Source organism: Brevibacillus composti (genome assembly GCF_016406105.1).
Classification (GTDB): domain Bacteria; phylum Bacillota; class Bacilli; order Brevibacillales; family Brevibacillaceae; genus Brevibacillus; species Brevibacillus composti.
In genome coordinates this window covers 1,559,474-2,020,846 of the sequence record NZ_CP066308.1, presented here as the reverse complement: position 1 = coordinate 2,020,846, position 461,373 = coordinate 1,559,474, and the positions used below count along the sequence as shown (strand labels likewise).

Sequence of the window (461,373 nt, the reverse complement as noted above, 5' to 3'; positions counted from 1 at the left end):
CCGTCGACCACGTGCAGGATCAGGTCGGCTTCCTTCACGCCCTCCAGTGTGGAGCGGAAAGCGGCAACCAGCGATGTCGGCAGGTCCTGGATAAAGCCGACGGTATCCGTGAGCAGAACCTCTATGCCGCTGGGCAATGTCAGTTGGCGGGTCGTCGGGTCGAGCGTCGCAAACAGCTTATCTTCCTGCAGGGTTTCCGCGGCGGTCAGTTCATTGAGCAGCGTAGACTTGCCTGCGTTGGTATACCCGACCAGCGCCACTTGAAAGACGTTGTTTTTCTTCCGTCTCTCCCGGTGCAGCTGACGGGTGCGCACCAGTTCCGCCAGTTGGGCCTTCAGCTCGCTGATCCGCCGGCGGATGTGACGGCGGTCGCTCTCCAGCTTGGTCTCCCCTGGACCGCGCGTACCGATCCCGCCGCCCAGACGGGAGAGCTGCTTGCCCTGTCCCGCCAGTCGCGGTAAGAGATAATTGTACTGGGCCAGCTCCACCTGGATCTTCCCTTCGCGGGAGTGGGCACGGCCCGCGAAGATATCCAGGATCAGCTGCGTCCGGTCGATTACCTTGCAGTCGAATACCTGGTCCAGATTGCGCGTCTGGCTGGGCGAGAGCTCATCGTTGAAGATGATCACATCCACATCCAGGTCATGCGCCCGCTGCGCGATCTCCTGGATTTTTCCGCTGCCCAGGTACCAGGCATTATCGATCCGCTCCCGGTTTTGCGTGATGACATCCAGGACCTCTACATCCGCTGTCCGTGCCAGCTCATGCAACTCCTCCATCGACAAGCGGGAGCGCTCGATATCTCGGTTATCCAAAAAACAGCCGACGAGGATGGCTGTTTCCTTCTGTTTTCTTCCATCGTTCACAGATCCACGCCCTTTCTTCCCCTAATCATACCACAGTTTGCTCCAGTCGCTACCGGCCGCTTTGGGAGACGGCCAGACGAAATCCTCCGGCAACAGGCTCATCACATCTTCCTTTGTCGGCTCGGCGACCGTCAACAAGCGAACGGCCTGCTTGCGAATGGCCTGTTCTATGGCATTGCGGACATACCGGGCATTGCTGAAATTGGCGTCCAGCATCTCCTGCCGCATCCGGCTGAGGTGCAGCCGCAGCCGATCCTTGGCGCCTGGGGACAGTTTGTATTCTTTCCCTTCCACCATCGTCTCCGCGATCTTGATCAAGTCGTCTACGGAGTAATCGGCGAATTGGAGCTGAATCGGAAAACGAGACGGCAAGCCGGGATTCAACTCCAGAAAGGCATCCATCTCGTCCGTATAGCCTGCTAAAATGCAGATAAAATCATTGCTGTAATCCTCCAGGGCTTTGGTGAGGCAATCGATGGCCTCTTTGCCGAAGTCCTTTTCTCCTCCGCGCGCGAGCGAGTATGCCTCGTCAATAAACAAGATTCCGCCTAACGCCTTTTTCACCAGCTCTCTCGTCTTTTGCGCGGTGTGGCCGATAAATTCTCCGACCAGATCGGCCCTTTCCACTTCGATCAGATGGCCCTTGCTGAGAATCCCCATCTCGCGGAAAATCTTGCCAAACAACCGGGCGACCGTCGTCTTGCCCGTCCCCGGGTTTCCTTTAAATACCATATGATACACTTGCTTTTCCAACTTCAAGCTGTATTTTTCCCGCTCTTTGTTGATCCTGAGCAGCGCGTGGATTTCGTACATCAGCTTCTTGGCTTCCTGCAATCCGATCAGCTTCTCCAGTTCCTCAAAGGCCGCAGCCACATTGCCGGGAGCGGTTGTACGCACTTTCTCGGACAGGGTTTCCGGCAGTTTGACCCGATCTGGCTGGCGAAACACCACCTGGATCCGGTGCGGCGCTGTCACTGTCATCGAATCAGCCGGCGGTTGATGGCCCGACGGTTTCACAAGCGATCACCTGCCTCTTGGTCATACCTTAGTATACTCACCCGACCGGAAAACCTGCCCATTTTTTGTTGGCAAGGTACGGGAAGTCCGCATGCTATTCCGTCTTGTTCCGGATAAAGCGGGCTTTGGCCAGCAGGGACATGAGCAACAGCCCGAGCATGCCGCCCGACAAAAATGGAACGATCCCCTGAAGCGGATACATGTACAGCCGCGCTCCGAAGGCGGCAGTCAGGTACAGCACAGAGGTTACAAGACCAGAGCTGGCCACCCCCGTCCAAAACAGCAGCTTTGCCCGCAGACTGACGGTTTGGGCTAATCGGGGAAAAGCGTCGCCGCCGCCGCCGGACATTCCAGCGGCAAGCGCTTTGCGGGCCGCGAACCAGACGAACAAGGCGATGAGGAGCAGACCGCCCATGCTGCTTAGATGCTGCAAGCACTTATAGACGGGAATGGACCATTCCCCCAGGACCAGCCTCTGCTGCAACAGGGCAATCCGCATCACCATAGGGGCCCCCTCGTGAGTGAACGAATCCCAGGCGATGTGGCTGAAGCTGCCGATGAGAGCGGAATATCCAAATACAAGCACCGAGCGAACCGATGCCGGCCGCCAGGAGGCTTCTGCATAGGGAAACAGGCCCCGGTCAAAGGGAGACGGCAGATGCAGGATCATCGGTCTCTTCACCAGATGATGAAACAAAAATGCCAACGCAATGACAACAGGCAAATCAAACAAGAGCAGCCCTGCCATTGTATGACTGAGAGTGCTGTAAGGCTTCAACCGCAGAAAGTATTCAAAATCCGGCGACATGCTGCCCAGCACCAATGCTGTAAATGAGAGCCGATGGACTCGATGCAAGGGCAGAACAATCGCAGGATGGGCGAACGTAAACGGCATGACCCTCTCCAGTTACCATAATATTTATTATGTTCACGAATGGTTGTTCCAATCAGTAAAAAAGCCCGGATGACTAGGATCCCGGCTTCGTTCGCGTGACGCTTATGCTTGCTGGTTGTTGTTGTCTTGGGACATGAGCGACACAGGGCGCTGCGGCGTGAAGGTAGAGATGGCATGCTTGTATACCAGCTGCTGCTTGCCTTCACTGTCAATCACGATGGTGAAATTGTCAAACGCTCTGATATAACCGCGCAATTGAAAACCATTTACCAGGTAGATGGTGACCGCGATGTTTTCCTTCCGCAGATGGTTGAGGAACGTATCTTGAATGTTGATCGACTGTTTCATGGTCAATACCCCCTAAAAGGACTTGTATGTTATATATTCGGCAATTGAGGAAACTTTCCTGCCATTATTTGCTTGATAGTTTGGACGATCTTCGGCCGATCTTCAGGGTTTGTCACATCAAACCACTCGACGTCTGACATCCGGCGGAACCAGGATAGCTGCCGTTTGGCAAAGTGGCGCGTCCGCTGTTTGATGTCATTGATCGCTTTCTCCAAAGGGATTTCTCCGTAAAGATACGGGATGAGCTCCTTGTACCCGAGCCCCTGCATGGAGGTATAGCCGGATTCGTAACCGAGGTCGAGAAGGCGTCTCACCTCCTCTATCAGCCCCGCTTCGATCATCTTGTCCACGCGCTGGTTGATGCGTTCATAGAGCTTTTCCCGCTCCATCGTCAGACCGATCATGTAGAGATTGTACGGCGAATACTCTGCGCGATGCTGGTATTCGGACATCCGCATGCCGGTCAATTCATATATCTCCAAGGCGCGGATCACACGCTTCACGTCATTGGGATGTAGACGCTCGGCGGTGATGGGATCCACATCGTCCAGCCGCCGATGCAGTTCTTCCACGCCCTCGATCTCAGCCAGCTTCTGCAGCCTGCTCCGCAACTCCGGATCTTGCTTTGCATTCGCAAACTGAAAGCGATGCGTGACGGATTCTATGTAGAGTCCTGTTCCTCCCACGATCATGGGAAGATGCCCCCGTGCATTGATTTCGGAAATCAAGCGAGTGGCAGATTCCTGAAAAAGGGCTACGGAATACTCTTCGTCTGGATCCAGGATATCGATCAGATGATGGGGAACTCTTGCTAGTTCGGCCGGGGTCGCTTTGGCTGTCCCGATATCCATGCCGCGGTAGACCTGCATGGAGTCCCCCGAGATAATCTCTCCCCGAAACGCTTCAGCCAATTCCAGGCTGAGTTCCGTTTTGCCCACCGAAGTAGGGCCAACGATCACGACAAGTCTCTCTTTCTCGAGCACGTTCACTCCCCTCCGCCTTTCTCTTTATAGCTGTATACGACTTGGTTTCCACGAGCTCGATAGGGTGTGAAACCAAATTTTTGATACAGCACGCCCGTTTTTCCCTCTTTCAATACGACGCGCCGTCTGGCAACGCGAAGCGCCTCCGCAATGGCTTCAGGCGACAGAGAACGACTGTTTGCCCACTCTCTGATCCCGGCGATTCCCGCGGAGCTATGGACAGTCTCTTCGAACATGGGGTCAAAATACACCACGTCAAATGAGTCGGTCGGCAAGCTTTTCAGGATCTCCGCATGATCGCCCGCCAGCACATGTACCCGCTGCATAGCCTCACGCAGAGCCTCTGACTCCGTAGACCAGTAGCGCAGTCCGTCCTCGACCAACCATGCGATCGTCTTCTCCGATTCGATTCCGACCACCCGGCCCGTTTTTCCGACGCCATGAGCAAATACGATGGCATCGGCACCGAGGCCCATCGTGGCATCCAGCACCTCATCGCCTGGTTGAATTTGGCAAACAGCGAGCATAGTATCATTATCGCCGCGCTCCAAACGCTTTATACGAAACGCAGCCGTATTTGGATGAAAAAAGAACGGCTGCTTCCCAACCGCCTCCAGCCTTGCTCCATTGGAGGAAACGATCAAAATCTCCGTCTCTTCGTATCTTTTCCGCAACGCTGTCAGAGAGTCATCCTTGCGAGCCACGAGCGGCAGGTCAAACCGCCTGGCCAACTCTTCTGCGTGACGGAGTGTTTCAGGGGTAGGTTCCAGCGAGGTGGTGACGATCACGTTGGTTCCCCCTTTCGCTTGCCTGTCATGTTGGCTAAAACCCCTTTGTGCAATCATTCCTGCCAACTGCTGCTAGGCGAATGTTGTCCACTTCATTTTTATATCTTTTCCCCGAGGGATTGTCAAATGTTCCAAGCTCGTCATCAATTTTTGTGAAACCATCCCGCGTTGTATTCGTAAATGCTAATATCCAAATTTTTTCCTCATTTGATACAAGGAGGTGTATCGCCCTGCCGAGGTAGGGCGACCCAGTGGAACTAGTGAATTTGTTTCTGGTTGTCATTCTGATTGCACTGACGGGTTTTTTCGTGGCTACGGAATTTGCCATCGTAAAAATCCGCAGCAGCCGCATCGACCAATTGGTAGCCGAAGGCCGTAGAGGAGCGCTTGCCGCGAAGGAAGTAACTACCCATCTCGACGAGTACCTCTCTGCCTGCCAGCTGGGGATCACCGTGACTGCAATGGGACTGGGGTGGCTGGGCGAGCCAACGGTGGAAAGGCTTTTGCATCCACTCTTTGAAAAGTGGAGCCTCAATCCCTCGATATCCCATCTCGTTTCTTTTGGCGTCGCCTTTTTATCCATGACCTATCTCCATGTGGTAGTCGGCGAACTGGCCCCGAAAACGGTGGCGATCCAAAAGGCGGAGCAGGTCACCTTGCTCTTTGCCCGACCGATTATCTGGTTTTACAAATTGATGTACCCCTTCATCTGGCTCTTGAACGGATCGGCCCGCTTGCTGGTCGGTATGTTTGGCATGAAGCCTGCCGCCGAACACGAATTGGCCCATTCCGAGGAGGAACTGCGGATCTTGCTCTCGGAGAGCTACCAGAGCGGGGAAATCAATCAGAATGAACTGACTTATGTGAACAACATCTTTGAGTTCGACCAGCGAATCGCGAAAGAAATCATGGTCCCCCGGACGGAAATCGTCTGCTTATCCATCCACGATTCTCTGGAGGACATGGTGCAGATTATCAGCAAAGAGAACTATACCCGCTACCCGATCGTCGGCGACGACAAAGATGATATTCTGGGGATTGTAAATATAAAAGAAATCCTGACGGCCCAGCTGGCGAACCCGTCCTCCCCTCAGACCCTGTCATCCTACATCCACCCTGTTCTAAAAGTGATCGAGACTATTCCCATCCATGATCTGCTGGTGCGCATGCAGAAGGACCGGATGCAAATGGCGATTCTGTTGGATGAGTATGGCGGCACCTCCGGGCTGGTGACGGTTGAGGACATTCTCGAAGAGATCGTCGGGGAGATTCGGGATGAATTCGATGACGACGAAATTCCCGACATTCGCATGATCAGTGAAAATCACTATATTCTGAGCGCCAAAGTAATCATTAGTGAAGTGAACGATCTGCTCGGAACGACCCTCTCGGATGAGATCATCGATACGATTGGCGGATGGTTTCTCTCCAAAAATTTTGCGCCGAAAGCGGGCGACTTCATCGAGCAAGACGGATATTGTTTTAAAGTGACCGAGATGGCCGCCCATAAAATCATGTACATCGAAGTATTTCAGATCGAATCGGAACCATCAAAAGTGGCTGCCAGCGAATAACGGACGATGGCAAGAGGGCGATTTTGCGGATCGCAAGCTACTAGCAGTTAATAGTAGTTAATAGCAAGCAGACATCCTGCAGATAGCATTAAAAGCCAAGGGACTGAACATGCCAGCCCTTGGCTTTCTGTTTGTTTACATGACCCGTTTAAACATTTTCTCCAGATCGTAGCTGGAAAAATGAATGATGATCGGTCGGCCATGCGGACAGGTAAACGGACTGCTGGAATTGCGCAGCTGCGCCAGCAGGCTTTCCATCTCGGCATTCGTCAAATACCGATTAGCCTTGATCGAGGCCTTGCAGGCCATCAGGATCGCCGCCTTTTCCCTCATCGCTCGGATATCGCCTTGTCTGGACTCCGCTGTTTCCAGGACAAACTGGACCAACTCTTCGATCACTTCCAGTTCGCTTCCCTCCGGAAACCAGTGCGGGTGGGCACGGACGATATAAGTCTTGCTGCCAAACGATTCGATTTCCAGGCCAAAGGAGCGAAGCAAGGCAAGCCGTTTATCCAGCTTCAGGGCTTCCTGCGCCGTCAGCTCGATGGTATGGGGAAACAGCAGCAGCTGACTGGCGACGCTCTCCTCCGCCAGCTTCTGCATAAAGTGCTCGTAAAAAATTCGCTCCTGTGCCGCATGCTGGTCGATCAGATACATGCCGTGTTCATTTTGCGCTACGATATAAGTGCCGTGTACCTGCCCCACCGGATACAGCATGGGTACACTTTCCGTTGCTTCTGCCTGGTGCGCATCCCACGCTTCAGACGCGGAACTCGCCTCGCCCATCGCTCCGCCCGCAGGTAGGGCTGGCATGGCGGGTACGGTGCGTGTGGCCTCACTGGTTTGCGCCGCTTCCAGATACCCGGCCTGATGTTCCCTGGCCGTCAACAGCTCTCGGCTGGACTCCCGGCGTACTTGAGCGTGCGGAGCCGGAACGCCGCTTGCGGATGCCAGCGGCCCTGCCGATGTATCGCGGGACAATAGCGGGGGCGTTCCGTCCGGCGAAGGCACGGGCCAACCGGCCGCGCCGGGCGTCGCTGCATCCCCTGCGCCTACATTGGCGACTGCCGGTGCGACTGCATTCCCTGCCTCTGCCCCGCCCATTTGGACCCCGCTTTCTGCCGTGCCAACCTGGCCAGCTATTTCTGCCATGCCAACCTGGCGTGCTTTTTCGGCCATGCCTTGCTCGACTGCTTCTCCTGCTCTCGCTAGCTCTCCCTGTTCTGCGGCTGCAAAGGGCCGGGTAAATCCGGCCGCCTCTCCGTTATTCCCCTCGGGCCCTCGGTCCATGGCAGTGCGGGTTCCCGCGCCGGGAGACCAGCCCAAGTCAAACTGCGGTTGCACGACCTGCTCGATGACCCTCGCCTTTCGCTCTGCCGCCATCGGGCGGACGATTTCCAGCCCCTGACGCAGCTTGCTTTTGACACACGCTTCCAGTGCCGTGAGCAGCTCCTCTTCCTTGCTGAAACGAACCTCCAGCTTCGCCGGGTGGACATTCACATCAAGCAGGGACGGGTCCATGTCGATGTGCAGGGTGACAATCGGGTAGCGGCCGATCGGCAGCAGGGTATGGTAGCCGCGCAGAATGGCGTTGTGCAGGCCAAAATGCCGCACATACCGCCCATTAACCAGCGTGGAGAGATAGGAGCGATTCGCACGCGTGACCTCCGTCTTGGAAATATAGCCTGTCCAGCGGAAGTCGAGCGTCTCCCCTTCAATCGGCAAAAGCAGCTTGGCGACCTGTACCCCGTAGATCGCAGCCATCACGTGCAGCAGCTTGCCGTCTCCCGATGTCTGCAGCAGGGTCTTGCCGTTGTGGGTGAGGGTAAAGGCAATCGCCGGATAGGTCAGGGCGAGTCGATTGACGTAATCCGAAATATGTCCGATTTCCGTAGAAATGGACTTCATATACTTGAGCCGTGCCGGCGTATTGTAAAAGAGGTCGCGAACGGCGATATCTGTTCCTTTCACTGCAGCCGCCTCGCTCACGCCGATCACAGCGCCCCCTTCAATCCTCAGCCGCGTCCCCACCTGACCGCTGGACTGGGTGCTCGTCAGCTCGACACGGGAGACGGCCGCGATACTGGGCAAGGCCTCTCCGCGAAAGCCGAGAGAGCGGATCCGGAAGAGATCCCGGGTGCTGCGGATCTTGCTCGTCGCGTGCCGTTCAAAGGCCAGACGGCAATCCTCCGCATCCATGCCCTGCCCATTGTCCACGACGCGAATGAGAGACAGGCCCCCTTCTTCCACGTGTACTTCGATCGCGCTGGCTCCCGCGTCAACGGCGTTTTCCACCAGTTCCTTGACGACGGACGCGGGCCGCTCCACCACTTCTCCGGCGGCGATCATATTGGTCAAATGTTCGTCCAGCAGATGAATTTTCCCCATCGGTTCCTCCCAGGCGTGGTATGGCTATCCTTTTTTCAGCTGCTGCTTCCATTGGAAGAGCTTCAGCATGGCATCCATCGGCGTCGTCTGGTTAAGATCGAGCTCCCGCAGCTCGGCTACGATCTGCTCCTCTTCCGGAGACAGGCGCGTGGCGGACTCGTCAAGGGCGGCAGCGGATGTCGCCTGGGCTGACCACAGCGTATCCAGCGACAACTGCTGATCACCGGCCTTTGCCAGTGTACTGCCTTGTTCCAGACCGGACAAAATTTCACGGGCGCGGTCGATTACCTCGCGAGGCATCTCGGCCAGCTCGGCCACGTGAATCCCATAGCTCTTGTCCGCTCGACCCGGCTCGATCTTGTGTAGGAAGAGCAGCTTGCCCCCTCGCTCTTCGCAGCGCGCGTTGACATTGACCACGCCTGGCAGGGATTCCGCAAGTCCGGTCAGTTCGTGATAATGCGTGGAAAAGAGCGTCTTTGCCCCGATCTTTTGCTGGATGTACTCGATTACGGACTGTGCCAGCGCCATCCCGTCATAGGTAGAGGTCCCCCGGCCGATTTCGTCGAGCAATATCAGGCTCTGGGCCGTCGCTTTTTGCAGCGCGTGCTTCGTCTCCAGCATCTCCACCATGAATGTGGAATGGCCGCCAACGAGATCATCCGCCGCGCCGATGCGGGTGAAAATTTGATCCACCAGGGAGAGGCGGGCTGCTTTTGCCGGAACGAAACAGCCGATTTGGGCCATCACGACCAGCAGCGCGATTTGCCGCATATAGGTGCTTTTTCCCGCCATATTGGGGCCGGTAATCAAAAGAATCTGCCGGTCCGTCTGATTCATCTCCACGTCATTGGCGACGTACTTTTCCCGCTCGAGCACCGCTTCGACGACCGGATGCCTGCCCTCGCTGATGACGCATTCGCCCGTCGTGACCAGTTCGGGACGGACGTAGCCGCGCTCGTCACTGACCGTGGCAAAGGCCTGCAGCACATCGATCGCCGCGATTCTCTCCGCGAGATTTTGCAGGCGGGGGATGTGGAGCGCGACTTCGCTCCGCACCTGTACAAACAACTGGTACTCCAGCTCTATCAGTTTTTCTTCCGCTTCCAGAATCAGCGCCTCTTTTTCCTTCAGCTCCGGTGTAATGAAGCGCTCCGCATTGGCCAGAGTCTGCTTTCGTTCATACCTGCCCGCCGGTATGTTGGCGAGGTTGGCTCTGGACACCTCTATGTAGTAGCCAAATACTTTATTGAAGCCCACCTTCAGCGAACGGATGCCGGTCGCTTCCCGTTCGGTCTGCTCCAGCTGGGCGATCCACGTCTTGCCCTCGCGGCTGGCCGTATGCAGCTTGTCCAGATAAGCGTCATAGCCGGAGCGAATCAGCCCCCCTTCGCGGACGGAAATCGGCGGATCATCCACCAATGCCGCTTGCAAAAAGGCGGCAATATCCGCGCACTCATCCATCCCGCTGGCAAGCTCATGCAAGACGGGCGAGCCCGAACCGAGCAATAGCCCCTTCAACTCCGGCACGCTCTCGAGGGAGAGGCGGAGCTGGACCAGGTCCCGGGCATTGGCATTGCCGTAGGAGATGCGGCCTGCGAGTCGCTCCAGATCGTAGACCTGATCCAGACAGCGGCGCACATCGGCGCGGAGCAGGAGGTCTCCCTTCAGGTGAGCCACTGCATCCAGCCTGGCTTCCAGCTCGCTCTTGTTCACCAGCGGACGCTCGATCCAGCGGCGCAGCATCCGGCCGCCCATCGCCGTCTCCGTACGATCCAGCAGCCAGAGCAGCGATCCCTTCTTAGACTTGTCGCGGATCGTCTCCGTCAGCTCCAGATTCCGCCGGGAAAAACTATCCATCTGCAAATACTGTTTCGCATCGTAGCGCTTGATCAGACGCATATGGGTCAAACTGCGCTTCTGGGTCACCCCGATGTAATGCAGCAGGGCGTTTACAGCGAGCCGCATAGGCAGATCCAGTCCGCTCGCATCGGCCCCGTACTGCGCATCGACAGCCGATGCATCGATCCCGGACGGATCGAGGGAGGTCAGGGGCACATCCGTTTTCAGCTCGCCGCTCCAACCGGTGACAACCAGTTCCTTCGGCCGGTACTGCATCGCTTCATCCAGCGCGGCTTCCCTTCTGCCCGCAAGCGAAGTGACATACATCTCCCCTGTACTCATGTCACAGGCGGCGACACCCATGCTGCCGTGCGCATCAGCCAGGGCGACGAGGTAGTTATTCTCCTTGTCGGCCAGCCATTTTCCTTCCATCATCGTTCCGGGCGTAATGACACGCGTCACTTCGCGCCGAACCACGCCCTTCGCTTCTTTGGGGTCTTCCACCTGCTCACAGACGGCTACTTTATAGCCATTTTTGAGCAGTTCGGCGATGTAGGCGTCGGCGGAGTGATGGGGAACCCCACACATCGGGATTTTCTCGGCGCCTCCGCCCTCTCTTCCCGTCAGTGTGATTTCCAGCTCACGGGAAGCCGCAATCGCATCGTCAAAGAAAAGTTCATAAAAGTCGCCTAAGCGGAAAAATAAGAAAGTATCCGGGTAGTCTTTCTTGATCGCCAGATACTGTTGAATCATCGGGGTATATTGAGTCATTGCGATACGTCTCCTAGCTTCAAAATCTCGTCTGTCCATTATACCATGCGGGATGCGCGGCCGTGTATCCTGCGTACGCATTCCTACCTTTTTCCGCTGTAATGCGACCAGACGATTCGCAGATCGCGATCGGCAGGCCAGACGTTTCCGGACAGCAGGCGCGCGAAGTAACGGTCCAGCACGGCCCCTGAGCGAGCGTAACCGGGCAGCTGCCGCAACTCCTCCCACATGGCCGTCACCAGGGGTTTGATCCGCTCCTGTTCCCCCCGGTAATACGCGCGGACGAGGCCGGGACTCAGCTCATTTATCATCAGATGATGGCTCGAGTCGGCAATCAAGCGGGCGAGGTGCAGCACTCCTCTCGTCACGATGGGATCGACCAGCCAACTAGGCAGGGTGCGGTATTCAAAGCCCGGCGTTCCGCCGTAGTCCTTTTCCCGCATGTCGCCCAGATACCCGTAGCGTGGCCGCCGCATCCGACAGCCGGCGTCTTCGATCAAGACCAGCGGCAGCGCCAGATAAGCATCGAGCTGGCGCAAGAGCTGATAATCCGGCCGGATGCCGCTGAAATGGATATGGCCGCCGATGGGATAGCCTTCAAACGGCATTCCTCCGCTCACCCACTCTATCGACGGATTGTCGATTTTTTTCGCCGCCGTGCGGAGGGCCTTCACGATTCGCAGAAACAGAAGATCCGGGTTGGCTGACGGGGCGGGGCGAAGCTCGACCAGGGGGTGCTGATGCAGGGCGAGCTCTTCCCGGTACCGCGTCGAATCGCAGCCTACGACACCGTTTGTCCCCATGAAATCGGAAGCCAGCACCATATGGCCGTCAGGGTGGCGCAGGGCAAATTCCGGGTCAGCCCCCAGCATGATCGGCGAGCCAGACCAGCGTCCCTGTTCTTCTGCCCACCAAGTCTCTGCCGCCGTGCGCAGCCTGCCCTGATGCTGCAAAAGCCAATCGGCGGAGACCGCATGTACCTTCACCCGGTGGGGGGAGGCGGCGTGCAGCACCAGATGTCCGTAGTGAAGTCCCGCCGCATAGAGCGCGCGCCTCGCCAGGCGGATGACGGCACTCGCTTCATAATCGTCATCGGCGGGATCGATTTGTTCAAACGAAGGTTCTCCCCACGCTTCGCGAAGCCATTGTGTCGGCTGCCGGGATTTCTCAAGCATCAACACCCGGTTTTCGAACATATGAATACGATAGGTTCGTGTTCCCGGCTCAGGACGGGCACCTCTCGCCGTCGGGATGCCGCTAATTTTGAGCAAATAAGCTGTCCGCTCCGGATTTTGCAAAAGCGAGACCGCTTTCTCTGCGTTCCCCGGCAACCTTGGCGTGGCTGGCTCCAGACCCGGTTCTCGGCCCGTCAGGCGAGCCTTCGCTCGTTCTCCACTCCATGCATGCACGATCTCCACCTCCGCTCCGATGTGATAGCCTATGACATTTCGGGGGAAAAAGTGAAGCCGCCTCCCTCAATCCCGGGAGACGGCTCGATCGGACGAAAAGAAAAAGAGGAGATGGTTGCTCTCCTCTTAATCCAATTCGTCCAGCAGGGTGGCCGAATCAAAGTCGTCAAACTCGTCGCTGTTGTCTTCGTAGTCGCCCACCAGGTGGAAATCCTTGTCATCGCAGCTGTTGCAGACGACGACGCACACCTTGGTCTCCCCGATGATTTCGACTGCAAATTCGCTTTCCACTCTGACAGTGACGGTGCCACCGCCGCTCAGTTCGGCTTTGACGCACTTCGGCTGTTCTACGGCGCGGGCGACGATTTCCAGGTCACCGCGGCAGTTTCTGTCGAAGAACGTAAGCGGAACGAGTACGGAGAAATGGACGTTTTCCCGCTTCACTTCGGTTTGCGTGTTGTCGGCAAACGAGTACCACAGGTTGACGTCATACGTACCAGATACCTCAACCGCGTCCCCAACCTTCTCTGCCTGGAAGTTCGTGTTTATCACCCAGCATCCGAGGATCGTCGAAGGAGTGTGCGACGGTATGATGGTGTGGGTCGTTTGTGTAAATTTATGACCTTTACCGCAGACGGCTTTGGCGATGAGTTCCCGGCACTGCAGGTCTTTGTCTATACCCGACATTTCGTTACCTCCTCCATACAACGTTTCTGTACATTTGTATGCAGGGCATCCGACTAGGGTGCAAACACCCAGCGCCATTTTGGTAGGGCTTGTCGCCGCAATCATCGCCAAAGTCTTGCGGTTGTCATGCTTTTACGAGCAGCAGCCGCCGCTCTGTTTTTTCTCGGGTCCGCCGCCGGTTTCACCGGTAAGCGGATTCCCGCCCGTATCCAAAATGATGCGCTCAGACACGGTATTGGTAATCACATGGGTCACCATTTGCAACAGATCGTTGACGTCGACCTGCGATTGCTTGAATTCTGTGACGATGGGGATGCTGTCCAGTTCCTCGTGAAGCTGGTTATATTCGGCTTCCACCTTTTTCACCAGCTCCGGCTTGTTCATCGATTCGAACATCACCATTTGCTTTTGTTTCTTCTTTAATTCATCGATCATTTCCTGGACGCGTTCATTATGCTTGATCTGGTGCTCTGCCCGCTTGAAGAAGTCGACTTCCTTGGTGCGGGAGATCATCGTTGCCAGTTCTCTCGCCTTATCCAGAATTTCTTTGTGTGTGTACAGTTCTGTTTGTTCCATTTTATCTACACCTCGATTTTTGTCACGATCTCCCCATGCAGGGTCCACGTTTTGACATCTGTTATTTTTACATGGGCAAACTGCCCGATCAGCGATTTATCCCCGATGAAGTGGACCAGCTTGTTCGTCCGCGTGCGGCCAGCCAGCACCTCCGGGTTGTTTTTGGACTCGCCCTCGACCAGCACTTCCACGACCTGATCCTGCAGAGGCAGATTTTTCTCCAGACCGATCTTGGCCAAAAGTTCATTCAGGCGATACAGTCTTTGTTTCTTGACCTCAATTGGAACATTGTCTTCCATCACCGCCGCCGGAGTGCCCTCCCGAGGCGAGTAGATGAAGGTATAGGCGGAATCGTAGCCGACCTCTTCGACCAGCGAGAGCGTCTCTTCGAACTGCTCATCGGTCTCTCCAGGGAAACCGACGATGATATCCGTGGTCAAGACCACATCCGGGATTACCGCTTTAATTTTACGCACCAACTCCAGATAGTGTTCGCGCGAGTATTTGCGGGCCATGCGTTTCAGCACTTCGGTCGAACCGGACTGCACCGGCAGATGAATATGCTCCACCAAATTGCCCCGTTTGCCCAGCACTTCGATCAGGTGATCGTCAAAATCGCGCGGGTGACTCGTCGTAAAGCGGATGCGCGGAATATCGATCTTGCGGATTTCATCCAGCAGGTCGCCAAAGCCGTACTCCATATCCTCGAAGTCTTTTCCGTAGGCGTTTACATTTTGCCCCAGCAGCATGATTTCCTTGTAGCCTTGACGCGCCAGATCGCGCACTTCCGCGATGACATCCTCCGGCCGGCGGCTGCGCTCTTTTCCGCGCGTATACGGCACGATGCAATACGTGCAGAACTTGTCGCAGCCGTACATGATGTTGACCCAGGCCTTGATGTTTCCTTCGCGGATTTTCGGCATATTTTCGATGATGTCGCCCTCTTTGGACCAGACCTCAATCACCATTTCCTTGCTGAACATCGCGTCGCGAAGCAGGTGCGGCAAACGGTGGATATTGTGTGTGCCAAAGATCAGATCGACCTGCTGGTAGCTCTTCAGAATCTTGTTGACCACTTTCTCTTCCTGGGACATGCAGCCGCAGACGCCCAAAATCAGGTTGGGGTTGTTGTTCTTTAGCCGTTTCATGTGACCCAGCTCGCCAAATACCTTGTCTTCCGCATTTTCGCGAATCGCACAGGTATTGAAGAGCACCACATCCGCCTCTTCCACATTGCCTACCGCCGTATAGCCCATCGCTTCGAGAATGCCGGAGATCGTCTCCGAGTCATGCTCATTCATTTGACAGCCGTAGGTGCGCACATGGTAGCGCTTGCCTTTCCCGATCTCTTGCATATCATCGGGAATGTCGAAATTGTAGTGTACTTTGATCTCTTCCTTGCCGCGTTTCTTTGCTTCCTTTAAAGAGGGCGGTTGAAAATACTTGGCGAAGTCCTCAACCGTTTTCGCTGACTTCCCGGATTTTAAGTCCGGTGTCGCTTCCTTCTTCCCTGTCATCCGTCTATCACCTCATCTGCAAGATGTCTTTGTAGGTTGTTACAACACCTGATTATAGCACATATCGGAGTGAATCCCGAAAAGGAAATGAGAACTTCCTATGAAGATTCGTCATAGAGGAGCAGTCCGGCTTCACTTCGAACCGGCAGCGAGCAGTCGGCGGGACGAGCGTTTGACAAAACCTGCTCATGAATGACAATGTCGTCCCATATACTTTTTTCAAACTGAAGAAAGATGTGACTTTCTACACAATTTTGCCAATTGGGCCGATTATCCTGTAACTTCTTCCTGTCCATTCTCGTCATAGTAGCAGGTCGAACGAAAATAAATGAAAATCAGGAGGTTCCCATGAAAAGAGTACTATCTTTCATCGTGGCTATGGTGATGTTTGTCACCATCGTGCCCTTCGTCAGTGCTTCCAGTACCTTCTCGGATGTTCCGCGCAATCACTGGGCGTATAAAGAAATCCAAACGATGGCCTCTTTGGGCATCATCAAAGGGTATGAGGACGGCAAGTTTCGTCCCAACAACCTGGTGACCCGTGCGGAGTTTGCCAAAATCATGATCGCAGCGGCGGGCGTCGACATTCACTCGCAAAAAGTGAGCCAGACCTTCCAGGACGTTCCTCGCAACCACTGGGCATTCTACTATGTCGAGTACGCCAAACCGTACCTGACCGGCTACAAGTCGGACTCCGGCAAGTACACCTACAAACCGGATCAGTATGCCGTCCGTGAAGACATTGCGGTCGCTCTCGTTCGTCTGCTCGGCTACGACCAGACGTACAAAGCAGATCTGGACGTTCTCAAACGCTTCCGCGACCACAACCAAGTCTCTCCGGCTCTCCGTCCTTACATCGCCATCTCTATTCAGACGGAGCTGATGAAGGGCAGCAACAACTACTACCGTCCGCAAGACGCGATCACGCGCGCAGAAGCAGCTTCCCTGCTGTTCCGTGCACTGCTGGAGCAAAAAGACGATGAGACCAAGGTGGTTTTCCCGACTCCCGTGAAGCCGCCGGCACCGACTCCTGAGCCGGAGCTGCCGACCAGCGTCACCGATAACTTCTCCTCCGAGAACCTGAAAAACTGGGATACGGACAAAGCGACCGGTACTTGGGGAGTTGTATTGAATCAAGTGACAGCCGTCACCAAGGACCGCAAGCTGGAGCATTTCTTCCTGCCTTTGATCTGGGATGAAAAGGCAAACAAGCACCGCTATGAAATGTCCGTGGACGTCAATGTTGACGGTACAAGCGGATTGGGCGGTCTCTATTTTAACGGCAAGGATGGGGAAGCGCACGTCGTCTTCCTCAATAAAGATCGGGTCGTGCTGGCCCGCGTAGCGGACGCCAAGGATGACGACTACGATGTTCTCGCCTCTGGCTCCTACAAGCTGCGTTCGTCCAACAAGCTGAAAATCGTAGTCAAGGACGACAGCGTTTCGATCTACCTGAATAATCAATACCTGTTCGGCCAACAAAAGCTGAAGCTGAACGGGTCGGAGGTGGGCCTCTACCTGCAGAAAGCGGCGACTGAGGATTCTCCGCGCAAACTGACCACCCTCGACAACTTTAGCTTCAAACTGGTGAAATAATCAGGCAGGACACAACCGTTTCCGTCGGCATCGCGTTCGAGCTTTCGCGCGCTTTCCGCGGAAGCGGTTTTTTCTTCTCGGAATCATTTGTATTTGTAAGAAAACTAGAAATAGACCGCGTACAGCGTTATAATGATAGCGATTCTTGACCGAGAAGGAGTTACCTATGTCATTTACTGTGAACCGCTCATTTTTATGGATGGATTCGGGCACGTATCGGGAGAGCCCGCTGGAACCGTTGGCCCGCGATGAAGCCTTGGCGGCAGAGATGCAGAGAGAAGACGCCTCGCCGATCCTGCATCTGTGGGTCTATGACAAGGCGCTTTACCTGGGGCGGCGGGATGCCAAGCTTCCCCGCCTAGAGAGCGCTCTATCCCACTTCGGCAGCCAGGGCTTCGGCTGTGTCCTGCGTTCTTCCGGCGGCGCCTGTGTCCCGCTTGATGCGGGCGTGCTCAATCTGGCCTGTTTGCTGCCGGACACATCTCTATCGATCGACGCCTTTTTCCGCTTTGTTACGGAAATACTGTCCGTGGGCCTCAGAGACTACGGGGCCATCCAGTTCGGCGAGGTGACGGGTTCTTATTGCGCTGGTGAGTTTGACTTCTCGATTCACGGAAAGAAAATCGGCGGGATGGCACAGCGACGCACCCGTTTCGGGTCTATCCTGCAACTGTGCATCAATGTGGAGGAGCAGCCCCGCGGTCAATGGATGGAACAGTTTTACGAGCGAGCAGGTCTGTCCGATATGGAAAAAAACAAGCCGATTCCCTACATCGACGGCAATACAGTAGGCAGCATCGCTTCCTTGACAGGAGCTAACATCACCGTCGCAGACGTCAAAGAGCGCCTGCAACGCGCGATCCAATCGGAATGGCCAATCCAATCCGTCCCTTTCGCTGTCAATGAGCGCACCTTGGAGGACAGCCGCCGGCATCTGGCAGAAAGGCTCGGCTTATTTGCCTATACGGCTAAAGAACTGGGAGACCCCGACTGGAGGCTGCCCCTCTAGCAGGAGCTTTCCCATTCCTTCGCTCAACCAGAAACAGCGCTGGCCCGTCCCGCAGCGCGGACAGATATTGAGGAGGAGTTATGCGTAGTGACCGAAAAGGAACGTTTCAGGATTTGAATGCCCTCTTTGTCTTTGGGGCCGCCACCGTCTTGGTGATTCATATCCTGGGCTTCTTTCTTCAGACACAAGAGGAGTATCCGTGGAATACGGACATCGAGGCTATCCTGTTGATATTGCTCAGGTTTGGACGCTCGCTGTTCATCTTCGCCACCGGCATGCTTCTGTTTTATTGGTACCGGCATCGGCAAATGGACTGGCGCGCCTTTTGGCTAAAGCGCTGGCGGGTGATCGTGATTCCTTATATGATTTGGACAGCGATCTATACCGCTTTCAAGCTGCAGACCTTGGACCCGGCGGAACTGGCTGGCCCCTTTTTTCACAGCCTCCTGACCGGAAGCGCCTTTTACCACTTGTATTACATTCCGCTGTACCTGCAGTTGAATCTTCTCTTTTTTCTCTGCAAGGACTGGGTGGAAAAATACCTCCGTTTTTGGATGGTCGCCTGCCTGTTTCTCATCCAAAACGGTATCTATCTGCTATTTGACTATCTCTTTACGGATCCGCAGCGGTCAATCGACTGGTCGGCTCACCCGCTGCTATCTGTGATCCAATACGGCTATGTAAATAGTCAAACCTTTGTGTATATGTATCTGTTCACCTTTGCCTTGGGAGCTTATGCCGGCCTTCACGTCGACAAATGGCGGCAGTGGACGGAGCGCTTGCGGATCCCCGCCTGGATCATCGCTGTCGGGATCGCCTGTTGGTTGTCAGCCCGCTATCTGTACGGGTACGCCAGCTACGAGGAGAGCTTGCACATTTTCGCCCCGGTCTATCTGGTGTATACGACCAGTTTCCTGATCGCCTTTTACCCGTTCTCCCGTTATCTGAGCAAACTGCCGGCACTGGGCGGCTTTCTGTCACAGGTGGCCAAACAAAATATGGCGATTTATCTGGTTCATCCGCTAATCCTGTTTTTGCTCGAAAGCTATGTTATCTTCAGGCTGAATTGGCCGGTTCCGGTTCTGATGGCGGTTATGTTTTTGATCACACCGCCTCTCTGTATTTTCCTGTATCAGCAGACACAGCTCTCCACCTGGAAACGGAGCAGACGTAAAAAAAATCGCCGCCCTGTCTATATGAAAACACATGGTGCCTGAGCAGGCAGGCCCGTTTTGCGCACGACAATTTACATGGTAGTTCGATTGGCAGTTTTTCGGCAATTCATGAGGCAATATGTTCGGCCGTTCGCTCTGCCGTGACTCAGCAGCTCGCTTGAGGGCAAATCTGCCGCGGCTCTTTCCTTCAAAAACCTAATGTTTTGGCTTCCGCATTCGTGCATACTACAGACAAGGAACTTTTGTTCCACACCTCGATTTTTGCCCGGCGCTCCTGCCGGGCTTCTTTGTTTTTATCGAGAGCCCTACCCTTCCTCAGCGCCATGCGGTATCATAGAAGAGAACCACAGAAGGCGTTTTTTCTGCCAAAGAGAAGAAAGGTGGTGGATGCTGTTTTGAATCTGGATGTACCCATGCTCTATACAAAAATGAAAGACCTGGTGATTGCCTCGACGAAGGTGGCGCACGTGCAGCTCGGGAATTCTCTGGAGCATGCGCTGCTCGTGCTGATCAAATCGGGCTACTCGGCGATCCCGGTACTGGATCATTCCTACCGGCTTCATGGTCAGGTCAGTACGACCCTGATTATGAACAAAATCCTGGGCTTGGAACGAATTGAATACGAAAAAATGGCTGATTATACGGTGGATGAAGTGATGACAACCAAAATCGCCCGCATGAAATATTCGGAGGAATTCATGAAAGCGTTGGAACTGTCCATCAACCATCCGTTTATCTGTATTGAGGATGACGACGGCGTTTTTCAAGGCATTTTAACGCGAAAATCCATACTGGCGCTGGTGTATCGACATTTTCGCCAGCTTCCTTTTCCCGCGGTGGAAGGGCAAACCTCCTCATCGGACGCTACGTAAAAACGGGCCAAGGGCCCGCCTCATCAAGTAGAAAAAGCAGACCTTGCGAACAGCGAAAGGTCTGCTTTTTCTATGCGGACGCGCATCAGTGTCCCGCGGGCGTCCCGGATTCCGTCTGGATGGTTCGCCTGCCGGCTTTGTTTCTTCCGGCTTCCCAGGGAGTTCACCTGTGGCTCATTCCGCCGTTTCAGGAGTCCATCACCGACGGGGCCATCGTCTGCGTATGCAGGCGCACTTGGTTTTTGCCATGGGAAAATCCCTCTCTGAGCAGCGTCCATGCGTACTCCAGCGGGCGGCGATAGGTCTGCTTGAACATCTCGATTTCCCCCGCCTTGAAAAACGAGTAGCGCTGGTCGCGCACATTGATCTCAATCAGATAGGGATTGCCCTTGTCATCGATTCCCATATCCATGCCGAGATCGGCCAGCGACGGGTAATGCCGTTCGTACTGCCGGGCCAGTTCGATGGCCGCGGTGCTGATTTTTCCCCAGATCTCGTCCTGCTCCTCCTGCGTAAACATCTCCTGCAAAACTGTACGAAGCGGAAGCGCATGACCGCCGCGGGACAGATTGCTCAGCTTGTTTTTCTGATTGGCCACCTTTGCTACCATGCCGCTGACCGTCCACTGTCGTTCCCGGTTCTTCTGTACGGAGACACGGATATCAAAGGTATTGCCTGCATAGCGGGCGAGCGGGATTCCTTGCTGTATCAAAAACCGCTTTTTCCCGATCCATTTGGACAATTCCGTCTCTAATTGGGAACGGGAAAATACGCTCCGCTGCTTGGACGAGATAAAGCGGTAGTGGCTGCCATCCCGCTCAATCCGCACCACGCCGATCCCGACCGAGCCGATCGCCGGCTTGACGTAGACGATCCGGTAGCGATCCAGAAACTGGCGAAGCTGGTGCTTGGCGTACGTCACGGTATGCGGCAAATAGGCGCGCACTTTGGGATTTTTCCATAGCAGCTGATGCACTTTCCATTTGTTTCGGACGACCAGCCCGTTAAAAACTAGCTGATTTCTGCTCAATTGCTGGATCACCCTGCGGGATTTCGGGTCCCCGGTCAAGACGCGATTGTGAATCACCCGCGGGATCGGCTGCAGTTGGGGGACGAGTTGGCTCCCGTTCCAAACATAGCCCTTCACCTTCCCGTTTGACCGGACATGTCGGGGATGAAAAAAGACGGGCCGAAGCCCAAGCTCTTTGCCAATCGCGACGTAGTAAGGCAAGCGTTCATATGATTTTTTTCCGTTCATGCCTTTTTGCATGATGTTCCAATCCAGCATGATTCCGACTCTGTCCACGGAGTGTTACCCCCTTGCTCCATTCCTCTTCCTAGGGTATGTATCACAGCCGTGAAGAGCGTGCCTATTTTTCCTCCTGACACAAACCGCTTTGATTAGACATCTGTAAACATTTTTTCCGCGGTTGTCGGATCATGCGCTTGCCCGGGAAAAGAAAATCGCCGCTTCTTTTCCCTTATCCGCTTCTCCGCTCAATTCCCAGCAAAAACGGCGCCTGGTTCTGCTGGTTGAGATACTGGTAGTGGAGCACGAGATACTCCATTTGGCTCAGCTGCGAGCAAAAAGAGACGACGGCTTCCTTTTCCCTCTGACCGGCAGGATGCCCCCAGTAAATCATCACCGTCATGATTCCGCCCGGCTTCAGGAGAGCGAGACCCGCTTCGATCGCCCGCACGGTACTGGCCGCTTGCGTCGTGATTTCTTTATTGCCTCCCGGCAGATAGCCCAGATTAAACATAATCGCTCCGACAGAGCCGGATACCTGTTCCATCTCTTCATGGCTGGCCAGCCGCATCTCCACCCTGTCCAGCAATCCTTCCCGCTCCAGGCGTTCCCGCGTTTTCTCGATCGCTTGCGGCTGGATGTCGTAGGCGATCACCTTGCCTTCTCCGCCCACCAGCCCGGCCAAAAACATCGTGTCGTTGCCATTGCCCATCGTCGCGTCAATCACCGTCTCTCCCGGCGATACCCGCTCGCGTATCAGCGTCCTTGCTACTTCTAGTACATTGGGGAACAACTTCCTTCTCTCCTCTCGCTTCTTCCTATACCTCTATCTGCAAACCGATCTTGGCCACATGGCAAATGCCGTGCCGGTACTCCCCTGCCTCGGCTCGCACCTCTTCCTCCCGGTACTCGTGGAACAGATGCGTCAGCAAAAGCGACCGGCAGCCGAGCTTCTCCGCTGTCGCTGCAGCCTGTTTGACGCTGAGATGCCCGTTCGGCTGTGCCGGCTTGGTTCTCTCCAGATAGGTGGCCTCGCAAATAAACAAATCTACCTCACTTGCAAAGCGGCTCCAGTCTGTCCCTGGGCCGCTGTCCGCTCCGTACACAATCGATTTTCCCGCCGCGTCCAGCCTCATCGCATAGCAGGGATCTCCGTCGCCATGGTCCGTCCGGAGAAAAGAGATCTGAACATCGCCGATCGTCAGTCGGCTCTCCTCCTCTACAGGATAGAATCGGGTCGCTTCCCGGTAGACGAGACTCTCAGTTTTCCCTGCCGGTTCCGCCGGCGCATAGATGGGCAGCGGCCGGTCCTTTGCCCGCTGGCCGAATATCTGGTGCACCATCAGCCCGTACTGCAGGACGCCTACATCCGCGATATGGTCGTGATGATAGTGGGAGAGCAGTAATGCATCCAGCTCGTAGACAGGCAGATGCCGGGCAAGCTGCGAGAGCACACCGCTCCCGCAATCGAGCAACAGGTTCGTGCCCTCTGTCTGAAGCAGATAGCCGGGGGTAGCCCCCAGCGGACCCGGATAGGGCGATTGGAAGCCTAATACAGTAAGGTGCATAATCACATCTCTTCCTCTCATAAGATGGAGTAAGTGGGACAGGAGGTCTGACATGCAACATTCTTGGAAAGCCGCACTGCAAATTGCCTTTACCTATATCGGTACGGTTGTGGGAGCAGGTTTTGCTTCCGGAAAAGAGATTGTTGAGTTCTTCGTACAATACGGCTCACAGGGACTGGTCGGCATCCTTTTGGCCACCGTCCTCTTCTGTTGGGGGGGCGTCCGGGTCATGGTGCTCTCTTACCGCATCCAGGCTGATTCCTATCAGGATCTCAGCACCTATCTGTTTGGTCGCCCGATCGGCACCGTCTTTCATGTGATTCTTCTTCTGGTCTTGTTTGGTACAACCTCTGTCATGCTCGCCGCTACCGGGGCGGTCTTCTGGGAGTCCTTCGGGCTTTCCCCCCAAATCGGCATCTTGGCGAGCATGCTGTTGATCTTTTTTGTCGCCCAAAAGGGACTCCGCGCCATCCACTCCGTCAACAGCTTGTTCGTCCCGCTGCTGATCGGCTTTACCGCTCTGGTTTTTCTGATCGCCAAGCCCTGGCTGGAAACGGGACCTCTCGTCGAAATCAACAAGCCGTTCGCCTGGCTCAGCTCTCCCCTCTATTATGTTGCCTTAAACGTGGCGCTAACACAAGCGGTGCTGGTGCCGATCGGCCGCCACAGCGACAGCGAAAAACCGCTCGTATGGGGCGGAATCCTCGGCGGAGTGGGCGTGGGTCTTCTGCTGCTTCTCTCCTACTCCGCGATGCTGGTGCGCATGCCTTCCGTCGGACAGGCGGAAATGCCCATGATTGCCCTTCTTCAGGGGCTGGGGGCTGGCATTCCTTTGATTTACGCCGTACTGGTCTATTCCGAAATCTTCTCCACGCTCGTTGCCAATGTGTTCGGGCTATCTGAACAGGTAAAAAAAGCGACGGGACTCAAACGAGAGACCATCGTGGCGGGAATCTTGTGCATCGGCTACGCGATCAGCTTCGTCGGCTTTGGTCCCCTGCTTCGTCTGCTCTATCCGTTGTTCGGACAGCTGGTCATGCTCTTTTTGCTCATGCTGGCCATCCAGCAGTTGCGCCGCAAACCGGCGTAGGCCTCTCTATCGAGTAGGAGGGGGTGACTAACCCCCGTCCTCTCACACCACCGTACGTACCGTCCGGTATACGGCGGTTCATCAAGCTTGACGAAGTTTGAAATATCGCTGTACCAAACTCAACAGCCCTTGTTGTTGCCAGTAGGCGACGCCAAGGGCTTTGTGCATATGCGGAGTTTTCGTTGTCCGCCATGCCCCCTTGCGGGTGTTTGCAATTTCCAGTGCTTTATTATGGGAGAGACCTAGCGAACGAAGTTCGCGATATCGCGTTCGAACTCGTTTCCATTGCGTCCACAGACAGAGCCGGAGCCTTCGGCGAATCCATTCCTCTATTCGCAACAGGTGCTTTTTCGCCTCGGCCAACGCAAAATACCCAATCCATCCCATAAGGTATTGGTTGAGTTTCCGGATTCTCTCCTGCATGGAAATGCTCCAATGAGGGTTAGTCAGTTGACGAATCCGTTCTTTCAACCGGGTAATCGATTTGGGATGTAGCCGTATTCGCGCCTCTTTTCCTGGAACAAAACTAAATCCAAGAAACTTTCGCTTGTACGGCTGATCCACCGCACTTTTCTGTTGATTTACCTTGAGTTTAAGTACCCTGGTCAGGTATCGCTCCACACTCTCCTTTACCCGTTGCCCCGCGCGTTTCGTGCGTACATAGATATTGCAATCGTCCGCATAACGGCAGAAACGGTGCCCCCTCTTTTCCAACTCCTTATCCAAGTCATCCAGTAGAATATTGGCCAAGAGCGGACTTAAAGGGCCACCTTGCGGTGTGCCCTCCTCCGTTGTGACGCACACCCCGTTGACCATCACCCCGGATTGCAGGTAAGCACGGATCAGTTTCAGGAGACGCTTGTCCTTCACCTTCCGTGCTACACGACTCATCAAGATGTCGTGGTTCACTCGATCAAAGAACTTCTCCAAGTCGATGTCGACCACGTACCGGTATCCTTCCTCAATGAACTGCTTCGCCTTTCGCACGGCGTCGTGGGCACGACGTCCTGGGCGAAAACCGAAACTGGAGTTGGAGAAATCCGAGTCAAAGACGGGAGTCAATACTTGCAGGATAGCCTGCTGGATCAGGCGATCCACCACAGTAGGGATACCTAGTAGCCGCACTCCTCCGTCAGGTTTCGGGATTTCGACCCTGCGGACAGGAGATGGTCTATAAGTTCCCGCCTCGATCTGCGACCGAATGGTCGCCCAGTGCTCGCGAAGGTAGTCGCGCAGTTGTTCGGTTGTAACACCGTCGATTCCCGGAGCGCCCTTGTTGCCTTCGACCCGTTTGAGGGCAGCCGTGAGGTTCTCCCGTGACAGAACCTTCTCCAGCAGATCCATAACGATACTCCTCTCTCCGCACACATGTCACCAGTCTTGCCGTACAATGCTCAGCCCTTCTCTGTACCCTCGGGGCTTCACCCCTGCTATCCAGAGGAAGTTCCAAACTGGATTTCTGCTTCGCTGCATCGTATCGAAAGGAGTTGGGAACATGTGTTGACTTGATGTTCAGCCCTTCCCCACCGGGTGTCCCCGATTGGGTACTATGGCCTCTGCTGACTTCTGCATGTTCAGCGCCTCCTCACGGAGGCGGTTGCCAACAGCAGTAGGCATTCCATGCAGACCTCCCCGGGTAAGAGCGGTAACTTTCATCCCATGTACCTGCCCGATATACTGCTATACCCCTTGGCTGTATAGGGCTTTACCTTGTTGCGCAGGCTCACCCGAGTACAGCAGCCTCGAATCGGGTTTGTGTACCTCAGGTCGGGACTTTGCCGCCGGCTTCCTTCAGATTCCGCCTCACGGCGGACACCCTTGCCTTGAGCTAACGGTTGGTACAGCCAACCCCCGTTCAGGACTTTCACCCTATAGCTACCGCCCATGCCGGGCGCACGCATAAAAAAACCTCTCCACCCAGGGAGAGGTTTTTTGACGTCGTACGCATATCCAGAGCGCTTACGCGAACTCAGCCACCAATTTGGCAAAGTCTTCTTCGCTCAGACGAATGTCTTGGGTAGCCAGCGCCTCTTCTTTGAAGCCTGTTACCAATTGTTCGTACGATTTTTGTTCTTTGTTTTGGTAGATGAGACCTGTCAACAGGCCTTTGTGCTGCATGGAAGCTGCCATGGCTTTGATGCGGTCATGAGGGTCATACCCTTCAATGGTGTCTACCGGTACGATGTTCTCTTTGAACCAGTCGTAGGTGTTTACTTTGTTATAGGTGACACAAGGGCTGAATACGTTGATCAGCGAGAAGCCCTCATGCTTGATACCCATTTCAATCAGTTCTGTCAATCCTTTCAGGTCGCTGGAGAAGGATTGCGCTACGAAGGTGGCGCCAACAGAGAGAGCCAATTCCACTGGGGAAATCGCAGACTCAATCGAGCCAGCCGGCGTAGACTTGGTCACAAAACCAGTCGCGGAACGCGGGGAGGTTTGACCTTTTGTCAGACCGTAGATTTGGTTATCCATGACAATGTAGGTAATGTTCATGTTGCGACGGATCGCGTGAACCGTATGGCCCATCCCGATCGCGAAGCCGTCACCGTCGCCGCCCGCTGCGATTACGGTCAACTCGCGATTGGCCATTTTCAGACCTTGCGCGATAGGAAGAGCGCGTCCGTGCACACCGTGGAAGCCGTAGCAGTTGATGTAGCCGGAAATACGTCCGGAGCATCCGATACCGGAAACGACTGCCAATTGTTCAGGCTCCAGGCCTACGTTTGCCGCCGCGCGTTGAATCGATGCCTGCACGGAGAAGTCTCCACAGCCCGGGCACCAGTTCGGCTTAACGTTATTGCGAAACTCTTTCAAAGTCGCCATGCTTAATCAGCCCCTTAACTTCGCTATAGATTTCCTTCGGCAAGAACGGGTTTCCGTCGTATTTCAGCACAGATTCGATTTTTTCAGCGGATCCGACGTGCTGCTTGAGCAGATTGGTTACTTGCGCTTGAGCGTTGTGTTCAACCACAATCACTTGTTTTGCTTTCTCCACGAGCGCTTTCATGTGATCAGCCGGGAATGGATGGATCAGACGAATTTGCGCGTGGTTAACTTTCACGCCTTCCTGTTCGAGGCGAGCTTTTGCTTCTTGGATGGTACCGATAGTGGAGTTGATGCCCACGATCAATACGTCTGCTTCATCATGAGCAGCATCGACAGTCACCGGGTTTTTGAAGTTTTTCAGCACGCCTTCCAGTTTGCGCATGCGCTTATCCATTTGAGCGACACGGTTCGCCGCGTTCTCAGACGGACGGCCTGTCTGGTCATGCTCGACACCGGTAACATGGTGCAAGCCGTATTTTTGTCCCGGAATGACGCGCGGAGATACGCCGTCTTCCGTTACTTCATAGCGCTTGAACAGATCGTTTTGCTCTTTTTCCGGCAGTTCTTGTCCAGCCAGCAGTTTTCCGCGGCGGATATCGACCTTGCTATAGTCAAATGGGTCAACGGTTTGTTTGCCCAAAGAGAGCGTCAGGTCGGTCATCAGGATAACCGGGAGCTGATATTCTTCGGCGATATTAAACGCTTCCACAGTATCGTAGAAGCATTCTTCTACTGTGCTCGGAGCGATCACCACTTTCGGGATATCCCCGTGCGTACCGTAGATCATCGCGTTTACATCGGATTGTTCTTGTTTGGTAGGCATACCGGTAGAAGGACCGCCACGCTGGGTGTCCACGATCACAACCGGTGTTTCGGTAATACCTGCGAGGCCGATTGCTTCCATCATCAGGGAGAGACCAGGACCAGCAGATGCCGTCATGGAACGAACGCCGCCAAAGCCAGCGCCAATCGCCATGGTGATCGCAGCAATTTCATCCTCCGTTTGAATTACCGTACCGCCGAATTTCGGCAGTTTTTTAATAAGATATTCCATAATTTCGGAAGCAGGGGTAATCGGGTAAGCCGGCATGAAACGGCAACCAGCGGCTACTGCACCCAGTGCAATCGCATCGTTCCCGATCAAGAACAGCTGTTTTTGACCTTCAGCCTTCTCCAGTTGGAATTCAGGGAGTTGTCCACCAGTCAATTCGTTGACAAAGTCAAATCCGCGGCGAATCGCCTCCATATTTTTCTCGACGACTTTTTCGCCTTTACGGAGGAACATATCTTCAACAATGTTGCGATAGCTTTCCGCTGGAATGCCGAGGATCGCGCTGGACGCACCGATAGACACCATGTTTTTCATCAAGGACGTGCCCAACTCGTCTGCAATTTCGGTCAGCGGAACAGTCAGGAACCGTACCGGCTTCAGACCTTCTGGCAGTTTCGGGTTGAATTTTGCGTCCGCAATGATGATACCGCCTTCGCGCAGCTCATGAGCGTTGAAATCGATGGTCTCCTGGTCAAAAGCGACGAGGATGTCCAGATCGTCAGAGATTGCGCGCATAGGTTTGGTGCTCACACGAATTTTGTTGTTAGTGTGTCCACCCTTAATCCGGGAAGAGAAGTGGCGATAGCTATACAGATGGTATCCCATCCGGTTCATTGCCATCGAGAAGATTTCTCCGGTACTCTCGATACCCTCCCCTTGCTGTCCTCCAACTTTCCAGGAAAGTTGACTAATCATTCAAATTCCACCCCTTCAGTGACTGTGAGAAAAAGCTGCCCCACCTTACCCGACTGGTTCCGATAAGATGTGACAAAAATCTGCATAGACTGTACCAATTGTAGTCCGACCCATGCAAAAATGCAAGTGCTTTTACTCAACTTAACTTTGGCCTGAATAAAATTTTGAACTTGGTACATTAATGTTCTCATTGACTATTGTAGCACGTTTCGGAAAACACGCAACCAGTTTTCATGCATAAATTTCTGCACTTCCGCCTCTTTATAACGCTTCAGCAAAGCGTTGACCAAATGGTCGTAGTCGCCTGCACGAGCCAAGTCTCCGAAGGTATCCGTGATCCCGTCGAAATCCGACCCGAACGCAATATGATCGACGCCTCCCAGGGCGCATACATGGTCCAGATGCTTCAGCAAATCGTCAATCCAGACTGTACGCTTTTCTGCGGTGACGAAAAAGTCCACAAAGGTAAGACCCATCACACCGCCCTTGGCAATCAAGGCGGCGATCTGTTCATCCGTCAAATTGCGCGGATGGTCACAAAGCCGGCGTACATTGGAATGGGAAGCGATCACCGGATCTTTCGAGAGCTCCAGGGTGTCCCAAAAGCCGGGCTCGGCTATGTGAGACACGTCAATCATCATCCCGAGGCGATTCATCTCTTCGACTACTTTTCTACCGAACATCGTAAGGCCGCCGGGATGCGGCTCATGGCAGCCGGCCGCTACGGCATTGCCGTGATTCCAGGTCAAGGTCATCCCCCTGAGTCCCAGACGATGCCAGGTTCGGAGCTGTACGAGACTTTCTTCTAAAGCATGCGCCCCTTCTACAAACAGAATAGCCCCTTTGGTCCCCTTTAATACACAATCCTCTAAATCGGCGCGGCCAAGTATTGGGCGGAATCTCTCGCTCGCCACGCGCTCGTGAAAGAGGTCCAGCATCTCCAGCACCGCCTGGAATCGGCGGCCGAAGGGCACATGACTGGGAACGTAGCAAGCGAGCACCTGTATATCTACATTCCCTTTTTCCAGCTCCGGAAAACTGGCCTGAAGTTCCGGCGCGCCCTGATAGAAATCCAGGGACGGCTTCTCCCACAGCTTGGCCAATACGTCACAGTGCGCATCAAAAACTCTCATATTTCATTCTCCTTTTATGTAAAAATCCCTGTATCGTCTTCTGTGTCCACGAAAAAAACCTGTTTATTCTACGAACAAACAGGCAGTTCAAGACAGGTTCGGTTGGAATTTATCTGGGCTCTACGATCAGCTTGATGGCTGTGCGTTCTTCTCCATCAATTACGATGTCGGTAAAGGCTGGAATACAAATGAGGTCAACTCCACTCGGCGCTACGAACCCTCGTGCGATAGCTACGGCTTTGACAGCTTGGTTAAGTGCTCCAGCGCCGATGGCCTGAATCTCAGCCGCTCCGCGTTCGCGAAGCACACCAGCAAGAGCACCAGCAACGGAGTTGGGGTTAGACTTTGCTGAAACTTTTAATACTTCCATCCTTTTGAACCTCCCGTCTGATAGGAATCCTGTCATCATTAGAATGATATTCGCATAACCCCTAAAAATTCCTGCAACTGCGAGGTAAATATTCGAAAAATTCAAATCTCCTTCTATTATTCCATAAACGGATGGTCGGCGTCAATTCGAATGCGCTCCAGCTTCCTTGCGTGGCCGCTCGCTTTGTCAAGCGTGATCAACACCGCGTTGAGCTGGGCAGGACCATCCGCCACCTCAAAACGAACGGGGAGCTGCGTTCGGAATTTCTTGATCACCGCTTCCCGATCCATCCCGAGAATGCCGTTCATCGGCCCGCACATCCCGACGTCGCAGAGAAAGCCGGTGCCTTGCGGGAGGATGCGTTCGTCGGCCGTCTGCACATGAGTATGCGTCCCGACGACAGCACTGACCCTTCCATCCAGATACCAGGCCATCGCCTGCTTTTCCGATGTCGCTTCGGCGTGAAAATCAACGAAGATATACTTGGTCCGCTTCCGCGCCTGCTCCACCAGTTTGTCTGCAATTTGAAAGGGGCAATCGAGCGGCGGCAAAAACGTACGCCCCTGCAGATTGATGACGGCCAGCTCCCCCTCCGCCTGCTTGATATACGTAATGCCGCTGCCTGGCGAGCCTTGCGGGAAATTGGCGGGCCGAATCAGGCGCGGCTCATCATCGATAAAATCAAAGATCTCTTTGTTGTCCCAGGTGTGGTTGCCGAGCGTAATGGCATGCACGCCCGACTCAAACAGCTCCTTCACTATTTTTTCCGTAATGCCTCGGCCGTGAGCGGCATTTTCTCCGTTCACCACCAGGTAAGTAGGTTGGTACTTTCTTTTTAACAGCGGCAGATAGGTTTTCACGATCTCTCTCCCGGGAGAGCCCATGATGTCTCCGATAAATAGCAGCTTCATTTTGGTCTTCACCTCGTTGTATAGTATATCACTTCTTTTGCTCAGACAGAAAAAGGAAGCCGCCTATGGCCAATGCTCAGCGGAGCAATTTCGGATAAGTGCCCGAGACTGAGCGAAATGGCGGCGAAAACAAAAAAGTAAAGTGACCAATGGCCACTTTACTTTGCATACTCAACTGCCCTGGTTTCACGGATTACCGTTACTTTGATATGACCCGGATAGTCGAGTTCATTTTCAATTCGCTTCGTAATGTCGCGGGCCAGACGAGTGGCTTCCGCATCGTCGATCTTGTCAGGCTGCACCATGACGCGAATCTCGCGCCCTGCCTGAATGGCGTACGATTTCTCTACCCCGTCGAACGACTCGGAGATTTCCTCCAGCTTTTCCAAACGTCTGATGTAGGTTTCCAGTGTTTCGCGGCGTGCACCGGGGCGCGCGGCAGACAGAGCGTCCGCTGCTCCAACCAGCATCGCGATAACCGATGTTGGCTCGGTATCCCCGTGGTGAGAGGCGATACTGTTGACGACAACAGGATGTTCGTTGTACTTCTTGGCGAGCTCGACTCCAATCTCCACATGTGACCCTTCCACTTCGTGGTCGATCGCTTTTCCGATATCGTGCAGAAGACCGGCGCGTTTTGCAAGCTTCACGTCTTCTTTCAATTCCGCTGCCATCAGACCGGCGAGATGAGCTACTTCCATCGAGTGCTTCAACACATTCTGACCGTAGCTGGTCCGGTAGCGCAGGCGTCCCAGAATCTTGATCAGATCCGGATGGAGGCCGTGTACGCCTGTTTCAAAGGTGGCCTGCTCTCCGTATTCACGGATGCGCTCATCCACTTCACGACGAGCTTTTTCCACCATTTCCTCGATGCGGGCCGGGTGAATCCGTCCGTCTGCCACCAGCTTGTCCAGAGCGGTTTTAGCAATCTCCCTCCGAATCGGATCAAAGCCTGAGAGAATCACTGCTTCAGGTGTATCATCGATGATCAGATCAATACCGGTAAGCGTCTCCAGGGCCCGAATGTTGCGTCCTTCCCGACCGATAATTCTTCCTTTCATCTCGTCGTTTGGCAGCGTGACGACGGATACGGTAGTCTCCGCCACATGGTCTGCTGCACAACGCTGAATCGAGGTCGTAATAATTTCGCGAGCGCGCTTGTCCGCCTCTTCCTTGGCCTGGGTCTCGATCTCTTTGATCATGACAGCCATCTCATGGCGAACCGTCTGCTCTACTTCGGTCAAGATGATGGTTTTCGCTTCATCCTGTGTCAATCCGGAGATACGCTCCAACTCAGCAACCTGCTCTTTATATAAGTGCTCCACCTTGCTTTGCATGTCCGCAATGGTTCTGTCGCGCTCAGCCAGTTCTTCCTCTTTGCGCTCCAGCTGTTCCATCTTCCGATCCAGCGCCTCTTCCTTTTGCAAGATCCGGCGTTCCTGGCGTTGGATTTCATTGCGCCGCTCGCGCAGTTCCGTCTCCGCTTCGGAACGAAGTTTAAACACTTCATCCTTGGCTTCCAGAACTTTTTCCTTCTTGACGGCTTCTGCGTCTCGTTTGGCTTCCTCTACGATCTGCTTTGCCGCTTCTTCGGCACTGGAGATCTTCGCTTCCGCGATCGATTTGCGAATAAAGTAGCCAATAGCAAATCCGACAAGCAGCACGGCTACGAGCACAATCATCATGATAATAGGATTCGCTAACATACTCATAGGCTCTCTTGTTTCACCTCCTTGTGGTAAGACATCTCCCCGCTTTCCAAGCTTTCGTTATTCACGGTGTAACTGCTGCGCTTGTCGCTCTATCCAAAGCTAAAAAACAGGACCGATTTTACTCGGTCCGCTGAATCCGTACTGTACCATACGGGTCTTCAGTTGTTCACAGGGTACGAGCGATCAAATCAGCGAAAAGGTATGAAACAGCTAGTAAATACACATCTATTTTATTATTTGTGAACAAGAATTGTCAAGAACATGCAAATGCTACCGTTTTCAGGACCTTCCATAACTGCCAAGCTCCCGGCGGATGGCTTGGATCACCGATTGCGAGAATCCCTTTCGATAGAGCATAGCGAGGATTTTTTGCTCTTCATTCCGATCCAGCTCGCCCGTGTGGCGGCGCAGCTTTTTCTCGACAAGCACACGGGCGGCACTCAGCTCATCCTCACTCGTCACGCCGCGCAAGGCATGTTCCGCCAAGTCTTTGTCGATTCCGCGCTGCTGCAGCTCCATCTTCAGCATGAGCGGGCTCCGCTGTTTGAGGCGCATCCGCTCGCTTACCCATTGCCGGGCAAAGGCCTGATCATCCAGATACCCCATCTGCTGGCAGCGGCTTACGATCGTCTCGGCAATCTCCTGCGGATACCCCTTTTCTTTCAGATAGGATGCGATCTGCTTGGAGGTGCGGGGCCGGATGCCGAGATAGCGGAGCGCGAGCAAGTAGGCACGGTGCTCCTCTTCGGCTAAAAGCACTTCCTGCAAAAAGGCCTGATCGATTTCCGTCCCTTTCATCAGCTGGTATTTCACCAGGATGTCTTCGTGGACCGAAAACACGAGCTCATCCCCGATGTAAAAATGATAGCGATGCTTGTTCTTCGTATCGCGGTGAACAGCGGTAATCCGGCCGCTCTTCATCGTGCTTCGCCCCTCTCGTAAAACAGGAACAGCCTGTCACCAGACAGGCTGCCGCTCGTTTTGCTTACTCCAGATCAAACATCGGCTCTTCGTCTTGCTCCGGATCTTCGACCGGCTCGGTAGCTGGAATCGAGCCCGGATTGAGACTGTAGTATTCACGTACTTTCGCTTCGATTTGTGCTGCGATAGCCGGGTTTTCCTTCAGGAAGATCTTCGCATTTTCACGTCCCTGACCCAGACGCTCGTCATTGAAAGAATACCACGCACCGCTCTTTTGCACCACATCAATCTCTGCGCCGATATCCAGAATGCTGCCCTCTTTGGAAATCCCTTCGCCGTACATGATGTCTACCTCTGCAGTCTTGAACGGAGGCGCCACTTTGTTTTTGACGACTTTTACCTTGGTCTTGCTGCCGATCACATCATTGCCCACTTTAATCGATTCAGCCTTGCGCACATCGAGACGCACGCTGGCGTAGAACTTCAGCGCTCGTCCGCCCGGTGTGGTCTCCGGGTTACCGAACATGACGCCTACCTTTTCGCGCAGCTGGTTAATGAAGATCGCGATGGTCTTCGATTTATTGATCGCGCCGGAGAGCTTGCGCAGCGCTTGGGACATCAGACGGGCCTGCAGCCCCACGTGGGAGTCGCCCATCTCGCCTTCGATCTCGGCTTTTGGCACGAGTGCCGCTACAGAGTCCACGACGATAATGTCGACTGCGCCGGAACGAACCAGCGCCTCCGCGATTTCCAACGCTTGTTCGCCGGTATCCGGCTGGGACAGAAGCAGTTCCTCGATGTTTACGCCCAGCTTGGATGCGTAGACGGGGTCGAGCGCATGCTCCGCGTCGATGAATGCGGCCTGTCCGCCCTGACGCTGCACCTCTGCAATCGCGTGGAGAGCAACCGTCGTCTTACCGGAAGACTCCGGTCCGTAAATTTCTACGATTCGACCGCGTGGGAATCCTCCCACTCCAAGGGCGATATCTATAGCGAGAGCACCGGTGGATACGGTAGAAACCTGGACGTTCGCCATCTCCCCCAGCTTCATGATGGAACCCTTGCCAAACTGTTTTTCTATTTGACGCAATGCACTTTCCAAAGCGGCGCGACGATCTGACAAAAACGACACTCCCTTTCAAAACGTGACTATTGTTTTCTTGTCTTCATCATACATCGAGACAGAAGAGTTTGCCAAGTATTTTTTGCGAACAAATATTCGCATGGAAAAACCACCTGCTCCAGTTGGCGGAGCCAGGTGGTTTTCTCGGTCGGCAGGATTTTCTAAAATTATCCGATCGACATAGGTGCAAACATGGCTTCGCCTCGCCAACGGGCTTGGCGTAGCCATGTTTTACCAACCGCGCAGCAGCCCGATCAGGAGCGCTTGCCACGCGGTTTTGCCGGTTCGAGATTGATCCGCTTGCCGTTGATACGGGTCTGGCGGAGGGATTCGTAGACAAATGGCGCCACATCTTCCGGCACTTCCACAAACGTGAAGTTCTCGAAGATATCGATGCGGCCTACCGCCTTGCCCGGAATTCCGACGGTCTCGGAAATTTCCCGCACCAGGTCCTGCGGACGCACATTGGCGTTGCGGCCCACGTTCAGGAAGAAACGGACCATTCCTTTGGCGGCGCCGGTTTCGCCGAAGTCGTACACGTCGGTCTCTTCGGTCTCGCCGATTTCGCTGTGGAATGCGAGGTGCAGGGCTGCTGCCGCCACCTTCTCAGCCGGGAACTGGCCGACCAGGGACTCCGCTACCTTGGCGTACATATCGGCTATCGTGTCATTTTCCAGCAGCGCAACCAGCTGTTCCTTCAATTGCTCCTGCTTGCGCTCGGCCACTTCCTCCAGCGACGGAACGTTGCGGGAGACGACCTCCGCTTTTGTCTGCTTCTGGATGAACATCATCTGTCTCATTTCGCGCGGGGTTACCAGTGTCATGGCAATCCCTTTGCGTCCGGCGCGGCCCGTGCGTCCGATGCGGTGCACGTAGCTCTCGGAGTCCTGCGGAATGTCGTAGTTGATGACGTGGGAGACGTTGCCCACATCGATTCCGCGAGCAGCTACGTCTGTGGCGATCAAGAATTCGATCGAGCCCTCGCGGAAGGCGCCCATGACTTTGTCGCGCTGTGCCTGGGAGAGATCTCCGTGCAGCCCGTCCGCGAGATAGCCGCGTGCCTGCAGGACTTCGGTCAGCTCGTCTACGCCGCGCTTGGTGCGGCAGAAGATGATGCCCAGCTCGACGTCCTCGCTGTCGAGAATCCGGCAGAGGCTCTCTACTTTATTGCGTTCGAACACCTTGTAGTACACCTGTTCAATCAGCGGGGCGGTTACTTCCTCGCGGCTGACTGCGATCGTCTCCGGCTGTTTCATATAGCGGTTTGCCAGCCGCTTAATTTCCGGCGGCATGGTCGCGGAGAAGAGCAGGGTTTGTCTTTCTTCGGGGATGTGATTGATGATCGTTTCGATGTCGTCCACAAAGCCCATGTCCAGCATCTCATCCGCTTCATCCAAGACGAGCGTATGTACGTGATCCAGCTTGAGCGTTTTGCGGCGCAGATGGTCGAGCACGCGGCCCGGCGTACCGACAATCACCTGGACTCCTTGACGAAGGGCGCGGATTTGATGGCCGATGGATTGACCGCCGTAAATCGGCATGGTGCGGATTTTTTTGTATTTGGAGATGCGCAAGAGCTCGCCTGCCACCTGGATTGCCAGCTCGCGCGTAGGCGTGAGGACAATCGCCTGGACGCGATTTGCCGTGGTTACCTTTTCAATCAGCGGAATTCCGAATGCGGCTGTTTTTCCCGTACCCGTCTGGGCTTGACCGATCAGGTCTCCCCCTTCCAGGACCTTCGGGATGCAAGCTGCCTGAATCGGCGACGGCTCTTCAAAGCCCATGTCATAGATGGCCTGCACAATATTTTTATGTAAAGGAAAATCGGAAAAAATCGTCATATACGTTCACCTTTCTTTAGTCGCTGAAGCGCGTAGAATAAAGCAAATTTGGCAGCGCGACTCACAATCGCATGTCTGCTGCCAGCCAGCCGGACTTCCTTTACGACGGTCGGCAATCCTTCGACTGCCACGCCGATGTAAACAAGTCCCACCGGTTTTCCTTCGGAAGGATCAGGCCCTGCGACGCCCGTGACGGAAATTCCGCAGGAAGCCCCCAGCTTCTGCCGAATGTTCTCGGCGAGCAGACGGGCTGTTTCTTCGCTGATCGCTCCCGCGCTGTCCAATACCTCTTGCGGGATGCCGACCAGATCGTGCTTTGCCTCGTTGGTGTAGCAGACGATGCCTCCGCGCATGACAGCCGAGCTGCCGGGCACGGAAGTGATCAGAGAAGCTGTCCTTCCGCCTGTGCAGCTCTCGGCGCAGGCAATGGTCCGCCCTGACTGTGCCAGTTCGTCCACCAGCACTTCATGCAGAGAGGTCTCTCCCTCCGCATAGATATACGCTCCGAGCCGGTTTCGGATCTCAGACTCCACCGGAGCGATCAGCTCTTCCGCTTCCTGCATGGTTTTGGCCCGAGCCGTAATGCGAAGCGTGACCTCGAATTCTTTGGCGTAAGGGGCGATCGTCGGATTATCCTGCCCTTCGATCAGATCCAGCAGCCGCTCTTCCAGGGCCGACTCGCCAATTCCGTAAAAACGGAGGACATGGGAGTGAAACACCTGCCGCTCTGGCAACAGATTGATCAGGTAAGGCATGACGTACCGCTCCACCATCGGATACAGCTCGCTCGGGGGACCGGGCAAGAGGACAAAGGTGCGGCCCTCGTGCTCGGCGGCCATACCCGGAGCCATCCCCGTATCGTTCGGGAATACGTCTCCACGGTCAAAGACGAGCGCTTGCTTGCGATTATTTTGCGTCATCACCGTGCCCCTCTGGTGAAAAAACGCCTCGATCCGATCCATCGCCACCCGGTCTGTCACCAATCCGGCGCCGATGTACGATGCCACCGTTTCCTTGGTCAGATCATCCTGCGTCGGACCCAATCCGCCGGAAAAAATAATCAGATCCGAACGGCTTGCCGCCAGCTCGATGGTCCGCATCAGACGTTCGGCGTTATCGCCCACAACCGTGTGGAAATAGACGCCGATGCCAATCTCCGCCAGCTTTTGCGATAAAAACTGCGCGTTCGTGTTGGCGATTTGTCCCAGCAGAAGCTCTGTCCCTACAGCAATAATCTCCGCTTTCATGCCTCTCATCCACTCTCTTTAGAGGATTGAAAAAGAAGTCCAATACCCGTTCGTCTACGAGTATTGGATGACATTGCGATTCTTGGCAAAGTAGTCATAGCCAGAGTACAGCGTAATAATCACCATCGCCCAGATCGCGACTGTATCAAAGGGGATCCCGAAAAATGCAAAGGGAAAGTTGCGGATGATCACCGCTGTAATCGCAACGATCTGGACCCATGTTTTTAGTTTGCCCAAGGCACTGGCAGAAATGACCTGTCCCTCAGCGGCCGCCACCAGGCGAAGCCCGGTCACAGCAAATTCCCGACTGATGATAATGATGGCGATCCAAGCCTCCAGCCTCTGCATTTCGACGAGAGAAATCAGGGCTGCGGAAATCAGCAGTTTGTCAGCTAAGGGATCCAAGAACTTCCCGAGGTTGGTGACAATCTTTTTTTTACGGGCGATGTAGCCGTCAAGACCATCCGTACTGGCCGCTAGGATAAATACCAATGCCGCAATCAGCTCGTTGTAGGTCATCGTCAGGCTGCCGATGGTAAAACTTCCGATATTGTAACGCACCAGCAGGAAAAACATGACTACAGGCACCAGTAATATTCTGGCAATAGTGATGCGGTTGGCGAGATTCACCTAGACTACCTCCCCGGCCAAGTCGTATTCATAGGAGTGTGTAATTCTGACCTTCACGATTTTGCCCAGTTCTCCTTGATAGCCCGTGACAAATACCTCACCGTCAATCTCCGGGGCATCGTACTGCGTGCGGCCAACGTAAATATCGTTGCGCCCTTCGTAACGCTCGATCAGCACATCCAGTTCGCGGCCGACAAAGCGTCCATTCCGCTCTGCGGCAATCTCCCGCTGGATTTCCATCAGGATATTGGCGCGCTTTTCCTTTGTCTCTTCATCGACGTGGTCCGGGAGCCGGGTCGCTGCCGTGTCGTCTTCATTGGAGTAGGTAAACACGCCCAACCGATCAAAGCGGACGTCCTTCACAAACTCGCACAGACGTTCAAAATCCTCTTCAGTTTCGCCCGGGAATCCGACGATCAAAGAGGTTCTTAGAGCCACATCCGGCACTTGGGAGCGGATTTTCAAAAGCAGCTCGCGTGAATCCCGCTGGCGGCCTGGGCGGCGCATTTTTTTGAGGATATGATCCTCGGAGTGCTGCAGGGGCATATCCACGTACTTGCATACTTTCGGGTTGGTGGCAAACACTTCGATCAGCTCGTCCGTGAAAAAGCCGGGATAAGCGTAATGGAGGCGGAGCCACTGGATTCCTTCTACTTCAGCCAAGCGGTTCAGCAGCTCAGGCAGCATGTGCTTGCCGCCGTAAATATCCGTACCGTAATTCGTAGAGTCCTGTGCAATCAGACTGATCTCCACAATTCCCTGCTCGGCCAAATGTTTGGCCTCTTCCACGATAGATTCGATTGTCCGGCTGCGAAATCCTCCGCGCATGATCGGAATACTGCAAAAGGTACAGGCGTTGTCGCAGCCTTCGGCAATTTTCAGATAGGCGGAATAGGTACCGGATTTCACTTTTCTTTTTACAACTTCTTCGTAGGTAAAAACGGGATTGCCCACGTAGACAGGACGCTTGCCTGCAAGCGATTCCTCGATAATGCCGGTGATAGACATAAAATCGCCTGTGCCGACAATGCCGTCCACCTCAGGAATCTCATTCAGGATATCCTCTTTGTACCGTTGCGTGAGACAGCCTGCCACTACAAGCGATTTCAGCTTGCCGGAATCCTTCAGCTCCGCCATGTCCAGAATCTTGTTCACCGATTCTTCCTTGGCCGCATCAATGAATCCGCAGGTATTGACAATAACGACGGTCGCTTCCTCAGGATTGTCGACCAGCTCGTAGCCTTTCTCATCTATCAAATGAGCCATCATATCCGAATCGACGAGATTCTTCTCACAGCCCAATGTTACGATCGCAACTTTTTCTCGTGAGCCTACCTTCTCTGTCATGCTAATTTTCCTCCAATTGGTCACACCAGCCCAGATTACACCTATACAGTATAATATATGCCGCGACGGGGTGTCAAAGTTGAACCGCACACAAAAAGGCAAGCCGATGCTTGCCTATTGCGCTGCCGTCTGAGCCAGCGTGATGCTGACATTGGATGGCATGAATTTCAATGTGGACGTGTCTACTGGCACCCCGTTGACGGTGACCTCGACGGCCATCGGTTTGCCCAGGCGAATGTATGCCGTTTTTCCGAGCTCCAGCTCGACTTCCTCGCCTTTTTTCAAAGTCCCCTGCTTCGGGAAGTTCTTCACCTGCTTCTCAGCCGCCCCGTACCAGCAGTCGCTGCTGACGGCCTTGATCTTCACCATGATTTTCTCTCCGCCCGCCAGGTTGTACTTGTACAGGGAGCCCTGCTGCGATTCAAAAGTCAGTACAGATTGAGTGGCGGCCGCATCGGGTACCACAGGCGATTGCCCCGCCGGATTGGCAGGAGACTGTGGGGCAGCCGGAGGCGGATTGGGGGTTTGCGCTTGCGGAGGAGGCGTCACCTGAGAAGGTGCCCCGCCTTGGCCCGGATTGGCGACTTCGGCCCCAGGATTTATATTGCTGCCGGGGACGGGCTCTGTCGTAAAGCTGTCGCTGTTTACGAAGGCGATGTAGGTGACTCCGAAAATCAGCGCGATAAACAAGACCAGCAATGTCTTGGTGACCCACCTGCCTGCCTGCAGCGGATTGCTGGTGGTAGCGACGCGCCGGCGGCGGAGTCTTTCGACCTGTTCCTGCGGAGGTTGGGCTGGCAGGTCCGACTGAAAATGGCTCATAATGTGGGCGGGATCCAACCCCACCGCTTCCGCGTAGCTTTTTATGAAGGCACGAGCGTAAAAATGGCCCGGCAGCAGGTGGAAGTGACCCCTTTCAATGGCTTCCAGATACCGCCGTTGAATTTTTGTGGTTCGCTGGATATCGTCGAGCGTGATTCCTTTTTCCTCCCGAGCCCTTTGTAGCACTTGACCTAGCTCTGACACAGCTTACCCTCCTTCATTTATGTCATGTCAAAGTGATCAAACCCGCGATTGTTAATCAGTTCGTATGTAATTTCCTCATCGGGATGATGACGCAGTTCGATAATATAATGAAAGTCGGACAGTTGGTATTCGGATTCCCGGACGAAGATATCGGGATGCTCAATGATTTTCGCGGCAGAATAGCCCATCACTTCGCGCAAAAGCGAATGGTGCTGCTCCGTCGCCCGCATCGTCGAGACAATCCCGTCAATTAAATATACATGATCCGCTGACATCTCATCAACGGCCAGCGAATTGCGCACCGTTTGCCGCAAGAGAGTGGAAGAGAGAAAGGTCCAGCGCTTGTTGGCGGACACGCTGGCCGCGATCATCGACTCTGTCTTGCCGACGCGGGGCATGCCCCGAATCCCGATCAGTTGATGACCTTCCCGCTTGAGTATCTCGGCCATAAAATCGACGAGCAAGCCCAGCTCGTCTCTGACGAAGCGAAACGTTCTTTTCTCCTCGCTGTCCCGTTCGATGTACCGGCCATGGCGAACGGCCAGGCGGTCGAGCATCGTAGGCGGCCGCAGCCGCGTTATGGTTATCTTGTCCATCTTTTGGATAACATTGCGCACAACTTCGATTTTATCATCATCATCCGTCGTCAGCAGCATGCCCCTGCGCAAGTCGTCGACGCCATTGATGGTGACGATGTTAATGCCGAGCATGCCCAGAATCGATGACACATCTCCCAGGAGACCCGGGCGGTTTTTTGCGATCTCGTATTCCAAGTACCACTCTTTTTGCATGTCCATGTCCGATCCTCTCCGACACAAAAATTCCTCTTCCTAAGTAGTATAACACGTTCCAAATATTCGACAACGTTGGAAAAGAAAAATCCCCAAAAGTCGGGGATTTGGGACAAGAAAACCTCTTTTTTAATTGCCGCGGTTAATATTATTGGGGTCTTGGACCAGCTTCACCATCAGCGAGGCCAGCGCGCGCTTCTGCTCCTCGTCGCCAGCGTCCCAGAGCTGCTTCAGCAGGCGCTCCTGATCGTTCTTTGGATCCACCTGCTCAGACAGATAGCCCCCGATCTGGTAAGCGACATTCTCCATAGTGTCGCTTTCCATCCCTGCTTGTTTGGCCTGCTCTACGCGTTCGCCGAGAAACTCTTTCCAATCACGAAAATTGTCAAGAATCGACATGAATGATCCCTCCTCCTGTACATTGCGGTCCTCTTTCTGACCGTCACATTTGGTAGAGTTCCAACAAGAGGGGGAAAATATTCATCTCCTACGTATACCAGCCGCCATTGGGACTGATGATCTGTCCGGTGACATAGCTCGCCTCGGTCGAGAGCAGAAAGCGGACGACGGCGGCTATTTCCTGCGGCGTCCCCAGCCGCCCCGCCGGGATCTCGCTCGTCAGCATGGCGATTTCCTCCGGACCGAAGCGGTTCATCATCCCGCCCTGCACGGCGCCGGGAGCGACAGCATTGACCGTGATCCCGTTTGGCCCCAGCTCTTTGGCCAGCGCTTTGGTGAATGCGTTGATCGCTCCCTTGCTGAGCGAGTACAGAACCTCGCAGGAGGCCCCGGTCACGCCCCAGAGGGAAGAGAGATTGACGATCCGCCCAAACCGCTCGCGCAGCATCGCAGGCAGAGCGTGCTGCGTCACAAAAAAGGCGGAGCGGACATTGGCGGCCAGCAGCTCGTCAAATTGCCCCGGCGACACGTCGGCAAAGAGACCGACGTGATCGATCGAGGCATTGTTGACGACGAGCAGCGGCGGCGTAAGCATCGCGCCAAACATCGCCGCGATCTGCTCCGTATCGCGCAGATCCGCTTGCAGGGCGTATGCGGGTACCCCTCTTTCCCGGCAGGCCTGCAGAATCGGCTCGATCCGGTGCGGGGATTGGTGGTAATGCAGGTACAACGGTATTCCCTTCTCGGCGAGCGACAGGCTGATCGCTCCGCCAATCTCGCCGGAGGCCCCGGTGACCAAGGCCCAGGGAGGCAAATTGCTGTGCATCAGATTTCACTACTCCTGTGGCGAAGCGGAACGAACAATGGAAACAGACATTTGCTCGGTTAGAAAATGCTCCCTCATGCGCGCTTCTACCTCTTCGCGGGTGATCGACTCCAGCGCCGGCACCACGGAGAACAGCTCCGTCCCATTAAACTTGTAGCTGGTGAACTGATTGGCGATAAACTCGACGGAATTGAGCGAGCGCAGGAATAGGCCGATCTTCTTCCGTTTGGCCCGCTCGAAATCCTGCTGGTCGATGCCGCGTTGCATCAGCTCGCCGATGCCTTGCTGCACCTCGGCTACCAGTTTGTCAGGATCAGGCGTGTCGCCGCCGATGATCGAGTACCCGTATTCCTTCTCGCCGCTGTAGTCAAAGTCAAAGCTCTCCGTAATCAGCCCGGACCCGTACCACTTCTGGTAGAGAGCCGAACTGGTGCCAAACGCGATGTCCAATACCAGTTTAGTGGTCAACTCCCGCTTTAACAAGGCTTCGCCCGTCAATCCGTTCGTTTTTTCTTTGAAGCCGATCAAGCATTTGGGCAGGCCTACCGCCAGATTGGCTTCCACGCGACTCTCGGCGACAGGGGCCGGCTCCTCTGGGAACAGCCGCTCGATTTTGGGCGTGGGCGGAAACTCCTTGGCCGCCTGATTGTCCCGGACCCACTTCATCACCGTTTCCGGGTCGAAGGAACCGACGACGAGAAGCACCATGTTGCCCGGGTGGTAGAAGGTCTCATAGCATTGATACAGATACTCCTTGGTGATGTGGGAGATGGATTCGATCGTCCCGGCGATTTCAATCTTGATCGGAAACTTTTGGTACATCGCCTTGAGCAGATTCATGTACACTTTCCAGTCCGGATTGTCGTCGTACATGGTGATTTCCTGGCCGATGATGCCTTTTTCCTTCTCGACGCTGGCATCGGTAAAGTACGGTTCCTGCACGTAGTTTAAAAGCAGATTCAGGTTGCGGTCCAGATTGTCGGTGCAGGAGAAAAGATAGGCCGTCCGGTTAAAGCTGGTAAAGGCATTGCAGGATGCCCCGTTCCGGCTGAATTCATGCATCACATCCATCTCTTTTTTCTCGAACATCTTGTGCTCCAGAAAGTGGGCGATGCCGTCCGGCACATGAACTTCTTCCCCGCTTTTCAAGCGAAAATGGCTGTCGATGGAGCCGTACCTCGTCGTGAACACGGCATAGGTCTTGCTGAAGCCCTGTTTGGGAACCAGATAGACAGCCAGGCCGTTTGGCAGCGTCTCATGGTAGACCGTCTCTCCCAGCTGTTCAAATACGGTTGTCTGCATATCAGGCATCTCCCTTCTTGTCTCGCAGCAGGTAGACAGTGTCGATCGCCACTTGCTCCGCTACCCGCTTCAGATCGTCGATTTGCACCTGCTCAATCTGCCGCAGCAGCTCCTCCAGCTGGCGCTTGCGGCCGCTGACCACGCCGTTGTAAGCAAAATCAATCATCATGCGCGCGCTGTCCAACAGCTCCCGGAACTGATTGGCCAGCGTCGCTTTCGTTTGGGCCAGCTCTTCTTCGCCGATTCTCCCCTGCTTCATGGAAGCGAGCTGCTCTTTGATGATCGCCACCGCACGGTCGAAGTTCTTCACGTCGATCCCCGACATGATCATCATGATGCCCTTGTGGCTCTCCAGGCGGGACACAGCGTAATAGGCGAGACTCTCTTTTTCGCGCACATTGACAAACAGCTTGGAGTGCGGGAAGCCGCCGAGCACGCCGTTATAGACGAGCAAAGACGGGTACTGGTCGTCGGCGTAGCCGATTTGTGTGCGGCAGCCGATATTCAGCTTCGCTTGATTGACATCCAGCTTGTCGATGACGACACGCTCTTCGCCCATCCGTTTCTTGGCCTCGGTCGGTCCGATCGAACGAACTTCCTTGCGAGCCAGCTGCAGATGCTCCCTGATGGCGGACTCCACCGCCGCCTGCTCCACATCGCCGACGACAAACAGGTCGATCGGATTATGGCTCGTGATCTCCCGGTAATACGCGTACAGATTTTCGCCCGTAATCCCCGGCAGATCCTCTGTCCTCCCTTGGACCAGCAGCGCATACGGCTCTCCCTGGCACATCTCGGCGGTGACCCGCTGGTTGGCGTATTTCATTTTGTCGTCGATCAGACTCTCGATCCGTTTGCGCAGCGTCTCTTTTTCCTGCGCAATGTACTTTTCAGCGAACGCCTCACCCTCCAGATAGGGGCGGCAGACGATATCGCCGACGAAGCGGATGGCTTCTTCCAGGAGCGCATTCTCCTTGGACAAATACTTTTCGTTTGGGACTTCCATATAAATCTGCAGGATTTGCCGCTCTCCCTTTTTGACCACATCCACGTCAAAAATAGCCCCGTACAGGAAGTCGAGATGCTCCCTCAGCTGCTTCGTCTCCGGAAAACGAGCGGTTGCCCGCTTCATAACCATCGCCAGAAGGGCTGTTTTCGTGACGTGCTCCTCCGACAGCTCCTGTTCGATCATGGTGACGATTGTCGTGGTTTTGAATTTGGCGGTCGGCATGATATGTACGTTGATTCCGTTGATCGCGGAGGTGTGAAATGAAATGTCCTTCACGCTTTCGCTCATGGCCAAATCTCCCTTCTGCGTCATACTCCCTTCTATTGTAACCAAATGGAAGGGGGTTCAGCAAAGCTGCTTGCGGCAACGGAAAAAGGACGGCACCTCTTCCTACCGCCCTTTCCCCGTCTGTATCAAGTTATGCCCCCAAATAGGTGCGTACGACTTTTTCGTCATGCAAAAGTTCTTGGGCGCCCCCGGACATCTCCACCTGGCCGGACGAGAGCACGTACGCCCGATCGGAGATGGACAGGGCAGCTGCAGCCAGCTGCTCCACGAGCAGAATCGTCTTGCCTTCTTTGCGCAGCTCCGTCACCGTATCGAGGATCAGTTTGACGTACAGCGGAGACAAGCCCATCGAGGGTTCATCCAGGACGAGCAAGTCCGGATCGGACATCAGCGCGCGGGACAGCGCCAGCATCTGTTGTTCACCGCCGGACAGCGTGCCGGCCAGTTGCTTCGCCCTCTCCTTCAGGCGCGGGAAGCGGGTGTATTCCCGCTCCAGCCACTCGCTCACCTGCTTGGGCTGCTGTTTGATCCGGGTGTATGCGCCGAGAATGAGATTATCCTCTACGGTCTGGTCGCCGAATACCTGCCTGCCCTGCGGCACATGGCCGATCCCGAGACGCATGATCGCGTGGGCCGGCATGCCGGAAATCGATTTTCCCTGATAGAGAATCTCGCCATCGCGCAGCTTTACCAGGCCGGTAATCGCCTTGAGCAAGGTCGTTTTTCCCGCGCCGTTCCGGCCGATCAGGGCGACGATCTCCCCTTTGCCTACTTCGAGCGTGACCCCCCGCAGCGCTTCCGCCATGCCGTAATGGACCCGTACGTTATTTACCGACAACAAGCTGCGTCACCTCCTCTCCGCCCAGGTAGGCTTCGATGACTTGCGGATGGGATTGAATGTACGCCGGATCGCCCTCTGCGATCTTTTTCCCAAAGTCCAGCACGGTGATCCGATCGCATACATTCATCACGATCTCCATGTGGTGCTCGACCAGGAGGATGGCAATCCCGGATTGCTTTACCTTGCGGATGACGCGGACGATATTGTCCACTTCATACAGGCTGGCTCCCGCCGCCGGCTCATCCAGAATCAACAGATCGGGCCGAGTCGCCAGTGCGCGGGCAATCTCCACCAGCCGCTGCTGGCCGTAGGAGAGATTGGCCGCTTGTTCTCCCGCCTTGTCAGCCAAACCGACGAAGTGAAGAAGCCGCATCGACTCTTCCTGAAACCGCTTCTCTTCGCGCCAAAAGCCGGGGGTATGCAAAAGATTGGCCGCAAAGCCCGTCCGGTAGTGCAGGTGAAAGCCGAGCATCACGTTTTCCAGCACGGTCAGCTCGTGGAACAGCTGAAGATTTTGAAAGGTGCGAGTAATCCCTGCTGCAGCCATGCGATGCGGCGGATAGTGGGTGACGTCCACCCCTTTCCAGGTCAGCTTCCCGCGGGTCGGCACATAGACACCCGAGAGCATGTTGACCGTCGTGCTCTTCCCCGAGCCGTTGGGTCCGATCAGCCCGCGAACTTCTGAGCCATGGACGCTCATGCTGATGTCATCCACGGCGCGGAATCCGTCAAATTCCATCACGACGCCATCCACCTGCAGATTGGCCCCCGCCTGGCTGCCCATCTGGATCGGTTCGTCAGCAACCGACTCCATTGTGTTTGGCTCTGTCCGCCTTTTCATTTTCTGTTTGAGCAATCGCTCGACTCCGCCGACGATTCCTTCGGGGAGCGCGATCAGGCTGAGCAGCAGAATGCCGCCAAAGATCAGCAGGTGATAGTCGTATAGGCTCTGCACCCATTGCGGCAACAGGAAAATCACGATCGTGCCGACCAATGGCCCCAATCTGGTCCCGGCGCCTCCGACGATCACGCCGACGAGGAAGAGAATCGATTTGTCAAAGGTAAAGGTATCGCTGTTGAAATAGGCGTTTTGAAAGGCGAACAGGGCGCCGCCAAGTCCGGCCGTGCAAGCGCTGATCGCAAACGCGAGCACCTTCCAGTTGCGGACATTGACACCGACGGTAGCGGCAGCCACCTCGCTGTTGCCCATCGCCCGAAACGTTCTGCCGAAGCGGGAGGTAAACAGATTGTCGATCAGCACGGTGACGAGCAGCGCAGCCACCGCGATCAACCAGTAGTAGGAGACCACGCCGAGCTTCAGGCCAAACAGCGAGGCTTCGGGCAGGTACAATCCCGCCGGTCCTCCGGTGACCTCTACCCAGCGGTTCGCGACGATCTCGATCAACAGGCCGAACGCGATCGTCACCATCGCCAGATACGGTCCTTTTGCCCGGAGAGAGAGCATCGCGACCAGGCCGCCGGCGCCCGCACATACCAGGACGCCCAACAGCAGACTGAGCAAAAACGGAATGCCGGATACCGTGCAAAGGCCGGTCACATAGGCGCCGATCGCATAAAAGCCGGCATGCCCGAGAGAAAGCTGTCCCGACAGTCCCACCAACAGATTCAGCCCGGCGACGACGATGTAAGTGTACAGGAAGCCTTGGGCCAGATGAACGTAGTACGAGCTCGGAAACAACCAAGGAAAGAAATACAGGGCGACAGCAATCGTTGCGTAAAGGAGCCATTTTTTCATATCAGAACTTCTCCTTTACTTTCTTGCCCAGCAGCCCTTGCGGCATGAAGATCAGGACGATCAGGATCAGCAAAAAGGCGCTGGCGTCTTTGTAAGCGGAGCTGTAGAGGGAAAACACTTGTTCCAGCACGCCGAGCAGAAGTCCGCCGATCAAGATCCCGAGCGGATTGGTCAAGCCGCCGATAATCGCCGCGGCGAATGCTTTGAGGCCCAAGGTGGCCCCCATGAAGAAAGCCGTATTGGTAATCGGCCCGACGAGAATGCCGCCGATCCCGGCGAGCGCCGACGAGAGCGCAAAGGCCAAGACGGCCATCCGCTTGGGATTGATGCCCATCAGCGATGCCGCTTCGGGATTGTAAGCGACGGCTGCCAGCGCTTTCCCCAGGAGGGATTTGTTGAGAAAGAAAAACAGGCAGGCCATGATGACGACTGCGCAGAAGGCGACGAACACCTCGTGCTTGGTGATCCCGACGGAGCCGAACCGATACACCTCATTGCCAAACGGGGACGGGAAGGGGATGACGTTTCTCCCCCAAACCAGCATGGCGATATTGCGAATCATCAGGGAAACGGCCACCGTGCTGAGAATCCATCCGACTGACAAGATGTGGTTCAGGGGGCGGATCGCACCGCGCTCCAGCCCCCAACCGAGCAAACCCATCGCCGCCGCCACGATCATCAAGGTGAACAACACAGACACGATCAGATTCATTCCCGCTGAAGTCATCGCCCCGAGCGAGGTCAGGCCGAGCAGGGCTCCCAGCATCAAGAAGTCTCCCTGTCCGAAGTTCATGGTCCGTGTCGTGACATAGGTAATATAATAGCCCTGGGCAATGATGGCGTAGATGCTTCCGAGAATCAATCCGCTTACGACGGCTTGCAGCAAAAGCAGTTCCTCCTTTCAAACTTCTCTCTGGTTCACATCCCACAGGCTGCGTTGGCCTTTGGCCGAAGTCGCTGTGAGGGTTTCGTTACGGCTTTACGATGGCGCCGTCCTTGTAGGTCGCGAGGAACATGTTGCTGCTGTTCAATGCCTCGTGATTCTCTTTGGTAAACGGCTGTTCGCCAATGGCCGTAACTCCTTCAAAGCCTTCCATGTTTTCGATGGCATCGCGGATGGCCTTGGGGTCTGTTCCTGCTTTTTTGACCGCTTCCAGGATCAGCCGCATGCAATCATAGCCTTGGGCAGACGCGATCGGGAAGATGTCTTCGCCGAACTTGGCGACGACCTTCTCGTGAAACGCCCGGGAGGATTCGCTCTGGTCGATCGTAAAGGACTGCACCATGTACACATCTCGGTTAACCAGATCGCCAACCAGTTCTTTCACGGTCGGATCGCCCATCGCCCAGGAAGCGACGGTCAGCGGGTAGTAATCTAGCTTTTGGCGGGATTTCAGATATTGGGCCGCTTCCGGTGCCAGTCCGTAGAAGATGACGACCTCGACGGCGGCATCGCGCATCTTGGATAGTTGCGCTTCCATATTGGTATCGTTCACCTGGAAGGATTCGACGGCAGTCAAACTCATGTTGTACTGCTCCTTCAGCACAGCTTCCACGTCTGCCTTTCCGCCCTGCCCGTAGCCGGTCGTATCGTGGAGCAGACCGATCTTGGTAAACTTCTTGTCGGCCACGACCCACTTCAGGATGGTTTCCACCTGGCCTCTGTCATAGGGAGCCACGCGGAAGATGTAGTTTTTCTCTTCATTGGCATAGGTATCAGTGATCGCCGTCCCGGTCGCGACCGGTATGATTTCCGGCACACCTGCCTCTTGGGCGAATTTGATGTGAGCCTTGGCATTTCCGGAGTTGGCCGGTCCCACAAAGGCCACGACTTTGTCCTGCTGGATGAGCCGCTGCACAATCTCTACCGATTTTTCCGGTTTGGCTTCGTCGTCATAGACGATCAGCTTCGCCTTTTTGCCGTCGGCTCCACCCGCTTCGTTAAATTCGTCCACCGCCATTTGCGCCGCACGCTTTACCGCTTCGCCGAATTTGGCGGTCCCACCGCTCAGCGAGATCGCCAGACCCACGTTGAATTCTCCGCCTCCGCTTTGCCCGGCACCCGCTCCCCCGCTGGATGTCTGTCCCCCGGACGAGCCGCCGGAGCCGCCCGCCGGAGCGGACTGATCCAGTTGCGGACCGCATCCCGCTGCCCCCAATGTCAAAGCCAGTGCCAACGACAACCACCATTTTGCTTTTCTCAATGCTATTGCCCCCTTTTTTCAATTCACATCAACCATGAGTTCAATGCATGACATATCCGCCGGAAACATTGATCGCTTGCCCCGTGATGGCCGCCGCCTGCTCCGAAGCGAGAAACACCGCCATGTCGCCGACTTCGCTCGCCTCCAGCAAGCGATGCTGCGGCACATGGCGCAAGATGACCTCCTCCAGCACCTCTTCCTCGGCCAGTTGATAGCTCTTGGCCAAATCGGCCAGCTGGTTGCGGACCAACGGGGTATCCACATAGCCGGGACAGATGGCATTGCAGGTGACGCCGGAGTTGACGGCTTCCATCGCCGTGACGCGCGTCAGACCGATGATCCCGTGTTTGGCGGAGCAGTAGCCGGCTTTGTAAGGCGCGCCAATTTTCCCGTTAATCGAGGAGATGTTGATGATGCGGCCCCAGCCCCTCTCTTTCATCTGGGCAAAGACGGCTTGCGTCGCCACAAACGGACCGACCAGCATCACGTCGATCAACTTTTGGAAGATGGCGGGTTCGCAGGCTTCGATGGGTGCGACGTGCTGAAATCCGGCGTTGTTTACCAGAATGTCCACCGCGCCAATGTCCGCTTCACATTGGGCCACCATCCTGCGAATCGACTCCACGTCAGACAGATCCGCCTGGATGGCCGCTTTCTTTTGACCCTCCCGTTCCGGGATCGTCTCGAGGGCGGACTTTGCCTTGTCCGCATCAATGTCGGCGATGGCGAGATGGGCTCCCGCCTGGTACAATTTCTCCGCGATCGCGAGCCCGATGCCGCTAGCCCCTCCTGTAACTAAAGCAACTTTTTGGTGTAAGGATTTCGTATGCATAAGTCCTCCTTCCTCGGCGTGTAAACGTTTTCAATACAGAATATTTGCAACCTTCATGCCAAAGGGAGAATCCTTGCAACCACGGGGAGCTTTTTGGTCGTTGTATCGAAAATGCAACATAATATTGGTGCGCTTTTGCGACATGTCGCGGTTTTGAGACAGGTAAGTCATCCATGAATCGATTCGTTCACCGCGATCCGATGCTTTTCTAATTTGCGGTACAGGCTGGCCCGGTGGATGCCCAGCAGTTGTGCGGCCTGCACCTTGTTCCCTTCGCATTGCGCAAGCGCCGCTTCGAGCACACGCTTCTCGGTCTTGGCCAGCTCTGCTTCCAGATCAAGCGATATGCTGTCACTGCCGCGCAGCACCTGCTTGTCCAAGAGATAGGGAGGGAGATGCTCCGGTTCGAGTACACCGTCCTCCGCCAGCTGAACCGCCCGCTCCAGCACATTGTTCATCTCGCGTAGATTGCCCGGCCAGGGATGAGCCAGAAAGATATCTTTGACCCGCTCGCTGATCCCGGTCACATTGGTGTACAGCTCGGCATTCAGCTTTTTGATCAATCCATCCGCCAGGGTGAGGATGGTCTGGCCTTGGACCCGGAGAGGAGGCAGACTGATCATGAAGACGTTCAGGCGGTAGTAGAGATCCTCGCGAAACTCCCCTTCTTTTATCAGCTTCTCCAACGGGCGGTGGGTGGCGGCGATGACGCGGATATCGACGCTGATCGGCCTGGTGGCCCCGATCCGCTCCACTTCTCTCTCCTGCAGGACACGAAGCAGCTTTGCCTGCATGTCAAGCGGCATGTCTCCGATCTCATCGAGGAAGAGCGTCCCCTGATTGGCCAGCTCGATCTTCCCCGGCTTTCCTCCCTTTTTCGCTCCGGTAAACGCTCCTTCCTCGTAGCCGAACAGCTCCGCTTCCATCAAATCCTTGGGGATTGCGGCACAGTTCACGCGGACAAAGGCGCCCTCTGACCGATTGCTCTCTTCATGGATCGCGTGGGCAAACAACTCCTTGCCCGTCCCGCTCTCGCCCAAGATGAGCACAGAGGACTTGGTCTGGGCGATTCTTTTGGCCATTTGGACCGCATCCTTCATCAGGGGATGCTCCGCCATGATATGGGCGAACGAGTACTTGGCGCCCACCATGCGCTTCAGTTCCTGGCGGTAGAAGTCCAGCTGTCTCTCCATAATATTGTAGCGCTCTACGATGCTCCGCAGCTCCCGCAGATCGCTGAAGACCACTTTTCCCAGTGCGCCTACCGTCTCATCTCCCTCTTTCAGCGGCATGCGGCTGACGATGATCTCTCGGTCCCCGATGCGCATCAGCTGATCGATCTCCGCTTTTCCCGTCTTGATGACGACGTGCATCCGTGTATTTTCGATGACCTCTGTGATGTGGCGGCCTATCGCCTCTTCGATGGTCGTCCCCAAAAAATCGCAATAGCTTTTGTTAATCATCGTAATGATTCCGTTTTTGTCACACATGACGATGCCGTCGTACAACTGTTCGACGAGCTCTTTAAACTGATGCAGCTCGCGCTCCTGCTCCGACCAGCGACGCTCCATGCCTTCGGTTCCGGGCACCATCTGAAAGAGGGAGAGACCGCCGATTACCTCGCCTCCGACTACGATCGGCAGGCGATCGACCAGAAACCGCTTTTCCCCGAATTGGATCTCTCTGCGCAGGCTGGCCATTCCCTGACGCATGACCTGCAGCATGTCCGAGCCTGGTGCGATGCTGGTGATGGGACGGCTGATCAGTTCCTCCCTCTTCAGCCCGAGCAATTGGGAGCCGGCTGCATTCACCTGGGTGATCAATCCTTCTCGGTCGACGATGACGATACCGTAGGGAATCGTTTCCAAAAATTCGGATAATTTCAGCTCCATGCCATAAACCCTCCTTCTCCTTCCACTTTACCGAAAATCAGGAAAAGAAAAAAGGAGCCTTCTTGGCTCCCCTGCCCATTCTTTTCTTCACAGATCCGTGATGTCCCACTGACTAAGGTCGTCGTGGTCTGCGCTGCTTTCTTCAAACCGCCCACAATCAGGCTCCAGACAAAGCATACCGTCGAGCTGGCTGTCTTGAAACGGCAATCCGTGCGTGCCGCCGCAGTAGGGACATGTCCACATACGGTGTCCTCCTTTTTCAGAAGTCCTTCCCTATGCGTTAGTCTGCCCCATCTACTTCCTTTCCTACTCAACCCTGTGGTTTTCCCAAAATTTCAGGTAATAAAAGGGATTGATCGCCCGATCGTCGGACTGGCGATAGAGGCCAAAATGGAGATGCGGCGGAAACATCCCTTCCGTCCCGGGAGAGCCATACCCCGTCGTTCCCACAAAACCGATCAATTGGCCCGCTCGCACGCGTGAACCGACCTTCAGACCCGGCGTAAACGCCTGCAAATGGGCGTAGTACATCCGGTACTTCCCCGTGTCGTCAGTGATGTTGATCCGCCAGCCGCCGTATGTATTCCAGCCGATCCGGTTGATGACCCCGTCCCCGACACTGTAGATCGCGGTCCCTTCCGGCGCCATGATGTCGATCCCCTCGTGGGAGCGAACCGTGCCCGATTTCGACTCTGTCCATTCCCGGCTGGAGCCAAAGCTGTCGCCGTACGCTTCGTAGCGGCTGTTTTGGCTGAACGGGAAGACATACCGATCGGAGAGCAGCGCTTGGGTATCGACGTGATGGGCGAGCGGCGATTTCGCTCTTTTAGCATCCTCGGGCAAATACAACAGCTGGCCCACCAGCAAGTCATGCTGCGAAAGCCGGTTATTTTCCGCTACTTCCTCAAGCGTGGTGCCATGCTGTTTGGCAATGGCCAGCAGCGTGTCCCCCGGCTGAACGACATACGGATTGCTCCGGTAATGACTTACGGGCTGGGACGCCGCCGTTTTTTTACTGGAGATGACAGCGACTCTCGCCCGATTGTCCCAGGATACCTCGTAACCCAGCGATTCGCTGATAAAACGGAGAGGCACGAGCGTCCTCCTGTTTTTGACCACAGGGGCCGCATCCAGCATCACGCGATTCCCATTGACATATCCGGTCTTGCTGTCGGGAAAAACGGCCACCTGATTGGTTCCGTCCTGAAAGGTCACGCGGCGCGTTTTTGGCTCATAAAAAACAGATGCGCCCAACTGCTCGGCGATGACTCGTATCGGTACGAGCGTACGCCCGTTTTGATGCAAAGGCTGCACATCCGATTGCACGCCGATGCCGTCTACCATCAGCGAGATCACAGGTCCCGGCGATTGGGCGTGCGCCTGGCTGGCGTGAAGCGCCGCCATCACGATCACAAGCAAAAAAGCGCCCAGAATCCTGCTGATCAGATGAGGGCCGTCACTATGTAAAGAACGGTTCATCGTATCCCCCCTGTGCGATGAAATCGTACACATTATCGCATAGGGGAAGCAGCAGGTTCCAGACGCAAAAAATGTTAATCAGCGCGATCCGGTCTCGTACGCCTTGCCCAGTGCAGCTGGCGCACTGGAGCGGCCAACCACGCCGGCCAGCACCAAAATGGTGAGGACGTACGGCAGCATGAAGATCACTTCGGTCGGGACGTATTTGGTCAAACCGAAGATTTGGACCAGCGATTTAAAGGCTTGGGCCACCCCGAAGAACAGCGCCGCCCCCATCGCTCCCATCGGATGCCACTTTCCGAAGATCAATGCCGCCAGCGCGATAAAGCCTTGGCCGGAAACGGTATTGTGGGAAAAGTTGCTGGTCGTTGTAAGCGAGATCGTCGCTCCGCCCATGGCTGCCAAAGCGCCGGAGATCAGTACAGCGGTATAGCGCATGCGCTTTACGTTGATCCCGACGGTATCCGCTGCCCGCGGATGCTCGCCCACGGCGCGGAGGCGAAGGCCAAAGGAGGTTTTGAACAGCAAATACCAGGAAATGCCCACGAGCACAAAGGCGATATAACTGGTCGGATACCCCTCAAAAACGGCGTGTCCCAAGATCGGAATGTCACTGAGGAGCGGAATATGCCATTTGCCGAATACCTCTTGCAGTGTCGTGGTTTGTCCTGCGCCATTGAAAATAATTTTGGTCAGGTAGACCGAGAGCCCGACTGCCAAGAAGTTGAGGGCCACCCCGCTGACCACCTGATCCGCACGGAAGGTGATCGACGCCACTGCGTGCGGCGAGGCGAAAATTGCCCCTGCGATGCATGCTGCCAAAAAGCCGATCCACGGCGCCAATCCGCCAAAGGCGTCCTGGGCGAAATAGGTCACCACCGCGCCTGTAAAGGCACCGATGACCATCATTCCTTCGAGGGCAATGTTGACCACGCCGGAGCGTTCCGAGTACATCCCGCCCAGTGCGGCAAAGATCAAGGCAGTGGAAAACACGATGGTATCGTGAATCAGGTTGCTGAAAACGACGCCCCAATCCATCAGTGTCCACCCTCCTTCTTCTTCCAGATTGGCTTCAAGAAAAACTTCACAATTCCATGTGCGGCGACGAAGAAGATCACGGAGGAGATGACCACCCGGATCAGTTCAACCGGCACGCCGGCGCCGAACTTCATGCCTGCCGCCCCGAAAGTCAGAATCCCGAACAGAATCGCCCCGAGGACGACACCCAGCGGCGTATTCCCTCCGATCAGCGCGACGGCGATTCCGTCAAAGCCGTACCCCGGCTGTGCAGCCATGATCGATTGATAGTGGAAAACGCCCAGGATTTCGCAGGCGCCGCCGATGCCGGCGAACATGCCGCCGACGAACATGGCATTCACCACATTGCGGTTGACGTTCATCCCCGCGTATTCCGAAGCATGCGGATTTAGACCGACTGCGCGAAGCTCGAAGCCTGTCTTGGTCTTCCACAACAAGACGTAGAAGAAAACAGCTGCCAATACGGCCAAAAGAGTCCCCCAGTGCAAACGGGCACTGTCAAACATTTGCGAAAGCCACGTAAACGAGATGGAAGCGGAGTCTTTGATCATGTCCGAGCGCTGCTGACCTTCCGCGACGTAGAAAGCCTTGAGAATATAGTTGGCAAAATACAAAGCGATCCAGTTGAGCATGATCGTCGTGATGACCTCATTGACGCCGCGCGCGGCTTTCAGCCATCCCGCGATGGCTCCCCAGAGGCCGCCCGCCAGACCGCCGGCCACCACGGCCAGCGGCGCATGGAGATACCAGGGCAGATCAAAAGAGATCCCCACAGCCGTCGATGCGATCATGCCGATGATAAACTGGCCTTCCGCCCCGATGTTAAACAGTCCCGTCCGGAAAGCAAACGCGACGGACAAGCCTGTAAAAATCAGCGGCGTGATCTGACGGATCGTTTCCCCAAAATTATAGGCATTGCCAAAAACTTTCTCGATGAGCGAAGCGTAGGCCTGGATCGGATTAAATCCGCCAGCCAGCATGGCGACGGCCCCTGTGAGCAATCCGAGAATGATGGCAGCAACCGGCACGAGGAAAGATTCCTTGGTAAAAATGGCTGCGATTCTATTCACCGTTGCCGCCTCCTTGCATTCGTTTTCCACCGGACATCATCAAGCCCAGTTCTTGCTCATTGGTCTCTTTCGCATTGACGACGCCGACGATCTGCCCTTCGTAAATGACGGCGATCCGGTCGGAGACGTTGATGATTTCGTCCAGCTCCAGCGAGAGCAGCAACACGGCTTTCCCTTTGTCCCGCTGTTCGATGAGACGTCTGTGGATAAATTCAATCGCGCCGACGTCCAGGCCGCGCGTAGGCTGAGCGGCGATCAGCAGATCCGGATCCTTGTTGATCTCCCGGGCGATAATCGCCTTTTGCTGATTCCCCCCGGACAATGCGCGTGCCGGCGTGTAGATGCTCGGCGTCCGCACGTCAAATTCCTCGATCAGCTTGCTGGCGTGCTTGTCAATCGCCCCGTAATCGAGAAATCCGTTTTTGTTAAATTCGGGGTGAAAATAGGTTTCGAGCACCATGTTCTCGCTCATCGAAAAGTCGAGAATGAGCCCGTGCTTATGGCGGTCCTCCGGAATGTGGGACAGGCCCGACTCGGAGATGACGCGAGGCGTTTGATTGGTAATCTCCTTGCCCTTCAGGAGGATGCGGCCGCTGGATGCTTTTCTAAGGCCCGTGAGCACCTCGATCAGCTCGCTCTGTCCGTTCCCGTCTACACCGGCAATGCCGAGAATCTCCCCGCCTCTTACCTCCAGCGAGATATTGTTCAGCGCGTTCACGCCGCGGTTGCCCATCGCGGTAATCCCTTCGACGGACAGGATGACTTCCTTGGGATTGGACTCTTGCTTGTCCACCCGGAAATTTACCTCTCTGCCTACCATTTTGGCGGCAAGCTCATCTGGATTCGTGTCTTTGATAGCCAGGGAATCAATTACTTTCCCCCTGCGGATAATGGTGACGGTGTCGCAGACAGCCATGATTTCCTTCAGCTTGTGGGTAATCAGGATAATCGTTTTGCCCTCTTTGACCAAATTATTCATGATCTCGATGAGTTCTAGAATTTCTTGGGGGGTTAAAACGGCTGTAGGCTCGTCAAAAATCAGGATATCGGCACCGCGGTAAAGCGTTTTCAAAATCTCCACACGCTGTTGCATGCCTACGGAAATATCTTCGATTTTCGCCCGCGGATCGACTTTGAGCCCGTATTGATTGGACAGTCTCTCCACATCGGAAATAGCGCGTTGCATATCTATCTGTAACCCGGACCTTGGCTCGTTTCCTAAAACGATGTTTTCGGCAACAGTGAACTTCTCCACCAGCATAAAATGTTGATGGACCATGCCGATGCCCAGTTCATTCGCGACGTTAGGACTCGTGATTTTCACGATCTTTTCATTGATCAGGATATCGCCTTCTTCAGGCTGATAAAGGCCGAATAAAATGTTCATTAACGTGGACTTGCCAGCGCCATTCTCTCCCAGAAGGGCGTGGATTTCCCCTTTTTTCACGACAAGATTGATGTTGTCATTGGCAACAATGCCGGGGAAGCGCTTGGTAATGCCGCGCATTTCTACAACAGTCTGTACTGGTTTCAACCGTGTTCCCCCCGTTTTCGTGGGTCTAGTGAAGAAGGTAAAGAACAAGGCTAGTTGCTCGAACTAGCCTTGTCCGTGTCAGCAGCATTCGCTCTTACTTCTCTGGTACTGTAATTTCACCTTTGACGATCTTCTCTTTGAATTCATCAGCCAGCTTCAGTACATCTTCCGGTACGTTTTTGCTGGAGGTATCCGCCAAGCCTACACCGTTTTCAGCCAGACCCAGCCATACGATTTTGCCGCCTTGGAATTTGCCGTCAATCACGTCTTTGGAGACGCGGTACACGGCTTCATCTACGCGTTTTACCATGGAGGTCAGCGTGATGTCGTCGCCAAATGTCAGGGATTGGTCTTTGTCCACACCGATTACCCATACGTCTTGGCCTTTGGATTTGCGGGCTTTTGCTTCGTTGAATACACCGTCGCCAGTAGCGCCGGATGCGTGGAAGATGATGTCCGCGCCTTGGTCGTACATTTGGGAAGCAGTGGATTTGCCCAGGTCAGGCTTGTCGAAAGCACCTGTGTATACAGTGATCACTTCAATGCTCGGGTCAACTGCTTTTACACCAGCTTCAAAGCCCAGCTCAAAGCGTTTGATAACCGGGATTTCCATACCGCCGACGAACCCAATCTTTTTGGATTTGGTCATTTTCGCGGCAACGACACCAACCAGGAAGGAACCTTCATGCTCTTTGAAGAGGACGGATTCCACGTTTGGCGCGTCTACTTCCGCGTCGATAATCGCCAGCTTGCTGTCAGGGTTCTCCGTCGCTACTTTCTTCACGTGGTCACCGATGACGAAACCGATCCCCCACGTCAAATCCCAGTTGTCTTTGACGAATTGCGTCAGGTTCGGAATGTAGTCCGCGTCAGAAGTGGATTGCAGGTAGTCTACGCTGCCTTCTGCCAGGTTCAGGTCTTTTTGCAGTTTTTGCAGACCTTCCCATGCGCTCTGGTTAAAGGAGTTGTCGTTTACACCGCCAACGTCGGTAACCATACCGATGCGTGCAGTCGGTGCGGCACCGCCTTGTGCTCCACCCTGTTCGCCAGCGCCTTGCGGTTGTCCCTCTGGCTTATTGCCACAGCCAGCCAGCACGAGCGACAGGCTGAGGGTTGCCACGGATAGGACGGAAAGTACCTTTTTCATGTCTGAATACCCCCTGTTTTTTAAATATAGAAATTGTTGAGTGAGGTTTCCCCCACTGTTACAACCGTCTGCGTACGACTTGAAAGTGAAATTTGTCCGCCCGAAAGTAGTTGTGCGAGTAGAGAACGGGCTTTTCACTCTCATCGTAGTGAATCTGTTTCAAGAGCAGTAGTGGAGTTGCCTTGCTGCACTGCAACAAAGAGGATATCCGTTCGCAATACCCCAGCGGCTCAATATCAGCGACTGCGTAAGCGATGCGAATCCCCGTAACTGACTCCAGCCACTTGAAAATAGACTCTCCACCTTCAGTATAGCCCCCAGGTACGAGCTGAGCGGGGATTCGGTCGAAACAGTAGACGACCGGCTCTCCATCTGCCGTGCGAATGCGTTCTACCATGAGAACACCCTCACCTGGATTGAGAGAAAGGCGCTTTTGTTCTTCCTCCGCTGGTTCGCCGTAGGCTGTACGCAATATGGTTGTGCCGGCAACATAGCCCTGGCGTTCGATCGCATCCGTCACACTAAAGAGTTCCCCAATTCCACCCGAAAAAACAGGTCTCGCATGAATAAATGTGCCGACTCCATGCTTTCGGATGACAATTTTCTCCTCCTCCAGGAGACGAAGTGCTTCTCGCAGCGTCGCTCGACTCACACCTAGCTGTTTGGACAGGTCGGCTTCGGAAGGGAGGCGCACACCGGGTTTTAACGTCCCTGATTCAATGTCGCTTTTAATCTTGTCCATAACCAAGAGACAAAGCGAGCGGAAGTTCCCCTTGACGCTCATCTTCCTTCACTCCTGCTTTCTCTGCTATGCAATAGGTAAGACGTCAGACCTCTTGAATACAAAAGACGATAACAACAATTTCCTTTGTATCCCTAAAAATTGTACCTTAGGGGCGAATATCATGCAAGCCAATTTTTTTATTGCTTGCCTGATTCGCCCCTACATTCGTGACTTATCGCTATATATATTTTGTGATTATTCTTTTATGAAATATTGCTCTCGGGAGCAGGGCGCGGAATCCGCACTTCCCGCGGCTTGCTGCCTTCGTACGGCCCCACGATTCCCTGTGCTTCCATCATGTCGATCAGCCGGGCGGCACGGGTATATCCCACCCGCAGCCTCCGCTGCAGGAGCGATGCCGATGCGGTCTGGGCCTCGACGACTACCTGGACGGCCTGATCGAACATGTCGTCATCGGCTACAGGCTGGGCTTCTTCCGAGATCTCCTCCGGAATCATGTCCTCCTGATAGCGGGCTTCCTGCTGCTCTTTCACAAATCTGACTACCTCTTCTACTTCCTTGTCCGAGACGAAGGCTCCCTGGACGCGGGTCGGTTTGGAGGCGCCCATCGGAAGATACAGCATGTCGCCTCGGCCGAGCAGCTTTTCTGCGCCGCCCATGTCGAGGATCGTCCGAGAATCGGCCATCGACGATACGCCAAAGGCGATCCTCGACGGAATATTCGCCTTGATCAGACCCGTGATGACATCCACAGACGGCCGCTGTGTCGCAATGATCAAATGAATGCCGGCAGCCCTCGCCATCTGCGCCAACCGGCAAATGGCGTCCTCCACTTCACCCGGCGCGACCATCATCAGGTCGGCCAGCTCGTCGACGATGACCACGATGTACGGAAGCGGCGATCCGTCTGCCTGCTGGTTGTACATCTCGATGTTGCGGCTGCCTGTCTTGGCAAAGAGATTATAGCGCCGCTCCATCTCCGCGACCACCTTTTTCAGCGCCACCGAGGCGCGGCGCGGATCGGTCACCACCGGCGCCAGGAGATGCGGGATGCCGTTGTAGACATTGAGTTCCACCATTTTCGGGTCCACCATCATCAGCTTGACCTCATCGGGTGTCGCCTTGAACAAAATGCTCATGATCAAGCCGTTGATGCAGACGGACTTTCCGCTCCCGGTCGCACCGGCTACGAGAAGGTGGGGCATTTTGGTCAGATCGGCCACGATCGGCTCGCCGGAAATATCCCGGCCCAGCGCGACGGTCAGTTTGGCCGAGGCATCCTGGTAGGAGGGAGCTTCCAGCACTTCTCGGAGGGAGACCATCGCCACCTCGGAATTGGGAATCTCGATCCCGATGGCCGATTTGCCAGGGATGGGCGCTTCGATCCGTATGTCCTTTGCCGCCAGCGCCAGCGCGAGATCATCGGTCAAACTGACGATTCTGCTCACTTTTACGCCGGTGGCAGGCTGCACTTCATAGCGCGTCACGGCGGGGCCGCGATGGACCTCCGAGACGATGGCGTTGACGCCAAAGCTTTTCAGCGTCTGCACCAGTTTGTTGGCATTGGACGTGTGATCGACGTCCTTGCCCGGCGTATACCCTTTGGGGCGGGACAGCATCTGGATGCTCGGCAAGATATACGGAATGCTGAGCTGTGCGCCCGCTTCCTCCAGCGTGCCAAAAATTTCTTCCTCTCCTTCGAGGGAGAAGGTAATTTCCCGGTCTGCCTGCCTGTATGGTCCAGCCCCCTGTTTGAGAGCAGCCGGTCCGGTTTGACTGTGTCCGGCGTGAACATGTCCATTTCCGTCTGTATCGCTGTCCTGTTCGGTTGCCAGCTTTTCGGCAAAATCGCGAATTAACGGCGCTACGACAGGCTGCCCAGGGTCACGATCTGTCTCGCCAGGCATCGCTTCGACTACCGGTGCGGCTCCTGCGGCAGTCTCGCCGACAGGCACACCTGTACCCGCGGCCGCTTCTTCCGCCTGCTTCGATTTGGCGGCTTCGCGCGCGGCCTCCGCCTGCTGCTTTCTTTTCTGGCTCTCGCTTTGCAGCATGTCTATCGAATCTTTGACTGAATCTTTTATCTTGGCATACAGAGAAGCCAGCTTGTCCTTCACAAAAAGGGCGATATCCACGTACGAGAGATTAAATAAGAACATCAATCCGACCAGGAACAGAAAACCGATCATCAGCCCGGTCCCGACGAGGCCAACCAAAGCGTTGCAGATCGCGAACAGCAGGGCACCGACCATGCCTCCGCCCACACCGGTCGTCGAAACCTTTTGACCATGGTCGAGCAAGAGCCGGTCCCACGTCACTTTCAGGATGCTCTGCTCGGCAAATGTGCCTCCCGCTGTGATCTGCTTGTACAAAATCAGATGATCCCAGGTCAATACGGCGAGCAGAATCAACAGCAAGCCACATACGCGTATCGACAGGCGCGGCGGCTTGCGCGTAAACATCATATGTACGGACAGTCCCATCATCAAGACGGGGATGGTGAAATCCCACGATCCCGCCAAAAACCGGAACAGGAAGGCGAGGATGTTTTTGCCTAGCCACCCGCTCTCCAACAGACCGATCAGGCTCAGGACGATCACGACCAGACCCACCAGCTCCAGTTTGACAACAGAGGCTACTGCCGTTTGCGACTGTCTTTTCTCTCTTCTACTCAGATGGCATGCCTCCTTTCTCTCATTCCCGCGACGGCATAAGCCTGCATGCGTATAAAAAGGCAGCCGGCATGATGTTCGGCTGCTGTTCGTTCACATCTAGTATAACACAGGAAAATCGTAGAAATACAGGACTTATTCCCCGAATCGCTCGGGGCGAAAACGGATGACCTGACCCGGCGCGTACGCCGGATTGAGATAATCCTGCGGGTTGGGGCTAATCAGGCGGACCAGCCTGCCCTCATAGGGGCCGGTCTGCTGGACAAGCATGGTCGCCTCGCCAACGGGCAGTTCCTGCAATACTTGCTTCTCCAGTTGATCCATCCCTTCGAATACGACTTCCATCGGCATGACGGAATAAAAGATCACTGCAGCACCTTCTCTCCGTTGCCGGCTCTCGCCTTCTCGATCAGTTCATTCAGCTTTTTGAGCGCCTTTCCGAGCCCGCCGACTTCATCGATCAACCCGTGTTTGACGGCATCGGTACCGACGACATTGGTTCCGATATCGCGGGTCAGCTCCCCGGTCTTGAGCATCAATTCGCGGAACTTTTCTTCGGAAATTCGAGAGTGACGGGCGATGAAGCTGACGACGCGGTCTTGCATTTTGTCCAGATATTCAAAGGTTTGCGGCACGCCAATGACGAGACCCGTCAAGCGAATCGGATGGATCGTCATCGTAGCGGTTTCCGCGATAAAGGAATAATCCCCTGCCACTGCTATCGGCACCCCGATACTGTGCCCTCCTCCCAGCACCAGCGTGACCACGGGCTTGGACAGAGAGGCAACCATTTCCGCGATGGCCAGACCCGCTTCCACGTCCCCGCCGACCGTATTGAGGATCACCAGTACGCCCTCGATTTTGCTATTTTGCTCAGCAGCTACCAGCTGGGGAATGAGATGTTCGTATTTGGTCGTCTTGTTTTGCGGGGGGAGCTGAATATGTCCCTCTACCTGACCGATCACCGTCAGGCAATAGATATTGCTCTCCAATTGCGGGACGTTGGTCTGTCCCAGTTGGGTAATGGAATCGAGCAAGCGCTTCTTGGAATCTTCAGGGGCCGGGCTTTCTGCCGGGGGCTGCGGTACGCGCTGCGGCTCTACGACCGGAGTCGGCTGCTGCGGCTCTTCAGCCCCGCTAAAAGGCGGTTGATTCAAATAATCAGGCCTGTTACGTTTTTGCATGAATCCTCCTCCTTCACTGGTCGGTGATAGTATGGATAGCTCGCGGGTAAAAAATGCAAGGAAAGGAAATTCTCGTTCTTTGTGCGGATTTACAAAGTTTTTGGGTCGAAGCTGCCCTTCATGCAGATAATAGGGAATGCGCCCGATTTTATACGCGCGGCATGTGGAGAAGGGAGGGTAGCCTGTGGAGAATAACCAATCTACAGACCTGCAGCAAATCGCTGAAGACGTCGCAGAGAATACGTATGATCCCGCCGATTACCAAAGCCGTTCCTTCACGGATCAGGGCCTGGCCATCACGCACGAACAGGTCAGTGATGACTATATGGAAGGAACGAATGACGGCAAGATTGACCGGACTGGAAAAGAGAAGAATATCGATATTCCCCGGACCGGTTATGACAGCATGTTTCCAGACGCTGACACATAATCAATTGGGCAAGCTGCCGATTCACTCTTGGCTTGCAAAAAATCTCTCATAGAAAGAAGGTGAACCGATGAACGACAAAGAGCTCTTAGTGGAGCGGTTAAAGCGAGAGGGCTTCTCGAAAAGTGCGGAGAAGGTCCAGCGAGAGCCGGAGAACAAGAATGAACACATGGAAAAAGCATCTCCGAGTCCGTACAGTACGCCGGAATCCTAAATATCTCGGCTGTCTCACAGCCTTAGGCGCCCTCAGCGGCGCTTTTTTGTTTGTGTCGCGGTCATATTATGAGAATATTTACAACTTTACCATTAAAAAAGGAACCAACAACCTTTTATAAAAAGGCCATTGGCTCCTTTATTCATCACTAGTCTACACTTCCATGATAATCGGCAAGATCATTGGACGACGACGCGTCTCCTCGTATAAGAAACGACCAAGCGCTTCTTTTACGTTGTTCTTGAGTGAAGACCATTCATTCACATTTTCTTCCATGCATTTCACAAGTGTTTGGGTGACGATGCGATTTGCCTCGTCCAACAATTCTTCCGACTCGCGGACGTATACAAATCCGCGCGAAATGATGTCAGGTCCGGACAAAATCGTACCATTTTGTTTGCTGAGTGTAACGACGACTACCAGAATTCCATCCTGCGATAACAATTTTCTGTCCCGAAGAACAATATTTCCTACATCCCCGACACCCAGGCCGTCGATCAAGACGTTTCCTGCATGAACCTTCGGGCCGTAGCGTGCTTTTCCTCCCGAGATCTCCACGGTGTCTCCATTATCCAAAAGGAAGATGTTTTCACTCGGAATGCCCACTTGTTCAGCCAGGATGCTGTGCATTTTGAGCATGCGGAACTCTCCGTGAATGGGAATAAAATACTTCGGCTTCATCAGATTCAACATCAGGCGAAGCTCTTCCTGACTGCCGTGACCGGAGACGTGGACGGTTCCGTTCGGTCCATGACCGCCATAAATAACTTCGGCGCCAATACGGGACAACTGATCAATCGTACGCGCGACGTACTTTTCGTTGCCCGGAATGGGGGTAGCTGCAATGATTACGGTGTCCCCTGGAAGAATGTCTATTTTCCGATGGGCGGATCGGGCCATGCGGGTGAGCGCGGACATCGGCTCTCCCTGACTTCCAGTGGATAAGATAGCGACTTGCTCGGCGGGCAGCTTGTTTACCTCATCTGTATCGATCAACAGCCCGTCAGGCATATGAAGATACCCGAGATCTCTGCTGATGTTGATAACGTTTTGCATGCTCCTGCCGACGACGGCGACTTTTCTCCCATACTGCGCCGCTGCATCCACGACTTGCTGGATGCGGTGAACGTTGGAAGCAAAGGTGGAGACAATAATCCGTCCTGTCGCTTTGCTGAACACATCCATGAGGGCCTTGCCTACAGAACGCTCTGAGCCGGTAAAACCGGGGCGCTCTGCGTTGGTGCTGTCAGACAGCAGGCATAAAACACCGCGGTCGCCGATCATGGCCATTTTCGCCAGATCTGCAACCTGATTGTTGACAGGCGTTTGGTCAAACTTGAAATCTCCCGTGTGCACCACGTAGCCTTCCGGTGTTTCCAAACAGACGCCTACACTATCCGGAATGCTGTGGTTTACGCGGAAAAATGTCGCTTTCAAATTGCCGAGAACCAACTCCGAATCGCTGTTAATTAAAATCCGCTTGGTTTCGTTTAGGATACCCGCTTCTTTTAATTTTGCATCGATCAGGCCCAAGGTTAATTTTGTTGCGTATACCGGTACTTTCAATCGTTTCAGCACATAGCTCAGCCCGCCAATGTGGTCTTCGTGTCCGTGCGTAACAATAATGCCGCGTACCTTGTCGCGGTTTTCCTCCAGATACGTGATGTCCGGGATGACCATGTCAATTCCCAGCATTTCCTCCTCTGGAAATTTCAGGCCAGCGTCGATGACTACGATGTCATCATCGCATTGGACCACGTACATATTCTTCCCAATTTCGCCTACTCCGCCCAGGGCGAAAATGAGAACAGAGTGATTCGATTTTGCCAAAACATGTAACCTCCTATATTTAGTTGTCTATCACACTCAATTAACCGCCCCAAATCACTTATTCTCATTATACCCGAATGGAAAAGTGGAACACAAGAAAAAAGAACTACTTACAAAATTAACTGTAGGAGAAAAAAATGCCCCAAAATCGTATGGAATTGAAAAAAAACTGACAGACTATTCGGTAACTTAGCGAAAGGGGACTATCCACTTGTCTCTTTTGCAGTGGCTCAAACAGAAAAAGCAAAAAAGAGCGGTGCCTCGCTACCCGATGAAGCAGTCTTATTCTGCCCCTACTGAATACGGGCGAATAGCTTCCGAATTGGAAAAGAATATCGACCACCTGCAGCAGATTTTCGATGGGACAGACGATCTGATCATTCGTCGCTTTGACGCGTTTGGCCGATACCCGGCGGCGCTATTTGATTTGGAAAATATGGTCGACAAACAGGAGATTCAAAACGGCGTCCTCCGTCCTCTGCTCTCCGCTTCCCCGCCTCACGATGAAGACGGGAAGCGGCAATCGCCGTCTCTGGAGGGAATTGCCTATGAATCTCTGCTCTCGGGCAGTTTCGTCCTGGCGGAGAAAAGTGGCCGTCTGCTACCTTCGGGATGTCTGCCATCCCTCCCTCGTGACAGAGGTGCTGAGACGCCTCGGTACCATAGATATCGACGTATGGTAGATTCCGGCTATTTGGAACAGTATATAGAGGACCATAATATTTCTCCCTTTCCGCAAATACAAAATACAGAGCGGCCTGACAAGTCTGTTGCCAATTTGCTGGAGGGGCGCGTGGTCATTCTCGTAGACGGCTCTCCCTTTGCTCTGATCGCACCTGCCGTGTTCAGCCAATTTTATCAGTCTGTCGACGATTACTCGGAGCGCTTCGTTCTCTCCAGCTTTGTACGCCTGTCCCGACTGGTCGCCTTGCTATTCTCCGGCCAAAGCCCTGTGGGCCTCCAGCCTCGCCATTCTGGTCTCCGGCGGTCTCTATGTGCTCATCGTGATCGCCAGCATCGCCATCTTTGGCGCCGAGGAGACGAAGCTGCTCCTCTGGCCTACCCTGGAACTGGCCCGGATGACATCGTTGCCGGCCTATATATTGGAGAGGCTGGACATCCTCTTCCTCGCCGTATGGGTGACCGCCGTATTCACTACCCTGTTTTCCAGTTATTATTTCACGCTGCATTAACCTCTCTCTGGAAATCGGCTATTACGATTACGCAGTTTGTTTGTTGCTGTTATCGGGGGTCTTCGTGATCCGCGTAGATGCTGCCGGCTACCGGCTCCTCCGCATGCATCGCGAAACGAAGGCGGCCAACATACTCGGCTGGACCAATATCGTACTGGGCTGCGCTCTGCTCTTGCTCCAGCTCGCCCACCCCGGTTAATCGGCGCTAGAAGCAAAGAGAGCAAAATCGGGTAGGGGGCTACCCATTAGTTGAGTAGCCGACCTCCCACACCACCGTACGTACCGTTCGGTATACGGCGGTTCCTTAGTTCACGCAGTCACTTGTCGATAATAATCTGAGAAGAAAAGAAATCCGAGGCCTTTAATGGTGTTGTTATCGAGGGCTTTCGCGAGGATGGGGCTATTGGAGATTCTCCAGTAGCTCTTTCTTGTATTTGCGTATTCCCATGCCTTGAACTTTGGGATTCCAAACGAGATCAGCTTTTCGAATTTTGTCCTTATTCGTTTCCATTGTTTCCAGTAGATCATTCGAATCCTTCTTCTCATCCATTCATCCGTTGTTTGGAGCAGGTTCTTCATATCCGCAATCTTGAAGTAGTTGACCCATCCCATGATATAGCGTCTGAGCCTTTCGGCTCTCTCTTCATTTCCCATGCCATTGCTTCTTGCGGTTAGTTCCTTCACTCTTGTTTTCATTTTGGCGATGGATTTGGGATGGATGCGGACTTTCACTTGCCCTCGTTGGTTGTAGAATGAGAATCCCAGAAACTTCACTCGAATGGCTAGGTCCACCACGGTTTTCTCCCGATTTACTTTTAGGAACAGCTTCTTTTCAATGTAGGGGAGAATGTTGGTTAGTGTCCGTTCGGCACTTCGTCTGCTCTTGCAGAAGATGAGTAAATCATCTGCGTATCGCACAAACTTGTGTCCTCTCTTCTCCAGCTCCTTGTCCAACTCATTCAGCATGATATTACTGAGAATTGGACTCAGATTCCCGCCCTGCGGTACGCCGACTTCTGTTTCCTCAAACTTGTGCTTCACGACAACTCCTGCCCGAAGATATTTATGAATTAGTGAAATGACTCGTCCGTCCTTAATCGTTCTTGAGAGTACTTCAATGAGCTTGCTTTGGTTGACGGTGTCAAAGTATTTCTCTAGATCCATATCCACAACATAGCGGTAGCCTTCCTGAATATATTGCTGGCTGCGCCTTATGGCTTGGTGGGCACTTCGTTTGGGTCGGAACCCGAAGCTGTTGTCCGAGAACTGTTGCTCATAGATCGGCGTGAGCATTTGTGCAATTGCCTGCTGGATTACTCGATCAACCACCGTTGGGATGCCCAGGTTTCTTTTCTTTCCGTTCTCTTTTGGGATTTCTACCCTTCGAACGGGATTTGGGCGATATCTGCCCGCCAGGATTTGTTCCTTGATGGTTTCACCGTTTTCTTTGAGATATTGTAGAAGTTCATCTACGCCCATCCCGTCGATTCCGTGTGAACCTTTATTCGCTTTGACTCTTTTGAACGCTTCGTTCAAATTGTCTCTGCTTATGATTTTCTCAAGTAACCTTTCCTTCGACTCGTTTGCGTTGGTGTCGTCGGTTTCAGCTATCCTCTCAGGAACGTGCACTCCCGCATATCCTTCGTGTTCCGCACTATTCTTTTGCGGTGAGCCTTCCGTTGGAAGTTGGCTGCCCTTATCTCCTGTTTCGGTAACATTCATTGACGACCACCTCCTAAGGTTCAGCCCTTCCCTCAAGCCGTCGACTGCTCGAGGTACTATGGCGTCTGCTGACTTCTCATGATAAATCTTGTTTCAACCGTGATTCGAATGTCATCTTCTCACGTCCATGAGACCTCCCACGGTAAGACGACTCACTTTCCTCCCATATACCCGCATCATTTACACCGGAATGTCCGTGTAGTGTATTGGACTTTGCTTTGTCTCGCAAGCTTGTCCCATTCCATATGCCTGATGATGTTCGTGTTCCTCGGGCCGGGATTTTGCCTCCAGCTTCCTTCAGATTCCACCTCACGGTGGACACCCTTGCTCTTGGCTAGTGGTTGGCCACTACCAGCCCCCACAGCGGACTTTCACCGCCTAGTTAGTCGCCATGCGTGGCGCACGAGAAAAAGGGAGCCGTCATCGCCAGACGGCTCCCTTCCCTTTTTCCACACTTATCTCTCCAGCAAGGAGTAGACAAATGCCTTTTCCTGCTCAGTCAGTTCCACGAGCGGCAGCCGCACGCCGCCTGCCGCTACGCCCAGCTTCTCCAGTGCAGCCTTGGTAGGCCCGGGGCTCGGGTACGCGAACAAGCCTTCAAAAACAGGCAGCAGCTTGCGATGAAGCGCGGCCGCCTGCTTCAGTTCGCCCTGGAAAAAGGCCGCTATCATCTCCGTCATCTCCCGGCCCACGACGTGGCTGGCGACACTGACGACGCCGACGCCGCCAATCGCGAGCACAGGCAGGGTCAATCCGTCATCGCCGCTGTACAGCTCAAAGCCTTCCGGGGCATGCTCGATAATCGTCGCCATTTGGGACAGATTGCCCGATGCTTCCTTGACGCAGACCACATTCGGCAGCTCGGCAAGCCGCAGGGTCGTCTCCGCCGTCATGTTTACACTCGTCCTGCCCGGGACATTGTACAGCATGACCGGCAGCTTGACGGACTCCGCCAGCGCCTTGAAATGCTGATAGATGCCTTCTTGGGAAGGACGGCTGTAGTATGGCGTGACCAGCATGACGCCGTCGACGCCGAGCTGTTCCACCGCTTGCGTAATCTGAATGCTGGATGCTGTGTCATTGCTCCCCGTTCCGGCGATGATGTGGCATTTTCCCTTCGCGTAGGAGACGACATGCTTGAACAATTCCAGTTTTTCCTCGGCGGAGAGCGTCGGCGACTCTCCTGTCGTCCCGCTGACGACGAGCGCTTCCGTCCCTGTCGCCAGCAGATGGTCTATCAGGCGTTCGGTTTTTTCGCAATCGACTTTCAGTTGCTCATCAAAAGGGGTTACCATCGCGGTAACCAGTCGGCCAAAACGTGCCACTGCCCCCAACTCCTCTTTCTGTACTTACCCGTGAACTTATAGGTGTCCGTTATGCAATTGAAATTGGTGATGAAGGGAGCGTACGGCCCGAACCATGTCTTCCTCATGCACCAGAACCCATATGGTGGTATGGGAGTCCGCAGACTGCAAGATCGGTATATCTTCATGCGTGAGAGCTTCCACGATCTGTGCCATGACCCCGGGTACGCCTGTCATGCCGGCCCCGATGACGGACACCTTGGCGCAATGGGGCAGTAGCTGCGGCTCATAGCCCATATCATGCAGGATATGAGAGGCTTTTTCCGCCATCTCGTCATGTACGGTATAGGCTACTCCCAGCGGGTTCACGTTGATAAAGTCTACGCTGATGTTATTCTTGGCCATGGCCTTGAATACCTGCAGCTGCGTGTCATAACGGCCATCCTTGTTGGCGACCTTGATCTGTGTAATGTTCGGCACGTGGGCGATGCCCATCACCAGACGGTCATGCACGGTATAGCCCATCCGTCTGATCTCCAGCAGATTGGTCACCAACGTCCCGGGGTCATCTGAAAACGTGGATCTGACGCGAATCGGGACATTTGCCTGCATGGCAATTTCGACAGCTCGCGGATGAATCACTTTCGCCCCCAGATGAGCCATGTTGCAAATTTCTGCGTATGTGACACTCGTCAGCGGCTGTGCTTCCTCGACGATCCGAGGGTCTGCCGTCATGATGCCGTTTACGTCGGTAAAGATATCGACCATCTCTGCATGCAGCGCCACCCCAAGTGCTGTAGCGGTCGTATCGCTTCCGCCACGGCCGAGAGTCGTGATCTCCCAGTCCAGGGTGCGTCCCTGAAATCCGGGAACGATCACCACTTTGCCTTCACTGAGCTCCTGCAGGATCCGCGCAGGATCGATCGTCAGGATCTGGGCGCTGGTAAAATCCTCGCTGGTGACAATATTAGCTTGCCCACCGGTCAAGATGGTAGCCGGGATTCCCTGGGCACCCAGCATGCTGCATATCACCGTCGCCGAGATAATTTCACCGGTGTGCAAAAGCAAATCCGTCTCTCGTTTTGGCAAACCATTGCCATTGCTTCGGACCAGTTGCAACAGGGTGTCGGTGGCATACGGGTCGCCTTTGCGCCCCATCGCCGACACGACAACGACGAGGGCATAGCCTTCGTCGAGCGCTCTCTTCATATGGGTAATAGCCCTGATTCGGCAATCTTCTGACGTGAGTGAAGACCCCCCGAATTTCTGGACGAGTATTTTCACAAACCTCTCCCCTATGCTCGTGCTTTGATGAGTTCTTCCGCAATTTGTACGGTATTCCAAGCAGCACCTTTGAGAAGGTTGTCAGAAACAATCCACATGTGAAGGCCTCTTTGGTGAGTCAGGTCTCGACGCAAACGTCCCACAAACACATCCAGTTTGCCTGTAGCCTCTGTAGCCAATGGATAGCGCTGGTTTTCCGGATCGTCGACGAGAACGATGCCTGGCGCTTTTTCCAGGAGGGCTTTCACTTCCTCCAGATCGTAGTCCTGCTTCAGCTCGACATAGACGGATTCGCTATGCCCGTAGACGACAGGAATCCGAACGCAGGTAGCCGATACAGCCACACTCTCGTCGCCAAAAATCTTCTTCGTCTCATTCGTCATCTTCATTTCTTCAAAGGTAAAGCCATTCTCGGTAAATACATCGATTTGCGGAATCGCGTTGAATGCGATTTGATGATGAACCGGCAGCTTTCCGACCGGAAGCACCTTGCACTCGGGCTCTTTTCCGTCCAGCACGTCGCGGGACTGAGTGAGCAGCTCTTCGATGGCAGATGCTCCCGCACCGGATACGGCCTGGTACGTCGAAACGATAATGCGATCTATTCCATAGCGATCATACAGGGGTTTCAAAGCGGCTACCATTTGAATTGTCGAGCAATTCGGGTTAGCAATGATACCCTTGTGGGCAAGAGCGGCGTCCATGTTCACTTCCGGTACCACCAGCGGTACTTCTGGGTCCATCCGGAATGCGCTGGTGTTGTCGATCACGACGGCACCGTGGCGGACGGCATGATGAGCCAGTTCCTTGCTGATCGCTCCGCCTGCGCTAAACAGGGCGTAGTCTACGCCAGCAAAGCTGTCGGGAGTCGCTTCTTCCACCACGACTTCCTGACCCTGAAACTTGACCGTCTTGCCTGCCGAACGGCTGGACGCAAGCAGCTTCAACTGCTTCACCGGAAAATTCCGCTCTTCTAAAATCCTGATCATTTGCTGCCCGACTGCGCCGGTTGCACCGACCACAGCAACATTGTAGGTCAGCTGGTTCGCCATCTTTTACTCTCCTCCTAATCGCGATCGTACTTTGTCTGTTTTAGTATTGAAATCTTTCTATTAACAAGGGTTGCAATTGTCGGCCTTCTAACGCAGCTTCGCAGGTTTCCAGAATCAAATCCATACGAGCGACCAGCGAGGTTGGTTTTTTATCAGGCGCATCCTGTCCGAATGGGACAAAGTAGATGTTCTTGGCAGCCAGCAGTTTGGCAATATTCGCAGCGTTCAGCCCGAGTCCGTCATTGGTGGAGATGGCAACGACCACAGGTCTCTGATTGCGCATCGTCGCCTTGGCCGCCATCAACACGGGACTGTCCGTAATCGCATTGGCCAGACGGCTGGTCGAATTCCCTGTGCAGGGTGCGATGACCATCACGTCGAGCAGCTTTGACGGTCCCAAAGGCTCCGCCTCCGGTATCGTCGTGATCAGCTTTTCTCCCGTGATGTCTATCAATTGCTGCTGCCAGCTCTCCGAGGTCCCGAATCTGGTATCGGTCGTCATGATGGTCGTGGTGACGATCGGGATCACGCGAGCGCCGGCATCTACCAAGCGCTTGATTTCCGGCATGGTTTCCTCAAACGTGCAGTGAGACCCGGTTAACCCGAAACCGATGGTTTTTCCCTGAAGTTTAGTCATGCTGATTCCCCCTGGTTATCGATTGCTCCCCGATAAGACGCGACAAGGTGTGAGCTAAAATCTGTCCGGCTGTTTTGGGTGCGACGATACCAGGCAATCCGGGTGCAAGCAATGCTTTAATACCACGTCTTTCGGCGTAACGAAAATCTGTTCCTCCTGGTTTGGAAGCCAAATCGAGGATAAAGGCAGTCTGTGGCATCTGAGCGATCACTTCCGCCGTCAGAACGAGCTTCGGGACCGTATTGAAGATAAAATCGGCATTGTGAACCTGCTGCTTGAGTTCGCTCATATGAAAGGGCTCAAGCCCCATTTCAAAAATACGTGCTAAGTGTTCCTGACGTCTCGCTCCCACGCGAACTTTTGCCCCGAGAGAATGAAGCGCACGCGCCATGGACATGCCTGTCCGTCCTAACCCAAGCACAATGGACCTGGAACCGTGAATCGTGATGTCCGTATTTTGAATCGCCATCATCAACGCCCCCTCCACTGTAGGAATGGAGTTGTAGATGGCCACATCATCGCGTTCCAGGAGCTCCACCAGCTCAATTTTCTGTGCCGACAGCAAATCTTTCAGATAGGACTTGGCCATACCCGTGTATACGACACAGTGCTTGGGAAGACTCGCTGCGTGCTCCTCCAACAGCTGTGGCGGATTGGAGCAAAAGATGCTTTCCACATAGCCATTTTCATCCGAACCCACAATAGGCAGAATGAGAGCATCAACGTCTTTCAACACATCGCATGTTAATGGTTTTTTCGTTGCCCCGGTGAAGATGCTTTCCAGATTGTCGAAGCCGATCAGCGTGACTGTCGCATCCAGTTGAATGCACCGCTTGATCACTTCCAATTGGCGAGCGTCACCGCCGACAAAGGCAACATGTTTGCCCGTTAGCATGCTGCGTTCCCCTTTCCACACATTTTACTGCATTAAACGATCGAAACGCAAAGGTTTTCCGTGTGAAAAAGATAACGGAAGCGTTACGGTCTAAACCATCGTATTCGCTTTTTGCGGGTTAGGTGACTTGTGTGGTCTCTATTTTCCTTCCTGCAGCACCTGATTTTTATTAACATGAATGATGACCATATCTTCGCCGATCGTTACGACAGCTTCCCACGGGATCACCATCTCCTCGCGTTTTTTTCCAAAGCCAAAGAAGCTGGTTCCCGGCAGGATGATCGCGTTGATTTTGCCCGTCTCCGAATGGATCTCCAGATCGGAGTCGCCGATGACGCCCAGGCGCTCGCCATTATCCAATCCGATAATCTCTTTTCCGCTCATCTCGCTTAACCGCATGCCCGTGGCCCCCTTTGCGTGCCGTTGTCATTCCCCGGAAATAGCCGCTTTGTGCGGACGATGGCCCGAACCAGCCCGGGGAGTCCTCCCCCTCCCTTACGTTTCAGGCTCGTCAGCATTTCCGTTTCTACTTGTATACGAAAAAAAACCCGGCATATGCTGGGTTTTTTCCCGGCCACCAGCTAGCGATGGGGCCTCCTAGAGAAGAATATCGCTTTTGACATTCTGCGGGAAGCCATCCAGCGGGCTTACCATCGCCATGGCGAGCTTCGAGCGGAATAACTGCTGGGCGACGGCGTGCACGGATTCATGCGACACGCGGTCAATCTTGGCGATAATCTCGTCGAGACTGAGATGGCGTCCGAGCAGCAGTTCGTTCTTGCCGAGACGGCTCATCCGGCTGTTGGTGCTCTCCAGGCTGAGCATCAGACTTCCTTTCAATTGTTCCTTGCCTTTTTTCAATTCCTTCTCCGTAATGCCGTGATCCGCTACATCCCGAAGCACATGGGCGACGATGTCGAATACTTGTCCAACCTGTTCAGGGGCGGTTCCGGTGTACACAGTAAAAGTCCCCGCTTCTTTAAAAGAAGAGTGGTACGAGTAGACTGAATAGGCAAGTCCTCTCTCTTCGCGAATCTCCTGAAAGAGACGGGAGCTCATGCTGCCGCCCAGCACGTTGTTGAGCAGGATCAGCGAATAGGTATCTTCGTGGCCCACCGGAAAGCCCGGCAGCGAGATGCACAGATGGGCTTGCTCCGTCGCTTTGTGATGCGCGATGGTATTGCCGAGAAAGACAGGCGCTTTGATGTCAGGCAGGGTGGAGCGGCGGTCCAGTGCCGAAAAGCGGCGCTTGATGTCTTCAATCAGCGCGTCGTCAAAGTTGCCCGCTACGGTCACGACGGTGTTGGCCGGCAGGTAATGGCCGTCGATGTAGTGCAGCAGATCGTCACGAGACAGCGAGCGAAGCACGTCATCTATGCCGAGGATCGAATAGCCCAGGGAATGGTCTCCGTAGCAAGCCCGGGCGATCAGATCATGGACCAGATCATCCGGCGTATCTTCGTACATGCTGATTTCCTCGATGACGACATTTTTTTCTTTTTCCAGCTCTTCTCCGTCAAAGACAGAGTTGAAATACATATCGGCCAGGATATCCAGCGCGATCGGCGCATGCTGATCCAGTATACGCGCGTAATAGCACGTGTACTCTTTGGAGGTGAAGGCGTTTACATTCCCGCCAATTTCATCGAAAGTCTCCGCGATTTCCTTTGCCGAGCGGTTCGTCGTCCCTTTGAAGAACATATGCTCGAGAAAATGAGAGATCCCGTTATCCTTTTCCGTCTCGAATTTGGATCCGGTGCCCACCCATAAACCCAAGGCCACAGAGCGAACGGACGGAATTTTCTCCGTGATAATGCGCAGCCCGTTCTCACATGTATGTCTTTGTATCACATAAACCCTCCTCGGTTACTATCCATCTCTAAGAAGCTTCTGTTATTTGGTAAACAAGTTTTACTATAACAAAATTCACCTGTTCCCACAACAAAGGGGGTGTTATTTTAACCGCTGGCTGGAGATGAGCTCCGAGACGGGAACCGGAGCAAGGCCTTTTTCTTTGGCATCGCGGATCATTCTGTCCAGACCGGCCGCGGTGGGTGCGGTCGGGTGCATCAGGACGAGAACGCCGTTGTCCATCTTCGCCCGGACGCGCGCGACCATCTGGTCCACCGGCGGCTTTCGCCAGTCGACCGTATCCGCTGTCCAGAGAATCGTCTTCATCTGGAATTCGTTTTTGGCCAGATCGACCACGGTCTGATTAAAGGAGCCGGACGGCGGCGCAAACAGCGTCGGCTTCACGCCCAGCGTCTTTTCGATCACATTTTGTGTCTTGGCGATTTCCATGCGCATGCGCTCTGTGCTGATTTTCGCCATATCCGGATGCGAATAGGCGTGATTGCCGATCTCATGTCCCCGCTCGGCAATTTTTTTCGCCAGCTCCGGGAAGCGCTTTACCCATGATCCATCCAGGAAGAAAGTCGTCTTTACCTCGTGCTTATCCAGCGTATCGAGGATCGGATCGAGGAACTCATTTCCCCAGGCGACATTGATCATGAAAGAGATCGCGGGCTTCCTCGGATTTCCCCGATAGATAGGATGTGCGCCGAGCTGCTCCAGCTGCACGGCCGGAGGCACTTCTTCGAGCACGAGGGATTGCGGCCCCGCGGCTTCCCCGCTCCGCAGCTTTTTCAGCGAGGCTTCTACATTGACGGCCACTCCGTTATACCCGGGGATCGCCCTCCAGATGCGGTCGATTCGGGCGTCGATCGGCGCTTCCTCGACGCCTTGCCGCCACTGCTCGATTTGCTTGCGCAGCTCCTCGTCCCTATTCCCGCTGTCCGACGGGCCGCTCGCGGTGTCCGGGTCGACTGTTTGATGGGCCGGATTTGCCGGGAGCTTGACGACGTCTATGTATTGATCGATGGGCTGATAATTCAGGAGAAAAGCAAGCAGCACGGCGGAGCCGATCGTAAACAGAACTCTTTTGATCACTGCTTGATTCATCGGGATGCCCCTCCTTTACCGAACACGGTACAAGTCCTTTTTGTCCAATGTATGTGCAGGAGGGAAAAGATAGAAGGCAAAAGAAAAAGCTTCCGTACGCGAAGAAATCTTCGAGTGACGAAGCCTTTTGTTGTTGGTTATTCTGCTTGCACCGCTGCATTTTTGGCAGCCTGCTGTTCTTTCAGTACCGCTTTGCGAGAGAGATTGACCCGGCCTTGGTCGTCAATTTCTGTGACTTTGACCATGATCTTGTCGCCCACGGCCACGACGTCTTCTGTCTTGGCTACGCGCTCTTCCGCCAGCTGCGAAATATGGCAGAGCCCTTCTTTTCCGGCGAACAGCTCGACGAATGCCCCGTATTTCTCCACACGCTTCACCGTGCCCAGATAGGTTTGTCCGACTGCTACCTCGCGCACCAAATCTTCGATGATCTGTTTCGCACGCAGGTTCGCTTCATGGTCAACCGACGCGATGAAGATGCGGCCGTCTTGCTCGATGTCGATCTTGACCCCGGTTTCGTCGATGATCTTGTTGATCACGCGGCCTTGTGGTCCGATCACATCGCGAATCTTGTCCGGATTGATCTGCATGGTGAGGATCTTCGGCGCATACGGCGACAGTGTCGCACGCGGTTCGGAGATGGTGCCGAGCATATGCTTGAGGATCGCTAGTCGTCCTTCTCTGGCTTGCTCCAGAGCTTGCTCCAGGATCTCGCGGTTGATGCCGGCGATTTTGATATCCATCTGAATCGCAGTAACGCCTTTTTCGGTACCGGCTACTTTGAAGTCCATGTCGCCGAGGTGGTCTTCCATCCCTTGGATGTCGGTCAGGATGGAGAAGGTCTCTCCGTCATCGCTCATGATCAGACCCATGGCAATCCCTGCTACCGGCGCTTTGATCGGCACCCCTGCATCCATCAGCGCGAGCACGCTGGCGCAGATCGAAGCCTGCGAGGTAGATCCGTTCGATTCGATGACCTCCGACACCAGACGGATGGTATACGGGAACTCCACCTCAGACGGGATGATCGGCTCGATCGCACGCTCCCCGAGTGCACCATGCCCGATTTCACGGCGTCCCGGCGGGCGAAGCGGTCTCGCTTCTCCGACACTGTACGGCGGGAAGTTGTAATGGTGCATGAAGCGCTTGGTTTCCTCGAGTCCGAGTCCGTCCAGGATTTGCACGTCACCCAATGCACCCAGTGTGCAGACGCTGAGCGCCTGTGTCTGGCCGCGTGTAAAGAGACCGGAGCCGTGCGTCCGCGGAAGTACGCCGACTTCGCTGGAGAGTGCGCGGATTTCATTCAGTGCTCGTCCATCCGGCCGGATTTTTTCCACGGTGATCAGACGGCGCACTTCTTCCTTGACGATATTGCCCAGCACTTCTTCGATAACCTTTTCCTGCTGTACGTAGGCTTCCGGATCCGCTTCGGCAAAATGCTGCTTGGTCTCTGCCTTGATCGCGTCGATCGCGTCATACCGCGCCTGTTTTTCTTCGATGCGGATGGCTTCCTTCAACCGCGCTTCGGCATAGTCACGGACAGCTTTGTTCACTTCTGCATCGACTTCATGCAGGACGACCGCCATTTTTTCCTTGCCGATTTCGGCGACGATCTTGTTTTGGAACTCAACCAGCTGCCTGATTACATCGTGTCCGGTCATGATCGCTTCCAGCATGACCTCTTCCGGCACTTGATCGGCACCGGCTTCCACCATGTTGATCGCCGTGTGCGTCCCGGCCACTACCAGGTGAATATCGCTCTTTTCCATTTGCTCCACAGTCGGGTTGACGACCAGTTTGCCGTCGACACGCCCGACGATCACACCGGCGATCGGTCCGTCAAACGGGATTTCCGATACGCATAATGCAGCCGATGTACCGATCATGGCGGCGATTTCCGGAGAGCAGTCCTGATCCACAGACAGAACGGTGTTCACCACTTGTACATCATGGCGGAATCCTTCAGGGAACAGCGGGCGGATCGGGCGGTCAATCAGACGGCTTGCCAGAATCGCCTTTTCGCTGGGACGGCCTTCCCGCTTGATAAAGCCTCCAGGGATTTTTCCTACCGCGTACAGACGCTCCTCGTAGTTGACAGTCAAGGGAAAGAAATCGATCGGCTTCGCTTCCTTTGATACCGTCACGGCTGAAAGGATGGCCGTATCGCCGTACCGAACCAAGACCGAACCTTGCGCTTGCTTTGCCATTTTGCCAAATTCCAGCGTCAGTTTGCGGCCTGCCAGTTCAAAGTCGTATGTACGGAATTGTTGCTCCATGTTGCTAGCAGTCCTCCTTTGCGTCATTGTGCACGTACACAATCATTTTCTCTCTATATGTATTATTTCCTGCCGCGCTTAAAATTAAATGGGTAGCTTTGGCAGCGGATTTGGATAATAGAAAAAGCGGGATGAACCCGCTTTTCCTCCTGAATACAAACTAGCGACGCAGACCAAGACGGTTGATCAGTTCGCGATAACGTGGAACATCCAGTTCGCGCAGATAACCCAACAGGTTACGGCGTTGACCTACCATTTTCAGCAGACCACGACGGCTGTGGTGGTCTTTTTTGTGCGTACGCAAATGCTCGTTCAGATTGTTGATGTTTTCCGTCAGGATAGCGATCTGAACCTCTGGAGAACCGGTGTCATTTTCATGAATGCGGTACTCTTGAATCAGCTGTGCTTTACGTTCTTGAGACAATGCCATCTTGACTCACCTCCTCATTTATATCCCCGCAGCCTAGTTTGCCGTCGGTGAGAATCGGACAACCAAGCAGTGGGTTGTGTGTACAACGTTATGAATTATAGCACAGAGGCCCGGCAAAAGCAAAGAGATTGTAAATGGAGCTGTTTTTCGGACGAATCGTATCTCACACCGAGCCTTCCGCAAATTTGCGCTTGGCCAGGAGAACGTCCTTTTGAATCTGAGCGATCAGCGCTTCTACACCAGAAAATTTTTGTTCATCTCTGATAAAAAACAAAAGCTCTACTTCTACCTGCTTGCCATAAATCTCGCGCTCAAAGTCAAAAATGTGCACTTCCAACGACTTTTCTTTCTTCTCCAGCTCGAAAGTCGGCTTGATCCCGACATTCATCACGCCGGGATACGCGTGGCCGTCTACGATCATGCGGACCCCGTAGACCCCGTTTTTGCCAATCAGATAGGGGCTGGATACGCGGACGTTGGCTGTGGGAAAGCCGATCGTCCTGCCCCGCTTGTCCCCGTGCACGACTTCCCCGCTGATCTTGTAAGGGCGTCCCAGAAGATGGCGGGTCTGCTCGACGTCTCCATGATGCAGGTATTCGCGGATGACGGTACTGCTCACTTTTTCGCCGAGACGGTTGACCGGACCGATGATATCCACTTCGTACCGGCCCTTCGCCAGCTTTTGCAGGGTCTGCGCTGTGCCCATTCCGCGATAGCCGAACGTGTAGTCGAACCCGACTACGACATGGCGGCATCCCAGCGGCAACAGGCATTCCTCGATAAAATCCTCCGGGTAGACAGCGGCAAACGAGATGTCAAAACGGACGATGTACACCAGGTCGACGCCCATCTTTTCCAGCTGCTCCAGCTTTTCGGCCAGCGGCGTGAGGTACTGCGTGTACCCGGTCTGTCCCAGGACTTCGCGAGGATGGGGATCAAAGGTCATGACCGCGCTCTTCCAGCCGTTTGCTTTGGCTGTGTCGATTGCTTTTTGAATCACGCGGCGATGACCGATGTGCACGCCATCAAAATACCCCAGAGCAATCGCGCAGGGGACCGGTTCCAAATCGGTTGGCAACGGGTATGTCAGAGAAATTGTTTTCACGGTTACACCTCGGGTGGAAAGACTTTTTCAGCCTTTGCAAAAAGGCCCTTGGGCCCCCGACAAACGCGGTGGATGCCCAGCAGCTGCCCCTCGGAAAAGAGGCAGATCAGCGAGCCTTCTTCCGCCTGAAGGCCGGGCAGTGCGGTCGTCAGGCCATTGAGCACCGCCCGTTTCCGCTCTGGTGCGATTTCATAGCGAGGCAGAAAAGACAGCGCATCCGGGATGGCGATGACATGCTGCTGCACATCCTCCCCCGCCTCCGCCTGCGCTTGCAGGGTCTCCAAAGGAATCGCTTGCTGCTCGTGGAAAGGGCCGCTCTTGACGCGCCGCAACTGCTTCATATGGGCAGGATAACCCAGAGTGCGTCCCAGGTCAACACATAAGGTGCGGACATACGTTCCTTTGGAGCAGGTGCAGGAGAAGTGGACGTCGACAAACTCCCCGTCCCCTTTGACAGCATGCAAATCCAGCTCGTAGATGGTCACCACCCGGGCGGGCCGCTCGATGACGATGCCTTCCCGCGCGAGATCGTACAAGCGCTTTCCCTGTACTTTTACCGCTGAGTACATGGGGGGTGTCTGCTCGATTTCCCCGATGAACCGCGAAAAGACGGACTGCATTTTTTCCTCAGTCATCTCGCCATCGATCACCGGCTTCCGCTCGATAATTTCACCGGTGGCATCTTCCGTCGTCGTCGAGGAGCCGATTCGCATGATCACGTCATAGCGTTTGGGCATTTCCTGCAGGTATTCGACCAAACGGGTGGCATGACCGATACAGATAGGCAGGACACCCGTAACCTCCGGATCCAGCGTTCCGGTATGGCCTACCTTTTTGGTGCCGAAGATGCGGCGGATGCGTGCGACGCAACCATGGGAGGTCATCCCTGCCGGTTTGTCTACGACGATGACGCCGTGAACTTGGCTCACCCTCGCTCACTTCCCATCGCTTCGCCCACGAGGGCCAGAACCTGTCTTTGCACCTCTTCAAGCGATCCCTTCACCGTGCAGCCCGCCGCCTTGGCATGTCCGCCGCCGCCCAGCTTCTTGGCGAGCTCAGCCACATTGACATAGCTGCGTGCACGGAAGCTGACTTTGATCACGTCGGGTTCCGCTTCCACGAAAGAGATCCCGACCTCGACACCCTCAATGTTGCGGCAGTAGTTGACCAGGCCGCCTGCATCTTCTCTGTCCGCTCCGGTCTCCGCCAGATCCTGCCTGCTTACCGCTACGGAGGCGACCTGGTTTTGGTGCGACAGCTCGAGGCGGGCCAAAGCCCGGCGCAAAATATGTACATGGCCGAGCGTGATCACTTCCAGACAGCGCTCCGCAACATCGCCGGGGTTTACCCCGTACGCCAGCAGGCGAGCCGCGCTTTCCATCACATGGGGCGTCGTATTGGAATAACGGAATCCGCCGGTATCGGTCAAAAGACCGGTGTACAGGCACAGCGCCAGATCCGGCTGCATCGGGAAATCTCCGGCCACCGTCAAATCGTAGAGGATTTCTGCGGTCGCTGCCGCATCGGTGCGGATCAGATTCAGCGTACCAAAGCTGTCATTTGTGGGATGGTGATCGATATTCAAAAGTTCGGCATCTGAGGCAAACAAATGCTCGACCCGGCCCATCCGCGAACGATCTGCACAATCCACAGCAATAACCGCTGAAAAGGTATCCTCCAGCGGTGATGCCGACAGATTGCGAATCTGCTCGAAGCCCGGCAAAAACGAAAACTTGGCGGGAGTGTCCCCTTCGTTAATTACGGTATAGGATTTGCCCAGATCTTTCAGGATGTGGGCGACGGCCAATGCGGAACCGGTCGCATCGCCGTCGGGACTGATGTGAGAAAGCACCAGGAAACGATCATGCGCCCGCAAGAAGCGGGCCGCTTCCTCCAGCGAACGGGTGTAATCACTCATCCTGTTTGGCTCCTTTTTCTCCATCCGTGGAGATTTCACGCAAGATGGTTTCAATTTTGCTTCCATAGTCAATGGATTCATCCAATTTGAAGACAAAATCCGGAATATGGCGGAGCTTTACGCGCTTCCCGATCTCCGTGCGCAGATACCCTTTTGCCTTTTGCAAACCGGACAAAGAGGCTTTCCGCTGCTCTTCACTGCCAAAAATGCTCACGTATACCTTTGCCAGCTGCAAATCGCTGGTAACCTCCACATCCGTCACCGTCACAAAGCCGATGCGCGGATCCTTCAACCCCCGCTGCAGCAGAACGCTGAGTTCTTTTTTGATTTCTTCGCCCACCCGGCTCATTCTCGTTTTGTTCATGCTCATGCCTTTCACCTCCGCTGGCCTGTTAATCGTAGTATTCCGTTTCCGCGTGGATCAACTCCACGCCCGGATACGTCTCCACCAGTCGTATCATTGCCTGAACCTGGTTGGACAAAAAGGACATTTCATTGGCAACGGCAGCGATACCAATTTCGGCACGCTGCCATTGTTCCAGGTAGGCCAGTTCAGCAGCGGAGACATGGAAGCGGCTCCGCAGCTTTCCCAAAATGCTTTTGACGATGGCCCGTTTTTCTTTCAAGTTTTGACAGGCAGGCAGAAACAATTGAATCCGCACACCCGCTATCATTATTGCTGCTTCACTTCTTCCATGACGAAGGCTTCGATGACGTCGCCCACTTTGATGTCATGGAAACGTTCCAGGGTCAGACCGCACTCATAGCCCGCAGCAACCTCTTTCGCGTCGTCTTTGAAACGTTTCAGTGTTTCCAGTTTTCCTTCGTAGATGACGACGCCTTCACGAATCAGGCGAGCACCGGCATCACGGGTGAGCTTCCCTTCTGTCACATAGCAGCCTGCAATATTCCCCACTTTGGAGACTTTGAAGACCTCGCGGATTTCCGCTTGGCCGATGATGGCTTCTTTGTAGACAGGGTCAAGCATCCCTTTCAACGCCTGTTCGATCTCTTCGATGACGGTGTAAATGACGCGATGCAGTCGGATGTCGATGCTCTCCTGCTCCGCCATGTTCCGCGCATTCGGCTCCGGACGGACGTTAAAGCCGATCACGATCGCATTGGAGGCATTCGCCAGAGTGATATCGGATTCCGTAATCGCGCCCACGCCCGTATGGATGATCTTCACGCGGGTGCCGTTGACATCGATTTTTTCCAGAGAACCGCGGAGGGCTTCAACGGAGCCTTGGACGTCCGCCTTGACGATCAGGTTCAGTTCTTTGATGTCGCCTTCCTGGATGTGCTGGAAGAGGTCATCCAGAGATACGCGCGTATTGGCACGGCGCTCGGACTCACGCTGCTTCGCTGCCCGTGCTTCCCCGATCGAGCGCGCTTTCTTCTCGTCTTCGAAAACCATAAACTGATCGCCTGCTTGCGGTACATCATTCAAGCCGGTAATCTCGACTGGCGTGGACGGGCCTGCTTCTTTCAGACGGCGTCCCTTGTCGTTCACCATCGCGCGGACGCGTCCATAAGCGGAACCGACGACGATCGGATCTCCTACACGCAGCGTACCGTGCTGCACCAGAACCGTAGCGACAGGACCGCGCCCTTTGTCCAGCTCGGCTTCGACAACGGTACCGCGAGCGCGTTTGTCCGGATTTGCTTTTAATTCCTGCACCTCAGAGACGAGCAGGATGTATTCGAGCAGCTCCTCAATCCCTTGACGATGCTTCGCGGAGATCGGGGAGAAAATCGTGTCGCCGCCCCATTCTTCCGCGACCAGCTCGTACTCGGTCAGCTCCTGCTTGATCCGGTCGATATTGGCTTCCGGTTTATCCACCTTGTTGATCGCGACGATGATCGGTACCTTGGCCGCTTTCGCGTGGCTGATCGCTTCTACGGTTTGCGGCTTGACGCCGTCATCGGCCGCCACGACCAGGATCGTGATGTCCGTGATCTGGGCGCCGCGTGCACGCATGGTGGTAAACGCCGCGTGACCCGGTGTATCGAGGAACGTAATTTTCTTGCCTTTGATTTCTACTTGATACGCACCGATATGCTGCGTGATGCCTCCCGCTTCTCCGGAGGCCACGTTCGCGGAACGGATCGCATCCAGCAGGGTGGTTTTCCCGTGGTCAACGTGACCCATGATAGTGACGACCGGAGGACGCTCCTTCAGGTCAGCCGGATTATCCACCTCTTCGATCGTCTCGAAATTGGTCTCGTCAATGACGATCTTTTCTTCTACTTCGACGTTGTACTCGCTACAGATGAGTTCGATTGCATCGCGGTCCAGATCCTGGTTGATGGTGGCCATGATGCCCAAATTAAACAACTTTTTGATGATTTCCGCCGGTTCCTTGCGAAGTTTCTTCGCCAGTTCGCCGACTGTCAAAGACTCTGTAAACGTGATCTTGGAAGGCGTCTCCAGTACCGGACGCTGCTGCTGATGGTCGCGGCCACCGTGTCTGCGGTTGTCCTGACGCTTGTTCCCGCCTTTGAACGGCTGGTTCTTTTTGCTGTCTTCAAAGGTTTTCTTTGGAGCTGGGGCTTTTTTGATCTTTTCCCGTTTTTCCAGGCTTACTTTGTTTGGAACGACAATTTTTTCTTCAAAATCCTCGCCCGTGCGAATCTCTTCTTTTTCTTGAACCGACGGCTCTGGCTGATTGGCTGGTTTGCGATCATGCGGTTTTGCAGATTGACTTCTCATATCGTTTGGTTTTCTCTCCTGATTCTTCCCCTGATTTTTTCCGTGCTGCGGTCGCGATTGATCTCCGCGCTGCCCGCCCGGACGGCTTCCTTGCTGGCTTCCTTGCTGTTGATTCCCCGGACGATCGCTCTTGCGCTGCTGGGTTTGCTGTTGCGGCGAGGCGGATGAACCGGGTCGGGCCTGCTGACCTTTCGCTTCGTCCCGCTTTCTCTCTTCCCGTTTGACCGGTTGAGCATCCCTCTGACCGGCAGTGCGCTGTTGCTCCTGCTTCGCGCCGCCCGCGCGCAGTTTGGCGAGATGATCCTCGATCTTCTTGATCATCCCCTCGTCCATGATACTCATATGATTTGCCACTTCTATATTTAATCTCTTTAGCAAATTGAGGATTTCCTTGCTGCTCATATTGTGCTGCTTCGCATATTCATACACTCGTGTCTTCATGAGATCACCCCTTCTGAATTATGTGAGCAGACGCTGTATACTTTCCGCCAGTTTCCCGTCTGTGACGGCAACCGTTACACGACCATCCTTTCCGATGGCGCGGCCGAGCTCGTAACGATCGGATGCCCATACACACGGCACTCCATAATGTGCGCATTTATCCTGCACTTTTTTGGATGTATTGGCAGAGGCATCGGCTGCGAGGAGCACCAGTCTGGCTTTCCCGCTTCGAACAGCCTCGACGACCAATTCTTCTCCGGTAATCACCTTTCGGGCCCGCATCGCCAATCCCAGTAATTGCGCTGCCTTGGGGATCATTGTCCCATCATCTCCAGCCATTTTTCACGAAACTCATCGTATTGTTCCTGGGTGACAGTCATGTTGAGAGCTCTCTCCAACACCTTTTTCCATTTGCCGGCCGCAAACGCATCCGGCCGCAGACAGCTTTCCTGGCGACAGACATAGGCGCCGCGTCCGGCCGCTTTGCCTGTCGGATCAATGATAATCCGCTCGTCGGGCGTGCGGACGACCCGGACCAGTTCCTTCTTCGGGAACATTTCTTGACAAACGATGCATTTTCGTAAAGGGATTTTCCTTTGTTTCATGGTTTATCTTACTCCGCCCCTTCAAAGCCTTCCTCTGCCTTCGGATAGTCAATGCCTTCCTGTTCGGCCTGCGATTCGCTCTTAATGTCGATCTTCCATCCGGTCAGTTTAGCTGCCAAACGGGCGTTTTGGCCGCGTTTGCCAATCGCGAGGGAGAGCTGATAGTCAGGGACGATCACCCTGGTTACTTTTTCCGCGGCATTTACTTCCACGTGCAGGACTTTTGCCGGGCTCAGCGAGTTGGCCACGTATTCGGAAGGATCCTCCGACCAGCGGACAATGTCGATTTTCTCGCCCTTTAATTCATTGACGATGGTTTGCACGCGCATGCCTTTCGGGCCCACACAGGCACCCACCGGATCGACGTCAGGATTGACGGAATGAACCGCGATCTTGGAACGGTCTCCCGCCTCCCGGGCAACCGATTTGATCTCGACGACACCGTCGTAAATCTCCGGGACTTCCAGCTCAAACAGACGCTTGAGCAATCCGGGATGCGTGCGGGAAACCACGATTTGCGGCCCCTTCGTCGTCTTCTCCACCTTGATGATGTACGCCTTGACGCGATCCTGAGACTTCAGATCGTCTGTCGGCATTTTTTCCGTGATCGGCATCACGGCTTCCGCTTTACCCAGATCGATGTAATAATTGCGCTGGTCCATGCGCTGTACGACGCCTGTCACGATGTCGTCCTCGCGCTCGATAAATTCGCTGTAGATCAGTCCGCGTTCGGCTTCACGGATGCGTTGGGTGACGACCTGCTTGGCTGTTTGAGCGGCGATGCGCCCAAAATCACGCGGCGTCACCTCAATTTCGACGATGTCATCCAGGCGGAAATTGGGGTCGATTTCCTGTGCTGCTTCCAGGGAAATCTCCAAGCGGGGATCCAGAACTTCCTCTACGACTGTCTTCCGCGCGTACACACGTACTTGCCCGGAATGCCGGTTCACGTCGACGCGAACGTTCTGGGCAGAGTTAAAATTTCTTTTGTAGCCTGAAATGAGGGCTGCTTCAATCGCCTCGATCAGTATGTCTTTGGAGATTCCCTTTTCTCTCTCAATGGCTTCCAATGCCTCGATAAAATCGGCGTTCATGATTTTCGTTGCCTCCTCCTTTACCCACCAAACACAGTATTAAAAGACAATCGCCATTCGGGCTGTGTCAATCTGCTCCCGTGCAATGACGTATGTTTTTTTCGTTTCTTTCACTCTCAGCTTGCCGTCCTCGAAGGAAATCAGCTCGCCTTCAAAGGTGGTTTCCCCTTCGATGGGCTCCTTCGTGGTGATATGTACGTGCCGGCCAACAGCTTTGCGAAAATCGTTTTCTTTACGCAGAGGACGTTCAGCTCCTGGTGAGGATACCTCCAGGAAGTATGCGGTCGGGATCGGGTCCACCTCGTCCAGCCGCTGGCTAAGCCGCTCGCTGACAAGGCCGCAGTCGTCAATGTCGATGTTTCCCGTTTCATTGTCGATGAACACGCGTAGAAACCAGTTGCTGCCTTCCTTTTTGTACTCGATCTCAACCAGTTCCAGTCCCAGCTCGTCGAGAATGGGCGTTACCAGGTCAGTGACGATGTCTGTTACCTTGCTCAAGCAAGTACCTCCTTATCAAAATGAAACATTGAGTATAGCCAGAAAGAAAGAGTGGGTTTCCCCACTCTCGATCTGCGCGTGTATAACCAGTATTTCCAAAAAAATTATAGCATAACAGGCTGTTGTTGACAACCGCGACAGAATAACCCGCCGCCGCTTCTGGACATATCGCCTGTTTCACCCCGTTTTAGAACAGGGAGAGCTGATTGGATTCCGGCAGCCCTTGCAAAGCCCCCTGCTCGTCCAGGTACTCCAGAACCGTCTTGGAGATGCGGGAGCGGGCCAAGAGATCTTCTTTTGACAGGAACTCGCCTTCTTCTCTCGCTTTGACGATCCCGATCGCCGCGTTGGTCCCCAGTCCGGGCAGGGCGTTGAACGGAGCGATCAGCGAGTTGCCGTCGATCAGAAACTTGGTCGCATCGGAGCGGTACAGGTCGACATTGGCAAATTTGAATCCGCGCTCCACCATTTCCAGTGCCATTTCGAGCACAGTCAGCAAAGCTTTTTCCTTCGGCTGCGCATCATGTCCTTTGCCCTCGATCTCCTCGATCTTTTGACGGATCGCGGAAGAGCCCTTAACCATCAGCGGGATGTCGAAATCATCGGCCCGCACGGTGAAGTATGTCGCGTAAAACTCCAGCGGGTAGTGCACCTTGAAGTAGGCGATGCGGACGGCCATCATGACGTAGGCGGTCGCGTGCGCCTTCGGGAACATGTACTTGATCTTCTGGCAGGACTGTATGTACCACTCCGGCACATTGTTTTTGCGCATCTCTTCCTGGTCTTCCTCCGGCACCCCTTTCCCTTTCCGGACGGACTCCATGATTTTAAATGCCCGCGACGGCTCCAGCCCTTTGTAAATCAGGTAAACCATGATGTCGTCACGGCACCCGATCACGTCCGGCAGGCGGCAAGTGCCGCTGCGGATCAAATCCTGCGCATTGTTCAGCCAGACGTCCGTCCCGTGGGAGAGACCGGAGATCTGCACCAGTTCGGCAAATGTCGTCGGCTTGGTGTCCTCCAGCATCTGGCGGACGAACTTGGTCCCGAATTCCGGAATGCCGAGCGTGCCCATGTTGGTCCCGATCTGCTCGGGGGTTACATTCAGCGCTTCGGTCGAGCTGAAGATGGACATCGTCGCTTTGTCATCCAGCGGAATGCTTTTGGGATCGAGACCGGTCAAGTCCTGCAGCATCCGGATGACGGTCGGATCATCGTGTCCCAGGATATCCAGCTTGAGCAGGTTGTCGTGAATGGAGTGGAAGTCAAAATGCGTCGTTCTCCATTCGGATTCATTGTCATCAGCCGGGTACTGAATCGGACAAAAATCCTCGATTTCCATATAGTCGGGAACCACGATAATTCCGCCGGGGTGCTGCCCCGTGGTTCTCTTGACGCCGGTACAACCGTTAACCAAGCGGGCGATCTCGGCGTTTCTGAGCGTCAACCCGCGCTCATCGGCGTACTTTCGCACGTAGCCGTAGGCCGTTTTTTCCGCGACGGTGCCAATCGTTCCCGCGCGGTACACATAGTCTTGGCCAAACAGCTCCTGCGTATATTTATGGGCCCGCGGCTGATACTCCCCGGAGAAGTTCAAGTCAATATCGGGAACCTTGTCCCCTTTAAATCCGAGGAAGGTCTCAAACGGAATGTCCTGTCCGTCCTTGGCCAGCTGCTCGCCGCAGACCGGGCAGACTTTGTCCGGCAAGTCAAAGCCGGAAGCAATCGAGCCGTCCGTAATAAACTCGCTGTGCTTGCAGGAAGGACAGCGGTAGTGCGGCGGCAGCGGATTTACCTCGGTGATCTCCGACATCGTGGCGACAAAGGAGGAGCCGACAGACCCCCGCGAACCGACCAGGTAGCCGTCGCGAAGAGACTTGGTTACGAGCCGCTGGGAGATCAGGTAGATCACCCCGAACCCGTGCTTGATAATGCTGTTCAGCTCTTTCTCCAGCCGGTTTTCCACCAGCTCCGGCAACGGATCGCCGTAGAGGCTTCGCGCCTTGTCGTAGCACATCTGGCGAAGCTCCTCGTCAGCCCCCTCGATGATCGGCGTGTACAGGCGATCCGGAATCGGGGAGACGTCCTCGATGCTGTCAGCGATCTCATTCGGCGCTGTCACCACCACCTGGCGGGCCGTCTCCTCCCCGAGGAAGGAAAAGGCATCCAGCATCTCGTCTGTCGTCATCAGATAGAGCGGCGGCTGATTGCCGGCATCATGGGAGCCTTGGGAGAGCAGAAAGACGTCGCGGAAAATATCATCCTGCGGATTGAGGAAATGGACATCTCCCGTCGCAACGACAGGCTTGCCCAGCTCCCGGCCGATCTCCACGATCATCTTGTGATACCCTTTCATCGTCTCCAGCGAGGGAATCTCCTCATTGCGGAGCAGCGGAGCGTAATGAGCGATCGGCTGAATCTCCAGATAGTCGTAAAACGCGGCGATTTCCTTAAGCTCCTCCCGCGATTTCCCGCGCAGGATGGATTGCATCAATTCTCCCTCTTTGCAGGCGGTGCCGAGGAGCAGACCCTCTCGAAACTTCACCAGCTGGCTGCGCTGGATGCGCGGCACGCGGTAGAATGTCTCCACATGCGATTTGCTGACCAGCTTGTAGAGATTTTTCAAGCCGGTCTTGTTTTGCACCAGGATCGTGGCGTGGAAGGGGCGTCCGCTTTTGTAGTCCACCTCGGCATTGCTCTGCTCGTTCAGGGCGGAGAGGCTCGTCAATCCGGCTTCGCGCATATCTTTCAGCATGTATTGGAACACATGGGCGAGCGCCACCGTGTCGTCGAGTGCCCGGTGGGCGTTAATCAGCTCGACGTTGAAACGCTTGGCCAACGTTCCCAACCGGTAGTTGCGCATTCCTTTGTACAGCATACGGGCCAGCGGCAAGGTGTCCAAGAACGGATTTTTCCATGTGTCCATGCCGATTCGCTTGGCACAGGCATTAATAAAGTTTTTGTCAAACTCGGCATTGTGGGCGACGAGGACAGCGTCTCCGGTAAATTCCTGAAAACGGCGGAGCACGACGTCGAGCGTTTCTTTGCCGCGCAGCATTTCGTTGGTGATGCCGGTGATTTCCGTCGTCTTCGGACCGATTTCCAGCCCGGGATCGATCAGCTCCGTCCATTTGTCGATGATTTCCAATCCCCGCATCTTCACGGCAGCAATCTCGATGATCGTATGCTCGGCCGCGTTCAGCCCCGTCGTTTCCGTGTCAAAGACGACGTATTCCGTGTTTTCATCGATGGCCCGGTCCAGCTCCGGCGTCAAATTATAGACGATGTCGACCCCGTCCTCGACGACGTACGCTTCCATCCCCAAGATGCATTTCAGATTGTTCTTTTTGGCGATGCTGTACGCTTCCGGGAAGGCCTGCACCACCCCATGGTCGGTAATGGCGATAGCCTTGTGGCCCCATTTGGCCGCAGTCGAGATCAGGGATTTGACCGAAGCCACGGCATCCAGAGCGCTCATCGGCGTATGGCAATGCAGCTCGACCCGTTTCTCCGACGCGGTATCCTTGCGCACCACCTGCTCGATCTGGTTGATGTCGTTGGCCATCAGGACGAGGTCGCGCAGGAAGGTGTCGTGCTGCACGCTTCCGCGAACCTTGACCCACATGCCGTCCTTCAGGGCTTCGAGCATCTTGACGTCTTCTTTGTCGCGGGAGAAAATCTTCACGGTCAAGGAATCGGTGTAATCCGTCAGGTTGAACGTCAGCAGGTGACGGCCGCTGCGCAGCTCTTTCAGCTCCACATTAAACACGGTTCCCTGGATCACGACGCGCCGTTCTTCTTCCTGAATCTCGTTGATCGGAATCGGAGCGTCCTTGATCTCATAGCCGATCATCAGCGTGCTGATCGCTTCTGCCTGCTCGCTGCCCTTGCTCTCTTTCTCCTGCTGAACCGCACTCATCACGACTTCGACGAGGGCGCGTTCCTCTTCCTCGCGTTGCTCCACAAAGGCTTTATACGCCTCATCGCTCTCTTCGGCGATAAACGTGAGCTTCGGCACGCAGCCGGTCGCTTTTTCAAAGCGCTGCGCGATTTCGTTGTCCGCCCGTTTCCGCTTGGCCATCTCCACGCTCATCTCTGTCGGCAGATAGACCTTGACCTCCTGTCCTTCTACCTGCCGGCGGGCGGTGCGCAGCGTAACCGCCAGTGAATTCAGGCTTTGCTCCAGGCTGGCAAGCACGACATCCCAGTACTCTTCCACAGCGAAAGGCACCGCGGGCTGCTCCTGATAGCGGATATGCGCATCGACGGCAGCCAGATGCGCGAAGGTTTGCCTCAGCCGCTGCATAAACGCGTGATACACGTCTGCCGGCAGCAGTCGCGCGAGCGTAAAGTAAAACACCCATTCCTTGTTCTGTCGGTATAATTCCAATTTGTCAATCCATCCATCAAGAAAAAATCGCTCCACCCAATCAGTTGGCAGGTCCATCTGCTTAACCAAGAGTGAGAAGCGATGCTTTTGTTCTTGCAACCGATCCACGGCAGCTACCACCTCAATCTTCCCAGCTTCGTGAAGAGTCAGACTCCTCCGTATGCGCAGGCACAAAAAAGTAAAGGGATACCCCCCTGATGACCAGGGGAATACCCCGACTAATTCGACAAATTCCGTGCTGATTCCTGCCTCTGATCAGGATGGAAACAAATTCGCTCCCGTCGCGTCTACACGGCCCAGCAGGGAGCGTACAAAGGCTGTCAGCTCGGTCAGCTTCACCTCATGTGCCTCTCCTGTACGGCGCACGCGCACTTCGACCAGTCCCTCTTCCGCAGCCTTGTCCGACACCGTGATGCGCAGGGGCAGACCGATCAGGTCGGCGTCTTTAAACTTCACGCCCGCCCGCTCCGGACGATCGTCATAGAGCACTTCGATCCCCGCGGACTCCAGAGATGCAGTAATCTGCTCACTCACCTGACGCTGCGCCTCTACTTTGGCATTTACCGGAATGACATGCACGTGGAATGGTGCAACAGAGACAGGCCAGATGATGCCGTGCTCATCGTTGTTTTGTTCGATCACCGCCGCCAGCGTACGGGAGACGCCGATACCGTAACAGCCCATGATCATCGGCTGACTCCGGCCGTTTTCATCGAGGAAAGTGGCCCCCATCGCCTGGGAGTATTTGGTCCCCAGTTTAAATACATGTCCGACCTCTACCCCTCGGGCGAATTTGATCAGACCGCCGCCTCGCGGACACTCGTCCCCTTCCATGATATTGCGCAGGTCGGCATAGCGGGAAACGGAAAAATCGCGTCCGGGCTGGACGTGAATCAGATGGTAATCCTGCTCGCCGGCGCCGGCTACCCCGTCATAGATATCTTGAACGAATTGGTCCGCCACGATCTCCAGCTTCTCCTGGTCGACCCCGACCGGTCCGACAAAACCAACGGGCATGCCGATCGCTTGCTGAATTTCCTGTTCCGAAGCCAATCCGACGTAGGTCGCGTCGTAGAGGTTTTTCAGCTTTACTTCGTTGATCTCATGATCGCCGCGAACCAGTACCATGACCAGTTTCTCGTCGATTCGGTAGACCAGGCTTTTGATGATCCGGCTGGCCTCTACCTGAAGCGATTGCACCAGCTGTTCGATTGTTTTTACCCCGGGCGTGTGCAGCTTTTCCACGGACGGTACGGCCGCATCCGGTTTGGGAGCCGGCTTGTACACCACTTCAGCCTTTTCCAGATTGGCTGCATAGTCCCCATCTTCTGAATAGGCAATCGTATCCTCGCCGATATCGCACAGCGCCATGAACTCATAGGTTCCTTTGCCGCCAATCGCCCCGGCATCTGCTTCTACCGCGCGGAAATTCAGTCCCACTCTGGTGAAAATGCGCGTATAGGCGTCATACATCGCCTGGAAGTTTTTATCCAAACCTTCCTGCGTCGTGTCAAACGAATACGCATCCTTCATGATGAACTCGCGGCAGCGAATCAGCCCAAAACGGGGACGTACCTCATCGCGAAACTTGGTCTGGATTTGGTACAGATTGATCGGCAGTTTTTTATACGAGTTGATCTCATCCCGAACCAGACTGGTGATGACTTCTTCATGCGTCGGTCCGAGGGCGAATGGGCGCTCATGGCGATCCTTCAGCCGGACGAGTTCGGGACCGTACACATCCCACCGGCCGGTTTGATGCCATAATTCAGCCGGCTGCATCGCCGGCATGAGCAGCTCCTGCCCGCCTGCCCGATTCATCTCCTCGCGCACGATCGCCTTGATCTTTTGCAAGGTTCGCAGTGCCAGCGGCAGATAGGTGTAGATACCCGATGCCAGCTGACGGGCCATGCCCGCGCGGAGCAGGAGTTTATGGCTGGCGATTTCCGCGTCTGCGGGCACCTCGCGCAGCGTAGGAATCAACATCTGACTTTGCTTCAACAAAAGGGTGTTCCTCCTTCAAGTTGCAGGGAGCTCAGCCGACTTGGGTGGCCTTTTTCTCTTCCACAATTTCTTCGATTTCTTTCATCAATTCTTCGAACAATTCGGTTTCCTTAACCTTCCGGACGATTTCGCCGTTGCGGAAGATCAGGCCTTCGCCATTGCCCCCGGCGACGCCTACATCCGCTTCGCGGGCTTCGCCAGGGCCGTTCACCGCGCAGCCCATGACGGCAATTTTCAGCGGTGTCTTCAGCGTCGAGACTGCGTCCTCCACCTTTGTCGCCAGGCCGATCAAGTCGATGGCACAGCGGCCGCAAGACGGGCAGGCGATGACGATCGGATCATTGTTGACGATATCCAGGCTGCGCAGAATTTGCTTCGCTACCTTGATCTCCTCGACCGGATCCGCTGTCAGCGACACGCGAATCGTATCGCCGATCCCCATCGACAAGACGGTGCCGATGCCGACCGCCGATTTGATGCTGCCGGAGAACTGCGTACCCGCTTCGGTCACGCCGACGTGCAGCGGATAATTGCGTTTTTGCGCCATGAGCGAATAGGTCTGGATCATGGTCGGCACATCGGAGGATTTCAAGGAGATGACGATGTTGTCGTAGTTCAGCTCTTCCAGAATTTGCACGTGGTCCATCGCGCTTTCGACGATGGCTTCCGGAGAGGGATAGCCGTATTTCTCGAGCAGCCTTTTTTCTACCGAACCGGAGTTGACGCCGATGCGGATCGGCACATTCCGCTCCCGGCAGGCTTCCACGACCGCTTTGGTCTTTTCCTTGGACCCGATGTTGCCCGGATTGATGCGGATCTTGTCGATGCCGCTCTCGAGCGCGATCAAAGCCAGCTTATAGTCAAAGTGAATATCGGCGACGAGCGGCAGTGGAGAGCGCTCCTTGATCGCCTTGATGGAGCGGGCCGCATCCTCATTGATGACAGCCAAGCGGACAATTTGGCAGCCGACGTCATAGAGACGCTGGATCTCTGCCAGCGTCGCCTCCACGTCGCGTGTATCTGCTGTCGTCATCGATTGGATTACAACACTCTTTTGTCCCCCGATTTGTACGTCTCCTACAAAAACCGGTTTGGTCTCCTCTCGCTTGTACATAGAGCACCATCCTTTATGTTTGTCAAAAAGACTGTTAACCTTGTCTCTTACTCCGTAAACAACCGCTGCAAATCATTCCACGTCACGACCAGGATCAGCAGCATCAAAAAGGCGAATCCCAGGAAGTGAACCATCCCTTCCTTATGCGGGTCAACCGGTCTGCCGCGCAGTGCCTCCGCGACGAGGAAAGCCAATCTCCCCCCGTCCAGCGCCGGCAAGGGAAGCAGGTTAAACAGTCCGAGGTTGATACTGAGGACTGCCGCCCATTTCATCAAAATCGCCATGCCCTGCTGGGCGAATTCTCCGGTCATCTTAAAGATGCCGACGGGTCCGCTGAGGTCATCTAGGCCCACGGCCCCCGTAAAGAGCATGCCGAGGCTTTTCAAGATCATGGTCGTAAAATCATAGGTCGATTTCGCTCCGTAACGGAGTACCTCTCCGGGTTCATACGTCACTTGGTTGGAGCCGGTTACCATGATCTTGCCGACATTCTCCTCTGTCTGGACGTGAACCGTCGCGGCGATTTTTTGGCCGCCGCGGTCGACGACGAATGTCAGTTGCTTGTCCGGAGACTTGCTGACGATGTCCACCAGCTCTCTCCAGGTGTTGATCGTCTGTCCCTGGATAGAGAGCACTCTGTCACCCGACTGCAAACCCGCTTGCGCAGCAGGGCCGCCTTTCAGGACTTCACCAAAAATCGGAGCGTTCACCGGCACGCCGTAAGTGAAGCCGATGACGATAAACAGGACAAACGCAAGCAAAAAATTGGCGGCCGGTCCGGCAAAAATGGCCAAAAAACGCTGCCAGATCGTCTTTCCTTTAAATTGCCGGTTGAGCGGAGCGATTTGCACCTCGTGTCCATCCTTTACCAGATGTGCCTGCGGATGGACGGAAAATGTCCGCTGCTCGCCCTCTACATCCAGCTCGATGGACAGCGCCTGCTCCAGGTCAAACCGCACAATGGTGCCTGTCACCGCGCCTTTTTCCTCGCCGGTCGGGCTATCCAACAAGATATGGGTGACCTTCCCCACCGCATCTCGCACCAGGGTTACTTCCATGTGCGGCTTCAGGATATCGAGTTCCGGATCTTCACCCGCCATGCGAACCATGCCGCCAATCGGCAAGAGCCGCAGCGTGTATTCTGTTTCTCCCCGCTTTACGCTAAATATCTTCGGACCCATTCCAAGCGCAAATTCGCGGCACAAAATGCCGGCCCGTTTGGCTAAGAGAAAGTGACCCAGCTCATGCACAAAGACAAGTACACCAAATACGACGACTATCGCGAGAATCGATTCCACTGAATCCAAATTGGGAAAGGGCAAGAGAACAGCCACCTTTCATTCCTAAATTAACGCAGGTTTTTGCGTATGCAGCTGGCAGCCTCCTCGCGCGCCCATCTGTCTGCATCGAGTATTTCCTCCAGAGAGGGTTCGCTCACGGCGCGGTGAGCCTCCACTGTCAGCCGGACGATTTGCTCAATCTGCAAAAAGGCCAGATGCCCGCGCAAAAAGCTGTCAACTGCTACTTCATTGGCCGCATTCAATACGGCGGGATAGGTACCTCCCTGCTTGCCGCACTCATACGCCAATTGTAACAGAGGATAACGCTCAAAATCCATCGGTGCAAAATGAAGTGTCCCACTTTTCAAGAGATCGAGCGGCTCCGTTGCCAGCGGCATGCGGGCCGGGTAGCTGAGCGCATACTGAATCGGCACCCTCATATCCGGTGTGCCCAGCTGTGCCATTACCGCCCTGTCCTTATATTCTACCATCGAATGAATGATACTCTCATAATGCAAAACACATTCGATCTGATCATAAGGCAGGTCGAACAGCCAATGGGCTTCAATTACTTCAAAGCCTTTGTTCATCATCGTGGCGGAATCGATGGTAATTTTTGCGCCCATGCTCCAGTTCGGGTGATCAAGGGCCTGCTCGACGGTGACCCCGGCCAGCTCCTCCCTGCTCAAATGGCGAAAAGAGCCCCCCGAGGCCGTCAGGATGATACGCGACACGTCTTCTCGCCGTTCGCCCTGCATGCACTGAAATATTGCGGAGTGCTCGCTGTCTACCGGGATGATGGAGACATTTCGCGCTCTCGCCTCTTTCATGACGATGTGGCCGGCGCTGACGAGCGTCTCTTTGTTGGCCAGTCCGATCGTTTTGCCCGCTTCAATCGCGGCCAGCGTAGGTGCCACCCCCACGCTGCCCACGACAGCCGTCAGGACGAAGTCCGCTTCCGGATGACGCGCCGCCTGCTGCAATCCTTTTTCCCCATAGACGATTTCGACGCGGCTTGTACCCAGACGTTCGCGCAATTCTCTAGCTCCCTGTTCTGTTCCCACCGAGACCAGCGCCGGCTGAAACTGCTTGACCTGCTCAGCCAGCAAGTCGACGTTTGCTCCTCCCGCCAGGGCGGTTACTGTAAACTGCTCCGGATGTTGAGCGACCACGTCCAATGTGCTTTTCCCAATGGAGCCTGTGGCGCCCAAGAGCGATATTCGTTTCAAGGATTTCACCCTCTATGTCTTTCTATATATGGCATATCCACCTAGACCATTCCCAGCAAATGAAGAATCGGAAACACGAGAATCATGCTGTCAAAGCGGTCCAGCACGCCGCCGTGTCCGGGGAAGATGCGCCCTGAATCCTTTACGCCAAAATGACGCTTGATCGCAGATTCAATCAGATCGCCGAGCTGACCGGCAATCCCTGTCACCAAGGCGATCATCAGCGCTTTCTCCACGGGAATGTTGCCGATCCAGGCATTTACGGCCAGCACCACTGCGACCGCAGCCAGCAGGCCCCCTACCGAGCCTTCAATGGTTTTATTGGGGCTGATCGCTGGCCAAAGTTTGCGTTTTCCGATGGCTTTGCCCACGAAATAAGCACCGGAATCCGTCGTCCAGATGCCGATGATTACCAACACGGTCATCATGAAACCGGTATCGGGCACATTGCGCAGGGCTGCCATAAAAGCGAAGCCATAGCCTATGTATAACGCTCCTACCAAAGTAAGAGCGGCGTGTTCGATGTGAAACTGGTTTTTGCGAAAAACGGCGTACACCAGCAAGAGAAGGGTCGCTGGAAGCAAAAAATCGGGCATGGCGATCGTCCCGCTGCCACCGAAGGAAAGAGTCGGCCACAAGAGGCTGATCATTAGCAGATACCCTACGACGCCCGCTGCGCTCAGCGGCTGTACCTTTGCCATCCGCAAAAATTCAAAAAGGCCTATGACGGCCAAAGCAAATACAAGCAGGGAAAACCACGCATCCCCTAGATAAACCATTAACAAAAAGCCCGCCCCACCAATGAGGCCTGTTATGATCCGCTGCTTCAACTGATTCCACCTCTTGGCTTAAACCGCTCCATAGCGACGAGCTCGTCCCTGGTATTCCGCAATCGCTTGATACAAATGTTCCCTGGTAAAATCAGGCCAAAGCACATCGGTAAACCACATTTCTGTGTAGGCCAGCTGCCACAGCATAAAGTTGCTGAGGCGTATCTCTCCACTGGTGCGAATCAAGAGGTCAGGGTCCGGGAAGTCACTCGTGTACAGATGCCGGGAAATCATCTCTTCGTCTATTTGTTCCAGGGCGATCTCACCCGCTTGCAGACGGGTCACAATATCTTTTACAGCGATTGCAATTTCTTTTCGCGCCCCGTAATTCAGCGCAAAATTTAATTGCAAGCCCGTATTTCCGCTCGTTCTTTCTTCGGCGGTCTCCAGTGCTTTTAATGTATGGGCAGGCAGTTCTTCTTTGCTGCCGACCATGCGAATCCGAACATTCCGTTCGACCAATTCATCCAATTCTGTCGTCAAAAATTCCTGCGGAAGCTTCATCAAAAAGTCGACTTCTTCTCGCGGACGTTTCCAGTTCTCAGTCGAGAAGGCATACATCGTCAAATATTTGACGCCGATCTCATCAGAAGCTTTTACGATTTCCTTCACGGTCTTCATGCCTGAGCGATGTCCGGCAATCCTCGGAAGATTCCGCGCTTTGGCCCAACGCCCGTTGCCATCCATAATCACAGCGATGTGATTGGGAATCATGCCATTGCTGTCAAACTCTGCGGATTGCTCCATTTTCTCTTTTCGAGCCCATTTGCGCGCGAGATGTTCTAACATAAAGTGTTCCCCCATAATGAGAGATATAGACATTCATCCCCCTCTGTCGAGGGGGATCAAGCATTATACTTCCAGAATGTCTTTTTCTTTTTCTTTGACGGTTTTGTCGACGTCTGCGATATATTTGTCTGTTGTCTTTTGAATGGTCTCCTGATGGCGGCGGGATTCGTCTTCGGAGATCGTGCCCGCTTTCTCCAGCTTTTTGATTTCATCGTTGGCATCGCGGCGGATGTTGCGAATCGCTACTTTCGCGTCTTCCCCACTTTTGTTCGCCACTTTCACCAGTTCCTTCCGGCGCTCTTCCGTAAGCGGCGGCACGGCGATGCGGATGATGACGCCGTCATTGGAAGGAGTCAGCCCCAGGTCCGACTGCTGAATCGCTCTGTCGATCTCCTTGAGGGAGGATTTATCCCATGGTTGAATGGTCAACAGGCGCGGCTCCGGCACACTGATGTTCGCCAGCTGGCTAATCGGCGTCGGCGTGCCGTAGTAGTCCACCACGATTTTGTCCAGCATCGCCGGGTTGGCACGCCCCGCACGCAGGCTAGCAAGGTCTTTCTTCAGGGTGGCGATGGCTTTTGCCATTCTTTCTTCCATATCTTTGATAATGGTTTGTGGCATATCAAGATTCCCCCTTAACCAGTGTTCCGATTTTTTCACCCATAACGGCGCGTCGAATATTGCCTTCCTCCGAGATATTAAAAACAATCAGCGTGATATCGTTGTCCATGCAAAGGCTGGATGCCGTGGAGTCCATGACGCCGAGTCCCTTGCTGAGCACTTCCAGGAAGGTGAGGTTGTCGTATTTGACCGCGCTGCTGTCCAGGCTAGGGTCGGCAGAATAGACACCGTCTACTTTGTTTTTGGCCATCAGGATCACTTCTGCCTCAATCTCGGCAGCGCGCAGTGCAGCAGTTGTATCGGTGGAGAAGTAAGGGTTCCCCGTCCCTGCCGCAAAGATGACAACGCGATTTTTTTCCAGGTGGCGTATCGCTCTGCGGCGTATGTATGGTTCGGCAACTTGCCTCATCTCGATGGACGTTTGTACACGAGTCGGGACGTTCACTTTTTCTAATCCATCCTGCAGGGCGAGCGAGTTCATTACAGTTGCCAGCATCCCCATGTAATCGGCTGTCGCCCGATCCATCCCCTTGGAGCTGCCCGAGAGTCCGCGCCAGATATTCCCACCGCCTACGACAACTGCGACCTGTACTCCCAATTCTACAATTTCTTTGATCTGGTTAGCGACGGAGAAAATCACTTTCGGGTCGATACCGTACCCGAGATCTCCAGCCAGAGCTTCCCCACTCAACTTTAACACAACCCGTTTATAGGCAGGAAGTGGCATGTGAAACGGCCTCCATTCTTGAAACATTCTCTGTGCTTTCCTAGGAATCCTTCCAGCTCACAGGCGACTTTCTCATTCGCGTGGCAGACGGTCCGATTTCTTATAAAATAGGGAACACGCAGGTGTTCCCTATTTTCATTTTACTGCTTATTAACTTGCGCCATTACTTCTGCTGCAAAGTCTTCCTGTTTTTTCTCGATGCCTTCGCCCACTTGGTAACGAACGAAGCCTTTCAAGGTAGCGCCTTGCTCTTTCAACAGAGCAGACACTTTTTTGTCCGGATCTTTTACGAATGGCTGTTCCACCATCACGTATTCTTCGAAGTACTTGGAGAGACGGCCTTCGACCATTTTCTCTACGATGTTCGCTGGCTTGCCTTCTGCCAGCGCTTGGTTTTTCAGAACCTCGCGCTCGCGCTCGATTTCATCAGCGGAAACTTCTTCGCGGTTGGCAAAACGCGGGTTGGCCGCTGCTGCGTGCATGCCCAGATCTTTTGCCAGGGATTCGTCTTTCGTGCCTTCCAGTGCAACCAGAACGCCGATGCGGCCGCCCATGTGCAGGTAGGTACCAAATACGCCGTTGTCGGATTTTTCGAGGATCGCAAAGCGGCGGAAGGAGATGTTTTCTCCGATCGTCGCGATTTTTTCGCTGATGACATGGCCGAGTGTTTCGCCTTGGCCTTTGAAAGGCTGCTCCAGTGCTTCCTCTACGGTAGCAGGACGCTGGCTGACCACATGCTCAGCTACGTCTTTTACGAGTTCTTGGAACTCAGGGTTTTTCCCTACGAAGTCTGTCTCGCAGTTTACTTCCACGATGGCTGCTACATTTCCGCTGGTCGCGTATGCAGTCAAGCCTTCCGCTGCGATGCGGCCTGCTTTTTTCGCGGCTTTCGCGATACCGCGCTCGCGCAGCAGGTCAATCGCTTTTTCCAAATCACCGTTTGTCTCTTCCAGAGCGCGTTTGCAGTCCATCATCCCTGCGCCCGTGCGCTCGCGCAGTTCTTTTACCGCTTGTGCACTGATTGCCATATCCATAGACCTCCTTGATCGAATCGGTTGTAAGTATCGGTGTGAAGCACAAAATCATGCTCGTGCCCGACGGGGATACAGGCGCCGCCTGCATCCGGGCACGTATGTCGACAGGTACAATTTGACAAGCCCCTATCGCCCAAAAAAGGTGGACGGGGTTCTGAAACCCTCAGTCCACCCTCTTACACTTGCTTACGCAGTTGTTGTTACTTCTTCTCCGCCTTGGTTGCCTTGGCTACCTTCAGTCAGAGCGTCCGCCATTTTTGCAGTCAGCAGTTTAACCGCGCGGATGGCATCGTCGTTACCAGGGATAACGTAGTCGATTTCATCCGGATCGCAGTTAGTATCTACAATCGCTACGATCGGAATACCCAATTTGCGAGCTTCCGCTACAGCGATGCGCTCTTTGCGAGGATCGATTACGAACAGAGCGTCAGGCAGCTCTTGCATATGGGCAATACCGCCCAGGAATTTTTCCAAGCGCTCTTTTTCTTTGCGAAGAACGATGACTTCTTTCTTCGGCAGTACGGAGAAAGTGCCGTCTTCTTCCATGCGGTTCAGCTCAGCCAGGCGAGCTGTACGCTTTTTGATTGTGGAGAAGTTCGTCAGGGTACCACCCAACCAGCGTTGGTTGATGTAGTAGTGGCCTGTGCGTTCTGCTTCTTCCTTCACGGATTCTTGTGCTTGTTTCTTCGTTCCTACGAAGAGCACTTTTCCGCCGTTTTGAGCGAGTTCACGTACGAAGTTGTACGCTTCCTCAACTTTTTTCACGGTTTTTTGCAGGTCAATAATGTAGATGCCGTTACGTTCGGTGAAGATATAGCGTGCCATTTTCGGGTTCCAGCGACGAGTTTGGTGACCGAAGTGAACACCAGCCTCGAGCAGCTGTTTCATCGAAATCACTGCCATATTTTCACACCTCCTCATGAAATGGTTTTTTTGTGCCTACCTCCGCCTCACCGCATTTTCCAAGCAAAACTGCCATTCAGGCAGCACCCTTGCCGGAATTGGTGGACGTGCGAATTCAACACCGTTAATCAATATATCATATGACCTATGCGATTGCAAGAAACGAATCCCATTTTGGATCAAAAAAGACGCCTCATCTGGTAGGAGGCGTCGCAATGATTTTCACAATCTCTTCTTCGCTGGCACCGAGGGGAATCTGGTAGGTTCCCACGCGAATCCGATCCAGCTTGTCCTGTTTTCGGAGGGTCTCGATCAAATCGTGGTCCGCGGATAAAATGCCCGACTCCACCAACGTCCGCGCCACACTTTCCGCGGTCGCCTTGTAGGGGATTTTGATTGTTTTGGTTTCCGCTTCTCCCCCCTGCGATGCTGTCGCAGGCACCGCCGGCTCTACGTCCGCTGGGGCGGAAGGCTGCTCTGCTGCCGGCGGGACAGGGGGGGTGACCGGCTGCACCGGGCTGTCGACCGGTTTCGGCTCTGCAGCAGCAGGCGCACGCGTGACTGCCGAAACCGCCTTCGCCTCAGACGAGACAGTCTCGGGCTTACGCGGCGCGGCAGTGCTGGCCGTCCGCGGCTTATCCGGTGCAGCGGCGTCCGATGTTTGCGGTTTTTCCGGCGAAGCTGCCTCCGGGGCAGAGGGCCGCTTGGGCGGTACAGGCACCGGCTCAAGCGATACCTTTTTCTCCTGCTGCAAATGATCCAGCTCCTCCTGCGAGAGAACCACCAGCTTCATTTCTTGCGCAGCTTTCTCCAGCTGCTCCCTCGTCAGCGACTGGGGGACTGCCGGCTCTTGCAGCTGATCCACCGCTCCCAGCACAGAGGCCGCGATCAAAAGACCCGCACCGAATCCAAAGAGGAGGTCAGTTTTGTTCATGAGCCATCCCCCGCTCTCTCGGGGACGCAAGCGACAGAATCAAGTCGATCTCTCCCCTGCCCGCGCCCAGTCTTTTCGCAATCTCATCCGGCGAAAGACCCTCCTCGTGCAATTCAAAGACGCGGCGGTACCGCTCCCGCATCGCCAGCATATCCGCTCTCTCCTCAGGCTGGCTCTCCTGCGGTTTTGCCGCCGGGGCCCGGTTCCCCGCTTGCCGCAGTGCGGCCAACTCCTTTTCAGCCGCCGCCAATCGCTCCTTTGCCTCTTCCAGCTCTTCTCTCTGCTGGATCAGGACTCTTTTTACCTTTCGCTGCTCTTCTTCCGTCTCTTGCTTGATCTGCAGGACAAAGCGCTGCAGCGTCTGATTCATCTCGTCCATGCTCAGTTGCGGATGTGCTGCCTTGGCTTTTCGTGATCGGGCAGCGGAGAATAGCAGCCCGATCACCATGGCGGCCACACCCGCGCCCATCAGTATATAGTAAGACCAATTCATGATAGTCACCATGCTTCCCTCAATGTGTCCATGCTGCTATCGCTACAGGGAGATGTCGATATACCGGCCGCGGAGCGGATCTCTCATGGCGACCTCCACCGTCGAAGGAGAATTCCCCTCCGATGGGCTGCCGCCCTCCTCCGATGCACGGGATGAGAAATCTCTGCCCCCGTGCTGTTGCTCCCGCTCTTTCTCCCGCAAGCGATTTTTCTCCGTTTCATTGACATCTGCTGCACGCTGACTCTTTTGCCGGTCCGTTATTTTCTGTTCCTGATGCAGGAGATGCTGTTCGTTGTGCAGGCGGTTCTGATACTGCTCCTGAAGGCGGCCGACCTCTGCGGTCCGTGGCACGGCCACTTGCAATTCAACCGTTTTCAGACTCATCTACGCCTCAGCTCCTTTGCCGAACCACTCGGTTAGAGGAGAGTCGCTGTCGTGATCTCCCCATTGACGACGAGGAAACGGGTACGAGGAAACTCCTGTTTGATAAAGCGAACCAGCTTGCCAAATACCATTTTAATGCCTGGGTACATCGTGTAGTACACGTCGATGGAAGCGGGAGAATCTCCTTCTAGCTCGGCCTCCACCTCTTTTTTTCGCGTTTCCAGCTGCTTCCCTTCCTTCTCCAGGATCAGCCTCGTATTCGTCAGCTTGATCTGCATGGCCTTCTTGTCAGGGGAAAGCTCGCCGTTGACTTGCAGCATGTGATTCAGCACGCCCAGCCCTTGATCGGTTTTGCGCAAATTTTCGTACACGACCTGGAGTTCCCGGTTCACCTCGGCCAGCTCCTGTCTCAATTCCGGCTTCACCCCTACTTCCAAAACGGTTGGAGTCGCGCTGGTATTGCCGATCACGCGGGCCTCGATTCTTTCCCCCGCCTGCAGCGTACCGCCGATGATGATGCCGCGGGGGCCGTTGCAGATAATCTGTTTCCCTGCTCGCACCTGGGAAAACATGATGCTCTGGGAGACCAGCACCTGATTTCCTGCCGTGACGTTTCCATTCTGAATAAAGGAGGTCCTGACATCATTTCCGGCAATCACATGCCCCTTATCCTGGGCAACAATCCCGCTTTTGATCTCGACAGAGCCGCCCGCTTCCAGTTCGGCTCCCTCGACGCTCCCGAGGACGCGTATGTCACCCGATGCTTTTATCCGAAATCCGGTCGGGATGTTACCGCGAATGACCACTGTTCCCACAAAATCGATATTCCCAATGCTAAAATCAACATCGCCGTTGACTTCAAACACCGGGAAAACGTTTACTTTCTCATTTTCTGTAAAGGAAACCTGGCCGTCGATCGCCGCGTAGAGCGAAGTTCTTTCCGCATTGACGACGACATTTTTTCCAGGCTTGAATACGGCTTCCTTCCCAGGGATAGGAACAATGGGCTCTCCGGTAACGGAAGTACCCGGTTGTCCGGGCGTAGGAGGAGTCCTGCGCGCCAGGAGCTGTCCCTTCACCACGTTGGGAATGCTGGTGATCGAGTAAAAATCGACGCGACCGTCATCCAGTTCCTTTGGACGTTTGTCCTCTTGGTTGATCTCATAAAACGTGTACTCAATCCTGCCGTCAACTCCCGGCATCGGCGGTGTTCCCACCGCAATCGTAACCGGATTGCCGATGAATTTGGCGGGACTCATACAGAGATCGCGAACGACGGACTCCAGGATGCCGTGCGTGATCTTATGCTCGCGCAGCGCAGCCCTTACGTCTTGTTCCGTAACCTCGATGGATGATCCTGCCACTTCATCCGCGACTACTACCATGATTGCCGCTTCCAACTTGTCCTGAGAGATTTTGATTTCCAGCTTGTACTTTCCTATAGCTTCCATCTTACATCCCCTCTCATACCATGGGCCTCTGCTCCCGTGTAATAGATCTCCCCATGCGATAAACACTTTCTCTCTCTATGCGGTTTACATCAATTGAGACTTCCATCTGGCCAGGGCAGAACGCAAGCGGAAAATCGCTTTGGAATGAAGCTGCGATATCCGGGACGGCGACAAACTCATCACTTCAGCGATCTCGGAGAGCGTTAACTCTTCAAAATAAAACAGCGAGACCACCAGGCGCTCTTTTTCTGGCAGTTTATCGATGACAGCCGTCAGCACTTCCTTCATCCCTGTCGATTCGGCGACCTGTTCAGGCCTCGGTGTCACTTCATCGACGATGTAGGAATGCCTGGGCGTTTTCTGCTCTTCTTCTTCCCCCACCGTCTCGTCGATCGAGATCATGGTGGAGAGAGATGTTTCGTAATAGACCTGTTGCAGATCCCTTTCAGAGATTCCGAGATAGGCGGAAACCTCTTGATCGGTTGGCGACCGGAGCTGTTTCTGCTCCAGTATGGTGTAAGCCTCCTCGATTTTCTTCCCCTTGTCACGGACTGTCCGGGGAATCCAGTCATTCTCCCGCAGCCCATCGATCATCGCTCCGCGAATCCGCCACATGGCGTATGTCTCGAATTGCAGGCCGCGTGTATGATCAAATTTGGCAAGCGCGTCCAAGAGACCGAAGCGGCCGTAGCTGACCAGGTCGTCCTTGTCCACATTAGCAGGCAGATTGACAGCCAGACGGTTTGCTACCTTGTCCACCAGAGGAAGGTATTGCGTGACCAGGTCGACTTCCGCATCACGGCTGCCTTCTTCCTTCCACATGACCCACTTATCAAATTGCTTCACTTTTTCTTGATTGGTTAGCCGTGCCACGATTCAGTCACCAACCTTTATTCATCAGTTAAACGCCTCACTACATCTGCGACGGTGGTGGGATCATAGTTGGGAGTAACTCTCCGAAACTGATCCAGTGCCAACGGGGTAAAACCTTCTTCCTCGTCCGAATCTTGATCCTCTTCAGCCGAAGGGACAGGACCTCCGGCTGCATCGGCTGGAGAGCCTACATTGGCCGGAGCGGCAGCCTCTGTGCGTTCAGAAGACCCCATGATTTTTGCGACGAGCCAACGTATCGGGAAAGCAGCAAGAAAAAAAAGGATAAAGGCATAACCTGCTCGCTCCAAGGACACGAGCCATACGTTGCCGGACAAAGCCGTAACCAGTGTAATGACGGAGGCGAGCGCACCGATTCCTGTATTGACCCACATGGTTCCTACCATTCCTATACTTCCTTCACACCTTGATTGACCGTTCGAATCTGCAGAATGCCGGTTGAAGAGTCGAACTCGATCGTCCTTCCGCAATTGCCCCCTGTATCCTCGGCGATGACTTTGATCTGCGCCTGTTTCAGCGCCTGCTTGCAAGCCTCCACATTTCTCGGACCGATCCGCATCGTGTCACTCTTGCCGAGAAACGCAAACATTTGGGCGCCGCCAGCCAACTTCGCCACCAGATTGGATGTGGTCGCACCGGCCAATTTCATCTCCTGGATGAGTCGAGGGATTGCCGTGTCCGCATATTTTCCGATGGCAATCTCCCCACCCTTTCCCAACGAGGATTCAGGCAGCATGACGTGGGCCATCCCGGCAACCTTATGCACCGAATCGTACAAGACGACGCCGACGCATGACCCTAATCCCGTAGTGCGAAGCCGATCCGGGGATTTGGCGACTCCAAGGTCCGCCATGCCAATTTTAATAATCTCCATCGAATGGTACTCCTAGTGAACGAAATAGTATCTTTAATGATTCCGGGTCCGGAATCAGAAAAAAGTGTCCCTGGACCTTTTCATTGCCTTCAAAAAAAGCGGTATCGATGGTGAGCGCGAAGTCTCCTGCTCGTCCCAGCTCCAGCAGTCCGTAGCTCAGGATCGCCCCGGCCATATCGACTGCCAGTGCAGGGACAGATGGCTGGAGATTCAGATTGGTAAAATCAGCAAGCGAAGACAAATAGGAGCCTGTCAGGATGTTCCCGACTTCGTGAAGAGCGGACACCTCCAGTTCCGTCCACTCCTCCACACTCTTCACTTCGCCAATCATCTGCTCCAATACATGCTCGGCGGAAGGCATGTCCAGGATAAAGAACATATTGCCCGGACAGTCGCCTTCTACTCTCAAAAACACGGTAACGACAATCGCTTCAGGTCCCCCAACACAGTTGGCCACTTCATCAAACGGGATGATGTTGACCTGCGGCACTTTCATGTCAATTTCCTTTTGGATCAGCTTGGATAGTGCCGTGGCCGCATGCCCTGCGCCGATGTTGCCGACTTCCCGCAATACGTCAAATTGAAAATCTCCAAACTTGGCGAAGTATTCCATCCCTATCCCTCGAAGGAATCAAGCTGTTTGATTTCTTCCGTGCTCAGAACCTTGTCGAGATTCAGCAGAATGAGCAGACGTTTTTCCAACTTGGCCACACCGCGCAGATATGCAGCCTCTACTCCGCCTACCACTTCCGGCGGCGGCTCGATCGCGTTCACCGGAATGTCGATCACATCATTGGCTGCGTCGACGATCAAGCCCACTTCCAGTTCTCCCACCGCGACGATGATGATCCGCGTCGATTCACTGTAGGCCGACTCCTCCAAGCCAAAGCGATTGCGCAAATCGATGATCGGCGTAACCACTCCGCGCAGGTTGATGACCCCTTTGACAAATGCAGGAGTGCGAGGCACGCGGGTGATGTGCTCCAGCTTCTCGATCGATTTGACTTGACCTACTTCGACTCCGTACTCTTCGTCTTTCAAACGGAAAACGATGACTTTTACTTCTCCGATGATTTCCTTTTGCTCGAGCATACGGCTGCCCCTCCTCTTACTTAATCAATGCGTTGCAATCGATGATCAGCGCCACTTGTCCGTCTCCCAGGATGGTTGCGCCCGAGATGGCAAAGACCTGTACCAGGTATTTCCCAAGAGATTTCAGCACGATTTCTTGCTGGCCGATAAACGAATCGACGACGAGACCTGCCATCTTTTCCCCTTTGCGGACGATGACCACAGCCACTTCGTCATCCTTTTCCTGTCCGTTGTCCGGTATCTGGAAGATGTCCTGCAAGGAAACGAGCGGCACGACTCTGCCGCGGAAGTCGATCACTTTCTGGCGATGGGCCATCATGATCTGATCTTTGCGGAATACAGCTGTTTCAATGATCGAGCTGAGCGGCACCGCGTATTTTTCATCCTGCACCTGAACCAGCATCGCAGAGATGATCGATAGAGTGAGCGGAAGCTGAATCAGGAAAGTCGTCCCCTGCCCGCGAACGGAATCGACGCTTACGTTGCCGCCGAGGGATTCGATCTTGGTTTTTACCACATCGAGGCCGACGCCGCGGCCGGAGATATCCGAGATCGTATCTGCTGTACTGAAACCGGAGGAAAACAAGAGCTCGAAGATCTGCCGATCGGCCAGGCTCTCGGCCGCGGCAGGAGTCACGATTCCCCGCTCCAAGGCTTTTTTCAATACCTTTTCCTTATTGATGCCGGCCCCGTCATCTTTCACTTCGATAAAGACGTGGTTGCCGCTGTGGAAGGCGCGAAGCTGTATAGTTCCTTCCTCCGGCTTGCCCGCCTTTTTCCGCTCCGCAGGCGACTCGATGCCGTGGTCGAGCGAATTGCGCAGCAGGTGAACCAGCGGATCGCCAATTTCGTCGATCACGGTACGATCCAGCTCCGTCTCCGCTCCGAATATTTCCAAATTCACTTTTTTGTTCAGGTCTTTTGCCAGATCGCGAATCATCCGCGGGAAGCGGTTGAATACCTGCTCGACCGGCACCATGCGCATGGTCAGAATGATATTTTGCAAGTCGCCGCTGATCCGGCTCATATGCTCAACCGTTTCCTGCAATTCGCTCTTGCCCAGCTCCCTCGCCAGCTGCTCCAGGCGGCCGCGGTCAATGACCAGCTCGCTGAAGAGATTCATCAGCACATCCAGTCTTTCGATATCGACCCGAATGGTTTTGCCTCCCGCCGTCACTTTTTTCGCAGGGGCATTGCTTGCCGCCGCTGCATTCTGTTTTTTCACCGCTTCCGCCTCAGGTGCTCCGGCAGCTACTGCAATTTGCTCTTCCGCCTGTTTGGCTTGCTGTTTGGCCTCCCGCATCTGGACCGGCTCGACGGCCACATCTTGAATCTCCGAAATATTCGTGATCGCCTTTTTGATTTTATCCGCCGGCTCCATCGTGACGAAGATCACTTCAAAAGTGAGGTCAAACCGTTCGTTTTCCAAATCCTGCACCGACGGGGTAGACTTGATGACTTCCCCCATGGACTCTAGCTGGTCAAATACCATGTAAGCGCGAGCAGCTTTGAGGAGGCAGTTTTCCTGCAGCGTGACTTTGATCCAAAACAGGTTGTTCCCCGCTTCTTCCGATTGCTTGAGGACGGTTAGCGCGAACTCATCCAGCTCATACTCGCGGTTGGTCTGATCGCCGGTGGCCTCAGCCGTCTCGGCCCCTGTCCGGACGCCTTCCCCGGAAGCTGCAGCCTTGTCGGAAGACGCCGTAGCCGCGGAAAAGTCTCCCGCAACAATGGCACGCAGTTTGGCGACCGGTTCGGAAACATCGGCGGACCCATCGCCGCCTTCCATGATATCCATTACCATGCCCTCGATCAGATCCACGCTCTGGAAAATGACATCCATAATATCGCTGTTGATTTTCAGTTTGTCGTTGCGAATCAAATCAAGCACATTCTCTGCTTCATGGGTCAGGCTGGCCATATCCTCGAAGCCCATCGTGGCGGACATGCCCTTCAGCGTGTGAGCGGAGCGAAAGATTTCGTTCACGATCGAAATGCGCTCGGGATCGCTCTCTAAAACGAGCAGATTTGCATTGATTGCTTGCAGGTGCTCTTTCGACTCTTCAATAAACATGTCCAAATATTGATTCATGTCCATGGTAATCCACCTCCCAAAATCAGTGCAGTAACTTACAGAGGGTATCTGCAATCGCGTTTAGCGGTACAACGTGGTCAGCGAGACCTGCCTGAATGGCTGTACGCGGCATTCCGTACACGACACATGTCGATTCATCCTCGACAATACTTGTCACAATACCCGCATCTTTCATCTTTTTCAGGCCCTTCGTCCCATCATTTCCCATGCCTGTCATGATAATTGCCCATTTGTCTACTTTTGTCAATCGGCTGACAGATTCAAAAAGAACGTCTACGGAAGGCCGGTGTCCCCCGCGGGGTTCTTGCTGGTGAAGTCTTGCCTGCAATCGTCCATTCACTTGTTGAACCTCAAAATGATAGCCTCCGGGAGCGATGTACGCTGTACCCGCTTCCAGCCACTCGCCATCGGTCACCTCTGTCACCCGGATGGCGCAAAGAGAGTCGAGGCGCTGTGCCAGCGATTTCGTAAAACCGGCAGGCATATGCTGAACGATCGCGATCGGAGCCGGCAGATCTGCCGGCAGAGCGGTCAAGACCGTTTGCAATGCTTTGGGGCCGCCGGTAGACGTCCCCAGCACCACCAGCTTCCCGGTATTCACCCCGCTCTTTCTCGGAACTGCTTCAAGATTCGGAGGACTTGTCATGGCAGGTGGCGCCGCCGCTTTCACAGCCGCGGACGGCGGGAGGACAGTGCGCGGCTCCGTCGTACTTGCTCGTTTGATCGCTTTTTGGGCGAGGGAAGCCGCCTTCACTCTTTCGACCAGGCGGTCGCCTACTTTATGTATATCCAGGGATATCGGTCCCGAGGGTTTCGTGACAAAATCGAATGCGCCCAATTCCAGCGCGCGAATCGTCGCATCTGCTCCCTCCCGGGTGAGGCTGCTCAGCATGACAACAGGTACCGGCTGGTGCTTCATCACCTGTTCCAATGCTTCCAGGCCATTCATGACCGGCATCTCGATATCAAGGGTGATCACATCCGGATTCAACTGTCTGGCTTTCTCCAGGCACTCGAGCCCGTTTCTCGCACGGTCAATCACTTCGATTTCCGGGTCGGCTTGCAGAATATCGGATATGACTTTGCGCATGAATGCTGAATCGTCTGTGACGAGAACTCGAATTTTTCTCAAGCGCGATCTCTCCCTTCCGAAGTCTGGTTGTCTTACTGTATCAGGCCCTTCAGCTTGTTGAGAAAGCCCTTGAAACCACCTGGTGTCCCGGTACTTCCTGCTGTGCTGCCCAGGTACTCAGCCACCAGGTTTCGGATGCTTCGGGATGCTGGCGATTGCGGATAGGCTAGCAGATAGGGTCGTTGCTGTTTCACTGCTTTGGTCACATGCTGGTCGTCCATGACATAGCCCAGCTTGCTGACTTCCATATCCAGGAAGCGTTTGGCTACCATGGCCAGTTTCTCCGAGGTCGCACGCCCTTCCTGCTCCGAGGTTGCCCGATTGATGACGAGGCGCACTTTTGTTTCCGGGTTGCGAGAGTGAATCATTTTGATCACGGCATAGGCGTCGGTTATGGCAGGAGGCTCCGGCGTGGTAACCAGTATCACTTCGTCGGACGAAAGCATAAATCGCAGCGACTCCTGAGATATTCCGGCACCGGTGTCAAAGATAATTGTGTCGGCGTAGCCATGAAGCGAATTCAGCTTTTGAAAGAGGATGTCCAGCTTCTCTGTATCCAACTGGAGAATCTGGGTAAATCCCGAACCGCCTGCGATAAACTCGAGATCGCCGGGACCCGTCTCCAGGATGTCCCACACGCTCGTCTCCTTTTCCAGAAGATGAAGCAAGTGGCGCTTGGGCGTTATGCCCATCAGGACATCCAGATTGGCCAAGCCCAAATCGACATCGAAGAGGATCGCCTTATGCCCTTTTTCACGCAGAGCGAGAGCAAAGTTCAGGCTGAAATTAGACTTCCCCACGCCCCCTTTTCCGCTCGTCACGGTTACCAGCCGTGTCTGGCGGGAGGGCTGACTCTGCTGCATCCGCTCACGGAGCCGTTTCGCTTGGTCATGCATACGATTCATTCTCCCATTATCATGTTCGCTATCAACCGGGGTGTTGCTACGATGATATCGTCCGGCACATTTTGACCCGTCGTTATATATGAGATCGAGAAGTTCGTCTCAGCAGCGACGTTGAGCATGGCTCCGTAGGCTTCCGTCTCGTCCGCCTTGGTAAAGATGACACGGGATACAGGGACATCCCCAAAGTTGCGGATGATCGTCCTCATATCGCTATACTTGGAAGCGAGACTCAGCACCATGAAGTTAAGGCTGTTTTGATCGGCGACGACCAACTCGCGGATCCCTTGGACGTATTCGTCATTGCGGTAATTTCGCCCCGCCGTATCCACAAAGACCAGGTCGCAGCCGCTCAGCCGCTCCATCGCTTGGGGAATTTCTTTAGGAGAAAACACCACTTCAAAAGGAACGTTCAAGATGTTGGCGTAGGTCTTCAACTGCTCGACCGCGGCGATCCGATAGGTGTCAGCCGTGATAAAGCCGATCTTTCTTTTCTCCTTCAGCATGCAATTGGCGGCCAGCTTGGCGATCGTCGTCGTCTTCCCGACGCCGGTCGGCCCGAAAAAGAATGCGTAGCGCACGTTGCTCTCGATCCCCACCGGTTCGATGACCGCTTTTTGCAAGGACTGGATGATCAGCTCTTCCGCCCGCTTGACGGCTTCAGCGGCTTCCCAGCCCGGCTCCGCTTCCATGATTAATTGACGGATAATTTCCGAGGCGGCTTCTTCGGTCACCTCCTGCTGAAGCAGTCGATCGCGAACTGTTTGGATCGGCTGCGGCAGTTGCTGCCGGGAATCGCTGGTCAGCAGCTTCTCAAACATCTGCCGCATATGGCGAACCTCTACTGCCAGCTGGTCGCTGCCCGCATGTGCCGCTGCAGCCGGTTTCCCTCCGGCCTCTTGGCTTCGGGGAGCCTGTGCAGCGTCCTCTTGATTAACCGTGCGGGTCAGAGCACTTTGCTCCCCCCCTTGCGCCGTGAGAGGCGCCCTCTCCCGCACCGTCACAGATCCCGCGTCTGCCAGGACGATCGGATCAGGCGGGGCCACCGTCTCTGCCACTGTATTTGCAAGTGCGTCGGCTGCCATGGATTGATAGGCGCGCTTCGCAGCAGTCGGGTTGGCGGCAGCGGCTCTGATGATTGGCTCCCGCGACGGTTGGGCTGGCGTCCGCTTTGGCTTTTCCGCTTCCTTCTCGTCCACTGCCGCGACGACCTCGATCTGCTGTTTGCCGAACAAGCCGAAAATGCCGCCCGTCTTGATGGGTTTGGAATTCAGGATGATGGCATCCTGTCCGAGGTCTATACGGATTTTGTCGAGTGCTTCCGGCATGGAGTCCACGATGTAGCGTTTTACTCTCATGAAATGTTCACCATCCCTACACTTTGCACTTCAACGTGCGGCTCCAGCTCACTGTAGGACAAGACGGGCACATCCGGCATCATCCGTTCCATCAGCTGACGCAAATACATGCGAATCGCCGGGGATGAGAGAATGATCGGCTGCTGTCCGGAATTGACCATTTTGCTGACCTCCGTTGACATGGTTTGGTAGATGCGCTGCGAGGTTTCCGGGTCGATGGCCAGATAGCTGCCCTGCTCCGTCTGCTCCACGCGTTCGGAAATGACTTTTTCCAGCCCGGGGCCAGCTGTAATGACCCGCAGCGGCTGTCCCGGCTCACTGTATTGCAGCGTGATCTGGCGAGACATCGCCTGCCGCACATACTCGGTCAAAACATCCGGATCTTTGGTGTACATCGCATGATCGGCCAACGCTTCGAGAATCACGACGAGATTGCGGATGGACACCTTCTCGCGCAGCAGTTTTTGCAGCACCTTTTGAACATCCCCGATGGACAGGGAGCCTGGAATCAGTTCGTCCACCAGCACAGGCGCCACTTCCCTGACATTGTCTATCAGTGCGCGGGTCTCTTGACGGCCCAGCAGTTCATGCGCATGCCGCTTGATCACTTCGGTCAAGTGCGTAGCCACGACAGAAGGCGGATCGACGACCGTGTAGCCAGACAGCTCAGCAATCTCCTTATTCTCTTCTGTTACCCATAATGCGGGAAGGCCAAACGCCGGTTCCACGGTTTCGATCCCGACGACCGAATCATCGTCGAATCCCGGACTCATCGCCAGGTAATGATCGAGCAGCAGCTCTCCGGATGCCACCTGGTTTCCTTTGATTTTGATCACATATTCATTGGGGCGCAGCTGAATATTGTCGCGGATGCGAATGACCGGCACCACGATCCCCATTTCCAAAGCAATTTGCCGGCGAATCATGATGACGCGGTCCAAGAGGTCGCCCCCCTGTTTGGCATCCGCCAGCGGTATCAGCCCGTAGCCGAATTCGAATTCGATCGGGTCTACCTGCAACAGATTGACTACGCTCTCCGGACTGCGCACCTCCGCCATCTGCTGATCTTCTTCCTGCTGTACGTTCTCTTCCCAGGCCACCTGCTGTTTTTGCGAGGTTTTCCAGCCGGCAAACGCCAGCAATCCTGCGACCGGCACCACAGGGAGCAGACCGATCGGCGTCAGCAGACCGAGGAGGAAGATCGCTCCTGCGACGATATACAGAAGGCGCGGGTAGCTGAACATCTGATTGGCGATATCCTCTCCCAGCCCTTCGCCAGAGGTAGCGCGGGTCACGATAATCCCGGTCGCTGTCGAAATCAGCAGCGCGGGAATCTGGCTGACGAGCGCGTCACCGACGGACATCGTCGTGAATTTGGAGGCCGATTCTGCAAAGCTCATGTCGTGGATGACCATCCCGATGATGAAACCGCCGATTATATTTACGATAAAAATGATGATACCTGCGATGGCGTCCCCTTTTACGAATTTACTGGCACCATCCATGGCTCCGTAGAAATCGGCTTCATCCTCGATTTTTTTCCGCCGCACTCGCGCTTCTGTATCGGTAATCATCCCGGCATTCAGGTCCGCGTCGATACTCATCTGCTTTCCGGGCATGGCGTCCAGCGTAAAGCGGGCAGCTACCTCGGCGACGCGCTCCGACCCTTTGGTAATCACAATAAACTGAATAATGACGAGAATCAGGAAAACAACGAAGCCGACGACTTGATTTCCACCGACGACGAAGCTGCCGAAGGCCTCAATCACCTTCCCCCCCTCGGCGTGCGAGAGGATGTTGCGCGTCGTCGAAACGTTCAGGGCCAATCGAAAAAGCGTCGTAATCAGGACAACGGTGGGAAAGATGGAGAACTGCAGGGTCTCTCGCGTGTACATGGATACGAGCAAAATAGTCAATGCCAGCGAGATGTTCAAAATGAGCAGCAGATCCAGCAGCTCAGAAGGCAGTGGGATTACCATCATGACGACGATGCTAATGACAAACAGGACTGTTCCGAGTTCTTTAAATTTGAATCCCACCGTGCACCCTCCTTTCTTTCGAGTTACTTCACTTTCCCTTGCAGCTTGTAGACATAGGCGAGAACTTCGGCCACTGCCTTAAACAATTCCTCGGGAATCGGCTGACCGATCTCCACCTGACTATATAAAGCCCGGGCGAGCGGCTTGTTTTCCATGGTTACAATCCGGTGCTTTTTGGCGACGTCCTTGATTCTGAGGGCCATGTAGTCCTGCCCTTTGGCGATGACCGTCGGAGCGTGCATCTCTTTCGCATCATAGCGGATGGCGACTGCGAAATGCGTCGGGTTGGTAATGACCACGTCAGCTTTGGGCAGCTCCTGCATCATCCGGCGGATGGCCATGCTGCGCTGACGCTCCCGAATTTTGCCCTTGACAAGCGGGTCCCCCTCGGACATCTTGTGTTCGTCTTTGATATCTTGCTTGGACATCCGGAGATTTTTCTCATGTTCGTACTTTTGGTAGGCGTAATCAAATACCGCCAGTATGAACAGAAGCAGTCCGATATACATGCCCAGCTTGGTTGCTTCCGCGCCGGCAAAAGAAATGGCTGCTTCCAGCGGCTGCAGGGAGAGTGTAGTCAATTCCTCCCGCACATCCCATAAAATCGTGTAGGCTACCAAAATACCGGCGCCGATTTTAAACAGCGACTTGCCCAGCTCTACTAGAGAGCGCAGACTGAACATTCGTTTGAAGCCTTGAATCGGATTCAGCTTCTCCAGCTTGAACTTCAGTGTTTCTGTCGTAAACAGCCAACCCACCTGCGCGTAGTTGGCCACCAAAGATACCACAAACACGGCTGCCAGCACGGGACCGACGATTTTCACCGCTTCCCAGCCGACCTTGGCCGTGATGATCCCCAGGTTTTCCTGATTCACCTGCCAGGTGCTGAAGGTGATCAGAGACTCGCGGAACAGATTCTGCATGGAGTGAAACATGCTGGAGCCGAGCGCTGTCAGTACCAGGAACACGGTCAATAGCCCGAAAGCCGGGGAGATGTCTGCACTTTTGACCACCTGTCCCTTTTTTCGCGCGTCCTGCTTCTTTTTCGGAGTCGCTTTTTCCGTCTTCTCACCGGCAAAAAACTGCAAATCGACAGGGTAGAAAAACGTGATTCGGTTCATCCTGTGCCTCCGAGAAGCTTCATCATCTCCGCAAAGGAACGAAACATTTTTTCAAACAAACCGCTGAGCGTCAATAAAAATGCGGGCATGACAACCATCAGCATCAAAAAGCTGGCAAGCAGTTTGATCGGCAAGCCGACGACAAAGATATTAAACTGCGGCACGGATTTGGCGATAATACCAAGAGACAGGTCTACGAGAAACAGCGAGACGACGATCGGGATCGCCATCATGAAGGCGCTGAGAAACATTTCGCGAAACACCTTGACGGCCATCCACATGACCTGCTCACTGCCAAATGCCGCCCACATGGTATCCAAGGGGATCGCCTGATAGCTGGAAATAATCCCGTGGATCAACATGTGATGGCCATTGATACTGAGGAAGTACAGCATCGCGAGCACATTTTTAAACTGACCGGTAAGCGGGACATAGGCTCCTGTACGCGGGTCAATGACGTTGGCCATAGCCAGTCCCATCTGCATGTCCATCATCCCGCCCGCGACCTGAACGGATACGTAGATCAGCTCGCAGATGTAGCCCAGAATGACGCCGACGAGCGCTTCCTTGATCACGTGCAGGATAAAGGTGAGGTCGAGGGGGACTGCCCCTTGCAGCGGCACAGAGCCGAAGCTGATGATTGCCATGAACAGGGCGAGACCCACTTTAAATTGATTCGGCACGCCTCTCTGGGAGAAGAACGGGGCCGATACAAAAAAGGCTGTTAGACGAACAAACACGAGCAGCAGCACAGGCAGATGAAGCATGAGCGATGCCATGGCTTATCCGACAAACTGATGAAGATTGCCAAAAATCCCCATCGCGAATTCCAGCATGACCCGCAGCATCCACGGACCCACAGCCAAAATCGTAATCAGAATCGCGACGATTTTGGGAATAAAGGCAAGTGTCTGCTCCTGGATCTGGGTGGTTGCCTGAAAAATGCTGACGAGCAAGCCTACCAACAGGCCGACACCCAGCGCTGGAGCCGCGATCAGCAATATGGTGTAAACTGCGCTTTGGGCCACTCTCATGAGTAACTCTTGTGTCACGTGCTCTCCCCTCCTCGCTCGGGTCATGTTCTTCGTCTAAAAGCTGGTCAAAAGCGATCTGACCACCAAGTACCAGCCGTCCACCATAATGAACAGCAGGATTTTGAACGGCAGTGAAATCATTACCGGGGGGAGCATCATCATCCCCATCCCCATCAGGATGCTCGCGATAATCATGTCAATGACCAGAAACGGAATAAAAATCATGAAGCCAATCTGAAATGCCGTCTTCAGCTCACTGATTGCAAAAGCGGGAACCAATGCCGTCAGCGGGATATCCTGTACCGTCGTTGGTCGCTCCGCCTTGGCGAACTCCAGAAACAGAGCCAGATCCTTCTCGCGCGTCTGCTGGGCCATGAATTCCTTAAACGGGATCACTGCTGCTGCAAATGCCTGCTCCTGCGACAGCTGCCCCTGCATGAACGGCTGGACCGCTGTATCGTTTACCTTGGCCAATGTCGGAGCCATGATGAAGAAGGTCATAAACAGGGCCAGCGCGATCAACACCTGATTGGGTGGCATTTGTTGCGTCGCCAGCGCATTGCGGACAAAGGACAGGACGACGACAATCCGCGTAAAACTGGTCATGAGCAGCAATATGGCCGGTGCGACCGACAGTACGGTCAAGATCAGCAGCAGCTGGATCGCCGAAGAGGTTTCCTGCGGCGTTCCCGTTCCGCCCCCGATTTTCAGATCAATCGACGGGACCAATGGCGGTTGGATAGGAGCCGCTTGCGCCATATCGGGCATGACGAGCAATGCAAGCGCGATCGCGATCAGCTGCAGTACGTGTTTCATCTTCAATCCCCTCTGTCCTTCCCTTGCTCATCCATCCAGCGGAGCGGCTGCTCCTGCTTTTTGGATACTTCTCCCCACTGACTGCGAAGCATCTCTTCAAACGTGCGGCCTGGTACCTCGGTGGGCTGAAAGAACTCTTCGTCCTTAGAGCGCTTTGCGCCAAACGGAAGCCATGATGGCCACGGCAGCGAGCTGCCGGTTTTCATCTCGATCTCGGCCAGAATCAGGTCTGCCTCTTCTCCTGCCGGGATATGCTGCAGAAGCTGGACATTATCACCGACTCCCAGCACGTACAGCGATTCGCCAATCATGACCACTTGCACTGATTTTCCATTCCCGAGCGGAGCCGCGCTGATCACTTTGATCGGCCCTTGGGCCATGCCTACTTGTCGTTTGGAGAGGAAGCGGAGCAATCCATAGATCAGCACCAGAATGATGGCAAGCGAAAAGATAACTTGAACCAGGTAGCCCCACATGCTGCCAGACTCGCTTCCTGGTATGGGTGCCGGCGCTTGTGAACCGGCGGACCCATCTGATGACAGCGTGCCTTTTTTCAGCGCATCCGCTACGGAACTGTCCTCGGCAAACACCTGGACCGGAAGGGAAGCGACAAGCAGCAGCAGGCAGCACATCCAGATGAGCCGCCCCCTCGTATTCCGGAGTTTCTCCATTAGCTCAATGTTTTTTTGATCGCTTCCAACACGCGATCCGCCTGGAACGGCTTGACGATAAAATCTTTGGCTCCCGCCTGAATGGCGTCAATCACCATCGCTTGCTGCCCCATCGCGGAGCACATGATGACGCGAGCATTTGGATCCAGTTTCTTGATTTCTTTCAGAGCCGTGATCCCATCCATCTCCGGCATGGTGATATCCATGGTAACAAGGTCTGGTCCGAGTTCTTTGTACTTCTCGACAGCCTGTGCCCCGTCACTCGCTTCTCCGACGACACTGTAGCCGTTTTTGGACAGAATTTCCTTGATCATCATGCGCATGAATGCGGCGTCATCTACGATGAGAACTTTGTTAGACATGGATTAGCTCCTCCTCATTTTTCCCTTGAAATTATTGCAGTTTGGATACACGGTCAATCGGACTGATGATATCCACCACGCGAACGCCGAAGTTTTCATCGATGACCACGACTTCGCCTTTTGCGATCAATTTGTTGTTTACCAGAATATCCACGTGCTCCCCGGCCAGCTTGTCCAACTGAATGATCGAGCCCGCCGACAAGTCGAGAATGTCTTTAATCAGCTTCTTCGTGCGTCCCAGCTCGACTGTTACCTGCAGGGGAATATCCAGCAGCAGATTGAGATTCTGTTCGTCTGGCGCTGCCATCATGCCGCCGGCAAAGGGTGAAAATTGCGCCGCCTTTACATTGGCTACGTTCATCGGTTGCCCGCCAAAATGCTGCGGCGTTGGAGGCGCCGGAGGCTGTGCATACGGCGGCGGATACGGTGCTGCGTATGCTGGCGGATACGGATAGTGGCCATATGGCTCCTGATACATCGGAGGTGCCGGATACCCCATCGGCGGTGCGTAGCCCGGCGGAGGTGCTGCCGGTTGTCCGGCGGGAGGCACTTCAGGAGCGGCCGATGGCGCTGCAGCCGGAGCGGGTGGTGCGGCTGGCGCGGACTGCTGAACCGGACTTGGACTCGCTGCGGCCGATGGCGGCATCTCCAAAGCGGGACTTGCTTCTGCTGCTCCCATATCGGCCGCGCCTGTCAGACGATTGATCATGTCTTTGGCAAAAGAGAGCGGCAAGAGCTGCATGATGTTGGAGTCGATCAGCTCGCCGTGTTCGCCTACCTTCAGACGGAACGAGACTTTTACCAGATGGTTGTCTTCCTCCGAAAAGCTGTCCACACCCTTGCCTTGGGCCAGATCCATCACGTCAATGCCCGGCGGAGAGATGTTTACCATTTGATTAAAGATCGTCGACATCGAGGTCGCGGCGGATCCCATCATCTGATTCATCGCTTCCTGCACAGCGCTGATGTGCATCTCCGACATTTCCGTACTGCTCGGACGGCCATCGCCGCCCATCATCAGGTCAGCCACGACGGCCGCATCTTCCATCCGGACGACGAGCAGATTAACCCCTTTGAAGCCGTCGGTGTATTCGACATGGACCGCCACATGCGGCAACGGGAACTCTTGATCCAATTCGCTGACCTGGATCATGGACACGGTAGGCGTGGTGATGTCTACCTTCTGGTTAAGCAATGTGGATAACGCCGTCGCTGCACTGCCGAAGGATATGTTTCCGATCTCCCCCAAAGCGTCCTGTTCAAATGCCGACAAGTAGTCGGAGACATCCGGCACGCTCTGTTCCTCCGCCTCTTCTTCAACCAGATTGTTTGCACGAAGCAGCGCGTCAATCTCATCTTGAGAAAGCATATCTCTACTCATCGTTTTCCTCCCCTTCCTCAAGGACTTCGTCGATCTGCACCGCAACACGTCCTTTTTGCGTGCCGGGCTGTCCCAGGAACTTCACTTGATCGCCTACTCGAATCTTCAATTTGTTCTCCACGAGATGATCCAGCTGAATGACATCTCCCGGCTGAAGCTGCAAGAAATCTCCCACGGTAATGGAGGCTGTACCCAGCTCCGCGATGATCGACAGGCTCGCCGATTTTACCCGTTCCTCCACCCGGAGACGTTCTTCCTCATCCCGCGTTTTTTTCTGTTTGGAAAACCAGTACTGTCCGGACAGCTTCGACATGATTGGCTCCAGAACCACATGAGGCAAGCACAGGTTAATCATCCCGGTGGTATCGCCAATCTTCGTACTAAACGAGATAACCGCCACGATTTCGTTTGGCGAGACGATCTGCATGAACTGCGGATTCATCTCCAGCCCTTCCATGTACGGATCCAGCTCGATGATTTGCTTCCATGCCTCGTGGAACGTATCGAGGGCTTTGCCAAAGATCCGCTCCATCACGGTTGTCTCAATCTCGGTCAGCGCCCCCATCTTGTCGAGAATCACGCCCTGTCCCCCGAGAAGCCGGTCCAGCATCGTGTAGGCGATGTTGGGATTGACCTCCAACACCATTCGACCTTCCAGCGGCGGCGCTTCGAAGATGTTGAGAATGGTCATTTTCGGAATGGAGCGAATAAATTCGTCGTACGGCAATTGGTCGACGGAGGCAACTGTTATTTGCACGAAGGTACGAAGCTGAGCTGAAAAATAGGTGGTTAACAACCTTGCGTAGTTTTCGTGAATGCGCGTCAATCCCCGAATCTGATCCTTGGAAAATCGCAGTGCCCGCTTAAAGTCGTATACTTTAACCCGTCTTTCCGTTTCTTCCTTTTTCAGCTCGTTGGCATCCATCTCTCCCGAGGAGAGGGCTGCCAACAGCGCGTCAATCTCACTTTGTGAGAGAACCTCGGCCATCTGTCGTCACCTCCTTGCTATGTATACTTTTCGGATTATTTAGGACAATAGCTGTTTCGTCGTAATGACTTGGATAATTTTGCCTTCCTGCATCAGCGTGCTGATTTCATTCATGATCTTCGCTTCCAGCTTGTTGATCCCTTCGGTCCCCTTGATGTCATCCGGCTCCAGTCCGGCCAGGGTCTTGATGATGATCTGGTTGACCTGCGGCAGCCGCTGCTCCAGCTCTTCCTTGGAACCCTTGCTGTCTGCGGTAATCGTAAAGCGGACGATGATGTAGTTTTTGGTAAGCAGGTTCGTCGTGATCTCTCCCGTGTCAACCGAATACTCTTGCATCTCCTTGGCCGAAAGCGTCTTGACTTCGGTAGCCTCCTCTTTGCTTGCTGTCTGAGCAGCCGGGGAGAGATAGGTTTGCCAGAGCACAAACGAGATGACTCCCAGAAGCGATATCGCGATAATGATAATTAGGGCCATGTTGAACAATCGATTTTGAAACATTGCTTGTGCCTCCCGCTATTCAATGGAATCGTCATCCGGCATGCGCGGCGGCGTATATGCCGGAAACGCTTGCTGGTAGAACTGCAGGATCCGTGCTATCACTTCCTCTGCCGTTTCCCTCACAATGTGCTTCTTCCCCGTAAGCAAGGTGATAACCGTATCCGGAGTGGACTCTACCGTCTCGATATGCGTCGCGTTCAAATAAAACTGGGCGCCGTTAAATCGGGTTAATTGGATCATCTGCCGCTCCTTTCGGGTCGCAGGGGGAGGAAGCACAAGGCTTCACCCCCCGATTCCCCTAATCATTAACGTTTCAGGTTGACCAACTCTTCCAGAACGGAATCAGAAGTCGTGATAATCCGCGAGTTCGCTTGGAAGCCGCGCTGCGCGACGATCATTTCCGTAAACTCCTCGGACAGATCGACGTTGGACATCTCCAGTTGTCCGGAGATAATGCTGACGCCCGCTGTCGTCGCGTCAATCGGCGTATCCGGCGCATCGTCGAACGCTCCGGCGTTCAGCGTGTATTCATAGAGGGAGTTCCCAATCTTCTTCAGTCCGCCTGGGTTGTTAAACATCATGACCCCGATGGTGAAAGGAGTATCCAGCGCACCTGTATCATCCACAGTCGTAATGACGCCGTCTTTCCCGATCGAATAGGATGCGTAGGTATCCAATGGAATCTGGATCGTCCCGCCGCCGCTGTCCACCAGCTTCATGCCCTGCGGGTTTACCAGAAAGCCCTGGGAGTCCCGGGTAAAATTGCCGGCCCGTGTGTAATAGAAGGTCGTGCCATCGTCAGGGGTTACCATGAAAAAGCCATCGCCCTCAATGGACAGGTCCGTAGGCAGGTTCGTCGTCATCGGGCTTCCGGCCGAAAATACCGTGTCAATCGAAGCCATTTGCGTACCAAGTCCTACCTGCATCGGGTTGACACCGCCTCTGCCCCCGCCGTCATCGGGTCCCGTAGCGCCGGCGATATTCTGGCTGAGAATGTCCTGGAACATTACTCGGCCTTTCTTAAACCCAACCGTGTTGACGTTGGCAATGTTGTTTCCGATCACATCCAGCTTGGTCTGGAAACCGCGCAAGCCAGAAATTCCAGAATACATGGAACGAAGCATATCCGATTCCTCCTCGATAAGTGTCTGTTGCTGACTGCTTCAGTCGGTCGGCAGCCAATGAGGCCCCCTCCGAAGAGGTCCAGCCTTGTTATACAAAAACAGCACTGTCAATATTGGTAAAAACATTGTCTCTCATTCGTTTGTCATCGACGGCAGTTATGACCTTTTGATTCTGGATGCTGACGACGTACGCCACATTATCCATCATGATCAGCGACTCCCTCGCCCCTTTGTCAGCAGCTTTTTTGAGGCCGCTTGCCAAACGGTCGAGCTTGGACTCATCCAGCGTGATGCCCGACTCCTGCAGCCGGTTCAACGCGTGCTGGCTGAATGTAAGTGTCCGGTTACCCCTGGTTTGTTCAATTGAGTCAGCCAGGTAATCGCGAAAAGCTTTGCCGCTAGGCGCCGTGCTGCCCGGCCGCAGGGGAGCCGTTTGACTCGGTTTGACAGGAAAGTAGGTCTGCCCGATGTGAAACGTCTTCATGGCGTCTCCTCCTTGCCACGAACCCTAACGGGACCGCCCGATTCTGCTGATCGCCTCTTCGCTCTTGCTCAAGAGGTCTTCCAGGGAAAACTCCGTTTCATCCTGCGTTTGCTTTTGTCGATTCTCGTTTTCCTGCTGCTGTTGCTGGCGTTCGCGCTGCTGCTGCTGGAAGGACAAGGCCGATTGTTGCGGCTGCTGGTTCACTTCCAGGCGATCCACCTGCAAGCCCTGCTGGGTCAAAGCTGCTCGCAATTGGGAGAGCTGGTTGTCGAGCAGTTCTTTTCCGGCAGCTGTTTCCGCATGGAATTGCGCCGTAATCATCCCGTTATGCGAAGTGATCTTGACGTCTACCTGGCCCAGGGATTGCGGGTACAGGATCAATCTGGCCTCGTGCACGCCATTTACTTCGGTGAGCTTCATCTGCTTCACGAACAATTGCGTGACCTGCTGGCTGAACTGATGGGCTTGCACCGGATGCGCGGCAAGCGGTCCAGTCGTTCTGGTCGCTGCACCCTCGAACCATGCAGGCTGTCCGATCTGCCCAGGCAAGATATTGGCATCAGGCTCCGATCCAGACAAATCGACGGACGGTGCTGCTGCTGCCGGCATCGTGAGTTTGGACTGCAGGCCGGCTTCTGCCTGATAGCTCGCCAGTGCCTGAGTGAAACGCATCGGTTGAAGCGTTTGCTGCAGATTAGTCCGCTGCGTCTGCTGGAGAAGTGCGGATTGCTTGTTGGCATCGGCATTCTCCTGGCTGGCTTGGAGAAGCGTGGCAAACGGCTTCTTCTGCTCTGCCTGCCCTTTTTCTACGCGGGGCAGCTGAATCCCCAACTGCTGAAGGATTTCCTCGGCTTGCATGCCCGGCTTCGCCAATAGGTTCTGTCCCATTTGCTGCTGATTCGCCTGGGAGAGCGCGGTCAGAAAGGCCGCCAACTTTTCTCCTGTTGCCTGCGGGATTCCCCGCTGAGTGAACGCAGCAAGCAGGTTATCCGCTTGATCTCCGGTAACAGGCTGGGGCTGGGGCAGCTTGGACAACAGCTCCGGGAGCCGATCCGCTTTCTCCGTCAGCTGGGCCGCGGCTTCTTGCTGTTCTTGGGGAGTCAGGCTGAGAAACTGTTGGAGCAGGAGCAGCCATTCCGACATTTCCGCCATATCCTCGCCAATCAGCTCTCCGCCGCTGGCAAGCCCGTTCACCTCATCGGCAGCCTGCATGTTATCCAGGACCGCCGTCATTTGCATGGCGAACAGATTGCCGAGCGAGCCGTACGCTTGCTCTCCTGCGGTTCCAACGGCATTCAGCGCGCCTGCTGCCGGAGCCACGGGACCAACCGGAGGGGTCAGATTCGCTACATTCATCTCATACACCTCCTCTTTTTATTTTGTTGCTTATAGGAACGACAGGCGTTGGAAGGGTTTCCTCCCGCCGCTTATCGAAGCAACTCGCTGGTAATCTTCGCCGCGACATTCTCTTTCTTCTCGGTGTCTTCTTTCACGACGGCTGCCAGGATCGATGCCCGCTTGTCATCGGACATGCCGGCCAGAATCGAGATGGCCCGGTTTTGATTCGTGCCCATCAGAGAGCGAATGATCGCTGCGGCATCCTCGGCAGGCATTTGGGAAAAAGTATTGATCAGCGCATCGATGTTGGACGAATCCTTGCGCGTCTCGCTCAGGGCTTTAGTCAGCACCTGCACCCGCTCTTGCAGGGCAGCAATGTCATCATCCTTGTTTACGACCGAATCTTTCAACAGAATGGAGATGTCTGCCGCTTTTTTCGGGTCCATTTTGGCCAAAATGCCTGCCTGCTGATCGGCTTTCATCTTTTTCAGGACGGTGACGGCTTCTTCCAGGCTTAAATTTTCGACGATGGCCGCCGCGTTTTTCGGAGACATCGTGGAATAAAGTTTTGCCAATTCCTGGTATTGCTTCTGCCGCTCTTCCTCTGTGGTACGCTTGTCCTCGATCAGCTTTTGCAGATCGCTCACCTGTTTCTCCAGCGCCTGGATGGCGGAGTCTTTCTTTTCCGCTTCCTGCGTCAAGCTGGCGATGGTTTGCTGGTTTTTGGTCTGCTCTTCCTGCAAGCCTTGCAGCTGCTTTTCCGTATTTGCCTCTTTGTCTTCGCCACTGCTTGCCGCATAATCATCGGGAATCAATTTTTCCACGTAGGGGACGGTGTTTGCCCAACCAAGCACATGTCCCAAGACATTGACACCCAGAAAGCTGAGAAAGACTCCCCCAAGGAGCGTGGCAAACAGAGCAGGGATGATAATCATATAAAAGAGCCATTCCCACCTGCTGTATTCCCGTTCTTCTTGGATTTCTTCCATAGTGAACCTCCATCAGTTGCTTTTGCGAAGATAGAGCTGTGTGCCAATCTCGTCCATCTCTTTTTGTTCCCGCTGTTTCAGCGCTTCAAGATACTGTCCTTGCGCCTTGTCGCGCAGCTTTTGCCAGAGCTGTGTCTCTTTCATCTGTTCGGTCAAGCGGCGCTGACACCGCTCCACCTCTTGCTCGCAACCGTAAAGCGTTGCCTTTTGCCGTGAAATGGAGCGATCGACCGATTCCCGGTAGCGGGCGATCTCCATGAGCCTAGAGATGCTGACCGTTTGGGATTGGCTCTGAGCCGAGTGGAGCATTCCGGTCGCTTGCTCCCGAAGGCCTTCCAGTTTGCCCAGCTTCCACTCTTCTTCGTTTTTACGCTGAACCGATTTGCCGAAAGCCCATTCCGCCTGTTCCTTCTCTTTTTCCTTCACGTCCAATACCTTCTGGAGATGAAACTGGAATACTTTCAATCTAGTTCACTCCCCCAAAATGAGTGATCAGCGCTTTGATCGTGTTATGGAGATCAGATGGCTCGTGGGTGCCCTGCGCGGTAAAATCGCGAATGACGTCCCGGTAGCGGATCGCCAGGTCGATATCCCGGTTGCTGCCCGCTTTGTAAGCTCCGATGTTGATCAAATCTTCCGCTTCTTTGTGGATGGCCAGATGTTTTTTGAGCTGACGCGCCGCTTCCAGATGCTCGCTGGTACAAATCTCATTCATGACGCGGCTCACGCTGGCCATGACGTCGATTGCCGGAAAATGCCCTTTGTGGGCTATTTTTCTGTCCAGCACGATGTGTCCGTCCAGGATTCCGCGCACCGCGTCGGCGATCGGATCATTCATGTCGTCCGAGTCTACCAGCACGGTGTAAAAAGCGGTGATGCTCCCTTTGTCTGCTGTTCCGGCACGCTCCAACAGCTTTGGCAACAGAGCAAAGACAGAAGGGGTATACCCTCGTGTCGCGGGCGGCTCCCCGATCGCCAGGCCGATTTCCCGCTGGGCCATGGCGAAGCGTGTCACCGAGTCCATCATCAGCATGACATTCAGCCCGCGATCGCGGAAATACTCTGCGATGGAGGTAGCGATCATCGCACCTTTGATGCGGATCATCGCCGGTTGATCGGAGGTGGCCACGACGACGACGGACCTCTTCAGTCCCTCTTCCCCCAAATCACGCTCGATAAACTCCATGACCTCGCGTCCACGCTCGCCGATCAAGCCGATGACGTTGATGTCTGCCGTCGTATTGCGCGCGATCATGCCCATCAGCGTGCTCTTGCCGACGCCGGAGCCTGCGAATATCCCGACGCGCTGTCCTTTGCCCACAGTCAGCAGTCCGTCAATGGCCCTGACCCCCACGCTGAGCGGCTCCTGAATCCGGGGCCGAAGCAGCGGATTGGGCGGCATGTTATTGGTCGGGTAGGAGGCCAGACCCACCGGCAGCTGCCCTTGTAGCGGCCGGCCAAGCCCGTCCAGGATGCGTCCCAGAATCTCCGGCCCCACTTTTACGTGGAGGGAGCGTCCCGTGGCGACCACATCGCTTCCCGGACCGATTGCCGTCAGTTCACCGAGCGGCATCAGCAGCACCTTGTTTTCACGGAAGCCGACCACTTCTGCCGCGATTGGCTCCTGGCTCTGACTGGCGTAGATATGGCAAATTTCTCCCAGCTTTACCTCCGGCCCTTGGGACTCGATGGTCAGTCCCACCACCTGAGTGACCTTGCCGTTGACGCGGACGGGATCGATGTTTTGCAGGACGTGTCTGTACTTTCCCAGATCGAGCACCGTCATGCTTCCTCACTTCCCTTGGCGAGATCAAGCAGCGCTTGGCGAATTTCCGTGAGCTGGGTATCGATCCGCGCGTCCACACTGCCCAGCGGCGTTCGGATGACACAGCCGCCTTCATCCACAGTATGATCGGGGTAGATCTGCAGCTCAGCCTGTCCGTCGAGAATGGCGAGCAGCTGCTCCCTGTGCTCCTGGATGAACGGGAAGTGGCGCTGGTGCACGCAGACCGTGATCTCTCCATGTACGCGTGAACGCTTCAGCGTGCTTTTGACGATGTCGAGAACGCGTTCGGGGGAGGTTTGCAGATCCTGCCCGATGATTTTTCTTGCTATTTCAATGCTCAGCTCTACCAAAAACGGCTCGGCTTCCGCGATGATTCTACCTTTTTCCTGAAAGGCGAACTGGAGAAGGCTGCGTGCTTCTTCCACCTGATTTCGCACTTCTTCCCAGGCCTCTTGCCTTCCGTCCTGATGACCGGCCTTATAGCCTTGTTCTCTCGCTTCTTCCTCTGTCTGGGAAAAGAGAACGGCTGCCTCATTTCTTTTGTTCTCCCACCATTCTTCCATTTCAGCCTGGGCATCCCGCTTTATTTTTTCCGCCTGCTCTCTGGCTTCCAGAAGCAGTCCCTGCGCGGTTTCTTCGGCATCCTGGAGAATGATTTGCGCTTCTTCTTCCGCATTTTTTACATTTTCCAGATTTTCTTGCAACCTTTCCGCAGTCTCTACCGTCTGTAAAATCGGAGACTTCACGGAGAGGAGAAATGCCTCTTCCGAAGTTTGGTAATGAGACAGCTTGAAAATCCTAGACAATGATATCATCTCCTCCGCCGCGGGCGATGATGATCTCACCTGCTTCTTCTAGGCGGCGAATGATCGCGACAATACGGGACTGCGCTTCCTCGACATCACGCAGACGGACAGGCCCCATAAACTCCATTTCTTCCTTGAACGTATCCGCCATTCGTTTGGACATGTTGCGGAAGATAACTTCTCGCACTTCTTCGCTGGCCACTTTAAGCGCAAGCTGTAGGTCTGCATTCTCCACGTCGCGGATGACCCGTTGTATCGACCGGTTGTCGAGCGTCGCAATATCTTCGAAGACAAACATACGCTTCTTGATTTCTTCTGCCAATTCCGGGTCTTGAATTTCCAATGAATCCAAAATCGTGCGCTCCGTACCGCGGTCGACCCCGTTGAGCACGGCCACAATCGCTTCGATCCCGCCGGCCTGCGTGTAATCCTGCGTAACGGTGGCAGACAGCTTTTGCTCCAGCACCTGCTCTACCTGCGTAATGACCTCCGGCGATGTGCTGTCCATCAAGGCGATCCGTTTGGCCACTTCCGCCTGACGGTCCTGTGGAAGCGCCGAGAGAATCATCGCTGCTTGCTGCGGCTCCAGATACGAGAGTACGAGCGCGATGGTCTGCGGATGCTCGTTTTGGATGAAGTTGAGAATCTGACCGGGATCCGCTTTCCGGGCGAAGTCAAATGGACGAACCTGCAGATTGGCGGTGAGGCGATTGATAATATCCATCGCTTTGGTTTCACCCAGCGCCTTTTGCAGAATTTCCTTGGCGTAGGTAATCCCGCCCTGTGCGATAACTTCCTGGGCTACCGCGATTTGATGAAATTCAGACAGGATTTTGTCTTTTTCGTCGGTGTCTACCTTTCGTACGTTGGCGATCTCCAACGTAAGCTGCTCAATCTCATCCTCCCGCAGATGCTTGAACACCTGGGCGGAGACCTCCGGCCCGAGAGAGATGAGCAGGATCGCAGCCTTCTGTCTTCCGGACAATTCTTTTGCGCCGCGAGCCATTCCCTTTCACTCCTTAATCTTCAGCTAACCATGTACGAAGCAATACGACGAATTCGTCCGGCTTGCTGCGCGCCAATTTTTCCAGTTGTTTTCGCACCACTGTCTGATCGCTGTCCTCTTGGTAAGCCAAATCTGGTATTTCCATCGGTTGCATCGGCAGTGCATCTTCCAGCTCTTCCACCTGCTGTTTGGCCTGGTTGCGTCGGCGGTAGATGAGATACGCCACAGCACCGAGGGCCAGGAGAGCAACCGCACCTGTGCCATAGAGCAGCGCCGGAGAGAGGAAGCCGGTATTTTCAACCGTGACTTTGCCGGAGAACGGACGAGGCAGAACGGAAATATGCTTGTCCAATTCTTCCTGTGTCAGTTCGATGCCCTTGTCGCTCAACGTGACGCGAACGACATTACGGAGAACCTGCCTGATCCCTTCGATCGTCTGTTCGTCGAGCTGTCCCCCCTCAGGAGGTTCGACGCCGACGTTGATCGTGATGTCATCGATCTTGTAGGGACTCATCGAAATATTTCGCGTGATCCGGTTTACTTCCCGGTTGATCGTGTCGTTCAGTTCTTCGTACTGACTGTTGCTGCCCTGCGGCGTGCTGCCGGGATAGCCAGGTGTGTCATTGGCTCCGGTTCCCGCAATCCCGCCTGGAGGGGCACCTTGTCCACTAAATGTTTTGGATAGTCTTTGCGAAGAAATAATAAGACCTTCGTTATTTTCCTTGTCAGGAGCTTCTACCAAATTTTCAACACGGTTTTCCTTGTCGAAATTCATGGAAATAAAAGTATGAACAATGACCTTGTCCCTGCCCATGATGGTGCCGAGCAGCGTATACAGATTTTGCTGAATTTTTTTCTCTACGTCTGCCTTGATCCGCTCTTGCTGCTCATACGCTGTCAGATTGCCCTCGGTCTCATTCCCGTCTGTCCGATCCAGCAGATTGGAGTACTGATCGGAGATGGTGATGTTTTCCGGCGACAGCTTTGGCACACTGCGCGAGACCAGCAGGTATAAGGAATTGATCTGTTTTTGGTCCAGTCTGGTTCCCGGTTCTACATCGACGATGACGGAAGCGGTCGCCTCTTCAGGCGTCTCTGTGACCCAGACGCTTTCCTGGGGAAGCGTGATCATAACCTGCGCACTGCGCACACCCTTTACCCGCTCCAGCATTTTGCGGAGCTCCTGCTGCAGGGCTTCCTTTTTCATCACGTCGAACTGTCTGTCCGTTACTCCCAAGGTATTGGAAAAGATCTCTGCGTTAATTCCTGCCTGACTGGGTATGCCCTGGGCTGCCAAATCGACGATGACATCCTGCGCAACCTTTTCCGGGACTTCGATGCTCGTTCCGTTGTCCGTGATGCGATAGGGAATTTTCTGTCCGTCCAGCTCCTGCTTGATGATTCCGATTTCCTGTTCACTTAAGCGTTGGTTGTACAAAGGCTTGTACACGGGCTGTGATGCGATAAATATGTATAGGCCAAGTGAAAGCAAGAGAAAGAGTGCGATGCCGGAAATCATCCATTTCTGTTTGTTAGGCAGCTGGTTCCATTTCGCCAAAGCTTGTTCTTTATATACTGCTAGACGCTCGTTCATGGTTCACCTCACCAATGATACCGCCAAACATTAAAGTGGCATTCGCATGATTTCCTGATAGGATTCGATCACCTTGTTGCGAACTTGCATGGTCAATTGCAGCATGACGCTGGATTTCTGTCCAGCAATCGTCACCTGATGGATGTCTTGAATCTGTCCGGCTGCAAACTTGGCCGTCAGGTCAGCGGACTCCAGCTGAGCCTGATTTACCTGGGTCATTGCATCGGACAGAAAAGAGGAAAACGATTTGCTCACCTCATCCACCGAATAGGTTTTGGGCTGGATTTGCGGCTGCACTCCGCCAATCCGGGAAAGCGCGTTTATGTCCATGGTTTACGTCTCCTCTCCCTACTTGATCTCAAGTGCTTTCATCATCATGCTCTTGGCGCCGTTCAGAATCGTCACGTTTGCCTCATAAGCCCTCGAAGCGGAAATCATGTCCACCATTTCCTTCATGATGTCCACATTCGGCATCAGGACGTAGCCGTCGGCATCCGCATCCGGATGTGTCGGGTCATACAGGCGTTTGAACGGCGTGTTGTCTTCGCGGATGGCGGTGACTCTCACGCCTTGTTCCGGTTTCCCTCCAATCATGCCGATCGCTCCCTGCAAGATGCTGTCAAAGGATTGGCTCGGTGCTTTGGGAGACAGCTCGACCATTTTTCGCTTGTAGGGCTGCCACACCCCGTTTACCTGTGTCGCCCGGGTCGTATTTGCATTGGCCACGTTTGCTGCAATCGTGTCGAGTCGCAGCCGGTTTGCAGTCAAAGCGGATGCGCTCGTATCAAGCCCTTGAAACATACTCATGCTTACTTCCCTCCGCCTTCAATTACGCTGCGCAATTTTTGGAAATACCCCGCTGTCATCTGCGTCAAGCCGTTGTACCAAATTTGGTTTTTGGCGTACTCATTCATTTCGAATTCCAGGTCTACATCATTGCCGTTGTTTTGAACTATGTTGTTGGGATTGGACATGACCATAGGCATGGCCTTTCCGCCGCTGCCAGCAAACGGAATATGCCTGCGGTCAGTCCGATAGGCTTCCAAATTTTGTCTGGATGTCCCTGTCAGTTCTTGTCGCAGTAGGTCTTCAAACACAACTTGTTTGCTTTTGAACTGAGGGGTGTCAATGTTTGCGACGTTGTTGGCGATCGTTCTTTGTCGAAGAGTGGCAGCGTCCAAAGAACGCTCCAATATCCCCAAATTTTTGTTTACCAGCATGCTTTCAACTCCCCCCATTCCACAACTTCTCTTTATTTCCACAAAACTCCCGGTAATTCCTTCTAATTCGACATCGAATACGACTCCATCATAGCAAAACTGGTATGACGAAAAAAGCCCTATTCGCATAAGATTTGGCAAAATGATTCAATGGGACTAAATCCCTGATGTTACCTAATCCTGTCAGTAGAATGGAATTTTTGTTCAAAATGCTTACATATATTTGCATTTCCTACTTTTCTTGCGACAAAATTTTTGCGTGTTGACCTTCTATTCTTTCTATTCCGACATTCATCTAGGTACAAATGCCCAGAAAAAAGGGTGCAGCATGGAGAGCTACACCCTTTTTTTCCCCGATTTCACCGAAAGTAAACTTCTTTTTTTCCTTTCCGGTCTTGGCGGTATTCTACTTTTTTATGAACTTTTCAGTTTTTCCAGCTCAGGCAGAAGCTTTTCATTCAGCACTTTAATATAGGTGCCCTTCATACCCAGAGAGCGGGACTCGATTACCCCTGCACTCTCCAGCTTGCGCAGAGCGTTCACAATGACGGAGCGGGTAATGCCTACGCGATCGGCGATCTTAGAGGCTACCAGCAGACCTTCTTTGCCTTCCAGCTCTTCAAAAATATGCTCCACGGCTTCCAGCTCGCTGTAGGAGAGGGAGCCGATCGCCATTTGCACAACAGCCTTGCTGCGCGCTTCTTCCTCGATGGCTTCCGAGCGTTCACGCAAAATTTCCATCCCAACAACTGTCGCCCCTACTTCCGCGAGAACGAGGTCATCGTCGACGAACTGGTTATTGACGCGGCCCAGAATCAGCGTGCCCAAGCGGTCTCCGCCGCCCATGATCGGCACCAGCGTCGTCCAGCCTGTGCGGAATACCTCTTTCATCTCCACAGGGAAAATCGTATATGGGCTGTCTACGTCCAGGTTGGCAGAGGTCTCTTCCACCTTGAGCAGACCGTGGCTGTACTCCTCGGGGAAACGGCGCTCTTCCAGCATTTTGCGAATGCGCTCATTGTCCACCTCTTGATGGATGGCAAATCCAAGCAGTTTGCCTTTGCGGCTCACGACGAAGATATTGGCCTCGATGACATCGCTGAGCACTTGGGCCATCTCGCTAAAGTTGACCGCATGACCTGCTGACTTTTGCAGCAGTCGGTTAATTCTTCTCGTTTTCGACAACAAATCCATTCTGGTTTCCTCCCAGTCAAATTACTTGACCATCGTTATAATCGTTCTTTCCTATTAGAGAATGTATTGGCTCAAATCCTTGTTACCGACGATCGAGCCAAGTTTTTCACGCACGTATTCGGGCGTAATCTGGACGACTTCCAAGTGGATGTCCGGGGCCTCGAACGACAGGTCCTCCAGCAGCTTTTCCAACATGGTGTGAAGTCGCCTTGCACCGATGTTGTCCGTCGACTGGTTTACTTCCGCAGCCAAGCGGGCAATCTCCTGGATGGCTTCGGGCGTAAAATCAACGCGGATTCCTTCGGTCTCGAGAAGTGCGATGTATTGCTTCAGCAAGGCATTTTTCGGCTCGGTCAGGATCCGAACAAAGTCCTCTACACGCAAGCTGGTCAGCTCCACCCGGATCGGGAATCGACCTTGCAGCTCCGGGATCAAGTCGGATGGCTTGGCGATATGGAACGCTCCCGCAGCAATGAACAAAATATAGTCAGTCTTCACTGGCCCGTACTTCGTCATCACCGTCGAGCCTTCGACGATCGGCAGGATGTCTCTCTGCACCCCTTCGCGGGATACATCCGGTCCCCTGCCGTCTTTGCCGGCAATCTTGTCGATTTCATCGATAAAGATAATGCCGTGATTTTCCGCGCGACGGATCGACTCCTGCGTCACTTCATCCATATCCACCAGTTTTTGCGCTTCCTGCCCGATTAATACCTTGCGCGCATCTTTTATTCGCAATTTTCTCTTCTTCGTTCGTTTTGGCAGAAGATTTCCGAGCATGTCCTGCATTTGCATTCCCATTTGCTCGGTCCCCGGCACCTGGAACATGTCAAACATCGATGGCGCTTGATCCTCCACATCGATCTCGATCATCTGCTCCTCCAATTGACCGGCAGCCAGCTGCCAGGCCACTTGACGGCGCTGCTGCTCGAGAGAGACGTCATCCGGCTCCGGGGTGTTCTGCTGCTGCTGTTGACCGCCAAACAGCATCTCGAGCGGGTTTTTGAAGGAGTGCTGCTGCTTTTTGGACGGTACGAGAATCTGTACGATGGCTTCGTTGGCCAATTTTTCGGCCTTTTCCTTCACAGCCTCCATCTTTTCCTGCTTGACCGTGCGGATCGCCGCCTCGATGAGATCGCGGACCATCGACTCCACGTCGCGTCCGACATAGCCCACTTCGGTGAACTTGGTCGCCTCCACTTTGATGAACGGGGCACCTGTCAACTTGGCGATTCGGCGAGCGATCTCCGTTTTCCCCACACCGGTCGGACCGATCATGAGGATATTTTTCGGGATCACATCTTCTCTGATCTGCTCCGGCAGCCGTTCGCGGCGGTAGCGGTTTCTCAGAGCGACGGCGATCGCCTTCTTCGCTTGACCTTGCCCGACGATGTATTTATCCAGATGTTCGACAATCGCACGCGGGGTTAGTTGTTCAAGGTTCAACACCAGGAGTCCTCCCTTCACTTCATCTCATCGACGACCAGATTGTCATTGGTGAATACGCATATCTCTGCGGCTGTTCGCAAGGAGGCTTCGGCAATCTCTCTGGCGCTCAAGTGGGGCGCGTACCGCTTTAACGCCCTGCCGGCAGCCAGCGCAAAGCTCCCGCCGGAGCCAATTGCGAGGATTCCGTCATCAGGCTCGATGATTTCCCCGTTGCCGGAAATCAAAAGCAAGTGGTTCTTGTTGCAGACGATCATCATCGCTTCCAGTCGGCGCAGAATCTTATCCATCCGCCATTCCTTGGCCAGCTCAACGGCTGCCCGCTGCAAGTTGCCGTGGTATTCTTCCAGCTTTCCTTCGAACTTTTCAAACAGGGTGATCGCGTCGGCCACTGATCCGGCGAAACCGGCCAGCACCTCACCGCGATAGAGTCGTCTTACTTTTTTCGCACCGTGCTTCATTACCATGCTGTTGCCGAACGTGACTTGTCCGTCGCCAGCCATGGCCGCTTCCCCATTGTGATGAATGGCAAAAATCGTTGTTGCGTGAAACTGTCCCATTTCAGATTCCTCCCGCTTATGTACTACCGGCCGATCCTGGACGGGACTGACCCGCGCGCGGATGGGCTGCGTCGTAGACGTGGCGCAACCTCTCCTTCGTCACATGTGTGTACACTTGGGTAGTCGAGATATTGACGTGACCGAGCAATTCCTGCACTGTGCGCAAATCTGCCCCCCCGTTTAGCATATGGGTAGCAAATGTGTGGCGGAACGTATGCGGGGAGACACGAAGATTGAGTGCATGTGTTTCCACGTATTTGTCCACAATGCGGCGGACACTCCGATCAGAGAGCGGTTCCCCGCGATAATTGAGCAGCAGATACCCATGGTCTTGTTTGTCGGCCAAAAGCTGTTTTCTTCCATATTCTAGGTATTGCCGAAGAACGTCGCAGGCATAACTGCCGACGGGAACATATCTCTCCTTTGCCCCTTTGCCGTAGACAAGCGCGACCCCCAAGCTGATGTTTACTGCATCCATTTTTAGTGTTACCAGCTCCGACACGCGAATCCCACTTGCATATAGAAGCTCAAAGATGAGCAAATCCCGCATGCCAAGTGGGGTCGTAGTGTCAGGCAGGTCAAAAAACGACTGGATTTCGTATGGGTACAAAAAGGAGGGCAGTTTTTTCTCCAGTTTGGGTGTCGATACCATTTGAAACGGATTCTGCGTCAAATGACCTTCTCTCACCAGATAGCGAAACAAGCTGCGCAAACTGGACAGCTTGCGGGCGATGCTGCGCCGAGATAAGCCTTTCTTTGCCAGATGCGCGAGAAAGGAACGGCCATGCAAATAAGAAACAGCAGCAAATACAGGGATTTGGTGCTGTTCCATAAAGGCGACGAATTCGCTGATATCTGCCACGTAAAGCTTCACCGTCAGAGAAGAGGCATTTTTTTCAATGCGCAAATACTGGATGAACGACTCAATTTCATTGGATATTTTTTGCTCATTGTCCATCTCACACGCACCCTCCTCGAAGGCACCTATATAGTAACATAGGAAAAAATCAGATATCAACCTTAATTGTGTCTTTTTTGTGTAAAATTCTGAATTGTGTCTAGCGCCCGCTCAGCCAGTTTTTCGTTCTTCTCCCGCTTGTTGCGAATGCGCTTGCCCAGCTCGGGAACGAGCCCGAAATTGGCGTTCATCGGCTGAAAGTTGTTCGGGTCCGTCGTCGTGATATAACGGGCCATGCTGCCCATAATCGTCTCCGGCGGCAGGACGAGAAGCTCCTCTCCTTTTGCCAGCCGAGCCGCATTCAGACCAGCAAGCAAACCGGAAGCCGCCGACTCCACGTAGCCTTCCACACCTGTCATCTGTCCCGCGAAGAAGAGGCTGTCGCGATCCTTGTATTGATAGGTCGGACGAAGCAGCTTAGGCGAGCTGATGAAGGTGTTGCGGTGCATCACGCCATAGCGGATGATTTCGCAATTCTCCAGACCCGGGATCATCGAAAAGACGCGCTTTTGCTCAGGCCACTTGAGATGGGTCTGAAAACCGACGAGGTTGTACAGCGTAGCGGCGCTGTTGTCCTGCCGAAGCTGGACGACGGCAAAGGGCTGCTTGCCCGTGCGCGGATCGATCAGACCCACCGGTTTCAAGGGACCGAACAGCATCGTCTGACGGCCACGCTTGGCCATCACTTCGATAGGCATGCAGCCTTCAAAAAAGATTTCTTTCTCAAATTCCTTTAGCGGAACCGCCTCTGCCTCGATCAGCGCATCGTAAAAGCGGTTAAACTCTTCTTCGGTCATCGGGCAATTGAGGTAGGCCGCTTCCCCTTTGTCGTAGCGCGATGCCACGAAGGCCTTTTCCATGTCGATCGAATCCCGTTCGATGATCGGGGCGGCCGCATCATAAAAGTAGAGATACTCTTCCCCTGTCAGTTCCTTCAGCTTCTCGGAGAGTGCCGGGGACGTGAGCGGTCCGGTCGCGATCACGACGATGCCTTCCGGTATCTCGGTGATTTCTTCGGTCATCACCTCGATCAGCGGGTGGTTTCGCACGGCATCCGTCACGTACTGGGCAAATTCATGCCGGTCTACGGCCAAAGCGCCTCCGGCCGGGACCGCGCACTTGTCGGCAGCCCCGATGATGACCGAGCCAAAAAGGCGCATCTCTTCCTTTAAGACGCCGACCGCATTGGTCAGGGAATTGGCCCGCAGCGAGTTGCTGCATACCAGCTCCGCAAATTTATCGGTATGATGGGCCGGTGTTTGCGTTTTGGGGCGCATTTCGTAGAGCTTGACGCTCACGCCCGATTCGGCAATTTGCCAGGCCGCTTCGCTGCCTGCAAGCCCGGCGCCGACCACGGTTACATATGGTTGTGTTGTCATGCTGTTATCCTCCACGTCCTCAGGAATCGGCTTCTTCCTGGTAATCGCATTTGGTGCATACGACGCTGACGCCTTGTTTCTTCCGTTTTTTCTCGACCAACAGGCTGCTGCATTTGGGGCATGGCCGGGCGATCGGCTTATCCCAGGATACGAAATCGCATTCCGGATAGCGGTTGCAGCCGTAGAAAATGCGGCTCTTCTTTGATTTACGTTCGACGATCATTCCGGTTTCACAGCTCGGGCACTTTACGCCGATATCTTTGACGATCGGCTTGGTATTGCGGCAGTCCGGAAAGCCGGAGCAGGCCAAAAACTTGCCGAAGCGGCCGAGCTTGTAGACCATGACGCTGCCGCACAGCTCGCAGGACTCATCGGATTCCTCGTCCTTCAGCTCCACTTCTTCCATCTGCTCTTCCGCAACTGCGACCCGCTTGGCGAAGCCCTGGTAAAATTGGTCGAGCACCTTAACCCAATCCGCCACACCTTCCTCGACGCCGTCCAGGTCCGACTCCATGTGGGCGGTGAATTCGACATCGAGAATCTCCGGGAAGAACTCTTCGATCAGGCTGATGACGATTTCTCCCAGCTCGGTCGGGACGAATCGCTTTTCCTCCAGCGCGACATAGCCGCGCTTCTGCACCGTCTCCAGGGTAGGGGCATAGGTCGACGGACGGCCGATCCCTTTTTCCTCCAGCGTCTTAATCAGTCTGGCCTCGGAATAGCGCGGAGGCGGCTGCGTAAAGTGCTGCGCCGGTTCGATTTTTTCGACGCCGAGGGTCTCGCCTTCCTCGATGGGCGGCAAGAAGGATTCCTCTTCTTTATTGTCGTCGCTTCCTTCTATATATACCTTCATAAATCCAGGGAATTTGACTTTGGAGCCGGTCGCGCGGAATGTGACTCCGTTGATATCGATATCCACGCTCATGGTATCCAGCACAGCGGAAGCCATCTGGCTTGCGAGGAAGCGCTCCCAGATGAGCCGGTAGAGGCGGAGCTGATCCCGGCTGAGCACTTCTTTGAGCTGGTCGGGAGAGCGCATGACAGAGGTGGGACGAATCGCCTCGTGCGCATCTTGGGCATTTTCGTTTTTTGCCGCCGTGCGCGGCTCTGTCAGCAGATAGTCTTTTCCGAAGTGCTCCTGGATGTATTCTTTTGCTTCGTTTTGGGCAGTGACGGAGACGCGGGTCGAGTCGGTACGCATGTAGGTGATCAGACCGACCGTGCCTTCTTTGTTGCCCAGATCAATCCCTTCGTACAGTTCCTGAGCGATACGCATCGTCTTGGAAGTGCGGAAGTTGAGCTTGCGCGCCGCTTCCTGTTGAAGCGAGCTGGTAATGAAGGGCGGCGCCGGATTCCGTTTTCGCTCCCTCTTCGTTACCTTTTGCACGACATGCGGATGTTTGCCCATTTTCTCCAGGATTTCTTTTACATCGGCTTCGGATTTCAGCTCTCGTTTTTCGTCGCCGATGCCGAAAAACTTCGCCTCGAATGTTTTGCCGTTGCTCATCAGCAGGCTGCTGATCGTCCAATACTCTTCGGGGATAAACTGCTGGATTTCGCGCTCCCGGTCGATGATCATTTTCACCGTCACGGATTGAACGCGGCCTGCACTGAGACCTTTGCGAACCTTTTTCCACAGGATCGGGCTGATATTGTAGCCGACCAGACGGTCCAGAATTCTCCTCGCCTGCTGGGCATTGACCAGATCCATATTGATATGGCGCGGATGCTTGAAGGCTTCTTTAATCGCATCCTTGGTGATTTCGTTGAATACCACGCGAAGCGGCTGGTTCAGATCAAGACCCAGATACTGCGCCAGATGCCAGGCAATCGCTTCTCCCTCGCGATCCGGGTCCGCCGCCAGATAGACTTTCTTCACTTTTTTCGCGGCATCCTTCAGGGATTTGAGGACATCCCCCTTGCCTCGAATCGTTATGTATTTCGGTTGGAATTGTTGCGATACGTCAACGCCCATCTGGCTTTTCGGGAGGTCCCGCACATGGCCCATGGACGCCTTTACTATATATTTGCTTCCCAGGTATTTTCCAATCGTCTTTGCTTTCGCCGGGGATTCAACAATCACTAGCGTGTCAGCCATTTTTTTCCTCCCCTTTCTGTTAGGAATCCTCCCTATTATTAAATATGCTTATCCGATTTGTCAAACACTAGCGGGCATTGATCCTGCACGGCTGTGAGAAAAGGAGACTATCGTCTTACATAATATCCTCCCGGCAGACTGGCAATCACCTGTTTGCTTTCGAGCTTCAGCAGCGTGCGATAAAGGTGAAACGGCGTCCCTCTCTCGGCAAGCCGCTCATGGAGCTCATCCACATGGACGGGTTCATGGGTGAGCTGGGACAGCAGCTGCTGCTCCTCTTCCTCCAGAGGCATCTGACGCGGAGCCGCGGGACTGCGCTCCCTGCGACCTTCGTCGCGAGCCAGAAGCATCGACAATTCGTCCAGCACATCCGCTATGCCTGTTACTAGCTTTGCACCTTGTTTGATCAAGTTATGCGGCCCTGCGCTCACTTCTGAAAAAATCGGACCGGGTACGGCAAACACCTCCCGCCCCTGTTCGAGCGCGCAATCGGCGGTAACCAAAGAGCCGCTCCGCTCTGCCGCTTCCACGACCAGCACGCCCAGAGCCAGTCCGCTGATAATGCGATTTCGCTCCGGAAAAAGACCGGGGATCGGCGCCACGCCCGGAGGATGTTCGGACAGCAGCAGGCCTTCTCTCTCTACCTCCTGGAACAAAGAGCGGTGCATGGGGGGATAGACGACATCGATGCCGCACCCGAGGACTCCTATCGTGGCACCGCCTGCCCGCAAGGCCGTCCGATGAGCATCCGCATCGATCCCGTACGCAAGGCCGGAGACGATGACGACGCCGGCCTCGCAGAGCTGCTTGACCAGCTGCGTACAGGCCGCGCGCCCGTAGGAGGTAGGTCTTCTCGAGCCGACAACTCCGATGCCGGGTCGCCCGGCCAAACCCCAGTCTCCTTTGTAAAAGAGGGCGAGCGGAGGGTCGGGAATCGCCTGGAGCAGAGGCGGAAATCCAGCTTCCCAGCAGCCGATCACGCCGATGCCTGCTTGCTGCAGCTGTCCGAGGAGCGCTGCAGCGCGCTCTTCGCCGAGGCACGCATTGCCCCGCGTGATCACTGCTGCGGGCAGCGCGCTTTCTGCAGCGACATGGCGCCACTCTCTGCCCACCACCGCAAACGAACCGTATGCATGATAAAGCTCGCGCAGCTTTTTTCTCCCCAGCCCCGGCACACCGAGCAGCGCACAGTACCAGCCCAGTTCTTCCCGTTCTCTATCCGTTCGCTTCGTCATCATCATCAGGACTCCTCCCCCTCTGTTCATCTGCATGTATTGTAGCGAGAGACAGAGCGGGGCACTAGAAAACTTGGCCGCGCTGGTGATCGCGATGGTTACCGCGGCTGTTGTCGCAATTTTAACCGCGTTTTTTGTCACACCGTTCTTTCGACAGGAACAGAAAAGCAAAAAGAAGGGGCTGGCCACAGCCTGTCCCTTCTTTTTAAAAAGGCGTTGTATTCGCTTTTGCTTACTTGCTCATGACTTTCTCGAGCAAGCCGCGCTCTTTCAGCACTTCAACCAGTGTTTCTCCAATGACCGCCGGCGTTTTTGCTACGCGAACGCCGCATTCTTCCAGCTTGGCAATTTTCTCGGCAGCCGTTCCTTTTCCGCCGGAGATAATGGCACCAGCGTGGCCCATCCGCTTTCCTGGAGGAGCAGTTTGACCGCCGATGAAGCCGATCACCGGTTTTTTCATGTTCGCCTTGATCCACTCGGCCGCTTCTTCTTCAGCGGTACCGCCGATTTCACCGATCATGATGACGGCTTCTGTATCCGGGTCTTCGTTGAACATCTCCAGCACGTCGATAAACTCCATGCCTTTTACCGGGTCTCCCCCGATACCGACAGCCGTGGATTGGCCGATGCCGCGAGTCGTGGTTTGGTGAACCGCTTCATAGGTCAAGGTACCGGAGCGGGACACGATGCCCACTTTTCCTGGCATGTGGATGTAGCCAGGCATGATGCCGATTTTGCACTCGCCCGGAGTGATGACGCCTGGGCAGTTCGGACCGATCAGACGGGTCTTTTTGCCTTCCATGTAGCGTTTTACTTTCACCATGTCGAGTACCGGAATTCCTTCGGTGATGCAGATAACGAGATCCAGTTCCGCATCAACGGATTCCATGATCGCGTCAGCAGCGAATGCAGCCGGTACGTAGATCACGGAAACGGTGGCGCCTGTTTTGTCCACGGCTTCTTTCACGGTGTTAAATACCGGAATGCCGTCTACCTCCATGCCGCCTTTGCCCGGGTTAACCCCGCCGACCATTTTCGTGCCGTACTCCACTGCTCCTTGAGCATGGAAACGACCTGTAGCACCAGTAATGTTTACGGTAATGACTTTTGTGTCTTTATTCACGAGAATGCTCATCGCGTATAGTTCCCACCTTTTTCATCACGTTAGATACCGCTCGAAAATCTCTTCGAACCCTTACGCCAGGAATCGTTTGTTATTTTACCAACGCTACGATCTTCTGAGCGCCATCTGCCATCGATTCGGCAGCGACGATGTTTAGACCGGATTCGTTCAGGATCTTTTTACCCAATTCTACGTTGGTACCTTCCAGACGAACAACCAGAGGACGATCCAGCTTCACTTGTTTGGCAGCGCCCACCACGCCGTTTGCGATGATGTCGCACTTCATGATGCCGCCAAAAATGTTGACGAAGATGCCCTTTACTTTCGGGTCTTTCAGGATAATTTTGAAGGCTTCCGTTACTTTCTCTTCGGTCGCACCGCCGCCAACATCGAGGAAGTTCGCCGGTTCGCCGCCGTAGAATTTCACGATGTCCATGGTCGCCATCGCCAGACCCGCACCGTTTACCATGCAGCCGATATTTCCATCCAGCGCGATGTAGGAGAGGTCAAATTTGGAAGCTTCGATTTCCTTTTCATCTTCTTCGTCCAGGTCGCGGAGTTCCTGAATGTCAGGGTGACGGAACAGCGCATTGCTGTCGAAGTTCAGCTTGGCATCCAGTGCCATCACTTCTCCGTCTCCGGTGACGACCAGCGGGTTAATTTCAGCGATGGAGCAATCCTTGTCCACAAATGCCTGGTAGAGGCCCATCATGAATTTGACAGCCTTGTTCACCAGTTCATTCGGAATGTTAATGGCATAAGCCAGTTTGCGCGCTTGGAAAGCAGTCAGACCTGTAACCGGGTCGATTACTTCTTTGATGATTTTCTCAGGAGAATGTGCGGCTACCTCTTCGATTTCGGTACCGCCTTCTTCGGATGCCATCATCACGACGCGGCCGGTCGCACGGTCTACAACAAGCCCCACGTAGTATTCTTTCTTGATGTCGCAGCCTTGTTCAATCAGCAGGCGCTTTACTTCTTTTCCTTCTGGGCCTGTTTGGTGGGTCACCAGAACTTTTCCGAGGATCTCTTGGGCGTATGTACGTACCTCGTCGAGGTTTTTCGCAACTTTTACACCGCCAGCCTTACCGCGGCCGCCTGCGTGAATTTGCGCTTTTACGACAACGACCTGGGTGCCCAGTTCTTTTGCCGCTTCCACTGCTTCGTCCACAGTGAAGGCAACGCGTCCCTCAGGAACTTTCACACCATACTGTTTAAGTATCTGTTTGCCTTGATACTCATGAATGTTCATTCTCCATCCTCCTATGGCAGATAAAGATCAGCAGTTCCCCCGCCCAAACCTTTTTTGCGCATGAGAAAACTGCCACAATCAGTGCAACATGACTATTCTACGACAAAAATCGCAAAAGTGGTAGTGTCATGATTGTTTTCTTCACTGTTATCGTGGCCATAAAAGGGGTGGAACATGAAAATCCAGCTTATTTTTTTGTGCCGAGCAAGCGCAAAATTTTTTCTTCAAGCTGATCTTGCGCAAACCACTTGCCTTGGTATCGAAAATGACGGTCGTACAAGTATACCGTATGGAGGGCCTCTCCCACCGCAAAAGAAAGCTGGTACTTTTCCTGCCCCGGATTTTTCGGCTCCTGATCCAGCTCGATGCTGTTTTGCAGGAGGCGGACGCTCTGATGAGCCATGCCTTGCTCCACCGTCGTTTCTGTCGGTTTTTGTTCGATCGCTCCCTGCTGCTGGTCTCCCGTGCCAATCAGGCGGATGGCGCTCGCTTGAAAGAGCTGCTGAAACGCACGATCCGTCATTTTTCGCGGCGGCATCCACTGGGTAAAGTTCGAGAAGAGCGCTCCTGGCACGCGGTAGTACTGCGTCTCCCGACCGAACGGAATGGCGATCAAGGTCGGCGTGAGCAAAGTGGCCTCCAGCATCCTTTCACCTGTATCCACGCGCATCTGGTAATAGGGATAGAGCGGGTACTGTTGCCAATTCTTTTCCATCAACGGTTCGGCAGCCAAAAAAGCCTCCTGGAAAACAGCGGTCTGCTCTTTGTCCAGGGTGATCGTCTGGTTCAAATCGACGGCGGAGAGCACCACGGAACGATAGGAGCCGGACAACAGCCCCGCCCCTGCCAGGCGGTGAATCCACTGGTAAAACCTGACCGCGCCTTGGCCTCTGTAGGTATCTCCCCCGAACTGGCTGGCCTGCTCGCCGATCTCAACTACCAGCGGTGCCAGCTTGGCCCGGTAGAGAACCAGCGTGTATCTGATGTCGTCTTGCGCGAGCGGCTGATCTGACTTTTGCAGGTCTTTCCCCTGCTCCGGCAGTTCTTTCAGAAAGGCGGTCAGCTCCAGCGGGACTTCCACGCCGTCGGTAGACAGGACGGTAATTCTCTCAATGGCTCCGAGTTCTTCATCGATCCGCTTTTTCATGTCAGCGGGTTGTCCCTGAATATTTTCCGCACACCCAGTCAAGATCAGACTGGCCATTAACAATGGAAACAGATACTTACCCAGTATCGCTTTCATGCAGGTACCTCCCCATCGCGTTCGCTTTCCTGATGATTCCTTCACAGAAGCCCCAATCGACGGCTGATTTCGCTGCCCAGCTTGCGCTTCACGTAGATTTCACTGATTTGATGCGGATCTTTGACTACGACCGAGCGGTTGTTCGTTCGGATAGCTACATATTTTTCATTGTTTTTGTCCAATCCGCAAATAAGCTCCGATCCCATTTCAACGAAGATGGCGACGACGTATTTATCCTGTACTTTTTGCAGGCTGATTTTGGGAAAAGGGCTCAAGATTGGCACCGTTTTGTCCTGTATGTATTGGGTGATCGCGAGCACGTATTTGTCCGGATCTCCGTACTGTTCCAGCTCATGATCGATTCCCACAACTTCACCTTCGTCCGAGATGCCCAAAAAGAGATTCCCGTTGTTGGAATTGGCGAAGGCCACAATCGTTTTGATCATGCCGCTCTTGGAGAGGAGAAAGTCCTGCTTAAACTCAATCCGATCGCTCTCTCCCAGCTCGATGGCCATGGCCGGGTCATCTACTCGTCCCAAGTAACGAAACCGGCTGATCGCTCCCAGGCGGTATACATACTCTTCGAAAAGATCCGCCGGCAGCGAGAGATCCGTGATCTCCTCATCGGTGTTTTGCCATAATTTGTAGGTCTGTGGCGAGAAGCACATATCAAACAGCACATTGCTTCCCAAGGAGCGGATATTCATCCCGACAGAAGCCGAAACCGATTCGCCAGGCGTATAGTCTCCACCGGCCTCCACTTCCAAAACCCCGCTGCGGATCAGATAGTCGAAGTAATGACGGGACAGGGTGACTTCGGGCTTCAGCGGCTCGCGAACGAGCGGAGTCTTTTTGGTCTGGTGGTACAAATCAAAGTGAACCGATTGTTCGTCAATATGTTTCACGTTCGCCGAAAATGTACAGAAATCGTGCATAGTTCTCCTCATTTTTGCGACTGGTTCATTTGACTTATTCTATCGAACGGTTTAGCCATTGACCAGTCCTATTCTGTCAAACCAGGAAATGTCCGCCTGAACCAGCATTTCTTCGGACATCTCATGTCTTTTATAAAAACTACCGATAGTTCTGCAGGACGGCATGCAATTTTAGCGCGAGTCCCAGATTTCCCTTGGCCTTGATCTTTCCCATCATAAAAGCCGTGGTCGGATTCAGCTCGCCTGTCACCAGCTTGATGAAGCTGGAATCGGACATCTCCAAGGAGCAGGCCGCTTGATCGGGGCCGCCTTCGGCTACAGATACGGAATCCCCGGCAAAACTGATTTGGTAGAGACCGCTCTCCTTCAAATGAAAATGGAACACGGCAGAAAGTCCATCCAAACCAGCGGGATTGGCATTTATTTTTTCCGCTAGTTCTGCGATCATGCGTGATACGGTCATTTTCGTCCTCCCCAACTGTCCAAATATTCCTTCTATTTTATAGCATAGACCTATTCGCTATACGGAGTAAAGGATAAAAAAGAAACCGGACACAAACCAATGTCCGGTTCCCTCGCTGCATGCACGGCGGGCTATGGCGAAAAGCTGCTGTTTTCGCCGCAGTTGCCCCTGCCGGCGTCCAATAAAAATGTCTTATTTTACGCGGACGGCCGTCCCTGTGGCAATGACCATCATCATGCCCTCGCGCAGGGTCTCAAAATCAAGGTCGACCCCGATGACGGCGTTGGCCCCCAGCGCTCGCGCCTTTTCCTTCATTTCGCGCAAGGCCATTTCCCTGCCCTCCGCGAGCTTGTTTTCATACGCGCCGCTGCGCCCCCCGATAATGTCGGTGATGCCGGCCAAAAAGTCTCGAACGACATTGGCGCCTAAAATAACTTCGCCGCTAACGATGTCGAGATACTCCTCTACTTCTTTTCCCTGCAACGTACTGGTTGTGGTTACGATCATCCTGATGCCCTCCCTGGTTTGCTTGCAATGTAATGTCTTATGTAGGAAATACGGATGAGGTCCACCTTGGTTTCAAAAAACCCAGAGCGCGGGCAAATTGGTTCAGGCCTGGGTGGGTTTGTTTTGTCTGTCCGCACGATCGGCTTGGCCGGTTTGCGGCTGCACCTCTGCCGGTTTCCCCTTACTGCTCTGTTTGTGAAGATCGACATTTTTATTTTTGGACATGGATTTCCTCCTGCGCGTGATTTTTCCGGTTTGCCGGATTACTTTTCAGTATGCACCTGTGGCAGCGATGATATTTTTCACTTGGGCGGCGCATGCTAACAGGTAATCGATTACATGCGGAGGTGCTCCGATGAAAGAACCGCTTCCTGCAGAACCCGGCTCAGAAGAGGAAGAAGTAGCAGGACTGCAGCAACTGGTCGAATGGATTAACGCCAAAGGAGACACGGGGGAGATCCGTCAGATCCTCGAGGAACATCAGCCGCCTGAGTCGGACGCCGGGGACGAATGGCTGCGCCCCTGATGTGCTAGTGGCTGATGTGCTAGAGGCAATCTGCAAGCAACTGATGTGCTGATGAGATGGTATTGCCGACGCACTGGTATTGCCGATGCGCTGGCGTGCTGGACGCTGCTCTTTGCTGATGCGCGGACATTACCGGTGCACGGATTGCGGCCGGGAAGTAAATCCGCCTGTCCGCTCCGAGGCTGGCTGTAGAGAATAAGCATCGATTTGCTTTTTCTCCGGCCAGCCTGCTTGTCATTGGAGCGAGCGGTGAAAGACTTTCTTTGCAAGTTGCCCTAGATTTCGGTATGATAACCGGTATGAAACTTGATCAGGAGGCCGTTTTTTTTGACGCTCACCTTTAACAAAAGAAAGTTTAGTTCCGTTCAAATCATTGTTTTCTTGTATGTGGCCAGTGTACTGATCGCTTCCTTTTTGCTCTGGCTGCCTTTTTTCCAGCTTCCTGGCGTCCATCTTTCCTTTATCGATGCGCTGTTTACCGCGGCCAGCGCGATCAGCGTAACGGGTCTGAATGTGGTTACCATCCACGAGGTGTTTAACCAACGGGGGGTGATCCTGCTCGCGCTGCTCTTTCAAATCGGCGGGATCGGCATCATGACGCTGGGCACATTTTTCTGGATGATGCTCGGGCAGCGGATCGGACTGGAGTATCGCAAGTGGATCGCGACCGACCACAACCGGCCGACTCTGGCGGGGTTGGTGGAACTGATGCGAAACATCCTCGTCCTCGCTGTCGTGATTGAAGTGGCAGGAACGATCCTGCTGGGGAGTTATTTTCTCATCGCCGGTTATCACCAGAACTGGTATGAAGCGTTTTATTACGGCTTTTTTGCCGCAGTCAGCGCGTTTACCAATGCCGGCTTTGACATCTACGGCAACTCCTTGCATGATTTTTCCCATGATTACATCCTGCAGACGATCATCATGGGATTAATTCTTTGCGGTGCTGTGGGCTTCCCTGTCCTGATCGAGCTGCGGAATTGGCTGGCTCATCGCCGAGTGGGGCGAAGATTCACCTTTTCCCTATTCACAAAAATTACAACAATTACCTTTTTTCTGCTGATTGTGCTGGGGACACTGCTTTTTTTCCTGTTTGAAAGAGAGGCTTTTCTCCAAGGCAAGAGCTGGCATGAATCGCTCTTCTACTCCCTGTTTCAATCAGTGACCACGCGCAGCGCCGGGCTGTCGACGATGGACAGCAGCATCCTGACCACGCCGACGGTGATGGTTCTCTCCATCCTGATGTTTATCGGCGCCTCTCCCAGCAGTGTAGGGGGCGGGATTCGGACGACGACTCTTTTTGTTCTAGTCGTCACCGTCGCCTCTTACATGCGGGGCCGAAAAGATGTAAAAGTATTCGGCAGAGAGCTGGTCGACGAAGATATCATGCGCTCGTTTATCGTCTTTTTCGTCGCCATCGTGCTGGTGCTGACGGCAGTCATCTCGCTGATGTGGATCGAGGGGTTGCCGCTCGCCCCGGTCCTGTTTGAGGTCTGTTCCGCCTTTGGTACGACGGGTTTGTCCATGGGCATCACCCCTGAGCTCAGCAGCGCGGGCAAATTGATCCTGATTCTCATGATGGTGATCGGACGGATCGGGATTATCAACCTGCTGCTCTTCTTGAAAAAAGACGACTATGCGGTTTCCTATCACTATCCAAAAGAACGGATCATCATCGGCCAATAGCGACCGCGAAAACCCCCACTGCGATCATGCAGTGGGGGTTGCTTTTTATCTGATCAAAGGGGCATTTCTCCCCTTCTCGTCAGGACTCGTCGTTCACCAGGACATTTTTTCCCCGCAGCTTCAGCAGCAGTGGAACGATGATCCACAGCAAGGCGAGGCTGAGGAACAAAAGGGAGATCGGCTTTTGCAAAAAAACCAGGTAATCGCCGTTGGAGGCCGTCAGCGCCCTGCGCAAATTGTTTTCGATCATCGGACCGAGAACGAGCCCCAAGACGATCGGCGCCAGCGGAAAGTCATTCTTTGCCAGAAAGTAGCCGGCGATACCGCAGGCGATCAGCAGGATTAAATCAAAGGTGGTGGCCTGGACAGCGTATACGCCGAAGACGGAAATGGCCAGGATCATCGGAAGCAGGAATTTTCTCGGGGTTTCGATGATCTTGACAAAAATGCGGACCAAGGGCAGGTTGAGAATCAGCAGCATCATGTTTCCGACAAACATGCTGGCAATCACGCCCCAGGCGATCTGCGGATGCTCGGTAAACAGCATCGGGCCCGGCTGCACATTGTACATGATAAAAGCGCCCATGAGAACAGCGGTCGTGCCGGTACTGGGAATGCCCAGCGTCAGCAGCGGGATCATCGCCCCGCCGGATGCGGCGTTGTTGGCCGACTCCGGAGCCGCCACTCCTTCAATCGCGCCTGTGCCGAATTTCTCCGGATTCTTGCTGATCTTCTTTTCCAGGATGTACGAAAAGAAGGAAGCGACAATCGCGCCCGCACCAGGCAGGATCCCGATGAAAAAGCCGAGAATCGACCCTCGGGCGATCGGCGCGGCGCTGTCTTTCAAATCCTTTTTGGTCGGCAGGATTCTCTCGATTTTGGCCAGTTCGCCGTCCTGATTCGGCTCCAGTATATTCTTGAAGACTTCGCTCAAGGCAAACAAACCGACGGCCAGCGTGAGAAACTCCAGTCCGCCGTAGAGGATCGGGATGTTGTACGTGAACCGCGCCACGCCCGATACCGTATCCATGCCAATCGTCGCCAGAAGCAGCCCCAGCACGGTCATGATCAGTGATTTGGTCATCGATTTGCCTGCCAGTCCGCTGACTGCACACAGCCCGAGGATCATCAGCGAGAAGTATTCCGCCGGGCCAAATTGCAGCGCCAGCTTGGACAGGGGCTCCGCCAGAAAGACGAGCGCGATCAGGGCGACGATACCTGCGATAAAAGAGCCGATCGCGGCAATCGAGAGCGCAGCTCCCGCCCTGCCCTGCCGAGCCATCTGATAGCCATCCAGCGTCGTCACCACTGAGGAGGACTCGCCGGGCGTATTCAATAAAATGGATGTCGTGGAGCCTCCGTACATCGCTCCGTAGTACACCCCGGCCAGCAAAATGATCGCGCTGGTCGCTGCGGCTTCCGGTCCCAGCCCGCTGGTCAACGTGGCCGTCACCGGAATCAGCAGCGCCACCCCGCTGATCGGTCCGATGCCGGGCAGGACGCCGACGGCTGTGCCGATCAGCACGCCCAAAAACGCAAACACGAGATTATGCCACTGGAGAGCGATCGAGAAGCCGTCCGCGAGAAAGTGTAGTGTACCCATGATTCCTCTCCCCTCCTACCCTATCAACCACTCAGGAAAGCCGGGTAAAGAACCTTCCAGGACGTTGACGAAGACATAGTAAACGCCGCCGGAAAAAATGCCCGCCACCATCGCTGTCTTGCCCAGATTTCCTCTCTCCATCAACTGAAACGCGATGAACAGAAAGAGAAAAGTACTGATCACATAGCCCAGCGCCTCGAGCGTGAGAGCGTAGAGGACAAACACGGCAAGAATTCCTGAGAACCGCTTTACATCAAAGGATGTGCCCGCTTTCTTTTCCTGTTTGTAGCCAAAGGTCTCATAGAAGAGACGCAGGCTGAGAATGCATAGAACCAGTCCCAAGCCGAGCGGAAATATATCCGGTCCGACATTGCTTCCATACGAGCTTTTGGAGATGAATTGACTTTCATAAACAAATCCAAGGCCGAGAATGGCAAAAAAGAGACTGCTATACCGATCAAACTGTTTATTCATACCTCTCCCCCCTAAGCCTTGAAGGGGCGGAGAGAAGGTCGATCTCCTTTCCCCCCTGCCCCCTTTATTCCGGAAAAAACACTTACTTCGCCATATCAAGCGCTTTCAGCATTTCCGTGATCAACTGATCCTGCTCGCCGAGAAACTCCACGAATTGTTCCGAGTTCAGATATTGTGCTTCCCAGCCGCGCGTCTTCAACTCTTCATGCCACTCTGGTTTTTCCGAAAGGGCTTTCAATTTCTCATCCCAATAGGCGAGTGCTTCCTTCGGCATTTCTTTGGGACCAAAAAGGCCGCGCCAAATGGTGAATTCCGCATCGAGGCCGAGCTCCTTCAGCGTAGGGATCGACGCCAGTTCTCCACTAAGGCGCTCCGGAGAGGTAACCGCCAGCACGCGAATGTTGCCTGCCTTCATATATTCGCCCACACCCGAAGCATCGGTAGCGATGACGTCCGCATTTCCGCCGAGCAGGGCTGTCATCGCCTCTCCCCCGCCTTCATAGGAGACGTATTTGACGCTTTTGGGATCGACGCCGGACTTGTACAGAGGCAAGATGGCGATCAGATGGTCCATGGAGCCTGGTGAAGAGCCGCCGGCGATGGTCACCTTGGTCGGGTCGTTCTTGACCGCATCGATCACGCCCTGCATATCCTGGATCGGCGAGTCGCTTCTGACCACGAAAGCGCCAAAATCCTTGGTCAGCTGGGCGAGCGGAGTGACATCTCTGTACCCATACGGGTTGTTCCCCTCTTTTTTGTTATTGTCGATGATGATCGGAGGCGAGCTGACAAACAGCTTGTAGGGGTTTTTCGTATCCTTGGCCATATATTCGGCAAGGAACACGGCCCCGCCACCGCCCGGCCGGTTCTCGACCGTAATCGTCTGATCGACGAGCTTGGTGTCGTAGAGAATTTTGGCGGTCGATCGGGCAGTCATATCCCATCCCCCGCCCGCTCCGGATGGAGCCACGATGACGATCGGCTTTTCAGGATAGCCGGAGGGTTTCGCCGCTTCCGGCGAGGCTGGGCCTTTTTCGCCCGAGCCGCAGCCTGCCAAACTGACGGACATGAGTGTGGTAAGCAATATCGTGCCAAGCATTTTTTTCATTCGGATGACCTCCCTGTTAAATCCACTTTTTCAAACCTTCTGAAAATTATTGGCAATCTATCATTCGCCTCTTTTTCTGTCTGGCGAAACATGTTCTTTCACAAATTCGATGAAAGCCTGCACCGGGCGCAGCTTGGTCGTGGCATTGGCATACATCATCCATGTTTTTCTTTCCACGGGCTGACCCGTTTTCCAGCGGAGAGTAGACTTATGCAGCTGATCGCTGTCCTTTAGACAAGTCTCCGGTATGATCGCGTACCCCAATCCGTTCAGGACCATTTCTTTGGCGATTTCGACGTTGTCTACTTCCATGGTGACCAGCGGCGGCGTATCAAAATGTTCTTGCCACCAGCTGTTCAGCAGAATTTTCAGCTTGGGATCGGTCTTGTAATTGATTTTGGGAAGCTGAGGGATTTGGGCAAATGCAAACTCGCTGCTGGAGATGATGCACATCGCTTCCTCATCCACAAGATGCTTCTCTTCCGTCCAGTAATATTCGCTGCGAATGATCGCGATGTGAATCTGTTCATTATTGAGCAAATGAAACATATCCGCACTGAGCCCGGTGTACAAATTAACCTGCACCTTCGGGTAGATCTCATGAAAATGCCGGAGGATCCGCGGCAGCCGGTAATATGCGAAGTTGCTGGCAACACCCAGCCGCAATTGGCCCGTCACCTCATGGCTTAACTGGGCGAGATGCTCTTTGGCTTTCTGCAGCTGCAACAGCATCTGCCGGGCGTAGTCCAGGATGTACTCTCCTTCGGGCGTAAAGGATATCCCTCGCTTGTTTCGGAACAAAATCGTGACGCCAAATTCTTCTTCCAGCTGCCGGATTCGGTAGGTTAAAGCCGGCTGCGAGATAAACATCCGCTCGGCTGCCCGCGTAATATTTTTCTCTTCGTGCAGTATTTGCAGCAGGTACCAATCCTTGCTGTCCAACAGTATCCACCCCTATTCTTTCCGTCTATTCATCCATTGTAACGAAACGAGAAAAAAAGAAGGAAAGCAGGTGTGAATGATTCGTTAATATTCGTGGAAGAATTGTTGGATCGCGTCTTTCTGATTCGTTTCGAGAAGAGCCAGCATCAGCAAGATTCTCGCTTTTTGCGGAAGCAAATTATCGGCCGTGACAAAACCATAGCCCTGGTATTGATTCAAGGCGGTCACTCGGCCATTGCCCACACGGCTGCTGCGGACAACGAAGATTCCCTGCCGCGATGCCTCTGCCAAGGCAAGCTCCTCGTCCGAGGAAACCTTTCCGGCGCCCGTCCCCGCTACGACAATGCCCTGGTAACGCTTGGATTCGGTCAGATAACGGATCACGTCGCCCTTTGCTCCCAGGTAGGAGTACACGATGGCCACTTCCGGCAGCGCCTGCAGCGGCACCTGTGAGAAACGCGAATGAATCGTATGCTTGCGAACCGGCTCGCGGTAGTACTGAACCGTCCCGTCGATGTCCACGTAGCCAAGCAATCCCATCTGACCGGATTGAAAGGTCTGAAGCCGGTACGTGTTCGTTTTGGTCCCTTCGCGAGCGGCGTTAATTTCGTCATTTAAGACGATCAGCACGCCTTTGCCCCGCGATTGTTCATCGACGGCCACCCGTACGGCGCGGTGCAAATTGATGCCGGCATCGGAGCCCAGCACATCCAGCGGTCGCTGCGAGCCGACAAACACGACAGGCTTGTCAGTCGCAAGCGTCAAGTTAAGAAAGTAGGCGCTCTCTTCCAGTGTGTTGGTGCCGTGGGTGATGACAGCCCCGTCATACCCTCTCTCGATCAGATAGTGTTCCACTCTCTGTTTGATGAAGATCCAATGCTCGGATGTAATGTCACAGCTGCTGATGTTAAACAATTGTTCGACGGTAATCTCCGCCAGATCCGCCAGCTGCGGTACGCTGCGGGTAATATCCTCAATCGTATAAGACCCGGTCTTGTAATCTTTAAAATCGAGCGCTGTAAGGCCGCTGCCCGAAATGGTGCCACCTGATGCCAAGATTACAATTTTTTTCACTTCATAGCCTCCCTCATATGGTGACGCAACTACTCTCTCTATGATGGCGTATGGAATCGTCCCCCTTCCTCCTCGAAAACCGATTGTCAGACCTCATCCACATCAAAGCTGGTGTTAGTAAGGGCAACCTGACGTTATCCTGATTGTAGAAAAGAAATCATCATAAGAAAAATATATATTTTATTTCATTATGAAAGAAAATTTTTATGATAGCGCGAACAGAGAGGGTCCAACGCACGATAACGGATGGCTTCCGCCACGTGTGCGGCCAAAATGCGCTCGGGCTGCTGCAACTGGTTTGAGCGTTGTGTTTTTACGGTTAGCCGAACAAAACAAGATGAAAGTAAGCCTTCCGAATCTGAGAAAGTTGGCTGAGGTACTGGAAAATAACGAAGGGGCTGTCCAGAAAGTCAGCATAAACTGACTTCTGGGCGCCCCGTTTTTGTTGAATGTAAAAAATAAGCACAAAAAAACCGTCTTTTCTTGTAAAATGGAAGTTACCACACTACCAATTCAAGAAAGGACGATTTTCTTGCGTAATCGGACGACTACTAATCATGATTATACCATGCAACTGGCTCTTCCTCTACAGGATGTGGAAGAAAAAATGATGCCCACGCGACATCTTGCCCCTACCTTCAAACCGTACGATAACAAGCAGGCTCAGATGATTCTGGATTTGGAGATGTATGTTCCCACCCATCATGTGGCTCGTGTCATTGATGAAATGATCGAAGCCATTCCGGATCAGCAGTTGTTTGCTCATTACACGGGCGGAGGCCGCAGTTCCTACCATCCCAAAATGATGCTTAAGGTGATCCTTTACGGCTACTCACAAAAGGTTTATTCCTGCCGCGGTATTGAAAAGCTGTTGCGTGAGAACCTCCCGGCCATGTGGCTGGCGGCGATGCAGCAGCCTGACTTCCGTACCTTGAACGATTTTCGCGGCGTGCGCATGAAAGCGTTCATGGACGAACTGTTTGAAACGATGATCCGCAAGCTCATCGCGGACAACTACATTTCGATGGAGCAGTACTTTTTGGATGGCACAAAGATTGAAGCCGATGCGAACAAGTACTCTTTTGTGTGGAAAAAATCCACGCTTCGCTTCGAGGAAAAGCTCAAGGAAAAGGTGCAGGCCACCCTTGCGCATATTCATACGCTCACGCAGCAAGAAGCTGGCGAATATGCAGCGGCAGACCCGGAAGAGCTCCCTGCCAAGCTCGAAGAAGCAGCGGCCGTGCTGGAGGAAAGAGTCGAAGGCTTAACCGAACAGCTCACGCAGACCAGCGGCAGCGAAGAGCGGAAAGCCTTGCGCAAAGCGCGCAGTGCCTTGAAGAGGCCGCTGAAACAGATTCGGAAGGATTTCCTTCCTCGCTTCGCCAAGTATGAGCAGCAGAAAGCCTGCTTTGGCGATCGCAACAGCTACTCGAAAACCGATCCGGACGCCACGTTTATGCGCATGAAGGAAGATCACATGAAAAATGGCCAACTGAAGCCAGGCTACAATGTGCAAATGGCCACGGAAAACCAGTTTGTTTTGTTCTACAGCATCCATCAGCGTCCTACGGATACACGATGCTTTATTCCGCATATGGAGCGATTGGCGGCGTCTTCGTTGCCGATGCCCAAAACCGTGATTGCCGACGCTGGCTATGGCAGCGAGGAAAACTACTTGTATGCGATGGGCGAAGAAAAACAGCCGCGATTTGAGTTTCTCATACCCTACGGCAACTATTTGAAGGAGAAAACCCGACGATACCAGAAGGACATCCGGCACGCTTCCAACTGGACGTATGAAGAGCAGGATGATCGCTTTGTTTGCCCGAATGGTCGATACGTTCGCTTTAAGAAATACCAGACGAAAAAAAACGCTTCTGGCCTGGAGCAAAGCTTCAAGATCTATGAATGTGAGGATTGTAGCGATTGCCCGCTCAAGCTCTCGTGCACCAAAGCAAAAGGGAATCGCCAGGTACACTGGAACACGATATGGGAAGAGTTAAAGGCAAAGGCCAAAAGAGCCCTTGAGGATGACGAGAAGTCCGCGATCTATGCTCGGCGTAAAGTGGAGGTAGAAAGCGTGTTCGGTCACCTCAAGGGCAACCGGTCGTTCCGACGGTTCTCCTTACGGGGGCTGGACAAGGTTCACGTCGAGTTTGGGATTGTGGCATTGGCCCACAATCTATTGAAAGTGGCAGGCATCCGCCTCGCTACTTTCCTGCAAAAGCAGCCGCACAAAAAAGTTGGACGGAAAACATTACGTTTTTCCGCCCAACTTTTTATTTTGGGGACTTATTGGACAGCCCCTTCCGTGCATGGTTATCTGCATTTTTGGGGGGGAGTTGGAACAAAACGACAGTATAATTTAAAGTGTCCACTATTATGGAAATGAGTGGGTTTTTGGGGTAAAGGGGTAAGGGACTTCCAGCGTGTTTCTTGCAAGGTTCGCAAAAGGCGGCGAAGGAAAATGGGCCAAGAAGACTCTTACAGCTCCCAATTTCATTTTTTATCGGTCCACACAAAATACTCCCGGCCGATGTCTCAATTCATCTTTGCCAGCGATGCGTTCTATTTCTCGTGTATACTTTTTTATTTAACAAAAAGTTTTGCATTTTCCTTAACCCACTCTGCGAAAGTGGATGGTTTTTGTCCCGTTACTTCCTCAACCGTGGGCAGTACCGTACTAACAGATTTAGGCGGATTAAGGTGCCAACGGATCACATAATCAATTGCATCCTCCCGAACACCCATTCTTCTCATCTGTTCACGTTCTTCTTCTTCGGAGCTCACTATATACTGAATGTCTCGTCCAATCACTTCACCAATGATCCGGACTTTATCTTGCACCGACAAACTCTCTGGCCCTGTTAGTACATATATTTTACCTGCATGACCCTTCTCGGTTAGTACAATCGATGCGACTTTTCCAATATCCGCTTCATGAACAGGGGCAATTCGTGATCCTCCAAACAGATCGCGAACAACCCCCTCAGAGCGTATAGAGTTTGCCCATTTTCGTGCATTTGCCATAAATTCAAAGGCTTGCAGTTGAGTCCACTCCAGACTACTTGCTTCAACTGCCCTCTCAAAAGGGCCTTTCTCTCCGTTCCATAAAACGGTAACTCTGCGCACCCCAGCCTTCTCAGCTAGTTCAATGATTTCTGGACCCGTTTGTAATGGCGTATATTCGGCACCTGTTGTAATCAAATGCATGCCGCTTACGCCAACCAACGCGGGAACTAGCGTACTTGGATCACTTAAATCTCCAGCTACAACTTCTACATCATGAGGAAGATTGGCTTGCAGAGGATTACGTGTCAATGCTCGTACCTTTTGGCCCCTTTGTATAAGTTGATCCACAACATGCCGTCCTACGGTCCCTGTTGCTCCTGTCACTAATATGGTCATTTGTTTTCCTCCTCCCGTTTTTGTTCCATCTGCTTGATTTTCTCAGCCAATTTTTCTCTCGCATCGGTTAAAGCATTTATTTGTTGGTTGATCTCAAGCATCTTCGCCTCATACATAAGCAGTAACTCTTCACAATAAACGTCCTTTTCTTTATGCTCCTGGCGCTCAGGATATTTGCAGAAGATAATGTCTCTAATTTGTTCTGTGGTTAGCCCTAAACCCAGATAAAGTTGAATGGTGTTAGTGGATTCGATCACATTCTCGTCATATACCCGATAATTATTTTCTTGACGAGATGCTTTGATCAATCCTTTTTCCTCGTAATAACGAATCGAACGGGCACTAACTCCAGTTAATTTTCTTACCTTTCCGATTCTCAAAGGATGACCTCGCAGATTGGGGAGATTATCCTTATTATAAAGTTTCACATTAGTGTAAAGGTCAAGAAAGAAATTCCGTAACGTAATATACCGTTCACGCGCACGGTGCTGAAAAATAATTAAGCCGAACCAAAGAGAAAATTCTAAAGGCACTACGTGAGGTCTTTCAATGGGTTTGGACAGAAACTCCCTGACCATTCCATGGTTTTTTTACAAAGCTCAAGATGGAACCGAATCTTTTGTAGATTTTGACTACATTACTTGCAACACTAGTGATCTTTCGGTAAACGTTGGTGTTGAAAAGAGGAGCTACAGGAACCGGAAACCGATGGTCATCATCCACATAAAAATCTGGTGTGAGTAAGAAAATTTTAGGATAGCGCGAGCAGGGAGCGGTCCAACGCACGATAACGGATGGCTTCCGCCACGTGTGCGGCCTGAATTCGCTCGGACTGCTCCAGATCGGCGATCGTGCGCGCGACCTTGACGATCCGGTCATACGCCCGGGCACTTAACCCCAGCGTCTCAAAAGCGAGGTGGAGCAGGTCTTGTCCCTCGCTGTCCAATTGGCCAAAGCGGCGCAGCTCTTCCCCGCTCATCGTGCTGTTGAACGGAGTCGCCGGCCGGTGGGCGTAGCGCTTTTGCTGGATTTCCCGCGCGGCCTCTACTCGTCCGCGCACCGTCTCCGACGACTCCGCCGTCCTCCGCTCATGCAAATGCTGGACCGGCACGCGAGGCACCTCCAAATGCAGATCAATCCGGTCCAGCAGGGGACCCGACAGCTTCGCCCGATACCGCTGAATCTGCGGCGGCGTGCAGGTGCACTCGCGCTGGTCTTTGGAGCCGTAAAAGCCGCAGGGACATGGGTTGAGAGATGCGACCAAGAGGAATCGGGCAGGGTAGGTAAAGACATGCTTCGCCCGCGCGATGGTCACCACACCGGCCTCCAGCGGCTGCCTGAGCGCTTCCAGCACATGCCGGGAAAACTCCGGCAGCTCGTCGAGAAACAGGATTCCTCTGTGAGCCAGACTGCACTCGCCCGGCCGCGGGCTCTGCCCTCCCCCGCCTACGAGAGCGGGCATCGTCACGGTATGGTGCGGGGCACGGAACGGCCGCTCCCGAATCAGTCCGGCTTGTCCCGTTAACTGTCCGGCAATGCTGTAGATCTTCGTCACGTCATAGGATTCGTCCACATTCATCTGCGGCATGATGGTCGGCAGGCAGGTGGCCAGCATCGTTTTGCCGGAGCCGGGGGGACCCACGAGCAGAACATTGTGAAAGCCTGCCGCCGCTACTTCGAGGCCCCTTTTGACAAAGGCTTGGCCGTAGACATAGGAAAAGTCGTGGGTGTTTTGTGTCAGCGGATTATTCTGCGGCTCGCTCTCTGCCGCTTCGGGCGCCTCCAATCCAGTCGTCCAATAGCGGACGGCCTCGGCCAAATGGGCGGCAGGGAGCACGGCGAGATCGGCCAGTCTCGCTTCGGCGGCGTTCTCCGCGGGGATAATCACGTGGGTAAAGCCTTCTTTTTGGGCTTGGAGCAGCGTCGGCAATACTCCGCTGACCGGGCGCAGGGAACCGTCCAGGGCCAGTTCGCCTAGCAGCAAGATGGCTTCCTCCCGTTTGGGAATCTGCTTGGATGCGAGCAAGATGCCCATCGCGATGGCCAGGTCGAAGCCGGAGCCCTCTTTTCGCAGGTCGGCCGGCGCCAGATTCACCGTGATGCGCTGCATCGGGTATTCGAAACCGGAATTGCGCAGGGCTGCTCTCACCCTGTCCCGCGATTCTTTCACAGCGGAGCCGCCCAAGCCGACCAGATCGAATTGCGGCAGGCCATTGGCGATGTCGGTCTCGACGGTGACGATCATGCCCTCGATGCCGTGGACTGCTCCGGAATAACTGCGTGCGTACATAAAAAATCACCTCTCTATCAGCTTAGGAAATGATAGGAGAGGTGTGCAAATAAGGTTGATGAGTGGGTACGGGATTGACAACCTGATTGTATATCGTATTGGTATCGTCCTCTGACTCTCTTTTTGGATGATCATTCCCTCAACCTTCCACTGGCAAACAAATACAACAGCAACCCCAAAATGACGCCATGCACACTTACTAAGAAGTAAAAAGGCAAATCCTCTACGTAAATCCACCCAACTTGCACTGCGCCTCCTCGATTTGATGAGATGAAAGCAATTGATATGGCGGCTATATTAGACAGGACGATGAAAGCAATCGAGCTCCGCTTCAGGTATTCCCCATTTTTATCTTTAAAAATTCCAATCAGAATGAATAGTAACAGAAGAAAAATCCAAATAAGTGTCATGATTCCACCTCCCAATCCTATATTCGTATATTATTAATGGAAGGAACAACAAATCCCTCCTCTATTTTCCAACAAACCATCTAAAACAAATTGCCCCCATTCCCGGAGGTGCTTTTTCCAATGAAACGCATCAGTGAAAATGTGATCATCATCGAGCAATTATGGGTTATCCTTGTCCCGCTGCTGCTCGCGCTCGTGGGCATATCCTGTCTACTCGTCGGAGTGGCCAAAAGAGACCGGGTGAGTCTGCTGGTATCCGGCTCCTGCTTTTTGGCTCTATTCGTGCTTTTTTCGATCTATTCTTTTATGGTGTCATCCTAAAAAGACAACCCTGCCCACAAAAAAAACCCTCCGGCAAAAACCGGAGGTCCAATGATGGTGCTTGGAGGAGTTTCATCGCGTCGAGTACAGTACATAGTACGCCGTTACCGGGTGCAATGCTGTAGACGTATCCCTAGAGGGGCGCTCATTTCGCGCCCGTTTTTAGTTAAAAAGCGTAGCGGATATGCGTAATGGCCGGAGCGGCCGCAGCGGGCAGTCCGGCATCGCCGCCAGAGGTCCGAAAGCCCCGTCCGTGCTCATACTGGTACTGGACCCCCACCACATCAAAGCGAAAGGCTTTCACCGGCGCGCTCCGCGTTTGCAGGTAGGCGAGGGCGATCTCCCTCAGTTTCTGCTGCTTTTGCCGCGTAACGGACTCGACGGCCGACCCGAACTTCAGGCTGGTCCGGGTCCGCACTTCCACGAAGACCAGCTCCCCGCCGTCCCACAGGATCAAATCAATCTCTCCGCGTGCCGTCCGATAGTTCCGCTCCGCCAAGCGGTACCCTTGCGCCAGCAGATACTCCTCCGCCAGCCGTTCTCCCCGCTTCCCCAGGTCACGCCGTGCATCCGTCATGCTTTCTTCTTGCCTCCTATGTCGAGCCTGTAGACAAAGGCGAGTATCTCCGCGACGACCTGATACAGCTCGGGGGGGATCTGCTGATTCAGCTCCAGCTTGCCCAGCACTTCGACCAGCGAAGGATCTTCCTGAATGGGAATCTCGTTTTCCTTGGCTGCCTTCAGCAGATTTTCCGCCACGTAGCCCTTTCCCTTGGCGACCACGGCAGGGGCATCCATCAATCCCGCCTGATAGCGGAGCGCGACGGCTTGTTTCCGTTTTTCCTTGTCAAAGGGAGGCGTGCTCATACGCGGAAATCGACCCCCTTGTAATCACTCAGCTGGTATTTGCTTTTCGCGGCCATCCGCGCCGGACTGTCGCCCTTCGCCTCCGGGATGGCCTGGACCCGCATCGAAGACAGCTGATAGCCGATCCCCTGCAATTGGCCGACCAGTTCATCCCGCATGGCGTGCACCAGCGGTTCTACCCACTCGCTGTTGTTGAACACCTGTATATTGACGATCCGGTTGACGATGGCCACATCCAGCAGAGTGATGCCCATCTTATTCAGGTCGAGGTTGAAAAACAGGCGGCAATTCTCCGGGTCCAGTTCCCCGCCGCCTTTTTTCTTGGATTCGATCTGGACAAAAGCCGTATCCTCCCCGTCCTGGGTGCGGATGGGAATCTGCATGACCACCTGCGCAAAAGGCTGGTGGGAGGGCTGCGCCAGCATCAGCTGCTGGCCGGTAATCTGTTGCAACAGCGTATCCGCCGCATCCCGCAAAGCCGCCGGAACGCCGCTATGGGAGCCGCTGGACAGCTGCAGCAGGAGCGACTTGGCGGTCTCCATATGCTTAAGGATTTCGGAGGTGCCTGTGAGGGCCTGGCTGGCCACCTCCCGCTCATGGCCGAGACCAAGCTGCCGGAACAGCTCCAGGATCGGGTGATCTGGCCGGCCGGCTGCTGCCGAATGGGGAGCCTGTCCCCCTGTCCCCGGCGCTGTGGCAGCGATTGGAGCCGTTTGCGACTGATCACCGCCCGCATTGGATTTGGCCGTGTCAGCTCCCGACATCTCTCCCACATTCCTGCTGCTCATCCCCGAAAGGTCTGCCGATCCCGTACCGTTCGTGCGCGGAAGCGGAGCTTCCCCCGCCTTCCCTGTCTCCGCACCGGGGCGATTCAGTGCACCCTGACCGGCGGCATTTGCCTGAAGTCCCTCCGGACCGGCTGAGCCGCTCTTCATCGGCTGGGCTGAAGAGCCTGTTTCTGCCCCTCTCGCCAGCGTCGATGCGCTCCCGCCGGCTAGTGTCCCGCTTCCATTTGCGGGCGTCCCCTGCTGAGCAGCCTGCGTCTTGCCCGATTCCCCGGATGCGGAGGCATCCTGCTGCGGCAAGGTGTAGGCGAGCTGGGCCAGCTTGTCCCGAAGGGCGGCCACAATCGTCTGCAGCTGCCCTCCTCCTGCTGCGGTGGCCGGACTGCCCGTACCGTTTCCCGCTGCTGGCGGCACTTGGTGCCCGCGCAAAAAGGAGTCGGCCTCCCGCAAAAAGGCTTGGATCGTTTGACTTAGCGGCTTCTCGGCGAGAAAAGCCTTCAAACCGGCGATGGCATCTGGCGTCACCGGCAAATTCCGCCTCAGGGAAAGGAGAAAGGCATCCAGGGTCCCCTGATCCGCCCCCAGCCGCTGGGTGACGGCCGCAAAGCTCTGGGCTGCTTCCCGATTGACCGGCAGATTTGCGGAAACCAGCGCTTGCACCAGCGACCGGTTTTCTTTGGTGTCGGCGATGCCGAGGGATTTCATCAGGCCATCCAGCGACGCATCCGCGACGGCCCCGCCCTGCGGCGCGCTTAGCACCTTCAGCGTGATGACTCCTCCATGCGAAGGCTGGACCTGCAGCCAGGCGCGCTGTCCTGCTTCCAGGCTCGCCTCCAGCTTGGCCTGAAGCTGCATGCCGCCGATCTGGACCAACGCCATATTCTCCGGATACGTTCGGAGAATCGCTCCTGTAAAGACTTGGCCGGGTGTAAACTCCACGGGTCTTGCTGCGGACAGGTGGCCGGAGCGCTGCATCAGCGACTGGATCATTTGGGCAGGGGAAAACATGACTTCACCTTCTCACGGCAGGTCTGGAACGCGGTACCTCAGGCCTGGGCCTTGGCTCCGGTAAACGTCCGCCGATGAATCGGGGTCATGCCGTAGCGCTCCAAGGCCGTCAGATGTTCCGCTGTGCCATAGCCTGCATTTTTTTCAAAGCTGTATTGCGGATAGGCGGCTGCGTACTCGCTCATGATCTGGTCGCGCGTCACTTTGGCGACGACAGAAGCTGCCGCAATCGATACGCTTTTTCCATCTCCGCCGATAATCGGCAGTTGTTTGTACGGCAAATCCTTCAGCTGCACGGCATCGAGCAGACAGGCGTCGGGGCTGACTGTCCGGGCCGCTTCCTTAATAGCCAGCCTCATCGCTTCCTTGGTCGCCTCGAGAATATTGATTTCGTCGATCCGCTCGGCAGAGACGATGCCGATCCCGACAGCAAGCGCCTTTGAGCGGATCACTTCGGCAAAAGCCTCTCGGGTCGCCGCCGGCAGCTTTTTCGAATCATTTAAACCGGGGAGGTAAAAATCCGCCGGCAAGCAGACTGCTGCTGCCACTACCGGGCCGGCAAGCGGACCTCGGCCCACTTCGTCGATGCCGAAGAGATGGGTATACCCCTCGGCTCGCAGAGAGCGCTCAAAGGTGGTCATCTCCTCCCACTGACTGGCTAAGCGGGCTTGTCTGGCCTGCTGTTGTTCCACCTGGCGAGCCAATTCATTGACGCCTTTGCGTTTATCCTCGTGCAGCCATTGTAAAAAATCTTTGGGGACCTCGTCCATTTTTTCTAGCAGATCACGTATTTCTTTTATCGACATTTCCGCCAATTTCATTGATTTCCTCACCTTGTGAATTATGTAATGTGTCCATTATATCGAAAAACGGGAACGGATGTCGCCGCAGCACGGTTGTCTCCGCATGAAAAAACCTGTCCGCCAAAGAGGCCAGACAGGTTCCAGAATGCCATTTAGCTCAAAGTTAGCGGCTTGCCAATCGGCTCATCCATCTCCCAATCGACAGGGCGCTCCAGCGTCACCGTGCCCAGCTTGCCGGACCGCAGCTCACGCAAAAAGAGCTCGGCAGCCTTGTCGTAATCGATCTGGCCGCCTGCGACCAGACAGCCGCGCTTTTTGCCGATGGTCTCCAGCAGCTCGACCCGGTCCGTGGGCATTTCCTTCAGCTTGAAGCGCTCCACGAGACGCTCGGGATAGTAGTGCATCATGTAGCTGATGGCAAACAGGGCCACCTCGGTAAAATCGATCAGCTCGTCCTTGATTGCCCCGCTTGCCGCCAGCCGCAGACCGACCATCTGATCTTCGAATTTGGGCCAGAGAATCCCCGGGGTATCGAGCAGCTCCAAGGTATCGCCCATCTTTACCCACTGCTGGGCTTTGGTCACGGCCGGACGGTCTCCCGTTTGGGCGACGGCCCGCTTGGCCAGCCGGTTAATCAGCGAGGACTTCCCGACGTTGGGAATCCCCAGGATCATGATCCGGATGGCGCGTGCCTGCATGCCCCGCTCCGCGCGCTTGGCCAGCATGTCGGCGGCCAGCTCTCTGCATACCTCCGGCAGCTTATTCACGCCTTTTCCGCTGAGCGCGTCGATCGGAAGCGTCCGCAGCTCCCGCTCACGGAAGTAACGCACCCACTCATCGGTCACTTTCTCATCAGCCAGATCCGCTTTATTGAGCAAGATCAATCGCGGCTTTTCACTGACGATCTCGTCAATCATCGGATTGCGGCTGGATAAAGGCAATCTCGCATCCAACAGCTCGATCACCACGTCAATCTGCTTCAGCTTCTCCGTAACCTGTCTGCGGGCTTTTGCCATATGTCCAGGAAACCACTGAATCGTCATGACGTCTCACCTGCCTCTCTCTATCCTGCTATTTCGTAATGGTGCTTTGCCCATCATCCGGGTAACTCATGGTGCTTCGCGCAAGTACCGGTCAATTGATGGTGCGCTGCGTGCGATTCAGATACCCCATCGTGCCTGGCGCCCAGCCTGGATGACGGTTGGTCCCTAGCGCGTGATCCGGATACCGGAGAGCGGCCAGAAGACGAACTCCGCACGCCCGACGACCTGGTCCAGATCGACAGGACCGATCGCACGGCTGTCGTGGCTGTCCTGACGGTTATCCCCCATGACAAAAATTTGCCCTTCGCCAATGTGGATCGGGCCGAAGTCATCGGTCAGCGGGATGCCCATCTCTTCCGCTTCCTTGCGCTTTTCCTCCAGATACGGTTCTTCGACCGCTTTGCCATTTATCAGTAACTGGTCATTTTTCACTTCCACCGTATCACCCGCCACCGCGATCACGCGTTTGATATAGTCGCGCCGCGCTTCCGCGTGAAACACGACAATATCCCCGCGCTTCGGCTCGGAGAGATAGTAGATGGCTTTATTGACCACCAGTTTTTCTTGGTTATGTAAGGTGTACTGCATGGAATCCCCATCGACGATAAAAGGGGCGAACAAAAAGGTGCGAATGACAAATGCCAGAAAGACGGCTATGCCCAGCGCCTTGAGCCATTCCCATGCCTCATTTTTGGTTCGGCTGGAGGCGACTTCTTCGCTCATCCTCAATCCCTCCACTTCTGCCGGTATCTTCCCCTGAATGGGAGCGGTCCATTCCTGATGCAATGGAAAAAAGGGCCCGGCTAGCAGGCCAGACCCCTTTGTATCAAACACTTGCTATTAACGACGGATTTCTTTAATACGGGCCGCCTTACCAACACGGTCGCGCAGGTAGTACAGCTTCGCACGGCGAACTTTACCATAACGCACTACCTCGATCTTGTCGATCTTTGGAGTGTGCAATGGGAACGTACGCTCAACACCTACGCCGTAAGATACCTTACGAACAGTAAATGTCTCGCTTACGCCTGTACCGCGACGGCGAATCACGACACCTTCAAACAGCTGGATACGTTCGCGCTGACCCTCGATAACCTTAACGTGAACACGAACAGTGTCACCAGGTCGGAAAGCAGGAATGTCCTGTTTCAGTTGTTCTTTTTCCAATTCACGAATCACTTGGTTCATTTTCAATTCCCTCCTTCCCATCAGACGTTCTTACTCGCCTATGAGCAGCACGGTCATCACCGGCTTACGAGTAGCGGACCGCCTTAGTCAGCGGGCAAAATTGCCACAAGAAGTATATTAACATATTGGCACCCAAACGACAAGGTCTAATCGGCAGACGAGCCTGCATTTTTTTCCTCTTCTTCAAGCTCCCGCAGCAGTTTTTGCATCTCCTTGTCCTTGTCCCACTCGATTTTCTCCAGGAGATCGGGCCTGCGCTCTTTGGTGCGGCGCAGCGATTCTTTCAAGCGCCAGCGGACGATGTTGGCATGGTGGCCGGACAGCAGGATATCCGGCACCTTCCACCCGCGAAATTCCGGAGGACGCGTGTAGTGGGGATGCTCCAGCAGACCCGTGGAGAACGAGTCTTCGACCGCAGAGACTTGATTCCCCAACGCGCCCGGACGCAGACGCACGACGCTGTCGATGACGACCATCGCCGCCAGCTCCCCGCCCGTCAGCACGTAATCGCCGATGGAGATCTCGTCGGTCACCAGATATTGACGAATCCGCTCGTCATAGCCCTCATAGTGTCCGCAGATAAACACCAGATGCTCTTCCTGCGCCAGCTCCTCCGCCAGCTTTTGCTGATACGGCCTACCCTGCGGGCACATCAGGATGACGCGCGGCTTGGCTTCGGCGGTGACAGCCTCCACGGCGCGAAATATGGGCTCGGGCTTCAGCACCATCCCGCCGCCCCCGCCATACGGCGTATCATCCACTGTGCCGTGCTTGCTCTCGGAGTATTCGCGGAAATTGGTAACGTGGTATTCCACGATTCCCTTTTCCCTGGCTTTGCCGAGAATGCTGCTCCCGAGGACGCCTTCAAACATCTCGGGAAACAGAGTCAGTATGTCGATTCGCACCCCATGTCCTCCTATCTACAGCAAGCCTTCCATCAGATGGCAGACGACGCGCTTGCCGGCGATATCCACCTCTTTGATGCAGTCGTCGATAAACGGCAACAGGATCTCTCCGCGCTTTCCTTTGACGACCCAGACGTCATTGGCCCCCGGCTGCAGCACCTCGACGATTTTGCCGAGCTCCTCGCCCGTATCGGTCACCACGGTGCAGCCGACCAGCTGATGTATGTAAAATTCATCCTCCTCCAGCTCCAGCAAAGCATCCTCCGGAACTTTCAGCTCGCCGCCCTTGAACTTCTCCACGTCATTGATCGAAGGGTAGCCTTCAAAGCTGAGGATCTCAAAATCCTTTTGCTGGCGCCGGGTCGCTACCTTGAGCAGCAGCGGCTCCGGCAGAGAGGGATGAAACAAGTATAGCTCGCTCCCCTTTTGAAACCGCTCGTCGGGAAAATCGGTGGTCGAAATCACTCTCACTTCCCCGCGCAGTCCCTGGGTATTGACCAGCTTGCCCACATTGTAAAAGCGTTTTTCCTGCATATCTTTCCTCCTTTCCGGTCGACGCAAACAGACGAGGCCCTGCCGCATTGCGGCACGCATACGGCCTGCGGCTCAGGCTTGTTCATCCGCCTCGAATCTCGTGGACGATCCCGTCTTTTAACAGGATTGCCGTTTCCGCCATTTTCTCTTCCCACACATCGCCTACCTGGATCTGAACCGGGCTCTGCAGTGTCATATAGTCCATCTCTGCTCCGGCGGGGAGCTGTTCCAGCAGTCTCAGCTGCATGCGCAGATTCTCCAGTTTCTCCTGACGCCGCCGCTCTTCCTCCGCGATCTTTTGCTGGGCCTGTTGGGTCATGTCCCCCTGCCGTTTTCGCGCATCCGCCAGCAGCTTCCTCGCCTGAAACTCCCACTGATCCCATTCATCCTGCTGCGCGCGAAGCTGCCTTTCGTACTGCTCTTTCATCGCCGCGCGGGACGCTTCTGTCAATATGATTTTAACCTTGACTGTACGCAAGATGGTGAGCATCCGCTTTCCTCCCGTCCTGTATCCCTTGGGCGGTGCATCTGACGTCATCGAACCTCGTCTTTCGCAAAACGTAGAAAAAAGACTGGGACAACTCCCAGCCTTTCCTAGACAATCTCAACCGTGACGCGCTTGTCCGTCTGCACGGACGCGGCGATCACGACATTGCGCAGCGCTTTCGCGATTCGCCCCTGCTTGCCGATGATTTTCCCCATATCCTCGGGGTGCACCGACAATTCATAGACGAGTATGCGCTCTTTGTCCACAGCATTCACACGAACTTCATTCGGATGATCGACGAGAGCCTTTGCGATCGTTTCGACCAGTGCTTTCATCATCGGACCTCCAGATGATCGGCTTACTTGCCGTATTTCGTTTCGTGTACTTTTGCCAGAACGCCTGCTTTGGAGAGCAGGTTGCGAACGGTGTCGGTTGGAGCTGCACCATTCAGGATCCATTGTACCGCTTTCTCAGTGTCAATGTTAACAACAGCCGGTTGAGCAACCGGGTTGTAGTAACCGATTTCCTCGATGAAACGGCCATCACGCGGAGAACGGGAGTCAGCAACGACTACACGGTAGAACGGAGCTTTCTTGGAACCCATACGCTTCAGACGGATTTTTACTGCCATGTTGTTCACCTCCTATAGAAATCAACGCGGTTTTGAAAATCACGTTGGCAATGCTTTATCTGAACCATCGCACTTCGCCATAGCGAGATGCGAAGAGATCATCCTTATTTAAAGGGCGGTTTGAAATTGAACGGGAAGTTGGTTCCTCCCTGGTTGCCGCCTTTGCCGAGGAAGGGCAGGCCAAAGCCGCCTTTCTTCTTGGCTTTCTTCTTCATCTTGTCGGCCACACCCGTAAACTGCTTCATCATCTTTTTCATTTCTTCAAACTGCTTGATGAAACGGTTCACTTCCTGAATCGAGGTGCCGCTGCCCGCCGCGATGCGTTTGCGTCTGCTGGCGTTGAGCAAATCGGGGTTGGCCCGCTCTGCCTTGGTCATCGATTTGGCGATCGCCTCGACACGGGCAATCTGCTTTTCATCGACTTTGACAGCGCCTTTCATCTTGTTCATGCCGGGCATCATGCCGAGAATGTCCTCAAACGGCCCCAGATTGCGCATCTGCTGCATCGCATCCAGGAACATGTCAAAGGTAAACTCCCCTTGACGCATCTGCCGTTCCATTTCCCGCGCCTTCTCTTCGTCGACAGCTTCCTGCGCTTTTTCGATCAGGCTGAGCACATCGCCCATCCCGAGAATCCGGGAGGCCATGCGATCGGGGTGGAAAGGCTCCAGTGCGTCCAGCTTCTCGCCCATCGCCGCGAATTTGATCGGCTTGCCGGTCACGGCTTTTACGGACAAGGCCGCACCGCCTCGGGTGTCGCCGTCCAGCTTGGTCAGGACTACACCCGTCAGCTCCAGCTGACTGTTGAAGCTCTCCGCTACGTTGACGGCGTCTTGTCCCGTCATCGCATCGACGACCAGCAGGATTTCATCCGGCTTGGCCACATCCCGCACCTGCTGCAGCTCTTCCATCAGCGCTTCGTCAATATGCAGACGGCCCGCCGTGTCGATCAGCACATAGTCGAGATGATTTTCTTTAGCATACTGGATCGCTTGTCTCGCGATCTCTACCGGGCTTACCTGATCTCCCAGCGAGAATACCGGGACATTCAATTGTTCGCCCAAAACCTGCAGCTGCTTGATCGCGGCCGGACGATAGATGTCGGCTGCTACCAACAGCGGTTTGCGATTTTGCTTTTGCAAATACTTGGCCAGCTTCCCGGTCGTGGTCGTCTTACCGGCACCCTGCAGCCCCGCCATCATTACGACCGTCGGCGGCCGATGGGAGGCGGTCAGCTGGGCGACGTTTCCGCCCATGAGCTCGATCAGCTCTTCGTTCACGATCTTGATGACCATCTGGCCAGGCGTCAGGCTTTTCAGCACTTCCTGCCCGACCGCCCGCTCTTTGACGCGAGCGACGAAATCTTTTACGACTTTAAAATTGACGTCAGCTTCCAGCAGGGCCAAACGAACTTCGCGCATCGCCTCATTGACAATGGTTTCGTCGATCTTGCCTCTGCCGCGCAATTTGTCAAATGCGCTTTGCAGCCGGCTGGCTAAGCTTTCAAACGCCATACGAGCCCTCCTAATCCATCTCTGACAGTTGGTGGAGCAAAGTGGTCAAATCTTCTCTCGCTTTCTCGTCCGCGAGCCCTTCGGCAATTTTCTGCATGCGGGCGAGCAGAGCCTGGCGCTGTTCATGACGGGCGGACAGCCGCAGTTTGTCTTCGTACTCGAAGAGCTGCTTTTCGGCCCGCTTGATGTGGTCATACACAGCCTGTCTGCTGACCTCGTGCATCTCGGCGATTTCCCCCAGCGACAAATCATCCAGATAGTACAGCTCCAGATATTCGCGCTGCTTGCCTTTGAGGAGCGGCGCGTAGAAGTCAAACAAGAGATTGACTTGATTGGTTTTTTCGAGCATGGAACCAACCCTTTGCTGAGAGGTACTCGAATCTTGCTGTAAAGAACTTTTCCTTTACAGCACGATACTTATACTACCCAATTCTCCATGTGCTGTCAAGGTTTTTTATTGACAAGTTTTTCGGACGTACACACACGAACATGCTGCCTTGCAAACCATCCGTTCCTTCCATTGTATCATACCAGACGGGGAAGAGCAGTCATCGATGACGAAGCAGATCTCGACGTCTATCTCGATCAGCGTGCCGCTCTCGCCCGCGTAGATCCGCTTTTCATAGAAAGGGGCGCGATACACCCGGATCTCCCCGCTCATTTCTGCCATGTCTGCAGCCGTCTTTCGATAGAGTGAGGGCTCCGAAGCGCTGTCGAGCTGGTGATACGTAAGATACCGGAGCATGCTCTCCCCCTCCAGCCGATAGACAACCGCCGTCTCCTGTCGCTCTGAAAAACCGCTGTCCCCTCCGGCCGGTTCCAGGAGCAGCAGGGAAAGCCACAGACTGGCCGCAGCCGACAGCAAAACGGCCGCGGCCCGAACTGTCCGCCGGCGCAAACCTCCCCGCTCCATCCGATCGAGGGACCGCCGCAAACGCCTGCCCGCCCGTTCGATCGCCATGGACTCCATCTGTTCGGGCAGGGGGCCTTCCAAAATATGCGCCCATTCCCGATGCAACTCTGCGCAGGCGGGGCAACTGCCGAGATGCTCCAGCACTTCCCGTTTGCGCCCCGCTTCCAGACCGCCGCGCACCAGATCGATCACTTCTTCTTCCACGACAAGCTCGCAGCGCCCGATCACTTCTCCCTCCCCTCCTTTCCAGCCCATCCGTTCTGCACCAGCTGCTTGCGCAGATTATGCAGCCCGTAGCGAACGAGAGATTTCACCGTCCCCAGCGGCCGGTTCATGGCCTGGGCCAATTCGCGATGGGTTTTGGCCTGAAAGTAGAAGCCGTACACGGCCTGACGCTGCGCCTCCGGGATGCCGCCGAGCACATCTCGGACCAGATCCCGCTCCAGCTTGGTCAAGATCGTCTCCTCGACGGTTGCCATCTCTTTCGCAGGCGGCAGGTTTTTGGCGTATTTGGCCTTGATTTTGGTCTTCCGCAGCCGGTCGATGCAGCGCGAACGGGTCTTTACCGCGAGCCAGGCCTCTACGCTTCCCCGCTCTTCCTTATACTGATCCGCCGTCCGGTACACCTCCAGAAAAACATCGTGACACAGATCCTCCGCCTCAGCGGGGTCATGCATGATCCGCAGGGCGGTTCGGTATACAAAGGTTGCGTATTTTTCATAGAACCGCTCAAAGGCTGCCCGCGAGCCCCGCCCGATCTCCCGCAGCAAGTGATCATCCTCTATCTTTGCCGACACGATGACTCCCCCTTGCACGTATCTTCCTCTCTACTATTTGTGTAGCAAATCGGCAGGGGGTCTACAATGCGTCGGACCGACTTTCCAATACCTTTCCAAAAGCTTTCCACCAGCTTTCCAACACTTTTCCGCAACTTGCCGCACATCCAAACCGCCGGCTTCCGCCGTACTAGAGATGAGCAAAAATAAAAGGGGGAAACAGGATGAAGCTCATGTGGAAACGGCAAGCCCTCCTCGGAGCAGCGCTTGCCCTCAGTCTGACGATGAACGGCCCGTCTGCGGCCAAGGCGGCTGGCACTCTGGACCTGTATACGCCATATCCCGCCATTACCGTAACGCCGGGTGAATCGATCCAGTATACCGTCGATGTGATCAACAACGGCGCCGCGATCGAGAGCACCGACCTGAAGCTGGAGAATTTGCCGCCCAAATGGGAAGCGGAGCTGACCGCAGATGGATGGAGCGTGCAGACGATCGCCGTCAAGCCCAAAGAGTCTCGCTCTCTGACGCTCCAGGTCGACGTGCCGCTGGATGCCAACAAAGGGGTATACCACCTGCGGTTGCAAGCGCCGGGGAAAACCCAGCTGCCGCTCACGGTCAACGTGTCCCAGCAGGGGACGTTTAAAACAGAGCTGACCAGCGAGCAGACCAATATGGAAGGACATGCGGACTCGCAGTTTGCCTACAATGCCAGCCTGCGCAACCGGACGGCGGACAAACAGCTGTACGCTTTGACCGCACAGGCTCCCCAAGGCTGGGACGTCCAGTTTAAATCAGAAGGAAAAAGCGTGACATCCGTCCAGGTCGATGCCAACGGCTCCAAAGATATCGACATCGAGGTCCGTCCGCCCGAAAATGCGCAGGCAGGCGCCTACAAGATTCCGGTGAAGGCAGCCACCTCGTCCACCTCCGCCCAATTGGAATTCGAAGCCGTGATCACGGGCTCCTACGATGTAGAGGTCAGCACGCCAAGCGGTCTGCTCAGTACCGATGTCACCGCAGGCGACTCCAGGAAGCTGCAGCTCAAGGTCTCCAATACCGGCTCCGCCGACCTGCGGGGTCTCGAACTGCGCGCCAATACGCCCGCCAAATGGGAAGTTACTTTTGAACCCAAGCAAATCGACAAGCTGGCAGCAGGACAATCTGCTGAGGTGACAGCCACGATCAAGGCTGACAGCAAAGCGATTGCGGGCGACTACGTCGTCGACGTCAGCGTCAATTCGCCGGAGGCTTCCGATGACGCCCAGTTTCGTGTCGCGGTGAAAACCTCGCTGCTCTGGGGCTGGCTCGGGGTCTTGGTCATCGTCGCCGTAGCAGGTGGTGTGGCGTATCTGTTCCGCACCTACGGGAGGCGGTAAGCGATGGAGGAGACCATCGTCCTTGCGGATGTGTCCAAAGAGTATGGCTCTTTCAAAGCGGTCGACCGGCTCTCCCTCTCGATCCGCCGCGGTGAGATTTTCGGTTTGCTGGGCCCCAACGGAGCGGGAAAATCGACGACGATCCTGATGATGCTCGGCTTGACGGAGCCGACCGGCGGCAGCATCCGCGTCTGCGGGCACGATCCGCGCACCGAGCCGCTCCAGGTCAAGCGGAAAGTGGGCTATCTGCCGGATGATGTCGGGTTCTACGACGATCGGACTGGCATGGAAAACCTGCTCTTTACCGCCCGCTTGAACGGTCTTCCCGCCGAGAAAGCGCGGGAGCGGGCGGAGCATCTGCTCAGCCAGGTGGGCATGGAGCAGCACGCCCACAAGCGCGCGGGCACCTATTCCCGCGGGATGAGGCAGCGTCTGGGGCTGGCCGATGTGCTGATGAAAGAACCGGAGGTGATCATCCTCGACGAGCCGACACTGGGGCTGGACCCTGAGGGGGTGCGGGAGTTCCTGCTGCTGATTCAGCGATTAAGCCGGGAACAGGGAATCACCGTGCTTCTCTCTTCCCACCATCTGCACCAGGTGCAGCAGATCTGCGACCGCGTCGGCCTGTTTGTGGCAGGCAGCCTGTTGGCCGTGGGCACCATGTCCGAGCTCTCCGCCAAGCTGTTCGCGGATGAACCTGTGGTGATTGAGGCCGACGTCTTTCCGGCAAGCGATCAGCTGCTGGAGAAGGTCGGCTCTCTGGACGCCGTCACCCATGTGGAACGCGCCCACAGCGGCGAGTTGGTCATGACCTGCCGAAGCAATGCGGCCGCGGACATCGCCCGGCTTGTCGTGGAATCCGGCGCGAGTCTGCACCGCTTGAGCACCAAAACATACGGTCTGGATGAAATCTACCACCGCTACTTCGAAGGGGGGCAGAAGCATGCTTGAACGAATCCTCCAGCCGCGTACCGAATCGAGCAGCCAGCCGGCGGCGAAAGCGGATATGATGACCACCCCCCGGGTAGACGTACTCAGCCCGTTTTGGGTATTGGTCCAAAAAGAGATGGCCGACCATCTGCGCAGCTGGCGTTTTGTCATTCTCGTCGGCCTTCTGGCACTGACCTGCATCGGCTCGCTTTATACGGCGATGACGACGATTCGCGATGCGGTTACATCCCAAGGAGGCAGCGAGTCCTTTCTCTTCTTGAAGCTGTTTACCGTATCCGATGGCTCTCTCCCGCCCTTTATCACCTTTGTGGGCTTTCTCGGCCCGCTGCTCGGGATCGGCATGGGCTTTGATGCGATCAGTTCGGAGCGGTCAAAAGGCACGCTGAACCGACTGCTGTCCCAGCCGCTGCATCGCGATACGGTGATCAACGCCAAATTTACCGCCTCCCTGATCGTGATTACGATCCTCTTATTTGCCCTGGGCTTTCTCGTCATGGGCATGGGACTCATCTCCATCGGCATCCCGCCGACGCCCGAGGAGTTTGCGCGGATGGTCTTTTTCCTCGCGCTGAGCGTGCTGTATATTGCCTTTTGGCTCAGTGTGAGCGTGCTGTTCTCCACCCGTTTCCGCCAGGCGGCCACCTCGGCTCTCGCCAGCATCGCAGTTTGGCTGTTCTTCAGCGTGTTTTTCCCGATGCTGGTCAATCTCGTCGCCAGCTCGACGATGCCCGCCCAGGCGACGCCGGAGAAACTGCTGTCCCATCAGCACTTCGTGCAAAACCTGTCGCGTCTGTCGCCAAGCCAGCTGTACAGCGAGGCGACGACGACCATGCTCACGCCCTCGGTGCGCAGCCTCGGCCCGCTCACGATGGAACAGGTGTACGGAGCGATCCCAAGTCCGCTGCCGTTCGGCCAAAGCCTGCTGCTCGTCTGGCCGCAGATGACCGGGCTGCTCGCGGCCACTGCCGTCTGCTTCGGCCTCTCCTACGTGCTGTTCATGCGTCAGGAGATCAGGGGCCGCTGACGGCGAGCGCAACCTGTCGCCAAAACAAAAAACGAGCCTTTCTCGGGCTCGTTTTTCTTTGCACTTCTATTCTTGTGCCTGCTGCTCTTCCGCTTCTTTGGCGATCAGGCCGGCGAACAAGGCGTGGACGAATTGCTCCGGATCAAACGGCTGGAGATCGTCCATCCGCTCGCCCAGTCCCACGTATTTGACGGGGATATTCAGCTCGTTGCGGATCGCGATGACGATGCCCCCCTTGGCTGTGCCGTCCAGCTTGGTCAGCACAATGCCGGTCACGCCGGCAGACTTGCCGAAAGTCTTCGCCTGGGAAAGCGCATTTTGTCCCGTCGTCGCATCCAGCACCAGCAGCACCTCATGCGGTGCGCCGGGAATCTCCCGCTGGAGGACGCGGTGCACTTTGCTCAGCTCTTCCATCAGGTTCACTTTGTTTTGCAGGCGACCGGCGGTATCGCAGAGGAGGATATCGGCTCCCCGCGACTTGGCCGCATGCACGGCGTCGTAGATGACCGCAGCGGGATCGGCCCCCTGCTGGTGCTTGATCACATCCACCCCGACGCGCTCTCCCCACACCTCCAGCTGGTCGATGGCAGCCGCCCGGAAGGTGTCGCCCGCTGCCAGCAGCACTTTTTTCCCCTGCTGCTTGAACATATGGGCCATTTTTCCGATCGTGGTCGTCTTGCCTACGCCGTTTACGCCGACGAACAGGATGACATTGAGGCGTCCTTCTTCGATCCGCAGACTGGCGTCCATCCCGTCCTCGTTTTTCAAGAGAGCGACCAGCTTCTCCGACAGGATCGGCTGCAGGTCCATCGCATTTTCAATTTTTTGCTTGCGCACCTCGGAGCGGAGCTCGTCGATCAGCTCCATCACCGTGTTTACGCCGACATCGGCGGTGATCAGGATCTCCTCCAGCTCTTCGAAGAAGTTTTCATCGATCTTCTTGTAGCGGCGGACCAAATCCTCCACCTTTTCGACCAAGAGGTCCCTGGTTTTCGCCAGTCCGTCGGTAAATTTCTGCGTCACCGCTTCCGACTTCTGTACGATGGTATCCCGCAAGCGTTTAAAAAAACTCATGATCATCTTCCTTTTCTCGTCTATTCGAAACAGCCTACGCGCTTTCGATGAATTTGCGCGTGTCCTCCAGCTTGACGGACACGATCTTGGAGACGCCGCCCTCCTGCATCGTCACGCCGTAGAGCACATCCGCGCTCTCCATCGTTCCTTTGCGGTGCGTGACACAGATGAATTGCGTTTGGCCGCTGAACCGATGCATGTACTCGGCAAAGCGCGTCACATTGGCCTCGTCCAGCGCCGCCTCCACCTCGTCCAGCACGCAGAAGGGGACAGGCTTTACCTTCAGAATGGCAAACAACAGGGCCATCGCCGTCAAGGCACGCTCCCCTCCGGACAGGAGCGCGAGATTTTGCAGCTTTTTGCCGGGCGGCTGGGCGACGATGTCAATCCCGGTCTCCAGCAGGTTCTCTGGATTGGATAATACCAGATCTGCGCGTCCGCCGCCAAACAACTGCACAAACACGTCCCGGAACTGCTCGGAAATAGCGTCAAAGGTCTCTTTGAAGCGGCGGGACATCTCCTGATCCATCTCGGAGATGACCTGGTAGAGCATCGCCTTGGCTTCGTTCAGATCTTCTTCCTGCGAGCTGAGGAATTGCTGCCGCTCCGACAGTCTGTCATATTCTTCAATCGCGCCCAGGTTCACCGTGCCCAGGGCAGCGATTTCTTTCTTCAGCCGGTTGACGATCTGCTGTTCGCTGGCCATCTCGCCCTTGGGCGGATACTTTTGCTTGGCCAAGTCATAGCTGAGTTCGTACTCTTCCGAGAGTTTGTTCAACAGATGATCCAACTCCACATCAAAGCGATTCACCTTTACCTCTTCCTGGTGCAGGCTGTCCTCCAAGGCTTTCAGCCGTTTGCGAATCTCTTTTACTTCGAGTTCCACCTGCTCCTGGCGCTGATAGAGCGTCGCTCTCTCGCCCCTGCGCTCCTGAATCAGCGCAGCCACGCGATCCTTGTCCTGGCGCAGCTCGGCAATTTTCTGGTCCAGCCCGGCGCTGCTTGTTTCATTCGTCGCTTCCAGTTCGTCAAAGGAGGCGAGCGTCTGGTTCAGCTCCTCCCACTCGCGCTGCAGCGTGCGCCGCTGCTCCTCCAGCCTCTCCACTTGCTCTGTGCGGGACTGGTGCTCTTGGCGCACCTGAGCCTCCAGCACCTTCAGGCTGGTGATGCGCTGGTTTATCTCTTCTTTGGACTCCAGCTGCTCTTGCCGCTTCGCTTCGGCGGCTGCTATCATGCCGGCCAGCTCCTGCTCTTCGGCTGTCATGGCGGCAAGCGCAGCCTCCAGCTCGGCCAGCTTGCGGCGCGCTTCTTCCATCTCGCGCTCATATCCGGCGATGTCCTGGTCGACGATCTGCAAGCGGTCGGAGAGATGGCGCCCTTCGCCTTCGGTTTGCTGCAGGAGGACTTTTACCTCCTGCTCCTTGAGCCTGAGGCTTTCCCCCTGCGTCCGCAGCTGCTCTTGTTCCTGCTCGATCGCCCGGAGCTCATAGGTCAGCTCCTCTACCTGCCTAGTATGGCCCAGAATGGCCTGTTCGATCTGGTTCATCTGCGCTTCCAGCTCTTCTGCCTGCCGGTTGCGGCCGAGCAGATTGGCGGTGTTTTTCTTCAGCGCGCCACCCGTCATGGAACCGCCGGCATTGACGATGTCTCCCTCCAGGGTGACGATCCGGTAGCGATAGCCCATGGCCCGCGCCACCCGGTTGGCGGTCTCCAGCGTCTCTGTCACGATCACATTGCCGAGGAGGGACTCGACGATCGAGCGGTACGCGGCGTCAAAAGAAACCAGCTCGCTGGCGATGCCCACGACTCCCGCTTCTTTTCCGAGCAGGCGCTTGTCATCGGCCTGCAAGCTGCGCGGCCGGATCACATCCAGCGGCAAAAAAGTGGCCCGGCCCGCATTGTGCTGCTTCAGGTAGGCAATCGCGGCCCGGCCTGCCGCTTCGTTTTCGACGACGACATTTTGCAGGGCGCCCCCTAGCGCTACCTCTACCGCGGTCTCATACTTTTCCGGGACGACGACCAGTTCGGCTACGGCGCCGTGAATCCCTTGGAACCCGCGTTCGCGCGCCTTCAAGATCTCCTTGACGCCCTGTTGGAAGCCGGAAAAGTCGGCTTGCATTTCCTTGAGCATGTCCAGCCGCGAGCGGACCGCTTCCTTGCGCTGCTCTCCCTGCCGCAGCTCCCGGCGAGCCGTCTCCAGGCGCGCTTGTCCTTCGCGGATCTGCTCCAGGGAGTCCTTGTAGCGGGCGAGCGTCTCGTGAATCGAGGCTTCGATCTCCTGAAGCTGCTGCTTCAGCGCCTCCACTTTTTCTACCCGGGTGGTCTCTTCCTGATCCAGGCGCTCCTTTTCGGCCAGGAGCCTGTCCGCACGGGCTTGTCCTGTCTGCAGCAGCTGCTGCTGATGGCGAATGTCGTTGCGCAAATTGGCCAGCTGATTCACCTTTTCAAAATAATCGCCCTTCAGTCTCTCGACGTCGTCCGTGAGCGACTGCACCATGGAGTAAAATTCTTGTTCCGCCTCGCGCAGCGACTTCTGGGCATCGGCCAAGCGCTTGCTCGTCTCTTCGGTGCGGGTCCGCTCCTCTTCCAGCTCTGCCTCCACCGCCCGCTGCTTTTCGCTGATCCGATGCAGCTGTTCCATCGTTTGCTGGCGGTTGGCCGCGAGGTTGCGCAGCCGCTCCTTCAAGACCTCGCGCTGTCCCTCTACCTTTTCCGTCTCTTCGCTGACGGTCAGCAGCACCTGCTGCAGCTCTTCGATGGATTCATCGATCTGGCTGACGTGAAATTTGGCTTTTTCCAAATCGGCTTCCCGCGAGGATGCCTGGGCAGTCTGGCCCGCCAGCTCCTGCTGCAGCTCTCCGACGCGCTTGCCTGCTTCCTCCCACTTGGCATGGGCCGCTTCAATCTGCTGGACGTAGAGCGAGATTTCGTGCTCGACCAGCGTCTGATTCAGCTGCTTGTAAGTGCGAGCCGTCTCGGCCTGTTCCTTCAGCGGACCGATCTGTTCATTGATCTCGCTGACGATATCGTGGATGCGAACAAGATTTTGCTCGGTTTCATCCAGCTTTTTCTCTGCTTCCCGCTTCCGGGTCTTGTATTTGACAATCCCGGCCGCCTCTTCAAAAATGCCGCGGCGATCCTCCGACTTCGTGCTCAGGATCTCTTCGATTTTCCCCTGTCCGATGATCGAGTAGGCTTCCTTGCCCAATCCCGTATCCATGAACAGCTCCATGATGTCCTTCAGCCGGCACGCGCGCTTGTTTATGTAGTATTCACTATCTCCCGAACGGTAGACGCGACGGGTCACGGACACTTCGGAATACTCCACGTCCAATGAGCGGTCGGTATTGTCCAGGGTTAAGGTCACTTCCGCAAAATTGACCGGCTTCCGCGAGTCGCTCCCGGCGAAAATGATGTCCTCCATTTTGGCGCCGCGCAGCGATTTGGCGCTCTGTTCGCCGAGTACCCAGCGGATCGAGTCCGACACGTTGCTTTTCCCGCTCCCATTCGGTCCGACGACAGCGGTAACGCCCGGGACGAACTCCAGTTCCGTCCGGTCTGCAAACGATTTGAACCCTACCAATTCCAGTCGTTTCAAATACATACAAGCGGTCCTCCCACATAAAAGCTCCTGACAGGGCAGGAGTTAACAAAATCACGTCATTTCAAGGATTGCTCGCCCTTATTTTATCACAACCGCAGACGTTTGGCGAAGGCGGCCGACCGCCTGCCCAAAATAACGCCGGCCCGCATCCGAGCCGGAAGAACCCGATTCTTCCCCATCCGTCTCCATGAAAAATGACGAAAGCCCGCTCTCCGTCCGTGAAGCCCGGGCTTTCGTCATTTATCTGGCTCCCAGCTTGATCAAAGCGCGAGCAGCAGCCTGCTGTTCCGCCTCTTTCTTGGAGCGGCCTGTCCCTACTCCGAGGGAGCGATTATTCAAAAGAACTTCAGACACGAACTCACGGTTGTGCGCGGGACCCCTCTCTTCCAAAATCCGGTAGTTGATTTCTCCGAGATTGTCCTGCTGCACGAATTCCTGCAGCTGACTTTTGAAATCCGTAAGATTGGTGAACTCTCCTTTGTCCACGCGCGGGTACACGTATTTTTCCATAAAGGAAAACACGGCATCCAGACCCTGGTCCAGGTACAATGCCCCGATAAATGCCTCAAACACGTCTGCTAGCAGTGCAGGCCGCTGCCTGCCACCCGTCAATTCTTCCCCTTTTCCCAAGAGGACGAGCTCGCCGAAGCGCAACAGCTCGGCGAATTTGACCAGAGAGGGCTCGCAGACGATCGCGGCCCGCAGCTTGGTCATCTCGCCCTCGCTCATCTTGGGAAAAGTCTTGTAGAGAAACTGGGAAACGGTAAGCTCCAGAACGGCGTCGCCAAGGAACTCCAGCCGCTCATTGTCTTGAATTCGCTTGCCGCGTTGCTCGTTGACGTAGGAAGAATGGGTGAACGCTTGCCGCAATACACTCTCATCGCGAAACCGAATCCCAATGGTTTCTTGCAGCTCGGCAAAATTCATCACCCTCACCACCATCCCCGAAGACTTCCTACTCTTCTTCTGAGCAGGAACCATTTATGCCTCGTAACGCTTCAAAATGACGGTTGCGTTGTGTCCGCCAAATCCAAAGGTATTGGAGACGGCCACATGCACATCCGCTTTGCGTGCCACATTGGGAACATAGTCAAGATCGCACTCTGGATCGGGGTTTTCCAGGTTAATCGTCGGCGGCAAAATCTGATCGCGCAGAGCAAACGCCGTGGCAATTGCTTCCACACCGCCAGTCGCCCCGAGCAGGTGCCCCGTCATCGATTTGGTCGAGCTGACTGCCAGCTTGTAGGCATGCTCTCCGAATACTTCCTTGATCGCCATGGTTTCCGCAATGTCACCCTGGTCCGTAGAGGTGCCGTGTGCATTAATGTACGCCACTTCGGTCGGATCAATACCCGCATCCTTCAGGGCGTTTCGCATGCAACGCGCCGCCCCTTCGCCGCCCGGCGACGGAGCCGTGATGTGATGGGCATCTGCGCTCATCCCGTAGCCGATCACTTCGGCGATAATCGTGGCGCCGCGCTTCTTGGCATGCTCCAGCTCTTCCAGGATGAGGACGCCTGCCCCCTCGCCCATGACGAATCCATCCCGTCCGATATCAAACGGACGGCTCGCTTTCTCCGGCTCGTCATTGCGCGTGGACATCGCTTTGGCCGAACAGAAGCCGGCAAAGGCCATCGGCCGGATCGTCGCTTCCGCTCCTCCCGTGATCATCACGTCGGCATGGTCATACTGAATGAGACGCAAGGCATCGCCGATTGCATTGGTACCGGTTGCACAAGCGGTAATGGCGCTGGACGTAGGTCCCTTTGCACCGTACTGGATGGATACGGCGCCTGAGGCCATATTGGCGATCAGCATCGGGATGAAGAACGGGCTGACGCGGCGCGGCCCTTTTTCCAGCAGCACCTGATGCTGTTCCTCCCACGTGCTGAGTCCGCCGATGCCGGATCCGATGTATACACCAACACGTTCCGCATTTTCCGCTGTAATCTCCAGCTTCGCGTTTTCTACGGCCATTTTGGCTGCAGCCAATCCAAACTGAACGAATCGGTCTGTACGTCGAATTTCCTTTTTGTCCATGTAGTCTTCCGGGTTGAAATCTTTGATTTCTCCCGCAATTTTTGTCGGGTAATCTGTGACATCAAAGGATGTGATCCGGGAAATGCCCGACTTCCCTTCGAGCAGATTCTTCCAGAATGTATCAGCGTCATTACCCAGCGGCGAAACTACACCAACGCCGGTAATCACCACTCTTCGTTTCATCATGTATCACCTCTATCGTAAAGTCAGCCATACGCTTCCTTGTTTCACCCAATACATGCAGAGGCATAGTCTGTCCCGGCACGATTCCTCATGAAGGAGGGGAAGTCCCGAGATGCTCGGGACCCCCACTGAAGGAAACTACTTGTTAGCGTCTATGTAGGAAACAACCTCACCAACAGTAGTAATCTTTTCAGCGTCTTCATCGGAAATCTCCAGATCGAATTCGTCTTCCAGTTCCATGACGAGCTCGACTACATCCAGGGAGTCGGCACCCAGATCTTCTTTGAAAGAAGCCTCCAAAGTGATTTTGGACTCATCTACACCCAGACGGTCTACGATGATTTTTTTCACGCGATCGAATGTATCTGCCATTTTGCTTCACCCCCTCTCCCCGTAATTATAGTGGATGAGCCTATGAAAAACTAGCAGGCTCTTTGCTTACATATACATGCCGCCGTCGACGTGCAGCGTCTGTCCGGTCATGTAGCCTGCCGCATCTGATGCCAGGAACAGCACGACACGGGCGATATCCTCCGCCTGCCCGAAGCGGCCCAGCGGAATCTGGTTCATCATCGCGGACTTCACGTCCTCCGGCAAGGCAGCCGTCATGTCGGTATCGATAAAGCCCGGAGCGACCGCATTCACGGTAATGCCGCGCGAAGCCAGTTCGCGGGCGGTCGTCTTGGTGAGGCCGATCACGCCGGCTTTGGCTGCCACGTAGTTGGCCTGCCCCGGATTGCCCATCACGCCGACGATGGAGGTGATGTTGATAATCCGGCCGGAGCGCTGCTTCATCATCGGACGGGTGGCGGCCTTGATGCAGTTGAACACGCCCTTGAGATTGATCGCGATGACGTCGTCCCACTCTTCTTCTTTCATCCGCATCAGCAGGTTGTCGCGGGTGATGCCCGCATTGTTTACCAGGATGTCGATGCTGCCAAAGTGGTCCAGAGCCGTCTTGAACATCTCGTTTACTTCTTCTGCCTGCGATACATTGGCTCGAACCATGATCGCGTCGCGGCCCAGCTCTTTTACCTTGGCGACAGTTTCTGCAGCCGCCGCCTCACTGCCGGAATAGTTCACCACGATATTGGCTCCCGCTTCGGCCAGCGTAAGTGCGATTGCCCGTCCGATTCCCCGGGACGCTCCGGTTACCAGTGCCGTTTTTCCTGTGATCATAGAACCCCTCCGTTCAACAACTCCGTCAGGGATTCCATATCCTGCACGGAAACGATTTTTGTGTCTGCTGGTGCAATTTTCTTAATCAAGCCAGACAGGACTTTGCCGGGACCGACTTCCACAAAGGTGGTCACGCCTTGTTCCGCCATCCACTGTACCGAGTCCTCCCAGAGAACCGGAGCGGCTACCTGTTGAATCAGGCTGTCGATGATTGCGCCTGCCTCCGATACGGGGCGGGCCGATACGTTGGCGACGACAGGCACTGCCGCGTTTTGGACGTTCACGTTCGAAAGGACAGCCTGCAGTTGCTCGGCTGCCGGCTGCATCAGGCTGGAGTGGAACGGTCCGCTCACGTTCAGGGCGAGCACGCGCTTGGCGCCGGACGCTTTGGCTTTCTCTCCTGCCTGTTTGACTCCTTCTGCCGAGCCGGAGATGACGATTTGTCCCGGGCAATTCATATTGGCCAGTTGGACCGGATGTCCGCCGCCGCTTACCTCTTCGCAAAGGGCGTGCAGGGCATCGCGCTCGAGTCCCAGCACAGCCGCCATCGCGCCCTGACCGGCGGGAACCGCTTGCTCCATAAACTGGCCGCGGGCGCGAACGGTCCGCACCGCATCGGTAAAGGAGAGCGCTCCGGCCGCTACCAATGCCGAATATTCACCCAAGCTGTGGCCCGCGTAAAAATCGGCCTGCACGCCCGGCTGTTTTTCGCGAAGGGCCTCCAGCACGGCAATGCTCGCCGTCAAGATGGCCGGCTGCGTATTGGCCGTCAGCCGCAGCTCCTCCTCCGGCCCTTCGAAGCAGAGCCGGGAGAGGGAAAAGCCCAACGCTTCATCCGCCTGTTCAAATATCCGGCGGGCCGCTGCCGATTGCTCAGCCAGCTCTTGGCCCATGCCGACAAATTGAGAACCCTGTCCCGGGAATACAAAAGCTACTTTCCCCACTGTGCTTCTCCTCCTTACGCTTCCTGGGTCGACCATTTGAGAAGGGTCGCTCCCCATGTAAGCCCCCCGCCGAAACCGACGAGTACGACATTGTCGCCTTCTTTCAGCCGGCCTTCCTGAATGGCTTCATCCAGCGCCACCGGGATGGATGCGGAAGACATATTTCCGTAGCGTTGCAGGTTGATTGCGACCTTGTCCTCCGACAGACCGAAACGCTGCACCGCAGAATCGATAATCCGTTTGTTTGCCTGATGCGGCACGAGCAGATCAATATCATCCTTGGCCACACCCGACTTTTCCAGGACCGCTTCCGTGGCCGAATTCATCACGCGGACCGCAAATTTGAACACTTCTCCGCCTGCCATCGAAATGTAGTGAAGATTGTTCGTAACCGATTCCGCGGACGCCGGAGTGCGCGATCCCCCGCCCGGCAGGCAGAGAAGCTGTCCGCCGGAGCCGTCTGCTCCCAGCTCGAATGCTTGGAAGCCGTAGCCCTCCTGCACCGGACCGAGCAAAGCCGCCCCCGCCCCGTCTCCGAACAGGACGCAGGTGTTGCGGTCTTCGTAGTTGGTGATCTTGGAGAGCGTCTCCACGCCGATGACAAGTACGTAGCGGTAAAGGCCGCTCGCGATGAACTGGCTCCCTGTCGCAATTCCGTAGAGAAAGCCCGTGCAGGCGGCAGACACATCGAGGGCCGCCGCTTTTTTCGCGCCCAGCTTCTCTTGGAGGATGCAGGCTGTCGAGGGGAACATCATGTCCGGTGTGACCGTCGCCACGATGATCATATCCAGCTCTTCCGCACTGACATTCGCTTTGGCCAGGGCCTTTTTCGCCGCTTCCAGGGCCAGATCCGAGGAAGCCTCGTCGGGACCGCAAATGCGGCGCTCCCGGATTCCGGTGCGGCTGACAATCCACTCATCGGACGTCTCTACCATCTTCTCCAAATCAAAATTGGTCAACACTTTTTCCGGCGTATGGGAACCGGTAGCCAAAATTCCGACCGAACGCATTCCTTTCATCGGTTTCACTCACTTTCTCCCGGTATACTTTTTTCTTCGGGCCTATTTTTCTGCAAGGCATCCTGGATGAAACCATTGACGTCCTGCGATACAAAGCGAATGCCGCTGATGATCGCATTTTTGATCGCACGCTCGTCTGACGAGCCGTGCGCCTTGATGACAGGCCGCCGCAATCCCAAAAGCGGTGCTCCTCCGTACTCCGCGTAGTCCATGCGCTTGCGAAAACGGACCAGACCCGGTTTTAGAATAGCCGCTCCTACTTTATTAATCAGGCTGGAAGTAAACTCCTGCTTCAGCACCGAAAAGATCGTCGATGCCGTGCCCTCCATCGCCTTCAGCAGCACATTGCCGACAAACCCGTCGGAGACAAGCACGTCACATGCGCCCTGCATCACATCGCGGGACTCCACATTTCCGATAAAATGCAAATCCGCTTCCGCGAGCATGGGGTAGACGGCTTTGGTCAGCTCATTTCCCTTGCCTTCTTCGGTCCCGACGTTGAGCAGGCCGACGCGCGGCGGGTTGAAGCCCAGCACTTTTTCGGCGTACAGACTGCCCATCACCGCGTACTGATAGAGATGATGCGGCTTGGCGTCCATATTGGCCCCGACATCGAGCGCCAGAGTGACCTTCCCTTTGATATTGGGGATAAAAGCAGCAAGCGCAGGCCGCTCAATCCCTTCCATCCGGCCGCAGTACAGCAGACCGGCCGTCATCAGCGCCCCGGTGTTGCCCGCCGAAATCGCGGCGTCCACCTTTTCCTCTTTGGCCAGCTGCACGGCCACGACCAGAGAGGAATCTTTCTTTCTTCGGACGGCGCGCACCGGTTCATCGTCTGCTTCGATGACTTCCGACGCCGGGTGAATTTCCAGATTGGGGGGGAGCTCGCCCGGCAACTCACGCCGGATCGCTTCTTCGTCTCCCACCAGTACGATTGTTACCGACGGATACTCTTTGACTGCCTCGACCGCACCCAGTACGGCGCTTCGAGGAGCATGGTCTCCGCCCATCGCATCCAATGCGATTCGCATCCGTGTCCCTCCTTAGGCTCTCATCTGTGGTGCATGGTGACACCGGACATGCCCACAACCCGAAAGGTTGCCGTAAATACCAGCTCACCTTGTACCTTCGTTTCTACGCGGACTTTGCACTCGTCTCCGTCACGGCTGCGCACGACCGCTTTGGCGACCAGCTTTTCGCCCAGCCTGACTGGACGAACGAACCGAATCCGCGCCGTCGCCGTCAGCGCGACATCGGCATCGATCACCGCGACTGCCAGCGAGTTGGCTTGGGCAAATATGTAATGCCCGCGAGCGATCTGCGTCCGGGCAAACACATGCTCTTCCTTGATTTCCAGCACGGAAATCGCTTGTGCGTCCAATTGAAGATCGACGACCTCGCCGATCACTTCATCGATCCCGAGCGATTTCACAGGATCCAGACTTTTTTCAGCCACCGACTTGATCCGCTCCCGCAACTCGGGGATCCCGAGCTCCAGCCGGTCCAGTCTTATTGTTTGGATACTTACCTGAAACAACTCAGCAAGATCCTCATCTGTGGCAAATGGATGTTCCTGCAAGCTTTGCACCAGCCTTTGCTGGCGGTCTTTTTTCGGTAAGCGGGCGATGATCAGCACCCCCTGTGTTCGTTATCTGTATATGATTACGATCTGTTTTTAATACCAGGTACCAAGAAAAGTATACGGGAGGATTTCTTCAAATACAAGCGTCGATCGCCCGCTCGGGCAAAATGATGACCATCGGCCTGTATCGCCACATGCTTCCCGGAGCGCAATAGTACGAGGCCATAGGGAGAAGGACATCGTGCTGATTCGTACGCTTATCAGGAGAAGCGCGGAAACAGACTCGGAATCTAAGACCCTTCGAAAGATCAGAAAAGGGTTACCTGGCCGGGTACCGGGGACGTTCCATCAAATCTCTCGTCTCTGCCCGGAGCTGAGCAGGAAAACCAGTACAGCACCGTTTGCACGCAAATAAAAAAGCAAGGTGATTTCTCACCCTGCTCTTCTTACTTCGCTACTTTCACACCTTTGTAGTGTCCGCAGCTCGGGCAAACGCGATGCGCAAGCTTGTATTCGCCACAATTATCGCATTTGATCATGCCTGGAATCTCTAATTTGAAGTGCGTACGACGCATTCTTTTACGGGTTTTGGAAGTTCTCCGTTGAGGTACTGCCATCTTCCTTACACCTCCTTCAACTGATAAATGCTGAGAAGTTTTCTATGGGTGGATGGAATAGGCGAAACGCTTTTTGCCATCCTTCAAAAATGGGACATCCAGAAACAAATCTGCTGCCTCACTTTGAAAACCTGGTCATTTGCTGTCCTTGAAAAAGTCAGCCAATCCGGCGAGTCTGGGATCGATTCGCTCGTTTTTGCAGCTGCAGGGCTGCTCGTTGCGGTTCACACCGCAGGTCGGACACAACCCTTTGCAATCATCCTCGCACAAGGGGAATGCAGGAATGTCCAATAAAAAATTCTCCTGAAGCAAAGGAGCAAGCTCGATCTCATCGCTCTCCAGCGGGAGAATCTCGCTGTCCTCTTCATCCGCAAGCAGCGATTCGGCAGGGGCAAAGGTTTCCGAAAACGGAATCGCCACATGCTGCTCAAACGGCCGCAAGCAACGGGCACAGACGAATTTGACGTCTGCCTGCATATCTCCATTGATGTAATAGAGATCGCCCAACTTCGCAGCTTCGCCCTTCGTTTCGACAGGGGTCAGACCGCGGATTTCTTGATGACGCGCTTTGAGCTCGTCCGGATCCAGCGTCAACCGGAATGCCAGCGGCTCGCCTTCGCGACGATCCAAATCTGCAATTTTGATATTCACATCATTCACCTCATGCACAACAAGGATGATTATAGCTTTTGCTTTTTTCTTTGTCAACCTTTTTTCCTTGACAGCCAGGCTGGCCTAGGAGTGTTTTTCGGGCTGCGTCCGCAAGTACTCCAGCGCATCCTCGATGGTTTTGACCGGCACGATTTGCATCTTCGTCCCGATCCGTTTTGCGGTCGCGACCGCTTCCTGATAATTGGACAGATGACCCGCCTGATCGTCAGGGGCAAAAAAGATCTCTGCGCCAGCTTTGTCGGCCGCCACGACTTTGTGGTTGATCCCGCCGATCCGCCCTACGCTGCCGTCCAGGGAGATCGTCCCCGTGCCGGCGATCTGGTAGCCGCGCGTCAGGTCTTCATCCGTGTTGAGCTGGTCGTACATCTCCAGCGTCATCATCAGCCCTGCGGACGGGCCGCCGATCCCTTCCGAGGCGATCTTCACTTTTTTCGGGATGGTGATCTCTTGCTTGTCCTCTGGCCTGATGCCGATGCCCGCCGTTTTCGAGCCCGGGAGCTGGGCCAACCTCAGCGTGTGCTCCTGCCGCTTTCCCTCGCGGAGAAAGGCGATCGTGACGCTCTCGCCCTTTTTCTTTTGCGAGAGGTAGCTGAGCAGATCTTCTTTTTTCAGGGTGGGCTTGCCGTCTACCGAGACGATCACATCCCCGATTTTCATCACTTTTTTCGCCGGCAGTCCTTCGACCAGCCCCATCACCCAGACGCCTTTGTTCTCCACCTTTACTTCGTATCCGGCGATGCGAAAAGCGACGGCTTCCGCTGTCTTCTGGGAGTTTTCCATGACTGCCAGCTCGCGCCGGGTAAAGTCCTCATTGGTTTCCCCTTCGCTGACCACCAGTTTTTTCTCCATTAATTCGGCATCCGGAGAGAATTGCGAATACAAATACCAGGCGAGGTTGGCCTCTCCCATCCGCACCGTCGTGAGCATGAAGGAGCCGGCCTCATCCTTTACCCCGCCTTCGACATCGATCATCGGCGCCAGCTTGATGGCTGAGCCGGGTCTGGTTACGTAATACTGGGTGGGAACGAAAAACAGCAGTCCCAAAGCGATGGGAAGCAGCACCAGCAGCCAGCGCGCCAGCCAGCGCGACCGCACAGACCGGCGAGGGTATCTCTTGTCTTCAATCATGTTCCTGCCCCCAGTTCGCAATCATTTGCTGGATTGTCTCGATATGTTCGTATGCGGCTTGTTCCCCGAGCGCAATGATTTCCTCGACACCTGTGTACGCGATACTGCTATAGTGTCCAACATCCGGCCGAATTACGAGATCGGCGGCCAGGATGCGGTGACGCAAAATTTCCCGCTCCATCACGTCGATCGTCTGAGCGATGACGTCAAAGATGGAGGTGACTTTCATCGGCGTATCAAAGAGGGCTACGTCTACCGCGATGACGATATCCGCGCCCATGTCCCGGATGACGGTGATCGGGACGCGGTCGATGACGCCGCCGTCCACCAGCAGGCGATCGCCAATCCGCTCGGGGACAAAGATCCCGGGAATGGAGATGCTGGCGCGGACAGCCTGGTCGACCGGCCCGCTCTGAAAGACGACCCTCTCCCCGGTCTCGATGTCGGTGGCCACGACGGCCAGTTCTTTCTGCAGTTCTTCGATGTTTTTTCCGTGCGTGAGCAAACGTATCAATTGTTTGATTTTTTCGCCGGTGACGAAGCCCAGATTGGGCACTGTCAGATCGAGCCAGTGCTTCCGCTTCAGGTTGAGGGCCAGCTTTTCCATCATATGGGGCTCGATCCCGTTGGCGTAGACGGCGGCGATCAGGCTGCCCATGCTGCTCCCCGCCAGCATATCGATCTCGATGCCGTGCGCCTCCAGCACCTTGAGCACGCCGATGTGGGCAAAGCCTCTCGCGCCGCCGGAACCGAGAGCCAGCCCGATCCTTGGTTTTCGTTTTTCCATCCCACATCCCCCTCTACCAAAGCGTATGTGCCCGTCCGCGAAACTTTTCAGGCGATGAAGCGGCAACGCATAGTTTTGTCCCTGTTCACGTAGACATGTACTATCTAGTTGCAGGACAGGAGGTAGCCATGACTCGCCGCTCTCCCCTTCTCACTTTGTTATACGCTTGTTCCGCGATCGCGCTAGTCATCATCCTGGTCTCCCATCCCGAGACATCCTTTGAGGCGGCCATACGGGGCTTGGAAGTCTGGTGGGAAGTTGTCTTTCCCTCCACCCTGCCCTTTATCGTTCTGTCGGAAATCCTGATGGGCGTCGGCGTCGTCCATTTTGCCGGGGTGCTGCTGGAGCCTCTGATGCGGCCGCTGTTTAACGTCCCCGGGACAGGCGGCTTTGTGCTGACGATGGGCTTCGCTTCCGGTTACCCGGTCGCCGCCAAGCTGACGACCCGGCTGCGGGAACAAGGCAGCATCACGAAAGCAGAAGGAGAACGACTGGTCTCCTTTACCACGACGGGCGACCCCCTGTTTGTCATCGGGGCCGTGGCGATCGGTTTTTTTCACAGCGAGCTGTTTGGGTTCGTACTCGCCTTCAGCCATTATGTTTCCGCCCTGCTGCTGGGCGTGCTGTACCGCTTTTACTCCCCTTTCTCACCGGCTACCAAGCCCTTGGAAAAAAATCATCTGCCGCTGCCTCTGCGCGCGCTGCAAGCGATGCACCGCGCCCGGCTCCGGGATCGCCGGCCGTTTGGAAAGTTAATGGGAGAAGCTGTCCAATCCGCTCTGCACACCCTGCTCATGATCGGCGGATTTATCATTGTGTTTTCCGTCCTGCTTCAACTGTTTGCCACGATTGAACTGACGCGGTTTTTAAGCAGTCTGCTGGCGGTGTTTCTCGGTCCGCTGGGCGTGCCCTCCGCTTTTTCGTCCGGCATTATCGCCGGCTTGTTCGAAGTGACGCTGGGAGCACAGGGAATCAGCGAAGTGAGCTCCGGGGTCCCGATGATCTGGAAAGCCGTCGTGGCCAGCGCCATCGTCTCCTGGGGAGGAATCAGCGTCCATGCCCAGGTGGCCAGCATCCTGAGCGAAACCGACATCCGGGTCGCTCCCTATTTGATGGCTCGTGCCCTCCATGCCGCACTCGCCTCGCTGTTGGCGTTTTTTTGCTGGAAGCCGATCACCGCATCCAGCTGGTTCGCGGGCAAGGACGTCCCTGTTTTTATGCCTACCACGTCCAGCGGCGTACCCGCGGGAAACTGGTGGGACAGCCTGCTTCATTCCAGTCTGGCGGCTTTTGCCATCCTGCTGGTTCTCATCATTCTCAGTCTCTGCTTCCGCGCCGTGCGAAAGCAGCGGTCAAAATGACGCTTCCTCCGCCGTGGCCGGCCGCCCTCGTACAGAACGAAGATGATCCTTTATGACCTTTGCCCTTCGGCAAACTTTTGTGCCAATGCCTCCTCGACTGCGGGGGGCACCAAGCCAGCCACACTCGCCCCGTATCGGCCGAGTTCGCGGACGATGCTGGAGCTGATATGGGCGTACTCCGGGCTGGATAGGAGAAACAGCGTCTCCAGCTGGTCGTCCAGATGCTTGTTGGCTGCTGCGATCGGCAGTTCATAATCGAAGTCCGCATGGGAGCGCAATCCGCGAAGGATGACGTGCGCTCCTTTTTCCTGCATATAGCGAACGAGCAGGCCGCTGAACGAATCCACCTGCACATTCGGAAGATGGGCCGTCGCCTTTTCCAGAAGCGCCACGCGCTCCTCTACGGAAAAGAGCGACTGCTTCTGCGAATTGATCAACACCGCGACGATCACCTTGTCAAAAATACGGGCCCCTCTGGAAATGATGTCGAGATGTCCATTCGTGACCGGATCAAAGCTGCCGGAGCATACTGCAATTTTCAAAGCACCTCGTCTCCTTCCTCGCCGGGAGAACCGTCCTCAGCTTCGCCGGGTTCCCCCACTTGGTCAAACCGATAGATCGTAATTGTCGTCTCGCCGTAGGTGGACACGCGGTCCTGCTCGCAGGCGCCGACGCGCTCCGGCAGGCGAAATCCGCTGTCATGTTCGGCGACGATCCAGGCGTCCTCAGCCAGCAGCCGCAGCGCCTGCATCTCCATCATTTCCTCGGCGATGCGCTGATGGGCATAAGGCGGATCGAGAAAGACGAGATCAAAGACAACGCCCCTTTTCGCCAGCAGCTTGAGCGCCCTGCCCGCGTCATTGCGGTACAGCTCGGCCCGATCCTCCAGCCTGCAAGCCGCGACATTCTGCTTCACGACGGAAAAGGCCTTCAGGTCCTTTTCGACAAATACCGCTTTGTCCATTCCCCGGCTCAAGGCCTCGATGCCGAGTCCGCCCGTGCCCGCGTAGAGGTCCAGCACCCACCCTCCTGAAAAATAAGGCCCGATCATATTGAAGATCGACTCCTTGATCTTGTCCGTGGTCGGACGGGTCCCTTTTCCCGGGACGGCCGTCAGTCTGCGTCCTCTGTGTTCACCTGCTATTACACGCATATGCATTCACCTTTGCTATTCAAGTCTGCTCATCTGTCTTCGGGGGGAAGAATGATTTCATACTATCACAACCGGTTAGGCGGGTAAAATTATCCAAGCTGGCAGAGATGAATTTTTTTCTCCCTGCTGATGTATACTTTCATCCACTTCTGGAAAAGAATATGGATAGCGACGCAACGGTGTCGCTGACAACCGCGGAGAAGACTTACGTTTCCCCATAAGCTCTTCCTCCGGTTTCTCCTCTCCCATAATTGAAAAGCAGTCTCCTTTGCGCATGGCGTGTCTGATAGGAGCATTCCATGCCGTCTTCTCTCGCAGATTGGGAGATATTGGACTGCTGCCTCACTGTTTTTGCAGTGAGGTTTTTTTTCTTTTTCGGACAAACTACCGGTAAGTTCTATGTACTGGAGGCGATTCAGGGTGGCAGAAAAACTTCCTTCCAAGCAAAAGCAAGAAGCGGCTGCAGCGCAATCCCGGGCCGATCGCACGGGAATAGGCAAAGAACAGGCCAGACAAATGCAGTCGGCGGCCGATCAATCGGACATCGTCAAACATGGTCAGTAAACGAACCACGGGCCAGCCCGCTCTTCCGCCAGGGCTGGCTTCCTTATTTCCCGCGGACCCGCTGAAATGCACGGGGTTCTCCCGGTTGCCGGCTTTTCCCTCCAAAGTCATCCGCTTTTTCGGCGGATACTATCGATAATCATCACGCCTGACTGGGAGGGTTCGACATGCATACGGTTTGGAAGGGGTCGATCAGCTTTGGTCTGGTCAATATCCCTGTGCGAATGTTTACGGCGACGGAAGAGCGGGACGTCCGCTTCCGGCAGCTTCACAAGAAGTGCCACACGCCGATCCGCTACGCCAAGGTATGTCCGCATTGCGACGAGGAAGTGAGCGCGGAAGAGATTGTGCGCGGCTTCGAATACGAAAAAGGCAACTACGTCATCGTCACCGATGAAGATCTGGAAGCGATCACTCCGGAGACGCGCAGAGCCATTGAAATCATGGACTTCGTGGACTTGCAGGAAATCGATCCTGTCTATTTCGACAAAAGCTACTTCCTCTCCCCGCAGGAGACGGGAGACAAGGCCTACGCCCTGCTGCGCGCCGCGATGCAGGAGACCGGAAAGATTGCCGTCGCCCGGGTCACGATGCGGAACAGGGAGAGCCTGGCCGTGATCCGGCTGTACCAGCACTGCATCATGATGGAGACGATCTACTATCCGGATGAAGTGCGGCCGGTATCGCAAGTGCCTGCACTGCCAGAGGCAGACATCCCGCTCGCCGACAATGAGCGGAAGATGGCGGCTGAGCTGGTCAACAACATGACCGCCGCCTTCGATCCGGCCAAATACACCGACCAATATCGAGTAAACATGCATGCGCTGATCGAGAAAAAGAAAGAAGGAAAGGAAGTGGCCGTTGCACCGGCAGCGCCGCGGGCGAATGTCGTGGACCTCATGCAAGCGCTGAGGGAAAGTCTGGCCGCCACCGGCGGGAATGCTGCCCCCGCCCGCATAGAACCGGAGCCGACGCCCTCTCCTCTTCCCGCCAAAAAAGCGGCGCAGGCTCCCTCGAAGCAGCCGCAGCCTGAAACGGCTACGACGACGACAACGAAAAAGCTGCGCCGCAAAAAAGCGGAAACCTCGTAATCCCGCTACGGGGATGCGCGCCTGGTATCGGGTTCGATATGAATGTGCACCGTTTTGATTTGATGAGCTTCTTTCATCAGCTTTTCGATCTCTTCGGTAATCACATGGCTTTCTTCCACATTTAACTGCGGGTCGACGTGGATGACCGCATCGACGATGATGCTGCTGCCCAAGTAGCGGGCTTTGATGTCTTTAATATCACTGACTCCGGGGATCTGTGAGATCGTTCCCCGCAGAATTTCCAGCTCGCCGGGTTCAAAACCGTCCGTCAAGCGATGTGTCGCCTCGCGGAAGATGTCCCAAGCCGTTTTGACGATGAGCACTCCGACGACCAGCGCAGCCAGCGGGTCCAGCCAGTGCAAGTGAAACTGGGCCCCGGCTATGCCGGCAAACGTGCCGATGCTGACCCAGGCATCCGAACGGTTGTCCAGAGCAGCGGCAGCCAAAGCTTGGCTGTCAGTCGCTTTCGCCAGGCGGATATTGTAGCGGTAGACGATGATCATGATGAAGGCCGATCCGAGCGCGACCCAGCCCGCAATCAGGTCCGGCGCTGAGGCCTCCGGTGCCAGCAAGGAAGGGATGGCTCGCGTCAATACCTCCACTCCCACGGCAAACATGATAAAGGAAGCGACCAGCGCCGAGATGGTCTCCGCGCGAAAATGGCCGTACGGATGGTCATGATCGGGCGGCTTCCGGGCGATGCGCAGTCCGATCAGCACAGCGACGGACGCGACGACATCGGTGGTATTGTTCAGACCGTCGGCAAGCAGCGCCTCGGAACCGGCATACCAGGCGACAGTCACTTTTGCGAACGAGCAAAACAAATACGCCACGATGCTGACCCATACCCCTCGTTCACCCTGTTTCAGATTTGCATAAACATCCATCCAAACCACCTCGACCGTCCTTTCCTTTCAAACGATCTTCATCGTAACAAACCCACCTCGTGTGGGTCTACAGAAACAGTTTTTGTTTGATCCAGCTTCGTAGCCACGGGGAAACTATGTTGGACGCGGCCAATCATTTCTGCGCAAAAAAAGAGAACCCCCTCGGGATCCTCTCTGCCCTCTTTTACTGCCCCGCCTCAAACACACAACTGCGCGGAGGCACATCTACGATTCCCTGGATGCTCGGCTGCCGAAGCGAATGACCGTCCACCCATTCCATAAACTGGACTTTTACCGTCAGTTCCGGCTGTACCCAGACCGTCCCCGCCAATCGCTGCGGCCTGTTTGCAAACGGCGACTCTTTTTGCACGAGCGGTTTGATCGCTTCGGTCAGGTTCCGCCAGTCAGTTCGCGACAGCTTCCCTGTCCCTGCATGTCCGATATACCACAGGGAGCCCTCCTGATCATACAGACCCAGGAGCAAGGCATTGACGATTTGATCTCGCAAGGTAACCCCGCCAACGACGGCGATGAGATCCCGGTAATACTTTTTCTTTCTCCATCTCGCATCCTTTCCATTGATCAGATACCCGCTGGTGAGGTCTTTGATGATCACGCCTTCCATCCCTTGCGCCTGCACGGCTTCGTACAAGGCTTCGGCGTTGGGGAAATTATCCACGAGCTGGATCTGGCTGCTCGGCGTGATCATGGCACGCAGGAGTTGCTGCCGTTTTTCCAGCGGTTCGGAAGTGACCCACTTGCCGTTTGCATACAAGATGTCAAAGACCATGTAGGTTATGGGAACCTCTCGTTGCATCACCGGCACTTTTTCCAAGCGGCGGAGTCCGTCTCTGCGCATCACTTCATAGAAAGAAGGCTTTCCGTCCGCACCGAGCGCGATGACTTCCCCGTCCAAAATGACGGATTGGGCGTCGCAGTAATCGGAAATGGCCGCAATCTCGGGGTAGTGGAGCGTCCGTTCCCGCAATTTTCGATTGAACAGCCCCACCTGCTTTCCGTCAAAGTAGGTGAGCACACGGACGCCATCCCACTTGACTTGAGCGATCCACTTCGAGCCTTGCGGAAACTCGTCTGTACGGGTCGGTTCAAAGGGAACCACCGGGTTCAACTCCATCGGCACCAGTCCTTTTGTCTGTTGATCGCGAGGCGAAAGCTAGGAGCTTTCGGTCGCATTCCCCCGCTGCGATTCATGGGAGAGCTGTTTGGCAATCGTCACAATGTGATTGAGCGACTGCATTTCCAGATAGGAAAAGATCAGCGCTGCCAAAAAGGAAAAGAAAAAGACGACCCCCAGCGCCAATCCCCAGGTGCCATTGTGAGGCTCTAAAAAGGAGCCTGCGGTCACCGATACCGCGCAAATTCCGATGGCGACCCAGCCCAATCGGCAGTACAGACGAAATCGCCTGATCAGCGGATGATCCCCCTCTTGCGTACCGGTCCGCTGCTTCACCTTTTTGTGCGCATGAAAGAAGAGAAACAGCAAGACCGGCCACTGTAAGACCGTGACCAGGATCGGCAAGAGATAGCCGATAAAGCTGACGACGTCCCGCAGATGAGGAAAAGCGATCAACGAGACAGTCAAGACCAGCCAGCAGAGCGGGGCATTCAGCTCATTGTAGTTCTCTTTGCCGACCACAGATCCCAGCCCGATCAGCACGGCCATATAGGTAATGACCACCTTGATCGTAAAGGCGGGAAACCAGATGCTGAACAGGATGACCTCCACCCGTTCGAGAAAGTCGGTCAAATGAATCTGCTGAACCAGCACGTATACCGGGAAGTTCAGACGGCTGGTAATAATATAGCCGAGCACGCCCAACTGGATGACGATGATCAGCATGATGGAAAATCCGGCCATGATCGCCCCGTGCTTGACTGAAGAAAAATAGAGGCGGGATTGTGAAATCGTGTGCAGAAAAGCCGCCCAGATAAAGATATCGCCGTACATGCCGCTGGCCATCCAATTGCTCAGGAGCAAGGCGGTCAGTTTGCTTTCCAGTACGGGTTCGATGCGCTGCAGATTGTATTCATTTGCCAGAATGAAGTACATCACAAAGGACAGCGAGAAATAGAGCGGGAAATACATTTCATTGACGCGTGCCGGGATCTCCAGGCTCGTCCGGCCAAAATACAAGAGAACCAGCACAAAAACGAGCAGGATGATCTCCAGCGGCGTATCGCGGAGCAGACTGAGCTTCAGAAAATGGCCGACCCCTTTGACGTCGCGAACCAGGACGGCGAGCAGATACAGCAGCAGCGCACCGTTGATGATCCCGCCCAGATATCGCCCCATCGTTTCGACGATGATTTCAAACAGGTTTTTCCGCGGGTACGCCCGAATCAGCCGCTCAAATACATAGGCGACGAGAATGGCATAACAGACAGGGAGCAGCTGTGAAAGCCAGGCGTCATTTTTTGCAATGACGGCCAGCGGTTGCGGCAGGCTGACCAGGGAGCTAGTCATCAGGATGCCGCCTGTAATCCAGGCAATCTGACGGTGGTTGATCACTTGTTTTGCTTGCAACGCGCCCGCCCCCTTTCTCCATGGATACCGATGAATTCAATACCAATTGAACATCCAGTTTTTGACCTGCATTTCAAATTCACTGATCATGGCATTCAATCGCGGCGACAAACGGACCCGCTGGTCGCCGATGATCCATAACAGGATGGTCAACCCATACAATCCGAAGATGACTCGCCTCAAAACGGCGGGAAACTGATCGCGCCTGACGATGTCCCGAATCAAGGTGATGGCCAACAGGAGCAAGAAGAAAGCCGTGAAAATCTGATTGTTCATCTTTTTTCCTCCTCGGTCAGATTTTCAGTCGTCTGCCCGTTGCTGGGGATCAAGACACGCGCATTGATTTCGAAGGTGACATCCTTCAGGTGTTCACTCCAGCGATCTCGGTATTTCTCCTTCCACAGATTCGGCCGCTTCCTGGCGAGAGCCAGCCCCAGTCCGACGGGATCGCTGCCCTGTCGGTTGACAACTTCGCTGAGCATCTCGCGGATGTCCTTGGACAGCTTTCTTCCCAGCATGGTCTCCAGCATGCGGATATTGCCCGGATCTCCCCAATCGATTCCGCTGTGGTCTTCGATGATCGTTCCTTTTGCCTGCAAATTGATGCGGTAATGCATGCGGTCTTTTTTAGGAATCGGCTTGATGTCCGCACTGCCGTGGTGGATATCCAGGCTGACGTTTTTGTTTTTCTCAATGGGAAGCGTTATCGAGAATGGTTGAAAGGCGGGCTGAAACCAGCGCAAGGAATTGGCTTGCTCCCGTTTTATCCGATGAACAGGACGGTCGTTGACGAAAACAGCGGACCCGACCACCTGAATTTCCTTCGTTTTTCCCTTGGGGTGAGATTCGACAGCCGCCATGACCGGCAAATGGGCATCGATGCCCGGCGTATTCAGCATCTGCGCCAGGTCCTTTACCTTGATCGCGACCCCGTGCATATTGATCAGCTCCCTCATCGCCTCCGCGGAAAAGCGCTCCAGCTGCGGCTGTGCCTCCAACAGCTCCGCCCCTTTGCCTTGGGCCATCACGATGTAGGCCGTCAGCCGATTTTCCGGAAAGCGGGCGATGATATCGAGAATCGTACGCAAACCTGATCTCGCGGTTTCTTCGCCAATCACGATCACGCGATGATGCGCAAAGAAAAGCTGTCGGCTCATCCGGGCTTGAAGAACGGAGCTGGCTTCCCGCAATGTTCTCCCCGTCGCGGAGTCCACGTAGTAGCTCTTGTCGCCGCTGGTTCCCCCTCCCCCTCCGGACGGTCCGCCCAGGCTGCTGACGAGCGGCACCTGGATGGTCATGCGGTAGCGATCATCCTCTTCTTTATCGATGGCAAAGGCCAGGACCAGGGCCCTGTCGTTGACCTCGACCCGATCCCAGCAGCCCGCGAGTAGCAGCGAGCTCAGCATGACCAGAACCACGACAGAGATGATCGGCCGGTATCCCTTTCTCACCGCTGCTCCTCCTCCTGTAAAGTCAGTGTTCCTTTTTGGACTGATCAACCGAGAGCGTGTCCATCCTCTTGACATCTTGTGTTCCCATGAAGCCCGGGCGCTGTTTCAGATGCGGCCAGGGAGTGCGAATCAGCACGTCCTTGAAATCGCCAACCGACATCGGTGCGAGCGGCGAGAGGTACGGGACGCCAAAAGAGCGCAGATTGGCCATATGCCCCATAATCAGCACAATCCCGATCAAGATGCCGTATATCCCTAAAAAGGATGCAGCGAACATCAGCGGGAAGCGGAGCATCCGAAGCGCAATCGAAGCGTTGAAGTGCGGTACCGTAAAGGAGGCGATGCCGGTAATAGAGACCACGATGACCATGGGAGCGGAAACGATCCCCGCCTGAACCGCAGCCTGGCCCACTACCAAGGCCCCGAGGATGCTGACCGCCTGCCCTACGGTTTTGGGCAAGCGAATCCCGGCTTCCCGCAGCGCCTCGAAAGAGATCTCCATGATCAGCGCTTCCACGACGGCGGGGAAAGGGATCGCCTCCCTGGCTGCCGCGATACTGAGCAAGAGCGTGGTCGGGAGCATCTCCGGATGAAACGTGGTCACCGCCACATAACCCGCTGGGGTGAGCAGCGAGACAACCAAAAACAGATAGCGCAGCCAACGGATCAGTGTCGCCATCTGAAATCTTTCGTAGTAGTCCTCGTTTGCCTGCATCATCATCCAGAACGTCGTCGGCACAATCAGGACCATCGGCGTGCCATCCACAAAAACGGCGACGCGCCCTTCCAGCAGCGCCGCGGCCACGGTGTCCGGCCTCTCCGAATACTGCACCTGCGGAAAGGGCGAGTAGGTGTTGTCCTGAATCATTTCTTCGATATAACCCGACTCCAATACGGCGTCGATGTTGATCTTCTCGATGCGGGCCAGGACTTCATCGCGGACCTCCGGATCGACGATCCCATCCATGAAGGCCACGACGATGTTGGTATTGGTCTGTTTTCCGACGACGACCGACTTCATTTTCAGACGGGGCGTTTTCAATCTCCTGCGCAAGAGGGACGTGTTGGTCCTGATGTTCTCAATGAACCCTTCCCGCGGTCCGCGAACGACTGATTCCCCTTCCGGTTCGTTGACGGAGCGCTTCTCCGCTCCGCGAATGCCGAGGGTGAGGGCAATGCTGTTCCCTTCGATCAGAATCCCGGTGTCGCCGGAGAGTACCGCCATCAGCAAATCCTTGTAATTCGTCACTTGCGTAATTTGCGAGACCGGCAGGATTTCGCTCTCGATGACTTGGACGTCGTCTGCTCCGCCTTTTTCAATCATCAGTGATTCCAGGGCCTCATTCACTTGCTTGGTGTCGATGAGGCCGTCGACGAAGATGGCGCAGCCGTGAACACTGTTCTTCAGTTGAAACTCCCGAACCACAAAGTCCGAACAATCCTGGAACAAATGCTTGATAATCTCGACATTTTCCCTGAGCGAGGGGCGAATCGAGAAAGACTCCAATTCACTTACGCTCTTTTCATTGATTATCTCCAGCATCTCGTCTTTCTTCGACTTGCGCTGTACTTTCATGCTATCACCAACTCTTGGAAACTACCCCTTAGTATGCGGCCCGCCCTTCCAGAATATGCAGGCGGCCGCTGTTGCATAGCATCCCGCCGTTTGGGAAAAGTAGGGGCAGCATGCTCATGAGAGGGGGCCCAGGCTTGCCAACCGAAACTTGTGACCTTGTCGTGACCATCGAAGGCAAGGAACTTACCATTACCAATCCGACGAAGCCGCTCTGGCCGGAGGCAAACGTCACCAAGATGGACTACATCCGCTATTTGCTGGAAGTGGCAACGCCCTTTTTAGCCTATACCCAAAATCGGCTGCTCACGGTCATTCGCTATCCGCACGGAATCCACGACAAACATTTTTACCAAAAAAACCTTCCCGACTACGCCCCGGACTGGATCGCGACCAAGCAGTGGGAAAACTCCCTCTACCCGCTCTGCAATGATGTGGCTACGATGGTCTGGATGGCCAATCAAGCCGCCCTGGAATGGCATGTCTCTTTCCACCTGGCTTCCGATGAAAGGCCGACGGAGCTCGTCTTTGACTTGGATCCATCGACTCCCGACTTCCCCCCGGTGATTGAGACCGCCTTGCTCTTGAAAGAACTGCTGGACGATCTGCAGCTGCCGGCTGTCCCGAAAACGTCAGGGGCGACCGGCCTGCAGATCTACATCCCGATCCAGCCCCGCTATACATTTGAGCAAACACGCATGGTCGGTCAGTTTATGGCTACCTACCTGGCCGAGAAGCGCCCGGACCTGATCACCCTGGAGCGCCTGGTAAAAAATCGGGGGACCAAGCTGTATATCGATTACCTCCAGCCCTGGCGGGGGAAAACGCTGACCGCCCCCTACTCGACGCGAGCCCGGCGGGAGGCAACCGTCTCCACTCCCCTGCTCTGGGAGGAGCTGCCTCATATACATCCGACAGACTTCACCGTGCATACCGTCCCCGCCCGCTTGAAGCAGCGCGGCGATTTATTCGCCCCTGTGCATGATCAGAGGAGGCGCGCCTCTCTGGACCCGATCCTCTCTTTTTTGCAGCGAAAAAGATAGGACGGCGTGCACGAGGCTTTGCTCTTTGCACAGTCTCGCAAGTTGGAATTGGATGCGGGATTTGTGCTATACTGTGCACAGATGTTCGGAGGCAAGGAGGTATACCGTTTTGATTGATCCGGTCGCACTATCACTCGGCCCCATTAATATTCACTGGTACGGCATTATCATGGGGTTTGCGTTTTTTCTGGGAACCTATCTTGCCAGGTACAACGCCAAGCGTTCCGGCGTAGATCCCGATCACGTCCTGAATATGGTCGTATTCATCATCCCCGCTGCCATCATTTGTGCACGCGCGTATTACGTTATATTCGAGTGGGATCAATACAAGGACAATCTCCTCAGCGTTTTCTACGTGTGGCATGGCGGCCTCGCCATCCACGGGGGGCTGATCGGCGGCGTGCTGGCAGGTACCTGGTACGTTCGCAAGCATAATCTGCCGTTTCTGGTCCTCGGCGATGCGCTGATACCCAGTGTGATTCTGGGGCAAGCCATCGGCCGCTGGGGCAATTTTATCAATCAGGAAGCGCATGGCGGACCGGCTCCGGAAGATTTCATGATGAAGTTCCCTGCCTTCATCCGGGAGCAGATGTACATCGGAGGAGAGTATTACCATCCTACCTTCCTGTACGAATCGATGTGGAACCTGCTGGTGTTTGCCATCTTGATGGCGATGCTCTACCGGTTCAAGCGCTTTGACGGACAGGTGCTGTTCAGCTATCTGGTCCTATACTCGCTCGGCCGCTTCTTTATCGAAGGCATGCGGACTGACAGTCTCCTGATCGGCGGCACGCTGCGCGTGGCCCAGTTGGTCAGCCTGACTTTGATCGCTGCCGGAATCGTCCTGCTGCTGATTTATGCGCGAAAAAGCAAGCATTCTCACCATTCGCAAAACTCGCTCGAATAGCCGGGCAGAACCATGCCAACCACCCTTCCCGATGGAAGCGGTGGTTTTTCTTTTACCTAACCGTCTGAATACTCGCAAGGATGGATACACTGATGTAAAACAGGGAGAGGAGGTGTCCCGATGAGCGAGGGCTTGCTGGATGCTTATCTGGACCGGGATGTCTTCGTCTATTTTTCACCGGCCATGGTATCCGCCGGGTACCCTTCTTATGAAGAGGGACTGCTCTATGATTACAGCGAGGAAGGCATTCTGCTGCAAAAGCCGGACAAAACGATCGCCTACATCCCCACTGCTTCGATCCGGATGGTCACGATTCAGCCAAAGCAGGGCTTTTGGTCCAGGCTGACCCGCTCCTCCTGAGCGAGCATGAAAAAAGCGCCCTTCCCGATCAACGGGAAAAGCGCTTTTTTTCATTTTATGTAGATGTTGTTTAGAGGAATACATCGAAGACGACGTAACAGGCTGCCGCCAAGAGTCCTGTCGCGGGCAGCGTAATGACCCAGGTCACCAGAATACGGCCGGCCAGTCCCCATTTTACCGCATTGAGCTTGGTCGACGCGCCCACCCCGAGAATCGAGGAGGTGATGACGTGTGTGGTACTGACGGGCAATTTCAGCGTCGTGAAAATCGTGATGATCAGAGCAGAAGAGAGGTCCGCCGAAAAACCGCTGATCGGCTTGATTTTCATGATTTTTCCGCCCATGGTTTTGATGATGCGCCAGCCCCCGAAAGAAGTACCCAGAGCCATCGCCACCGCCGCCGAAATTTTAACCCAGAGCGGAATGGAAAAGTCGCCGTTTTCGGCCGTCATAAATCCGCCGGAAATCAGCGCGAACGTAATGATCCCCATCGTCTTTTGCGCATCGTTGGCGCCGTGGCTGAACGATTGCCAGGATGCGGCGACGACCTGAAGCATGCGGAAGCCTTTGTTCGTGGGATGATACGCCATGTTGGCCACAATCGAAGAGATGATCTTGATCACCGTAAAACCGACCACAAATGCGATCAGCGGCGAAAAAATCAGGGCTTGTATAATGCTTAAAAAGCCGCTCATGTTGATCGAACCGATCCCTGCCGCTCCGACGACCGCTCCGGCAATGCCGCCGATCAGCGCGTGGGAGGAGGAGCTGGGGATACCGAACCACCAGGTGATCAGGTTCCACAGGATGGCGGATGTCAAAGCCGCGAGCACGATGATAAGGCCGTTTTCCAGCTTGAACGGATCCGCGATGGAGCCCCCGATCGTTTTGGCTACTCCCGTATACGTCAGCGCTCCGATCAGGTTCAGCAAGGAAGCGATGATAATAGCCGTACGTGGACTAAGCGCCCGAGTCGAGACGGAAGTCGCGATGGCGTTTGCCGTATCGTGGAAGCCGTTGATGAAGTCAAAGCTGAGCGCCATGATGACGACCAGGACCAGAATGAGAAAATCCGGGGAAAAATCAGGCATTCTTTAGCACAATCCCTTCTACGAGGTTGGATACGTCTTCTGCAAAGTCAGCACAGTCCTCCAGCTTGTCGTAGATTTCCTTCAGTTTGATCGCTTCAATCGGATCGGCGTCTGGGGCGTTCAGAAGATCGGAGACCATCTTGCGGTAGTTAGAGTCAGATTCATGCTCCAGTTCCTTGATCTCTGCGGCATACTTGGACACCACCTGGTGATCCAGCTTGCGCAGCGTGCGAATCAGCTCGATTAATTTGGCGGAACATTTGACCAGGATATTGGCCTGGGCCAGTACGCGCGGATCGGGCTGACGAACCTGGTAGAGATACATCCGGTCAGCGACACCGTCGATGTAGTCGATCATGGAGTCCATCGTGTGTGCCAGCTGATGGATATCCTCCCGCTCCAGCGGAGTGATGAAGGTCGAGTTCAATTCGTTCATGATTTGGCGGACGATATGGTCGCCTTCCTTCTCGACCGACTTGATTTCCTTTACCTTGGCTTCGATGTCCTGGTAATTCCCGATCATTTCATAGAACAGATGGGTTCCTTTGTGGACATTCGCGATTTGCTGTTCAAACAGGTCAAAGAAGATATGCTTTTTGCTTTTTAACATGAGATCGGTAGTCACTCCTTTGATTAGATAACGCCTCAACGATTATATCGAACATTAATGTTAAGGTAAATTTAAAAACAAGGACGAATATGTATTTTTTTCTTTAAGAAATTATTAAGTTTTTGTAAAGGTGGATGACAAATAAAAAAACACTCGTCCCAAGGAGTTACGAGTGATAGTGTTGCCAAGATGGCGCCACTTTATTTGGTGGCCACCAGCATGCAGTCCTTCTGTTTTTTTGCTTCATACATCAACGTATCGGCTTTTCGTGCCAGTTGGGTCGCTGTTTCGGCGTGCAGGGGAAAAGACGCTACGCCCATGCTTACCGTAATGCCGTTAAACTGCTTCCTCACGCTGGCCTGGATGCGCTCGCCCACCTGCGCCCCCTGCTCGGTCTCGGTATGCGGCAGCAAGACGACGAATTCCTCGCCGCCCCATCGGCCCACCTGGTCCTGGATGCGGACATTTTGCTGCAGCATTCTGGCAAAGTTGCTGAGCAGCCTGTCCCCTTCCAGATGACCGTATGTGTCGTTAAACAACTTAAAGTTGTCCAGATCAATAAACAGCAACGTGACAGGATACTGATGACGGCGCCCCCGTTCGACCTCTTCCTCCAAACGCTGAAAAAAGCGGCGATTGACCAGGACTCCTGTGAGTGAGTCCAAATAGGCCAATCTTTGCAGGTTGTCCACGTATTTTCCGATCTGATAGCCTGCCACTGCCTGAAGCACGGCGACAGTTATAATGAAAGCAGCCGTTCCTTCACTTTCCGGCAATCCATACGCTGACATCCATACCACACAAATCAGACAGGACGCCGCCAAACCGATCCAGCGTGAAATCACAACATCCCCTCCGGTATTACTGCAACTGCTTCCATTTTCGGTCCAAAGACTCATAAATATAAAAAATATATAGGTCTATGTGCATATGTGTAGGAATATTTTACCTGTCCGCGAGTGGAACTTCAAGCGGAAATATTCGTGAAAATTAATTTCGCTGGACATCCTTTCCCTTAAAAGATTCGGAAGATTCCAAAGCGAAACAATCCTCTTTCTTTTCCTTTCCTGCTCCCGTATACTAATCTTTACTAAAAAAACATTTTGATCAGAAGAGAGGAATTTATCAAATGCTTTGGCTGCACACGATCATCTCTCGCTACGACACGACGATCTGGATCCGTGTCATCGGTACCATCCTGACGACTTTTGCCGGCTTTATGCTGCGCCCGTTTCTCGCGTTTTACCTGTATGACCGCATGGATGGCAACCTGTTGATTGCAGCCATGATTACCAGTCTTCAGCCTCTCACCAGCATCATCTCCAGCCTCTACGCCGGAGGACTTGCCGACCGTTACGGTCGGAAGCCCCTGATGGTAGCCGCTCTCCTCATCGAATCCATCTCCATGGCCGGATACATCTGGGCGGAATCCCTGCTGGCCTTTGCCTCTCTGACGATTCTGAACGGAATTGGCGCCTCGCTGTTCTGGCCCGCAGCCAGCGCGCAAGTGACGGACGTCGTGCCGGAAGAAAAGCGAAGCGAGGTCTTCGCCCTGCTGCATACCGCTTTAAATCTGGGGGCGGCTGCAGGTCCGCTCATCGGCGTTACCCTGTATAAGATTAATCCGGCGATCGCGTTCGGGATCTGCTCCGCCGCTCTCTTTATCTACTGCCTGCTGATCTTGTGGAAGGTACCCGAGACGCTTCCCATAGAAAAGCGGCAAAATGGGAGACCGACCGAGGACGGCAAAACAAGGACGGCCGAGCCGAAGCTGCGCATACGCGAGCATCAGACGCTTCTGTGGATGACGCTGGCGGCTATCCCGGTGTCGCTTTTGTACTCGCAGGTGGAAATCATTTTGCCGCAGCATTTGCGCACCCGATTTGACGACTTTTTAACCGTCTTTGCCACGCTGCTGACGATCAACGGGATTCTGGTCGTCTGCTGTCAGATCGCCATCGCCAAATTCGCGGAGCGCTTTTCTCCCGGCCGCGTCATACTGCTGGCCTACCTGCTTCTCGGCTGTGTCGGTTTTGGCTACGGCTGGGCGCCGGCATTCTGGCTCCTGGTGGTATCGGAAGCCATCTTCACCATTGGCGAAATGCTGTACGGCCCCCAAATTCAAAAAGCGATCTCGGTAATGGCTCCAGAAGAGTTTCGCGGTCGCTACTTCTCCGTTTTTGGCGCCAACTGGGGAGTCACCGGAACGCTTGGCCCCTCTACGGGTGCGGTCGCCTTTCGCAACATTGGCGGTGCCTACTGGTTTTCCATCATCGGCGTCCTGCTGATCATCGCCGGCCTCTTCCAGTACCGCCTGGTAAACAAGGCTACCAGGCAGGCGCAAGCCGCTTCTGCCGAGCCGGAACCTATTTCGCCTGCTGTCTCCTGAGTTACAGCATCGATCGCGGCACGGCATGAATCACCGCTCGCTTCTTCGGGAAAAATGGAACTGATTCCCAAGAGCAGGAGGTGAGCGTGATGCCGCGCATTGTATCCGTAGCGACAGCCGTACCCGCTCATGAACTGGCGCAAGAAGCCTCCATGGCGATGGCCCGCCATTTTTTTCAGGATGCCTTTCCTGACATCAACCGTCTGTTGACCGTTTTTTCTCACAGCCAGATCCGCAAGCGTCATTTTTGCATGCCCGCGGACTGGTTTTTCGAGGAACATGGGTTTGCCGAGAAAAACCGCCTGTATGTCGAGCATGCTGAAGCCTTGGGGGCGGAGGCGGCTGTTCGCTGTCTCGAACGCGGCGGATCCTCCCCCTCCGATATCGATTGTCTGCTGTTTGTCTCCAGTACCGGACTCTCCACCCCCAGCATCGATGCCCGCCTCCTCAACCGTCTCGGGATGCGTCCGGATATCGCCCGCATCCCGCTGTGGGGACTCGGCTGCGCGGGCGGCGCGATGGGGCTGGCCCGGGCGAGCGAGTACGTCCGGGCCTATCCCGAGAAGCGGGCCCTGCTGGTCTGCGTGGAATTATGCGGCTTGACCTTCATCCGCAATGACCGATCCAAAAGCAATCTGATCGCCACCTGTCTATTCGGTGACGGAGCTGCCGCCGCGCTCATCGAAGGCGATGCCGTCCCCCGGGGGCATCGCGCTCAGACACACCTGTCGATTGCGCGATCGGAATCGAGAACCTGGCCGGACACGCTGGATGTGATGGGCTGGGAATTGACAGATGACGGTCTGAAGGTCATCTTTTCCCGGGACATCCCCCAGCTCATCAGCGCTTCCCTGCGCGAAAACATCGACCGCTTTCTCGCCAAGGCCGATGCTCCCCTGTCGGAGGTGAGCCGGTTTCTCTTCCATCCCGGCGGGGCCAAGGTGCTCGCCGCCTATCAAAAGGCGCTGGAGCTGTCCGAAGGAGCGACCCGCTTCTCTGCGGATATCCTCCGTGAATACGGCAACATGTCTTCTCCCACCGTCTTGTTCGTCTTGGAAAAAAGTCTGGAGCATCCCTGGAGGGCCGGGGAAAAGGGGCTGCTGGCTGCGCTCGGCCCCGGTTTCAGCTCCGAATTGCTCTTGCTGGAAGCGAGGTGAGCTGCCCATGTCCTTCTTTTTCACTGTCTGCGCGGCTGTCGCCACCCAGCGCGTCTCGGAGCTGTGGCTGGCGAACCGGAATGGCCGCTATATACGCTCCCGGGGGGGCTATGAGGTCGGAGCCGGTCATTACAAATACATCGTGCTGCTCCACGTCTGCTTTTTTCTCTCTCTGCTTCTCGAGGGGATGCGGACAGGCGGTGAACCCGCCCCCTGGTGGATGGCGACCTTCTCGCTTTTTCTGCTGGCTCAGCTGTTTCGCTATTGGTGCATCCTCTCGCTCGGCAGGCGCTGGAATACGCGCATCTATGTATTGCCTGACGCCCCTTTGGTGAGACGAGGGCCCTACCGCTTCGTCCGCCACCCTAACTACTGGATTGTGACCACGGAGCTGCTCGTTTTGCCGCTCACCTTTTCTGCCTATTTCACCGCCGCGTTTTTTACCCTGTGCAATTTGTGGCTGCTGCTTCGGGTGCGTATTCCCGCCGAAGAACGGGCCTTGCGCGATCAGCCATAACGCAAAAGAACCTGCCGCGCGATCTGGAGGGAGCCAGATTTTGCGGGCAGGTTCTTTTTTTAGGTTTAACGGGGTGCCTAGAGGGGGTATATAGTACCTATTCATAACCACTTCTCTTACTATCGAGGTGAATGACTTTTGAAATCCGCAAACACAGATGGACCTCTTCAAGTCAAACAGCTGATTATCCGAGATTTTCACGACATGATCGAACAATTGCCCGACAATGATCAGCCGGCGACGATTCAGAAGCTGGTTCGTTTTCTGCAGGGACTGCTTCGGATCAAACAGGTCGTGCCTCCTGTCGTCGAGATCGTCACCTTGATCAAACAGGCCAAGCCCACCCTGTACCACGCTGCTCGCCAAAGCGTCACCACGACCAGCAATCTTCATCTCATCTTTCAAATCGATATGGACCCCGTCCTGGCGCAAGAGCGGATGAATGAATTCCTAAAGTGAAAGAGATCGATCGGGTTCAGGAGCCGAGGTTTTCTGGATTGAGGCACGTAAGCTCCGGCAGGACAAAACGGCCGTCTTTGCGGATCAGCACATCGTCAAACCAGATTTCCCCTCCGCCCCATTCAGGGCGCTGGATGGAGACCATGTCCCAGTGTACGGACGATTGGTTTCCGTTGTAGGCTTCCTTGTAACACTGGCCCGGAGTGAAGTGAAAGCTGCCGTCAATTTTTTCGTCAAACAGGATATCCTTCATCGGATTCTGGATGTATGGGTTGACCCCGATCGCGAATTCGCCGATGTACCGTGCGCCTTCGTCGGTGTCCAAGATCGCGTTCAGCCGTTCCGTATCGTTGGCTGTCGCTTTGACGATGCGTCCCTGCTCGAAATGCAGGCATACCTGTTCGAATGTAAAGCCGTTGTACGGAGTGGGAGCGTTGTGGGTGATAACCCCTTGAACCGAATCTCTGACCGGTGCGGTGTACACCTCCCCATCGGGGATGTTGCGCAGGCCGGCGCATTTGACTGCCGGGATATCCTTGATGGAGAAGCTGAGGTCTGTGCCAGGTCCGACGATCCGCACGCGGTCGGTTCGATTCATCAGCTCGACCAGACTGTCCATGGCCTCGTTCATTTTGCTGTAATCGAGATTGCACACCCGGAAATAGAACTGCTCAAACGCGTCTGTGCTCATATTGGCCAACTGGGCCATCGACGGATTCGGATAGCGGAGCACGACCCACTTCGTTTCCGGGACCCGCACATTGAGGACCGGCCTTTCGTACAAGCGGGAAAACATGCTCATGCGGTCCGCGGGCACATCTGCCAGCTCATTGATGTTGTCGGCTGCGCGAATGCCGATATAGGCATCCATCTTTCGCATCAGAGCGGTCTCACTCTCGGCCATCAGCATGAGCTGCTCCTCTGTGCACTGCATGGCCAGCTCTCTTTTGATGCGGGGATCGATCAGTTGGACAAAGGGATTCCCCTTGGCTCGATAGATCTCCCGCACAAGGGCCTCTACCAGTTCAGGCGTATGGCCAATCGCATGAATAAGAACATTCTCGCCAGGCTGCACCCGGACCGAGTAGGTAACGAGATTGCGCGCCAGTTCCTCTAAGCGTGGATCTTTCATATGATTTCCACCTCTTTTTTAATTTTCTGACTCCACATTCTATTTTTCCCGATCAATCTTACTAAGTCAATAAAAATAATTTTATTAGAAAGCGTAAGACCGCCATCCCAAACAAAAGACAGCTGCTTCCGCGTGGAGGCAGCTGTCTTCTTTCGCTTTCATTTACTTGTCACTGTCAGAGGATGGTACGGACCATACCCAGGCAGATTGTTTTCCCATGTCCGTACCTTTGGATGTGATCACGATGGACTGCTTCTCTGCCGGAGCGGCAATCCACCCCTTGTGGGCAATCGCAGGATCAGCAGAAGCGGAGTTTAAAATGATGGTCTCCTCTTCTTTTGGCATTTGAATCCAGCCTGCGCTCCCTGCAGCAGCTTGCTGTGCGGGCGTCAGCGTGATCGTTTGCTCTTCCAGCGGCATCGCAATCCAGCCGCTCGGCGTCGCGTTCGCAGCGCTTTTTCCGCTGATGACGATACTTTGGCTTTCGAGAGCGGGATTCACCCAACCTCTGGGCGCTGCCGGCTCATTGGATTTATTGCTGATGATCACGCTTTGTTCTTCTTGCGGCATGGCGATCCAGCCGTGCTGCGCTGGTTGTGCGGATTCATTGGCAAAAGCAGCGTTGGTAAACAGCGTCGCGCCCAAAACCATGGTTCCGAGCATCAGAGTCGTCATCTTTTTCATCTTCCTACACTCCTCGTCTGTTTGCGCTGTCCGGGATCTATCTTCTCGCCGCTATGTATCTGCAGCCGTTGTCCATTTTGAGGGCAGCCGGCTACTCCTGAAGGCCCTGCTTCATTTTTCGCAAGTACGTCGTGAATTGCACGACTTCCTCGTCGGTTAAACTCTTCAGCAGCCTCGTCATCAGGTCTCTTCGCTTGCACAGCAGACGTTCGATCAAAGGAATGGCTTTGTCTGATACAGTGACCCAAACCACCCGGCGGTCTTGCTCATCGCGGACGCGATTGACATACCCGGCCTTCACCAGTCGGTTCAGGGCGATCGTCGTCGCGCTGTTTGATTGTCTGAGCATCGTGGCCAGATCGGAAACAGTGCTTTTCTCTTTGTCGTAGAGAACACGCAGCAGAATAAACTGTTTCGGACTGATCATCTCGTCTTCTTCCAGCAGCCAGTGGCTAATGAAATAGCGGGCCATGTCGACAAAAGCCTGATCCAATTCCTCGATCTGAACTGCGCGAGAGATATCGCTCACATCATCACCCTTTTTCAGAAAGTAAATACTTTTATACGAAAAATATATCGGTTATGAAGGCGCCATTCAAGGTTCCTTCTCGTATTTACAATCTTTGACAGGACATTTTTCTGAGAAGGGGGACGGAAATGGGATCCGGACAATGCATTTATTATTTAATATTTTTACTGTAAAACTATTTTGCAATGTCATCTTACCTCATCATGGTAAACATGGCAATAGTCCTATCCGTGACGAATATGTGAACGCCCGCGCGTCCCGTTTCCCACAGTTTTCCATGATTCTGCCTTCTTCTCCTCTCCGAAAGCATGTATAATAAAAGGCATCCGTCTATTTGCCATGAGATAGCGGACCGGCTGCACAGCCGCCTGCTTGCCTGACGGAGAAACTCAAACATGGGAGATTGCATATGGAACAAATTCAACGCGCTAGCAAATGGAAGACAGAATTGCTCGACTGGATCAAATCATTTGTTCTGATTGGCGGTCTTACTGCTTTTGTCTACGTATTCGTCATGGCCCCCTACGTCGTGCAAGGACGTTCGATGGAGACGACGCTGCACGACCGGGAGCGTGTCATTGTCAATAAGGCGATTTTTTATCTCAAAGATCCTCAAGTGGGCGATATTGTCATCATCCATCCCGATGCCACGGGAGAAAACTGGATCAAGCGCGTGGTCGCAAAAGCCGGCGACACCGTCGAAGCAAAAGACGATCAGCTGTACGTAAACGGAAAGCCGGTCGACGAGCCTTATCTCACGGCGAACAAGCTGAAAGCCGCCGCGTCGGGCGTCACCCTGACGGAAGACTTCGGGCCGGTCACGGTGCCTGAGGGCCATATCTACGTCATGGGCGACAATCGCAACAACAGCATGGACAGCCGGGCGATCGGGCCTGTCCGTCTCGACCATGTCGTCGGACGTGCCGAGCTGGTCTATTGGCCGCTGGGTAGCATCCGCTTGCCGAAATAACACAATCTTCCTGTTATGGAAACCTCTTCTTTCGCTCATCCTATGGTTGTAAGCCAATTACCATTTTCCAGGAGGATGAAACGATGCTTAATATGCAGAGCGCCAGACAGGAAATTGCCCAGTGCAGACAGATCGTTCAGCAGCTGATCCAGCAAACCACGCAAGCGAGCAGCGCTTACCGCCAAATGCTTCAACAAGAACAGCAAAACGCCGCTACGCTGCAGCAGCTGGCGGCTCGTGAACAGCAGGCCGTCCAAATGATCCAGCAGGCTCTTCAGGGGCATGATGCCTCGATTCGCCAAATGCAGCAGGTCATCTCCATGTGCGATGCCATGGAGCGCGAACTGCTTCAGACCGGCTTTCAGCAGCCCGTCGTTCCACAGTCTACCCTGCCTGCATATACAGCGCGCCAGTAGGCTCGGTTCCCATTCTTAGTTTTAGCGACAAGACGCGGGAGATCCCGCGTCTTTTTTGTTCTGAGCGAGAAAACATCCGCCGGAAGCGATGCTCTTCCGACGGATGTTTTGTCCGAATCGTTATGTTGCGATTGATTTTTACGGTTTGCTCTGGACAGCGACGGCATCCTGGAAATACTCCTCCAGGGAAATTCCCTTTTCCATGATCTCCTTCGCCATGCTTTGTCCGACGTACCGGAGATGCCAAGGTTCGTAGGCATAGCCGGTGATCTCTTCCTTGCCCTTGGGGTAGCGAATGATAAAGCCATGCTCCGCACAGTGGGCCGCCAGCCATTTGCCTTCCGGCGTATCTGCGAACGGCTCCTCCAATCGGGTCCGGGAATCGGCGCCGGATACATCCATGGCCAGACCCGTCTGATGCTCACTTTTGCCCGGGTTGGCACTGTAGCGGGAAGCGTGCTCGGCTCCCTGTGTTTTGACGTAGCCTTCAAACAGCGCCTTCTGTGTCCGGTAGGAGCGATAGCCCGATACTCCGTATAATTGAATACCATCTTTCTGCGCGGCGGCAAAAAGCGATTCCAGCGCTCTGGCGGCAGGCTCGCGAAGCAGTTTCTTTTCCGCCTTTCCAGCGAAGGGGAAGGGGACATTCGGCTCGACCAAACCGGCAGGGACGTAATCTGCAGGCAAGGAGCGCTGCTTGTTGACGACCACGGCCAGATCGGCCGGATTGGTGACGGTCGGGATATTGTTAACGAGTGCAATCGTCTCCTCGAGCGAACTCTTTACCGTCAGCTGCGCCGTCTTGCTCTGCCCTTGGTAATCGACGGTTATCTCCGCCTTGGAGCCGGTAGCGGCCTGCGCAGAGACCGTCATTTTGCCATCGGGAGTGATGGTGACCACATCTGGAGCAGAAGTCGTGTAGGTAATCCCGTAAGCATGCGGCAGGGCTTGTTCGCTGCCGGGGGCGAGGACCACCGATTCCGGGATCGCGCTCCAATCGATGGACGGGGCCTGCGGTGTTTCGGATTGCCCGTTTGAGCCGGGTGCTGCCGGTGTCGCTCCCTGCGCCGGTTCATTGGGCTGCGATTGTCCGCCGGAGCCGGAGATCCACGCACCGATATCACCTGCTTGACACCCTCCCAAAAGCGCGCCAGCGAGGACAGCTGCGACGACGAGAGCGGCGTGATTTTGCTTTTTCATTAGATGTGTGCCTCCTGGTTTCCGACAAAAATATCCTGTCTTTCGTCCTTTTACCTTACCATGTAAGAGGACGTATGAAAAGGAGCGAACGTTACGGGAATGATGGGTTCGGACGAAGATAAAAAAGGGAACCGAACCGGCTCCCTAGTCGCTTTGTCCCCATCAATCGATCGGACTGTCTTCTCTTTTTTTCCAACAGCTTTTACGGTTTTTGCAAGGAGACCACTGCTTCCTTAGCGTCCCATTCCACGGTATATCCCAAGCCCTCTCCCGCTTTTTTGACCGACAGGTAGGAGCGTCCGTTCAGACTGATTCGCTCGCTTTGGAAAGCGTCTGGATCTCCGCCTAACCCAAGCAGCAGTTTTTCCGCCTGGACATACGGCTCTCCATTCCAGAGCACGAGCTGTTCCGCCGTATACGGATAGACATGCCCGTTCACCTTGACGGCAAATGCCGCTTTTTCCTCCTTCGCCGGTGCCGGCGGCTCTGCCGATGTGAAGGCCACAGCGTCTACGCCGAGGACGGTCCCCTCCCGCGTATTGTCCGCGCCGCCGTACATCCGCCCGGTTTCGAAGTCGTAGATGACTGCCTGCACATTTCCGATATTTTCGGGCGCTGGCCGGAATCCGTGGCCCATCGCCATCAGCTGGAGGACCACATCCTGATCGATGCCCGCCTCCCATGTGACGGACGGATAGCTGCTGGAGAAGATGCGCGGCGAGAGGATCGCCTCGCGGATCGGCATGTCATGCTCCAGCACGTTTAGGATCGTCTGGGAGACGGATGCGATAATCGTCGATCCGCCCGGTGAACCTACGGCCATAAAAGGCTTTCCATCCTTCAGCACGATCGTCGGGGTCATGCTGGAGCGAGGCCGCTTCCCTGGCTCCGCTTCATTCACACCGCCAGGCACGGCGTCAAAGTCAGTCAATTCATTATTCAGCATGAAGCCGTATCCCGGCACCATGATGCCGCTGCCGAATACATCCTCGATCGTCGTCGTGTACGAAACCAGGTTGCCCCATTTGTCCATGACGGAAAAATGCGTGGTTTGCTTCACTGGCGTTACGTCGACCTGTGACAGCGCCTTGACCGCCTTTTTCCCTTCGTACGGCCAGGGATCGCCCGCCTTGACCTCGCGATTGACCCGGTCGGGCTGGATCAGCTGGCGCCGTTCTTTGATGTACTCCTCATGCAACAGTCCTGTTTTCGGCACGGGATAAAAATCTTCGTCGGCCATGTAGGCCGCCCTGTCCGCGTAGGCGAGGTGGTTAGCCTCGATCAGGCGGTGCAGATAGGCGGCAGAGAGCGGACCGTCCTTTTTATTGTCAAAGCCCTCCATCAGCTTAAGAATCTGGATCAGCGTCAAGCCGCCGGAGCTGGGAGGGGACATCGAGACGATCTCATAGCCGCGGAATGTTCCTTTTACCGGCTCCCGCTCGACTACCTTGTATTTCTTCAGATCCTCCATCGTCATGGCGCCGCCCGTGCGGTTTACTTCCTTCACCAGCGCCTCGCCAATTTCTCCCTTGTACAGGACATCTGTCCCTTTTTCCTTGATCAGTTTGAACGTCTTGGCCAAATCGGGCTGAATCAACAACTCTCCCTCAGCCAGCGGTTTGCCGCCGGGAACGAACACTTCGCCCGCCGTCTTGTGTTTCAGCAGTTTGTCCTGGGAATCGGCGATGTGCCTCGCATTGATCCAGTTAACCGGCACTCCCTGTTCCGCCAGCCCAATCGCCGGATCGATCACCTGGGAGAGCTTCATCGTCCCGTATTTTTTCAAGGCTGTATCCAGGCCGAGCAGCGTGCCGGGCACGCCTACCGCCTTGCCGTTGGTATGGCGCTCATCAAAAGGGATCGGCTTCCCTTCGGCATCCAAAAACATGCGGGGATCCGCCGATTGCGGCGCCATTTCCCTGCTGTCGATCACCGTGATTTTTTTCTGTTTCTGCAGGTAGATCATCATAAAACCGCCGCCGCCAATACCCGACATCTGCGGCTCGACCACGTTCAGCGCCAGCTGGATGCCTGCTGCGGCATCGATGGCATTTCCTCCCTGCTGCAAAATGTCTTTGCCCACTTGTGCGGCCGCCGGGTGTGAGACCGCGACGATCCCTTTGGTCGCCCCTGTCTCGCCACTCGGTATGCCCGGTACCTGCGCATGCACTGGAGAGGCCAGAAGCAGTAGAGCCGCTGTTGCGGAAACCAGCGCTTTTGCCTTTGCCTTCAAGCTTTCTCTCACCTTCACCCTCCTCACCCTTTCGCTGCCAATTATGTAACCCTCATCCTCTATTATAATTTTGAATATTCCGACCAGTCAACGTGGAGAAAGTCTTGTCTTCATCAAACATCCCCGCCCCGCATCACGGAAAGAGTCTTCTTTCCCATCAGCGGGGCGGGGATGGCTTCGTTTCTCTCCATTACGGCATAATGACCAGATTGCTCGATACTCGTCGCTCTTTGCCGTCGGAGGGACGGTTCAGCAGCTTGCCTTTGTAGTAGAAGGCACTGGAGCCGCCGCCGTCCAGATTGTAGGCATCGACGACGTGAAACTCCTGCAGCTTGCGCTGGGCTTCCTCCAGCGTGACGCCGTTGCTCCAGCCTTTGCGGCGGCCGTCAATCACGATCAACAACAGATCGCCATTGTCGAAGTGACCGATCAGCGTGCGCGGCTGACGGGCATTGGCCCACTCTTTGGGGATCGGCATCCGCTTTCCGTTTTGCAAGAGGGTCGGCAGAAAGCTGGCCCCCTGGAGGATGCCTTTTTGCGTAATTTCCTCCTGGGAGTTGATTTTGCCTCCGACCAATCTCCCATTTTTGTTAAACCCGACAAAGCTCAAATTGGAATTCGTTGAAAACGTTCGAATCTTGCCGTCAACCACCGTAGTCCCGATCGGAACGAGGTTTCCCTGCTTGTCCCGCATGAAACCGCCTGCGTTGATCGCCAGCACCGCTCCTGTCCGCTTGGCGGCCTGGCTGGTCGTCTCGCCGCGGCTCTTGACGGAGTCATTGGCGAGCACCATGCGGAGCGCGTTCGGATTGCTCAGCCGCACCTTGGCCATGTAGCCGCGGTAGCCCGCTTCCTCCAGCGAGTACACCTTGATCGTCGCATTCTTTCCAAATGTCTGCCCAATCGGATTGCCCAGCATATTGGAGAGGATCGTATCCAGGACATCCGCCGATTTTTGCGTTTGCGATTTGCTGGCTGCCAGCAAGTTCTGAATCGACTGATTCTGCTTCTCGAATTCTTCCTTTTCCTTTGATGCTTGATCGCGTATCTCCGCCAACAACGCTTCCGTCTGGCGAAGCTGATTCTTCGTTTCGTCCAACTGCTCCGTCAAGAGAGTCACCTGTTGGTGAGACTCCTCTGCCGCGAGAGCCAAGCCGTGATAAGGCAGCTGGTCCACCGGATTGGCCTGGGAGAACGCCAGTAAAAAGCCTACAGCCGGTGCGAGCAGAAGAGCAAAAAAGCGGTTGATCTTACCAAGCACGAGCGGCATCCTCCAGTTTTTTCAGCGATGCTTTCAGATCGGCCAGCTGCTTGTTCAGTTGGTCTATCCGATCCTGCAGCGCCTGTTTCGTCTGATTCGTGCCTCCCAGCGTCTCTCCGGTGAGCTGCAGTTCTTCCTCGATGGCGGCCAGTCCGTCCTGCACCGTCTTCATCTCATCGTGAACCAGCGTGAGCTGCTCCTCCATGGTCTTCATCTGCTGCAGATTTTGCGACTGGACCTCTTCGATCCGCTGCTGGACCAGGAGCTGCTGCTTGTCCAATGTGTGGACGGCAAAAGCGTACCCGGCGTATGCCAGTCCTCCCCATAAAGCAACCGTCAAGACGATGGGCAAGACCGAGCGCTTCTCCTCCGACTGAGGCTGAATCGCGTGGAACAAACTTTTAAAAAGTCCTTTGCGCTTTCTTCTCGTCTGTTTGCCTTGCTCGGGCATGCGCAGCGTCGTGGATGGTGATGATGAAGCGGACATGATCTTGTCGTTCATCAGATCGCCCTCCTTTCCTATGACAAAGGATGAGGTATTATTATAACATAAAACAAAATTCGACACCTACCTGGGGGAAAAGATCAGGACGATGGTCCTGATCTCGCGAACTCCCTCTTACCTGCCGATCTTCCACTCTTCGCTGAGCTGCTGATGCAGCTTCAACAGAAAGCCGATCGGACGTGCCTCCGCCGCTTCCGGCAGCACCCATTGGAGACGGGTGCGGAAGCGCCGGACGATCTGCAGCGCCAGCTCGATCCTCTTGGCTTCCGAGAGGGACGGCAAACGTTGGACAAAGGTGGACAGGAGATTCCAGTCTTCCCGGGTGATCGCCTGTTTTTGCCGTTCATCGAGAATTAGCTCTGGCACTCCCTCCTGCCATTTTTCCATCTGTCTGGCCCATTTTCCGCGAGCTCGCGAGCGGGCGGCAGACGCATGCTCCACGACGACGATGGTGCCGGCTACGAGATCTCCGATTCGTTTGTCCCGCGGGTGGAAAAAGCAGACGAGGCTCCCCAGCAGATAGCCGGACGGCAAAGAATCGATGATCCGAAAGAGATTGCGAATTACAGCGGCCAGAAAGGTGAGGGACTGTCCGTTCTCCTGGATGACGCGAATCTTCATCCAGCGCTTCCCCGGCGTCTGGCCGGCGCGGAAGTACTCCCAAAAAAAGAAATAGCCGAAGTTCAGGAGAAACAGCAAAATCATCATGATGGCAATGGAGTAACTTTCCATCTCATCCAAAAATAATGAATCATTCCCGAAAACAACTATGCCAAACAGGATAAATACAGTAAGATTAACCAAGAGAAGCAGCCCGGTATCAATCAACTGGGCTGCCGCCCTGCTCCCCAATCCCGCTGTCTGGAAACGGAGCTGAACGTGCTCGGGCGTCACGATCGCAACCTCCCGTCCCGCCCGGCTGGACATATTTTGTTCACTCATGCTGATAGCTTCACCCTTCCTTTACGATAGAGACTCGCTTCTGAATCAGCGAAAGGAGGCCTTCCGTGAATCTGACTTCATTTTGGCAGTCGCATAAAGCCACCTGGGCCGAGCTCGACCGGCTGCTGGAACTTTTTCAAAAGCGTCCCCGGACGATCGGAGCGGAGGAAATCGACCGCCTGACCCTGCTCTATAAAAAGGCATCTGCTCATCTGGCCTACATCCGCACCTACTATCCCGATGACGAGGTCACTCATTATCTCAATCAACTAGTCGCGCGGGCCCATAATACCGCGTACCGGCAGCAGTCCAGCAGCGTCGGCCAGCTGTCCCGTTTTTTCTGGGACCACCTGTATTCCCTGGTGCACCAGCGCATCCTGTTTATCGGCCTGGCCGGACTTCTCCTCGTGATCGGGGGAATATCCGGATTTGCCGCTGTGTTGATCGATCCGTTGAATCTGTACTACGTCTTGCCAGACGGCATGGCTGCCCAGATCGATCCCAGCCGGCTGGGAGAGGGACATGACTCGATCAACAGCCCCATCGTCTCCACGGCGATCATGCTGAATAACATCAGGGTCGCCTTTCTCGCCTTTATCACCGGGGTCACTCTTGGCATCATGCCGGTTTATCTGCTGTTTTTCAACGGCCTGATCGTCGGCGCATTGGCTGCCGCCTTCTACCAGGCAGACAGCAGCTACGCCTTCTGGGCCTACATCCTGCCGCATGGCGTCATCGAGCTGACGGCCATCTTTATCGCCGGAGGAGCGGGACTGCACATGGGCTACCGCCTCCTCGTACCCGGTATGTACCACCGCAAGCATCAGTTCCTGGTGGCGGCCAAAGAATCCGCGCAGCTCCTGCTCGGCACCATGCCGCTCTTTGTCATCGCGGGCATCATCGAGGGGTACATCACCCCTTCGTCCCTGACGCTGGAGGCCAAATACGGTGTCGCCGCCCTGACGCTGGCAGCCCTCGCCGGCTGGTATCTCTACGGTCTGCGCCGCCATCGCCGGCAGCAGTCCCTCGGCCGCGGTCAAAGCGCCTCTCTCGACTTGATCTCCAAATAGGAATTGACCACCGTAAGTGTCAACTGATCGGCCGGAATATCCAACACCTGGATGCCCGCGCCGGTCATTTTTTGTTGAAACGCTTTGCGGTCCAGCTGGAAGCGCTGCGCCAGTGCCTTGACATAAGCGATCCGGCTGTTGCTCGCAGCCGTGCGGCTCCAGTCGTGCAGGAGCGGATCCGCCAGCGAGAGCAGCAGCAGCAGATGGCTGCGCCTCAGCCGCCACAAATAGGCGCCCAGTTGGTCCTCCAGCAAGTAGTTCTCCATGTCGGAGAAGAGGACCATCAGACTTCTCCGCTTCTGCTGCCTGTGCAGGTATTCGAGCGCCAGAAGCGGGTTGGACTCGACAAAATCGCTTTGCAAATCGTACACAGCCTCGATCAGTGTATGGAGATGGCCCAGTCCGCGGCCGGGCGGCACATAGGTTTTGATCTCGTGGGAGTAGGCGAGCAGCGCCACCTGATCGCCCTGCCTCAGCGCTACCGCCGCCAATGTCAGGGCCGCTTCCATCGAGAGATCCAGCTTGGTCCTCCCGTCCAGCTCGACCCCCATCATCCGGCCGCAATCGAGCAGGATGGTCAAAACCTTGCCTTGTTCGGGACGATACTCGTTGGTCATCAGACGCCGTCCCCGGGCAGAGGCTGACCAGTTGATATAGCGGGGGTCGTCGTCTGGCACGTATTCGCGGATCGCGTGAAATTCCGTGCCGCTTCTCGTTTTCAGCTGAATTTTTTTCCCGTCGACGATCAGGCTCTCCTGCAGGGATTGGAGATAGCCGCGGACTGTCGAGAGGTCCGGATATACCTTGATGTGCTGCTCGTACGCCAGCTTCGCCTGCTTTTCCCACAGACCCAGCCTTCCTTGACAGCGCAGATAGAGGTGGGAAAACGTGTACAATCCCCGCTCGCTTCCCTTCGTCACATAGGTGACGATCTCCCGCTTCGCCGACAGCACGCCGGCCACATCAGGCGGACGCTCAAAAGAAAAAGGCAGGTCATCCCGCAAGCGATAGGGAACCGGTTGGCCGCTGTGATTTTCCAGCACGAGCGAGACGGTGAGCTCTCGCCCGATATCCGTCTGCTCCGGCAGGATGCGGGCGACATTCACCTGCCCTCGGCGCGGCATCGAACGCCAGTCCAGGATGCTCGCCAGCAGCAAAAAAGCATTGTACAGCCAAAACAGCGCGTATCCCAAACCCGCCAGCGCCCCCAAAGCAGCGGCCACGGAGCCGCCTGCGAGCAGGAGAATCAATTTGCGGGTAGGCAGGATGCCATTGTCCAGCAGCCGATTAACGAGGGACCGGAATGGCTGCGAGCGTTTCATCGATGATGTGGTCACTATTGCCCCCCTCCAATTCCACTTGTGGCGCTACGATCAGTCGGTGGCGCAGCGCCGGGCGCGCGACGGCCTTCACATCATCAGGCGTGACATACATGCGGTTGTCCAGCAGCGCCCACGCTTTGCTGGCCATCAAGAGGCCGATCCCGGCCCGCGAGCTGGCGCCGAGCAAGAGACGCTTCGTCTCCCGCGTCTTGCGGATGATCGTCGTAATATAGGCGAGAATCTGCTCCTCCACCACGACCTCCGCCAACCGATTGCGCTGCGAGAGGATCTCCTCCAAGCTGCACACGACAGCGTCTTCCTGCTTGCTTTCCGAGAAAAACGGCACGTGCTGGCGCAAAATCTGCTGCTCCTGCTCCTCGGACGGATAGCCGACCTGCAGCTTAAATAAAAAGCGGTCCAGTTGAGCCTCCGGCAATACGTATGTCCCCTCGTATTCGACCGGATTTTGCGTCGCCATCACAAAGAAAGGGTCGGGCAGCGGATAGGTCACCCCGTGTATCGTCACCTGGCGCTCCTCCATCGCTTCCAACAGAGCCGCCTGCGTCTTGGGCGGGGTCCGGTTGATCTCGTCCGCCAAAAGCAGGTTGGAAAAAATCGGTCCTTTGAGCGTTTCAAAGGAGTTCTGCTGCATGTTGAAGACGACGTTGCCGATAATGTCGCTCGGCATCAAATCCGGCGTAAACTGAATCCGCCGGTACGTGCCGCCCACCAGCTCCGCCAGCGTGCGCACCATTTTTGTTTTGCCAATCCCCGGCACGCCCTCCAAAAGGACGTGGCCGCCTGCCAGCATGGCTGTAATCAGCAGCCGAATATTTTTCCGCTGTCCGTATACCTTCTTCTCCATCTGTTGCAATAATTGCTCCACTTTCCGCTTCACTCCTTTTCCAAACGCTTGGTCACTTCGTCCAACAGCCTGCTGTCCTGCACTAGCCGTTTGGGCGTGTAATCGCGATCCTTTTTCGCCGCCTCCAGTCTGCCGAGCGCTGTGCTCAGCATCACGGCCTCCTGCTCCGTCCAGTGATTCCGTGCGGTGCGGACGATCTCGTAATCCGTCGTTCCCAGATGCAGCCCCCAGCGTTCGAAGAGGAGCTGCCGCAGATGCGCCTCGCGGATGTGCAGCGCCTCCTTGGCCAGCCGCCGTTTTTCGTACCAGCTGGCAATCGCCAGCAGCGTCTCGTCTCCGCGACGGACGATCCACTCCCGGCGGGTATAGACCGGACCGAACCGCTTGCCCTGCCACCAGATCCAGAAGAGCAGCGCCAAAGCGAGCTGGGTCAGGGTGACCACCAGCCAATCCGGATAGATCGCCAGGATTCCGGGCCGCTCCTGATAACCGTGGTGGTACTCGTCTATCCAGACGACGCTCCAGTCCTGCACGAGGTACGGCCAGATCAATTCAAAGTGCTGGTGCTGCTGTATCCGGCTGTTCGTCAGCCAGTCGGGCACCAAAAACAGGCTGACACTCCCCGTTCCCACTTGGGCGCGCCCCGCGAGTATCCCTACCTGATCGGACAGCAACGGCTCGATCTCCTCAGAAGCCGCCAGCCGCCAGCTCGCATCGGCCTCACCCGTGCCGCCGCTCTCCAACAGCGCGCTGTCCACATGGCGGGGCTGTGCTTGGTACTCCGGGAGATAATCCGCCTCCAGATGAATGTCGCTCCAGTCATCGGGCTCGGTCTGAAAGACGAGCAGGTCATTCCCTTTTTCCACCCATGCCAACAGCTCTTCCTGCTCTGTTTCCTGCAAGCGGTAAGGCTCGATCAGAATCAGGGCCTGGTTCGTCCCCTCCGGTAGATAACCCGTCGGCTTTCTCCACTCTCTCAGAGCCGCCTGCTCGTGGCCGAGCAATTCCGCAAACGCCTTGGTGCCGTTCGGATTGGGGGAGAAGGAGACATACGCCGGATAGGCGGGATGTGCGGGCCGGAGCAGCAGCAAGCCCACTGCCAGAAACAGCAGGACTGTCCCTCCTGCCACAAGCCGGAATCTAATGGCGCTGTTCATGCAATCCCTCCCCGTCCAATCTCCTCTCCATCTCCGTGACGGCTTCCCAGAACACAGCGGGCTCCAGCTCTGCTCGTCCGTACCATGCCTGTTCGTAGAGCCGCGCATGTTTGCGGAAAAACGGTTCCCACTCTGGCTGGCGGTCGTATATTTCCTCGGCGTATTCCCAATTCGTCTTCCATGTTTCGATGCGGATCCACGAGCGCTCCTGCATGTAGCTGAGCAGGGCGAGGAAGGAGCAGCGCAAGCCCTCGCGCCATTCCCCCTGATTCCCTTTTTCCCTCGCCAGCCGGAGATAGTCTGCGTGGGTCCGGGTAACTTCTTCATAGGTCAACAGCTGTTCGTCGCTTCGGCTGGTCCGCACCATCCGCCGCACGCCTATGTACAAGAGGGCGGCAGCTCCAGCCGCCGCCGCCAAAACAATCACCCAGGACAGCACGCTTGCCGTCCCCGGGCTCACTTCGGCTTTTTGCAGCAAGTCGCCAAGCGCATCGAGGATTTTTTCCCATGCGATGTCGAGCCAGCTCTCCCCAGGTTCCTCAATTTCCCGAAACTCTTCCCGGGCCAGGATCTCCCGAAGCTTTTCCCTGTCATCTGCAAGCTGTCCCGGATCGATCATGGCCTCTCATCCGCTTCGCCGCCGACCGGTACCGGCTCTGATGCTCCCTGCTCTTGCAGCAAGGCTTCCACGTCCGTGCCATCATGACGCACTTTCAGGTCGAGGTAGGCCAGCGCGTAGACGATCATCATCCACGGGGTCAAGAGGCATGTGAACAGAATGAGCAGCAGCTGTCCGAAAATGGAAAAGCCAAATACGGCTACCAGCAGAGCCTGGATGCCTGCGGATAACATGGTGTAGATAACCGTCAGCACAAAGTACAAGGCAAGCAGCCGCCAAAAATTCCCCTTGGTCAGACGCCAGCTGCGGCCGATCCCGATTCCGTCCCGCTCGATGAGGACCACGGGGAGGTAAAACGCCCAGCGCAGCAGGAAAAAACCCGGCACGAGAAAAAACAGGGCGATAAACAGGATGCCCGCCAGTATAAACAGGACAATCGCCAAGATCGGATTGACGGTATCCAGATCCTCCAGGAAAACGCTCCCTACGCCTACGCCAAGCATGGCCAGGAGAAAAACGACCAGACCGATCAGCAGCACGACGCCGATTGCGATAAGCCCATAGACCGCCGTGCTGCCCACGATCGGCCAAAAGCGGGAATAGGATTGCTTGATCGCTCCTTTCAACGTGACCGGCTCGCCGTAGACAGCCCCTTGGGTAATCAGGACGGCGGCTCCCTGCATCTGCGGGTAGACCATCAGCAGACTGATGGGTGTAAACAGCAGGAGGTAAATCAATATTTTCCCGGTGCTATCCGTGAGGGCAGCTTCTTCTCCTAAAAATCGATTTTGAAAAAATTCCTCCAGACTGTTCGACTCATTTTCCGGTACAAACAGCGGCATGTTGCTCACATCGCTCAGCAGCACTTCCTGCAGCAATAAAAGGGGAGCAAACAGGATCAGCACCAACAGAAAAAAAACTTTGAAATGTTGGCGATAGACCGAAAAGCTCCGGTCCAACAGGCTCCCCACTCCCATGGGTTCAAGCCGCTTCCACTCCATTCTTGAAACCTCCAGCAATTCTGTATTTTTGGATTACCCGATTATTATACACGATTTTCCTCTTTTTTGAAAAAAACCGCTGATTCTGACAAAATTTGTCGGCGGCAGGACAAAAAAAAAGCCGGCTATTGAATCAATAGCCGGAGATGTAATACGTGAATGCTTTTATTATAGGAAAAACGCAGATTGATTTCCTTCGTAGGTTGTTGGCAATGCAGGTAAGTTTGCTCTCGATTGGCGATTCTATGAAAAAGCGGAAGAGGCAAACGGCAGAGGAATGATATTCCCTCCCTGATAGGCCGGGTCATGTCCACTCGGTGATGAGCGACATCCCTTCCTGCACCGGCTGATTCTCCTGCGGGTTGGCCGATCCCTCCTCCTTGCACCGTTTGTGCAGCGATGACAGCAGACTGGCCTTGCGGATCAGATCCCGCAGCGAGCAGGCAAAAAAATGCGGCTCTTCCCATCCGTTCACATACCCGACCGCCACTGACACCTCCACCTGGTCCACTACCAGAGGCTTCGTCATTGCTTGCAGGCAATGGTTGACCCGCTCTTCACCGGCCAACGAGATCATGATAAATTCATCTCCCGCGTACCGGCAGAGATAATCGCTTTTTTCATCCACCAGGGAAGCCAGCTTCTGCGACAGCAAGCGGATCACATCATCCCCAAAGGGGTGGCCGTACTTCTTGTTGATCTGTCCAAAGTCGTTAATATCGACGAAGATCAGGTGAAATGGGCGTTCTTGCCTCAGCAGCTCTTCTCCGACATAGCGGATATACGGAGCCCGGTACAAGCCCGTGTGCGCATCCATCGACTCGGACAGCTTTCTCATGATTTCTTCGCGCGTGACGAGGCCCTTCATCTCGCCATCCTCCATGACGAGAATCCGCTCGATTTCATGTGTCTGCAGCAAGGAATGGACATGCCAGATGTCGTCATCCGGTTTGACGGAGACCGGTGCCGGTGTCATTGCATCGGCCACAATTCGGTTGGGGTGGGATGACCGAATATCCCGCGAGGTCAGGATGCCTTGAACCTCGCCGTGATCGACGACGATCAGAGACCCGATTTTCCATTCATTCATCTTCTCCGAGGCGAAGGCAACGCTTCTCTCCGACGAGATCGTGTGAACGGAAGCCGTCATGATGTCGGCAACCTTCATAACAAGTCCACCTCCCGTTCAACCGATATGGCTACTTTCAACTCGGAGCGAAGCACCATGGTGTCGCTGATCATGTTTTCCGCTTCTTCGAGAATGATGTTGATCAGCTTATCCTTGTCCAGCATCTGCATCAGGGTATTGCGAATGAGTACGGCCTCGATCCGGGGATGATCAATTTTCAACAGAGTAAATTGATCCGGCGACAGCGCTTCTGCCATTCTTCTTACCGCCTCCGGACCGATTGGCGCTTTTCTGCCCACAATCAGGATATCCTGCATCGGCGGCACCTCAAATTCGGATATGCGGATGGAGAGCGCAGCTTTCCGTGAATATCTGTTGCGATCAAACATACTTTTACTCCTCCAATATTTGTCTGTTACATGTATCACTTTTGAGCCGTCCCGGCCTCCCCAGGTAGTATCCCTGCGCGATGGAGACGCCGAGGGCCGCAGCACGACTGTAGTCTTCTTCCTGCTCGATTCCCTCCAGAATCAGGTGGGCTTCGCCTTTATCGAGCGCGATCATAAAACCGCGTTTTCTGAGCAACGCGATCCTGCGGATAAACAGCGGATTCATCCAGATTTTTTGTTCGAGGATCGATTCATTGATTTCCAATACGATTCTTTTTACATAGGGTCGGTACCGACTCACGAGCCCGTCGATAAAACCAGGGAAATGTTCGTCAATAATGGTGGATGGATAAATATTGACAAAAAGCAGTTCCTTTTTTTCCTGCAGCCGCTCCGCGAAAAAAGCCTGGATTGCTCGCAAGATCGACAAGGTGTCCAAGTGAAAAAGCTTCTGTTGTTCCATCGCTTTCTGGCTGGGGATGTACTGCGAATCAGTGCTTCATAGCCAATTGTCCGTTTCTGGGGAAGGTGACAAATCGGCTGGAATACGTGGTAGAATCGTTGATTCTCGATAAGCTCTGCAATGCTATCCATCGTCCTAACCTTCCTTACATCGTTTGATAATGAGTAGGACCTCACCTTTTTATGCCAATCCAGTCGTTTCGTCTGTGTTGTTGGTCTCCTCGGAACTGACAATTTGGGTATTTCGTCTCATTTCCCTTTCGATTTTATATGACAAAATAAACCAATATCCCTATTTATTCGATAGCTGTTGCCTAATCCCTTTTCGAATTTTTCCCGATTCGAAAACTTTCGCTTCTCCTTTCACACACATAAAAAACCTTTCTCAACCGCTCTGCGGTGAAGAAAGGTTTGCTTGGCTGTATGGCTGCTGGATTTACGTCGGGATCACATTGCTTTTGCGCGTCGTCACGATGTGATGCCCAACCGGAAGGCCTCGCTCTTGCAGCTCTTCGGAGGTCAAAATTTGGAGCGTCTCACTTTTGCATGGCATTGGCATCAGACCGCCAAGGGGACTCATCACCCGTCCATTTGTATCTGTCTCAATCACGACATACAATCCCTTGCTCTCCAGCTGACGGATAAAGTCCGTCCAGCTTTTGGCGCTCATGTGCCCGACGTGCTTCGTGAAAATGACACCCATTTCCTGTGCTAACATGTACGATCTCCTTTGGTTCCCATCCGAGTAGTGATAGTTGAGACATCCTAACGATACAAGGAACGCAACCGTTTGGCAAAATGCGTTTTCCGCAGAAATCTGCGAAAAAATCTTGTTTTTCCTCGCTTATTGATCTGAGAGTCTCACCACGTCACTACACACCGCTTTTCACCTTCCGCCGCAGCTTTGCTCCGCTTGCCTTCCGTCTCGCCGCTTCAGCGGTAGCTGATCGCCTGTTTTCCCAAGGCTTCCCAGCTTTTTTGCAAAGCCGAATGAGGCACCCGCCGCTGTTTTTTTGCCGTGAGCGGAGCGGCTCCAGGTCTTTTTTGACCTGCCGGGCGAGGGTCATTTTATCCACGGGATGGCCGGCGAACTGCAGCAGCATCGCCAGGCTGGTCACCTCGCAGCCGTTTTTCAATTCCGGTTTTTGCGCGATGATCGGCACATCCAGCATCATGTGCGCGGGTCTTGCTTTTGCTTGCCCGGTTGCAGCCCGGGGCGCTGACTCCTGTAGCTGGCGGTGTTGGGTGCTCTGCTGGGATTGGCGGATACTCGCCTGGCCGTCCGGAGGCGCGACCTGCGACGGTTCTTTCATCGGCGCTGCCGTGCCGCAGGCTGTGAGCAAAATCACCGCGCCGACCAGCTTATGGACAATCGTGGCATTCACAAGAACAATCTCCTTTTGTTTTACCTAGAGGGTTCCCGGCCGCCCGATCTTCCATGCCTGCTTTGGGACGCACATCCTAGGAGTTGGTTGCCAGCTCCACCTCCAGCAGACGGGAAAAGGGAATCCAGACGGTCTGGCCTTCTGTTTGCAGCTTCATTTTCCCCAGCGCCTGATCGATATGCGCAACCGTTCCGGTCAGGCGGCTCGCCTGCGTCCCGTCGTAGTAGACGAGCGTGACAGGGCTGCCCGTCTGCCGGGCCTCCCAGATGCGTCCGCTGAGCGCCGCCAGCTGCTCCTCGTCTCGTTCAGGGGGAACGTAGCGCCGCTCCTCCGCCTTGATTCGGTTGTACAGCTCCCGGTGTTCGGGCAGCACAAATCTCATCGCACCCATGATGTTGTCCTTTTTTCGCCCCATGCAATTCATCACCCATTTAAGAACGTTCGTTCCCATTATACCCTTTTCTTATTGTTATAACAACTTTGTAAACCAGACCTTTACCCGGCACTTCTATCGAAGACAGGTTTCATTTGAAAAATTGCAGATAACCCCGCAATCCCTATAAATGTGGCTGCTACTACATATGTGCTTTTCACCCCGAAAACATCGGTTATAATCCCCATAAATAGAACAGAAATTCCAAATGTTGCATACATCATGGTTGCTTTTGCTGCAAACACTTTCGGTAGTATCCCTTCTGGTGTACTCTCTTGAAGTATGGTTTGTTGGGCGGTATCCCGTAATTGGGTAACGGCTCCTAAAATAAACGACAGCACGAGTGCAAAGATTGGATTTGATACAATTCCAAAAACGAAAGTCATAATACTGATGGTAAAAGCTCCGAAAATTATGAAAAAACGTAAATAAGAATTAGTGTACCTTCCCAAGGCAACAATGGCGGTTCCTCCTACGATTCCCCCCAAGAAAAAACTTGCGTTTATAAACCCCCACCACTCTTCACCTTTATGAAGGACGTCACGAACATAAACAAACAATATTGCCGCAATCCAAACAGCATTAACCAAACCTTCAAGAAAATCCATTAGGAAAATGGCGCGAATAGTTGGGAGTCTCCAAATTGTTTCCCATCCCTCTTTTAGCGAATTCCATGGACGTTTTTCCTGTGCTTCCAATTCAGCTTTCTGTTTTACAGAGCCAAACACTACTTGATTCTTTAACGAAAAAAATAGCATTGAGGATAATATAGAAAATATGAATGTAACCCAAAGTAGTTTTGTATCACCTACAAAAACAACTAGATAACCTCCAAGAAACCACCCCATCAATTGAACACTCTGATCTAAGGTAGACAAAAGGCTATTTGCTTTAAGTAACTCATTTTTGTCCACCAAGTTAGGAACAAGTGAATTCCTGATTGGAGCCGCCCACCCTTCAAAAAATGAGAGCAGGAAGGTCAGTATAAGAAAAAACGGAATAACAACAATTTGTTTAATTGGATAGAGACTACAAATTGCAAGAACCAAAAACAATATTGACTGTAGCAAATTTGAAAACTTTAGCACGGCTAATGGATTATAACGGTCAATTATAAGCGGTGCCACCATTCCACTTAGCAAGCCTGCACTTACACGAAAAATTGGAACTAAACCGGCTACTACTGTTGAATGCGTCAAATGAAACACAATCGAAATTAAAGCAACAATAAAAAAAACATCAGCCAAATAAGAGAAGAATTGTCCGATTAACAAAAAATAAAAGAATTTATTTTTCATACACGTATCTTCCTTTCTTTGTAAAGTGGAATTGGTATGTATCACACCAGCAATCCCTCACTTTATGTCGGATTATAAAATAAGAATAACCCCCATACTATATTATGGGAGTTATATCATCAATTGGGAATATTTATTATCTCACTTCTTTTTACTACGGATCGCCATGCGCAATGGACCCGTTACTGGTTCCGACTGATCATGAATCGCCATGCGCAGTGGACCCGTTACTGGTTCCGACTGATCATGAATCGCCATGCGCAGTGGGCCCATTGCTGGTTCCGACTTATCATGAATCGCCATGCGCAATGGACCCGTTACTGGTTCCGACTGATCATGAATCGCCATGCGCAGTGGACCCGTTACTGGTTCCGACTGATCGTGAATCGCCATACGTAGTGGGCCCGTTGCTAGTTCCGACTGATCATGAATCGCCATACGCAGTGGGCCCGTTACTGGTTCCGACTGATCGTGAATCGCCATACGCAATGAGTCTCCCTTTACGTTTTCCATATACATAAACCTCCATTCACTAAATTTATTTGTGTAGCGCAGTATTATTAATATTACTCCGAATCAACAAAATGCATATTTACCCAAATTTTAACATAAGATCAGACTGTAAAAATACTTTTGGGGGAATGATGATGGGAGTTTTCACCAAAATAGACAGAGTTGAACTGAACATGCTTAGATTTATGAAGAACCATTTGAACCACAATTTTAACGCCAGAAAACTTCTTGCAACTAACGAATCATATCTATCTATACCGCTAGACGAGCTTATTTTACCTCAGCAAAACTTTGAAGTTGACAACCAACTTTATTTTCTCAATAGTAAAGAGATTTCGTGTAACATTAAACTTATTGCAGATGTTTATGGTGATCCACTAAGCACCGTAAAAGATAACTTTTTTCACGTCGTAAACTGGCTTCAGAGTTCCAATATTCCACATATAAATAACGGTATTCTTCTTGACTTTGGTAGCAAAGCACTTGTTTCACATCTTATTTCAGAGAGAATGATTGATGAAGAGGATACATTAGGTGATCAACATCTATTTAATCAAGATGACCAAGAGGTCATTAAATCAAACATGCAAAAGGCGCTTAAGCTAATCCATATGCTAAATCCTGACCTCCACAGCTTAATAAATCAGGTAATTGGAACGATTTGCTTCTGTCGCAAAAAAGGTTATGGCGGAGGCACTGTTTCAAGTTTAATAGGATTAATTTGGTTTAATCCACAACCTAATTGGACTGTTATTGATTATGCTGAGAATCTCATTCATGAATTTGTTCATAATAGCGTATTCATTGATGATATGATACATGTTATCTTCCCAGACACATCCAATCTGACCGAGAAAGAAGCTTTAACCACCTCTACCATTTTAAAAATTAAAAGACCAATTGATAAAGCATACCACTCTGCTTGCGTGTCAACTGCTTTAATGTATTACTATTACCTTCTAAATGACCAGAAAAGAGTCAACGCTCATTTTCAACCACTTCGTAACACTTTAGCTGAAATTGTTACTAAAAATCCAAAATATATTGCTTCAAGGGGTAATCTAACAGTTCAAGGCATGATAAATTTTTCTAATACTTTAAACTTCGAGAGTATCTCTAAATCCTTGTCATGTCCAGAACCCATATTCTGACAAACCACTTTAAAGGGGGCAAATTCCACTTAGATTTGCTCCCTTTCTTGTTATGCCAATGCTATTCATTGATGGGTTTGCAGTAAGCAAGATGATGTATCTTCCGGTAACACCTTGTCACCTGTCTTCTGGGCTCCTCTCTGGGGCGCCGCATCCTGCATCGCCATCCACGAGCGGGCCAGCTCCTGACACTGGGCCCGGAGGACTTCGATGGAATAGACGGCTTCCTTTACATACCCGCGATGCCGGTACTGGACCACATAAAAGCCATCCTGACGGGTGGCGGTCAGACAGCGGCATCCCTGCTCCTGCAGCTTGCGGCGCAGCCGATGATGCTCCCTCTCGGCCCAGCAGGAAATCTCTTCAAAAAACCACTGGTAGGAGAGTTTCAGCGGAACGGTCTGCACCCGGCCGCCATCCACCATCGCCACCCGGAACAACAGGCCGAAGAGCACGTACAGCCGGAGCAGCTCTTGTTCGCCTTCGCAATCGTGCGGGTGGCCAGCCGTCATTTATAGTGCCCTCCGATCTTTCTCGCCCGCTCCCGCGCCTGCCCTGCTCTCAGGGTGGACACCGCCCGCAGAATGGCATCCGGGCCATAGCGGCTGCGAATATCATCTACCGCGCGGGCGAGCGAGCGCTGTTTGTGGGTATCGGTAAAGAGATTGAGCTGCACCATGTTGTCGGGAACCAGCTGCTCCAGATTGACCCCGACGCTGCGCACCGGAGTACCCTCCCAATGCCGGTCGAACAGGCGGCAGACCGCTTCGTACAGGGTCATGGCGTCATGGGTCGGCTCCGGCAGCTTCAGCTGGCGGCCAAAGCCCGTCGGGATGTCAAAATCAGCGCCCCGGCAGCCGACGGAGACCACATGCCCCATCATCTCCTTGCTCCGTGCCCGGCGGCATACCTCCTCGCACAGCTCCAGCAGCACCACCTTGATATCCGCCTCCGTATGGTAGTCGCGCGGCAGCGTCATGTGATGGCCAATTCCTTTTTGGGTCTCATGGGTGCGCAGCGACACGGGGGAATCGTCCAGACCGTGGGCCGTCCGCCACAGCACCTCGCCGTTTACCCCCCAGCGCTTGGTCAGCACCGCGGGGGAGAGCTGGGCGAGCTGCCCGATCTGGTAGACGCCCATGCGGTGAAAATGACGCTTCATCCGCGAGCCCACGCCAAACAGCTTCTCGATCGGCAGCTTCCACAGCGTATCCGCCAGCTCCTCCCGCTTCAGCCAGAAGATGCCCGGCTCCTGCTTCTTGGCGAAATTGTCGCAGGCCATTTTGGCCAGCACCTTGTTTTCGCCAATCCCGATCCGGGAGGTGATGCCCGTCTCCAGCCGAATGCGCCGGCGGATTTCCTCCGCGATCTTCCACGGATCTCCAAACAGCCGGACACTTCCCGTCACGTCGAGAAACTGTTCGTCAATCGAATACGGCTCCACCAGATCGGTAAACGACTCGAGAATCCGCGTGATTTGCACCGCAATCCGCATGTAGGTCTCCATCCGGGGACGAACCACCACCAGATGGCGGCATTTTTGCTCCGCCTGCCACAGCGCTTCGGCGGTGGTCACGCCGTAGGACTTGGCGATCGGACAGGCAGCCAGTACCACCCCGCTTCTCCGCTCCGGGTCGCCCGCCACCACGACCGGCTTGCCCTCGAGCTCCGGATGAGCCGCTTTTTCGATACTGGCGTAAAAGCTCTGCATGTCAGCAAGAAAAATAATCCGTCCGTTTTCATGGGACATCAGAACCATCTCCTGAGTAGGAACAAATGTTCGTTTTTATATTCTGTTTTTATTATAGCAAACAGATGTTCGCTTTTATACCCAGGAGATGAAAAATTGGGCTGGAAATTGTAGGGACTTGGCCCTATTTAAAAAGGCAAGAGCAGCAACGGTACGGCCACAACCAGAAGACAGACACAAACGAAGCCACTCTCCGAATCGGAGAAGTGGCTTCTTCATCACTGTTGTTTAAGATTGTGACTCCGCAGATAGAGCCATTTGCCGTCCTTGCTCCCACCCATCAAGCTTAGCCCCACGGGCAGATCGGTGATCAGGATCTCGGACTTGTTCTGATCCGCGTCAAAAGCGACGATATCGATGACGGACCCCCCCTGGCCGTTGCCCCTGTATTCGGGATACACATACGTATGGCTGCCTGGGAGCCATACCCCATGGCCGGAAAGATCCGTCACTCGCGTCGATCCCTTGTAAATGCCGCCATTCCAATACATCTGATAAAGGCCGTCATCCGATTCGATGTAGCCGGACCAGGCGTCGCTCGGGACTGGCGCTGTCCACGGGGTGAGCGCCCCTGTCTTCCAGTCATAGCGATGATTCAGCTCTTCCATGCTGTCTGCGCCTTTTCTCATCCGGATCGTCACCTGCTGGCCGTTGTCCTGAAAGGATACGGGCAGGACTACATTGTCCAGATCACTCGTGATGACATAGCCTTTCACTCCGCCGGCGATGCGCTTCTGTTCGCCGCTCTCCAGGTCGTGGATCACGAGATCGTAATTCTCCTTTTGCTCCTCGGCTCCCACCGCCATGATCAGCTTGCTCCGGTCGCGGCTGAAGTCGGCGCCGTGGACGAAGCCATTCACCTCTACCCGGACGGCTTTTTCCCGGTCCGGTACGGTGACGCCTTCCTCCGGTTCAGAGAAAAAGAAGCCGCGCCGATCCGCATAAAAACGGCCTTCTCCCCTGTAGGTGGTCATCAGCTCCACCGGGTAGTGCGTGATGCTCTCCTGCTCCGTGTCGTAGATGGCGTACAAGCGCGGATGACGAGCGTCGCATTCACAGTACTCGGTAAAACGCTTCAGCAGTACATAGCGCTGGTCGGGATCCAGGAAAATGTCTCCCCAATTCTCGACGGAAAACCTCGTCAATTGCTCCCGCTGCTTGCCGTCGAGGGAGACCCGCCAGATTTGGCTGGGCGGCAAGACCACAGCCAAAAACTCCGGCGGCTCCGCGAGCACCTTTCCCGAAAGCGTGCGGGCACCTTTTACGTTCAGCCGATACTCCATGACGCCTTCTTCTGACTTCGCCTTCCCCGGCGGCGTCGCCCGCACCTGCAGCTGCCTGTCGTGGAACCAGCGGAAATCCAGCTGCGGTTCGACATACCAGTAGAGGGAAGTTTCATCGTCCGCCTGCTCCTTGAGGGCTTTCTCTACGCTGCTGCGATCCATCGCCTCCCGGAAAAACAGCGTATAGGTCTGCGCTCCGACTCCCACTGCTGTCCGGATCGGCGATTCCAGCCGCGGCTCCTCATCCAGCCGGATGACCACATCGTCTTTCATCGCCCCGTAATCATAGGGAACCTCCTGCGTCCGCCACTCTCCGACAGCGCTCTCGCCAGGGGAGTGCGCAGGGGATTCGCCGGCGGCCGTTTCTCCGGCAGTCGCTTTGCCGCCCTGTCCCGGCTCGGCCTCTTGACCGCCATCCCCAGCGGGAGGCTGCATGCCGATAGAGGTATTGCATCCTGTCACAAGCAGCGCCCCCAGGAGAACACACACGGCGGCCTGTGAACGCATCAATCGTATCATCGCTGACGCTCCTTTTTTCAAAGCACTGTATTTTCCTGTAAGACGGCGGGGACTTGCTATTCGTTACAGCTTCCTTTGCCGGGGGAAGAACCTGGCCTTGCCAAGCGTTTGCGAAGCCCCATGCTCCATGGATCCAACAAAAAAAGCCCTTTTCGAGTGCAATCACTCGAAAAGGGCTCTCCTCGCGATCGGCCCGGCACCGCGGGACAAAGCGCCGCTCCCGGGCCGGTTCGGCAACAGCAGGCTGACAGTCGAATACGGCTCAGTCAAATACGAGACCGTCCAAAATGCCCTCCCGCTTCAGGTACTGCCTCAGCCGGAGATAAGCTGCGTCCGTCCAAAATTCATCCTTTTCCACCAGTTCGGCTGTCTCTTGGCGGGCTACCTCCAATGCCTTGAAATCGCTCATCAAGTCCGCCACCTTAAATTCTGGAAGTCCGCTCTGCTTGGTTCCGAAAAAGTCGCCGGGGCCGCGCAGCTCCAAATCGCGGCGGGACAATTCAAAACCGTCCGTCGTCTCGCACATGACGCGCATCCGCTCTTTGCCGATCTCCGTCTTGGGATCGGCGATCAGCACGCAGTACGACTGCTCGGAGCCGCGGCCCACCCGTCCCCGCAGCTGGTGCAGCTGGGCCAGCCCGAACCGCTCCGCATCGTAGACGACCATGAAAGTGGCATTGGGGACGTTTACCCCGACCTCGACCACGGTGGTCGAAACCAGCACGGCGTATTCGCCGGAGAGAAAGGCCTGCATCACCGCATCCTTTTCCTTGGCCGGCAGCCGTCCGTGCATGAGGCCCACCCCGTATTCCGGAAAGACCTGCATGAGCTGGGCGTGGACGTCGATCGCGTTTTGCACATCGAGCTTTTCCGATTCTTCGATCAGGGGGCAGATCACGTACGCTTGCCTGCCCTTTCGCAGCTCGGTGCGCATATGCTCCAGCACCTGATGAAACTGCTCGTGCTTTTTCCAGGTCGTCTCGATCGGCTTGCGTCCCGCCGGCATCTGGTCAATCGTGGAGACATCCATGTCGCCAAAGGCGGTAATCGCCAGCGTCCGCGGGATCGGCGTAGCGGTCATGAACAGCACATCGGGAGCGAGTCCCTTGCTGCGCAAAATCCGCCGCTGCTCCACGCCGAAGCGATGCTGCTCGTCCGTGATGACCAAACCCAGCCGGGAGAAAAACACATCCTCCTGGATCAGGGCATGCGTCCCGACGACCACATCGGTGAGCCCCATCTGCAGCTCCCCGATCACTTCCCGGCGCCGCTTGGCGGTCAGCGAGCCGGACAAGAGCGACACCTGGATGCCGTGCGGAGCGAGCAATGCCGTCAGCGATTGGACATGCTGCTCGGCCAAAATTTCGGTCGGCACCATCAGGGCCCCCTGGTATCCGGCCTTCACGGCGGCGTACAGCGCGATCGCGGCCACGACCGTTTTCCCCGAGCCGACATCCCCTTGCAGCAGCCGGTTCATCGCATACGGCGCGCGCATATCCGTGAGAATCTCCTTGATCACCCGCTTTTGCGCGTCTGTCAGCGGAAACGGCAGCCCCCGCACAAAGGTCCGCACCTCTTCCATCGGGATCGGCAGGGCGACGCCCTCCGTCTGTTCCCGGGCAATCCGGCGCAGCGCCTGCATTTTGAGCTGGAACAAGAACAACTCCTCAAACATGATCCGCCGGCGAGCCTGGCGTCCCTCCTCGGCGTCGCGCGGGAAATGGATCGCGCGAATCGCCGCCGGCCGGTCCATCAAGCGGTAGCGGCTGACGATCTCGGGCGGCAAAATCTCCGGGATCTGCTCGCCGTACTGGCGCAGCCCCTGCTGGATCGCCTTGCGCAGCAGCGCGTGCGTCATATCGCCGCCCAAGGGGTAGATGGGCGCCAGCTCGCCTCGCTTCTGTGCCCGCTCCGAGTCCACCTCGGTCATCTCGCTGACCGTGATCTGCAGCTTGTGCTTGTCCCATTTGCCGGTGACGAGAATCTCTTTGCCCGGCGTGAGCTTGTTTTTCACAAAGGTCTGATTAAACCAGACGGCCGTGACCACCACTCTGTCCATCACCAGCTTGACGGAGAGGCGCGACTTTCGCTTGCCGTAAAAACGAACAGAGGGTTCGCCGTAGACAGTGCCTGCCAGCGTTACCCTCTCTCCGTCCTTTACTTCTGTCAAGTCGCGCACGCGGTAATCCTCGTACCGGGAGGGGAAATACTCCAGCAGCTTTCCCACACTGTCGATGCCGATGCCGGCAAAAGCTTTTGCCCGCTCCTCGCCTACCCCGTGCAAAAGCGAGACGGGCGCGTCGTACCAATCGCTCATTTTTTCTCCAGAGGCACACCGAAAATTTTGGCTTCGATCTGACGGCCTGTCTGCGTCGCAGCCAAACCTCCCTGTGCCGTCTCTTTGAGCGTCGTGGGCATGGCGCAGCCGATCCGGTACATCGCTTCAATCACTTCGTCTGTCGGCACCACACTCTTGATGCCCGCGAGCGCCATATCGGCAGCTACTGTTGCAATAGCCGCTCCCATGGCATTGCGCTTCACGCAAGGCACTTCGACCAGTCCGGCTACGGGGTCACAGACCAGACCGAGCATGTTTTTCAGCGCGATCGCCACAGCCTGGGCCGACTGCTCCGGCGTGCCTCCCGCCATCTCGACGATCGCGGCGGCCGCCATCGCCGTAGCCGATCCTACTTCCGCCTGGCAGCCGCCGGCGGCGCCGGAGATAAAGGCGTTGTTGGCGATGCAATAGCCGATGGCCCCCGCCGTGAAGAGGTAGTTGACCATCTCTTCGCGCGTCGGCTGCAGCTTGTCAGATACGGCGAAAAGCGTCCCCGGGACGATGCCGCAGGCCCCTGCCGTCGGCGTCGCCACGATTGTCCCCATCGCTGCGTTTACTTCATTGACCGCGACGGACATCGAGACCGCGTTCAGCAGCGTCGGTCCGGACAAAAACGGCTTATTCTGCATGTACTCCTGCAGTTTTTTCGCATCGCCGCCCGTCAGTCCGCTGTGTGAACGGATGTCTTCCGTCAGTCCGCGGCGAACCGCTTTTTCCATCACATCCAAATTGGTGTACATATCCGCTAAAATGGCATCGCGCGTCCGCTGGGAAACCTCCATCTCCGCCTCGATCATCACCTGCGAGATCTTTTTTCCCTGGGACTCAGCCAGTTCGACGAGTTCCGCTACGTTTCGAAACATGTTGACAATTCCCTCCTCTGATCCCGCTCTAGGTTAAAGAAAGCAGCGAGACGTCAAAAATATGCGGTATCCTGCTGATTTCGGCGAGCACCTCGGGCGAGACCACGGAGTCCGTCTCGATCGCCATCAATGCGCGCGAACCGCGCTCGTGCCGCGATACCTCCATCAGGCCGACATTGATGCGATGCTCTTTCAGCACTTTGGCCACTCCGGCGATCATACCGAACCGGTCCTCGTGGAGCACCATCAGCGTCGGCGTATCGAAACCGAGCTGGAAGGCAAATCCGTTGATCTCGATCACTTCGATCTTTCCGCCGCCAATCGAGACGCCCACCACTTCCACCTGCTTCTCGCCGGCGAAAAGGCGGATCCGCGACGTGTTGGGATGGCCGGTCAATTCATCCGAGACGCTAATGTTCACCTCGATCCCCAGGTCCCGCGCGATTTGCGGCGAGTCCTTCAGTCTCAGGTCAAACGTATCGAAGTCGAGAATCCCGGCGACCGTGGCTACATCAGAGCCGTGCCCTTTGTAGGTCTTGGCGAACGAGCCGTAAAAGGTTATATCCGCTCGATCGGGCTGACTGCCGAGCAGCTTGCGGGCCATTCGCCCGATCCGCGCAGCCCCTGCTGTATGCGAGCTTGACGGTCCCACCATGACAGGACCGATGATGTCAAACACACTTTTATATTTCACCCGATTCTCCTCCTGAATTCTTAGAAAACTTGGCTTCTCCAAGCTTTCGGCGAAGTCTTGGTACAGAGTACGTTACCGAAAAGGTTCACTCCCATTGTATCTCACCGCCTCTGAAAGCGCTATAGGTTCCTGACGGGGAAGCCGGGCCTTCACCCACTGCCTCTTCCGCTCATAAGATACAGAACCACATAGTTGGTAGAGATGGTTGATTCATAAAGGAGGGAATCGGATGAACTCCCCGCTACGGCAGCTTGCGGGAAGGGCGGGAAGCCAATTTTCTGGTAGCGACCGGCGTTCCGGGGCTGGAGATCGCGTCGGTCGAGGAGATTGGGCAGGTGTATTACCGGGGAGTGAAGGTGATTGATCGGCTGTCGGGCAGAGCGGGGGAATAATCGCGTCACGCCGCAAAAAAAGAAGGGGCGCCTGATGACCCCTTCTTACTTCTGCCCATGAGCATGCCTGATCCGCTCGCGGGCAAAACTGCCTCTCGTCTTCTCTGCCCCGCGTTATTCTCTTGTCTCCGCGAGCGCTCGATAGGAGGCGGGCCTGCGATCCCGCATGTAATGAGGCATATTCCTCGCCGCGCCGATCTTCTCCAGGTCGAACTCCACCAGATATCCCGATTCCGTCTGATCGCCCAACGCCAGCAGATTGCCGTACGGATCAGCCGCAGCGCTCTCGCCAAAAAAATAGGTGGATTCTTCTGTGCCCGTGCGGTTCGTCGTCGCCACAAAAATTTGGTTTTCCACCGCTCTCGCCTGGATGTATATCCGCTGGGAGTGTTCCAGCGGACTCATATTGGCGGTAGGAGCGAGAATCATGTCTGCCCCGTTTAATGCCAGCAGCCTGGCCGATTCCGGAAATTCCGTGTCGTAACAGATCATGATGCCAATTTTTCCGAGGTCCGTGTCCCAGACCGGCCATGCTTCCCCCGGTGAAAAGTATTTGTACTCCTCATCCCAGAGGTGATGCTTCTGGTAGGTTCCGATTACGGTCCCGTCATGGTTCAGAAAGCAGGCCGAATTATAAGGCTTGCCGTTCGCCTTCTCGACAAATCCAAAAATGACTTTCAGCTTGTACTCGCGCGCCCATCTGCCCATTTGCACAATGCTGGGCCCATTCGCATCCTCGGCCATTTCCGCAGTGCGCCCACGGGTATAATAGCCCGTCAGCGAAAGTTCCGGGAATAAGACGAGATCAGCCTGTTGTTTCGCCGCTTCCTCCATATACCGTCTCATCGTCTGCAAATTTTTCTCCTTATCCAATAAAACAGGCAGCATTTGTGCCAAGTACACTTTTACCACGTGTAATTTCCTCCTTTACATGTTTACATGCTGTTTTGATCGGTTTGGGAAAGCTGCTTTCCCTTTGCCCGCACCGCTTTGATCTGTTCCACCACCTCGCGGATCGAGACAACCGCGATGAATAGCATCCCAATGCTTCCCCATATGAAGATCAGCCAGTTGTAGAAGGTATAAGCAGACAATGACATAGGATACGTCCCCCCTAATAATTGACTTTATGCTCAGGCTGGTAGTCCTTCAGCTTTACGAAATTGTACTTCTCTCTGCTAAACGGCAAGGACAGCAAGATGATGACAAAAGGAACCCCGAGGGAGAGCATATTTCCGACAAACCAATTGAGATCTTGATCCGTGATGGTGAAATAGGCGGTCAAACCGGAGAGCAATCCTCCCAGAATAGAGAGGAAAGCGACTTTCGTGTTCAGCCTGTCAGACCAAAGGCCAATGATCAGAGAAGCCGTAGGTGCAGCAAACAAGATGCCGCTAAATATATCGATTTTCAGAAGGGAGACGCCTTCCAATAGGGAAGCCACCAACCCGATCACGACGCCCGACAGAAACGTTACCTTCCGCCCAAATGATGTCTGCTCTTTCTCCACCGCATTGCGGTTTACGTATTTTTTATAAAAATCGATCGTAAACATGGCCTGTATCCCGGCCAAGCCGTTTCCTCCCGTGGTGAGTCCGGCCATGAAGATCAAGATGACGAAAGCAATGGCTCCATAGCTCCCCAGAAAGTGGCTGAAAATGGTAGGAGCCGCCCCCGATGAAACCGCCAGTTGCTCAGCAGTCAGCTCCAGTGAATACACACCGCCTCCCACCACATTTCCAAAGATAATCGGAATCGGCAGCCAGGCCACGATAGTCCCGATCAGATACGCCCAGAGCAAGCTCCGCGAGCTGGACGCGGAGGCGGCTGTGGAATAATACCCCTGGCTGAGCAGTACTTGTCCCATGGCGACCACGACCGCCGAAAAACCATAGCTCAGTCCAGCCCCGCTGAAAAATGAAAGCGCTTCCGGATTGTAGTTCGGATGTTGGGTGTCGGTGGATGCCTGCAGCAGCCCGTTGTACATATTTTCGAAACCGATTTCCTTGATGAGAAAAGGAACCGTAATAAATACCACGATCATGATGACGAAAAATTGAAAAACGGAATTGTAAATCGACCCGCGCAAACCGGCAACCGCGATATAACCGGAAAATAACATCGCAGAAACAAACGCGACCAGCTTGTAGCTCATGCCAAAAGCGTACTGAAAGGCATAGGCGATGCCGACGGACTGCATGACGCATACGTAGAGCACCAGCGCCACGCCAAACACAAAAAACAGATTCGCCAGCTTGTCGCCAAAGCGTTCCCGGATAAACTCGACGAAGGTTGTCGTATTGGGCATGATCCTGCGCAGGCGCAGCGCAACCGGGATAAAAATGATAAACGGGATAATGGCCCCCCACCCGTAGTTAAAGCCGCCGCTCACGCCATACCAGACGCCTGCCTCGGAAGCTCCCATGATTGTCCCGGTCCACACCCAGGCAGTAAAAACACTGGCCGAGATGATTCCAAAAGGGACTCGCCGCCCGGCAGCCAACAGCTCATCGACATTTTCAATCGGAAACCTTCTGTTGATAAATGCGGCAATGATCATTAAAACAGCGGCAAACGTGAAGAAGATGACATACCCCATCGCAAAGTTTGACATCAAATCCCCCCTAGATGCTTTTCCCCTTATTCATGCAAGGAACGTACCAGTGCGGAAAATCGGTTCATTTGCATGAAATCGCGTGCCATTTTGGTTTTTAATATTTGTAATAATGAAAAAATTCATTATAATCTATACTAACATGCCAAATGCCCGTTTGCTCCCATCCGCGATGAAAAAAATCATTATGATGAAAAATTTCATCCTCCAAGGAGGTGGTCCTTATCTTCCCCTTGCCTCGTATTCATCGCAACTGGATCGTCACCCGCACCAAAGACAAGCTGAGCATCCCATTCAGCGAAGCCCAGCTTCACGATCTGTCACGCTCATTGTCCAAAGCGGCGATTCTCCATATGAAGCAATCCATCGCCGAGCATGCGGATGACTTGGAACCTGGGCAAGCATGCGAGCTCGTATTCTCGCTGCATCGCATTTTCATCTGGAGAGAGCAAGAACAGTTCCTGATCGCGATTCGCCCGATCCTCGACGATTCCTGTGAGGAGCAGCTCGCTCATTCATCCGACACCCCTTCTTTTATCGCTGAGTCAGACGCGATGAAGCGGATCATGGGCATTATTCAAAAAGTTTCTTACGTGGATTCGACCGTCCTGCTCCTGGGTCATTCTGGCGTAGGAAAAGGGGCCATTGCCCGATTAATCCACCAATCCAGCAAGCGGGCATCGGAGACCTTTTTGTCGATCAACTGCGGCGCCATCCCCGAGTCACTGATGGAAGCCGAACTGTTTGGCTATGAGGCAGGCAGTTTTACCGGGGGACATAAAAACGGCAAAAAAGGATTGTTCGAGGCCGCCCACAACGGGACCATTTTCCTCGATGAGATTGGGGAGCTCTCCTATGCCCTGCAGGTGAAACTGCTCGAGGTCCTTCAAGAAAAACAGATCAGACGGGTGGGCGGTACGGAAAACATTCCCGTACATGTCCGCATTATCGCTGCCACCAATCAAGACTTGGCTCAGCTTGTCGCCAACAAGAAATTTCGCGAAGATCTGTATTATCGGCTCCACGTGGTTCCCATCGAAATCCCGCCTTTGCGAGAACGGAGGGACGATATTTTGCCTTTGCTCCGGTTCTTTCTGCAAAAGTACACGACGATGTACCAAAAAGAGAAGAGGCTGCTCCCCGAAACCGCAGAACTGCTAATCCGATATGAATGGCCCGGCAATGTGAGAGAACTGGAGAATTTGATCGAGAGATTGGTTATCACGACAGAAGGGCATGACATACGGATCGATGACCTCCCCTCTGCGATCCGCCAGATAACGGCTCCTGCCCGTCCGGTGAATAGCGCGCATAAACAGCTCTCGCTTAAAGAGGCGAAAAAGCGCTTGGAAAAAGAGATGATCCTCGAGGCCTACAGGCAGTACAAGAGCTCCTACAAAGCGGCCGAAGTCCTCGGCGTTGATCAATCGACGATCGCCAAAAAGTTAAAAGAATATCGAGCAAACGGTTGGTGAGGCATATGACAGTATTCACGATCGCACTCGCTCAGCTGCGAGTCATCCCAAAAGACAGAAAAGCCAATTTGCAGCGTATATTGGCTACCATGGAAGACGCGAAGAGACGAGGCGCGGACTTCGTGCTCTTTCCCGAAATGGCCCTGACCGGTTTTTATATCGCGGATTCGATTGAGAAGTTGGCAGAACCGCTCTCGGGATTGCATATCGGCTCCATTCGCGAGCAGGCCAAACGGCTTCAGATCCACGTCTTTTTGGGTGTCGCCGAAAAATACGAAGACGGCTATTACAACACTGCTGTTTACATTGACAAAGAAGGAGAAATCAAGGGAGTCTCCCGGAAAGTTCACCTCTATGATCAAGAAAAGGAATACCTGCGCCATGGATCGGAATGCCCTGTTTTCCATACGGAGTACGGAACATTTGGCTTGCTGATTTCGTATGACATGGAATTTCCGGAAATCCCCCGTATTCTCGCTTCCCAAGGGGCAGAGGTCATCTTCGTTCTCGCTTCCAATATGGTTCCGTTCCAACATTACCAGCATGTTCTGCTCAGGGCCCGCGCGATGGAGAATCATCTCTTTGCCGCCCTCGTCAACAAAGTCGGACTGGAGAAAGACATCCTCTTTTTTGGCGAGAGCGAGGTCATCGGGCCGGACGGGCGCTGTTATTACCTGGCGGGCCATGACGAAGAACTAGGCATCGTGACGCTTGATCTGTCGGAGATTTCGCGTATCAAGAAAGAGTATCCGTTTCATTACCTGGAGGGCAGACAAAAGGATGTGTACAAGGCGAATCGGTTGGTCTAGCAAAATGGCGAAAAAAACCTCCCCGCACCCAGCGAGGAGGTTTTCCTGTCGATCCCTAGTCTTTGATCATCACAAATCCGAGCAAGCCCGGTCCCACATGCGTCCCGATCACCGGACCGATCTCCAGCAGATAAGAATCCGTCACCTGGAACTCCGCTTTGATCGCGGCCAGATGCTCTGCCGCTTGGTCGGGAACTGCGCTGTGCAGCATCGCTACTTTTACCGGTTGGCCGGATGCGTACTCCCGCAGCGCTTCCATCACGCGGGCGATCGCTTTTTTGGTGCCGCGCACTTTGTCGAAAGCGGAGACATAACCCGCCGGGTCCAGGGTGAGAATCGGCTTGATATTGAGCAAAGAACCGATGAGAGCTGACGCTTTGCCGATTCGTCCCCCTTTTTGCAAAAACTCGAGCGTGTCGACGATAAAATAGACTTGCACACTATCTAAAAAATGGTCGATCCGATCGAGAATCTGCTGCTTGCTTTTCCCCTCGCGCGCGGCCTGCGCCGCTTCGACACAGAGCATGCCAAAGACAAAAGAAGCCTTGCGCGTGTCGATCACGGTAATGTCCAGCTCTTCTTCCATCATCGATTTTGCGATCACGGCCGACTGATACGTGCCGGAGAGGGCTGCGGACAGCGTCAGGACGATGATCTGCACGTCTCTGCCGTGCTTCTCCACGATCCCTTTGTACGCTTCCGCGAAATCAATCGGGGACGGTTGTGACGTGGTAGGCAGTACGTCCGTCTGCTTCAGCTTTTCAAAAAACATGGTAGAGGTGATCGTGACGCCGTCCGTATAGGTCTCGTCACCAAACATCACCTTCAGCGGGACAGAGACGATCCCGAGCGATTCGCGCAGCTCGGAATCGATGTCTGATGCGCTGTCGGTTACGATTACAATGGACATCAACACAACTCCCTTCACAGATATGCGCCGGTCATGCGTCCCGAGAAGACGCGACTGGCCGTCTATTCCACGGCAAAGAGATAGGGATAGAGCGGCTGACCGCCGTGATGGATTTCTACATCTACATCCGCAAAGGACTCGTTGAGGAATTCGCCCAGCTCTTCAGCCTGCGCTTCGTCCGCGCCTTCGCCGATAAAAATCGTGACGATGCCCGTCTCTTCATCAACCAGCTGAGATAGGAGCTCTTTTGCGATCTTCATCAGGTCGTCGCCTGCGGAGACAATCTCTTTTTCGGCGATCCCGATGAAATTCCCTTCTTTGATCTCCACATCGCCCATCCGCGTATCGCGAACGGCGTGGGTCACCATCCCTGTCTTGACTTGTCCGATGGCGGAAGTCATGCCCTCCCGGTTCTCGTCCAGAGAGGCGCCCGCATTGAACGCCACCAGCGCCGCCATGCCCTGCGGGATGCTTTTGGAAGGGACTACCGTCACCGATTTTTCTGCCAGCTCGGCCGCCTGGTTGGCCGCCATCACGATATTGCTGTTGTTCGGCAGAATGATGATGTGCTCCGCATTCAGCCCGGAGATGGCCGAGAGGAAATCCTCCGTGCTCGGATTCATGGTCTGTCCGCCCTCGACGACGACGTGAACCCCCATGCTGCGGAAAATGTCCGCAAGGCCGGGACCGGCTGCGACCGCAATCAGCCCGTAAGGCAGCGCCGCCTCCGCCTTCTTCTCTTTTTGCTCTTCCTGGCGCAGGATGTTGGCATGCTGCTCGCGCATGTTCTCGATCTTGATGCGGTGCAGACTGCCGAATTGCTGAGCATACTGGAGCACATTGCCGGGTTGCTCCGCATGGATATGTACCTTTACCATCTCGTCATCGGAAATGACCAAAAGGGAATCGCCCATCTGGTCCAGCTGGTTGCGAAACACCATTTCCGAAAACGGCTTTTTATTTGCTTCGGTGCTGTGCTTCAGGTGAACCATAAACTCCGTACAGTAGCCGAATTGGATGTCTTCGGTCTTCATGTGGAGCTGCGCGTGCTGCTCGTGCACCCACTCATCCATGTCGGCAGAAGACAGGGCCGCATTTGTATGCGCTTCCCGAATTTGGTCTGCCGTCTCGCCGCGCAGCGCCCGGATAAATCCTTCGTAGACGAAGAGCAGACCTTGTCCGCCGGAATCGACGACCCCCACCTCTTTCAAGACCGGGAGCATCTCCGGCGTCCGAAGCAGCGTCGCCTGTGCCTGCTCATAGGTTTTCTCCATCACGAGCTGGATATCGTCCGTAGCGCGGGCGGCCCGCACTGCCATGTCAGCCGCTTCTCTGGCAACCGTGAGGATCGTGCCCTCGACCGGCTTCATCACGGCCTGGTAGGCGGAATCGACCCCGGCTTTCAACGCCTCGGCAAACTGGCGGGCATTGATCTCGTCTTTGCCGTTCACGGCTTTGCTGAAACCGCGGAACAACTGGGAGAGAATGACCCCGGAATTCCCCCGCGCCCCCATCAAGAGCCCCTTGGCAAGAGCGGCGGAAGATTCTCCGATCTTCGGAGATTCTCTCCGCGCCAGCTCTTCGGCTCCCGATGTGAGGGTCAAATTCATATTGGTTCCTGTATCGCCGTCCGGTACGGGAAAGACATTAAGCCCGTCCACCAGCTTTGCGTTTTTGGACAGAAGTCCTGCCCCCATATAAACCATCTGGCTAAACAGCAGGCCATCAAGACGCTTATGTACCACTGATGTTCCTCCTTACGAATCCCTGTCTGTGCGAACTCCTTGCACAAAAATATTGACAGCCGCCACGTCGATGCCTACCATTTGCTCCAGCGTGTAGCGGACGCGCCTCTGTACATTGCCGGCTACCTCCGAGATTTTCACGCCGTAGCTGACAATAATATGCATATCGAGAGTGACCTCGCCGTTTTGGGTGTGGACCACGACTCCCTTGCTGAGATTGTCTCTCCCCAGCATTTCCGCGAGTCCATCCTTCAACGCTTTGCGCGATGCCATGCCGACCAGGCCGAACACTTCGATGGCTGCGCCTCCAGCAATCCGTGCAATCACATCTTCTGTCACGTCAATTTTACCGAGAGGGGTGCTCATTTCCACTGTCATGCAAGGACTCCTCCTTTTTCAAGCGGCAAAGCCGCATTTTTCTACCTGTAACCGTACCATTCAGCATGTACGTCATTGCTGCTATCCATACCGCATAGATTTGCTTCGACGCGCCCGGCCCGCGGGCAGGGGGTGCGATGAACGACTACTGCTTGTGAAAAAGGAGGGCTTACTCGCCAAAATAGCGGCCTCCTGCGCATTTCCATGCTTCTCCCAATTTTACACCATGAATAGGTAGAAATGAAGCGTTTTGTCGAATCGTCTCCAAAAGAGAGAATCTCCCTCATTTCCTCTTGTCAAGTATTGCAATTGACAGGGTCGTATGCTACTATAGTCAAGTATTTGTAATTACAAGAATCAATGAATTCCCGCTTATATGCTTCTGAGGGAGGTGGAATGTAATGGCACGTCGCTGCTTTGTAACTGGCCGTTCTGGCAAAACTGGAAACGCTCGCTCCCACTCCATGCGCGCAAACCGCCGCAAATGGGGTGTTAACGTACAAAAAGTGCGCATTCTCGTAGATGGTAAACCAAAGCGTGTGTATGTAAGCACTCGAGCGCTGAAATCCGGTCTGGTAACGCGCGTATAGTCGCGCAACCTTACAATTTCAAGCCATGTAAAAAAAGCACCCACGAGGTGCTTTTTTGCTTTTCCTGCTGCTTCCCCTGCTGCAACTGAAGGAGATCGCTGCCTTCATTTTTTCTTATTGAATGCCTCGATGACAGCGCGAATCATGCCACCTATAAACTTCGGCAACTTGATGGTGTAGAACCGCATGACGTACCCCTCCTTACCGAAATTACTTCATGTGATACAAGTGCCAGCCAGCCCCCATGAGTCCAAATCCAAGCAGGCTATACCAAACCCACGGAGGTGCCGTGTACAGGATAATGGTGATTCCTCCGACAGCCAATGCCACCCCGAGAACACGTCGCAAGGCGCCCCCCTGTCGCAGGCGGAAGGAGCGCAATCCCATCTCATGCCGCACCTCCTTTAGGCGTTCTTTTAAACGTGCATATTACATCTTATTCCGCAATGGGATAAACATGTGTCTCACCTTGTCGAATCAAAAAAAATTCAGGCAACATTTCGCTGCCTGAATACTTTATGTGGCGCCATTCGCCAATATGTCTGTTGGTTCCGCAATCTTTTTGCTACGCCAGGCGGTTGCGCACCGGGAAGAGAAGCTGCGGCGCGCTGGTCATGACGACCGTCAGCACGATTCCGGTAATCACCATCTCCGGCAAAAGGTACGTGATGTTGTAGACAAATGAATGCCATGCGACGGGCACGCCCTCCGGCGCGTATTCTCCGAACCAGACGATTCCGGAGATAAAATGGCAAGCCAGGCGTCCGATTACACCGACGAACAAAACGCTCCACAGCGCCATGACCTTGGTCATCCGCTCCTCCATCGTCGAGAGGCGGATCAGGCCGGCCAATCCCAGGGCTCCAAAGGCAAGCGGGTAGTCGAGCAAGAGCTGGATCGGATGGACGACATAGCTGCCGAGAAAGGTTTGCAGCACGCCAACCAACAGACCGCAAATCACACCGGGCAGCAAGCCGCGGCGAACTGCCAGGAGAGCGATTGGCACCATGACGAGTGACACGGAGCCTCCCTGAGGCATTTGAAACACTTTCATTTCACTGAAAACGACCGCAAGCGCCGTCATCATCGCCACTTCCAGTAAAATGAGCAAACGTTGCCGAGACACGGTAAATCCACTCCCTTTTTTCTGATCATCCTGATGAGTCTAACATTTGTCAATGATTCCTTGACTGTAACCGATTCTAGCCCAAGCAAGGCCTTCTGTCAAAAGAAAACGCCCCGTCATCCCATTGGGGGCGGGGCGTTGGCATTGCATTTCTGGCTTACAGCATCTTTTCCAGAAACTGTTTGGCGCGTGAGCTCTGCGGATTGGTGAAGAACTGGCTTGGCGGCGCATCTTCCACCAGCCGTCCCCCATCCAAAAAGCAGATGCGGTCAGCCACTTCACGAGCAAAATTCATCTCATGCGTGACGATGGCCATGGTCATCCCGGTATGGGCGAGACCCTTCATGACATCCAGGACCTCTTTGACCATCTCCGGGTCCAGAGCCGAGGTCGGCTCGTCAAACAGCATGATCTCCGGCTCCATCGCGAGAGAGCGGGCGATCGCCACCCGCTGTTTCTGCCCGCCGGAGAGCCTCGACGGGAAGACATCCGCTTTGTCGGACAGGCCGACGCGGGCCAGCAATTCTTTTGCCTTGGCTTCCGCCGCCGCTTTGGACAGTCCCTTCACCTTTACCGGGGCATACGTCAGGTTGTCCAGTACGCTCATATGCGGGAACAGGTGAAAATGCTGGAACACCATGCCGATTTTCTGGCGGATCGCCATCACATCGGCTTTGGGATCGGTGATGTCGCGGCCGTCAATGAAAATTTTCCCCTTCGTCGGCACCTCCAACAGGTTGAGGCAGCGCAAAAAAGTCGATTTTCCCGAACCGGAAGGACCGATAATCGCGACGACGTCTCCGCGCCCGATCTCTGTGGAAATGTCATGCAGAACGTCGAGCGAGCCGAACGATTTGCTTACATTTTGGACTTTAATCACTTCGTCTCAACCTCCGTTCGAGCACACGAGCTACCCATGTGAGCAGCATCACCATGACGTAGTAGCAGAATCCAGCCAGGAGATACGGTTCAAAGTAGCGGTAGATCGTTCCTTTGACGATATTGGCGTTTTGCATGAGATCCGCCAGGCCGATCGTAGAGACGAGCGCTGATTCCTTGAGGAGCGCGATCGTCTCGTTGACCAGGGCGGGCAAAATGTTTTTTACGGCTTGCGGCAAGATGATGTCGGTCATCATCCGGCGGTAAGGGACGCCCAAAGCCTTGGCCGCTTCCCACTGTCCTTTGTCAACGGCGAGAATCCCGCCGCGAATGGTCTCGGAGATATAGGCGCCCGAGTTGAGCGTAAACGTGAGGATGGCCGCCTCGAACTGCGAAATGTTATAGCCCGTCAACTGCGGGGTGGCAAAGTAGACGAACGTCAACTGCAGAATCAGCGGCGTCCCCCGAAAAATCGAGGTGTAGCCGACTGCCAATGCTTTCAATATGCGGATATTGGATATTTTGATGAGAGCTAAAACAGAGCCCCATAAAAACCCGAGCACGACCGAGAAAAATGTTACCTGTAATGTGACCTTTATCCCCTTCAGAATAAAAGGGATATAGGGCACAATTTGTGCAAAATCCAAATTCATGCCCTGTTCGACTCCCATCTGTATAAATGTCTGCTAGAGAAGCGTTTCTTCCCTCACGTGGATTTATTCAAACCACTTCTTGATCAGTTTTTCCATTTCTCCATTTTCTTGCATCTGTTTGATCACTTTGTTGAAGTCTTCCACATACGGGGAGCCTTTCGGGAAAGCAATCGCCGTATTCAGCTTGGAATCCCCTTCGAAGGTCGTGAATTGCAGCTCAGGATTGGCCTCGATAAAGCCTTTGGCTACCGTGTTTTCCAGGATGGCGGCATCGACGCGTCCGGTTTTTACCTCTTCGACAATTTCGCCAGTTTTGTTCAGAGAGATGATTTCCATGCCTTGCAAGGTTTTTTGCAGTTCTTTTGCAGCGCCTTCCTGAATCGAACCGGTTTGTACGGTTACTTTTTTACCCGCGAGCTGCTCCGGCTTGGTCAGGCCGCTGTCCTTTTTGGACACGATACTGTTTTTGGAATCGTAGTAGACGATCGAAAAGTCTACGTTTTTCTCACGCTCGGGAGTAGGCGTCATTCCCGCCATGACGAAGTCGGCGCGTTTGGCTTGGAGGGCAGGCACGAGACCGTCGAAGTTCATGTCGACGATTTCCACTTCAAAGCCGAGCTCTTTCCCGATATACTTCGCGATATCGACGTCAAATCCGACGATCTCATCCTTGCCGCTGGACAAATCGTGGAACTCATACGGCTTGAAGTCAGCCGATGTGGCCATGACCAGCTTCTTTTGCTCTCCGGCTTGTCCCGCAGGTTCTTGACCCGCTGGCTGTTGTCCGGCACCTTGTGGATTGCCCGTGCCACAGCCGGCCAAGACAGCGACGGCCAATAGTGAAGACATTGCTACAGAAAACAGTGATGATTTTTTCATGATTACTTCCCCCTTATACATCTGGTTCTCGTTTGTGGTTGATCATCTACAGGAAATCCTAGTCTGTGTACGACTAAGCAAAAATACTCTTCCCGACAAGTTATATTTATACAACAACTTGCGTATTTTAATCAATATGAAAATGATTTCAGCAAATATTGAAAAAATTATGCATTTTCCAACCGGGAACCCATTCCATTTTCCCGATTGTTCAACGGTTCCCAATCTTGTTATTTTTTTCTAACAGGCATATAATGGGAGAAAAAATGGGAGTGTGTCGCAACATGGAAACTGCGAAACCAGCCTTGAGCAATCCTGTCGGTTTTTGGCGCCGCCTGGGGGGAAGTTTGCTCGACGGCCTCATCATCGGTGTGCCGCTCGTTTTGATCAGCTGGCTCATTACCGGAAGTCTCGAAGACAATTTCGTCGCCAATATGCTGTCTACTCTGTATTACGTGTTAGTGCCTGTCTTCTGGGCGGGTTATACGGTCGGAAAGAAAATTGTGGGGATTCGCATCGTCAAAGTGGATGGCAGCCAGGTAGGGATTGGAACCATGCTGCTACGCACGATCGTGGGCATGGGCCTCGTATACGGGCTCACCTTTGGAATCGGGGCGATCGTCAGCGCGATCATGGTGGGCGTGCGGGAAGACAAACGCTCGATTCACGATTTGATTGCAGGCACTTATGTAACCTCGGATACGCCTTAATCATATGGATAGAGACAGAAAAAGACCGGTGCAAGCACACCGGTCTTTTTTTGCGTATAGAGAGAAACAGTTATTAGCCGCGAATGGCTGCGATCGCAGCGGCGCGATCAGCCTGGCCGAATACGGCGTTGCCGGCCACCAGGACGGTAGCCCCCGCTTCGGTGCAGAGGCGGGCGGTTTCGGCATTCACGCCGCCATCCACCTCAATCTCGACATGACCTAATCCGCGCTCATCCAGCATCCGGCGCAGCTCCCGGATCTTCGGCACCACCTGCTGGATAAACTTCTGGCCGCCAAATCCCGGGTTTACGGTCATGAGCAGAACGATGTCCAGATCGGGCAGCAGCGACTCGATGGTGACCAGCGGTGTCGCCGGATTCAGCACGACGCCCGCTTTGACGCCCTGCTCCTTGATCAAATAAACGGTCCGGTGCAGGTGGCGGCAAGCCTCCTGATGGACGGTGATCCAGTCCGCTCCGCTTTTGGCAAACTGCGAGATGTAGCGGTCCGGCTCCTCGATCATCAGATGCACATCCAGCGGCAATTGTGTCACCGGGCGGATGGCATCGACAATCAGCGGGCCGATCGTAATGTTGGGAACAAAATGTCCGTCCATTACATCGACGTGAATCCAATCTGCTCCGCCGCGTTCAACATCGCGGATTTCCTCGCCCAGACGGGCAAAATCGGCAGACAGGATCGAAGGGGCGATCTTTACCATGGTTTGTTCCTCCGTTGGTATTCTTTCAGTTCTTCCCGAAATTGCTTGTAGTGTTCATAGCGATCCAGGTGCAGGCGGCCTTCCTCCAGGGCCTGCTGCACCGCGCAGGCAGGCTCGCTGATGTGGAGGCATCCCCGGAACTTGCACTGACCGCTGAGCGCGGCAAAGTCACGGAACCCCTCGGCCAGGTCCTGCTCGTCCATCCCGACGAATTCCAGCGAGCTGAATCCCGGCGTATCGGCCACATAGCCTCCGCCCTCCAGCGGAATCAGCTCCACGTGGCGAGTGGTATGGCGTCCTCTCCCCAGCTTTTGGCTGATGTCGCCGGTCTGCAGACTGATCCCGGAATACACGGCGTTGATCAGCGAGGATTTGCCTACGCCAGACTGACCGGCAAAGACGGAGATGCGGCCCTGCAGCACCTCCCGCACCTGGTCGAGACCCTGCTTCTGCTTGGTCGACGTAGGGATGACGCGGTACCCGATCGCTTCATACTTTTCTGCGATTGCTTCCACTTCGCTCCGCTCCGCTTTGTCCGCCTTGGAGAGCACGATCACGGCGTCAATCTGGGCGTTTTCTGTGTGGACCAAAAACTTGTCCAGCAAAAAGGGAGCGAAGGCAGGCTCCGCCATGGAAAAAACGAGCACGGCCTGGTCTACGTTGGAGATCGGCGGGCGAAGCAGCTCACTGGAGCGCTCGCCCACCTCCATCACGTATCCTTCCGTCTCGCTGATCGCATCGTACACGACCCAATCGCCCACCAGCGGATTGATTTTGGCTCCTTTTTTCTTGAACAGGCCGCGCGCCCGGCATTGAAACACCTGCTGGCCATTGTCCACGTAGTAGAAACCGCTTAACGCTTTGACGATCCGTCCTTCTGGCATTCATGTCCCTCCAACAGCTTAGTACTGAACACTGTCATAATTGATTTGCACTTGCGAGGCTTCGATATCGCTCCGGAACACCTTGATCGTGGCGTTCTTTTGCGGAGACAGGACGACCGGAACATCAAATTGCCTGCTTTCATCGATCCGCTCGTCGAGGACCACCAGATTGTTTCCCCTCGCGTCACTGACCACGATTTTGATCGGCACCTGGCTTTCTCCCTCGAGGATCTCTACATAGATGGGGTGGCTGACGATTTTGGCATCCGCCGGGAATTGCCCGTTGCTTACGGTGAGCTGGATCGCTGTGCCTTTCTCCACCATCATGCCAGGGTCATGGGGATGGGAATGCAAGACGATGTTGGGCTTTTCCGTCACATACGATGGTTCGTATCGGATGGCTGCCTCATCCACCAACAGGCCCAGTTTGAACAGGTCGATCCGCGCTTGCTCCAGCGTCTTGTTGCGCAGATCCGGCATTTTCACCAATCCCCGCCCTTTGCTGATCTCGACCCGGACCTCTGTCTGCCCCGGCACCACCTGCTGGCCGGCGGGCGGAAACTGATTGATGACCTGCCCCTCCGGTACTTCATCCGACTCTTTTTCTACGAATGTGCTGTCGGTGACCGTAAATCCTTTTGCCTTCAGCTCGTTTTCCGCCACCGTGCGCACCATGGTGACCAGGTTGGGCATGCTGATCGCTTCCTGCCCGCTGCTGACGTACAGGGTGACGACCGCATTTTCCTTTAACCTCATCGGCGGCGCCGGATCCTGACTGATGACGATGCCCTTCTCGATCTCGTCGTGGGGCTGCTCGACAATTTTCGGCACCAGCTTTTTCTCGCGTATTCTCTGTTCCGCCAGTGTGACGCTCGTGCCCTCTACGTGAGGCACCTGCACCTCCGGCACGGAAGGGAACAGCTCCATGATGAGGTTAAACCCGAGAAAGGCCAGTACAAAAAACAGTCCGATCGCGCCCGTCCAGAGAGCCGTTTTCATCCACCAGGGGCGCTTTTTCTTTGTCTCCGCCTCCTTGCGGGGAGGCGTGCCGGTTCTGCCATGACTCTCCAGCATCTCCGGGGTGATCACGGGATACGTCCGTGTGGCCTCTTCATCGACCGGAATTTCAAACTTATCTTCGTCCAATCTCTCGGGCAGCAGGCACGTCTCCAAATCCTCCAGCATCTCCCTCGCCGAAGCGTAACGGTAAGACGGGTCTTTCACCAATGCCTTCAGGATGACGTTTTCTACGCTTTGCGGAATCGCCGGATTAACCTGACGCGGCTCCGGCAAAGGCTCCTGCAAGTGCTTCAGCGCGACGGAGATCGGTGATTCGCCGGAAAAGGGCAATTGTCCCGTCACCATCTCATAGAGCACGATGCCGAGCGAATAGATGTCCGACTTTTCCGCGGTAATTCCGCCCCGCGCCTGCTCCGGAGAGAAGTAGTGGACGGAGCCGAGCACCGAATTGGTATGCGTGATCGTGGTCGATGTGACGGCCCGGGCGATCCCGAAGTCGGTTACCTTGATCCGGCCGTTTTTCCCGATCAGAATATTATGCGGTTTTATATCGCGGTGAATAATCTGATTGGCGTGAGCATGCTCCAGTGCGTCGCATATCTCGGCGGCAATCTCAACCGCATCCTCTACAGGGAGGGCTCCATTGCGAGTGATCAGTTCCTTGAGGGTATAGCCTTCGACGTATTCCATCACCATGTAATGGGTATCGCCGTCCTGTCCCACGTCGTACACACCGACTACATTGGGATGAGACAGGCTTGCCACCGCCTGAGCTTCGCGCCGGAATCGGGTGACGAAGTCTTCGTCCGTCCCGAATTGCGAGCGGAGAACTTTTACCGCCACCGGACGATTGAGCACCAAATCCTTGGCCCTGTATACAATCGCCATGCCGCCGCCACCAACGCGAGCTTCCAGTTGGTAGCGTCCCCCCAGTCGTTGACCTTCCATCTCTCTCACCCCTCTTTCTGAACGGTGTCAACTTTTCGCTGATTGCGAACGGCCACTAGCGTGATATTGTCCTCGCCGCCGGATTCCAATGCCTGATGGACCAGGCCCTCTACCTGCGCCTGCAGGGACAGCGGCTTTTTCAGCCAGTCCACCAAGGTGCCCACCTGCACTTTATTCGTCAGTCCGTCCGTGCACAGCAGAACGACATCGCCTGGCGTCCAATCGAAATAGCCGAGGTCGATGCGGACGTCCGGCTCCGTGCCCAGCGCCCGCATAATGACATTCCGCTGTGGATGGACAGATGCTTCCTGCGCGGTAATCTGGCCGCTTTTCAAGAGCTCATGCACAAGGGTGTGGTCTTCTGTTCTTTGCACCAATTCTTCATTTTGAAAATGATACAGGCGGCTGTCGCCGATGTGGGCGGTCACCCCGCCGTCCGGTCCCAGCAGCGCGGCGACGACGGTCGTGCCCATGCCGCTGCACTCGGGATGCTCCTGGGCGTACTGGTAGACCTCTTCATTGGCCATGAGGATCGCATGCATCAATTGTTCCTTGGCGTCTTCCTCTTCCAGGTCAGGTTCCAGATGACGCAGTTCTTTTACTATTCGCTCAACGGCAAGGCGGCTGGCGACATCGCCAGCCTGATGCCCGCCCATTCCATCTGCAACGACAGCCAGCACCCGGCCGCTCACATCGACGATACACGCGTAGTAGTCCTCATTGACTTGACGGACACAGCCGACGTGAGATTTCATTGCGATTTCCATGGTATCACCCCACGGTTTCTTTGGCGTATTGGGCTCTCAATTGTCCGCATGCGGCGGCGATGTCGCTGCCCTGCTCTCGCCGTATGGTTACATTGATTCCCCGTTCTTCGAGGATATTCTTGAAGCGGAAAATATCATTGCGCGGCGTCCGCACGTAATCCCGCTCCGGCACGTAGTTGACCGGGATCAGATTGACGTGGCAAAGCATGTCGCCAATCAGATCGGCCAGCTCCTCCGCATGCTCGGGCTGGTCGTTTTTGCCCCCGAACAAGCCGTACTCAAAGCTGATCCGGCGTCTCGTCTTGGCGATGTAATAGCGGCATGCCTCCAGCAGCTTATCCAGCGGGAAGCCACGGTTGATCGGCATCAGCTGGGTACGCAGCTCGGTGTTTGGCGCGTGCAGCGAGATCGCCAGGTTCACCTGTCCGCCGCGATCGGCAAACTCGTAAATTTTCGGCACGATGCCGCTGGTAGAGACGGTGATATGGCGCGCGCCGATGTTCAGGCCACGGTTGTCGTTGATAATCTCCAAAAAGGCCATCAGGTTTTCGAAGTTCTCAAACGGCTCGCCAATTCCCATGACCACGACGTGGCTCGCGCGTTCTTCCTCTTCATCCAGCTTCCGCTGGGCCATCAGGACTTGTGCGACGATCTCGCCCGCATCCAGATTCCGCTTCAGTCCGCCCAGCGTAGAAGCGCAGAACGTACAGCCGATCCGGCATCCGACCTGCGTCGTTACACAGATGCTGTTGCCGTAGCTGTGACGCATGATCACGGTCTCGATCGCATGGCCGTCGACCAATTGGAAGAGAAACTTGATGGTCCCGTCCGACGAGGTCTGATGGGTAATTTCCTTCATCGCCTCGATGCGGAAGGTCTCCTGCAGCTTCTGGCGAAGGTCTTTGGACAAATTGGTCATCTCATCAAAGGTACGCACCCGCTTGACGTACAGCCAGTCGAAAATCTGCTGGGCGCGGAACGCCTTGTCTCCATGCTCGGTGAGCCAGTCTTTCATCTCGCCGAGGGTCAGGCTGTAAATGAGCGGTTTTTCGCTCGTATAGGAAGTTACCGGCATTCTACATATTCACATCCTCAAGTAATTGGCTTCCTGCAAATCATCATTTTATCATTGTACCCTGCAATGTCTACAGCTTCAAACAGATAATGGGCAAAACAGCGGAAAATGCTTCGCTCCTCCTAGTGTAAACCATTCTGCCCAAGTACAAACGGCAAGGGAGCGGCCTATCCGGAAAACGGTATGCCACCCCCTTTGACCTCAATTTTTTCGTTTCAATCTGGCGATGAAAAAACCGTCGCTCTCAAAGTGATGCGGCAAAAGCTGAACGAATCCTTCGCCCGTCACTGCTTTTTCGGAGACTGCATCAGGCAGATCATCGATAAGCGCCAGGTCCAGTTCGAATTCAGGATGTTCCGCCACGAAGCGCCGGACGATGTCCTCGTTCTCCTTTGGCTCGATCGTGCAAGTGCTGTAGACGAGCAAGCCTCCGGGCATCAACAGCTCCGCTACATGTTCCAGCAAGCGGTACTGCAGCTGTGCAATCGCGTTGACGTCCTCCGGTGTTTTGTTCCACTTCAGATCGGGCTTTCTGCGAATCACGCCAAATCCGGTGCAGGGCGCATCCAAGAGAATCCGGTCGAAGCTGCCCAGCCCCTTCTCCCCGAGATGAAGCGCATCGGAGACGATCGGCTCGACGACCGTCAGCCCCAGACGCCTTGCATTTTGCGCGATCAGATCCCGCTTGTGGGGATGCACGTCGCTGGCGATCAGCTTCCCGCGATCCTGCATCAGCTCCGCGATATGGGTCGTCTTCCCTCCTGGCGCCGCGCAGGCGTCGAGCACCTTCATGCCGGGCTCCACCGCGAGAGCCGGGGCGACCAGCATCGAACTTTCGTCCTGGATCGAAAAATAGCCTTGGCGGAACCACTCCGTGCCCGCGGCATGGCCGCCGTCCAGCAGGAGGCCGTCGGGGCTGACTGCGGACGGGGCGACGGAGGGAAACTGTTCAGCCAGCTTGGCGAGCAGCTCCTCGCGGCTCAGCTTCAGCCTGTTTACCCGCACCGAAGTCCGCGGCTGGCGGTTATTGCTTTCGAGAATCAGCCGCGTCTGCTCCAGGCCGTACTGCCCGGCCCACCTCCGCACGAGCCATTCCGGATGGGATTCCGCGATAGACAGCTGCTTGATCGGGTCTCCTACGGCGAGCTGGTCCCAGAGGTCGGGCTGGCGCAGGACGTTGCGTAGGACGCCGTTGACCATCGCGGATATGCCCTGATGTCCTCTCCGCTTGGCGATTTCCACCGCCTCATGCACGACGGCGCGGTCCGGAATCCGGTCGAGATAGCGAATCTGGTACAGGCTGAGCCGCAGCAGGTTTTTCACCCAGGTCTGCACCTTTTTTCCTTGGATAAATCGGGCCAGCGCCGTATCCAGCGTCAGTCGGCGCTGGATCGTGCCGTAGACCAGTTCGGTCACCAGTCCCGCATCCGCCGCGCGCAGCTCTTCCCGGTCGAGCACGTGGCGCAGTTCCAGATTGCTGTAAGACTGATGCTCTTCTACCCGGTTCAGGACATCGAGAGCGATGTCACGCGCACCTTTTTTTGCCACAGATCATTCTCCTACCTTTGTGCCGATTTCGATGCTGCTTCCGGCTCCGCGCAAAAAATCAAACGCGCTCATCCGTTTTTTGCCCTCCGGCTGCAATTCCGTGAGCTTGACCGAGCCGCTGCCGCAAGCGATGACCAGCCCGTCCGGTTCGAGAGCGATGATGGTGCCGGGAGCTGCGTCCGCATGGGCAGCTCCATGCTTTTCCACCCACCATACTTTCCATATTTTGCCTGCATAACTCGTAAATGCGACAGGCCACGGGTGAAGCCCCCTGACCTGGTTGTATACCTGCTCGGCTGTTTTCGACCAGTCGATTTGTTCTTCTGCCCGCTTGATTGTGGGCGCAAACGTGGCGCGGTCGTGATCCTGCGGCTCCGGGGTGATCTCCCCGGCCAAGAGTCCCGGCAGGGTGTCTACCAGTAGTTTGGCACCTGCGGCCGAAAGTTTTTCAAACAAGCTGCCGGCGGTGTCCCGCTCCTCGATTGGAACGACCGTCTTGGACAGCATATCTCCGGCGTCGAGCGCCTCCACCATGTACATGATGGTCACACCCGATTCCGTTTCCCCTTCGATAATCGCTTTATGAATCGGCGCGCCGCCGCGGTACTTCGGAAGCAGTGAGGCATGCACATTGATGCAGCCAAAGCGGGGCGCATCCAACAGCTGCTTGGGCAAAATCTGGCCGTAGGCTGCAGTGACGATCAAATCCGGGCGCAGGGCGAGGACTTCCTCCAGCGCCTCGGCCGTCTTGATTCTTTCCGGCTGCAGTACGGGTATGCCATGTCTTTGGGCCGCTTCCTTCACCGGCGGCGGAGTCAGCACCTGTTTGCGGCCCACGGGCCGATCCGGCTGCGTCACCGCCGCGACGACCTGATAGCCCTCGCGAACCAGGGCTTCCAGGCAGGGCACGGCAAAGTCAGGTGTCCCCATGAAAAGTATGCGCACATCCTTCAATGGGCTTATTCCCCTTCCTCATCGGGATTGACCGGATAGACCCGATCGGCCACGTCGATGAAGAGCACGCCATTCAGATGGTCGATCTCATGCTGGGCGCAGCGGGAGAGCAGATCGTCCGCCTCCATCTCAAACACATTGCCGTGGCGGTCCTGGCCGCGCAGCTTGATCCACTTGTGGCGGCGGACATCTCCGCGCAGGCCGGGGATGCTGAGGCAGCCCTCCGGGTAGTCAAACTGCTCGCCCTCGTGCGCGATGATCTCCGGATTCACCATCTCGATCAGTCCTTCGCCGCAGTCCATCACGATGACGCGCTTGGAAATGCCTACCTGCGGCGCCGCCAGGCCCACGCCGTCCGCGTCGTACATGGTGTCGGCCATATCGTCGAGCAGCTTGTGCAGATTGGCATTGAATTTGGTTACGGGAATTGCTTTTTCTCTCAGAATCGAGTCCGGGTGTTTCACAATTGTGCGTATCGCCATTGGTTGTTTATCCTCCCTAAAGCAGCACATACGGATCGACGTCGATCGTCATCAGTACCTTCTGCTGTTTGTTCCATTCTTCAAAAGCGGCTGTCGCCTGCGCGAGCAAGTCTTGCAGCCGCGATTCATCCCGATATTTTAACATGATTTGGAACCGAAATCTATCCTTCACGCGAGCGATGGGCGAGGCTACGGGACCGAGCAGGATGGTCGTCTCCGCCAGCCGGGGCCGCAGGTAATCCGCCACCAGATGGGCCGCTTTGACGACGACCGGCACCTCTTCGTGGGAAAAGGTGATCAGCACCAGCCTAAAGTACGGCGGGTAGCCGGTGCGCCTGCGCTGCAGCATCTCCTCGCGGTAAAAAGAGGGATAATCATGCCGGGTCGCGTGCATGATGCTATAGTGCTCCGGCGCGTAGGTCTGGATCACCACATCCCCTTTCAGTTCGTGGCGGCCCGCCCGTCCTCCCACCTGCGTAAGCAGTTGGAAGGTTTTCTCCGCGGAGCGAAAATCGGGCAAAAAGAGCGACGTGTCCGCGGCGATCACCCCAACCAGGGTGACGCGGGGAAAATCAAGTCCCTTGGCGATCATTTGCGTACCGAGGAGGACATCCCCCTGCCCTGTGCGGAATCGCTGCAACAGCTCTTCATGGGCCCCTTTTCGCGAAGTGGTGTCCACATCCATGCGAATCACGCGAATGCCCGGATAGAGCCGCGCCAGCTCTTCCTCCACCTTTTGCGTGCCCGTCCCAAAAAAGCGGATGTGCTCGCTCTGGCACTCCGGGCAGTGGGCGGGCTGTTTGATCGTATAGCCGCAGTAGTGGCAGCGCGCCGTGTGATTCGTCCGGTGGTAGGTCAGCGAAATGTCACAATGGTTGCAGCGAAGGGTGTAGCCGCAGGAGCGGCACATGACGAAAGTGGAAAAGCCCCTGCGATTCAGAAACAGCACCATCTGTTCCTGTCTGTCCAGCCGCTCCCCGATCATCTCATGCAAGCGGCGGCTGAACATCGAGCGGTTTTCGGAGCGCAGCTCTTCGCGCATGTCCACTACATGCACTTGAGGCAGCGGACGATTTCCCACGCGGTCGGGCATGGAAAGCAGCGTGTAGCGTCCCCGCTCGGCCAAAGCGTAGGTCTCCAGCGCGGGCGTGGCGCTCCCCATGAGGAGGACCGCCTTGTTCTCGCGAGCGCGCCACATCGCCACCTCCCGGGCGTGGTAGCGCGGCGTCTCCTCCTGCTTGTAGGAGCTCTCATGCTCCTCGTCGATGACGATCAGGCCGAGATTTTGGAACGGAGCGAAGACGGCCGAGCGCGCTCCGACGACGACGCTTACCTCTTTGCGGATGATTTTGCGCCACTCGTCATAGCGTTCCCCTTGGGACAGCGCGCTGTGCAGCACGGCTACCTCGTCGCCGAAGCGGGCCTTGAACTTCTCCACCATCTGCGGCGTGAGCGATATCTCCGGCACGAGCAAAATCGCTTCGCGCCCTTTGGCCAGCGTCTTTTCGATCGCTTCCAGATAGACCTCCGTCTTGCCGCTTCCCGTCACCCCATGAAGGAGAAAGGAACGGTATTCCTCCTGCTCGATCGGGCCAAGGATCGCGCGCAGGACTTCTTCCTGCTGCGGGGTAAAATCCGGCTTGGCCGCGTTCGCAAAGCGGCGATGCGCGTAAGGATCGCGGTACACCTCCTGCTGCTCGATCGCGACCCAGCCTTTCGCCTCCAGGCTTTTCAGCGGCGAGCGCGTGATGCCCAGCTCCTCTTGCAGCATTTTGACCGACAGCGACTGGCCGCTCCTATCAGCCAGCACCTCCAGCACGCGGCGCATCTGCTCAGCCCGAGCCGGCAAGGAGCGGATCGCCTCCGCCAGCTCCTGATCGCTCAACAGACTGCGAACGAAGGACTGCTGCTTCCGCACCGCCCGGTCCGTCACCTGGTAACCGGTGTACAAGAGGCCGCTGGCGATCCAGCCGGGGACGAGCATCGCTTCGTCTGGAAAATGCTTGTCCACCTCTGCCAAGGGCAGCTTCTGCCTGCGGTACAGCTCCCACAGCAAGGGGAACGCGCCACAGGCTCCCTCCTCCAGCCGCGCCGAGGCAAACAGCCATTTCTCCGAACGCCCCTTCAAGACAGCCGGAATCATGGCCTGCAGGGCGGTCACCCACGGACAGAGATACTGGCGGGACATCCACTCACCGAGCCGGATCAGCTCGCCGGTGAGCGGCGGCTGGTCGTCGAGCACCTGGTCGATGTCCCGCAATTTCCCCAGCGCCTCCGGGTCCGGCTGCGCCTCTAAGCCGATCACATACCCCTGCAGCTTGCGCGGGCCGAACGGGACGACGACCCGGCTGCCCGGCTGGATCAGCGGCAGAAGCCAATCCGGGACCCGGTAATCAAATGGCCGATTGGTACGGTTGACCGGCACATCGACGATGACGCGAGCGATCATAGCTGCTCAGGCAGAGCCTGGCCGCCCAGCTTGAGCAAAATGGCGTCGATCAGCTTGTCCGCCACTTCCCGTTTGCTCAGCATCTCCAGCGCTACCTGCTCTCCTTCCTTCGTCAGCAAGGTGACGATATTCGTATCGCTGCCCATCCCGGCACCTTCCTGAAGGACGTCGTTGGCGACGATCATGTCCAGGTTTTTCCGCTCCAGCTTGCTTTTTGCATGCTGCAGCACCTCCTGCGTCTCCGCCGCAAAGCCGACCACATACTGCCTTTCCTTGCGCTTGCCCACTTCCTTCAGGATGTCCGGAGCCTTGTCCAATTCAAGCACCAGCGGCCCCTCCCCTTTTTTCATCTTGTGGGCATGAACCTCTTTGGGACGGTAATCGGATACAGCAGCGGATTTGATCACGATATCGCTCTTCGGCAACGCATCCATCACCGCATCGTACATCTCCTGCACAGACTCGACCGGGATGCACTCCACACCCGGCGGCACAGGCAGATTCGTAGGTCCGCTGATCAGCACCACACTGGCTCCCCGCTGCTGTGCCGCTTCCGCGATGGCATAGCCCATCTTTCCGGAAGCGTGGTTGGTTATATAGCGAACGGGATCGATTTTCTCCCGCGTCGGACCGGCTGTGACCAGCACCGTCTTCCCTTGGAGATCGCGCTTCCTGTCAGATTGTTCGGCAAAAAAGCGGATGACGGCAGCCAGGATTTCCTCCGGTTCCGCCAGCCTGCCTTTTCCGACCCAGCCACAGGCCAGAAGTCCTTCGCCCGGCTCGATGAAGCGGTAGCCGTAGCTGGCCAGTTTTTGCATATTGGCTGCCACCGCGGGGTGTCCATACATATTGACATTCATCGCGGGCGCCAGCATGACCGGCGCTTTGGTGGCCAGGACCGTCGTGGTCAGCATATCATCGGCGAGGCCATTTGCCATTTTGCCGATCACATTGGCGGTCGCGGGTGCGATCAAAACCAGATCCGCACGGTCGGCCAGGTCGATATGGCTGATCACCTGCGGATCGGGCTCGAAAAAGACATCCGCATAGACCGGTCCACGGGATAGCGCCTGGAACGTCAAAGGCTGCACAAATTTGGCGGCGCTCTCTGTCAACACCACGTGCACCCTGGCGCCCGCCTGCGTCAGCTTGCTGGTCAACGCCGCAGCTTTGTAGGCGGCAATTCCGCCCGACACTCCGAGTACGATCTGCTTGCCTGTCAAAGGAAGCATGCCTATCTCTCCTTTACTAAAGACAAAAGTATCCAGTCCGAAAAAAAACAACCTGCGTGAGGTTGTTTTGGGAAAGCGAGTACGCGGCTTGCCGTCCGCTTATTTGCGAGCTTCAGAGACATCGAGAACCAATTGATTTTCGATCAGTTCTTCCAATGCCTGGCCAACAAACTTTTTGGACTTTGGTTTTTCCACTTGGATTTGGCTGTTCTCGCGAATCTGGCGAGCGCGCTTGGCGGCAATCGTCACCAGGGTGTATTTGCTCTCAACTTGTGCAGTCAGCTTGTCAATCGACGGATATAGCATCGTCTATTCTACCTCCTTGAGCCATTTGCGAAACTTGTGGATTTGACGTTCCTTTTTTAAATGTTCGGCCGTAATGATCGATTGAATACGCGAGCACGCACATTCGATTTGATCATTGACCACCACGTAGTCGTACTGATCCATCAGCTCGATCTCGGTGCGGGCCATCTCCATGCGGTGCCGGATGGTTTCCTCCGACTCCGTGCCCCTGCCTACGATCCGGTTTTCCAGCTCGGCCAGATCGGGTGGCGCCAGGAACAGAAAAATTCCCTGCGGAAACTTTTTCTTCACCTGCAAGGCTCCCTGCACTTCGATCTCCAAGATGACGTCGCGCCCGCTGTCCAGTGTTTCTTCCACAAACTTGCGCGGTGTGCCGTAGTAGTTCCCCACGTATTCCGCCCATTCGAGCAGCTCATCCTGCTCGATCATCCGGCGAAAATCTTCCTTGCTCGTAAAAAAGTAGTTTACTCCTTCCACTTCTCCTGCACGCGGAGAACGCGTCGTGGCCGAAACGGAGTATACCAGATCCGGCATGCTTTCGCGGAGCGCCTTGCACACCGTGCCCTTCCCCACACCTGACGGTCCTGAGAGAACCAGAAGGAGACCCCTATCACTCATGAATGTATTCAACTCCTGCTTCATTCGTCCGATTCGTCGTCTTTATTGGCCAGCCGCTGCGCGACCGTTTCCGGCTGCACAGCCGACAGAATCACATGGTCGCTGTCCGTAATGATCACGGCTCGCGTTCTTCTGCCGTATGTAGCGTCCACGAGCATATTGCGATCCCGCGCTTCTTGGATGATGCGCTTGATTGGCGCGGACTCCGGACTGACAATCGAAATGATCCGGTTGGCATTGACGATGTTGCCAAACCCGATATTGATAAGTTTTATGGCCATGTCGGCACCGCCCACCCCTTCATCGCTACTCGATGTTTTGTACCTGTTCTCTCATCTTTTCCAACTCGGTTTTAATCTCGATGGCTAACCGCTGAATCAGCAGATGGTTCGCCTTGGAAGCGATCGTATTCGCTTCCCGATTCATTTCCTGCAGGTAAAAGTCGAGCTTTCGCCCAACCGCTTCGTCTTGTTCAAGCTGCTCTGCGAACTGGGCTGCGTGGCTTTCCAGACGCGTGATCTCTTCACTGATATCGCTTCGATCCGCAAAGAGCACGGCCTCTTGGGCCAAGCGCTGCTCGTCGATCTCCGCCGTAACGCTCTGGGCCCATTCCTGTACGCGCTGCATAAGCCGGGCGCGGTACTCTTCCACGACACCGGGAGCATGCTGTGCGATTTCTTTCGTCCAGGAGACAATCCCGGCCAACCGTCTTTTGAGATCTTCCTCTAGCTTCTGTCCTTCCTTTTGCTTCAGCAGGAGAAGCTCTTGGGAGGCTTCTCTGACTACGGACAAAAGGGGTTCGGCAACAGCCTCGGGTGGCGTCTCCTTCGCTTCCTGCTCGGCGATCACCCCTGGCATGAGGAGCAGATCCTTGGCGGACAGCGGCTCGCTCAGCGAAAAGCGCTCCTTCATTTCCCGAAGGGCTTTCACATACTGGCCCGCAACTTCCCAATTGACATCAAACCCGGTTTCGGCGGCAGCCTCCTCTTCAATCGAAACCGTCACGTCTACCCGTCCGCGGCGGACATACTCGGCCACCGCTCTGCGGACCGGGTCCTCCAGTACGGCATATGCCTTTGGCAAACGAACCTGGATTTCGCAAAACCGATGGTTGACGGCACGCATCTCCACGGAGAGCCGGAGCGCACCGAACATGGTTTCCTTGCGGCCGTAACCCGTCATGCTTCGGACCATGGATATCACTTCCATTGTCGTAAAATCGTTAATTCATTATAGGAGACAACTCTTTGCAGTGTCAACCGAAGCAGACTCTTCCGCTACTGCCGCCCAGGGGATGATTATGGTACACTATTCTTTATCCTACCATGAGGTGAGTACAATGGCTTTTGACGGTATTGTGACTCGTGCCGTTGTGCATGAATTGAAACGTTTTGAGGGGGCGCGGATTGCCAAAATCCACCAGCCCCATACCAGCGATATCGTCTTGCAACTGCGGATGCCGGGCGACAATGCAAAGCTGCTCCTGTCCGCCAATCCGACCTACCCCCGGTTTCACCTGACGACCGAGGAGTTTACCAACCCGCTGGAAGCGCCCATGTTTTGCATGCTGCTGCGAAAGCACTGCGAGGGCGGTCTGATCGAATCGATCGAGCAGGTCGACATGGAGAGAATCGTCCACCTGAACATCCGGTCGCGCGACGAGCTGGGAGATACGGCCCGCCGGCGGATTGTGATCGAGATCATGGGCAAGCACAGCAACATCATTTTATTGGATGCCGATACAGGCATGATCCTGGACAGCGCCCTGCACGTATCGCTGGCTGTCAGTCAGTACCGGCAGGTCTTGCCGGGCAAAACGTACGTCGCGCCGCCCAGCCAGGACAAAAAAAATCCGCTGCAGGTGACGGAGCAAATGTTTACCGGGCTCTTGAACTGGAATGTCGGCCGTCTCGACAAACAGCTCGTCGATACCTTCACCGGGATCAGTCCGCTTTTGGCCAAGGAAATCGTCCACCGTGCCGGTCTGCCGACGCGCGAAGCATTGTGGCAGGCCTTTTCCGCTGTGATGCAGAGAGCGAGCCGCCACGATTACGAACCGCAGATCGCGATCACGCAGGAAAAAGCCTCCTTTCACGTCTTTGCCCTGACGCAGCTCAAAGGGGCGGAAGTGTCCGCCTACCCCTCTGTCAGTCAGTGTCTGCAAGCCTATTATGAAGGCAAGGCGCAGCGGGACACCGTCAAACAGAAGGTGCACGATCTGATTCGTATCGTGACCAATGAGCGGAACAAGAACGCGAAGAAAATCGAGAAGCTGGAGCAGACGCTGGTCGAAGCGCAGGAAGCGGAGCAATTCCGCCTCTACGGAGAGCTGATCACGGCCAATATGCATCTGCTCAAGCGAGGCGATACCGTGCTTCAGACCGTGAACTGGTACGATGAGGCGGGCGGCACCGTCAGCATCCCGCTCGACCCATTGAAGACGCCTTCGGAAAATCTGCAGGCGTACTACAAGCGATACAACAAAGCGAAAAACAGCCTCAGCATTGTGGCCGAACAAATTGAGCAGGCGCGCGAGGAAATCGTCTACCTCGACGGCTTGCTCGTGCAGCTGGACCACGCCAGCATTCAAGAGACCGAGGAGATTCGCGAAGAGCTGGCGGAGCAAGGCTATATCCGCAACAGGCAGAAGCGTCTCGGCAAGAAGAAAAAAGACCACCGGCCCGAGCTGGATGCCTATCTGTCCTCCGACGGAACCGAGATCCTGGTGGGCAAAAACAACAAGCAAAACGAGTATCTGACGAACAAGCTGGCCGCCCCGGGGGAAACCTGGCTGCATACCAAGGATATCCCCGGTTCGCACGTCGTCATTCGCTCGCGGACGGTGAGCGAACAGACGCTGGTCGAGGCAGCCCGTCTCGCCGCTTACTTCAGCAAAGCCCAGCAAGGCAGTCAGGTGCCCGTCGACTACACCCTGGTCAAACACGTGAAAAAACCGAGCGGCTCCAAGCCGGGATACGTTATCTACGAACAGCAGCGGACGCTGTACGTCACCCCGGATGAGCGTCTCGTCCGAGAATTAAAGGCAAATCATCGGGAACGGGCGAATAGCCGGACTCCCTAGGTCCATACTAAGAGCAGGAAAGGAGGTGCTCGTTCTTGAGCATCCTGGTCAAGCTCTTAAGTAATGGAATCATTGCTGTGCCAGGGCTGATCTGGTCAGGAACGTCAGCCTCGTTCGCGCTCGTCGCCAGTGTCGCCATCAGTCTGATCTCGTACTTGATCGGGGATCTCTACATCCTTCCCCGGACCAATAACACCTTTGCCAGCACCGCAGACTTCGGGCTCAACTTTGCTCTTTTATGGCTCTCATGCGCCCTTTTCGTCGCGGCATACAGTCTGACGGGCTTGTTTTTGACGGCATTTGCCCTCTCCGTCGTAGAGTATTTCTACCACAATTACTTACTGCACCGCGGTGCCCATCATACGAAGCATCCAGGCTGATGCATCACTTTAAGCTAGAAGGAGGACCGGGATGAACGTCATCGGGATCATCCAGACGGATTTGAATGAGTTCAGCGTCCTGTTTGAACCGGAACAACAAGGCGGACAGGGACAGCAAAATGGAAATCAGCAGGCATCTCCGGATCAGGGCGGAAATGAGCAAAACGATCAGTCCCTGTTTCTCAGTTTTCTCGAGGATCAGAACTTCAGCGAGACCCAAGGCAGCCAAGGCAACAGCAACGGCAACCAGCAGCAAAACGCTCCTCAGGAACTGACGGTTCGCATCAAGGGAATCCCCGAGGGGCAAAAAGCTAACTTCCTGCAGATGTACCAGATCCTGCAGGACGCCAAGGACACCCGGGAACTGGAGCAAAGCCTGACGATCGTCCAGACAGACGATCAACAAAATCAGGGTGGAAACAATGGCAGCAGCAGTAAAAACGCGGGGAACTCCATCCCTGGGAAAAACCAGCAATCGTGAGGGCCGCCTCATTTTTTACAGACAAAAAATCCCCTTGCCCTGACAACGGTCGAAGCAAGGGGATTCATCATTTGTTGAGAGTGATCTAAGTACTTCTTGGCCAAGCAGGAGCTTGGACAAAAAACCCGCTCTGCCGTCCGACCTCATGTTTCTATAACCTGCGCTCACACAGGTGGGTGACCCGTCCACGTGTCTGCCTTCCCATGCGTCCCGTCGGGAGGTGGGCCTGACATATCCGTGAAGTTCTGTCTCCCAGATCATACGTATAAGGTTAGAAACATTTAGAGCCTTACGCACATCGCAGGATCTTGTTGATCATTACTTTATCACAGGTTTTGGCGCTTCTCAATGGATAAATTCTCCAAACCGCTTGGTTCCTACCCTTTTTTCAATCGCTGACGGATCACTTCCTGAAATTCCGGATGGGTGATCAGCTTTGGCTGCTGCTCTTTTTCCCAGGCCAGCGCCTTTTCCAGATCTCCCTCCAGACAGACCTGCAGTCCCTGTTTGGTCACAGCCCAGGCTTGTCCGGGCATCCTGCGCAATGCGGCGAGCAAACGATCGAGCTCCTGGGGAAGCGCGGCCGCCTCAACAGCCTTGTAGATCAAGCCGATGGCTTCCGCCTCGCTGCCGCTGATTTTCTCGCCTAGCAAGGCCAGTTTTTTTGCTTGCGCCATGCCAACCAGCCTGGGCAAGAGATACGTCCCGCCAAAATCCGTCGTCAATCCGATCTGGACAAACGGCTCCTGCAAGACAGCCTCCTTGGAAGCTAGGACAAAGTCCGCATGCAGCGCAAGATTGAGACCGGCACCTACGGCCGCCCCTTCGACGACGGCAATAACCGGTTTGGGCATGCGATGCAGCTGCAGCAATAAGTCGTTGATGATCGTCAGTGCCTCATCCGCCTGATCCGGCTCCTTCAGCATCCCGAGCACGCTCAAATCCGCTCCCGAGCAAAAATTGCCTCCCGCCCCGCGCAACACGACGAGGCGTACGCTCTCCTCGGCTGCTGCATACGCGACGGCTTCTTTTAACAAGGAAAACATCTCCACGGTCAGCGCATTGAGTACCCGGGGCCGGTTCAGGGTGATCATCAGGATGTCCTCTCGCTGTTCCCGTATGATCGGTATGGATGGTTGCTGTGCATGATCCATCAGGCTGTACCTCCATTCATTTTTTTGTGACAGGAATGACGCCCTCCGCCTCCAGGCGGGACAGATCGCTCGCGGACAACCCCAGCTTGCCGGCGAGCACTCGGCGGGTGTGCGCGCCGTACGCCGGAGGAGCCCAGGCGGGATATTCAGACATCCGCCCGCTGAGCACATGGGGATGCGTCCGCACCTGCAGCGTCTTCCCCAGTTCGCTCCCGTAGAGCGGGAAGAGGAGCTCTCTACTTTGCACATACGTGCAGGCGGTCCACGTGTCCGCCTCTTCTACCGCGGTGAGACAACAGTCCACTTCATGCCCCAGCTCGCTCCATTCGGCCTGCGTCCGCGACAAGAAAAGCGCTTTCAACTCTTCGAAAACATCGGGATGATCCTCCTTGCCCGCTCCGTGCAAGCCCTCCCAATCCTCTCTCCCGACAGCTCTGCAAAAATTCAGCCAGAACTTCTCTTCCAGCGCGGCAAGGGCCACGTATTTGCCGTCGGCTGTTTCGAATACGTGATAAGCCAGATGGCTTTTGAAAAAGCGCGTCATCTCCTTCGCCGTTTCTGCTTGTCCGACAAAAAGGGCGTGCATCCCCATCCAGGAAGCCAAGGCATCGACGGCAGCAATGTCCAAATAGGCGCCGCGGCCCGTGCGAAAACGTCCGATCAGGGCCGCACAGATCTGTTCGGCAGCGTACATGCCACAGGCGAAGTCGGCAAGCGGCACTTCCGCGATCACCGGTCTCCCCTCGCTGTCGCGGATCGTCGACAAGAGACCGCTGACGGCCTGAAAGTTGAGATCGTGGCCGCCCAGCTGACGCATGGCCCCGCTTTGGCCATATCCCGTAACGGAGCAGTAAACGATCGCTTCATTCCCGGCCGACAGTCGTTCATAATCAAGTCCGAGAAGGCTCATGACGCCGGGGCGGAAGCTCTCTACGATCACATCCGCTTGGCTGGCCAGCCGATAGGCGAGTTCCTTTCCTTCGCTGGTCCGCAGATTCAAGGCAACGCTTTTTTTGTTGCGGTTCGAACTGTGAAACAGAGCTCCTGAACACGCCACTTTCGGTCCCATCCCGCGACCAGGATCCCCGGCCGGATGAGTTTCGAGCTTGATCACTTCCGCTCCCAAGTCAGCCAAGCGCATGGTGCAAAACGGTCCGGGAAGATGGCGCGAAAAATCGACTACCGTAATCCCTGCAAGCATGGGTTGACCGCTCCTTTCACCCCTTTCCCCATACATTTCGTTTTCTGCCGGCGGCAATCCTCTTTTTTCCAAGCAAAACAAAAAAGCGCAGGGAATCGCTGGCGACTGCCTAGCATTCCCCTCGCTTTTTTGCGTACGATCAACATTTCTTTTTCATCCCCTGCCAGAGGAGAAAAGCGGACCTCAGCAGTTTTCCTTAGTACCGGCTATCGTAGCCGGAAGAACTGGAAGAATCGTAGCCGCCGCCGTAACCTTTTTTGTAGCTATGGCAGTCGTATTTGTATACCGGCTTGTAGTAGCATTTTTTCTGGTAGTATTTCTTTTTACAGCACTTTTTGTGATAGCAATGGCCGTAAGACTTTTTGCATCCGCAGCTCACTCGCTTCACCCCCTCTGCCTTCGTACAGTTACAAAATATGTAGGGGTGAGTTCTTCGGCATGGTACAGCTATCTATACGCGAGGTAAATGAGCTTTTGTTCCTGAGTCAATTGCCAGGGTTTTGCAGATGCGCTCACATGGGTGATGTTGCGCCTATTCCATTTTCCGCTATCTTTACTGGGTCACGATCTTGCGCAACTCCTTGATCCCGTGATGGTCGGGAATTTCCTGGAATTCCTTCACTTTGGGCAGCGTCAGGAGATGCGGTCTGGTCATGTATCCCGGCTTGGAGATATAGACGACATCGCAATTGGCGATCAGTTCGAATACGTTGGGATGATTCGCCTCGATCGTGCGCAAATCCAGGTGGGTGATGCCGGCGTTGTGCAGATCGGCGATCATGCCTTCCGCTCCGCGGATCGTGGCGCAGATCAACCCCACTTTGGTATTTCGCGGATAGGCTTCCATGGCTGGAATGACCGTCGTCGGATCGGGTATGAAATCCAGACTGACAATCGGGGGCGCCTCCCGCGGCAATGTCTGTTTGACCCGTGCGCTGACGGAAGGGTGCGTCACGATGGCTTTGTACTGCTGCAACCCTTTTGCCTCTTCCTGCTCCAGCAGTTCCCAGAATTCTTCCAATGTGCGTCCCTCCACCATCGCGCTGGGCAGGTGATACTGGACCAGCCTGAGGTATTCAGCCAGCTCGAGCTCGGTGAAGCGGATAAATAGTACCGGAAACTGGTTGATCTCATGCATGACGACAGAGAGGACGCGCGTAAATTCATCCATCGAATACCCCATGGCTTTCACCTTATGGATGGTCTCTTTGGCGAGCAGGGCCAGATGGGCGGGATTGCGGGTGAGCAGCGGATCGTTGACGACATTGCTGACGATGGTGCCTCGCCCCTGCCGGGAGTCAACCAGCCCTTCCTGCTGCAGTCGGAGGTAGACGCTGCGAATGGTGTTGTAGTTAACCTTGAGCTGTGCTGCCAGATCTCTGACCGTGGGAAGATGTGCATGCGGAGGCAGTTCACCGCTGCGGATGGCGGATGCAATTTGCTGATACAATTGCTCGTGATACGACACATTGGATTCTTTGTGCAAAGAAAGGCGCAGCACTTCACAACCTCCCCACTATCATGTAATTTCAATCGTAAATCAATTCTGAATGTATCGTCAATATCCAGCCTTGGGATGAACGCTCCGCAGCCAACGAATACTAACCAGGAGTATATCAATAGAGGAAAGCGGGGTGACGCAAGTTGGGCGAGCAGAGCCGTTTTCGTGAAGGCGACAAGTCCCCGAAAAACGCCGTCTACATGGAAATCGGAGAGACGGGGGCCGGGGTGCAGGACCCGATGATTATCGAATTGAGCAAAGGCGATAAATTTCCTCCCACCCGCAATAAAAACCGGGTCTGGACGCAAAAATAGGGAAAACGCAACCAATCGAGGCAAACACAAAAAAGAACCAATCCGCTTGTGAAGAGCACCTCCATTGTTAGACACCGCTAACAAGGTACACTTCATTGACAAGATTGGTTCTTTTTTTCGCAGGTCAATCCTCTTCTTCTTCGCCATCCTCATCGTCTTCGTCCGTGACATAGACAATGGTTACTCCCAGGCTCTCCAGCAGCCCGATAACCTCCCGATTCAGCTCTTGATCCAGGAGCAGCCCAAGGCTCTCCACGAGCTCCAGCTCCTCCAGATCTCCGGATTCCGCATCTTCGATCAACTCGATGATATCTGTCAGCTGTCTCTCTTCCAGGACGGCCAGAATTTCTTCCTTCGTCATTTCCGTGTACACCTCGTTTTTCATAGGGATGATCCTATATAATTGTACATAGGGAAAAAGGAAAACAAAAGAGCGAGGTAAGCAAATGTATCCTGAGGCTTATGTGGAGTATCTCGTTCAGTTTCACGCGGAACGGGATTATTTCGAGTGCCATGAAATTTTGGAAGAATACTGGAAAGAAAGTCCGCCCGGGGAGCGCCAGGCGGTATGGGTGGCGCTGATTCAGATCGCGGTATCCCTCTACCACCAGCGGAGAGGCAATTTTGCCGGGGCCCTCAAAATGATGCGCAGCGCGATTGCCGGGATCATGCGTGAAAAAGCTGCGGTCAAAGCGCTCGGCCTGGACGTCGACTCGCTCCTGGCGATGCTCCGCCTGGCAGCGGCACAGCAGGAAGCCCGCCAGCCTTACCGGAGCATCAGCCTCCCGATCGCCGATCCCGCTCTGCTTGAGGCTTGCCGTACGATCTGCGCCGACAGAGGCCTGTCCTTTGACCGCGAAAGCGATTTGCAAAATGAATTTCTCCTGCACAAGCATACGCTGCGCGACAGATCGGATGTCGTCGAAGAGCGGGAGCGTCAACTCCGCCGGCGCAGTCAGCCGCGCGATCGCAGCACCGGCTCCGACACATAGACTGCGGGAATCGCCTCTGCATAAAAGTGAGGCCAGGCTCCCTGGAAAAAGCGAATCCCCCGCTCCCAGGCATCCCGCGCCTTTACTTCGCAAATCGCCAGTGTCCCCGCTTCTTCTCCGATCGCCTGGGGGGTCGCTGCCAGCTGCACAGTATCGCTGGCGATCGGCAGCAGGCCACCCTCCAGCACTTGACCCAGCAATCTCCGATGCGTGCCGTAGTAGAGCCTCTCCGGCGGCTCTACCTCCTCCCCCACCTTTTTGGGACCCGGCATAAACCCGTAGGTGGCGCGGATCAATTCGCCCCCGTCCCATTCGATTCGCTGCTGGGGGTCGGCGTCCACGACCTGCCGAATCTCCTCGCGGGTGACGCTGCCGCAGCCCTTCAGCCCGCGGAGATAGGTTAATAACGGCTGGATGGGCGTATACCCGTAGGTATCATAGTAGAGCGTCAGTTCTTCTCCGTTTTGCCGCAGAACAGACAGCAGCTTTTTTCGCAGCCTATCTTCGTAGTCCTTCAGCACCGCGCATCCCTCCGCTTCCCGTCAGTATATCCAGATCACCAGCACCGCGATGATCCCGAGATCGGCGAGGAGGTGGCTGAGCCATGTCGCGTAGGCGGCCGGGTACCACCGTTTCATCCAGCCCCAGAGCAGTCCAGCCCCGAAGACCAAGAGCGTGATCACCCCTCCCCAGAACAAGCCGAACAGGACCACCGCGATAATCAGATGGTAGAGACTGTAGAAAAAACTGCTCACGACCACAGCCTGTATGCGATTGAGCGAGGCGAGCAAGCGCTCCAGCACAAATCCGCGCCACAATAGCTCCTCTAAGAGTGAATTGACCACCACCAGATAGAGAGAAAAAGGCAGCAGAAGCTGTCTCGTCAGCCCCCATGTTTCCAAGACGAGCCGTATATGAACCGCATGGACCTCTCCCTCCAGCAGCAGCCAGGCTCCCGCGATGATGCCCGTCATCAGCATCACCCCGATCGCCAGGCCATAGGCAATCCCCTCTTTGTCCAGAGGCACCCATGCCTTTCTCCACTGCAGGGACAGCTCCTGTTCCCACCAGCCATGCAGAATCGGCACGAGCAGACAGACCAGCAAATGAAAGGAGACAAAGGTGACAAACAGGCTTCGCTTCTCCACCAGCCCGTAAAAAACGGACAGCGTGGCCGCGAATCCATAAGCCAACAGGAGTAATAGCACAGGCTTCCTTTTCATTCAGGGACTCCCTTATCCACTTTGACAAACTTAGCGTTCCCCATGTCTCTCGTTGACATTCGATTGCACGGAATCAATATACAAAATTTTGGGTAAATGCTATACTGTTTGAATCCACTGGTAAAAATTATTTGACTAGACAGAAGGAGTGTCTGACATGTTGTGGCGCAATCATACCTTTCTTCTGCTCATGACAGGAGAGGTTATCGCCGGTGCGGGTATGTGGATATCCATCATCGCCAACCTCCAGTTCATGCAGCATATGATCCCTTCCGATACGGTGAAGGGGCTGGTCTTGATGAGCGGGCTGATCGTCAGCATCTTGCTGTCACCCAAAGCCGGCGTCACCATCGACCGCATCGACAAAAGAAGCATTATGCTATGGGCCAGTCTGGTCCGCAGTCTCAGTCCTCTCTGCATGCTCCCAGCCATCGCTTACAGCTCCCTCACCTGGATGGTCGTCTCGCTGATCATCATGCAAGTCTCGGCAGCCTTTTATTTCCCGACCGTGCAGGCTTCCCTCCCGGCGATTCTCAGTCCGGCGGAACTGTTAAAGGCAAACAGCGTCTATCTGAACATCGCCACCCTGTCCCGCATCGGCGGAACGGCACTGGGCGGCATACTCGTCACGGCGATGGATTTGTCCACCCTGTACCTGTTTTCGCTCGGAGCCTATCTGGCGCTGGCCGTCGTCACCCGATTCCTGCAAATCCCGCCGATTGACGCTCGCAAGCGCCAGGAAAAAGTGGAGTTTCGCGAGGTATTTACGCTGATCAAGCGGGATCACGCGCTGATGGTCGCGCTGCTCAATACCGGCTTGATCACGCTGTTTCTCGGCGGATTTAACCTGCTCGTACTCAACTTCAGTGAAATCCAGGCGCGCCCCGATCTGATGGGCTGGATCTACACCGTCGAGGGAACCAGTATTCTCGCCGGAGGTTTGCTGGCAAAGCGGTGGATCGGCGGACGCAATCTGATTGCCGCCTCGACCCTCCTGCTGTTTGTCTTCGCCCTCTCCCAGTACGGCATGTCTTTTGCGGAAAGCCGTGTGATGGTACTCGCTTCCTTTGGCCTGTTTGGATTTACGGTGGCGTTCTTTTTCCCTGTGACGACCACGATTTTTCAACGCAGACTGGAGGAACACCAGCAAGGCCGCTTTTTCTCGTTTAAGGGCATGCTGGACCGCGGGTTCTTTTTGGTCGCCTTGGGAACGACCGGGGTCTGCCTCGATCTCTTCGGCGTGTCGGGCTACATGATCGGGATCGGTTCCGTCACCCTGTTGATGGCCGCACTGACGCTGTATTACAGCAAAAGGCACAAGCTGGATGTACGGGAGACAGATGAGCCGGTTGCGGCTGCGTAACATGCGGACGCAAAAGTATGAGTAAAATGTTCGTGGGCAAACCGAAAAGAAATTTTTGAAGAAAAATCAGTTGGAGGGTATAGAAAAGGGCTTCTCTTCTTGGTAAAGTGTAAAGCGCCAAAACCAAACACACCAAGGAGGAGAAACCCTGTGAGCAAGTTTACCACGGAATTTCCCACAATGAAAGAGCTTGAAACGTTGTTGTTTCGAACGTTGCAGGAACAGTTCGCTGCCGGTATGGCTTATATTTTGGAAGCGTTGGACGAGTATCTGATGCATCAACGGGATCATTCACGCTTTCGGCTAAAGGACCAACGAGAAGTCCAGATCGACACACTCTTTGGTACGGTTCGATTCAAACGGCGATTGTATCAGGATCGCGTGAAGGGTCAACATGTGTATTTGTTGGATCGTATGCTGGCCTTTGACGGGCGGGAGAAGCTAAGCCCGTTTTTGGAAGAGATAGCGATCGAATTTGCTAGCCAAGGCCCCTCGTACCGGGACAGCGCAAAACGCTTGGAAGCGTTACTGGGGTATCGGGTACTGAGCCATGAGGCCATTCGGGACAAACTAATCACGCGGGTTGAACAAGCATCAACCATCGTGTCGAAAGCGACCCGAAGGTCGGTTCGCGTATTGTTTGTGGAAGTGGATGGACTTTACACCTCATTGCAGAGGCAACGCCAGCGGGGAATGGAAAATCGAATGGCGATTGTGCACGAAGGATGGGAACAAGAGGGGGACCGAGTGCGGCTTAGGTCGAAACGCCATTACCTGCATACGACGAAGGGAGAGTTCTGGGAAGGGTTTGGCGACTTTCTGGTTCGTCATTACGACATGGATGAAAACACATGGATCGTAGTCAATGGGGATGGGGCCAATTGGATTGGAGAATGCGAATCCTACTTTCACCGCTGTATTTACACACTGGATCGCTTTCATGTGGCGCGAGAATTGCGCCGATTCCTGGGTCAGTTGCCAGAGACGTGGCAGACGGTAAGGCAGGCGTTGGCGGCCTTTGAAGCGGATATCTTGCTGGCGACAGTAGAGTCCGTACCGGAGGAAAAGATTCTGGAAGAGCACCGGAACGAATGGCGGAAATACGTGGCCTATTTACGGCGGCATCGAAGGCATCTTATCGACTATCGAAAGGTTCTGGGTGAAGCTGGTATCGACACGACGGGCATGCGTCCAATGGGGAGTGCGGAAGCGCAAATGCGGGTGATGGCAAAAAGGACCAAACGAGGCGGCTACAGTTGGAGTGTACGGGGAGTACAAGCGATGTTGCGAGCCATTATGGCACGACAAGAGGGAAGTCGTTTGAGCGGCCAGGCGATAGCGAAGAAGCAAGTGTTACAGCCCAACCCAATGGTCCGAGTGAAGGACTTGCTACGGGAAGTGAAAGAGCAGGCAAAAGGCTATATAAACGGGACGATCCGCCTGTTGCACGGGTCATATCAAAGCAGCCCTACCGGGCTGGCCTTAAAAGCCCTTCGCGGATGAGGCAAAAATCGAGTGGAAGAAAGGAATCATACAAAAATAAAGCGCTTTCAAGAAGAGGAAACCAGAAGTCTTATTTTGGAGACAAAAAAATCCTGCCCACTATGGCTTGACTCACACGACGCAAAACGTCCACTTTCCCCTCTCGGAAAAAATGGTGTACACTAGTACCATCATGGGGTAAGGAGGAGCCTATTCATGAACATGTTGTCATCGAGCGCTCTCGGGATGCTGATCCCGTTACTCATGGCGACCGCAGTCATCTTTGTACGGATGCGGGCTCAAAAAAAACCGGTTTCCGCGCGTCGAATTATCTTGCCGCCCTTGTTTATGTCCACGGGCTTTGCCATGTTTCACTTTCCGGAAACGGCAACCCCGTTTGCGTATCATGTTACGGCCTTCCTGATCGGGCTGGTACTGTCGATCCCGCTGATCCTGACATCCCGGTTTGAATTCGTCGGCCAGGAGGTCTATCTCAAGCGCTCCCGAGCGTTTTTTCTGATATTGCTGGGTCTGTTGGTGATCCGAACCGCGATCAAGCTGGTGGTCAACGATTCGTTTACCGTCATGCAAACAGCCGGTCTCTTCTTCGTCTTGGCGTACGGCATGATCCTGCCCTGGCGCCTCGCGATGCTGTATATGTACCGGCAATTGGTCAAAAAACCGGTGCGGACGTAAGTCTACAAAGATAAGAGCAGAGCCCTTTTCACATGTACGGGGCCTGCTCTTTTTTGTTACCACGCGTATCTGCTTCCAAATAACCATACCCGCCGGCCGGCATCCGCCCCGGCAAAACGGATCAAAAAAGGCCGTTCTCCTCTGGCTGCCAATGCCTCGCCAGCAGGTCCATCGCCTTCCGGACGGCAAAAGACGAGATCGCCCCCGGGACAGGACAGCCGTCTGCAGGTCGCTTGAAGCTCCTCGTCGTAATAGTCCGGGCCGGCTTTGAGTCCCAACCACTCCTGCCAGGCTTCTGCCGCATCGGCCTGATCATGGGCCGCGATGGCGACATAGGCGATTTCGCTTGCGCCATTAGGATGCGGCGCCACCACTCCCCGACGGGTCAAATCCGCAAGCCGGCTCTCGTCCGTATCCGCCCACTCAATCAAAAACGGCATGCGGTACTTCCGCCGCGGATCTTTTGCAAACAGCATTTTCCACTGGATCAGGCTGCCGTCTTCCCGTCTCCTGCTTCCCGCAAGCGGACCTGTCACTTGGCAGCCTTGCTCGCGAAAGCGCTCTGACCAGCGCTCGATCTCACTGGTGCGAAGGGCGATCTGTCCCATCCCTTCGCCGCAGGGCCGATCGGCCAATAGCTGTTGGACCAGCGGATTCTCTGACTTCGCCGCAATCTCCGTCGACCGCGCGGCGAAGAACTCGATGTAAGACAAGCCAAAGTAGCTCAAGCTGTTATAGGTCCCCCACGCCTCGTGTTGTCCCCCCGCCACCGCGTGAAAACCGGCGTCCCCAAGCGGCTCCAGAGCTTCTGCCGGAGGCCTGTAGAGAAAGTGCACCAGATGATCAAATGAGAGTTTCACCCAACCCGCCTTCTTTCCCATGTCTTTTTCCCAAATCGTACCTCATCCCGGCAGAAAGTCAACGGGGGACCTCCTCATCTGTGGGCGGGAGATGTTTCAACGCATGCAGGTAACGCTCGGCTTCTTCCCGCTGTCTGGCCGCTTCTTCTGCGGACCACCCCAGCTCCTCGGCCATCAGACGGATCACCCGCTCCTTTTCGGCTTCGGCCTTCTCCACTTGAAAATACGTCCATCCGGTACGCAGCCGAAGAAAATCCAGCGCACGGACAGTCCTCTCCTCCTCAATCGCGTAACGGATTTGAGCAGCCAGCAGACTATCCGCATTCCCGCTTGCACTGATGCGATCGATGCGCTCGTAGATCCTCAGCGTATTGGTGCCGTACGTGTCGATCCACTCCCAGGCCGTGTCAGCATCTACGCCTAGATCTGTGCCCAGGCGATGCATTTCCCGCTTCCACTCCGCGTAATTGTCGTAGCCGTGTCTCTCTCCGCCGCTGATCACGATCGCGTCGGTGGAGCATCCGGGATATCTCTTGCCTTCCTCCGCCTGCAGTTTCCGCGCGACCAAATTCACCACTTTTTCCGCCATCTTCCGAAAGCCTGTCAGCTTCCCGCCGGCGATCGTAATCAATCCGGTCGACGAGTGGAAGATTTCGTCCTTGCGGGACAGTTCGGACGCCCCTTTCCCCTCTTCGTAGATCAGCGGCCGCAGCCCTGCCCAATGGGACAGGACATCTTCGGTTCGCAGATGGACCGTGGGAAACATGCTGTTTACGGCCCGCAGCAGGTAGTCGCGATCTGCCGCCGTCGTTCTCGGCTCGTCAATCGAGTGGCGGTAGGACGTATCGGTCGTCCCGATGTAGGTGATTTTCCCCCGCGGAATGACGAAGACCATGCGCCCGTCCGGGGTATCAAAATAAGCGGATTGCCTCACAGGCAAGCGCTCCGCCGAGACGACCAGATGCACCCCTTTTGTCAAATACAGCCGTTTGCCCTCCAGGGAACCGTCCATCTGGCGCACGCGGTCTACCCATGGACCGGCGGCATTCACCACATGTTTGGCTTTGAGGGCGTATTGTTTTCCTGACAGACGGTCGGTCACCATGATCCCCTTCAGCCTGCCGTCCTCGTAGAGAAAAGAGCCGGCCTCTGCGTAATTGACCGCTTTTGCCCCCAGTCCTGCAGCCGTTTTCAGAATATCCAGCGTCAGCCGGGCATCATCGGTCCGGTATTCAACATAGAGGCCTCCGCCTTTCAGCCCTTCCCCTTTGAGCAAAGGCTCATGGGCCAGCGTCTCCTCTTTGCCCAGCATGTTCCGCCTCTCTCTGCGGGCCACGCCGGCCAGGACATCGTAGATGAACAGCCCGATCGAGGTGGCCCAGTACCCATACGAGCCGCCCTGATAGATCGGCAGCAGCATCGGGGCCGGGATGACCAGATGCGGAGCGTTTTGATACAAAATGGCCCGTTCGCGCCCCACCTCCCGGACCAGCTTCACTTCCCCCTGTTTCAGATAGCGCAGTCCGCCGTGGATCAGCTTCGTCGAACGGCTGCTGGTGCCGGACCCAAAATCATTCTTTTCCACCAATCCCACGCGGATTCCCCGCTTGCTCGCATCGAGGGCGATCCCTGCTCCCGTGATGCCGCCGCCGATGACGAGCAGGTCGAGCGTCTCTTTTTCCATCTCTTGCAGATCATTCTGTCTGGTTCGCGCTGAAAACGGGTTTCCCACAGTAAGCCTCCTTTCCGGCTCGCGCCAGACGTTTTGACAAACAAAAACCCCCCATGAAAAAGACTGCCTGCCATCGGGCAAGCCGCCTTCTCAAAGGGGTATCTCCTCATCTCTTCCCTATTTTCAATTATTCAGGTGGAAACCACAATTCCTTTGTGCCGACCGATACAGCCAGCGCGAGTGCATCCAGCGCTTCGTTCAGGATGATTCGGGCGGAAATTTTTCCCCTTGGACGAAACATCATAACCACCTGACCGACCTCGCTTTTTTTCGGGGCGATCCCCTCGATACATCCATATGCGGGAAGGCTTGTTTGTTTGTTTGTCAGTGGTCAGTTCTTTTCTAGCGAAGGGGACCACTCACCCTACAAAAAGGAAAGGGCTGCCTGGACTGCCTTTTTCCAGCCGGCATACAGCTCATCTCGCCGCGCTTCTGTCAGCTGTGGCTCAAAGGTCTGATCCAGCCGCCAGCGGTTGCGAATCTCGTCTTTGCTCTTCCAAAAACCGACGCCCAGCCCGGCGAGGTAGGCGGCACCGAGTGCCGTCGTCTCGTGAATCTGCGGACGCTCGACAGGGACCCCGAGCATATCGCTTTGGAATTGCATCAGGAACTGATTCATGACGGCTCCGCCATCCACGCGCAGCTTTGTCAGCGGAATGCCTGCGTCCGCTTCCATCGCCTTGACGACGTCTTTGGTCTGGTACGCGAGTGATTCCAGTGTGGCCCGGATAAAATGCTCTTTCGTCGTCCCGCGGGTCAGTCCAAATACCGCACCGCGCACCTCACTGTTCCAGTAGGGAGTGCCCAACCCAACGAACGCCGGAACGACGTAGACACCTTCGGTCGAGGGGACGGAAGCCGCGTAGCGTTCGCTGTCTGCGGAGGTTTTCAGCATCCGCAGCCCATCCCGCAGCCACTGGATCGCCGAGCCGGCCACGAAGACGCTTCCCTCCAGCGCATATTCTACGCGCCCCGACAGTCCCCAGGCGATCGTGGTCAGCAAGCCGTGCTCGGAGCGGACTGCCTCTTCCCCTGTATTCATCAAAAGAAAACAGCCCGTGCCGTACGTATTTTTGGCCATCCCCCGATCGAAGCATGCCTGCCCGAACAAGGCCGCCTGCTGGTCGCCCGCAGCGCCGGAGATGGGCACTTCGGCGCCGAAAAAGAGATCCCTGTCGGTCGTGGCGTACACCTCGGAGCTGCTTCTCACCTCGGGCAGCATGGAGCGCGGCACGTCCAGCAGATCCAACAGCTCCTCATCCCACTGGAGATCGAAGATATTGTACATTAGCGTACGGGAGGCATTGGTATAGTCCGTGACATGGGCCCGGCCTCCCGACAGCTTCCAGATCAGCCAGGTGTCGATCGTTCCAAACAGCAGCTCGCCGCGCTCTGCCTGCTCCCTCGCCCCGTCCACATGGTCGAGAATCCATTTTACTTTGGTGCCGGAGAAATAGGCGTCGATCAAGAGCCCTGTTTTGCTCCGAAACAGCTCGTCATATCCCTGCTTTTTCAATTGCTCGCAAATCGCGGAGGTCTGCCTCGACTGCCAGACGATGGCATGATAGACCGGTACGCCCGTATGTTTGTTCCAAACTACGGTCGTCTCTCGCTGATTGGTTATGCCGATCGCAGCCACTTCCAGCGCTGAGATATTGTGGCTCGCCAATACCTCGCCGATGACGCCGACGACCGAGGACCAGATTTCCAGCGCATTATGCTCGACCCACCCCGGACCCGGAAAAAGCTGGGTGAATTCCTTCTGCGCCAGCCCGACGATGCTGCCTTGCCGGTCAAACAGGATGGCCCTCGAGCTGGTCGTCCCCTGGTCAATCGCCAGCACAACCTTTTTTTCCATCTGCGTCCTCCTTTCTCTCACCTCAGGGAGCCAGTACGGGAAATACATCTGCACGGATGCCAAAATCGCGGTGCAACAGCTCTCCATGCTCATCGGTAAACCCGCTTGCGACGAGGCCGATGCGCAGGACATTTGCCCAATCATACTGAATTCGCTGCTTGACTACCTCAACTCCTGCCCGATCCAAAAAATGCAGGATCTGGTCCGGCGACCCTTGTGAGCCTTCGCTCTCCAGATAACAGAAGCTCCACTTTTGTTCCTGTGGACGGACCTTGTCTGCCTGCCGCTCCTGCCAGATCGGGTGGGGCGTGAAGCGCTGTGTCAGCAAAAAGGCCAGGTCTTCCACAACCGCGCTTGCGGTAGGCAGCTCTCCTGCCCCTTTTCCCATGAACAGGAGATCGCCAACGATGTTTCCCGATACCTGCACGGCATTGTAGGCATCCTGCACCTGGGCAAGCGGATGATCCAGCGGCAGCAGCGTCGGGCTGACAGACAGTTGGATCGCCCCCTCTGTCCGGGAGGCCCGGGCCAGCAGCTTGATTCGATAGCCCAGCTCCTGTGCGAGCGCCAGCTGTCCGAGATGCAGAGAGTCAATCCCCTTCCGCTCGGCCGCATGCAGCGGCAGGGACTCACCGTACACGAGCTGGGCGAGGATGTAGGACTTGTAGAGAGCGTCCCAGCCTTCCACATCAGAGGTCGGGTCCGCCTCGGCATATCCCAGCTCCTGCGCCTGCTTCAGCGCCACCTCATACGGAAGCTGATGCTGCTCCATCTGCGTCAGGATGTAGTTGGTCGTACCGTTTAATATCCCGCTGACTGAGGTGATCTCATTCGTCCGCAGGAATTGGCGGAGCACCCCCAGGATGGGGATCCCGCCCGCGACACTCGCCTCATAGGCGAGCTGCACGTGGTGGCGGTTGGCCAGCTCGACCAGTTCGGCCCCTCGCTTGGCGAGCAGCTCCTTGTTTGCCGTCACGATATGACAGCCCTTTTCCATCAAGGCCCGCACATAGTCATAGGCCGGATCTACTCCGCCCATCACCTCCACGACGATGTCCACCTCTGCGTCCAGCACGTCCTCAAACGAGGTGGTGACCAGATCGCGGTCGATCTGCACCGCCCGCTGCTTATCCGTATCCCGGACCAGCGCCTTGACCACCTCGACACGGCGGCCCAGCCGCTCGGAGAGCTTCTGCTGCTGCGAACGAATGGTCTTCAACACCCCGCCGCCTACTGTTCCGACACCCAGCAACCCAACCTTTACCACACCCGTACTCATCGCCAAACACTCCTTTTTCTTTCAGACCCAGAAAGCGGAAAAGCCCTCTTCCGCAGAAGAAGGCTTGTGTAGAGACGGGGGCCTCCTTCTTATCTTTCAGGACACTTCAAGCGTCCTGCAGGAATTGGCACCTTGTCACGCTGAACGTGACGGTTGCCGGGCTTCATCGGGCCAGTCCCTCCGCCTCTCTGGATAAGAAAGCTGTATATTTTTTGGTAATAAAAAAACCCTCTTCAGACAAGAAGAAGGCCGGCTTTACATACGCACATGCTCTCGCTTCTTATCTGCCAAGACGACAAATCGTCTTGCAGGAATTGGCACCTTGTCGCGCGAACGCGACGGTTGCCGGGCTTCATCGGGCCAGTCCCTCTGCCTCTCTGGATAAGAATGGTGGTAACCTGTTTCGCTTTCATTGTAAAGAATTCCATGAAACACGTCAAGAACATGATCAATCGGGATCCGGCGCTGAGAGGGATACCGACATGCTGTCATCGTTCACGCATTTCACGCAAAAATTGCAGCAGCTCCCGATTGAATGAGTCCGGTCGTTCCTGCGTTAGCATATGCCGTGCTTCGGGTATTACCACCAAGCGGGAGTTTTTTATATGCTGGTGCAGATACTGGCTGCATGCCAGGGGAGTTGTCAGGTCTCCCTCTCCCACGATGATGAGAACAGGCACTTCGATTTCTGCCAAATACTCTCTGCTGTCCGCATTTATGGAGGCGATCATGGAGCCTCTGTAAGCGGCAAGATGATTATCAGCGATGGTCTTTTTCATGTTCTCGATCAACTCGATCGGAGCATTCTCGGTAAACGACCGTCTCGCAATCAACTCAGCCAACTCTTCCATTTTCCCCTGATCGATGTAAGAGAGTCGGCTCTCCAAGCTGGACTGTTTCATATTTTCGGGAAAGTAGGAAAATGTGGCGGCGAGAACAAGCGTCTGAACCTTTTCCGGAAAGTCCCGATAAAACATTTGCGCGATGGCGCCTCCCATGGACAGCCCAACCAGATGCGCCCTATCAATCGACAACTGACACAACAACCGGTTCAGGTCATGCGCATAGGTCCGGATATTCACCTCTTCCGCGGTCCATTCCGACTCGCCATGTCCTCTCAAATCAAAGGTCAATACACGGTACCCATTGTTGACCAACGCCTCTTTTTGCACATCCCAATCTTCCAGCCTTTGGCCCAATCCATGAATCAATACCACATCATGGCCTGTTCCCTCCAGGACGTAGCGCAGCGAAATGGCGCCCTTTGCCAATCAGCTTCACTCCTCTTCTGATACGTACCGCATTCTTTCTTGGGCGTTGTCAGGCTTCTTTTCCTCCATGCTTTTTCTCCGTTTTGACAGCCAGTTTTTCATGCCGCCGATGATCCCCTGCGGGAAAAACATGACAGCGAGAATATACACGGCCCCAAAGAAAATCATCCACCGCTCAAAAATCCAGTGAACCTTGGCAAGATCGGTTAAGCCCGCATGCGCCAGCAAAATCAGCGCCGACCCGATGATCCCCCCGTACAGGGTACCGACCCCGCCGATAATCGTCATCAACAGCGCGTCAAGCGTCACGTTTGTGGAAAAGACCGCCGTATTGACAAAGCGCAGCGTAACCGCGTACATCGATCCGCTGAGACCGGCAACCACTCCTGCCACGATGCTGGCAATGATCTTGTAGTGGATAACCTGGTAGCCGAGCGACTCTGTCCGCTGCTCGTTTTCCCGGATGGCCTGCAGCACTTTTCCTACCGGAGATTCCGTAAACCGTTTCAAGGCGTACAACGTCACCAGCATAAAGGCCAGCGCGACAAAGTAAAAAACCAAGCGGTCACGAAACAGGTCTGGAATCTGAAAAGGAAATCCGTCGTTCCCCTTCGTTACGCTGCGCCATTTCTCTGCAAGCACGTAGAACAAGCCGGCGAAGGCTAGCGTCAGCATGGCGTAGTAGTGGCTTTTCAGCCGCAGCGAAAGAGCCCCGATCAAATAACTGACAATGCCAGTCAGGATCAGCACGACCGCCTGCGCGACGAGAAAGACAACAACCGATTCCTCCCATCGGCTCATCATGATGGCGGTCGTGTATGCGCCTATACCGAAGAACATCGCATGGCCAAAGGAGATGATTCCCGTATACCCGAGCAGGATGTCGTAACTCATCGCAAATACGGCATAAATAAAAATTTGCGTGAGCAAGATCAGCGCGCTCCGCGAGTCGCTCAAAAACGGAAACAAAACGAGTATCGCAACCGCCACGGCCATCGCCAGGCGCGAGAAGGACAGCAAGTTTGTCCGCAGCATTATCCCTTCCCCCCTAACAGGCCCGTAGGTCGAAACATCAGGACGCCGACCATCAGCAGCATATTTACAGCAAGAGACAAACTGGGCACATAATAGGCCATATACGCCCCCAGCACGCCGACCAGAATAGCGGCAAGCGCCGATCCGCCAATGCTGCCCATGCCGCCGATGACGACGACGATGAAGGCAAGAATGCCATAATCCATTCCGATTTCCGCGTGAATGACACCGGAATAGGGAGCAAACAGCATGCCGCCAAGCGCAGCCATTCCCGAACCCAGGATAAATACGAAGAGAAACACTTTTTTGATGTTGATTCCCAATGCTTGCACCATCTCTTTGTTCATCACGCCCGCACGGACGATCAGCCCCAGTTTTGTCCGCTTGAGAACGTACTGAATGCCGAAAAAGACCAAGGCACCGACGACAATGATGAACAACCGGTATTTGATCAGGACGACGCCCCCCACGAGCCAGCTCTCGCTGAGATAGTCAGGGAGCGGAACACTGATTTGATTCGGGCCAAAAAAGACTTTTAATAATTCATTCAACACCAACAGGACGCCTAGCGTGATCAAGATTTGCGACATATGGTTTCCGTACACCGGCTGCACGATGAACCGCTCCAACGCCCAGCCGAGCAGCATGCCGACGAGGATGGCGCCTGCGATGCCGACCAGATAGTTCCCCGATAGGACGTAGATCCAGACTCCCGCGTATGCCCCCCAGGCGAATAGAGCCCCGTGTGCGAAGTTAAGTACATTCATCAAGCCAAAAATCAGCGTCAATCCGGCTGCCAACAGGAATATCAAGCATCCTGTGGCAAGTCCGTTTACCGTTAATCCGACCAGCACCTCCACCCGCGAGTCCCCCCTTTCCACCTTCGCTTATGCAATGCCCAGGTACTCCTTTTTCAACTTTTCATTGGTCTTCAGCTCTTCCATCATTCCTGTGTGGACGGACATGCCGTCGTCGATGATGTAGTAACGGTCGCCGATTGCGCTCGCCATGTGAAAATTTTGCTCCACCAGCACAACCGTCACCCTCTTTTTCATCTCATGCAAAGAGCGGATCACTTTTTCCACAACAATCGGTGCCAATCCTTTGCTCGGTTCGTCAATCAAGAGGAGCTGATTGTCATTAACATAAGCCCTGGCGATGGCAAGCATCTGTTTTTGGCCGCCGCTCAGCAGCCCTGCGTGTTTTTTCCAAAATGTTTTTAAATCGGGAAACAGATCGACGATCCACTCCTGCCTCGCCAATGTGGCCTCATCCGGCTTCTGTATGGCCAATTTGAAGTTTTCCTCGATCGTCAAGTGCGGAAACACCCCCTGATCTTCAGGGACATAGCCGATTCCTTTTCGTGCGATCTCATAGGTGGGCAAGCTGTGGATCTCTTCTCCCTTGAAGAGAATCTTTCCTTTGGAAATGGGGTTCAGCCCCATTAACGAGCGCAGGGTGGTTGTTTTGCCCGCACCGTTTCGGCCGAGCAGAACGGTAACTTCCCCCATCCGCACTTCAAAAGTGACTCCCTGCAAAATGTGGTACTGTCCGATGTATGTTTCTATCTGTTCCACGTTAAGAAGCGTCGTCATACAACCCTCCCAGGTAGGCAGATTGGACCAGCTCATTCTGCATGATCTTCTCCGGGGTGTCCTCGGCCAACAGCTTTCCATTGAAAAGAACCATCAGCCGGTCGGACAAGTCGAGCACCATGTCCATCTTGTGCTCGATCAAAAGGATCGTGCGGTTCCCCTCCTCTTTTATGCTGCGGATCACGTCGAGGATCGCCGGCACTTCTTCCAGAGACATCCCCGCCGTAGGTTCATCCAGCAGCAGAACCTCCGTGCCGAGTGCCAGCAGCATGGCAATTTCCAGTTTTCTTTTTTCACCATGCGCCAAATGCTTTGCCAGCGAGTCGCTCTTTTGGCTGAGCAGAACGGTTTTCAGCAATTCGTATGCTTTTTCTTCAAAAGCGGCGTACGTTTTGCGATGGGCAAACATGTTATAGAAAACGCCTGCTTGCGCCTGCACGGCCAGCCGCACGTTTTCCAAAACCGTCAGCGAAGGAAAGACATTGGTGATTTGAAACGAACGTCCCATTCCCAGACGCGTGCGTTTGGCAGGGGAAAGATGCGTGACATCCTTCCCCTTTATAAACACCTTTCCGCTTGTCGGGCGGAACTGCCCGCTCAACAGGTTGAAGAAAGTAGTCTTGCCTGCGCCATTCGGACCAATAATGGAGGTAAACGTATGGGCCATTACCTGCAAGCTCACTCCGCTTACCGCAGTGTGTCCGCCGAAGGAAATGGTCAAGTCTTTGGTTTCCAGGACCGGCTGCATCTGTCCCACCTGCTTTCCCCTACTTGTTATTGCGAATCGGCGGAGCCGTTTCGTCAGGAGCGAGTTCTGTTATCAGGACGGGAACCGGGTAATCCACTCCCTCTTTGTTTTCTAGCGTCACCACATACATCGACTGAAGCGCCTGGTGATCCTCAGGACGGAAGATCATCTCGCCTTTTGGCGTCACAAATTTCATTCCTTCCATAGCCGAAATCAACGTGTCCGCATCGGTAACGCCGTTTGTTTTCTTCAACGCCTCCACGATGGAAATAGCGGCCGTCATGCCCCCCGGCACAAACAGGTCGGGCGGTTCACCGTTAAAGCGTTTTTTATGCTCGGCCACAAGCCAGTCGTTCACTTTGTTTTTGGGCAGATCGTAATAGTAGAGCGTAAAGCCTTCCATGCCAATCAGCGATTTCATTGTTTTTAAAGCGGCGAAGTCTGCCGTGCCGGTAGTCAGCTTAATGCCTTGCTCCTGTACCTTCATGTTGGCGATCTGCGTCCAGGGTGTATTCGCGCCCGCCCATACCACGTACAGGTACTCCGGTTTGGCCTGGATGATTTTTTGCAGATTGGCCGTAACGTCCGTCGCTTTCGGATCGGCGTACTCCTCCAAAATAATTTCGGCTCCCAGCTTCTCCGCCGCTTCTTTGAATGCAGCCACACCGTCCCGGCCAAATGCGTAATCTTGTGCCAGCGTGGCGATTTTTGTGCCTGTTTTGGCAATGGCCAGCGCTGCTGCGATCGCATCCTGGGAGGAGTTGCGCTGCGTTCGGAAAATGTACTTGTTCCAGTTTGCTCCGGTAATGCTGTCGGCGGCTGCAGGTTCCACGATCATCACCTTTTTGTATTCCTCGGCCAAGGGAACAACCGCCAGGGTATCGGCAGAGCTGGACGATCCCACCAGGAAGTCCACGTGATCGTCCTCAATCAGCTTGGTCGCCTTCTTCACGGCGACGTCCGCTTTTGTTTCTGTATCCTCGACGATCATTTCGATGGGGTGTCCGGCCACTTCCTTCGTCCCGCCTGTGGCATACTCGATGCCCAATTCAAAGCCTCGCACCGTCTGTTTGCCGTAGTCCTCCAAAGCTCCCGTCTGCGAAGCCAGCACTCCGATTCTGATCGGTTCTTTTTTCTTTTCCGGCTGCGTCTGCGCTTGCGAATCCGACGGGTTTGGGCTTTGCGGCTGGGCCGCTTGCTGGCTCCCGCACGCCGAGACGAACACTAGCAGCACGGCCGACAGCAGTAGACCGGCAGCTTGGGAGCGCCTGCCTTTCAGCCTCGGCTTCCACCCTTCTTTCCTTGCATCAGTACCCTGTTTCATCGCGTTAACCTCCCCATTCAATTACTGTCGCTGCCCATGTGTAGCCCGTTCCCGCGCTGACGGTGACCAGCAGGTCTCCCTTTTTCACGAGCCCTTGCCGCTCCGCGAGATGTAAACCAACGCACGGGTCCAGGGCAGACATATGGCCATAGCGATCAAGATAAACGGCCTGCTCTTCTTTCAAGCCAAGCTGCTCCAGCAGCTCGAAAAACATGGATCGTTTGGTGTGCAGCGGGAAGAGGTAGTCAATGTCGCTGAGGCTGTACCCGCTTTTCTCCACAGCGGTTTTTACCACTTTGACAAAGTTTGGGACGGAGAGAGGGTCCAATCTCTTCTTCATCCCCTGCGGGTCTTTTACGTCGAGAAAGTGAAGCCGCTCTTGCACGGTCTGGATACTGGCCGGCATCACGGACCCGCCGGCGGGAACCTTCACATCATCGTAAAAAGAACCGTCTGTGATGATGCTGCTGCCGAGAATCCTGCTTTTCGCTGTGCCTCTCTGAACCAGTGCGGCCGCTCCGCCGTCAGCGAAGTTGAACATGAAGCGGGAACGGGTATTCTTGTAATCAATCACGTCCGATTCTTTGCACCCTCCGACCAGCAGGATGTTTCCTATCGATCGGTCGGAGACAAGCATATCCTTCGCCACTTTCAATGCGATCGGAAAGCATGAGCTGACGTTCATGATCTCAAACACGAAGGCATTCTCAAGTCCCAGTTCATACTGGATTTTCGTCGCGCAAGACCAGACCGGATACTCTTTATAGGGGCTGCCAAAATAGATCAAAACGTCAATCGCCGGAGCACCTGTTTTTTCGACGATCGATTTCGCTGCCTGAGCGGCCAGGTCGGAAGCATGCATAGAGGAATCGGAGACATGCTTCTGTATAAGTCCGAATTTTTCGATAATAATTTCTTCGGGTATTCCTGTCTTCTCCACCAAATCCTTTGCCGTCTCCACATGCGGCGGAAAAAAGACGCCCGTCGCGGCAATTCCCACATCAATCATCTGGCCGTCTCCTCTCTCGGAACTAACATGGTGGCTTCCCCCTCCAATACCAGGGTGCCATCCTGTTTTAGACACTCCGTTCTCAGCTTCATGATGCCCTTGTCGGGATCGAACTGAACGACCTCCGCCTGGGCCGTCACCGTATCGCCGATAAACACCGGTTTTACAAAGCGCAAAGTTTGCCCCAGATAGACGGATCCTTTTCCGGGCAAATGCATGCCGAGCAGTCCGGATAACAAGCTGGTTGTCAACATGCCATGCGCAATTCGCTGCCCGAATCTCGTCTGTTTCGCATATTCGCTGTCGATGTGGATGGGATTAAAGTCTCCGCTTATGCCAGCGAATTGGGCCAGATCCGCTTCGGTGATCGTCTTGCCGAATGAGGCTTTCTGCCCGATGAAATACTTACCCATACTGTTTCCACCCCGTACTCTCTTCGATTTGCTTTCGCAATTGCTTCTTGTCAATCTTGCCTGTTGCATTTTTTGGTAAAGCGCTTACAAAATGAACAAGATGGGGCACTTTGTATTTGGCCAACCGCCGGAGACAGTGGTTTTTCACCGTCTCCTGATCCAGCTCCATCGCCTCCTTCACCACGATGACAGCGACCGGCACTTCCCCCCATTTGTCGTCGGCTGCTCCAGTCACCGCAACTTCGTCTACAGCCGGAAGCTCGCCGATTACCTGCTCAATTTCCAGCGGATAGATATTTTCCCCACCGGAAATGATCATTTCTTTCTTGCGTCCGGCAATATAGACAAAACCTTCTTCATCTCTTCTCACCAGATCGCCCGTGGCCAACCATCCATCCTGTATAGCGGCGGCAGTTTCCTCGGGCAGATTCCAGTAGCCGCGCATGACATGGGGACCTCTTACAAGCAACTCCCCCACTTCGCCCGCCGGCAGATCCCGCCTCTGTTCATCTACCACCCGAATGTCACAAAACAGGACTGGCTTGCCAATCGAACCGATTTTTCGGTGGTAGTCCTCCCTCGAGAGCAAAAACACGGTAGGCGATGTTTCTGTCATGCCAAATCCCTGGCCAAAAGGAATCCCCCGCTCCAGGTAAAACGAGATCAGTTCATGCGGACAAGGGGCGCCGCCGCTGTATAACGTCCGCACCGAACGAAAATCCGTTTTTGCGAAGCTCGGACTTTTCCGCAGCAGATCGTATATGGTGGGGACGCCCATCACTAACGTCACCCGGCACTCTTCGATCACTTGCAAGGTTTTTTCCGGTTCAAACCGGTCAGGAACTATCACCGATCCTCCCGCAAATAAAGCCGGCAAGGCAAACAATCCGATCCCGCCGATATGAAACAGCGGCAATAACGTAAGAACTCGGTCGGATGAGGTGATGTCCAGCCCGACGCAGTTGTTGACGGCATTCCAAAACATGTTCTCCTGGGTCAGAACTGCGCCTTTGGGCCGTCCTGTCGTTCCGGAGGTATAGCAAATGATAAAGGGGCTGGAGCCATCGGCCCTCTCTTCTGCGAGATCCTCGGCCGAGTAGGCGGAAGCCTGCCTTTCCAACGGCTCGGCAGATGAGCCGCTCGGGTCAAACCACAACACCTGTCCGATGGCTGTTTCTCTGATGAATTCTTCGACCGCTTGCCGGAAACAGTCCTCGGCAATCAATACTTTTACACCGCTGTCGTTCACCTGAAATTGCAATTCCCGCGGAGTCAGCCTGTGATTTAAAACAACCGCGATCAAACCCAGCCTGGCGGCAGCAAACAGCAGCAGCAAATACTCGATGCCGTTATTCGCCAATATCGCGATCCGCTCTTGCGGCTGCAGCCTGTACCGGTCCAACAGCATCCGGGCGATTCGGTTTACTTCACCGTTCATCTCCCGGTAGCTCAACCATCGCCGTGCGCCGATCAACGCAGTTCTCTCGGGTGTAATGGCGGTGCGTTTTTCAATCCACTTCGCGATTCCGTCCATCTCACTCCACCTTCCCTTTGCTTTCGCTTGCAGCTAGACCTTCAAAAATAAGGGTCATGGCATCTTCAAACACCTGCTCGGGAACGTCCTCCCCCTCCCAGTACACCCACCTCATGCCGATAAATTGGCTCATCCCCATCAAACAGTAGGCGACTGTTTCGGCGTGCAACGGCTTGAACTCCCCCTTTCCCATCGCTTCCTCCAGGCCGCTTACATAGCCGGTCGCCAGGCGCTCGTAATACGAGCGATAAAGCGCCTCATCCACCAGCACCGCTTGCTGCACGATACTGTACAGATTTCTGTGCGCCTTGACCCATTTAAAAAATTGGTTGAAGCCGATTCGCTGCGCATCCTGGTAGCTTTTCGCCTTGGCTACCTCCTGTTTGATTTGGCTGCGAAAATCCCGGCTCAACTGCTTTATTAGCTCCGCGAAGATTTCGTACTTCGATGAAAAATAATTGTAAAAGGTCCCCTGCGCCACATTGGCCTGCTGGGTGATGTCCACGATCGACGCATCGAAGTACCCCTTTCGGCCGAATACCTCTTCCGCCGTATCCAGCAATCGTTGGCGCGTTTTTGCCCCCTTTGTGGTGACGGGCGTTTTCATCGCGGTATGTGTTTCGGAAATATGTTCGGGCATGTCACACCATCCTTTTGACAAACAGACTTGCAACAAAACTGAAAACTGAATCAGTTGTCATTTTTACTAAATAGTAAATCAATTCCGACTACTTTGCAATACCCTTTCCTGATCCAATTTCCGAGATTTGGTATCACTTTTGAACAGGATTGTTTCTCACTTTCAAGAAATTGCGCACCGACTGGCAGGAAGCGGCTTCCCGCACTTTCTTCATGCGCTTTCCCCTCTTTTTCTCCTCATTTTTGAGAACATGTGAGGCGTCTGGGACGCGTAGCTTTGATAATCAGGCGGGGATTTCTGCTGGAACCAATCTTGCATGTTTGTTCAGAAAAGTGCGACTTTTATTTTTTCACTCCTTGCGCATCGGACTCCCGCCATGACGAATATAGATGATGGAAAGCGGGAAAGGAGGTGATTTTGATGCGAAGGCGTATGCCTGTTAACCTGTATCTTTGTCCGACTTAGCATTTTCCACTATATTTCCTACCGTTTCGGTAGAAGGAGGCTGGCTGAATGGATATCCGTTCCCGTGAACTGTTTGAAGTCGTACGGCAAGTGATGGTTTTTCCCGCTACGATCGATCTGCATCTGCAGAAATGGCTGTTTCGAATGCGAAGATAGAATGTGGTGACCATTAGGAAGGAGGACTCTATGCGAGTCGCTATATTAGGTGTTGGCGGTGTTGGACAGGTAAGTGCTTGTGAAATTGTGAAGTCCAAATATCTGAAAAAACTGGTGTTGGCCGATATTTCCATCGGGCCGGCGGAAGAGCTGGCTGCCGAACTGCGCCGGGAAACCGATGTGGAAATTCAGGTAAAGCGGGTCGATGCCCGCGATGTGTCCAGTGTCCAAAATATTTTGCACGATATCGATGTGCTGCTTCACATCGGACTACCCGAGAACAATTTTGACGTGATGAAGGCATGTCTGAATACGAAAACCCACTATATCGACACGGCTTCCTGCGGCCCGCAGTGGCTCAGAAAGCAGCTCGCCTGGAGCGACAAATTCAAAGCGGCGGGCATCCTCGGCATCATGGGGCTCGGCTGCGATCCAGGCTTCTCCAATATCGCGGCGCGTTACGCCGTCGACCAGTTGGATGAGGTCGACGAGATTTTGATCCGCGACGCAGATAATTCTGTCGTCGACTATGACGGCTTCTGCTCCTTCTTCAGCCCGCAGACGGCCATTCAGGAATGCCTCGCCAAACCCAATTACTGGACGGCGGACAAAGGGGAACAGTATCTGCCCACTCCCTTTGCCAACAAAGAGGAGTTCGAGTTCCCCGAGCCCATTGGCTGGATGGACTGCTACAACGTAGAGCATGAAGAAGCCACCACGCTCGGCGAGACAATCGGCAGAGCCAAAGGGTGCAAATACGTGGATTTTAAGTACGCGCTTCACCCCGATTTCGTCAACACGCTGAAGGTGCTCAGCTACCTGGGGCTGGACAGCGACGAGGAGATCGAGGTCAAAGGCGTGAAAGTCGTCCCGCGGGACGTCGTCGTAACGACGATGCCCAAGCCGGCTGATCTCGCCGGAAAAATCCACGGCTACTCTTCGGTCGGCGCGCTCGTCAAAGGCCGGAAAAATAACAAGCGAAAAGAAGTTTACGTCTACACGATGGCCAACCATGATGAGGTATTTTTCAAGACGGAATTCCAGGCTACGATCTGGCAGACCGGCATCCCGCCAGTTGTCGCTGTTGACATGATGGCGGAAGGTCTGCTCCAAGCGACCGGCTGCATTCCGCCTGAGCTGATCGACCCGCTCCCGTTTTTGGAGCGCATGAAGGCTCGCGGCATGATGTGGGATGTCATTGAAAAGACGGCCCCTCTACGGCAGATATCGTAAAGCGTAACTTGACGATAGCAGGATCGGGATGGACGCGATCGAGGGACCGTCCCGATCTTTCATTCCATAGGGAAATGAAGGTGAAAAAGATCCATGATGATGAAAAAGCGGACAAGCCGTGTCTGGATGATCCTGCTGCTGATCGCTGCTCTGTTCGCCGGTCTCGCCGGCTGCGGCGGTCCTGCCGCCTCCTCCGCCCCGCAAGCCTCCGCCGGGACAAATTCCTCTTCGGACGGCAGCGGCACTGCCAGCGGGGAAAGCGGTCAGAATCAGCCCAAGCTGGCCAAATCGCTCAATCTGTTTATCTGGTCTGAATACATTCCCACCAGCGTGCTGGAAGCCTTCGAAAAAGAGTACGGCGTGAAAGTAAACATCAGCACCTACTCGTCCAATGAGGAGATGTTCGCCAAGCTCTCCGTCCATTCGGCGGGATACGACCTGGCCGTCGCCAGCGACTACATGGTCGACCTGATGCGCAAACAGCAGCTGATGGAGAAACTAGACTTTGCCAACATCGGCAATATCCAAAACATCGGACCGGAATTTTTGAAGCGCTCCGCCGACCCCGAGGGTGCCTACTCTGTTCCCTACATGTGGGGCAACGTCCTGATCGCCGTCAATACGGAAAAGGTGCGTGTCCCGGTCGCCAGCTACCGGGATCTGCTCCGGCCGGAGTTCAAGGATTCCCTGGTCGTGCTGGATGACTCGCGGTCGATGATCGGGATCGCCAACCAGATGCAAGGGAAATCGCTCAATGAAACAGACCCCGCCGCCCTGGAAAAGTCGAAGGAACTGCTCCGCCAGCTTTTGCCCAACATCAAGGCCTTCGACAGCGACAGCCCCAAGACGATGCTGGTCACGGGAGAGGTGGCCGCCGGCATCGTGTACGGCGCCGAAGCCTCGCTGGCCCGGCAGGAGAATCCCAAGATCCAGGCCGTGCTGCCCGAAGAAGGCATGGAGCTGTGGCAGGATAATTTCATCATCCCCAAAGGAAGTCCGAACAAGCTGACCGCGGAGACCTTTATCAACTTCGTCCTCCGCCCCGAGATCAGCGCCGAAATTTCCAAGCACTATCCCTACGCCAACCCGAATCTGGCTGCCCACGAGCTGATCGACAAGGAGGTGCTTGAGGATCCTGCCGTCTATCCGCCGAAGGAGGAGTTGGCGAAAGGCGAATACATGATTGACATCGGGGAAGCCGCCACTCTGTACGACCGCATCTGGTCGGAAATCAAACTGGAGTAGATCTCCCTCTTTTCGCATCAAAAAAAGAGGCTCCTCCCCGGTAGAACCTTTCTCTCTCACCGGGGAGGAGCCTCCTCATTCGCCGAGCGGTTTTGCGCCATAACTGGAGCCGGTCCAGTCGGTCAGCTCGCTGATCGCCTTCCACAGCACGGGGTAAAACTCATGCCGCACTCCTTTTTGCAGCGCTTGCGCCGGCACTCCCTTCAGACTGTTCGTCTCCAGTCCGATCATGCGGCGAACGAGCTGGAGATGATAGTAGCGAAAGCTCTGAAAGCCCTCGTCAAACTGCAGCAACTCCTGCTGCAAGCGGTACAGGGCGGGATGGGCGGCGGGATCTTTCAGCAGCGCCAGCGAATCGACCCCTTTTTCGTCCATCAACTGCTGGAAAGGCTCCCATAACGCAGGGCCTGTCTGCAGGATTTGATTAAAGCCCGGCGAATCCTGTCCGCTGCCCCTTCCGAGTGCGAGCCGAATGGTATGGTAATCCCGCGGTGTTATCACTTTCACCAGCGAAAAGATCTCCGGCAGATGCTTCAGGTGAAGATTGACACGGCGAAGCTGCCCGCTCGCCGCCTCTGCCTCTCCCCTCTTCATCGCCTCTTTTGCCAGTCCCAGATACTGCATAATCAGCTTGAAGTGAAGCTCTGCGATCTGATGAATCACCTGAAAGGTGAGTTCATCGGCGCACGCCAATTGATCGTCGTTCTTTTGCAGACGCAGCAGCTCTTCCGTCCGAATGTACTTCTCGTAATCGGTCAGCTCTCTGTTCAACGGACTCGCCTCCTTTTATCGCCATTCGCCGCCCGCGCCCGGAAGAGTCATGTCGCCGAGGCAGGGTCCCGGGGTGATTGCGGGCTTTTGCGCAGTACCGCCCGGACCGGGCTGCCGTCGGCTTCAATTAAAGGCAGAGGCAGGGCGATCAGCTCGTAATCCCCCGGCTCGACATGATCAAGCAAAAGCCCCTCCACTATCTGTATCCGGTGAGCATGGAGCGCGTGATGGGCTGCCATCTCTTTGCTGTCCAGCGGATCGACCGAAGGGGTATCCACTCCGATCAGGCGTATCCCCCGCTGCGCCAGGAAAGGGGCCAGATCGGGTCGCAGATGCGTGATCTTTGCGGGAAACTGGTGCGGGTCCCGCCATGAGCCGGTACGAAGCAACAGGCGGGTCACTCCCCTCAGATCAAAGGCGGCCATATCTTCTGCCCCGACGCTCGCCATATGCGATACATCCAGCACTCTCGCAGGCCCGATGTACAAATCGATCGGCAAATCGATAATTTTCTCCCCGTCATCGGCAAAATGATACGGCGCATCCACATGCGTGCCCGTGTGGAGGCTTGTCGTCAGCTTGCCGACATTGACTGAGCCGCTTTCCGATTTGGGCCAGCTGACCTCATAGCAGTACGGCGTATCCCCCGGCCAGGTCGGCGCTCCGGTCGCGAGCGGACGAGAAATATCAATCCATGCCATGTCTCTTCCCTCCCGCTCAGGCGATCACGCCGCGCCTGTTCTCGAACTGCTCATAGCTGCGCTCCTCCATAATCTGCTTCAGTCTCCGTACGGCGCTCCACACATCATGGAAAGAGGTGTACAGCGGCACGGGAGCGAGACGGATCACGTGGGGCGCACGGAAGTCGGGGATAACTCCGTTTGCCTTTAGCGCTTTGCAGATGCGGGCTGCCTCCGGATGCTCCAGACTGACATGCCCCCCTCTCCTCTCATCCTCCCGCGGATTGCCGATGACAAAACCGTATCCGGCCAGCTCGGCTTCCAGCAGCGCCATTAGATACGCGGTTAGCTGCAGCGATTTTTCCCGGATCGCTTCGATTCCGGCTTCGGCGAACATCGGCAGCGCGCCTAGCAACGGAGCCATGCTGAGAATATGCGGCGTGCCGATCTGGTAGGCGCCCGCTGTACTAGCCGGAGTGAAGACCGGCCCCAGATCAAACTGTTTTTCCTTGTCTGAGCCGAACCAGCCGGCCAAGCCCGGCATGCGCCCGAGATGCCTGCGGTTTACGTAGAGCGCTGCGACGCTACCCGGTCCGCCGTTTAGGTATTTGTAGCTGCACCAGTAGGCAAAATCCACGTCCCACTCCTGGAAGCGGTGGGGAATCACGCCGACCGAGTGGCATCCGTCAAAGCCGATGGGGATGCCGCGCTTGTGCGCCTCCGCAGTCAGCAGGGGAATATCCAAAAGCTGACCGCTCCGATACAGAACAGTGGGCAGTACAATCAAGGCGATTTCCTCCGTCATGCTGCTGATGATGTCCGCCTCATCCAAAAAACGTCCGTCTCTGCTCTTGACCAGAACCAGATGTTCATCCGGGTCATATCCGCGGAGCCGCAACTGGCTCTGCAAGGCGTACAAATCTGATGGAAAGGTCAGCTCGTCTGCCAGGATTTTGGTTCGTTTACCGACTGGCTGATAAAAAGTAGCAGCTAGCTGATGCAGATTGACAGTCGTGGAACCGCTTACAATTACTTCATCAGCAGCCGCTCCGACTAGCGGCGCCATCCACTCCGCAAGCCTCTCCGCCTGATAAAACCAGGGACGCTCTCCCTCTGTCCAGCCGTCAATCCCGTGGCGCTTCCAATCGTCCATCACATCCGCGACTGCTTGCTCTGCGCGAACTGACATCACTCCGAGCGAATTACCGTCCAGATAAATCCCTTTTTGCGGAAGGTAAAATTCGCTGCGAAAATGAGCCAGGCCGTCGGCTGCATCCCGTTCGAGAGCATACGCCTCAGAAGGTAGAAACAGTGAACCGTTCAAGAGAAAACCCCCTTCTCTTCCAGTATTTAGAACCAGATTACTGAAAAGTTGACATCGTGTCAATATTCTCGATTCGACAGCCTCCGCTCCGCGCTCCCTTTCTTTTTGCAGCTTTTCCCTGTATGCTGGAACTATAAAGGAGGAACGCAGCGGTGGAAGGAATCAAACAAGCAACCGATGGACGCCATATGCGTTCGCAACAGACGCGGCAAAAGCTGCTGGAGGCAGCCAAAGAGGTTTTTCAGGAGGAAGGCTTTCACAAGGCCACCATCTCACAAATCATTAAACGGGCAAAAACCGGATACGGGACCGCTTACGTGCATTTTACCGGAAAGGACGATCTCTTGATCGTACTGATGGAAGACGTGATGGCCTCTTTTTACAGCATCGCAGAGCTGCCTTTTACACCGGCCACGCGCGAAGAGGCCGAGCAGCTGATCCAGCATCAGACGCTCTCGTTTTTGCAGTTGGCCGAATCTGAACATCAGATGCTGCAGGTACTCGGAGAAGCGATCGGTGTCTCTCTTTCCGCGCAGGCCAAATGGACGGAAATCCGCGAACGGTTTATCAGCCGCATCGCTCAGGATATCGGCTATTCGCAAAGCCGCAAATTGGCTCGGGGGGCTCTCGACGCCGAATTGGTCGCACGCGGCTGGTTTTACTCACATGAAATGTACTTATGGGATATCGTCCACAGAAGGCATCAGTCCACTCTGGAGGAGATCGCGAAAACACTGACAGCGATTTATACCGGAGGGTTGTACGCATGACAGAATGGGAATACCTTCTGAAAATCAACAAAAAAAGAGACTTGCAGACCCGGTGCACTCGCACTTCAGCCCGGACAAGTCTCTTTTTTCGTTGAACCCTCGGCGATTCATCGGAGGTCGCTCAATGTCAGGACAATCGCACTCTTCCCACATTTCCGTCGATGACGATTTTGGTCCCGTACGGCTGACTCAGCTTCTGCAAATGCTCCAGAATCTCCGTGCGTCCTGAGAGCACCGGCCATCCCCGCTCATAGCGGGGCCTCCCGAACCCAAGCTCGACAGGATGAAGCGCAATCTCCGTCAGCTCCCCGCCCTCCATTTTCCAGAGCGGGATAACCGATTCCCAGACATACGGATTGACGCCGAGGCCTTTTGTGTTGTTTTCCTTCCGCGTATCCAATGCGTCGGCCACGCCGTGTTCATGCCCCAGGCCGTATTTTTCATAGAAGTCCGCCGGAAGACGGCTGACGGTTTCATTTTGAAAAATGAAGTTGCCCAGGCTGTAGAAGATGGGCCGATTTCTGTAGATCTCGATGCCTCTCAGCACATGCGGGCCATGGCCGATGACGGCATCGGCTCCCTCGTCGATGCACCTGCGCGAGAAAGTCTCAAGAAACATGGCCGCCTTCTTCTTGTCTTCCCCGCTCATTTCATGCGAATGGATACTGACCACGACATAGTCGGATTGGCGGCGCGCCTCGCTGATCGCGCGCCTGATCCGCTGCCAATCCTTTTCCAACGGGGCTGTGGTGCAGCTCGCCTCGCTTCCCGGCCGAAACAGATAGCTGCCAAACCGCACGCCGCCGTCCTGCGGATCGACGGCGAAGCCCTCCTTCACGTTCAGGTTGTGCTCTGCGTTGATCGGGATCATCCCCGCGATTTCCTGCAAATGGCCGAGCGCCTCTTCGGGCAGGTGATAGGTGGTGGTGTAGCGCAGCGGATTCACCCCCGGGCGGCCAGCCATGTCGGGCCGCTGTTCCCCCGCCGCCCAAGATTCATGAAAGGTGGAGGTGGCCGCGATCAGCGCCACCCGACCGCCCGGGCACTCGAGGTAGGTCGGCTGGCTCGCTTCGGCCAGATTCAGCCCGACCCCGGCGTGGGCGATCCCGTACTGATCCAGATAGCGGCGCGTAGCCTCCAGCCCGCCATACCCGTAATCCATCGTATGGTTATTGGCCCAGGCCATGATATTGAACCCGTATGCCTGCAGATCGGTCAATACCTCCGGGGGTGCAATCGCCCAGGTGCCCCCGCTGAAGGCAAAAGGAAAGCCTTCGAATCGGTGGGCCGTCACCTCCAGATTGGTAAAGCGAAATTCGGCCTGTGAAAGCAGAGCGGCTACCTCCCGAAACCCCTCCGCCCCTCGGGAGGGCAGTCTCCGCGTAATAAAACTGTCTCCCGTCGCGGCAAAACTCATCTGCTTTCCTCCGTGCGATTTCCCCATGAGCCGCCATCTCCTTCGCGCTTATTTCAAAGGAAAGCCCTGCTGCCGCAAAAAGGCGGACAGATGCGGACGGCGCGGCTTTTGCAGATAGTCAGCCATCTGCTTTGTCCAGCCCTCCGCGCGCTCCCCTCCGGTCCGCTGCGCATAATACGCAGAACTGATTGCCTCATACTCTTCCAGAACCTCGGCCAAATGCTCGGTCCTGTATTCCTCTTCGTGAATGACGCCGCGGGCGGGCACTCTCGGCTTCTGCGCCACGTCCTGATCAGGATAGCCGAGACACATGCCCATGATCGGCGTCGTCAGCGGCGGCAGATTGAGCAGGCGGGCCACTTCCTCCGGCTGGTTGCGAATACCGCCGATCATCACGCCGCCCAGCCCGTGCGACCGGGCCGCTACCAACGTATTTTCCGCAGCCAATGCCGTATCCACAGCGGCCACCAGCAGATTTTCCACCTCGTCGACAGCCAGGTCTGTGCCGTGCATGTCGCAAGCCAGCTTCAGCCGATAAAAATCGGCGCAGAAGACGAGGAAAACCGGGCAGTTCTCCACCCATCTCTGTCCCCCGCAATATTGGGCGAGCTGTTTCTTCTTTTCCGCCGAGCGGATGACGATGATGCTGTAGGCTTGGACATTATGGGAAGACGGCGCCCACTGCGCACATGCCAGGATGTCGGCCAATACCTCTTCCGGAATCGGCTCATCCGTGTATCTGCGGATTGACCGATGGGATTGCATCAACTGTGTTACCTCTGTCTGCAAAGTGACGTGCCTCCTTGCGCTCGTTATGATTTTGTCTGGGGCTTGACCAGCCGGCCGACAGGACCGCTGACGATTCTGCCGTCCCTCATGACCGTTTGGCCGCGGACAATCGTCGCGACCGGACTGCCCGTGCCGCTCCAGCCGTCATAGGCGGTTACCTTGCTCTTGCTGTGCAGATTTTCTCGTTTGATCGTAAACGGACGATCCATGTCGACGATCGTGATATCTGCGTCGGTGCCCACCTGCAACGATCCTTTTTGCGGGTAAATGCCAAACAGCTTGGCCGGCTGCTCGGACAGGACGGCTACCGCTTGCTGCAGCGTCAGCTTGCCCTCGTGAACGGCATTGAGCATCAGCGGAGCCAATGTCTCGACGCCGCACATCCCCGCCGGAATCGACCAGAGATCGCCATCCTTCTCCTCCTCCGTGTGCGGAGCATGGTCGGAGCAGACCACGGAGATCACGCCCTCCTGAATGCCTTGCCAGAGGCGCAGCTGATCCTTTTTGTACTTCACCGGCGGATACACTTTCATCGCAGGGCCGATCGTATGAAAATCCTCATTGTCGAGGAAGAGGTAATGCGGGCAGGTTTCGGCCGTAATCGGATAGCCTTCCGCTTGCGCCTGCTTGATCAGATCGACCGCTTCCCCGGTGCTGACGTGCAGGATATGCAGGCGCGCTCCCGTCTCCTTGGCAAACGCAATGCCGGTCTGCACTGTGACGATTTCGGCCAGGTTGGGACGCCCTTCCAGCAGCGCCTCGTAGTCCCGCCGTCCGCTGGCCTCTACCTTTTTGGTGAGATGCTGAATGATGTCATTGCTTTCCGCGTGAATCGCCAGCACCTGGCCTGTCTTCGCCGCTTCCCGGAAGATATCCAGGACATCCCCGTCTTTAAAGGGCGGAATGACATCCTCCATGCCTTCCTTGTAGTTGTACATCAGCTGGTAGGTTTTGCTGTGCACGGCGTATCCCCAGAAGAACTTGAACCCGATGACGCCCGCTTCGTGAAGCGGCAGGATATCCGCCAGATTCAGATGGCCGAGGCAGATCGCCCAAATGCCGAAATCCACATGCGCTTTTCCTTGCAGGTTTTCCACTTGCTTGTGGAAATTTTCCACGTTGTTGATCGGCGGATTGGTATTGGGCATTTCAAAGATCGTGGTGATCCCGCCGGCTGCGGCAGCCTGGCTGGAGTGATAGAAATCTTCCTTGTACGTCGCGCCGGGGTCGCGGGAATGGACATGGATATCCATAAAGCCCGGCAGCACGTATTTTCCGGCTGCATCCGTTTCTTCTGCTGCTGTGCCCGGTAGAGGCTGCGATGAGGGGGAGATGGCAGCGATCTTCCCATCTTTGATGTACAGATCGGCCTGGTATGTTTCTTGGGGGGTAACGACTTGCCCATTGCGGATGATGTGATCCCACTTCATGTAGCATTCCTCCATTTTCTATTTCGTTGCGCTTACCTGCCCGACGAGCGACTTGATGTTGGCGATTCCATATGTTCGCATGTACTGCTTGATTTCCTCCAGAATATCGAGCATCGCTGTCGGCTGGATGAAGCTGGCCGTCCCCACCTGTACGGCACTGGCTCCGGCCAGGATCATCTCGATGGCATCCTCTCCATTCATGACGCCGCCGCAGCCGATAATCGGGAGGGCAGAGACCTGCCTCACCTGATAGATCATCCGGACGATGATCGGTTTGACGGCCGGTCCGGACAGCCCGCCCATCCCATTGCCGATCTTTGGTTTTCGCGTGTGCACGTCGATCGCCATCGCCAGGATCGTATTGGCGACGTTGAGGCTGTCTGCACCGCCTTCATCGGCCGCGATGGCAATCTCCTGGATGCTGGTCACATTGGGCGTCAGCTTGGCGATGAGCGGTTTGTCAGTCACCTGCCGCACCGCCTGCAGCAGCCGGTAGGTAATCTCCGGGTCCATCCCAAAGGCCAGGCCGTTTCCTTTCAGATTGGGACAAGAGATGTTCAGCTCCAGCGCAGCCACTTCCTCCCGGCTTGCGATGATCTCGGACATTTCCACAAACTCCTCGATAGAATCGGCGGAGATGCTGGAGATGAGCGGCGTGTTGTAACGGCGGTAGTACGGCACGATGTGCTCCAGATAATAGACGATCCCCTTGCTTTGTATCCCGATGGAATTAATCATGCCGCCTACCGTTTCGCAGACGCGGGGGGTGGCATTTCCTTTTCGCGGTTCCTTGGTGATGCTTTTGGGCACGACGGCCCCCAACTGTTCGAAATCGATGACCTGCTCCATATCTTCGCCAAAAGCCCCCGATGCGGGCATGATCGGATTGCGCAGCGTCAAACTGCCGATGTTGACGGTCAGATCCAGCTCTTGTTTGATCGTCATGCGAGCACCACCTTTTCCAGCGGGAATACAGGACCTTCCTTGCAAACGCGCACGGTCTTGAGCGCTTCTCCCTCACGCACATCGCAGACGCAGGCAAAGCATACCCCCATCGCGCAGCCCATATGCTCTTCCAGCGCGATCTGGGCGGGAATCCCGCGGGAGGCGGTCACGTCCCGAAGCAGGCGGGAGAGCCGTTTGGATCCGCAGGTAAAGGCGGCGTCGATCTTATGTTCGGCCAGTATTTGCTCGATCAGTCGATGCACCGACTCGACGTCGCTGTTTCCGTTCTCCTCGGTCACTTTGTAGACGTGTGCGCCGAAGCCCTGGAGCGTTTCTGCCGCCAGCAAGTCATTGCGCGAACGGGCGCTGAGAATCGCAGCAGCGCGGATACCTTTTTCGGCGGCATCCTGGGCCAGGGCCGTGAGCGTGGCAATGCCCACGCCTCTGGCGACCAAGAGCACGGTTTTCCAGCCGTCCTGCAGCTCAAAAGAACGTCCGAGCGGGCCGAAGATGTCCACCGTCTCCCCCGCTTTTCGCTCCGTCAGCCGCTTGGTGCCCAGCCCTTTGACCAGATAGAGGAATTCCAGCGTCCGCTCGTTTCGGTTGATGCGATAAATGCTGAACGGCCGGCGAAGCAGCGGATAGGTTTCCCCGGAACAGCGGATGTTAAAAAACTGTCCGGGCATTACCTCGGCATCCAGACCCGCAGCATCGACCACCATGTGCCAATAACGATCACTCACCTGCTGATTGGACAGAATCCTCATGTGCATCTGCTTCATCTGCTCTCCCCCACTCGCTCCGTATTCTCCCCTGCATGACTCTCCTCGGCCACCGCCCATTTTTTTAGCATCGCTTCGAGCAGACGCGCTCCGATCCCGATCTGTTCGGGCGGCGTGTACTCGTCCCTGTGGTGGCTAAGCCCATCCCGAGAGGGCACGAAAATCATCCCTGCCGGGCAAAGCCTCGCCATGTTCATCGCGTCATGTCCGGCGCCGCTCGGCATCTTATGATACGGGATGTTCAGCACCCGGCAGCTTTCTTCGAGCGAGCCGATGACGCCTTCGTCCAGGAGCACAGGCTCTTCGTCGCTCAGGAGGCTCCACGCGACGCGCAGCCCTCTTTTCTGTTCAGCCTGGCGAAAGGCCAGCAGCAGCTTTTCCAAGACTCGCTGCTTTGATGCCGTATGGATGCCGCGAATATCGATTTTCAATTCGGCGGCATCCGGCACGACATTCATTGCACCGGGGGTGATTTGGCAGACGCCGACCGTGCCCACCGTACCGTAAGCGGCCTCTTCCCGTGCGGCCTGCTCCAATGCCAGCCCGATCTCGGCCGCCCCCAGAAAGGCGTCATGCCTGCGATCCATCGGCGTGGTCCCGGTATGGGAGGCTTTTCCCTGCACGCGAACCTGCAGCCGGGTCGGTCCCGCGATGCCGGTGACAATTCCCACCGGCTTCTCCTCCTGCTCCAAAACGGGTCCCTGCTCGATATGGAGCTCCACAAACATTTTCAGCTCCCCTGGCTTCCGGGCCGCTTCGCCTATCTTGTCAAAATTCAGAAAACATTCCGCCAAGGCTTCACGAAAGGAGATCCCCATCCGGTCCCGCAAAGCGCCGACCGCTTGCTGATCGAGAATGCCCGCCATCGCCTTGCTGCCGATGGTGGCGACCCCGAAACGGGAGGATTCTTCACAGGTAAAGCAGATCAGCTCGATGGGATGGCGGGTGACGATTCCCTGCTCATTCAGCGAGCGCACCGCCTCCAAACCGGCCGCCACGCCAATCACGCCGTCATACTGCCCGGCGTCGATGACGGAATCCAGATGGGAACCGCAGGCGACAGCAGGCAGTGAGGGATCGGAGCCCGGTCGTCTGGCGATCAGATTGCCCGCGGCGTCCATCCGTACGGTCATGCCTGCTTGCAGACACATTTCCGCCAGTCCGCGAACCGCCTGCCGCTCGGCTGCCGTATACGCCAATCGATTGACAGCATTGTCCGAGTAGCCAAATTGATTGAATGTGCGAATGGTCTGTTCTAAACGCTTCTGGTTCATCGCTGCCTCCACAGTTCTTAGATTTTCCGCTATTTTTATTACGGAAATTCTTGTCCCGTGTGTGGAATCCCTTTAGCCGTTTAGACAAAAAAAGCGACTGCTGCTTAGTGAAACCGATAATCGTCACTGATCATCTCTGCTACTTTCAAGCCGAGGTGGAGCATCAGTTTCCCTTCGGACTGCTGCAAGCTGTGGCCGGAAATCTTTTCGATGCGCCGCAGCCGGTATTTGAGTGTATTGACATGGATAAACAGCGCTTGGGCCGTTTCGGTCAAGGTCTCATTATGCTGAAAATAGAGCCGAAGCGTTTTGATCAGGTCCAAATCGCTGCTTCGGTCATACTGGTACAGCTTTCCCACGGTCTCCTCGAAAAAATGCCGCAGTTCAGCAGTGTCGCGGAACTGGGCCAGGAGGCGGTAGATCCCGAGATCGTCAAAGTGAATCACAGACGGTCTTTTGGGCAGCGCCGCTCCGAGCAATATCGCCTTTTCCGCTTCGCGAAAGCTCTCACGGACAGCAGCCAAGCCTGTTCCGTGATATCTCCCGATTCCCAGCTGAAAGCCTTTGGCTGACAGCTGTTTTTTCAGCGGGTCGGCCATCTGCCGCGCCCTTTGCTTGATCGCCGCGTCTTCCTCTCCCGGTTCTACCGGACAGAGACAGTACACCGCCTGCCGCAAAAAACCGGTAATCGTCCCCGGGTAAAACTCCCGGATGATGCGCTCGGCATGATCTCCCAGATCAAACGGGTTGCTGGCCCTCTCCTGTCCCTCAAATCGCAGCACCATGCAAATATAGGAGGTGTCCAGGGAAAAGCCGTACGGCCGCCCCCGCTCCTGCACATCCTCGGGGACCAGGCTTTCATTGATGAACAGCTCCCGCAAAAAGTCGCTTTTGTATTGCTGCTCGACGTCAAACCTTACTTTCAAGCGCAAAAATTCGAGCGACAACAGCGTCGACGCCTTTTCCAGCAGAGCGAGATCCATCTCCAGATGCTCCATGTCAAAGGCCCAGCAGGTGATGTTCCCGTATATTTGCCCATCCAGCATGATCGGCGCCACAATGCAGTCCGTCTCGCCGTGCTCGCTATGCCGCGACAGCCGAACGGGCCGTTTGATGACAGCCAGCTCCCTTTGCTGCTGACTCGTCAGCGGTGCGGCCGCAAAAGGTAGCGGCGGCACCTTCATGTAAGAGAGCAGACTTTCGACGGTAATGGTATTTTTGGTAAGGCGCCCCAAAGCGTCGATTAGCGGCTCGATGCCTTGTTCATTCAGCGAGATTTCATGCAAGAGCCTGCTCGCCTGCTCCAAATCCTCCTGCAAGACCACTTTTCGATCGAAGATTACGTTCATGACGGGTGGCAAAATATCCAGATAGCTGATCTCCTCCGGGATCTCGATGACGGGCAGCGCGTATAAATCCGCTTCCTCCAGCACCGATGGAGGGATCTCGTCGACGAAGCGATGAGGCTTGATGGCGAGCGCCGCCGTCCCGATCTCGTGCAGCTGCCGCACCAGCTGCTTTTGCGCCTCGGGATCGTCCTTGATCGGGAACAGGCTGGTCAGGATCAGCTCGTCTCCTTTCAGCCAACGGACGATGTCGGGCACTTCCATGATGGTAGCCAGCTTTACCTCCCGCTCCAAGCCCCGGTGCCCTGCCACTACCTTGCACAGACGCAAGCCGCCGATCTTCATCAGGTTCTTTACGGTGATTGCCATCGCAGCCTCTTCCTTTCCACTGAGCTCTTAGGAAAATCGTACCGCTATTATAGCCTATCTCGTAAGCACTTGCCTTTTATCCGGAAGCGGGCATAACCAGAAGCAAAAAGCTGCAGGAGCAAGCCCCGCAGCTTTCCAGAGGTGATCCTAGTCCAGATCGATATCCTTGGTCTCCGGCACCATGGTCCACATGACCAAAAGTCCGATCGGATAGATCAGGAAGACGAGCGACATCGCTCCCATGATATTGCCGCCGACGCTCATCGCCCCGATAATCGCCGGGCCAAAGCCGGCCAGTCCGCGGCCCGTACCGAAGATGAAGTTCTCCGCAGTGGATCGGGCCTCCGCCGGATACGCCTCAGCCAGCACCGCTCCAAAGCCGCCCATCATCCCGTTGACGAAAAAGCCGAGCAGGGCGCTGCCCCAGAGCAGCATCGCTTCATCCTTGAAGACGAAGAAGTAGAGGATACAGAAAATCGTGCCGCCGATGTAGTAGATCGAGAACGTCTTCTTGCGGCCGATCCGGTCGGCCAGAATGCCGAACACCATGATCCCGATCAGCATCCCGACAGTAGAGATGAGCATCCAGCCGCTGGCTTTTGCCAGCGTGTAGCCGTATTTCTGAGACAGAACCGTCGGCATCCAGGAGAAGATCCCGTAATAGCCGAAGTTCTGGATGAACGACATGATCGTCAGCCCGATCGTCGCGATGGTCAATTTCTTGGATTCAAACAGCTTGGTCAGCGGGAAACCGCTCATTTTCTTCAGCGCGGCCTCTTCATCCGGCGTCAGTGTGCCGGACGCCGCCTTGGACTGCAGGTATTTCTTGTACTCGTTTTTGCTCTTCCAGATCTCAGGTTCTTTCAAGCCAAAGCGGACGTAGGCCGCGAGTGCCGCCGGCAGCAATCCAAACAGGAAGACAGCGCGCCAGCCCATGGTAGGAACGACCACTGCCGCCAATACGGAGGCGCTGAGCACGCCGAGCTGCCAGCCGAGTGCGACCCCGGAGGTAGCTTTGGCCCGCTTGTTCTTGGACCAGGTCTCGCTGACCACCGCCATCCCGATCCCGAACTCCCCGCCGACCCCCATCCCTACCAGGAAGCGGAGGATGGCGAGATGGGAATAATCTGTTGCGAAATAAATGAGTGCTGTTGCCACTGAATAAAGCAGAATCGTAATCGAAAAGATGCGAATGCGTCCGTACATGTCCGCAAGAAATCCGAAGAGGTAAGAGCCGACCAGCGTTCCGATAGTGGTGTAAAGCGTCAGATTTCCCGCTTGCCCCGGCGTCAAACCAAATTCCTTGATCACGAAAACAAGTACGAAGGACAGCAGCAGCATGTCCAGTCCGTCGGCAGCGTACCCCAAAATGGAGCCGACGAGTGTTTTAATCCGCGTTGACTTGCTTTCTTCTACCTTGCCGCCCGTTTCTACTTGATCATTCACAAAGCTCTCCCCCTTGCCGTTGGTGTGTAGAGAATTTGCAATAATATGAGTTATAAAAATTATGTGAATTCCGTTCATTTCCCTTTGTCTGTTCGGACTATCTTTCGGGGATTGCTTTATTGAAACAGACAACTTCGGCTGCTTTACCATGGTGGAGCCGACAGGGAGCCGAGCCGAAGTCTTTCCTCATGGCTTGCTCCCCCGCTGCCGCCCGTTATCTAGCAGATCGGATACCGGGCGGCCTCCACTTCATTTGGTTTTCCGTTTTTTCCCGTTGCAGCACTGCTTTGCCTCTGATCAGGAAGTGAAAAAAGTGCGCGGCGATTTGCGCCAGTCTCCCAGCAGACTTTCCTGCTCGGCGGTGATCACGCCGGCTTCCCTGGCTGTTTCCAGCAGGGCAGTGTAGGTAGACAATGTCGTCATTGGAATGCCTGCCTCCACAAACAGCGCTTCCGCATCAGGGAATTGATAGCTGAAAATCGCGATGACCCCAAGCACCTCGGCGCCATGCTCCTGGACAGCCTGGGCTGCCTTGAGGGAGCTGCCACCGGTCGAGATCAGGTCCTCGATGACGACCACCTTTTGGCCGCTGGCAAGCGCACCCTCGATCTGGTTCTGTCTGCCGTGGCCTTTTGCCTTATCTCGCACGTAGATCATCGGCAGGTCGAGCAGTTCCGCTACCCAGGCAGCGTGCGGAATGCCCGCTGTCGCCGTACCCGCGATGACTTCGGCGTCCGGATGCTGTTCGCGAATTCGCTGCGCAAAAGCCTCAGCGATCCGGCGGCGCACAGCCGGATGGGACATCGTAATCCGGTTGTCACAGTAGATCGGGGATTTGATCCCGGACGTCCATGTAAAAGGTTCGTCCGGACGCAGGTGCACCGCGCCGATGTTGAGCAGCAGTCCCGCGATTTCTTTGGCAATCGTCGTTGTCATCATGATTATTCCTTCCTCCCGAACGAATGATGGATTCCTGCCGCTTCGACATCCTGAACAATTTTTTCCCAGGCCTTGGCCGGGTCCGGTGCCGCCGTGATGGCTCTGCCGATGACCAGGTAGTCACTGCCCAGCTCAAATGCTTTTTCCGGCGTCGTGATGCGTGTCTGATCTCCTTTATCCGCCCCAATCGGACGAATTCCCGGTGTTACGGTGATGAATGAGCTGCCTGCGGCCCGCTTGATCATCGGCACTTCCAGCGGGGAAGCGACGACGCCATCCAGGCCCGCCTTTTTGGTCATCTGGGCGTAGTGAACGACGACATCCTCCACCTCGCCGGGAATGGCCAACTCTTCGTTCATCGTGGCTTTCCCTGTAGAAGTGAGCATGGTAACGGCGATCAATAGGGGGCGCTGTGCTCCTGCTGATGTCCCCTGCTCCAGACCTTCACGAGCTTCTGCCATCATGGCCACACCGCCTGCCGCGTGAACGTTTACCATGTCGACGCCATGGCGAGCGAGACTTCTCATCGCTCCCTTGGCCGTGTTGGGAATGTCGTGCACCTTCAGATCGAGAAACACTTTCAGGCCTCTCTCTTTCAGGTAATGGACGATTGCCGGGCCTTCAGCGTAGGCCAGCTCCATTCCCACCTTTACATAGCGGATCAGGCCGTCCAGCTGTTCGAGGCATGATTTGGCCTCATCCAAGGTGGCGTAGTCCAGCGCAACGATCATGCGCTCGCGAATATCTGTCGGTATCAAGTGCACAATGCTCTCCTCATTTCTTTCCTGTTAGTTCCTAGCTGCCTGCCCCTCAAAGGTCAGTCTGGCCTTGGAGGGGCAGGATATCCATTCCAGCCGCATTACAAGACAACGGTTGCCTTTGCTCCCATCCGCTGCGCGGGCATCGCCTCGGTCTCAAAGGTGATGGTCTCGAGCACATGCAGCAGGGCTTTTGCCGTATCCAGAGAAGTGAGGCAGACTGCGCCGTTCTCTACTGCCTCGCGTCTGATCCGGAATCCGTCGCGCTGCGGTGTCTTCCCTTTGGTCAAGGTGTTCAGCACCAGGTTAGCCTCTCCTTTGCGGATCAGGTCCAGCAGATTCGGACTGCCTTCGGACAGCTTGTTGACCCGCTTCACCGGCAGCCCCTTTTGCTGCAGAAAATCGGCCGTCCCGGCGGTCGCCAGCAGATTGAAACCGAGCTGGCGGAAGCGTTTGACGATGTCGAGCGCTTCTTCCTTATCCTTGTCCGCGACGGTCACCAGCAGGGAGCCCTGCGTGGGGATCTGCATCCCGGCCGCCACCAAACCTTTGTAGAGCGCCTTGGCCAGCGTCCGTTCGCGTCCCATCACTTCCCCGGTCGATTTCATCTCGGGACCCAGCGTAATGTCTACGCGGCGCAGCTTGGCAAAGGAGAAGACCGGCACTTTCACCGAGACCATCTCCTCTTCCGGATGGCAGCCTGGCGTAAATCCTTGGCTGGCAATCGTCTGTCCGAGGATCGCCTTGGTCGCGATATTGGCCATCGGAATCCCTGTCACTTTGGAGAGGAATGGCACCGTCCGGGACGATCTCGGATTGACCTCGATCACGTACGGCTGCCCCTGATGGACGACGAACTGGATGTTGAGCAGTCCCTTGATCTCGAGCGCCCGCGCCAATTTGGTCGTAATCTCGATCAGATCCTGCTTGATCTTCTCACTCAGGGATTGCGCCGGGTAGACGGCGATCGAGTCGCCGGAGTGGACACCGGCCCGTTCGATGTGTTCCATGATGCCGGGGATCAGCACTTGTTCCCCGTCGCAGATGGCATCCACCTCTGCCTCAATCCCGACCATGTAGCGGTCGATCAGAACCGGATGGTCTGGGTTTACTTTTACCGCTTTCTCCATATATTCCAGCAGTTCCGCATGATTATATACGATCTCCATCGCTCGTCCGCCCAGTACGTAGGAGGGACGAACGAGAACCGGGAAGCCGAGGCTCTCGGCCGCGGCTACCGCCTCGTCGACGGACACGACGGTCGTGCCGGGCGGCTGGGCGATATGCAGTCTCCGCAGCAGCGCTTCGAACTCCTTGCGGTTTTCCGCCGCATCGATGCTCTCCAGACTGGTGCCGAGGATGTTGACGCCCCGGGCCGCCAGTTTTTCCGCCAGATTGATCGCCGTCTGCCCGCCGAATTGAACGATGACGCCCTCCGGTTTTTCCGCATCGATGATGTTCATGACGTCTTCCAGATAGAGCGGTTCGAAGTAGAGGCGGTCCGATGTGTTGAAGTCGGTCGATACGGTCTCCGGATTATTGTTGATGATGACGGCTTCGTAGCCCGATTCCTGCAAGGCCCATACGGCATGGACCGTCGCGTAGTCGAACTCGATGCCCTGCCCGATCCGAATCGGTCCGGAGCCGAGGACGATGACCCGTTTCTTGCCTGTCTCCACCCGCTCATTCTCTACCTCGTAGCAGGAGTAGTAGTACGGGGTCTGGGCTTCGAACTCGGCAGCGCAGGTATCTACCATTTTATACACCGGCACGATGCCGTACTTCTCCCGCATCTGGCGCACGGCATCTTCTGTCTGGTTGGCCAGCTCGCCGATTTTTTTGTCTGTAAAGCCAAGCCGTTTTGCCTGGCGCAGCTTCGCTTCCGTCAAGCCTTGGGAGATCTCTGCTTCAAAGGAGATCAAGTTGTGGAATTTATGCAGAAAGAAGGAATCGATTTGCGTCAGGCTGTGCAGACGCTCGACGCTCCATTGCCGGCGGAGCGCTTCAGCCAGCAGGAAAAGCCGCTCATCATCCGCGGTGATCAGCCGTTCCGTCAGCTCCTCGTCGCTGATCGCGGATGCTCCCTTCAGCTCCAGGTGGTAGCTGCCCACCTCCAGCGAGCGGATCGCTTTCATGATCGATTCTTCAAAGGTGCGGCCGATCGCCATCACCTCGCCCGTCGCTTTCATCTGGGTGCCCAGTTTGCGGTTTGCCGACTGAAACTTGTCAAACGGCCAGCGCGGTATCTTGCTCACGACGTAGTCCAGCGTCGGTTCGAAGCAGGCATAGGTCTGCCCGGTAACGGGGTTGCGCAGTTCGTCCAGCGTGTAACCGATGGCGATTTTGGCCGCCATCTTGGCGATCGGGTAGCCGGTTGCTTTCGATGCCAGCGCGGAGGAGCGGCTGACGCGCGGATTGACCTCGATGACATAGTATTGGAAGCTGTGCGGGTCCAGCGCGTACTGCACGTTGCAGCCGCCCTCGATCCCCAGCGCACGGATAATCCGCAGCGCGGAGGAGCGCAGCATCTGGTATTCGCGATCGGACAGCGTCTGGCTTGGAGCGACGACGATCGAATCGCCCGTGTGGACGCCGACCGGATCGATGTTTTCCATATTGCAGACCACGATGCAGTTGTCACTTGCATCGCGCATCACTTCATACTCGATTTCCTTCATGCCCGCGATGCTCTTTTCGATCAGGCACTGCGTGATCGGGGAGTATTGCAGACCGCTCGCGACGGTTTCGCGCAGACTGGCTTCATCCTTGCAGATGCCTCCGCCCGTGCCGCCCAGCGTGTAGGCAGGACGAACGATGATGGGATAGCCGATCTTGGCCGCAAAATCGACCGCTTCCTCTACCGTGCTGACGATGACAGAGTCCGGCACCGGCTCGCCCAGTTCGTTCATCAGCGCGCGAAACAGTTCGCGGTCCTCCGCCCGCTTGATGGAATCCAGGTTCGTCCCCAGCAGCTTTACGTTTTCCGCCTCCAACACCCCTGCTTCCGCCAGGGCGACGGCCATGTTCAGACCAGTTTGTCCGCCGAGAGTGGGCAGCAGTCCGTCCGGCTTTTCCTGGCGGATGACCCGGGTGACGAATTCCAGGGTGATCGGCTCGATGTACACTTTGTCGGCCATGTTGGTATCCGTCATGATGGTGGCCGGGTTCGAGTTGATCAGCACGACCTCCAGCCCCTCTTCTTTCAGGGCCTGGCAAGCCTGCGTGCCCGCGTAGTCAAACTCTGCCGCTTGACCGATGACGATGGGACCGGACCCGATCACGAGAATTTTTTTCAGATCAGCGTGCTTTGGCATGCAAACTCCCCTCCTTGGCTTGTTCCATCATACGCAGAAACTGGTCGAACAGATAGCTGGAATCCTCCGGCCCCGGTGCCGCTTCCGGGTGGTACTGCACCGAGAAAGCGCGTTTTTCCAGGTGGCTGATGCCTTCCACGGTACCGTCGTTCAGGGCGGTATGAGTGACGATCAGCCCTGTGCCGGCGATCGAATCCTCTTTGACCGTGTAGCTGTGGTTTTGCGACGTAATGTATGTCCGGCCGGTCGCCGCCTCTTTCACCGGATGGTTTCCGCCGCGGTGGCCAAACTTCATTTTCTCCGTATCGGCACCCGAGGCGAGCGCCAGCAATTGATGTCCCAGACATATTCCGAAGAGCGGATAGTGACCCAGCAGCTCGCGAATCGTCTGGATGGCTTGCGGAACGTCCTTGGGATTGCCGGGACCATTGGAGAGAAGAATGCCATCCGGCTGCAGCCGGTGGATTTCCGCCGCCGTGACGTCGTGAGGGACGACGAAAACATCGCACTGGCGCTTGGTCAATTCCCGCAAGATGCCATGCTTGACTCCGAAATCGATGACCACGACGCGATGGCCGATTCCGGGGCAGGTAAAGACGCTCTTGGTCGACACGCGAGCCACTTGATCCGTCATCACGGGTGCGCTGTTAAGCGCGGCAAGCAATTCCGAGAGGGGCGCCTGGCTCGCGGTGATCATGCCTTTCATCGTACCGTGGTAGCGGAGCTTGCGCGTCAGCATCCGCGTATCCACACCGGCGATTCCCGGAATGTCGTAGTCTTTCAGCAGCTCATCCAGCGTCTTGGTGCTGCGCCAGTTGCTCGGCATGTCACAATGCTCTCTGACGACAAACCCGTGAATATAGGGCCGGATCGTTTCAAAATCGTCCCGGTTGATGCCGTAGTTGCCGATCAAAGGATAGGTCATCGTCACGATCTGCCCGCAGTAGGATGGATCGGACAGCACTTCCTGGTAACCCGTTAGACCGGTGTTGAACACCACTTCTCCGTATGTCTCCGTTACTTTTCCAAATCCCTGGCCAATACATTCCGTTCCGTCTTCCAGTATGAGTCTCGCTATCATTTCAGCCACCCCTTCCTTACACGTCGCGATGAACCAATCGGCCCGCTACCATGGTGAGTACCGGCCATCCCTTGCACTTCCAGCCTGCAAACGGCGTGTTTCTTCCTTTGCTGGCAAAGCTGTCCGGATCAATCGCCTTTTCCGTATCCAGATCAATCACGGTCACATCGGCATCCGCTCCGACCTCCAAGCGCCCGTAAGGAAGCTGGAAGGATTCGGCCGGTTTTACCGTCAACAGGTCAATCAAGGTCTTCAACGTCAGCTCTCCAGTCAAGACCAGATGGGTGTACAGCAGCGGAAAGGCTGTCTCCAGACCGACGATGCCGAACGGCGCCCGCTCCAGGCCGGCAGCCTTCTCTTCCGCCGTATGCGGAGCGTGGTCTGTCGCGATCATGTCGATGGTGCCGTCTTTCAGGCCTTCGATCAGCGCCTGGCGATCCGCACGGGAGCGGAGCGGCGGGTTCATTTTCCAGTTGGAAGGCAAATCCTCCGGTATGTCCTCATCGCATAAGAGCAGGTGATGCGGTGTCACTTCACAGGTCACATTGACTCCCGCGCGCTTGCCGTCCCGCACCAGCCGGACGGATTCCTTGGCGCTGATGTGGCAGACATGGTAGTGAACACCCGTCTGCTCGGCCAGCAGGATATCGCGCCCTACGTGAATCGACTCCGATTCGGAGGGGATGCCGGGCAGTCCGTGACGGGCCGCCACCTCTCCGTCATGCAGGGCAGCTCCCGGCGTCAGCAGCGTATCATCTTCACAGTGGGCCACGATGGAGATCCCCAGCTCTTTTGCTTTCTGCATCGCTTTTTTCATCATACCGGCCGATTGTACGCCGACCCCGTCGTCGGTCAGGGCAAATATCCCAGCTTCCTTCAGGCCGGCGAAATCCGTCAGCTCCTTGCCCAACTGGCGGATGGTGATGGCTCCGTAGGGAAGCACGCGCGCACGGTTCGCCTCGCGCGCCTTCTCCAGGATGTAGCGGACCGTCTCTGCGCTGTCGATCGAGGGGCGCGTATTTGGCATGCAGGCGATCGTCGTGAATCCGCCTTTTACAGCGGCCGCCGCGCCTGTCGCGATGGTTTCCTTCTGTTCTTGCCCCGGCTCTCTGAGATGGACGTGGACATCGATAAATCCTGCAGAGATCAGACCGCCCTTGCAATCGATCCATTCATGCCCGTCCCGATCGATTTTGACGGCGATGGCCGCAATTTTTTTATCTTCGATCAATACCTCTGCGGGAATGCGCTCTCCCGCCTGATTGATTATTGTGCCGTTGCCAAGGATCGTTCCCATTGCATCTCTTCCCCTTTCAAAAGTGCTTCGAGGACGGCCATGCGGGCTGCTACCCCGTTCGTTACCTGTTTGTGGATGAGTGAGCGCTCGCAGTCGACCAGGTCCGTGTGGATCTCTACACCGCGGTTGACGGGTGCGGGATGCATGATGACGGCATCCGGCTTCATCAGCTGAACACGCTCCAGAGTCAGCCCGTGCGCTTGGTGGTATTCATCTTTGGAGATGAACAGGGAGTTGGTGTGGCGCTCCAGCTGAACGCGCAGCATCATCACGACGTCCGCCGTCTTGACCGCTTCGTCGATCTCTACGGTCTTCACTCCGGCCGGAACCACTTCGGCTGGCGGCATCATCGTGGAAGGACCGGAGAGCAGCAGCTGCGCTCCCATCCGCGGCAGCCCGTAGAGGTGTGAGCCCAGTACACGGCTGTGGCGCAAATCGCCGATGATCGCGACGGTCAGTCCCTCCAGTTTGCCAAACTGCTGCTGCATCGTCAGCAAGTCGAGCAGGCATTGCGTCGGGTGTTCATGGGTTCCGTCGCCGGCGTTGATCAGCTGTACATTCACCTGATCGGCCAACTCTTCGAACAGGCCGTCTTTTTTCGTCCGGATCACAGCCGCTTCGACGCCCATGTCTTCCAGCGTCCGGACAGTATCCAGGATGGTTTCTCCTTTTACCGTGGAGGAGGTCTCCGGGATGAAATTCAGCACATGCGCACCCAATCTCTTCTGTGCGACCTCGAAGGAAAAGCGCGTCCGCGTGCTGGCTTCAAAGAACAGGTTGGCGACAAAGCGGCCGCGCAAGCTCTCCGATTGGACCCCGGGCCGCTGCGCCCAAAATTCTGCTCGCTCCAGCAGGCTGGCGATCATCTCTTTGGACATGTCCTTGATACCGATCAAATGACGCAAGTTTTTCATGTGGAACCCCTCCGTAATCATGTAGTGGATAAAAAAAGCTTCTTGCCAGGCAGCCGTGGAGGCGGGCACAGGCAAGAAGCTGATCGCTTCTTTCCGCATGCAGGGCAAAACAGCGCCCTGCCCCCTTGCCAGCCTCACGGGACTGAGTTAAAGGAATGTGGAACGAAATCAGGTTTGGGCTTCGCGGTGCGCTTCCCCCATCGCCGACTCTTTTCCCGGCAGAATCACGTGCAGGAAGATGCCGAGGAAGGTCGCAAATGCGATGTTGTCAATCGTCAGATTGTGCAGGAACGACTGCCAGAAGGAGACGCTCTCGAAGTTGATTTTATACCCGCCGATCCCGGTAACCAGGATGGCAGCGGAGATGATCATATTGCGCTTGTTGGAAAAATCCACTTTATTTTCGACAAACATCCGCAGCCCTTGCGCTGCGATGATACCGAACAGGATGATGGACACGCCGCCCAGGACCGGTGTCGGGATGGTCATCAAAAGGGCGCTGATTTTGCCGATGAAGGCGAACAGGATGGCACACACCGCGGCGAGGCCGATCACGACACGGCTGTATACCCGTGTGATGGCCAGAACCCCGATATTTTCGCCGTAGGTCGTCGCAGGCGGTCCGCCCACCACGGCGGCCAGCGAGGTGGCAATCCCGTCACCCAGCAGGCTGCGGTGCAGGCCCGGATCTTTCATCAGGTCGCGGTCCATGACTTTGCTGGTGACCAAGAGGTGGCCCAGATGCTCGGCCAGTGTGACGAAAGCGACCGGAGCGATGATCAGAGCGGCCACCCATGCGGATGGATCGCCGATCACGGAGACGACTTCGCCGAATTTGAAGTGCTCGTTGAACATCTTGTCGAAATCGACAAACCATTCGGCTTCCAACACTTTGTTGAAAGGAATCAGATCCGGGTGGCGAAGCAAGGTGTACACGTATCCGGCCAGAATCCCGATCAATATGGGAATCAGGGCGAAAAATCCGCGCAGCATGACCGCCGCAAGCACAGTTACCAGCATGGTGACGAGCGAGATCTCAATCGATGTGAGCGAAAGCTGCGGCACGCCATCGACGGTTACTTTCGTCGCCATATCCACGGCCACCACAGACAGGCTCAAGCCGATGACGACGATGACCGATGCGATCACGACCGGCGGCAGCACGCGGTCCAGCCAGCGGACCCCGGCTTTTTTGACGATCGCGGCGACGATGATATACACAATCCCGGAGAGGAAACAGCCGAGCAGGGCGGTACCCACCCCATACGCGGCCGTAACCGTGATGATCGGACCGATGAAGGCAAAGGAAGAGCCCAGGTAGTTGGGAATCTTGCCTTTGGTAATCCAGAGGAACAGGAGCGTGCCGATCCCGCTGGTGAAGAGTGCGGTGGCGACATCGAGTCCGGTCAGGATCGGTACCAGCACGGTCGATCCGAACATCGCAAACAAATGTTGGATGCTTAGCGGCAAAAGCTTGGTTATCGGCGGTGTTTCGTGGACGTCTACAAAGTTTTTCTGACTCATGCGATTCTTTCCCCCTGATTTTCTATCCTCTGTGCGGATCCTTGATCCTATTCCTGCTCAGAATGAAGCGATCATAACCGGCATCACTTGCAAACTTTCTTGCGGCCATAAGTAATGGCTGACCAAGTCTTTTGGCACAAAAAAACTCTCTGCGACAGGCGCAGAGAGGCACACTCCTGCCGTCACGATACGGCAGGCAAGTACCTCTTTGCAACCTCACGGGATTGCCTTTTAAAGAGGTGTATTTCGTTTTCCCTTTAGATCAACTGGCGGATGGTCACCATATCCATGGCATCCACTTCGGCCAGCTGTACATCCACAATCTCGCTGCGCGATGTCGGGACGTTCTTCCCGACGAAGTCCGGACGGATCGGCAGCTCGCGATGGCCGCGATCCACGAGAACAGCCAGCTGAATCATGCGCGGACGGCCGTTGTCAATCAGGGCATCCAAAGCGGCTCTCACTGTCCGCCCTGTGAAGAGGACGTCATCGACGAGTATGACCGTCTTCCCTGTGATATCGTCCGGAAGCTGCGAGCCTTGGAGTACCGCGTCCTCCGATTTATGCTGGAGATCGTCGCGGTAGAACGTGATGTCCAGCTCGCCGACCGGCAGCTTGACGTTTTCAATCATTTCGATCCGCTCCACCAAGCGTTCCGCCAGGTAGATCCCTCTCGTCTTGATCCCGACGATCATGCAATCCTCTACCCCTTTGTTCCGCTCGATGATTTCGTGGGCAATCCGCGTCAATGCCCGACGGATTGCCGCATCATCCATTATCACGCTTTTGTTGATCATGTGCATTTCCTCCCTCGACAGACATCTTTTGGGCTGATGACGAGATGAAAAAAGCTTCTTGTCGGCAGACAAGAAGCCACAGGGCATGTCAGATGGACAGAGATCGTTCCTCTCTGCAACTGCTCATGCGAAATATCCGTGCCCTTGCCAGCCTCTCTGGACTGGATTTAAAGGTTCTCAATTCGTCAGTAAGCATTATGTCATGAATAGGGGCAAAGTGTCAACGGTTTTTTATAGGGATCAACATCTATTCACTTTGGATGAAGCCAATAGACGCTGATCCATGCCGGCAGATAGTTGGCATAGTATCCCGGATTGCCGGTCACATGGCGAATCAACTCCGTCTCCCTCCCGTCAGCCGCCAGCAGGTAGACCGACCCGTGTTCGGCCCCATCCAGCCGGACGAAGAGCAGCTCGCTGCCATCCGGGGATGGCGCCGGATACGTATCGGCCGTCTCTTCCGATCCTTTGGTCACAGCCTGCATCTGCCCATTCGGGCCGTATTTCCAGATGCGCTGCCCGGGCATCAGCGGCTTCCCGGGCCGGTAGTTGCCCAGCCACTCTGCATTCTCCGGTCCGCGGGTGAAGTAGAGCGTCTCTGCCCCGCCGCCGGACCAGCGCGGAAAGGCGTCCGCCATGCCCGTAAGTCCGGCGGAGACGACCCGGCCATCCGCCTGTGCGATGCGGAGCTGCTTGTTCTCGGTCGCGACCCGCCCCGTCCCGTTGATAAAGGCGAATCGCGAGCTGTCCTTGGCCCAGGCGATCCACTCAGGGTAAGCCAGGCCTTCTCCGATGGCGATCGGTTTGTTCTGCGGCTGCGTGAGGTCAAACAGTTGGATGGGGACGCCATCGGCGGTCAGGGAGGCGGAACTCATGATGACGAAGTAGGACACCCGCTTCCCATCGGGGGACGGCGAAAGGCCGCGAGCCGCATACGGATAGATGCCCTCCTCGACCTTTGGCGGTGCACCAAGCGCATAGGAGGCTTGCCGTTTTCCCGCCAGATCGATCACTTCCAGCGTGATCGGCCGTCCCTTTGCCGCAGGGATGGAGATGAGCAAGCGATCCCCATCCGGCATCCAGGCCATGTCTTCCACCTCCCGCTTTTGTTCCAGCAGCTTGGTCACCTTGCCCGGCGCCAGTTCCGCGACGACGAGCACGGCAGCACTGCCGCCTGCGCCCTCCTCAGCGGCCGCGGGCTGCGCCAGATAGGCGAAGCGATGTCCACTCGGTGCCCATTTGGGTGTATTTCGCACCGGACGCGGGTCTACCTGGAAGGCGCCCGTCCCATCGGCTTTTACTGCCCACAGATGCATGTTCGAGCCGACCTCTTCCGCACTTGGGGCATGCAAATAAAAAAGCCACGCCCCATCGGCAGACCACCCCGCAATTTGGACGTCCCCACTGCTGGTCACCTGTCGCGGAGCAGCCTCGGGATCGCTGGCGTTTACCATCCAGAGCTGCTTTTGGTGCGTAAAGGCGATCTGCGCGGGTATCGCTCCCTGGTAGACCCGCATCGGCTGCTGGATCTTCTCCGCAGCGCCGCTGGATCCGCTGCCGCCCAGCAAAGCTGCCGCCGCAAGGGCGACGCTAGCCAGAAAAGATATGGGCTTCCACATCACGGATACCTCCTTTGTCCTATTGTTCGTTTGTTACTCCTTTGACGAGCATGAGACGCCCTCCGTTGCCGGTTTGTCCTATTTTTGGCCGAATTTGCTATCAGTATTTCCAATAAGCCTCTTGTCCACAAAAAAAAAAAGAAAGGCAGCTGATCCGCTGCCCTTCTCTCCGTCATTTTCTCTCCTGATATCTCTTCGCCCGCCAGCGGCAGAAGAGCATGCCGCGATGACCGGCTCACAAACTTTCCAAGCGAAGCGGCTCCAGCAAAAGAAATGGATTCCCGTACAGATCGACAAAAATGGCTTCACGCCCGTACATCCGATCGGCGGGCTCGCTGATGAACCGCACTCCTCGCGCACTACAATTGTTTGAGGTACTCGATGACCGCGACCATCTCCGGAGGGAGCGGCGCTTCAAACTCCAGACGCTCTCCCGTGCGCGGGTGGTCGAAGCCGAGCGTCTGGGCATGCAGGGCCTGTCCATCCAGCTCCAGCGTGTTTTTCGGTCCGTACTTGGGATCGCCCGCCAGCGGATAGCCGATATACTTCATATGGACGCGAATCTGATGCGTGCGCCCGGTCTCCAGCTTCAACTCTACCAGCGTGTACTCCTTGAAGCGTTCGAGCACGATAAAGTGGGTCACTGCCGGTTTGCTGTTCTCAAAAACGACCGCCATCTGCTGCCGGTTCTTCGGGTCGCGTCCGATCGGAGCGTCGATGGTTCCCATCTCATGCGGAATTACGCCGTGGACGATCGCCACGTATTTGCGATTCACCGTATGCGCCTTGAGCTGGCTTGCCAGACTGAGGTGGGCCTTGTCGTTTTTGGCCACCATCAACAGGCCGGAGGTATCCTTGTCGATGCGGTGCACAATCCCCGGGCGCAGTACGCCATTGATGCCCGACAAGTCTTTGCAGTGGGCCAGAAGCCCGTTTACCAGCGTGCCGGTGTAATGGCCCGGTGCCGGATGGACGACCAGTCCGCGCGGTTTGTTGACGACGACCACATCGCTGTCTTCGTAGACGATATCCAGCGGCATCGGTTCGGCTGCGATCGCCAGCTCCTTCGGGGGCGGCACGCGCAGCGTCACTTCATCGTCGGCGGCCAGCTTGTAGTTGCTCTTGACCGGTTCGCCATTTACGAGGACGCGCTCCTCCTTGATCCAGGCCTGTACCTGCGAACGAGACCAGTCCTCGTTTTGTTCCGTGATAAATTTATCGATTCGTTCTTTGGCATCGGACGGCTCCGCCACCCAGTCATATCGTTCAAATACATCCAATTCGCTCATCTTTCTCTCCTCTGGTGTCATTTCCCTAGTATCCGCAAAAATCGATTGATCCATCAGCCGTTTTTCCGTCTTCCTTCCAGCAGGGTATCCAGCAACAGCAGGCCGACACCCACGGTAATCGCTACATCGGCTACGTTAAAGATCGGAAAATTGATGAGGGTCACATCGACAAAATCAACCACCTGGCCCGTGCTGATCCGGTCGATAAAATTGCCGATCGCTCCGCCCAAGACCAGGGAGAGGGCCAGAGAGACGCGCGGTTGGGACTTCCCGATGCGAATCAATGAGATCATAATTCCGATGACGACCGCAATCGTAATCACGATAAACAGCCATCGCTGATTTTGCAGAATACCGAAAGCTGCCCCCATGTTGCGGTGAGATGTCAAATGAAGCACGTCCTGAAACAGGGGGATCGACTCTCCCAGTTCCATGTGCTTGACCACCAGCGACTTGGTCCACTGGTCCAGGGCAATGATGGCTGCAGCGATAAGATAGTACATAAATGGAAGTCCTCCTTCGTTCGACTACAGAGAGCTGCTAATCGCTTTGCATTAAAATGTTATTTTACCACAGGCAAAAATGGCCAACAATGCCGGCAGCGGCAAACCTCATCTGCGCAGCCATTTGGTCAGCTTTTTGTAATAGCGGTATCCCTTGCGAATTCCCTCCAGCGCCCACAGCGGCACCTTCCAGCCGCGGTCTTTGACGAAGGGCAGGTAGATGCGGTAATACGCTTTGCGCAAATCCCGCCATTTGCTGTCCGGCTTGTTTTTATAGTAATCGGACACGTCTATCAGGTAGCCGCGGCCGCGGTCCATCAACACGTTTTTGCCGTGAACGTCATGCGGAAACAACCCTTTGGCCCGGGCTTCTTCGAGAGCTTCTTCGACATCCTCGATCACCTGGGGCGGGATCGGAATCCCGTAGCGAAAGCAATCGAACAAAGAAATCCCCTGTATGCGCTTGAGCACGAGGTACCCCGGCTCCGCCTGATAGCACACCGGAAAAGAGCGCGTTTCTCCGAGCTTGCGGTATACCTCCACCTCTTGCTCCCAGCCCGGGCGTCCCGGCGCGTACAGCTTGACGACCACCTCAGGGTAGTCCGGATGCGAGAAAACCGCAGCATAATTCCCTACGCCGACGACCTCCCACGGATAGGGTGTGGAGAGCACGACAACCGGGTCGTCCGGGGAACGGCTTTCCACCTTCACATTTTTCAAAAAGGGGGCAAGTACGTCCTGATGAATCTTCATGTCTTCACTTCTTTCATGTGTAGCGCAGGGCTGCTTGCTATTTACTACGATTCTAGCAAGCGAAAAATACATAGGCAACCGCCGCCGGACGGACTTTTCCCCTCCGTCACGGAAAAAACCCCTTCCATGAAAGCATGGAAAGGGACATGGAAAATTTTTTTATGAAAACCAGTCGCCAACTGCTTCGGCGATGACCGGCAGCGCTTCGGCACTGGCGGCCTCGCAATAGATCCGGAGCAGAGGCTCAGTCCCGGACGGTCTGATCAAGACCCAATGGCCTCCCCGCAGCAATAGCTTCATCCCGTCCACCCGGTTGATCTCCTCCACCACATACGGGCCTACCTTCGCGGGGGGTGCCTGCAACAGCTGCTCTTGCCGCCGCCGCTCGAGAACCGGGATATCCAGACGCGTGCTGTGCAATTCGCCGTACTCGTCATACACATCGCGCAGGATCTGGTCGATGCCTTTCTTTTCCCAAGCGCACATCTCCGCCAGCAGCAGATTGATCAGGATGCCGTCCTTTTCCGGGATATGGCCCAAAATACTGGCTCCCCCGCTCTCTTCCCCGCCGATCAGCACATCCCCCCTCAGCATCTCCGCGCCGATGTGCTTGAAGCCGACGGGGGTTTCGACCAGCTCCAGATCATAGCGCTGGGCCAGCCGATCCAGCAAATGGGTAGTCGCCACCGTGCGCACGATCCGGCCGCGAAGACCCCTGTTTTTGATCAGATGGCGGGCCAAAAGGACCAGCGCGGCATTGGCGGAAAGGTACTGGCCGAACCGGTCCACCACGCCAAAGCGGTCGGCATCCCCGTCATTGGCCAGCCCCAGCGCGGCCTTTTGCTTGACCACTTCCTGCTTGAGCAGGGTGAGGTGCTGTTCCTGCGGCTCCGGCAGACTGCCGCCGAAAAACGGGTCTGCCGTATCGCGAATCCCCCGCACCTCCACTCCCGCCTCCGCCAGCATGCAGCTGAGGTATCCCCGTCCTGAACCGTGCATGGGATCGACGACGACGCGAAGATGAGCCTGCCGGATGACGTCCATCTGAATCATCCGGCGGAGATGGGCTTCGTAATGCGGTTTCAGGACGATCGTCTGCAGAAGCTTGCGGCTTGCGGCTTCTTCAGCCGAGATCGTCAGCACTTCTCCTCCCTGCATAATACGCTGGATCTCCGCCTCGATCGCCTGGGTAATCGCCGGCGACGCGGGTCCTGCGTAATCGGGAATATACTTGATCCCGTTGTACTCCGGCGGGTTGTGACTGGCCGTAATCATGACCGCACCGCTTGCAGCGAAGTGCTTTACGCCAAATGCAGCGACAGGCGTGGGCACCGCTTCATGGGCCAGGTAGGTCCGTATGCCGTTTGCCGCAAGCACGCCAGCGACTTCCTGGGCGAAGCGCCTGCCTAGAAACCGGGTGTCATGACCGATGATAATTCCTTGCTCTTTTTGACCGATCCTGATGGTGTAAGCAGCAATGGCTTGGGCTACGACTCGCACATTCTCCATCGTGAACTGGTCCGCCACGATGGCCCTCCAGCCGTCGGTCCCGAAGCGTATTGCATTCACATCATACCACCTCAGCTCTCTGGGTCCTTTTTCATCGTTTTCATTGCTCCCAGCCCGCAATGAAGACGCTGTTTTTTACTGCTGCCTTACATCTTACGCATCCTATCCGGCTTCGATAACCATGGACAATCGGCCGTTATTTTTTCCGCCAGCGAGATTTGTTTCCGGCCCAACTCATTTAACAGAGACAGGAGCAGGGAAAGCGCATCCTGTTGGAAGGGGAGGGCTGTGAGGCCGCTTGGCTGCTCCCCCATTGCCTGCAAGGAGGCGAGACTCTCCTGCGGAATCCGCTCGCCGGTATGGGTGAACAGCTCCAGCGCCTCGCCATTTTTCGGCAGACGCACAGCCATATCAGCCTGCTGCGCTTGCACGCCCTCCGCAATGGTCCCCATGACCGTCTCGATTCCCAATGCCGCACAGATCTGCTTCAGAAAATCACCCAACAAACGGGACTTTGACTCGATGAGCAGTCTCGTCTGCATACCGCCGATCGCCTCTCGATCCACAGCTTGCAGGAGCGACTCGGCATACGCGTCCAGCATGCTGTGCTCCACCTGGAGCTGGCCCAGCCTGCGCAGCGAGCGGACGTACGTCTCCTGGGTGTACGCGGCGGCGATTCTCCGCTCCAGCTCGGCTGAAATGGGCAGTCCGTCATGCCCGACGAATTGTATCTTCACCTGCTTTTCGCCAGGCTTTTCTTGCAAATGGAGATGGACCCCCCCGGCGCACTCGAGCTTTTTCACCCCATAGCGAAGAAGCGGCGCAAAACCGACGCCGAGATCCACGGTATCGATGCCAGCGGAACAGAGGCTGGTCATGACCCCGTGTTTCAAGAGCTGCGCAAATGGATGCTCGCACGCGGACAGCGCGATCCGGCTCCCTGCGGGAAGCTGGCATGCGTAAGCAGCGGCCAGACGGGTGACGAATTCCGGCGTGATCTCTACATTGGCCACACCCGTGATGCCCTCTTGGCCAAACCATTTCCTCACACGGGTATTACCGTGGATCAGTGAAGTATGTACGTCCGCTCCTTCCGCTACTTCTTTATACGGCCACACCACTACACCCGGCTTGATGGCGGCGGTGCGCCCCACACGGCAGCCATCGCCGATGACCGCGCTCTCTCCCAGTACGGCACAGTCGCCGATGCTGGCATTTTTTCCGAGGATGCTGCCGCTGACCTCTGCATGCATCCCGATGAAGGCATTTTCCCCCACGATCGTCTGCGTGAGCCAAGCTCCCTCGGAAACAAGCGCCTGCCTCCCCAGGACAGAATAGGCACCGATTGAGGCACCCGACTGCAAATGGGCACCGGCGCCGATCAGGAGGGGGCCTTCCAGCTTGACAGCCGCGTCCATCCGCAACTCTCCCTCTACATAGATGCCGGGAACCAGTTCGCGGGCGCGGATCTCCGCGGCTACCGCGCCATCCAGCATGTCAAACTGGGCCTGCCGGTATTCCTCCAACGAGTGCAAGCCCGACCAGTAGCCTTCGCAGGCGTATCCGGACAGCCTCACCCCGCTGCGAAAGAGGGCAAAAGCCAGCTCCCCGGGGGTCGAGAATGTTTCCGCATGCATCAGCGGGGAAATAGCAGCCGGCTCCAGATACAATATCCCGGTGGCAGCAGCACATCTCTCTTGGTCGAGGCGGCGGATGCTCCTGCCCATCCGCGTAATGTCTCCCCCGGTGCTGATCCCCGCTTGAATCTCGTCGTCCCATACGCCTGCCTCCGTCACGATCAGGGTAGCCACAGCCCGCTTGGCCCGGTGATGAGCAAGCGCCTCGGTCAAATCACAATCCGTCAAGGCCGCTCCATCGATGACCAGCACCGTCTCCTGGAGGCTTTCTCCCGCCTCGGCGAGCAGGCCCTTCAATCCGTCGCCGGACGTCGCCTCTTCCCAGTAATGGAGCGTAACCCCGTGCCTGGAGCCATCGCCAAACCAATCGCGAATCTGGTCGGGAAAATAGCGCAGGCAGATCGTAATATCCGTGATCCCATGCCGTTTCAAGAGCTCGATCGTATACTCCAGGCAAGGGCGATTCAGCAGCGGCACCATCGCTTTCGGAGTAAATACAGTCAACGGACGAAGCTCGACTCCCTTCCCGTCCGCCAAGACCCATGCTTTCATCCAAGGTACCTCCTTGTATTTTGCGATCGTCTAAAAACCGGGAAAGAAGCATACGTTCACTCTATGCCGCGCATCAGGCCAATAGAACGGGATGTTCCTTATATGGCAGAGAATATCTGCACGTGCTCGCCCGCTTGGATGATGCCTCTGCCCCCTCGCCGCTCCTGCCCGTATCCGGCAGCCAAAACGTATCCGAGCGCAAAATCGGGCAAAATTTCCGATCGTGGAACAAGCCAAAGTCGACCAGGTACATCCGTCCGGCAGGCAGATTGCGGAGGGTGCAATCGCGCTCATCGCCCGTCACCGGCACATCCAGGTACGGCGCAGGTATTCTCCCCTCCCGGAAAAACTCAACAGCGTCAAAGACGCGTAAACCTTTCGCGATTTCTCGCGTGCCGGGTGGCAAATATGCCGCGATCATGCGCAGTCGCGCTTCGCTGATCTCCCAGGCAATATGAACGGAATTACATCCTTTTACCATCGTCTGGATATTTCCGATCCCTGTAAAAAACGGGCTCTTTTTTCTTGTGCTGCTATAACGGTGATCCCGAAGAATGGCTGGCAATTGCATCGACTATCGCTCCTTTGTCTTCTCATTCGCTTTCCGAATCAACCACCATAGCCATCATAGCGGATAAAACGATCAAAGGCTGTCGAAAGCTGCTACCCTGTTGCTTCTTGTTTTGTCGAGTGTTGCCTTACTTTTTTCGCCTGGGCCGGATGCAAAAGATAACCCGCAGGCGAACACCTGCTCGTGTCACGCTTGCAAATCAGATACGGAAAAACTCTTCGGTTTTGGGGCTTCGAAGCCTGATCGATTCTCGCTCCAGCCCTCGTCTCCCGATCCTCAGTCCATTAAAGAGACGGACGTCCATGATCGGATGTTGTACGGGCATGGCCGCTTCCTCGCGTGGCCGCCTTTTGAAAATCCTTTCCATTGTTTTCGACAGGCGCTTGGCCATAACCGGCTTCAACAAATAATCCAGCGCACTCCGTTCAAAAGCGTCCACCGCGTATTCGTCAAACCCGGTGACAAAGACCACCTGGATGCCATCGCTCAGCTCCATCAGCAGGCTGGACAGTTTCATGCCGTCCACTTCCGGCATCGACACGTCCAAAAAAGCGATATCTATCGGGTGTTCCTTTGCATATTCATAGGCTTCCCAGGGATTAAAAAACGTACGGCTGACTTCAATCTCTTCATATTCGGCCAGCAATTTTGACAACCGCTTTACGGATAATTCTTCATCATCGACAATAATGGCTCGCTGCATCGTTACCCTCCCATCTGCTTGAACGGCTGTGCGGGTATGTCAAAGCTGATTTTCGTGCCGATCCCTTCTTTGCTGTCCATGTGGAGGGCCTTGCCGTAGAGAAGCTTGATGCGCTGGCTGATATTCCACAATCCTACCCCTTTCTTTTCTCCGCCCTTTTCCATTAGCTGCCTCAGTCTCTTCTCACTGATCCCGCATCCGTCATCTTCCACGACAAAGTGGACCAGATTGTCTGCTTTCATCGTCACTGCGATTTTGACGGTTCCTCCCCGCACATTTGACATCAATCCATGGCGAATCGCATTTTCCACCAAGGGCTGCAGGATCAGCGGCGGAATTCGGACATTTAGATGGGCATCGACCTCGAAATCTACCTGCAATCGATCGCCAAAACGCGCCTTTTCAATATTGAGATAAGCGTCAACCAACTCCCGTTCATTTCTGAGCGAGGTCAGCGAATCCAGTTGCTTGAAGTCAAAGCTGCTTCTCAAATACTGGGACAGCTGCAGCGTCAATTCTTCTGCTTTCAGCGGCTCGTCCATGCACAGGGCCGCTATGGAATTGAGCGCGTTGAAAAGGAAATGGGGCTTGATCTGCGACCGCAAAAAGGCAATTTCCGCGTTTTTGGCATGGCGCACGGAGGCCTTTAAACGAGTCAGACTCCTCACGCGAGCCAGCAGCTCCTCGGATTCAAACGGTTTGCCGACAAAATCATTGGCCCCGTTTTCCATCGAGAGGATGATATCATTTCCCCTGTTTTTCGCCGTCAGCATCAGTACCGGGAGCTCAAAGGGAGAAAAACGCTCTCTCACCTTCTTCAGCACCTCATAGCCGGACATATCCGGCATCATGATGTCCAGCACCACGAGAAAAAACTCCCTTTGGGCTAACACGTCCAGGGCCAGTTGCCCGCGATTGACTACGACGGTCGAATACCCCTCCAGCTTCAACAAGTTGATCATGGACTGCAGGTTGGCATAATCATCGTCCACGACGAGAACACACGTAGATGCGGATGGGTAAAAACACGACCATCAATAAGTAACAGCCCAATACCAAGGTGAGGATCTGCGCGAATTTTTGAGAAAAAAGAAGACCGTCAGAATAATCAAACACAGTAAAGAACAGATGTCTTTTACTTTGTACAGCACCTCAAAAGATGCCCCAAGGATGTACATATACAGGGACGTTCGCCGATCAAGCCGTTGTAGACGGCGATGATGGCGCATACAGCCGCAAAGATGAGCAAGGTGAAGTCTTTCCTTTGGTAGTACGCCGCTGTCAGAAAACAGATAATAAAAATGAGCGAAAGCGCTGAGAGAATGGCAAATGTACTGAATTCCTGCGTCATGGTTTTTTGCTGGAAATCCATCATGGCGGCTTGCCCGCCAAAGTACGGGGATACGGGAATGCCTGCATTGATGTAATCGTAATTGGCAACCTGCACAATGATTTCGACGTCTCCCTGTTCCGCCGAAAAAAAGCCGATCTGCGGAAGATTCCCCGCTCGGTAGTTCGCTGCGGCTTCAGCGGGAGTCCCATCCGCAAAGAGCTTTTGCCCGTTTGCATAGACCGTGCTGGAAAAACGGATATTCGTCTTTTTTATCGCGTAAACGCCGTCCGCGGGCAGATTTTTCAGCACCATCCGGTAGGTAGCGTAGTCATAGGCGGAGAGCGGCTGGTTATCGATGACTTTCCCGTTCCATGTAGACGGAACCGCCATATAGGCCGGGGCGGGTAGTCTCGATTGGTCCTGAGCCGTTCTCCGGAAATCTTCGGGTGTCAATAATCGGTTCCAATAAAATTCCCATGTGCCGTCCAGTTTGATCCTCGTGTGCTGCTCTTCTTCCCATCCTGCCAGATCCATCACGCCTTGATGCACCCTCAGGTTATTCGGGTAGGTATCCCAATCCAGGAGAGATAGCGGAATGAAAGAAAAAGAAGTCAAAAGAATGAATACGATGAGTAAGGTCCTTTTTAACAAGGTGTCGGCTCCCTTGCCCTGGCTGAGTCGGAATCAAAGGCATGAGGCTGAATGAAATGGCATCAGGCTGCAGCAGATCGCATGAAGCTTCACTGAAAGAAATATGCAGTAAGCTCATTATAACGTTCATGTTTCAAGTTACATAGTAGGGAGTTTTGAGTGATATTTCGTTTTCTATTCCGAGTAGGAAGGGTACCGTGTAAACATCACCGGAGATATCCTTGCCAACGGGGTTCATCGCCCATCCTACCAAAGAAAATTAGCGTGTTCGGCCAATACCAACTCGGGCCAAAATGGGAAGGGGAGATCAATGATGCTTACCGCCTTAGCCTCGCTTATTGGAAAGGTGAGAAGAGCAAAAAGAGCCACCATACAAAATGACTGTCTCTTTCAAGATTCTGTTGTTTTACGTGTTCCATTTCACGCCGTCGTATGCGATGAAGATGAGCTTTCGTATGGCGGACTGTTAAGGGTGTTTTAATCCACGGTCCTGTGCTAGGAGCGACCGGAACCAAATGTGCGGGAGTTAATATCTCCGGGTTTCAATCCACGCTCCTGTGCAAGGAGCGACCTACGATTCTCATATGGTTAAATTGCCAATTGTGGGGAGTTTCAATCCACGCTCCTGTGCAAGGAGCGACAGCATATCTTAAAAACATTGATACGAAAGGCTTTTTACAACCATTTCCGCGAACCGTCTTATGAGGAAACCAAGACTTCTATCATGGATCATCTTACCCCAAACGAAAATCATACCTGGCGCGGTTCGCGAACCTCCCAGGATTTTCGTGTACGCTTGAGGTTCGCGCTTTTATTCTACACTTCTGAATACTCAGTCCAAAAATAGAATCCCTTCAGGGTCATACCCAGCTTTAGCTCCTACGTGTTCGACTCGGTTTTTCCAATTCGCACCCAGTCTGTAATATCGTAAGCTATCGGTTCTTGTGTCAATCACATTGGCTAACTGTACCTGAAGTTGTTTAAACTGGAGTGGGTCAACAAGACATTCAAACACAGAATTCTGCACTCGCTGCCCGTAATCCTGACAGCATTTGGCTACCTTCCGTAAACGTCTTCTTCCTTCAGGAGTCGATGTGTTCACATCATACGTTACCAATACCATCATGAACTGCTCTTTCCCCTCACTTCCATAGGAATGGTGGATATTCTTCCAAATCTCCGCGAATATGTCGTGCAAGAAGAAGTGCCTGGCTATAAGGTAGGAGACCCAACGGAATATTCTCGTCTAGAAAGGGATGACGAATTTCTTCACGTTTTCGCTTTTGCCAGGCTGTTATTAATTCTTTCTTCAGTTCTGCCTTGAGGAGAATCGCTCCATTTTCTTTCCGCACAAAATCATCCGGGTGAACCTGTCGACGATTTATTAGCGTCAGCACCAACCTGTCAGCTAAATAACTTCGAAATTCCTCCATCATATCTAGGGCAAGACTTGGTCTTCCCGGGCGATCACGGTGGAGGAAGCCTACCGCCGGGTCAAGCCCGACTGTCTCAAGGGCAGACTGAACCTCTGTTCGCAACAGGCTGTAAGCAAAAGAAAGCATGGCATTCACCCGATCCAAAGGTGGACGTCGATTGCGGCCTCTTAAATAAAACGCTTCTTTTTACACAAGTTTTAATCCACACACTCCATACAGAGTGCGACAACTTCAACTTGCTGATATGATGCTGTGACAAGCATTTCAATCCACGCACTCCATACAGAGTGCGACCAAGCCAAGAAAGTACCCATGATGATGACAGCAATTTCAATCCACGCACTCCATACAGAGTGCGACCTATTGGTTCCGGGAAATCCTACCACGCTTTGGAATTTCAATCCACGCACTCCATACAGAGTGCGACTCCAAAAAGGCCACGAGCCACCGGGCCGCCAACTATTTCAATCCACGCACTCCATACAGAGTGCGACAATCGACCGAGATATTCTCAAGCGGATTTTACGCAAATTTCAATCCACGCACTCCATACAGAGTGCGACCAGCCAAAGCCAAACAAGCACGTAGCCCCGCCATACAATTTCAATCCACGCACTCCATACAGAGTGCGACCTATTGGTTCCGGGAAATCCTACCACGCTTTGGAATTTCAATCCACGCACTCCATACAGAGTGCGACTACTTTCCGCCTGATCAGTCTACGTCTGCGTTGCAATTTCAATCCACGCACTCCATACAGAGTGCGACTTTGAGGCGGCGGACAAGCTGGTGGCGGAGGGGCAATTTCAATCCACGCACTCCATACAGAGTGCGACTTGGTAACTGTCATCCAGACAGAGTAGGGAAGGAATTTCAATCCACGCACTCCATACAGAGTGCGACGCGCGTAACTTTTCCAGTGCCGTCTCCATTGGCAATTTCAATCCACGCACTCCATACAGAGTGCGACGCGGCCCATGATGTAGGGTACGAACGTGCAACGATATTTCAATCCACGCACTCCATACAGAGTGCGACGACAAACGGCAAAGCCGTGACAGTCATGACGGGGGTATTTCAATCCACGCACTCCATACAGAGTGCGACTAGGGCAGAGTTTGACGCTGCCATCTCAAGTCTGAGATTTCAATCCACGCACTCCATACAGAGTGCGACGCTCAGGCCCGGCTGGAGGTGTGATTCCCATGATGAGATTTCAATCCACGCACTCCATACAGAGTGCGACCGGAAACAATGCCAAGGACCACGCCCATGAGATCCTGTTTCAATCCACGCACTCCATACAGAGTGCGACCTGAGAAGGAGGAATTCGTTTACGGTCACGTCATAGTTTCAATCCACGCACTCCATACAGAGTGCGACGTTAACAGCGGTGAACCCGGCCAGCGTAACAGGGTTTCAATCCACGCACTCCATACAGAGTGCGACTTGGCGTAGCCGAAGCTGCTGAAATTCTCGGCTGGTTTCAATCCACGCACTCCATACAGAGTGCGACTTAAATTCGATCGTTAGTTTTTCGCCGCTCTGGGAGTTTCAATCCACGCACTCCATACAGAGTGCGACACTTCGCTCCCGGCAAAAAGATGTGCAAACGCTGCTGGTTTCAATCCACGCACTCCATACAGAGTGCGACTTATTGATTGCCGCACGGGTTAGCTTTGCCATTATGGTTTCAATCCACGCACTCCATACAGAGTGCGACTAGCCGCATGGGCGGATGACATGCGGAAGCTCATAGTTTCAATCCACGCACTCCATACAGAGTGCGACGCCAAAGCGTTTTTCCAAACCTGTAAACAGTAACGGTTTCAATCCACGCACTCCATACAGAGTGCGACTCCGATTTTGCAGAAATGGATAATCCCGGATCGGTTTCAATCCACGCACTCCATACAGAGTGCGACTTTCAATGCGTCGTATACCTTATTACTCATCCAAGTTTCAATCCACGCACTCCATACAGAGTGCGACTTGTGGGTGACAGGGATCGCATCGTTCTCTAGGATGTTTCAATCCACGCACTCCATACAGAGTGCGACCGCGTGATTGCACCTACACCTGTTATTGTGAATCTGTTTCAATCCACGCACTCCATACAGAGTGCGACATAAAACCTACTCTTCCGAATATGGGTTGGAGCGTTTCAATCCACGCACTCCATACAGAGTGCGACGAGTCCGGCAGCAGGCTGCACACTTTGAACCGGGTGTTTCAATCCACGCACTCCATACAGAGTGCGACGTGTCTACCCGCGTGAGGTTCGGATCGCGGCGGAATTGTTTCAATCCACGCACTCCATACAGAGTGCGACTCCGGGCGCGGTACTTTGAGGCCACGGAGCAAGAGGTTTCAATCCACGCACTCCATACAGAGTGCGACGCGGGGCTGATGGTTGACTGGCCGGAGGAACAGGTTTCAATCCACGCACTCCATACAGAGTGCGACTATTGAATCTGCATATGGTGACGAAACCTATCAAGAAGTTTCAATCCACGCACTCCATACAGAGTGCGACCGGTTTCTTGGATGGCCTGCGCGATAATGAGGGTTTCAATCCACGCACTCCATACAGAGTGCGACTGTTCAGTGACCACACGAACGGTACAGGCGGCCTGTTTCAATCCACGCACTCCATACAGAGTGCGACCACAACCGTGTTCTGGCGATAGTACGCCCAAAAGAGTTTCAATCCACGCACTCCATACAGAGTGCGACTTATCGAGTCCCGCGATTTCAATGTATCGCCACAGTTTCAATCCACGCACTCCATACAGAGTGCGACCACCGCCGCCGATCTCATCGTATCCGGGAAACAGTTTCAATCCACGCACTCCATACAGAGTGCGACCCGATCTTTGTCGCGGTCTACTTCATGACCAAGATGTTTCAATCCACGCACTCCATACAGAGTGCGACGATTCCACATGATAGCCCAGATCGACCAGGCGGGGTTTCAATCCACGCACTCCATACAGAGTGCGACCCCTATGAGATTTGGGGAAGTTTTGAGCGGAATCGGTTTCAATCCACGCACTCCATACAGAGTGCGACGGCAGAGGTCACGATCTACTGGCCAACGAGGCGGTTTCAATCCACGCACTCCATACAGAGTGCGACTCCATGCGGACGGAGGAATGAAGGTGCATGTGATGTTTCAATCCACGCACTCCATACAGAGTGCGACTCCTGGTGCGATCAGCACCCAGCGGGTTGGATAGTTTCAATCCACGCACTCCATACAGAGTGCGACCGGAACTGATCGGTTTGCACGCACTGTTGATGATGTTTCAATCCACGCACTCCATACAGAGTGCGACGGCAGAGGTCACGATCTACTGGCCAACGAGGCGGTTTCAATCCACGCACTCCATACAGAGTGCGACGCAGTGGTCCGGTTATCTCGTATCGATTAAAGCCAGTTTCAATCCACGCACTCCATACAGAGTGCGACATCTCTCGGGCCTTGAAGGGGATCGCTCGCAAACTGTTTCAATCCACGCACTCCATACAGAGTGCGACAGCGAAAATGCAATATATTAATACAGTCCATCTATCAATCTTTGCATTTCCAAAAGAAAATCACAAAAAAACAATCAATTTTATGGTTGACTTTACCAAAGCGAGTAAAATGTTTGTTGTTTTCGACAAAATTCTCGGTGCGAAGGCCCCATAGTTTTCATGGGAGCTTTCCATTCGCACTTCACAGAATTAGTGGCCCTTCCATGTCATAGGAGCCTTTTGCTCCGACATGTTCGACTTTTGATTTATATTTATCACCTAGATTATAGAAGCGCAGACTATCCGTTTCCTCATCAATCAATTCTTCCAGTTCATACTTTAAACGACGGAACTGCGTCGAATCGACAATGCATTCAAACACAGAATTTTGTACTCTTTGTCCATAGTCCAAACATTTTTTCGATACTTTGGCAAGTCGTTTCCTACCTGCACTGGTTGTTGTGTTTACATCATAAGTAATGAGGACTAACATGTCACCACCTACTTCCACAAGAATGGCGGATATTCATCCAGATCCCCTCGGATATACCTGGCCAAGAGCAGTGCCTGGGCATAAGGGACAAGTCCCCAGGAGATTTTTTCATGCAAAAATGGGTGAATAATTTTTTCTTGTTTTCTTTCTTGCCATGCCTTCAGTACTTGTTTTCTTGTCTCATCGTCCATGAGAACCGCACCGTTTTCTTTCATATAAAAACCTTTGTGATTGATAATCTTCTTGTTAATCAAGGAAAGCACCATTCGGTCTGCGTAAACCCCTCTGAGTTCTTCCATCATATCGAGGGCTAGTGAAGCCCGTCCTGGCCGATCTCTATGCAAAAAACCAACGTAAGCATCCAATCCTACGGCCTCCAAAGCCGCTTTCACATCAGTCGCCAACAATGTATAGGCGAAAGATAAAAGGGCATTCACATGATCGAGCGGTGGCCGTTTGCTGCGCCCGTTAAAAGAAAAGTGCTCCTTCTGCTGTAAAATTAAATCATCAAAAACAGAGTTATATTGCACAGCAGAGGTGCCTTCCAGGCCGCGCAGAACTTCAAGGTCCTCCACATTGCGAACGAGTTTCATCGCATCGGATAATGAAGCGGTCACTCGCTTTATTCGGTCGACATCAACCCGGAGGGGATAGTCTCGTGTAGCACGCTCAAGAATCCACTTGCTGTTAAATATCTTCCCCAGGATCATATTTCTTGCCACGAGAGCACTTCTTCTCTCGTCATCCGAAATACGGTACTGTTCCTTTCTGAGTACCACATTCCCTCTGTCTTCTCCGATCACCCTGGCTAGAAAACGACCGTTTCGCGTCATAAATGTAAGCGCAATATTTCTTGTCGCGCATGCCCCCATTAGGGCCGGACTTACCCCTGCATAACCAAACGTACACACAGCTTCTAAATTATGCAGGGGGTAGCGGGCCAAGGTCTCCTCTTCACTTTTGACAACGATATTCTCACCATCCAGGGACAGATAAGCATCCGGTATGGTAACGAACAATGTATTTAGTAATTTCTTCATTCGCCTAACCTGCTTTCAATAAAGCTGGAAACCGTTCTCCGTTTCATCAATTCAGGCAAGCAAACAAGATTCAGGGAACAGCTTTGGCAGTGCGGCCCCACCTTCACTTTTGGGGTGTGATTTCGTTGAAAGTAGTGGTGCATTTCCAGCAAGGTTGTCCTCACGCGCTCCTTATCCGAGGGAGAAACAGTCACCTCAACGCGATGTTTGATTTCATCATAAAAGAGATAGCCGAGCGAGAGTTCACAGACCAACATTTCCTCAAGACATAGCATTTGGGCAATTAACTGGGATCGATCCGAGTCATCTTTTTTGGGCTTCCCCCGCTTGTATTCAACAGGGTAAGGAAGGTACAAGCCTTCCTCCCCTGCAAGCGAAATCCCTTCAGGATCAAGAACAAACTCGACAACATCACAAATACCTGTGATGCCCAACTGCTTTGAGTGGACCGGCAAAGAACGGACGATCAGCTTGTCCCCTCTTTTTTCACGAAGCAAGGGTTGATCCGCTACTCGGTGTACATATGCCCCTTCCAAAGTACGAACATTTTCTTCCCATTGCTGTTCAATATGGATGAGCGCCCATTGTCTTCTACAGAAATTGAAGTGCTGTATCCCGGAAAGCAACAGAAAGTCCTCTTCGTTATAGCCCTGCATATTCTTGGACTTCCAGACCTTCGAGTGGTTGAATGCTGTAATGATAATCCTCTACCGACTTTGCTTCCGTAATGCCTTCTTTTAATTGAATCTGAAGAGAGCGGTGCACTTTTGCGGAAGAGTATTGTCCCAATTTGGACTTATGCTTCCACCAGTACACGCGATGTACCTCCATGCTGCCATCTGGGCGTGCGGAAGAGGTGTCATTTTCAAACAAGGTGATTAATGCCTGCTTGATCTTCTCCGCATCTTCATTCGTAAACCCGGTCTTCTCCGCCAATTGGGTATTGATGCTACCGTAAAAAACATAGACGCCAAAATCGACTCTATGCTTCATCCCCATGGTATCAGAGCTTTTTTTGTTGGGGTCTTTGGGGGTAACCGCATTCACGCTTTTGGTAATTTGCATACTCGAAATATCAATGGGATCAATACTTACTGCTGTATGAATCGAAACGGGACCGCGAATGCCAATGGATACATCCGAGCCGCTAAAAGCAAAGACTTGTCCAAAGCTGCGTACATCCAGCCACGTTTGGCAAGCAACTTGCGCGTACAATTCATTGTTTTGCTTCTTGCCTTTGGCAAATTCCTGGAGTTCTTCATTCGCATCTACGCGATCTTTTATACTGCGATAGGAGTCTGATCGCCTTTCGTCGGACTGCACCAGAATCGACTCGCCCATATCTTGCAGGCGGTTTCGAATTTTTCTCTTTATGCACACATCCGAGATCTCACCACGTCCATCGTAATTCTGCCGCGGGCGGTTTCCATTTAGCGGATCACCATTGGGATTGGCGTTACGGACAGACAGAACAACGGCAAAATCAATTTTGTGATCAAGTGTACTCATTGTACATCCTCTCCCATTTCATAATTTTCGTTTATTTGTTCAGCTTCCGAATCTTTCTCCTTCTTACTCTTGTATAATTCATGACGTTGACTGTAAAATCCGAGCAAGTACAAACCGCTTAACGGTCGATCTGTAAAATGTTCCGCCTTGAGTTGCGATCCGACTTCATCCAGTAAGCGATTATAATACCCCGCGTCTGTGCCCATTCTGGCCTGATAAGGCTGAAGATTTGACTGGATAATGGTCCAGGTGCGCCCCGGTCTTTGCGCAAAGGCATTCATATAGCGTATAGCATTGGTAGCACGCTTCTCATCACGCCCCAGCGCCCTTCTTTCCAGCACATCGGCTATGGCTAGCATTCTGCCGAATAAATAACTCCGATCCTTATTTGCGGTATCTAATCCCACTGTAAAGCCCTCCTTTTCATAGGTTTTGTTTACTAAAGCACAAGTTATGCTCAGTGTTTTTTCCCATTCCCACTCTTCCATCCCTACCGGATTAGAGGCGCGGTTGACAGCACTTCGCACGATATCCAGTGGTATTTTCGCTCCATCAATAATCGATGGCAGCATTCTTTCGATTAATACCTTGACGATTTTATCACTGGCTCTTGGACCATACGCAGCAAAAGCAATGTCTCGTGATGAAGGTGCTCCTAGAAACGATATCGTCCGGTTCTCTCCATCTTTTCGATAACGATGCAGCCACAGGCATGTTTCATGCCACTGTTGCAAGCGATCGAGGAAGAGTTCTTTATTCAAATCACGGTAGTAGACGATCGACATTCTGCCTGGTGTAGCCGCATCCAGCACCATGATAATGACTTTTGCCTTGTAGTCGCCGTCAAATCGGTAGCCACCGATCGCACGACGGATCTGATTTGCATACTCTTTGTGAGCCAGATCGCCGCTTGCCTCCTCCTCATCCTGGTACAAACTGAATGTGTCACCGAAAGGATCCGGTACTTCTAATCTATCCGGACCCCATACCAGAAAAACCTTGCCGTCCACAATAAACCCCTGTCGATCAATCAGCCATTTTAGAGCGTTATGCGCTTTCTGGGATACTTCGTAACTAATCGACACAGCATCTCGGCTGTTTCGAAATCTCCCGCGAAAAGTAAATCCACTCGTATCGTTGGCAGATATCAGCTTGGACTTGTCAGCGGAGTTTCGGATGCGGGAGGCGTGCTTGTCTGCATAAGGGAGATGTTCCCCTGTTACGTAACACAAATCTCTTTCCGATAACAATCTATCGTAAAATTGAACGAAAGATTGTTGCACAGACGGATCACGCCACAGTCGTGATTCTGCTTCACCCGGAATTTGTACGGCAAATCTGACAAAAGCGGCACTTTGATCGGAAGCAATCACTTTGAAAATCTCAGGTCTCTCTCCGTACTTCTCTTCCAGCGTCGGCGTCCACTTTTCGATCAGTTTTTCCTGCTCATCGACCCAAAGCACCTTCTCCCGAATCAAATCAGCCATTAACGTTCCTTTGCTCAGGTATGTGTATACACTTTTCACCTTGGGATGTGCTGCGGGGGATTCGCACCAGGAAAGCAATTGCTCCATGTAATCTGCATGTGGTGTTCCTTTTCCTTCACCGCAATAACGGGTATAGTCACCAGCCACATATATGAGCTTGTCAAACAGAGGGTGTGGCACCGGAGCGCTAGTTCGGCTTGCGGAAGCCTCGGTACAGGGAATAATCGTGCTCGCCTCGCTCTTGTCGATCACTTTGGCCGTGATAAAATTACCTTGTCCGTCGAGGATTACCTCAATATGCGCACTTTGAGTCGTATGAGAGACAGGGATTAACGCGTACTCCCGATCATTAGCTTTTTTTTCAAATTGACCGATGACGTGCGCATGGTTCTCATACGTCTGATTCAGAGTAGCGAGCCAGCTCATTCACTACCTCCTCCTCTTGGGAACCATTCTTCATACAAAACATCTACTGACTCCATATTTGTGGAATCAAATGACTTCATGAATCCTTCACCTGTTTTGCGAACAAGTGTGCATTCCTCCGGACGGATAAAACGAATCACGCCATATTGCATCTTGGCCCGCCACAAGCGTGTTTCCCGTTCCTTTTTCCCCGTCTCATCAGGGTAGCTGATCCCATGTACCATCAAGCCAAAATCTACTTCAGGAACCTCATCATAAAAGCCTTTTCCCTCGCCAAAAACACATGGTTCTACATAACCCTGACATTCACGGGAACCGAGAAAAATATCCCTGCGTCCTCCTGCTTGCAAGGCCCTCTTCGCAATGTTATGGTGCTTATGTTCGTTGTGGTCATATATCAGGTCCTTGCGATGAGGGTTAAATTCGAAATGGCAACGCACCTGGTACCGCGGGTTACGCAGATACGTATAATAAGCCAGCGTATTCCCTCCTTTGGTGTAGTCTATCGGACGTACTCCTTTGGATTCCGTCTGGATGGGGTTCATAATGCGAACTTCATCAATGTACCAAAGAAGAGATGGTTTCCAATATATGGATTCAACTATCCCCTTGATTGATTGGTACGTAGGTACTTGGTAAGAAAATTTTTCACCACCTATTTTTGTTACCGGATCACTAAAAAGGGCATAGCTTCCAAACACTTCAAACTCCAATTGGTTCCTCATTCATTCACCACCTTCTTGTATATAATAATTTATCTTCTTCAAAAAAAGCATACCCTAATATCCAAATAAAGGCAATGCTAACTTGATAAATTGTCTGGGACTGCCTCCCTGTGTTACACTCTTTTTGTCGCTAAAAAGCGTGGATTGAAATTTGTACATCATCATTTGTGGAAAAGACCCGCCCTAAGCGGGTTTTTCCTTTTTCACTATATGAGCGCCATCGTCCATTCGCCCTCTCCCTCTGTTTCAACACCGAAACGATCCGAATACGCGACTTCGCGTAAAGCGAGAACATGACCGTGAAGAAGAGGATAAATATCCCCGTTTTTCTCCAGCTTCTTCAATTCATGCTGATAAAGATTGACTACATATTGCTGCGATTTTTGCAAAAGCTCCCCCAACTCCCGGGAATCAAGTTCCCCATTTAATGTCAAAATGATATTCTCCGCATCTGTATTGTAAGGTACAAGCACTGATGTAGCGCCGTTGGCAATTACCTCAAAATGTTTTTCGGCAGTCGCAAATGACGCTCGAGTAAGAGTTTCCGGAATGCTTCCGTGTTTACGCTCATAAGCTGCGTGATAGTCTCGATTGGTGCCAAGCAAATCAAAAAGGTTCTTCTCCAGCTCTTTGATCGGATAGTGCAGCTCGTCTTTGATGTGAGCGTAATAGTATTGGAAATATGTATTTAGTGCTGCTCCCGAAAGCAAATCATGACCAAAACGTTCCGGCTCTTTTTGAATTTCGAACAGCAGACGTTCTGTTTTCTCCGCTCCAATGCGAATTTCGGGCAGCCTGGTCAGCACTTCATCTGCGGACTTGATCACATACACATTCCGAACCGCATCTTTCCCATGCCGATTGCACCTACCCGCTGCCTGTGCAATCGAATCGAGACCAGCCAAAGATCGAATTACACAATCAAAACTGATGTTTACACCCGCTTCAATCAGCTGCGTACTGACGCAGATGACTCGTTCATTATTCGATAGCGCCTGCTTCACTTCTGTTAACACATCCTTGCGATGCGCGGGACACATATTTGTACTCAAGTGAAACAAACGCACACCGTTCTCTTCCACCCAATCGCTCTGTTCCAATTGGACAAATAGTTTTCGCACCGCCGCTTTCGTATTCAGAATAACCAGAATCCTGGGGGCTTCTTCCAGTCTCTCCTGAATAAAAGCTGCGAGTTCCTCCGTTCTCCAACCTAGCGGAGTTGTACGGTCGACTATTTCCACCCTCTTAAAGCTCCTGCTCACCTCATCCAAGTTTGCAATCATTTCACCTTGTTCGGACAGTCGGAGCTTATGTTTGACAAAATCAAGTGCAGGCTGCGTAGCTGTACAAAGAACCAGACTTGAGCGGCCGAAAATATGCAAAAAGTTTAGGGCTGCATTAAACAAGGAAATACATTTGGCCGGAACGGATTGTACCTCGTCGAAGATCAGAACAGCATTCGTCATGCGATGCATTCTTCGGATATTGCGTGTGCCTTTGGCATAGAAAGTGTTTAGAAACTGTACCATCGTGGTAAAAATAATGGGCCGATCCCAATTGTCTCTAGCCAGCCGGATCTTTTTCTTCCGAATATAATCGTTATCGTCGTCAAGATCGTACTCTTCGATTACATTAGAATGGTGCTCGAGAATCATCCCGTGATCATCCAAAATTCCCCTAATCTCACTGGCATTCTGCTCGATAATCGTGGTGTAGGGAACGATAAAGATAATCCTTTCTTTTCCCCATCTTTTGGCATGTGCAAGGGCATAGCGCAGACTTGCCAGCGTCTTGCCTCCTCCAGTAGGGATTGACAACGTATAGATTCCGGAAGGTCGCCTCGCAAATTCTTCACATTGCCTGGACATTTCGCTTCGCAAGCGGTTGATCGGATGGTCGGCGTCATCCCCTTGTTCCAGATCCATTATTCTGCTCATTAACTTCTCGTAGCTCTGGGTGAAAAAAGCCTTACTATCAAAGACTTCCTCTGACTTTTCCTCTTCTTCAAACTGCCTCGAATCTGTTCGGTCCGCATCGATTAAACAACTGAAAATGTACTTGATCAACAGCGAGACAGTTATCGAGGGCAGTTTTTGGTTTTGGATCACATGCAAAAAATGCTTTACCTCCGACTTGGCTTTTGCAAAATTTTGATCAAGCTCTTTCTCCGCATACATTTCAAAAAAAGCTGATTCTGTGCGCTCATATTCCTCCAGCTCTTTCATCGCTACTCGCTCAATGAATGGGGAGTTCAGCTGAGGATCCAGAAAGTCCCTTAGTCCTTGGTGATGAGAAATAATACAATTCGCGATCCATTCGGCTGCCAGTTTGTCTTCGACTGTTTTTGCCTTTTGATGATAACGGCGGTAAAGCAACCTGCCCCCTGCTGTAGAATGATCAATTGAACCTCTTCGTGGTGGGGCATCTGGATTCGCTGCCGCTTCCTGAATGTATTTCAAGAAGCCTTTCGTGTTTTTCCCGAGGTCATGCAACCAACCAGCCAAACCTGCTAGATGGCGGGCACCGATCTTCTCTCCAAACTGTTCACATCCGGTTTTTACTCCATCCAAATGCTCGCGCACACTTTGGATGCATCCATCCTTCTGACGAATATGGGCGATATAGTCCATAGTGCCTCCTTCATTACCAATTGATATGTATGCAACCACCCCAAGTAGGCATATAGTCTTACATGATACAATTCGGCAATTATTTACAAATTTCCTGTAAATCACTCAAATTACTTCAAAAAAAGAATTCATTTACTCTCGTTATTTCCTTATATCAAACAAGAAAAGGAAAAGCCCGTCATGCACTGACAGTCTTTCCCTATCCGGCACTCTCTCATTTTTACCTATCTCAAAAAAACTTCTTCCTCCCCTGCTCTTCCTTCAACAGTTCCACCGCTTCTCTGAACCGCAGCGAGTGGATCACCTCGCGTTCTCTCAAGAATTTCAATCCATCCTGCAGGTCCACGTCATCGGTCATGTCGATCAGCCACTGGTAGGTGGCCCGGGCCTTCTCCTCCGCCGCGATATCCTCATAGAGGTCGGCGATGGGATCGCCCTTGGCCTGGATGTAGGCAGCCGTCCACGGAACCCCGGAGGCATTTTGATAAAAGAGGGCTTTGTCGTGATTGGCGTAGTGATCGCCGAGACCAGCTTCCTTCAACTGTTCGGGGGTGGCGTCCTTGGTCAGCTTGTAGACCATGGTGGCGATCATTTCGAGGTGGGCGAATTCTTCCGTGCCGATGTCCGTCAATAGGCCGATCACCTTGTCTGGTATGGAATAGCGTTGGTTTAAATAGCGAAGCGCGGCAGCCAATTCCCCGTCCGCACCGCCGTACTGCTCCAGCAAAAATTTCGCCATGCGCGGATCGCATTTGCTTACGCGGACGGGATATTGCAGCTTTTTCTCATATACCCACACGATGTGTTCTCCTCCTCATCTTTAAACCTGCCAGGGCCAGGGTGTATCGTTCCACTGCCAGGGGTATCCGGAATAGCTGAGACCGAATTGCAATAAAGGACCGTAGTGCCTCTCAAATTCACAGGCGACATTCCAGCGCTGCTCGGCCATTCGATTAAATTGATTCAGCGCCTCTGCATCATCGCTATGCGTATCCAGATAGAGCGTCAATTCGACCAGGACGAAATCCAGCGCCTGGAGCTCGTGCATAAGCTGGTAGTAACGCTCGTCAACCTGCTTGGGTTCGTTCATTTTTTTCTCCTCCCTTCGCCAAGGCCGCTCCTGTCGCCGCGTCCCTCATAAGGACTGTACAAGTCCGGCCAAAGCGTGCCGTGAAAAAGAGCCTCCCGCGGGGAAAACTGGGGGAGGTTGGGCGGCTGAAACTGAATAAACAATTCTGGAGGGACCACATATGTCTTCACACGTTGGGGCGGGCAGGGGTCGAACGGGCTGACATACGGAAAATAGACACGGTACTGGGAGTCCAATGATGAAACCTCCTTGTGTGGGTCATTGACTAACCACTACCACTCTATGACAGTCACCCATGTCCGGTGATAGGCGCCCGCCCTTTTCTTTTCCTGCTCTTGCCTCTCCGCCTGTTTATTTGTCCCCTGCGACGACCATACTGATAGGCATCATGAGAAAACAGGTGGATATCCCGCATGCGCCGATTTTATCGAACATGGAGAAAATCTGCAGCCTCGTCATCCGACCGCTCTCCCCTTCTGCCTGAACATCTACATCTAAATAGTCCTGCCATGGGCCCGATCCATCCCGAGCTTGCCCGGAACGTCGCCTCTTTGAAACAGGCATTCTCCGATTGCTCGGATGTCGTCTTTCGTTTTTTGCGTGTCCACAACAGGCCTGCGATGGTCCTGTTCATCGATGGATTGGTAGATGCCACTCAAATTAGCGAGGGCGTCCTGCAAAGCCTGCTCGATGAGAGGAATGTCGATGCGCTCATCTCGGAGGTTTCGACGAGCAGCCTGGATAAGACAGCCGACCTTGCCGAAGTGCAAAATCTGGTGTTGACGGGAAGTGCCGTATTGCTTTGCGAGGGCCTGTCCACAGGTTATGTCCTGAACATTCGCGGAGGGGAACGGCGGGGAGTGGAGGAGCCGGCGACGGAATCGGTCATTCGCGGGCCGCGCGAGGGCTTTACGGAAAACCTGCGCACGAATACCGCGCTGATTCGCTTCCGGATTCGGAGCTCTCAGCTCAAAATGGTTTCCTTTTTGATCGGGAGACGCACCAAAACCCCCGTCGTCCTGACGTATCTGGAGGGGCTGGCCCGTCCCGAGATCATTGAGGAAGCCAAAAGAAGGCTGGCGGCCATCGACATTGATGGCGTGCTGGAGACGAGTTACCTCGAGGAAATCATAGAGGACCATCCCTCTTCGCCCTTTCCGCAATTTCAATATACGGAGCGGCCGGATACCGCGGCCGGACAGCTGCTGGAGGGGAGATTCGCCATTCTGGTGGACGGGACGCCGTTTGCGCTGATCGCCCCTGCCACCTTTTGGCAATTGATGCAAGCGAGTGAGGATTACTACGAACGCTATGTCTTTACCAATTTTCTCCGCATGCTGCGGTTTGCTCTGATGCTCCTTGCGCTGTTTTTGCCATCGTTCTATATTGCCACGATTACGTTTCACCCGGAAATGCTGCCGACAAGCCTGTTGTTGAGCATCGCCGCTGCCCGGGAAGCCATTCCCTTTCCCGTTTTGGTAGAGGCGCTGATCATGGAGATCTCTTTCGAAGCATTGCGGGAAGCGGGCGTCCGTCTCCCCAAAACCGTAGGGCAAGCCGTCAGTATTTTGGGGGCGCTGGTCATCGGCCAGGCGGCGGTGCAAGCGGGGATCGTCTCGGCCCCGATGGTGATCGTGGTCGCCATGACCGGGATCGCTTCGTTTACGATGCCTCGTTTCAATCTCGCCATCTCGATCCGCCTGCTGCGCTTCCCGCTTATGCTGCTAGCCGGCACGCTGGGGCTCGTCGGCATCGTAGCCGGTGTATACGTGATTATCCACCACGCCTCGCGGTTGCAATCTTTTGGCGTTCCTTATCTGTCGGGGATTGCCCCTTTTCATTCGCGAGACTTGAAAGATATCTTCATCCGGGCACCGCGGGGGAGAATGAAAACAAGACCTGTGTCCCTCACCGGAGAAACCAGTCAAAGAATGAATTCGGAAACGGAGAATGGATGAGAGATGCGACCGCATGCACTGCCGATGAAACGTATGGGTATCCTCGTCGTGTTGTTGTCCCTCTTGCTGGGAGGCTGCTGGGACCGCTTGGAGATTAATGATATGGCGATTGTGACGGGGACGGCGATAGACAAGCAGGAAGATAAGTACATGGTAACCGTGCAATTCCCCCTCCCCAGCCAGATGGGAGGAGCGGGCAGCCAGGGCGGCGGCGGCGGCACTTCAGGCTCAAAATCCTGGCACCAGAGAGTGGGCGTCGCCACTTCCCTCCAAGAGGCGAACGCACAGGTGCAGAATCGTCTTTCCCGGCGGTTGAATTTTTCCCACCGACGGATCATCCTGATCGGCGAACAAGCGGCAAAGGCAGGCATCGATCCCATTCTCGACACATTGGGGCGCGTTCCGCAAAAACGCTTGTCTTCTTTGCTGGTCATTACAGAAGGCTCGGCACAGAAGACGCTCGGCACGCAGACACCGGTCGAGCAATATCCTGCGGAGGCGGTCAGAGAGCTGATCCAGCTCTCCTTGCGCCAGCCTACGCCTATAAAGACCGTTTATCAAGCGATGCTAACCGACGGGGTCGATCCTTCCGCTCCGTACATTGCCCTGGTTCCCCTTCACTCTGCCGACTCCCCCGAGGAGACGGCTCAAACCCTATCGCTGGAAGGCATTGCTTTATTCAACAGCCGGAATAAATTGGCCGGATTCGTCAAAGACGAGGAAGCAAAAGGCCTCGGACTTGCCATGGACATGTACAGACACCCCTCTCTCACGATCAAGGTAGAGGACGGAGAGGCAACGGTAAATGTGGTGATCACCAATCAACAGATATCGAAAAAAACGAGGGTCACTGGCAGGGATGTCACCGCGGTACTGGATTTCCGTTTGATCTGCATTGTCTCGGAAAATACATCCCCCTATCCTTTTGTCAAGGACCAGGATCTTCTCAAAAAGCTGGTCTCCCAAGAGGTGGAGCGTCTCGTAAAAAAAGGCGTGAAACAGGCACAGGCCCTGGGTGCCGATCCCATTGGAATCGGCGAGAGCATCTCGAGAGATGATCCCGCCGCATGGAAACGCATCAAGGGAGATTGGGAGCGCATCTATCCCCGTACAAAACTGATCGTTCGCGCACAAGTGGAGATTGAAAATGCAGGTATTTTTGCCAAGCCCATCAACCCGCAGGAGAAGGAGCAAAAATGAATCTAGTGTTAGGGGTTATCATTCTTCTCTCGCTCTTTTTGTCCGAGTGGCAAGCGATCAAATCCGGCTCAGCGCTGACACGCTGGTCAGGGATCGCTTTCTTGCTGCTTAGTGAGCTGATGTGGATCTATATCAATTCGGCTAAACATCCGTTTCGTCCCATTCCCTGGATATTGGAGTGGCTTAACGGATAGAGAAGGAGGCGGCTGCTTATATGGATCGTGTGTCCAGGTACCAATTGTTTCTCATGGGAGCCATGTATACACATGTCCTTTCCATCAAGTACTTGCATACACAAGTGATCGGCAGCGCCAAGCAAAGCGCCTGGCTCGCTTATCCGCTGACATATCTCCTCGTACTCCTGCCGCTCGCCCTGTTTTCCGGCATTCTTCGCAAAAATCCGGAGCAGACGCTGCTCAATGCCCTTTCCACACAGTTTCCTCGGGCGAGCAAAGGCGTCGTCTTTTTCTATCTCTGCTTTTTCCTTTACATTTTGGCGCGCGATCTGGAGACCTTGACGCACATTATCAATACGTACCTGCTCCCGATGACCCCCTTGATCATCATCGCCTCCCTGATCATCGCCCTGGCGATTCTCTCCGCTCGCAGCGGACTTCAAACCATTGGCCGCATGACCGAAGTCTTCTTTCCGGTGTTTGTCATCATCATCCTGATTACGCCGGTCGTGTTGGCTCCGCAGATGCAGGTTCGGTTTCTGTCTCCAATTTGGGACGAATCTCTCTATCCCTTGCTGCGCGGCGTATGGCTGACGCTGGGATACCTCGGAGAAATCATCATCATCCCGCTGATCGTGATCGGCAGTCACTACTCGGTCAAACAGGTAGCCTCCAGCCTGCTGTTTAGCGTTTTTCTCTCGGAAGCCTTTATGGTGATGACGATTCTGATCCTGGGACCGGAATTGACGGGACATTTGCTCGAACCAAGTCTCGAGCTGGTTCGGTTAATCCGCATCTCTGATTTTCTGGATCGGTTTGACCTGCCCATCGTCGCCATCTGGCTGCCTTGTGTGATTTTGAAGATCAGTTTGACCCTGTATGCAGCATCGCGGGCCTTTCACTTTCTCTTCCCCGCCATTGACTACAGGGTCATCCCGACCTATTTAGGCATCTTCGGCCTCTCCTTTACGATGTGGTTTTACGATAATCCACTGCAAATTCTCTCCTTGAACGAATGGTGGCCAGCAGCAATCGTTTTTGTCGGATTTCTCTTGCCTTTGCTCCTTCGTTTCGTTATCAGGCGGGAGGCAAAGCAGGAGGAGATGGTCTAGTCCCCTTGAAAAAATCAGCAGCCGCCTGATTGACGTAGGCAGCGCTCTCCATGGACAAGACGTGTCCCGCCTGCGGCACCAGAATGGTTTGGGCCTCAGGGATCAGTCTCCCGGCCCGCTCCATCGCGCTCCGCGGGTCGTAGATCACCTCGTTTTCCCCCCACATCAGCAATAGCGGCACCCGGATCGACTGCAGCTCCTCGTCCGTGTAGACGTAGGGAAAGCCATTTTCTTTCGGGAGGCCGCTTCTCGCTTCGTCCCTCCATGCAATCGCAGCGCGGAACTGCTCGAGAAACGGGCGGGGCAGCAGATACCGGTCAGCAAACATCCACTCCAGAAAACGGACATCGCCATCAGGCTGGAGCAATCCGAACGCATGGCTGTAGAAATCCGGGTGGAGTGGAACGAGGGATTCGGCCGGACTGAGGATGACGGCTCGCTCGATTCGCTCCGGGGCGCGGACGAGCAGATTCAGCGCGTGCATCCCGCCCAGCGACAATCCCAAGAGGTTGGGCTTGTGAATGCCCAGAGCATCCCATACCTCCAGGAGCCAGGCGGCATACTCCGCTCTGCTGGCACAACCCGCTTCCGGAATGCTCAGGTTTTTGTCGCCGATGATGTCGATCGCATAGATCCGGTAGGATTCACTCCACGCCTCCACATTGGGATACCACATCGTAGAGCTGAACATGGCTCCATGCAAGAGAACCAGCGGCGGGGCATCCTCCCGTCCACAAGTCACCACATGTGTCTGACCAAAACGGGTGGGGACGTAAACAGTCTCATACGGGACGGGCCACAGACGGAGACTTGCTGTGTAGGCCTCCTGGAATCTGTCTCTGTTTTCAGCGGCTGTTGCAAGGGGCTGATCGTTCACGGTTCTGTTTTGGGGCTTGGTCATGGGAGGATCCACCTTTCAGGTTCGATTTGACGGTTATTTTCGCTGCGTTTATTAAATGATACAGAATCTAATATCAATATATAACAGTTTCAATTTTTCATCAATAATAATATTTTACATGTAATACAGAAACATAAAATTATATATAACAGAACGTGGCCAAGATACAAAAAAAACCGCCCCTGTCATCAGGAGCGGATTTATCTTCGCTTGGTAATTCTGCCGAATCCGCCAACCTTGGTCCGCGGAGCCGATTTGCGTTTCGGCGAGGAAAAAACCGATTTCTTCTTTTTCGACATGCCGGAGCTATCGGAGATGCTCGGTGAGCGAGGGTCCGAGCGAATGATCTTCCCTGTCTGGCCGCTTGTGGAATCCACACGCTTTTTGGTGAGGCTCCCCTCCGCCCCGACAGCGGTATCCGGCTTTTTCGCCCCTCGCTTGATGATGCTTCCCGACCTCTCCGTCGTGACCGGCGGCGTCTGTTTCAACTCTTTGGCTGTGGGCGCGCGGTACTTGCCAGCCGGCTTGTATACATCCTTGGTCGTGTATCCCCGATAGGAGCCGGGATAGCTCTTGTGTCCGTCGAACAGATCGCTCAGGAGGCTCCCGAGGATGTACCCCTCCAGAAAGGACGGATCGTAGTTTTGTCTGACGAATTCCTTGCTGTCCACCTCGATCAGCGTATCAGACGGCTTGGCTTCATCCTGCTGGAGGTGGATCCACTCGTCTGCGTACACGAGAAACATATGCTTCTCGTCCTCTTTGGAGATTTCATCCGGTGTCCGTTGTGCAGAGAGCTCGGCAGCCACCTCGGGTACCGCTTTATTTTCCGCCCGATAAATCTTGGAGGTCAGGCCTCCGTCTTTGGCGACGACCGATTCCAGCGGGTAGGAATAGGCCGCCGACGGGGTGCCGCAGCCGGCCAGCGCGAGCAGCAGCAAGGCCGGAACCAAGATGAGTTTCAATGCTTTCGCAAGCGACTGTCGCATCGTCCTCCCCCCTACGTTCCGCGCAGCACCTGCACATCGGCTGGCAGGATGCTTTCGCCTTCATAGAGCTGAAAGCGCCCATCCTGCCATTCGATTCGAAGCAGCCGCCGGTCATCAGATTGGTATTGCCAGACATGTTGTTCTCCCGAGGTGAGAAAAGCGGTTTGTCCCGCGGCCGTCACCCTGCCGAAAAATTGCTCCTCCAGATGATACGCACAGTCATCCATCTCGATGGTGGTCGGAATCTCATCCGGGGAATCCAGCCGTCCGTCGATCACATCATACAGTTGATAAATCGTTCGCTCCCGCTCTTCGATTAAGAGGTAGCGCACCCGTCCGCCGTCCTGCAAGGTCAGCATCACTGCATTGCGATTCTGGTTGCGCGTCTTTCCCGTCACCCGGTACGTCTCCAGCGAGACCTCAATGACATCGCCCGGTCCGAGAGTCAAGAGGCTCGATTCTTCATGAGGAAGCTCATGCTTGGCAAAGATGTTGCGGACTCGCTTCCATACACTCATCCATATATCCCTCTCTTTTCATGGTTTACAGGCAGGCGGCGATAATCAGGGCGCCGACGACATGAAAAGAGCCGGCTAATAGCGCGTGGGCCACTTTTCCCTGCTGGGTCCCCTGATCCAGATCGAGCCCCGCCGCCGCTTGCAGCAACCGCTCCGCCAACCATTCCAAAATGAACAAAATCACAAAGGAAACGACAGAGGTTAAGAGCGCTTCCCACAGGTCATTGGACCTGGCGATGGATTGGGACAGGATATATCCCTGCGCAAAGAGCTTCATCACAAAGCGGGTCGTGACTGCTACGTTGCCTTTCTTCATTTCCGTCAGATCTTTGTAGCGGGTAAACAAAGAATCTACCCACATGAGAGCAAATAACAGGACGGCACCAGCCCCCGTCCACACCAGCATGGCGATCATTTCAGTCCAGGCCACTCACAATCCCCCCAAGGCGTTACGTTGCACGGCCGGCAATCCGGAAAGAAAAGGGAACCCGCCCCAAGGCGGATTACCCCTCGTATTTTTTCATCAGCGCGGCCAATTCGTCTTCTACCTGCTGATCTTTATTCAGTTTCGCGATTTCTTCATCCAGCGAAGACTCTTTTTTGTACAGCTCGCCGCTGGCTTCCGCCTCGGCTTCCAGCTGCATCGCTTTTTCTTCCATCCGCTTCAGTCCGGCCATGGCGCTGCTGGAATCAAATCCGGACATCGACTGGTTGATTTGCTTTTGCGCCTTGGCGGCATTGACGCGAGCGGCCAGGGTCTCCCGCTTGTTTTTCAGGTCGGTAATCTGCTTTTTCATCTCGGACAGCTTTTCGCGGAGCGTGTCTGCTGCCGCTTTGTTTTGTTCATAGCTGGCTTTGTATTCGGCCATTTTTTGCTCGGCTGCCTTTTTCTCCTCCAGGGCGCGGCGGGCGAGGTCGATATTTTTGGCCTGAGCCGCCACATGGGCCTGCTCATCCCGCTTCTGCACCAAAGCCTCCTGCTCCTCGTACAATTGCTTGAATTTCTTTTCCAAGACGATCTGGGCAGCTACCGCTTTTTCAGCCTCAGCCAAATCTTCCTGCATATCGCGCAGGTACTGGTCGGTCATTTTAATCGGATCTTCTGCTTTTTCTATCAGCGCGTACAAATTTGACATGGTCAGGTCGCGAAGGCGTTTAAAAATGGACATGATTCATTTCCTCCTCAGATAAGGAATCAGAAGCCCAACTTTTGTCGCTGTTCTTCTCTACCTATAGGTACGGATGAGGCGCGCGGAGGTTTCAAAAAAAGTGCCTCTGGTCCGATCAAGCCTGCGCGACTTTCACCTTTTTCTCCTGATCGTCCCAGACCAGGTAGGCATCAAAGCTCTCCTGCCCTTTTTTAAAGCCCTTGATTTTGTTGCTTTTCCCTTGTTCCATCAGCTTTTTGGCGTTGGTTTCCGTCACCTTTTTGCCCATGATCAGCTTGGAGACGGTGACTTGGCATTGGGACTTCTGGTAGTTGGAGCAGCCGTAGAATTCTCCCTTGTCTACCAGATCGCCGCCGCAGACGCGGCAGACTGCCACTTTTTTGCCCAGCCGATACCGCGACGCCTGTTTGGGCATCGCAGCCAGATCGTAGCTTTGCAGATTCCACTGGGCCGACTGTTCGATGGCATCCTGGACAATCTTATGGGACAGCTTTTTTACTTGCTCCATAAAGGCCGCCGCCGATGCTTGTCCCTGCCCGATTTCCGCCAGGCGCTGCTCCCAGCGGGCCGTCATTTCCGGCGAAGCGAGGATTTTGTCGCCGATTACGTCGATCAGGAGTATCCCCTTTTGCGTCGCGTACACCTGGTTTCGCTTGACCTCGATGTACTTTCGCTGCTTCAGCATAGCGATGATCCCAGCTCGCGTCGCCTCTGTTCCCAGTCCCTCCGTCTTCATCAGGACCTTTTCCAGCTCCTGGTTCTCCAGATGCTTGCCCGCCGTTTTCATGAGCGTAATCAATTGGCCCTCGGTGTAGCGCTTGGGCGGCTGCGTCTTGCTCTCTTTGACCTTCGCCTTCTGCACACGTCCGCCCTCTCCTTCGGTGAGCGGGGGGAGGATCGCCTCGTCGCTCTCCTTGTCTTCGTCGAACAGAACGCTCCGCCAGCCGGCGCGGATCTGCACTTTGCCCTTGCTGATGAATTCCGCCCGTTCTTCGACCAGGGTCAGCACCGTCGTGTAGTCAAACAGGGCGCTTTCAGAGTGGGCCGCGATCAGGCGGCGGGCCACCAGATCGTAAATTTTTCGTTCCTCATCCGACAATCGGGAGACCGTCGGGACCTGTTCCGTCGGGATGATCGCATAGTGGTCCGTCACCTTTTTCTGGTTGACGTAGCGGCGGTCTTGCGCGATGGAGGCTTTCGCCGTAGGAAAGTACGGGCCGTATGCCGGCTGCTTGGACAGCTTGGCCAAAATCTCCGGAAAGCTGCGGGCCTCCTCCGGGGTGACGAAGCTGGAATCGGAGCGAGGGTAGGACAGGTACCCTTTCACATAGAGCTTCTGGGCCACCTCCAGCGTCTTTTGCGGCGAAAATTTATACAGCTTGTTGGCGGTCGCCTGCAGGGACGAGAGGTTGAAGAGATAGGGCGGCAGGTATTCTTTCCGCTCCTGCTTCACCTCGGCCACGCGTGCCGCTTTTCCCTTGCAGAACGCGGCGATCCGCTCGGCCATCGCCGGGTCATTGATCCTCGACTGTCCATCCTTTTGCCAGGTGCCCTCGTATGTTTTGCCCTCCATCGCAAACGTGGCTAGCACTTCCCAAAACGGCTCCGGCTTGAAAGCGGCGATCTCCTTTTCCCGCTTCACGACCAAGGCCAGCGTCGGCGTCTGGACGCGGCCTGCGGAAAATACATCCGGGATGCCTTTGTTCTTCAACAGTATCGTGTAGACGCGGGAGGCGTTCATCCCGATCAGCCAATCGGCGCAGGAGCGGCTGTACGCTTCCTGGTAGAGATTTTCGGTCTCTCCTCCGTCCAGCAGCGATTCAAAACCGGCGACCACCGCCTTCTCGGTCAAGGAGGAGATCCACAGCCGCTTCATCGGTTTTTTTACCCCGCATTGCTCGATAATCGTGCGGATGATCAGCTCTCCTTCACGCCCGGCGTCGCCGGCATGGATGATTTCACGGACATCGGGACGCCTGAGCAGCTGCTTGATGATGCCGAATTGCTTCGCCTTGGAGCGCGTCACTTGATGGCGAAAAGAATCCGGGATAAGCGGCAGGCTGTTCAGCGACCATTTTTTCCAAGCCGGGTTGTACGCCTCGGGTGCGACCAGCTCACAGATGTGGCCGATCGCCCAGGTGACCAGCGCACCTTGGGGAAACAGGCGGTTTGGAGAGATCTCCAGGTATCCCTGCTTTTTTCGATGGGCAAAAGGGGCGGCCAGCTTCATCGCCTGGTCCGGTTTCTCTGCTATGACGACCTTCATTTCACGCTCTCCCTATCTGTATATGTTCACGTCCATTGTACACCATCGCTCTTCTGCCCCGCGAGTGCGTGTGACCGGGAAAAAAGGAAAGGGAGACATGCGATGATGCCTCCCTGCTTGCTTCCCCGTATTCCTGTTGGATCGTCGCAGCGCGATTTCGCTGCCGCCCTGACGCCGTCATCCGGCGTGCTGCGGGGGCCTCACCCGTGTTGGCCGCTGTCATGCTCCGCCGATGGCGAAGGCGGGATCCAGGGCTGCGGATCGACAATATCCGGCGGCGGCATCTCTTCCGGTGCCGGCGGTGTCTCCACGATGTCGGGCGGCGGAGCGGTCTCGCCCGGCGGATTGGTTGGCGGCGGCGCGGCGGCGCCAGGCTGTCCGCTGCCGGATGGTTTCCCTGCTGCAGGCGCTGTCCCCGGCTTGGCCTGACCTGCGGGCGCTGGTTCCGGCTGGGGCTTCGGCGCACTCGCATTGCCGGTCCCTGAGGCTTGCGAGCCCCCGGACGGCTTGCGCGGTTCGGCACGGGCTACCTCGGCGATGGCCGCGTCGCTGAGTGCCAGCTCGGAGGTCGCCCCGCGCTCCCGCTGCAGGATCTGGCGGACCTCATCCATATTTTCCCGCGGCCATAGCGAGTAGGGGGACTGCCAGACGGCCCCGTTGTCCAGGGTGACGATTCCCTGGGAAGAGAAATTTCGAAAATCGAGGGCCAAACCCTTGATCTGATCTTTGGACAAATCGGTCTTTACATGCTTTCCTGCAGTCTCCAGGACAGCCAGCGCTTTGGTGAGACCGTCCGCAGAGGTCATCTTGTCCGTCACGGCTTTGATGACTTCCTGCTGACGTCTGTTGCGGTCAAAGTCGCTGGAATCAAAGCGGCTGCCCCTCCTGTCGACGCGGTGGCGGACGAAGCCCAGCGCCTGCTCGCCATTGAGGACCTGCTTGCCCGGCTTCAGGGTGCGGTAGACGCCTCCGCGCGGCAGTTCGTAGACCAGTTCGCGGTCGACGGTGACCTCGACGCCGCCCAGCTGGTCGATGGCTGCCTTAAAGCCGTCAAAATCAAGCAGCACATAGTGGTCGACGGGGATGCCGAACATGGTTTCCACCGTCTTTTTCAGCAGCGAAACCCCATTTTCCGTGACCGTTTCGCCCCTTCGCTCCGCCCGCTCTCTGATGCCTTCGCCGATCGCGAAGACGCCGTTGATCTTGTGGTATTCCGGATACCCCGGCACCTTTACGCGTGTATCCCGAGGCAGGGAGACCATCGTCACTTTGCGATCATCGGGGTCGGCGACAGCCAGCATCAGCACATCCGTATTCAGCATCCCTATATTTTTTCGCGTATCCGTGCCGATGATGAGGATCGAGAGCGACTTGTTCTCTTCGTACTGCTGCTCAGCCTTAGGCATCTCCGGCAGCTTGTAGGGGTCCTCGGTTACTTCATCCAGCGTCTGGTCCAGCTTGGAGAGAACATAGCCCCCACCGACAATCAACGCCAAAAACAGCACACAGCTGGTGAGCATGAGCCACAGCCGGAGACCTTTTCTGCTTCGTTTGGCTCGTCTTTGTTTCGCCGTTTGCTTCGCGGGCGGCACTCCGTTATTCTGCGCATTCCCCAACATCCGTCACTCCCTCGAAAAGACAGAGAAGTTTTTCTTCTTGTAAAATTATGTATCATTCTACCATACCTGGGTCTGTTTTTGTAAAAGTTTGGGGAAAACTGCTTCGAAGAGATCATACTTGCACGGACTCGGCGAAAGGGGTAGTCTAAAATTAGCTGGAAAGACATAGAACGTTAATGCTACCGCCAATGATTCGGCGATATGCTTCCTCCTGCGAGGAACCAGCTTCTTCGGGCACTGTTCGACAGAAGCTTTTTTGAGGAAGAGGGGGACTTTTGTGGAATACGTACAGGTGCTCATCGCGGGTGGCGGCATGGCTGGATTGTCAGCCGCCATCTGGTGCGAACGTCTGGGATTGTCCTGCGTCCTGATTGAAAAAACGGATCGGTTAGGAGGTCAATTGACGCAAATTCGCAATCACATCTGGGATCTCCCTCCCCGTACCTACGCGGATGGCCCGGCCCTGCTCGGGGAGCTTCTCGCGCATGATGCGCTGAAAAACGTCTCCATCCGCTGCGGCGAAGAGCTGGCCGCGATCGACCCGGACAGACGGACCGTGACGACGAACCGCAGGACCTATCATCCCGACTGGCTGATCATCGCCACCGGCGTCAGCCACAATCAGATTCCGGCCCTGGCACATTCTCCGCACGTGCTGCAGCCCTGGTTCTCCACCACGGCCGAGGCGGAGACGGTATCGGGCATGGACGTAGCCGTAATCGGCGGAGGGGACCGCGCGGCAGAGAGTGCCTGCAATCTGGCCCGCCACGCCCGCTCTGTCCATCTGCTGGTGCGCAGCAATCACCTGCGGGCCCGCAGGCAATGGACCGAACAACTTTCGCGCCTCCCCTCTCTGACCATCCTCTGGGAAACAGAGGTCGTCGATTGCCGGGAGGAGGCAGGAAAAGCGATCCTGACTCTGCGCTCCGCACGCGCAGACACACCGGCTGCGCTCGCAGTCGACCGGATTCTTCCCCGCATCGGCGTGCACGGCAACTCCGACAGTGTCAAAAAGGCCCTCGGCGCAGATGACCACGGCTACCTGCTGACCGATCCCTATCAACAGACGGAGGGAGCCGGCTGGGTCTATGCGATCGGCGACGTCGCCAACGGGGCGGAATACGCCAGTCTCGCCCTGGCCGCCGGGCAAGCGATGAAGGCCGTCAAGCACATCTCCCTGCAGACGAAGGAGCAGTGAACCATGCATCATTTTCGCGATGACTTCGGCTATGACGTCACCCTTACATTTGACCCTGACGTCTACCGGAAACGAACGGCCGGACATGTCCTGATCTTCCCTTTCTGGCAGGGCAAGCTGGTCTTTACCCGACACCGGACGCGCGGAATCGAGCTTCCCGGCGGCAAGGTAGAGCCGGGCGAAACCAGCATCGGCGCAGCCATCCGGGAAACCTATGAAGAGACCGGTGCGATCCTGGAGGCGATTGAACGAATCGGCCAGTACACCGTCGCCGGCGACCTCGTCAAAGATATTTACGCCGCCCGCGTCCTCTCACTGGAGACGCCTACCGGCACAGATGTGGAAAAGGCGGTGCTCTTTTCGCCGATCCCGGATCTTCGCGACAAACCGCCCGCCTTCAGCCGGTATCTGTTCGACGACGTCTACCCATTGACGCTGGCCAGGCTGGCCGAACATCCTTTTGCACACATCCCGCGCAAAACATAGCTGACAGGCATCCCCCTGCCGCGGTGGATGCCTGTCAGCTTTTTTCTTTCTCTCTGGACCCTTTGCCGCCAAGCAATCGCTTGACCAGATCATTGGGGTCAAAGCCGTATTTGCGGATGGCATGGAGGCGCCGCTTGTCTTCTTCGCTCTCTTCGATGATTCCCATCACTTCCGCGATCTGCCGCATCGCTTCCATTTCCTTCGCCTTCTCGTCCTCTTCCTCCGCAGATTCCGAAGACTGCTTGGCCGCACCGGCGCTTTCGCCCGCCTGCTGTTTCGGCTTTAGAAAGAATATCGCCACCACGCCAAACAGGGCAGCCAAGCCGGCGATGGAGAGGAACATCACGGTGCGCGAGAGGTCCAACAGCCAGGTAAAGACAGGCGGCCCGATCGCGACGCCGATAAAACGAACGCCGCTGTACAGCGAGGTAATCATGCCTCTCTCCGATTTGGCTACGGCCCCGATGATCATGCTGTTCAGGCAGGGCAGAATCATCCCCGTGCCCACGCTGCCGATAATCAAAACGCCCGTCAGTACGTAGGCTCCCTTCACGAAGTTGGCGATAACGTAAGAGGTGGCCAGTAGGAACATCCCGATGATCACGAACAGCCGCATGAGATTCAGCTTTTTCTTGATGATCAGGCCCGTCACATAGGCGGTGATGCTCATCACCAGCAGCGGGACGGCGAGAAATGCCCCTTTCAGCAAGCCGTCAATCTTGTACTTTTCCTCCAGCAGATCGGAGAGGTAAAAGAGAACGCCAAACAGCGTGAACAGGCAGATGCTGCCGATAAAGAAAGCGGGTACCAGCCAGCGCCCATGGGTTCGGAACACCTGGCCAATCGACTGCAGATACTGTCGGACTGGCATCGGTTTTTTCTCCTGCTTTTTCTCCTTGGTAAAAAAGAGGAAAAGCAGCAGAATCAGGCCGCAAATGATTGGAAAGGCGAGAAAGACCATGTACCAGGCAATCATCGCCAGAAGCGAACCAAAGATGGGACTGAGCACCTTTCCAAGTCCGTTGGAGGTTTCCATCAGCCCGAGCGCCCGGCTCTCGGAGGCTCCTTTAAACAAGTCCCCTGCCAGCGCCATCGCAATCGGCGCTGTCCCTGCCGCCCCAATCCCCTGCAGGACGCGTCCAAGCATGATCACCATGTACGGCTTGTCCCACCAGAGCGCGGCGAGTCCTGCCAGCAGGCCGCCCAATCCGTATAGGGCGAGGGCGATTAGGATGACGATTTTTCTCCCGAAGCGATCCGACAGGTAGCCAGCGAGCGGGATCACGATCCCGGCAGAAATGGAGAAAGCCGTGATCAAGAAGCTGGTTTGCAAAGACGTCAAATCCAGCTTCGCTTTCATCGTAGGCAACACCGGAATCAGCATGGAGTTGCCCAGCACCATGATCAGCGGGATACCCGTCAAGCCAATCAGATTTCTCGTGTTTTGCGCCATTTCCAATCTCCTCGTCTTTATACGTATGCGCTGCCATCCCAGCGCAGTGTCCTAATAATGTTCCAATCCGGTTCCACACCTATTCCTGCACCCGTAGGGACGCGCACTCGTCCCTTTTGATGGTCGAGCGGAAACAAGTAGGTAAAGGGATTTTCCATTACATCCCACTCTACGGGCTCAACAGCCTCCCCCTTCATTTTGCTCCAGGCCGGAAGACATGCTTGTGCACAGATGGCGTAGAGACGAGCCAGCGAGCCGTCATAGACATGCGGGGAGACCCGATGGCCAAAGCTCCGGGCGAGGTCGATATTGGCCCGGTAGCGGTCAATCCCTTCCGCATGCATCGGGTCCGGTTGAATCAGATCGACTGCCCCTTTTTTTAAGAGCGGGATAAACTGTTCAGGCTTGATCAGATTTTCTCCGCCGGCCAATGGAACGGAGAGCAGCGGCCGCAGTTTTTCGTATTCGTCCGCCCGGGACATCGGCATCGGTTCCTCCATCCAGAGCCAATTGCCGTAACGGGAAAAAACCTGCTCCCATTTTCGCGATTCGGCCAGGTCGTAGCTTTGATTGGCATCCAGGGCGACCTGGACATTGTCAGGGATGGAGGCCATCAGCCGTTCAATATGCTTCCGGTCTTCCTGCCAGCAGCGGCCGCCGACTTTTACCTTTACCTGCCGAAAGCCGGCTAACACCTGGGCTTCTACCAGCCTGACCGAATGGAGCGGCCAGTCCTCTCGATCGGTGTAGGATTGGAAGGAGGCGTAAATCGGTATTTCCTCGTGAAACGCTCCGCCCCACAGCTCGCACAGGGAGAGGCCCGCCTTCTTGGCGACGATTTCGGTCAGGGCCATGCTGACGGCAGCCGCCGAGCGCTGATGCCATTTGCTGATGGTGGATACCAGAGACAATCGGTCGGTGGCACGCTTCCCCAAAAGGTACGGAATGATTCGCTCGGAAAAGCCTTTTTCCAGCGTCGGCAGCCAGTCTACCGCCTCTCCCCAGCCTTCGATTCCCGATTGCGTGATGACCCGGATCAAGAAGCAGCTCCGGTATTTTTTATACCCGTTGGCATCCCCATAGGGTGTTCGCAGCCTGTACAGCAAGGGAAAGGTCTCCACGCGCGCAATTTGCATGCCTCTGTCACCCCCCTGAACTTACATCAAGTCATTTCGTCCTTCTCGTTCTGCCCGCTCTTCCAACGCATCCTCGTAGTCGAGGAAATTGCCTTTTCCTTCCCCTTTTCTCGTGTACTCCTCATACGTGCCGCTGCGCATAAATTTGATGCTGTCCGGCCCGTGGTAGCCGTGGATGTCGGTGTAGCCGATCTCCTCCACCGCCTGTACAAATCCATCCGGTTCATCGCTTTCGATATACATTTCCTTGTAGTCCGTCTTGTCATTATCCACAAAGGAAAACGGCGTGCTGGAGGTTCCCCAGGCTTCCACGATCTGCCAGGCATCCTCACCGTCAAAAGTATTCTGATCGTCCCGCTCATCCAGAGAAGTACGTCCAAAAGGCGGCTGCAAAAACTCCTCCTCGATGGGCCGGGAGTTGTTGAGATTGGGGGCGGGCGCATGCTCTTTGCAGGTCTGCGCCTGCGGCAGCGCCTCGAGACGCTCCTCTGCGATCGGCTGCCCGCATACCGTGCAGATGCCGTAGCGCCCTTCCTCCATCCGCTGCAGCGCATGGTCGATCTCTTTTAGCGTCTCCCGATCCAGGCTGTCAAGCGCCAGGTCCTTTTCTCGCTCAAACATTTCGCTGCCGATATCGGCCGGGTGGTTGTCATACATGGAAAATTCCTGAATCGAATCGGACATGGATTCTTGCATGTTGTAATGCTCCTGCACTCTTTTTTCCAAGTCCCTCTTCTGTTCCAACAGCCTCTGTCTGAAGTGTCCCAGCTTCTCCTTGTCCATGGTAGACACCGTCCCTCCTTTGTTATCCCTGAAGGGTAGTATGTCTATTCCCTGGCCCCTTTAACCCAGACTCGAGCCCGCATTCCCTTTATCTGGAAAAGCAAACGCAACAAAAAGCCGCCCCCGGCCATAAAAGGCGAGAGCGGCTGCTCATTTGCTACATGTTCATTCTTGCTTATTCGGCTGCGCCGGCATAATGCTCCTGGACGACGTCCGCGCAGCGTTTGCAGATGGTGGGATGCGCACTGTCGGCGCCTACATCCAGCTTCACGACGCGGCAGCGTTCGCATTTTTCGCCATCTGCCGCAGCCACCAGCACAGAGATGCCTTCCAGGGCCGTCGCCTCCGCCGGTGCAGTCGTCCCCAACGGATGGAGGTCGACATGCGCCACGATAAACAGGTCGGCCAGATCCTCCATCGAACCCAATACCGCTGCCACTTCCTCCGTCTGCGGGTAGAGGTCCAGCTTGGCGTCGACAGAGTTGCCGAATACTTTGTTGCGGCGCGCTTCTTCCATCGCTTTCAGCACTTCGTCGCGCACGGCGAGGAACGCATCCCACTTGCTCAGGGCTTCCGCCGCAAAGCCGAGGTGCTGTTCATTCGCTTCCGGCATGTCGGTCAGCTGTACGCTTGGCTCGGTTACGCCTGGGATAAAGCTCCATACCTCATCAGCGGTGTGCGGCAGGATCGGCGCCAGGAGCTTCACCAGATTGAGCAGGCAGTCGTACATGACCGTTTGCGCGGCGCGGCGCTTGATGTTGTCAGGCGCTTCCACGTAGAGACGATCCTTGCAGATGTCCAGATAGAAGGCGGACAAATCGATGACGCAGAAATTGTGAACGGCATGGAACACCGTGTGGAATTGGTACTCATCGTAAGCCTTGCGCGCACGCTTCACCACTTGCGCCGCCTTGGCGAGCACGAAGCGGTCCAGTTCGCTCAGCTGCTCATAAGACACGCGGTCCTTCGCCGGGTCAAAGCCATCCAGGTTCCCCAGCAAGAAGCGGAACGTATTGCGGATTTTCCGATACACTTCGGCGATCTGGTTGAGGATCGCATCCGAGATGCGCGAGTCGGCTTGATAGTCGACCGACGCCACCCACAAGCGGAGAATGTCGGCGCCCAGCTTGTTGATGACTTCCTGCGGCACGATGGTGTTGCCCAGCGACTTGGACATTTTACGTCCTTCTCCATCCAGAGTAAAGCCGTGGCTCAATACCGCTTTGTACGGTGCCGTGCCGTATACGGCCACAGCGGTGGACAGCGAGGAGTTGAACCAGCCGCGGTATTGGTCGGAGCCCTCCAGGTACATATCGGCCGGCCAGTTCATCCCGCGCTCTCTGAGCACACCTTCATGGCTGGAGCCAGAGTCGAACCAGACGTCCATGATATCCGTTTCTTTGCGGAACTCGGTGCATCCGCATTTTTCGCAGGAGAGTCCAGCCGGCACCAGCTCGTTTGCTTCGCGCGCGAACCAAACGGACGAGCCTTCTTTGCGGAACAGCTCGGAAATGTGCTCGATCGTCTGATCGTTGATGATCGGCTCATTGCAATCCTTGCAGTAGAAAATCGGAATCGGCACGCCCCATACGCGCTGACGGGAGATACACCAGTCGCCGCGATCGGCAATCATGTTGGCCAGGCGGGTTTCGCCCCAATGCGGAATCCACTGGACATTCTTGATCGCTTCCAGCATTTTGTCGCGGAAGGCATCGATCGAGGCAAACCATTGCTCGGTCGCGCGGTAAATTACCGGCTTTTTCGTCCGCCAGTCATGCGGATACGAGTGCGTGATGAAGCCCAGTTTCAGGAGAGCACCGGTCTCGTTCAGCTTTTCGGTTACCAGCTTGTTGGCGTCTTCGTAAAAGACTCCCTCGAAGCCGGGAGCTTCTTTTGTCATTTTGCCTTCGTGGTCCACTGGGCAGAGTACGCCCAGATTGTATTTTTGGCCGACGGCAAAGTCGTCTTCCCCGTGTCCGGGAGCGGTATGGACACAGCCCGTACCCGCGTCCAAGGTGACGTGCTCGCCCAGGATGAGCGGCGATGGACGATCATAGAACGGATGCTGAGTCACGACGCCCTCCAGCTCCTGACCTTTATAGGTGGAGAGCACCTCTACCTGTTCCCAGCCGATTTCTTTGCCTGCGGCTTCGAGCAAACCGCTGGCCAAAAGGAACTTGCGTCCGTCTGCTTTGATCACGCTGTACTCCAGCTCGGGATTCAGCGAGATCGCCAGGTTGGCCGGCAGCGTCCAAGGGGTAGTCGTCCAGATGACGACACCGGTCTCGGTATCCAGCTTGCCTTTTCCGTCCGTTACCTGGAAGCTGACGTAGATAGAAGGAGAGCGTTTGTCTTTGTACTCGATTTCGGCATCTGCCAGCGCAGTTTCCGAGGACGGGGACCAGTAGACGCAGCGCAGCCCCTTATAGATGTAGCCCTTTTTCGCCATCTCGCCAAACACCTTGATTTGGCGGGCTTCATATGCCGGCACCAGAGTGACGTACGGATTCTCCCAGTCGCCGCGGATGCCCAGACGCTTAAACTGATCGCGCTGTTTGTCGATATAGCTCCAGGCATACTCTTCACAGCGCTTGCGGAAATCGTTGACCTCGATGCTGCGGCGATCCAGCCCCTGGGCGTTGATGATCGCCTGTTCAATCGGCAGACCGTGCGTATCCCAGCCAGGAACATAGGGCGCGTCGAATCCAGCCATCGATTTGTAGCGGACGATGAAGTCTTTCAGGACCTTGTTAAGTGCGTGACCGATGTGGATATCCCCATTGGCATAGGGAGGTCCGTCGTGGAGAATGAAAGCAGGACGGCCCTTGGTCCGCTCCTGTACTTTTGCATAGATATCCATCTCTTCCCACTTGGCCTGCATCTCCGGCTCGCGGGCGGGAAGATTTCCACGCATGGGGAAATCGGTTTTTGGCAGCGCGAGTGTTTTGCTGTAATCCATAGTCTGTTTCACCTCTACAGAAAATGTAAAAAAGCCCTCCCTCATCCCTGCTAGGGACGAGAGAAGGCTCCCGTGGTACCACCCTGTTTAAACAGGCGCGCCTGCCAAAGCAGACAGCTCACCTGTTTCACTTGATTCATTCATAACGGGAATGACGCGCTCACTTACTGACCGCTGCCCCGAATCGGCTGACGGCTTTCGGCTATTGAACTCCCGGGTGATTTTCGGCGGACAGCAGCAGACCGGTTCCCACCATGCTCCGGCTCTCTGAACAGTGCTAGATCGCGTACTCGTCCCGTTCATCGTTGTCAGTTGATGTAAAATTGTAAAGAAAAGTTTCAAATTATTATAGTACCATCATCGCCCTGACGTCAATGGATTATTCGGCCAGAGAGGAAGAAGATGAATCGGCCTGTTCGATGTCGTCCCAAGCGCCGTTTTCCAGCATCTCCAGCTGTGCTTCCAGCAAGGTGCGGAAACGCATCCGGTAGACAGAGGCCCGCTTCTTCAATTCTTCGATCTCGATGGCGATCTTGCGGGATTTGGCCAGCGCTTCGTTGACGATCCGGTCGGCGTTTTTCTCCGCTTCCTTGAGAATCAGTTGCGCTTCTTTGCGTGCGTTCGCCTTCACATCTTCGGCCGTTTCCTGAGCGACGAGGATGGACTTGCTCAGATTTTCTTCCAGGCTTTTATAGTGATCGACACGCTCGTTCAAGATCGCGATGCGCTCTTCCATTTCTTTCTTTTCTTTGATCAGGAGTTCGAAGTCCTTGATCACCTGATCCAGAAAATCGTTTACCTCGTCAATGTTATAGCCGCGAAATCCAGTGCTGAATTCCTTATTGTGTATATCTAATGGCGTTAAAGGCACGTGAACCCCCCACTTCTCCCGATAATCGTAGTGATCATTTCGACAGCTTGCTCATCATTTCCTGCCGGATTTTGCAAATATTTAACGGGACTTCCCTCTGCAGGCGCTAGGTTAAGATGCCCACCTGGAGCCGAATTCTTCCACTGCGTGTAGGTCCGCTCGCCTCCAGCAGCTTAAAGCGCCCCCAGCCAGCCAGAGAGACCATATCTCCGGCCTCCAGCGGGTAGGAGGGATCATCGACAATTTTCCAGTTCACTTTCAGCTTGCCAGCCCGGATCGGGATGACCGCCTTGGCCCGCGACAGATGGTAGACCTCGCCAATTACCGCATCTACGCGCGGGGACGCGACTGTGATCATCTTCTCCTGGTAGCTCTCCGCAGGAGGCGTGAAGCTGTCCCACTCGACTTCTTCGAAAGCGACCGGCGTCCGGTGGATCTGGGTCACCTGCGTTCGGACAAAATCCGCCACCTCCGCTGCCACGATGGCATAACAGCCGCTCGCGTCCACGATCATGTCCCCGAATTTTTCCCGTTTGAGCCCGGCGTTCAGGAGCGCCCCCATCACATCCTTGTGCTCCAGGCGGTGAAAGCGCTGATCGGCAGCGATGCGCAATAGGGTGAGGCGGTACTCCTCGGTCTCCGGCGTCAGATAGGGCGGATGCAGCAGCACTCGGACCCGCTCCGCCCCCTCGTAACCGCCCCAGGGCGAGACGACGACATCCTGCACTTGAGACGTCAAACTTTGCAGAATCGCGGATTGCCGCGGGTCCAGAAAATCAGTAAGGCGCATGGCCTGCTTACGCTCCACCAGCGTCAGCATTTCCAGCGCCCGTTCCACAAAGGGAAGCTCTTCTTTTCGAAAATGGTCGTATACGCTCATCGCCTGCACCTACATCTGCATCAGTTTGATGAGGATTGTCCGGAGACCGCTGTGGGCAAAATTGAGCGCAATCAGCGCGACGATTGGTGAAATATCAATGAATCCAAGCGTCGGGATGAAGCGGCGAAACGGCGCCAGGTAAGGCTCTACGAACCTCTCCAGCAATTGGCCGATCCCCGTCTCCCTCATTTGGGGCACCCACGACATGAGCACGTAGGCGATCACCATGAATTGGTACACCGTAAAGGCAAAATCTATTATGGTAAACAAGATGGATATCATTTACTCACCCTTTGTCCTGTTCAAAATGACGAGCTGCGCACGGCGGCCGGTAAGCTGCCGGCGGTCTGCCCGCAACTTATTCTTCCACCACACTGGAAATCGTACCCTGAATATCCACATGATCCGGCGTGCAGACGAAAATATAGTCGCCCACCTTTTGAATATCGCCGTTCAAGGCATAGACGGTCCCGCTCAAGAAATCGATAATGCGCTTCGCCTGATCCTTGTCTACCCGCTGCAAGTTCACGACGACGGGCCGGCGGTGACGGAGGTTGTCGGCAATGTCTTGGGCATCGCTGTATTGACGCGGTTCGCAGAGGATCAGACGAATTCCCTCCTTCTCCCTCGTCTGAAACGGCACAACGTTATTCGCCCGTCCCATCGGCTGTCGCTTGACGACAGGTTCCTGGTCTTCCCGCTCTTCGATGACTGTCTCCTCGAAGTATTCCTCTTCTTCCAGACCTAAAAATCCTTTGATTTTATTCATGACGCTCATAGACATCCTCCTCTCGCATGGCTGATCAGACCGGCTTGACCAATACGGAACCGAGCCGAATATATGTAGCCCCTTCTTCTATCGCTACCTCAAAGTCGTTCGACATGCCCATCGACAGCTCCGTGATGTTTGCGTGCGGAAAATCCCACTCATTGATCCGCTCCTTCCACTCTCGCAAACCTTGAAATACCGGTCTGGTCTCTTCCGGGTTTTCGACATGAGGAGCCATGGTCATCAATCCCGCGATCCTTATATGTCTCATATTACTGGTTTCGCGAAGAAAAGCCAATACATCATTGGGACTAAGGCCAAATTTTGTCTCTTCTCCGGAGATATTGACTTGCAGAAAGCAAGGAACGACAAGATCCAACGCCTCCCCCCGCTTGTTGATCGCCTCCGCGAGCGAGAGGCGGTCCAGCGAGTGGATATAAGCAAAGCGGCCAATGACCTCTTTTACCTTGTTGGTCTGGAGATGGCCGATGAAGTGCCAAACCCCGCGATCTCCCCACTTCTCGTACTTTGGCAGGGCATCCTGCACGCGATTTTCCCCGATGTGATCCACGCCGATCTCCAGCAGGTCCCCAATTGTGGTTTCATCCACGTATTTGGTCACAGCAATGATTTTGACCTCGCTGCGCTCTCGGCCGGCGCGCTTGCAGGCTGCCGCGATTCTTTGCTCGATTTGATCCAGTCTTTCTTTGAGTAGCTGTTGTTGTGTCATCTATCTCTTCCTTCCTTTCCTGATCAGGTTGCGCTCTGTTCTTCTCGCCAGCCGATAAAGGAAGCCATCCGTCCTGTCGTCCCTGTCCGTCCAGCCTCTTTCCGGTGGGAAAAGAACAAATCGCTTCGGCAGCTTGTACACCACCCGGTCTGCCGTATATGCTCGGGCGATACGCCGCATTCTTTCAGGATTTCCTGGTTGAGCCGCGGCAGATCCAAGAGGTAGCGGCCCGTATCCAGAGGGACGACGGCCGATGACCAGTGGATCGCCGATGTTCGCACCTGCGAGGTCACCCGCTCATCTACCTCGTAACAGCGGCCGCAGATGGAAGGGCCGATGGCGACGAGCAGCCGTTCCGGGCGCGTGCCGTATTTTTTGCCGAGAGCGACGACCATTTCCTCGGCAATACGGGACACGGTGCCTTTCCAGCCGGCATGGGCAAGCCCGATCGCCCGATTGTCCGGATCGAGAAAATAGAGCGGTACACAATCCGCGTAAAACGAGGTAAGCAAGATCCCCGCCCTCCGGGTAAACAATCCATCCGTCGCCGGTATAACGTCTTCGAGACTCTCTCTTCCCGCCCCTCCTGCTGTCACCTCGCACACGCGGTTGCCGTGCACTTGATCGGCGCAGGTCCAGGCGTCAAAAGACATCCCCAGCGATTTGGCCAGCCTGCGGCGATTGGTCACCACTGCGGAGGGCTCGTCGCCTACATGAAGCCCCATGTTCATCGTGCCGAAGGGCTCTGTGCTGACGCCGCCGCTGCGGATGGTAAAACCGGCCACCAGACCGGGATTTGCTTCTTCCCATTCTTGCAAATGGAGTTCCTGTCTGTCCGTCTGCTGCAAAAAAGGTTCGCGCATGCCGTCACCTCATCCGATGGACGCTGTTCACGTCGAAGTAGAAAATTCTATGGTTTATGATACCATAGCGCAAAAGAAAAGAAAGGCTCTGTCTGCCTTTCTACGAACGATATTCATCCTCGGCGCTGCCGCTCTTGACGTCTACCCGCAGTGTCTCTTCGATTCTCACCAACACCACATCTTTCCCGATTTTTACAATATTGCGCCAAGGGATGACGTAATCATTGCCGGATGAAAAGAACCCAAGGAATTTGCCAGGGCCCGGGACAACAATCGCCTCTACCCTTCCGTGGCGAAGGTCGATTTCCAGGTCGGATATTTGTCCAAGCCGCTTGCCGTCCAAGATGTTGACCACTTCTTTCGTCTGGAAGTCCGAAATCTTGACCATCTGCTCCTCACCTTCTTTTCTTCCCTTCTTGTTCATTATATGAGCCGGTAGGCGAATATGTCCGCACCTCCGGATGTGAAAGCAAATCGGGTAGGGGGCTACCCATTAGTTGAGTAGCCGACCTCCCACACCACCGTACGTACCGTTCGGTATACGGCGGTTCCTTAGTTCACGCAGTCACTTGTCGATAATAATCTGAGAAGAAAAGAAATCCGAGGCCTTTAATGGTGTTGTTATCGAGGGCTTTCGCGAGGATGGGGCTATTGGAGATTCTCCAGTAGCTCTTTCTTGTATTTGCGTATTCCCATGCCTTGAACTTTGGGATTCCAAACGAGATCAGCTTTTCGAATTTTGTCCTTATTCGTTTCCATTGTTTCCAGTAGATCATTCGAATCCTTCTTCTCATCCATTCATCCGTTGTTTGGAGCAGGTTCTTCATATCCGCAATCTTGAAGTAGTTGACCCATCCCATGATATAGCGTCTGAGCCTTTCGGCTCTCTCTTCATTTCCCATGCCATTGCTTCTTGCGGTTAGTTCCTTCACTCTTGTTTTCATTTTGGCGATGGATTTGGGATGGATGCGGACTTTCACTTGCCCTCGTTGGTTGTAGAATGAGAATCCCAGAAACTTCACTCGAATGGCTAGGTCCACCACGGTTTTCTCCCGATTTACTTTTAGGAACAGCTTCTTTTCAATGTAGGGGAGAATGTTGGTTAGTGTCCGTTCGGCACTTCGTCTGCTCTTGCAGAAGATGAGTAAATCATCTGCGTATCGCACAAACTTGTGTCCTCTCTTCTCCAGCTCCTTGTCCAACTCATTCAGCATGATATTACTGAGAATTGGACTCAGATTCCCGCCCTGCGGTACGCCGACTTCTGTTTCCTCAAACTTGTGCTTCACGACAACTCCTGCCCGAAGATATTTATGAATTAGTGAAATGACTCGTCCGTCCTTAATCGTTCTTGAGAGTACTTCAATGAGCTTGCTTTGGTTGACGGTGTCAAAGTATTTCTCTAGATCCATATCCACAACATAGCGGTAGCCTTCCTGAATATATTGCTGGCTGCGCCTTATGGCTTGGTGGGCACTTCGTTTGGGTCGGAACCCGAAGCTGTTGTCCGAGAACTGTTGCTCATAGATCGGCGTGAGCATTTGTGCAATTGCCTGCTGGATTACTCGATCAACCACCGTTGGGATGCCCAGGTTTCTTTTCTTTCCGTTCTCTTTTGGGATTTCTACCCTTCGAACGGGATTTGGGCGATATCTGCCCGCCAGGATTTGTTCCTTGATGGTTTCACCGTTTTCTTTGAGATATTGTAGAAGTTCATCTACGCCCATCCCGTCGATTCCGTGTGAACCTTTATTCGCTTTGACTCTTTTGAACGCTTCGTTCAAATTGTCTCTGCTTATGATTTTCTCAAGTAACCTTTCCTTCGACTCGTTTGCGTTGGTGTCGTCGGTTTCAGCTATCCTCTCAGGAACGTGCACTCCCGCATATCCTTCGTGTTCCGCACTATTCTTTTGCGGTGAGCCTTCCGTTGGAAGTTGGCTGCCCTTATCTCCTGTTTCGGTAACATTCATTGACGACCACCTCCTAAGGTTCAGCCCTTCCCTCAAGCCGTCGACTGCTCGAGGTACTATGGCGTCTGCTGACTTCTCATGATAAATCTTGTTTCAACCGTGATTCGAATGTCATCTTCTCACGTCCATGAGACCTCCCACGGTAAGACGACTCACTTTCCTCCCATATACCCGCATCATTTACACCGGAATGTCCGTGTAGTGTATTGGACTTTGCTTTGTCTCGCAAGCTTGTCCCATTCCATATGCCTGATGATGTTCGTGTTCCTCGGGCCGGGATTTTGCCTCCAGCTTCCTTCAGATTCCACCTCACGGTGGACACCCTTGCTCTTGGCTAGTGGTTGGCCACTACCAGCCCCCACAGCGGACTTTCACCGCCTAGTTAGTCGCCATGCGTGGCGCACAAGAAAAACCCCGCGTTGGCCTCCGCAGGGTCGCATCAGATAAATCGTTACGATTGCACGTGTTTTTGCATATGGGCGATGGCCGCCTTTTCCAGACGGGAGACCTGCGCTTGAGAGATGCCGATTTCTTCGGCGACCTCCATTTGCGTCTTCCCCTCGTAGAATCTCATGGAGATGATCATTTTTTCGCGTTCGCCCAGGCGCTGCATGCCCTCGCGCAAGGCGATTTCCTCCACCCAGATGACATCCTTGTTCTTCTCATCGCTGATCTGGTCCATCACGTAGATGGGATCGCCCCCGTCCTGATAGATCGGCTCAAACAGGGAAACCGGGTCCTGGATGGCATCCAGTGCAAAAACTACATCTTCCTTGGGAACATTCAGTTCCTGCGAGATTTCCATGATGGTCGGCTCTCGCGAATGCTTGTTGGTCAGATTGTCTCTGACCTGCAGGGCCTTGTACGCGATATCCCGCAAGGAACGCGAGACGCGAATGGGGTTGTTGTCCCGCAGATAGCGGCGAATTTCCCCGATGATCATGGGGACAGCATAGGTGGAAAATTTCACGTTCTGTCCGAGATCAAAATTGTCGATAGCCTTCATCAGTCCGATGCATCCTACCTGAAACAGATCGTCAACGAACTCGCCGCGATTGTTGAAGCGCTGAATCACGCTAAGAACCAGACGCAGGTTGCCATTGACGAGCTTTTCCCGTGCGGAGAGCTCGCCGCCCTGCAAGCGCTCAAACAGTTCCCGCATCTCTTTGTTGGTCAACACCGGAAGCTTGGAGGTGTCTACCCCGCAAATCTCTACCTTATTGCGCGTCACGTCTTTCCCTCCTCGAAGCAAGAAAAAGTTCCTAACCCGGTTGTCTCGAAAGCCCGCGTGTTGACGCGTCCCCGGACGAGAGAGGGGCAAATGCCCACTCTCTGGCGCGGTTTAGGAACAGTATCTCCCTCGATTTGGAAAATATGCGTTACACCATTTTGTTGAATTCTTTTCGCAACCGTTTTATAATTCGCTTTTCCAAGCGCGAAATATAGGATTGCGAGATGCCCAAAAGGTCGGCGACATCCTTCTGCGTCTTCTCCTCTTCACCCGCCAGGCCGAAGCGCAGCTCCATGATGACCCGCTCCCGCTCGGTCAGCTTGTCAAGCGCTTTTTTCAGCAGCTTGCGGTCCACCTGGTCTTCAATATTCTTGTAGATGGTGTCGTTCTCCGTCCCCAGTACATCGGAGAGCAAAAGCTCATTGCCATCCCAATCGATATTCAGCGGTTCATCAAAAGAAACCTCCGAACGGATTTTGTTGTTACGGCGCAAGTACATCAAAATCTCATTCTCGATACAGCGCGAGGCGTATGTAGCTAGCTTGATATTCTTTTCGGGGTCAAAGGTATTTACGGCTTTAATCAGCCCGATGGTGCCGATGCTGACCAGATCCTCGATGTTAATCCCCGTATTCTCAAATTTGCGGGCAATGTAGACCACGAGACGCAAATTGCGCTCAATCAGCATGCCGCGAACGGCGGGGTCCCCCGAGGGAAGCCGTCCGAGCAGGATTTCTTCCTCTTCTCTCGTGAGCGGCGGCGGCAATGCCTCACTCCCGCCAATGTAGTAGATCTCCTCTGCCCGTGCACCAGTCCACAGCAGGAAACGGTACCAGAGTAATTGTAATTGTAGGCGAAGTTTTACATACATAATCGTTAGCCCTCCTGTTCGCGTACTGGATATTCTTCTTCGGTGGGGGTCTCGATCATCGCGGGATGCACGATGGCCTGGTATTGCCCGTCCGCCGCAAGCGGCAGGGGATTGAGACCGACCAGAACTTTTTTATGGAGAAACCGTCTGCCCTCCTGAACCACCAGGACTTCATCCGGTTTGATGGCAACCAGAAAACTCATCCCGCTGGCGACGCTCCGATACGGAACCAGCCTGAGGCGCGATTGCCATTCAAGCGGCAGCTCATCCCAGACGCCTTCCATTTGGTTCAGGCCCCCTTCCGTTTGGCGAATGAGCCCGATTAGCGCCGCAGGCAGGATATGTGTGAGCAGACTGCCCTCTACGATCATCACGGGATTGCGGGTAATCGGTTCATGCAGCTGGTTCCCGGTATCGATGAGGCCTCGGCACAAGACCGTTTCGCCCGCGAGCTGGATGCGGACTTCTGCCAGCACCGCTTCGACGCGGCGTGGCTGCTGGATCGCGGCGTAGCTCTGCTTGCTGAGGAAAAACATAAAGGCAAAACCCGCCAGCAAAATCGCCAGGGTCGGCGTAAATCCGACGCCAAAACCGTCATTGTGGACGGTTACCAACTCACTGATGACCTCATTTCGGGTCGAGAGAAAATACTGCAGACCAAATACTCCTCCGCCAAAAACAAAGGCGACGAAATAGAAGATGATCAGATTATGACAGAATGCCAGCAGCCTCCGATGGCCAAAGGCAATCCACAGCATCATGACGGAAAACAGCAATTTCACTGACCATTGGTACATCGGCGCAAAGACGGGAAAAAAGAAAAAGGCGAGATAGGTTGATCCAAATAAGGATGCAAGAATTATCCTCCACCATCGCACCCGCTCTTTGCGAAAATAAGCCGTAAACCATAAAAGCATGGTATCAATGGCAATATTGAGGAGTAGAATGATATCGAGATACACAATCACTCCGCGACCACCCCCGATCACACAGAAAAGACCAGGCCACACCTACCTTTATCCATGATCAACCATGTCCCATATTGCCTTGCTCATCAGCCAAGGCCAGTATATATCAATGTGTATGTAAAGTCTGTCAATTCTTGACCGTGTTTTTTCGGATTTTTTGTAGAGAATTTGAGAATAGGCAATCCCCCTGTTTCCAAAGCATCCCGGGCTGCATTTGATGTAGGAAACCCATCAGAGAGGCAGGGATCTGTGCGTGAAAAAAAGAAAAACGGATGCCCACAGTCATGACATCCGCTTTATCCGCTTTGCCGATCTTCCCGGTCATATCCATTCCTATTCGACAAGAACCAGTTTGGACGACGGTCATCGCCATCAGGTGAGGGGTCGTACCTCCACGCCATATCAGGGGACCGATGATGGTCACATCCATTACTACGAAGGCACCACCTCCTATGATGACGGACATGTTCACCGTTTCCGGGGATGGACAGGTCCGCCCATTCGGCTTCCGGACGGCGGACATTATCATGGATTTTCTGGCCAGACCTCTTATGATGACGGCCACACTCACAGGTATCGGGGCGCTACTGGCGAAGGGTATTTATAATGATAGGAGAGCATTTATGACGATAACGAGTTACCTTATCCCTTGAGTCACGAGTAACGGGGCTATTGTGAGAAGAAGCATGTTTCCCTGCGGTGCGAGTGGAGCCCTGCTGAGCGGAGTGGCGATTTGCGAGAAACAGGAGCGCAACGTGGGATGACCTCGTTAGCGTTGCTCCTTTTGCGACTCCCTCGCAAATCGTCACGGAGCGGACAGTCCATGCTTCCCCGCGGGCGGAACCCGGAGCTGAGCAGGGAAGCATGCTTCTTCTCACTGCTGAACCGTTACTTGAACCAAAAAAACCTTGCTCCCGAAGGAACAAGGCTTTCTGTCTTACACTTGGACGGCTGCACTCAATAAGAATGCATGCAGCGTCTTCGTTCAGGTTTACTTTTTGTTGCGTCTGCGGTTGCGCAGGAAGGCGGGAATGTCCAGATTGTCCAGATTGCTCATGGAGAAAATGGATCTCTCTTCTTCCTCTTCTTTGGCTCGCGGCTGTGCCGTGTTGGAAATCGGCGTCGGGCGGCTGCCGGTTTGGACAGGCTGCTGTACGCGGCGAGCGGCAGCGTTCTGGTTTTGACGCTGATTGTCTTCGAAACCGGTCGCAATCACCGTGACGATAATCTCGTTTTTCAGGTCTTCGTTAATGACCGCCCCGAAAATCATGTTCACTTCCAGGTCTGCTGCGGAAGACACAATGTCCGCAGCTTCGTTTACTTCATACAGGCTGAGGTTGGTACCGCCTGTAATATTCATGATCACACCGCGCGCGCCGTCGATCGACGTCTCCAGCAGCGGGCTGGAGATCGCGTGTCTGGCTGCTTCGGCTGCCCGGTTCTCACCGCTGCCGATCCCAATTCCCATCAGTGCAGAGCCGCGCTCCGTCATAATCGTTTTGACGTCAGCAAAATCCAGGTTGATCAAACCTGGCGTGGCAATCAAATCGGATATCCCTTGTACACCTTGACGCAGGATGTTGTCCGCTGCGCGGAAGGCTTCCAGCATCGGTGTATTTTTGTCTACGATCTCCAGCAGGCGATCGTTCGGAATGACAATCAGAGTATCTACCTTTTCCTTCAGTGCTGCGATCCCCAGTTCACCCTGCATGGAACGCTTGCGTCCTTCAAAGGAAAACGGACGAGTCACGACCCCTACGGTCAGGGCGCCCAGTTCTTTTGCGATTTCCGCGACGACAGGAGCTGCACCCGTACCGGTTCCGCCGCCCATTCCGGCTGTGACGAATACCATGTCTGCACCGCGCAGCGCATTTTCGATGATATCGCGACTTTCCTCAGCTGCTTTTTTTCCGATTTCCGGGTTGGCACCTGCCCCCAGTCCACGAGTCAACTTTTCTCCGATCTGCAGCTTGATGTCAGCACTGGAGAGTTGCAGAGCTTGCGCGTCTGTGTTCAGAGTAATAAATTCTACTCCTCTCACACCGCCGGCAATCATTCGGTTTACGGCATTGCTTCCGCCACCGCCGCAACCAATCACTTTAATTCGCGCATAGGATTCCATATCCATATCAAATTCCAGCATCTTGCTAGTCCTCCCCAATTCAACTTGAGAAAAGCTTTCTGTGTGGTGAAGCTGCATGGCGAATCGGTCTCTTCACCAAATTCGGAGTATTGCGGTCACCATTCATGTTTAGATGAACTCACTAAACCAGTTTTTCACTTTCTCCATCAAGCCGCCGCCTTCTCTACCTTTCGAGGAGGCCTGTGACTTTTGTCCCCCTTTAAACGCTGGCGGAGCCATCCGCACACTGCGGCGCTCCATTTGCTGCAGGGCGTACTGAATCAAACCAACGCCTGTCGTGTAAGCGGGGTCTCTGACGCCGATGTAATCGGGAATCGCTACGCGAACAGGCGCGTCCAGCTCTTCTTTTGCCAGCTCCAAGAATCCCGGCATGGCTACGGTGCCGCCCGTCAGGACGTACCCGCCAGCGATGTCATCGTGGTAGCCCAGTTTGTACACGGCGTCTTCCACGAGATTGAGAATCTCTGCCGCTCGCGGCTCAATAATATTTGCCAGATCCACCTGAGTAAACTGTTTCTCCACATCACTGCCAATACGGGTTACCTTGAACTTAACATCCTCAGAAGCTTCATCAATCAGGGCGCAACCGTTTTTCGTCTTGATTCGTTCCGCCACATCGGTGTGGGTCCGAAGTCCCAGAGCGATGTCATTGGTAATATGGTCGCCTCCCACCCCGATAACGGTGGTCGCCGCCAGTTTTCCCTGTTCGAATACACCGATCGTCGTAGAACCGGCACCGATGTCTACCAGGACGACACCCATGTTCTTGTCGTCCTTGGAGAGAGCCACCGTGCTAGAGGCCAGAGGCTGCAGGAATATTCCGGATACGTGCAGATTTGTCCGTTCTGTACAACGCACAATGTTATGTACGACCGTCTTTGACCCGGTAACGATCGTGCCTTCCATCTCCAAACGGACGCCGATCATGCCACGCGGGTCTTTGATGCCACCTTGTCCATCGACAATGTATTCCTTCGGTACGACTTCGATAATTTCCCGGTCAGGTGGTATGGCAACAACCTTTGCTGCCTGAATGACTCTTTGGATGTCTTCCTCTCGTATTTCACGGTCTTCGCTGGATACAGCGACAACCCCTTGTGTTTCATGCAGCTCAATGTGGTTTCCTGTGATACCGACATACACTTCGTCAATCGATACCCCAACCATGCGCTCGGCATGGTCGACAGCTTCCCGGATGGCATGCACAGTTTGGTCGATGTCGACAATCACACCCTTTTTGATTCCTTCCGAGTGTGCTTGTCCGACTCCGATGATGTTGATGGAACCGTTGTTTACCTCGCCGATCATGACGCGTACTTTCGAGGTTCCGATATCTAGGCTGACGATGAGTTCATTGCTTACCAAACCTGTGACACCTCCCTTGCTACGTCTTTAGTCATCGTGTAGTGAATACATCTGCGTACATAATTCAACACAGGATTACCATTCCCTTTTTTTTCACACGACTTTTTGTAAAAATATGACCTTTTTCCCAACGGAACATGAGACTCTACTCCTGCTGGTTGATCCAGCGGGAGAGGACGATCCGGCGAATCACCGCCAGGTTGTTAAACAAGCGCACACCAAAGGCGACGATCGCTGCAAGGTAGAGGTCGATGCCGAGGAACCCGCCGATAAAAGCGAGACCCGCGGCAAACAGTGTGTTGAAGAAAAAGCCGGACATAAAAATGCGAACGTTAAAGGTTCGTTCCAGATAGGATCGGATCCCCCCGAAAATCGTGTCCAGTCCCGCCAGCAGAGCGATGGACAGGTAGCTGCTGTATTCTTGCGGAACACGCCAATCCAGCAGAAAACCGACCGCGATTCCAAGGATGAGTCCGATAAGCGGGAGCCACATGTCAGGATTCTCCTTTTTCTTTGACTGGTTTCATGTATCGGATGGGGCGTTCCTCCCTGTGGGCAGGAATGATCAGCTTCTCCCGCTTTTCGGCGATAATCTCTTTATTGGCCATGCGAAAGTTCTCTTCTACACCCTCCAGCTTCAGCGCCGACAACAGCACGTCCGGTTCACCCAACGCTTTCACCTCGTACGGCGGCTGGATGGTTCTGGTGTCGATCTGAATCGCATCTCCGACGTAGCGGATCGGCGTCGTCGCCACCATCCGGTGACCGTTTATCGAGATCGCCTGCGCGCCGTTGGCAAACAGGGTATTGACCAGCCATCTCAGATCTTCATCGTCGATGGTGTAGCCCCCTACCACGGGTTCCGTCGGGATCTCTTCCTCGCTCCCCTCCTCCAGAGGCAGCAAGGGAGCATCTACGATTCGCAAGACAATTCCCTGGCCTTCCACGCTGATCATGCCGGCCAGCTTGCGGTTGCGAGCCAGTTCCTCTTTCATGACAGAAAGACTCTCATCTTCGTTCAATGAGGTTTCGTACTGATAATACAGTTGGTTGTACTTAGATATATCAGCCAACAGATTTTTATGCTTCTCCAGTTCCTTTTGCAAGGTCGCCCGGAGCTCAGCGATGCTCCGCGACTCCTTGTGGATCGGATGGAAGTTGCTCCTTAGCTGAATAGTCAACATAACCCCTATGATAGCACTAATAATGGCAAGAATAAACGTGATTTTGCGGTTTTTTTGCAACATGAGAAACGCTTCCTTCACCTAGGAATGTTTGGACTTGGCGTCACCTACATACGCGGGGAGCTGGATCTTTTCTTTCTTCGCCATATCGATCTGAACGAAGTCCTGGAGCGTCTGCATGACCCCGCCGGGGAGATGCAAGGCAGACTCCAGCGTGTGAGGGTCTCCAATCGCCGAAATGACGAAGGGCGCCGCTGACTTGATGCCATTTACGATAATCGTCGGTCCGACGCAGCGAATGGCCGAATTGCTCACCAGCCGCTGTCCGTTGATGCTGATCGCTTCCGCGCCGGCTGCGCGCAGCTCGTTGACCACCAGGCGGACGTCCTGTTCATGCACGATGTAATTGGTGACATCGGCCGCGCTGCCGGCGTTCTGGTTGTCCTGCATGGTGATGACGACCCCCGGCCCTTCCACCGGGACCACCCCGGCCCTCATCCTCGCCGCTTCCAGCTCGCTGAGAATGCCGGCCGCTTCCGATTTCCTCTGCGCCATCGCTTCCTCTACTTTTCCGACCTGCCGCTGCAGATCCAGCAGTTGATTCTCCAAGTGGCGGTTTTGTTCCTTTTCCGCGAGAATGCGTTCATTCAGTTGCGTTTCCTGTTGAAACAGTTGATCATTCATCCGTTCCCTTTGCATGAGTTTGGTCGTCTCGACCGAAGTAGCCACGAGAAAGCCTGTGCTAAAAGTCACGAGAGTAAGGTACAGGTTAAATTTATGACGTCGACCCATATCGCAGTTCCCCTTCTGGCAATACTTATGACTGTTTGGGTTTTGACTCGCCGGCGGGAAGTTGAATTGGCGCTCCCGGATTGGCGTACGGTACAAACCAGGGCTGCTCAAACAGCGACAGAACCCCTTTTACCCCTTTGGGGAGTTCTTTTACAATCGTCGGATACCAGTTTAACATCGTATCCAGCTTGTCCACGACACTCCGCACTTCGTTTCCGTCCCGCATGTAGAGCGTAATCCGATGCTTGTCGTACACCGTCGGCGTCTGGGCGATGTCCGAAATCTCGCCCAAGACAGCGGGAGACAGCGCGGCTAGCGCCTTCGCCAGATCCGGCAGCATCTCCGGAGCCTGCCAGGAGCTGATCAAGGGCCTGTCCACCATTCGCTTGGAAAAATCAACCTGCCTGAGCACCTTTCCATTTTCCAGCAGCGGGGCTTTGCTGCCGTCCTGCCCGTTCCAAAAGGCTACCCGGCGGTATTCCGTCACATGGAGGCGGATCACCCCAGGAAAGGAGCGCTCCACTCTGATCTCTTTTACGCCCTCCAGCGGCAAAGCCGCTTTCTGCACTTGATACTCCCAGACGTTCAAAAACTGCATCCCGATCGTCAAACCAGAATGGCTGATGATATTCTCGGCTGTATACATATCGTTTCCGATCACCTGGATCTCTTGCACCTTGCTGTAGGGCGAGCGGATAAACAGGACGATCAGGACGACCAGAAAAAACAGGACGAGTAAAAAAACGAGCTTGCGATTCCCTTTTTTCCTCGGGAGCTGCTGCTTGACGTGTGGAATGCGATCTTCAATAACCGTCATGTCTCAAACCCTTCCTCACTGCGCTAGCGCGTGTTGCCCTCCCGGCTGACATACTGGTGCTTTTCCCTGTACGGCCGAAGGAGGCGTCCGCACAAAAAATGGGAATGCTTATAATAACTGACACTGTACAAAACAGGGAAAGCGGCATAAATATGCCGCTTCGTTTCTTGGGTCTATGTCGCCACTCGGGTGATGCGGGCACCCAATTGCTGCAGCTGCAACTCCAACTTTTCGTAGCCACGGTCGATGTGGTGGATCTGCGAAACCGTGGTCGTACCCTCTGCAGCCAAACCCGCCAATACAAGCGCGGCTCCTGCCCGAAGGTCGCTCGCCTCCACAGTCGTCCCGGAGAGTTTGTTGACGCCGCGGATGATTGCGGACCCCAGATCGACGTAGATAGAGGCGCCCATTCTGGCCAATTCATTGACGTGTTTGAATCTTCCCTCAAAAATGGTTTCCTTGATCACGCTGGTTCCATTTGCCAGAGAAAGGAACACCATGAGCTGCGCCTGCAGATCCGTCGGAAACCCCGGGAACGGTGACGTGATAATCCGATCGTAGGCACGCGGACTACCTGTACTCTTGATTTCCATTATATCATGGTAGGTCTTGATTTCAACACCGCAGCTGCGTGCTACTTCAATTAAAGCCGTCAAGTGTTCGGGAATGGTATTGGTCAGTTCGATGTGTCCTTGCGACACTCCGACAGCGAGGAGGTGGGTCCCCGCCACAATCCGGTCCGGTATGATGCGGTAGCTGACTGAGCGGAGCTTGGGAACACCGTGAATCTCAATGGTGTCCGTTCCGGCGCCGCTGATGCGGGCCCCCATGGCATTGAGAAAATTTTGCAAATCGATAATCTCCGGCTCTCTGGCCGCATTGCAGATTCGGGTCGTTCCCTTGGCCAAAACAGCCGCCATCATGATGTTTTCGGTAGCCCCGACACTGGGAAAGGAGAGGAAGATATTGGTACCGTACAACTGATCTGCCCGAAACGTAATATAGCCCTCTGCCTCCTCGATTTTCGCACCGAGCGCGGTCAAGCCGGCCAGATGCAGGTCAATGCGCCGCTCTCCGATCAAACAGCCGCCCGGGCGGGAGATGGTGACCTCGCCGAGACGGGCCAGCAGGGGACCGGCCAAAAAGATGGAAGAGCGCATTTGGCCCATCAAATCATCAGGCACGTGGGAGACAGAGACAGATGTAGTATCCAGATCCACGCACCCGTCTGCATGTCTGGCATCTGCTCCCAACGCTTGCAAGATTTCCAGCATCACCTCAATGTCCCTGAGGTGGGGAACATCGTAAATATAAAATTGCCCTTCCGCGAGCACGGTCGCGGCAAGGATGGGAAGGGCAGCATTCTTGGCTCCTTGGATCCGAAGCGAACCGGACAGAGGTCTTCCGCCTTCGATCGCAAAAGTATCCAAATTTTCACCTCCGTGTTACCCCTCGCCCACCACCAGGACCTCCGGATGCATCTCGACGCCAAACTTCTCCTGGATCGTGCATCGGATGTGTGTAATCAAGGTGAGGACGTCGGCAGCCGTGGCTCCTCCCCGATTGACGATAAAATTCGCGTGAAGCTCGGAAACCTGCGCTCCGCCGATGTGAAAGCCTTTTAGGCCCGCCGCTTCTATCAGGCGACCCGCATGATCGCCGGGCGGATTGCGAAACACACTGCCGGCGCATGGCATCTGCAGCGGCTGTGTCAACCGGCGGCGATCCTTGTTGGCCGCCAGCGTTGCCGCGATCTCTTTGCGGTCGCCCTGACGCAGTCCGAAGCGCGCTTCCAATACGATTCCCTTGCGCTCTTGCAAAAGGGACGTACGGTAGCTGAAGTTCAGTTCCTCGTTGCTTAACACGACCACTTCACCGTCGTCAAAGAGGATTTCGGCATCTTTGATAATCCGTGACAGATCCGATCCGTGCGCCCCCGCATTCATGTAAACGGCTCCGCCGACTGTACCAGGAATACCTCCCGCAAACTCCATACCCGTTAATCCCATCTTTCCCGTTTCTGTCGCCAGGCGGATCATGGAATATCCGGCACCCACACGCACCTCTTCGCCCCTGAATTCGCAGTGACTCAAGCCCTCAGCCACCTTCAGCACGGCTCCGCGTATCCCTCCGTCCCTCACCAGAAGGTTGGAACCGCGCCCGATCACGCTCCAAGGAATCTCATGACGACGGATGATGTTCAAGGCTGTCAACAAGGCTGACTTATCCTTGGGCTGGATTAACAAATCGGCAGGACCCCCTATCCGCCACGTTGTATGGTTGGCGAGAGGTTCATTGGTCCACACTTTTCCAACATCTGCCTGCCTCAACTCATCTGCGATTCTCTTCATATGTGAACCTCCTGATACACATGCTAGGGTTGCATCTAGGCCTTATCACGTGTTTGCTCCATACTATGCGATCGCCCATTTTTGCGTGACAGCGGACGAAAAAACCCCGCTTACTTGATCAATCTCTTCATTAGCTGATAAATGTCCGTTGCGGCCTCCGGCATCCCCAGCTTCCGGGAGCTCTCCCGCATTCCGGCCCAGCGTGCCTGATCCCCGAGGATCGACACCAGGGCTTCCCACAGTCTCTCTCCGCTCAATTCCTTTTCCAGAATCACGACGGCGGCACCTTGCCGCTCCAGACCGCGGGCATTTTTCTCCTGGTGATTGTTCGTGACGTATGGGCTCGGGATCAAAATCGAAGGCACCCCGAGAGCCGTCAACTCCGCCAGACTGGAAGCGCCTGCCCGCCCCACCAAAAGATGGGTGCACGCCAACAGATCCGGCATATTGTGGACGAATGGAAAGACGGAAAGGTTGCGAGGTTCCACACCTTTTTCCTTTAACCTGTCCGTAACCGATTCGTAGTGGATCTTGCCCGTGACGTAGACAAAATGGGTGTCTCTACACTCTTCCATGCGGGAGGCGATCGCCATCGCCGCTTCATTGATCGCGCGCGCCCCCCGGCTGCCGCCGAAGATCAGGACGATACGCTTGTCCTCCCCCACCCCGAGGAACTCCCTGCCGGCTTTCGCGTCGCCGTGCATCACTTCGGTGGCGCGCGGATTTCCGGTCAATACTGTCTTGGCTGCCGGGAAAAAGGACAGGGATTCTTCAAACGAGACCGCCACTTGATTGACGTAGCGGGCCAAAAATTTATTGGTCAAGCCGGGAACTACATTCTGCTCGTGGATGACGGTGGGGATGCCCAACCGCGCCGCCGCATAGACCACAGGGCCGCAGACGTACCCGCCTGTGCCGATGACGACGTCGGGACAGTATTCCCGCAGCATCCGTTTGGATGCAGAGACTGCGCGCTGGAATTTCCACAAGGTCCTCACGTTTTCCCATGTCAGCTTTCGCTTCAATCCGGAGATCTCCACGGACTGAAAGGGAATGCCCGTCCGCGGCACCAGGTCCGCCTCCAGGCCCATCTTGCTTCCTATGTACAAAAAGGCAGCCTGCGGTTCCTGGCGAGTAATTTCTCTCGCCACCGCAAGCGCCGGATAGATATGTCCACCTGTGCCTCCGCCTGTGAGGACCACGCGCATAGAATCACCTTCACCTTGTTTGCCTTATTCTGTCTTTCTATCTGGAGAAACGCGAGATGTTCAGCAATACCCCTACCCCTGTCAGCATCAAGGTCAGCGAAGAACCGCCGTAGCTGAGAAAAGGGAGCGTAATGCCCGTAACCGGGAACATTCCCGTCACTACGCCTACATTAATGACGACCTGAATCGCGATCATCCCGATGATGCCGAGCGCCAAGAGGCTGCCGTACAGATCGGGAGCCATGATCGCGGTCCGCATGCCCCTCCACAGCAAGAGGAGGAAGACCAGGAGCACCAGCGTGCCGCCGACAAAGCCCAGCTCTTCCGCAATCACGGAAAAGATGAAGTCATTGTACGGCTCCGGCAGGTAGTAGTGCTTCTGCCTGCTCTGCCCGAGACCGAGTCCAAACAAGCCGCCCGGTCCGATCGCATAGAGGGATTGGATGATTTGATAGCCTGTACCGAGCGGGTCCTGCCAGGGATCGAGGAAGGACGTGATCCGCTTGATCCGGTACGGCGCCGAGAGGATCAGGCCGACGAAGCCGGCGACACCGATCATGCCCAATCCGATAAAATGGCTGATCCGTGCCCCTGCGGCGAAGATCATCACCACCGCCGTCCCCATCAACACCGTCCCGGTCCCCAGGTCCGGCTGCAGCATAATCAGGCCAAAGCACACCACGGGAATCGCCAGCGCAGGTGCCAATCCCTTGCGAAACAGCACGATCTGTTTTTGGTTGTCAGAGAGCCAGCGGGCCAAAAATGCGACCACGCCCAGCTTGGCGAACTCACCCGGCTGGATCCCGAAAGCGCCGATGCCCAGCCAGCTTTTGGAGCCGTTCACCTCGATCCCGATGATCAAAACCACGACGAGAAGCGCGATGCTGATCAGAAAGCCGATCTTTGCCCATTGTTTCCATACCCAGTAATCGATGTTCATCATGACATACATCGAGGTAATCCCGAGAATCGCAAAGATCAGCTGCCGCTTGGCAAAAAAGTACGGGTCGTTAAAGGGAGCCCGCTGTGCAACGATGGCACTGGCGCTGTAGACCATCACGATGCCAATTCCTAATAAAAAAAGTGTTGCAAAAATAATCATGAAGTCGGGGGCAGAGCGTACCTTGCTCATCGTGCAAAGTCATCCTTTCTCACGCCGTCCCGGGAGGTCAACCATGGCAAGCAGTGAAGCTGAGGGACAAGGCGTTATGCTAGGCTTGTTTTAAGTCTATGCACAACGTCCTTAAACATGCTTCCCCTCACTTCAAATGACGGGAACATATCCCAGCTGGCACAAGCCGGACTGAGCAATACCGCATCACCCGGCGACGCTGCCTCCGAAGCGGCGATCACAGCTTTTTCCACAGTATCGACATGGATCAGCGTGTTGATTCCTGCTTCTTTGGCGCGGGCTAGCAAAATCGGGGCCGTCTCCCCGAAAGCAACTACCGCTTTGACTCGCGGCTGGATCACGGGAATGAGGTCGTGAAACGTCACACCCCTGTCCAGGCCGCCGCAGATCCAGACAACCGGCTCTTTCAATGCCTGAAGCGCGCGGGAAGCCGCCTCCGCATTGGTTGCCTTGGAATCATTGTAATACTTTACGCCCGCGATGGTCGCGACGTATTCCATCCGGTGCTCCACCCCGGCAAAGCTCTCCAGCACACGGGCGATGGAGCCGTTGTCCGCCCCCGCCAGCTTGCAGGCGAGTGCGGCTGCCAGCGCATTGTCGAGATGGGCGACAGACAGCTTTTCGACAGGTAGTATTTCTTCGCGCTCCCCCGCAGCTCCTACAAAGAGAATGCTGCCATTTTCTACATAGGTGCCACGCGGAACGGGGCGATGCTTGCTGAAAAAGTAGACCTGTGCGGCAAGCGACTGCAGATCCGGACAAGCATCGGCCTGATCGTAGGGCAAAATCGCGATGTCATCCGCCGTCTGATTGGCAAAGAGCTTCCATTTGGCTGCCCGGTACTCGTCCATCGTGTGATGATAGTCCAGATGAGCCGGATACACATTCAGCAGCACCCCGATCTTGGGACGGAAAGCAGCCGTCCCCATCAGCTGGAAGCTGCTCAGTTCGGCCACCAGCCATTGGTCGGGCCGCGCCTCCTCGGCCAGTCCGCACAGGACCGTGCCGATATTTCCGCCAGTCAAGGCATCGATGCCCGCTTCGCGCAGGATCAGTCCGATGAGCGTGGTGGTCGTCGTCTTTCCATTGGAGCCGGTGATGCCGATCATCGGCGCGCGGGATACCTGATAGGCCAGCTCCACCTCCGTCACGACGGGGATCCCCAGCTCCAGCGCCCGGGCGACGGGAGCCGCCTCGTAGGGAATGCCGGGATTTTTGACGACGAGCGAGATTCCCGGGTGAATCAGGTCATCCGGGTGTCCGCCGCAGATGACGCGGATGCCGAGCGCTTCCAGTTCCTCCGCGCCGGCCGCTTCTTCGCGCGGTTTCTGATCATTTGCCACGACATGCGCACCAAAGCGGTGCAGCAGTTTTGCCACTGCTACACCGCTTTTTGCCATGCCAAGTACGACCACTTTTTTGTCTTGATAGCGATTCATCGCAGCGTCACCACCTCTAGGTATACGCCAAGCCCTGCACAAATTATCCCGACCAGCCAAAAAGTAACGACGACGCGCCACTCCGACCAGCCCGTCAGTTCAAAGTGATGGTGCAACGGGCTCATGCGGAAAATGCGTTTGCCTCTCGTTTTAAAAGAGACGACCTGCAAAATGACAGACAGAGTCTCGACGACGAAGACGCCGCCGATGATGGCGAGGAGCAGCTCGGTTTTGGTCATGATGGCGATCCCGGCCAATGCCCCGCCCAGCGCGAGCGAGCCCGTGTCCCCCATGAAGACGCGGGCCGGATGGGCGTTAAATACCAGAAATCCGAGTACGGCCCCGACGACAGCGGCGCTGAAGATCGCGGTGTCAAAGCTCTGGCTGAACCAGGCGATAATCGCATAGGCCCCGAAGGCGATCGCCCCCGTTCCCGCCAAAAGACCGTCCAATCCGTCCGTGATGTTGACCGCATTGGTCGTGCCTACGAGCAAGAACAAGAGGAAAGGAAAGTAGAAAATGCCGAGTTCGAGTTTCCAGGGTGTGCCCGGAAGGTGGAGCGACGTGTCGTGCCCCATCAGATGCAGCAAATAATAAGCGCCGACTGCGAGCAGGATCTGGCCGGTGAATTTTTGCTTGGCCGTCAGCCCCAGATTTCGTTTTTTGGCGATTTTGATGTAGTCATCCAGAAAGCCGATCAATCCGTACCCGATGGTAACCAGCATCAAAAAGAGAACCTCGATGGTCGCATTGGCAAATTTGAGCACGGTAAAAATGAGTGCCAACAAAATGATGGTACCCCCCATGGTGGGTGTCCCTGCTTTTTTCTGATGGGATTGCGGTCCTTCCTCCCGGATCGCCTGCCCGAATTTCAGGCGGCGAAGCACGGGAATGAACAAGGGACCGATGAGGACTGCGATAAGAAACGCGGCTACGATCGTGACGAGGAGTACATTGTCAGCGAACATGCCCGACCCTCCTTTCTCTGATGCTATTCATAAACAGGCGCCTCTATTCGTTTTTCCAAAGAGCGATGGCTTCTTTTGCCACTTCCCGGTCATCGAAGGAGAGGACTTCCCCTTTGATAATCTGATAGGTCTCATGCCCTTTTCCGGCGATCAGGATGACATCCCCCTCGCTCGCCTGCGAGACGGCATGATGGATCGCTTCCCGCCGATCTACAATGGAGGTGTAGCGCTCCGGCGCAGTCTCCGCAAGGCCGGCGAGCATGTCGGAGATGATCGCCTCCGGCTCCTCGGAGCGGGGGTTATCAGAGGTTAAGACGGCGAGATCTGCGTACTTTGTTGCAATTTGCGCCATAATTGGGCGCTTGGTTTTATCCCGGTCGCCGCCGCAGCCGACGACACAAAATACCTTTCCTTTGGCAAACTCCCGGATGGTCGTCAAAGCATTTTCCAGGCTGTCGGGGGTATGCGAGTAGTCGACCAGCACCGCAAAGGGCTGACCGGCATTGACTGCTTCAAAGCGGCCGTTGACGCCCTGTACCTGCTCCAGGCTGGATTTGATCTCCGCGAGCGGAATCCCTTCCGCCAGTCCCACCGCCATCGCCGCCAGTGCATTGTAGACGTTGAATTTGCCCATCAGTTTCAGCGAGAGTCGGATGGAGCCCGCGAAGGTGTGGGCGACAAAAGACGTGCCTTGGGTGCTAATCGAGATCTCTTCCGCTCTGACGTCCGCCGGCTTGTCGATCCCGTACGTGATCACGCGGGCCGGGGTTACCGTGGCAAACAGCGCGGAAGCCTCGTCATCAGCATTCAACACGGCCGTTTTCAGCCGCTTGGGGTCGTAGACATTGCCGAGCTGCGCAAACAGCAGCGATTTGGCGTGACGGTAATTCTCCATGGTCTTGTGGTAATCGAGATGATCCTGCGTCAGGTTGGTAAAGACAGCGGTATGTATCTCACAGCCGCGGACGCGCCCCATCTCCAGCGCATGGGAAGAGACTTCGATCGTCGCGTACTCCGTGCCGATGTCCAGCATCCGGCGGAAGCTCTCCTGCAGCTCGAGGGCATCCGGGGTCGTGTTTTTCATCTCTTCCGTTACTTCGCCGATCCGTCTATGGATGGTCCCGATGAGACCGGTCTGTTTTTGCTGATCGTGCAGAATCTTGTCGATCAGGTGCGTCGTCGTGGTTTTTCCGTTCGTCCCCGTGACCCCGATCACTTTCAATGTCCGCGTGGGCGATCCATAAAAACGGTCAGCCAGCATCGCCATTGCTCTGCGGGTATCTGGTACCCGAACAATGGTGGCCGGCACATCGACATCCTTTTCAGCTAATACAGCGACGGCGCCCATCTCCACAGCCTTCGCCGCGAACTGATGGCCGTCGACAGTAAAACCGGGCAAGCAGATAAACAAGCATCCGGGTTTTACTTTGCGTGAATCTGCTGTCAAACCCGTAATCTCTATGCTGTCTTCCCCTGTGACCTTGACTGGCAGCAAGGGAGCAAGCAGATCCCGAAGCAACATAAAACTGGCACCCCATTCTTTCCCTAGTATAGACAAAAGCATTGGGAATTCTTCAGAGCGGAGTGTCCGCACTTGTGTACAAGTCTCGACAAAGCCCCGCTCCGAAATCTCATTTTATAGTTAATCGCTTGATTTGTCACCAAGATAGATGCGAATTTTTGAGCCTTCTTCGATTTTCTCGCCCGCTTGCGGCGCCTGCTGAATTACATGCGTACCCTTGCCTTCCACCACCAGCGGCAGTGTGTCGTAAGCGGTGACGATCTCCCGCATGGACAAGCCGACCATCTCCGGCACTTCGATATAGCGCTTGTCTCCGAGCGCGCGGTTGATCTCCCGTTCGATGCCGTCCTTGCGCTTGGGAACGCCCAGGTACTGGAGCGAAGACTCCATGATGTTTTTGACGCTCGGCGCGGCGATCAAGCCCCCGAAAGCGAGCGCCTTCGGATTGTCCACAGCGAAATAGACGACAATCTGCGGATCGTCCGCCGGGGCAAAGCCGATGAACGATACGATGTATTCGCCGTTGACGTATCGTCCGTTCCGCACTTTTTGCGCAGTACCCGTCTTGCCGCCAACGCGGTATCCTTCGATGTAAGCATTTCTCCCGGTGCCTTTGGCGACGACGCTCTCCAATGCGTAGCGGACTTTGGCCGAGGTCTCCGGGGTGATCACCTGCCGCACCTCGGTGGGCAGCGTTCGGCCGACGATGTCATTGGTCACGCTGTCCCGCCATTCCTTTGCGACAAAAGGCTTCATCAGCTTGCCGCCGTTGATGGCCGCCGCGACGGCTGCCATCTGCTGAATCGGAGTGACTGATACCCCTTGGCCAAAGGAAGTCGTCCCCAACTCCACAGGACCGATGCGATCCATCCGAAACAGAAGGCCATTTTCTTCCCCGATCAGGTCGATGCCTGTCTTCTGGCCAAAGCCGAATTTTTTGATGTACTCAAACAGGCGCTCCTTCTGCAGCCGCTGGCCCATCGTCACAAAGCCCGGGTTGCAGGAGTTTTCCACGACTTCCAGCATCGTCTCCTGTCCGTGCCCCTGCCTTTTCCAGCAGCGGAGCCGCTTCCCCGCGACCATGATATAGCCGGGATCGAAAAAGCCCTCCTCCAGCTTCACTTCTCCTTCGTTCAGCGCGGCGGCCAGCGTGACGATCTTGAAGGTGGAGCCGGGCTCGTACGTTTTCCAGATGGGAAGGTTGCGGTTGTATACTTCGCTGGGATAGTCCCTGTAGCGGGCCGGGTCATACGTGGGGCGGCTGCCCATGCCGAGAATCTCTCCGGTCTTGGGATTCATTGCGATGGCCAGGACGTCGTCCGGCTGGTAGGCGACCATCGCCTGATCCAGTTCGCGCTCGATAAACGATTGAATGCTGCTGTCTATCGTCAGGTACATATCCATGCCATCGACCGGCGGCACGTACTCTTCGCTGCCTCCCTGCATGGCCTGGCCGCGGGCGTCGGACAGATAGGAGATGTGCCCCTGCGTCCCTTTCAAAAACGGGTCGTAAATGCGCTCCAGCCCGGTCAAGCCCTGATTGTCAATCCCCGTAAAACCGAACAGATGGGCGGCCATCGTCCCATTTGGATAAAAGCGCTGGGAATCCTCCACCACGAAGATCCCGGGCAGGTTGAGATCCTGGATTTGGCGGGCTTTTTCCGGAGAGATTTTTCTGCCGCCGGGCACTCTTTCGATGCTCTGTCGCTTGGTAATCGCCTTGTAGACGGTCTCCTCCTGCTGCCCCAGCACGACGGCCAGTTTTTTGGCGGTATCGTGGGGGTCTTTGACTTGCACGGGGATGGCGACGACCGAGGGCACGCTGATATTGCTGACCAGCTCCTTGCCATTGCGGTCGAGGATGCGTCCCCGCTTCGGCTCGAATTTGATATTCCGGTTCCACAGCTCGTGCGCCTTCTCTTGCAGCTTTGGCCCGGCAACCAGCTGCACATAGCCGAGCCGCGTGATCAGCGCCGTGTACAGCACGATTCCGATCACCAATGCGACGAAAATACGGCGTCTCACAGTTACATTGGATACCCGCACAACGAGTTCCCCCTTATGACACAGGTTGTCTCTTCTCTAGCCTATTCGTCAGGGGGACAGGTTAGAACCCCGCTGCTCGTGCGGGGCGTGTGCGGGTACCGTGTGGACGAAGATCGTGTATAGGTGCTTCTCCTCCCAGGTCCGGGCGGCCTCCAGCGGGGAAGCAACAATACGGAACGTGGCCCTACTGACCGTTCGGTACGGTCTGGGTGGGGTATGGATACGGCAGCGGCATTTGGCCGGCCGGCAGCCCCTGTCCGCCGCCGGCAGGGATGGCCGTGGTTCCGGCCGGAAGCGGGGTGTTGCCGACGGGAATCGTCGGTGGATAGCCCTGTGGCGGGTAGCCCTGATAGCCGGGGTAGACAGGCGGGTAGACCCCGGGCTGCACGGCTCCGGCGGAACCGGGCGGAACTGCTTGCATCACGCCGGGCGTACCCGTCTGCACTGCTCCGGTGACCGCATCCGTACCTTGAGCGGGCGCAGTACCTGGTACGGGTGCTGTTCCTGTGGGGGGCCCATTTCCCGAACCGGGTCCTGCCTCGCCGCCTCCTGGCGAGCCGGATCCGGTTGCAGGTGCAGCCTCCCGCGCATTCTCGCCGTCGTTCGTCGTGCCGGGCTGCGTTTCGCCCGCTTGGCCTGCGGGCGCATCCGGGGACCCGGGATGATTGGCATCCGGAAGCGGTACAGGCTGGTCCGATGACGGCTGCAAGGTTATCTGCAGCTGCTCTCCTCCCTTCAGCACCGTTCCTGGCGGGATGCTCTGCTGCGTGATGAAGCCGATGCCGTAGCTGGACATCTGCAGCTGCATCAGAGAAGCCAATTCCATCGCTTCGCGCAAAGATTTCCCCGTCAGATCGGGCATCTTCGTCCCTTCGATCCGGTCAGTCACCAGTGTGACGGCCGCACCCGGAACCATTTTTTCATAAGGCGCGGGCAGTTGGTTGACGATCTTCGTCCCCGTCCCGATGATGGAGACGGCGAAATTGTCCTGTTCCGCCCTCAGCTTGGCCGCTGTGGTGGACATGCCGACCAGTTTGGGCATGCTGATTTCGCGAACCTGTTCTACGCTGGCAACCGCTTGCGCCGTCACGTTTTCTGCCGCCTTTTCCGCCTCGGCAGAATCCGGCATTTGCTGCAGATACTGGAGGCTTCTCTCCATGATCGATTTAAAAATCGGGGCGACGTATTTTCTTCCCCACGTCGTGTAACTGTCCGTGGTCGTGGGATCGTCGACGACGACGTAGACCAGCAGCCGGGGGTTGTCTTTGGGAGCAAAACCGATAAAGGAGACGATGTAGTGCTGTCCCTCCATGATTCTCCCTTTGTCGTCGTATTTTTGAGCCGTTCCGGTTTTCCCCGCCACATGATAGCCTTTGATTTCATAGGCTTCCCCCGTACCATGCTCGCCGGTGATCACCGTCTCCAAAATGTCGCGCGTCTTTTTGGCAGTCGCTTCGCTGACCACGCGGTGGACGACCTCCCGCTGATTCCGCTTGACGACGGCTCCTGTAAGCGGATCGCGCATTTCCTTGACGATATGGGGCTTCAACAGCTCGCCGCCGTTGGCGATCGCACCGACCGCTGCAACCTGTTGGATCGCCGTGACCGCCACCCCTTGGCCAAAGGTTGTAACGGCGATGTCCCGCTGCGAACGCGGATTCATCAGGTTATTGAGAATCCCCTTTTGTTCGTACGGCAATTCGATTCCCGTCTTGGAGCCGATCCCGAATTTTTCAAAATAGCTTTTTAATTTCTCCGGGCCCAAATAGTCATACCCCATGATGGCAAATACGACGTTACTAGAGCGCTGCACGCCTTCGAGGAAACTGATCTCTCCCCAACCGGCCCCGTTGTTATGGTCGCGGATCGGCGGCTTAAACTTTCTGTACATCCCGGATTGATACATCTCATTGGGATTAAATTTGCCTTCCTCGATGGCTGCCGCCAGTGTGATAATCTTAAACGTCGAGCCCGGCTCAAACATCGTCCCGACCGCATGATTCGTGTAGTTGGTGATCCCCTTGTAGTAGGTATTGGGGTTGAACTGCGGACGGTTGCCCATCGCCAGGATCTCCCCGGTTTGCGGATCGGCGACCACGACGGTCATCGATTTTGGTTTGTACTCTTCCTCCGCCTTGTCGAGGGCCTGCTCGACATAGTCCTGGATCGTCCTGTCGATGGTGAGGTAGACATTCAGGCCGTCCTTGGCCGGTTTGTATTTGCGCTCCCCGTCAGGCAGCTGATAGCCCGCCCCGTCTGTCAGGACTTGCATCTCCCCCTTTTCTCCCCGCAGTTCCTTGTCGAACTGCAGCTCCAGCCCCATCTTCGGATTGTCGTCGAAGTCCATGTAGCCGATGACGTGGGCCGCAAAGCTGTTGTTTGGATAGTAGCGCCGGGTGGTCTCGGTGATGATCAGCCCGGGAAGCTGGTTGGTCTTCACCTGTTCGCCGTTTGGCAGGACGGGATACTGCATCTTTTCGATATAGAGCTTCTGCTCCTCGCTGATCTTTTTGCCATACCGTCCCAGCTCCACGACCTTTGCCGTGGGATTGGTCAAATATTTCAGGAGTTGATCCATCGGCGCATTCAGGACAGGCGACAGCACCTGTGCCGTATAATAGGGATCCTTCAGCACATCCTGGTCCCGTTCATCACGCGGCTTCAGCCTTACGCTGATGTCGTACGCCTTGCCCTCAAAAGCAAGATACTCCCCGTTCCGGTCCAGAATGGCGCCCCGCTTGGGCTTCAGCGTCTTTTCCCAGTCCCATTTGGCCTTGCCCATGATATAGGCCGCATCGACCGTCTGAATCCACCAGAGCCGGACCGTCATCGTTAAAAACATCAGAATCGCGGTAAGCGCAAGAAAGATGATCCGCAAATTGATCCGCCGTTTTAAGTCCACTTTTCTCACTCCAACCCCGAAAATCTCGTTATTTCATCATTTGACAGCTTCATTTCTACGATCACTTAGGTCTAAAGTAACAAAAAACGACCGTTTACGAAAAAAATGTTACTTACTTGCACAGTAAGTAACATTTGCTCCGCAATCCTATGTGATCAGTTGTTTGCAGCAGGCTCATTCGTTTCTGCTTGGCTCGAAGCGGCTGCCGAGTTCTTTTTCTTCTCTGCCATCTCCTTGGATTGACCGACCACATGAGCAGCCTCCGGATTGTACACCATTCCCATTCTCATTGCTTCCATGATGATCCGGTCCCGGTTGCTCAACTGTTCGATCTGCAGTTGAAGACTGCTGTTGGTCTCCTTATTCACCCTGATCTCTTTTTTCAAACGCTGGATTTCGTAGTTGTGCTGCGAGATTTGCGAATAGCGCACACCGACCAGGCCGACGCCTGCGACTACGAGGCTGATCAAAAACAGGTACATCAGCTTTTCCCCGGTCGGAATGGACGGCTTGATGCGAACAGTCCGTTTCGTTTTCTTTTGGGTGGTGGAACGCGGTGACTCTTCCAGTTCTACCGCGAGATTTCCTCGGTAGTAGTAGCTCATTTCGGTCTCCCTCCTCTGGCTCTGGCTGCGAGCGTTATAATTTTTCCGCTACCCGCAGTTTGGCGGAACGGGCGCGGGGATTGGCCTCAAGTTCTTCTTCCGACGGCAAAATCGGCTTTCGGGTGATGATCTTGACGATGGCTTCATTTCCGCAGGTGCAGATCGGAAACGCCGGCGGGCAAGTACATCCTTTGGCAAAATCCTGATAGACCTGCTTGCAAATCCGATCCTCCAGCGAGTGAAAGGTAATGACGCTGACGCGGCCCGCTGGCCGCAAGATGCCGATCGCATCGATCACGGCATCGCGGAAGGCATCCAGCTCATCGTTGACCGCGATCCGAATCGCCTGAAAGGTGCGCTTGGCTGGATGCGGACCCGTGCGGCGTGCCGCGGCCGGTATCGCTTCTTTGATCAGCTCGACCAGTTCACCGGTGGTTTTCACAGGCGCATGCTGCCTGCGCTGGACGATTTGCCGGGCAATTCGCCGGGAAAATTTCTCTTCCCCGTACTCCCAGATGATACGGGCGATCTCTTGCTCGTCCCATTCGTTGACGATCTCATAGGCAGTGAGCGGCGCCTGCTGATCCATTCGCATATCCAGCGGGGCGTCGGCATTGTAGCTGAAGCCGCGCTCTCCCTCGTCCAGCTGAGGAGAGGAGACGCCCAGATCGAACAGGACTCCATCGACACCGTCCAGGCCGAGATCGTCTACGATCTCTTTCAGGTGGCGAAAGTTGCTTTTCACCAGGGTGACTCGATCTATGTAGGGCGAAAGCCGTTCTTTCGCATTTTCCAGCGCCCAATCATCCTGGTCGATGGCGATCAGCCGCCCCTCCGGAGAGAGCCGCGAAGCGATCAGGCTGCTGTGGCCCGCGCCGCCGAGCGTGCAATCGAGATAGATGCCATCTTGCCGAATGTTCAATCCGTCAACGGCTTCTTCCCGCAATACGGTTACGTGATGAAATGACAAAGCCGTCACTCCCAGTTCTGTCAGTGCTTTTCGGATATCAAGCTTCCCCGCACTGTTTTTCTTGATGCATCGGTCTGGTTGTCTTATAGGTCAAAATCCACGAGTTTCTCAGCGATTTCCGCAAAAGACCCTTCTGACTGGGCAAGATAATCCTCCCAACGTTCTTTGCTCCAGATTTCCACGCGGTTGGATACGCCGATCACGACGCACTCCTTTTGCAGCGCGGCGTAATCGCGAAGTGTCTGCGGTATATTTACCCTTCCCTGCTTGTCCCACTCGCATTCCGATGCGCCGGAAAAGAAGAAGCGTGTAAATGCGCGCGCATCCGCTTTGGTAAACGGCAAAGTCTTGAGCCGCTCCTCCAAAGCCTTCCACTCTTCCGTGGGATAGACGAACAAGCATTGGTCGAGTCCGCGGGTAATGACAAACGAGGCGCCGAGGCCATCGCGGAGCTTGGCAGGGATCGTCAGGCGGCCTTTGTCATCGATGCTATGTTGATATTCACCCATGAACACGGCCGATCCCCCCACTTTCCTCCAAATGACCTCCACTTTCCCCCACTTTTCCCCACTTGGACACCTATTAGCTATTATAAAGAAAAAATCCTGCTTTTGTAAGCAGGATTTTTCGTTAATTATTTTTCCGGGAAAGGACGGGATTCGCGAAATTATTCGACCCAGCTGTCCAGATATGCCTTTTGCTCGTCGGTCAGCTTGTCGATTCCGATCCCCAGCGCTTCCAGTTTGTAGCGTGCCACCATCTCGTCCAACTCGTACGGCACATCCAGCACGCGCTTGCCGATGGATTCGTATTGCTTGTTCACGTACTCCAGAGAAACTGCTTGCAGCGCAAAGGTCATGTCCATGATTTCAGCCGGGTGGCCGTCGCCTGCAGCCAGATTGACCAGACGTCCTTCGGCCAGGAGATACACTTTTCGACCGTCAGCGAGGACAAATTCTTCGATATCTTTGCGAACGGTGCGCTTGGATTTCGACAAAGCTTCCAGTTCCACTTTGTTTACTTCGACATCGAAGTGACCGGCGTTGGAGAGAATGGCGCCATCTTTCATCACTTCAAAATGCTCTTTGCGAATCACGTCGCGGTTTCCGGTAACGGTGACAAAGTAGTCGCCGTGTTTGGCCGCTTCGCTCATCGGCATGACTTCAAATCCGTCCATATAGGCTTCGACCGCTTTGATCGCGTCGATCTCGGTCACGATCACTTTCGCGCCCAGACCTTTGGCCCGCATCGCCACGCCTTTGCCGCACCAGCCGTAGCCGACGACTACGACGGTTTTGCCGGCGACGACGAGGTTGGTCGTGCGATTGATGCCATCCCATACGGATTGGCCCGTGCCGTAGCGGTTGTCAAACAAGTATTTGCAGAAAGCGTCGTTTACCGCGACCATCGGGAATTCCAGCTTGCCTTCCTTTTCCAGCGCTTTCAGGCGCAGGATCCCGGTCGTGGTCTCCTCGGCACCGCCGCGCACCTGGGAGAGCAGATCGCGGCGCTCGCTGTGCAGGATGGTTACCAGATCGCCGCCGTCGTCGATGATCAGGTCAGGGCGGGTTTCCAGTGTTTTGATCATATGGCTCTTGTACTCTTCCGGAGATGGATTGTACTTGGCGAAGACGCGAATGCCGTCCTCTACCAGCGCCGCGCAGACGTCATCCTGCGTGGACAGCGGGTTGGAACCGGTGATGGTTACCTCGGCTCCGCCCGCTTGCACGACTTTCGCCAGGTAAGCGGTTTTCGCCTCCAGGTGGAGCGAGATTGCCACTTTCAGTCCGGCAAACGGCTTTTCTTTTTCAAAGCGTTCGCGGATGCGGTTGAGCACCGGCATATGTTCTTTTACCCAGTCGATCTTCAGATGGCCATTTGGCGCGAGTGCCATATCTTTTACAATGCTTTCAGAAACCATGTTCATGAACGGATGAACCTCCTTCTTCTACAAAAAACTACGATTAATCTTACCACAGGACTTTCCTTTTTCCTATCTGAACGACGCCCGGAAAACTAAAAAAACTACTATTCCGGTTTGTTTTTGCTAGTTACCGTATCCGCCGCTCCCTCTTTGCCCATCAGCAGGTCGAGAAAATGGCGCATGGATCGGGGCATCCACTTTTTCTTGTGGTAGACCACTTGCCGGTATACCCGGATGTCCGGATGGGAAAAGGGCAGCGTCACCAGCGTCCCCTTGCTCACTTCCTCATGCACAGCGATCAGCGGCACCAGCGCGATTCCCAGCTCGTAGGCCACACATTGCTTGATCGCTTCCAGGCTGCCAAACTCCAGCGAGGTTTCCTTGCTAGTGCCGCAGTCCCGCAGGACGGATTCGATCATTGCGCGATAGCTGCATCCCGCCTCCGGAAAAATCCACTGCTCTCCGGCAAAATCGGCGGCTTCGATCCGCTCCATCGCCGCCAGCGGATGCTCGGGGGATGCGATCACAACCAGCTTTTCCTCCCCGAGGTTGATGCTGGCCAAGTCGGGATGCGTCTGCAGCCAGTCCAGGACGATCGCAAAGTCATAGCTGCCGTCTTTTACCCCTTGGCGCAGCTCGTGGCAGATCCCCGGCGTCAGCAATACCTTCATTTGCGGCTGTTCCTGGCGAAATCGCTGCAGGTAGGGCGGCAAATAAAAAGCGGCCAGGGACTCGACGGTGCCGATCGTCAGCGTCCCCGCCATCTGCGACTGCTCACTCAGCTGCATCCTGGCTTCATCCAGGAGTCCCAGGAGCTGTCCGCAGTAATCCAGCAGGACCTCTCCGGCTTGGGTCAGCTTAATTTTGCGCCCCCATCTCTCAAACAGGGTGACGCCGAATTCCTGCTCCAAATTCTGAATTTGCGTGGTTACGCTGGATTGGGCATAGCCCAGCACTTCGGCCGCGCGGGTAAAGCTCTGCCATTTGGCCACCTCGCGAAAGGTTTGCAAGTAGCGGGTATCCATCGGGCTCACCTCGATCTCAATCGTTTTTTCCGATTCGTATTATCAATTATTATAGATAACTCCGATGATTCCGTCTATGCTACACTGCAGCTATGTCATCCAGTGTCTGGATCAAAGCTACTAAAAAAGTGAGGGTTCCCTATGGAAAATTCCCCGTCGCACGCAACCGGACTTCGAAAAACATTGTCGCTGCCGCATATCGTGACGCTGTACATCGGCGCGGTCATCGGCTCCGGCGTGCTGCTCCTGCCGGGCCTAGCTGCGGAAATCGCAGGGCCTGCCTCGATTCTCGCCTGGCTCTTCATGACCATCCTGGTGCTCCCGATGGCGATCACCATGGGGCTGTTGTCTGCGCGACACCCCAGCTCTGGCGGCGTCTCTACCTTTGTGCGGATGGTGTACGGCGATTTCGCCGGCAATCTGGTCGGCTGGTTCTTCCTGCTCTCGGTGCCGATCGGCGCCCCCATCGTCGCGGTGACCGCCTCCCATTACGCCGCCGTGCTCCTGGACTGGAGCCCGCTGCAGGTCTATCTCGCCGCCGGGATGATCCTTGTGGCCGTCATCATCATGAACATCTTCGGGCTGCAGGTGGCGAGCAAAGTGCAGACCATCGTCGTCGGGCTGATCGCCGCGATTCTGGTGCTGGCCGTGATTTCCGCGATCCCGCATGCCTCCGTCTCCCACTTTACCCCTTTTGTCCCGCAGGGCTGGCTGAGTGTCTTGCAGGTGGCCGGCCTGTTGTTCTGGTGCTTTATCGGCTGGGAGGCCGTCACCCATCTGTCGGAGGAATTCGTCGATCCAGAGAAAAACGCGGTGCGCGGCGTCCTCTGGAGTGCCGGCATCGTCGCGCTGCTGTATTTTTCCGTCGCGCTGCTCACAGTCGCCACCCACAGCTACGGGGAGGGCCGGTCAGAAGCATCGCTCAGCGTCATGGTGCAGCTCTCGCTCGGTCCGGCAGGCGGTTGGGTGGTCGGCATCACCGCGCTGTTCATCTGCGTAGCCACGGTCAATGCCTATGTCGGTGCAGCCTCCCGCATCGCTTATGCCCTGGCTCGCCAAGGAAGCGCCCCCCGCTGGTTTGGCCATCTTCACCGGACATACCAAACGCCCGTAGGCGGACTCTTCTTTCTAGCCATCTGCTTTAGTCTGGTGTTAACCGTCCTGGCCCTGGAGTGGATCGATCTCACGCGCCTGATCCAGTTTCCCAACGCCACGTTTTTTGCCACCTACATCGGGGGCTGTCTCGCCGGCGTGCGCCTGCTCAAAAACAGCCGCTACGGACGTCTTGCCGCCTGGACATCGCTGATCGTGACCGTATCCCTCTATCCGTTTCTCGGCTGGTCCGCCCTCTATCCGCTGGCGATCGCCGCCGTCCTGCTGCTGGTGGAGAGACAAAAGCAAAGCAGCCGTACCCGCTCGATGTGAGCGGCGGCTGCCAAGGCAATCACGAAGGGCTCCGCTTCGGTTGCGGCAAATAGCCCGATCTTATTCGTCTTTTCCGATCAAGCGAAAATTCTTCCCGTCCTCGGAGGCGAGATAGAAGGTTCGGTCGAGGCTGCCGCCCAGCTCGCCAGAGTAGTATTGGACGGTCATTCTGTACTTGCCCTCGCTGATCTTGGCATAGTAGATCAGCTCGTCAAAGCGCGGGAATCTGGCGAAATCATAGACTTCGTACTTCATAAACGAGAAGTGCTCCTGGAGAAACTTTTCCGTCACCGGCCATTTATTCTCCTCCACATACTTCACCAAATCGTCATAGCGGCGGATCTTCTCCTCATCCATGACGGCCGTGACAAACGTGCTCACCGCTTTGGTCATCGCTTGGCGCTCCGCTTCGGTCACCTGGCCGGGGTAGAGCTCTGCGATGGCCTCTTTGATCTGCTTCAAAAGGACGACCGCCTGCGCCCGGCTGACCCGCTCCTCGGGCCGGAACGACCCGTCCGGAAAACCGGTCATCACGCCCAGCTTGTAGATCGGGTAGACCATCAGCACCTGGTATTCGTTATCCGGTGAAATATCGCGAAAAAAGCGGGAAGCGGTTCCTCTGTACTTCTCCCCCTCGGATTGTTTCCCCAGCGCTGCCAGCGACAATCTGGCGGCCTCTACGCGGGTGAGCGGCTCATCCGGCTTGCCATAGGGAATAATCCCTGCGGCCAGCAAATGCGTGTACGTTTTCTCCGACCAGCGGCCCTGCACATCTGCGAGGTACTGCTCCCGCGTAAATTCTTCCGGCTCGTGTCCCTGATAAGCAGGGAGCACACGCTCGAGCAATGCCATGAACTGCTCTTTAGAGACGGGCTGTTCCGGTCGGAAAGTCGCGTCTGGAAAACCTTGTACCCAACCGGCCCGGACCGCTTCCTCAATCTCTTTTTTGGCCCAATGACTCTGGGTATCTGAAAAACTCCTGCTGCTGATCGGATCCGTTAAGCGGGCCTCCGCCCTCGGCAGCCCATTGCCAGCACCCGTCAGTATCCCTGTTGCTGATATGGCAGCGATCAATAGCCATTTTCCTGTCTTTGTCATTGTGCCTCGCATGAAAAGCTTGACCACCTTTCGCAGCAAATCTCCTATTACCAGGTAAGACGATCATATACTTGAAATGTTTCGACAAATGACAACAATCGGTCAGGTAACTTTTCCCATCATACCATGTGAAAAGCCGGATTGGCCACCTCATTCCCAAACTCTCAGCTGCTGGCGGGGCATGAGGACATGAAAAGGAGCCGCACCTTCAAACAGGTGCGGCTCCTGGCTATGTCGATTCGCTGCATCGCAGCTTCGCAGTTCAACAGCCATACATGATCGGATGATGCCGGAGTGTCCGTGATGCCCGCATCAGCAGATGCCATCGCATCGGCGGATGCCATCGCATCGGATGCCAGTCTCCGCACGAGCGGCGGCAGATCTACAGATAGACGACCTGGTGGCTGCCGTCATGCACAAACGGCGCTTCGACCAGGCGATCCACGAAGGAGAGCCCGTATTTATTAAGAAAGGGCAATATCGAGAGCTTCCTCTCCTGCAGTCCGCCAGCGGGAAACAATGCCGCTTCCAGGCGGTACAGCCGGCGTTTGCCGATATCCTCCCGCTGCTCCAATGCCCTCTCCAAACGGCTTTCCAAAAAGTCGACATTTTGCAGAAGACGCTGGGCATTTTTCTCGGCCAGCTGCCGCAGCCCCGGCTCCAGATGGGCCACATCCCCGACGAGGGGGCGATACAGCTCCTGCAGTGCGGCACGCACCTCTTCGAAGCGGTCTGCCAACGGATGCGGCCCCTGCTTGCTCTCCCACGCTGCCCGCCACTCGGCAAAAGAGATCAGGGCGCGATCGATCCCGAGATCAAAATCCTTCAACAGACGGGCGATCGCCCCTTCCACCAGCGTGACGGACATCCGCGGCAGCACGATGGGGAGCTCTTTGCCAAAAGCTTCGAACACCTCTTTAAAATACGCCCAGTAAGCGATCTCTCCCGGACCGGCGACAAAGGCAAGCGTGGGAAAGAGATGCTCCTGCATGAGCGGCCGGGTCACCACATTGGCGCTGAAGCGACAGGGATCTGCCGAAGCCAGCTCCAGCAATTCCGCCCGGGTGTAAATGCCGCGCCGGGTGACAAAATGATCGCCGTGCCGCAGCAGCTGCAGCCGATCCATGCCTTCGTAGAGGAACAGATTGGCTTCCTGTCCTCCTCCCTCCAGCTGGAGCGGATAGCCGGCTTGCTCCAGCCGGCCGGCCGCGGCTGCCAACAGGGAGCTCAGCTCTTCATTTCGCTCCACGACCTCGGTGAAGACCGGCTTTTCCAGCTCTCTGAGAAAAGGCAGCGAGGACTCCACTAGGATCAGGCCGTGCTTGCCAAACAGGCGAGCCATCAGCCGCGCAAACCAATCAACCACAGTCTCGGACGCCGCGGCTGCCTCCTCTGCCCAGGTCCGGATCGACGCTGTCTCTGCCGTCTCGGTCATCAGGGCGAATACCTGATCGAGAAAGGACCGGCAAGCATCCCGATCCAGCGGCACGCTGCTCGCCGACGGCCGTCCGCTGCGGGGCAGCTCCATCTTCAGCTTGTGCAGCCGGGTCTCATGGTCCGTCATGCCGTATACGTGATCGATTTCGTCGATGTCGTGATCCTCCCCGGCGATCCAAAATACCGGGACGACCGGGACGCCGTGTTGATCGCGCAAGCGTTTGGCTGCCTGAATCAGATGAACGGCCTTGTATATGGTATAGAGAGGACCCGTCAACACGCCAGCCTGCTGGCCGCCAATGACCACCATCGTCCCCGGCTCCCGCAGGATGTCGATGTTGGCGTGCGCTTCCTGATGATTGCCAATTTGTCGGTTATAGCTATGCAACCCGTCCGCAAGCTCGCTGCGGTGGGGAATCTCATGTTGCGCGAGCCATTCGATCCGCGCCTGATAAGATTCAGTGCGGTACGGATGGTGGGCAAAAAAGCGCAAGGCGCTCTCCTTGCCCTGCAAATAATCGTCAGCCAATTTGTTGGCCAACGGAAGGGATAAACATTCAACGTTCATAGAGGCTCACCTTTCTTACTCCGTGTCACTGCAAATTATACCATGCCCCCCTTCCCCACAAAACAAAACAACCCACGAAATGGGTTGTCAAAGTGTAAGTATGCTCGTTTGCTTGCGATTTTAAAACTGCGGTGTGGTCACGGACCAGATCAAGACCGCCTCTTCGTCGCCTGTGTTTTCGATGCTGTGCACTTTAGTACTGTCAAAAGCGATGCTGTCCCCTGCCTCCACGACATGCTCTTCGTCCGGGAACCGGGCGGTCACCCTGCCCGCCGTGACGACAAAGCATTCCTCTCCCTCGCCTTGCACGAATTTATCCAGCACCTGCTGTCCCGGCAAGAGCCTGACTTCCAGCATGCCCAGCTTCGCGCTCCCCCCTGCCGACAAGAGGGCGTACGTTCCCGAAGATTCTGGAAAAACGACTTGTCTGCGCTTGGCCTTTTTCGTTACGTGTACCTGCTTCTGGTCGATATCCTCGAAGAAATGGATGATTGAAGCCTCCAGCGCCTTGGTAATTTTCCACAAGGAATCCAGTGAAGGCTGTGAAATGCCGCGCTCTACCTGACTGAGCAAACCTTTGCTAAGCCCTGTTTTATTGGCCATAATCTCCAGGGTAAAGCCGCGCTCTTTCCGAATCATTCGAATCTTATGTCCAATCGATTCGATGGGAAGCTTCATAAAACCTACCTTCTTTCTTTCATAGGATATGTATCGGCATCGCAGGTACTATACATTGCCCATCGTCTTGACGATACCTGTCGTATACAGCACCACGTAAACCAGTCCAAATAAGAGAAAGGACAATCGCCAGACAGAAAAGCTGGCTTTCAAGAGGGAGAGCTTGCCCTTCCATCTCACCTGAATCCAGCCGATCAGGGAAATGGCGGCAAGAAAAAATCCGGTAATCCACCACCAGGCGGAGACGGCATCCGGCCAGATGACGCTGTAGGCGACAGCCACCGCACGAATCAACAAAAAATTCGTGATATTGATGGCCCAGCGGCCAGCCAAGCGCCGGTCCCGCTTCCAGAGGTAGAGCAAGAAGTAAGCGAGAGGAAATGCGAGAAAAGGAAAGGCGGTCATGATCGCCCAAAAATATGTCCAGGTCCCCGAGATAAACGACCAAAGTTTACTGAAAAAGGTCAATAGCGGCCTCTCCCTTCCCCTTGACCATGTCTGATTTCAGCAGCACGGCGCGCAGCACTGTCTCATGCATAGGGGTGGGCAGTCCGGCCTCCCTTCCCTTCTGTACGAGATAACCGTTAATAGCCTTCACTTCAGTCTCATTCCGCCGCCGGATGTCTTGCAACATGGAGGAAATATTCCGGGAAGTATTTCGGCAAATTTTTACAATATCCTGCCAGTCTTGTTCCTCTATTTTTTCACCATAGCGCTGGGCTACGGCGGCTGCTTCCTGAAACAGCTCTCTCATGAGATGCATCGTGTGCGGCGATTCCAGCAACATGCCGTTTGGTATGTCGAACAATGCTGTTAATGGATTTATCGATGCGTTTGCGAGCAGTTTGCGCCAGGCAAATGGCTTCATGCCATTTTCATAGACGGCCTGAAATCCGCTCCGATTGGCCAACTCGACAAATGCGGAGCCGATCGGATCGCGCTCCTTTGCCTCCTCCCATGGACCCAGACGCAAAAGTCCGGTCCCGGTATGCGCTACGAACACAGGAGAGATGCGGCGCGCGCCCTCCGTATTGCTGGCAAAAAGGCACTGAGACGGGGCCAGGATGCCGGTGATTTTTTCAAAATGACCCATGCCGTTTTGCAGAGCCAACACTCTCGCGGCAGGAGGAATATCACTTAGCGCAGACAAAATCGAATCCAAATCGGTCTGCTTGACGGCGAGCAAATACAGATCCGCTGCGGGCAATCCGTCTTCCAGCGGCTGGCTGGGGATCGGGGCATGTCGTTCGGTTCCGTCCAGTTGACGCAGCGTGATGCCGTCCTGCCGAATTTGGCCTGCTTGCTCCCGCGTGCGGGTAATGAGCCGAACTGACTGGCCGCTCAGCAAAAGACGTGCCGCGTACAGCATACCTACGGAACCGCCACCAATTACAACCAGATCCATGGAAATCGCCTGCCGCTCATTTGTTCACCTACATTAATAAATACTTATTTCAAGAATACCAAAGTTAGCCGGAATGATCAATTCTTCCTAAGTAAAAAGATCGAAATTATCGAAAAATTTTTACCGGGTTTTATTTTCCAGTCGTGGACAGAAATCGGGTAGGGGGCTACCCATTAGTTGAGTAGCCGACCTCCCACACCACCGTACGTACCGTTCGGTATACGGCGGTTCCTTAGTTCACGCAGTCACTTGTCGATAATAATCTGAGAAGAAAAGAAATCCGAGGCCTTTAATGGTGTTGTTATCGAGGGCTTTCGCGAGGATGGGGCTATTGGAGATTCTCCAGTAGCTCTTTCTTGTATTTGCGTATTCCCATGCCTTGAACTTTGGGATTCCAAACGAGATCAGCTTTTCGAATTTTGTCCTTATTCGTTTCCATTGTTTCCAGTAGATCATTCGAATCCTTCTTCTCATCCATTCATCCGTTGTTTGGAGCAGGTTCTTCATATCCGCAATCTTGAAGTAGTTGACCCATCCCATGATATAGCGTCTGAGCCTTTCGGCTCTCTCTTCATTTCCCATGCCATTGCTTCTTGCGGTTAGTTCCTTCACTCTTGTTTTCATTTTGGCGATGGATTTGGGATGGATGCGGACTTTCACTTGCCCTCGTTGGTTGTAGAATGAGAATCCCAGAAACTTCACTCGAATGGCTAGGTCCACCACGGTTTTCTCCCGATTTACTTTTAGGAACAGCTTCTTTTCAATGTAGGGGAGAATGTTGGTTAGTGTCCGTTCGGCACTTCGTCTGCTCTTGCAGAAGATGAGTAAATCATCTGCGTATCGCACAAACTTGTGTCCTCTCTTCTCCAGCTCCTTGTCCAACTCATTCAGCATGATATTACTGAGAATTGGACTCAGATTCCCGCCCTGCGGTACGCCGACTTCTGTTTCCTCAAACTTGTGCTTCACGACAACTCCTGCCCGAAGATATTTATGAATTAGTGAAATGACTCGTCCGTCCTTAATCGTTCTTGAGAGTACTTCAATGAGCTTGCTTTGGTTGACGGTGTCAAAGTATTTCTCTAGATCCATATCCACAACATAGCGGTAGCCTTCCTGAATATATTGCTGGCTGCGCCTTATGGCTTGGTGGGCACTTCGTTTGGGTCGGAACCCGAAGCTGTTGTCCGAGAACTGTTGCTCATAGATCGGCGTGAGCATTTGTGCAATTGCCTGCTGGATTACTCGATCAACCACCGTTGGGATGCCCAGGTTTCTTTTCTTTCCGTTCTCTTTTGGGATTTCTACCCTTCGAACGGGATTTGGGCGATATCTGCCCGCCAGGATTTGTTCCTTGATGGTTTCACCGTTTTCTTTGAGATATTGTAGAAGTTCATCTACGCCCATCCCGTCGATTCCGTGTGAACCTTTATTCGCTTTGACTCTTTTGAACGCTTCGTTCAAATTGTCTCTGCTTATGATTTTCTCAAGTAACCTTTCCTTCGACTCGTTTGCGTTGGTGTCGTCGGTTTCAGCTATCCTCTCAGGAACGTGCACTCCCGCATATCCTTCGTGTTCCGCACTATTCTTTTGCGGTGAGCCTTCCGTTGGAAGTTGGCTGCCCTTATCTCCTGTTTCGGTAACATTCATTGACGACCACCTCCTAAGGTTCAGCCCTTCCCTCAAGCCGTCGACTGCTCGAGGTACTATGGCGTCTGCTGACTTCTCATGATAAATCTTGTTTCAACCGTGATTCGAATGTCATCTTCTCACGTCCATGAGACCTCCCACGGTAAGACGACTCACTTTCCTCCCATATACCCGCATCATTTACACCGGAATGTCCGTGTAGTGTATTGGACTTTGCTTTGTCTCGCAAGCTTGTCCCATTCCATATGCCTGATGATGTTCGTGTTCCTCGGGCCGGGATTTTGCCTCCAGCTTCCTTCAGATTCCACCTCACGGTGGACACCCTTGCTCTTGGCTAGTGGTTGGCCACTACCAGCCCCCACAGCGGACTTTCACCGCCTAGTTAGTCGCCATGCGTGGCGCACAAGGAAGGAGGCTGCCCGTGTGGGGCAGCCTGAAAGGAAAGATACCGGCGCTTACACCGGATATACCGGATGTTTGCGGTCGGAAAAATGCTGTTGTTTCTCCGCGTAGACGGCGAAGCGGCCGATCAGCTCGCGGCGCAGCTCATCCGGCGGGATGATCGCATCGACGATGAGATTGGAGGCGAGCAGGTAGATATCGATGTCTTCCTGATACTCCTGCCGCTTCTGCTGGATAAATGCCTGCCGCTCCGCGGGGTCTTCAATCGCCTGGATTTTGTTGCTGTAGACCGCATTGACAGCGGCCTCGGGGCCCATGACCGCGATTTGCGCACCGGGCAAGGCGAGGCAGGCATCCGGCTCGAAAGCGGAGCTGGCCATCGCATAGAGTCCGGCCCCGTAGGCTTTGCGGACGATCACCGAAATCTTGGGCACGGTCGCTTCCGCCATCGCCGAGATCATTTTGGCTCCGTGGCGGATGATGCCGGCCCGCTCGACAGCCGTGCCGATCATAAAGCCCGGCACGTCCGCCAGGAACAGCAGCGGAATCTGATAAGCGTCGCATAGTGTGATAAAGCGGGCTGCCTTGTCGGCGGAATCGACAAAGAGAACGCCGCCTTTGACCCGCGGCTGATTGGCCACGATGCCCACCGGTTTGCCGTCCATCCGCGCCAGCCCCGTGATCAGCTCCTGGGCAAACAGCTTCTTCACTTCAAAGAACGATCCCTCGTCCACCAGGGCGTCGATCAGCTCGTACATGTTGAACGGTGCATTCTGATTTTCCGGTACGATTTCTCCGATCCTTTTTGCGTCCGGCTTGGGCGCTTTCGGAGCCGCGACCGGCGGTTTGGCTGTGTAGTTGGCCGGAAAGTACCCGAGGTAACGGCGTGCTTCGGCAATCGCCTCCTCTTCATTGGCGGCCAGCACGTCTCCGCAGCCGCTGACCGAGCAGTGCATGCGCGCGCCGCCGAGCTCCTCCAGCGTCACCTTTTCCCCGATGACCATCTCCGCCATCCGCGGCGAGCCGAGATACATGCTGGCGTTTTTATCCACCATGATCACGATGTCGCAAAAAGCCGGGATATACGCGCCGCCGGCAGCGGACGGGCCGAACAGAATGCAGATTTGCGGAATTTTTCCCGACAGCTTTACCTGATTGTAGAAAATCCGCCCCGCCCCGCGCCGTCCCGGGAACATCTCCAGCTGATCGGTGATTCTCGCGCCGGCAGAATCGACGAGGTACAAGAGCGGCACCCGCATTTTTTCCGCCGTTTCCTGAATGCGAATGATTTTCTCTACAGTTCGAGCTCCCCAGGAGCCTGCTTTGACAGTAGAATCATTGGCCATCACGCAGACGGTCTGCCCGTTTACCTTCCCGATCGCCGTCACGACACCGTCCGCCGGCAGGTCGCCTGCCATGAAGTTGGCAAACAGACCGTCCTCCAGGTGAAATTCGTCGTCAAACAGCAGTTTCAGTCGATCCCGGACAAACAGCTTGTTCTGCTCTCGCAGCTTGGCGTGATATTTTTCGTCGCCCCCTCTTTCCACCTGGGCGATCCGTTCTTTCAGCATCTCTTCTGCATGTTTGCTCATGGGTGTCACTCTCCCTCCTCTTATTCCCCGCGATAGACGGGTTTTCGCTTCTCTTTGAACGCCGCCAGCCCCTCCAGCCGGTCACGTGTCGGAATCAGCACTTGGTACGCATTGCTTTCGATGGCAAGACCCGTTGCCAAATCCGCTTCGAGGCCGTGATCGATGGCAAATTTGGCCTGCGCCAGGGCGATCGGCGCATTGGCGGCTATCTCCTCCGCCAGCGTCAGCACGCTTTGCATAAGCCGCTCCGGGGCTGCGACCCGGTTGACCAGCCCGATTGCCAACGCTTCGTCCGCCGCTACCCGCCGGGCCGTAAAGATCAGCTCCTTGGCCAGGCCTTTGCCGATCAGCCGGGGGAGCCGCTGCGTCCCGCCCGCTCCGGGGATGATCCCGAGAGAGGTCTCGGTCAATCCCATCTGCGCCGTCTCGCTCATCACCCGCAGATCGCAGGAGAGGGCGAGCTCTGTGCCGCCGCCGAGCGCAAGACCGTTGATCGCGGCGATCACCGGCCTCGGCAGCTTCTCCACTTCCGTAAAGGTGTCCCGGATCGTGCGGATGTAGTGCTGCACCTCCTGATCCGACATCGAGCGCCGCTCCCTGAGGTCGGCCCCGGAGCAAAACGCCTTTTCTCCGGCGCCAGTGATCACCAGCACCCTCACCTCGCGATCGGCAGTCACTTCCGCAATGATTTTTCGCATGGACACCAAGGTATCCAGGTTCAAGCAGTTATAGACGTCCGGGCGATGAATTGTCAGCACGCCGACAGACCCGTCTCTTTGAAACAAGACCGTCATGTTCTCCCTCCCGTATCTTCCGTCACATCCGGCATACTCTCCCCGGCACAGCCGCGTCAGCCTTTTTGGGCGAGAGCGGCCTGCAGAACCTTGGAGGGCAGGGGGCGCCCCAGCAGTTCCTGCATGTAGGCACCCGCCTCGGTCAATTTGACCAGATCGATTCCCGTCTGGTAGCCCATCCCGTGGAGCAGGTAGACCAGATCCTCCGTCGAGATGTTGCCTGCCGCTCCGGGCGCATAGGGACAGCCGCCCAGTCCGCCGATGGAGCTGTCAAAGGTGCGAATTCCTTCCTCCAGGGCCGCCGCGACGTTGGCGAGGCCGGTGCCGCGCGTATCGTGAAAGTGACCGGCCAAGCGCTCAGTCGTAACATCTTTCACAAGCGCCGCAAATACCTCGTGTACCTGTCTGGGTGTCGCGACCCCGATCGTATCTCCGATCGACACTTCGTAGACGCCCATCGCGACCAGCTCTTCGGTCACGCGGCGGCTGCTGTCCAAGGAGACCTCCCCTTCATAGGGACAGCCAAATACCGTCGACACATAGCCCCGGACGCGCATGCCCAACGCCAGCGCTTCCCTGGTTGTCTCGCGCAGCACGGGGAACGTCTCCGCAATCGTTTTGTTGATGTTTTTCAAATTATGCGTCTCCGAGGCGGACATGAAGACCGCCACTTCCGTCAGCCCGCACTCTCTGGCCCGCTCCAGTCCTTTGAGATTGGGCACCAGCGCGCTGTACCTCACGCCGGGGAGCTGCGGCAGGGCGCGGCATACTTCTGCCGCATCCGCGAGCTGAGGGATCCAGCGGGGATTGACAAAAGAGCTGGCCTCCACGCGCTGAAGGCCCGCCTCTACCAACCGTTCGATCAGCCGGATCTTGCCCTCCGTGGGGATCATCTCTTTTTCATTTTGCAATCCATCGCGCGGTCCGACTTCAACGACCTGTACCTGCATGATCTCTCCCCCTCGCCTAGCGGGCGCTCAGTTTTGTGGCAGCATGCGATTATTCCAGGACGATGATAACATCTCCGTCATTGACAAAATCACCGCTGTTTACCTTGATCTCCGCTACGACACCGGCTCCTTCCGCCTGGACCGGCACTTCCATTTTCATCGATTCCAGCACGCAGACATCTTGCCCCGCCTGTACTTGATCGCCTTTCTGCACGAGGATGTTAATAACTGTACCTGCCATGGAAGCTGTAACATTTTTCATCTGGATCGCACTCCTTAGACTGATTTTTGTTTCCGTTCCTGGATGAATCGAGTGGTGTAGTCTCCCTTCTGGAAGCGCTCATCCTCCAAGACCTCCAGGAGGAAGGGGATGTTGGTTTTGATGCCTGTAATGATAAATTCCCGCATGGCCCGCTTCGCCAGCTCGATCGCCTCGTCCCGGGTCGCCCCAGATGCGATCACCTTGGCGATCATCGGGTCGTAGAACGGGGTTACCTGCGTCCCGGTCTCCACGCCGTCATCGATTCGCACACCCTCCAGCTCAGGGGCTTGATACAGGGTGATGGTGCCGGGTGATGGCATGAACGTCACCGGATCCTCGGCGTAGACGCGCAGTTCGATCGCATGCCGGATCGCCTTGATCTGCTCCTGCGCCAGCTCCAGCTTTTTGCCTCTGGTGATGTCCAGCTGCATTGCGACCAGGTCAAGTCCGGTCATCTCTTCGGTGACGGGATGCTCTACCTGCAGCCGCGTGTTCATTTCCAAAAAGTAAAACTGCTTGTTGCCGTCGACGATGAACTCGACGGTCCCCACGCCGGTGTAGCCTACGGCCCGGGCTGCCTGTACGGCCGCCGCACAGAGGCGCTCCCTGGTATCCTGATCGAGGAAGGGCGAAGGGCTTTCCTCCAGGACTTTTTGGTGTCTTCTCTGAATCGAGCACTCTCTCTCCAGAATATGCATAACGCCTCCGTGCATGTCTCCGGCGATCTGCACCTCGATGTGGCGGGGCTGATCGACGTAGCGCTCGACGTACATGGCGTCATTGCCGAAGTATGCTTTCGCTCGTCCCTTGGCCGATTGGTAGGCCTGACGCAGCTCCTCTTCATGATGGCAGACCTGCATCCCGATCCCGCCTCCGCCCGCACTGGCCTTCAGCATGACCGGATAGCCGATCTGGGCGGCCATTGCCGCTGCCTCGTCGGCGCTTTGAGCAGGCTCGTCGCAGCCGGGCACAATCGGCACCCCTGCGGCCTTCATGACCTGGCGTGCCGTCAATTTATCCCCCATCTGGGCAATCACCTCAGGGGTGGGACCGATGAAAAGCAGCCCTTCCTCGAGGCAGCGGCGAGCGAACGCGGCATTTTCCGACAAGAGTCCATATCCCGGGTGGATCGCATCTGCGTGTGTCTCTTTGGCCGCCTTCATAATCGCGTCAACATTCAGGTAACTGTGCGGCACCGGCGGAGGACCGATATGTACCGCCTCGTCGGCTTCGCGGACAAAGGGCAGGTCCTTGTCTGCATCGGAGTATACGGCTACCGTGCTCACTCCCTGCTCGCGGCAGGTGCGTATAATCCGCCGGGCAATTTCGCCGCGATTGGCAATCAATACTTTACGCATGGCAACGCTCCTCTCCCTGGCCAATCGACCGCACTTTGAAAACGCTTGCAACTTGTCCGGGCGATCGCCAAAATGATTTTCCTACTCTCTATTTTGCCATGAGAAATGACATAGTTCTAGGATGAAATTAAAAAATATTCCATCAGATGCAAAACATTTTCCCCCCGGACAGGTTTCCTGAAGAAAAAGCGCTTGCATGTAACCTTTTCGTGTATAATGGGTGATAGGTTAATGGAAAGGCATAGAGCGTGAGAGGAGTGGCAACTCATGTATGAGGTAAAACGTTTAAACATCAACTACAAAACTCTGGAGGAGTTTCAGAGATTTCGCGAATTTGGCCTGGAGGAGCTTTCCATGAAGGAGGACCTGGAGGCGAACATCGTGGAAAACGACTCCGAATCTCCCTTTTACGGCATTTATGACAATGACTTCCTGATCGCCCGGATGAGTCTCTACAAAATCGACGGGAAGTACGACCGTTATTTCGAACCGGCCCAGGATTACTACGAGCTGTGGAAGCTCGAAGTGCTCCCGGACTACCGCGGCAAAGACTACGGCACCGCTCTGGTGAACCACGCCAAGAGCTTTGGCGCCCCGATCAAGACCAATTCCCGCTGCCGCGCCGACCAGTTCTGGCTGAAAATGGGCTTTACGCCGGTGAAGTACAACCCGATGCGGGACCGCGGAGAAAACCCTTACGTGTGGCTGCCGGAAGGCGTCGGTCTCCAAGACTAAGCAAAAAAGAAGCGGGCACGCGCACCCGCTTCTTTTTCTATTTTTCCACCCTCTCCAGATTTCCATTTTCATCCATCTTGAAGATAGCTCTGGCAGGCTCTTCTTCCTGCAAGAACGCCAGTTTTCGCGCACGCTCCATGATCTGAACCAGCGCTTTGTAATCCTCGTTTACGCCCCGCGTCTGTTCCAGTTCTTTTTGCAGCTTGTCATGCGCTTCTTTCAATTCTTTTAACTCCCGATTCTTTCCTTCCAACTCTTGTTCAAGCTGTCGCATCCGGCGAATCCACTCTTTTTGGTTCGTCAGAATGCGGATGACGGATTCGATATGCTCTTCTTCCGGCGTATGGAATGGGTTTCCGGCAGAATCGGAAGCCGAAACGGAAACGGGCGGTTGTGATCTCCTGAGAAGATGTGTTTCTTCGCTGCTTCCCGTCTGTACAGAGGAAAGCCGTCCCATCTTTTTTAACTGTTGCCGCTGGTTTTTGGCGATCGCGATCGCGGCGTCGTACCTCTTGCGCACACAACTGTTCCAGCGAAAACCGCAAGCGGCAGCAGTACGCCCCAGGCGTTGACCAACCTCTTCAAAAGCAGCCAGTTGGGTGCCGCCCTCGCGAATATGGCGTAGGGTGACTTCCGCCAACACCAGATCGTCATCTTCAGTCCATGCGTCCTGTCTGGAAGCTACCATGTATGAAGTCCCTCCCGTAACCTTTAAAAGGATGATGTACTCCATCCTATGCTTTTCCCTACTCTTCTAGAATCGTTTTCTATCAGAAAACTTGACTCCGCCCTATTGCTGGCGAAAAGTCCGATTCCTGCACGATAGGGCCCAGTTTATGATTCCTATCGACCTAGAAAAAGTATGTCCAAGCGTATAATTCTTTAAACAGAAGGGAGATCAAACAGGCAGCGATCTTCTCATTTTTGTAAAAATTTTTCTACCAGCCGTACTTGCTCCTCGTTCCCCCACAAGTCGGAGCACTGGCTGACTTCCCGCTCGATACGTTCGGCGAGCGGAATGCCGGCGCGCTTCCAGCTCAGCATCCGCATGTACGCCTCGATGCCGCTAAGCGGCTGGGCCGCGATCGCTTTGGCAAAAGCCTCCGTCTCCTCCCGCAGGCGATCCGGCGGAAAGACGCGATCGACAAGCCCCACCCGCAGGGCTTCCCCGGCACTCAGCTTTTTCCCGGTCAAGAGCAGAGCGAGCGCCTCGGATTCCGGCAGCTTGTCCAACAGGCGCGAACCGCCTCCCCAGCCTGAGGTAATATGAAGCCCAATCTGGACGAAGCCCAATTTCGCTGTCTCGCTGGCATAGCGAAAATGGCAGGAGATCGCAAATTCGCTGCCGCCTCCAATCGTATGCCCGTTGATCATCGCGATGGTCGGCTTGGGGCAGTTGGCGACGGCATTGAGCAGGCTGGCTATCTTGCCCAGTATGGGCAGCGCCTGCTCTCGTCCGCGCGCAGCGATAAACTGCGCGAGATCCCCACCCGAGACGAAGCTGTCGCCCTCTCCGGTAAAGATGATCGCCTTGCATGCGGGATCGGCTGCGCACTCCCCAATCGCCTGCAGCAACTCATCCGCCATCTCCAGGCTGATCGCATTATGTACTTTCGGGCGGGCAAACGTAATCGTTGTCACGCCCTCGTTTTTTTCAACGCGAATAGTCTCCATCGTGTCCATCCTCCGCCTTTTCTTTTGGTTTCATTGTATACGGCCGCTGGCAAAGAAAAAAGAGAAGGGTTGGCCCCCTCCTCTGTTGTGGTTCATGATATTGTCAGCCGAGCAAGTTTTTCATGGCCGACTGGTTAAAGCCGACAATCAGATTTTCGCCGTCTGTCAGGATCGGCCGCTTCAGGAGCTGCGGCTCTTCGCTGAGCAATTCCAGCAGTTCGCTGACCGACATTTCTTCGATATCGACATCCAGGTTTTTGAAGCGCTGGCTGCGAGTCGACAGGATTTCATCCAGTCCGTTCGTCGTCATTTTAATGATCTCCAGCAGCTCTTCGGAAGTCGGCGGATTTTTAAACAAATGCCGCTCTTCGTAATGCACCCCGTTTTCTGCCAGCCATGCTTTGGCCTTGCGACAGGAGGTACAGCTCGGATACGTAAAAAACGTCAGTTTTTGGGTACGGGTACGCTCTGCTACCGCCATTGTTTCACCCTCCATCTCACTCTATCTCTGAATTAGCTATCGAAAAGTAAGCTAATAAAAAATCCTTTTCTACTTTGGATTATAAATGCGGTATTAACACTATGTCAATAGTATTAAATCTAAAAAATACGATATGATCTGGCGGCAATCGACAGCGGTAAAGCGCCCAATGGCACACTCCTGCACACTCTTGCCTTAACATTCGACGAAAAATCGGATACACTGATCATAATTTGTGTAAGGAAAGGGGGGAACGTTATGGAATGCGACGCACAGAAACTGACCAGCGCTTTAGCGGATTCCACCCGTTTTTTGATCTACCAATACGTGTCCAACAGCCTTGAACCCGTCACCGTTCAAGAGGTAGCCGAACATTTTTCGATCCATCCCAACGTTGCCCGCCTCCATCTGACGAAGCTGGAAGATGTTCGTCTTCTTAGTTCCTCCTCTGACAAGAGCGGGAAGGGCGGACGGCCCAGCAGGCTGTACTCGCTGTCTGATCAAGTCGTCAGTCTGCAGTTTCCTCCCCGTGACTATCGTCTGCTCGCAGATATTGCCATAGAAAGTCTGCTCTCCCTGGGCGAAGCCGGCGAATCCGCCCTGATTAACATGGGGCACCGGATGGGTACAGAGATGGCGAAGCGCGCCATGAAGGAGTTCCCTTTTGACGAGGCCACCGCCTCGCTGGAAGAGAAGCTGGACCACATCAACCGCCTCGTGATCGCCCAAGGACTGAAGCCGGAAATCGAAGCGATTACGGAAGATGAATTGCGCTTCCGTGTGTACAACTGCACTTTTTCGGAAACGGCCAAGCGCTTTCCCAATTCGGTATGCAAGATGCACAACGCCCTGTTGACCGGAATATTTGAGACATTCTTCGGGAACATTGAGTTACGGGAAGATGACTCGATGCTGAATGGCTGCCGTTCGTGCAATTACACGGTTGTCCGGCTGCCCGTCGCCAATCGTCCGCAGCCTCAGGAAACATAATCGAGGAAGCCTTTTCCGCTTCCTCTTTTGTTTCGTCACATGTATAGTCAAAAAACCGTCATACCTTTCCGTTTACACGCCCCCCTGTGTCCGATATAATGGGGGAGGAATCTTGTAAATATTGCCGACCTGTTGCAAAGGAGGGATTGCAGATGGATCGTATGTATCGCGTACTTGGCTTCTGGACCATTGTTATCGCGCTGATGGCGTTCTGGGCCCAATTGTACCCGATGGCTCTGTTGTTCTTCGGCCTGACCGCATTCTTCGTAGCGCTGAGCTACATGAATCTGACCGAGCGGGCATATCTGAACATTTTCTTCGGATTTATGTTCGTATCGTTTGTGGGTTTTACATACTACACATTCTTCGTAATGCCTGTAGGACCACAAGAGCACTCTCTGGTGCTGCAAACACTTCTGTAAGAAAAAAGATGCTCACATGTGAGCATCTTTTTTTTGTTACAAACGCTTATCGATCTTTCCAGCTGCCGCGCTGAAAACGGAACCCGTCCCGCGGCACATCTCCCTTCGCCTGGACCAGCACGCGAAACAATCCGCCCAGTCCTCCCGAGTAGATCAGCTGTTGAATCGCCCGATTCCGCTTCATCGCCTCGCTCGTAAACGGGTCTCTGTCATTGTGGGCGACTGCTTTTTCTAACAATCCGCTGTTCATCAGGAAGCGGTCCTGCCGCAGGTAGGCCAGCTTCGCAAAGCCTGTCTCCTCTCCCGCCCGGATCAGTTCGGAAAAATTCACGTGCGCGGTCATATCCTGCTCCCCCACGCGGATATAGGGATTGTCATCTGCCTGATGGCGGTAGTAGCACATCAGCGTCCCTCGTTTGCGGCTGGGATGGTACAGATCTTCCGCCAAATCGCCGTAATCGATGGTGATCATGTAGCCGTCGGCAAGCAGCGAAGTTAGCTGGGCATAGGTCTTTTCGATTTCCAGGTTGGCCTCCACCCGCATGCCCCGGGGAAGCCCTTGATCGATCGCTTTCAGATAGCGGGCCAGCTCCGCTGAAGGCTCTCTCCAGCACTCCGTCAGGCCCTCTGCACTTTTTTCCACCCAGATCTCCCGCCAGCCATCCGCCGTTTTTTCCGCGCGATGGACCGGGAAAGCGTCCAGCCATTCGTTGGAGATGATGACCCCCTGGACGCGCTCCGCCTTAGCCGCAGCCTCCAGGCTTTCATAGCTTTTCACGGGAATCTCCCATTTGGCGAGCGCTTCCTTTTGCAATTGGCGATGGTAAGGGCTTGCCTCGATGATGATGACAGAGACGGCGGCAAACAGCGACGGCGCCGCCTCTTTTACCCGCTGGAGGATGCCTTGGGAAAGCGATCCGGTTCCGCCGCCAATTTCGATCAGGACCGGGTGGGACCAGCTTCCCGCCGTCCACATCTCCACCGCGACATCCGCCAGGGTCTCTGCAAATACAGGATGGACCGAAGCACTCGTAAAGAAGTCCCCTTCCTTGCCGATTTTGGGCCGCTCCGACGGATAATAGCCCCCCTCGGGGTCATACAAGGCCAGCTCCATGAAGCGAACAAACGGGATCGCCCGCTCGGGATGATTCTCGATTTCCTTGTAAATTCTGGATATGATGGTCATCTTCTCTTCTCCTGCTATCCAAATTCAGTTAATTAAGGCTATAATACGATAAGAGAACATACAATGTGGTGAGAGCGTCTTTGGCTTTTTGCTCCAATCACGCTGGGATACAAAAGGTGAAGAAATGCGTAAAATCGTACTCGCATTACTACTGCTTGCCCTCGTTCCCCTGACGGCATTCGCCGAGCCGCTTCCTCCCTTGGAGCAATTGATCCTGCAGCAGCATTTTACCCAAAAAGAGCTGGAGCGGACGCTGGGGCTGATCAAGCAAGAGGAGAGCAGACTGAGCGGCGAGATCGCCCGTCTCGATCTGGACATGCAACGTCAAAAGCTCGTCATGGAAGCGATGAGACGGCATGCCGGTGAAGTAGCCCGAGCCTATTATACCGGAGAGCGCGCCACGCTGCTGACCCTGCTGTTTAATACCGAAAATTTCAACGATTTCCTGCTCATGTTCGATTTTTTGCAGCTCCTGTACGAGCGGGACATGCAGCGACTGGAGAAATTCCAGGAAGAGCGCGTCAAGATGGAGTCGCTCCAGGCAGACAAGCTGAACCGGCTGACGGCCCTGCAGGACTTGAAAAAGAGTTATGAGAAGCAGCTGGCGGAAATGCTGGCCATCCAGGCTGAAAAAGAGCAAAATTTGCAAAAAGTGGGCGATGCGACCAGCGTTCAGTCGCTGATGGACCACCTCATCGTGGATTGGCGCGAGCGCGGCCTGCCGGCTTTCCAGACCTTTTTTAGCCAACTCTCTACGGTCATGTTCCAGGTTCCAGAACTGGCTACGCCGGAGAGAATTCAATCAGACGGCCTGTTCCTTCATACGCTGACGATCAAGCAGGATGAATTCAATCAGTTTCTGATGACCAAGGACAAATTGTTCCAAAACTCGGAGTTTCGCTTCGAAAATGATCAATTGATCGTCGAGGGCACCTATGATCACATGCAGATCAAGCTGGTGGGATCGTATGAGCTGGTTTCGCCGAAAGAGTTGAAATTTCGCATCCATGAATTGTATTTCGACGGCTTCGCCCTGCCTTCCTCCACGATCGAGGAAATGGATCAGGCCTATGACTTTGGCTTCTATCCGGAGCTGATCTCGCCGAACATCCAGGTACAGGGAATCAGCATGGCAAACGAAGAGTTGAAGCTGCAGCTAAAAATTAACTTTCCCTTTGGATTTGGACAAAAGTAAGGAAAAAAAGGCCAGCAAGCTAGCTGGCCTTTTCCTGCTTCTGGAGCGAGTCCAGATGAAGTTTCATTTCCTTTTCCAAGCGGTGAAGCGTGTTCAGGACTTCTTTGGTCAGTGCCGGGTCCTTTTGGCCTTGCTGGACGGCGGCCAAGGTGAGAGAAACGGGATAGATGACATACTGACGTTTGCCATTTTTCCGATAATAATGAACATACGTAGGAATCCACTCTGCTTCTTCGAAACTTGCTTCCCCATTCTCTCCCTTGTGCAGGGTCAGCTTCAAAATGACGCCGACATCTTTGTAATCGCGCCGCTGCGCGGAGATGAAATTGCCCAGCGAATAGGCGATCAGACCGTTGTGGCTCATCCCGCTTTCCAAGGTAACGGTTTTCCACTCATACGGCTGTACGACGTGCGGATGTGCTCCCAAAACCAGATCGGCCCCGTACTGGATGCAGAGACCGGCGATCTCCCGCTGCGCAGCGCTCGGCTGCCTCTGGTATTCATTGCCGAAATGGAGGGCGACCGCCACCAGATCAACTCCCGCCTCTCTCGCTCTGGCAATATCCGCCTTGATCAGAGCGGGGTCGATCAGATTGACCAGATACGGCTTTCCTTTTGGGATGGGAATGCCATTCGTCCCGTAGGTGTAGGCGATCAGCGCCAGCGTAAAGCCATCTTTCGTCAGCAGCAGGGGCTGGTTGCGGCTCGCCTCATCGCGAAACGTCCCGGTGTGCTGAATGCCTGCGCGATCCAGCGCTTCAATCGTGCGCAGCACCCCCGCTTCCCTGCGGTCTAGGGAGTGGTTGTTGGCTGTCGTCAGTGCGGTAAAGCCCAGCTGTTTCAAGGTATCCGCCAGCGAATCCGGGGAGTTGAACATCGGGTATCCGGTGTACTTCAGCTCCGCTCCGGCCAGCGTCGTCTCCAGATTGCCGATCAGCCAGTCCGCTTCCTGAAAGATCGGAGCGACCTGGTTGAAAAAAGGAGCGAAGTCGTAGTTCGACCCGTCCGGCAAACGGGCAGCCTCCAGCTGCTCGTCATGAACCATGATGTCTCCGACCGCCATCAAGGTAATGCGCTGTTCCGGAAACCGGGAGGGCGGCGGCTCATGCCCTCCCGCTCTTTCCGCTGACGGGAGCGGCCCCCCTTCTGCCGGCGGCGGCTCGCGTCCCGCTTCGGTATCAGACGTGACAGGAGATGCGGCGGGAGTTGCAGCGGATGTCGGCACGGATGGCGCCACTGCGGCGGGCGGATGGGGCGTTCCTGTTGACGGAGCGCAGCCCCAGACTCCCCACGCCAGCGCGATACTCAGTGTAAAAGAGGTGTACTTGCTTCTCATCGAAGCATACCGGTTACAAACGGGTTAAACGTTTTTTCGGTGTCAATCGTCGTCTTCGGGCCGTGTCCCGGATAGACGATCGTCTCATCATCCAGCTCAAACAATTTGTCCTGGATGCTGATCATCAGTGTCTCAAAATCACCGCCGGGCAGATCCGTTCGGCCGATGCTTTGCGCAAACAGCACATCTCCGCCAAAGCAATGGCGTCCAATGACAAACGAACAGCTGCCTGGAGAATGGCCGGGCGTATGCAGCACGCGGATGGAGAATCCAGCCAGCTCCAGCGTCTGCCCGTCGGCCAGCTCGTGTTCCGCCCGCTGACAGATGATCGGTTCAGGCAGGTTCCAACGGCTGGATCCATTGAGATCGGGATCGGTCAGCCATTCCTGCTCCAGTGGGTGAATGTATACGGGAGCATGGGTCAGCTCCCTTACTTGGTTCAGGCCGCCGATATGGTCCAGATGAGCGTGGGTGAGCAAGATGGCCGCTACCTTTTTGCCGGCCAATTTTCGCAGCAGCGGTTCCGGTTCCATCCCTGGATCGATGACGATGGATTCTCCCGTTTCGCTGTGGGTCAGGATATAGGCATTGGTCTGAAACGGCCCTAAAGCCATACTCTCCACTAGCAGATTATCTTTCATGTGAAACCTCCTTCTCTCTTGTGTTACGATGAATCAAAACGACAAAATGAGGTGTATCCATTGAAGCGGATGTTTGGGATCGAGATGCAGCAGGCGCCGGGAAAGCTTCCCGGTTTCTATGCTCAAGTCATACATAAAATTGGAGATCATGTCAATGTATATGACCGTGATGAGCAGCTCTTGATCGTCGAAAACGAGCAAGAGCGGGACAAGCTGATCGAAATTCTGGAGAAAGCCTCGATGCTGGGCGAAGAATTCCCGTTGTGGCTCCTTCCTGCAAACGCCGAGATGGCCGACCTGGACGCGGTCGGTTTTGAAAGCCAAGACGGCCATCTTTATGTATATGCAGACCGGGTGGCAGCTTTTACGCTGGATCCAGCCATAGGGGCGGAGCGGGACCGCTGGGCGGCGCTGGAACAGATGAAAGAGTCGATTCTCGGACGCATTCCGGCCGCTGCCGCCTCTGACACCTGGTACCTGATTGATTCCGAGCAGGACCAGCTGATGCTGGGAATCGCCAAGGCCTACGGCGTGCAGCTTCATTTTTTTGCTGAATAAGCGGCGCGCTCTATTCTACCGTGTCAAATCGGTATCCGATCAGCTGGTTGTCATGCAGCCGGAGCAACAACTTATATTTGCTGCCCTGCAGGGTGATTTCCTGACTTTGTCCCGCTGCTTGTCCGTACAGCTGCTGAATTTTTTCCGGGCCGTCGTATGCGGCCAGACCGCGGTTAGTGGCAAACGCCGCCGCCTTTTCACGCGGGATGCCGCCGACCACGATGGAATGGAGCACTCCCTGCTTGACGGTCACCATCAGCTGTGTCTCGTCGACCAGGAGCAGGCCCATGACCATCGTTCCGGCTCCGGCAGCGAGCTGATCGGCCGTATAGCTTTCCCGGGTGACTGCATCCATGAAATCGGCCTTTGTCGGCTGGAGCTGCTCCATCGCCTCTTTGATATTTTGACCCAGGTAGATTCCCCGGATGCCGTACTCTTTGGGGTCTTCCGGATCAAAAGCCGCCGCCAGGCCATTTTCTCCGGACGGCGAACTGCATGCCTGCAGCAGCCATACAGCTGCCAGCAACCAGATCGCCACTCGCACATATCTCGTCATCATCGCCGTTCTCCCTTTTTTCTGGTGAATAGTTGTCCATATTTTATCTTATCTTACCGGGATGGGAGAGGACAATAGAGGGCCGCGCAGCACATTTGAATGTTTTCTTCTTCCATTTTCTGCGGTAACATGACGAATAGGACGTTATTTTTTGGAGGGGTGTACGACTATGGATTACGGTTTTGTTTGGCAACAGTATGAATTGATTCGCGGACTCACGCTTAGCGGCATGCAGGAGATTTCAGAGGCGCAGGCGGATATCGTGCCGGAAGGTTTTTCCAACAACTTGCGTTGGAATCTGGGCCATATTCTGCTCAGCCAGGATGCCCTCCTCTATGGTCCGACCGGGATCAAAGTCCCTTCCTCCTACGGGGCCCTTTTTTCCCCTGGAACCAAGCCGGCCGATTGGCAGGGAGAGGTCCCCAGCCTGGAGACGCTGAGCCAACAGCTGCAGGAGCAGACAGCCCGCATCAAGAATGATTTTGCAGACCGCCTGCAAGAGAAGCTGCCCACTCCGTTTAGCCTGAGGGGCAAAGCGCAGATCGATACATTTGGAGAAATGCTTCTGTTTACGCTCTACCATGAAGGCATGCACAGCGGCATTATGAGTCAATTGAAAAAAGCGGTGAACCGCCAAGCGTAAGGAACATCAGCGAACAGTCCGGAGACCATGCCGGGCTGTTTTTTCTTTCCTGAAATGGAAAAACCGCTCCCATCAGGGGAGCGGCCGCGTCGAGCCCTTTGCTATGGGGTGATACCGATCAGTCTCTTTGGCTCTTCAACCTCCGTAACAGAGTTTGTGTTACCTAAAGAGTACGGTTTCCGCCAGTTCGACTACTGTCGAATGCTTGATCATGACCATCCACGGTTCTTCGCCTCCTGCAAGGCTATTTGCCGGTTTGATTCATGGATCACTGGGCTCGACACCTATATCTTTACCCCTTTTCCTGTTCTTATTCGGCCTACAGCAAATCCGCAGCCAGCTGGGCCAGGACACTCCTCTCCCCTTTTTCCAGGCGAATATGGCCGGCCAGCTTTTGATCCTTGAACATCTCCACGACATAGGTCAGTCCGTTATTGCTCTCGTCCAGGTAGGGATGGTCAATCTGTTCCGGATCGCCCATCAAGACGATCTTGGAGCCCTCCCCTACCCGCGTAAGGATCGTTTTTACTTCATGCTTGGTCAGATTCTGGGCCTCATCGATGATGATAAATTGTCCGGGGATGGAACGGCCGCGAATGTACGTCAGGGCCTCTACCTGAATACTTCCCATTCCGGCCAGGATTTTGTCCAGATCCCCGGAGCGCTTTGTATTGAACAAATATTCCAAATTGTCATAGATCGGCTGCATCCAGGGCCGCAGCTTTTCTTCCTTTTCCCCGGGAAGATAGCCGATGTCCTTGCCCAGCGGCACGATCGGCCTGGCTACCAGCAGCTTTTTGTACGTCTGCAGGTCTTCGATTTGCAAAAGGCCCGCCGCCAGTGCGAGCAATGTCTTTCCCGTCCCGGCTTTCCCGGTCATGGTGACCAGGGGGATATCCTCCCGCAAAAGCAGTTCGACTGCCATCTTTTGCTGAACGTTTCGCGCCCGAATGCCCCACATGGGATCGTCGTCGGCGAGCAGCATCTCCAGATTTTTTCCCTCTGTATCCACCTTCCCGATCGCGGAGATCGACGGATTGCATTCATCCTTCATGACCAGAAACTGGTGCGGATAGAAGCGTTGCTGGGGAAAGCTGGTTTGCAGGGGGAGCCTGCGATTGGCGTAGTAGCTCTTGATGATGTCTGGAGCCACCTGCAGCTTATGGTAACCGGAGTAGATATGGGAATGTTCTCCGACCACCCGATCTGACAGAAAATCTTCGGCGATCAGCCCGAGCGCATCTGCTTTCACCCGCATCAGTGCATCTTTGCTGACGAGTATGACGGGCCGCGGATGAGGCGATACATTTTCTTCTTCCTGCAAGTTCAGCGCTACTGCCAGAATCCGGTTGTCATTGGTAATTTCCGTAAATTGCTTTTGCAATTTGGAGAGGGAGGAATGGTTGAGCTCCACCCGGAACAGCGCTCCCGTTTCCAACATAATTCCTTGATGCAGATGCCCCCATTCGCGAAAGCTGTCCAACAATCTTGATACATAGCGGGCGTTGCGGCCAATCTCGTCCATATAGCGCTTTTTGGAGTCAATTTCTTCCAACACCACGGCGGGTATGACGATTTCGTTGTCCGCAAAGGAAAACATCGCCCGTGGATCTTGCAGGAGTACGTTGGTGTCCAGAACGTAGATTTTCTTCAAAATCTCGCCTCCTATTACCCATCTGATATACCCTATGCAATTTTGGATGGGATGCTCTGCCGCTGGCGACGTGATGTACTACAGTGTATGACAGTGCCAGAAAAGATAGACGGCGCTCGGAATGAAAAGTGGGACAGGAGAACACAATACGGGTAATCATCTCTTTTCTGCGCAAACATCTTGAGCATGCATCTTTTAGGTAAAGGAGAATGACCGTGAAACGGACAATGATACTCGCGCTTGGTGTCAGCCTGCTCTTCACCGCATGCAACAACGCCAACAAGCCCCCAGCCAATCAAGCCGCTCCGCAGCCCGGCCAAACCGCCAACGAGACTCAGCGTGTGAAACAGACCGCGCCATCCCCCGCCTATGACCAGTCGCCGCAAGCGACGGCAGACCGCTTGGTGCAGCTGGCGACGCGGGTGCCCAACGTGACTGACGCGACTGCCGTCGTCATGGGCAAATGGGCCGTCGTCGGGATCGACGTGAACGCACATCTGGATCGTCCGGAGGTAGGCGTGATCAAATATACGGTCGCGGAAGCACTTAAGGAAGATCCCCAAGGAGCCGCTGCCCTCGTCACCGCCGATCCGGATATCGTGCAGCGCCTGCGTGAAATGGCGGCCGATTTCCGCAATGGACGTCCCGTCGCCGGTGCTGCGGAAGAGCTGGCGGACATCGTCGGCCGCATCATCCCGCAAGCTCCCCGTGATGTGCAGCGGCGGGAAGAGACGCCCAATCGGCAAAATGAACAGCGCATCAATAAAAGCGGCAAGGCAAAGCCCGAGGGCAATCAAAAAATCCCTGTCAATCGGCCCTGAAACGAAGAGGCATTCCCCGGTTACACCCCGGAGAATGCCTCTTTGCCGTCTTCGTATGCGTGTGTCACCTGCGGCACGTAAAGTTCCAAACCTTGCAGGGCTTGCTCCAGATCGCGAATCAGATCGTCGGCATCCTCCAGCCCGGCCGACAGCCGGATCAGCCCCTCGGTGATGCCCCTCGTCTCTCTCTCCGCCTTGGGCATCGCCGCGTGGGACATGCCAGCCGGATAGGAGAGAATCGTCTCCACGGCGCCCAGACTAACCGCCACGATCGGCAGCGTGACCCGGTCAAACAGCGCCTTCGCCCGCTCCCGGCTGCCCACATCGAACGAGAGGACAGCCCCGTGCCCGCTCGCCTGACAGGACTGGAGCTCGTGGCCCGGATGATCCTTAAGCCCCGTGTAATACACCTTGGTCACAGCCGGATGGTGGCGCAGCCAGCCCGCGATCTGTTCCGCCGTCCGGGTACTGACATCCAGGCGGGCTTTCAGCGATTTCAGACCGCGCATCACCAGCCAGGAATCCTGCGCTCCCAGTACGGCCCCCATGCCATTTTGGATAAAATAGAGCTGTTCCCCCAGGTCATTGTCTTTCGTCACCGCCAGGCCGGCTACCACGTCGCTGTGCCCGCCGATAAACTTGGTGGCCGAGTGGATGACGATGTCCGCGCCCAGCTCCAGCGGACGTTGGTAATAGGGGGTCAAAAACGTGTTGTCGACGATGACCAGCAGGTCAAATTTTTTCGCCAGCCTGCATACCGCAGCAATATCCGTCACTTTCAGAGTCGGATTGGAGGGTGTCTCCAGGTAAATGCCCTTCGTCCGCGGCGTGATCGCCTCCGCCACTCGATCTACGTAAGTGGTATCGACAAAGGTGACATCGATATTCATGCGGGACAGCACCTTGGTCAGAAAACGGTAGGTCCCTCCGTACACATCTTCGGCCACGATGACGTGGTCGCCCGCCGAAAAGAGCATGAAGACGCTGGAGATGGCCGCCATACCGGAGGCGAAGGCAAATCCCCGCTCTCCCCCCTCCAGCACCGCGATCGCTTCTTCCAGAGCCTGACGGGTGGGATTCCCCGATCGCGCATAATCATAGGCTCCCGGCCGGTCCAAATCGGCCTGGTGAAAGGTAGAGGCCTGATAGATGGGCGTCGAGGCCGCCCCGGTGACAGGATCGAAACAAGAGGTTCCGTGCAGCAGCTTGGTTGCAAATTTCATCGGGTACACTCCCCTGCGATCAGGCTCAGGGTGGCGTCGAGCGCCTGGCTGATATCCGCGATTAAATCTTCGGGATGCTCGATCCCGACCGACAGCCGCAGCAGCCGATCGCATACGCCCACGTACTCGCGAATCTCCTGCGGGATATCGGCATGGGTCTGGGTGGCCGGGTAGGTGCACAGCGACTCTACGCCTCCCAGACTCTCGGCAAAGGAGACGATCCGCAGGTGCTCCAGGAAAGGAGCCACCTGTGCGGCAGAGCGCACCCGGAATGATACCATGCCGCTGTAGCCGCTCGCCTGCCCGCTCTGAATCTCATAGCCCGGATGGTCGGTCAGCCCCGGATAAAAGACCTCTGCCACGGCGGGGTGCTCCCGCAGTTTTTCCGCGATCGCCAGAGCATTGCTCTGATGCCGCTCCATGCGCAGGGCGAGGGTTTTCATCCCTCTGAGGAGCAGCCAGCTGTCCTGCGGACCGAGGACGGCGCCGATGGAATTGTGCAAAAACCGAACCTTTTCAGACAACTCCGCTCCCTTTGTCACAATCAGGCCCGCCAGCACGTCATTATGCCCGCCGAGATACTTGGTGGCGCTGTGCAGCACCAGATCGGCCCCCAACTCCAATGGCCGCTGACAGTAGGGTGTCATAAACGTATTGTCGACCAGTGTGAGCAGCCCGTATTTCTTTGCGATGACCGAGACAGCCCGGATGTCGGTAATCTGCATCAACGGGTTGGTCGGCGTTTCGATAAACACCGCTTTTGTCTCCGGCCGCACGGCATCCTCCAGCGCTCGCAGATCGCGCAGGTCCACGTAGCTGAACTGCAGGCCGTAACGGGTCAGGACCTGCTCGAACAGACGATACGTGCCCCCGTACAAGTCAAGCGACACGATCAGGTGATCTCCTTTGGAAAACAAGCCCATCACGGTGTGAATGGCGGCCATGCCCGATGCACAGGCAAAGCCCGCGTCGCCGCTCTCCGCTTCGGCGATGGCTTCCTCTACGACCGTTCGCGTCGGATTGGCCGTTCGTGCATAGTCATATCCTGTACTCTGCCCCAAAGACGGGTGACGATAGGCCGTCGCGTAATAGACGGGAAAGCTGACTGCGCCGGTCGTCCCGTCGCGTCCCACTCCCGCTTGAACCAGTTTGGTTTCTACATGCATCTTTCTCTCTCCCCTCCCATGTTGAACGAGGGCATGAAAAAAGCCCCCTTTTCCTCTGAAAAGAAGGCTTTGTTTACGTCGCCGTAAGCAAACCCTTCTCATCTTTCAGAGCAAAACATCGCTCTGCAGGAATTAGCACCGTATTGTCCTGCTCATACAAGGATCACAGGAAAATTGGTTGCCGGGCATCATCGGGCCAGTCCCTCCGCCACTCTGGATAAGAAGTTTGCTATTCATTTGATTGATCCTAATACTACCGGAAAAAATAAGAAACTGTCAACTTATTTCTTTTTGCTGCTGTCTACTTTTATTCAGCCCCGCGCAGCGCGGTCATCACCTGATTGTCCAGCTTGGCCGCCGCATTTTTGTCATACGTTTTTTCATACTGGGGTTCCACAGAGATACGCGAGCCGTAGAACATGACATCGCGTACAGCTTCAATCGTCACTTCCACCATCGCCAGCTTCAGCGGAACATTCTCCATCCGTTCGGTTTTTACGACCGCCCGGCCATTGATCGCGTAGGATGAACCGGCGCCGATCAAGTGCAGAACGACTTGCGGCTGTTTGGCAATATTGGCCAGGATGCGCGAGCGATTATCGACCGCAAACCGGATGACTTGCGGGGTAGCCGCGTATGTCCAGGAAAGCGAGCTGAGCGAAGGAGCTCCTGACTCGTGGTCAATCGTACCCAGCGTCACAAAGCGCTCCTGTTGCAACAGCCCAAACAATTCCTCCGAAAGTGTCTGGGATACAGTCTCAGCCATTCCGAAGCCTCCTCGTCATAAAGTAATGTCATGTCTATTGTACCTGTCAGGGTAACGATAGGCAAACCTTTCCGGTCCCGCTTGATTCTTGCCCTCATTTTCCCTAGACTGTTAGATACTTGGAACAACAGATGACAGGAGGAGATTTTCAGATGCAGACTACCCCTGTGGACCGCCTGTTAGAAAAGATCGATCAACTGCTCGCCGAATTGCAGGAAGTGCGCAAGCTAAACGAGCGCATGGACAAAATCGCCCTGTTTTTGGAGGATATTCGCCTGGCTGACGTGATTCAAAATTATACAGCCCCGCGCAAGCTGCTTGTCACGAATTTCCTCGCAGGCTTGGCACGGGGCTTGGGACTGACGATCGGAACAGCCATTGTACTCGCCCTGCTGGGCTCCGTCCTGAGCAAATTCTTCGCTGTCCCCATTATCGGCGACTACATTCGCCAAATTGTTGACTACGTAGCCGGTTATTACGGTCAGCCTTAGTCGTCATCCCGTTCATCGTCACGGTCATCGTCGCCGTGATCATCATTGCCGTGTTTTTTCCAATAGCCGTAGGCATTGCCGTTTGGATGCTTCTTCTCTTTGCCCTTGCCCTTTTCCTCCCCGTTAACCGGTGTGCCATGAGGGATGTCGGCAGTCGCGACAGTCTTGCCGTCGATCACCAGTTCCAGACGGACGGATTTGGCGCTGTACGAACGGTTTTTGTACGACAGCTTTGCCTCAAACTCGCCTTCGTCATCCACCTTCACTTCATGTCTGTTTCCGTCTGGCGCAATCACGTATAGCTTCGCCTTCTTGTTCTTGGCGTAGCCGCTTACTTTTCCTTCTACTTCGATTTCCTTGTCTTTGGCATCCAGCTTGGCTTTTCCGGTGATCGTGTACGTGTCAGGCTTGGCCGGATCTGGTTTGGACCGTTTTTCCTCTTTTCCGGTTACAACCACTTCCACCCACTCAGAATCCAGTTTTTTGCCGTCCTTGTACACTTCGACCAGGACTTTTCCTTTGCCCGCTACGGCATCTTTGAAGGTAACCGAGTAGGAACCGACGCCTTCCCACAGCTTTTTCACCCCGGCCCCTCTCGTTTCGCCGTCATAGGTGACGACTACCTTGCCATGTTCGGTATTTACGACCCCGTTTACTTTCAGTTCGCCCTTGCTTTTATCCAGTACGGCCTGGGTATGAATGACTACGTCGCTGTCCACCACTGTCCCGGTATTCACTTGCACCTCACGCGTGTCAACCAGTTTGTCGTCGACATACGCCTTCACGGTAGCGTACTTGGGGGTGGCACTGACGACGGCCGCAAAGCTCACGGTAAAGGTATCTTTGGCCGTCGGCACGACCTCGATCGTATCGCCGTTTGGCTTGACGACCACGACTTTGGTGACGTCTTCCGTCACTTCCCCCCTCAGGTAGGTCGTGTTCTCCTTGGTTTCCGGTGTCAGGCTCAGAAAGCCTTGGTCCTCCTCGTTCAACCGCACTTCCAGGTAGATGTCGCTGTAATACTGATTGTAGATGCGGTTCCATTCCGCTTCATTTTGTTCGATAAAGGTCTGCATTTTTACGTCGAGATTCAGTTTGTCCACGACGATGTACAGATGATCGGCTTGCGTTTTCAAGAGAAGATTCAGCGTAGCCGGGTCCTTTTCCGCCAATTCTTTCAAATTGTAACGAGTGACCTGCTTGCCTTCTTCGTTCATAACGACTTTTGTTGCAGGACTGCCGCTGAGAGAACTGGCATTGGCCAGAATCGGCGCTGTGCCCCCGATAATCGTAGCGGCAGCCAATACGGCCAGAACGGGCTTTGTCATGTATTTTTTCATTATTGTCTTTCCCCTTTCCATATTTCCCCTCACTGTGTCGGGCAATCTTACAGACGGCCGACTTCCCGGAAAGGTTGCAGACTCGAAAAAATAGACAAGGTTCCCTCGATTTGTGTAGCTCTCCGGTCTCATGACAAGCAGGTCCCTCGCCCGCAGCCATCTGAGATGGGGCTTCGGGTGTAGGCGGCTTTGCTACCCGCATCTCCGGCCAGCGCAGACAGTTCTATCGGCTTGGACAGTGCCTGTGTCCCTCTGCTGACAGAACGCGAAAAGCCCTGGCACCTCCCGTGGTGACAGGGCTATTTCCCTCGCTGGCGCAGCATGGGCACCTACTGGTTATAGCGCGGCTCGCTTTGGATCGCGGCCAGGAGAGACTCCGCTTCCTCCCGGTCAAAGCGGCGGTAGTACCACTCATCCGCAAATCGGGCCGAGACGAGATAGCTATCCTCTTCCGCTCTGTAGGACAACTCCCCAGCCAGGTGATCTTCCCGCAGAATTTCCTCGAAAAAAGAGGCGGTATCGGCCGCCGAGCGATCCTCGGGCCGCGCATCCGCAACCAGTCTGATTTGCAGCCAGTTAGCCAAAGCATCTTCACGCTTCATCGGATCTTCCTCACTTTCTGGTGCTCCCGTCGGGCTTAATCCGCACCTTGACAATCACCAGGATGGCGATCGCGATCATGAGCCCGCTCTTCACAGGCAGCCGCACATCCAGAATGGCGAAAATCAAGGCGCCGACAAAGAGGAGAAGATACAGCAGGATATTCTTCAACAGGGGCATGCGTATACGGGTCGCAAAGCCCAGATAATAAACGAGAATCAACTGGATAAAAATGATCCACGTACGGGACTTGTCCGCCCACAGGCGAAAGCTGTCATACCAGGAAGGCTCCCCCGCAGAAGAAGGGGTGTATGTCGATACGAGATCAAACCACTCCACTCTCTACCCCTCCTGACCTGCCGCTGCACCGCTGCCGCGAAGCTCATGCAGATAGACCATTTCTTCTGCGTACTCACGCTCGTCGTCCACCGGCGTTTCCAGAATCACCGGAAGATGCTGCAGCTTTTCGGATACGAGGAATTTGGCCAGCGCCTTGCTGCCGATTTCCCCTTTCCCGATTTTTTCATGCCGGTCTTTGCGGCTTGCAAACGGCGCTTTGCTGTCATTAAAGTGGATCGCCACCAGATGCTGCAGATAGCCGGTCTGCTCCATCTCCTCCAGCAAGCGGTCAAACGTCTCCTCGCTCCACTCGCCTGCTGCAAAAGAGTGGCAGGTGTCAAAGCAAAAGCCGATTTTGTCCGCATTGCGTGTCGCCCCGCGGATCTCCATCAGAGAAGGGATCGTCAGGCCCAGCTCAGAGCCTTGGCCAGCCGTATTTTCGAGGAGCAGCTTGACGCTCCCCTCGTATTGGTCGAGGATCAAATCCAGCGTCTCCACCATCCGCTTGATCCCGTACTCTTCCCCTTCTCCCACATGCTTGCCGCAGTGGACGACGGCGCCGCTCGCTCCATACGCTTCGGCAATGTGCAGATCTTCCAGAATAGAACGAATCGTCACCTCTTGCAAATCTTCCTTGGGCGTCGAGAGATTCGTAATGTACGGAGTATGGCAGATCAGCTCCAAATCATGCTCCCGCAGGAGGGCGACCCCTTTTTCCGCGTCTTTGTAATCCACTTTTTTCGGGCGCAGTCCGCGCGGGTTTTTCGTAAACACCTGCAGCGATTCCGCCCCCAGCTCTACTGCCCGCAAAACAGCGCTTTCCAGTCCTTTTCCGACACTAATATGACATCCGATTTTCAATCTATAGTCACTCCCATTTTTCAGTAACATCGCCATCCATTTCACTTTATCAGTTGGCAGTGAACCTGTCAAAATGCTGAACCTCCTTGTGTGAGTCAAGCCATAGTGGGCAGGATTTTTTTGTCTCCAAAATAAGACTTCTGGTTTCCTCTTCTTGAAAGCGCTTTATTTTTGTATGATTCCTTTCTTCCACTCGATTTTTGCCTCATCCGCGAAGGGCTTTTAAGGCCAGCCCGGTAGGGCTGCTTTGATATGGCCCGTGCAACAGGCGGATCGTCCCGTTTATATAGCCTTTTGCCTGCTCTTTCACTTCCCGTAGCAAGTCCTTCACTCGGACCATTGGGTTGGGCTGTAACACTTGCTTCTTCGCTATCGCCTGGCCGCTCAAACGACTTCCCTCTTGTCGTGCCATAATGGCTCGCAACATCGCTTGTACTCCCCGTACACTCCAACTGTAGCCGCCTCGTTTGGTCCTTTTTGCCATCACCCGCATTTGCGCTTCCGCACTCCCCATTGGACGCATGCCCGTCGTGTCGATACCAGCTTCACCCAGAACCTTTCGATAGTCGATAAGATGCCTTCGATGCCGCCGTAAATAGGCCACGTATTTCCGCCATTCGTTCCGGTGCTCTTCCAGAATCTTTTCCTCCGGTACGGACTCTACTGTCGCCAGCAAGATATCCGCTTCAAAGGCCGCCAACGCCTGCCTTACCGTCTGCCACGTCTCTGGCAACTGACCCAGGAATCGGCGCAATTCTCGCGCCACATGAAAGCGATCCAGTGTGTAAATACAGCGGTGAAAGTAGGATTCGCATTCTCCAATCCAATTGGCCCCATCCCCATTGACTACGATCCATGTGTTTTCATCCATGTCGTAATGACGAACCAGAAAGTCGCCAAACCCTTCCCAGAACTCTCCCTTCGTCGTATGCAGGTAATGGCGTTTCGACCTAAGCCGCACTCGGTCCCCCTCTTGTTCCCATCCTTCGTGCACAATCGCCATTCGATTTTCCATTCCCCGCTGGCGTTGCCTCTGCAATGAGGTGTAAAGTCCATCCACTTCCACAAACAATACGCGAACCGACCTTCGGGTCGCTTTCGACACGATGGTTGATGCTTGTTCAACCCGCGTGATTAGTTTGTCCCGAATGGCCTCATGGCTCAGTACCCGATACCCCAGTAACGCTTCCAAGCGTTTTGCGCTGTCCCGGTACGAGGGGCCTTGGCTAGCAAATTCGATCGCTATCTCTTCCAAAAACGGGCTTAGCTTCTCCCGCCCGTCAAAGGCCAGCATACGATCCAACAAATACACATGTTGACCCTTCACGCGATCCTGATACAATCGCCGTTTGAATCGAACCGTACCAAAGAGCGTGTCGATCTGGACTTCTCGTTGGTCCTTTAGCCGAAAGCGTGAATGATCCCGTTGATGCATCAGATACTCGTCCAACGCTTCCAAAATATAAGCCATACCGGCAGCGAACTGTTCCTGCAACGTTCGAAACAACAACGTTTCAAGCTCTTTCATTGTGGGAAATTCCGTGGTAAACTTGCTCACAGGGTTTCTCCTCCTTGGTGTGTTTGGTTTTGGCGCTTTACACTTTACCAAGAAGAGAAGCCCTTTTCTATACCCTCCAACTGATTTTTCTTCAAAAATTTCTTTTCGGTTTGCCCACGAACATTTTACTCATACAACCTCCTTGGCCATTTCTTCGGATGCATTCTCGTCCCGCCCGCTTCATACGAATGATAGAAAGAGGCGAGCGGGAGGGATTTTCCATGAAGCATATCCAGGCGATGGCCAGTCTCCGTTTTCTGGAGGAGCACTTCGACTACACCGTCATGCATGACTCCCGGAGAAAGAGCGAAGCGGGAGAAGTCCGGACCATCATCGCGCAAAATCCCGAGGGTGTGGTTCGCGTTCTGCAGAGCACGGTTCGCAAGGGCTCGGAATCGGTGCAGCAGGTGATCTTGTCGGAGGTGGAGCTGACGATCTTGAAGCAGCTCTTGTAAGGTACAAACTCGTACATGCAGTTTTTACGGGTCAGCCCTCGCAGTCTAGCCGCTATCGTCACAGCCTCTGTAGTCTGCGTTCCCTGGTCCCCATCCTGCTGGAAGGATCCTCCTCGCCCATGGTATAGTGGAGGCGGTGGTCATTTTTTTGAAATGAGGTGGAGTCCTTGGGTATCTATGACATCGCGGTGAAAACGATATCCGGTCAGGAGACAACGCTTGCGAGCTATAAAGGCAGCGTTCTGTTGATTGTGAATACGGCAAGTGCCTGCGGTCTTACTCCGCAGTACAAAGGGCTGCAGGAATTGTACGAAACCTATCGGGACCGCGGGCTGGTCGTACTGGGCTTTCCCTGCAATCAGTTCGCCCAGCAGGAGCCCGGGACGGAAGAAGAAATCGCAGCCTTCTGCGAGCGCAACTACGGCGTCAGCTTTCCGCTGTTTGCCAAAATCGACGTCAACGGGCCAAACGCCCATCCGCTTTACCAGTATCTCAAGAGCCATGCTCCAAGCGGCGAGGACCAGGAGATCGAATGGAATTTCGCCAAGTTCCTGGTGGATCGGGACGGTCAAGTGGTCAAACGGATCGACCCCCGCACCAAACCGGAAGAACTGACAGAAATCATCGAGCCGTATTTGTAAAGCGTGAAACATTGGATGTGCTCGCAAAAGTGAAAAACCGTGAAAAAAGCACGAAGAAAAACCGCCTGTGACCCAGGCGGTTTTCTTATGCATCGGATCGGCAACCAGGCTTACTGGGTGACGTAGCGCTTTTGTTTCTCGTAGCGCTCCCGCTCCGATTTGGTCAGGTATTTTTTGCGCAGGCGCACAGAGGTCGGAGTGACCTCGCACAGCTCGTCGTCATTCAGGTATTCGAGCGCCTCTTCCAGCGTCAGCAGACGAGGCGTCTTCATTTTGACGGTATCATCCTTCGTGGCCGAGCGGACGTTGGTCGCGTGCTTCTCTTTGCAAACGTTGACCGTCAGATCATTGTCGCGGTTGTGTTCGCCTACGATCATGCCTTCGTACACCTCGGTACCCGGCTCGATAAACATGATGCCGCGATCTTCCACGGACATGAGGCCATAGGTGGTGGCTGTCCCGGTCTCGTTGGAAATCAGGACTCCGGCATGGCGGCCGCCGACACTGCCCGCGACCAGCGGACGATAGCTGTCAAAGGAGTGGTTCATGATGCCGTAGCCGCGTGTAATCGTCAAAAACTCCGTGCGGTACCCGATCAGCCCGCGGGACGGGATGATGAACTCCAGACGGACTTGGCCAAAGCCATTATTGATCATGTTGACCATTTCCGCTTTTCGTTGGCCGAGCGTTTCCATCACAGGACCCGTATATTCTTCCGGCACGTCGATAATCAGACGTTCCGCCGGCTCCATTTTCTGTCCATCGATCACCCGGACGATTACCTCAGGCTTGGATACACCCAGCTCGAAGCCTTCCCGGCGCATGTTTTCGACCAGAATGGAGAGGTGAAGCTCACCGCGGCCCGACACGATGAAGGCGTCCGGCGAATCCGTCTCCTCCACGCGCAGCGAGACATCGGTCTCGAGCTCCGCCATCAGACGGTCGCGCAGCTTGCGGGAGGTGACGTGCTTCCCTTCCCGGCCGGCAAACGGACTGTTGTTGACCAAGAAGGTCATCTGCAGCGTTGGCTCATCGATTTTGAGGAGCGGCAGCGGGTCCGGATGATCGGCATGGCAAACAGTCTCCCCTACGTTGATGTCCTCCAGGCCGGAGATGGCGACGATATCCCCCGCCTTGGCCGTCTTTTGCTCCACGCGCTGCAAGCCGGAGAAGCCAAACAGCTTCTGCACGCGCATGCGTTTGATCGAACCGTCGCGCTTGACCAGCGCGACCGTGTCGTTTACGTTCAGCACGCCGCGGTAGATGCGGCCGATCCCGATCCGACCCAAGAAGTCGTTGTAATCGAGCATGGTCACCTGCATTTGCAGCGGCTCCTCATGGTTGGCCTCCGGCGCTGGAATATGCTTAATAATGGTATCAAACAGCGGGCGCAAGTCGCCCTCCAGCTTGTCCGGCTCCATGCCGGCAATTCCCTGCAGGCCCGATGCATAAACGATCGGGAACTCCAGCTGCTCTTCTGTTGCGTCGAGATCAATAAAGAGGTCGTAAATCTCATTGATTACTTCTTGCGGGCGTGCGTTCTCACGGTCCACTTTATTGACCACGACGATCGGCGTTACGTTTGACTCCAGCGCTTTTTTCAGGACAAACCGCGTTTGCGGCATGCATCCTTCAAAAGCATCGACGATCAGAATGACACCGTCCACCATGCTCATGATCCGCTCTACTTCTCCGCCAAAGTCGGCGTGGCCCGGCGTATCCAGGATGTTGATGGTGTATTCGTTGTATTTGACGGATGTGGTTTTGGCGAGAATCGTGATTCCACGCTCTCTCTCCAGGTCGTTGGAGTCCATCATCCGCTCTTCTACTTGCTGGTTGCTTCGAAAAGTACCCGATTGAATCAGCAGTTTGTCCACCAGCGTAGTTTTCCCGTGGTCGACGTGGGCAATAATTGCGATGTTGCGTATATCAAGACGCTTCATGGAAACCTCCTCTTTTTTGCGTACAATTCATATTAACAGGTCATGATACAAGGCACAATGGGGCGTTTTGACATCCAGTCCCTTCCTGAGTAGTGTCTCTGCAGCGGACTCATACTAATCGCAGGAGGTGGACCCCATGAATAATAAATGGACGTATTCCGTGGTGGGTTTGCTGCTTATGACCGCTTTGTCCGGCTGTGCAACATCTGGCACCGATCAACAAAACGGGCAGAAGACCCAGAATGCAGCTCGCCCCAACACTGCGGCGACGCAAAATGCTTCCCCTAACCAGATGAATCAAAATGCCAACCGTGGCAACGTCAATCAGCAGCAGGGAGCCACGTACGGCAACCAGTTCGATCGAACCGTGGCTGACCGGATGGTCAAAGCCGCCGCGGATGTGCCCGGTGTGGTAGCTTCTACCGCCGTGGTCTATGGCAATGACGCGGTAATCGGGATTCAAACCCGTTTTGGTCCCAATCAACGCCAACAGCGGCAAGTCACGGAGCAAAAAGTCCAAGCGGCTGCGAGACAGATCGCTCCGCAGATGAATATCCGCGTGACGTCCGACGATACGATGTACGGCCGAATCCAAGGGCTCAGCTCGACGGTAACGCAAGGGTTTACCCAAGCGGGTCAAGCCGTGACATCCGGCCCGAATACCGCTTGGCCCAACCTGCATAATGCCGCGAGCGACTTCACCGTGCTGATCCGCGATCTCGGACGCGCGGTTACGGCTCCATTCCGGTAATCGGGGCGAAGCAGTTTTTTGACACAAAAGAGGTGCGGACATTGCCGCACCTCTTGGCTTTTGTTTCGTCGTTACTTCACTGCCACCTCGGCCGCCTTCATTTCCGGTTCAACCACTTGCAATTCGCCTGTGCCGCGAACCAATTTCTTCGCATACACTTTTTCCGGTTTCAACACAGATACCAGATAATCAATGGCGACTTGCGGGTCTACGGTTTCACCGCAGGTGTAGCAGTCCAGAGCGGCAAATCCGCGCTCCGGGTAGGTATGGATGGACAGATGGCTTTCCGAGAGAAGAACCAGAACGGTAGCCCCTTGAGGAGAAAATTGCTTGGCTTGCACACTCAGTACAGTGGCACCACAGCTTTCAGCAGCCTCAATCATTTCCTTTTTCAAAAATTCGGCGTCGTTCAACAAGTCAAACTGAACTCCCCATGTGTCAACGGCAACGTGTCTTCCGAAAGTCGAGTATTCCATCTTTCGGTTCCCCCTTCCTAGCAAGTGTAATGTTAAACATCGCTAGGACCTGCGTCATTCACTAACGGGGGCGGCTTCCCTCAAGTAATCCACCCTTTAAAGTGAATCCTGGTTCCTAATCCTGTTTCCAACGAAAACAACCATACCATGCTTCGGCCTAGTTAGCAATACCTTTTTTCAAAGAAAAACAAGGAAAAGAAAAAATGGGCGCCTTTGCCCCCATTTTTTGCAGTAAACATTGGTTTTTTAGGCTTCCAGCTCAAACAATCGCCGTGACAATTCACAAAGCTTCCGGTCGATCATCTCGAGCTTTTCCTGAGCCGCGCCTTTGGCCCAGTTGCGCAAGTCCAGCCATCTGTCCGTCTCTTGTCGGATCGAGTCAATCTCACACTCACTCCCCGTTTGCCGGAACAAATTTTCCAGTTCCTTGGCTGCATGGGGTGCTGCATTTTCAAAAATGGACACTTCTCCGTCGTCGGTTACTTCCTGGATTTTCACAACAGACCCTTCGTCGTAGTGATAAACGACGGTGAACCCTTGATAAATCCGGTGGACGATTCCGTGGCCTCGAAACGTTTTCATTGCTTTCCGCATGGCATTAGCCAGTTGTATGTCTCGGATGAGGTAAGAACTTTCACAGGAATACCGGTTTCCCAAGCGATGAAAGGTTAATTGGATCTCACCGCTCTGGTCCGTCAACAAAACGTCCCGATCGCCGTTTTCACAAATCTTCACTTCGACCGAAATGTGTTCATTGGTGAAGAGAGAGACGAATCGGTTCAACTCTTCTTCGTTCATCGTAAAATAGGCCTGGGCGTAATTAGTAGCTAAACGCTGTGCCATAACTATCTCCTCAATTCTCTTGGTTTCCCTGATCGTATGGACGATAACAGTTTTCCAAAAATGAGGAGCTACGCTAAGTGTCGACGAAGGAACGCTGTAGAACCTGGCCTTGCCCCGCGAATCGAAAATCGATTTGGGTATTGAAGGCGGATCACCTACTTTTCGTATTTAAAGCCGACAGTACTTCTTTATTATACTACGGGGATGCCAAAAAGTCTTGAGCGAAAAGCGGATGAATTTTCGCAAAATAGACCAATATCGGCTGAAATGCATCTTGACGCAAAGAGAACTCTCTGATTCTCCCCGATGCTTCCCGATATCCCTGTTTTATGCTGTCATTCAGGAGGTTCGGCCGGATAGCTGGTTCATGGCTTTGCGAATCGCGGTGAGTTCTTCTTCCGATAGGTGGTAGGGGGATGTCCCTTGTTCGATCGGCTTCGCGTACACCCGCGACTCCATCCGGCTGTATATGCTGGTGACGACCACGCCGTTTTGGGCATCGTCGAGGATCGCCATCGAAAAGCTGAGATCGCTGCCAATGTCTTCAAACGCATTGTAGCGAACGATTCCGACGTTTGCGCACTGTCCGGCAACCCGCTGCGACAGGCGATTCAACAGAAACTGCTGATCCGTCTGCCGTTTTTTCACATCCTCCAACTCGCCGAGAAGATGGTGCATGCCTTCTTCCAGATTGGTTCCATTCGTTCCGACCAATAGGCGGTTGATCGATTTGCGCAGGCGGCGGATCCGGACGGATTGGGCAATCAGGAAGAGAAACAACAGGACGATGAGTCCAAGCAAGATCAAGAGCAACAAAGAGGCGTTATCCGTGAGCGATAGGAGTGATTCCATGTACCTTTTTCTTCCTTTCTTGTGGGGCGCTTCGCCCAAATCCTCCTCTATTGTACAACTGCTCCACGGAACAATTCAAATGGGAAAGAAGCGGACATGCGCCAAACCAGAAAAAGCGACATTCTCCCTGATGTGAGATGTCGCTTTTTCATTCTGTATTCTTCTCTCTCGCCTTCATTTGACTTGATCTTGCCTCCACTCATCGACTCGTCGTCTGGTTGCATAGCCTTGCCTGACGGCTACTGGTCTTCAAGCTTCCAGGAGCAGCATTTCCTTGCGGAGCTGCTTCAATCGTTCGGTTGATCTATGAATCTGCGCCGTATCTTTGGCCTGCATGGCATCGAACAGGGTAGCCAGCTCATAGTCCAGTTCCAATCGCAAAACGGGGATGCGCTCTTCAGCGTCACGACGTTTGAGGGCGGCAATGACTTGATCCATGGTTACACTGCATGCTTTTTCGTAGATCACTTTTTTCTCAGCTCCTTTTATCTCGACGATTCTGACGGCCTCTCCGTACCGAATGTGCTTTACCAGCACGCCGCTGTCGTGGATCATTTTGACGACGACATGACCTTTCGCCTTCTGAATATAGCGGTAGAGCACCAGGGCCACACGCGTGTCTCGAATGGAACAGTCGGGCTGCTGCCATTTGTAGAAGCCGTTGACCCGGTCCAGCCTCCACTCGGATGTGCTCTCCTGTGTGCATACGAGGAAATGGAACTGATGCTGGGTTTCCTTCCAGGAGACCGTTGCCCCCGTACCCACCAAGGCGTGCAGCATCGCGTGCAAGGTCTGTCGGTCAAACCAGACAGCGAGGTTGCAGTACTCCAATTCCTTCCCGTCTTTCATCCAAGTCCCTCCCATTCACAGAATACTCAGATAAATACGGCTGCTTACGGGAGTGAGTGGTATATCATATTATTCGGCCTCTGCTTTTGCTATTCATTTTTCAAACATGTTTTTTTACGGATCGCTTATGTTATGATATGGAGGATTCTACAGACATTTGCCAGAGATATCCGCCCGATTGGAGCGGGACGACTCCCTGCATTTGTCGCACGCGAGGTGGTTAGGATGACAACAGCTTTTACAGGATTTGACGACAGGGATTTCGACGTATTTGCGATTGAAGGACTGGATGAGCGGATGGAGGGAATCAAAACGCTGATTCGTCCCAAGCTGGATGCGCTCGGTCAGCATTTTGCCCCTGCCCTGTCCGCTTTAACCGGTGAAGAGATGTTTTATCACGTAGCCAAGCACGCACGCAGAACCGTAAATCCTCCCAACGATACATGGGTTGCCTGGGCCGGCGACAAGCGCGGATATAAAAAACATCCTCATTTTCAGACAGGCTTGTGGGGTACCCATCTCTTTGTCTGGTATGCCGTGATATACGAATCGCCTTTTAAAGAAGAGATCGGCCGGGCCATGCGGGACCAGTTGGACGAGATCATGGCACTCATTCCCGACGACTTCCACTGGTCGCCCGATCACATGCAGCCTGCAAGCACAAGCCAAGCCGTATTGGGACGGGAAGGCGTCGCCCAATTGATCGACAGACTGCAGCGGGTGAAAAAAGCCGAAATACTCTGCGGGATTACGATCAATCGCCATGATCCCATCCTGCGTGACGGAGACAAACTGCTCAAGCGGCTGGACGAGACTTTCTCCGTTCTCGCCAAGCTGTACAGCCTCAGCAAGCTCAGTTCCCCCAGCGCCATTCGATAGGGATTACTGAAGGTATATGCAAGAGAACAGGTCCGCTTTCATCTGAAATGCGCGTGCCTGTTCTTTTGTCTTTGCATACATCCTCTGTCCGGACGGGCACACTATGGCAAAGTTACTGGGAACGTCTGGCACTCTCGTTCAAGAAGGCAAGTCTCTCTTCGACCTCCCGAAACATGCGGTCAAAAAGGGTTTGCACCGGCGGGATGTCATCGATCAGACCGATTACCTGGCCGGCCCAGCCGAAGCCCTCCTGCTCATCTCCCTTGTGAATGAACAGGCGGTTCCGCTCGCCGCTGATGAACGGCTTCAACTCTTCATAGCCAAGACCTTTGCTCTCCAGCTTCAGGATCCGGTCCGCGCCTGGCGTACGCACGACCCGGGCCGGAGTCCCCAGCGTCCGCTTGATGACGGCGGTGTCGTGCTCCGAAGCTTGGACGAGCGCTTCTTTGTACGCAGGATGGGCATGTACGCATTCTTCGGTCGCGATGAAACGCGTCCCCATCTCTACTCCCTCCGCTCCCAGAGCAAGCGCCGCGACGATGCCTCTGCCGTCGCCGATGCCGCCGCTCGCCAGGACGGGAATCTGTACGGAATCGACGACGCGGGGAATCAGGACAAAGGTGCCGATGTCGTCACGCCCCAGATGACCGCCCCCCTCCTGACCGACCGCCATCACAGCGTCTGCGCCGATGGACTCCGCTTTCTGGGCTTGGCGGACGGAAGCCACCAACACCAGTTTTTTCACATCGAGCCCGTCCGTGCGGCGGATGAGCGGTTCAGGATTGCCGCCAGTTACGGAGATGACCGGAATCCCTTCCTCCAGGGCTGCCTCCAGCATCGATTCATAGGGCCGACCATGCTGACCGATCGCGAAGTTGACGCCGAACGGTTTGTCCGTCAATCTCTTAATCTTGCGGATCTCTTCTCGCAGCGCCTCCGGCGAAGGCAAAGACATCGCCGTAATCTGTCCGAGGCCGCCCGCATTGGAGACAGCCGCCGCCAGTTCGGCATAGGCGAGATAGGCGAGCCCGCCCTGTACGACCGGGTATTTGATCTGTAGCAGTTCCGTTACTCTCGTTTTCATAAGCTCACCTCACATACTCTTTCACTTCTCGCCGGAGAGGGGAACTCCTGCCGCTTTCCCGATTTTTGGGGGTCCAAAAATTCGCTTGCTTTCCCCCCTCTTTTTGCTATACTCAATTTGTTTGTTTTTCACCTTTACTTCTTCTTTTGCAAAGCGAGGCGATCCTATGAGACAAATGAGTACTCCTCTGTTTAGCGGGTTGTTGGAGCACGCCCGAAAAAACCCGATTCAATTTCACATCCCTGGTCATAAGAAGGGCATGGGCATGCACCCAGCATTCCGCGAATTCATCGGAGACAATGCTCTCTCGATTGACCTCATCAACATCGCGCCGCTGGACGATCTGCATCACCCCAAAGCGATGATTAAAGAAGCGCAGGATCTGGCTGCGGAAGCATTCGGCGCTGACCATACCTTTTTTTCGGTTCAAGGGACGAGCGGTGCGATCATGGCGATGATCATGGCCACCTGCAATCCTGGCGATAAAATAATCGTACCTCGGAACGTGCATAAGTCGGTGATGGCTGCCATTATTTTTGCCGGAGCCACGCCTATTTTTATCCATCCTGTGATGGACGAGCGTCTGGGCATCTCTCACGGGATCACGGTAAAGTCCGTGCAAAAAGCCTTGCAGAAGCACCCGGATGCGGCTGCTCTCCTGGTGATCAACCCTACCTATTTCGGGTTTGCCGGCGATTTGCGGGAAATCGTGCGCACGGCCCATAACTACGAGATTCCGGTCCTCGTCGATGAGGCGCACGGCGTCCATATCCACTTTCATGAGGACTTGCCGATCTCGGCCATGCAGGCAGGGGCGGATATGGCCGCGACCAGCGTCCACAAGCTGGGCGGCTCTCTGACGCAAACCTCGATTCTGAATGTGCGGGAAGGCCTGGTCGATGTCGATCGGGTCAAGACGGTCATGAGCATGCTGACGACGACATCCACCTCCTACATCCTGCTGGCCTCTCTGGACATGGCTCGCCAGCATCTGGCCATGAACGGACGCATGCTGACCGATCAAGCGATGAAAATGGCCAACAAGGCTCGCGACATGATCAATGAAATACCGCGCATCCACTGCATCGGCCGGGAAATCCTCGGCACCCCCGCCACCCATGCGATGGATCCGACCAAGCTGCTGATTCACGTCCGCGACCTCGGCATTACCGGCTGGGAAGTCGAGAACTGGCTCCGCACCAAGTACAATATCGAGGTGGAGATGAGCGATCTCTACAATGTGCTGTGCTTTGTGACTGCGGGCGACACCGAGGAGTCCATCCAGACGCTGGTCAATGCGCTGCGGGAGCTCTCCGTCGAATTCGCCCACGTCCAGGCGGAAGAAAAGCCGACCATCTCCCTGCCGAGCATTCCCATCCTGTCGATGACCCCGCGCGATGCTTTTTATGCGGAGACGGAGATTGTCCCTCTGTCGGAGTCGGTGGGACGCGTGATCGCGGAGTTTATCATGGTGTATCCGCCCGGCATCCCGATCTTTTTGCCCGGCGAGTTGATCAGTGAAGAAAACATCGCGTATATCCAGGAGAATATTCGCGTCGGCCTGCCTGTCCAAGGGCCGGAGGATGAATCCCTGCAAACGGTCAAGGTCGTGAAGCGTCAGACGGCGATCTCGTGATCTGCCGGATTTCCGGATGATACAGCTCATGCTCAAACAAAAAGCCGACTCCTTTGGGGGGTGGCTTTTTTCTTGGAACCAGCTTTTCTGTTATGATGGAATCATCGAAATACTGGAAATCATCGGAGGAGCCTGACGATGCCCGACTGGTCGTATCACACGTTGTTTCGTCCGCTGTTGTTTCGTTTGCCGGCCATTCAAGCGCGGCGCTGGACGCTGAATGCGATCGGCGCTTTGGCGAAATGTCCGGGGGGTCCCGGGCTGATCGAGCTGATGGGACATATGCAGCCGCCCGCTTCCCTGCAGAGAAAACGCTTGGGAATCACCTTCCCTACGCCGGTTGGCCTGGGGGCGGGACTGGATCCGAACGCTACCGCGCTTGCGGCGCTCTCGCAATTTGGCTTTGGCTATATCGAACTGGGACCGGTGACGAAGGAGCCGATCTGCGAAGAGCGATCGATTGAGCGTCTCACGTCCCATTCCTCGATCCTCTATCCCACGCCTATGGCCAATGACGGTGTCGAGCTATTGCTTGAACGATTGAACCGAATGAAGCCCATCCGGCTGCCCTTGGGTGCGCGTCTCGCTTTTCGTCCGGGCAGCAGTCCACGAGAAGCTGCTGTTGAACGGCGGGAGCTGATCGAGCGACTGGCCCCCTATTGTCAATTTTTCACGCTGGATACGAGAGAACAAACCCCTGCGGCCGGCTGGGATGCCGAAGGCTGGCAGGAGCATCTCGCGCTGCTGGCCGGTGCTGCCCGTGTCCCTCTCCTGCTGGCAATGCCTCCGGATTTGACCTGGGAGGAAGCGGAAGGGTGGCTGAAGCCTGCTTTTCAAGCAGGTATTGCCGGTGTCTCTGTGTCGGGAGGAATCTCCGCATCGGCTGGAGTCTCCGCTGGCACTCCCCCTTTTCAAGCTGTTGCAGGCAGGGGTCAGAATCCTCCTCCCCCGAGCGCTCGGATAGTCGGCGGCCTGACCCGAGAGATGAGTCTGTCCATGGTTCGGCAGATTCGCGACCACTACCCCGATCTACCCATCATGGCTTCGGGCGGGGTTACCCATCCCTCCGATGCGCAGGCGCTTCTTTCAGCGGGCGCCGATTTTGTCCAACTGCACAGCGGCTTGGTCTATGCCGGTCCCGGTCTGCCCAAACGGGTGAACGAAGCGATCTGGCACGAACAGCACAGGCAAAGGGAATCGGAGATCGGGCAAGCAGGCAGCGACGTTACCCGGGACGGCGCGAATCCGTCTCCGCCCTCGGATACGGCAAGCAGAGATATGGTCGGTGAGAAAAAAGGCTGGATAGCCGGCAAGTGGCTCGGGTTTGGCATGATGGCAGGCGGCCTGCTCGCGCTGATCGTCGCGCTGACCACGGTGGTCCTCCCCTACGATGAGGATTTTTTGGGCATGAGCAGCGCTGAACTGGCCCTGATCAATCCGCAGCTATTGCCCTTCATGTCTCATGACAGGGTCAGTCTCGCCGGGACGATGATCTCCATTGGCCTGATCTACTATCAGCTGTCGCAGCACGGCTTGCGGCGCTCTCTTCACTGGACCCGGCAGGTGTTGCTGATTTCCGGCGCGATCGGCTTTCTCAGCTTTTTCCTGTTTATCGGCTACGGGTATTTTGATATTCTCCATGCCGTACTCGCCGCTCTGCTTCTTCCCTTTTTCGTTCTCGCCATGAGGCAGCCTGCCCGCGAGCCGCTTGTCCCGTCGCCCCCGCAGGTTCACCGTGATGGGGTCTGGCGGCGGAGCCTCTGGGGACAGTTGTTCTTCGTCATCATCGGCTGCGGCCTGACTGGAGCCGGACTGATCATCTCGGCGATCGGCGTCACGATGGTTTTCGTCCCGCAGGATCTGGCCTTTTTATGCGCATCGCCGGAACTTTTGCAAAGCTACAACGAAAGGCTGATTCCCCTGATCGCCCATGACCGCGCGGGATTCGGCGGTGCGCTCTGTTCGGCCGGACTCGCGGTGCTGCTGATCAGCCTGTGGGGCTTCCGCCAGGGAGATGCTTGGGTTTGGTGGACGCTGTTTCTCGGAGGGGTCCCGGGCTTTGCTTCGGGGATCGGCATCCACTTCGCCGTCGGCTATACGGATTTTGTGCACCTGCTGCCGGCCTATGCGGGGGCGTTGCTCTTTTTGGCTGCGCTGGCGCTGACGTATCCTTATTTTTGTTGGAAATCGTAATGGAAAGCCAAAGGACGCTCTGCCACTGAGCGAAAAAGGTGGAAGATCACTGACCGAAGCAAGATATCCCAAATCGAGTAGGAGGGGGCGGCTAGCCCCCGACCTCTCACACCACCTAGCATGCGGCTCCGCACTAGGCGGTTCGCCAACCTTGACGAATTTCGAAATATCTTTGGGTTACACTCTTGAGTCCTTGGGATTGCCAGTAGGCATTCCCAAGGGCTTTGTGTAAGTGGGGAGTTATTGAGGTGCGCCACGCGCCTTTGCGCGTGGACGCAATTTCGAAGGCCTGTTGATGTGTCAGTCCTAATTTCCGAAGTTCGCGGTAACGAGTACGAACCCGTTTCCATTGGTGCCATAGACAGAGCCGTAACCGGCGTTTTAGCCATGATTCCAACTCTGCAAGTGGTTTTGGGGTTTCAATAAGTGCGTAGTAGCCAATCCACCCCATTAGATATTGATTCAGTTGCTGAATCCGTTCCTTCATGGAAATACTCCATGTCGGTTTGGTCAATGTCCGAATCTTATCTTTCACCCGCTTGAGCGACTTCGGAGAGATACGAATCCTTGCCTCTTTCTGCGCTGTGAAACTGAATCCCAGAAACTTGCGTTTCCACGGCCTTTCCACTGCGCTTTTCTCCTTGTTTACCTTGAGTTTTAATTTCCCCTCCAAGTATCGCTCGATACTAGCTTTTACCCGTTCTCCGGCACGTTTTGTTTTCACGTAGATGTTACAGTCATCCGCAAAACGGCTGAAGTGCAGTCCTCTACGCTCCAATTCCTTATCCAGGTCATCCAACATAATGTTGGACAGTAATGGACTAAGCGGGCCGCCCTGAGGAGTGCCTTCCTCTGTGTGGCTCACAATCCCTCCTGCCATTACGCCTGACTTCAGGTATTTGCGAATCAGTTTCAGAACCCTCTTGTCCTTCACTTTCCTCGCAACGCGGCTCATGAGGATGTCGTGGTTCACACGATCAAAGAATTTCTCCAGATCGATGTCCACTACGATTCGGTATCCTTCACGGATAAATCTTTGCGCTTGACGCACCGCATCGTGTCCCCGTTTTCCCGGCCGGAAGCCAAAGCTATTTGGCGAGAACCCCGGATCGAAGATCGGTGTCAATACTTGGAGAATGGCTTGTTGGAGCATACGATCCAGTGCGGTAGGTATACCTAATAGCCTGACTCCTCCGTCGGGTTTCGGGATTTCGACCCTTCGGACAGGAGCAGGCTTATAGGTGCCGTCCAGCAGTTGCTGGCGAATCTTTTCCCAGTGTTCGACGACATAGGCTCGGAGGTGTTCGGTTGAAACCCCATCAATGCCTGCCGCCCCACCGTTGGACTCCACTTTCTTTAGGGCTTCCAAGAGATTCTTCCGTTCCAGGATTTGCTCCAACAATTCCACTCGATACTTCTCCCTTCGCAGGACGAGACTCAGGTCTTGCCGGTCGATGCTCTGCCCTCTCCGGTAACCTCGGGGCTTCACCCCTACTTTCCCGAAGGAGTTCCTTTCGGAATTCTGCTTTCTACACATCGAATGTCTCGAAAGATTCTGGTTCGTCCTTGAGTTGGCGTTCAGCCCTTCCGCTTTCCGGCGTCCCGTACTCGCGTACTACGGCCTCTGCTGACTCCTGTACGTTCAGCAGAGCCTCACGGCTCCGGTTACCATCGTCAGATGGCGTTCGTACAGGCCTCCCCCGGTAAGAACGTCATCTTTCCGCTCATGTACCCACCCAAGTTTACTAGAGTAGTCCTTGGCGGCTTAGGACTTCGCCTTGTCTTGCAGGCTCATCCGACTACCCTAGCCTCAAATTGGGTTCGTGTACCTTGGGTCGAGCATTTGCCTCCAGCTTCCTTCAGATTCCACCTCACGATGGACACCCTTGCTCTTGGCTAACGGTAGGCGCTCGCCAGCCCCCGTTCGGGACTTTCACCCTATAGATGATCGCCCATGCTGGGCGCACAAGAAGCAGGCGATGAGGATCACCTCATCGCCTGTTTTTCGCTCTCCCCTGTTTTAGTGCTCTTAATGGTACGCTCGAATGACCACTTTGTCTGCAGGAGATTCTTCAAACAACTTGAAGAATAGATCGAGATCGTTCAGCCCCTCCATGAAAAGGAGCGTCTTTTCTTTGCTCGTTCCTACGTTAAACACGAAATACACTTTTGATATGTCATACTTGACAAGCTCATCGACGAAATCTTCATCTGTCAGTGATTTCATGAGATCGTAGTCCGTATAATCATCCGGCTGCGTGCCGCCGTTGTCGTCATCGTCATCGTCCCTCGGGCTGGCAAATGCACCGGTATAAACCCCTGTCTTGGAACCCCTGGTGTCGATCCAGACTACCCGATTGCCGCCCATGCGCACTTCTTCCATCTCGGCATCATCTGACCATGGTTCGTCCAAGAAGTTGTCTTCATCCAAATCATACAATTCATAGTAGAAGGCATTGGATTTGCCGGACAGACGGTTGTTTTCAAAGAGAACGACATTGCGCGACATCTGCGGGTTAATTTGGTCTTTATCTGTCCAGCGAATCATCGAATTGGACCGCTGGCGATACAAGTCGTAATAGAACAAGTCATAGGAATTGGTGGAATCGGAGTACTCGCTCCATACGACGTAATCTTCTCCCAAGGCTGCCCCTTTGACATCCACATTTCTGCGAATTTCCTCTTCTCTACCGCGGCGAAGATCGTACAAGATGATGGAGCTGGTTCTGCCTCCGCCTGTCACCCACATCGCGTATTCATCATTAATGCCTATGGCAAGCGGCTGTTCTCGCAGGGAGGCCAAATCCTCTGTCTCTCCCGTAGAAAGATCCGTCAGCATAATGCTTTGACGACGGCCATCGTTGACCCAGAGCAGGTGGTTGCCAACCAGCTCGTACATGTCGGGGTTTGGATAATCGTTTCCGCCGATGGGAGCACTCAGCTTTCCAGTGCGGATATTGTACGCCACCAGCGTCTCGTCACGGTCATCAAACCAGACCACGTACGGACTGCTGACCAGCGGACGACTTGCGTCTCTGTTCGCTTGACTGATGATTTTGCTGGTACGCTTCTCCAGATCAGAGAGAACAACGCTGGTGTATTTGCCGGCTTCGTTTATGTAGACAACATAGCGGTCATCTCCGTGCGGCTGAGATGGTTCGCCGCCCATGCCCCCGATCGGGACAAGCTCTTCGTCTTCGGTGTCATACATATGGAGAGTCAAGTTGTCATCGCGATCCCTTTTTACGAAGAGAACGAAGTCTCCTGCAATGCGAGGCTGAATGCGGGAATGGATCCCTTTCTCAATGACCGATGCTCTCGACGGACGGGTCACATCGCCGAGGATCAGGTTGTTTCCTTCCACATAAATAAAATAGTCTTCATTCATGTGCGGCATCAGCTCATCGTCGGAGCTGTCGGTCAGCTGATCGTCACGATCCCGGCCAATCTCATAGAGATGGATGTCGGTATCGCTCCCTTTGTCATATTCATAGATGATCTGATCGTCGTAGAGGGAAGGTTTTCCTTCATTCGCCGACTTGGAAGTAGCCTGGTATTCACGCTCTCTGCTGATGTCGTAGTAGTAGATATCGGAGTTCTTGTTCCGCTTGTCTTCCCAGGCGACATAAGATCGGGACACAGTGGGGCTGCTGGCTTTCCCGCTTTTCGAGACTTGCTTTTCGACCCCTGTCTTCAGATCGTAGAGATAGACATTGCCGTCTCTCTCATCAACCCAGACGATCTTGTCTTCGGCCAGTTCCAATTGGGTGGCTTCCGTACGGCCGCTGGTGATCCGCGTCTCTCTGTCTTTTCTGATATCGTACACGTAGACATCGGCACCGCCGTGACGGTCGTCGATCCAGGCGACATATTCTCCGTCTACCTTGGGCTCTGTCTTTTTGGACGACTTGTTGCCGATCTTGGTCTCTCTGGAGTCATAGATATCATACAGGGTGATGGTGTTTTCTCCCTGCAAAATCCAAACGGCATAGTCATAGGAAATGTCAATGCCTGCACTGGAAACAGCAGGCTGGTTTCCATCAACCCGGATTTCGCTCGCAGCGTAAGCCGACGTTCCGCCCCAGAGGGAAGAAGTCAGCAAAACAGCCGCCAACAATCCCCGGATGCGTCCTCGCTTCATGAAAATATTCCTCCTCGTTCAACAATTTTTACTCTTTTCTATTATCCTCCATGTAGGAATCAATGTCAAAAAAAGAAGACGCTTTCGAAAAGCGTCCCCGGGTCCCATCTCGTCTATCATGCAGCTTATTTTTGTTTGGAAGAGTTGTCGTGCTTGCAATCATCCTGGCAGACGCCATACAGTGTCTTCACCTGATTGCTTTCAAAATGTTCAATAACCTGCCCGCAGCCTTGGCAAATAATCGTGCCCATCTTGTGCAATCCCCCCACGTTTCGTTCTAAGCACAAACATCTGAACATTCTTCAGATGCTCACATTCATTCACTTATCTTTATATTATTACGTCACATTGAGGGGTGTCAATCTAAAATATTGCTCACTTTCAACCAATTAGTATGTCACATTCACAAACCATGCTGTTGCATCCACGCGATCATCGTGTGGAGCACCTCGTCTTTTTCGGGCTCGTTCAAAAGCTCATGCCGCATACCCGGGTATCTTCGAAACGTGACGTCCCCCGGCAGGCCGGCTGTGAAGCGCTCGACCGCATCGGCATTGACGAGGGCGTCATCTCCCGCCTGAAGCACGAGAGCCGGAATCGACAACCGCTCACGCTCTGCCCACGCCGCCTCCATGGCTCGATGCAGCTCCTGAAACCAGCGAACGCTTACTTTTGGATATTGCAGCGGGTCGGAGACATAGGCTTGTTGCACCACAGGGTCGCGCGACACCATTTCCGGCGAGATGCCGCTCGCGAGGCGCAGCGTCGGCCAGCCTTTATCCAGCCAACCGGCAAGACGTGCCTTCCAGGGCGGGACCGGCACTTTCAACTCCAGGCAAGGAGAACTGAGGAGGACCCCCGCCAGGCCTGTAGTCCCGTCCCCGCGCTGGATGAAGCGAACCGATACCAGTCCGCCCATGCTGTGCCCGAGCAGAAAGACGGGATAGGCCCCGTTTGCTTTTTCTACAGCGGCACCGACCCAACTCTGAACGGTATCGAGGTATTGTGAAAAGCTGTCAATATGCCCCTTGCGGCCGGCAGAGCGGCCCCAGCCCGGCAAGTCCCCGGTGACTACCTCGATCCCCTGCGCTCCGAATGCTGCTGCCACATGGGCGTACCGCCCGTGATGCTCTCCCGCACCGTGCACCAATACGATGGAGGCCCGCGGCTCCTCCACCGGCCATGTATGCGAATACCCCTGCATACGCATCTCCCTCCTTTTTTCCAGCTTATCACGCATCGCTTTCAGGCACAAAAAATGAGCAGAAGCGAACTTCTGCTCATCCGTTAGTATTGATTCTCTTCGAAAGGCAAGGAAGGCAAGCAATCCTGGAAAAAGGAAGCCAACATTTCTGCATCTTCGGAACAATTCAGGCGAAAAATCTTTTTGAGATAATCCGGGTTTACCGCATCATCGGAAGCGAGAAGGGTAGATTGCCCAGTCTGCATACAGATGACCAACGGCTTTCCGTAAAACTTTTTCGTGTAAACGATCCCGAAGTCGTGTCGGCTCCGTTCCGTTACGAAACCGAGAAAACGTACATTGGCATTCTCGGCCACGTCGTACAATTGGTCGTAGCGTTCCATCAGCAATCCCTCCTCTGGATATGATGATCCGATATATTATTGAAATATTCGGATACTTTTTCATTATAGCATAGACCAGAGGCGGTTTCCAGTTTTCATTTTGATATGCCAGAAATTGGGTTCGCGGTTAAATGATCAGCGAGTGCCGCTCGGGGACGCGGTCTTCCCCTTCTTGAATCCAGCGGACCTTTTCCGCCCCGTGCAGGGTCTGGGCGACAAAAGAGAGGCATTCGAAGAAAAGCTCCACAACCGCCGAGCTGTACCTTTCCTCCAGCTTTTCCAAGGCATAGGTGAGGCGGAAAATCGACGGAACTCTCTGTCTGCTCGTCTCGATCACCTGCTTCCCCTTGCATGTCGGATAGACATGGACGACACGCCCGTCCAGCTCTGATTTCTCAATGGCGACCATCCCTTTTTCCACCAGCTTCTTGATGTGGATCACGATCGAAGACGGGTGCCAGAATGTCCATTCGGCGATCTGGGTAACCCGGACTCCCTCGTAGCAATAGATAATCCATAATATATTTAATTGTACGGAGGAATCGAGCTCCGCCTCTTTGGCTGCCCGCTCCCAGTCCTCTTTATTCACGACGTCAATGGCGCGCATCGTATTTAATGTCTCATAAATGTTTCGTATGGATACCTCCTGCATAATCTCTTCCCTCCAACTATCCCATTTGTCGTTCTCTAAAGCTGTGCCGCGCTACATAAAATCGTATATACATTTTACACTTTTCTGAAAAAACTCGCAATTGTTTTCCCAGCCTACTGATACATTGCCAAAGAGTGGCAGGAATGCTACACTTAAACGAAGGAGATTCCGGGACTAGGAGTGAATGCAAACGTGAATCTGCAGTCAGCATACATATACTTGGTGGAAGGCTCCACAGCCACCGAAGCCTCTTTAGATGATGTCAAAGCAAAATTGCAACGCTACGTCGAAATGACCAAAAAGACAGGCGAACAGCTCGGCTGGACCTACGGGGATGCCGCTTTCCCCTATATCGTCGAAGAACGCCCGGAAGGCAAGGATTCCTGGATCCTGCTTCGCGGAAAAGATCCCAGCATGTACAAAGCTATCATCGTCGGAGTCGGCAAGCGGGAAAAAGACGGGAAAGAGAGAGCCTACATCCAAGTCTCTCTGCCAGAATCGGCCACTCACGGTGACAAGAACAAAGCCAATGAGTACTGCCGTTACCTTGCTCGTGACTATAAAGCGGAACTGCATCTCTTCAACAACCGCATCCAATATTTTCAACCACGCAAGCCATAACCTTCTGACAAAAGAGCAGCCGATTTCTTCGGCTGTTTTTTTATTTCGCTCTTCGCCCTTTCCTCGCCGCAGGTGCAGGATGTGCTTCCCCCGACGCCGGCACGCTCATAACAATAGAGTATATCCTTATGACAGGAGGGGTGTTCTGTGGAACCGCAGACCTTTATCAATCTGGTAGCAGGACCGGCCCGCCTGCTGTATCCGACCCACCGCATCTTCCCGTCCATCACGATCGCCCAAGCCATCCTCGAGTCGGGCTGGGGCAAGCACGTGCCGGTAGATGCCGCGACGGGGAAATACTCTTACAACCTGTTCGGGATCAAGGGAACCGGTCCGGCCGGTTCTGTCACGATCACGTCCCGCGAAGTAGAGAATGGCAAGACCGTGAATCGCACCTCCAGCTTCAAGGCGTACTTTTCCTACCAGCAGTCCATCGAGGACCACGCGTCCTTCCTCCTAAAGCCTGTCTACAAGCGGGTCATGCTCGCCACGACGCCGGCAGAGGCTGCGGCGGAGCTGGAAAAGGCCGGCTACGCAACAGACCCTCAATACGCGGAAAAGCTGACCTCGCTGATCGAGAGGCATCAGCTGGCACAATACGACCAGTTCGCTCCCGAAGAGCAAGTCGTTCCCGTCTGGAAACAGGAGCTGGGCGTTCGAGCGCTGAAGGAAGGATTGATCACCTCGCCCGATTGGCTGGGAAAACTGGACGAACCGATGCCGGTCTGGGCTGTGCTGGCAGTAGCCCTCCGCCTGCTGGACAAACAACGCAATATGCCTTGAGACGAAAATGAATAGGTATGCGGAAGGCTGTCCAGCGGTCAGGTACAAAAAAGGCTCTCCGAGGGAGAGCCTTGCTTATGCGTACTTCGATCAAATCGATTGAGATCGAGACAGCGAATAAAATCTACCATCAACCATGCGAATGCCGAGATCCACACAGTATTGCAGTCCCTGCGTGACACCGTAGAGGATCCATTCCGAGGATCGATGGTTGATGTCGAAATCTGTGTAAAGATCTGTGCCGTCATTGCGAATCTCGTTGCGGTCCGTCACATCAAATAGGCGGAGTACAAATGGCAGTTCGGCAAAGGGAATCGCGTACTTGCGCTCCATCTCCTGCTCAAACTCTTTGGGCATATGCCATTTCGCCAAGATGGATTGTTCATCTTTCCAGGCAATTTGTATACTCGGGCCGTCAATGTCTGTGGATGACCGCGGGGGATTTGTCTCCATTCGCTCCCATCGTTCCTTTCTCTCGTGTACTTGCTTGCCAATCACAAAAGATATACGGTTTTGTGATTATTATATCACGTTCTCCTCTTTTGTGGAAACGCATCCAAGCCACTCAGATTTATCGGCCGACAGTAAAGCTGTTTTCACCCACGGTCACATATTGAGGGAAGTGCTCGGTTTTCATTTGCACCTGGACTTTGTAGGTTCCGTATTGCTCCAGCTTGGTGGAGACAAAAGGCTCCGAGAAGTAGAAGCTGTTTCCGTTTTGCGTAGAGAACTTCCAGCTCTTGCCTTGCTCTACTTCTTTACCGTCCGGTCCGATCAAGACGACCCGCATGCGCAGATCCTTCGCAGACGGCGCTTCGTCGACTTCGACAAAAACGTTAAAGGTGCGCGGAACATCTTTGTCACTGTAGCCCTTGATCGGATTGCTGAAGACGACATTCTTGTTGCGGCTTTGCTGAATGCCTTCCAGAATCAGCACGTTCACGTTCGGCTTGACGATGTCCATTTTGCCCGAGCGCTTATCGTACTGGGCAAAGCCTCCCATGCGATTCACCAGTTCTTCCATCGAGGCAGACGTCGATTCCGGCAGTTCGCTTACGATCCGCTCTCCACCGAGGAAGATCCGCAGCGCCCCTTCGCCCAAGGCCGTGCTGCTCCCAACCCCGGCAACTGTCAGCACCAACAGCGCAGACAACCACGTTTTTTTCATGACTCCATCCTCCAGTATGTTTGCGCCTTAGCGCGAATTTGCTCAGTAATGAAACCCATAGATTTATACGCTCCACCGAGCAAATAGTTGTGGTGAAACGAGAAGTTTTTTGAATGCTATCCACAGAATCCACAGCCACAGGCGAAAAGCCACGCCCATCTCTCCCGAGGTTCACGCCGCCATCCCCCGACAGCGGCAGACAGGCTTCCGTGGCAAGAAAAAACGCCCTGCAAAAGGGCGCTGGCAAATCTTCGGTTCTCCCGATTATCCGAGGAGGGCATCTTGGCTGGACAGCCACGTGAAGTACTTGGTTACCACATCGATGGCCACGTCTATGGCCTGTTCGTCAGGCTCGATTTTGGCGTGGTGCAGACCGTACGGGGTATTGGCTCCGAGCCAAAACATAAACCCGGGGATCTCTGTCAAAAAGAATCCGAAGTCTTCGCCGGTCATCGCTTCCGAGCAGTGTACGAGCGTCCGCTCCGGCTGGGTGCGCTGCATCCAGTCCATAAACTGTAGCGTCAGTGCTTCGTGGTTGTATACCTGTGCATACCCGCAGCCGTAGTCGATCTGGGCTTTGCACGAAAAGCCTTCTTCCACGCCGCGGACCAGGGCTTCGATCCGCGCTTTTACCCGTGCCATGGACTCCATGGAAAACGTGCGGATGGTGCCTTCCAGTCTGGCTTTCTCGGCGATAATATTCTGGCGTGTGCCGCCATCGATTTTGCCGATGGTAATCACGGCGGAATCAAGCGGGTTCACATTGCGGGAAATGACGGATTGCAGCTGCGTCACCAGATGGCTGGCGGCCACCACCATGTCATTGGCCAGGTGCGGGAATGCCGCATGTCCCCCTTTTCCCACGAGGTCGATCATCAGCTCGGACGTGTTGGCAAACAAGATGCCCGGCTTGGTCGCGATATGGCCGGCCGGATACTCCGGAGCGATGTGCAGGGCGAAGATGCAGTCAGGCTTCCACTCGCGAAACTCCTCGCTCTCCATCATCGGCTGTGCGCCGCCCGGTCCTTCCTCGGCAGGCTGGAAGAGAAAGAGAAGGTCATCGTCAATCGGGTGCTGGACAAAATGGGTCAAGATTCCGAGACCGATCGCCATGTGCAGATCATGTCCGCAGGCGTGCATGTAGCCTTCATGCTGCGAACGGAAAGGATAGGAGGTCTCCTCCGCGATCGGCAGTCCGTCCATGTCCGCGCGCCAGGCGATCGTCTTTTTCGGATTTTTTCCGGCGATCCGGGCCAAGATCCCTGTTTTCCAGGTCTTGATCGACAGGCGATCGGCAGGGAGCTTCGCCAGGTAATCGAGCAGATAGCGCTGCGTCTTAAATTCGGCAAAGCCCGGTTCCGGTATCTGGTGCAATTCTCGGCGGATGCCGGCAAATGTGGAAACAGCCATGACCTACTCCTCCTTTGCGGCAGCGAGCTTTTCGATCTCGCGGCCCATCGCCTCGATGAAGCGGTCCACATCCTGTCTGGCAAGCGTCAGCGGCGGGAGCAGTCTGACGATCGTCTTCTGCGTCACATCGACCAATATCCCCTTATCCAGCAGGTTTTGCTGCAGGCGGCTCGCTTCTTCCGCCGAAGCATGGAGCGGAATGCCGATCATCATGCCCTTTCCGCGAAGCGGCTGCAAGAGCTTCGGATAACGGCTGACTAGCTGTCCCAGGCGTTCCCACAGGTAATCGATCACATCCTGCAGCCGGGTTTGAAAGACGGGATCGAGCAGCTCGTCCAGAACTGCATTCCCCAGCGCGGCAGAGAGCGGCGACGGCGCGAATGTCGTGCCGTGATCTCCCGGCTTGAACAAGTCCTGCACGCGTTCGCCCGCGATTACGCCGCCGAGCGGCAGCCCGCCCCCGACCGCCTTGGCAAAGAGGATCAGGTCCGGCCTTACTCCTGCATGCTGGTACGCGAACAGCTTCCCGGTCCGCCCCATCCCGGTCTGAATCTCATCGATGGCAAACAGCGTGCCGGTCCTCTGGCAAACTTCGCCGATTCCCTGCAAATACAGGGCAGGCAAA

The 461,373-nt window shown here is 54.8% G+C and carries 451 protein-coding genes, 1 other RNA gene, 3 pseudogenes, 1 CRISPR repeat array, 3 riboswitches and 1 other annotated feature (2 of these 460 only partly in view); of the genes and pseudogenes, 75 read left to right on the top strand and 380 right to left on the bottom strand.

From position 1 onward, the window contains the following. From hflX to JD108_RS10415, 6 genes are all read right to left on the bottom strand, one after another. Positions 1-866, bottom strand: partial view of a GTPase HflX gene (gene hflX / locus JD108_RS10440; RefSeq protein ID WP_198829744.1) — the 5' portion only. 427 nt of this gene lie to the left of the window's left edge; the window shows 866 of its 1,293 coding nt (coding positions 1-866); it begins with the start codon at positions 864-866; the stop codon falls past the left edge of the window. A gap of 21 nt (positions 867-887) precedes the next feature. Further along, complete coding sequence (locus JD108_RS10435; RefSeq protein WP_228728373.1) at positions 888-1,883, bottom strand: AAA family ATPase; 996 nt, start codon at positions 1,881-1,883, stop codon at positions 888-890. Between the two features lie 94 nt (positions 1,884-1,977). Then, a complete protein-coding gene (locus tag JD108_RS10430; protein ID WP_198829743.1) occupies positions 1,978-2,778 on the bottom strand; it encodes a DUF4184 family protein in 801 nt (266 codons plus the stop codon). 102 nt (positions 2,779-2,880) lie between these two features. Continuing rightward, entirely contained in the window at positions 2,881-3,126 is a 246-nt protein-coding gene (gene hfq / locus JD108_RS10425) for an RNA chaperone Hfq (RefSeq protein ID WP_198829742.1), read from the bottom strand. A 29-nt stretch (positions 3,127-3,155) separates the two neighbouring features. Continuing rightward, positions 3,156-4,109, bottom strand: coding sequence for a tRNA (adenosine(37)-N6)-dimethylallyltransferase MiaA (gene miaA / locus JD108_RS10420; RefSeq protein WP_407649431.1), 954 nt, complete (start codon positions 4,107-4,109; stop codon positions 3,156-3,158). A 2-nt stretch (positions 4,110-4,111) separates the two neighbouring features. Further along, complete coding sequence (locus tag JD108_RS10415) at positions 4,112-4,897, bottom strand: class I SAM-dependent methyltransferase (protein WP_198829740.1); 786 nt, start codon at positions 4,895-4,897, stop codon at positions 4,112-4,114. Between the two features lie 251 nt (positions 4,898-5,148). Here JD108_RS10415 and JD108_RS10410 point away from each other — a divergent pair, with 251 nt between their 5' ends. Continuing rightward, on the top strand, positions 5,149-6,471 hold the full coding sequence (locus JD108_RS10410) for a hemolysin family protein (RefSeq protein ID WP_198829739.1): 1,323 nt from the start codon (positions 5,149-5,151) through the stop codon (positions 6,469-6,471). A 135-nt stretch (positions 6,472-6,606) separates the two neighbouring features. Here the strand turns inward: JD108_RS10410 and mutL are convergent, their stop codons facing one another. The 6 genes from mutL to miaB all read right to left on the bottom strand — a co-directional run bounded on the left by mutL (position 6,607) and on the right by miaB (position 15,658). After that, entirely contained in the window at positions 6,607-8,859 is a 2,253-nt protein-coding gene (gene mutL / locus JD108_RS10405) for a DNA mismatch repair endonuclease MutL (RefSeq protein ID WP_198829738.1), read from the bottom strand. A 24-nt stretch (positions 8,860-8,883) separates the two neighbouring features. Continuing rightward, positions 8,884-11,469 carry a DNA mismatch repair protein MutS gene (gene mutS / locus JD108_RS10400; protein WP_198829737.1) on the bottom strand — a complete coding sequence of 862 codons (2,586 nt, stop codon included), beginning with the start codon at positions 11,467-11,469 and terminating at the stop codon, positions 8,884-8,886. An 83-nt stretch (positions 11,470-11,552) separates the two neighbouring features. After that, complete coding sequence (locus tag JD108_RS10395) at positions 11,553-12,878, bottom strand: putative amidoligase domain-containing protein (protein WP_228728372.1); 1,326 nt, start codon at positions 12,876-12,878, stop codon at positions 11,553-11,555. Positions 12,879-13,004: 126 nt separating this feature from the next. After that, the gene (cotE, locus tag JD108_RS10390) at positions 13,005-13,565 is read right to left on the bottom strand and encodes an outer spore coat protein CotE (RefSeq protein ID WP_198829736.1); all 561 of its coding nucleotides are present in this window, start codon (positions 13,563-13,565) and stop codon (positions 13,005-13,007) included. Between the two features lie 132 nt (positions 13,566-13,697). Further along, positions 13,698-14,141, bottom strand: coding sequence for a YlbF/YmcA family competence regulator (locus tag JD108_RS10385; protein ID WP_198829735.1), 444 nt, complete (start codon positions 14,139-14,141; stop codon positions 13,698-13,700). A 5-nt stretch (positions 14,142-14,146) separates the two neighbouring features. Beyond that, entirely contained in the window at positions 14,147-15,658 is a 1,512-nt protein-coding gene (miaB, locus tag JD108_RS10380) for a tRNA (N6-isopentenyl adenosine(37)-C2)-methylthiotransferase MiaB (protein ID WP_198829734.1), read from the bottom strand. Positions 15,659-16,006: 348 nt separating this feature from the next. On the opposite strand from miaB, the gene JD108_RS10375 reads away from it, so the two are divergent. The 4 genes from JD108_RS10375 to cbpB all read left to right on the top strand — a co-directional run bounded on the left by JD108_RS10375 (position 16,007) and on the right by cbpB (position 20,310). After that, positions 16,007-17,254, top strand: a complete 1,248-nt coding sequence (locus JD108_RS10375; RefSeq protein WP_198829733.1) for an S-layer homology domain-containing protein — start codon at positions 16,007-16,009, stop codon at positions 17,252-17,254. 166 nt (positions 17,255-17,420) lie between these two features. Further along, positions 17,421-18,263 carry a lipoate--protein ligase family protein gene (locus JD108_RS10370; RefSeq protein WP_198829732.1) on the top strand — a complete coding sequence of 281 codons (843 nt, stop codon included), beginning with the start codon at positions 17,421-17,423 and terminating at the stop codon, positions 18,261-18,263. Between the two features lie 80 nt (positions 18,264-18,343). Continuing rightward, positions 18,344-19,480 (top strand): acyltransferase, encoded by a 1,137-nt coding sequence (locus JD108_RS10365; protein WP_198829731.1) that lies wholly within the window; start codon positions 18,344-18,346, stop codon positions 19,478-19,480. 353 nt (positions 19,481-19,833) lie between these two features. Beyond that, positions 19,834-20,310: a cyclic-di-AMP-binding protein CbpB gene (gene cbpB, locus JD108_RS10360; RefSeq protein WP_198829730.1), complete on the top strand. Its 477-nt coding sequence runs from the start codon at positions 19,834-19,836 to the stop codon at positions 20,308-20,310. Positions 20,311-20,497: 187 nt separating this feature from the next. Here the strand turns inward: cbpB and JD108_RS10355 are convergent, their stop codons facing one another. The 3 genes from JD108_RS10355 to JD108_RS10345 form a co-directional block, all read right to left on the bottom strand. Next, positions 20,498-21,616, bottom strand: a complete 1,119-nt coding sequence (locus JD108_RS10355; RefSeq protein ID WP_198829729.1) for a YheC/YheD family endospore coat-associated protein — start codon at positions 21,614-21,616, stop codon at positions 20,498-20,500. 175 nt (positions 21,617-21,791) lie between these two features. After that, complete coding sequence (locus tag JD108_RS10350; protein WP_198829728.1) at positions 21,792-22,352, bottom strand: tRNA 5-(aminomethyl)-2-thiouridylate-methyltransferase MnmM; 561 nt, start codon at positions 22,350-22,352, stop codon at positions 21,792-21,794. A 25-nt stretch (positions 22,353-22,377) separates the two neighbouring features. Continuing rightward, the gene (locus JD108_RS10345) at positions 22,378-23,127 is read right to left on the bottom strand and encodes an MBL fold metallo-hydrolase (RefSeq protein WP_198830066.1); all 750 of its coding nucleotides are present in this window, start codon (positions 23,125-23,127) and stop codon (positions 22,378-22,380) included. Between the two features lie 52 nt (positions 23,128-23,179). Here JD108_RS10345 and JD108_RS10340 point away from each other — a divergent pair, with 52 nt between their 5' ends. Continuing rightward, a complete protein-coding gene (locus JD108_RS10340; protein ID WP_198829727.1) occupies positions 23,180-24,217 on the top strand; it encodes a YkvI family membrane protein in 1,038 nt (345 codons plus the stop codon). Positions 24,218-24,298: 81 nt separating this feature from the next. On the opposite strand, the gene ltrA (JD108_RS10335) is transcribed toward JD108_RS10340, so the two are convergent. The 35 genes from ltrA (JD108_RS10335) to JD108_RS10165 form a co-directional block, all read right to left on the bottom strand. Further along, a complete protein-coding gene (gene ltrA, locus JD108_RS10335; RefSeq protein ID WP_198829121.1) occupies positions 24,299-25,561 on the bottom strand; it encodes a group II intron reverse transcriptase/maturase in 1,263 nt (420 codons plus the stop codon). A 615-nt stretch (positions 25,562-26,176) separates the two neighbouring features. Then, the gene (locus JD108_RS10330) at positions 26,177-27,043 is read right to left on the bottom strand and encodes a 2-oxoacid:ferredoxin oxidoreductase subunit beta (RefSeq protein WP_198829726.1); all 867 of its coding nucleotides are present in this window, start codon (positions 27,041-27,043) and stop codon (positions 26,177-26,179) included. Then, the gene (locus JD108_RS10325; protein WP_198829725.1) at positions 27,015-28,793 is read right to left on the bottom strand and encodes a 2-oxoacid:acceptor oxidoreductase subunit alpha; all 1,779 of its coding nucleotides are present in this window, start codon (positions 28,791-28,793) and stop codon (positions 27,015-27,017) included. The genes JD108_RS10330 and JD108_RS10325 overlap by 29 nt, the downstream gene beginning before the upstream one ends. A gap of 194 nt (positions 28,794-28,987) precedes the next feature. Continuing rightward, positions 28,988-29,926, bottom strand: a complete 939-nt coding sequence (locus JD108_RS10320; RefSeq protein WP_198829724.1) for a dipeptidase — start codon at positions 29,924-29,926, stop codon at positions 28,988-28,990. A gap of 109 nt (positions 29,927-30,035) precedes the next feature. After that, positions 30,036-30,296: a stage V sporulation protein SpoVS gene (gene spoVS, locus JD108_RS10315; protein WP_003385776.1), complete on the bottom strand. Its 261-nt coding sequence runs from the start codon at positions 30,294-30,296 to the stop codon at positions 30,036-30,038. Between the two features lie 116 nt (positions 30,297-30,412). Next, positions 30,413-31,207, bottom strand: coding sequence for a TIGR00282 family metallophosphoesterase (locus tag JD108_RS10310; RefSeq protein ID WP_198829723.1), 795 nt, complete (start codon positions 31,205-31,207; stop codon positions 30,413-30,415). A 158-nt stretch (positions 31,208-31,365) separates the two neighbouring features. Beyond that, positions 31,366-32,913, bottom strand: coding sequence for a ribonuclease Y (gene rny / locus JD108_RS10305; RefSeq protein ID WP_228728371.1), 1,548 nt, complete (start codon positions 32,911-32,913; stop codon positions 31,366-31,368). Between the two features lie 285 nt (positions 32,914-33,198). Beyond that, the gene (locus JD108_RS10300) at positions 33,199-33,840 is read right to left on the bottom strand and encodes a RecX family transcriptional regulator (RefSeq protein WP_198829721.1); all 642 of its coding nucleotides are present in this window, start codon (positions 33,838-33,840) and stop codon (positions 33,199-33,201) included. A 64-nt stretch (positions 33,841-33,904) separates the two neighbouring features. Continuing rightward, on the bottom strand, positions 33,905-34,963 hold the full coding sequence (recA, locus tag JD108_RS10295; RefSeq protein WP_198829720.1) for a recombinase RecA: 1,059 nt from the start codon (positions 34,961-34,963) through the stop codon (positions 33,905-33,907). Between the two features lie 254 nt (positions 34,964-35,217). Next, positions 35,218-36,804, bottom strand: a complete 1,587-nt coding sequence (locus JD108_RS10290) for a DEAD/DEAH box helicase (RefSeq protein WP_198829719.1) — start codon at positions 36,802-36,804, stop codon at positions 35,218-35,220. Further along, entirely contained in the window at positions 36,801-38,051 is a 1,251-nt protein-coding gene (locus JD108_RS10285) for a competence/damage-inducible protein A (protein ID WP_198829718.1), read from the bottom strand. Before JD108_RS10285 ends, JD108_RS10290 begins: the two co-directional genes overlap by 4 nt. Before the next feature lie 54 nt (positions 38,052-38,105). Beyond that, entirely contained in the window at positions 38,106-38,681 is a 576-nt protein-coding gene (pgsA, locus tag JD108_RS10280) for a CDP-diacylglycerol--glycerol-3-phosphate 3-phosphatidyltransferase (RefSeq protein WP_198829717.1), read from the bottom strand. Next, positions 38,682-40,028: a 30S ribosomal protein S12 methylthiotransferase RimO gene (gene rimO / locus JD108_RS10275; RefSeq protein WP_198829716.1), complete on the bottom strand. Its 1,347-nt coding sequence runs from the start codon at positions 40,026-40,028 to the stop codon at positions 38,682-38,684. 114 nt (positions 40,029-40,142) lie between these two features. After that, a complete protein-coding gene (locus tag JD108_RS10270) occupies positions 40,143-41,054 on the bottom strand; it encodes a helix-turn-helix domain-containing protein (RefSeq protein WP_198829715.1) in 912 nt (303 codons plus the stop codon). Between the two features lie 17 nt (positions 41,055-41,071). Beyond that, positions 41,072-41,851, bottom strand: a complete 780-nt coding sequence (locus JD108_RS10265) for a YmfK family protein (RefSeq protein ID WP_198829714.1) — start codon at positions 41,849-41,851, stop codon at positions 41,072-41,074. A 123-nt stretch (positions 41,852-41,974) separates the two neighbouring features. After that, positions 41,975-42,244 (bottom strand): DUF3243 domain-containing protein, encoded by a 270-nt coding sequence (locus JD108_RS10260; RefSeq protein ID WP_198829713.1) that lies wholly within the window; start codon positions 42,242-42,244, stop codon positions 41,975-41,977. An 88-nt stretch (positions 42,245-42,332) separates the two neighbouring features. Then, on the bottom strand, positions 42,333-43,070 hold the full coding sequence (gene ymfI / locus JD108_RS10255) for an elongation factor P 5-aminopentanone reductase (RefSeq protein ID WP_198829712.1): 738 nt from the start codon (positions 43,068-43,070) through the stop codon (positions 42,333-42,335). 9 nt (positions 43,071-43,079) lie between these two features. After that, positions 43,080-44,372, bottom strand: coding sequence for an EF-P 5-aminopentanol modification-associated protein YfmH (gene yfmH, locus JD108_RS10250; protein ID WP_198829711.1), 1,293 nt, complete (start codon positions 44,370-44,372; stop codon positions 43,080-43,082). A 1-nt stretch (position 44,373) separates the two neighbouring features. Further along, entirely contained in the window at positions 44,374-45,669 is a 1,296-nt protein-coding gene (gene yfmF, locus JD108_RS10245; protein ID WP_198829710.1) for an EF-P 5-aminopentanol modification-associated protein YfmF, read from the bottom strand. A 130-nt stretch (positions 45,670-45,799) separates the two neighbouring features. Then, positions 45,800-46,510 carry an ABC transporter ATP-binding protein gene (locus tag JD108_RS10240; protein ID WP_198829709.1) on the bottom strand — a complete coding sequence of 237 codons (711 nt, stop codon included), beginning with the start codon at positions 46,508-46,510 and terminating at the stop codon, positions 45,800-45,802. Further along, on the bottom strand, positions 46,494-48,266 hold the full coding sequence (locus tag JD108_RS10235) for a branched-chain amino acid ABC transporter ATP-binding protein/permease (protein WP_198829708.1): 1,773 nt from the start codon (positions 48,264-48,266) through the stop codon (positions 46,494-46,496). Before JD108_RS10235 ends, JD108_RS10240 begins: the two co-directional genes overlap by 17 nt. A 1-nt stretch (position 48,267) precedes the next feature. Continuing rightward, a complete protein-coding gene (locus JD108_RS10230) occupies positions 48,268-49,152 on the bottom strand; it encodes a branched-chain amino acid ABC transporter permease (protein ID WP_198829707.1) in 885 nt (294 codons plus the stop codon). Positions 49,153-49,237: 85 nt separating this feature from the next. Further along, positions 49,238-50,470 carry an ABC transporter substrate-binding protein gene (locus JD108_RS10225; RefSeq protein WP_198829706.1) on the bottom strand — a complete coding sequence of 411 codons (1,233 nt, stop codon included), beginning with the start codon at positions 50,468-50,470 and terminating at the stop codon, positions 49,238-49,240. 40 nt (positions 50,471-50,510) lie between these two features. Then, complete coding sequence (locus JD108_RS10220; RefSeq protein ID WP_198829705.1) at positions 50,511-51,302, bottom strand: 3-hydroxybutyrate dehydrogenase; 792 nt, start codon at positions 51,300-51,302, stop codon at positions 50,511-50,513. Between the two features lie 167 nt (positions 51,303-51,469). Then, positions 51,470-53,194, bottom strand: coding sequence for a sigma 54-interacting transcriptional regulator (locus JD108_RS10215; RefSeq protein WP_198829704.1), 1,725 nt, complete (start codon positions 53,192-53,194; stop codon positions 51,470-51,472). Positions 53,195-53,281: 87 nt separating this feature from the next. Continuing rightward, a complete protein-coding gene (locus JD108_RS10210; protein ID WP_198829703.1) occupies positions 53,282-53,437 on the bottom strand; it encodes a hypothetical protein in 156 nt (51 codons plus the stop codon). Between the two features lie 63 nt (positions 53,438-53,500). Then, positions 53,501-54,673, bottom strand: a complete 1,173-nt coding sequence (locus tag JD108_RS10205; RefSeq protein WP_198829702.1) for a stalk domain-containing protein — start codon at positions 54,671-54,673, stop codon at positions 53,501-53,503. Positions 54,674-54,751: 78 nt separating this feature from the next. Continuing rightward, complete coding sequence (locus JD108_RS10200) at positions 54,752-55,711, bottom strand: ABC transporter permease (protein WP_198829701.1); 960 nt, start codon at positions 55,709-55,711, stop codon at positions 54,752-54,754. Continuing rightward, entirely contained in the window at positions 55,711-56,781 is a 1,071-nt protein-coding gene (locus tag JD108_RS10195) for an ABC transporter permease (RefSeq protein WP_198829700.1), read from the bottom strand. Before JD108_RS10195 ends, JD108_RS10200 begins: the two co-directional genes overlap by 1 nt. Continuing rightward, positions 56,774-58,315: an ABC transporter ATP-binding protein gene (locus tag JD108_RS10190; protein WP_407649411.1), complete on the bottom strand. Its 1,542-nt coding sequence runs from the start codon at positions 58,313-58,315 to the stop codon at positions 56,774-56,776. The genes JD108_RS10195 and JD108_RS10190 overlap by 8 nt, the downstream gene beginning before the upstream one ends. A 94-nt stretch (positions 58,316-58,409) precedes the next feature. Beyond that, complete coding sequence (locus JD108_RS10185; protein ID WP_198829699.1) at positions 58,410-59,462, bottom strand: BMP family lipoprotein; 1,053 nt, start codon at positions 59,460-59,462, stop codon at positions 58,410-58,412. A gap of 58 nt (positions 59,463-59,520) precedes the next feature. Continuing rightward, positions 59,521-60,246, bottom strand: coding sequence for a GntR family transcriptional regulator (locus JD108_RS10180; RefSeq protein WP_198829698.1), 726 nt, complete (start codon positions 60,244-60,246; stop codon positions 59,521-59,523). A 203-nt stretch (positions 60,247-60,449) separates the two neighbouring features. Beyond that, a complete protein-coding gene (locus JD108_RS10175) occupies positions 60,450-62,882 on the bottom strand; it encodes a DNA translocase FtsK (RefSeq protein ID WP_198830064.1) in 2,433 nt (810 codons plus the stop codon). A 132-nt stretch (positions 62,883-63,014) separates the two neighbouring features. Then, positions 63,015-63,248 (bottom strand): YlzJ-like family protein, encoded by a 234-nt coding sequence (locus JD108_RS10170; RefSeq protein ID WP_198829697.1) that lies wholly within the window; start codon positions 63,246-63,248, stop codon positions 63,015-63,017. Then, positions 63,245-64,063: a ClpP family protease gene (locus JD108_RS10165; RefSeq protein WP_198829696.1), complete on the bottom strand. Its 819-nt coding sequence runs from the start codon at positions 64,061-64,063 to the stop codon at positions 63,245-63,247. The genes JD108_RS10170 and JD108_RS10165 overlap by 4 nt, the downstream gene beginning before the upstream one ends. A 184-nt stretch (positions 64,064-64,247) precedes the next feature. Between JD108_RS10165 and JD108_RS10160 the strand changes: the two genes are divergently transcribed. Beyond that, the gene (locus tag JD108_RS10160; RefSeq protein WP_198829695.1) at positions 64,248-64,493 is read left to right on the top strand and encodes a YozQ family protein; all 246 of its coding nucleotides are present in this window, start codon (positions 64,248-64,250) and stop codon (positions 64,491-64,493) included. 67 nt (positions 64,494-64,560) lie between these two features. Next, positions 64,561-64,704 (top strand): hypothetical protein, encoded by a 144-nt coding sequence (locus tag JD108_RS22185; RefSeq protein WP_213086154.1) that lies wholly within the window; start codon positions 64,561-64,563, stop codon positions 64,702-64,704. Between the two features lie 153 nt (positions 64,705-64,857). On the opposite strand, the gene JD108_RS10155 is transcribed toward JD108_RS22185, so the two are convergent. Continuing rightward, positions 64,858-66,534, bottom strand: coding sequence for a ribonuclease J (locus JD108_RS10155; RefSeq protein ID WP_198829694.1), 1,677 nt, complete (start codon positions 66,532-66,534; stop codon positions 64,858-64,860). Between the two features lie 271 nt (positions 66,535-66,805). Between JD108_RS10155 and JD108_RS22820 the strand changes: the two are divergent. The 3 genes and pseudogenes from JD108_RS22820 to JD108_RS22680 all read left to right on the top strand — a co-directional run. Then, positions 66,806-67,414: pseudogene (locus tag JD108_RS22820) on the top strand (spore germination protein); the annotation flags it as partial. Between the two features lie 22 nt (positions 67,415-67,436). After that, positions 67,437-67,727 (top strand): GerAB/ArcD/ProY family transporter, encoded by a 291-nt coding sequence (locus JD108_RS10145; protein ID WP_407649410.1) that lies wholly within the window; start codon positions 67,437-67,439, stop codon positions 67,725-67,727. Beyond that, complete coding sequence (locus JD108_RS22680; protein WP_323958420.1) at positions 67,708-67,926, top strand: CLC_0170 family protein; 219 nt, start codon at positions 67,708-67,710, stop codon at positions 67,924-67,926. Before JD108_RS10145 ends, JD108_RS22680 begins: the two co-directional genes overlap by 20 nt. Before the next feature lie 110 nt (positions 67,927-68,036). On the opposite strand, the gene ltrA (JD108_RS10140) is transcribed toward JD108_RS22680, so the two are convergent. The 81 genes from ltrA (JD108_RS10140) to JD108_RS09740 form a co-directional block, all read right to left on the bottom strand. Beyond that, on the bottom strand, positions 68,037-69,449 hold the full coding sequence (ltrA, locus tag JD108_RS10140) for a group II intron reverse transcriptase/maturase (protein ID WP_198826346.1): 1,413 nt from the start codon (positions 69,447-69,449) through the stop codon (positions 68,037-68,039). Positions 69,450-69,904: 455 nt separating this feature from the next. After that, on the bottom strand, positions 69,905-70,774 hold the full coding sequence (gene dapA, locus JD108_RS10135; protein ID WP_198829693.1) for a 4-hydroxy-tetrahydrodipicolinate synthase: 870 nt from the start codon (positions 70,772-70,774) through the stop codon (positions 69,905-69,907). A 36-nt stretch (positions 70,775-70,810) separates the two neighbouring features. Next, entirely contained in the window at positions 70,811-72,037 is a 1,227-nt protein-coding gene (dapG, locus tag JD108_RS10130; protein WP_198829692.1) for an aspartate kinase, read from the bottom strand. A gap of 11 nt (positions 72,038-72,048) precedes the next feature. Next, complete coding sequence (locus tag JD108_RS10125; protein ID WP_198829691.1) at positions 72,049-73,089, bottom strand: aspartate-semialdehyde dehydrogenase; 1,041 nt, start codon at positions 73,087-73,089, stop codon at positions 72,049-72,051. A 40-nt stretch (positions 73,090-73,129) separates the two neighbouring features. Then, positions 73,130-73,726, bottom strand: a complete 597-nt coding sequence (locus JD108_RS10120; RefSeq protein WP_198829690.1) for a dipicolinate synthase subunit B — start codon at positions 73,724-73,726, stop codon at positions 73,130-73,132. Then, on the bottom strand, positions 73,719-74,621 hold the full coding sequence (dpsA, locus tag JD108_RS10115; RefSeq protein ID WP_198829689.1) for a dipicolinate synthase subunit DpsA: 903 nt from the start codon (positions 74,619-74,621) through the stop codon (positions 73,719-73,721). Before dpsA ends, JD108_RS10120 begins: the two co-directional genes overlap by 8 nt. Positions 74,622-74,759: 138 nt before the next feature. Next, positions 74,760-75,020, bottom strand: a complete 261-nt coding sequence (locus tag JD108_RS10110) for a YlmC/YmxH family sporulation protein (RefSeq protein ID WP_198829688.1) — start codon at positions 75,018-75,020, stop codon at positions 74,760-74,762. A gap of 198 nt (positions 75,021-75,218) precedes the next feature. Then, entirely contained in the window at positions 75,219-76,472 is a 1,254-nt protein-coding gene (locus JD108_RS10105; RefSeq protein ID WP_198829687.1) for a M16 family metallopeptidase, read from the bottom strand. Between the two features lie 102 nt (positions 76,473-76,574). After that, complete coding sequence (locus JD108_RS10100; RefSeq protein ID WP_198829686.1) at positions 76,575-77,582, bottom strand: polysaccharide deacetylase family protein; 1,008 nt, start codon at positions 77,580-77,582, stop codon at positions 76,575-76,577. A 137-nt stretch (positions 77,583-77,719) separates the two neighbouring features. Next, positions 77,720-79,858 (bottom strand): polyribonucleotide nucleotidyltransferase, encoded by a 2,139-nt coding sequence (gene pnp, locus JD108_RS10095; RefSeq protein WP_198829685.1) that lies wholly within the window; start codon positions 79,856-79,858, stop codon positions 77,720-77,722. A 160-nt stretch (positions 79,859-80,018) separates the two neighbouring features. Beyond that, on the bottom strand, positions 80,019-80,288 hold the full coding sequence (gene rpsO, locus JD108_RS10090; RefSeq protein WP_198829684.1) for a 30S ribosomal protein S15: 270 nt from the start codon (positions 80,286-80,288) through the stop codon (positions 80,019-80,021). A 163-nt stretch (positions 80,289-80,451) separates the two neighbouring features. Then, the gene (locus JD108_RS10085; RefSeq protein WP_198829683.1) at positions 80,452-81,393 is read right to left on the bottom strand and encodes a bifunctional riboflavin kinase/FAD synthetase; all 942 of its coding nucleotides are present in this window, start codon (positions 81,391-81,393) and stop codon (positions 80,452-80,454) included. Positions 81,394-81,395: 2 nt separating this feature from the next. Then, complete coding sequence (gene truB, locus JD108_RS10080; protein WP_198829682.1) at positions 81,396-82,322, bottom strand: tRNA pseudouridine(55) synthase TruB; 927 nt, start codon at positions 82,320-82,322, stop codon at positions 81,396-81,398. Next, positions 82,319-83,311 carry a DHH family phosphoesterase gene (locus JD108_RS10075; protein ID WP_198829681.1) on the bottom strand — a complete coding sequence of 331 codons (993 nt, stop codon included), beginning with the start codon at positions 83,309-83,311 and terminating at the stop codon, positions 82,319-82,321. The genes truB and JD108_RS10075 overlap by 4 nt, the downstream gene beginning before the upstream one ends. Then, positions 83,304-83,675, bottom strand: coding sequence for a 30S ribosome-binding factor RbfA (gene rbfA / locus JD108_RS10070; RefSeq protein WP_198830063.1), 372 nt, complete (start codon positions 83,673-83,675; stop codon positions 83,304-83,306). Before rbfA ends, JD108_RS10075 begins: the two co-directional genes overlap by 8 nt. Positions 83,676-83,703: 28 nt before the next feature. Continuing rightward, a complete protein-coding gene (locus JD108_RS10065) occupies positions 83,704-83,985 on the bottom strand; it encodes a DUF503 domain-containing protein (RefSeq protein WP_198829680.1) in 282 nt (93 codons plus the stop codon). Then, positions 83,985-86,465 carry a translation initiation factor IF-2 gene (gene infB, locus JD108_RS10060; RefSeq protein ID WP_198829679.1) on the bottom strand — a complete coding sequence of 827 codons (2,481 nt, stop codon included), beginning with the start codon at positions 86,463-86,465 and terminating at the stop codon, positions 83,985-83,987. Before infB ends, JD108_RS10065 begins: the two co-directional genes overlap by 1 nt. A gap of 18 nt (positions 86,466-86,483) precedes the next feature. After that, the gene (locus JD108_RS10055) at positions 86,484-86,783 is read right to left on the bottom strand and encodes a YlxQ family RNA-binding protein (protein ID WP_198829678.1); all 300 of its coding nucleotides are present in this window, start codon (positions 86,781-86,783) and stop codon (positions 86,484-86,486) included. Beyond that, on the bottom strand, positions 86,780-87,070 hold the full coding sequence (gene rnpM, locus JD108_RS10050; protein ID WP_198829677.1) for an RNase P modulator RnpM: 291 nt from the start codon (positions 87,068-87,070) through the stop codon (positions 86,780-86,782). The genes JD108_RS10055 and rnpM overlap by 4 nt, the downstream gene beginning before the upstream one ends. An 8-nt stretch (positions 87,071-87,078) precedes the next feature. Then, the gene (nusA, locus tag JD108_RS10045) at positions 87,079-88,164 is read right to left on the bottom strand and encodes a transcription termination factor NusA (RefSeq protein WP_198829676.1); all 1,086 of its coding nucleotides are present in this window, start codon (positions 88,162-88,164) and stop codon (positions 87,079-87,081) included. Between the two features lie 39 nt (positions 88,165-88,203). Continuing rightward, positions 88,204-88,662 carry a ribosome maturation factor RimP gene (rimP, locus tag JD108_RS10040; RefSeq protein WP_198829675.1) on the bottom strand — a complete coding sequence of 153 codons (459 nt, stop codon included), beginning with the start codon at positions 88,660-88,662 and terminating at the stop codon, positions 88,204-88,206. A gap of 187 nt (positions 88,663-88,849) precedes the next feature. Then, positions 88,850-93,160, bottom strand: a complete 4,311-nt coding sequence (locus JD108_RS10035; RefSeq protein WP_198829674.1) for a PolC-type DNA polymerase III — start codon at positions 93,158-93,160, stop codon at positions 88,850-88,852. 147 nt (positions 93,161-93,307) lie between these two features. After that, complete coding sequence (locus JD108_RS10030; RefSeq protein WP_198830062.1) at positions 93,308-95,053, bottom strand: proline--tRNA ligase; 1,746 nt, start codon at positions 95,051-95,053, stop codon at positions 93,308-93,310. A gap of 34 nt (positions 95,054-95,087) precedes the next feature. Continuing rightward, complete coding sequence (gene ispG, locus JD108_RS10025) at positions 95,088-96,170, bottom strand: flavodoxin-dependent (E)-4-hydroxy-3-methylbut-2-enyl-diphosphate synthase (protein ID WP_198829673.1); 1,083 nt, start codon at positions 96,168-96,170, stop codon at positions 95,088-95,090. A gap of 47 nt (positions 96,171-96,217) precedes the next feature. Continuing rightward, positions 96,218-97,492 (bottom strand): RIP metalloprotease RseP, encoded by a 1,275-nt coding sequence (rseP, locus tag JD108_RS10020; protein ID WP_198829672.1) that lies wholly within the window; start codon positions 97,490-97,492, stop codon positions 96,218-96,220. Positions 97,493-97,518: 26 nt separating this feature from the next. Then, complete coding sequence (locus JD108_RS10015; RefSeq protein ID WP_198829671.1) at positions 97,519-98,679, bottom strand: 1-deoxy-D-xylulose-5-phosphate reductoisomerase; 1,161 nt, start codon at positions 98,677-98,679, stop codon at positions 97,519-97,521. Positions 98,680-98,720: 41 nt separating this feature from the next. Next, positions 98,721-99,509 carry a phosphatidate cytidylyltransferase gene (locus JD108_RS10010; protein WP_198829670.1) on the bottom strand — a complete coding sequence of 263 codons (789 nt, stop codon included), beginning with the start codon at positions 99,507-99,509 and terminating at the stop codon, positions 98,721-98,723. An 18-nt stretch (positions 99,510-99,527) separates the two neighbouring features. Continuing rightward, a complete protein-coding gene (locus tag JD108_RS10005) occupies positions 99,528-100,298 on the bottom strand; it encodes an undecaprenyl pyrophosphate synthase (protein ID WP_198829669.1) in 771 nt (256 codons plus the stop codon). Between the two features lie 63 nt (positions 100,299-100,361). Continuing rightward, a complete protein-coding gene (frr, locus tag JD108_RS10000) occupies positions 100,362-100,919 on the bottom strand; it encodes a ribosome recycling factor (protein WP_198829668.1) in 558 nt (185 codons plus the stop codon). 1 nt (position 100,920) lies between these two features. Beyond that, positions 100,921-101,646 (bottom strand): UMP kinase, encoded by a 726-nt coding sequence (gene pyrH, locus JD108_RS09995; protein WP_198830061.1) that lies wholly within the window; start codon positions 101,644-101,646, stop codon positions 100,921-100,923. Between the two features lie 140 nt (positions 101,647-101,786). Then, positions 101,787-102,674: a translation elongation factor Ts gene (gene tsf, locus JD108_RS09990; RefSeq protein ID WP_198829667.1), complete on the bottom strand. Its 888-nt coding sequence runs from the start codon at positions 102,672-102,674 to the stop codon at positions 101,787-101,789. A gap of 192 nt (positions 102,675-102,866) precedes the next feature. Further along, positions 102,867-103,583, bottom strand: coding sequence for a 30S ribosomal protein S2 (gene rpsB / locus JD108_RS09985; RefSeq protein ID WP_198829666.1), 717 nt, complete (start codon positions 103,581-103,583; stop codon positions 102,867-102,869). A 193-nt stretch (positions 103,584-103,776) separates the two neighbouring features. Continuing rightward, entirely contained in the window at positions 103,777-104,517 is a 741-nt protein-coding gene (locus JD108_RS09980) for a DNA polymerase III subunit gamma/tau (RefSeq protein WP_198829665.1), read from the bottom strand. Further along, on the bottom strand, positions 104,504-105,010 hold the full coding sequence (locus tag JD108_RS09975) for a DUF6115 domain-containing protein (protein WP_228728369.1): 507 nt from the start codon (positions 105,008-105,010) through the stop codon (positions 104,504-104,506). Before JD108_RS09975 ends, JD108_RS09980 begins: the two co-directional genes overlap by 14 nt. A gap of 42 nt (positions 105,011-105,052) precedes the next feature. Then, positions 105,053-105,394, bottom strand: a complete 342-nt coding sequence (locus JD108_RS09970; RefSeq protein ID WP_198829664.1) for a hypothetical protein — start codon at positions 105,392-105,394, stop codon at positions 105,053-105,055. Between the two features lie 32 nt (positions 105,395-105,426). Then, complete coding sequence (locus tag JD108_RS09965; protein WP_198829663.1) at positions 105,427-106,845, bottom strand: flagellar assembly protein A; 1,419 nt, start codon at positions 106,843-106,845, stop codon at positions 105,427-105,429. Positions 106,846-106,929: 84 nt separating this feature from the next. Beyond that, positions 106,930-107,718, bottom strand: coding sequence for a FliA/WhiG family RNA polymerase sigma factor (locus JD108_RS09960; protein ID WP_198829662.1), 789 nt, complete (start codon positions 107,716-107,718; stop codon positions 106,930-106,932). A gap of 17 nt (positions 107,719-107,735) precedes the next feature. Beyond that, a complete protein-coding gene (locus JD108_RS09955) occupies positions 107,736-108,122 on the bottom strand; it encodes a hypothetical protein (protein ID WP_198829661.1) in 387 nt (128 codons plus the stop codon). 2 nt (positions 108,123-108,124) lie between these two features. Next, positions 108,125-108,610, bottom strand: a complete 486-nt coding sequence (locus JD108_RS09950) for a chemotaxis protein CheD (RefSeq protein ID WP_198829660.1) — start codon at positions 108,608-108,610, stop codon at positions 108,125-108,127. Then, entirely contained in the window at positions 108,597-109,223 is a 627-nt protein-coding gene (locus tag JD108_RS09945; RefSeq protein ID WP_198829659.1) for a chemotaxis protein CheC, read from the bottom strand. Before JD108_RS09945 ends, JD108_RS09950 begins: the two co-directional genes overlap by 14 nt. 2 nt (positions 109,224-109,225) lie before the next feature. Continuing rightward, complete coding sequence (locus JD108_RS09940; protein ID WP_198829658.1) at positions 109,226-109,702, bottom strand: chemotaxis protein CheW; 477 nt, start codon at positions 109,700-109,702, stop codon at positions 109,226-109,228. Between the two features lie 16 nt (positions 109,703-109,718). Continuing rightward, positions 109,719-111,800 carry a chemotaxis protein CheA gene (locus JD108_RS09935; RefSeq protein WP_198829657.1) on the bottom strand — a complete coding sequence of 694 codons (2,082 nt, stop codon included), beginning with the start codon at positions 111,798-111,800 and terminating at the stop codon, positions 109,719-109,721. A 19-nt stretch (positions 111,801-111,819) separates the two neighbouring features. Beyond that, positions 111,820-112,929 carry a protein-glutamate methylesterase/protein-glutamine glutaminase gene (locus tag JD108_RS09930; protein WP_198829656.1) on the bottom strand — a complete coding sequence of 370 codons (1,110 nt, stop codon included), beginning with the start codon at positions 112,927-112,929 and terminating at the stop codon, positions 111,820-111,822. A 32-nt stretch (positions 112,930-112,961) separates the two neighbouring features. After that, entirely contained in the window at positions 112,962-113,825 is an 864-nt protein-coding gene (locus JD108_RS09925) for a MinD/ParA family protein (RefSeq protein WP_198829655.1), read from the bottom strand. A gap of 5 nt (positions 113,826-113,830) precedes the next feature. Further along, positions 113,831-115,189: a flagellar biosynthesis GTPase FlhF gene (flhF, locus tag JD108_RS09920; RefSeq protein ID WP_198829654.1), complete on the bottom strand. Its 1,359-nt coding sequence runs from the start codon at positions 115,187-115,189 to the stop codon at positions 113,831-113,833. Beyond that, on the bottom strand, positions 115,186-117,228 hold the full coding sequence (gene flhA / locus JD108_RS09915) for a flagellar biosynthesis protein FlhA (protein ID WP_198829653.1): 2,043 nt from the start codon (positions 117,226-117,228) through the stop codon (positions 115,186-115,188). The genes flhF and flhA overlap by 4 nt, the downstream gene beginning before the upstream one ends. 23 nt (positions 117,229-117,251) lie before the next feature. After that, positions 117,252-118,349: a flagellar biosynthesis protein FlhB gene (gene flhB, locus JD108_RS09910; RefSeq protein WP_198829652.1), complete on the bottom strand. Its 1,098-nt coding sequence runs from the start codon at positions 118,347-118,349 to the stop codon at positions 117,252-117,254. After that, positions 118,346-119,128, bottom strand: a complete 783-nt coding sequence (gene fliR / locus JD108_RS09905; RefSeq protein ID WP_198829651.1) for a flagellar biosynthetic protein FliR — start codon at positions 119,126-119,128, stop codon at positions 118,346-118,348. The genes flhB and fliR overlap by 4 nt, the downstream gene beginning before the upstream one ends. 3 nt (positions 119,129-119,131) lie before the next feature. Next, entirely contained in the window at positions 119,132-119,401 is a 270-nt protein-coding gene (gene fliQ / locus JD108_RS09900) for a flagellar biosynthesis protein FliQ (protein WP_198829650.1), read from the bottom strand. Positions 119,402-119,437: 36 nt separating this feature from the next. Then, positions 119,438-120,199 (bottom strand): flagellar type III secretion system pore protein FliP, encoded by a 762-nt coding sequence (fliP, locus tag JD108_RS09895; RefSeq protein WP_198829649.1) that lies wholly within the window; start codon positions 120,197-120,199, stop codon positions 119,438-119,440. A gap of 2 nt (positions 120,200-120,201) precedes the next feature. Next, complete coding sequence (locus tag JD108_RS09890; RefSeq protein ID WP_228728368.1) at positions 120,202-120,831, bottom strand: flagellar biosynthetic protein FliO; 630 nt, start codon at positions 120,829-120,831, stop codon at positions 120,202-120,204. A 38-nt stretch (positions 120,832-120,869) separates the two neighbouring features. Next, positions 120,870-121,232: a response regulator gene (locus JD108_RS09885; protein ID WP_122903382.1), complete on the bottom strand. Its 363-nt coding sequence runs from the start codon at positions 121,230-121,232 to the stop codon at positions 120,870-120,872. Between the two features lie 31 nt (positions 121,233-121,263). Further along, entirely contained in the window at positions 121,264-122,613 is a 1,350-nt protein-coding gene (gene fliY / locus JD108_RS09880) for a flagellar motor switch phosphatase FliY (protein ID WP_198829647.1), read from the bottom strand. After that, entirely contained in the window at positions 122,606-123,601 is a 996-nt protein-coding gene (gene fliM / locus JD108_RS09875) for a flagellar motor switch protein FliM (RefSeq protein ID WP_198829646.1), read from the bottom strand. Before fliM ends, fliY begins: the two co-directional genes overlap by 8 nt. 39 nt (positions 123,602-123,640) lie before the next feature. Beyond that, a complete protein-coding gene (locus tag JD108_RS09870) occupies positions 123,641-124,099 on the bottom strand; it encodes a flagellar basal body-associated FliL family protein (protein ID WP_198829645.1) in 459 nt (152 codons plus the stop codon). Between the two features lie 15 nt (positions 124,100-124,114). Then, complete coding sequence (locus JD108_RS09865) at positions 124,115-124,339, bottom strand: flagellar FlbD family protein (protein WP_198829644.1); 225 nt, start codon at positions 124,337-124,339, stop codon at positions 124,115-124,117. A gap of 65 nt (positions 124,340-124,404) precedes the next feature. After that, a complete protein-coding gene (gene flgG / locus JD108_RS09860) occupies positions 124,405-125,223 on the bottom strand; it encodes a flagellar basal body rod protein FlgG (RefSeq protein ID WP_198829643.1) in 819 nt (272 codons plus the stop codon). A gap of 88 nt (positions 125,224-125,311) precedes the next feature. Then, complete coding sequence (locus tag JD108_RS09855; protein WP_198829642.1) at positions 125,312-125,707, bottom strand: TIGR02530 family flagellar biosynthesis protein; 396 nt, start codon at positions 125,705-125,707, stop codon at positions 125,312-125,314. Between the two features lie 24 nt (positions 125,708-125,731). Beyond that, entirely contained in the window at positions 125,732-127,063 is a 1,332-nt protein-coding gene (locus tag JD108_RS09850; RefSeq protein ID WP_198829641.1) for a flagellar hook-length control protein FliK, read from the bottom strand. 71 nt (positions 127,064-127,134) lie between these two features. Then, the gene (locus tag JD108_RS09845) at positions 127,135-128,034 is read right to left on the bottom strand and encodes a magnesium transporter MgtE N-terminal domain-containing protein (protein ID WP_198829640.1); all 900 of its coding nucleotides are present in this window, start codon (positions 128,032-128,034) and stop codon (positions 127,135-127,137) included. Positions 128,035-128,046: 12 nt separating this feature from the next. Next, a complete protein-coding gene (gene fliJ, locus JD108_RS09840; RefSeq protein WP_198829639.1) occupies positions 128,047-128,499 on the bottom strand; it encodes a flagellar export protein FliJ in 453 nt (150 codons plus the stop codon). Position 128,500: 1 nt separating this feature from the next. Next, on the bottom strand, positions 128,501-129,820 hold the full coding sequence (gene fliI / locus JD108_RS09835) for a flagellar protein export ATPase FliI (RefSeq protein ID WP_198829638.1): 1,320 nt from the start codon (positions 129,818-129,820) through the stop codon (positions 128,501-128,503). Beyond that, on the bottom strand, positions 129,817-130,635 hold the full coding sequence (fliH, locus tag JD108_RS09830; RefSeq protein ID WP_198829637.1) for a flagellar assembly protein FliH: 819 nt from the start codon (positions 130,633-130,635) through the stop codon (positions 129,817-129,819). The genes fliI and fliH overlap by 4 nt, the downstream gene beginning before the upstream one ends. After that, complete coding sequence (gene fliG / locus JD108_RS09825) at positions 130,619-131,632, bottom strand: flagellar motor switch protein FliG (protein WP_198829636.1); 1,014 nt, start codon at positions 131,630-131,632, stop codon at positions 130,619-130,621. Before fliG ends, fliH begins: the two co-directional genes overlap by 17 nt. Positions 131,633-131,645: 13 nt before the next feature. Continuing rightward, positions 131,646-133,226, bottom strand: a complete 1,581-nt coding sequence (fliF, locus tag JD108_RS09820) for a flagellar basal-body MS-ring/collar protein FliF (protein ID WP_198829635.1) — start codon at positions 133,224-133,226, stop codon at positions 131,646-131,648. Positions 133,227-133,256: 30 nt separating this feature from the next. Next, positions 133,257-133,556 carry a flagellar hook-basal body complex protein FliE gene (gene fliE / locus JD108_RS09815; RefSeq protein ID WP_198829634.1) on the bottom strand — a complete coding sequence of 100 codons (300 nt, stop codon included), beginning with the start codon at positions 133,554-133,556 and terminating at the stop codon, positions 133,257-133,259. An 18-nt stretch (positions 133,557-133,574) separates the two neighbouring features. Further along, positions 133,575-134,033, bottom strand: coding sequence for a flagellar basal body rod protein FlgC (gene flgC, locus JD108_RS09810; protein ID WP_198829633.1), 459 nt, complete (start codon positions 134,031-134,033; stop codon positions 133,575-133,577). A gap of 2 nt (positions 134,034-134,035) precedes the next feature. Then, entirely contained in the window at positions 134,036-134,446 is a 411-nt protein-coding gene (flgB, locus tag JD108_RS09805) for a flagellar basal body rod protein FlgB (protein WP_198829632.1), read from the bottom strand. Between the two features lie 414 nt (positions 134,447-134,860). Next, positions 134,861-135,640 (bottom strand): GTP-sensing pleiotropic transcriptional regulator CodY, encoded by a 780-nt coding sequence (gene codY / locus JD108_RS09800; RefSeq protein WP_198829631.1) that lies wholly within the window; start codon positions 135,638-135,640, stop codon positions 134,861-134,863. 54 nt (positions 135,641-135,694) lie between these two features. Beyond that, positions 135,695-137,089 carry an ATP-dependent protease ATPase subunit HslU gene (gene hslU, locus JD108_RS09795; RefSeq protein ID WP_323958416.1) on the bottom strand — a complete coding sequence of 465 codons (1,395 nt, stop codon included), beginning with the start codon at positions 137,087-137,089 and terminating at the stop codon, positions 135,695-135,697. A gap of 14 nt (positions 137,090-137,103) precedes the next feature. Next, positions 137,104-137,646 (bottom strand): ATP-dependent protease subunit HslV, encoded by a 543-nt coding sequence (gene hslV, locus JD108_RS09790; RefSeq protein ID WP_198829630.1) that lies wholly within the window; start codon positions 137,644-137,646, stop codon positions 137,104-137,106. 16 nt (positions 137,647-137,662) lie between these two features. Continuing rightward, entirely contained in the window at positions 137,663-138,604 is a 942-nt protein-coding gene (gene xerC / locus JD108_RS09785; RefSeq protein WP_198829629.1) for a tyrosine recombinase XerC, read from the bottom strand. 62 nt (positions 138,605-138,666) lie between these two features. Then, a complete protein-coding gene (trmFO, locus tag JD108_RS09780; protein ID WP_198829628.1) occupies positions 138,667-139,983 on the bottom strand; it encodes an FADH(2)-oxidizing methylenetetrahydrofolate--tRNA-(uracil(54)-C(5))-methyltransferase TrmFO in 1,317 nt (438 codons plus the stop codon). 19 nt (positions 139,984-140,002) lie between these two features. Beyond that, a complete protein-coding gene (gene topA / locus JD108_RS09775) occupies positions 140,003-142,081 on the bottom strand; it encodes a type I DNA topoisomerase (protein ID WP_198829627.1) in 2,079 nt (692 codons plus the stop codon). A 107-nt stretch (positions 142,082-142,188) separates the two neighbouring features. Beyond that, positions 142,189-143,322, bottom strand: coding sequence for a DNA-processing protein DprA (dprA, locus tag JD108_RS09770; RefSeq protein WP_228728367.1), 1,134 nt, complete (start codon positions 143,320-143,322; stop codon positions 142,189-142,191). Positions 143,323-143,548: 226 nt separating this feature from the next. Then, positions 143,549-144,451: a succinate--CoA ligase subunit alpha gene (gene sucD / locus JD108_RS09765; RefSeq protein WP_198829626.1), complete on the bottom strand. Its 903-nt coding sequence runs from the start codon at positions 144,449-144,451 to the stop codon at positions 143,549-143,551. A 79-nt stretch (positions 144,452-144,530) separates the two neighbouring features. After that, positions 144,531-145,691, bottom strand: coding sequence for an ADP-forming succinate--CoA ligase subunit beta (gene sucC / locus JD108_RS09760; protein WP_198829625.1), 1,161 nt, complete (start codon positions 145,689-145,691; stop codon positions 144,531-144,533). A 187-nt stretch (positions 145,692-145,878) separates the two neighbouring features. Beyond that, positions 145,879-146,934 (bottom strand): hypothetical protein, encoded by a 1,056-nt coding sequence (locus tag JD108_RS09755; RefSeq protein WP_198829624.1) that lies wholly within the window; start codon positions 146,932-146,934, stop codon positions 145,879-145,881. Positions 146,935-146,975: 41 nt separating this feature from the next. After that, positions 146,976-147,869, bottom strand: coding sequence for an AlbA family DNA-binding domain-containing protein (locus JD108_RS09750; protein WP_198829623.1), 894 nt, complete (start codon positions 147,867-147,869; stop codon positions 146,976-146,978). 139 nt (positions 147,870-148,008) lie between these two features. Then, on the bottom strand, positions 148,009-148,332 hold the full coding sequence (locus tag JD108_RS09745; RefSeq protein ID WP_198829622.1) for an SCP2 sterol-binding domain-containing protein: 324 nt from the start codon (positions 148,330-148,332) through the stop codon (positions 148,009-148,011). Between the two features lie 192 nt (positions 148,333-148,524). Beyond that, positions 148,525-148,839 (bottom strand): YbjQ family protein, encoded by a 315-nt coding sequence (locus JD108_RS09740; protein WP_198829621.1) that lies wholly within the window; start codon positions 148,837-148,839, stop codon positions 148,525-148,527. A gap of 66 nt (positions 148,840-148,905) precedes the next feature. Between JD108_RS09740 and JD108_RS09735 the strand changes: the two genes are divergently transcribed. From JD108_RS09735 to JD108_RS09725, 3 genes are all read left to right on the top strand, one after another. Further along, entirely contained in the window at positions 148,906-149,163 is a 258-nt protein-coding gene (locus JD108_RS09735) for a hypothetical protein (RefSeq protein ID WP_198829620.1), read from the top strand. Positions 149,164-149,194: 31 nt separating this feature from the next. Then, entirely contained in the window at positions 149,195-149,365 is a 171-nt protein-coding gene (locus tag JD108_RS09730) for a hypothetical protein (RefSeq protein WP_198829619.1), read from the top strand. A gap of 327 nt (positions 149,366-149,692) precedes the next feature. Beyond that, positions 149,693-151,051 carry a TrkH family potassium uptake protein gene (locus tag JD108_RS09725; RefSeq protein ID WP_198829618.1) on the top strand — a complete coding sequence of 453 codons (1,359 nt, stop codon included), beginning with the start codon at positions 149,693-149,695 and terminating at the stop codon, positions 151,049-151,051. 79 nt (positions 151,052-151,130) lie between these two features. Here the strand turns inward: JD108_RS09725 and JD108_RS09720 are convergent, their stop codons facing one another. From JD108_RS09720 to JD108_RS09700, 5 genes are all read right to left on the bottom strand, one after another. Continuing rightward, positions 151,131-152,654, bottom strand: a complete 1,524-nt coding sequence (locus JD108_RS09720) for a tripartite tricarboxylate transporter permease (protein ID WP_198829617.1) — start codon at positions 152,652-152,654, stop codon at positions 151,131-151,133. Between the two features lie 15 nt (positions 152,655-152,669). Next, on the bottom strand, positions 152,670-153,128 hold the full coding sequence (locus JD108_RS09715) for a tripartite tricarboxylate transporter TctB family protein (protein WP_198829616.1): 459 nt from the start codon (positions 153,126-153,128) through the stop codon (positions 152,670-152,672). 82 nt (positions 153,129-153,210) lie between these two features. Next, complete coding sequence (locus JD108_RS09710; RefSeq protein WP_198829615.1) at positions 153,211-154,236, bottom strand: tripartite tricarboxylate transporter substrate binding protein; 1,026 nt, start codon at positions 154,234-154,236, stop codon at positions 153,211-153,213. A 60-nt stretch (positions 154,237-154,296) separates the two neighbouring features. Continuing rightward, positions 154,297-155,178, bottom strand: a complete 882-nt coding sequence (locus tag JD108_RS09705; protein WP_198829614.1) for a LysR family transcriptional regulator — start codon at positions 155,176-155,178, stop codon at positions 154,297-154,299. An 84-nt stretch (positions 155,179-155,262) separates the two neighbouring features. Continuing rightward, positions 155,263-156,252 carry an asparaginase gene (locus JD108_RS09700; RefSeq protein WP_198829613.1) on the bottom strand — a complete coding sequence of 330 codons (990 nt, stop codon included), beginning with the start codon at positions 156,250-156,252 and terminating at the stop codon, positions 155,263-155,265. Between the two features lie 607 nt (positions 156,253-156,859). On the opposite strand from JD108_RS09700, the gene JD108_RS09695 reads away from it, so the two are divergent. Further along, positions 156,860-158,644, top strand: coding sequence for an IS1182 family transposase (locus tag JD108_RS09695; RefSeq protein WP_228728366.1), 1,785 nt, complete (start codon positions 156,860-156,862; stop codon positions 158,642-158,644). 197 nt (positions 158,645-158,841) lie between these two features. Here the strand turns inward: JD108_RS09695 and JD108_RS09690 are convergent, their stop codons facing one another. The 4 genes from JD108_RS09690 to JD108_RS09675 all read right to left on the bottom strand — a co-directional run bounded on the left by JD108_RS09690 (position 158,842) and on the right by JD108_RS09675 (position 162,360). Then, positions 158,842-159,660 (bottom strand): SDR family oxidoreductase, encoded by an 819-nt coding sequence (locus tag JD108_RS09690; protein ID WP_198829612.1) that lies wholly within the window; start codon positions 159,658-159,660, stop codon positions 158,842-158,844. Further along, positions 159,657-160,040 (bottom strand): MerR family transcriptional regulator, encoded by a 384-nt coding sequence (locus JD108_RS09685; protein WP_198829611.1) that lies wholly within the window; start codon positions 160,038-160,040, stop codon positions 159,657-159,659. The genes JD108_RS09690 and JD108_RS09685 overlap by 4 nt, the downstream gene beginning before the upstream one ends. Positions 160,041-160,411: 371 nt before the next feature. Then, complete coding sequence (locus JD108_RS09680; RefSeq protein ID WP_198829610.1) at positions 160,412-161,950, bottom strand: YifB family Mg chelatase-like AAA ATPase; 1,539 nt, start codon at positions 161,948-161,950, stop codon at positions 160,412-160,414. Positions 161,951-162,081: 131 nt separating this feature from the next. After that, a complete protein-coding gene (locus tag JD108_RS09675; RefSeq protein WP_198829609.1) occupies positions 162,082-162,360 on the bottom strand; it encodes a hypothetical protein in 279 nt (92 codons plus the stop codon). Between the two features lie 120 nt (positions 162,361-162,480). On the opposite strand from JD108_RS09675, the gene JD108_RS09670 reads away from it, so the two are divergent. Continuing rightward, positions 162,481-162,681, top strand: coding sequence for a hypothetical protein (locus tag JD108_RS09670; RefSeq protein WP_198830241.1), 201 nt, complete (start codon positions 162,481-162,483; stop codon positions 162,679-162,681). Between the two features lie 166 nt (positions 162,682-162,847). Here JD108_RS09670 and JD108_RS09665 read toward each other — a convergent pair whose 3' ends face one another. The 16 genes from JD108_RS09665 to JD108_RS09590 form a co-directional block, all read right to left on the bottom strand. Beyond that, on the bottom strand, positions 162,848-163,258 hold the full coding sequence (locus JD108_RS09665; protein ID WP_198829608.1) for a YraN family protein: 411 nt from the start codon (positions 163,256-163,258) through the stop codon (positions 162,848-162,850). Then, positions 163,255-163,548: an EscU/YscU/HrcU family type III secretion system export apparatus switch protein gene (locus tag JD108_RS09660; RefSeq protein WP_198829607.1), complete on the bottom strand. Its 294-nt coding sequence runs from the start codon at positions 163,546-163,548 to the stop codon at positions 163,255-163,257. The genes JD108_RS09665 and JD108_RS09660 overlap by 4 nt, the downstream gene beginning before the upstream one ends. Beyond that, positions 163,545-165,341 carry a hypothetical protein gene (locus tag JD108_RS09655; protein WP_198829606.1) on the bottom strand — a complete coding sequence of 599 codons (1,797 nt, stop codon included), beginning with the start codon at positions 165,339-165,341 and terminating at the stop codon, positions 163,545-163,547. The genes JD108_RS09660 and JD108_RS09655 overlap by 4 nt, the downstream gene beginning before the upstream one ends. Positions 165,342-165,379: 38 nt before the next feature. Further along, positions 165,380-166,162 (bottom strand): ribonuclease HII, encoded by a 783-nt coding sequence (locus JD108_RS09650; protein WP_323958415.1) that lies wholly within the window; start codon positions 166,160-166,162, stop codon positions 165,380-165,382. 134 nt (positions 166,163-166,296) lie between these two features. Continuing rightward, positions 166,297-167,187 carry a ribosome biogenesis GTPase YlqF gene (gene ylqF / locus JD108_RS09645; RefSeq protein WP_198829605.1) on the bottom strand — a complete coding sequence of 297 codons (891 nt, stop codon included), beginning with the start codon at positions 167,185-167,187 and terminating at the stop codon, positions 166,297-166,299. Positions 167,188-167,352: 165 nt separating this feature from the next. Next, positions 167,353-167,910 (bottom strand): signal peptidase I, encoded by a 558-nt coding sequence (gene lepB / locus JD108_RS09640; RefSeq protein WP_198829604.1) that lies wholly within the window; start codon positions 167,908-167,910, stop codon positions 167,353-167,355. A 117-nt stretch (positions 167,911-168,027) separates the two neighbouring features. Next, positions 168,028-168,375: a 50S ribosomal protein L19 gene (gene rplS, locus JD108_RS09635; protein ID WP_198829603.1), complete on the bottom strand. Its 348-nt coding sequence runs from the start codon at positions 168,373-168,375 to the stop codon at positions 168,028-168,030. Between the two features lie 146 nt (positions 168,376-168,521). Next, positions 168,522-169,280 carry a tRNA (guanosine(37)-N1)-methyltransferase TrmD gene (gene trmD, locus JD108_RS09630; RefSeq protein WP_198829602.1) on the bottom strand — a complete coding sequence of 253 codons (759 nt, stop codon included), beginning with the start codon at positions 169,278-169,280 and terminating at the stop codon, positions 168,522-168,524. Between the two features lie 15 nt (positions 169,281-169,295). Beyond that, entirely contained in the window at positions 169,296-169,814 is a 519-nt protein-coding gene (gene rimM, locus JD108_RS09625) for a ribosome maturation factor RimM (protein ID WP_198829601.1), read from the bottom strand. Positions 169,815-169,896: 82 nt separating this feature from the next. Next, positions 169,897-170,304: a YlqD family protein gene (locus JD108_RS09620; protein ID WP_198829600.1), complete on the bottom strand. Its 408-nt coding sequence runs from the start codon at positions 170,302-170,304 to the stop codon at positions 169,897-169,899. A gap of 104 nt (positions 170,305-170,408) precedes the next feature. Further along, a complete protein-coding gene (locus JD108_RS09615) occupies positions 170,409-170,636 on the bottom strand; it encodes a KH domain-containing protein (protein WP_198830056.1) in 228 nt (75 codons plus the stop codon). Positions 170,637-170,659: 23 nt separating this feature from the next. After that, entirely contained in the window at positions 170,660-170,932 is a 273-nt protein-coding gene (gene rpsP / locus JD108_RS09610) for a 30S ribosomal protein S16 (protein WP_198829599.1), read from the bottom strand. Between the two features lie 104 nt (positions 170,933-171,036). Continuing rightward, on the bottom strand, positions 171,037-172,446 hold the full coding sequence (gene ffh, locus JD108_RS09605; RefSeq protein ID WP_198829598.1) for a signal recognition particle protein: 1,410 nt from the start codon (positions 172,444-172,446) through the stop codon (positions 171,037-171,039). A gap of 10 nt (positions 172,447-172,456) precedes the next feature. Continuing rightward, on the bottom strand, positions 172,457-172,795 hold the full coding sequence (locus JD108_RS09600; RefSeq protein WP_198829597.1) for a putative DNA-binding protein: 339 nt from the start codon (positions 172,793-172,795) through the stop codon (positions 172,457-172,459). Positions 172,796-172,900: 105 nt separating this feature from the next. Further along, positions 172,901-173,614, bottom strand: a complete 714-nt coding sequence (locus JD108_RS09595) for an anti-sigma factor family protein (RefSeq protein ID WP_198829596.1) — start codon at positions 173,612-173,614, stop codon at positions 172,901-172,903. Continuing rightward, on the bottom strand, positions 173,584-174,156 hold the full coding sequence (locus tag JD108_RS09590; RefSeq protein WP_198829595.1) for an RNA polymerase sigma factor: 573 nt from the start codon (positions 174,154-174,156) through the stop codon (positions 173,584-173,586). Before JD108_RS09590 ends, JD108_RS09595 begins: the two co-directional genes overlap by 31 nt. A gap of 203 nt (positions 174,157-174,359) precedes the next feature. On the opposite strand from JD108_RS09590, the gene JD108_RS09585 reads away from it, so the two are divergent. The 4 genes and pseudogenes from JD108_RS09585 to JD108_RS09575 all read left to right on the top strand — a co-directional run bounded on the left by JD108_RS09585 (position 174,360) and on the right by JD108_RS09575 (position 177,489). Beyond that, a complete protein-coding gene (locus tag JD108_RS09585) occupies positions 174,360-175,514 on the top strand; it encodes a COG1470 family protein (protein ID WP_198829594.1) in 1,155 nt (384 codons plus the stop codon). A gap of 57 nt (positions 175,515-175,571) precedes the next feature. After that, positions 175,572-175,946 (top strand): annotated as a pseudogene (locus tag JD108_RS22815) (ABC transporter ATP-binding protein); the annotation flags it as partial. Continuing rightward, positions 175,935-176,465: an ATP-binding cassette domain-containing protein gene (locus JD108_RS22810; RefSeq protein ID WP_407649430.1), complete on the top strand. Its 531-nt coding sequence runs from the start codon at positions 175,935-175,937 to the stop codon at positions 176,463-176,465. The pseudogene JD108_RS22815 and the gene JD108_RS22810, both read left to right, overlap by 12 nt. A 55-nt stretch (positions 176,466-176,520) precedes the next feature. After that, the gene (locus tag JD108_RS09575) at positions 176,521-177,489 is read left to right on the top strand and encodes an ABC transporter permease (protein WP_228728421.1); all 969 of its coding nucleotides are present in this window, start codon (positions 176,521-176,523) and stop codon (positions 177,487-177,489) included. A 66-nt stretch (positions 177,490-177,555) separates the two neighbouring features. Here the strand turns inward: JD108_RS09575 and ftsY are convergent, their stop codons facing one another. The 14 genes from ftsY to JD108_RS09505 form a co-directional block, all read right to left on the bottom strand. Next, the gene (ftsY, locus tag JD108_RS09570) at positions 177,556-178,563 is read right to left on the bottom strand and encodes a signal recognition particle-docking protein FtsY (RefSeq protein ID WP_212138876.1); all 1,008 of its coding nucleotides are present in this window, start codon (positions 178,561-178,563) and stop codon (positions 177,556-177,558) included. A 34-nt stretch (positions 178,564-178,597) separates the two neighbouring features. Next, entirely contained in the window at positions 178,598-182,167 is a 3,570-nt protein-coding gene (smc, locus tag JD108_RS09565) for a chromosome segregation protein SMC (protein WP_198829590.1), read from the bottom strand. Between the two features lie 240 nt (positions 182,168-182,407). Next, a complete protein-coding gene (gene rnc, locus JD108_RS09560) occupies positions 182,408-183,109 on the bottom strand; it encodes a ribonuclease III (RefSeq protein WP_228728365.1) in 702 nt (233 codons plus the stop codon). A gap of 39 nt (positions 183,110-183,148) precedes the next feature. After that, entirely contained in the window at positions 183,149-184,390 is a 1,242-nt protein-coding gene (fabF, locus tag JD108_RS09555; protein WP_198830055.1) for a beta-ketoacyl-ACP synthase II, read from the bottom strand. Positions 184,391-184,528: 138 nt separating this feature from the next. Further along, positions 184,529-184,762: an acyl carrier protein gene (gene acpP, locus JD108_RS09550; RefSeq protein WP_198829588.1), complete on the bottom strand. Its 234-nt coding sequence runs from the start codon at positions 184,760-184,762 to the stop codon at positions 184,529-184,531. Positions 184,763-184,828: 66 nt separating this feature from the next. Beyond that, positions 184,829-185,569, bottom strand: a complete 741-nt coding sequence (fabG, locus tag JD108_RS09545) for a 3-oxoacyl-[acyl-carrier-protein] reductase (RefSeq protein WP_198829587.1) — start codon at positions 185,567-185,569, stop codon at positions 184,829-184,831. Continuing rightward, a complete protein-coding gene (gene fabD / locus JD108_RS09540) occupies positions 185,566-186,513 on the bottom strand; it encodes an ACP S-malonyltransferase (protein ID WP_198829586.1) in 948 nt (315 codons plus the stop codon). Before fabD ends, fabG begins: the two co-directional genes overlap by 4 nt. A gap of 14 nt (positions 186,514-186,527) precedes the next feature. After that, the gene (locus JD108_RS09535; protein WP_198830054.1) at positions 186,528-187,532 is read right to left on the bottom strand and encodes a beta-ketoacyl-ACP synthase III; all 1,005 of its coding nucleotides are present in this window, start codon (positions 187,530-187,532) and stop codon (positions 186,528-186,530) included. Between the two features lie 5 nt (positions 187,533-187,537). Beyond that, on the bottom strand, positions 187,538-188,563 hold the full coding sequence (gene plsX / locus JD108_RS09530) for a phosphate acyltransferase PlsX (protein WP_198829585.1): 1,026 nt from the start codon (positions 188,561-188,563) through the stop codon (positions 187,538-187,540). 20 nt (positions 188,564-188,583) lie between these two features. After that, a complete protein-coding gene (gene fapR, locus JD108_RS09525; RefSeq protein ID WP_198829584.1) occupies positions 188,584-189,168 on the bottom strand; it encodes a transcription factor FapR in 585 nt (194 codons plus the stop codon). 392 nt (positions 189,169-189,560) lie between these two features. Continuing rightward, the gene (gene rpmF / locus JD108_RS09520; RefSeq protein ID WP_081656575.1) at positions 189,561-189,731 is read right to left on the bottom strand and encodes a 50S ribosomal protein L32; all 171 of its coding nucleotides are present in this window, start codon (positions 189,729-189,731) and stop codon (positions 189,561-189,563) included. Positions 189,732-189,866: 135 nt separating this feature from the next. Beyond that, complete coding sequence (locus tag JD108_RS09515) at positions 189,867-190,382, bottom strand: YceD family protein (RefSeq protein WP_198829583.1); 516 nt, start codon at positions 190,380-190,382, stop codon at positions 189,867-189,869. An 84-nt stretch (positions 190,383-190,466) separates the two neighbouring features. Next, positions 190,467-191,531: a SepM family pheromone-processing serine protease gene (locus tag JD108_RS09510; protein ID WP_198829582.1), complete on the bottom strand. Its 1,065-nt coding sequence runs from the start codon at positions 191,529-191,531 to the stop codon at positions 190,467-190,469. Beyond that, entirely contained in the window at positions 191,524-192,318 is a 795-nt protein-coding gene (locus JD108_RS09505; RefSeq protein WP_198829581.1) for a patatin-like phospholipase family protein, read from the bottom strand. The genes JD108_RS09510 and JD108_RS09505 overlap by 8 nt, the downstream gene beginning before the upstream one ends. Before the next feature lie 128 nt (positions 192,319-192,446). Here JD108_RS09505 and ylbJ point away from each other — a divergent pair, with 128 nt between their 5' ends. Then, positions 192,447-193,679: a sporulation integral membrane protein YlbJ gene (ylbJ, locus tag JD108_RS09500; RefSeq protein WP_198829580.1), complete on the top strand. Its 1,233-nt coding sequence runs from the start codon at positions 192,447-192,449 to the stop codon at positions 193,677-193,679. A 50-nt stretch (positions 193,680-193,729) separates the two neighbouring features. Here ylbJ and coaD read toward each other — a convergent pair whose 3' ends face one another. Together coaD and rsmD are read right to left on the bottom strand one after the other, a co-directional pair. Continuing rightward, positions 193,730-194,221: a pantetheine-phosphate adenylyltransferase gene (coaD, locus tag JD108_RS09495; protein ID WP_198829579.1), complete on the bottom strand. Its 492-nt coding sequence runs from the start codon at positions 194,219-194,221 to the stop codon at positions 193,730-193,732. Next, positions 194,218-194,832 carry a 16S rRNA (guanine(966)-N(2))-methyltransferase RsmD gene (gene rsmD / locus JD108_RS09490; protein ID WP_198829578.1) on the bottom strand — a complete coding sequence of 205 codons (615 nt, stop codon included), beginning with the start codon at positions 194,830-194,832 and terminating at the stop codon, positions 194,218-194,220. The genes coaD and rsmD overlap by 4 nt, the downstream gene beginning before the upstream one ends. Before the next feature lie 420 nt (positions 194,833-195,252). Between rsmD and JD108_RS09485 the strand changes: the two genes are divergently transcribed. Then, positions 195,253-195,396, top strand: a complete 144-nt coding sequence (locus tag JD108_RS09485; protein WP_198829577.1) for a hypothetical protein — start codon at positions 195,253-195,255, stop codon at positions 195,394-195,396. A gap of 167 nt (positions 195,397-195,563) precedes the next feature. Next, positions 195,564-196,487: a non-homologous end joining protein Ku gene (gene ku / locus JD108_RS09480; RefSeq protein ID WP_198829576.1), complete on the top strand. Its 924-nt coding sequence runs from the start codon at positions 195,564-195,566 to the stop codon at positions 196,485-196,487. Between the two features lie 5 nt (positions 196,488-196,492). Here the strand turns inward: ku and JD108_RS09475 are convergent, their stop codons facing one another. The 6 genes from JD108_RS09475 to JD108_RS09450 all read right to left on the bottom strand — a co-directional run bounded on the left by JD108_RS09475 (position 196,493) and on the right by JD108_RS09450 (position 202,946). Further along, on the bottom strand, positions 196,493-197,374 hold the full coding sequence (locus JD108_RS09475; RefSeq protein ID WP_198829575.1) for a cation diffusion facilitator family transporter: 882 nt from the start codon (positions 197,372-197,374) through the stop codon (positions 196,493-196,495). Between the two features lie 184 nt (positions 197,375-197,558). Then, positions 197,559-198,509 (bottom strand): ATP-dependent DNA ligase, encoded by a 951-nt coding sequence (locus JD108_RS09470; protein WP_198829574.1) that lies wholly within the window; start codon positions 198,507-198,509, stop codon positions 197,559-197,561. Positions 198,510-198,548: 39 nt separating this feature from the next. Next, positions 198,549-199,919 carry a GerAB/ArcD/ProY family transporter gene (locus JD108_RS09465; protein ID WP_198829573.1) on the bottom strand — a complete coding sequence of 457 codons (1,371 nt, stop codon included), beginning with the start codon at positions 199,917-199,919 and terminating at the stop codon, positions 198,549-198,551. 36 nt (positions 199,920-199,955) lie between these two features. Beyond that, the gene (locus JD108_RS09460; RefSeq protein ID WP_198829572.1) at positions 199,956-200,195 is read right to left on the bottom strand and encodes a hypothetical protein; all 240 of its coding nucleotides are present in this window, start codon (positions 200,193-200,195) and stop codon (positions 199,956-199,958) included. Further along, positions 200,192-201,370 (bottom strand): Ger(x)C family spore germination protein, encoded by a 1,179-nt coding sequence (locus tag JD108_RS09455; RefSeq protein ID WP_228728364.1) that lies wholly within the window; start codon positions 201,368-201,370, stop codon positions 200,192-200,194. The genes JD108_RS09460 and JD108_RS09455 overlap by 4 nt, the downstream gene beginning before the upstream one ends. A gap of 22 nt (positions 201,371-201,392) precedes the next feature. Then, entirely contained in the window at positions 201,393-202,946 is a 1,554-nt protein-coding gene (locus JD108_RS09450) for a spore germination protein (RefSeq protein WP_198829570.1), read from the bottom strand. 134 nt (positions 202,947-203,080) lie between these two features. Between JD108_RS09450 and ligD the strand changes: the two genes are divergently transcribed. The 3 genes from ligD (at position 203,081) to JD108_RS09435 (ending at position 205,253) form a co-directional block, all read left to right on the top strand. Next, on the top strand, positions 203,081-203,986 hold the full coding sequence (gene ligD / locus JD108_RS09445; protein ID WP_407649408.1) for a non-homologous end-joining DNA ligase: 906 nt from the start codon (positions 203,081-203,083) through the stop codon (positions 203,984-203,986). 109 nt (positions 203,987-204,095) lie between these two features. Next, on the top strand, positions 204,096-204,893 hold the full coding sequence (gene lgt / locus JD108_RS09440) for a prolipoprotein diacylglyceryl transferase (RefSeq protein WP_198829568.1): 798 nt from the start codon (positions 204,096-204,098) through the stop codon (positions 204,891-204,893). Positions 204,894-205,013: 120 nt separating this feature from the next. After that, positions 205,014-205,253 carry a hypothetical protein gene (locus JD108_RS09435; RefSeq protein WP_198829567.1) on the top strand — a complete coding sequence of 80 codons (240 nt, stop codon included), beginning with the start codon at positions 205,014-205,016 and terminating at the stop codon, positions 205,251-205,253. 70 nt (positions 205,254-205,323) lie between these two features. Here JD108_RS09435 and JD108_RS09430 read toward each other — a convergent pair whose 3' ends face one another. From JD108_RS09430 to JD108_RS09420, 3 genes are all read right to left on the bottom strand, one after another. Then, positions 205,324-206,343 carry an inorganic phosphate transporter gene (locus JD108_RS09430; RefSeq protein WP_198829566.1) on the bottom strand — a complete coding sequence of 340 codons (1,020 nt, stop codon included), beginning with the start codon at positions 206,341-206,343 and terminating at the stop codon, positions 205,324-205,326. Then, on the bottom strand, positions 206,336-206,953 hold the full coding sequence (locus JD108_RS09425; protein ID WP_198829565.1) for a DUF47 domain-containing protein: 618 nt from the start codon (positions 206,951-206,953) through the stop codon (positions 206,336-206,338). The genes JD108_RS09430 and JD108_RS09425 overlap by 8 nt, the downstream gene beginning before the upstream one ends. Positions 206,954-207,153: 200 nt before the next feature. After that, positions 207,154-207,798 (bottom strand): GGDEF domain-containing protein, encoded by a 645-nt coding sequence (locus JD108_RS09420; protein ID WP_198829564.1) that lies wholly within the window; start codon positions 207,796-207,798, stop codon positions 207,154-207,156. 284 nt (positions 207,799-208,082) lie between these two features. On the opposite strand from JD108_RS09420, the gene JD108_RS09415 reads away from it, so the two are divergent. The 4 genes from JD108_RS09415 (at position 208,083) to JD108_RS09400 (ending at position 211,475) form a co-directional block, all read left to right on the top strand. After that, the gene (locus JD108_RS09415; RefSeq protein WP_198829563.1) at positions 208,083-209,342 is read left to right on the top strand and encodes an MDR family MFS transporter; all 1,260 of its coding nucleotides are present in this window, start codon (positions 208,083-208,085) and stop codon (positions 209,340-209,342) included. An 89-nt stretch (positions 209,343-209,431) separates the two neighbouring features. Beyond that, on the top strand, positions 209,432-210,499 hold the full coding sequence (locus JD108_RS09410) for a type III polyketide synthase (RefSeq protein WP_198829562.1): 1,068 nt from the start codon (positions 209,432-209,434) through the stop codon (positions 210,497-210,499). 7 nt (positions 210,500-210,506) lie between these two features. Then, the gene (locus JD108_RS09405) at positions 210,507-211,016 is read left to right on the top strand and encodes an isoprenylcysteine carboxyl methyltransferase family protein (protein ID WP_198829561.1); all 510 of its coding nucleotides are present in this window, start codon (positions 210,507-210,509) and stop codon (positions 211,014-211,016) included. 138 nt (positions 211,017-211,154) lie between these two features. Beyond that, the gene (locus JD108_RS09400) at positions 211,155-211,475 is read left to right on the top strand and encodes a hypothetical protein (protein ID WP_198829560.1); all 321 of its coding nucleotides are present in this window, start codon (positions 211,155-211,157) and stop codon (positions 211,473-211,475) included. A 16-nt stretch (positions 211,476-211,491) separates the two neighbouring features. Here JD108_RS09400 and JD108_RS09395 read toward each other — a convergent pair whose 3' ends face one another. The 3 genes from JD108_RS09395 to JD108_RS09385 all read right to left on the bottom strand — a co-directional run bounded on the left by JD108_RS09395 (position 211,492) and on the right by JD108_RS09385 (position 213,820). Next, positions 211,492-212,607 carry an aminopeptidase gene (locus JD108_RS09395; protein WP_198829559.1) on the bottom strand — a complete coding sequence of 372 codons (1,116 nt, stop codon included), beginning with the start codon at positions 212,605-212,607 and terminating at the stop codon, positions 211,492-211,494. Between the two features lie 162 nt (positions 212,608-212,769). Beyond that, on the bottom strand, positions 212,770-213,291 hold the full coding sequence (locus JD108_RS09390; RefSeq protein WP_198829558.1) for a hypothetical protein: 522 nt from the start codon (positions 213,289-213,291) through the stop codon (positions 212,770-212,772). A 91-nt stretch (positions 213,292-213,382) separates the two neighbouring features. After that, positions 213,383-213,820 (bottom strand): MarR family winged helix-turn-helix transcriptional regulator, encoded by a 438-nt coding sequence (locus JD108_RS09385; RefSeq protein WP_198829557.1) that lies wholly within the window; start codon positions 213,818-213,820, stop codon positions 213,383-213,385. 409 nt (positions 213,821-214,229) lie between these two features. Here JD108_RS09385 and lepB (JD108_RS09380) point away from each other — a divergent pair, with 409 nt between their 5' ends. Together lepB (JD108_RS09380) and JD108_RS09375 are read left to right on the top strand one after the other, a co-directional pair. Next, positions 214,230-214,790, top strand: a complete 561-nt coding sequence (gene lepB / locus JD108_RS09380) for a signal peptidase I (protein WP_198829556.1) — start codon at positions 214,230-214,232, stop codon at positions 214,788-214,790. A gap of 83 nt (positions 214,791-214,873) precedes the next feature. Continuing rightward, a complete protein-coding gene (locus JD108_RS09375) occupies positions 214,874-215,206 on the top strand; it encodes a hypothetical protein (protein WP_198829555.1) in 333 nt (110 codons plus the stop codon). 138 nt (positions 215,207-215,344) lie between these two features. Here JD108_RS09375 and JD108_RS09370 read toward each other — a convergent pair whose 3' ends face one another. The 5 genes from JD108_RS09370 to JD108_RS09350 form a co-directional block, all read right to left on the bottom strand. Continuing rightward, positions 215,345-216,406, bottom strand: coding sequence for a M15 family metallopeptidase (locus tag JD108_RS09370; protein ID WP_228728363.1), 1,062 nt, complete (start codon positions 216,404-216,406; stop codon positions 215,345-215,347). A gap of 202 nt (positions 216,407-216,608) precedes the next feature. Then, the gene (gene ggt / locus JD108_RS09365; protein WP_407649429.1) at positions 216,609-218,639 is read right to left on the bottom strand and encodes a gamma-glutamyltransferase; all 2,031 of its coding nucleotides are present in this window, start codon (positions 218,637-218,639) and stop codon (positions 216,609-216,611) included. A gap of 190 nt (positions 218,640-218,829) precedes the next feature. Next, the gene (locus JD108_RS09360) at positions 218,830-219,900 is read right to left on the bottom strand and encodes a phosphodiester glycosidase family protein (RefSeq protein ID WP_407649407.1); all 1,071 of its coding nucleotides are present in this window, start codon (positions 219,898-219,900) and stop codon (positions 218,830-218,832) included. Next, positions 219,890-220,402: a hypothetical protein gene (locus tag JD108_RS09355; protein WP_198829553.1), complete on the bottom strand. Its 513-nt coding sequence runs from the start codon at positions 220,400-220,402 to the stop codon at positions 219,890-219,892. Before JD108_RS09355 ends, JD108_RS09360 begins: the two co-directional genes overlap by 11 nt. 117 nt (positions 220,403-220,519) lie before the next feature. After that, positions 220,520-221,347 carry an RDD family protein gene (locus JD108_RS09350; RefSeq protein ID WP_198829552.1) on the bottom strand — a complete coding sequence of 276 codons (828 nt, stop codon included), beginning with the start codon at positions 221,345-221,347 and terminating at the stop codon, positions 220,520-220,522. Positions 221,348-221,412: 65 nt separating this feature from the next. On the opposite strand from JD108_RS09350, the gene JD108_RS09345 reads away from it, so the two are divergent. Then, on the top strand, positions 221,413-222,417 hold the full coding sequence (locus JD108_RS09345; protein ID WP_198829551.1) for a stage II sporulation protein M: 1,005 nt from the start codon (positions 221,413-221,415) through the stop codon (positions 222,415-222,417). On the opposite strand, the gene JD108_RS09340 is transcribed toward JD108_RS09345, so the two are convergent. From JD108_RS09340 to JD108_RS09285, 12 genes are all read right to left on the bottom strand, one after another. Further along, entirely contained in the window at positions 222,384-223,754 is a 1,371-nt protein-coding gene (locus JD108_RS09340; protein ID WP_198829550.1) for a DUF58 domain-containing protein, read from the bottom strand. The two genes, JD108_RS09345 and JD108_RS09340, sit on opposite strands and share 34 nt — an antisense overlap. Then, entirely contained in the window at positions 223,705-224,625 is a 921-nt protein-coding gene (locus JD108_RS09335) for an AAA family ATPase (protein ID WP_198829549.1), read from the bottom strand. Before JD108_RS09335 ends, JD108_RS09340 begins: the two co-directional genes overlap by 50 nt. Positions 224,626-224,633: 8 nt before the next feature. Then, positions 224,634-225,761, bottom strand: coding sequence for a DUF4350 domain-containing protein (locus JD108_RS09330; protein ID WP_198829548.1), 1,128 nt, complete (start codon positions 225,759-225,761; stop codon positions 224,634-224,636). Then, positions 225,745-226,380, bottom strand: coding sequence for a DUF4129 domain-containing protein (locus JD108_RS09325; RefSeq protein ID WP_198829547.1), 636 nt, complete (start codon positions 226,378-226,380; stop codon positions 225,745-225,747). The genes JD108_RS09330 and JD108_RS09325 overlap by 17 nt, the downstream gene beginning before the upstream one ends. Further along, positions 226,377-227,381 carry a glycerophosphoryl diester phosphodiesterase membrane domain-containing protein gene (locus JD108_RS09320; protein ID WP_198829546.1) on the bottom strand — a complete coding sequence of 335 codons (1,005 nt, stop codon included), beginning with the start codon at positions 227,379-227,381 and terminating at the stop codon, positions 226,377-226,379. The genes JD108_RS09325 and JD108_RS09320 overlap by 4 nt, the downstream gene beginning before the upstream one ends. 304 nt (positions 227,382-227,685) lie before the next feature. Next, positions 227,686-228,549: a CBS domain-containing protein gene (locus JD108_RS09315; RefSeq protein WP_198829545.1), complete on the bottom strand. Its 864-nt coding sequence runs from the start codon at positions 228,547-228,549 to the stop codon at positions 227,686-227,688. Next, entirely contained in the window at positions 228,546-228,899 is a 354-nt protein-coding gene (locus JD108_RS09310) for a hypothetical protein (RefSeq protein WP_198829544.1), read from the bottom strand. Before JD108_RS09310 ends, JD108_RS09315 begins: the two co-directional genes overlap by 4 nt. Positions 228,900-228,903: 4 nt before the next feature. Beyond that, complete coding sequence (locus JD108_RS09305) at positions 228,904-229,338, bottom strand: EAL domain-containing protein (protein ID WP_228728362.1); 435 nt, start codon at positions 229,336-229,338, stop codon at positions 228,904-228,906. A 459-nt stretch (positions 229,339-229,797) separates the two neighbouring features. Next, on the bottom strand, positions 229,798-230,079 hold the full coding sequence (locus JD108_RS09300; protein WP_198829543.1) for a hypothetical protein: 282 nt from the start codon (positions 230,077-230,079) through the stop codon (positions 229,798-229,800). A gap of 154 nt (positions 230,080-230,233) precedes the next feature. Next, positions 230,234-230,746 (bottom strand): C39 family peptidase, encoded by a 513-nt coding sequence (locus JD108_RS22675; RefSeq protein ID WP_323958414.1) that lies wholly within the window; start codon positions 230,744-230,746, stop codon positions 230,234-230,236. A gap of 76 nt (positions 230,747-230,822) precedes the next feature. Beyond that, entirely contained in the window at positions 230,823-231,161 is a 339-nt protein-coding gene (locus JD108_RS09290) for a YolD-like family protein (protein ID WP_228728361.1), read from the bottom strand. A gap of 80 nt (positions 231,162-231,241) precedes the next feature. Continuing rightward, positions 231,242-232,477, bottom strand: coding sequence for an MFS transporter (locus tag JD108_RS09285; protein ID WP_198829542.1), 1,236 nt, complete (start codon positions 232,475-232,477; stop codon positions 231,242-231,244). A gap of 123 nt (positions 232,478-232,600) precedes the next feature. Here JD108_RS09285 and JD108_RS09280 point away from each other — a divergent pair, with 123 nt between their 5' ends. Both JD108_RS09280 and JD108_RS09275 read left to right on the top strand, forming a co-directional pair. Beyond that, positions 232,601-232,876 (top strand): hypothetical protein, encoded by a 276-nt coding sequence (locus JD108_RS09280; RefSeq protein WP_198829541.1) that lies wholly within the window; start codon positions 232,601-232,603, stop codon positions 232,874-232,876. Between the two features lie 242 nt (positions 232,877-233,118). After that, positions 233,119-234,141: an aKG-HExxH-type peptide beta-hydroxylase gene (locus JD108_RS09275; RefSeq protein WP_213086153.1), complete on the top strand. Its 1,023-nt coding sequence runs from the start codon at positions 233,119-233,121 to the stop codon at positions 234,139-234,141. 65 nt (positions 234,142-234,206) lie between these two features. On the opposite strand, the gene JD108_RS09270 is transcribed toward JD108_RS09275, so the two are convergent. The 6 genes from JD108_RS09270 to sdaAB form a co-directional block, all read right to left on the bottom strand. Further along, a complete protein-coding gene (locus tag JD108_RS09270) occupies positions 234,207-234,653 on the bottom strand; it encodes a YhjD family protein (protein WP_228728360.1) in 447 nt (148 codons plus the stop codon). After that, positions 234,650-235,891: a DNA polymerase IV gene (locus tag JD108_RS09265; RefSeq protein WP_198829539.1), complete on the bottom strand. Its 1,242-nt coding sequence runs from the start codon at positions 235,889-235,891 to the stop codon at positions 234,650-234,652. The genes JD108_RS09270 and JD108_RS09265 overlap by 4 nt, the downstream gene beginning before the upstream one ends. Before the next feature lie 218 nt (positions 235,892-236,109). After that, entirely contained in the window at positions 236,110-237,693 is a 1,584-nt protein-coding gene (locus JD108_RS09260; RefSeq protein ID WP_198829538.1) for a hypothetical protein, read from the bottom strand. Between the two features lie 262 nt (positions 237,694-237,955). Further along, entirely contained in the window at positions 237,956-240,010 is a 2,055-nt protein-coding gene (gene recG / locus JD108_RS09255) for an ATP-dependent DNA helicase RecG (RefSeq protein WP_198829537.1), read from the bottom strand. Next, complete coding sequence (gene sdaAA / locus JD108_RS09250; protein ID WP_198829536.1) at positions 240,007-240,894, bottom strand: L-serine ammonia-lyase, iron-sulfur-dependent, subunit alpha; 888 nt, start codon at positions 240,892-240,894, stop codon at positions 240,007-240,009. Before sdaAA ends, recG begins: the two co-directional genes overlap by 4 nt. A gap of 28 nt (positions 240,895-240,922) precedes the next feature. Continuing rightward, positions 240,923-241,588, bottom strand: coding sequence for an L-serine ammonia-lyase, iron-sulfur-dependent subunit beta (sdaAB, locus tag JD108_RS09245; protein WP_198829535.1), 666 nt, complete (start codon positions 241,586-241,588; stop codon positions 240,923-240,925). Positions 241,589-241,839: 251 nt separating this feature from the next. Here sdaAB and JD108_RS09240 point away from each other — a divergent pair, with 251 nt between their 5' ends. After that, positions 241,840-241,980 (top strand): hypothetical protein, encoded by a 141-nt coding sequence (locus JD108_RS09240; RefSeq protein WP_198829534.1) that lies wholly within the window; start codon positions 241,840-241,842, stop codon positions 241,978-241,980. Between the two features lie 114 nt (positions 241,981-242,094). Here the strand turns inward: JD108_RS09240 and JD108_RS09235 are convergent, their stop codons facing one another. The 3 genes from JD108_RS09235 to JD108_RS09225 are packed head-to-tail and all read right to left on the bottom strand — an operon-like array spanning position 242,095 to position 244,594. Continuing rightward, complete coding sequence (locus JD108_RS09235) at positions 242,095-242,892, bottom strand: carbon-nitrogen hydrolase family protein (protein ID WP_198829533.1); 798 nt, start codon at positions 242,890-242,892, stop codon at positions 242,095-242,097. A 23-nt stretch (positions 242,893-242,915) separates the two neighbouring features. Next, a complete protein-coding gene (locus tag JD108_RS09230) occupies positions 242,916-243,080 on the bottom strand; it encodes a hypothetical protein (RefSeq protein ID WP_198829532.1) in 165 nt (54 codons plus the stop codon). Positions 243,081-243,094: 14 nt separating this feature from the next. Beyond that, on the bottom strand, positions 243,095-244,594 hold the full coding sequence (locus tag JD108_RS09225) for a sodium:solute symporter family transporter (RefSeq protein ID WP_198829531.1): 1,500 nt from the start codon (positions 244,592-244,594) through the stop codon (positions 243,095-243,097). A gap of 233 nt (positions 244,595-244,827) precedes the next feature. Here JD108_RS09225 and JD108_RS09220 point away from each other — a divergent pair, with 233 nt between their 5' ends. Then, positions 244,828-246,069: a sigma-54 interaction domain-containing protein gene (locus JD108_RS09220; RefSeq protein WP_198829530.1), complete on the top strand. Its 1,242-nt coding sequence runs from the start codon at positions 244,828-244,830 to the stop codon at positions 246,067-246,069. A 5-nt stretch (positions 246,070-246,074) separates the two neighbouring features. Next, a complete protein-coding gene (locus JD108_RS09215) occupies positions 246,075-246,878 on the top strand; it encodes a carbon-nitrogen hydrolase family protein (RefSeq protein WP_198829529.1) in 804 nt (267 codons plus the stop codon). 55 nt (positions 246,879-246,933) lie between these two features. On the opposite strand, the gene JD108_RS09210 is transcribed toward JD108_RS09215, so the two are convergent. The 3 genes from JD108_RS09210 to JD108_RS09200 form a co-directional block, all read right to left on the bottom strand. Continuing rightward, positions 246,934-247,788 carry a DegV family protein gene (locus JD108_RS09210; protein ID WP_198829528.1) on the bottom strand — a complete coding sequence of 285 codons (855 nt, stop codon included), beginning with the start codon at positions 247,786-247,788 and terminating at the stop codon, positions 246,934-246,936. A gap of 62 nt (positions 247,789-247,850) precedes the next feature. Then, the gene (locus JD108_RS09205; RefSeq protein ID WP_198829527.1) at positions 247,851-249,533 is read right to left on the bottom strand and encodes a DAK2 domain-containing protein; all 1,683 of its coding nucleotides are present in this window, start codon (positions 249,531-249,533) and stop codon (positions 247,851-247,853) included. 12 nt (positions 249,534-249,545) lie between these two features. Beyond that, positions 249,546-249,911 (bottom strand): Asp23/Gls24 family envelope stress response protein, encoded by a 366-nt coding sequence (locus tag JD108_RS09200; RefSeq protein WP_198829526.1) that lies wholly within the window; start codon positions 249,909-249,911, stop codon positions 249,546-249,548. Positions 249,912-250,312: 401 nt separating this feature from the next. Here JD108_RS09200 and rpmB point away from each other — a divergent pair, with 401 nt between their 5' ends. Further along, positions 250,313-250,501 (top strand): 50S ribosomal protein L28, encoded by a 189-nt coding sequence (rpmB, locus tag JD108_RS09195; RefSeq protein WP_003386124.1) that lies wholly within the window; start codon positions 250,313-250,315, stop codon positions 250,499-250,501. A gap of 104 nt (positions 250,502-250,605) precedes the next feature. Here the strand turns inward: rpmB and spoVM are convergent, their stop codons facing one another. From spoVM to JD108_RS09170, 5 genes are all read right to left on the bottom strand, one after another. Beyond that, entirely contained in the window at positions 250,606-250,689 is an 84-nt protein-coding gene (gene spoVM / locus JD108_RS09190; protein WP_003386125.1) for a stage V sporulation protein SpoVM, read from the bottom strand. A gap of 377 nt (positions 250,690-251,066) precedes the next feature. Continuing rightward, positions 251,067-251,627, bottom strand: a complete 561-nt coding sequence (thiT, locus tag JD108_RS09185; RefSeq protein WP_198829525.1) for an energy-coupled thiamine transporter ThiT — start codon at positions 251,625-251,627, stop codon at positions 251,067-251,069. Between the two features lie 157 nt (positions 251,628-251,784). After that, the gene (locus JD108_RS09180; protein WP_198829524.1) at positions 251,785-252,507 is read right to left on the bottom strand and encodes an amino acid ABC transporter ATP-binding protein; all 723 of its coding nucleotides are present in this window, start codon (positions 252,505-252,507) and stop codon (positions 251,785-251,787) included. Then, positions 252,500-253,159 carry an amino acid ABC transporter permease gene (locus tag JD108_RS09175; RefSeq protein ID WP_198829523.1) on the bottom strand — a complete coding sequence of 220 codons (660 nt, stop codon included), beginning with the start codon at positions 253,157-253,159 and terminating at the stop codon, positions 252,500-252,502. Before JD108_RS09175 ends, JD108_RS09180 begins: the two co-directional genes overlap by 8 nt. Positions 253,160-253,222: 63 nt before the next feature. Further along, on the bottom strand, positions 253,223-254,038 hold the full coding sequence (locus JD108_RS09170) for a transporter substrate-binding domain-containing protein (protein ID WP_198829522.1): 816 nt from the start codon (positions 254,036-254,038) through the stop codon (positions 253,223-253,225). A gap of 284 nt (positions 254,039-254,322) precedes the next feature. Between JD108_RS09170 and JD108_RS09165 the strand changes: the two genes are divergently transcribed. Further along, a complete protein-coding gene (locus JD108_RS09165) occupies positions 254,323-254,748 on the top strand; it encodes an RDD family protein (RefSeq protein WP_198829521.1) in 426 nt (141 codons plus the stop codon). 73 nt (positions 254,749-254,821) lie between these two features. Here the strand turns inward: JD108_RS09165 and rpe are convergent, their stop codons facing one another. From rpe to JD108_RS09095, 14 genes are all read right to left on the bottom strand, one after another. Then, the gene (rpe, locus tag JD108_RS09160) at positions 254,822-255,469 is read right to left on the bottom strand and encodes a ribulose-phosphate 3-epimerase (protein WP_198829520.1); all 648 of its coding nucleotides are present in this window, start codon (positions 255,467-255,469) and stop codon (positions 254,822-254,824) included. Continuing rightward, on the bottom strand, positions 255,463-256,353 hold the full coding sequence (rsgA, locus tag JD108_RS09155; protein ID WP_198829519.1) for a ribosome small subunit-dependent GTPase A: 891 nt from the start codon (positions 256,351-256,353) through the stop codon (positions 255,463-255,465). The genes rpe and rsgA overlap by 7 nt, the downstream gene beginning before the upstream one ends. A gap of 18 nt (positions 256,354-256,371) precedes the next feature. Further along, complete coding sequence (pknB, locus tag JD108_RS09150) at positions 256,372-258,321, bottom strand: Stk1 family PASTA domain-containing Ser/Thr kinase (RefSeq protein ID WP_198829518.1); 1,950 nt, start codon at positions 258,319-258,321, stop codon at positions 256,372-256,374. A gap of 5 nt (positions 258,322-258,326) precedes the next feature. Next, positions 258,327-259,088, bottom strand: coding sequence for a Stp1/IreP family PP2C-type Ser/Thr phosphatase (locus JD108_RS09145; protein ID WP_198829517.1), 762 nt, complete (start codon positions 259,086-259,088; stop codon positions 258,327-258,329). A gap of 4 nt (positions 259,089-259,092) precedes the next feature. Continuing rightward, entirely contained in the window at positions 259,093-260,163 is a 1,071-nt protein-coding gene (gene rlmN / locus JD108_RS09140) for a dual-specificity RNA methyltransferase RlmN (RefSeq protein ID WP_198829516.1), read from the bottom strand. A gap of 201 nt (positions 260,164-260,364) precedes the next feature. Further along, positions 260,365-261,711: a 16S rRNA (cytosine(967)-C(5))-methyltransferase RsmB gene (gene rsmB / locus JD108_RS09135; RefSeq protein ID WP_198829515.1), complete on the bottom strand. Its 1,347-nt coding sequence runs from the start codon at positions 261,709-261,711 to the stop codon at positions 260,365-260,367. Positions 261,712-261,714: 3 nt separating this feature from the next. Then, positions 261,715-262,665: a methionyl-tRNA formyltransferase gene (fmt, locus tag JD108_RS09130; protein ID WP_198829514.1), complete on the bottom strand. Its 951-nt coding sequence runs from the start codon at positions 262,663-262,665 to the stop codon at positions 261,715-261,717. A 5-nt stretch (positions 262,666-262,670) separates the two neighbouring features. Then, positions 262,671-263,147 (bottom strand): peptide deformylase, encoded by a 477-nt coding sequence (gene def, locus JD108_RS09125; RefSeq protein ID WP_198829513.1) that lies wholly within the window; start codon positions 263,145-263,147, stop codon positions 262,671-262,673. 16 nt (positions 263,148-263,163) lie between these two features. Further along, a complete protein-coding gene (gene priA / locus JD108_RS09120; RefSeq protein ID WP_198829512.1) occupies positions 263,164-265,596 on the bottom strand; it encodes a primosomal protein N' in 2,433 nt (810 codons plus the stop codon). Next, the gene (coaBC, locus tag JD108_RS09115) at positions 265,593-266,828 is read right to left on the bottom strand and encodes a bifunctional phosphopantothenoylcysteine decarboxylase/phosphopantothenate--cysteine ligase CoaBC (protein WP_198829511.1); all 1,236 of its coding nucleotides are present in this window, start codon (positions 266,826-266,828) and stop codon (positions 265,593-265,595) included. Before coaBC ends, priA begins: the two co-directional genes overlap by 4 nt. Positions 266,829-266,927: 99 nt before the next feature. After that, positions 266,928-267,134, bottom strand: coding sequence for a DNA-directed RNA polymerase subunit omega (gene rpoZ / locus JD108_RS09110; RefSeq protein WP_198829510.1), 207 nt, complete (start codon positions 267,132-267,134; stop codon positions 266,928-266,930). 3 nt (positions 267,135-267,137) lie between these two features. Next, complete coding sequence (gmk, locus tag JD108_RS09105; protein WP_198829509.1) at positions 267,138-267,752, bottom strand: guanylate kinase; 615 nt, start codon at positions 267,750-267,752, stop codon at positions 267,138-267,140. A gap of 20 nt (positions 267,753-267,772) precedes the next feature. Continuing rightward, positions 267,773-268,033, bottom strand: a complete 261-nt coding sequence (gene remA / locus JD108_RS09100) for an extracellular matrix/biofilm regulator RemA (RefSeq protein ID WP_198829508.1) — start codon at positions 268,031-268,033, stop codon at positions 267,773-267,775. A 25-nt stretch (positions 268,034-268,058) separates the two neighbouring features. Continuing rightward, positions 268,059-268,946 carry a YicC/YloC family endoribonuclease gene (locus tag JD108_RS09095; RefSeq protein ID WP_198829507.1) on the bottom strand — a complete coding sequence of 296 codons (888 nt, stop codon included), beginning with the start codon at positions 268,944-268,946 and terminating at the stop codon, positions 268,059-268,061. A gap of 145 nt (positions 268,947-269,091) precedes the next feature. On the opposite strand from JD108_RS09095, the gene JD108_RS09090 reads away from it, so the two are divergent. Genes JD108_RS09090 through JD108_RS09080 form a run of 3 tightly spaced genes read left to right on the top strand, consistent with a single transcriptional unit; the run spans position 269,092 to position 271,695 of the window. Then, positions 269,092-270,834, top strand: coding sequence for an Rqc2 family fibronectin-binding protein (locus JD108_RS09090; protein WP_198829506.1), 1,743 nt, complete (start codon positions 269,092-269,094; stop codon positions 270,832-270,834). Between the two features lie 35 nt (positions 270,835-270,869). Further along, the gene (locus JD108_RS09085; protein ID WP_198829505.1) at positions 270,870-271,214 is read left to right on the top strand and encodes a DUF2512 family protein; all 345 of its coding nucleotides are present in this window, start codon (positions 270,870-270,872) and stop codon (positions 271,212-271,214) included. 31 nt (positions 271,215-271,245) lie between these two features. Next, positions 271,246-271,695 carry a hypothetical protein gene (locus tag JD108_RS09080; RefSeq protein WP_198829504.1) on the top strand — a complete coding sequence of 150 codons (450 nt, stop codon included), beginning with the start codon at positions 271,246-271,248 and terminating at the stop codon, positions 271,693-271,695. A gap of 118 nt (positions 271,696-271,813) precedes the next feature. On the opposite strand, the gene ssrS is transcribed toward JD108_RS09080, so the two are convergent. The 4 genes from ssrS to JD108_RS09060 all read right to left on the bottom strand — a co-directional run bounded on the left by ssrS (position 271,814) and on the right by JD108_RS09060 (position 275,551). Then, positions 271,814-272,005, bottom strand: a non-coding RNA gene (gene ssrS / locus JD108_RS09075) — 6S RNA. A 67-nt stretch (positions 272,006-272,072) separates the two neighbouring features. Next, the gene (locus JD108_RS09070) at positions 272,073-272,849 is read right to left on the bottom strand and encodes an enoyl-CoA hydratase/isomerase family protein (RefSeq protein ID WP_198829503.1); all 777 of its coding nucleotides are present in this window, start codon (positions 272,847-272,849) and stop codon (positions 272,073-272,075) included. Positions 272,850-272,865: 16 nt separating this feature from the next. Beyond that, on the bottom strand, positions 272,866-274,050 hold the full coding sequence (locus JD108_RS09065) for a CaiB/BaiF CoA transferase family protein (RefSeq protein WP_198829502.1): 1,185 nt from the start codon (positions 274,048-274,050) through the stop codon (positions 272,866-272,868). A gap of 553 nt (positions 274,051-274,603) precedes the next feature. Continuing rightward, positions 274,604-275,551 carry a GntR family transcriptional regulator gene (locus JD108_RS09060; protein ID WP_198829501.1) on the bottom strand — a complete coding sequence of 316 codons (948 nt, stop codon included), beginning with the start codon at positions 275,549-275,551 and terminating at the stop codon, positions 274,604-274,606. Between the two features lie 143 nt (positions 275,552-275,694). Between JD108_RS09060 and JD108_RS09055 the strand changes: the two genes are divergently transcribed. Then, complete coding sequence (locus tag JD108_RS09055) at positions 275,695-275,865, top strand: YjzC family protein (RefSeq protein ID WP_198829500.1); 171 nt, start codon at positions 275,695-275,697, stop codon at positions 275,863-275,865. Positions 275,866-275,989: 124 nt separating this feature from the next. Here the strand turns inward: JD108_RS09055 and JD108_RS09050 are convergent, their stop codons facing one another. Continuing rightward, entirely contained in the window at positions 275,990-276,226 is a 237-nt protein-coding gene (locus tag JD108_RS09050; protein WP_198830049.1) for a hypothetical protein, read from the bottom strand. Between the two features lie 85 nt (positions 276,227-276,311). Here JD108_RS09050 and JD108_RS09045 point away from each other — a divergent pair, with 85 nt between their 5' ends. Next, a complete protein-coding gene (locus JD108_RS09045) occupies positions 276,312-276,857 on the top strand; it encodes a DUF309 domain-containing protein (protein WP_198829499.1) in 546 nt (181 codons plus the stop codon). Here the strand turns inward: JD108_RS09045 and JD108_RS09040 are convergent. Both JD108_RS09040 and JD108_RS09035 read right to left on the bottom strand, forming a co-directional pair. Beyond that, positions 276,821-277,378: an RNA 2'-phosphotransferase gene (locus tag JD108_RS09040; RefSeq protein WP_198829498.1), complete on the bottom strand. Its 558-nt coding sequence runs from the start codon at positions 277,376-277,378 to the stop codon at positions 276,821-276,823. The two genes, JD108_RS09045 and JD108_RS09040, sit on opposite strands and share 37 nt — an antisense overlap. Before the next feature lie 21 nt (positions 277,379-277,399). Continuing rightward, positions 277,400-278,080 (bottom strand): CPBP family intramembrane glutamic endopeptidase, encoded by a 681-nt coding sequence (locus JD108_RS09035; RefSeq protein WP_198829497.1) that lies wholly within the window; start codon positions 278,078-278,080, stop codon positions 277,400-277,402. A gap of 157 nt (positions 278,081-278,237) precedes the next feature. Between JD108_RS09035 and JD108_RS09030 the strand changes: the two genes are divergently transcribed. From JD108_RS09030 to JD108_RS09020, 3 genes are all read left to right on the top strand, one after another. Continuing rightward, a complete protein-coding gene (locus tag JD108_RS09030) occupies positions 278,238-279,443 on the top strand; it encodes an MFS transporter (RefSeq protein ID WP_198829496.1) in 1,206 nt (401 codons plus the stop codon). Positions 279,444-279,593: 150 nt separating this feature from the next. Next, positions 279,594-280,946 carry an ISLre2 family transposase gene (locus JD108_RS09025; RefSeq protein WP_198829495.1) on the top strand — a complete coding sequence of 451 codons (1,353 nt, stop codon included), beginning with the start codon at positions 279,594-279,596 and terminating at the stop codon, positions 280,944-280,946. Between the two features lie 195 nt (positions 280,947-281,141). Continuing rightward, positions 281,142-281,621, top strand: coding sequence for a CcdC family protein (locus JD108_RS09020; protein ID WP_198829494.1), 480 nt, complete (start codon positions 281,142-281,144; stop codon positions 281,619-281,621). A gap of 56 nt (positions 281,622-281,677) precedes the next feature. On the opposite strand, the gene JD108_RS09015 is transcribed toward JD108_RS09020, so the two are convergent. The 14 genes from JD108_RS09015 to JD108_RS08950 all read right to left on the bottom strand — a co-directional run bounded on the left by JD108_RS09015 (position 281,678) and on the right by JD108_RS08950 (position 296,919). Continuing rightward, entirely contained in the window at positions 281,678-282,481 is an 804-nt protein-coding gene (locus JD108_RS09015) for a VOC family protein (protein WP_198829493.1), read from the bottom strand. A 58-nt stretch (positions 282,482-282,539) separates the two neighbouring features. Further along, entirely contained in the window at positions 282,540-284,213 is a 1,674-nt protein-coding gene (locus tag JD108_RS09010; RefSeq protein WP_198829492.1) for a glycerol-3-phosphate dehydrogenase/oxidase, read from the bottom strand. Positions 284,214-284,577: 364 nt separating this feature from the next. Then, a complete protein-coding gene (glpK, locus tag JD108_RS09005; protein WP_198829491.1) occupies positions 284,578-286,071 on the bottom strand; it encodes a glycerol kinase GlpK in 1,494 nt (497 codons plus the stop codon). A gap of 22 nt (positions 286,072-286,093) precedes the next feature. Continuing rightward, entirely contained in the window at positions 286,094-287,350 is a 1,257-nt protein-coding gene (locus JD108_RS09000; RefSeq protein ID WP_198829490.1) for a homoserine dehydrogenase, read from the bottom strand. 86 nt (positions 287,351-287,436) lie between these two features. Then, a riboswitch (SAM riboswitch) is annotated at positions 287,437-287,549 on the bottom strand. A 78-nt stretch (positions 287,550-287,627) separates the two neighbouring features. Then, positions 287,628-287,738: riboswitch (SAM riboswitch) on the bottom strand. A gap of 100 nt (positions 287,739-287,838) precedes the next feature. Next, complete coding sequence (locus tag JD108_RS08995) at positions 287,839-288,621, bottom strand: alpha/beta fold hydrolase (RefSeq protein ID WP_198829489.1); 783 nt, start codon at positions 288,619-288,621, stop codon at positions 287,839-287,841. A gap of 6 nt (positions 288,622-288,627) precedes the next feature. Then, a complete protein-coding gene (locus tag JD108_RS08990) occupies positions 288,628-289,656 on the bottom strand; it encodes a branched-chain amino acid ABC transporter permease (RefSeq protein ID WP_198829488.1) in 1,029 nt (342 codons plus the stop codon). Then, positions 289,656-290,516, bottom strand: a complete 861-nt coding sequence (locus JD108_RS08985; RefSeq protein ID WP_198829487.1) for a branched-chain amino acid ABC transporter permease — start codon at positions 290,514-290,516, stop codon at positions 289,656-289,658. Before JD108_RS08985 ends, JD108_RS08990 begins: the two co-directional genes overlap by 1 nt. 27 nt (positions 290,517-290,543) lie before the next feature. After that, complete coding sequence (locus tag JD108_RS08980; RefSeq protein ID WP_198829486.1) at positions 290,544-291,251, bottom strand: ABC transporter ATP-binding protein; 708 nt, start codon at positions 291,249-291,251, stop codon at positions 290,544-290,546. Further along, positions 291,235-291,999, bottom strand: coding sequence for an ABC transporter ATP-binding protein (locus JD108_RS08975; protein WP_198830048.1), 765 nt, complete (start codon positions 291,997-291,999; stop codon positions 291,235-291,237). The genes JD108_RS08980 and JD108_RS08975 overlap by 17 nt, the downstream gene beginning before the upstream one ends. A gap of 19 nt (positions 292,000-292,018) precedes the next feature. Continuing rightward, a complete protein-coding gene (locus JD108_RS08970) occupies positions 292,019-293,323 on the bottom strand; it encodes a substrate-binding domain-containing protein (protein WP_198829485.1) in 1,305 nt (434 codons plus the stop codon). Between the two features lie 4 nt (positions 293,324-293,327). Then, a complete protein-coding gene (locus JD108_RS08965) occupies positions 293,328-294,329 on the bottom strand; it encodes a 3-oxoacyl-ACP synthase (protein ID WP_198830047.1) in 1,002 nt (333 codons plus the stop codon). Continuing rightward, positions 294,329-294,745 carry a MaoC family dehydratase gene (locus JD108_RS08960; RefSeq protein WP_198829484.1) on the bottom strand — a complete coding sequence of 139 codons (417 nt, stop codon included), beginning with the start codon at positions 294,743-294,745 and terminating at the stop codon, positions 294,329-294,331. The genes JD108_RS08965 and JD108_RS08960 overlap by 1 nt, the downstream gene beginning before the upstream one ends. Next, positions 294,738-296,279 (bottom strand): o-succinylbenzoate--CoA ligase, encoded by a 1,542-nt coding sequence (menE, locus tag JD108_RS08955; protein WP_198829483.1) that lies wholly within the window; start codon positions 296,277-296,279, stop codon positions 294,738-294,740. The genes JD108_RS08960 and menE overlap by 8 nt, the downstream gene beginning before the upstream one ends. A gap of 1 nt (position 296,280) precedes the next feature. After that, positions 296,281-296,919, bottom strand: a complete 639-nt coding sequence (locus JD108_RS08950; protein WP_228728359.1) for a TetR/AcrR family transcriptional regulator — start codon at positions 296,917-296,919, stop codon at positions 296,281-296,283. Positions 296,920-297,570: 651 nt separating this feature from the next. Here JD108_RS08950 and JD108_RS08945 point away from each other — a divergent pair. Together JD108_RS08945 and JD108_RS08940 are read left to right on the top strand one after the other, a co-directional pair. After that, the gene (locus JD108_RS08945; protein ID WP_198829482.1) at positions 297,571-298,773 is read left to right on the top strand and encodes a saccharopine dehydrogenase family protein; all 1,203 of its coding nucleotides are present in this window, start codon (positions 297,571-297,573) and stop codon (positions 298,771-298,773) included. 93 nt (positions 298,774-298,866) lie between these two features. Continuing rightward, entirely contained in the window at positions 298,867-300,018 is a 1,152-nt protein-coding gene (locus JD108_RS08940; protein WP_198829481.1) for a polyamine ABC transporter substrate-binding protein, read from the top strand. A gap of 75 nt (positions 300,019-300,093) precedes the next feature. On the opposite strand, the gene JD108_RS08935 is transcribed toward JD108_RS08940, so the two are convergent. The 3 genes from JD108_RS08935 to kynU are packed head-to-tail and all read right to left on the bottom strand — an operon-like array spanning position 300,094 to position 302,793. After that, positions 300,094-300,789 (bottom strand): tryptophan 2,3-dioxygenase family protein, encoded by a 696-nt coding sequence (locus tag JD108_RS08935; protein ID WP_198829480.1) that lies wholly within the window; start codon positions 300,787-300,789, stop codon positions 300,094-300,096. A 47-nt stretch (positions 300,790-300,836) separates the two neighbouring features. Then, the gene (gene kynB, locus JD108_RS08930) at positions 300,837-301,490 is read right to left on the bottom strand and encodes an arylformamidase (protein WP_198829479.1); all 654 of its coding nucleotides are present in this window, start codon (positions 301,488-301,490) and stop codon (positions 300,837-300,839) included. Positions 301,491-301,506: 16 nt separating this feature from the next. Further along, positions 301,507-302,793, bottom strand: coding sequence for a kynureninase (gene kynU, locus JD108_RS08925; RefSeq protein WP_198829478.1), 1,287 nt, complete (start codon positions 302,791-302,793; stop codon positions 301,507-301,509). 188 nt (positions 302,794-302,981) lie between these two features. On the opposite strand from kynU, the gene JD108_RS08920 reads away from it, so the two are divergent. Then, positions 302,982-303,563: a TetR/AcrR family transcriptional regulator gene (locus JD108_RS08920; protein ID WP_198830045.1), complete on the top strand. Its 582-nt coding sequence runs from the start codon at positions 302,982-302,984 to the stop codon at positions 303,561-303,563. 127 nt (positions 303,564-303,690) lie between these two features. Here JD108_RS08920 and JD108_RS08915 read toward each other — a convergent pair whose 3' ends face one another. The 38 genes and pseudogenes from JD108_RS08915 to JD108_RS08730 form a co-directional block, all read right to left on the bottom strand. After that, positions 303,691-305,007, bottom strand: a complete 1,317-nt coding sequence (locus tag JD108_RS08915) for a CapA family protein (RefSeq protein WP_228728358.1) — start codon at positions 305,005-305,007, stop codon at positions 303,691-303,693. 21 nt (positions 305,008-305,028) lie between these two features. Then, complete coding sequence (gene nfsA, locus JD108_RS08910; RefSeq protein ID WP_198829477.1) at positions 305,029-305,769, bottom strand: oxygen-insensitive NADPH nitroreductase; 741 nt, start codon at positions 305,767-305,769, stop codon at positions 305,029-305,031. A gap of 23 nt (positions 305,770-305,792) precedes the next feature. Next, positions 305,793-307,199 (bottom strand): allantoinase AllB, encoded by a 1,407-nt coding sequence (gene allB / locus JD108_RS08905; RefSeq protein WP_198829476.1) that lies wholly within the window; start codon positions 307,197-307,199, stop codon positions 305,793-305,795. Between the two features lie 18 nt (positions 307,200-307,217). Continuing rightward, a complete protein-coding gene (locus JD108_RS08900; RefSeq protein WP_198829475.1) occupies positions 307,218-308,144 on the bottom strand; it encodes a dihydroorotate dehydrogenase in 927 nt (308 codons plus the stop codon). Then, complete coding sequence (locus JD108_RS08895; protein ID WP_198829474.1) at positions 308,141-308,926, bottom strand: dihydroorotate dehydrogenase electron transfer subunit; 786 nt, start codon at positions 308,924-308,926, stop codon at positions 308,141-308,143. Before JD108_RS08895 ends, JD108_RS08900 begins: the two co-directional genes overlap by 4 nt. Beyond that, on the bottom strand, positions 308,923-310,200 hold the full coding sequence (locus tag JD108_RS08890) for a Zn-dependent hydrolase (RefSeq protein ID WP_198829473.1): 1,278 nt from the start codon (positions 310,198-310,200) through the stop codon (positions 308,923-308,925). The genes JD108_RS08895 and JD108_RS08890 overlap by 4 nt, the downstream gene beginning before the upstream one ends. A 104-nt stretch (positions 310,201-310,304) precedes the next feature. Beyond that, positions 310,305-311,915 (bottom strand): PucR family transcriptional regulator, encoded by a 1,611-nt coding sequence (locus tag JD108_RS08885; protein WP_198829472.1) that lies wholly within the window; start codon positions 311,913-311,915, stop codon positions 310,305-310,307. A gap of 147 nt (positions 311,916-312,062) precedes the next feature. Next, the gene (locus JD108_RS08880) at positions 312,063-313,361 is read right to left on the bottom strand and encodes an MFS transporter (RefSeq protein ID WP_228728357.1); all 1,299 of its coding nucleotides are present in this window, start codon (positions 313,359-313,361) and stop codon (positions 312,063-312,065) included. Between the two features lie 297 nt (positions 313,362-313,658). Continuing rightward, complete coding sequence (gene pyrE / locus JD108_RS08875; protein ID WP_228728356.1) at positions 313,659-314,300, bottom strand: orotate phosphoribosyltransferase; 642 nt, start codon at positions 314,298-314,300, stop codon at positions 313,659-313,661. 2 nt (positions 314,301-314,302) lie between these two features. Beyond that, complete coding sequence (gene pyrF, locus JD108_RS08870) at positions 314,303-315,031, bottom strand: orotidine-5'-phosphate decarboxylase (protein ID WP_198830042.1); 729 nt, start codon at positions 315,029-315,031, stop codon at positions 314,303-314,305. A 128-nt stretch (positions 315,032-315,159) separates the two neighbouring features. Continuing rightward, positions 315,160-318,372 carry a carbamoyl-phosphate synthase large subunit gene (gene carB / locus JD108_RS08865; RefSeq protein ID WP_198829470.1) on the bottom strand — a complete coding sequence of 1,071 codons (3,213 nt, stop codon included), beginning with the start codon at positions 318,370-318,372 and terminating at the stop codon, positions 315,160-315,162. Then, positions 318,356-319,453: a carbamoyl phosphate synthase small subunit gene (locus tag JD108_RS08860; RefSeq protein WP_198829469.1), complete on the bottom strand. Its 1,098-nt coding sequence runs from the start codon at positions 319,451-319,453 to the stop codon at positions 318,356-318,358. The genes carB and JD108_RS08860 overlap by 17 nt, the downstream gene beginning before the upstream one ends. Before the next feature lie 16 nt (positions 319,454-319,469). After that, positions 319,470-320,750: a dihydroorotase gene (locus tag JD108_RS08855; RefSeq protein ID WP_198829468.1), complete on the bottom strand. Its 1,281-nt coding sequence runs from the start codon at positions 320,748-320,750 to the stop codon at positions 319,470-319,472. Continuing rightward, complete coding sequence (locus JD108_RS08850; protein WP_323958413.1) at positions 320,720-321,664, bottom strand: aspartate carbamoyltransferase catalytic subunit; 945 nt, start codon at positions 321,662-321,664, stop codon at positions 320,720-320,722. The genes JD108_RS08855 and JD108_RS08850 overlap by 31 nt, the downstream gene beginning before the upstream one ends. A gap of 168 nt (positions 321,665-321,832) precedes the next feature. Next, positions 321,833-323,188 carry a solute carrier family 23 protein gene (locus JD108_RS08845; protein ID WP_198829467.1) on the bottom strand — a complete coding sequence of 452 codons (1,356 nt, stop codon included), beginning with the start codon at positions 323,186-323,188 and terminating at the stop codon, positions 321,833-321,835. 257 nt (positions 323,189-323,445) lie between these two features. Beyond that, positions 323,446-323,985, bottom strand: coding sequence for a bifunctional pyr operon transcriptional regulator/uracil phosphoribosyltransferase PyrR (gene pyrR, locus JD108_RS08840; protein WP_198829466.1), 540 nt, complete (start codon positions 323,983-323,985; stop codon positions 323,446-323,448). Between the two features lie 251 nt (positions 323,986-324,236). Continuing rightward, positions 324,237-325,604, bottom strand: coding sequence for a TolB family protein (locus tag JD108_RS08835; protein WP_198829465.1), 1,368 nt, complete (start codon positions 325,602-325,604; stop codon positions 324,237-324,239). A gap of 359 nt (positions 325,605-325,963) precedes the next feature. After that, entirely contained in the window at positions 325,964-326,893 is a 930-nt protein-coding gene (locus tag JD108_RS08830; RefSeq protein WP_198829464.1) for an RluA family pseudouridine synthase, read from the bottom strand. A gap of 53 nt (positions 326,894-326,946) precedes the next feature. Next, positions 326,947-327,396: a signal peptidase II gene (lspA, locus tag JD108_RS08825; protein WP_198829463.1), complete on the bottom strand. Its 450-nt coding sequence runs from the start codon at positions 327,394-327,396 to the stop codon at positions 326,947-326,949. A gap of 108 nt (positions 327,397-327,504) precedes the next feature. Next, the gene (locus JD108_RS08820) at positions 327,505-328,149 is read right to left on the bottom strand and encodes a serine/threonine protein kinase (RefSeq protein WP_198829462.1); all 645 of its coding nucleotides are present in this window, start codon (positions 328,147-328,149) and stop codon (positions 327,505-327,507) included. 159 nt (positions 328,150-328,308) lie between these two features. Continuing rightward, the gene (locus tag JD108_RS08815) at positions 328,309-329,718 is read right to left on the bottom strand and encodes a phosphoglucomutase/phosphomannomutase family protein (RefSeq protein ID WP_198829461.1); all 1,410 of its coding nucleotides are present in this window, start codon (positions 329,716-329,718) and stop codon (positions 328,309-328,311) included. A gap of 86 nt (positions 329,719-329,804) precedes the next feature. After that, on the bottom strand, positions 329,805-331,847 hold the full coding sequence (locus JD108_RS08810; RefSeq protein ID WP_198829460.1) for a sugar phosphate nucleotidyltransferase: 2,043 nt from the start codon (positions 331,845-331,847) through the stop codon (positions 329,805-329,807). Between the two features lie 73 nt (positions 331,848-331,920). After that, on the bottom strand, positions 331,921-332,418 hold the full coding sequence (locus JD108_RS08805; protein ID WP_198829459.1) for a DUF4912 domain-containing protein: 498 nt from the start codon (positions 332,416-332,418) through the stop codon (positions 331,921-331,923). Between the two features lie 199 nt (positions 332,419-332,617). Then, the gene (locus JD108_RS08800) at positions 332,618-333,121 is read right to left on the bottom strand and encodes a LytR/AlgR family response regulator transcription factor (RefSeq protein WP_198829458.1); all 504 of its coding nucleotides are present in this window, start codon (positions 333,119-333,121) and stop codon (positions 332,618-332,620) included. Between the two features lie 2 nt (positions 333,122-333,123). Next, complete coding sequence (locus tag JD108_RS08795; RefSeq protein ID WP_198829457.1) at positions 333,124-334,113, bottom strand: histidine kinase; 990 nt, start codon at positions 334,111-334,113, stop codon at positions 333,124-333,126. 143 nt (positions 334,114-334,256) lie between these two features. Then, positions 334,257-334,991, bottom strand: coding sequence for a hypothetical protein (locus JD108_RS08790; protein WP_198829456.1), 735 nt, complete (start codon positions 334,989-334,991; stop codon positions 334,257-334,259). 946 nt (positions 334,992-335,937) lie between these two features. Continuing rightward, positions 335,938-336,228, bottom strand: coding sequence for a CRISPR-associated endonuclease Cas2 (gene cas2 / locus JD108_RS08785; protein ID WP_407649428.1), 291 nt, complete (start codon positions 336,226-336,228; stop codon positions 335,938-335,940). Between the two features lie 19 nt (positions 336,229-336,247). Continuing rightward, positions 336,248-336,727, bottom strand: a pseudogene (gene cas1, locus JD108_RS08780) (CRISPR-associated endonuclease Cas1); the annotation flags it as partial. Positions 336,728-336,735: 8 nt separating this feature from the next. Then, a CRISPR array of direct repeats spans positions 336,736-340,081; the repeat unit is 33 nt; unit sequence GTTTCAATCCACGCACTCCATACAGAGTGCGAC. A 181-nt stretch (positions 340,082-340,262) separates the two neighbouring features. Further along, on the bottom strand, positions 340,263-340,553 hold the full coding sequence (cas2, locus tag JD108_RS08775; protein WP_198829453.1) for a CRISPR-associated endonuclease Cas2: 291 nt from the start codon (positions 340,551-340,553) through the stop codon (positions 340,263-340,265). An 8-nt stretch (positions 340,554-340,561) separates the two neighbouring features. Continuing rightward, positions 340,562-341,593: a type I-C CRISPR-associated endonuclease Cas1c gene (gene cas1c / locus JD108_RS08770; protein WP_198829452.1), complete on the bottom strand. Its 1,032-nt coding sequence runs from the start codon at positions 341,591-341,593 to the stop codon at positions 340,562-340,564. Beyond that, complete coding sequence (cas4, locus tag JD108_RS08765; protein ID WP_198829451.1) at positions 341,590-342,249, bottom strand: CRISPR-associated protein Cas4; 660 nt, start codon at positions 342,247-342,249, stop codon at positions 341,590-341,592. The genes cas1c and cas4 overlap by 4 nt, the downstream gene beginning before the upstream one ends. Continuing rightward, positions 342,236-343,102 carry a type I-C CRISPR-associated protein Cas7/Csd2 gene (cas7c, locus tag JD108_RS08760; RefSeq protein ID WP_198829450.1) on the bottom strand — a complete coding sequence of 289 codons (867 nt, stop codon included), beginning with the start codon at positions 343,100-343,102 and terminating at the stop codon, positions 342,236-342,238. Before cas7c ends, cas4 begins: the two co-directional genes overlap by 14 nt. Beyond that, positions 343,099-345,015, bottom strand: coding sequence for a type I-C CRISPR-associated protein Cas8c/Csd1 (gene cas8c / locus JD108_RS08755; RefSeq protein WP_198829449.1), 1,917 nt, complete (start codon positions 345,013-345,015; stop codon positions 343,099-343,101). Before cas8c ends, cas7c begins: the two co-directional genes overlap by 4 nt. Beyond that, complete coding sequence (gene cas5c / locus JD108_RS08750) at positions 345,012-345,740, bottom strand: type I-C CRISPR-associated protein Cas5c (protein ID WP_198829448.1); 729 nt, start codon at positions 345,738-345,740, stop codon at positions 345,012-345,014. Before cas5c ends, cas8c begins: the two co-directional genes overlap by 4 nt. A 206-nt stretch (positions 345,741-345,946) precedes the next feature. Beyond that, a complete protein-coding gene (cas3, locus tag JD108_RS08745) occupies positions 345,947-348,370 on the bottom strand; it encodes a CRISPR-associated helicase Cas3' (protein WP_198829447.1) in 2,424 nt (807 codons plus the stop codon). 229 nt (positions 348,371-348,599) lie between these two features. Further along, positions 348,600-349,169 (bottom strand): manganese catalase family protein, encoded by a 570-nt coding sequence (locus JD108_RS08740; RefSeq protein WP_198829446.1) that lies wholly within the window; start codon positions 349,167-349,169, stop codon positions 348,600-348,602. Positions 349,170-349,190: 21 nt separating this feature from the next. Then, positions 349,191-349,460, bottom strand: coding sequence for a spore coat protein CotJB (locus JD108_RS08735; RefSeq protein ID WP_198829445.1), 270 nt, complete (start codon positions 349,458-349,460; stop codon positions 349,191-349,193). Next, complete coding sequence (locus JD108_RS08730; RefSeq protein WP_198829444.1) at positions 349,457-349,696, bottom strand: spore coat associated protein CotJA; 240 nt, start codon at positions 349,694-349,696, stop codon at positions 349,457-349,459. Before JD108_RS08730 ends, JD108_RS08735 begins: the two co-directional genes overlap by 4 nt. Before the next feature lie 273 nt (positions 349,697-349,969). Here JD108_RS08730 and JD108_RS08725 point away from each other — a divergent pair, with 273 nt between their 5' ends. The 4 genes from JD108_RS08725 to JD108_RS08710 are packed head-to-tail and all read left to right on the top strand — an operon-like array spanning position 349,970 to position 353,906. Further along, a complete protein-coding gene (locus JD108_RS08725; RefSeq protein WP_198829443.1) occupies positions 349,970-351,418 on the top strand; it encodes a spore germination protein in 1,449 nt (482 codons plus the stop codon). A 3-nt stretch (positions 351,419-351,421) separates the two neighbouring features. Further along, the gene (locus JD108_RS08720) at positions 351,422-352,618 is read left to right on the top strand and encodes a Ger(x)C family spore germination protein (RefSeq protein ID WP_198829442.1); all 1,197 of its coding nucleotides are present in this window, start codon (positions 351,422-351,424) and stop codon (positions 352,616-352,618) included. After that, complete coding sequence (locus tag JD108_RS08715; RefSeq protein WP_198829441.1) at positions 352,615-352,812, top strand: hypothetical protein; 198 nt, start codon at positions 352,615-352,617, stop codon at positions 352,810-352,812. The genes JD108_RS08720 and JD108_RS08715 overlap by 4 nt, the downstream gene beginning before the upstream one ends. A 20-nt stretch (positions 352,813-352,832) precedes the next feature. Beyond that, positions 352,833-353,906, top strand: a complete 1,074-nt coding sequence (locus tag JD108_RS08710; RefSeq protein WP_198829440.1) for a GerAB/ArcD/ProY family transporter — start codon at positions 352,833-352,835, stop codon at positions 353,904-353,906. On the opposite strand, the gene JD108_RS08705 is transcribed toward JD108_RS08710, so the two are convergent. The 7 genes from JD108_RS08705 to JD108_RS22570 all read right to left on the bottom strand — a co-directional run bounded on the left by JD108_RS08705 (position 353,872) and on the right by JD108_RS22570 (position 361,368). Continuing rightward, positions 353,872-354,807, bottom strand: coding sequence for an alpha/beta fold hydrolase (locus JD108_RS08705; protein WP_198829439.1), 936 nt, complete (start codon positions 354,805-354,807; stop codon positions 353,872-353,874). The two genes, JD108_RS08710 and JD108_RS08705, sit on opposite strands and share 35 nt — an antisense overlap. Before the next feature lie 200 nt (positions 354,808-355,007). Next, positions 355,008-355,796: a DUF4247 domain-containing protein gene (locus JD108_RS08700; protein WP_198829438.1), complete on the bottom strand. Its 789-nt coding sequence runs from the start codon at positions 355,794-355,796 to the stop codon at positions 355,008-355,010. A gap of 11 nt (positions 355,797-355,807) precedes the next feature. Beyond that, a complete protein-coding gene (locus tag JD108_RS08695; RefSeq protein WP_198829437.1) occupies positions 355,808-356,314 on the bottom strand; it encodes a DUF4178 domain-containing protein in 507 nt (168 codons plus the stop codon). 25 nt (positions 356,315-356,339) lie between these two features. Continuing rightward, the gene (locus tag JD108_RS08690) at positions 356,340-356,729 is read right to left on the bottom strand and encodes a DUF350 domain-containing protein (protein ID WP_407649427.1); all 390 of its coding nucleotides are present in this window, start codon (positions 356,727-356,729) and stop codon (positions 356,340-356,342) included. An 88-nt stretch (positions 356,730-356,817) separates the two neighbouring features. Next, positions 356,818-357,483, bottom strand: a complete 666-nt coding sequence (locus tag JD108_RS08685) for a PspA/IM30 family protein (protein ID WP_198829435.1) — start codon at positions 357,481-357,483, stop codon at positions 356,818-356,820. Between the two features lie 115 nt (positions 357,484-357,598). After that, positions 357,599-359,749 carry a DNA topoisomerase III gene (locus tag JD108_RS08680; RefSeq protein ID WP_198829434.1) on the bottom strand — a complete coding sequence of 717 codons (2,151 nt, stop codon included), beginning with the start codon at positions 359,747-359,749 and terminating at the stop codon, positions 357,599-357,601. A 200-nt stretch (positions 359,750-359,949) separates the two neighbouring features. Next, the gene (locus tag JD108_RS22570) at positions 359,950-361,368 is read right to left on the bottom strand and encodes an LCP family protein (RefSeq protein WP_198829433.1); all 1,419 of its coding nucleotides are present in this window, start codon (positions 361,366-361,368) and stop codon (positions 359,950-359,952) included. 277 nt (positions 361,369-361,645) lie between these two features. Between JD108_RS22570 and JD108_RS08670 the strand changes: the two genes are divergently transcribed. Together JD108_RS08670 and JD108_RS08665 are read left to right on the top strand one after the other, a co-directional pair. Continuing rightward, positions 361,646-362,566: an NAD(P)/FAD-dependent oxidoreductase gene (locus JD108_RS08670; RefSeq protein ID WP_198829432.1), complete on the top strand. Its 921-nt coding sequence runs from the start codon at positions 361,646-361,648 to the stop codon at positions 362,564-362,566. 3 nt (positions 362,567-362,569) lie between these two features. Beyond that, positions 362,570-363,052 (top strand): NUDIX domain-containing protein, encoded by a 483-nt coding sequence (locus tag JD108_RS08665; RefSeq protein ID WP_198829431.1) that lies wholly within the window; start codon positions 362,570-362,572, stop codon positions 363,050-363,052. A gap of 34 nt (positions 363,053-363,086) precedes the next feature. Here JD108_RS08665 and JD108_RS08660 read toward each other — a convergent pair whose 3' ends face one another. The 15 genes from JD108_RS08660 to spoIIGA all read right to left on the bottom strand — a co-directional run bounded on the left by JD108_RS08660 (position 363,087) and on the right by spoIIGA (position 378,536). Continuing rightward, entirely contained in the window at positions 363,087-364,505 is a 1,419-nt protein-coding gene (locus tag JD108_RS08660; protein WP_198829430.1) for an MFS transporter, read from the bottom strand. A 17-nt stretch (positions 364,506-364,522) separates the two neighbouring features. Next, positions 364,523-365,641 carry a mandelate racemase/muconate lactonizing enzyme family protein gene (locus JD108_RS08655; RefSeq protein ID WP_198829429.1) on the bottom strand — a complete coding sequence of 373 codons (1,119 nt, stop codon included), beginning with the start codon at positions 365,639-365,641 and terminating at the stop codon, positions 364,523-364,525. Positions 365,642-365,662: 21 nt separating this feature from the next. Then, positions 365,663-366,424 carry a TraR/DksA C4-type zinc finger protein gene (locus JD108_RS08650; protein WP_198830040.1) on the bottom strand — a complete coding sequence of 254 codons (762 nt, stop codon included), beginning with the start codon at positions 366,422-366,424 and terminating at the stop codon, positions 365,663-365,665. Positions 366,425-366,599: 175 nt separating this feature from the next. Continuing rightward, positions 366,600-369,383 (bottom strand): isoleucine--tRNA ligase, encoded by a 2,784-nt coding sequence (gene ileS, locus JD108_RS08645; RefSeq protein ID WP_198829428.1) that lies wholly within the window; start codon positions 369,381-369,383, stop codon positions 366,600-366,602. A gap of 49 nt (positions 369,384-369,432) precedes the next feature. After that, positions 369,433-369,695, bottom strand: a binding site (T-box leader). Positions 369,696-369,762: 67 nt separating this feature from the next. Further along, positions 369,763-370,254: a DivIVA domain-containing protein gene (locus JD108_RS08640; RefSeq protein WP_198829427.1), complete on the bottom strand. Its 492-nt coding sequence runs from the start codon at positions 370,252-370,254 to the stop codon at positions 369,763-369,765. A 106-nt stretch (positions 370,255-370,360) separates the two neighbouring features. Further along, positions 370,361-371,134, bottom strand: a complete 774-nt coding sequence (locus JD108_RS08635; protein WP_198829426.1) for a YlmH family RNA-binding protein — start codon at positions 371,132-371,134, stop codon at positions 370,361-370,363. A gap of 9 nt (positions 371,135-371,143) precedes the next feature. Continuing rightward, positions 371,144-371,416, bottom strand: a complete 273-nt coding sequence (locus JD108_RS08630) for a YggT family protein (RefSeq protein WP_198829425.1) — start codon at positions 371,414-371,416, stop codon at positions 371,144-371,146. Positions 371,417-371,492: 76 nt separating this feature from the next. Further along, the gene (locus tag JD108_RS08625; RefSeq protein WP_198829424.1) at positions 371,493-371,912 is read right to left on the bottom strand and encodes a cell division protein SepF; all 420 of its coding nucleotides are present in this window, start codon (positions 371,910-371,912) and stop codon (positions 371,493-371,495) included. 25 nt (positions 371,913-371,937) lie between these two features. Then, positions 371,938-372,633 (bottom strand): YggS family pyridoxal phosphate-dependent enzyme, encoded by a 696-nt coding sequence (locus JD108_RS08620; protein WP_198829423.1) that lies wholly within the window; start codon positions 372,631-372,633, stop codon positions 371,938-371,940. Between the two features lie 23 nt (positions 372,634-372,656). Then, the gene (pgeF, locus tag JD108_RS08615) at positions 372,657-373,496 is read right to left on the bottom strand and encodes a peptidoglycan editing factor PgeF (RefSeq protein ID WP_198829422.1); all 840 of its coding nucleotides are present in this window, start codon (positions 373,494-373,496) and stop codon (positions 372,657-372,659) included. A 100-nt stretch (positions 373,497-373,596) separates the two neighbouring features. Then, a complete protein-coding gene (locus JD108_RS08610) occupies positions 373,597-373,884 on the bottom strand; it encodes a YlmC/YmxH family sporulation protein (protein WP_198829421.1) in 288 nt (95 codons plus the stop codon). Between the two features lie 169 nt (positions 373,885-374,053). After that, positions 374,054-375,466, bottom strand: a complete 1,413-nt coding sequence (gene ltrA / locus JD108_RS08605) for a group II intron reverse transcriptase/maturase (RefSeq protein WP_198826346.1) — start codon at positions 375,464-375,466, stop codon at positions 374,054-374,056. A gap of 451 nt (positions 375,467-375,917) precedes the next feature. Beyond that, positions 375,918-376,697, bottom strand: coding sequence for an RNA polymerase sporulation sigma factor SigG (gene sigG, locus JD108_RS08600; RefSeq protein ID WP_198829420.1), 780 nt, complete (start codon positions 376,695-376,697; stop codon positions 375,918-375,920). 148 nt (positions 376,698-376,845) lie between these two features. Continuing rightward, the gene (sigE, locus tag JD108_RS08595; protein ID WP_198829419.1) at positions 376,846-377,568 is read right to left on the bottom strand and encodes an RNA polymerase sporulation sigma factor SigE; all 723 of its coding nucleotides are present in this window, start codon (positions 377,566-377,568) and stop codon (positions 376,846-376,848) included. A gap of 5 nt (positions 377,569-377,573) precedes the next feature. Beyond that, the gene (spoIIGA, locus tag JD108_RS08590; protein WP_198829418.1) at positions 377,574-378,536 is read right to left on the bottom strand and encodes a sigma-E processing peptidase SpoIIGA; all 963 of its coding nucleotides are present in this window, start codon (positions 378,534-378,536) and stop codon (positions 377,574-377,576) included. Between the two features lie 253 nt (positions 378,537-378,789). On the opposite strand from spoIIGA, the gene JD108_RS08585 reads away from it, so the two are divergent. After that, on the top strand, positions 378,790-379,143 hold the full coding sequence (locus JD108_RS08585; protein ID WP_198829417.1) for a YmaF family protein: 354 nt from the start codon (positions 378,790-378,792) through the stop codon (positions 379,141-379,143). Positions 379,144-379,527: 384 nt separating this feature from the next. Here the strand turns inward: JD108_RS08585 and ftsZ are convergent, their stop codons facing one another. The 20 genes from ftsZ to JD108_RS08485 form a co-directional block, all read right to left on the bottom strand. Continuing rightward, complete coding sequence (gene ftsZ / locus JD108_RS08580) at positions 379,528-380,679, bottom strand: cell division protein FtsZ (RefSeq protein WP_198829416.1); 1,152 nt, start codon at positions 380,677-380,679, stop codon at positions 379,528-379,530. A gap of 108 nt (positions 380,680-380,787) precedes the next feature. Continuing rightward, on the bottom strand, positions 380,788-382,044 hold the full coding sequence (ftsA, locus tag JD108_RS08575) for a cell division protein FtsA (protein ID WP_198829415.1): 1,257 nt from the start codon (positions 382,042-382,044) through the stop codon (positions 380,788-380,790). 145 nt (positions 382,045-382,189) lie between these two features. Further along, on the bottom strand, positions 382,190-382,537 hold the full coding sequence (locus JD108_RS08570) for a small basic family protein (RefSeq protein WP_198829414.1): 348 nt from the start codon (positions 382,535-382,537) through the stop codon (positions 382,190-382,192). Position 382,538: 1 nt separating this feature from the next. Further along, positions 382,539-383,291 carry a DUF881 domain-containing protein gene (locus tag JD108_RS08565; RefSeq protein WP_198829413.1) on the bottom strand — a complete coding sequence of 251 codons (753 nt, stop codon included), beginning with the start codon at positions 383,289-383,291 and terminating at the stop codon, positions 382,539-382,541. 18 nt (positions 383,292-383,309) lie between these two features. Further along, positions 383,310-384,020: a DUF881 domain-containing protein gene (locus JD108_RS08560; protein ID WP_198829412.1), complete on the bottom strand. Its 711-nt coding sequence runs from the start codon at positions 384,018-384,020 to the stop codon at positions 383,310-383,312. Between the two features lie 25 nt (positions 384,021-384,045). Next, entirely contained in the window at positions 384,046-384,837 is a 792-nt protein-coding gene (locus JD108_RS08555) for a cell division protein FtsQ/DivIB (protein ID WP_198829411.1), read from the bottom strand. 173 nt (positions 384,838-385,010) lie between these two features. Beyond that, positions 385,011-386,267, bottom strand: a complete 1,257-nt coding sequence (murA, locus tag JD108_RS08550; protein ID WP_198829410.1) for a UDP-N-acetylglucosamine 1-carboxyvinyltransferase — start codon at positions 386,265-386,267, stop codon at positions 385,011-385,013. Between the two features lie 15 nt (positions 386,268-386,282). After that, positions 386,283-387,188, bottom strand: coding sequence for a UDP-N-acetylmuramate dehydrogenase (gene murB / locus JD108_RS08545; RefSeq protein WP_198829409.1), 906 nt, complete (start codon positions 387,186-387,188; stop codon positions 386,283-386,285). 110 nt (positions 387,189-387,298) lie between these two features. Then, positions 387,299-388,396 (bottom strand): undecaprenyldiphospho-muramoylpentapeptide beta-N-acetylglucosaminyltransferase, encoded by a 1,098-nt coding sequence (gene murG, locus JD108_RS08540; protein ID WP_198829408.1) that lies wholly within the window; start codon positions 388,394-388,396, stop codon positions 387,299-387,301. A 37-nt stretch (positions 388,397-388,433) separates the two neighbouring features. Continuing rightward, positions 388,434-389,528 carry a stage V sporulation protein E gene (gene spoVE / locus JD108_RS08535; RefSeq protein ID WP_198829407.1) on the bottom strand — a complete coding sequence of 365 codons (1,095 nt, stop codon included), beginning with the start codon at positions 389,526-389,528 and terminating at the stop codon, positions 388,434-388,436. A 74-nt stretch (positions 389,529-389,602) separates the two neighbouring features. Further along, on the bottom strand, positions 389,603-390,967 hold the full coding sequence (gene murD / locus JD108_RS08530; protein WP_198829406.1) for a UDP-N-acetylmuramoyl-L-alanine--D-glutamate ligase: 1,365 nt from the start codon (positions 390,965-390,967) through the stop codon (positions 389,603-389,605). Continuing rightward, positions 390,964-391,935 (bottom strand): phospho-N-acetylmuramoyl-pentapeptide-transferase, encoded by a 972-nt coding sequence (gene mraY / locus JD108_RS08525; protein ID WP_198829405.1) that lies wholly within the window; start codon positions 391,933-391,935, stop codon positions 390,964-390,966. The genes murD and mraY overlap by 4 nt, the downstream gene beginning before the upstream one ends. Positions 391,936-391,978: 43 nt before the next feature. Further along, complete coding sequence (locus JD108_RS08520; RefSeq protein WP_198829404.1) at positions 391,979-393,457, bottom strand: UDP-N-acetylmuramoyl-L-alanyl-D-glutamate--2,6-diaminopimelate ligase; 1,479 nt, start codon at positions 393,455-393,457, stop codon at positions 391,979-391,981. Between the two features lie 120 nt (positions 393,458-393,577). Next, positions 393,578-395,503, bottom strand: coding sequence for a stage V sporulation protein D (locus JD108_RS08515; protein ID WP_198829403.1), 1,926 nt, complete (start codon positions 395,501-395,503; stop codon positions 393,578-393,580). 184 nt (positions 395,504-395,687) lie between these two features. Beyond that, the gene (locus JD108_RS08510) at positions 395,688-398,405 is read right to left on the bottom strand and encodes a PASTA domain-containing penicillin-binding protein (RefSeq protein ID WP_198829402.1); all 2,718 of its coding nucleotides are present in this window, start codon (positions 398,403-398,405) and stop codon (positions 395,688-395,690) included. Positions 398,406-398,560: 155 nt separating this feature from the next. Next, complete coding sequence (locus JD108_RS08505) at positions 398,561-399,010, bottom strand: cell division protein FtsL (protein ID WP_228728355.1); 450 nt, start codon at positions 399,008-399,010, stop codon at positions 398,561-398,563. A 34-nt stretch (positions 399,011-399,044) separates the two neighbouring features. After that, positions 399,045-399,989, bottom strand: coding sequence for a 16S rRNA (cytosine(1402)-N(4))-methyltransferase RsmH (rsmH, locus tag JD108_RS08500; RefSeq protein WP_198829401.1), 945 nt, complete (start codon positions 399,987-399,989; stop codon positions 399,045-399,047). A gap of 74 nt (positions 399,990-400,063) precedes the next feature. Next, positions 400,064-400,495 (bottom strand): division/cell wall cluster transcriptional repressor MraZ, encoded by a 432-nt coding sequence (gene mraZ / locus JD108_RS08495; RefSeq protein WP_198829400.1) that lies wholly within the window; start codon positions 400,493-400,495, stop codon positions 400,064-400,066. A 152-nt stretch (positions 400,496-400,647) separates the two neighbouring features. Then, positions 400,648-401,907: an adenosylhomocysteinase gene (locus JD108_RS08490; protein WP_198829399.1), complete on the bottom strand. Its 1,260-nt coding sequence runs from the start codon at positions 401,905-401,907 to the stop codon at positions 400,648-400,650. A 101-nt stretch (positions 401,908-402,008) separates the two neighbouring features. Further along, positions 402,009-402,929, bottom strand: coding sequence for a LysR family transcriptional regulator (locus JD108_RS08485; RefSeq protein WP_198829398.1), 921 nt, complete (start codon positions 402,927-402,929; stop codon positions 402,009-402,011). Positions 402,930-403,070: 141 nt separating this feature from the next. Between JD108_RS08485 and JD108_RS08480 the strand changes: the two genes are divergently transcribed. Continuing rightward, entirely contained in the window at positions 403,071-404,354 is a 1,284-nt protein-coding gene (locus tag JD108_RS08480) for an APC family permease (RefSeq protein WP_198829397.1), read from the top strand. A 60-nt stretch (positions 404,355-404,414) separates the two neighbouring features. Here the strand turns inward: JD108_RS08480 and JD108_RS08475 are convergent, their stop codons facing one another. The 11 genes from JD108_RS08475 to JD108_RS08425 form a co-directional block, all read right to left on the bottom strand. Next, complete coding sequence (locus JD108_RS08475) at positions 404,415-405,464, bottom strand: S-layer homology domain-containing protein (protein WP_198829396.1); 1,050 nt, start codon at positions 405,462-405,464, stop codon at positions 404,415-404,417. A 370-nt stretch (positions 405,465-405,834) separates the two neighbouring features. Continuing rightward, a complete protein-coding gene (gene bshC / locus JD108_RS08470; RefSeq protein ID WP_198829395.1) occupies positions 405,835-407,457 on the bottom strand; it encodes a bacillithiol biosynthesis cysteine-adding enzyme BshC in 1,623 nt (540 codons plus the stop codon). A 120-nt stretch (positions 407,458-407,577) separates the two neighbouring features. Continuing rightward, positions 407,578-408,135: a helix-turn-helix domain-containing protein gene (locus JD108_RS08465; RefSeq protein ID WP_198829394.1), complete on the bottom strand. Its 558-nt coding sequence runs from the start codon at positions 408,133-408,135 to the stop codon at positions 407,578-407,580. A 48-nt stretch (positions 408,136-408,183) separates the two neighbouring features. After that, on the bottom strand, positions 408,184-408,603 hold the full coding sequence (locus tag JD108_RS08460; RefSeq protein WP_228728354.1) for a DUF3397 domain-containing protein: 420 nt from the start codon (positions 408,601-408,603) through the stop codon (positions 408,184-408,186). After that, positions 408,587-409,540 (bottom strand): ketopantoate reductase family protein, encoded by a 954-nt coding sequence (locus JD108_RS08455; protein WP_198829393.1) that lies wholly within the window; start codon positions 409,538-409,540, stop codon positions 408,587-408,589. The genes JD108_RS08460 and JD108_RS08455 overlap by 17 nt, the downstream gene beginning before the upstream one ends. A gap of 237 nt (positions 409,541-409,777) precedes the next feature. Then, complete coding sequence (gene ltrA, locus JD108_RS08450; RefSeq protein ID WP_198826346.1) at positions 409,778-411,190, bottom strand: group II intron reverse transcriptase/maturase; 1,413 nt, start codon at positions 411,188-411,190, stop codon at positions 409,778-409,780. Between the two features lie 455 nt (positions 411,191-411,645). Continuing rightward, positions 411,646-413,184 (bottom strand): acyl-CoA carboxylase subunit beta, encoded by a 1,539-nt coding sequence (locus JD108_RS08445; protein WP_198829392.1) that lies wholly within the window; start codon positions 413,182-413,184, stop codon positions 411,646-411,648. A gap of 20 nt (positions 413,185-413,204) precedes the next feature. Further along, entirely contained in the window at positions 413,205-413,978 is a 774-nt protein-coding gene (locus tag JD108_RS08440) for an enoyl-CoA hydratase-related protein (RefSeq protein ID WP_198829391.1), read from the bottom strand. A 56-nt stretch (positions 413,979-414,034) separates the two neighbouring features. Beyond that, positions 414,035-414,928 (bottom strand): hydroxymethylglutaryl-CoA lyase, encoded by an 894-nt coding sequence (locus JD108_RS08435; RefSeq protein WP_198829390.1) that lies wholly within the window; start codon positions 414,926-414,928, stop codon positions 414,035-414,037. 49 nt (positions 414,929-414,977) lie between these two features. After that, complete coding sequence (locus JD108_RS08430; RefSeq protein WP_198829389.1) at positions 414,978-415,190, bottom strand: acetyl-CoA carboxylase biotin carboxyl carrier protein subunit; 213 nt, start codon at positions 415,188-415,190, stop codon at positions 414,978-414,980. Between the two features lie 14 nt (positions 415,191-415,204). Further along, entirely contained in the window at positions 415,205-416,548 is a 1,344-nt protein-coding gene (locus tag JD108_RS08425) for an acetyl-CoA carboxylase biotin carboxylase subunit (RefSeq protein WP_198829388.1), read from the bottom strand. 267 nt (positions 416,549-416,815) lie between these two features. Between JD108_RS08425 and JD108_RS08420 the strand changes: the two genes are divergently transcribed. After that, positions 416,816-417,283, top strand: coding sequence for an N-acetyltransferase (locus JD108_RS08420; RefSeq protein ID WP_198829387.1), 468 nt, complete (start codon positions 416,816-416,818; stop codon positions 417,281-417,283). 37 nt (positions 417,284-417,320) lie between these two features. Here JD108_RS08420 and JD108_RS08415 read toward each other — a convergent pair whose 3' ends face one another. The 3 genes from JD108_RS08415 to JD108_RS08405 all read right to left on the bottom strand — a co-directional run bounded on the left by JD108_RS08415 (position 417,321) and on the right by JD108_RS08405 (position 419,438). After that, positions 417,321-417,971 (bottom strand): RsfA family transcriptional regulator, encoded by a 651-nt coding sequence (locus JD108_RS08415; RefSeq protein ID WP_198829386.1) that lies wholly within the window; start codon positions 417,969-417,971, stop codon positions 417,321-417,323. A 230-nt stretch (positions 417,972-418,201) separates the two neighbouring features. Then, positions 418,202-418,957, bottom strand: coding sequence for an enoyl-CoA hydratase/isomerase family protein (locus tag JD108_RS08410; protein WP_198829385.1), 756 nt, complete (start codon positions 418,955-418,957; stop codon positions 418,202-418,204). A gap of 103 nt (positions 418,958-419,060) precedes the next feature. After that, positions 419,061-419,438, bottom strand: coding sequence for a Spx/MgsR family RNA polymerase-binding regulatory protein (locus JD108_RS08405; RefSeq protein WP_198829384.1), 378 nt, complete (start codon positions 419,436-419,438; stop codon positions 419,061-419,063). 258 nt (positions 419,439-419,696) lie between these two features. Between JD108_RS08405 and JD108_RS08400 the strand changes: the two genes are divergently transcribed. Beyond that, a complete protein-coding gene (locus tag JD108_RS08400) occupies positions 419,697-420,428 on the top strand; it encodes a helix-turn-helix transcriptional regulator (RefSeq protein ID WP_198829383.1) in 732 nt (243 codons plus the stop codon). A 152-nt stretch (positions 420,429-420,580) separates the two neighbouring features. Next, positions 420,581-420,850, top strand: coding sequence for a DUF2626 domain-containing protein (locus JD108_RS08395; protein WP_198829382.1), 270 nt, complete (start codon positions 420,581-420,583; stop codon positions 420,848-420,850). Positions 420,851-420,896: 46 nt separating this feature from the next. On the opposite strand, the gene JD108_RS08390 is transcribed toward JD108_RS08395, so the two are convergent. Continuing rightward, on the bottom strand, positions 420,897-422,036 hold the full coding sequence (locus JD108_RS08390; protein WP_198829381.1) for a class I SAM-dependent methyltransferase: 1,140 nt from the start codon (positions 422,034-422,036) through the stop codon (positions 420,897-420,899). A 124-nt stretch (positions 422,037-422,160) separates the two neighbouring features. On the opposite strand from JD108_RS08390, the gene JD108_RS08385 reads away from it, so the two are divergent. Beyond that, a complete protein-coding gene (locus JD108_RS08385; RefSeq protein ID WP_198829380.1) occupies positions 422,161-423,231 on the top strand; it encodes a coiled-coil domain-containing protein in 1,071 nt (356 codons plus the stop codon). Between the two features lie 19 nt (positions 423,232-423,250). Here the strand turns inward: JD108_RS08385 and JD108_RS08380 are convergent, their stop codons facing one another. Beyond that, positions 423,251-424,567: a CapA family protein gene (locus tag JD108_RS08380; RefSeq protein WP_198829379.1), complete on the bottom strand. Its 1,317-nt coding sequence runs from the start codon at positions 424,565-424,567 to the stop codon at positions 423,251-423,253. Further along, a complete protein-coding gene (locus tag JD108_RS08375; RefSeq protein WP_198829378.1) occupies positions 424,564-425,208 on the bottom strand; it encodes an MBL fold metallo-hydrolase in 645 nt (214 codons plus the stop codon). The genes JD108_RS08380 and JD108_RS08375 overlap by 4 nt, the downstream gene beginning before the upstream one ends. Before the next feature lie 69 nt (positions 425,209-425,277). Between JD108_RS08375 and JD108_RS08370 the strand changes: the two genes are divergently transcribed. Then, on the top strand, positions 425,278-425,766 hold the full coding sequence (locus JD108_RS08370) for a hypothetical protein (protein ID WP_228728419.1): 489 nt from the start codon (positions 425,278-425,280) through the stop codon (positions 425,764-425,766). Between the two features lie 10 nt (positions 425,767-425,776). Here the strand turns inward: JD108_RS08370 and JD108_RS08365 are convergent, their stop codons facing one another. After that, the gene (locus JD108_RS08365; RefSeq protein WP_198829376.1) at positions 425,777-426,325 is read right to left on the bottom strand and encodes a PLP-dependent aminotransferase family protein; all 549 of its coding nucleotides are present in this window, start codon (positions 426,323-426,325) and stop codon (positions 425,777-425,779) included. Between the two features lie 166 nt (positions 426,326-426,491). On the opposite strand from JD108_RS08365, the gene JD108_RS08360 reads away from it, so the two are divergent. Then, positions 426,492-426,965, top strand: a complete 474-nt coding sequence (locus JD108_RS08360; RefSeq protein WP_198829375.1) for a DinB family protein — start codon at positions 426,492-426,494, stop codon at positions 426,963-426,965. Positions 426,966-427,284: 319 nt separating this feature from the next. Here the strand turns inward: JD108_RS08360 and JD108_RS08355 are convergent, their stop codons facing one another. After that, positions 427,285-428,619, bottom strand: a complete 1,335-nt coding sequence (locus tag JD108_RS08355) for a PhoH family protein (protein WP_198829374.1) — start codon at positions 428,617-428,619, stop codon at positions 427,285-427,287. A 209-nt stretch (positions 428,620-428,828) separates the two neighbouring features. Between JD108_RS08355 and JD108_RS08350 the strand changes: the two genes are divergently transcribed. Continuing rightward, the gene (locus JD108_RS08350) at positions 428,829-429,440 is read left to right on the top strand and encodes a YhcN/YlaJ family sporulation lipoprotein (protein ID WP_198829373.1); all 612 of its coding nucleotides are present in this window, start codon (positions 428,829-428,831) and stop codon (positions 429,438-429,440) included. Positions 429,441-429,460: 20 nt separating this feature from the next. Here JD108_RS08350 and JD108_RS08345 read toward each other — a convergent pair whose 3' ends face one another. From JD108_RS08345 to JD108_RS08335, 3 genes are all read right to left on the bottom strand, one after another. After that, positions 429,461-430,663: an aminotransferase class I/II-fold pyridoxal phosphate-dependent enzyme gene (locus JD108_RS08345; protein WP_228728353.1), complete on the bottom strand. Its 1,203-nt coding sequence runs from the start codon at positions 430,661-430,663 to the stop codon at positions 429,461-429,463. Then, entirely contained in the window at positions 430,660-431,829 is a 1,170-nt protein-coding gene (locus JD108_RS08340) for an aminotransferase class I/II-fold pyridoxal phosphate-dependent enzyme (RefSeq protein ID WP_198829372.1), read from the bottom strand. The genes JD108_RS08345 and JD108_RS08340 overlap by 4 nt, the downstream gene beginning before the upstream one ends. 95 nt (positions 431,830-431,924) lie before the next feature. Next, positions 431,925-432,053: riboswitch (SAM riboswitch) on the bottom strand. Positions 432,054-432,136: 83 nt separating this feature from the next. Then, positions 432,137-432,595: a pyridoxamine 5'-phosphate oxidase family protein gene (locus JD108_RS08335; RefSeq protein ID WP_198829371.1), complete on the bottom strand. Its 459-nt coding sequence runs from the start codon at positions 432,593-432,595 to the stop codon at positions 432,137-432,139. 152 nt (positions 432,596-432,747) lie between these two features. On the opposite strand from JD108_RS08335, the gene JD108_RS08330 reads away from it, so the two are divergent. Then, a complete protein-coding gene (locus JD108_RS08330; protein WP_198829370.1) occupies positions 432,748-433,086 on the top strand; it encodes a DUF5665 domain-containing protein in 339 nt (112 codons plus the stop codon). Here JD108_RS08330 and JD108_RS08325 read toward each other — a convergent pair. From JD108_RS08325 to JD108_RS08305, 5 genes are all read right to left on the bottom strand, one after another. Next, on the bottom strand, positions 433,083-434,426 hold the full coding sequence (locus JD108_RS08325) for a hypothetical protein (protein WP_198829369.1): 1,344 nt from the start codon (positions 434,424-434,426) through the stop codon (positions 433,083-433,085). The two genes, JD108_RS08330 and JD108_RS08325, sit on opposite strands and share 4 nt — an antisense overlap. Positions 434,427-434,755: 329 nt before the next feature. Continuing rightward, a complete protein-coding gene (locus JD108_RS08320) occupies positions 434,756-435,028 on the bottom strand; it encodes a hypothetical protein (RefSeq protein WP_198829368.1) in 273 nt (90 codons plus the stop codon). Between the two features lie 10 nt (positions 435,029-435,038). Next, positions 435,039-435,365 (bottom strand): YlaH-like family protein, encoded by a 327-nt coding sequence (locus JD108_RS08315; RefSeq protein ID WP_198829367.1) that lies wholly within the window; start codon positions 435,363-435,365, stop codon positions 435,039-435,041. 3 nt (positions 435,366-435,368) lie between these two features. Next, entirely contained in the window at positions 435,369-436,226 is an 858-nt protein-coding gene (locus tag JD108_RS08310; RefSeq protein ID WP_198829366.1) for a deoxyribonuclease IV, read from the bottom strand. Between the two features lie 205 nt (positions 436,227-436,431). Beyond that, positions 436,432-437,784, bottom strand: coding sequence for an ISLre2 family transposase (locus JD108_RS08305; protein WP_198826639.1), 1,353 nt, complete (start codon positions 437,782-437,784; stop codon positions 436,432-436,434). A 221-nt stretch (positions 437,785-438,005) separates the two neighbouring features. On the opposite strand from JD108_RS08305, the gene JD108_RS08300 reads away from it, so the two are divergent. Together JD108_RS08300 and JD108_RS08295 are read left to right on the top strand one after the other, a co-directional pair. Next, entirely contained in the window at positions 438,006-438,239 is a 234-nt protein-coding gene (locus JD108_RS08300) for a hypothetical protein (RefSeq protein WP_198829365.1), read from the top strand. 167 nt (positions 438,240-438,406) lie between these two features. Beyond that, positions 438,407-438,880 (top strand): glutathione peroxidase, encoded by a 474-nt coding sequence (locus JD108_RS08295; protein ID WP_198829364.1) that lies wholly within the window; start codon positions 438,407-438,409, stop codon positions 438,878-438,880. A gap of 110 nt (positions 438,881-438,990) precedes the next feature. On the opposite strand, the gene typA is transcribed toward JD108_RS08295, so the two are convergent. Continuing rightward, the gene (gene typA, locus JD108_RS08290) at positions 438,991-440,823 is read right to left on the bottom strand and encodes a translational GTPase TypA (protein WP_198829363.1); all 1,833 of its coding nucleotides are present in this window, start codon (positions 440,821-440,823) and stop codon (positions 438,991-438,993) included. 136 nt (positions 440,824-440,959) lie between these two features. Here typA and JD108_RS08285 point away from each other — a divergent pair, with 136 nt between their 5' ends. Then, positions 440,960-441,574, top strand: coding sequence for a YhcN/YlaJ family sporulation lipoprotein (locus tag JD108_RS08285; RefSeq protein WP_198829362.1), 615 nt, complete (start codon positions 440,960-440,962; stop codon positions 441,572-441,574). Between the two features lie 71 nt (positions 441,575-441,645). Here the strand turns inward: JD108_RS08285 and speD are convergent, their stop codons facing one another. The 4 genes from speD to JD108_RS08265 form a co-directional block, all read right to left on the bottom strand. Continuing rightward, positions 441,646-442,050: an adenosylmethionine decarboxylase gene (speD, locus tag JD108_RS08280; protein ID WP_198829361.1), complete on the bottom strand. Its 405-nt coding sequence runs from the start codon at positions 442,048-442,050 to the stop codon at positions 441,646-441,648. A gap of 246 nt (positions 442,051-442,296) precedes the next feature. Continuing rightward, positions 442,297-442,893 carry a hypothetical protein gene (locus JD108_RS08275; RefSeq protein WP_198829360.1) on the bottom strand — a complete coding sequence of 199 codons (597 nt, stop codon included), beginning with the start codon at positions 442,891-442,893 and terminating at the stop codon, positions 442,297-442,299. Positions 442,894-443,232: 339 nt separating this feature from the next. Further along, positions 443,233-443,745, bottom strand: a complete 513-nt coding sequence (locus tag JD108_RS08270; protein WP_198829359.1) for a DUF4446 family protein — start codon at positions 443,743-443,745, stop codon at positions 443,233-443,235. 249 nt (positions 443,746-443,994) lie between these two features. Continuing rightward, positions 443,995-444,594, bottom strand: a complete 600-nt coding sequence (locus tag JD108_RS08265) for a hypothetical protein (protein ID WP_198829358.1) — start codon at positions 444,592-444,594, stop codon at positions 443,995-443,997. A gap of 225 nt (positions 444,595-444,819) precedes the next feature. Here JD108_RS08265 and JD108_RS08260 point away from each other — a divergent pair, with 225 nt between their 5' ends. Beyond that, positions 444,820-445,473: a YktB family protein gene (locus JD108_RS08260; RefSeq protein WP_198829357.1), complete on the top strand. Its 654-nt coding sequence runs from the start codon at positions 444,820-444,822 to the stop codon at positions 445,471-445,473. Positions 445,474-445,585: 112 nt separating this feature from the next. On the opposite strand, the gene JD108_RS08255 is transcribed toward JD108_RS08260, so the two are convergent. After that, positions 445,586-446,557, bottom strand: coding sequence for an NAD(P)H-dependent flavin oxidoreductase (locus tag JD108_RS08255; RefSeq protein WP_198829356.1), 972 nt, complete (start codon positions 446,555-446,557; stop codon positions 445,586-445,588). 166 nt (positions 446,558-446,723) lie between these two features. Here JD108_RS08255 and JD108_RS08250 point away from each other — a divergent pair, with 166 nt between their 5' ends. Both JD108_RS08250 and JD108_RS08245 read left to right on the top strand, forming a co-directional pair. After that, positions 446,724-448,193: an aminotransferase class I/II-fold pyridoxal phosphate-dependent enzyme gene (locus tag JD108_RS08250; protein WP_198829355.1), complete on the top strand. Its 1,470-nt coding sequence runs from the start codon at positions 446,724-446,726 to the stop codon at positions 448,191-448,193. Between the two features lie 138 nt (positions 448,194-448,331). Beyond that, positions 448,332-450,386 carry a dihydroorotate dehydrogenase gene (locus tag JD108_RS08245; protein ID WP_198829354.1) on the top strand — a complete coding sequence of 685 codons (2,055 nt, stop codon included), beginning with the start codon at positions 448,332-448,334 and terminating at the stop codon, positions 450,384-450,386. Positions 450,387-450,519: 133 nt separating this feature from the next. Here the strand turns inward: JD108_RS08245 and ltrA (JD108_RS08240) are convergent, their stop codons facing one another. From ltrA (JD108_RS08240) to JD108_RS08215, 6 genes are all read right to left on the bottom strand, one after another. Next, positions 450,520-451,794 carry a group II intron reverse transcriptase/maturase gene (gene ltrA, locus JD108_RS08240; protein WP_228728210.1) on the bottom strand — a complete coding sequence of 425 codons (1,275 nt, stop codon included), beginning with the start codon at positions 451,792-451,794 and terminating at the stop codon, positions 450,520-450,522. Between the two features lie 621 nt (positions 451,795-452,415). Next, positions 452,416-454,527, bottom strand: coding sequence for a TolB family protein (locus JD108_RS08235; RefSeq protein WP_198829353.1), 2,112 nt, complete (start codon positions 454,525-454,527; stop codon positions 452,416-452,418). Positions 454,528-454,652: 125 nt separating this feature from the next. Beyond that, the gene (locus tag JD108_RS08230) at positions 454,653-454,778 is read right to left on the bottom strand and encodes a GapA-binding peptide SR1P (RefSeq protein WP_198829352.1); all 126 of its coding nucleotides are present in this window, start codon (positions 454,776-454,778) and stop codon (positions 454,653-454,655) included. 152 nt (positions 454,779-454,930) lie between these two features. After that, the gene (locus JD108_RS08225; protein ID WP_198829351.1) at positions 454,931-455,731 is read right to left on the bottom strand and encodes an alpha/beta hydrolase; all 801 of its coding nucleotides are present in this window, start codon (positions 455,729-455,731) and stop codon (positions 454,931-454,933) included. An 83-nt stretch (positions 455,732-455,814) separates the two neighbouring features. Next, positions 455,815-456,114 carry a DUF3055 domain-containing protein gene (locus JD108_RS08220; protein WP_198829350.1) on the bottom strand — a complete coding sequence of 100 codons (300 nt, stop codon included), beginning with the start codon at positions 456,112-456,114 and terminating at the stop codon, positions 455,815-455,817. A 127-nt stretch (positions 456,115-456,241) separates the two neighbouring features. Continuing rightward, positions 456,242-456,766 (bottom strand): MarR family winged helix-turn-helix transcriptional regulator, encoded by a 525-nt coding sequence (locus JD108_RS08215; protein WP_198829349.1) that lies wholly within the window; start codon positions 456,764-456,766, stop codon positions 456,242-456,244. Positions 456,767-456,958: 192 nt separating this feature from the next. On the opposite strand from JD108_RS08215, the gene JD108_RS08210 reads away from it, so the two are divergent. Beyond that, on the top strand, positions 456,959-457,387 hold the full coding sequence (locus tag JD108_RS08210) for a DUF1885 family protein (RefSeq protein WP_198829348.1): 429 nt from the start codon (positions 456,959-456,961) through the stop codon (positions 457,385-457,387). A gap of 147 nt (positions 457,388-457,534) precedes the next feature. Beyond that, the gene (locus tag JD108_RS08205) at positions 457,535-458,170 is read left to right on the top strand and encodes a glycoside hydrolase family 73 protein (protein ID WP_198829347.1); all 636 of its coding nucleotides are present in this window, start codon (positions 457,535-457,537) and stop codon (positions 458,168-458,170) included. 90 nt (positions 458,171-458,260) lie between these two features. Here the strand turns inward: JD108_RS08205 and JD108_RS08200 are convergent, their stop codons facing one another. From JD108_RS08200 to JD108_RS08185, 4 genes are all read right to left on the bottom strand, one after another. Further along, a complete protein-coding gene (locus JD108_RS08200) occupies positions 458,261-458,623 on the bottom strand; it encodes a DUF4912 domain-containing protein (protein WP_198829346.1) in 363 nt (120 codons plus the stop codon). Positions 458,624-458,741: 118 nt separating this feature from the next. Next, entirely contained in the window at positions 458,742-459,338 is a 597-nt protein-coding gene (locus JD108_RS08195; protein WP_198829345.1) for a hypothetical protein, read from the bottom strand. Between the two features lie 264 nt (positions 459,339-459,602). Further along, positions 459,603-460,748, bottom strand: a complete 1,146-nt coding sequence (locus JD108_RS08190; protein ID WP_198829344.1) for an N-acetyldiaminopimelate deacetylase — start codon at positions 460,746-460,748, stop codon at positions 459,603-459,605. Positions 460,749-460,751: 3 nt separating this feature from the next. After that, positions 460,752-461,373 carry the 3' portion of an aspartate aminotransferase family protein gene (locus tag JD108_RS08185; RefSeq protein WP_198829343.1) on the bottom strand. The gene runs 590 nt beyond the window's last position, so the window shows 622 of its 1,212 coding nt (coding positions 591-1,212); its start codon lies beyond the right edge, outside the window — the gene reads right to left on this strand; it ends in the stop codon at positions 460,752-460,754.

Bases quoted from the DNA above. Each gene is read 5' to 3' on its own strand.
- remA (WP_198829508.1), bottom strand. From the start codon at position 268,033: ATGGCCATAAAACTTATCAATATCGGGTTTGGCAACATCGTCAATGCC.
- flgB (WP_198829632.1), bottom strand. From the start codon at position 134,446: ATGCTGGTAAACAAAAATTTGGGGATATTGGAGCGTTCTTTGGACGCT.
- JD108_RS09275 (WP_213086153.1), top strand. From the start codon at position 233,119: ATGATGATGGGAGTTTTCACCAAAATAGACAGAGTTGAACTGAACATG.
- JD108_RS08360 (WP_198829375.1), top strand. From the start codon at position 426,492: ATGGATTACGGTTTTGTTTGGCAACAGTATGAATTGATTCGCGGACTC.
- lepB (WP_198829556.1), top strand. From the start codon at position 214,230: ATGGAACAAATTCAACGCGCTAGCAAATGGAAGACAGAATTGCTCGAC.
- JD108_RS09405 (WP_198829561.1), top strand. From the start codon at position 210,507: ATGTCCTTCTTTTTCACTGTCTGCGCGGCTGTCGCCACCCAGCGCGTC.
- JD108_RS08900 (WP_198829475.1), bottom strand. From the start codon at position 308,144: ATGACGATCAAACAAGAGCTGGATCTGACCGTCAACATCGGCAGTTTG.
- JD108_RS08980 (WP_198829486.1), bottom strand. From the start codon at position 291,251: ATGACGACGCTTCTTAACGTGGAACAGATAGAAACATACATCGGACAG.
- JD108_RS08300 (WP_198829365.1), top strand. From the start codon at position 438,006: ATGAAGCATATCCAGGCGATGGCCAGTCTCCGTTTTCTGGAGGAGCAC.
- JD108_RS08630 (WP_198829425.1), bottom strand. From the start codon at position 371,416: ATGATATCCATCTTGTTTACCATAATAGATTTTGCCTTTACGGTGTAC.
- JD108_RS08915 (WP_228728358.1), bottom strand. From the start codon at position 305,007: ATGGGGAAATCGCACGGAGGAAAGCAGATGAGTTTTGCCGCGACGGGA.
- JD108_RS09745 (WP_198829622.1), bottom strand. From the start codon at position 148,332: ATGACCGTATCACGCATGATCGCAGAACTAGCGGAAAAAATAAATGCC.
- gmk (WP_198829509.1), bottom strand. From the start codon at position 267,752: ATGAGTGATAGGGGTCTCCTTCTGGTTCTCTCAGGACCGTCAGGTGTG.
- JD108_RS09980 (WP_198829665.1), bottom strand. From the start codon at position 104,517: ATGAACAAAACTGACCTCCTCTTTGGATTCGGTGCGGGTCTTTTGATC.
- JD108_RS09595 (WP_198829596.1), bottom strand. From the start codon at position 173,614: ATGGGCTGGAAAGGAGGGGAGGGAGAAGTGATCGGGCGCTGCGAGCTT.
- JD108_RS09290 (WP_228728361.1), bottom strand. From the start codon at position 231,161: ATGGGGCGAAAAAAGGACAACATCATGGGTGCGATGAGATTTGTGCTG.
- fliE (WP_198829634.1), bottom strand. From the start codon at position 133,556: ATGGACATAAACGCGCTTTCCCGGATTGGCGGAGTGCAGCCGCAAATC.
- murB (WP_198829409.1), bottom strand. From the start codon at position 387,188: ATGAAGAGAATCGCAGATGAGTTGAGGCAGGCAGATGTTGGAAAAGTG.
- JD108_RS10205 (WP_198829702.1), bottom strand. From the start codon at position 54,673: ATGAACCGTTCTTTACATAGTGACGGCCCTCATCTGATCAGCAGGATT.
- JD108_RS08265 (WP_198829358.1), bottom strand. From the start codon at position 444,594: ATGAAAGACGGGAAGGAATTGGAGTACTGCAACCTCGCTGTCTGGTTT.
- miaB (WP_198829734.1), bottom strand. From the start codon at position 15,658: ATGACAGGGAAGAAGGAAGCGACACCGGACTTAAAATCCGGGAAGTCA.
- JD108_RS09850 (WP_198829641.1), bottom strand. From the start codon at position 127,063: ATGAATGTAGCGAATCTGACCCCTCCGGTTGGTCCCGTGGCTCCGGCA.
- hslV (WP_198829630.1), bottom strand. From the start codon at position 137,646: ATGGGACAGTTTCACGCAACAACGATTTTTGCCATTCATCACAATGGG.
- JD108_RS10065 (WP_198829680.1), bottom strand. From the start codon at position 83,985: ATGATAGCGGGTGTGCGGATTCAATTGTTTCTGCCTGCCTGTCAAAAC.
- JD108_RS10300 (WP_198829721.1), bottom strand. From the start codon at position 33,840: ATGAAGAGCGGCCGGATTACCGCTGTTCACCGCGATACGAAGAACAAG.
- ileS (WP_198829428.1), bottom strand. From the start codon at position 369,383: ATGGATTACAGCAAAACACTCGCGCTGCCAAAAACCGATTTCCCCATG.
- JD108_RS08970 (WP_198829485.1), bottom strand. From the start codon at position 293,323: ATGAAACAGGGTACTGATGCAAGGAAAGAAGGGTGGAAGCCGAGGCTG.
- infB (WP_198829679.1), bottom strand. From the start codon at position 86,465: ATGAAGACACGAGTGTATGAATATGCGAAGCAGCACAATATGAGCAGC.
- JD108_RS08950 (WP_228728359.1), bottom strand. From the start codon at position 296,919: ATGCCCGAACATATTTCCGAAACACATACCGCGATGAAAACGCCCGTC.
- JD108_RS08725 (WP_198829443.1), top strand. From the start codon at position 349,970: ATGGGCCCGATCCATCCCGAGCTTGCCCGGAACGTCGCCTCTTTGAAA.
- JD108_RS08230 (WP_198829352.1), bottom strand. From the start codon at position 454,778: ATGGGCACGATTATTTGCCAAGGCTGCGGGCAGGTTATTGAACATTTT.
- JD108_RS09215 (WP_198829529.1), top strand. From the start codon at position 246,075: ATGACAGTATTCACGATCGCACTCGCTCAGCTGCGAGTCATCCCAAAA.
- JD108_RS09300 (WP_198829543.1), bottom strand. From the start codon at position 230,079: ATGTTAGCACAGGAAATGGGTGTCATTTTCACGAAGCACGTCGGGCAC.
- JD108_RS09710 (WP_198829615.1), bottom strand. From the start codon at position 154,236: ATGAAAAAAATGCTTGGCACGATATTGCTTACCACACTCATGTCCGTC.
- glpK (WP_198829491.1), bottom strand. From the start codon at position 286,071: ATGGAAAAAAAGGTTGTGCTGGCGATTGACCAGGGGACGACCAGCTCG.
- JD108_RS10100 (WP_198829686.1), bottom strand. From the start codon at position 77,582: ATGAATCAAGCAGTGATCAAAAGAGTTCTGTTTACGATCGGCTCCGCC.
- rny (WP_228728371.1), bottom strand. From the start codon at position 32,913: ATGTTAGCGAATCCTATTATCATGATGATTGTGCTCGTAGCCGTGCTG.
- JD108_RS08990 (WP_198829488.1), bottom strand. From the start codon at position 289,656: ATGCTGCGGACAAACTTGCTGTCCTTCTCGCGCCTGGCGATGGCCGTG.
- JD108_RS22185 (WP_213086154.1), top strand. From the start codon at position 64,561: ATGAACGACAAAGAGCTCTTAGTGGAGCGGTTAAAGCGAGAGGGCTTC.
- flhB (WP_198829652.1), bottom strand. From the start codon at position 118,349: ATGAACCGAATCACGTTTTTCTACCCTGTCGATTTGCAGTTTTTTGCC.
- JD108_RS09615 (WP_198830056.1), bottom strand. From the start codon at position 170,636: ATGAAAGCACTGGTCGAAACGATCGCAAAGGCTCTCGTCGATCATCCG.
- ftsY (WP_212138876.1), bottom strand. From the start codon at position 178,563: ATGAGTTTTTTTAAACGCTTGCGGGATACCATCGTACAGAAGTCGGAA.
- pyrE (WP_228728356.1), bottom strand. From the start codon at position 314,300: ATGATGACAACGACGATTGCCAAAGAAATCGCGGGACTGCTGCTCAAC.
- dpsA (WP_198829689.1), bottom strand. From the start codon at position 74,621: ATGCTAACGGGCAAACATGTTGCCTTTGTCGGCGGTGACGCTCGCCAA.
- JD108_RS09755 (WP_198829624.1), bottom strand. From the start codon at position 146,934: ATGAAAGCGATACTGGGTAAGTATCTGTTTCCATTGTTAATGGCCAGT.
- plsX (WP_198829585.1), bottom strand. From the start codon at position 188,563: ATGCGAATCGCATTGGATGCGATGGGCGGAGACCATGCTCCTCGAAGC.
- JD108_RS09665 (WP_198829608.1), bottom strand. From the start codon at position 163,258: ATGACGGATGCACGGCGTGACCTGGGGAAGCGGGGAGAACGGCTGGCG.
- JD108_RS08480 (WP_198829397.1), top strand. From the start codon at position 403,071: ATGGAAAATTCCCCGTCGCACGCAACCGGACTTCGAAAAACATTGTCG.
- JD108_RS09030 (WP_198829496.1), top strand. From the start codon at position 278,238: ATGTTGTGGCGCAATCATACCTTTCTTCTGCTCATGACAGGAGAGGTT.
- JD108_RS09885 (WP_122903382.1), bottom strand. From the start codon at position 121,232: ATGTCTAACAAAGTTCTCATCGTAGATGACGCCGCATTCATGCGCATG.
- JD108_RS08335 (WP_198829371.1), bottom strand. From the start codon at position 432,595: ATGGCTGAGACTGTATCCCAGACACTTTCGGAGGAATTGTTTGGGCTG.
- JD108_RS09955 (WP_198829661.1), bottom strand. From the start codon at position 108,122: ATGGTAGGAACCATGTGGGTCAATACAGGAATCGGTGCGCTCGCCTCC.
- JD108_RS10370 (WP_198829732.1), top strand. From the start codon at position 17,421: ATGTCATTTACTGTGAACCGCTCATTTTTATGGATGGATTCGGGCACG.
- JD108_RS08945 (WP_198829482.1), top strand. From the start codon at position 297,571: ATGCGAGTCGCTATATTAGGTGTTGGCGGTGTTGGACAGGTAAGTGCT.
- rpmB (WP_003386124.1), top strand. From the start codon at position 250,313: ATGGCACGTCGCTGCTTTGTAACTGGCCGTTCTGGCAAAACTGGAAAC.
- JD108_RS08850 (WP_323958413.1), bottom strand. From the start codon at position 321,664: ATGAAAAACTTGCGTCATTTGATCGGTATCAAGGACATGTCCAAAGAG.
- pknB (WP_198829518.1), bottom strand. From the start codon at position 258,321: ATGGAAGGTCAACGACTGGGGGGACGCTACCAACTGGAAGCTCGCGTT.
- JD108_RS09375 (WP_198829555.1), top strand. From the start codon at position 214,874: ATGCTTAATATGCAGAGCGCCAGACAGGAAATTGCCCAGTGCAGACAG.
- JD108_RS09450 (WP_198829570.1), bottom strand. From the start codon at position 202,946: ATGAAAGTACAGCGCAAGTCGAAGAAAGACGAGATGCTGGAGATAATC.
- smc (WP_198829590.1), bottom strand. From the start codon at position 182,167: ATGTATTTGAAACGACTGGAATTGGTAGGGTTCAAATCGTTTGCAGAC.
- ltrA (WP_198826346.1), bottom strand. From the start codon at position 375,466: ATGAATGTTACCGAAACAGGAGATAAGGGCAGCCAACTTCCAACGGAA.
- JD108_RS10310 (WP_198829723.1), bottom strand. From the start codon at position 31,207: ATGAAGCTGCTATTTATCGGAGACATCATGGGCTCTCCCGGGAGAGAG.
- JD108_RS08830 (WP_198829464.1), bottom strand. From the start codon at position 326,893: ATGAGCGAATTGGATGTATTTGAACGATATGACTGGGTGGCGGAGCCG.
- spoVE (WP_198829407.1), bottom strand. From the start codon at position 389,528: ATGAGCAAGGTACGCTCTGCCCCCGACTTCATGATTATTTTTGCAACA.
- JD108_RS08620 (WP_198829423.1), bottom strand. From the start codon at position 372,633: ATGACACAACAACAGCTACTCAAAGAAAGACTGGATCAAATCGAGCAA.
- ku (WP_198829576.1), top strand. From the start codon at position 195,564: ATGCATACGGTTTGGAAGGGGTCGATCAGCTTTGGTCTGGTCAATATC.
- rplS (WP_198829603.1), bottom strand. From the start codon at position 168,375: ATGAACCAAGTGATTCGTGAATTGGAAAAAGAACAACTGAAACAGGAC.
- rsgA (WP_198829519.1), bottom strand. From the start codon at position 256,353: ATGCCAGAAGGACGGATCGTCAAAGCGTTAAGCGGTTTCTACTACGTG.
- JD108_RS09430 (WP_198829566.1), bottom strand. From the start codon at position 206,343: ATGCCTGATTTTTCCCCGGATTTTCTCATTCTGGTCCTGGTCGTCATC.
- JD108_RS10290 (WP_198829719.1), bottom strand. From the start codon at position 36,804: ATGACGATTTTTTCCGATTTTCCTTTACATAAAAATATTGTGCAGGCC.
- JD108_RS10075 (WP_198829681.1), bottom strand. From the start codon at position 83,311: ATGAGTGATTACACCCGTTCGCTGGAGGAAGCGGCCCGCTTCTTGCGG.
- pyrR (WP_198829466.1), bottom strand. From the start codon at position 323,985: ATGATCAACAAAAGCGTGATAATGGATGATGCGGCAATCCGTCGGGCA.
- JD108_RS09935 (WP_198829657.1), bottom strand. From the start codon at position 111,800: ATGGACATGAATCAATATTTGGACATGTTTATTGAAGAGTCGAAAGAG.
- sdaAA (WP_198829536.1), bottom strand. From the start codon at position 240,894: ATGTTTCGAAACGTAGCGGAACTCGTCGAACTGGCTGAGTCCCAGGGA.
- JD108_RS09670 (WP_198830241.1), top strand. From the start codon at position 162,481: ATGAAACGCATCAGTGAAAATGTGATCATCATCGAGCAATTATGGGTT.
- JD108_RS10285 (WP_198829718.1), bottom strand. From the start codon at position 38,051: ATGAAAGCGGAGATTATTGCTGTAGGGACAGAGCTTCTGCTGGGACAA.
- JD108_RS09975 (WP_228728369.1), bottom strand. From the start codon at position 105,010: ATGAATTGGTCTTACTATATACTGATGGGCGCGGGTGTGGCCGCCATG.
- JD108_RS09350 (WP_198829552.1), bottom strand. From the start codon at position 221,347: ATGAGTGAACAAAATATGTCCAGCCGGGCGGGACGGGAGGTTGCGATC.
- JD108_RS09585 (WP_198829594.1), top strand. From the start codon at position 174,360: ATGAAGCTCATGTGGAAACGGCAAGCCCTCCTCGGAGCAGCGCTTGCC.
- JD108_RS08375 (WP_198829378.1), bottom strand. From the start codon at position 425,208: ATGAAAGATAATCTGCTAGTGGAGAGTATGGCTTTAGGGCCGTTTCAG.
- JD108_RS08365 (WP_198829376.1), bottom strand. From the start codon at position 426,325: ATGATGACGAGATATGTGCGAGTGGCGATCTGGTTGCTGGCAGCTGTA.
- JD108_RS09940 (WP_198829658.1), bottom strand. From the start codon at position 109,702: ATGCTCGAGCAAAAGGAAATCATCGGAGAAGTAAAAGTCATCGTTTTC.
- JD108_RS08680 (WP_198829434.1), bottom strand. From the start codon at position 359,749: ATGAAGGTCGTCATAGCAGAGAAACCGGACCAGGCGATGAAGCTGGCC.
- JD108_RS09170 (WP_198829522.1), bottom strand. From the start codon at position 254,038: ATGAAAAAATCATCACTGTTTTCTGTAGCAATGTCTTCACTATTGGCC.
- cas2 (WP_407649428.1), bottom strand. From the start codon at position 336,228: ATGGTATTGGTAACGTATGATGTGAACACATCGACTCCTGAAGGAAGA.
- JD108_RS08270 (WP_198829359.1), bottom strand. From the start codon at position 443,745: ATGGAATCACTCCTATCGCTCACGGATAACGCCTCTTTGTTGCTCTTG.
- JD108_RS08225 (WP_198829351.1), bottom strand. From the start codon at position 455,731: ATGCAGGGGTATTCGCATACATGGCCGGTGGAGGAGCCGCGGGCCTCC.
- JD108_RS09460 (WP_198829572.1), bottom strand. From the start codon at position 200,195: ATGAACAATCAGATTTTCACGGCTTTCTTCTTGCTCCTGTTGGCCATC.
- JD108_RS09390 (WP_198829558.1), bottom strand. From the start codon at position 213,291: ATGAAAAAGATGACGACTCTGATGCTCGGAACCATGGTTTTGGGCGCG.
- cas5c (WP_198829448.1), bottom strand. From the start codon at position 345,740: ATGAGGAACCAATTGGAGTTTGAAGTGTTTGGAAGCTATGCCCTTTTT.
- ftsZ (WP_198829416.1), bottom strand. From the start codon at position 380,679: ATGCTGGAATTTGATATGGATATGGAATCCTATGCGCGAATTAAAGTG.
- mutL (WP_198829738.1), bottom strand. From the start codon at position 8,859: ATGGGGAAAATTCATCTGCTGGACGAACATTTGACCAATATGATCGCC.
- mutS (WP_198829737.1), bottom strand. From the start codon at position 11,469: ATGACTCAATATACCCCGATGATTCAACAGTATCTGGCGATCAAGAAA.
- JD108_RS08610 (WP_198829421.1), bottom strand. From the start codon at position 373,884: ATGGTCAAGATTTCGGACTTCCAGACGAAAGAAGTGGTCAACATCTTG.
- cas3 (WP_198829447.1), bottom strand. From the start codon at position 348,370: ATGGACTATATCGCCCATATTCGTCAGAAGGATGGATGCATCCAAAGT.
- flgC (WP_198829633.1), bottom strand. From the start codon at position 134,033: ATGAGTATGTTTCAAGGGCTTGATACGAGCGCATCCGCTTTGACTGCA.
- JD108_RS08430 (WP_198829389.1), bottom strand. From the start codon at position 415,190: ATGAAAAATGTTACAGCTTCCATGGCAGGTACAGTTATTAACATCCTC.
- JD108_RS08475 (WP_198829396.1), bottom strand. From the start codon at position 405,464: ATGCGAGGCACAATGACAAAGACAGGAAAATGGCTATTGATCGCTGCC.
- JD108_RS08195 (WP_198829345.1), bottom strand. From the start codon at position 459,338: ATGAAAAAAACGTGGTTGTCTGCGCTGTTGGTGCTGACAGTTGCCGGG.
- JD108_RS10320 (WP_198829724.1), bottom strand. From the start codon at position 29,926: ATGAGAGTTTTTGATGCGCACTGTGACGTATTGGCCAAGCTGTGGGAG.
- JD108_RS08370 (WP_228728419.1), top strand. From the start codon at position 425,278: ATGTTTGGGATCGAGATGCAGCAGGCGCCGGGAAAGCTTCCCGGTTTC.
- ffh (WP_198829598.1), bottom strand. From the start codon at position 172,446: ATGGCGTTTGAAAGCTTAGCCAGCCGGCTGCAAAGCGCATTTGACAAA.
- JD108_RS08735 (WP_198829445.1), bottom strand. From the start codon at position 349,460: ATGAACGAACCCAAGCAGGTTGACGAGCGTTACTACCAGCTTATGCAC.
- rsmD (WP_198829578.1), bottom strand. From the start codon at position 194,832: ATGCGTGTAATAGCAGGTGAACACAGAGGACGCAGACTGACGGCCGTC.
- JD108_RS08330 (WP_198829370.1), top strand. From the start codon at position 432,748: ATGCAGACTACCCCTGTGGACCGCCTGTTAGAAAAGATCGATCAACTG.
- JD108_RS08440 (WP_198829391.1), bottom strand. From the start codon at position 413,978: ATGACGGTCTTGTTTCAAAGAGACGGGTCTGTCGGCGTGCTGACAATT.
- JD108_RS08350 (WP_198829373.1), top strand. From the start codon at position 428,829: ATGACCGTGAAACGGACAATGATACTCGCGCTTGGTGTCAGCCTGCTC.
- ltrA (WP_198829121.1), bottom strand. From the start codon at position 25,561: ATGGATCTGCTGGAGAAGGTTCTGTCACGGGAGAACCTCACGGCTGCC.
- nusA (WP_198829676.1), bottom strand. From the start codon at position 88,164: ATGAACGCCGATTTTATCGAGGCATTGGAAGCCATTGAGAGAGAAAAG.
- JD108_RS09020 (WP_198829494.1), top strand. From the start codon at position 281,142: ATGAACATGTTGTCATCGAGCGCTCTCGGGATGCTGATCCCGTTACTC.
- rpmF (WP_081656575.1), bottom strand. From the start codon at position 189,731: ATGGCAGTACCTCAACGGAGAACTTCCAAAACCCGTAAAAGAATGCGT.
- JD108_RS10200 (WP_198829701.1), bottom strand. From the start codon at position 55,711: ATGGATTGGGGCGTCGTTTTCAGCAACCTGATTCACGATACCATCGTG.
- JD108_RS09310 (WP_198829544.1), bottom strand. From the start codon at position 228,899: ATGTTTGATCGCAACAGATATTCACGGAAAGCTGCGCTCTCCATCCGC.
- JD108_RS08835 (WP_198829465.1), bottom strand. From the start codon at position 325,604: ATGTGGAAGCCCATATCTTTTCTGGCTAGCGTCGCCCTTGCGGCGGCA.
- JD108_RS08565 (WP_198829413.1), bottom strand. From the start codon at position 383,291: ATGTTGCAAAAAAACCGCAAAATCACGTTTATTCTTGCCATTATTAGT.
- fliR (WP_198829651.1), bottom strand. From the start codon at position 119,128: ATGGCATCGCTCATGCTTCATCTGCCTGTGCTGCTGCTCGTGTTTGTT.
- JD108_RS09225 (WP_198829531.1), bottom strand. From the start codon at position 244,594: ATGTCAAACTTTGCGATGGGGTATGTCATCTTCTTCACGTTTGCCGCT.
- JD108_RS09330 (WP_198829548.1), bottom strand. From the start codon at position 225,761: ATGAACAGCGCCATTAGATTCCGGCTTGTGGCAGGAGGGACAGTCCTG.
- JD108_RS08260 (WP_198829357.1), top strand. From the start codon at position 444,820: ATGACAACAGCTTTTACAGGATTTGACGACAGGGATTTCGACGTATTT.
- rimM (WP_198829601.1), bottom strand. From the start codon at position 169,814: ATGCAGGAAAAACGCTTTTACAATGTGGGCAAGCTGGTCAATACCCAG.
- JD108_RS08400 (WP_198829383.1), top strand. From the start codon at position 419,697: ATGGAATGCGACGCACAGAAACTGACCAGCGCTTTAGCGGATTCCACC.
- pyrH (WP_198830061.1), bottom strand. From the start codon at position 101,646: ATGCCACTTCCTGCCTATAAACGGGTTGTGTTAAAGTTGAGTGGGGAA.
- JD108_RS08555 (WP_198829411.1), bottom strand. From the start codon at position 384,837: ATGACGGTTATTGAAGATCGCATTCCACACGTCAAGCAGCAGCTCCCG.
- ltrA (WP_198826346.1), bottom strand. From the start codon at position 411,190: ATGAATGTTACCGAAACAGGAGATAAGGGCAGCCAACTTCCAACGGAA.
- JD108_RS10345 (WP_198830066.1), bottom strand. From the start codon at position 23,127: ATGCACCTTACTGTATTAGGCTTCCAATCGCCCTATCCGGGTCCGCTG.
- JD108_RS10185 (WP_198829699.1), bottom strand. From the start codon at position 59,462: ATGAAAAAGGTACTTTCCGTCCTATCCGTGGCAACCCTCAGCCTGTCG.
- JD108_RS09575 (WP_228728421.1), top strand. From the start codon at position 176,521: ATGATGACCACCCCCCGGGTAGACGTACTCAGCCCGTTTTGGGTATTG.
- JD108_RS08885 (WP_198829472.1), bottom strand. From the start codon at position 311,915: ATGGCAATCACCGTAAAGAACCTGATGAAGATCGGCGGCTTGCGTCTG.
- flgG (WP_198829643.1), bottom strand. From the start codon at position 125,223: ATGCTTCGTTCCATGTATTCTGGAATTTCTGGCTTGCGCGGTTTCCAG.
- JD108_RS10005 (WP_198829669.1), bottom strand. From the start codon at position 100,298: ATGTTAGAACATCTCGCGCGCAAATGGGCTCGAAAAGAGAAAATGGAG.
- JD108_RS09210 (WP_198829528.1), bottom strand. From the start codon at position 247,788: ATGTCCATTGTAATCGTAACCGACAGCGCATCAGACATCGATTCCGAG.
- JD108_RS08200 (WP_198829346.1), bottom strand. From the start codon at position 458,623: ATGGAGACAAATCCCCCGCGGTCATCCACAGACATTGACGGCCCGAGT.
- mraY (WP_198829405.1), bottom strand. From the start codon at position 391,935: ATGTTCGCTGACAATGTACTCCTCGTCACGATCGTAGCCGCGTTTCTT.
- JD108_RS08635 (WP_198829426.1), bottom strand. From the start codon at position 371,134: ATGAGCGTATACGACCATTTTCGAAAAGAAGAGCTTCCCTTTGTGGAA.
- JD108_RS08665 (WP_198829431.1), top strand. From the start codon at position 362,570: ATGCATCATTTTCGCGATGACTTCGGCTATGACGTCACCCTTACATTT.
- JD108_RS09200 (WP_198829526.1), bottom strand. From the start codon at position 249,911: ATGACAGTGGAAATGAGCACCCCTCTCGGTAAAATTGACGTGACAGAA.
- JD108_RS09395 (WP_198829559.1), bottom strand. From the start codon at position 212,607: ATGAAAGATCCACGCTTAGAGGAACTGGCGCGCAATCTCGTTACCTAC.
- tsf (WP_198829667.1), bottom strand. From the start codon at position 102,674: ATGGCAATCAGTGCACAAGCGGTAAAAGAACTGCGCGAGCGCACGGGC.
- JD108_RS09035 (WP_198829497.1), bottom strand. From the start codon at position 278,080: ATGAAAAGGAAGCCTGTGCTATTACTCCTGTTGGCTTATGGATTCGCG.
- JD108_RS09090 (WP_198829506.1), top strand. From the start codon at position 269,092: ATGGCTTTTGACGGTATTGTGACTCGTGCCGTTGTGCATGAATTGAAA.
- JD108_RS08700 (WP_198829438.1), bottom strand. From the start codon at position 355,796: ATGCGACAGTCGCTTGCGAAAGCATTGAAACTCATCTTGGTTCCGGCC.
- murD (WP_198829406.1), bottom strand. From the start codon at position 390,967: ATGAATCGCTATCAAGACAAAAAAGTGGTCGTACTTGGCATGGCAAAA.
- JD108_RS09945 (WP_198829659.1), bottom strand. From the start codon at position 109,223: ATGGAATACTTCGCCAAGTTTGGAGATTTTCAATTTGACGTATTGCGG.
- hfq (WP_198829742.1), bottom strand. From the start codon at position 3,126: ATGAAACAGTCGATCAACATTCAAGATACGTTCCTCAACCATCTGCGG.
- JD108_RS09660 (WP_198829607.1), bottom strand. From the start codon at position 163,548: ATGAGCACGCCTCCCTTTGACAAGGAAAAACGGAAACAAGCCGTCGCG.
- JD108_RS08485 (WP_198829398.1), bottom strand. From the start codon at position 402,929: ATGGATACCCGCTACTTGCAAACCTTTCGCGAGGTGGCCAAATGGCAG.
- fliH (WP_198829637.1), bottom strand. From the start codon at position 130,635: ATGATATCATTGTCTAGGATTTTCAAGCTGTCTCATTACCAAACTTCG.
- JD108_RS08715 (WP_198829441.1), top strand. From the start codon at position 352,615: ATGAATCTAGTGTTAGGGGTTATCATTCTTCTCTCGCTCTTTTTGTCC.
- coaBC (WP_198829511.1), bottom strand. From the start codon at position 266,828: ATGCTTCCTTTGACAGGCAAGCAGATCGTACTCGGAGTGTCGGGCGGA.
- JD108_RS09870 (WP_198829645.1), bottom strand. From the start codon at position 124,099: ATGTTTCAAAATCGATTGTTCAACATGGCCCTAATTATCATTATCGCG.
- JD108_RS08490 (WP_198829399.1), bottom strand. From the start codon at position 401,907: ATGAACATGGTTTCTGAAAGCATTGTAAAAGATATGGCACTCGCGCCA.
- JD108_RS09925 (WP_198829655.1), bottom strand. From the start codon at position 113,825: ATGCATGACCAAGCGAAACGGCTCCGTGAGCGGATGCAGCAGAGTCAG.
- JD108_RS10385 (WP_198829735.1), bottom strand. From the start codon at position 14,141: ATGGAACAAACAGAACTGTACACACACAAAGAAATTCTGGATAAGGCG.
- JD108_RS10235 (WP_198829708.1), bottom strand. From the start codon at position 48,266: ATGAAAAAATGGCTCCTTTACGCAACGATTGCTGTCGCCCTGTATTTC.
- JD108_RS09535 (WP_198830054.1), bottom strand. From the start codon at position 187,532: ATGAAAGGAATGCGTTCGGTCGGAATTTTGGCTACCGGTTCCCATACG.
- JD108_RS08220 (WP_198829350.1), bottom strand. From the start codon at position 456,114: ATGGAACGCTACGACCAATTGTACGACGTGGCCGAGAATGCCAATGTA.
- JD108_RS08465 (WP_198829394.1), bottom strand. From the start codon at position 408,135: ATGAAGCTTCCCATCGAATCGATTGGACATAAGATTCGAATGATTCGG.
- pgeF (WP_198829422.1), bottom strand. From the start codon at position 373,496: ATGCGCGAACCTTTTTTGCAGCAGACGGACAGACAGGAACTCCATTTG.
- JD108_RS08845 (WP_198829467.1), bottom strand. From the start codon at position 323,188: ATGAGTCAGAAAAACTTTGTAGACGTCCACGAAACACCGCCGATAACC.
- fabG (WP_198829587.1), bottom strand. From the start codon at position 185,569: ATGATCACAGGAAAAACGGCACTGGTAACCGGAGCGTCCCGGGGAATC.
- rnc (WP_228728365.1), bottom strand. From the start codon at position 183,109: ATGGTGGTGAGGGTGATGAATTTTGCCGAGCTGCAAGAAACCATTGGG.
- JD108_RS08245 (WP_198829354.1), top strand. From the start codon at position 448,332: ATGCCCGACTGGTCGTATCACACGTTGTTTCGTCCGCTGTTGTTTCGT.
- JD108_RS08920 (WP_198830045.1), top strand. From the start codon at position 302,982: ATGCGTTCGCAACAGACGCGGCAAAAGCTGCTGGAGGCAGCCAAAGAG.
- JD108_RS10260 (WP_198829713.1), bottom strand. From the start codon at position 42,244: ATGTCGATTCTTGACAATTTTCGTGATTGGAAAGAGTTTCTCGGCGAA.
- JD108_RS09065 (WP_198829502.1), bottom strand. From the start codon at position 274,050: ATGCTTGCAGGGATTACGGTAGTCGATTTTTCGCGCCATCTTCCCGGA.
- rnpM (WP_198829677.1), bottom strand. From the start codon at position 87,070: ATGAAACAAAGGAAAATCCCTTTACGAAAATGCATCGTTTGTCAAGAA.
- rpsB (WP_198829666.1), bottom strand. From the start codon at position 103,583: ATGGCAGTGATTTCGATGAAACAGCTGCTCGAGGCTGGTGTTCACTTC.
- priA (WP_198829512.1), bottom strand. From the start codon at position 265,596: ATGATCGCTCGCGTCATCGTCGATGTGCCGGTCAACCGTACCAATCGG.
- JD108_RS08520 (WP_198829404.1), bottom strand. From the start codon at position 393,457: ATGTTGCTTCGGGATCTGCTTGCTCCCTTGCTGCCAGTCAAGGTCACA.
- JD108_RS10055 (WP_198829678.1), bottom strand. From the start codon at position 86,783: ATGATCCCCAAGGCAGCGCAATTACTGGGATTGGCGATGCGGGCCCGA.
- JD108_RS09095 (WP_198829507.1), bottom strand. From the start codon at position 268,946: ATGGTCCGAAGCATGACGGGTTACGGCCGCAAGGAAACCATGTTCGGT.
- bshC (WP_198829395.1), bottom strand. From the start codon at position 407,457: ATGAACGTTGAATGTTTATCCCTTCCGTTGGCCAACAAATTGGCTGAC.
- JD108_RS08960 (WP_198829484.1), bottom strand. From the start codon at position 294,745: ATGGGTAAGTATTTCATCGGGCAGAAAGCCTCATTCGGCAAGACGATC.
- trmFO (WP_198829628.1), bottom strand. From the start codon at position 139,983: ATGACAACACAACCATATGTAACCGTGGTCGGCGCCGGGCTTGCAGGC.
- JD108_RS09270 (WP_228728360.1), bottom strand. From the start codon at position 234,653: ATGACGGCTGGCCACCCGCACGATTGCGAAGGCGAACAAGAGCTGCTC.
- dprA (WP_228728367.1), bottom strand. From the start codon at position 143,322: ATGATGATGACGAAGCGAACGGATAGAGAACGGGAAGAACTGGGCTGG.
- ymfI (WP_198829712.1), bottom strand. From the start codon at position 43,070: ATGCACAGCAATTTGCCTCCCTGGGCCTTGGTCACCGGGGCCTCCGGC.
- JD108_RS09475 (WP_198829575.1), bottom strand. From the start codon at position 197,374: ATGGATGTTTATGCAAATCTGAAACAGGGTGAACGAGGGGTATGGGTC.
- JD108_RS09720 (WP_198829617.1), bottom strand. From the start codon at position 152,654: ATGGGTACACTACACTTTCTCGCGGACGGCTTCTCGATCGCTCTCCAG.
- rbfA (WP_198830063.1), bottom strand. From the start codon at position 83,675: ATGAACAAAACGAGAATGAGCCGGGTGGGCGAAGAAATCAAAAAAGAA.
- kynB (WP_198829479.1), bottom strand. From the start codon at position 301,490: ATGGCATGGATTGATATTTCTCGTCCGCTCGCGACCGGAGCGCCGACC.
- JD108_RS08820 (WP_198829462.1), bottom strand. From the start codon at position 328,149: ATGAAGATTCATCAGGACGTACTTGCCCCCTTTTTGAAAAATGTGAAG.
- fliG (WP_198829636.1), bottom strand. From the start codon at position 131,632: ATGGCTCGCGGCGCAAAAGAATTGTCCGGAAGACAGAAGGCTGCGATC.
- JD108_RS10340 (WP_198829727.1), top strand. From the start codon at position 23,180: ATGCAACATTCTTGGAAAGCCGCACTGCAAATTGCCTTTACCTATATC.
- JD108_RS09510 (WP_198829582.1), bottom strand. From the start codon at position 191,531: ATGATTGAAGACAAGAGATACCCTCGCCGGTCTGTGCGGTCGCGCTGG.
- JD108_RS09865 (WP_198829644.1), bottom strand. From the start codon at position 124,339: ATGATCCAATTAACCCGATTTAACGGCGCCCAGTTTTATTTGAACGCG.
- allB (WP_198829476.1), bottom strand. From the start codon at position 307,199: ATGAAGTGGGATCACATCATCCGCAATGGGCAAGTCGTTACCCCCCAA.
- yfmH (WP_198829711.1), bottom strand. From the start codon at position 44,372: ATGCAGACAACCGTATTTGAACAGCTGGGAGAGACGGTCTACCATGAG.
- fabF (WP_198830055.1), bottom strand. From the start codon at position 184,390: ATGAAACGAAGAGTGGTGATTACCGGCGTTGGTGTAGTTTCGCCGCTG.
- JD108_RS09470 (WP_198829574.1), bottom strand. From the start codon at position 198,509: ATGGAGTTGAACCCGGTGGTTCCCTTTGAACCGACCCGTACAGACGAG.
- carB (WP_198829470.1), bottom strand. From the start codon at position 318,372: ATGCCAAAGCACGCTGATCTGAAAAAAATTCTCGTGATCGGGTCCGGT.
- JD108_RS09265 (WP_198829539.1), bottom strand. From the start codon at position 235,891: ATGTCCCATGAAAACGGACGGATTATTTTTCTTGCTGACATGCAGAGC.
- JD108_RS08560 (WP_198829412.1), bottom strand. From the start codon at position 384,020: ATGGGTCGACGTCATAAATTTAACCTGTACCTTACTCTCGTGACTTTT.
- JD108_RS10330 (WP_198829726.1), bottom strand. From the start codon at position 27,043: ATGGCGACTTTGAAAGAGTTTCGCAATAACGTTAAGCCGAACTGGTGC.
- JD108_RS09965 (WP_198829663.1), bottom strand. From the start codon at position 106,845: ATGGAAGCTATAGGAAAGTACAAGCTGGAAATCAAAATCTCTCAGGAC.
- ylqF (WP_198829605.1), bottom strand. From the start codon at position 167,187: ATGACGATTCAGTGGTTTCCTGGACATATGGCAAAAGCCCGCAGACAG.
- JD108_RS08250 (WP_198829355.1), top strand. From the start codon at position 446,724: ATGAGACAAATGAGTACTCCTCTGTTTAGCGGGTTGTTGGAGCACGCC.
- JD108_RS08975 (WP_198830048.1), bottom strand. From the start codon at position 291,999: ATGCAGCCGGTCCTGGAAACCAAAGACTTGACCATTTCCTTCGGCGGA.
- cas2 (WP_198829453.1), bottom strand. From the start codon at position 340,553: ATGTTAGTCCTCATTACTTATGATGTAAACACAACAACCAGTGCAGGT.
- JD108_RS09715 (WP_198829616.1), bottom strand. From the start codon at position 153,128: ATGAATAAACAGTTTGATCGGTATAGCAGTCTCTTTTTTGCCATTCTC.
- flhF (WP_198829654.1), bottom strand. From the start codon at position 115,189: ATGAGAGTAAAACGCTACATCGTGGACTCCATGCCGGAAGCACTCGAC.
- JD108_RS09505 (WP_198829581.1), bottom strand. From the start codon at position 192,318: ATGGAAAAACGAAAACCAAGGATCGGGCTGGCTCTCGGTTCCGGCGGC.
- JD108_RS08345 (WP_228728353.1), bottom strand. From the start codon at position 430,663: ATGAAATTTGCAACCAAGCTGCTGCACGGAACCTCTTGTTTCGATCCT.
- JD108_RS09315 (WP_198829545.1), bottom strand. From the start codon at position 228,549: ATGAAGGTTGCCGACATCATGACGGCTTCCGTTCACACGATCTCGTCG.
- JD108_RS09175 (WP_198829523.1), bottom strand. From the start codon at position 253,159: ATGAATTTGGATTTTGCACAAATTGTGCCCTATATCCCTTTTATTCTG.
- JD108_RS10215 (WP_198829704.1), bottom strand. From the start codon at position 53,194: ATGGAGCTGAAATTATCCGAATTTTTGGAAACGATTCCCTACGGTATC.
- JD108_RS09410 (WP_198829562.1), top strand. From the start codon at position 209,432: ATGCCGCGCATTGTATCCGTAGCGACAGCCGTACCCGCTCATGAACTG.
- codY (WP_198829631.1), bottom strand. From the start codon at position 135,640: ATGGATTTGTTGTCGAAAACGAGAAGAATTAACCGACTGCTGCAAAAG.
- JD108_RS09695 (WP_228728366.1), top strand. From the start codon at position 156,860: ATGATGCCCACGCGACATCTTGCCCCTACCTTCAAACCGTACGATAAC.
- pnp (WP_198829685.1), bottom strand. From the start codon at position 79,858: ATGGAGCAACAATTCCGTACATACGACTTTGAACTGGCAGGCCGCAAA.
- JD108_RS09000 (WP_198829490.1), bottom strand. From the start codon at position 287,350: ATGAGTACGGGTGTGGTAAAGGTTGGGTTGCTGGGTGTCGGAACAGTA.
- cas4 (WP_198829451.1), bottom strand. From the start codon at position 342,249: ATGCAGGGCTATAACGAAGAGGACTTTCTGTTGCTTTCCGGGATACAG.
- JD108_RS08275 (WP_198829360.1), bottom strand. From the start codon at position 442,893: ATGGCACAGCGTTTAGCTACTAATTACGCCCAGGCCTATTTTACGATG.
- JD108_RS09680 (WP_198829610.1), bottom strand. From the start codon at position 161,950: ATGTACGCACGCAGTTATTCCGGAGCAGTCCACGGCATCGAGGGCATG.
- JD108_RS08190 (WP_198829344.1), bottom strand. From the start codon at position 460,748: ATGGCTGTTTCCACATTTGCCGGCATCCGCCGAGAATTGCACCAGATA.
- JD108_RS08410 (WP_198829385.1), bottom strand. From the start codon at position 418,957: ATGGAGACTATTCGCGTTGAAAAAAACGAGGGCGTGACAACGATTACG.
- JD108_RS08415 (WP_198829386.1), bottom strand. From the start codon at position 417,971: ATGGTAGCTTCCAGACAGGACGCATGGACTGAAGATGACGATCTGGTG.
- spoVS (WP_003385776.1), bottom strand. From the start codon at position 30,296: ATGGAAGTATTAAAAGTTTCAGCAAAGTCTAACCCCAACTCCGTTGCT.
- JD108_RS09845 (WP_198829640.1), bottom strand. From the start codon at position 128,034: ATGGAAGAAATCCAAGAAGAACGGGAATACAGCAGGTGGGAATGGCTC.
- frr (WP_198829668.1), bottom strand. From the start codon at position 100,919: ATGCCACAAACCATTATCAAAGATATGGAAGAAAGAATGGCAAAAGCC.
- fliY (WP_198829647.1), bottom strand. From the start codon at position 122,613: ATGAGTAGAGATATGCTTTCTCAAGATGAGATTGACGCGCTGCTTCGT.
- JD108_RS10110 (WP_198829688.1), bottom strand. From the start codon at position 75,020: ATGCGGTTAAGCGAGATGAGCGGAAAAGAGATTATCGGATTGGATAAT.
- fliF (WP_198829635.1), bottom strand. From the start codon at position 133,226: ATGAACGAGCGTCTAGCAGTATATAAAGAACAAGCTTTGGCGAAATGG.
- JD108_RS22570 (WP_198829433.1), bottom strand. From the start codon at position 361,368: ATGTTGGGGAATGCGCAGAATAACGGAGTGCCGCCCGCGAAGCAAACG.
- JD108_RS08710 (WP_198829440.1), top strand. From the start codon at position 352,833: ATGGATCGTGTGTCCAGGTACCAATTGTTTCTCATGGGAGCCATGTAT.
- JD108_RS09355 (WP_198829553.1), bottom strand. From the start codon at position 220,402: ATGAACGACAAGATCATGTCCGCTTCATCATCACCATCCACGACGCTG.
- JD108_RS08895 (WP_198829474.1), bottom strand. From the start codon at position 308,926: ATGAAGCAGATGCACATGAGGATTCTGTCCAATCAGCAGGTGAGTGAT.
- JD108_RS10120 (WP_198829690.1), bottom strand. From the start codon at position 73,726: ATGACTAAACTTCAGGGAAAAACCATCGGTTTCGGGTTAACCGGGTCT.
- JD108_RS08215 (WP_198829349.1), bottom strand. From the start codon at position 456,766: ATGCAGGAGGTATCCATACGAAACATTTATGAGACATTAAATACGATG.
- cas8c (WP_198829449.1), bottom strand. From the start codon at position 345,015: ATGAGCTGGCTCGCTACTCTGAATCAGACGTATGAGAACCATGCGCAC.
- sigE (WP_198829419.1), bottom strand. From the start codon at position 377,568: ATGTATGTAAAACTTCGCCTACAATTACAATTACTCTGGTACCGTTTC.
- def (WP_198829513.1), bottom strand. From the start codon at position 263,147: ATGGCGATACGCACAATTGTGAAACACCCGGACTCGATTCTGAGAGAA.
- JD108_RS08325 (WP_198829369.1), bottom strand. From the start codon at position 434,426: ATGAAAAAATACATGACAAAGCCCGTTCTGGCCGTATTGGCTGCCGCT.
- JD108_RS08425 (WP_198829388.1), bottom strand. From the start codon at position 416,548: ATGCGTAAAGTATTGATTGCCAATCGCGGCGAAATTGCCCGGCGGATT.
- JD108_RS09675 (WP_198829609.1), bottom strand. From the start codon at position 162,360: ATGACACTTATTTGGATTTTTCTTCTGTTACTATTCATTCTGATTGGA.
- JD108_RS09415 (WP_198829563.1), top strand. From the start codon at position 208,083: ATGCTTTGGCTGCACACGATCATCTCTCGCTACGACACGACGATCTGG.
- JD108_RS09050 (WP_198830049.1), bottom strand. From the start codon at position 276,226: ATGACGAAGGAAGAAATTCTGGCCGTCCTGGAAGAGAGACAGCTGACA.
- JD108_RS08235 (WP_198829353.1), bottom strand. From the start codon at position 454,527: ATGAAGCGAGGACGCATCCGGGGATTGTTGGCGGCTGTTTTGCTGACT.
- JD108_RS08435 (WP_198829390.1), bottom strand. From the start codon at position 414,928: ATGCAGGTACAGGTCGTTGAAGTCGGACCGCGCGATGGATTGCAAAAT.
- JD108_RS08340 (WP_198829372.1), bottom strand. From the start codon at position 431,829: ATGCATGTAGAAACCAAACTGGTTCAAGCGGGAGTGGGACGCGACGGG.
- JD108_RS09435 (WP_198829567.1), top strand. From the start codon at position 205,014: ATGAGCGAGGGCTTGCTGGATGCTTATCTGGACCGGGATGTCTTCGTC.
- JD108_RS09890 (WP_228728368.1), bottom strand. From the start codon at position 120,831: ATGTGCTGCCTGCTGCTGCTTGTCGCTTCCCTTCCGGTCCAGGTGTTT.
- JD108_RS10375 (WP_198829733.1), top strand. From the start codon at position 16,007: ATGAAAAGAGTACTATCTTTCATCGTGGCTATGGTGATGTTTGTCACC.
- JD108_RS08855 (WP_198829468.1), bottom strand. From the start codon at position 320,750: ATGGGAACGATCCTTGGCAACGGCACAATAATCAATCAGGCGGGAGAG.
- JD108_RS10210 (WP_198829703.1), bottom strand. From the start codon at position 53,437: ATGTGGACATGTCCCTACTGCGGCGGCACGCACGGATTGCCGTTTCAA.
- JD108_RS09655 (WP_198829606.1), bottom strand. From the start codon at position 165,341: ATGTTTTCCCCTGCCCAAATGATCCAGTCGCTGATGCAGCGCTCCGGC.
- JD108_RS08695 (WP_198829437.1), bottom strand. From the start codon at position 356,314: ATGAGTGTATGGAAGCGAGTCCGCAACATCTTTGCCAAGCATGAGCTT.
- JD108_RS08685 (WP_198829435.1), bottom strand. From the start codon at position 357,483: ATGTCCATTTTTAAACGCCTTCGCGACCTGACCATGTCAAATTTGTAC.
- JD108_RS08385 (WP_198829380.1), top strand. From the start codon at position 422,161: ATGCGTAAAATCGTACTCGCATTACTACTGCTTGCCCTCGTTCCCCTG.
- JD108_RS08805 (WP_198829459.1), bottom strand. From the start codon at position 332,418: ATGCAATTGCCAGCCATTCTTCGGGATCACCGTTATAGCAGCACAAGA.
- lspA (WP_198829463.1), bottom strand. From the start codon at position 327,396: ATGTACTATCTTATCGCTGCAGCCATCATTGCCCTGGACCAGTGGACC.
- pyrF (WP_198830042.1), bottom strand. From the start codon at position 315,031: ATGATCGTTGCGCTGGACTACGCCACCTTGGATGAGGCCAAATCATGC.
- JD108_RS09425 (WP_198829565.1), bottom strand. From the start codon at position 206,953: ATGTTAAAAAGCAAAAAGCATATCTTCTTTGACCTGTTTGAACAGCAA.
- JD108_RS22810 (WP_407649430.1), top strand. From the start codon at position 175,935: ATGAGGCAGCGTCTGGGGCTGGCCGATGTGCTGATGAAAGAACCGGAG.
- sucC (WP_198829625.1), bottom strand. From the start codon at position 145,691: ATGAACATTCATGAGTATCAAGGCAAACAGATACTTAAACAGTATGGT.
- JD108_RS09600 (WP_198829597.1), bottom strand. From the start codon at position 172,795: ATGCTCGAAAAAACCAATCAAGTCAATCTCTTGTTTGACTTCTACGCG.
- ispG (WP_198829673.1), bottom strand. From the start codon at position 96,170: ATGTACAAGCGAGAGGAGACCAAACCGGTTTTTGTAGGAGACGTACAA.
- acpP (WP_198829588.1), bottom strand. From the start codon at position 184,762: ATGGCAGATACATTCGATCGCGTGAAAAAAATCATCGTAGACCGTCTG.
- ylbJ (WP_198829580.1), top strand. From the start codon at position 192,447: ATGACTCGCCGCTCTCCCCTTCTCACTTTGTTATACGCTTGTTCCGCG.
- JD108_RS09620 (WP_198829600.1), bottom strand. From the start codon at position 170,304: ATGCTCACCATCTTGCGTACAGTCAAGGTTAAAATCATATTGACAGAA.
- murG (WP_198829408.1), bottom strand. From the start codon at position 388,396: ATGCGCGTGGTCCTCACAGGCGGAGGCACAGGTGGACATATCTATCCG.
- rpe (WP_198829520.1), bottom strand. From the start codon at position 255,469: ATGGTAAAGATCGCCCCTTCGATCCTGTCTGCCGATTTTGCCCGTCTG.
- JD108_RS09855 (WP_198829642.1), bottom strand. From the start codon at position 125,707: ATGAAGACGTTTCACATCGGGCAGACCTACTTTCCTGTCAAACCGAGT.
- JD108_RS08690 (WP_407649427.1), bottom strand. From the start codon at position 356,729: ATGATCGCCATGCTGGTGTGGACGGGGGCTGGTGCCGTCCTGTTATTT.
- JD108_RS09080 (WP_198829504.1), top strand. From the start codon at position 271,246: ATGAACGTCATCGGGATCATCCAGACGGATTTGAATGAGTTCAGCGTC.
- JD108_RS08380 (WP_198829379.1), bottom strand. From the start codon at position 424,567: ATGAGAAGCAAGTACACCTCTTTTACACTGAGTATCGCGCTGGCGTGG.
- JD108_RS08660 (WP_198829430.1), bottom strand. From the start codon at position 364,505: ATGGCGCAAAACACGAGAAATCTGATTGGCTTGACGGGTATCCCGCTG.
- JD108_RS08655 (WP_198829429.1), bottom strand. From the start codon at position 365,641: ATGCAAATTGCGCGCGTGGAGACCTTTCCCTTGCTGTACAGGCTGCGA.
- menE (WP_198829483.1), bottom strand. From the start codon at position 296,279: ATGGACGGAATCGCGAAGTGGATTGAAAAACGCACCGCCATTACACCC.
- recG (WP_198829537.1), bottom strand. From the start codon at position 240,010: ATGAGCGATTGGTACGACGCGCCCGTCTCGCTTTTGCACGGGGTAGGC.
- JD108_RS09230 (WP_198829532.1), bottom strand. From the start codon at position 243,080: ATGTCATTGTCTGCTTATACCTTCTACAACTGGCTGATCTTCATATGG.
- JD108_RS09260 (WP_198829538.1), bottom strand. From the start codon at position 237,693: ATGATACGATTGATGCGTTCACAGGCCGCCGTGTGTGTTCTCCTGGGG.
- JD108_RS08405 (WP_198829384.1), bottom strand. From the start codon at position 419,438: ATGGCGGTAGCAGAGCGTACCCGTACCCAAAAACTGACGTTTTTTACG.
- JD108_RS09145 (WP_198829517.1), bottom strand. From the start codon at position 259,088: ATGGAAATCGCAATGAAATCTCACGTCGGCTGTGTCCGTCAAGTCAAT.
- cas1c (WP_198829452.1), bottom strand. From the start codon at position 341,593: ATGAAGAAATTACTAAATACATTGTTCGTTACCATACCGGATGCTTAT.
- JD108_RS10365 (WP_198829731.1), top strand. From the start codon at position 18,344: ATGCGTAGTGACCGAAAAGGAACGTTTCAGGATTTGAATGCCCTCTTT.
- JD108_RS09740 (WP_198829621.1), bottom strand. From the start codon at position 148,839: ATGATCGTAACCACAACCAGTACGTTGCAGGGAAAAGAAGTAGAGGAG.
- speD (WP_198829361.1), bottom strand. From the start codon at position 442,050: ATGGAATACTCGACTTTCGGAAGACACGTTGCCGTTGACACATGGGGA.
- JD108_RS08445 (WP_198829392.1), bottom strand. From the start codon at position 413,184: ATGAGCAAACATGCAGAAGAGATGCTGAAAGAACGGATCGCCCAGGTG.
- fliM (WP_198829646.1), bottom strand. From the start codon at position 123,601: ATGGCCGAGGTTCTCTCACAAAGTGAGATTGACGCGCTGTTGGCAGCC.
- JD108_RS09750 (WP_198829623.1), bottom strand. From the start codon at position 147,869: ATGCACGATTTCTGTACATTTTCGGCGAACGTGAAACATATTGACGAA.
- JD108_RS09370 (WP_228728363.1), bottom strand. From the start codon at position 216,406: ATGAAAAAGCAAAATCACGCCGCTCTCGTCGTCGCAGCTGTCCTCGCT.
- sucD (WP_198829626.1), bottom strand. From the start codon at position 144,451: ATGAGCATTCTCGTGAATAAAGACACAAAAGTCATTACCGTAAACATT.
- JD108_RS09650 (WP_323958415.1), bottom strand. From the start codon at position 166,162: ATGAAATTGGCGGAAATGTCGATAAAAGAAATACGTGATCTGCTAGAA.
- JD108_RS09690 (WP_198829612.1), bottom strand. From the start codon at position 159,660: ATGACCATATTAGTGACAGGAGCAACAGGGACCGTAGGACGGCATGTT.
- JD108_RS08455 (WP_198829393.1), bottom strand. From the start codon at position 409,540: ATGGATCTGGTTGTAATTGGTGGCGGTTCCGTAGGTATGCTGTACGCG.
- JD108_RS08810 (WP_198829460.1), bottom strand. From the start codon at position 331,847: ATGAAAGCATGGGTCTTGGCGGACGGGAAGGGAGTCGAGCTTCGTCCG.
- fliP (WP_198829649.1), bottom strand. From the start codon at position 120,199: ATGAAACACGTACTGCAGCTGATCGCGATCGCGCTTGCATTGCTCGTC.
- cas7c (WP_198829450.1), bottom strand. From the start codon at position 343,102: ATGAGTACACTTGATCACAAAATTGATTTTGCCGTTGTTCTGTCTGTC.
- JD108_RS08395 (WP_198829382.1), top strand. From the start codon at position 420,581: ATGGATCGTATGTATCGCGTACTTGGCTTCTGGACCATTGTTATCGCG.
- JD108_RS09320 (WP_198829546.1), bottom strand. From the start codon at position 227,381: ATGGAGTGGAAGCGGCTTGAACCCATGGGAGTGGGGAGCCTGTTGGAC.
- yfmF (WP_198829710.1), bottom strand. From the start codon at position 45,669: ATGAGCGAAAGCGTGAAGGACATTTCATTTCACACCTCCGCGATCAAC.
- JD108_RS10220 (WP_198829705.1), bottom strand. From the start codon at position 51,302: ATGCATACGAAATCCTTACACCAAAAAGTTGCTTTAGTTACAGGAGGG.
- rlmN (WP_198829516.1), bottom strand. From the start codon at position 260,163: ATGCCGGTAACTTCCTATACGAGCGAAAAACCGCTCATTTACAGCCTG.
- JD108_RS08570 (WP_198829414.1), bottom strand. From the start codon at position 382,537: ATGTGGCTCCCGCTTATCGGACTCATCCTTGGAATCGCGGTCGGTTTT.
- JD108_RS09045 (WP_198829499.1), top strand. From the start codon at position 276,312: ATGTATCCTGAGGCTTATGTGGAGTATCTCGTTCAGTTTCACGCGGAA.
- JD108_RS08890 (WP_198829473.1), bottom strand. From the start codon at position 310,200: ATGAACCAGAAGCGTTTAGAACAGACCATTCGCACATTCAATCAATTT.
- JD108_RS08650 (WP_198830040.1), bottom strand. From the start codon at position 366,424: ATGGACAAGGAGAAGCTGGGACACTTCAGACAGAGGCTGTTGGAACAG.
- rpoZ (WP_198829510.1), bottom strand. From the start codon at position 267,134: ATGCTATATCCGTCGATTGACAAGCTGACTGCACAAGTTGAGAGCAAA.
- rimO (WP_198829716.1), bottom strand. From the start codon at position 40,028: ATGACAGAGAAGGTAGGCTCACGAGAAAAAGTTGCGATCGTAACATTG.
- cotE (WP_198829736.1), bottom strand. From the start codon at position 13,565: ATGTCGGGTATAGACAAAGACCTGCAGTGCCGGGAACTCATCGCCAAA.
- JD108_RS10265 (WP_198829714.1), bottom strand. From the start codon at position 41,851: ATGGACATGCAAAAAGAGTGGTACTTGGAATACGAGATCGCAAAAAAC.
- JD108_RS08800 (WP_198829458.1), bottom strand. From the start codon at position 333,121: ATGCAGCGAGCCATTATTGTCGATGATGAAGAATTATCCGTAAAGCGG.
- rpsP (WP_198829599.1), bottom strand. From the start codon at position 170,932: ATGGCAGTAAAAATCCGTCTGAAGCGTATGGGTTCCAAGAAAGCTCCG.
- spoVM (WP_003386125.1), bottom strand. From the start codon at position 250,689: ATGCGGTTCTACACCATCAAGTTGCCGAAGTTTATAGGTGGCATGATT.
- JD108_RS09970 (WP_198829664.1), bottom strand. From the start codon at position 105,394: ATGAGTCTGAAAACGGTTGAATTGCAAGTGGCCGTGCCACGGACCGCA.
- JD108_RS08705 (WP_198829439.1), bottom strand. From the start codon at position 354,807: ATGACCAAGCCCCAAAACAGAACCGTGAACGATCAGCCCCTTGCAACA.
- typA (WP_198829363.1), bottom strand. From the start codon at position 440,823: ATGAAGCGTCTTGATATACGCAACATCGCAATTATTGCCCACGTCGAC.
- JD108_RS08860 (WP_198829469.1), bottom strand. From the start codon at position 319,453: ATGATAGCGAGACTCATACTGGAAGACGGAACGGAATGTATTGGCCAG.
- JD108_RS10165 (WP_198829696.1), bottom strand. From the start codon at position 64,063: ATGCAAAAACGTAACAGGCCTGATTATTTGAATCAACCGCCTTTTAGC.
- JD108_RS10180 (WP_198829698.1), bottom strand. From the start codon at position 60,246: ATGAGCGTCAAGGGGAACTTCCGCTCGCTTTGTCTCTTGGTTATGGAC.
- xerC (WP_198829629.1), bottom strand. From the start codon at position 138,604: ATGGACAATGAGCAAAAAATATCCAATGAAATTGAGTCGTTCATCCAG.
- JD108_RS08255 (WP_198829356.1), bottom strand. From the start codon at position 446,557: ATGAAAACGAGAGTAACGGAACTGCTACAGATCAAATACCCGGTCGTA.
- JD108_RS08720 (WP_198829442.1), top strand. From the start codon at position 351,422: ATGCGACCGCATGCACTGCCGATGAAACGTATGGGTATCCTCGTCGTG.
- JD108_RS10325 (WP_198829725.1), bottom strand. From the start codon at position 28,793: ATGATTAGTCAACTTTCCTGGAAAGTTGGAGGACAGCAAGGGGAGGGT.
- JD108_RS08505 (WP_228728355.1), bottom strand. From the start codon at position 399,010: ATGAGCTACTACTACCGAGGAAATCTCGCGGTAGAACTGGAAGAGTCA.
- JD108_RS08320 (WP_198829368.1), bottom strand. From the start codon at position 435,028: ATGAAGCGTGAAGATGCTTTGGCTAACTGGCTGCAAATCAGACTGGTT.
- JD108_RS09070 (WP_198829503.1), bottom strand. From the start codon at position 272,849: ATGGATCATGCACAGCAACCATCCATACCGATCATACGGGAACAGCGA.
- fliI (WP_198829638.1), bottom strand. From the start codon at position 129,820: ATGACGGTGCTCGATCTGGGAAAGTACAGACACGTCCTGCAAAACATC.
- JD108_RS08285 (WP_198829362.1), top strand. From the start codon at position 440,960: ATGAATAATAAATGGACGTATTCCGTGGTGGGTTTGCTGCTTATGACC.
- ltrA (WP_198826346.1), bottom strand. From the start codon at position 69,449: ATGAATGTTACCGAAACAGGAGATAAGGGCAGCCAACTTCCAACGGAA.
- JD108_RS09730 (WP_198829619.1), top strand. From the start codon at position 149,195: ATGAAAGAACCGCTTCCTGCAGAACCCGGCTCAGAAGAGGAAGAAGTA.
- JD108_RS08420 (WP_198829387.1), top strand. From the start codon at position 416,816: ATGTATGAGGTAAAACGTTTAAACATCAACTACAAAACTCTGGAGGAG.
- JD108_RS08390 (WP_198829381.1), bottom strand. From the start codon at position 422,036: ATGACCATCATATCCAGAATTTACAAGGAAATCGAGAATCATCCCGAG.
- rpsO (WP_198829684.1), bottom strand. From the start codon at position 80,288: ATGGCATTGTCTCAAGAACGTAAAGCACAGCTGATTCAAGAGTACCGC.
- JD108_RS09950 (WP_198829660.1), bottom strand. From the start codon at position 108,610: ATGGAGATTATTAAAATTGGCATGGCGGACCTTGGAGTCGCCAAATCC.
- JD108_RS09165 (WP_198829521.1), top strand. From the start codon at position 254,323: ATGGAAACTGCGAAACCAGCCTTGAGCAATCCTGTCGGTTTTTGGCGC.
- JD108_RS10125 (WP_198829691.1), bottom strand. From the start codon at position 73,089: ATGGCGAACCAGCTGACCTACAATGTTGCTGTGGTCGGTGCAACCGGC.
- topA (WP_198829627.1), bottom strand. From the start codon at position 142,081: ATGGCTGACACGCTAGTGATTGTTGAATCCCCGGCGAAAGCAAAGACG.
- JD108_RS08625 (WP_198829424.1), bottom strand. From the start codon at position 371,912: ATGAGCGTCATGAATAAAATCAAAGGATTTTTAGGTCTGGAAGAAGAG.
- JD108_RS08940 (WP_198829481.1), top strand. From the start codon at position 298,867: ATGATGATGAAAAAGCGGACAAGCCGTGTCTGGATGATCCTGCTGCTG.
- JD108_RS09325 (WP_198829547.1), bottom strand. From the start codon at position 226,380: ATGATCGATCCGGGACAGCTTGCAGATGACAGGGAAAAGCTTCGGGAG.
- lepB (WP_198829604.1), bottom strand. From the start codon at position 167,910: ATGAGCGAAGAAGTCGCCTCCAGCCGAACCAAAAATGAGGCATGGGAA.
- JD108_RS10430 (WP_198829743.1), bottom strand. From the start codon at position 2,778: ATGCCGTTTACGTTCGCCCATCCTGCGATTGTTCTGCCCTTGCATCGA.
- JD108_RS09285 (WP_198829542.1), bottom strand. From the start codon at position 232,477: ATGAAAAATAAATTCTTTTATTTTTTGTTAATCGGACAATTCTTCTCT.